This window comes from Bacteroidota bacterium, from assembly GCA_023957335.1.
In the GTDB taxonomy this organism is placed as follows: domain Bacteria; phylum Bacteroidota; class Bacteroidia; order NS11-12g; family UBA955; genus JALOAG01.
In genome coordinates this window covers 115,343-576,715 of the sequence record JAMLHC010000002.1, presented here as the reverse complement: position 1 = coordinate 576,715, position 461,373 = coordinate 115,343, and the positions used below count along the sequence as shown (strand labels likewise).

Sequence of the window (461,373 nt, the reverse complement as noted above, 5' to 3'; positions counted from 1 at the left end):
TTTTTGCTAAACGCAAAGAAGGCTCTGTAAATCAGCGCCATCCCGTCTAACAAGAAGAGTTTTTTTTCTGACATGGTTCAAAGGTAGGAAGTTTTGGTCAGTGCTAACAAAACTTAATTACCCTTGTTTTTTTCGTTTTGAAATTTCTTTTTGGCAGTCTGTCCAATTGGAATGGGTGAGCCATCGTCATCGATTCTGACAAAAGTGATACTTGTTGTACAAGCCAATGTTTCTTCGCCACTGTATAAACTGAATCTTCGGGCTTCAATATTGATGGTAATGGATGAATTTCCCAGATTACTGATTTCACCATAAATATGTACATGTTGCCCACTTTTGAGCGGCTTTTTAAAAATAAGTTCTCCCACCCTCACAGTAACCATATTCGGTGTATAGCAATATTCACAGGCAAAGGCGGCAGAGGCTTCATCAATCCATGACATGAGTCTGCCTCCAAATAGGTTGCCATGGACACCGATGTCTCTACCCATGATTATTTTTTTTGTTAATAATTGCATCTTAAAGTGTGGTTTCAGAAAAACAAACTCAATCTACGTCTTTATTTAAAAATTTATTGCCTGATTCCTTGAATTTGGGTTCACCCTCTTTGTCTTCCAAATACAATTTATGAACGTTTTTCTCATCGGAAATGGGGTCAAGTACTAATCCCATTCTTTGGTAGGCGGGTATATTTAAGTCGTTTTTTTGTGCCGGATTCTTGTTTGGCTGCTGTTCTGGATTTCTTGGAAATCCAAACATAAAATCATTTGAGAAAGATGTATTATCAAAATTAAAAAGGGTGTGATTTTCTGTTCTTTCATTTTCAAAAGGAAAATCAAATACGGGGTCTTGGTTCAAATTTTCTGACAAATTTATACTTACTGATTGTTCTTCACTATCATCAATATCAATAGCAATTTCATCTTCTACTTCCTCATCAAAGGTGTTTTTTTCAAAACCAGTAGCAATTACTGTAATCGAGAGGGCATCACCCAGTCCGTCTGTTTTGGTAACACCAAATTTCAATCTTGCATTTCGTCCGGCAACATTCTGAAAGAAAGCAATAATCTGATCAATTTCATTTGCATAAGGCTCTTCGTTGTCATAAGCAATATTCAGCAAGATATGTTTGGCACCATCAATATTAGTGTCATCCAATAAAGGAGAGTCTAGTGCTATTTGAGAAGCGTTCAAAGCGCGCTCTTCTCCTTTTGCAATTCCGGTTCCCATGATTGCTCTGCCGCTATTTGTCATGGCGGTTTTTACATCCCTAAAGTCAACATTCATTTTGCCGGAGACGGTAATAATCTCAGCAATTCCTTTGGTAGCGGTGCAAAGCACGTCATCTGCTTTGGCAAAAGCCTCAGAATATTTTAGGTTGTGGTACATCTGCAATATTCTGTCATTGGTAATAATGAGTAGTGCATCCACGTGTGGGCGCAACTCCTCTATTCCTTTATCAGCAAGTTCAATTTTGTGAGGACCTTCATTATTGAAAGGGGTTGTAACAATGGCAACGGTCAACAGCCCCATTTCCTTTGCGAGTTTTGCAATAATAGGAGTGGCTCCGGTACCTGTGCCTCCACCCATGCCGGCAGTAATAAACACCATTTTGGTATTGTAGCCGAGTGCTTCTTTTATTTGTTCTAAACTTTCAATAGCACATTGTTTCCCTACTTCCGGTTCGGAGCCGGCTCCTAACCCTTCGGTCAGAGAGGCACCTAATTGAATTTTATTGGGAATAGAGCTACTTTCCAAAACTTGAACATCCGTGTTACAGATAATAAAATCCACACCGGATATTCCTTTATCATACATGTAATTTACAGCATTGCCACCACCTCCACCTACTCCAATTACCTTAATGATTGAGCTTTTGTTCTTTGGTAAATCTACTTTGAATGTCATCATTATGTTTAGTTATTATAAATTTTTATCCTTTTTGGAAGTCTTCATTGTTATCATCGTCCTTGAGATATTCCATAAAACTTCCGCCAAATCCTTTTATTTTGTTAAAAAAACCACCTACATTTTTGTTTGGTTGTTTGGGTTTCGCGGATTCTCCTATGTGTTGTTGAGTATTGTTATTAACCGGAACTTCTTTATCCATTCCATAAATAACCAATCCGGTGCCTGTAGCAAACATAGGGCTCTTAGCCTCGGCAACCGCACCTTTAGCAAGGTATTGGTTTGGATAACCAATTTTCACCTGCTTTCCTGTAACATATTCAAGCAGCAAACTAATATTTTTTAGTTCTGCTCCTCCACCCGTCAATACAATCCCTGCCGTCAATTTGTTTTGATAATCACTTTGCTTTATTTCATTATTAATGAGTTGAAATAACTCCATCAAGCGAGCATTGATAACTATGGATAGATTTTTGAGGCTGACTTGTTTGGGTTCTCTGCCATTGATTCCGGGCACCACAATGACTTCATTGCTTTGAATACCCTCAGGTAATGCATTACCATATCTCACTTTCATGGATTCTCCATACTTTTCCATGATTGCAAATGCCTCGCAAATATCTTTAGTGATTCTTTGTCCTCCTATGGGTACAACAGCGGTATGTCTGATTCTGCCTTCATGGAAGATAGCCAAATCAGATGTTCCACCACCAATATCAAGAATAGCAACACCGGCCAATAATTCTTCATCGGTCAGAACTGATTTTGCGGATGCAATGGGCTCAACCACAACATCTTCAACCGCAATATCACATTTTTGAATACAACGTTTGATATTTTCTGCAGCAATAATTTGTCCTGTAATGATGTGGTAATTAATGTCTATGCGAGAGCCTGGCATACCAATTGGGTCATCAGAATGATTGCCGTCAACAATATAGTCCTGAGGAAGTACATGTAAAATATGCGTACCGGGTGGGGTATTAATCCTATACATTTGTTTACGAATCTCTTCCAATTCTTCTGCACTAATCTCGGCATTTGGATCAGAACGGAAAGCACCATAGGGTTGCGTAAAACTGTTGATGTGTCTGCCTGCAATACCTACATAAACATTTCCGATTTGAATATTGGATGAACGTTCCGCTTCTTGAATAGCTTTCTTAATAGCTTCGGTAGTTTTGTTAATATTGGTTACTACTCCTTCAGTGATACCTCCCAGAGAGGAAGTACGCCCAATACCCAGAATATTAATCTTCCCGTTTTCATTGCGCATTCCCACGATTGCACAAATCTTGGTGGTTCCCACATCCAAACCAACTATTACTTTGTTTCTGTTATCTTCGATATTTTTTCTGCTCATAAAATTTCTGTTCTTGTTTTATTTTCTTCTTTTTGCTACAACTTGACCTTCAAAACTCAAATCTATCACGCTGTAATCATCCCAATTTTTTTTACTAAGTGCCTGATTATAAAATAGTTTAAGCTTTTCAAATTTAATTTCAATATGCTCCGGTTTTCCAACAACAATGGTATGATTTCCCACTTGTGGAATCAATAAAAAGCCTTGATTTTTATCTACATAAGCCTGTTCAATTTGAGCTTTCCAGAATGGTTCGGAGTTTATATAGGTAAAAATGGCAAGTGCTCCCTGCAAAACTTCTGTGTGAACATGGTTTGAATCATTTGCTCCTTCACTTACATCACCGGTCAATACAGGCACTCTGACTGCGTAATTGGGAACGGTAGGAATCTTCAATCCATTTTTTTCTACATAATAACTTTCACCCTGTTGATTAATCACCCTGAATAAAGGTTCACGCTGTTTTACATCAATCACTAATTTGCCGTCATTTCCCATATACACATTAGCCTTTTCGACATAAGGGCTTGTACGCAAATTGGAGAGCATACGAAAGGTATTCAACTGTTGTATGCTTTTCCCTATCAAATCGTTGGAACTCACCGTATTTGAAGCAATGTCCAACACATGTTCATTTGTCAAAAAATAGGTTCCTTCACGAGGTTCAAGATCAATCACCACTTCAGTACAAACAACTTGTTTTTGTTTTACCGTTGCCCATACTGTTACGATGAGTAGTAACAGTAGCCCCGTTGCGGGTAGTATCCATTTTTTAAGCAGTGGCAAAAAGTTCTTCATACAATTTCTTTACTGGTATCGTAATTCGGTCAATATCGCCCGCACCCATAATCAAAAATAGCGCAGGCGGATTAGTTTTTATTCTCTGATAAATTTGTTCCGAGGTAAAAACACCGGCACAGTTATCAAGTTTGCCTGCAATGGCTTGGCTGGTTATTCCTTCAATAGGTTTTTCGCGTGCAGGATAGATATCCATCAACCAACATTCATCAAGCATATTCAAACTCTCTACAAATCCATCCAAAAAATCTCTTGTACGTGAGAATAAATGTGGCTGAAAAACTCCGGTTAGCTTATGGTTTGGGTATGTTTTTTTGACTGAATTGATAATCGCTTTTAGTTCTGTGGGGTGATGTGCATAGTCGTCAATTACAATGTGCGTGGGGGTTTCATACAGTTTTTCAAAACGTCTTTTCACACCCTTAAACCCTGCCATACTCTTGGCAGCAAGACTCACATCCAAACCTAAAGAGTCGATTACACCTAAGACAGCGGTAGCATTTTCGGCATTATGTTCTCCACCTACACCCAATACTACATGCAGTTGTGCAGACTTACTTTTCCAATCAAAAGCGAAATTGTCGTTTTGATACAATGGGTTGAAATATTGATAATCTGCCTCCTCATGCCTACCATAGGTTTTAGAAATAATTTTTGATGTAACCGGCAAATCCAAACCATATTTTTGAATCAACACACCTTGTTCTTCAATACATTTAACAAAATCTTCAAATCCTTTTCTGAAACCATCTGCGGCCCCGTAAATATCCAAGTGGTCTGCATCTGTGGATGTTATCACGGCAATATTTGGATGCAACTGCAAAAATGAATGGTCAAACTCATCCGCTTCAACAATCATGATAGGCTTAGGCAACAATTCTCGGTGGTTTTTGAAAGCAATATAATTGCTGCCAAAGTCAGCACTGATGCCGCCTAAGAAAGCCGTAAAATTGATTTGATAAGCGGAAAGTGCTTTGGTAACGAGCGTGGTTGTAGTGGTTTTGCCGTGTGTGCCGGCAATGGCAATTGTAAAGGTATGATGTGAAATCATGCCCAATACTTCTGCACGTTTGTACAATCGAATTCCATTAGATTTGAGAAAAACGATTTCACCAAAATCAGTTGGCAAAGCCGGAGTCCAGATACAAATGCTCTCTTGTGACAGGTTGACAAATTCGATTGGAATTTGTGTACTGTCATCCTGATAATGTATGGTCATCCCTTCGTTCTCCAACTCCATACACAAAGGTGAACGTACCTTGTCATAACCAAAGATAGCAATCCCTTGTTGGAGCAAATAGCGGGCTATGGCGCTCATACCAATCCCCCCAATACCTAAAAAATAGGCTCTTTTGATTACTCTTAAATCCATGCCAAGCTCCTTTAATTGGTGTGCAAAAGTAACCGAGAGAGTTTTTAAGGACTCAAACACTTATCCCCACAATGAGAACAGCCTTTTTGTTTTTGCTTTGATTGAGATATAAATCATACATTAATACTGCTTTAAACAACAAAAATTACTTTGTAATAATGCTCAAGAATAAATGTAGAGTTGATATAAAAAAGAAGGCTGTCCGAAAATTTCGGACAGCCTTCTTATTGTGAATAGATTTGGAAAACTACATTTTGATAACTTGCGTAACCACAGTATTGTTTATTCTAACAAAATAAACACCTATCGGTTTAGATTCAAGATTAATAACGGCATTATTTCCTGAAAAATTAGCTTTATAAACTAATTGACCAAAAGCAGAATAAACCTCAATCACACCATTATCATAATTGTTCGAAGTGTTAATTGTTACTTCACCTGTTGTTGGATTAGGGAAAATTGTAGTTTGATGAGTAAGCGCATTTTGTTGTACACTTAATGTTCCTACGGAAACACAATTTGACACAATGCTACATCCTTCTTTTGAAGTTACTTTCACTGCATAATTACCTATTTGGGTAGCTTGGTAAAAATAATTGGTTGCACCATCAATCGGTGTATTCCCCTTGTCACAATCCAACCATTGGTAAGAATAGTTACCTGCTGTATTTGCAGTAAGCATAGCACCTTCTTGGGTTATGCTTACCACTATCGGGTTAATGGTAACAACTTGGGTTTGGGTTGTAATGTTGCCATTGCCATCATCAAACGACCAGGTTACTACTGTAGTTCCGGCAGCTGTAATCGGAAATTGTGTAGTTGTTGTACCGGTAATAGTTCCTGCACAATTATCTTTTGCTGTAGGTACCGGCAAAGATTTTACTTCACATTCAGTTACAATGCTATTTAATTTAGGGTTGTTCAGAGTTGGAGCGGTTTTATCCTGAATAATGACTTTTTGGGTTTGTGTAGATATATTACCATTGCCATCATCAAATGACCAGGTTACAACAGTAGTTCCTTGTGCTGTAATCGGGAAGGTAGTATTGGTAGTTCCATTAATATATTTTGCACAATTATCTATAGCTACAGGCACTTCCAAACTCGATACAGCACATTCTGCCAACACATCATCTAAGTTATTAAGTAATGGAACGGGTGCAGTTTTATCTTTTACAATAACATTCTGTTTTTGAGTTATAATATTTCCATTCCCATCATTAAACGTCCATGTAACAATGGTTGTTCCTTGAGCTGTGATAGGGAATCCAACGTCTGCAACACCATAAATTGTTCCGGCACAATTATCACTTGCTGTCGGGGTAGGCAGACTTTTTACTTGACATTCTGCATGAAAATCAGCAAGAGATGGTACATCAAGTACCGGAGCGGTGTTGTCTTTAATAATTACCTCTTGTGTTTGAGTTGATGTATTTCCATTTCCATCGTCATAAGTCCAAGTAATAATTTTAGTTCCTTGCGCTGTTAAAGGAAACTGAACGTTAGAAGTTCCAATAATTTTACCTTCACAATTATCAGTGGCAGTAGGAGGAGTTATTGACTTTACTTCACATTCTGCATTGATAGTTGAAAGTTTTGCAATGTCTGCAATGGGTGCAATCGTATCTGAAATAATTACGTATTGAGCTTGGGTAGAAATATTTCCGCGACCATCATCATAAGTCCATGTTACCAAATTTGCTCCTTGGGCTGTAATAGGGAAAGTAGTCGTAGTAGTTCCAACTATAGGTCCATTGCATTTGTCAGTAGCCGTTGGTGCAGGAATTGAGCTTACTTGACATTGTGCGGTAATAGCATCCAACTCCTTAACGTCAGGTTGGGGTGCACTAATATCTTTGATAATAATCGTTTGTTCTTGGGTTGTTTTGCCTCCATTATTATCATCATAAGTCCACGTAACTTTTACTGTTCCTTGAGAAGTTAATGGGAGAGTAACATTGTGTGTTCCTTTTATTACACCATAACAGTTTGAGGTTGCTGTGGGTTCTGTAAGCGAAGTAACTTCACACTCTGCTACTACATCAGGCAGTTTTACTACGTTTGGTTTGGGTGCACTAAGGCTGGTAACATTAACCTTTTGGTCTTGTGTTATTTTTTTTCCGTTACCGTCATCATAAGTCCAAGTAACAATTACAGGTCCTTGGGCAGTAAAAGGGAGTTTTGCATTATGTGTTCCTTTAATTGAACCATAACAGTTAGAAGTAGCTGTAGGTGCAAGCAAAGATGCTGTTCCACAATCTACGTCTATGTTATCTAATGTGATTTTATCAGGAACAATGTCGCAATCACCATTAATATATAGTTTGGCAACTGCTCCTGAACTACCACCCCCGATTAAAGCTACATCCAATTTTTTATCTCCGTTAATATCACCAAAGGCAACATCACTTTCTGCAACAGCTTCAAAAGGAGTTTTCAATAATGAAAAACCGCCTTTACCATCGTTGATATATAGTTCTGTGATAACTGACATTGTTGATTTTCCGCTTATGATAACATCTAAATCACCATCTAAGTCAATATCAATAAATTTGGCGAATCCAACTGCAACACCATTAAATTTAGTCTTTGCTTGCGAAAAACCGCCTTTACCATCATTTTCAAAAATTTGTGTAACAATGGAACCGGTACTGTTATCTAATCCTGCGATTAAAATATCAAGATACTTATCTCCATTATAGTCTCCAAAATCAACTTTACAATAGTCTAATACGGGCAAAGATGATTTTAGTAATGTAGTAGATAAAACAGGGGACTTAAACCCATCATTAGAATACAAATTAACTACACTTTGTTTTCCATCGTTACCTGCGATTAAAATGTCCAAATCACCATCACCGTCAATATCTGCAAAAGCTACGGAACTATTTTTAACTGCTTGTATAGATTGTTTTACTTGGCTAAATCCGCCTTTGCCATCCCCCATGTATAAATCTGTAACGGGATTGCTACCATCGGTACCGGTAAACAGAACATCTAAATTCTTATCCCCATCTAAATCTCCCAAGGTAATTGTTCCTTCGCGCAGTCCCGGAAAAGAAGTTTTGGCTAATCCATATCCTCCTTTGCCATCACTAAGATATAGTTGATTTACTGGGTTTTTCCCTAATGGTGTTTGTCCCATAATAAAAATATCCGGGTATTTATCTCCGTTAACGTCTGCAATGGCTACTGCACTTTGTGAAAACGCTGTTAATGATAGTTTTACGAGAGAATAACCACCTTTGCCATCATTTTCATAAAGCTCAGACAAAGCCTTTCCGGAACCATTTCCAGTGATTAAAATGTCTAAGTCTCCATCTAAGTCGAAATCCAACATAGTAACTGCCCCTTGCGTAACACCATTAAAGGGGTTTTTTATTTCAATAAAATTTAATGTTTGTGCTGTCGATGTTTGAGCTACAAAGAAGACAACTGCTAATAGAATCAGACTCTTTTGCGTATGATTCAATACTTTTGAAAGCAAGTAATAAACAGCTTGCTTGTGTTTGGTTTGTGTTATTGATTTCATTTTATTTATTTTATTTATTATTTAGGGGCAAAGGTAGCCCTAATGAATCAGGTACTCACTGATACTTTATTGGGTTTAGTCCATTATTAGAGTTGATACGTCAACTCACATCAAGAGATAGGGAAATATCAAAAGCATGCACGTTTAATATTCTTTTACAGAGTTATATCAATAACACATCTGTACAATGTAAATTTTGCTTCTTTCATGAGTTCAAAAGCAAGATTTCAGATTAATTATTATTTAATTAAAACTAAAAAACCAAATACCCCAAGAAGGGTTTTCTGTTTTCGATTTTTCTTGTAGAGAATTTTGATATTCCATATAAGTGGTGGTGCTATTTATTTCCACCGGCAATTCTGCTCGGATTTGAATTATTCCTTTTGAATAGTAATTGTAGTCTGAGTCAATATCTAAAAGAACATGAGTTTCTTTTAGATGAACATCACTTTGTATTTTATTGGGATATTCTAATATAGAGCCTTTTTTGAGTTTGAGATTTCCTTTGTCAAACGAAAGTATATCTATATAGCTATCTCGTTCTGAATCTTCATTTTGGAAATAGCGAACAAGCAAGTTGTTATTATCTAAAAAATCAATTCCTGATATCCTCGACACACTATTATTTACTTCCTCAAGCAAAGTGAAAGAAATATTATTATCATTACTCACTATCTCCTTTTTTTCATGCGAAGGAGCTACCCAATTTTCTTTGTTTAGTGTAAAAGTATTCAGCGTTTTGAAATCTTTATCAATCAATAAAATATTATATCCATCAAAAAGAGGAACAGCAAAAGTTTGTCCATTGAAAGTCATTAATTTATTTTGATTGCATTGTGTAAATTCAGGAAAAGGAATATTAAAAGCAATTGAATCCAACAAATCCCCATCTTTGGAATACTTTGCTATTAAACCCTGATTCTGAATATTTTTATAATTATAATATCTACCCAAATATAAGAAATCTTTATCCGCAAAAACATAGTTAAACCTTGAAACTTTCATACTATAAACAAGTTTGCCATCAGTCAGTGACAATTTTAACATTCTGTCGTTTGTCGTCAAAACAAAGGCTTCTCCACTTTCATAATCCACATGAAAATCAAAAATATAAGGCACATTATTTTTCCTTGATAGTTTAATTTCATAAGACTTTCTTGAAAGATTATCTGTGCTCAAATCGTAGTCTTCAAACTGTAGTTTGCCTTTATGAATAAAAGCCACAAATAAATGATTATCTATAACCTTTGAAAACACACTACTTTTTGAATTTAGTGGCATCTTCACATTAAAAGGAATATTTTCAGCATATATAACAGTGTCCAACTTCGCATAAGACTGAGCAGAACAAAGTTGAACACTAAAAAGTAAAGTAACTATGCTTAATAATAACTTTTTCATCACTTCTTGAGAATACCCCTTTAAAGTTCGGACAATTCTTATGTTTTCACCTATTTTTAGCATATCCATAAATGCAAATATAACTCATTTAAACATACTTCATACTCCTCCTATCTTAACTTAATCCATCTGATTATCCGCACCTTTTCTCCGGCTTGCATGCGCAGAAAATAAACGCCTGAAGGGAGATGAGCAAAGTTTGCCGTGTTGTTTTGTTGGTCTATTGTGAAAGTTGCAAGTTCTTTACCTTGTACATTGGTCATAGTTACAGCGATTGGGGTATTGACATTTCCCAAGCTAAAATTTATCTCTCCGTTTGAAGGGTTAGGAAATAGGTTCACATTCGCAAGGACATCTGTCTGCTTCACAGATACCAGCACCCCTGTTCCATCCACATCATTTGCTACCACTCGTCTTCCTTGACTCTCATTGTAATAAGTACCGCTGGGAGTAGTTTCCATTTTGACTGTTCTAACCATATAATAATTATCTCCTCCAAGGGGATGGGCATCGACAAAAGTGGTTTCTGTTACTATGCCATAAGAGATGGGATAATAAGGTCCTTCTACTTTGCCGCTTCTATATACCTTATAGCCTTCTATGTCTTGTTCGGAAGAAGCGTTCCAAGTGAGTTTCACCTCTTTGTTGTTGTTAGTTGTAACAGCATTGAGATTACTGATAGGATAAACAGTATGAAGGCGCAAAGTAGGGTCACCAAGCAAACTTAGGTACATACCTTTTTGAAATACTCCGGGGTAAAAAGCCATGTTATTATTGGTCAACTGGTTTTGTTGAGTTTGTTTGATACTAAATCCTATGTTTTCTCCTAATGCCATCTGACAGAAATGATAGATTGGGCGCCCATCCCACACAGAGGTCAATGTGTAGCCCGGTCCGGCAATAGAGCCTTTCAAAAAATTGTTGTTGTTGTCCCAATCACCAAAATAAGAGCCAAAATAGTTTGAGAACACCGAATAAACTGTATCCTTAAATTCATTTACAGAACCTATGCCGCTCAGAGAGGTATATCCTGCGGTAGTAGTAACTCCTGACCATAAACACGGTGTGCTTTTTACCGTTGTGAAGAATACGTTTGAGATTTGTTTCATGCTGTCTTTTTCAAATGCCCCACGTTGAAAAAAGTGTAATCTACCGGGTGCTTCCGAACCTAAGAGTGCCAACCTGTCTTCGAAAATATACCTGCGAGGCACAACAAAATCCTTATTTCTATATGCATGGTCTTTGTCTAAGTATCTTTCTGTTCTGCCAATATAATCCAGTCCTACAGCATCCAGATTGGACATATCAATTCTACCTACTTGTAAATCTACATTGTCGGGGATAAAACTCTGGTCAAATTTTCCATCATCCGGTCTGTTTTTATTTGCTTCTCTTGTCCCACCAATATTTTCGGCATAATCCGTAAAAGCAGATTCGTTCATTATTCCATAGTACACATCTGCAACCCAAGCACCATTATGGTCCGGAACGTGTCCGTCAGGAGGAGAATTTACATCAAAGGAACCGAAATTTCCTGAATAAGGAACGGGTATATCTCCTAATAGAATCAAGGCTTTTGCATTTTGGGCATCTTGATTATACCAATTTCTGATTTTAGCTTTAATGCTTGGAACAGAATCACTGTTTGTTTTGTCTGTAACGGAGACAACCCACCCATCTTCGGTCAAGTCACTAACAAAACGGTCAACTTTGGCTGAAAGCTGATTTTGAATGGCTGTATCTACAACAAGCAACAACTTGCCTTTGAATGGTTCAATCCCTATTTTGATTCCGGCTGAAACCTCGCCCCACGCAAAAGTAACGGCAGAATTATTAACAGTAAATGTGGTTTGTTGTACAAACACATAATCATATTGAATCCCAACTAAAACATCTTCGTCAGTGTAGCTGTTAGCAGGTGCGGTAACAACGGCAATCGGGGTTTGAGAAAATGACGCTTCACTTTTTGTCTTGCGATAAATTTGGGTGGAAACTATAAAGCCCGTTGTGTCCCAAGTTACTTTAATCTTTGGCGGATTCTCTGTAACGGTAGCATGGGCAGGCACCGCTCTTTCTCTAATGCCACCCTGCCCAAAAGCGTTGGAACAAATAAAAATCAGAAAGAAAGTAAGCGAGCTACTAACAAAAAGTAATTGTTTTTTCATACCTAAGTTCTATTATTGGAGGAACAAAGGTAGAAGTGTTTTTTTACGATACAATGTATTTTTTTTAATCGGGGTCGATATAGAAAATCAATGAGGCAGTCATTGCAAAATTGCCGAATTTTCTCACCACATTGGAAGATGGATAAGGCTCTGCGGACATATAAGGAACGTATTGGTCACGATAGCGAGATTGCATAAACCCTAAATCAAATCCATAGGTTTTCTTAATAATTCCGAAACCGGCAGAAAAACTCCATTCAGAATAATCATTTTTAAGTTCTGAGATTTCCGGTCTATAAGGACTTTCATAATGGGCAACACCGGCTCTGAGTCTTATATCTTTGCCTGCCAAGACCTCTGCCCCGAATCTAATATTATAGGTAGATCTGAAATCGGATTTGATAAAGGTGTTTTCATTTAAGTAATTGTCAAATTCTGACCCCATACTGATGCTGGCATAGTTCACCCTTTCTACATCGAGCGAAATGAACCCAAAATTTCCCGTAACATAAGATGCACTATAGTTCATACGGGACGGGGTTCTCACATAATAAGAAAAAGGATATTTGTCATCATCTTCATTCGCAATAGTGCTCGTGTTTATTTCAGGGTCTCTTTGCACATTAATCAAGGTAGGAGGTGCTCCCGAAAATGAAGGATCAAAAGTGGAGGTCATCTCATAATAATACTTGTCTGTTATGGAAATTTTCTCGGGCGATTGAAAACTAAAACCCAATCTGAAAGACTCCACAGGTCTGAATATAAAACCGGCTTTGATGCCATATCCGCTTCCATCTGATTTAATGTTCTGCACAAAGGTCAGATTTTTAAATCCTTCATCAAAGTAGTTGTTATCTTCTCTGAAAGTATTCACCTCAGTCTTTTTTAATTTGCTGTAATGCAGGCTTATCCCTCCATACAGAACATTTCCATAATTAAAACTTCCTCCAAAATTCCAATCATACATACCTCCTCTGGTTTCAATTATTCCGGTTTGACCGGAGCTTCTTTTATCTGCCATCCTAATTCCCCATTTACCCGGTATAGAATCATTGGGGTCCAATAAATATGTTTGATATGCCACCCAAGCGAGTGAACCCAATTCATTTACTGACTTTATCCCTTGTGCCCTCTCCCAAATCATGTCCATAAACGAACTTTGATAATTTTTGCCTTGATAAAAAGTCTTGTTATAAAAGTTGTTATATCGGTTTACCTGAAAAGCAAAGTTATAACTTACCAGTTCATCGTCCTTTTCTTTTCCTTTTTCATGCAACAATTTGGTATAAACATAGGAAACATTGGGCAAGGTAAGTCCAAACAGATTATCAGACATAAAATAGCCTAAATACTCAGATTTTGTGTTTGGGTTGAGCAAACCCATCGAAATATTAAATTCATTTTTGCGATAGAACCCTAAGCCGGCAGGGTTGATTGCATAAGAACCCATATCTGCACCCACCGAACCCAAAGCGCCTGATGTTGCAAGCGCCAAACCGGTTCCAAAAGGTCTTGATTTGGAATAGTTTAGAGCATCTAATTCATTTTGAGCATATAAGATTCCTGTCACAGACAAGAAACTAATCAACAATCCTGTCTTAATTACTTTCATTCTTAAATCCAATCAATATTATCCTAATTTCAAATTATCTTCTTCCGCCTCTTGAACCTCCACTTGAAGAAGACCCGCTATTACTTGAGCTACCGGAAGAACCACTACTGCTACCTCCATAATTACTTGAACTTCGGGGTGCATTGTAAGATGGGGTGGAGCCGGAATTTCCTGAACTCGGCTGATTGCTAGTTCTAGATGGAGTATTGTAACTCGGTGTTTGACCTGAACTGGGTTGATTGCTAGTTCTAGAAGGGGTATTATAAACCGGTGTTTGACCGGAACTACCGGAGTTTGAACTTCTGGAATTGGGATCATAACCGGAATTTGAACCGGAATTATTCGGTGTGCCGTAAGAGGGCGTGCTTCTATTCCTGTTTATGGGTGATTGATTTGTGCCATAATCCTCTCTTTTTGTCTGAGGGTTAGGATTGGAAACTGTTGTGCCACCTTTACCCCATGAACCGTAAGAACTTCCATGCATATATCCATTCGTATATCCTGCGGAATAAGGGTCTCCGTAATAACCGTAAGAATAGGGATTGTACATATAATAGGGGTTATACATAGCATAAGGATTGTATCCGTAGCCCATGCCATAATAAAAAGGATTATTATAGCCCATACCATATCCCATACCCATTGAACCATATCCTGTCCAAAAACTCGATCCGGCACTGTACGGATTGTACATCATACCTAATCCGGGAGTGTATGCGCCATAATAACCTACCCCAAATCTGTTAAAGTATCCACCATAATTCATGCGTGAATCATTGCCATAATAATTATTAACGGTGGTATTGCCGTTATAGTTATTGTTGGTATTGCCTTGCGGGTTATAATTTGATTGATTTTGTAGTGACTTATCTGAATTATTGTCAGAAACATTATTAGTTTGATATTCTTCTTGTTCTTGTTTCTTTTTCTTATCATCCAAGAGCGCTTGTTTGTGAGCAGCAGAAGGCGAATAGTACATGTCATCATATTGAGACAACGCTTTGTTTGACAATCCGCATGAACCCAATGTCAGAGCCAAAGATGAAACAAATGCGAGCATAAGAAAAGCTGAAGTTTTTTTCATAATCTTAGTTTTTTGAGGGTGTTGCAGTTTGGTTAACTTTGCACCCGATTAATTACAACACAAAGTTACACAATAAAAGTGCCAAAAAGAAATGGGGTTCGAAAAAATTAAGCGAAGTGACGATTATTCAGCATGGTATAACAACCTTGTAAAAGACGCTGACATGGCAGAACATTCTGCAGTCAAGGGCTGTATGGTGATTAAACCTTATGGCTATTCAATATGGGAAAGGATGCAACAAAAGCTCGACAAAATGTTCAAAGACACAGGACATGTGAATGCTTATTTTCCGCTCCTGATTCCAAAATCATTTCTTTCCAAAGAGGCTGACCATGTAGAAGGTTTTGCTAAAGAATGTGCGGTGGTAACACATTACCGACTAAAAAATGATGAAAACGGCAAGGGTGTAATAGTTGACCCTGAAGCTAAACTTGAAGAAGAACTTATCATCCGTCCCACTTCCGAAACTGTTATCTGGAATACTTATCGTGACTGGATTCAATCATACAGAGACTTACCTTTATTGATTAATCAATGGGCAAATGTTATGCGTTGGGAAATGCGCACACGCCTATTTTTGAGAACCTCCGAATTTCTGTGGCAGGAAGGACACACCGCACATGCAAGCCAAGAAGAAGCCGAAGAAGAAGCCAAACGTATGTTGGAAGTGTATGCTGATTTTGCAGAGAATTTCTTGGGCGTACCGGTTATCAGAGGCGTTAAAACCGCCAATGAGCGCTTTGCCGGAGCCATTGACACCTATTGCATAGAAGGACTCATGCAGGACGGGAAAGCACTCCAGATGGGAACTTCGCATTTCTTAGGTCAAAACTTTGCCAAAGCATTTGACGTAAAATTTCAGAGCAAAGAAGGCAAATTGGATTATGTGTGGGCAAGCTCTTGGGGCGTATCAACCAGACTGATTGGCGCACTCATCATGGCACACAGCGATGACGAGGGCTTGGTTTTGCCTCCTAATGTTGCACCCATACAGGTGGTGTTAGTGCCAATATACAAAACAGACGAAGAAAGAAAAATGATTGTGAGCCGCCTGAATATACTAAAATCCACCTTGGATAAGGCAGACATTCGCTGCAAAGTGGATGACCGCGATACGTTCAAACCCGGATACAAATTTGCAGAATGGGAACACAAAGGAGTGCCGCTTCGTGTGGCAATGGGTCCGCGTGATATGGAAAATCACACTGCAGAACTTGCACGCAGAGATATCAAACAAAAAGAAACTGTTTCGCAAGACGGCTTGGAGGACACAATCAAAAAACTTTTATCCGAAATACAACAAAGTCTTTTCAATATTGCCAAAGATTACAGAGATGCTCATATCCATGTTGTGGACACTTGGGAAGAATTTGAAAAAGCTTTGGATGAAAATCCCGGTTTTGTTTCTGCACACTGGGACGGAACTACTGCAACTGAACTTGCAATCAAAGAAAAAACCAAAGCAACTATCCGTTGCATCCCCTTGAACAATCCGAACGAAGTTGGTAAGTGCATATTAACCGGACAACCTTCAACACAAAGGGTATTGTTTGCCCGTGCGTATTGATAATCTGATATAAACCGGCATCATACCAAAAAAGCGCATTAGCCCTCTGTGTTTGTTGTAGTAACACAAGTAAATCATGGATTTGGCAGTGCTTCTTTGGGTGGTGTTGTCCGCCAGATAGCCGTTGTCAAACTTGAGCAGCTCCCACCCGTCTTCGGGGTAGAAGTCGCTGCCCGTTTGCCCCGCATGAGCACCTATAATAGGCTGCGAACCGACAGCCCAAAAGGGGCTGTTAAGATTCCCTGTGATGTTACCGCCTGCGTAGAAATAAAAAGCATTTATCTGACTGTTGAACCAATAGAATTGATTTATCTTGTTGGCATCTTCGCAGTTTTGGGCATTGCTGCCCCTTGGGTCGGTGTTTATCCCTTTTACTTCGCAGTCCGTGCATTGGGCATGGAGATTTTCTGCTACTGATAGAGCGGAAAGCATTGCTATAATGGATACTATTCTTTTCATGTTGCTGTTTTAATTTTTCCTTCTTCCCGAAAATGTATATTCTTTGTATTGGTTTTGTTTGGTAACATACCTATACTCAATTTTGATGTAATCCTGCTCTCCCTCAACATGGTCTGTACGTATTTTGAACATATTTAAACCGTCATAAGGTTCAGTATTAGTCATATTATCATAAACGTACGTATATCCTCCGTCCGTCCACAAGTATTTAAAGCTCTTAAGTATGAGCGTTGGGTATGCCCTTAATATGATTGAGTCTTTATTATCCAAGTTTGGAAAATTTATAAATGCAGTTCTCGCAGAATAAGGCGAAACAATGCTATCAATAGAATATTGAACAATTTCTATCTCTCTTTCCTTGTTGTCGAAATCCGATATACCAACAAATTTTCCAAGTATGGGGTTGGGTCTTTTTGCACTCACAAATACAAGGTTTCTTGTGTGCTGCAAAACGGTGTCCTTCGGAGCTACGCACTTCTGCCACCCTGGTGTTTTTACTGTCAGGGTGATAGGAATGGGCTTATAGTAGTTAGGATTGTTTGGGTCTATATTGCCGGGGTTGTTTATATACTCCGAAAATAACATTTTTAACTCGCCTTCTGTAAATATTCGATCGTCTGTGCCTATCTTCCAAAAACATTAGTAGGAACATTGATTTTGGGGTGCAGCCTGATACCATGCAGCAATATCGTATCATAATCTTCAGGTTGCATTGCTTTAGGGTCTATATACCATCCGTTCCATTGTCTTATGGTAAAGTCTGCGGTTACAATCTTCCCATAGCATGGGTCGTAGTTCTCGCAGTTGATATTTGTCGGGTCTTGGCAGGGCTTCTTTTCGTCCTTGCAGCGGCATTGACTTAGGGAGAGCAACAGAGCGAGTAAGAGAGGCAGCAGAGAGTTGTATTTGTTGATAATTTTCATGGCATGGATTATTTGTTTAACCCAAAGTTAATCTAACACTATCAACTTGTGAGTATCGACTTCTTTTCCGTCCGCAATCAGCGTGTAATAATACATTCCTGCTGTCAGCTTGCTCTTGGGAAGTGTTGTATGTGTGCCGCTAATATGGTCTATTTTAAAAAGTTGTCTTCCGTTGAGGTCATACACTATCAGCAGGGCGTTTGTCGCTCCTTCCGCCAAAGTGTAGGACACCTTTATTTCCTGCTTTATGGATATGGGGTCGGTGGCTTGGAGGGCGGAGCCTGTCTGTTTGTTCTTTGCGCCAAAGAGTGTAGTGCCGAACGAGCCAATATCAGTAACTCCTCTTGTGAGAGCCATGATAGTCGCTTGCAAACCCGCTATCTGCTCATTCTGTTCCTGCATGGCTTTAATCAAATAGGGGATAAAGCCTGTATAATCAACTGCATAGACATCCTTGTCCTCTCTGTATCGCACCAAGTCAGGAAAATCCGTCAATATATCTTGTGCCATTATACCCGTGTGATTCTTACTTCTTTGTCTTGCAAATTCATTCACATCATCAGGCAGGTCTGGGTTGGCATTATATATATAGTCGTAGGTATAGGTTTTAATATTCAGAATTTTATCAATAACCGACATGAGCGGTTGAATATTCTCTTTTAATCTTCTGTCAGAGATTAGAAGTGTTTTGCCTCCATTGTGGTGATACAAATCGTGTCCGTGCACTTCTTTAAAGTAATAGTTATAATCCCCCAAATAGTAATAGTTACTCCATTGGGGGCGCATAATAGGATTCTGAGGTGTTGTGCCGTCATTATATCCTGTTGTGCCTGTCGGAGTTTTGATGTCAAAGTTCACCCCTGTCAAACCATTGATGAAATTCGGGGAGTTCATACGGTGATTGTGGGTGATATGCATTCTGCCGAATACATTAAACTCTAAGGTGGGTGTTGTAGCCCATATATCCCCCACGATTACATCTCCTTGATTGGGTACTGTTCCCACTCTTACTTGTCCAAAAGCGGTTGTGAATACCGCAAGGACTGATGCTAAAGTAACAATTCTTTTATTCATTGTGCTGTACATTTAAGGTTGTATTATTAATAAAAAACAAATTAAACGTATTTGCAACATAGAAACAACAAATAATTCTAAAATTAAGATTGAGAAACAGCTATTATTTGCATACAATGTATGAATAATATTACCCATTCAAAGTTTATTTTTTATGTATTACCAAAGATTACAGAGATGCTCATATCCATGTTGTGGATACTTGGGAAGAATTTGAAAAAGCATTAGATGAGAATCCCGGTTTTGTTTCTGCACACTGGGACGGAACTTCCGCAACCGAACTTGCAATCAAAGAAAAAAACAAAAGCAACTATCCGCTGCCCCCCCCCTTGAACAATCCGAAGGAAGCAGGTAAGTGTATATTAACCGGACAACCTTCGACACAAAGGGTTTTGTTTGGCCGTGCGTATTGATTGCCAAACAAATAGTGTGTCAAGTATCAAATTCCAAATATTTTTGCTGATTCTTCGGCTTGAATTTCCAGCATTTCATACCCGTTTTTTATGATTGCTCCACGCATCTTACATGCTTTCAGAAAAGAAGTATCATGTGGGTTATAAATTAAATCATAAACCAGGTGCTGCGGGGAACAATGTTCATAAGCTATGGGCAAAACCTTGTCAACATTAGGATACATACCCACCGGAGTTGTATTTATCCATAGCTTGAAAGTCTTCAACAAATTTGGGTTAAGTTCTGCATAGGAAATACTGTTTGTATCTGCGCGCCTACTAACAACTCGGGCTTCGATTGATAGCTCATTTAGCACATATAGAACAGCTTGTGCTGCCCCTCCTGAACCAAAAACTAATGCTTGGTTATGTTGAGCCTGTAAAAGAGGTATGAGGCTTTTGGCAAACCCTATTATATCTGTGTTATAACCCTTAGTCCTGACATTAGTTCCATCACGTAGAATTTTAATGCAATTAGCTGCTCCAATTGCCTGTACTTCGTGCGATAATTCATCCAAAAAAGGCAGCACTGTTTTTTTATAAGGAATCGTTACATTAAGCCCTTGCAAATCGGGGTTTTGCTTGATAAGCGCAGGCAAATCCTCTATCCTTTCAAGTGGAAAAAGACGGTATTTGAAATTCTTGATTTGGTTTTGAACAAAATGATTTTCAAACCAATTTGGAGAGAATGAATGAGAGAGTGGTAAGCCTATTAATCCTAACTCTTTTTCCATTTAGACTTAACAATCTCAATTAGGATTGGGAGTATTGAAACAAGAATAATTCCAAAAATCACCTTCTCAAAATTATGCTGCACCCATGCGTAATTGCCAAAGAAAAAGCCGGCTAAAGTGAGCGACAATATCCAAACTGCCCCACCCACAATATTATACGTTATAAACTTATTATAATGCATCTCGCCAATACCCGCTACAAAAGGTGCAAATGTGCGCACAATTGGCACAAAACGAGCTATAACAATTGTTTTGGCACCATGCTTATCATAAAATTGGTGTGTTTTCTCCATATATTGAGGCTTGATAAGCGGTTTACCTTTGAGCTTCCAATTCAGCACCTTCTGTCCTGCATATTTCCCTATCAAATAATTGACAGAGTCTCCCAAGACAGCTGCCGCAAACAGCAAAATCAGTAAAATCCAAATATTAAGAATATTATCTTGAGCTGCAAACAATCCTGCTGCAAACAAAAGTGAATCACCCGGCAAAAAAGGCATGATAACCAAACCGGTTTCAACAAAAATAATCAGGAATAAAATAGCGTAGATCCACACTCCATATTCGTTTATCATCGCCCCAAGATACTTGTCTAAGTGCAGAAAAAAATCTAAAATCTGGTGTAACATAAAAGAATGGCAAATCTATTCTTAAATTCTCAATTGACAGACAAGAAAAAAATGTATTTTCGCACCCTCAATTTTTAAAGCAAAATTTAAATAATTATGAACGATTTATTGATTTATTGTATTCCGTTTTTGGGTTTAATCGGCTTATTGGTGATGGCTATTAAATCTGCATGGATCAACAAACAAAATGCAGGAGATGAAAAGATGCAAGAATTGGCAGGTTATATTGCCAAAGGCGCCATGGCTTTCTTAAAAGCAGAATGGAAAGTACTTTCCTATTTTGTCATTATTGCAGCTATTTTATTAGCATGGAGCGGAACATTAGTAGAAACATCCAGCCCCGTTATTGCCATTTCATTTATAGTGGGTGCATTCTTATCCGCATTAGCAGGGTATATAGGCATGAACGTTGCGACCAAAGCCAATGTGCGCACAACAGAAGCGGCAAAATCCAGTCTTGCCAAGGCATTGAAGGTATCTTTTACAGGTGGCACAGTGATGGGACTTGGGGTTGCAGGCTTGGCTGTATTAGGAATGGGGTCAATATTTATTATTTTCTATAATATTTTTGTTATCAATACCGGAGGTGATGTGAATGGCATCGAAATGGAAAAAGCATTGGAAGTATTAGCCGGCTTTTCATTGGGTGCCGAGTCCATCGCTCTTTTTGCTCGTGTAGGCGGAGGAATATACACAAAAGCTGCTGACGTAGGTGCTGACCTTGTGGGAAAAGTGGAAGCCGGTATTCCTGAAGATGACGTAAGAAACCCCGCTACCATTGCTGATAACGTGGGAGACAACGTGGGAGATGTGGCCGGGATGGGCGCAGACCTTTTTGGCTCTTATGTGGCTACTATTCTTGCCACTATGGTTTTAGGACGTGAGATTGAATCTTTTGATAATTTCGGGGGTATTGCCCCAATCCTTTTGCCAATGGTAATCGCAGGTATGGGATTAATATTCTCTATAGTGGGAACATTCTTTGTCAAAGTTAAAAATGAGAATGACAGTGTACAAAAAGCATTGAATATTGGAAACTGGTCTGCGATTATCTTGACCGGTATCGCTTCTTTCTTTGCTGTCAAAATGTTATTGCCTGAAACTATGCAAATCAGAGGATATGAATTCAGTGCAATGGATGTATATTATTCTATTCTTTTAGGTTTGGTTGTCGGTGCATTGATGAGTATAGTGACTGAATATTATACCGCAATAGGTAAGCGTCCTGTTAATTCAATCATCAAACAATCAGCTACAGGACACGCAACCAATATTATCGGAGGGCTTTCTGTAGGTATGGAATCAACCGTTATTCCAATCATTGTGTTGGCTGCCGGTATATATGGTTCTTATGAATTCGCAGGATTATATGGCGTTGCTATTGCCGCTGCAGGAATGATGGCTACCACTGCCATGCAACTTGCAATTGATGCTTTCGGTCCCATTGCAGACAATGCGGGTGGTATTGCTGAAATGAACCAACTTCCGGAAGAAGTCAGAGGCAGAACAGACAATTTGGATGCTGTGGGTAATACTACTGCTGCAACCGGTAAAGGTTTTGCCATTGCTTCTGCAGCATTGACTTCGCTGGCATTATTCGCAGCATTTGTGGGTGTGGCGGGCATCGAAAGCATTGATATCTTTAAAGCAAAAGTGCTTGCCGGCTTGTTTGTTGGTGCGATGATTCCATTTATTTTCTCTTCATTGGCTATTGCTGCTGTGGGTCGCGCTGCCATGGATATGGTGAATGAAGTGCGTAGACAGTTTAAAGAAATCAAAGGTATAATGGAATATGAAGCTCGTCCTGAGTATGAGAAATGCGTTCAAATTTCTACCAAAGCATCCATCAGAGAAATGATTGCACCCGGTGCGATTGCGTTGATTACGCCCGTATTAGTTGGTTTTGCTTTTGGACCCGAAGTTTTAGGGGGGTTATTGGCAGGCGTTACTGTTTCCGGTGTGTTGATGGGTATTTTCCAAAACAATGCCGGTGGTGCGTGGGACAATGCCAAAAAATCTTTTGAAAAAGGAGTTGAAATCAATGGCGAGACTTTCTACAAAAAGTCTGAACCTCACAAAGCTTCTGTTACAGGTGATACAGTAGGTGACCCTTTCAAAGACACTTCAGGACCTTCTATGAACATCTTGATAAAACTTATGTCTATCGTGGCGCTGGTGATTGCACCTCATCTCAACAATGGAAATTCTGCTGAAATGATGGGGGGGGCTTGTTGCAAAGACAAAGGCAAAATGGAAATGTGTATGGATAAAGAAGGCGGACACAATATGGATTGCCATGACATGAAAAAAGACTGCTGCATGAAAGAAAAATGTGATTCTTGCAAATGCGAAGGCATGGAAAATTGTGAAAAAGGAAATTGCGAACACAATTGTGGCAATACCGGAATGGAAGGCAAATCTTGTTGCAAAAAAGATATGAAAATGGATGGCGACAAGGCTTGTTGTAAAAAGGATATGAAGAAAAAAGAGTGTTGCAAAGGCAAGAAGGAAACTACTTCTGCTGACACTTCTGCAACCGAATAATATTAAAACAACTCTTCTTAAAAAGCCATTTCAGTTTTGAAGTGGCTTTTTTTATTGTCATTAACTAACCTGAATGAACAAGGGCTTTGTGCAATAAAAACACAACACAATGGTTTATTAGCATGCTTAAATAGAATATGAACCCAAGATGCCATAGCTTTACGTGAAGTTTCACTCATAAAAATCAATTTTAGGTATAGCCAATGATACGATGACATTCTAAACATTGAACAAGCAACCTGAAATTTGAATTTCAAAGCATTGACAAAACATAATGTAACTGTAAAAAAGAATCGGATTCGTATTAACTATCCTTGCCTATATTTTCATATTCCCAACTGCATTTTTTTAAATTCAAATAAGTAAAGCGATTCACGAACATAGCTTAAAAATAATAAGATATGCGAGTAGTTTTATTGCCGACACACAAGCCAACCCTTCGCAAAATACAAAGTATTCACAAACACAAATAAAAAATATAGAGTTGTGCGTAAACCAAAAGAGTCGTTTTTTTGCCCACTCACAGAATGTGTAAACAGTAAATCAAAACTTTCTTTGAATTTTATTTGCCCAATTAAAAATTAGTTTTACCTTTGTGAGTGAATACTAACTAACATAAAACAAAAGTATGCAAGAATTCACAGACAGGCAAATTGAGATTATGGAAGCGGCAACCAACCGAATTTCTAAATATGGTATTCAGAATTTGACCATTAAAACATTGGCAGAAGATATCGGTTTGTCTGAACCTGCATTGTATAGGCACTTCAAAAGTAAAACTGAAATATTATTAAGCTTATTGGAATACTTCAAAACGGAAATGAAAAACCGTATTCAGTCTATTTCTTTCAAACCGACTGACACGACTGCTGATGAATTAAGAGCAATTTTTAATTCACAGCTACAAACTTTTACAAACAAACCTGCAATTGTGAGTGTCATTTTTGCAGAAAGTATTTTTCATTTTGATGAAAATTTGAGTAATAAAGTGGCTGAGATTATGGATATGATGCAGGAGTATGTAAAAACAAATATTGTAAAAGGGCAAGAAAAAGGACTATACAATAAATTGATTGGAGCTTCTACCTTGACCACCATAATTATTGGAGGAATGAGAATGACCGTGCTGAAATGGAAATTATCAGGACATAAATCAAATCTTGTTAAGGACGGAAAATCCGTTTTAGATGGAATGTTGAAAATGATTGAAAAAAGTTAAAAATTACGAATTATAAATTAGAAATATGAAGAAAATATTTGTCTTAGGAATGAGTGTTTTACTTTTGTGGAGTTGTAACAATACCACTGAAAAAGCAACGGAAAAGCAGGAAACAGAAACCCATGCAGAACATCAACACGATGAAAGTTCAGAAGCTATTGAACTCAACAATGGAGAAAAATGGTTGGTGAACGAAGAAATGAAGCCTTTTGTAATGAAAGGCGAAGAATTGGTAAATGCTTATATCCAGAATAATCAGGCAGATTATAAAGCATTAGCTCAACAGGTAAAAGACCAAAACAGCCAGCTCATAAAAAGCTGCACAATGGACGGAAAAAGCCACGATGAACTACATAAATGGCTGCACCCACATCTTGAAATTGTAAAAGCATTGGAAGATGAAAGAGATGCAACTAAAGCAAATGAAACCGTTTTGCAACTACAACATTCATATCAGCAATATCACCAGTATTTTAACTAAATAATAATTGAGATGAAATTCCAACAAAAATTTACCCTATTTCACAGACTGTTGCATTGGATAATGGCAATTGCAATGCCCATTTTATTCATTACAGGTTTTTTGAGAATGTATTGGATGAATAAAAACAATATTGTTGCTGTTATTGAAAGCAAAACATCGGCAATTCCAAAAGAACAAATGACAGACATTGCAAAGGAAATTAGAGAACCTATGTGGCAATGGCACGAAGTTTTTGCTCACGTAATGATTTTTGCATTTTTAGCACGGATTATTTATATGCTTGTAAAAGGTATTCGTTTTCCAAATCCCTTTAAAAGCAATCAACCGCTTAAAGAACGCTTACAGGGCTTTATTTATGTTTACTTCTATCTTTTTGTTTTTATTTCAGCCGTTACAGGTATTTGTATTGAAAAAGATTTGTTCTCTACTTACCACGAGCAAATTGAAGCCGTTCATAAATGGGGCATTTATTGGTTTCCCATTTTTATTCTACTGCATTTTGCCGGAATTGTTTTAGCTGAATTTTCAAGCAAAAAAGGAATTACTTCCAGAATGATTGGAGGAGATTAAATAGCTGAAAAAATTATACAAATGCCCCAATACAATATCCCCAAACAGCTTTCCGGTCTTACGGAAGCGGAACTAAAAACCTCCCGTGAGAAATTTGGTTTCAATCAGGCAGAAAACACCATAAAAAGTGCCTGGTACACGCTGTTATTTGACATTCTGAAAGAACCAATGCTGCTTTTGCTAATTGCCGTTTCGGTGATTTATGTTATAGTGGGCAATTATTCCGAAGCGCTGTTTATGTTTGGGGCTATCATTGCCGTTTCTGGAATTTCTTTTTATCAGGATAATCGCAGTAAAAAAGCTTTGGAAGCAATAGAAAAACTGAATGAACCACTCAGTACGGTGATTAGAAATTCTAAAGTGATGCAAATTCCTACGCACGAAATTGCATTGGGCGATTTGTGTATTATCGAAGAAGGGAAAATGATAAATGCCGATGGGAAAATTGTACATAGCAACGATTTTTCGGTGAATGAAGCATCACTTACCGGAGAAAGTTTTTCGGTTTTTAAAAATCCAGAAACAGACGATAATAAGGTTTACAGCGGCACTTTGGTAGTTTCCGGCTTGGCAGTGTTTGAAGTGGAAAATATTGGAGCGAAAACTAAACTTGGAAAAATTGGTCAGTCCATTCAAAACATCAAAGAAGAAATTTCACCATTGCAATTACAAATTACAAAGTTTGTAAAGTGGATGGCATTCATTGGAATTGCTGTTTTCTTGACGGTGTGGGCATATAGTTTTTTGCAATCAAGAGATATCGTTCAAAGTTTGTTGGCGGGATTAACCCTGGCAATGTCTATTCTACCAGAAGAAATTCCGGTTGCTTTTACCACTTTTATGGCATTGGGTTCCTGGAAATTGATGAAACAAGGTGTTATCATCAAGCGAAGCAGTATAGTTGAAACTTTAGGAAGCACTACTGTAATTTGCACCGACAAAACGGGCACGATTACCGAAAATTCAATGAAACTGAAAGCTCTTTTTGACTTTAAAACTAAACAGGTTTTTGACGATACAAGTTTTAATAAATCTGAACTTTCTCAACTTATTCAATTTGCGATGTGGAGCAGCGAACCCGTTCCATTTGACCCAATGGAAAAAACACTGCACAAAGTATATGCAGAAACGCAAACTTCTGACCTAAGAAAAGGTTTCCAAATGGTTCATGAATATCCGTTGGAGGGCAAACCACCCATGATGACGCATATTTTTGAAAACAATTTAGGTGAACGAATTATCGCTGCCAAAGGTGCACCGGAAGCTATTCTTGAAGTTGCTCAGCTTTCTGAAGATGAAAAAGAAAATCTTCGACAACATATCCGGGATTTCGGAAAACAAGGTTATCGTGTGTTAGGCGTTGCCAAATGTGATTTTGAAGGAAATGATTTCCCTGGAAAACAGCAAGATTTTAAGTTTGATTTTCTTGGGTTTACAGTATTTTACGACCCGCCCAAACAAAATATTCAGCAGGTTTTCAAAAAAATATACGATGCAGGGATAAAAGTAAAAATAATTACCGGAGATAATGCCGATACCACAAACGCCATTGCCCAACAAGCAGGCATTAGAAATAATGTTCCTGCTGTTACCGGTGCAGAAATAACGCATCATTCGGAAGCTGAACTGATGACACTTTCAAACGAAACTACTTTATTTACTCGTATGTTTCCGGAGGCTAAACTTGCGGTTGTAAATGCTTTGAAACAATCAGGAGAGGTCGTGGCCATGCTGGGTGATGGTGTCAATGATGCACCGGCACTCAAAGCGGCTCATATTGGTGTGGCAATGGGCAACAAAGGAACAGAAATAGCCAAAGCTGCAGCAGCCTTGGTTATCACCAACGATGATCTGGACAAACTCATTCTAGGAATAGAAGCAGGCAGAAGAATTTATACCAATATCAAAAAAGCCATTCAGTATATTATTTCCATTCATATTCCAATCATCTTGACAGTTTCTCTACCCTTGTTTTTAGGCTGGATTTATCCCAATATTTTCACACCGGTACACGTAATATTTTTAGAATTGATAATGGGACCAACCTGTTCAATCGTCTATGAAAATGAACCGATAGAAAAGAATGCTATGCAGCAAAAACCACGAAAAATGACAGAAACCTTTTTGAATTGGAGGGAATTAAGCATCAGCATTATTCAAGGATTGATGATAACTGTTGGTGTATTATTCGCCTATCAATTGGCTGTACAAAATGGAGCAAGCGAAGAAACGACAAGAGCGATAGTTTTCACCACACTTATTTTTGCCAATGTATTTTTAAGTCTTACCAACCGTTCGTTTACTTATAGTCTTTTTGAAAGTTTTAAGAATAAAAATACCCTGTTTCCATTAATAATAGGATCAACTTTAATTTTGCTATTCGCCATTGTATACATACCGGTCTTTTCAAACTTCTTTCATGTAAGCAGTTTGAATTTAAAAGATTTAGGGATTGCAATTTTGATAGCAATGGTGTCTGTATTGTGGTTTGAGGTGTATAAATGGGGAAAAAGAAATTCTAATAAAAAGTAATGCAATCGGAATAGTGAAAATAAGTTTGGAGATTGAATTTAAGAATGGGTACTGACGAGCAGTATTTTTTGACAGATTGATTTTGTTTAGCCCTACGGGCTGTGTTGTATGTTAACCCTTCTTCCACAGGCTGTCGCCTATGGATAACCAAATATAGTCCTACGGACAATTTGTGAATGTTCTCATATTTGCATAATTTGAAAAAAGGTGATTGCATCATCATGCAGGTAAACACACCTGTACTTTTCAAAATAATGTATCAGTTATTAAACTTTACTTCTACCTATAAATTATCTGCAACAAACTGTTTACAATACTCCTTTATTAACTGCCTGACTTTTCTAAATTCTTCACTAATTTCTTCGTCTGTTCCTATCGATTTTGCAGGGTCGGGAAAGTTTTGATGAAACTTTTTTGCTTTGGTTGGAAAGAATGGACAACGCTCTTTTGCATTGTCGCAAACTGTAATTACAAAATCAAAATCTATATTTCGGTATTCGTCAATATTGTTTGAGGTGTGATTAGAAATGTCAATGCCGTCTTCTTGCATTGTGACAATTGCTTTTGGGTTTACTCCGTGCGTTTCCACACCTGAACTGTAAACGTCTGCTTTTTTACCTGCAAAATAGCGTAAATAACCTTCTGCAATTTGGCTTCTGCAACTGTTTCCTGTGCAAAGCACTAAAATTTTCTTTGTCATTTTGTATAATATTTTTGTTTTAGAAATAAACTAATCTTAACCAATAAAATTAGAACTGGAACTTCTACCAATGGTCCGATAACGCCTACAAATGCCTGTGGTGAGTTGATACCAAAAACCGCAATAGCAACAGCAATTGCCAATTCAAAATTGTTGCCTGTGGCTGTAAATGCGATGGAAGCATTTTTGTCGTAAGGGATTTTCATTGCTTTATTGATGAAAAAACTAACAAAAAATATCAGTACAAAATAGATGATTAAAGGAACGGCTATCTTAATTACATCAAAAGGTAATTCTACAATTTTATTCCCTTTTAAGCTGAACATTAATACGATTGTCAACAAAAGTGCAATCAGTGTTATAGGCGAAATCTTCGGAACAAATTTATGATTATACCAATCTTTTCCTTTTTGTTTTATCAGAATATATCGGGTAAGAAAACCAGCTAAAAACGGAATACCCAAATATATCAATACGCTTTCGGTAACCGCACTCATTGAAACACTTACATCAAAATTGCCCAAACCTAAATATTTAGGCAAAACATTGATGAAAAACCAAACAAAAAAGCTATACGATAGAACTTGAAAAATACTATTCAAAGCAACAAGTAAAGCGGTGTATTCTCTGTTCGCTTTGGCTAAATCACTCCAAACTATAACCATTGCGATACATCTTGCCAAACCAATCAAGATAAGTCCTGTCATATATTCAGGTTCGTTTCGCAAAAACAAAACGGCTAATCCGAACATCAACAAAGTACCGATTACCCAATTGAGTAACAAAGAAATGGCAATTACTTTTCTATCTTGTAACGCTTTGGGCAATAAGGAATAATCCACTTTTGCTAATGGTGGATACATCATTAAAATTAATCCGATTGCCAATGGAATATTAGTTGTTCCGATTGAAACGGCATTGATATTAGTAGGAATATTTGGAAAAAAATATCCCAAACCAACACCAATTGCCATTGCTAAAAATATCCAGACCGTCAGATAACGGTCTAAGAACTTCATTTTAATATTCATCGTTTTTTACTTGAATAATTTCTCCATTTATAGTGCACGATAACTTTACGGTATTGTAGATTGTGCCAAATTTTTCAATATTCTTCTTTAGCAATACGGTATTTATATTTTCATCAGCACTGTAAATAATTAACTTGTAATTTATATTATCCATTTTCACAGGTTTTTCCGTGCGAATAGCGGACACATTTACTACGGCTTTTGCATAAGTGAAATTCATCATAGCAGAAAATCGTTCTACATTTTTTAGCATACACGCAGCAAAAGCTCCTAAAAAAAGTTCGGCAGGATTAGGTAAAATTTCTGCTGAATTTGAAGTCGTTCCAAAAGCTATCTCATTTTGCTTTATTTGTAGTATCGCATCTTTTGTTGAAACAGATGAAGCCTTAATTTGATATTCCATAATTATTTTTTTAGCAACATTTCGAACTTGGTGAACAACAATCCGCTGGCTTTTCGGCATAAACCGTTATGCTTCTAATTACCGTATCGTTTGCTTTGTATTGCGTAATTTCTTCTTCATTTAGATAATCCTTCAAAATATCGTCAGGAACAATAATCGGTTTGTCTTTTTGAATAATCATATTTGCAAATCCAACTTTGCTTACAAAGCTCAAATATTCTTCTTTATCAATCGCACTTGCCACACATCCTGCATACATTTCAGCCGCATTTTTAATTTTTTCGGGTAGTTCTCCTGTTAAAACAATATCTGAAATACTGAAATGTCCGCCTGGTTTTAATACGCGGAACATTTCGGCAAAAACCGCTTGTTTATTCGGTACAAGGTTTAAGACACAATTGCTCACAATGACATCTGCCGTATTCGCGGCTACAGGCATATTTTCAATATCACCTTGTCTAAATTCAACATTATTAAAACCCAATTTTTCTGCATTTTGCCGAGCTTTATCAATCATCGCTTCTGTAAAATCAATTCCGATAACTTTTCCAGTTTCGCCTGTTTCTGCTCTGGCAACGAAACAATCATTACCCGCTCCGCTTCCTAAATCAATAACGGTATCGCCTTTTTTGATTTTGGCAAATTGTGTAGGCAAGCCACAACCCAAACCTAAATCTGCATCGGGATTATAACCATCCAGCTCGTTGTATTCTTCGCTCATGATGTTATATACTTCGGTGCTACAACTACCTGCACCACAGCAGGAAGAAGCGTTACTTCCTTTGTCTTGTAAAGCAATTTCACTGTATTTTTGCTTTACCATTTCTTTGATTTCTTGTTCTGTTTGCATTGTATTTATATTATTAATTAGTGATTGATTAACAGCAGTTTTGCTTGGTAACTGTTGTGATGATTTTTGAAAAATAATTTTTAAGGACTTCAAAAGTTTTTTCATCAATACAATAGCAAATCGCATTGCCTTCGATGTTCCCTTTGATTAATCCTGCATTTTTAAGCTCTCAAGATGTTGCGAAACGGTTGGTTGAGCAAGTGGTAATTCATTTACGATGTCTCCGCAAATACAAGCGTTTACTTTCAATAAATGTTCTATGATTGCCACTCTTGCAGGATGTCCTAATGCTTTTGCAATAGTTGCGATTTGATTTTGTTGGTCTGTAAAGTGGTCTGTTTTTGTTGCACCCATTTTTACACTTATTTAATATTGCAATATTACGATAAAGGTTTTAATTGTAAAATAATTTTCGTGTTTTTTTTTTAAATATATTGATGGAATAAAGTTTGTTCAGGCTGTTTTATGTCCGTCTGTTGATGTTAGCACGGTCGTTTGTAGGGTTGCAACTAATTTTGCAAATTTTACAAAAAACTGATTATCGCTCGGAAATAAAAATAATGAAAAAAATTGCACAATCAAAATATTAGTTCTACTTTTGTGAGTGAATACTAACTAACTTAATTATAATAGTATGGCAACATTTGAAAAAAAGTATTCAATCTGGAAAATTCAATTGAATACACAGATGGAGGTGTTATCAGCAAACAGATAACTAAAAGCAAAGGTGGAAATTTAACCTTGTTTTCTTTTGACAAAGAACAAGGTTTATCAGAGCATAAAACACCTTACGATGCCATTGTGCAGATTTTGGATGGCGAAGCAGAAATAACGATTGGAGGTAATTTACATAATTTGAAAAAAGGTGATTGTATCATTATGCCTGCAAACATTCCACACGCATTGAAAGCAGTTGAACGCTTTAAAATGTTGTTGACAATGATAAAAGAAGAATAATCTAAATACTATTACTATGAACGGTAAAAATAACATCGCAATAGGATTTCTGACAATGGGCTTTTTTATGCTCTATGGATTCCTTTTAATTTATCTCCGTGATTTTGCACCGAACGCTAAAGAATGGGCAGAGTCATACAGCATAGGAAAACATTTTGAGACAAGACTTGCTCATGTACACGGCAACTTATTTGCATTTTTAAATATTTTGATTGGCTACTTATTAATTCAATTTAGAAATAAACTGAAACACGTAAAAGTGATTTCAGGATTAGCTCTTGCTGGATTACTTATGCCAATAGGAATATTATTGGAAGTGTATTTAGGATTACCTCCAATTTTTGTATTGATAGGTGCGATGTCAATGACTGCATCTGTAATTTGGTTGGGTATTTCATTTTTAAAAACTGATAAAATAGTTAACTTATAAAAAAGTATATCCCATTTCTATCTTCTCTTATTTTAGCAGGCTTCGGTTTACTAACGCTATTCCTTAGTTCTTCCGTAATTTTTGATTGGTTTGGAATACGAGCCAAAGAAGGAAACTATGTTTTGTTTATTGTTTGGGCAAATTTTATCAGTAGTTTGCTTTATCTTATTTCAGCTTATGGTTTTCTGAAAATAAAAAGTTGGACTTTTAAAGCCTTATCGGTAGCAACCGTCATTTTGGTAGTCGCATTGATAGGCTTGTTTATTCATATTTATTCTGGTGGTATCTACGAAACAAAAACTGTTTTCGCAATGCTATTCAGAATTAGTGTTACCATAGCTTTTACGGTTATTGCCTATTTTTCAATCAATAAAAAGAAATAAAAAAATTTATCTCATTATGTTAGTGAATACTCGCAAACTTATACTTAGCTTGATAGTTTTATCAGGCTGGAATGTAGCCCAAGCTCAAGAGGCTTGGACATTAAAACAGTGTATTGATACAGCACAAGTTCATAATAAGACTTTGCAAATCAATCGTAACAATATATCCATCAGTGAACAACGAAAAAAAGCGCAACTAACCTCATTCCAAAGATTACTACAATGCCGATTACAAATACTGTGAATTTGCACCTTTTGCAGCTAATGCCGATGAACGCACTCAATCCACAAGCACCAGAAAGACAATTCCAGTTTTGTTGGTATTCACTTTACAAACGTCTGGCATAATGTACAGTTGAAAACGTACTGTATAATCCACAAATTTATGGAGCAATACAAAGTACGACAACCAAAGAACTTACGAAGTGCAATTTCAAAGTCGGAAGAACAGGTTTGTTTGACATTACTACATGTAACCACAATGCTCAAATCATCGTACATCAATTGTGGCACCGGAATGATAATATTGCCCAAATACCATTTCTCAAGAATATACCATCTTGAAAGACCAACTTTTGCGGCAAAGGTAGCGATGTGAGCAAAGTAAAACTACAAGCCGAGCAACTCAACACTCAAAGGCAAAATGTAAACAACAAACTTATTCAGGTTTTGAACCGCACAAATTGAATGTGGGAATTTCATTGGGCAAATATTACTGTTGTTTCTGAAATCCAGCAAGAAGTTTTACAAAGTAATACAAAAAATGTATTGGAGCTGAAAATTATTCAAAAAAGCTGAAATCAAGCACCAACTATGGTGATTAAAAACATTAGACAATCAAGATTTTTGCCTTCGCTCAACGATTTATTTCCTACGAACAGCGGTTTTAATTATGACAAAAGCTAACGGTGCTACGAAATTCTATCCGATTGGTTTGCAGGAATACAACTAAACTTCACCCTCTTTTTAATGGAACGGTTACACAGCGAAAAATCAATCAAAAGAAATTGGAGATTACCAACAATGATTTGCAATCAAATTCAATTTTGAAAGAATGATATGAAGTTGAAAATGCTATCCGACAAAAAACAATTGCACAATCCACCATCACGAATACCGAAGTCAATTGGCAGCAAAGCAATTACTAGTCAAACTGTTTTACAATAAGCAGAACAACGAACTACCTGAAATGTTTATTGGCAATGTGCCTTCGTGAACTTCATAAAATTACCTGAATGCAGTCATTAAGATTTTGAAAACAGATTTAGAACTTAAAAATATTGAGGTCAATTAGCTAAATTAAAAAATTAAAAATTACAGTACAAAATAGATAAAATGAAAAAGATAATTTGGATAATAAACTGGAGTTGCTGTAGTTGGTATGATGATGTTCAAACTTTTTAAGCAACAAAAAAACCACAAAACAGAAAATATAATGATAAGAAAATGAAATTTTCATTAATTATTGTTTAATCGGAATACAAATATTGTAGATGCAGAGCAACTATACAGGTACGCAGGCCGAATAAGGAAACAAAAATCAGTGCAAGTATTCAGGAAAAATCAATGCCGTTTTATTGGATGTGGGGAGTTATGTTTCCAAGACTGACACTTGTTCAATTGGATAATTCAGCTAATTCAAGCTGGCTGCAAACAGTTGAAGTCCAAATTGAGGATTGGAAGATGATGTAAAACGATACGCCATTTTAACGAGCTGATATGACTCAAATTGTACAATTGGAAAAAGCAGAATTAGGTTTGAAATCCGCAAAAGTTCGAAACGCTTTGTTAGAGCAAATCAACAAAACTTCTGTTAAAGCTCCCATACCAACGTTGCCAGTAACTGCTAAACTCAATGAAGAAGCAGTTTTACGCTCACGGGAAGCTCCTTGTTTCAAAATTACAGACATAAGTACTTTTATAACTTTACGGTTAATGTTCCAATGATTTGGTAAAATTCCAAAACAACCAAACTTTAAATCAATGGAAGATGTTGTCCCGACGTTTCCACCTGAATAAGTATCAATGATAGGAAGCAAAGCCAATATGGGCAACAGTTTTCCAATTCAATTTCAGGGTTACAGAAACACCAAAAATCTAAGTATTAAATCAGGAATGTTTGGAAAGTAGTCTTTCAGAAAGCGAACAAGAACAAGGTATTCTTATTCCCACATCTGCCATTATTGAAGAAAATGGAATTGCAAAGTTTATGTCATAAAAAACGGAAAAGCCGTATTGCCTATTACAACTACTAAAACTATTGGGAGCCAAGCGCTTGTTTAAGTGACTTTGAAAGAGAACGATATCATCGTTACAAACGGATTTATCAATCTTTTTGACGGAGCAAATATTTCAATTAAAAATTAGATTACGATTAAGAAATCTTTGAAATGAAAAGAATATCATACAACAAAAAGAGTTTGCTTTTGCAATAGAATGGTGAACTGTTTCAAATATCTGCAAAAGGAAAAGAAAGGAATTTGTCTTATCAAACAAATACTTCGTTCAGGACAAGTATCGGAGCAAGCATGAAAGTCTATCGGAGGTGCTTCTGATAGATTTCTTGCCAATTAACCATCCTACAAGAAGCAGAAACAATTTATTGGTTAAAACACTTCGTACTACACACCTGTTTCAGAAAAGGAATTTAATTCTTTGCACTGTGTACCAGGAAAATCTGTAAAATATTGAGCCAAAATCCAGATTACTCTCGAGTCCGTAATTCCTTAATTTTTAAATTCCATAATTAACTATCGAACATTACAGAAATATCAATCAACACCATCGCTGATTATCATTGCTTTCAATGTTCTTACTATTAGATGTCGTTTTACAAATTTTGAGTTATGAATTAATGCACGATTTAATCAACCTGTTGTGGTAATTAAACAGTCTATCACGGAGCGAGCCCAACAATTGGAAACTTCAGTTTCTCAAAAATTGAAGATGCTCTTTGTTTGGGTGTAGATTTATTTTAGTAACGAAGATATTTTAATACCTCATCATTATTGCCAATCTGAAATATGGTACTGGTTGGGCAAGCAATGCAGGATGCACAGCATTATTGACAATATTAAAAAGGATTTACCAAAAGATATTCAAAATCCGGTAATGAGTAAGAAGTTCACCAAACGATTTGGTAATGTCGTAAGTGCTACAAGCGATTTAAATGACAGACTTTTATAAAAAAATGGAAAGGATGATTATCTGCCTCAAATTCAGAAACTAAAAAAGGAGTAGCGGAAATTACCATCTTGGCAGAAGGCGAGAAGATGGTGAAAAAGGTGGACAAGATAAATTGAAGCTCTAAGTTTAACATCAGTAGTTGAAGCCATTAACCGTTCGGGAATTGATTTACCTGCCGGAAAAGTTCAAACCGACCAAAGAAAACAGTTCAGTGCGTTTGGCAAATTCAATGACTGAAGTAACATTAAAAATGCTACAAATTGCAATACCAATCTACGAACGAAGGTCTGTTTATGTGAAAGGTTTTACAAATATGGTGGTTGGCATTAAAGAAAACAGCTCTAACAACGAATGCAACGGTAAAAATGGTATCGGGCTTTTAATCAACAAAGCGATGGTAGTCACTGTTGATGCTACAATTCGTCAACTTTGTTTTCAAACCATTGAAAAAAACAATGCTTCTAATAACGTAAAATTTGTAGTTACGGACGACAGCAGGATAATACCATTGCTGCTGTAAATTCGGTAGTGTTTGATTTGATTTTGGCGGTTATTTTGGTTTCTATCGTAATGCTATTGTTTTTGAGAAGCTACCGAAATTCTTTGATTGTTGCAGTTGCCATTCCTACTTCATTGATTACTGCTTTTGGAACAATGTGGTTGTTGGGTTATACGCTTAATTTGATGACACTTCTTGCAATGTCTTTAGTGATTGGTGTTTTGGTGGACGATGCCACGGTAGTTTTAGAAAATATTCAACGCCATTTGGATATGGGAAAAGACAAGCGAAAAGCCGCTATGGACGGACGAATGGAAATTGGTTTTTCTGCATTGTCTATTACATTGGTGGATGTGGTGGTGTTCTTACCTATCCTTTTCTTACAGGTTTTTGTGGCGGATATGCTCAAGCAATTTTCTGTTGTAATTATTGTAACGGTATTGACGAGTTTGTTAGTCGGGTTTACACTTACACCTTGGTTAGCTTCCCGAATTGGAGAGAAAGAAAACCTCCAGCCTACCAATTTTTTCAATCGATTTTTACTTTGGTTTGAACATCAATTAGATAAATTTATTGCGTGGTATGGCGGTAAATTAGATTGGGTTTTAAAACATAAACTCATTTTTACAGGCTTCGTGATTTTTCTTTTTATTGGAACTGCCGTAATGATGAAGCAAGGAATTATCGGTAAAGAACTCATTGCAACGGGAGACCAAGGTAAATTTCGTTTAGGATTAGAATTTGATAAAAATACTTCCATTCAGCAAAACAATTTGATTTCAGAAAAAATTGAAACCTACATATTACAACAACCCGAAGTAGCCTCGTTGTTTAGCAATGTTGGCGGGCCAAGTACAGGTATTGGAAGTTTGGGCGTAGGTTCTGCGAATAAATCGGAATTTACTATTCAATTAAAACCAAAAAAGGAAATCAATAATCTTTCTACCGAAAGGTTTATGACTGATTTGCGTGAGGATTTGCAAACAAAATTCTCAGGTATTAATTATTCGATTAGTGGCTTAGGTTTAATCCCAAAAACAGCACCCATTGAAATTACATTGAGTGGTTCAGAACTAAATCAGGTAATGCAAACAGCACAAAATTTAAAATCAGTAATTGAAAAAATACCCGGTGCAGACAATGTTCGCTTATCTGTTGAAGCAGGGAGCCCGGAACTAAAAGTAATTCCGGACAGAGATAAGATGCAACGCTTAGGCTTGAATACTGCTTATGTGGGAATGAATTTGCGTACTGCTTTTTCTGGAAACGATGATGCAAGCCTAACTGAAAATGGAACAGAATATCCTGTACGAATTTGGTTAGATAAATTTAGTCGTCAAAATTATGATGATATTAATAATTTGAATATTGTCAATCCAATGGGCGTTCCAATTGAAGTTTCGCAGTTTTCAACGATTGAAAAAGACAATTCGCCCTCTTTATTAGAACGAAAAGACCGACAACCAGCTATTACCTTAACTGCCGATGCTTTGGGTCGCCCTTCAGGAACAGTAGCCGATGAAGTTGTAGCTTATGTAAAAAATAATCCTTTACCTACTGGCATTGAAATGACTTGGGGAAGCGATATAAAAAGGCAAAACGACAGCTTTGGAGCATTGGGTTCTGTACTGATAATATCATTTATTCTGATTTATCTCATTATGGTTGCTTTGTATGATAGCTATATCTATCCATTTGTAGCCTTATTTGCTATTCCGGTTGCAGCTATTGGTGCATTTTTAGCCTTGAATTTATCGTTAAGTCATTTAAGTTTATTTGCGTTATTAGGTTTGATTATGTTAATGGGATTAGTAACCAAAAACTCTATTTTAATTGTTGATTTTACCAATCAATTAAAAGCCGAAGGAAAACCGTATCGTCAAGCCATTATCGAAGCAAGCAAAGGCAGAATGCGACCTATTTTAATGACTACTTTATCAATGGCAATCGGAATGTTACCGATAGCATTAGCCACTGGAACATCAGCCGAATGGAAAAACGGATTGGCGTGGGTAATTATCGGAGGTTTACTTTCTTCATTGGTATTAACCATTTTCTTAGTGCCAATGGTGTATTATGTAGTAGATAGAGTGAAGGAGAAATTAAAAGTGAAAAATTAAAAATTGCCGAAAGGGATTTATGCCGTTCATATTCTCCACGATGAAAATAATAAAACAGCAACTGAACAACCACAATCAATAATCAAAATGTTCAATACCGACAATGGTTTGCAAGGACAACGGACAAGAATCACTGTCTATAACATCGGTTTTGCAAGCGAGCGTGAGAAGTGCTTCATATCAGCATGTGTGCTAAATTAAAGTTCGTTTTTTCGATTAAACATTTGTATTAAAAATCTGCTCCTCCGCTAAGCCAAAAACCAATATGATACAATTACAATCTGTTCGGAAAGACCTGTTTACAGACACAAAAAAACCGCTGCATAAGAGTACAGCGGTTTTGGTTTATCTTCTATTTAGTTTATCTTCCGTTATAGTCAATCTGACCGTGGTGGGTAGAATAGTTCAATTTGAGTGCATTTGCTTCTCTTAATTGTTGTTTAACATCCGTAATTATACCCATCTTTACATCTCTGTCAGCTTTGATAGAAACCACAATTTTGCCTCTATTATACTCCGGCTGTGCGGCTCTTCTCATCTCAATCCAAGCGGGAATCTCTTTGGCGTTATTGATGATAGCATCATTCAACTGAATACGAGGGGAGGTTCCATATAATTCTTCAAAGCGAGGATTAGGAACACCCACATAAATAAAACTTGTGAGCGTCTTATCTTCTAATTTTACTACCTCAGTTGCTGTTGGTGTTGCTACTTTTACTTTTAAATCGGCATCCTTCATCTTGGTTGATGTCATAAAAAAGAACAAAAGCATAAACACAATATCAGGCAAGGATGCAGTACTAATCTTAGGGGTTCCTTTACTGTCGTCTTTTCTAAATTTTGACATAATTCTTCTACTTGATTATTAATACATTATTGAACTGCATCTTCTCCAAAAACATTTTCAGGTTCTGCTTCCGAAATCTTTTGAGGGAATTTCTTTGCAATAGACTCTTGTTGTGCCTCATTCAGCTCATCATAAGCTCTGCCATATACAGAAAGTGCCTCATTATTTCTCAGTTCGTTATATCCTCTTTTTAATTCATTTTGAACTTTGATATACATCTCATAAGATGTGCCTCTGTCATTTTTGATGGAGACAATCGCTCTGGCAGGGCTTTCACTAAAATCAGGATCCACACCAAAATTTCCCACATGTCTTTTTACCAATTCGGTCAAATCTTTCAGCTCTATCAACTCACCGCGCACCAATAATTGGTCTCTGCCATTCACAAGTACATTCAAAACATTACGTTTCTTAGGATGTGCAACAGATTGATTGTTTTCAACCTTAGGGGGCAACAGAATCTGAAGACCTTTGTCCGAATCAATGGTGGTGGTAAATAAGAAATATACCAACAGCAAAAACGCCATGTCTGCCATAGATGCTGCATTAATTTCCGGAACTGTTCTTTTGCTCATTTATTTTTATTGAATACGTCTCTTACTGATACAGTAACTGAAATAATCACTGAAATAATTACAAGTGCATAAGTTGCTTTCAATGCACCGCCTATAACTTTAGAGGCATTTGTTGTAGTGACTCCACCCTTAATATAAGTTGCAGTCAGTTCGCCCGGATCAATTGCATAAAAAATTCCAAAAATTACCAAAATACCCACTAAGCCCAATCCCATATAGATTGAAGATTTAGGTTTGTTAATCAACCCTCTACCCGCCATAAACAAAGCAGTTACGATGGATAGGGCACAGAGGATATAGGTAAAAATCAACCCAAATGAGATGGCCGCAGATTCTTTAGTGCTTGCTACAACATCTGAATCTTCAGACATCAGCATAAAAATAAACACTAAAGTAAGAACGACAATCAATCCCATGAGGGTGTTTTTGATTACGTTAAATTTCATAACTCAATTTATTATTTGGTAAGTTTATTCTTAATCAGAATATCAACCAATGAAATAGAAGCATCTTCCATCTCGTTGCTGATTGATTCGATTTTTGACATGATAAGGTTATAGAAAATCTGCAAGATGATAGCCACAATCAAACCGGCAACTGTTGTCAACAAAGCCACTTTAATACCACGTGCTACCAATGCAGGAGACATATCACCTTCTCTTTCAATATCATCAAAAGCGACAATCATACCTATAACTGTTCCCAAGAAACCAAGCATGGGCGCAAGCGCAATAAACAAAGCAAGCCAAGTCAAGCCTTTTTCTAATTCGCCTACTTTAACTGAACCGTAGGAAACAACTGCTTTTTCAACGTTCTCAATACCTTCGTCTATTCTGTCAACACCTTGATAAAAAATACTGGCGATAGGACCTCTGGTATTTCTGCACTTTTCTTTGGCTGCTTCCACACCTTCGTTTAGAAGTGCATGTTCAATCTCTTCCACAAATTTTTTGGTATTGATAGAAGAAAGAAAGAGAACAATAAGTCTTTCAATGGCTACAGCTATGCCAAGGATAAGACAGAAAAGAACCAAACTCATGTAAAATGGGTCTCCTTCAATGAACTTTTCTTTGATAAACTGATTGCCGGATTTTTCTAATTGAGGTTTTTCTGTATCACCTGCAAGAACCGTATCAGGTGCTTGGGTAACCTCCGTGGTTGATGTTGCTGCTTGATCTGAAGAATCCTTTTGCTCTGTTGCAGCGGCTGCTTTATTGTCTTGAGCCAGAGTCTTGAGCGGTTGAACAAACATTAATGCTCCAACCATAATCAGAAAAAATGCTTTTTTCATGCTATTTAGATTTTGTTTTTTTTAAGAGATAGGGGTGCAAAAATAGAAAAATATTGGATTTGTAACATTTTATTAACCTAAAATGATTTTGTTCAATCCTTTACGTCTATCAACGTTTGAAAGGTGTTTTTTGATTCAAAATTCGATAATTGATTTTTTACAAAGACATGAATTTACTTCACATACGCTACATTTGAACGCACAAACGGATTGAATTAAAATGGCAAAAACAAAGAGTGTTTTTTTTTGCAGTAACTGCGGAAATGAATCTCCCAAATGGATTGGCAAATGCCCTTCTTGTGGCGAATGGAATACCTACACAGAAGAAGTTATATCTACAAAACAACGCTCCGGCAGCGTGTTGAACAAATCGGACAAGCTGCCGGAACCTATTTCAGACTCTTATGAATCGGCAGAAAACAGGCTTTTTCTTTCAGATTCCGAACTCAACCGAGTATTGGGAGGAGGAATTGTAGCCGGTTCGGTTGTGCTGCTTGGAGGAGAACCGGGAATAGGTAAATCCACACTGCTCCTGCAAAGCATGTTGCATAGCTCTTATAAATGTCTTTATGTATCCGGTGAAGAGAGCAAAACACAAGTGAATATGCGAGCAAAAAGATTGGGAATCAGAAATACAGAATGTTATATGTTGCCTGAAACTCAAATCCAAAAAGTGATTACCATTGCGAAAGAAATACAGCCTGAAATCATGGTGATTGACTCCATTCAAACCATGGAATCCGACCTAATCGAATCTGCTCCCGGAACCGTGTCTCAAGTAAAAGAATGTACGGCTTTGTTAATCCGCTATGCTAAACAAAGTGAAATCCCAATTTTTATAGTAGGACATATTAACAAAGATGGAATGCTGGCGGGTCCCAAAGTGTTGGAACACATGGCAGATGTCGTTTTGCAGTTTGAAGGAGAAAAAAACTACCAATATCGAACACTGAGAACCCTCAAAAATAGATTTGGTTCTACAAACGAAATTGGCTTATATGAAATGCTAAGCGAAGGTCTGAAAGCGGTAAGCAACCCTTCTGATATTTTACTTTCCGACAGTACGAACAACCTGAGTGGGGTTGCCATTGGTGCGGGTATGGAAGGAAATACACCTATTCTGATTGAAATACAAGCTTTGGTCAGTCCGGCTGTCTATGGAACTCCCCAACGCAACAGTACCGGTTTTGACATCAAAAGGCTCAATATGTTGTTGGCGGTTTTGGAAAAAAGGAGCGGCTTTTTGTTAACCGGAAAAGATGTTTTTGTAAACATTGCCGGAGGCTTCAAATCCAACGATCCGGGACTGGATTTGGCGGTAGCAGCAGCTCTTATATCTTCTTTTCAAGATATGCCTATCAGCAAAAACACCGCATTTGCGGGCGAAATCGGTTTGAGTGGAGAAGTCCGCCCTGCTTTCAGAATCGAACAAAGAATTTTGGAGGCGGAAAAATTAGGCTTGGAAAAAATGGTGATTTCCGAATTTGCAAAATTGACAGACTACAAGGATAGGCAAATAAAAATTATAAAGGCAGCTAAAACTGATGGCCTGCCGGAACAGATTTTTGAGTAAAATAGAGCCGTAAAATATCTAAATTAATTAGAACTACCTAACCAACACGGGTTTTCTAACTTCATTTCTCGTTTTGGATTGATATGTCAACAAATACCAACATTGATGCGAGTGTGACCACCTCATAGAAAACATATTTTTCAACTAACCCGGTAATTTCATTTCTTTTTCAAATCGAATCCAAATTACACTTTGCCCTTTGTGATTTCCGGTCTCAAAAACAACACCCACTCTATTGGGGTTTATCAAATCTATCTTCGAATTCTGAATATCCAGATTCTTTCCTCTATTTAATAAATATCTAACTTTATTCGCTTGAAAGATATCTGTAATTATAATCAATAACAATGAAGCAGCATGCTGACTTAAAATCACTTGAATGAATGTAGAATTTGGTTTAGTATTGTAGAAATATGTACACAGCCAAGATCATCAAATACAAAGGCACAAAACGCATTGCAGTTACTTTTGAAAAAAATCAAGAACTGATAAACCGTTTCAAAAAATTAGACGGTGCAAAATGGAGTGCTACTTTAAAAACGTGGCATTTGCCCGACACAGCAGAATATCGCCAAACATTCAAAATACCTGTCGAAAAACAATTATCTGCCGAAGCGAGGCAACAGATAGAAAAGTTTGTGCAATGGATACATAGTAAGCGATACAGCGAAAGCACCATAAAAACCTATACCGAAGCCATTCGAATTTTTTTGCAATTCTTTTTTGAAAAGGCTTTGAATGAAATAGGGAATGAAGATATTATTATTTTCAACAACAAGTATATTTTGAAAAACAAACTTTCGGCTTCGTATCAAAACCAAATGGTAAATGCGGTAAAACTGTTTTTTCAGACCGTTCAAAACCGAAAACTCAATATTGAGCAAATACACCGACCAAAAAAGCCCAAAACGCTACCCAATGTTTTAAGTAAAGAAGAAATAAAAGCCATTTTGGAAGCACATGGAAACATCAAACACCGTGCAATGTTGAGCTTAATTTATGCTTGCGGACTGCGAAGAAGCGAATTGTTAAACTTAAAATTTACAGCTATTGATAGCAAAAGAGGCATATTGCTCATCAAGCAAGCCAAAGGAAAGAAAGACCGCATTGCTCCGATTTCTGCAAAAATTGTAGAAATGTTGCGGAATTATTACAAGACATACAAGCCACAAACATGACTTTTTGAGGGACAAAACAAAGAAAAGCGATACAGCGAAAAAAGTTTAGAAAATGTTTTGAAACAGGCACTTCAAAAAGTCAATATCAAAAAACCTGTTTCATTGCATTGGTTGCGACACAGCTATGCCACACATCTATTGGAGAGTGGCACTGACTTACGTTACATTCAAGAATTATTGGGACATAACAGTAGTAAAACCACAGAAATATATACCCATGTAAGCACCCAAAGTCTGCAAAACATCAAAAGTCCGTTCGATGATTTATAAGCGAAAAGCGTATATATTTGCTCTCGCAAAAACCCGCACTTTATGGCGCAAAGCCACCCATTTTTGGGCAGATTGGCGACATTTTGTGAGGGGTATATGCGAGTTAGTGATAAGCTAAAAACAAATAATGAATGAACTTAGAAGAAACAATACAGAAAAGACGCAATAACTTGAGGGCTGACCGCTTAGATATGTCCTTTGGTGAACTTATGAATATTTATGAAGATAAATCATTAATTATAACACCTGAATATCAAAGAACATTTAGATGGGATATCTTTCAGCAAACAAGATTTATAGAATCAATTTTACTTGGAATTCCTGTCCCTCCAATTTTTGTAGCAGAGGACGATAAAGGTAAATGGGAACTTGTTGATGGTTTGCAGAGAATAAGCTCCATATTTTCATTTTTTGGCTTATTAACTGAGAATGAAACTAAAAACAACCTAATACTTGAAGAAGGCGACTTAATTGAAGAATTAAAGGGCAAAACAGTAAATAATATTGGTATTTTGCTTAAAAATTCTATTAAAAGATCTGTATGTAGAGTTGAAATAATTAAATGGGACAGCGATGTTGATATGCGATATGAACTCTTTAACAGGCTAAATACAGGTGGCTCTCCCTTGTCTGAACAAGAAATAAGAAACTGTATTTTTAGAGGGCACTCCAATGAACTTAATTCTTTATTAATCGATATTGGTACTAGTGAATTGTTTAGAAATATTATTAAGCCAACAGATAAACAGATAGAGGAAATGTTTTGTGAAGAATTGGTATTGAGATTTTATACATTCAAAAATGATTCATTGAAACTTGAGAAGAATTTACCAAACCATTTATCAAGTTATATGAGAAGAGTTGCAAAGCAGGAAATTGGCTTCGACAAATTAGCGGAACAGGAATGTATTGAAAAATATCTCAACTATTTGAACAACAACTTTGACTACACAATATTTAGAGCTAGCAATGGAATATTTACTCCAAACTATTTCGATGCAATTATGCTTTCACTAAATAAGTATTGGACACAATATGAAAACAATAGTGAGGCATTTGAAAACAAAATTAGTGAACTAAAAACTAGCCCTGAATATAAGGATGCTGGTCTCTCTGCATATTCACAATCTAGAATTGAAAGTAGAGTTTTAAAAGCATTTGAAATATTTGACCCGAATGGAAATTAATTTGATAGATGAGATAAGACTTGACAATGATTGGCGTACTAAGGATGTTGCCAAAATGAAAATGACTTATAGTCAACTTCCAGAAGAGAATCGAGGATTTTTTCTACGCCTTTGTGTTCCTATGATTTATGCTCATTGGGAAGGATTGGTAGTTAGTTCATTAACTAGCCTAATAAAGGGGTTAAATAGAAGTAAACTTTCACATTCTAATGTACCAATAAAATTATTTGTTCTTAGTGTTGGTGAAAAATTCAAAAGACTTCAGTCCAATCAATCTTTAGAGCAAAGATGTGACTTTACACAAACGTTCTTCGATAGATTAAATAACCATTTAACTTTTGAAAAAAAAGTAAATACGAAGTCAAATTTAAACTATAAAGTATTGGGGGAATTATGCAATGTATTCTTACTTGATGTAGAAGATTTTTCTAAATATGAAAATGACTTAGATAGACTTGTAGATATTAGAAACAAGATTGCCCACGGAGAAAATGCATATTTATTTGAGCTTCCGCAAATTGAGAAATACTTTGAGTTGTTGGAAAATATTTGCGAAATTTTCTTGAATAACATAGAAAAATTTATCACCCAAAAGAGATTTGAAGAGCCTATCACTAACACTGCATAAAACGACAATATGCTCGTGCCTCGCATACTGCGTTTATGCTAACCGTTACCACCAATGCTAAAAAGACAGACGACACAGCAAGACAATGACTGAAAATGGACTCAACATACAGACCATATCGACCAAGCGGACAGACTTTCAATCTGACCGTGTTTTGCTATTGGGACAGGTGACAGAAAAGAAAGAGAAAACCCTCCCTTCGCATTTTTTAAAATTTCTTTTAGCCAGCCGCACAAACGGCACATTTGGTTTTGCCCGACACACAAGCCAACCCTTCGCAAAACCAAAAGAGCCGTTTTTTGCCATCGCACATAAAGTGAGTAAATCCGCCCTTTGTATTATTCCTTTTAAGAATTAATCTATGGCTAAAACAGTAAACGAAGCATTTAATAAATTCCTTGCCGACACGGTTAACCTTGACCCTGATAAGACGAAGAAAGCCCGTGGCAGCCGTGACTGGTTGGTTGGACAGATAGAAACATTTCCTGATGGCGACTCAAAATTTCCAAGTATATACTCAGAAAAGAACATCTTCTTTGGCTCGTTCTCCAGGCGGACAAAAAAGCGTCCCCTAGACGACATTGATATTATGATTTGTATGAAAGCAGACGGCTGCACATACAACGAACTTCCTGACAAAATCGAAATAACTGCACCTGATACCGCTACCCGCTTTAAAGACTATGTGAACGAAGGGACAAGCATTCTCAATTCCAGAAAGGTAATTAATGCCTTTATCGCAAAACTTGTAAGCGTTCCGCAGTATAAAAAGGCAGAAATTAAAAGAAACTTAGAAGCAGCAACGCTTAATCTAGAATCTTATGATTGGGTATTTGATATTGTGCCGTGCTTTTTTACCAAAGAAGATGTATACAATCGGACATACTACATAATTCCAGACGGTAGCGGAAACTGGAAAAAAACCGACCCGAGAATTGATAGTGAAAGAATTACCAAAATTAATCAGGCTCACGAAGGAAATATTCTGAACGTAATTCGTGAAATTAAATATTGGAACAGCAGAGCAACAATGCCCTCAATGGGTTCTTATTTGCTCGAAAATATGATACTTGATTACTACGCTGAACAAACAACCGTTGCTTCTCAATATGTGGATATAGAAATCGAAAAGGTTTTGTTAGAAATCCATAGAAGAGTTTCTTACACTGTGAATGACCCTAAGGGTATTCAAGGCAACTTAAATAATCTGAGTTCAGAAGACCGAAAGAAAATTAAGGATAGAGCTTATCAAGATTATGTAAAAGCTTTTGAAGCAAGAAAGTTGGAATCTCAAAACAATCATAAAGATGCCATTAGCAAATGGATAGAAATTTTTGGAGACAAATTCCCGAAGTATGAGTGAGATTGGCAAACATATAATTCAGGAGCAAGACTCTGATACAAGTATTAAATACTTGGCGGCACAAAAACAGCTATATATGAATGGCAAAACAACATTTGCTTTTCAGGTATTAATTGCTGTGCCTATTCCAATTTTGATTTCAATTGTAACGCCACTTTTGGGAAAGGAAGAACAAAGCATAGTTTGGATTTTTGTACTTTATAGCATCATTGCCACATTTCTTGAATTTTTCTGTGAAGACAGAGCAATGAAATTAAAGAAGCTAGCTGCTTCTATTCAGGAAAAATTTGATACTTCGGTTTTATTGATTGACTGGAACAAGACACTTATTAGTGCAAAACCTGATGATGGTATCATTTTAAGATTTTACAATAAGTACATAAAAAAGAATAAGCTAGATAAACTCTACGGTTGGTATTCAAATGAAGTATTGCCGGTAAATACAAACATTGCTACAATACTTTGCCAAAGAACCAATTGCAGTTACGATTTTACATTAAGACAACGCTATACGAATACAATTTTATTACTGGCTGCTGCTACATTTTTAATTCTATTAATTGTAGCTGGCCAAAATGGATTGACGGTTCCAAATTTCATTTCAACTGTATTATTCCCATCACTACCAGTATTTGTGTTGGCATACAAGCAAATAAGCACAAATAAAGAAGCAATAGAAAACCTGAAAGAACTGAAGGACTTAATCGAAGGACGATTAGAAATGCTTCGTATCAATGACCAAGTTGAAACACATTTAATTCGTCAAATTCAAGATAAAATTTATCTTAAACGCATTAACAGTCCGCTATTGCCTGAGTGGGCTTACAATTTTTTAAGGCAAAATCTGGAAGATGAAATGCATTTTTCAGTGAAGGAAAAAGTAAAAGAACTAACGAAATAAAAGACAGCGATTAAATGGCAATCAAAAAATCTGAATTATACAGCTCACTGTGGGCAAGTTGTGACGAACTAAGAGGCGGAATGGACCCAAGCCAATACAAGGACTATATCCTTGTGTTGTTGTTTATAAAGTATGTGAGTGATAAATACGCCAACGACCCTGATGCAATTATTGAAATCCCCGAAGGTGGTAGTTTCAAGGATATGATTGCCCTGAAAGGCAACAAAGACATCGGCAACCAAATCAACATCATTATTGGGGAACTGGCTAAGGCCAACGACCTGAAAGGAGTGATTGATGTGGCCGACTTTGCCGATGACGACAAACTGGGCAAAGGCAAAGAAATGGTGGACAGGTTGAGCAACCTGATTGCCATTTTTGAAAATCCTGCACTCGACTTTTCTAAAAACCGTGCAGGTGGCGATGATATTCTGGGCGATGCCTTTGAATACCTGATGAAAAACTTTGCCACAGAAAGCGGCAAAAGCAAAGGACAATTCTACACCCCCAGCGAAGTGAGTCGTGTAATGGCTAAGGTGCTCAACATTCACAACGCTACCAACCGCACTACGTTTTATGACCCTACTTGTGGTTCGGGTTCGTTGTTGTTGAAAGCACTGGACGAAGCCGATGGCAAAGGTACTATTTACGGACAGGAAAAAGATGTGGCAACGGCTGCCCTTGCCCGAATGAATATGATTCTGCACGGACAGGAAGCCATTGAAATTCACCGAGGACAAAGCACTTTATCCGACCCGTTTTTCAAGGACAGCAACGGCCACCTGAAAACTTTTGACTTTGTGGTTGCTAATCCGCCTTTTTCATCCAAGAACTGGGCAACGGGCTTCGACCCGCAAAACGACTTGTACGGACGTTTTGAAAAAGACGAAGAAGAAAGTGCTAAAACTGGTAAAGCAACATATAAAACGCCACCCGATAAAAATGGCGATTATGCCTTTTTACTTCACATTCTCAAATCACTAAAAAGCACAGGCAAAGGGGCTTGCATTCTTCCGCACGGTGTGTTGTTCCGTGGCAATGCAGAAGCTGAAATCCGCAAGAGTTTAATTTTGCGGGGTTACATCAAAGGCATTATCGGTTTACCTGCCAACTTGTTTTATGGCACGGGTATTCCTGCCTGCATCATTGTGATGGACAAGGAAGGAGCCGATGAACGCAAACACATTTTTATGTTGGATGCAAGCAAGGGCTTCATCAAAGACGGCAACAAAAACCGTCTTCGTGAACAAGACATTCACAAGATTGTGGACGTGTTCAACAAACAGATTGAACTGCCCAAATACAGCCGACTAGTGAGTGTGGAAGAAATCAGCGACCCGAAAAATGATTTTAACCTGAACATTCCACGCTACATCGACAGTCAGGAAACCGAAGACATACAAGACATTGCTGCCCATTTGTTTGGCGATATTCCCAATGCCGACATTGATGCACTGGAAGAATATTGGAAAGTGTACCCTTCGCTTCGCAAGCAACTGTTTAAAGACGGACGCAAAAACTATTCGCAGCTTACCGTTGAACCTGCACAAGTGAAGAATGAGATATTCTCACACCCTGAGTTTGTAGAGTTCAGCAAAGAAATGGATGCCGTGTTTGAAGGCTGGAAAACCAAGAACACCGCTTTTCTGAAAACGCTGAAAACAGGCATTAAACCCAAGCAAACCATTTACCGCATTTCGGAAGATGTGCTGACTACCTACACAGGCAAAGCCCTGATGGACAAATACGATGTATATCAGCATTTGATGAATTATTGGAATGAAGTGATGCAAGACGATTGCTATCAGATTTCAGCAGATGGCTGGAAAGCAGAACTCAGCATCATCAAGCAAACCAAAACCGCCACCGTGTGGGATTGCGACTTGGTGCCAAAGTATTTGGTGATAGACCGCTATTTCCAAAAAGAGAAACTAGCCATTGAAAAACTGGAAGCCGACAAAGAAGCCATTGCGAATAAACTCACGGAATTAGAAGAAGAGCACAGTGCCGAAGATGGATACTTTGCCGAACTGGATAAGGTGAATAAAGCCAATGTACAGAAACGATTGAAGGAATTATTGGCAGCTAAACCTAAAGGCAAAAAACAAACCTTGGCAATGGCAGCCGAACCCGAAGCAGCTTATGGCGAGCAAGCCGTATTGGAGCAATATCTTGAACTGACCGAAAAACAAACTGAACTGAACAAAAAAATAAAAGAAGCTACTGCCGACCTTGACAAAAAAATAATTGAACGTTACAAAACACTCACCGAAGACGAGATAAAGCAATTGGTGGTGGACGATAAATGGATGGCGAGTATAGAACGCAGCGTAAAAACCGAAATGGAACGCATTAGTCAACGGCTGACTCAACGCATTAAGGAACTGGCAGAACGCTACGAAACACCGCTGCCGAGACAAACCAATGAGGTAAAGCTATTGGAGGAGAAAGTAAATAAACACTTGGAAATGATGGGTTTTAGAATGGAAACCCTATAAAAAACGAAACCCGCTAGTTTGAATGGCGCTCAGGGACTAACGGGAATAAGATGAGACAAAGATAGAAAATAAATGAAAAACGAAATAGTTTTATATCGACCAGATGAGCTAACCGAACATATTGAAGTGAGGTTAGAAGATGATACCGTTTGGCTTACTCAGTTGCAAATGGCATCATTGTTTGGGCAAACCAAACAGAATATCAGTTTGCATATAAGTAATTGTTTCAAAGAAGGAGAATTAGATAAATTGGCAACCGTCAAGGAATCCTTGACAGTTCAAATAGAAGGAGCCAGAAGAGTTAATCGTAAAATAGAATACTACAATCTCGATGTGATCATATCTGTTGGTTATCGTGTAAAATCGAAACAAGGCACTCAATTTCGTATTTGGGCTACCAATGTGTTAAGGAATTATTTGCTGAAAGGCTATGCCTTAAACCAACGAATGGATAGAATTGAAAACAACTACGAAAGTTTAAACAAAGAAGTAAGACAAATCTCTCTGCAACTCAAAACCCAAGAATTACCCAACCAGGGCATCTTCTTTGAAGGGCAGATTTTTGATGCCTATGTTTTTGTGGCAGACATCATCAAAAAAGCAAAAACCGATATTATACTAATTGATAACTATGTGGATGAAACCGTGCTGACCCTATTGGCAAAACGCCCGAAAAATGTAAACGCAACCATCTACACCAAAACCATTTCTAAACAATTGCAATTAGATTTAGATAAGCACAATAGCCAATACCCGCCCATTGCCCTCAAAACCTTTGCCAATAGCCACGACCGTTTTTTGATTATTGACCAAAAAGAACTCTACCATTTGGGAGCATCATTAAAAGATTTGGGAAAGAAATGGTTTGCCTTCTCTAAAATGGATTCACTCACAGCCGATGTATTGGCAAAATTGAAACTTGTGAAATGAAAGTAACAGAAAAATATAAACAAACAGAAGTAGGGCTGATTCCAAGTGATTGGGAGCTTGTTGAGTTGGGCTCAATTTCAAATATTAGCTCAGGCGGTACGCCAAATAGAGGAATTGCGGCCTATTGGAACGGTGGTATACCTTGGGTTACAACTTCACAGATAGACTTCAATACGATAAACCAATCATTTGAATTTATTACCGAAGAGGGATTGAATAATTCAGCAGCTAAAATTTATAAAAAAGGAACTCTCTTGATGGCTATGTATGGCCAAGGTAAAACAAGAGGAAAAGTTGCAATACTTGGAATTGATGCAACAACTAATCAAGCTTGTGCTGCTATTTACGTCAATAAGGATATTTTAAAGGAGTATGTTTTTTGTAATCTTTCTGGTCGTTATGATGAAATAAGAAATCTAAGCAATACAGGCAACCAAGAGAATTTAAGTGGTGAATTGATAAAGAAAATACTGATCCCCCTTCCACCCACCAAAGCCGAACAAAGCGCCATCGCCACCGCCCTATCCGATGCCGATGCCTTGATAAACAGTTTAGAAAAACTCATTGCCAAAAAACGCAACATTAAACAAGGGGCAATGCAACAACTGCTGCAACCGAAAGAAGGTTGGCTAAATAAGTCACTAGGAGAAATTGGGGAAATTACTGGTGCAGGTGTAGATAAACTCATAGTAGAAGGTGAAACACCTGTCAGACTTGTAAACTATATGGACGTATTCAACCGTGATTTTATATATTCAAAAGAATTAAATCATTGGGTTACTGCTCCGTCTCATAAAGCGAATAAATGTTCAGTAAAACAAGGTGACATTTTCTTTACACCATCATCAGAAATGCGTTATGACATAGCTGTTTCAGCTGTTGCTATGGAAGATATTCCTGATGCTGTTTATAGTTACCACCTTGTAAGATTGCGTTTGTTTGAAGATTGGGATTTAAATTTCAGGACATACATATTCAAAACAAAATACTTTTTGGGTCAGGCAGAGCAAATCTGTGAAGGCTCGGGGAAGAGATATGTAATCACATTGCCAAAGTTTAGAAGTATGAAAATCTTCTATCCACCCACAAAAGAAGAACAAACCCGCATCGCCACCATCCTATCCGATATGGATGCAGAGATAGCTACTTTAGAAGCCAAGTTGGAAAAATACCGCAAGGTAAAACTGGGGATGATGCAGAATTTATTAACGGGGAAAATACGTCTGAATCAGGATTTGCAGGATTCAGGGATTGACAGGATTAAAAATGAAGTTGTATGACATTAGACGAAATCACATACAAAATAAACGGTTGTGCGATGAAGGTGCACAATACCTTGGGCAATGGCTTTCAGGAAGTTATTTATCAGCGATGCTTGGCTATTGAAATGGAAAGAGCGGGTTTGAGTTTTGGTAGGGAAGTCGAACAAACCATTTATTACGATGGCATTGAAGTAGGCACACGTAGGGCAGATTTTGTAGTGGAAGGTCAGGTTATTGTAGAGTTAAAAGCCTTAATAAACTTAGAAGATGTGCATTTGGCACAGGCCAAAAACTATGTAGTAGCATATGACTTTCTGATCGGCTTGCTTATCAACTTCGGAAGTACCAGCCTGCAATTCAAAAAAGTATTCAATAAGAAATATCAGGAAAACCAAAATCCTGCAAATCATAAAATCACCAAATCCTGATTCAGACAAATGATAAGCAAAGAACAAACACGCATCGCCACCATCCTATCCGATATGGATTCAGAGATTACGGCTTTAGAGACCAAACTGGAGAAATACCGCAAGGTAAAACTGGGGATGATGCAGAATTTATTAACGGGGAAAATACGATTGATTTAATATGGAATTTGAAAACATAGGAGATTTAGTCAATCAAATCAATACGGCTTTAGACGAATTCTGTAATGAATTTGGTCGAAAGCGAAAGGAGTTAGCTGGGTTGGGTAAAGTGCCAAAACGGGGCATTTTGTTTACTTACGACCAATCAAAAGGCAATGATTGGGCAATAAACGAAGGTGGAGGAACAGAGGTGCAATATCATATTGCCTTTAACGTTGATGATTTGGAAATAAGATACGGATTAGGCTTCAATACACAATACGTTCCGTTTGCGAATCAAATGAGTACGGTTGAGTATATGCAGCCGTTTATGATTGCATTTCTAAAATATGAAAAAAGAATCAGAGAAATATTGCCAGACTATGGTTTTGTTTATGGCAATATAGATCAACTGAGAAATCCGCAGCACGACCAATATACGCTTTTTGGCAAGACGGTTGAAGCAGAAGAACGAGGGAATAAATACTTCGTTGAGGATAATGATTTTCAAAATATCCTTTCCGATTTAAGGAATCAATTTGAAGTCTACCAAATCATTTTTACAGAAAAAAACAACTTTAAAAAAGTAGCTATGAGCATTAATAATAGCATTGATATTCTAACATCAAAAGGACAAATTATTCTGCAAGGCCCTCCCGGAACAGGCAAAACATATACCGCAAAAGATATTGCAGAAAAAATAATTTTTAATGACATTACCGATGATAAGAAAAAACAAAAACAGAGATTAGAAGAAACTGAGCAATTCAAGCTTATTCAGTTTCATCCTGCCTATTCCTATGAAGATTTTGTAAGAGGTATTGTGGCCGAAAGCAAGGGAATACAAATAAATTACGTCACAAAGGATAAACTATTGGCGGACTTTGCCAAAGAAGCCTATAAGAACTGGAAAGCAGCCACTGAGCCGAAAGAGAAAGTGGCAAGAGAAACCTGGGTAAAAGAAACGTTGGAAGATTTTAAAGATTTTCTTGCCGAACAAATCGAGGAAAAGGATGAAAAATTAATGATTACAGGCAAAGTATATATCAATCGTATTACTGAAAACAGTATTCGATACAATTCCGATGCTTGGGAAGTGGATGGTGGTGTTCCTGTTTCGGACATAATAAAAATGTATTTGGCTGACACCACAACAAGAAGACAAATAAAAGACAACCCGGAATTAACCAAAACTGCAAAAAGTTTATCAACCTATTGGCTTGAAATCTTAAAGTTGTTCAAAAAATATATTGCTGACAACAACTTAAAACCCATCGAAACATCTGAAAGTATTCCTGAGAAAATATTTGTACTCATCATAGATGAAATAAACAGAGCCAATTTGCCTGCCGTTTTGGGTGAATTGATTTATGCTTTGGAATACAGAGGTGAAAAAGTAGAAAGTATGTACCCGATAGACGATGATAATACACTCGTTATTCCACCTAACTTGTACATCATTGGAACAATGAATACCTCCGACCGAAGTGTTGGGCATATTGATTATGCTATAAGAAGACGTTTTGCATTTATTGATGTATTGCCAAAAGTGTTAGAAGGCGATTCGTTTGAATTGGAATTATTCAAAAATGTTTCAGCTTTATTTATACAAAACCTTGACGAGTATTTGCAAGACAATACGGTTGAACTAAAACTGTCTGAGCATTTATCAGAAGAATTCCGACCCGAAGATGTGTGGTTAGGGCATAGCTATTTTATCAAAGGCGAAGGCGATTTTTCGTTGAGGAAGAAATATGAAATTGTTCCCATTCTGAAAGAGTATGTAAAAGATGGTATTTTGAAAAAAAGTGCAGAAACCATTATTAACACACTATAGAAAATGATTGTACTTAGCGAACAATATGGCTATAGAAATCCAAGGTCAATAGATGATATTGAACGCTTTGCTGCTGCGTTAAATAATCAGCATTACAGCAAATCCATACAGCGTGGCGAAAACAAAGCATACTGCTTTAAAATCCTATACACCGAAGATGAAACCAATCCCTATCGCTTTGAAACATCCTACTTCGTAGGTGTTGACTGGATTGTGGAAAATGAACTGCCGATTTATGTAAAACCAAAGCTGGATGATGATACTTCAGAGGTGAATTATGTAAAAATGCTTTTTGATGTATTGAAAGAGCCTGAAAACTATAACCACTTAGACCAACTTTGTGAAATCAACTTTGAGAAGCCCAGTATTGCCATTGAGCAAAAACAAGATTTATTAACGCCTTTACTTCTTATTCAATACATCAACATCCTTAAAAAGATTGTGCAAAAGGGATTAAAAAAATCGTATTACACGGTTACAAAAAATCTAAATGCAAAAGTGAAAGGCAAAATCTTGATCAACGAAACTATCAAGAAAAATCATTTCAATAATAAAATGCTTTATAGTTATTGCCAATACTCAGAGTTTGGTATTAATAGCACTGAAAACAAAGTTTTGAAAAAAGCATTGGCGTTTTCCATAGCAGCAATGGAAAATTTAAAAGGCGTTGAACTTTCTTCATTAAATGGATTAGTAAATTATATACAACCCGCTTTTCTCAATGTAGATAGCGAAGTAAACATTGAAGAACTGAAAAGCATCAAACCGAACAAACTTTATAAAGAATATGAGCAAGCATTAAAATTTGCGAAGCATATTTTAAGAAGATACGGGTACAACATTTCAACAGCCAATTCTACCACAATCAATACTCCACCATTTTGGATTGATATGAGTAAACTGTTTGAGTTGTATGTATTTTCAAAACTGAAAGAACGGTTTACGCATCATAAAGAAGTAACCTATCATCAAAAATTCAATTATCTGGAGCCCGATTTTATTGTAAACAGCAATGATGGTTCAACAAAAATGGTGGTGGATGCTAAATACAAACCAAAATACCAAAACGGCAATATTAGCACCGAAGACATTAGACAAATAAGCGGTTACGCAAGACTGAATAAGATTTACAAGTTTTTGGAAATTGAAGATGATAAGGTAATCGACTGCCTTGTAATTTACTCTAATCAGGGAGCAAACCGAATAGATTTTACAGGTGATAATTTCAAAATTGAAGAAGAAAAAGAATACAAAAGGTTTTTCAAAATAGGCATTGAATTACCGATTAAAACATAATTAGAAATGAGCAAAGTAGGACAAATAGAACGTGCCACCCAGAACCGTGTAGTCAAGCTTTTCAAGGAAGTTTTAAAATATGATTATTTGGGTAATCTTGAAAAAGAAGAAGACAACAGCAATATAGATGAAGCTTTGCTCACGGCTTATCTTACCAAAAAAGGACACAGCGAAAACCTGATTGGCAAGGTGCTGTATGAGTTTAAAAAAATTGCTACCATCAATACCAATGACGACCTGTATCAGGCCAATAAAAATGTATATGCTGCACTACGTTATGGTATCAATGTAAAAGAAGAAGCAGGTCAAAACAAAGAAACCGTTTACCTGATTGACTGGAAAAATCCGCTTGAAAATGATTTTGCCATAGCCGAAGAAGTAACCATCAAAGGGCAGCACAACAAACGCCCCGATATAGTACTGTACATTAACGGCATTGCCCTTGGCGTATTGGAATTGAAACGGAGCACGGTTTCTGTTTCGGAAGGTATTCGCCAAAACAACGACAACCAAAAGCATCTCTTCATCAAACCGTTTTACACCACCATTCAGTTAGTGATGGCAGGGCAAGATGTGGAAGGATTGCGGTATGCAGCCATTGACACCCCTGAAAAGTATTACCTGAAATGGAAAGAGGTCAATGAAGAATTTAACCCCAACGATACTTACCTGCTGGAACTGGCCAAGCCCATCAGGGAACAAGCATCCCAAGCAGAAAACCTGCTCGACAAGAACATCATTGAAATGTTGGGTAAAGAAAGGCTCATTGAAATCCTGCACGATTTTGTAGTGTTTGACCGTGGGCAAAAGAAATTTTGCCGCCCCAATCAGTATTTCGGTATCAAAGCCGCACAAGAAAGCATCCGCAACCACGAAGGCGGTATTATATGGCACACGCAAGGCAGTGGTAAGAGTTTAACAATGGTGTGGCTTACCAAGTGGATTCGGGAGTTTAACCCCAATGCCCGTGTGCTCATCATCACCGACCGTGACGAACTGGATAAGCAAATAGAAAAAGTTTTCAAAGGCGTAGATGAGCACATACTTCGCACCAAAAGCGGAGCCGATTTGATTGAAAAACTCAATGCCACTACCCCGTGGTTGTTGTGTTCACTCATTCACAAATTCGGCAACAAAGAAGAAGCTGACTACGACAGCTATCTGGAAGAACTTAAAAACAGTTTGCCCAAAGATTTCAAACCCAAAGGCGAGTTTTATGTATTTGTAGATGAATGTCATCGAAGCCAAAGCGGAGACCTGAACAAAGCAATGCGGAAGATTTTGGGTGAAGATGCCTTGTTCATTGGTTTCACGGGAACGCCACTAATGAAAGCCGACAAACAAAAGAGCATTGAAATTTTTGGCAAATACATTCATACCTACAAATTTGATGAAGCCGTAAAAGACGGTGTTGTTTTGGATTTGCGTTATGAAGCCCGTGACATTGAGCAGAAAATCACTTCACTGGATAAGATTGACGCCTGGTTTGATAGCAAAACAAAAGGCTTGACCGATTTTGCCAAAACCGAACTGAAACAAAAATGGGGCACAATGAAAAAGGTGTTCAGTTCAGTAGGGCGTTTGCAGAAAATCGTTGCCGATATTCTGCTGGATATGGAAACCCGTGAACGCTTGCAAAACGGTAGAGGTAACGCCATTTTGGTTTCGGATAGTATTTACAACGCTTGCCGCTTTTATCAGTTGTTTCAGGATTCAGGATTTACCCGTTGTGCTATCGTTACATCATTTGCCCCTTCGCACAGCGACATTAAAGGCGAAGGCGAAGGCTACACCGAAAAGTTGATGCAGTATGACATTTACCAAAAAATGCTCAACGGCAAAACTCCCGAAGACTTTGAAGACGAAGTAAAAAAGCGCTTCATTGACGAACCTGCCCAAATGAAACTGCTGATTGTGGTGGACAAACTGCTCACAGGTTTTGATGCACCTAGTGCCACCTATTTGTACATAGATAAAAGTATGCGAGACCACGGTTTGTTTCAGGCCATTTGCCGTGTAAACCGTTTGGATGGGGATGATAAAGATTACGGCTACATCATTGACTATAAAGATTTGTTCGGCAGTCTGGAAAGTGCCTACAAGGATTTTACTTCCAAAGCCTTTGAAGATTACGACAAAAAAGATGTAGAAGGCTTGCTTTCTGACCGCTTGGCAAAAGGCAAAGAACGCTTGGACGATGCCTTGGAAACCATCAGAGGCTTATGCGAAGATGTAGTTCCACCAAAAGGTACACAACAATACATTGCTTTCTTCTGCGGAAATCCGCAAATCAAAGAAGACCTGAAAGACACCGAACCCAAACGAGTTGCTTTGTATAAGGCCGTTATTTCATTAATCAGAGCTTATGCTAACATAGCCGATGAAATGGAAGAAGCGGGCTACGCTGCGGCTCAAATCGAGAAGATAAAAGAGGAAATCAAACACTTTGAAAATGTTCGAAAGGAAATCCAGTTAGCCAGTGGCGACTGGGTGGATTTGAAACAATACGAACCTGCAATGCGGCATTTGATTGACAGTTACATTGCTGCTGAAGAAAGCAAAAAAGTGTCAGCTTTTGATGATTTCAGTTTGGTGGAATTGTTGGTGAAAGACGGAAAAGGAGCTTTGGATAAACTTCCTGAGAATATCAAGAAGAACAAAGAAGCGATGGCAGAAACCATTGAGAACAACTTGCGAAAAGTAATCATAGAAGAAAGTCCGACCAACCCGATTTATTACGAGAAAATGAGTGTGCTGTTGGACGAACTCATTAAACTCCGCAATGAAGAAGCGGAAGCCTACGAGAAATACATAGAAGAGATTGTAAAACTGGCGGTAAAAATCAAAAAGCCCGAAACCAGTAACGAATATCCGTCAAGCATCAACACCCAAGCCAAACGGGCATTGTATGACAATCTTGACCGAGACGAACAATGCACCATTGCGATGGACAGTGCCGTGATTTATGGCAAACACGATGATTGGGAAGGAACACTTTCTAAAGAAAAGCATTTGAAAAATAAGGTTGTAAAACCAGTATTGGAAGAATACGACAAGGCAGAAAAGTTAGACCCCATTTTTGAAGTGATTAAACAACAAAGAGAATACAAGTAAACAATGGAAGAAGTAAAGGTTTTACATATCACTTCCAATCTAAGTATTGATGTTGTTCGCAAAGACATCAAGAATATGCACTTGGCTGTTTATCCGCCAACAGGCAGGGTTCGTATTGCTGCACCCTTGCGAGTAAATGATGAAGCGGTAAAACTTTTTGCCATTTCAAAAATCAGTTGGATACGTAAACACCAACGCAACTTTGAAGCACAAGACAGACAAGCACCCAGACAATACAAAGAACGGGAAAGCCATTACTTTTTAGGGAAACGCTACTTGTTGAGAATTACCGAAAACGATGCACCTGCCAAAGTTGAACTAAAGACAAAGACCTACATTGATTTATTAGTAAGACCCAACACGACAACGGAACAGAAACAAACCATTCTCAACGAATGGTATAGGACAGAATTAAAGAAACTCGTTCAACCACTTATTGACAAATGGCAACAGCAAATTGGTGTAACCGTTGCGGACTGGCAAGTAAAACAAATGAAAACCAAATGGGGAACCTGCAACATTGAGAAAAAACGAATCTGGATAAACCTTGAATTAGCAAAAAAGCCGATTCACTGTTTGGAATATATTATCGTTCACGAACTCATTCACCTATTGGAAAGACATCACAACGACAGATTTCTTTCACTAATGGAAAAGCATATGCCCCAATGGAAATTTTATAGAGAAGAATTAAATCGTTTACCAGTAAGCCACGGAGAATGGACATACTAACAACAAGCCCACGTATTTTGCAAGCACATTGCCAAAGCCCCGCAAGCCCAGGCACAGACCAAAGCTTTGTCAAAGAGCTTGCAAAGCCAACCCAAGAGAAAAAGAAATTTTAAAAAATGCCCCACCGCACGACAAAAGACAATGAAAATGACAACAACAAATAGACCGACAAACCACGGCAGACAAGGAAGCACTGGTGCTAACATGCGTTTGGCAAAAAAGCGGGTTCAGTGGTTTAATCAAGCTTTGTACTTCTTGTCTTGTCCTGAAATAAGTTTACACATTTTAACCTTTAAAAAAGTAAACTATGACAGACAAAAAAACAGAAAATCAGTTGTTTAAAAAGCAAAAAAGAACGCTTACTTTTCACGATGACGAATTCAAAAGAAAAGTTATTGCAGAGTATTTGGATGGTAACGCTTCCAAAGAATCAATTCAAAAAAAGTACGGTATTAAAGCAGACAGTGCCATTACCCGTTGGATGCGAAAATTTGGAATTGTAGATCCTTTTGCAAAAACGCCTTACCTTGGCTTCGTGAAAGAACATCATTTAAAAAAGAAAGAGCGGGCAAATTGGAGCTTGAAAACAAAGCGCTTCAGAAAAAAAATCAAGAGCTGGAAGCCAAACTAACACAAGAAAAACTGCGTGCAGAAGTAAAACAATGCTGGAAGTGATAGAAAAGGCTGAAAATGAAATGAATATCCCTATCTTAAAAAAGTCAGACACCAAGTAATCCTTGAGATGAAAATGACCTATTCGCAACATAGCCTAAGCGATTATTGTCGGTTATTTGGTGTTTCGAGGCAATCGTTCTATCCGGCATTTTAGAACAAAAGAACATAAAAGTTTCCACAACGAAAATGATTCTACTGTAACAGGTAAAATGATTCGGGAAGAACATCCACGATTGGGTACCAAGAAAACTCATGGTTTTTGCTGTACCCTTTCCTCCATGAACATCAAATTACATTAGAGCGAGATGCTCTGTTTGACCTTCTGGGGCATCACAAAATGCTTGTTAAAAAACGAAAAAGACAGGTACAAGTAACCTTTTCTAAACACTGGATGCGCAAGTGGCCAAAACCTTGTAAAAAACATGAGGCGAACCACCATAAACCACCTTTGGGTTAGTGACATCACTTATTAAAATCCGGCAACCACACCTTTTACATTGATTTGATAACCGATGTGCGTTCACGTAAAATCAACGGATACAGCCTGGATAATAACCTAAAAGCTCAATCAAGTCTGGAAGCCTTAAATATGGCTATCTGCTACAAACCCCATCAAACCGCCCACATCATCCATCACTCCAGACAGAGGCTCTCAATACTGCTCTGCCGAATATGTAGCCAAGCTCCTAGAAAACAACATCAAAATAAGCATGACCGAGTCAGGCGAACCCACAGACAATGCCTACGCTGAAAGAGTAAATGGAATTTTAAAAGAAGAATACCTTTACCAATACAACCCTAAAAACATGGCTCAAGCTAAAGCTATTTTGGCTCAAACTATTCAACTTTACAACCAAAAAAGACCTCATTTGAGTTTAGAAAATCAAACCCCAAACCATGTTTTTAAAACCCATACACGAAAGTTTAATAGACTTTGGAAATCCTATCAAAAAACTAATTTTGTAAACCCATGACAGGATGTAAATATTATTGTAAACTTGTATCAGGATTTAGCAACACAAACTGTAAACTTTTTTTAGGACGAGACACCTATCAAACTTTTGTGCTGGGTGACAGTGAAGTGCTCCGAAACCCGCCCGAACGCAAAGCCCGAAAACGTTGGCGGTCATTCCCCATTTTTCCGCAAGAAAATAATTTCTCGTGCTAACGGGAGTGCCACCCGACAACAACTCTTGTTAAATTTGCCACGGCTCATTGAAAGACCCTTTTAAGCATTGGTGCTTTGAAGCTCGTGCGTCATTCTGGTTGGAATGTAAAAAGTCCGAACTCGCAATTCGGACTTGGTGATAATTTCAGTGGTGGCTCGCCTTGGCGAAGACCCCGTTCAGAATAATTTTCAGTGCAAATATACATTCTCTTTGAGCCATTTTTATTAACCAATTAAAAAAAGAAAATGGCAAAGAAAAAAATGGAAATGGACATTATCCATCTACATTGTGCAGGCATTGACATTGGGAGCAGAAGCCACTATGTGGCTGTTGGGCAAGCTCTCGAAGATGTTAAGGAATTTGGCGTATATGCCGATGATTTAACCGACATCTGTTTGCACCTGAAAAAGAACACGGAAGTTACTTCGGTGGCAATGGAAGCACAGGCAATTATTGGCAAAATCTGTATGTAGAACTTATTAAGCACGGTTTTGAAGTGACCTTGCAGTAGCGATTCACCAAAAACATCAAGGGCAAAAAGACCGATGAAATGCCCGGTGGATTCAAAAACTGCATAGTATAGGTTTACTCACAAGCAGTTTCTGCCCGATGAAACTACCGAAAATTGCGCACCTATTGCCGTCAAGAACACAAAATAGCACACTCTGGCAGCGAAGCATCGCACAAAATGCAGAAGTATCAAAATACTCAACTTCCGATTGGATGTAGTGGTCAATGATATTTGCGGACTTACCGGAATGGCAATCATACCGACATCTGCCAAGGCAATCTCGACCCTGAAAAATTATCAGACCACCGACACGGCAGTGAAAAATCGAAGAGGAAATTGCCAAAGCCTTAAAAGGAAACAACAGGGAAGATTATCTATTTGGCTTGAAACAGGAGTTGGAATCGTATCAGTTTTACCAAAAGAAAATCGCTGAATGTGATAAACAAATCAGACCTTCCTTAAACAACAAATCAACACCGACCCTGAGAAGAAAAAAACTCAAAACCACAGATAAAACTCACAAAGAATCAATAAAAATGCCATTAAAGGAATAGACCTGAATCAAACTGCTTACCAATATTTTGGCGGAGTTGATTTGATGAGTATTGAAGGAATGAGCCACGCAACTATCCTAAGCATCATCAGTGAAATAGGACGAAGGTTTTCATAAGTTTGAAACAGCAAAGCATTTTACAAGTTGGTTAAGACTTGCACCGAACAATAAAGTAAAAGCGGGGAAAACTGCTCAGTTCCAAAACACCAAAAGGAAGCAACAGACTTAAAATTGCTCTTCGCAATGCAGCCAATGCAATAGGAAATCTCAAAGACACACACTGTCCAACTTCTTCAACAGGGTGTGTTACCGCAAAACAGAACCGTAGCCGTGAGTGCAACTGCCAGAAAACTTGCCGTTATACTTTGGAATATGGTGGTGAAAAATATGCCTTATAAACCACCAACAGATTACCTGTTCCTTGACGAAAAAAGAAAACTCGGTTTAGTGAAGCGTATCCGAAAACAAATCACTAAATTTGAACTCACTAATCAAGACTTAGGATTGGCAACAACCTGATTATGAACAACAATAAAAAAACGTTAGTCAGAATTATAACAGACGACAAAAAACATTAACACATGACAGAAGATAAACTTGCAGTATTAATTGACGCAGACAATGTTCCTTATTCGAACGTAAAAGAAATGCTTGCTGAAATCGCAAAAAACGGAACACCAACAATAAAGAGAATTTATGCAGATTGGACTAAGTCTACTGTTTCGGGCTGGAAAAATGTTCTCTTAGAAAATGCAATCACCCCAATTCAACAATATAGTTATACTACTGGTAAAAATTCTAGCGACAGTGCATTGATAATTGACGCTATGGACATTTTGTATTCAGGAAAAGTAAATGGCTTTTGTATTGTTTCCAGCGACAGTGATTTTACGAGATTAGCGACAAGACTAAGAGAGGCTGGAATGACAGTTATAGGCTTTGGTGAAAAGAAAACGCCACAGCCATTTATTTCGGCTTGTGATAAATTTATTTATTTAGAAATTCTTAAAACAGTGGCCGCTGAATCAAAAGCTACAACAAAACCAATTGCCAAGCCGAAGAAGAAAGAACCTATCAGTAAAGTAGATAGTGAAACAATTAGAATAATAACAGAAAGTGTTAACGATTTGGCTGACGAAACAGGCTGGACATTTTTGGGTAGTTTAGGAAACTACATTCTTAAAAAGAAACCAGACTTTGACCCAAGAAATTATGGATTTACCAAATTACTTCCATTAATAAAAGACATCAAAAAATTTGACATTGACGAGAGAGATAGTGGAGTGAATAATATTAGACATATATATTTAAAACAAAAATAACTACCGCTAACACGGGTAACCGTTGCACAACCACCTCTTTCTTCAAACTAAAAGTGAAAACGCCTAAAAAACGGCTTTATTAGAAGCGATTTAAGCAAGGTTTAGTTGAGGAGCAGAGAAAAATAGCTGTGTTTTTGAGTGGCGCTAAAAAGACTTATTTCAATTTGGAGCAGCGTGTTTTGAATACACCCGAATATTCCTTGCGGAACTTCTAATTCTTGGGCATTGCTCCGGACTTTTTTAGGCACAAATTTCAATAGTTTTTTCAGGTTGTAGGCTAAAGCTGCCATCAATACATGTTTATTGGCTGTCTTGTTCTTGATATGGTGGAATGCCAAGGCAACTCTTCATTCAAGTCGTAACCCAGAAACAAACGCACATCCAAGCAGTTGCTGCAATAGCGAAGCAAAGCTCTGTCGCTGTTGATATTGTTCAAAAAGCCAACTAATAATATCTTAAAGAAAACTACCGGATAAATGCTCTGCTGACCTTCTGTACCATAGTATTTTTTGGTTTCGGAATATAAAAATCCAAACTCTAATTCACGGTTTATTTTGCGGTAGAAATTGTCTTGAGGAACCAAGCCGTCTAAGCTGAGTTCGTAAAAGAGTTGCGGATTGAATTTTTTATGTCCTTGCATGGTGCAAAAATATACATAATTAACTAACTATCAAATTGTTATGACATTTTTTGTACTCTAATTTTTATTTTACTTTTGAGTCGTGCAACAGGTACAGCGGTTTGGCAAAATGGCGGGTGAAGGCGTAATTTGAACGGCAGTTTTTCAAATCCGCAAAAGCCATTTCTTAACTTTTGTATAAATTTAAAAACTGAAAATGGCTTTTGCTTACGATAGTGCAAAATTCAAAGGTCAGTGCCTTGAAATCCGCCACATCGCCAAGCTGCAGGACGTTATATCCAAGCATAGTGCGACATGAACGAATTCATTTTCTGACACTAATTTAAATTCTACCTTTGTCAAAAAATACAAAGATGAAGAAAATAAACGCAATCGGACTTGACAGCACAAAGTCCAAGCATTTAGCGGACAAGCTAAATGAGTTGTTGGCAAACTATTCCATTTTTTATCAAAACACGAGAGGGTTTCACTGGAATATTAAGGGAGAGAAATTCTTTGAACTGCATTTAAAGTTTGAAGAGTTGTATAATGACTTACTTATCAAAATTGACGAGGTTGCAGAAAGAATATTGACTTTGGGACACACGCCCAATCATAAATATTCTGATTACAAGAAGGTTTCAAAAATTTCTGAAAGCAATCAGATTTCGGACGGACTTAAAGCTGTTGCTGACATTCTCAACTCATTTCAGACAGTGATTAGTTTGCAAAGAGAAATACTTGTGCTATCCGCAGACGCTGAAGACGAGGGGACAAATGCTCTCATGAGTGACTATATCCGGGCACAAGAAAAATTGGTTTGGATGTATTCTGCATTTCTTAACAAATAAGTACCATTGAAACTGACAAAATACAGACAGACTTGTAAGACAAAACGACCTGGCATAACAAAGATAACCATAGCTTAACCACCAACTCGGGTATTTCTTACTTCATTTAATTGTAAGCAGAGCGTGATTTATCAATCATTTTAGTAATAATAAATGTAACTTTGCGGTCGAAATTTTTAATCAATCAAAATTATAATAAAATATTATGAAAGTTAGTGTAATCGGAGCCGGAAATGTGGGTGCAACCTGCGCAGATGTTTTGGCTCAAAAAGACATTGTGAGCGAAGTAGTTCTATTAGACATCAAAGAAAATTTTGCCGAAGGAAAAGCGCTCGACATTTGGGAATGTGCTCCCGTAAACCTCTATGACACAAGAGTTACAGGCTCTACGAATGATTATTCAAAAACAGCCAACTCAGAAGTGGTGGTAATCACCTCCGGTTTGCCCCGTAAGCCCGGCATGACTCGTGATGACCTTATTTCTACCAATGCAGGTATTGTAAAAACTGTTACTGAAAATGTAATCAAATATTCGCCTAAAGCCAAAATCATTGTGGTTTCTAACCCCTTGGATGTCATGACCTATTGCGCATATTTAACATCTAAAAAACCTGCTCATGAAGTTTTTGGAATGGCGGGAATCCTTGACACTGCAAGATATAGAGCATTCTTAGCTTCTGAACTGCACTGCTCTCCGAAAGACATTCAAGCCTTGTTGTTGGGCGGACATGGCGACACCATGGTTCCACTTCCCAGATACACAACCGTAGCCGGTATTCCCGTTACCGAACTGGTTGCCAAAGACAAGCTGGACGCTATCATTGAAAGAACTAAAAAAGGCGGTGGAGAAATTGTCAATCTGCTGGGTACTTCTGCATGGTATGCACCCGGTGCATCTGCTGCACAAATGGTAGAAGCGATTGTTCGCGACCAGAAAAGGATTTTCCCTGTTTGTGCATGGTTACAAGGCGAGTATGGCATGAATAACATTTACTTGGGTGTACCGGTTATTCTTGGCAAAAACGGTATTGAGAAAATTATTGAACTAAAATTAAATGCTGAAGAAAAAGCATTGTTGGAAGAGTCTGCAGGGCATGTAAGAGAAGTGATGTCTGTATTAGACAAACTCAATTCGCAATCAGCTTAATAACACATTGGTTTTAAAACAAAAAAGCGGCTCAAAAAGCCGCTTTTTTGTTGCTCTATCTCAAAATCCTGACTTGTTTGGTAATGGTTGTTTTACTTGTTGTTATTCGGACAAAATACAAACCGTCTGCAAGGCTTCTGCTGTCTATGAGCCATTGGTCGGTATGCGAGAAAAAAAGAAGAATCCATCATGCCTTTATCCATCAATAAGCCTGTGCTTATATACTGAGAATTATCAATGGGTGCATAAATCCAATCCATAATCTCTTTGAGATTAGCTCTACTACCCGGTGGGGTTTGTGCTTTTAAGCTGAATGAAGCTAGCAAAACAAAGTAAGCTGCTATAATGTGTAATAGATTTTTCATGTCTTTTATTTTTTTAAATTAAAACTCTATTAGATAATAAGCCGTGTCGGGGGGGGAGGGGGATTAAGATTGTATTTAAACTAGTGTAAATAATACTATCTTGTTCATTTCTCACAACATAATTTACAGCACTATTTTGATTTGGTGTTTCATAAAGAGTTACAGATGTGTCAACTCCTCTATAAAATCGATATTGACCAATACCACCAATTGTCCATCCTCCCTTATTTCCCTTAATAACTAAGGTCAGGTAACCATGTGGCATAAGGGTTACATTTTGGGTAGTTTTACCATTCTTGTTAAAGGATATATCGGGAAAATTGGACTTTTCAAAGTAGTGGTCATCTTTTCGTGCTACCAGCTCGTAGAGGTTATCGTTTTCATTGGCGTGGAAATGGTACTTAAAATATCCTGTGCTGTCTGCTGTGCCACTCGCTACTGTTTTCGCTCCCCAGCCCAAGAAATCTTCTCGGCTTATTTGTAACACACCCACGGTGGCATAGGCAATAGGTTTGCCAGTCAGTTCGTCCAACACGTACCCGCTTACTTCATAATCGTCATCGTAGGGCAGGTCTTTTTTGCAACTGGTGAGTAGCACCCCAAAAAGTAAGATTACTAATAATTTGATTCTTAATTTTTTCATGTCTTTTATTTTTTTAAATTAAAACTCTATTAGATAATAAGCCGTGTCGGGGGGAGGGGGGATAAGAACCGTATCAATCTTATTGTAAAGCAACTCATTATTAACATCATAAACAAAATAATAAATACCGGCATTTAGTTTTGGTGTTTTTTTTACGGTTTGCAATGTGTCAGAATTTGAAAAATAATGATTTGAAATTCCATTTATTTTCAATCTATATCCCCCCTTATTCCCTTTAATATGAAGTTTTAGATACCCGTAAGGCATCAGCGTAATATCTTGCCTTCCTTTACCTTTTTTGGTAAATTCTACCCAGGGAGGTGTATTGTCTTCAAAATATTTGTTATTTTCTGTAGCAACAATCTCATAGGAGTAACCGTCCTCTTTGGCAGGAAAAGAAATTACAAACTCGCCTTGCTTATTGGCTATTTGAGAGCCAACCAATTTGCCGGCATAGCCAACCATCCAGCCTCGTTCTCTTTCTATTATTCTCACATCAGCATTAGCAATGGGCTTGCCCGTCAGTTCGTCTCTAACCGTACCGCTAAGTTCAAACGTGCCGTCAAAAGGTTCGTTTTTCTTGCAGGAAAAAAGCAAAATCAATGCAAGGGAAATAAGCCATAAGTTCTTGTTTTTCAAAAGGATTTCCTATGGCAGGAACAGGGTCGTACAGGTACTGCCCGTCACTTATCAGCAAACCGCTGTCAAGCGCATGGGGCTTTACACGGTCGTAATCAAAAAACAGCAGCCCTATGTTTGCTGAAAAATAGCTGTTGTTCAGCTTCCACACAGGCTCCACATTGTATTCCCAGTCCACAAGAGGGTTCAGCGTATCCGTGCAGGACATATACAGGGTATTTACAGCCCCTCAAACAGATAAGGACTTACGTTATTACCTATAGAAAACCCGTCATAAAGAGCGGGGTTGTGAATACCGAGGCTCCTGTCAATCAGCAGGTTTGTACTCAGTCCATCCATGTTCACATTCATAAACACGGAATCCAACCATTCGGTGTAATCCCCCACAGGGTCATCCTCTTCGTAGGCATAGGGGGTTTGTCCGTTTGCGTGAATCAGCAGCCCTAAAAAGAGCGAGATGCATACTGTCAGTTTGGTCAATTTATTTTTCATAATGTATATGTTTTAGTTAGTTAATATTTCAAATCAAACCTGCCGTCTGTTACTTTTATGGTATCTCCCTCCTTGTTGACAGCGTCAAAGTAAAAGGTGCCTGCCATAATTCGGTTTAGCGTGTCAAGCCGCAAAATATTTAGGCGACCACTGTTGGGGTTGGGAACTCTCCATGATTCAAAAGTTGATTTTCCTTTCTCATCATAAACTCTCAAACTTGCATTATTATAATCAGTTGTATTAGTATTACCACTATTAAGAGAGTCGTTAAATAATAAATATTCTCCTACATCAAATACTCTATTAAATAATCTGATATTAATTACCTTGCTTTCATGTCCTTGAATACCATCCATAGCTGCAAACATGTGAAATGAGCCGTGATGCTCATCTCCCCATACTCCAGAATAGTACAAGCCCTCAAAATTATCTTTTATCGCTTTTCTAGGGTAAGGTACAAGTAGTTCTCCGTCCACTAAGCAGCCAAAGGTGTTTTTGCCTTCTGTGGTAATCGGTGGAAGTTCTGTTGGGCGTTTTTGTTTAAAGATACCATCGTCATCCTTGTTGCAACGAAGTGATGAGAAAACAAGGAGTAAGAGCAATGAAAATAAGTATATTGGATTAGTTTTCATGATTTATTATTTTTAAGTTAATATGCATATTTCAAATCAAATCTGCCGTCTGTTACTTTTATAGTATCTCCCTCCTTGTTGACAGCGTCAAAGTAAAAGGTGCCTGCCATAATTCGGTTTAGCGTGTCAAGCCGCAAAATATTTAGGCGACCACTGTTGGGGTTGGGAACTCTCCATGATTCAAATACCCTAGAACCAGATTCATCATAAACTCTCAAACTTGCATTATTGTATTGGGTTATAAGAGTATTACCATTTCTAAGTGAGTCGCTATATAGTAAATATTCTCCCACATCAAAGATTCTTCTGTCTAACCTGATGTTAACAACCTTTCTTTCACGTTCTTGAATACCATACATGGTAGCAAACATATCAAATGTACCATGATACTCTATGCCCCACTTCCCTGAGTAATAAAAGCCTCCAAAATTATCTTTTATCGCTTTTCTAGGGTAAGGCACAAGCAGTTCTCCGTCCACATAGCAGCCAAAGGTGTTATTGCCTTCTGTTGTAATGGGGGGAAGTTCTGTGGGGCGTTTTTGTTTAAAAACACCATCGTCATCTTTGTTGCAACGAAGTGATGAGAAAACAAGGAGAAAACATAATGAGAGTAAGGGTATTAGTTTAGTTTTCATAATGTATAAGTTTTTAGTTGGTTAATATTTTAAATCAAATCTGCCGTCTGTTACTTTTATGGTATCTCCATCCTTGTTGACAGCATCAAAATAAAAGGTTCCTGCTATAATTCTTTCAAACGTATCAAGCCTTAATACTTTAATACGACCACAATCCGGATTATAAACCCTCCATGAACTAAAAGTTACATTACCTGATTTGTCTGTAATATAAAGAGTTACCTCATTAAGTCTTGGACCTGTAAGAGTATTAGAGTCCGTGAACAAAACATAATCACCCTCATTAAAAACACGATTAGGAAGATATAAGCTAACTGTTCTCGATTCATAACCTGTCTCTCCTTCCATAGTACCACCAACTTGTAATGTTCCCTCTAAATCTGCCCATTTTACTCCATAGTAAAATTTTACGAAATTATCTTTTATAGCTTTTCTAGGGTAAGGCACAAGCAGTTCTCCATCCACTAACCAGCCAAAGGTGTTTTTGCCTTCCGTGGTAATGGGAGGCAACTCGGTGGGTCGCCCCGGTTTTTTAAAGATTATTGGGGTTTCTCTCTTGCAGCTTGGGAGAAAGGCTACTAAAAAGCTGAAAATCAATATGATAAGATTGTTTTTGTTCATAGCAGTAGTGTTTTGTTACGACAAAGGTATGGAAAGAAGGAAGAATCCATCATGCCTTTATCCATCAAAAGCCCGGTGGTTAAAAGTTGAGAGGTGTCCAAAGGGGCGAATGTCCAGTCAATGACCTCTTGCAGTCCGGAAGAACTGTCTGGAGGAGATTGCGCTTGTGCGTTGTATGTGTTTGTAATAAACGTGAACGCTATAAATAATGTAATGTGTAGATGTTTCATAGTGATATATTTAGTTAAAACTCGATTAGATGATAAGCAGTGTCGGGGGGGGGGGGGGATAAGAACCGTATCAATCTTATTGTAAAGCAACTCATTATTAACATCATAAACAAAATAATAAATACCGGTATTTAGTTTTGGTGTTTTTTTTACGGTTTGCAATGTGTCAGAATTTGAAAAATAATGATTTGAAATTCCATTTATTTTCAATCTATATCCTCCCTTATTCCCTTTAATAATAAAAGTTAGATATCCGTAAGGCATCAGCGTAATATCCTGCCTGCCTTTGCCTGTTTTGGTAAATTCCACCCAGGGAGGTGTATTGTCTTCAAAATATTTGTTATTTTCTGTAGCAACAATTTCATAAGAAAAACCTTCCTCTTTGGCAGGAAAAGAAATAACAAACTCTCCTTTCTTATTGGCTATTTGAGAGCCAACCAATTTGCCTGCATAGCCAACCATCCAGCCTCTTTCTCGTTCAATTATTCTCACATCAGCATTAGCAATGGGCTTGCCCGTCAGTTCATCTCTAACCGTACCGCTAAGTTCAAATGTGCCATCAAAGAATGAGTTTTTCTTGCATGAAAAAAGCAAAATCAATGCAAGGGATATAAGCCATAAGTTCTTGTTTTTAATAGTGTTTTCATAGTATCTATGTTTTAGTGTTGTGCAAATATACTAAATGTGCTGCCTCTGTGCCAAAAGAAAGAAGAATCCATAAGCCCTTTGGTTTTTGACTCAACCCACCAAAAAAAACACAACATCAACCCCGAACTGAGCCGGAGTTCTCGCTTTCATCAAAATGTATCTACCGAATCCTTACCTTTGCACCGAGTGAAAGCAACAGTAACACGCAAAGCACATTTTAATTCAGCACACAGACTCCATGTTCCCACTTGGTCAGATGAAAAAAATCAGACTTATTTTGGTTTATGCAATAACCCCAATTTTCATGGACACAATTACGAACTCGATGTCAGTGTAACGGGAGAAATCAATCCTCTCACGGGTTTTGCCTATGACATAGGAAAACTCAAAAAATTGATTGAAAAAGAAATAACCGAAGCCTTTGACCACAAGAATTTGAATCTTGACACACCAGAATTTAAAAACCTGAATCCCACCGCAGAAAATATTGCCTCTGTTATTTGGCAAAAACTTAGAAGTCAAATCGAAACCGAATATGAACTTACGGTTACACTTGCCGAAACCCCCAGAAATATCGTAACAGTTAATGGAAAATAATATCAACACCCCCCTGAGACCGGATGCTTTTGAGCTTTCCGATGAAGAAAAAATGCACATTATCGAAGGTCATTTCAGAGAGATAATGAATACACTTGGTTTAGACCTCAACAATGACAGTTTGAAAGGAACTCCACACAGAGTTGCCAAAATGTATGTCAAAGAAATGTTTTGGGGATTGAATCCTAATCTCAAACCCAAGATTATGCATTTTGTCAATGAATTTAAATACAATAAAATTTTAATTGAAAAAGACATTAATTTCTACACCCATTGCGAACACCACTTTGTGCCTTTCTTTGGCAAAGTTCATTTGGCATATATTCCGAATGGCAAGGTTGTAGGGCTTTCCAAACTCAATCGCATTGTTGAATATTATGCCAAAAGACCTCAGGTGCAGGAACGTATGACCATGCAAATTTCACACGAACTGCAAAAAGCACTCAACACGCCTGATGTTGCCGTCATTGTGAACGCCAAACATTTATGCGTTGCATCTCGCGGTATCAAAGATGATAGCAGCACAACTACAACCGAAGAATACAGCGGTGTGTTTGAAGAGTTGGAAACCCGAAAAGAACTTTTCAGGTTGCTGAATTTTTAATTTAGTCTTACTACTCATTATCAAATTAGTACTCCTCTAATAAATAAAAAAAAAACGTGCTTGCAAACATGACAAAAGTCATAATGCAACGGCTTGTTTTCGCTGAGTTAAATGATATTTTTGCACACTTATAAATTCTGATAAAAGAAGGCTATTTTCATGAGTGTAATGATTATTCTGCTGGGTGCAAGTTTATTAGTTGGAATTATTTTCCTGATTGCTTTTATCTGGTCAGTGAAAAGCGGACAGTTCGAGGATGACTTTTCTCCTGCTCATAAAATACTATTTGACAACCCCATTCAGAAACAAGAAAAAGAAATATCTCATCAAATTACTCAAAACAACCAATCAATAAATGGAAGAAACAAAAAGCACAAACGTCTCGACAGGACTTGAGACATTTTACTACGACAACAAGATTGTCAGAAACTTTGCTTATGCCACTGTTCTTTGGGGCGTGGTCGGAATGTTAGCCGGTCTTTGGGCTGCATTGTCATTATATTTTCCCGAAGTTAATTTAGGTTTACCCGCTACCACATTCGGACGTATGCGTCCTGTACACACGAATGCGGTGATTTTTGCTTTTGTGGGCAATGCCATTTTTGCAGGAGTGTATTATTCACTTCAAAGGTTAACCAAAGCCCGTATGTTTTCGGACACACTCAGCAAAGTTCATTTCTGGGGTTGGCAACTGCTCATTCTTGCAGGCGCTTTGACACTCTGGATGGGTTTTACGCAAGCAAAAGAATATGCTGAACTTGAATGGCCACTTGACATTGCTATCACACTACTTTGGGTTGTGTTCGGTATCAACATGATGGGTACAATCCTGAAAAGAAGAGAAAGGCATCTTTATGTTGCCATTTGGTTCTATATTGGTACTTGGGTTGCTGTGGCTATGTTACATATCATCAATTCAATGGCTATGCCTTATGCAATTTTTGGAAGTGTAAGTTGGTATGCAGGTGTTCAAGATGCATTGGTACAATGGTGGTATGGGCACAATGCCGTTGCATTCTTCCTTACTACACCCTTCTTGGGATTGATGTATTACTTTATTCCTAAAGCGGCAAACCGCCCTGTGTATTCTTACCGCTGGTCTATCATCCACTTCTGGTCTTTAATTTTTATTTATATATGGGCGGGTCCTCACCATTTGCTCTATACAGCACTTCCTGAGTGGGCGCAAGGTTTGGGAACTGTTTTCTCTATCATGTTGATTGCACCTTCATGGGGAGGAATGTTGAATGGTTTATTGACATTGCGTGGCGCTTGGGACAGGGTTCGCGAGGATGCTATTCTCAAATTCTTTGTGGTGGCGCTTACTTGCTATGGAATGGCAACTTTTGAAGGTCCTATGCTTTCATTAAAGAGTGTAAATGCCATCAGCCACTATACAGATTGGACGATAGCGCACGTGCATGTGGGCGCATTGGGCTGGAACGGATTTCTTGCTTTTGGTATGTTATATTGGATGATACCACGTCTATTCGGAACAAAATTATATTCCAAGAGAATGGCAAATCAGCATTTCTGGATTGGAGTCGTGGGTATAGTTTTTTATGTGATTCCTTTGTATTGGGCTGCATTCACACAAAGTTTGATGTGGAAACAGTTTACACCGGAAGGCACATTGAAATATCAATTTATGGAAACCGTAAATACAATTCTTCCCATGTATGGATTGAGAGCATTAGGAGGAACTATCTATCTGATAGGGGTTTTCTTGATGATTTACAACTTATTTAAGACCATTAAATCCGGCAAATTAATTGAAAACGAAATGGCTCAGGCTGCGCCTCTGCCTAAGTTGGAAGTTAAATCCAATGTAAAAGAACATTGGCATACATGGGTTGAAAAAAGACCTGTCCAAATGGTTATTCTATCCCTGATTGCAGTAGGTATTGGCGGATTGGTAGAAATGGTACCGACTTTCTTGATTAAATCAAACGTACCCACCATCAGTAGTGTGCAACCCTATACTGCATTGGAACTTTATGGAAGAAGCATTTATATTCGTGAAGGTTGTTACACTTGTCATTCACAGATGATTAGACCTTTCAGAGATGAAGAAGCACGTTATGGTGAATATTCAAAAGCAGGTGAGTTTGTGTATGACCATCCTTATCAGTGGGGTTCCAAAAGAACCGGTCCTGATTTGCAAAGAATTGGCGGCAAATATCCTGACAGTTGGCACTACAATCACATGTTAGAACCAAACTCCATTTCAGCAGGGTCAATCATGCCGGCTTATCCTTGGCTTTTCAATGATAAAATTGACAAAAGCAAAACATACAGTATGATAAAAGCTATGAAACGACTTGGAATTCCTTATGCTGACGGTTACGAAAACCAAGCGAATGATGATATGGATAAGCAAGGGGCTGAAATTCAGGCTTCGCTCAAAAAAGACAAAATTGAGGTGGCAAAAGACAAAGAGATTGTCGCCTTGATTGCCTACTTGCAAAGACTTGGAACAGACCTAAAAAAAGAAAATAAAGAGTTAGGCGATTCAAAATAAATTGAACAAATGAGATTCATAAATTCCTTGAAATCTATTGAAGGTGTAAGTATATATCCCATATTCACGCTGATATTGTTTATGGTTATTTTTATACTTGCTGTCATCTTGATTTTTTCCAAAAGCAAGAAAACCATCAACGAAATCAAGCAACTTCCCTTAGAAGATTCTCAAATTAATTCTCAAAACAATAACAACACGCATTAGAAAATGAAAAAGACAAATAAGAATTTAAAGCATTTTGTATTAGCAACTACATTCCTGTTGATGCCCCTTTCGGGTTTGTTTGCCAATGACGCAAACACAGTAGAAGAGATTCACCTGATTGCAGGTATTCCTGCAGGTTATTTTTATACCATCTTCGGTATTCTCTTATTGATTGTGATATCTGTTATCATATTAGTTGCGTCTATCAACAAAGCCATTGCGCCTATTATCAAAGAGATAAACGACAAAAAAGGTATTACAAGGAAATCTTGGTGGGAGAAAATGAATGAAACCAAAAGCCTTGATGCGGATTCAGAAGCAGCTGTTGACATGGGTCATGATTACGATGGTATTCGCGAACTTGACAACCCTACACCTCCTTGGTGGGTTTGGGGATTTCGTCTCAGCATGTTGTTTGCAGTAGTGTATTTGTGGGTTTATTTTGTAGGAAAAAATGCACCATTGCAAATAGAGGAGCTCGCGATTGCCAATGCTCAAGCAGAAAAAGCCAAAGCAGAATATCTTGCTAAAACGGGCAATATGGTTGATGAAAATAATATCCCCACACTTACAGATGCTTCTGAATTGGCTATAGGCAAGGATTTCTTTGTCAATAACTGTTCTGCCTGTCATCTCGCAGACGGAGGAGGTATGATTGGACCAAACCTCACAGATGATTATTGGATGCATGGCAATACATTAAACGATATTTTCAAAACCATTAAATACGGTGTGCCCGGTACCGGAATGGTTGCTTGGAAAAACAACTTTTCAGACAAGCAAATAGTACAGATAACAAGCTTTGTAAAATCACTTCATGGAACCAAACCTATGACTGCCAAAGAACCTGAGGGCGAGTTAATGAAAGATTAAAGTTTGTGAACATGAATGAAGAGTTAAATAACAAAGAGATTCCGGTTTGGGATCAATCCTTTCGCGACCATCTGACCACTGTATCAGAAGACGGCAGCTCCAAATACATCAAACCTACCAAACCCAAAGGAAAATGGTTTAATCGAAGAGTAATACTGGCTGTATTATATTATGCAGGTTTCTTTAGCATTCCTTTTATCAAAGTCAATGGACGACCGTTGATGTTGTTTGACTTCTTTGACGGCAGATTTATTTTGTTTGGTAAAGCTTTTTGGCCACAAGATTTCTTTATACTTGGAGTGATTATGCTGGCAGCCATTCTGTTTATTGCCATATTCACTGTGGCTTATGGTAGAATCTTCTGCGGGTGGATTTGCCCTCAAACCATTTTTTTGGAAATGCTGTTTCGCAGGGTGGATTTTATTGTGCTCGGCTCCCCGGCTAACCACAGAAAATGGGCTAATGCACCTATGTCTGCAAAGAAGATTGGAATCTTTAGTTTGCGTTATGGGCTTTATTTGATACTCTCTTTTATCATTGCCAATACTTTTCTTTCTTATCTGATTGGAATAGATGAACTCTACAAGATTATTACCGAGCCTGTGAGCCTTCATGTTGCAGGGTTTGTGGGCATTATCATCTTTACTGCAATATTCTTTAGTGTATATGTATTTTTGCGAGAGCAGGTTTGCACCAACATTTGTCCCTATGGACGTATGCAGAGCGTGTTATTGGACAAACATAGTATAGTTGTTGCCTATGACTATATGCGTGGTGAACCCAGAGGTAAATACAAAAAAGAGCAAGGAGATTTGGGAGACTGTATTGATTGCTTTCAATGTGTCAATGTGTGCCCTACCGGTATTGATATCCGAAACGGAACACAGTTGGAATGTGTAAATTGTACCGCCTGTATAGATGCCTGCAATTTTATGATGGACAAAACCGGACGTCCGCAAGGTTTGATTCGCTATGATTCCGAATTCAATATTGCTAACGAAAAGACATTTAAATTTACACGAAGACTCAAACTCTATTCTGCAGCTTTGGTGTTGTTGGCAACCGCGATGATTGCGCTACTTGCTTCCATGAGCAATATTTCAGGTCAGGTTTTGAGAACTTCGGGTTTGCTTTATCAGGAAAGAGGAGCGGATAGTATTTCTAATTTATTCAATATAAAGGTCATCAATAAAACCTTATCAGACAGGAAACTTGATTTGAGATTGGAAGGCATGGATGGCTCTGTTCAATATGTTGGCAAACCTTATATAGACAGTAAGGCAGACGATTATTCATCTGCTACTTTCTTTGTGATTTTGCCCAAAACAGAGGTCAAAGAAAGGAAGAATCCCATCAAAATTGGTTTGTATGAAAATGGCGAGTTAATCAAAACCCTTAAAACCAATTTTTTAGGACCTGTTTCAGGATATCAATAAAATGGCAAGACAAGAACGAAATTACGGATTTTGGAATTGGGGTACCGGCATTGCATTGGTGCTGATATTGGGGGCTGCTGCACTGATTTTTCTTGTTTACAAAACCACCCAAGTTAATTTCTCAATGGTTGAAAAAGACTATTATTCAGCAGAGCTTCAATTCGACAGCAAAAAAGCCGCACAAGCAAACACACGCTCACTTTCATCCCCAATAAACATTCATCATGATAGCGGTTTTTTGATAATACGGTTTCCAAAAGAATGTATTGGCAGTAATATACAAGGTGGACTTGTTCTATACCGTCCCTCAGACCAGAGATTGGATATTGAAATTCCATTACAACTCGACAAAGACGGGATGATTATCATAGAGGATTCCAAGCTCATATCCGGCAAATATATTCTCAAAGGCAATTGGCAAATGAACGGCAAAAGTTACGATGTGGAACAAGCTTTCTTCGTTACAAAATAGCCATGTTCTCAAGATTAGCCACGATATTCGCATTTGAAATTAACGAACAAATAAATTCCGTGTTTTCACTCATTCTAATTCCGGCATTGGCATTGGGCTTTTTGGGAAGTTTTCACTGTGTGGGTATGTGCGGACCGATTGCTCTCTCTTTGCCTGTGGGGCATTTGAAAGGTGCTAAAAAAATATTGGGCATCTTGTCTTACAATCTGGGCAGGGTTTTTACCTATAGCGTTTTAGGAATTGTTTTTGGAATTATTGGAAAAACCTTTGTTTTTTTTACTACCCAACAAATGTTTTCTATCATCATGGGCATACTCATGCTGATAGTTTTCATTTTGACTTTGGCAGGCAAACGACTTTTCAACAATACAAGGTGGTTGCAATCTTGGAATCGGATTTTGAGTCAAAAGATGGCGCCCTTTTTTCAACATAAAAACCCATTGATATTAACCATCATAGGACTATTGAACGGGCTGCTGCCCTGTGGGCTGGTATATGTTGCAATTGCCGGTGCATTAGCTTTTGCATCTCCTTGGGAGTCCGCACTTTTCATGGCGGGATTTGGGTTTGGAACACTGCCTGCAATGGCTGCTGTCAGCCTTGCACAAGATGTTATCAGTTTATCTTTTCGCAATGCCATTCGCAAAGCCACCCCTTATGTTATCGGGTTGATAGGTGTTTTATTTATTCTCAGAGGGATGAACCTGAATATTCCATACCTAAGCCCAAGTCTGCAAAAAGGCAAGGTTGAGTGCTGCACCCAGCTGCCCTAAAGCTATTTTCAATTATAGTTTTTTGGGGTTTATAAGTACTTTTTGATTGCTTATAAAAAACAATTTTTTATGGTAAACTTCGTTGAAAACTCTATTGATGTATGTTGTAATTGCTCAATTAAAACCTTTGTTTTGTGCGTTGATAACCGACACCATGCAAAAGTCTCTATCCTTGTTGCTGTTCCTTGTGCTTTTTTTTGCCGCAGGTGCTATACAATCTCAAACCGATACCAGCCGAACTACATACGCTAAAGACCCATATTTCCTTAAACTCTCCAAGATACAATCAGAAATTCCGGTTTTTTATAACAATGGCGTGAGGCTTGAAATCATGAATCTTCTCAGAAATCAAGGTCACAAAACTTCGGAACTATTAGGGAAATCAAGTTTTGCAATCAAGAATTTAGGACCTTATTTCGACAGCCTCGGGCTGCCTCGTGAACTAGCCTTAATCTCAGTCGTAATCAGTCAGTTCAACACCAATTATGTGGAACCTTCCACGGGAGCTTCGGGTGTTTGGCCTCTCACCTATTCCACCGCCAAGCGATATCGCCTAATTACCAATTCATATATAGACCAAAGACGTAATCTATGGCTCTCAACATCGGTTGCCGCTAAGTATCTATATGACTTGGAGCAGATTTATCAGGACTGGCATTTTGTAATTTCAGCTTTCTACGTAGGTCCCATCAATCTGAATATGGCAATCCGAAAAGCAGGTAACTCGCTCGACTATCCGTTGGTGCATGAATCTCTGGAGTCTAATCAAAGACAATGTTTGGAAAAATTTATGGCACTGTGGTACATGTACAATTACCATAACGATCACAAGATTAATGAAAACGTCTATGCAATTCCCCAAAGCGATACAGTTTGTACATCCGTTGCGTTGAGCTTGGACTATGTGTCTGACAAATTAGGGGTTAAACAGAGTATTGTATCTTTATTAAACCCTGATTTTATCGAAGGAATAGTGCCCGAAATACCTAATTGTACTTGTTTTAGACTACCTACTGCATTGGTTCAAAACTATAAAACGCAACGCGACAGCATAGAAATAAGAGTGCAACAACAAGATACAATGCAACGAGACTCAACACAAAGAGACTCAACTCCAACCGTTGCACCTGCCAACATGAAAACTCCAACCGGAGTGCCGGTTAACACAGATGTATCATCCGACCCAAAACTCATTTATTATACAGTAAAGAAGGGCGACAATATGGGTTTGCTATCTAAACTCTTTGATTGCAGTATTCATGAAATTAGAAAATGGAATAACATCAAAGGCAATGTACTATATGCAGGTGCCAAAATAAAACTCTTTGTGCCGGGAGATAAAATTGCCGAATACAAAAAAATTAATACTATGTCCGCTTCTCAAAAGCAGGCATTGGCAAGGCGTAAATAATTTATTATCATGAAATCTATCTTCATTGCTTCTGTAACTTGGTGTGCATGCATGTTTTTGTTCAGCTCATGTAATCAGTCAGGTTCTACCCGCAGCAATGAGGAAGAAACATACATTCAAAATCTATTGTCTGCCAGACTAACACAAGATTCACTATTTAGAATCAGCAAAGAATCCCCTTTTTATCGATACAAGAATTTTACAAAACTCAATTATTTCAAGCCTGACTTTGACTTACGAATACGAGTGAAAGCTAATACACAAAGCAATCCGGAAATAGTTCAGTTTGAGACCAATACAGAGCGGAAGCCTGTGTATATGAAGAAGTATTTCTTTGTTTTTAATCTGTCCGGAACGCAAGATACATTATGGGGTTTTGTCAATAATGAAGCCCCACAAAGGGTTTTTGTACCATTCAAAGACCTCAGTAATGGTAATACCACCTATGGCGGAGGACGCTACATGGACATTGAAATTACACCCGCTCAAGACTCTTTATGGCTGGATTTTAATACGGCTTATAATCCCTACTGTCACTATGATACAGGCTATTCTTGTCCAGTTGTACCTTTCGAAAATCGTTTACATATAGCCATTGAAGCAGGCGAGAAATTATACCACTGATATCTGTTTTCTGGATTAACAGTGCTGTATATACTCAGCTTCATTTCTTGCATTGAATTTTCTCAGTAGTCAATATGAACTGCTTGTGTTTTACGCAATTTCTTGTGCTATTTTTAAAAGTTCATTTGTTGTTTTCCAGTTTCTTGTTGTCGCACCTACCTTTAATTTTGTTTCCAAAAAGTTATTACTCAATTTTGATTTTCCATATCCATTTGGGCAATACAAGTAAACAGCATTGTCAGTAAAAGATATTGCTTCTCCGCTTAGTTTCTTTTCTTCTATTGTCTTGAGGTCAATCATTTGTGGTTTTGAAGACAGAAAAGTAACGTGTAAAAAAGTTTTGTCCTTATCGTTTAAAAATGGATTGTTGTCAATGATTTGCTTCAACTTATCAATAGTCAAAACGATTACGGGAACATCAAAACCAAAATCCTTTTTAATTTGTCGTGTTATTGTTTGCGCAAGTTCGTCAAGTTTTGCTTTGTCTCCTGAAAAAACATCGTTTCCACTTTGCACATATGTCGTAACGCACCGAAAGCCTAAATTTTCATACGATTTTCGTAAAGCTTCCATTTTGATAAGTTTTTGTCCGCTTACGTTAATTCCTCTCAGTATTGAAATGTATGTTGTCATTCGTGTTCTGTTTTCCTGTTAGCACGGTCATCCTACGGTTACTGCTAATGGCAGTCTGTCTAAAAACTTAATTTACCATCCATTACTTTGCAAGACTAAGCAAATAAATCCACTTTCAGGCACTTAAAAGTAGGTTTGTAATAGAAGACACATCAAACTTTTTGGAAAAGAAACTGATTTGGCTTCAGTCTTTACCAAGTATGAATTTCATGCAGTAAATATACTGACAATCAATGTATTAGACAAATTATTTGGATGTAACGGTTTGGCGCTTGGCGCAGTGGCGGATTTCGGAGCACAAAACTGTCATTACACCACAAAAGATGATGCGTGTATCGTCCTGAAAAAAGTTGACACTTTTTTGGTTCTAAATCCTGTTACAAGTTTACACATTTTTCAGTAATCCTAAATATGGTTTACATTTGCATTGGAGACTAAACGAAAGCAAGCTCTGCTGGAGAGCAACTTGCTAGGGATACATCTCCGGGTGACGGAATAAAACGTCTTATTAGCCAAGTGTAACAGCTTGGCTTTTTTATTCTTGAACCCTTCATGCCTGAAAAAAACTCATTTTACGACATAACAACCTCCTTCTTTTTTGAATAATAATTTTTCCATCTGCGTTTTAGTTCTCCCTCTCGTAAATGAGCTTCAATAGGAGTTAACATATCAATACTGCTATGCGGTCTTTGATAGTTGTAGATGCTAATTGCAGCCGCAATAGCTTGTTTAGCTTCCTGATAATTGATGTATATTTTCTCCAACAACTCATCTTTCAAAATACCGTTTACCCTTTCTGCAATTGCATTTTCTAAAGGATCACCACTTTGAGTCATGCTAATTTTAACAAAGTGTTTGTCAAGTATTGAAACATAATCGGCACAGCAGTATTGGCTACCTCTATCAGAATGATGAATGAGTCTTCCCAGTTGCGGATTATTTTTTAAAGCCATTAGTAATGCTTTTATACAGCCATCTGCCGATAGTGTTTCTGATAAGTAAAACCCTACTATCTTTCTGCTGTAAGCATCCGTAATCAGCGATAAATAAGCAAAGTCATCTTTCAACGTGATGTAAGTAATATCACTTACCCAAAGTTGATTGGGAGCAGTTGGAATAAAATCAATTATCAGGTTTGGATATTTTCGCATCCAATGATCAGAGAAAGTTGTAACTGGAACTCTACGTTTTCTTTTCCTTATCAATAGTTTATGAGTTGCCAGCAAATCAAACATGGCATCTCTGCCAATCTCAATATGTTGTTCTCTCATAAATCCTTCCATTTTAAACAGCAGTTTTCTTGTTCCTAATCGCTTTAGCGTTTTTCTGATTTTCAATACTTCCTGAAGAATTAAATCATGCTGCAATGCTTCTTTTTCCGATTGTTTGATAAACTTATAAAAGGCTTGCCGACTGTAACCAAGCAATGAGCAAAGCGTTTGTATGCTTCGGCTTTCGCTTTGCCCTATATTCATTATTGCTTGGTGCCAAGCTTTTTTTTCCAGTCGGTTCCTGTTTCTTTATTGGCAATATTGATGATTTCTTCAAGCAGCTTATTATGCAATTGCTGCTTTTTAAGTTCCTTCTGTAGGAGCTTAACTTCGTTTGGTAATTCAGGCTCTTTTACGCCTGTTTCTTTTTCCCGTTTGCGTTTCATCTTTTCACGCCATGTTGGTTTTCGACCTTGATATTCCAAAACCCAATCGCAAATACTACGAAATGGAATATCGTACTTCAATCCAAGTTCTCGATAAGTGTAGTTGCCCGATAAATATTCGGCAACAATTTCCTCTTTTGTTTTTCTTTTTTGACTCATTTTTGTGCGAAATAAAGTTAACATTTCTGTCAACTTATTTCAGGACAAGTCAAATAAAAATACCATTCTGTTTGCCTCACTTGTAAATGCTTGTGGTCTGTAAGCCAAGTCCACTGCTTTGTCTAATTCGTTGTGTGCTTTGATTAAAGCTGGAGGCATTGTTAAAGGGTCGTATAAATCAGCAAGTGAACTGTTAGGAAATTGCTGTCTAGCATCTAAAACCGCTAATGCTTTTTCTTCTATCGCTTTTAATTGTTTGTCTGTTGGTTTTTCGGGAAATGGATAATTATTGTAAACAATATCTTTTGAGTAACGATAGTCGCTTTTTAGTCTTCCGCATATGTTTTTAACCCAAGCCATATGCATTGCACTCGTTAATATGCCAAAGTGATAAAGTGTTCCGCTCGGCACAATTAAATTTAGATTACTCGAAATAACATTTGATTTCTCAAAACCCATTGGAATATATTTTCTTCTTTCCGAAGAAACGCTAGGAACAACAATATAATCAACGCCTTTTGGTTGCGTAATTTGAGCAAATAAATGAGGAATTTGTGCAAGCTGTGGACGTGATGATTTTTCTCGAATTGTTTTTACTTTTTGAACTCTGTCTAAAACCAATTTTAAAGATTTCAATTCTGTTGGATTAATGTCTTCCAACCATAAACACCAACGTTCTTTGTTATTAATAAATTCTTCAGAACCGATAAATTTTCTAAAATACTTTTTGCATTGGGTTCTTTTGCCAAAAACTCCTCCTTTTCTTCTGTTGTAAAAAGCAATTCGCCTCCGTCAGCAGGCATATTTCCAAAACACATTTCTGGGACATTTGAAATTGCTTTTTGTCTTCTTTCAACCAAAATATCTTTCGCATCAACCAAATAAGGATTGATGTTTTTTACTTTTATTTCGTGTGCTTCACCTTTTATGTCTTCGTATTCAAATATCCGTTTTTCATTAGAGTCGTAGTTTGCGAAGCCAACTATAACACAATAAACAGCGGCATTACCTTTTGCTTCGTTGTTCCATTTAAAAGTTCTATGAGCAAAGTGAATTTTGATTTTATATTTATGAAAAAGCAAACCCCAAATAATTCCGACTTGCTCTCCTTGAGCAATTGAATTAGTTGATACAAAAGCAACTTTAATTTTTGTGTCTTGAATATATTGAGCTGCTTTTACATACCACGCTGTTACATAATCTAAAGTTCCGCCACCTGTTACGCCTGCAAATATTTTTTCCATATCCGCTTTTTGTTCAGGTTTTTGAACTTGTTTACCAATAAAAGGTGGATTTCCGAGAATGAAAGAAAGTTCATTTTTGGAAACTATGCTTTCCCAGTTTGTTTGTAATGCGTTTCCGTGAATAATTTTTGCGGATTTCTTTAACGGTAAACGAACAAAGTATTGCCCAAATTCATTGCTAATTTGCATATTCATTTGGTGGTCAATTAGCCACATTGCAACTTCTGCAATTCGTGCAGGAAATTCTTCATATTCAATACCACACATCATATCAACGTCAAGCCAAATAATATCTCTTACGTCTAAAACTCCTTGTCCACTTTTGTTTGATGCTCTTAAAATTTCTAATTCTAACAATCGTAATTCTCTGTAAGTAATTACAAGAAAGTTTCCGCAACCGCAAGCAGGGTCAAGGAATTTAAGGGTGCTTAATTTTTTATGAAATTCAGGAAGTTTGTTTTTATTGTCTTTGATGCTTTCAAATTCTTTCCAAAGGTCATCTAAGAAAAGCGGTTTGATAAGTTTTAAAATATTGGTTTCGCTTGTGTAATGTGCTCCTAAGTTTCTGCGTTCTTTTGGGTTCGTTACGCTTTGAAACATTGAACCAAATATCGCTGGAGATATTTTGCTCCAATCAATGTAACAGCAGTCAAGTAAGGCTTGACGCATTTTTGTGTCGAAACTTGCCGTAGGCAAGTTTTCTTCAAAAAGTTTTCCGTTTACATACGGAAAGTCGGCAAGTTGCTCATCAAGATTTTTAAAACGGTTTTCCTTTGGTGTGTTCAGCACCTGAAAAAGTTCTTGCAGTTTGGCTGCAAGGTCGCTTCCGTCTTCTGCTGTCCGTTGTTCTAAATATTCCTGAAATTGTTGTTTATTGAAAATTGTCGTGTCTTCGGCAAACAGCAAAAATAAAATACGAACCAAGTAAACTTCTAATGGATGTCCTGTGTAGCCGATTTCTTCAAGTCTGTCGTGAAGTTTACCCATTAACTCGGCTGCTTTGATGTTAGCAGGGTCTTGTTCTTTGTAAACCTTTTTTTGATAACCTAAAATGTAACCGAAATGCTGAACATTATTTACAAGGTCGTTGAGTTTAAATTCTACGGTTTTATCTTCATCAAGGTCGTAAAGTCTAAAATTTTCAAAGTCGGAAATGAGAATGTATTTCGGTAATTCGTGCTGTTTTAGTCCGTGTGTATATTCTTTTGCTTGCTGATAGGCTTTGTCAAGGTTTTTGCCCCTGCTTTTCATTTCAATTAAAATTGTTCCTTTCCAAAGCAGGTCAATGTAACCGTCTTTGTCGTCCAGTTTTTTCACTCTGTGTTCAAAAGTCGAAACACGTTTACTGCTAATGCCAAATACATTAAAAAACTCAACTAAAAATGGCTTTGCGTCTGCTTCTTCATTTGAAGTATTTGCCCATTCTTTTGAGAATTTTAATGCTCTATCTTTTATTTCGTTCCAGCTTAATGCCATTCTTATATTGTCAAGTTGCTAAGATAATTATTTAAAGTCCTAATGTCATTCTGTGCGTTGGCGAAAAATGGCTCTTTTGGTTTTGCGTAGGGTCGGCTTGTGTGTCGGGCAAAACCAAAAGAGCCACTTGTACGGTTGGCTAAAATTGAATTAAAAAAAAGTGCGGAGGGAAAAAATAAAAAATACAGAAGGATCGGCAATGAGTGTCGGCTTACTTGATGTCCGATTTCAATATGGTCTATATGTCTTTGGTCACTCGTCAAAATGGTTTACTTTTTCTGTTAAATTGTCTGCCTGTCGATGGTTGTTGTGTCGTCCGCTACGCTTGCACCTAACTCTTAAATATCTGCAATACTAAACCAAATTCTACATATATTCAAGTGATTTTAAGTCTGCATACTGCTTCATTGTTATAGTTTGTACTTGCAGATATTTGCTTAAGCAAGTGGGGTTAGATGCCCAAAAAATGAGTTTACTCAAAACAGAAAACACAAGCTAATCCAAAAACTCTTAGGAATAAAAACATTAACTTTATCAATACAACGCTACAGAGCAAGAAATTGCTAAGCTCAAAAGTCCCTTAAATAATTTGTAACAGCGACTCAAAACATAAAATAGGGGATTCTGTTAAAAAAAAAAGTTATAGGAAAAAAAGGTTTGAGATTTTTTATTGTGGTTCAAAAGATTATTTTTGCGCCACGAAAAACAAGCTGTTTAAACCCTAATAAATACATGGCTAATATAGGAAAAATATCACAGGTTATCGGTCCTGTTGTTGACGTTACGTTTCAAGGAGCAGGAGTTGAACTACCCAAAATTTACAATGCAATGACCGTTCAAAAAACGGATGGTCAAGTAATCGTACTCGAAGTACAACAACATTTAGGAGAGCGTACTGTGCGTGCAGTTGCGATGGACTCCACAGACGGATTGACCAGAGGAATGGCAGTTACTGACCTTGGACAAACTATCCAAATGCCGGTAGGAGAACAAATCAGAGGTCGTTTGATGAATGTTGTGGGCGAAGCGATTGACGGAATTGATGTTTTGGACAAATCCAAAGGTCGTTCTATCCATGCAGAAGCGCCTGTTTTTGAAAACCTTTCTACTTCATCAGAACCACTTTATACCGGTATTAAGGTTATTGACTTGTTAGAGCCTTATGCAAAAGGGGGTAAAATTGGTCTTTTTGGTGGTGCAGGAGTAGGCAAAACCGTGTTAATCATGGAATTGATTAATAACATTGCAAAAGCCTATGATGGTATGTCAGTGTTTGCCGGAGTGGGAGAGAGAACCCGTGAAGGAAACGACTTGTTGCGAGAAATGATTGAGTCTAACGTAATTCGTTATGGCGAAGAATTTAATAAGAGCATGGAAGAAGGTGGTTGGGATTTGAGCAAAGTAGATAAAAACGAACTTGTAAAGTCTCAAGCTGCACTTGTGTTTGGCCAAATGAATGAACCTCCCGGTGCGCGTGCAAGGGTTGCACTTTCCGGTCTTGCGGTAGCTGAACAGTTCAGAGACGGTGATGGCGAAGGACAAGGCAAAGATATTCTGTTCTTCATTGACAATATTTTCAGATTTACACAAGCGGGTTCTGAGGTGTCTGCATTGCTTGGACGTATGCCTTCTGCGGTGGGATATCAGCCTACATTGGCGTCTGAAATGGGTACTATGCAAGAAAGGATTACTTCTACCAACAGAGGTTCTATCACTTCTGTGCAAGCGGTTTATGTACCTGCTGACGACTTGACTGACCCTGCACCGGCTACTACTTTTGCGCACTTGGATGCCACGACAGTACTTTCTCGTAAAATTGCCGAGTTAGGTATTTATCCTGCGGTTGACCCATTGGATTCTACCTCGCGTATTCTTACTGAAGATATTCTTGGAAAAGAGCATTATGCTTGCGCACAAAGAGTTAAAGAATTACTTCAACGCTACAAAGAGTTGCAAGATATTATTGCAATTTTGGGTATGGATGAATTGAGCGAAGAGGATAAACTTGTGGTACTCAGAGCCAGAAGGGTACAAAGATTCCTTTCTCAACCTTTCCACGTTGCTGAGCAGTTCACCGGTCTAAAAGGTGTATTGGTTGACATTAAAGACACAATCAAAGGTTTCAATATGATTATGGATGGCGAAGTTGACGAATATCCTGAAGCTGCTTTTAACCTTGTGGGTAACATTGAAGATGCTATCGAAAAAGGTAAAAAAATGTTGGCTGAGGCTGCTAAATAACCCTGTTTATGTTAGAAATTAAAATCATCACTCCCGATACAACTCTTTTTGAAGGCAATGCTGATTCTATTATATTGCCGGGTGCTAAAGGTAGTTTTCAAGTATTGAAAGGACACGCCCCCGTTGTTTCAAACCTTGTGAAAGGTAATGTTGAAGTGGGAAATGGAACAAAAAACGAATCATTTGCTGTTGAAGGCGGTATTGTGGAAGTGTTGAACAATAAAGTGATTGTTCTGGTTTAAAAAAACGATTTATATATTTAGAAACAAAAAAGACTGTTCATTTGAACAGTCTTTTTTGTTATATTGATTTGTGAGATTTGTCAATCAACTCTTTACCCTCCCACTGTCAGAGAGCGTTGATAAAACATGTATTTAGACTCTATCTCTATCATGTAATTGCCTCTTTGAAGTTTGTTTTTGAGTATATAGTTAATCAGCCAAGGTGTGCTGTAAAACTGACCTTCTGTGAGTGTTACTTTGGTTCTAGTAACTTTTTTGTATTTGCCGGATTTGTTCATTTTCTTTAATGAAAATGTAACCTTCTGGTCATAGGCAGAATACATTTTTAAGGAAGCGATAGCAAAGCCTTTTTTGAGGTCATTTTCAAAGACAAAATTTTGAGTTGTATCAAACTGAGGTATTTTGCCCAAAATCACAAGTGCCATTGTAAAATCTGGTACTCCATATCCATACATATTGTCAGGCTTTGCATAGTGTGTGCTGCTTTTGAACACAGCTTCTTTAATTTCTTGTAAACTCTTGTCCGGACAAGCCTGAATCATACAAGCCATCATTCCTGCCAAAACGGGATTTGAAAAAGAAGTACCATTTGACGGAACTATTTCACCATCCGATTCAGCTACAATGGTATTGGTTGCCATCGCTGAAATATCGGGTTTCACACGGTTGTCATAGCTGGGTCCGAATGAACTAAAAATAGAAGGAGTCATATATACATCCACCCCACCGGATGCCACGACATTAATGCCGTCCGCAGGTGCACCGATATAGTGCCAAGGAGAATAGCCTTCGTTGCCGGCTGAATTCATGACCATGATGCCTTTCTCGAAAGCTTTGTCGGCAGCACGGGTGATTAATGTAGTATTTCCATCCATGTCAGAATAAGTGTGCGAAAACTCTTTGTCTGTAAAGGTTGTATATCCAAGCGAGGAGCTAATCAAATCTGCTCCTATACTGTCAGCATATTCGGCTCCTGTCAACCAATTTGATTCTTCTAATCTGGATTCATAGCCTTCGTTTTCTGTCCTTACAAGAACAAAGTTTGCATCCGGTGCTGTACCGACAAATACGCCCGGAATGTTGCCGGCTATACAACTCAATGCGTTGGTTCCGTGTGAGCCGTCCTCCCAAACACTGCCATCAAAGTTGACAAAATCTGTATAAGAAATAATTTTATGATTGAGCATCAAACTGTCAAACGCGGGTAGCTTATTAACATTTTGAAATCCAACATCTAATACCGCAATCAAAACACCTTTGCCTTTGTATCCGGCTTGGTGAACCACGTGTCCGGATAACATTTGAATTTGTTCTAACCCTGCGCCATAATACTCATTAAGATTTAAATCCCGATTATTGATATAACTGAGTTTTAAGTTTTTAATCTTTTCATCTAATATTTCTGCTTGACCGGTTAAGCCGGTTGTATCTTTTTCACCGGACGCGGGTGTGCGCCCGATGTGCTCAAAAGAAGCGACAAAGGGAAGTGAGAGCAAGTCTGAAGTTTTGGTTTGCATGGTGTCCATGTTGATTGTTACAGTATTGAACCAACGTGAAGTATATAAAACATGAACACCAGGGAGTTGGGCAATTTGGTTTTTATAGTGATTGTTTACGGGAATATCTTCGTTGTTGATGGGGATTCCAAGTCTTTTTCTGCGTTCAATAGCGCGAGGGCTTAGAAATGCTTCGGGTTTGTCTATGCTGAAAGGAGAGCCTGATTTATCCTTTAAATGAACAATAAATTGTTGATTCATTTGGAGTGAGTCTTCTGCCTGCAATCCGGTAATAGTTGCAATACAATAACACAAAAATAGTGCGGTGAGTAGTATTTTCTTATTTGTAACCATATTCTATGAGTTCTTTATTTTCTTTTATTCCTGACGGTATATTATTGACAAATTCAATATTTGTGTATTCGCGCGACACTAAGCCGATTCCTTCCGAGTATATTTCTTTCCAATAGTTGCTTTCAAACGGCAAATCTCGCCCAAGTCGGGTGATTTCCATACTTCTTCCTGCTTGAATTATACCATTACTATAAGAATCCATCTTTTTACTATACATAAGCAAATACTGAGGTTGATTGTTGTAGGTATTATAATCCCAAACAGATTCTTCATGCATAGGTAAAGTCAAAATCACATTTCGTTTATTTTCTATCACCGCTTCTACATGAGTTTTGAGACCAACATAATAGTATGAGCGCACGGACTCCCATTGGGCTGCATTGCTGTCTTTTGTGAAAACCTCAATACGCATGGCATTTCTGCCCAAATTATCTTTGAAGAATGTGTCTTGTTCAATTCTTTCTATCAAATGCAGCGTGTCGGAAGTTTGATTAAAAGCATCAAAATGTATAATTTTCACTTTGTACTGATGGTACATTTTAGTTTTGATTGGAAAGTAATTTGTGCCTAATTGATTATTGTCAAAATCCTCAAATTTGTCTTTGCGACAGGAAAACCACAGCATCATTGGTGCCATTAACAATATCAATATGAATGACTTAATCCTCATTTTATCTGTATTCCCTCAGTGTGGTTATTATTTTCTTTCCGGAAACTTTGCCGTCAAAACGTTGGATATAAGTGTTGACTGAATATATCATTCCTACATTCTTTGCATAAACTTCATAAGAGTTGATTTCGGTGAGTGGTGTATAGAGTTCGTATTGTTGAATAGTGGCTGTTTCGGAGAATTTAAAATTAAGTATTTCAAACGGAATGCCTACATTTTTGTAAGAATATATTTGTGCGGGAAGATTGTTGAATGTGTTTGCATCCCATTTCTTGCCATTTCTCACAGGGAAACTCATTTTGATAGTTCTGAAAGTGTCTGAGTAATTGACAATCGAATTTTGAGTCAATTTGATAACACTCACCCAGCGATTTTTGGGGTCATTATATCCTTTGTCGGGATTGTCATATTCCACTCGTAATGAAGATGTCTTTGAACTGTCAATAAAAGTGTTTATATACCTGATTCTTAATCGCGAAGTAATTGTATCAACAGATTGGTTGAATTCGTCAAAAATGATAGAATCCACTTGATAAATATACTCCCTGCCGGAATTGAGCGGAAAATACTCTGTGCCCAGAATATTGCTCATATCCTCCTTCTTGTTTTCACATGAAAGAAGCATGGTTGCCACCAAACAAAGTAATACTATAATGGGTCTCACCTTGACTTTTGTGCTCAGTATTAAAATGCAAAAATACATGAAAGACGGCAAACCGTATATGAAGTTTATTGGATTGCTCAAAGACACATACCAAATACCCCTGTCCATAAGCCGTTGGTCAATTTATCAACGCCATTGGAAAACTTGTGGTTTATTCTTTTAAATATCATGGTAATTTTGCCCGCTATATGGTACTCATTAAAAATCAAAGAAAGTTTTGGAGTATTGCCAAGTTCCCAATTCTGATACTTTTAATTATTGTTAATACAGCTACCAAAAGAGTGGAAACTCCGCGTCCACAGAAGAAGGTTTTTAAACTTGTCTATTTCAAAAGTGATTTACCCAATAAGTTTTCTCAGGATAGTCTAAACCTTAATGAAATACCGGGTATGCAAGAATTATTTGAGATTGCAGATTATTATCTGGGAAAATATGCAGTTTTTTTTATTGCCATTAAAATTGAGGAGTCCGGTGCCGACAAGAAGCCAAGTTGGCTCGCACGCAAATACAATAACCTGACCGGAATGCGTTTTCCTAAATCTCGTGAGACTTATGCCATTGGAGCCACCAATACCAACTACGCTATCTATAGAAATTGGTTTGAAAGCATGCTCGATTTCAAAATTTATATGGAAAATATGGATAAGTCTTTTGCAAGGAAAAAAGGTCGAGAATATCAAGATGAGATGGAAATGTTAAATCATTTATACAGCTATTTCAATGGATTTGAAAAGTGGTATAACGATATGCGTTTTTTAATACCTTTTGTTCAAAGGAAATATGCCAAGAGCCTTCCTGATAAGGACAATTCAAATGATATACTGATTTTTGATTACATGTGAGTTTTGCGTGGGGAAATAGTTTTCTCACACAACAATTCAACCTTATTTTTGAAACATGGAAAACATGGAGCTTGCTCCTTTTTTGAAAGATTTAGATGAGTCTCAAAAAGAGGCTGTTATGTGTCTGGAAGGACCTTTGATGGTGCTTGCCGGTGCGGGTTCGGGCAAAACAAGAGTACTTACCTATCGCATCGCTTTACTTATGTATCACGGGGTTGACCCTTTCAATATTCTGGCGCTTACCTTTACCAATAAGGCTTCACGTGAAATGAGAGAACGTATCGAGAAAATTGTTGGTCCGGAAGCTAAGAACTTGTGGATGGGAACTTTTCACTCGGTTTTTGCCAGAATACTCCGTTCCGAAGCCGTCAAGATTGGCTACCAGCCTAATTTTACAATATTTGACTCTGATGATGCCAAGAGTATGGTAAAAAGTATTATCAAAGAAATGAACCTCGATGATAAACTCTACAAAGCATCTGTGATTTATAACCGTATTTCATCCGCCAAGAACAATCTCATTACAGCAGAGGAATACCTTGCTTCTTATGAATGTTCAGTCAATGATGAAGCCAACGGAAGACCAAAAACCGGTGAAATTTTTGTTGAATATTCCAAAAGATGTTTCAAATCCAATGTCATGGATTTTGATGACCTGTTACTCAATACCTATAAGTTACTCAAAGAACATCCCGAAGTGTTGAACAAATACCAACATCAGTTTCACTATGTGTTGGTGGATGAATATCAGGACACTAATCATTGTCAGTATATGATTATCAAAAAGTTGGTTGCGGTCTCTCGCAATATCTGTGTGGTGGGCGATGATTCGCAAAGTATTTATTCTTTCAGAGGAGCCAACATTCAGAATATTCTCAATTTTGCAGTAGATTATCCCGAGCATAAAGTTGTGAAACTCGAACAAAACTATCGCTCAACCAAAACAATTGTAGCAGCGTCCGGAGATATTATTAATCACAACAAACAAAAACTTGACAAAAAAATTTGGACTTCAAACCCTGAAGGAGACAAAATCAACGTGATTAAAGCCCTTACCGACAAGGAAGAGGGGACTATGGTAACACAACAGATATATTCTTTAATTCACTCCCAAGGTTTTAAGAATGATGAAATTGCTATTTTGTACAGAACCAATGCACAATCAAGAGCATTTGAGGAATCACTCCGAAAAATTAACATTCCCTATAAAATTTATGGAGGTTTGTCCTTTTATCAACGCAAGGAAATCAAAGACCTGATTGCCTATTTGCGCCTAACCGTGAATCAGAAAGATGAAGAAGCACTTAAACGCGTTATCAATTATCCAGTCAGAGGAATTGGAGATACAACCATTCAGAAAATTGTTTACATAGCAAATCAATACAATGTAACTCTTTGGGATGTATTAGAGAAAGCCCATCATTTCGATGTGTTTGGAGCTGCTTTGGGGAGAATTCAGAATTTCTATATGATGATTTGCAATTTTCGCGATATCGCAAAAACCAAAGATGCTTTTGATACCGTTGACTATGTTGCCAAGCAGTCCGGCTTGCTCAAACATTTGCATGAAGACAAGACCCCCGAAGGGATTTCGCGCCATGAGAATATCATGGAATTGCTCAATGGAGTCAAGGAGTTTTGTGAAGATGATACCAATGAAGCCGATAAAACACTGGATGCATTTTTGCAAGATGTTGCACTACTTACTGATGTGGACAAACAGGACGATTCCGAGCATGAAAAAGTGAAGTTGATGACGATTCATGCTTCTAAGGGGTTGGAATTTCCGGCAGTTTTTGTTGTGGGCTTGGAAGAAAATTTGTTTCCTTCTTTTATGACCTTGCAAAGCAGGTCGGAGCTGGAGGAGGAGAGGAGATTGTTTTATGTTGCCGTTACCCGTGCCGAAAAAAAATTGCATCTAAGTTATGCCACATCTCGTTTTAGGCATGGAAATTTATTGTATTGTGAGCCCAGTCGTTTTTTGCGCGAAATCGAGCCGCGCTACCTGAATACAAATGACATGTTTAAAGGCAAGCCAATGCCTGACAAGGTTAGTGTGTTTGGCAATAAAGAAAACCGTGAGAGTTCAAGTAATAAATTTACCATCAATCCGGCTTATCATCATCAATTTGCTTCGCCCAAACAACAGATATCAGACCCCAATTTCACAACAGATGATTTGTCGGGGTTAGTGACAGGCACAAGGGTTATGCACCAACGCTTTGGCAAAGGGATAGTTGAGTCAGTAAGTAAGGAAGGGGTAAACAGCAAGGCGGTGGTTAATTTTGAAGAAGCCGGTTCTAAAACCTTGGTTTTGAAATTTGCAAAAATGAAAATATTGGGATAATGGTTTTTACACCCTTTCTAAGGCTTGTCTAATATCCGCAATGATATCTTCATAGTTTTCAACTCCTACAGACAAACGCACCATCTTTTCGGTAATGGATAGTTTTTGTCTATCTGTCGGGTCCACATCGCAGTGCGTCATGGTAGCTGGGTGTTCAGCAAGACTTTCTGTGCTACCAAGGCTTACGGCAAGTTTGATAAGTTTCAGTGAATTCAGAAATGTGAAAGCTTCTTTTTCCCCACCTTTAATATCAAACGAAATCATAGCCCCATTACTAAGACATTGTTTTGCTTTGATTCTGCCTTGCGCACTGTCTTCAAGAATGTTGCCTAAAAAATACAACTTTTCAACCTTGGGATGGGTAATTAAGTAATCTGCAATTTTATTGGCATTTGCAGATTGAGTATCCATGCGGACTTTTAGTGTTTCTAAGCTTCTGAGCAAGAGCCATCCCGTGTGTGGACTTGCCATATTGCCCAAGAACGTTCGCATGGCACGCACTCTGGGCATAATAGATTTATTGCCCAAACACGCACCTGCAATTATATCACTATGCCCTCCTATATATTTTGTTGCAGAATAGAGCACAAGGTCGGCTCCATGTGCCAATGGATGTTGCCAAAGTGGTCCCATATATGTGTTGTCAACAGCTACAAAAACCTCTTTCTCCGGTTTTGAAAAATGATTGGCTACTGCCTTGCAGATTGAAATGTCAATTAGGTCGTTGGTAGGATTGGCAGGGGTTTCAGTATAGATAAGTGCTAATTTGTCGGCTAAACCGCTTTTATTCACCATTGCAATAATTTCTTCTTGGCTTTGATGAATGCCAAACTCCAAGATGTGGATGCCAAATTGAGGAAGTACTTTCTTCACAAAATGGTCTGTGCCTCCATAAACCGGACTGCTCATCAAAAGTAAATTGCCGGGACGCAGGAATTCCCAAAACACAGTGGAAATAGCAGCCATTCCGCTCTCAAAAACACAACAATCTTCTGCTCCTTCCCACAAACAAAGACGGTTCTCGAATATTTCAAGATTTGGGTTGTTGATTCTGCTGTATATCAATCCCAATTCTTCCGTTTTGCCTTTCTCTCTATGTCCATAAGCAATTTCAAAAAAAGCTTTGCCTTCTTCTGCTGTTTTAAAAACAAAGGTAGAAGTCATAAAAATCGGGCTTTTTACAGCTCCTTCGGATAGCTCAGGCTTGTAGCCATAAGACATCATTAAACTTTCAGGTTTCATCTGTGTTTGCGTGTTTTGAGGATGTCAAAGATAAGATAAAATGAGTCTCAGCTAAGTGCTATGATTTTGGTAATAAAGAGCACACCTACTTTGCAGCAAACAAAAAGCCCGTGAGCGTTCACAGGCTTTTTGTTGGTTTGAGTCAGCGAAATAGTGCTTAATTAGAATCCGGGGTGTTATTATTGTCTGCTACTACATACTTAGCATCCCCAAAGGCTAAAATAGGAATGAAAATGATGCCAAGAAGAATCAAGCCTACAGCAAAGCCTCCGCCTTGTCCAAAAACCTTTGCCAATTCAATGTAAAGAATGATGATTACAATCAAGTTAACAAATGGAATTAAAAGAAGAATAATCCACCAAATAGGTTTTCTTACAATTTCTAATAAAATTACCAGATTGTAAATAGGTACAATGGCAGCCCAGCCTGGTTTGCCCGCCTTTTCAAATACTTTCCACATACTGATAATCATTAAAAGAACGATTAAAAAATAAAAAATCAATAAGCCTAGTCCTATACCGCCAAATAAGGCGGCAATCAAGCCTTGATTTTGTTCAAATTGAGCCATGTCTACGTTTTCCATAAAATAATTTTTTTAAGTTATAAATATTGTTTTTGGTAGCACAATATTAATGGGTTTGTGCGGTAACTCAAGTGCTTTTTTTTAAATTAATTCATATTTTGTTGCGACAATGACATAAAACATTGCTTTTCTGCTTTGTAAATAGGCGAGTAATTATTCTTTTTTTAATTTGTGTGAGATTGTATTATTTTAAAAAATACCCCTACTTTTGACTACGATGCAGAACAAATTAGTTGTCTTATTCATGATGTTATTTATAGTTATGAATACGCAAGCTCAACATTTTGAAGGTGGCTTGCAAGTGGGTGTGAATCTTTGTCAAGTAGATGGTGACTTTAATGCAGGTTACAATAAACTCGGCTTTAATGGTGGTGTTTTTGTACACTATGTTTTGCCAAAGGAGAGCCATTCTCTCGGATTTGATTTAATGTATATGGGCAAAGGAAGTCGCAACAGACGCGATCCGCAAGGAATAGAGCCTGTCTTAATCTACTCATATCATTATGTAGAAGTCCCGCTTTACTATCGTTATGTCCAAAAGAAATATGCCATTCGGGGCGGGCTTGCTTGGGCTTATGTATTCAGTTCAAAGTATGATGACGGAGGTTCGCCAAAGCCCATCATAGGGCTACGCAATGCAGATTATTTGTTGCATTTTGGTGGAGAATATTTTGTATCCGAACAACTATCTGTTTTTGCCGGATATGAGTATTCAATCCGCTCCATTATTGACTCGGATAAGTCAAGCATTAATTTACCTTTAGCACAATTCCGCAGAAATGGTGTTTATCACAACTTGGTTCAGGTTTCGCTCAAATATTTGATGACAAAATGAATAAAAAGACTTCTACTGCACTTCTAATCTTTTTGATTGCTGCTTTGTTGGGTACTTATATCATTCCCACCATGAAAGAAAACATGGAAAATAAAACCAGAAGCAGCCTATCTCATATTCCGGGGCTTATTTTGAAACAGTCAGAGGCATGGAACCAAGGGAGTTTGGAGTGTTTTATGTCTTTGTATGAGCAATCGGATTCGCTGCCTTTTTTGACTGCAAAAGGTGTGAGTTACGGATGGCAGAATCTGCATGATATGTATCAACGGACATATTTTAATAGTAATAGTGAGAACCGAGGCATACTCAAGTTTGAAATTACCCAAGTGATTTCTATTGAGTCGGGTGTTTGTCTTGTGCCGGGAGATTGGCAAGTAACACGCACTGACACGGTATTGTCCGGGAAATTTTCGCTGTTGTTCAAGTTTTTTGATAAAGAAGGTTGGAAAATTATTGCAGACCATACTTGGTAGTTGACTTAATTGTAATTTTGCTGCATGGTTAATTACCACAATCCCGGTATTTTTAAGGAGAAACCTCGCCCTGATTGGCTGACAATCATCTTGTTTTTGATTTTATCGTCATTTGGGGTGTTGAATGTATTTTCTGCATCAGCCTCAACTGAAAATGCGGGGTTTTGGGATTTTTCACAAAATCACGGAAAACAGTTGATGTTCATGGCAGTTGCATTGGGGGTAGGATTCTTTTTTATGTTGCTTACCCCCACTTTTTTTAATGTAACCTCCTATTTCATATACGCATTGGTAATCGGGTTGTTGGTGTTGGTACTTGTGATAGGTACTACGATTGCTGCTTCTAAAAGTTGGATAAGTATTGGAAGTTTTCGGCTTCAGCCGGCAGAGTTTGCCAAATATGCCACGGTTTTGGGGGTTGCAAAATACTTAGATGGATATAATGTTGGTTTTAAAGGTTGGAAAAACATTGGTATTTGCATTGCTTTGGTCGGGCTTCCTTTTTTGCTCACTTTGGCACAGAATGACACAGGCTCCGCTTTGGTATTCTTAAGTTTTGTGTTGGTGTTTTATCGTGAAGGGATGCCCGGTTACATTTTGGTAATGGGTCTTTGGGTAATCTTAGTGTTCGTTCTATCAATTATCATAGATTATTATTATGAAAGTTATTATATATCAATCAGTATCATAGTATTAGGCGCAATTGCAGCATTCGTTTTGCGCAGATATAAAAAAGCACTTTTACTCATTCTGCTGATTGTGGCCGGGTCTATTGCGTTGAACGTAACTGTGAACGTTTTTTTTAATAAAGTGCTTAAACAATATCAAAGGGACAGAATCCTTGTTACGCTCAACATCAAAGAGGATAAGATGGGTATTGGTTACAATGTAAACCAATCTAAGATTGCTATTGGTGCAGGCGGTGTTATGGGACGTGGTTTTATGCAGGGTACACAAACCTTGATGGGATTTGTGCCGGAACAATCTACTGATTTTATTTTTTGTACGATTGGCGAAGAGTGGGGATTTGCCGGAACAGCATCTGTTATTCTAATCTACCTGAGTTTCATGGGCAGAATTGTATATCTGGCGGAGCGACAGCGAACCACATTTAGCAGGGTGGTAGGGTATGGACTCTTTTCTATTTTATTGATTCATTTTTTTATCAATATAGGAATGACATTGGGAATCGTGCCTGTCATAGGAATTCCTTTACCGTTTTTTAGCTATGGCGGTAGTTCCTTTATCGCTTTTACAGTACTGCTATTTACTTTTATTAGCCTTGACTCCAAACGGATTTTTGAAATGGCGCGGGGGTAAACATCTAAGCGATGTTTTGCATTAGATGCTATTATTTTAGCCCTATTTTGTTTATAATTTGTAAAGAACTCCGGTTCAGACTTCCGTCTTTTGGACGCGTTTAAACTACCTTTGCGCCCTTACAAATCAAAGAAATAAATTGGACTCTTTACAAATCAAAAATGCACTGATTTCCGTTTTTTATAAAGACGGCTTGGAAGTGCTTCTTAACGCACTTAAAACCCAAAATATCGGTATTTATTCGACCGGTGGAACTGCAAAATTTATTGAAGAACGCGGTGGCAAAGTGAATCATGTGGAAGACCTGACCGGTTACCCATCTATTTTTGGTGGACGTGTCAAAACCTTACATCCTGCTGTGTTTGGAGGTATTTTATTCAGGCGAGACCATGAAGGAGATATTGCTCAAGCAAAGGAGTTCAATATTCCAAATATTGATTTGATTGTGGTCGATTTGTATCCGTTCGAAGAAACATTACAAGCCGGGGGGACAGCCCAAGAAATCATTGAAAAGATTGATATTGGCGGTGTTTCACTTATCAGAGCTGCTGCCAAAAATTTCAATTCTACTTGTGTAATCTGTGACAAAGCCGATTATAGTAAAGCGGCAGAGCTGATTATGCAAAACAAGTTGGACTTGGCAGCGCGAAAATCATTTGCGGCCAAAGCTTTCAAGGTTACGCAAGCTTATGACGAACTTATCGGATCATATTTGGCAGGTGAGCAGGAATACGCATTAAGATATGGCGAAAATCCGCATCAAAAGGCAAGTTTCAGAGGCAATATGGAGGATAATTTTGAGCGTATTCAAGGCAAAGAAATCTCCTATAATAATTTGTTGGACATAGAAGCTGCAATGGCACTCTTGGGAGATTTTGATAGCCAAGCCGGAGCAACATTTGCCATTATCAAACACAATAATGCTTGCGGCATTGCCACACGTGCAACAGTTGCAGATAGTTATGATGCGGCTTTGGCGGCCGACCCCGTTTCTGCTTTTGGCGGAATCATGATTTGCAACAAGCCGATAGACATGGCAACTGCACAAAAAATCAACAGCATTTTCTTTGAAATCCTTTTAGCTCCCGGATATGAGGAAGGAGTAGAAGAATTATTTACCAAAAAAGCCCAAAGAACCTTGCTCAAAATCACTTCCTTCAAAATGTCAAAAAATCAAAAGCGCACTATTTTGAACGGTACGCTCATTCAAGACAGAGACGGACTGGTCGAAAATAGAGATGTGTTCAAAACCGTAACCCATATAGCACCCACGCCAACACAGTTGTCGGATTTGGAATTTGCACTCAGGGTGGTAAAACACACCAAATCAAATGCAATCGTTTTAGTCAAAAATGGTCAGTTGCTTGCGTCAGGCACAGGACAGACCTCGCGTGTGGATGCGCTTAATCAGGCTGTTGAGAAAGCAAAACGGTTTGGCTTTGATTTGCAAGGGTGTGTGATGGCATCTGACGCATTTTTCCCTTTTCCCGACTGTGTGGAAATTGGTGCAACAGCAGGTGTTAAAGCGATTGTACAGCCGGGCGGTTCGGTCAAAGACCAAATGTCAATTGACGAAGCCGATAAGCTAAAAATAGCAATGGTTTTTGCCGGCAACAGGCATTTTAAACACTAAACTTGTTCACTTTCTTTGAACTAACAGGTCTGACGTTTTGCCTATGAAGCAAAACATAAAGAATATTTACAAAAAAATATTTTCTAAAGTAACATCAAATGGTTGTAAATTCTATTATTTTGCACCCTCTCTTCTGACGGATTTTGACAATGGGACTTTTTAACTTTTTTACACAGGAACTCGCAATAGATTTGGGCACTGCCAACACTTTGATTATATACAAAGACCAAGTTGTTGTAGACGAGCCATCTATTATTGCTATCGAACGCTCTACCAACGAAGTGCTTGCCATCGGTCATGAGGCAATGCAAATGCAAGGTAAGGAGAACGAAAATATTAAAACCATTAAGCCTTTGAAAGATGGGGTTATTGCAGACTTTTTGGCTGCTGAACACATGATTAGAGGGATGATTAAAAAAATCAATATTGGCAGAACATTTTCCCCTCAATTGAGAATGGTTATTTGTGTTCCCTCAGGTATTACTGAGGTTGAACGCAGAGCAGTAAAAGACTCTGCTGAACGTTCCGGTGGCAAAGAAGTTTATATGATTCATGAGCCTATGGCTGCTGCCGTTGGTATTGGAATTGATGTTACCGAACCGATGGGTAATATGATTATTGACATAGGTGGTGGAACTTCGGAAATTGCTGTTATTGCTTTAGGTGGTATAGTGTGTGATGAATCAATTACTGTTGGTGGAAATGAATTTAATTCTGACATCGTTGATTATATGCGCAGAGAGCATAGTTTGCAAATTGGTGAAAGAACCGCAGAGAAGATCAAGATTAATGTTGGTTCGGCTTTGTCTGAGTTGGATAACCCACCGGAGGATTTTCCCGTACAAGGCAGAGATTTGGTTTCCGGTATTCCAAAGCAAGTAATGGTTTCTTATACCGAAGTGGCTTTGGCTTTGGACAAATCCATCAGCAAAATGGAAGAAGCTATTCTCAGGGCTTTGGAGCGTACCCCGCCCGAATTGTCAGCCGATATCTATCAAACCGGATTGTATTTGACCGGAGGAGGAGCCTTGCTTAGAGGCTTGGATAAACGTATTTCTCATATTACTAAATTACCTGTTACAATTGCAGAAGACCCACTCAGAGCCGTTGTCAGAGGAACCGGTATTGCTCTTAGAAATATTGGCAGATTCAAATTCTTAATGCAATAAAAAACTTAGCGTGAGTATGTTATGGGTTCGGTTATACAGTTTATCAAGACCTACCTTCACCTGATACTTTTTGTTGTTTTTCAGGCTTTTTCGATAACCTTGGTTGTCAGATTTCACGCATTATATCAAATATTTTTTTTTAATACATCCAATTCTATAACCGGAAATATTAAGTCCTTTTTTAATAATATTAACGAATATAGAAATCTCAGAGATGTCAATCGCTCGCTTGTGAACGAAAACTTGTATTTGAGAGGTTTTCTCAAAGAAAATTTCTATATGCAAACAAAAGACACATTCTATATCAATGATACACTTTACAAACAGCATTATGTGTATGTGCCTGCATCTGTCATAGGTAATAGTGTGGACAAAGAAAATAATTTTCTAACTCTCAATAAAGGCAAGTCAGCCGGGATTGAAAAAGGTATGGGAGTGTTCGGACCCGATGGAATTGTTGGTGTGGTTGAAGATGTGTCGGATAATTTTTGTCTTGTTATGAGTATTCTGAATGCCAGAGCAATCGTTTCACCTAAAATTAAAGAACTCAACTTATCGCAAGGCAAACTGATTTGGGGTAACAGAAGCCCTTATTATGCTTACCTTGAGGGTATTAATCGTTATGAGAAAGTGCATGCAGGGCAGAGGGTTGTTACGAGTCCTTATTCTAAAAACTTTCCTGAGAATATACCCATCGGTGTAATTGAGGATGTAAAAGAGATTGACGGTAGTTTCTTGAAAGCAAAAGTCCGGTTGTCCACCTCGTTTAGCCAACTCAGAGAGGTGTATATTGTGAAAGATTTATTCAAAGCAGAGTTTGAAAAGTTTAATAAACAGATAGAAAGTCAAAATTGAAGATGAAAGATTGGCAGAAGTATATATTGATGTTTATCTATTGTTTTGGTGTCCAGATTGTGATATTAGAAAACATCCATGTAGCCTACTGGTTCCATCCTTTTGTATATCTCTTTTTTCTGCTTTATTTTCCTCCTGTGATGCCAAAATGGCTGTCTGTTTTAGTATTTTTTATGGTGGGCTTATTGTATGATGTCTTTCTTAATTCTTATGGAATTCACGCTTCTGCTTGTTTATTGTTAGGATTAATTAAACCCTTTGTTACCATCGGTAATGTAAATACTGCTCCCACCCGAGAAGACGAAAAAGGAAGCTGGCTCAATAAAGGGAAAAGAAGATTTAAAACAATCTTTCTACTTTCGTTCATTCTGATTCATCATTTTTGGGTGTTCTTTTTGGAATCTTTGGGGCATGATTTTATTACTGTCTTTGTTCCTACTTGGTTGGGCAGCACCATCCTCACCTATTTGTTTTTGTTATTATCCGAAGAATTGTTTTTTAGAACTTTTAGGACATCCAAATGAGTAGCCAAAATAATTTTAAGATATGGGTTTATTATGGTGCGCTTGTAGTAGTAGGTATTGTCTTCATTTATAAAGTTGCTGTTCTGCAATTATTCAAAGGAGAGGATTATTTAAAACAAGCATTAAGAAACAGTTCGGCAGAAATTACATTACATCCGGTGCGTGGTACAATATATGACCGCAACGGGAAACTCATTGTGTATAATGATTATGTTTATGATTTGTTGGTAGTTCCAATCAAAACGGAACAGTTTGACACTATAGCACTATGCCGAATTTTGGGAATGGATACTGCAGAGCTCAAATCTAAACTCCAAAAAGCCAGAAGTTTTTCTTCGCGCAAGCCAGCACTGATAGCCAAAAACCTGAGTACTCCCGCATATTCTATACTTCAAGAAAATCTTTTTCTTTTCCCCGGTTTTTATATAGAAAATAAAACGGATAGAAAATATAAAGTAACCGGAATGGCTCATGTTCTAGGCTACACAAGTGAAGTAACCAAAGAAGATATTGAAAAAGATCGCTATTACAAACAGGGTGATTTTATTGGAGTTACCGGGATTGAAAAAAGCTATGAAAAAGAACTGCGCGGCAATAATGGTGTGCGCGTGATGATTGTAGATAAACACAATATTGAAAAAGGAAATTTTGCAGATGGAGTATATGACACCGAGCCTACACCCGGACAAGACCTTTTCACTTCCATTGACCTTGATTTGCAAGAATTAGCAGAAGAATTATTAGCTAATAAAACCGGTAGTATCGTAGCCATTAACCCCAAAACGGGAGAAGTTTTATGTATTGCCAATAGCCCTGCCTACGATCCCAATGAACTCACGGGTCCCGAACGAAATAAAAATTTCAGAAAACTCCTTTTAGACCCCAAGAAACCGCTGTTTAACAGAGCACTCAAAGCACCTTATCCGCCCGGCTCTACTTTTAAACCCGTAGAAGCATTAATTGGGCTGCAAGAAGGAATTATTACCCCCCAAACCACTTTTTCCTGTTACAGAGGATATGTTTTAGGTAATAGAAAAGTAGGTTGCCACGCTCATGCCAGCCCCGTTAACCTTAGATACTCAATTCAAACATCTTGCAATGCATATTACTGTCATATATTTAGAAATATTGTAGATAACCCTAAATATGCTAATGTATCAGAGGGTTTGAATGCTTGGATTGCACACTTAAATACATTCGGAATAGGCTCTTATATTGACATTGATATACCGGGAGAATCAAAAGGTATTTTACCGTCCGTAAAACTTTATACGCGTGTGTTTGGTAAAAATTGGCGTTCTTCTAATGTGGTTTCTATAGGCATAGGTCAAGGAGAAGTGGGTGTAACACCGCTTCAAATGGCAAATTTTACGGCTATCATCGCCAATGGAGGATATTATATTCGTCCCCATGTTGTTAAATATATTGGCAGGAACAAAGCTCATCGCCCTGAGAACTTACAACGACATTATGTATCGGTTGATACTGCATATTTTCCTCTCATAATTGAAGCCATGAACTTTGTCTATCAACCTGGAGGTACCGCATTTTGGGCTTCTATTCCGGGACTGAATTTATGCGGAAAGACAGGAACTGCTCAAAACCCACACGGTAAAGACCACTCCATTTTTGTAGGTTTTGGACCCAAAGAAGATCCACAAATTGCGGTTGCGGTTGTAATTGAAAATGGAGGGTTTGGCGCTACGTGGGCTGCCCCAATTGCATCGTTGATAATGGAACGTTATATTAAACAAAGTAAAGAAACAGCCAAGCCCGATATGTACAAAAGAATGTTAAATCCTGTCACACCTGCCGTTGTGCAAAGTACTTCGCAAGATTAAGACTGTGGAAATATACTTTTCAGTATTGTGTTTGTTTAGCTTTGCTTTGTTCCATAATTACCGGTTTTCTTTTGCAAAATTCACTAACCCAATTTGAACTTTTGTACAGACAGTACTACCGTGCCTTGCACTATTTCTGCAAGCAATTTGTGCATTCTGACGATGATGCACAAGAGATTGTGAATGACACTTTTGTTGCGATTTGGGAAAAACGCGATGTGCTTACTCTCGATTTGCAGTTGAAGCCCTATTTGTACAAAGCAGTACGTAATAAATCATTAAATTTTCTGCAAAAAAGAAAGCTTGAAATACAGGAAGTTGAATCTATAGAGAATCTCTCTCACAAGGCTTATTCCAATCCCTTTGAAATACTCTACACTAAAGAAACAGAAAAACTTGTGCTTGAGCTCATTGAAAAATTGCCACCTCGCTGCAAGCAGGTGTTTGTTTTGAGCCGTAAAGAAGGTTTCTCATATAAAGACATTTCCGACATTATGGATATCAGCCCAAAGACTGTCGAGAACCAAATCAGTATTGCTATTAAACAAATAAAAGAAGGAATAGAAAAACGGCACAAAACAATAGACAAAAATAATGGCGCAATTCCTCTATGGACATTGATTTCATTGGCTCTGGACCATATTTATTAAAAAATACACTGATTTTTGGGGGAAAGATTATCTTTTGTTGTTTTAGCAGTTGATGAAAGACGAACTTAAAGCAAATTTAATCACAAAATATATTTGTGGTCTTTGCACTCCCGATGAGGAAGAGTTTATAAAAAATTGGTTAAAAACTAACAGTACAAACCAGTTGTTCCTTGGATACATAAAGCAAAACTTAATGAACAGCCCTGGAATTGCGGTTGTGAAGTAAAATGAAAAAAGAAAAAAGAAACTTCAGTAATATTCTCTCAGACTTAGAGAAAGGCTACTCCCTCCCTGAGAGTGAGAGTTGCTTTTATACTATTTGGGAAGCGGCTGAAAATTTTGAATACCCGCAACTGAACGTTGACAAAGCTTGGATGCAACTCACTGACAGGATTCATCCACAAGCAGCACCTAAACCATTAAAAGTAAATTACTTTAAAACTTGGGCAGTTGCCGCAAGTTTGGCTTTGTTGTGTGCCTTTGGTGCTATCTATTATTATCAGTCAGTCCAAATTACGCCTGTTGAATACGTTGCCACATCTCAGAATAAGATTATTACATTAAATGATGGAACACAAATTACTTTGAATCACAATTCAAAAGTAATAACAGACTCGAAATTTGGCTCCAAACACAGAAATATTACCTTGCAAGGTGAAGCATTCTTTGATGTGAGCAAAAACAAAGAACTACCTTTCGTGGTTACTACCGGAAATCTTGAAACAAAAGTAACCGGCACTCATTTTAATATAAATGCATTTACTCAAAATCTGGTGAAAGTGGCTCTCACAGAAGGTTCTGTTGAGTTGAATTTTATCCAACATAAGGTTGCTGTTTTGAAACCGGGTGATTTGGCGATAGCCAACCAATTAACCAACGAAGTGAGTATTTCTTCATTTAATTCGAATTCTATTTTAGCTTGGTTGGATAGCAAACTAGAGTTTGTCAATGAGCCATTGTCTGACGTTGTAGAACGATTAGAACATGTACTGGGTGTGAAATTTATATATCCCAAAAGTATGAGTACTGTTTTGATTACTACTTCCTTCCCTAATTTAGACCCGGACTTAGCAGCTGCAATACTTTCCAAAACATTGGAAACAGAAGTAAAAGTAGTTAAGTAAACCTACTCGTCTGCAAATAGACATGCCGCTATCGCATCTGAAAATAATAAAGCTTCTTCTTTACAAATCAATCTGTTGCCTTGAATATAAACTTGCTGATTCAAAGGCTTGCTGATTACTTTCTGTAATAATTTATCAGACTCTCCGGGTAACATTGTTTTAAGATAATTAAGTTCTATTCCTTTGGCAGTGCGAATGCCTGTCATGATGGCTTCATTAAAGGCCATTGTGGGTGTAATCGTTTCAATTTCATGCGGAGGTTCTAACTGTTGGTTGAGGTTTTGCATATAATGACTATGTGCCGTCAGATTCCATCTTCGAGAATGTCCATTGTATGAATGTGCCGAAGGTCCTATTCCAAGATAATGTGCTTTCTCCCAGTATGAGCTATTGTGCTTGGAGATGTGCTCATCTGACAATGCAAAATTTGAAATTTCATAGTGTATCCATCCCTTTGATTTGATTAAGGCTATTGATTCTTCAAATGCTTTTGCTTGTTCCTTTTCTTTGGGCTTAGGAAAATGTTTTAATCTGATAAGCCTTTCCCAACTTGTGTTCGGCTCAAGGGTAAGGGTATAACATGAAAGGTGCTGTGGTTGTAACGATAATGCTTGCTCAATATCTGTGATGTGTTGTATGTTGCCCACTACGGGAATGCCGGTAATGATGTCAATACTGATATTTTGAAAACCTAAATCTTGTGCAGTTTTGATACTCTTGATGGCTTCTCGTGCTGTGTGTGCTCTATTCATCCATTTGAGCGCTTTGTCTTCAAAGGATTGAACTCCAATACTCAGCCTGTTTACACCCATGCCAAACAAAGCCATTAATTTTTGTTTATCTAAATCATCCGGATTTGCTTCTAAAGTCACTTCTGTCAGAGATGAAATATTAAATTCTTGATAAACTGTATTGATAATCTGCTCTATTTCCTTTGCAGGTAGAATGGAAGGGGTGCCACCTCCGAAATAAAGAGTGTTGATGGATTCTTTCCCTAAATAGTCTTTTCTTAATTTTATCTCTTTGCAAATGGCATCTGTCATTGCTTGTGTAGATTGATTGCCGGCTTTGAAATGAAAGTTGCAATAGATACAAGCCTGACGGCAAAAAGGGATATGGATGTATAAACCAGCCAATTATTTTTTAATTATTAACCCTCACAATCATGAGTCCATCTCTGAACGGTAGTAAAAAATTTTCTACTCTGTTATCATTCAAAACAAATTGGTTGAATTCATGTAATGACTTGGTATCCCTGTCATTTTCACGCTCTTTAATGTCCAAAACTTTGCCACTCCACAACACATTATCGGCAATGAGTACGCCTCCTCTATTCATATTAGGTAAAACCATTTTATAATAATTCAGATAATTGGATTTGTCTGCATCAATGAAAACCAAATCCCATTTTGATAGGCTGATTTCGGGTATAATATTTAGTGCATTTCCATAGTGGATATGGATTTGACGTGAAAAGCGTGATTTTTTAATAAACTTGTCATGTACATCTTCTAATTCATCATTGATGTCAATGGTGTGAAGCATCCCGTTTGAAGTTAATCCTTCTGCCATACACAAAGCAGAGTACCCTGAATAGGTGCCAATTTCTAATACATGGATAGGTTGGATGAGTTTGCTGACAAAAGATAAAAAACGCCCTTGTACTTTTCCGCTTAACATTCGCGGTTGTAACATATTGGTTTGGGTGTAGCGTTCTAACTCATCCAGAAGCAAATCATTCAGAGTGGAAGCATTTTCAGCATATTCTTCAATAGTGGTTGCGCTCATTTTTTTAATGAAAAGGATTTGAAAATTTGGAATTGTTAATAAAACTGTGGTCTGTCAAGCTTTTCAGATAAGCAATCAAGTCTGCTTTTTGTTTTGCATCCAAATTTAAACCTTGTGGTATCTGGTCCATTTGAGGGTCTATATTGGGAGAGTTGGCATGAACACCTTGTGCATAGAAATCAATGACTTCTTCCAGCGTAGCAAACCTGCCATCGTGCATATAAGGAGCCGTCAGTTCGATATTCCTTAAACTGACCACTTTAAATTTGCCCTTGTCATATTCCTTGCCGGTTACCTCGGCATAGCCCAAGTCGGATATGTGTTCTGCATCCAAACCATTATTTGTCATTTTGAAACTGCCGAATTGGATATTGCCGTGACAATGAAAGCAGTCTGCACCTCCAAGAGAAGGCTCACGGTTAAAAATGCCTAAGCCCCTGAATGCTGAATCGCTAAAAGTGCTGGGTTCTCCGCGATTCCATTTGTCAAATTCGGAGTTAAATGAAATCAATGAAAATAAAAACTGTTCCATCGCCTTGGCATACAAGTCTTGCGTGATAATCTCTCTGCCAAATGCTTGATAAAATAATTTGCGATAAAAATTAGAATTATTGAGTTTGTGCAATGCTTCCTCCATTGATGAATTCATTTCATTGGGGTCTGCAATAGGTGCAACTACCTGCTCTCGTATATGACTTGCTCTTCCATCCCAAAAAAACTCAGGATGCCACATTAGGTTGAATAATGCCATTCCGTTTCTTCTGCCTACCGCTCCTGTAATACCGGTAGAAAAGCGCTGTGGATCTGCAAAGGCGTTTTCTTGCAGGTGGCAACTTGCACAACTTTGGGTGCTGTCTCCCGATAATATGGGGTCATAAAATAGAAATCTACCCAGCGCAATTCCTTCTTCGGTCAAAGGGTTGTCTGCGTTGGCTTCAAACTGAGGATAGCCGGTGTGTCTTTCGGGAAAATGATGTGGTGTGGGATTATAAATGACAGTTTTTTTGGGCTCGCGTTTACAAGCTACTACTGTGATGAGTATTAACAGATAAACACTTGTTTGACGTATCCCATTTGTCATTACTTCAGTTCAAATGTGTTACTTAGATTGTTGTGTAATACATCCATGCGTAAGTTTTCTGCCGGTGAACTTGAATGTGAAATAGCACCATTCTTTTTCAGGCTGTAGGGTTGAGGTGTAGAGAAGTATTTATCTAAATTCACTATGATATCTCTTTGTACTTTCGTCTTGTTGTCGAAACTAAAAGTATTGTTAGTGATTAATTCGATGTTTTTCAAATATTGAATCGTTGCCATGTGAAAAGAGAAAATCTCATTGCTATTTCCGTTATTCATGTGATAGCCTTCGCAAACCCAGAAGATATAGCCCCCTTGCCATCCCCAATGCATATTATTTACAATCGGGTTGAGAGGGTGATTTTTGCCCCAATGGTTCGGGTCGCCATGGTTGATTGAGGAGTCAAGTCCAATCATAAATCGAATTCCTTTGTATTCGCCTGTGGGAAAATCCATGTCAATATCAACATTGTTGCGCTTTTCGCCCAAACTTAAATAAGCAAAAGTGTCCACTTTAACTATGTCTCCATTGGTTTTGATTAGTTCAAAATTAGAAAGAATCATCTGACTGCGTGTAAAATTAAGTGTATCGCCTTCGGCATTTATATATTGCATTTTGTTGAACTCTATGTCTTGCCCATTGAATTTGGGCTTGAATGTGAAACGCAATGCCGGAGTTTTTTCGACTTTTGGAGGTTCTGTATTGGGTTTGTCGTTCTTTTTGCAACTGAATAGGATTACTGCCAATATTGCTATAAGTGAAATTGAGCTTGAGATTTTCATAAGGTTAAATTTCTATTGTTTGATAAATTTAGTGATTTGTTTTCCTTCGTTATATGTGCTTTCAAAAATATAAAAACCATCGGATAGTGAACCAATGTCAATGAGAAGGTTTTCTCCTTTGCGAAACGGAATTTCGAAGTTGTTATATAAAACTGTTTTGCCTTCTGCTGACATGATTCTGTATGATATTATGTCATAGTCAAATGATAATACTGATAAGTTTCCATTGTTGGGGTTTGGGAACAGTAGCAAACTCGGTGATTTTGAAGACTTTTCTTTGATTGTCATTCCTCTCGCCAACAACCATTTTTCAGGGTCAAATTGGACAGATTCAACTTCAAACCCAAGCTGAATCTTAACATTGAAAAGATTGGTAGTGGGTTTCAGAATCCTATATTCTTTTTCTCCGTTTTTTCCATTAATCATAATAGGAACAGGGATATCAAAAAAGTTCACAGAAGGGTCGGAGGTTTCTTGTATGATGCTGATTTGCAACGATCTGTCTGTATTTTGTGTATAGTGAATAGTAAATGTTGGAAAGCCTTCGCGCATAATCCATTGCTCAAAGAACAAGTCCAAATCCAGCCCTGAACTTTGCTCCAAATGCGATTTCAAATTCCCTTGACGTGCAAAATTATATGCAAGATTACTGTCTGCAAGGTAGTTGCGAATACCTGCATAAAAAGCACTGTCGCCACACACAAATCTTAGCATGTGAATGACCATTGCACCTTTCATATACACCAATCTTTGGTCAAATAAAATGCTCATTTTGCTTGTGTCTTTTGCAAAAACACTTCCATTGGGTTTACTCAATACCTGATCTATATTGGTCTGTAGTTGTTGTTTCCATAAACTATCGTTTTTCAAGTATTGGTAACAAAGCATATTCCCGTATGTAGCAAAACCTTCATTAAGCCATAAATCCTGCCATGTCCCGCAAGTGATTTTGTCTCCAAACCATTGATGCATCAGTTCGTGAGCAATTAAATCAAAGCTGAAGCTGCCCATAAAACTCATCGTCTGATGCTCCATGCCGCCACCGTGATGAAACTGAGCATGTCCATATTGTTCGCGCATAAATGGGTAGGGTCCGAACAAACTGTCATACAAAGTCATGATGGGGATAGTCTGTTTGACAAGTGTCTTCGCAGTTTCTTTGTAAAACGGATAAACAAAGTTTTGTATCCTGAGCGAATCATTACCGTTGTTTACGGGGGCATAATCTGTGATAATGTCATAAGGGGAAACTGCAATTGCAACCAAATAGGGGGCAATAGGGTAGCTGTGTTTCCATCTATAATAATTTCTGCCTGAACCTGTGTCTGCGACTTCCACCAAGATTCCATTTGAAACCCCTTTATAGATACTGTCGCAATAAATTGTTACTTCTAAAGAATCAATTTTGTCGCTGAGTGTGTTTTGGCATGGGAACCAATAATAACAGCCATAAGGTTCGGAACGAGTGGCAACAATATTCCCGCTTTTGTGCGCAGAACGGCTGTAGTATAATTCATCAAAACTCGGTTTCCCACTATAAAATATTTCAACTGTGTCGGCTTTGCCTGCGGATAATGGTGTCAGCAATTCGAAGATGATTTTGTCGGGCTGTCTTGTGATATTAAATTTTGCTCCGTTTCTAAATGCAGAATCCACAGTTAAAGATTTTTCTAATCCAAATACAATTTGAGAGCTTGTAGTTTTTGGGCTGTAAATAATCAGCGTGCTGCCTTTTAGCTCGCCATTTGCCGGATTGGGGTCTAATTTCAAATTTTGGAAAATAATATCGAGCTTAGTGTCATCACTGCGTCTATCCACCATTTGTCTGGACGTGAAACCGCATTTTTCAGTAGCAGAGAAAGGGGTATCTTGTGCCAAGATAAAGAATGGGGTTGTTAACAAAATAAAGGACAGAATCAGTTTCATTCAGGATTTCAAAAATAAGGTATTACAGCCGATTGCTTTTAAACTAGGCGTGAAATTCTTAATTGTGCCGTAATTTTTACTGCTCTTGTCTGCTTTACATGTTTGACTGCATAAAGTTTGTCTTAAATTGTTCTTTGCGTTTCTTTCAACCGTTGTTTTTTCTACTTTTGAAACGCTTTTGAAATTGCCCTTAAAATATACAGTACTATTAGTGTTTCTTTTGTTCAGAATACATGTTGTTCTGATAGCGCAAGGCATTTACTCTCACTTTGGCGAGAACAGAGTGGATTACAAGGATTTTGTTTGGGAAAAAATTAACAGTGGTGCTGACGAAATTATTTATGAGAAAGGTCAGTCATTAATGGCTGAAACTATTTTACAGCAGTTTAATTTTGAAAAAAAAACATTAGAAAGAGAACTGCAATATCAACTCAGAAGCGGTGTCAGAGTGATAATCTTTACCAATTTTGCCGATTATTCACAAGGGAATTTTGGAATCAGCGATCAGCAATTTTATGCGGGAGGATATATTTACACTCCTCAAAATACAATCTTTGTTTACTTTAATGGTGATTACAACCAACTCAACAAAGATATCAAACAAGGCATTGCCAAAACTATCATCAACGAAATGGTATTAGGGGGGACAATGCTCGAAAGAGTGCAGAGCAGTGCGCTGATTACGCTACCGGAATGGTTTGTGGACGGGCTTGCGGCTTATCTTGCAGAGCAATGGAATACAAGCAATGACAACCTGATGCGCGATGCTGTTGAACAAGGTCGATTTAATAATTTTACGTCTTTGGACAAAGACCTCAGCGTTTTTGCCGGACATAGTATTTGGTTTTTTCTTGAAAGAAAATACGGCAAAGAAAGAATCCGAAATATCCTCTTTAATGTCCGAATATCAAGGAGTGTAGAAAGTGGAATTGAAGCCTATACTGATTTAAGTATCTCGCAGTTTCTTAAGGAATGGATTGCTTTTTATAAAGACAGATACACTAAGGATATTGCCGGATTTATCCCACCAAGAGGAGAGGAAAGCAAGCTCGGTAAATATGCTGCTATCAGACATACCGATATGAGTTTGAGCCCTGATGGCAAGAAAATAGCATTTGTTACCAACAATCGAGGGGCATATAAAGTGTGGATTTATTCTATCTCGCAACGCGGTACTAAATTTCTGTTTGGTGGTGGTAGCAAAACCTATACACGAGAGCCTAATTACTTTTTTCCCACTGTGAAATGGATTGATAAAAATAGAGTAGGAGTTTTGCAAGAAAAAAATGGAACTCTTTCGCTGACAGAGTTTTCAATTTCTGGTAAGAAACTTAATACAACGGATTTGAGAGAATTTGATTGGGTAAAGGATTTTGATTTTTCTCATGATGGGAATGCTCTTGTCATTGCTGCCTTTAAGAATGGTAAAACCAATCTTTACTATAGAAATAAAGGCGAAAAAGGGTTTACGCAACTTACGGATAATATCTTTGATATTTCGGAAGTCTCTTTTACACAAGACGGTAATATTCTTTATATTTCCAATGCAATAGGTGGCGGTAAAGATGAATCTCGTTTTGCTCTTTTTAATTCGACTAAAGGTGTTTTTTACTATAATATAAACACCAAAGAAAGCACCCGAATCACACCCGTTAATTATTCTGTAAACTATTCTCAGCCCATACATCAAGGTGGTAATTATATTTCTTTCACTTCCGATATAGATGGTATTTTTAATAGTTATCTCGTTGAATTTAAAGGGAAAGAAGTTGAGTACTCAGAATATAAGAAACTTACCAATTATAACCGCAGTATATTGTTTCAGAGTGTTTCTGTTGAAAATGCAAAAATTGCGGAGATGCTATACATTCAAGGGAAATACAAAATTTATATATCCAATTTCAATATGGCTGATTTTCTTAGTTCTTCTTATGTGCCGTTTCAAAACACCACACTTTATCGTAAAGAAATAAGTAATACAAAACAGCCAAAGTATATAGTGCCCAATCAACCGATTATTGAAATCCCATCCGGTGGTGTACAATCTGATTCGGTTGCGCAGGATACAAATAAGATCAGTGATGCTCTACCACCTTCATTTCAAATACAATTTCCACGTGTTGATTATGTCTCTCCCAACCATACGCCCGAACCCACAATGAAAAATGAGCTTACATTTGGAAATGAAGTAATTCCTTTGGTGCACGTAGATTATTTTCTGTTGAAGTTGTTGGATAATTCTATTATCGGGGATTACTACTTTCAAGGGGGACTCAACGAAAGTATTTTTCACTCCACCTTAGTCAGTCCGCATGTTACTTTCTCGTTGAGTGATATGTTCAATAATCATACAATACAGGCGGGGGCAAGAATTATGGGGACTTTGGATGGTTCGGATTATTATTTTAAGTATAATAACAGGCAGGGCAAGATTAATAAAGAAGTGTTCTTTAACAGACGTGCTCGTTACTTTGATGATCAAGGGCTGTATCAAAGAAATATTTTTACTCAAGGTGGTATAGGATTTGAATTGCCTTTGAGTGACCGGTCGCGGATTGAAGCCAGAATATTATTCCGAAATGATATGCATATTGATTTGGCAGTAGATAGCGAATCATTATTTCATCATGATTTAAAACAATATTTATTAGGCACAAGGCTGGGTTATGTCTTTGATAATACAGTTTCTCGAGGATTGAATATGCTGCAAGGCACACGTATCAAAATATTTGCCGACCCTTATTTTGGGCTTAGTCGTAAAGGAATGGATTTGATGTTGGGAATAGATATTAGAAATTATACTAAACTACATAGGCAATTGATTTGGGCAAACCGATTTGTGGCGAATTCTTCTGTGGGCTCGCTCAAAACAGCCTATTTTGTTGGAGGACCGGAAAACTGGTATTACAGCAAATTTGAAGGAAATGTGGGCAACTTGCGTAATTCCGAATTTGCGCTGCAAACTATTGGTGCTCCGGTAAGAGGATTTCCACTTAATGCTCGTTCAGGAACTTCCTATATGGTGCTTAATTCCGAGTTAAGATTGCCGGTTTTTGCATATTTAACTCAGAAGCCTATCCAGTATGAATGGATTAGGAGCTTCGCCTTGGTTGCCTTTGCCGATATTGGTACAGCATGGGTCGGAGATAACCCATACAGTAGCAAGAATCCTTTTAATACTACGATAATAAACAAACCGGATATAGATATAACGGTTACTGCCAATAGAAATCCCTTTATTTTGGGAACCGGTTTTGGTGCCCGAATGAAGTTGGACTCATATTTTATTAAGTATGATGCTGCATGGGGAATGATGGATGGTGCGCCAACACGCTTTTTTAATCATTTTTCACTCGGTCTTGACTTTTAGTATGAACGAAAATCCTAAACCTGCCATACTCTCCTTTATTGATTGGTATAAACCTGCTTTTAAAGCAGGCGGTCCCGTGAGGTCAATGGTCAACTTGGCTGAATTATTAGGCGAATATGCCGACTTGTTTATGATGTGCGGAAATAAGGAAATTGATGGAACAATGCCGGATGTTGAGAGCAATCAATGGATTGAGCAAGACTCGGGAGAGCAGGTTATGTATTGCTCAAAACCCAAGAAATCTATTATTAGAGATTGGATTTTGCAGTTTCCCGAAGGAGTTTTTCATGTAAATGGAATTTATTCGCCCAAGTTTTCCATTTTGCCTTTGTTTATTTTGAAAACCTATTTTCCTTCAAAAAAAGTGGTAGTGTCGCCTCGCGGAATGTTGAACGAGGGCGCATTAGAGATTAAATCTGTTAAAAAACTTATTTTTATTTCTTTTGCACGCGGTCTGGGCTTGTTTGACAAAGTAGTTTGGCATGCAACTTCGCAGGAGGAGGAAAGCAGAATCAAAAAATTCTTTCCCCAAGCCAAACAAATTTATGTACTTTCCAATATCCCCTTATTGCCAAGCAAATTAAAAAATCGCCCTGAAAAGGTACAAGGCGAACTCAAAATGTACTCTGTAACCCGTGTCGTTCCTATCAAAAAAATAGAAGTATTGTTGCAGTCTTTGCAAGCATATCCGATAGATATACACATCACTTTTGATATTTATGGACCTGTCGAAGACAAAGAATATGCAGAGGAGTTGAACCGTTTGGCACAACAAATTCCTAACTTGTATTTTAATCTCAAAGGGGCTGTTGCACCGGATGAATTAAATGACATCAGTGCGCAATATCATTTGTTTTGTTTGCCGTCTGCTAATGAGAATTTCGGACACTCGATTTATGAAGCTTTTGCAAGTGCTTGTCCTGTCTTAATTTCAGACCAAACTCCGTGGCGTAAACTGGAAACTGAAAAAGCAGGTTTTGATATTGCATTGGATAATAAAAGTGCTTTTAGTGAAAAGTTGAGTTTGTTTGCTCAAATGAACCAAGAAGAATGGGAATGTTGGAGCGAAGGTGCGTTTGCATTTGCCCAAAAACATTATAACAAAGAAGAGTGGATAAACTCATATTTAACTTTATTTGCGCCCAATGACAGTAAGTAGGGTAAACATATTAATCACCGGTGGAGGCGCACCCGGAGCAGAGGGAATTATTCGCTGTTTGCGCGAAATACCCAATGTTCATATCACAGCTTGCGACCGAAACGCAGAAGCTTATGGAAAATACCTCGCAGACGCATTTTTTGACATTCCCGATGCAGACCATACAGAGTTTATCCCAACTGTCTTGAATATTTGCCGAAAAGCTCAAATCAACTTAATTCTTCCGCTTGTAACCCGTGAATTGATTCATTTTAGCAATGCGCTCAATCAATTTGAAAATGAAAATATAAAAGTGCTTGTGTCGCAACCGGAGGTTCTTAAAACAGCCAATGACAAGGGACTCCTTTATCAAACTTTGATTGACAATAATACTCTTGCCCCCGACTTTGTGAGAGTAAATAATTGGCAAGATATGAAACAAGCGATTTGTGCATTGGGATATCCCGCCCGAAAAGTGATTATTAAACCCTGTGTAAGCAATGGACTGCGCGGTTTTAGAATCATAGATTCACAAATCAATGAACTGGATTTGTTACTCAATCATAAACCTGATAGTCGCTATATCAGTTTGCAGAAATTGGAATATATTTTCTCTCAAAACCCAATGCCTGATTATGTTGTGAGTGAATACCTCCCCGGTGAAGAATATACAGTCGATGTGTTAGCACAAAATGGCAAAGTGTTGCAAATAGTGCCGCGTCTGCGCTTGGAGACCAAAGGAGGAATCAGTACAAGAGGTAAAATGCTCAAGAATGCAGAAATCATTAGCTATGTAACTCAAATAGTAGGCTTGCTCAAAATGAATTGGATTGTAGGTGTGCAATTAAAAAAAGCCGAAAACGGAAGTTTCAAAATTTTGGAAATCAACCCCAGAGTACAAGGAACAACAGTCGCATGTTTGGGTGCCGGTATTAATTTTCCTAAAATAGCGGTTGAACTTGCACTACAAAACCATTTTGAATACCAAGAGCCAAAGTGGGGTATAAGTTTTTTTAGACATTGGAATGAAGTTTACTTTTGAGTAAAGACTGTGAAGAACAAATTATTGCAATGAGCCTCAAAAAATGAGTGTCCCTCGCACTTTCTCATTGTGGATTAAATATTGAATTGCTACAATGCTCATGAATTAATATTGTATTGAAATTTTTAGTAATGAAAACTAAATGGTGGATTGCTTGTGTGCTGTTATTGTTGTTGATGATTATATTTTTTGTTGCATGCGGACAATTCAAACCCCCTCTGTCTGAAACAAAAACGCAACATTCAGGAAACCCGACAACGGATACAGTCGTGTCGCGTAAAGTTCCTACTCATCATAACCCTTATCTCATTACCACTTCCACACTTCCGGATTCGGTAAAAATTCACGTCCTTTGGGGAACACCCTATGATGCTGACACAAGTAATGACTACTTGATTTTCAGAGCGCAATATGCATTGTCATACAACCGTTTCAAAGGAGTGCCAAACTGGGCAAGTTGGGAATTAGATGATACATGGTATGGTACTGCCGGACGATTCAAAGGAAATTTTATCACTGATTATACCTTGCCCGATTCTTTTTATAAACCCACACACAATGACTACACAGGCACCGGATATGACAGAGGACATGTTGTACAAAGCCACGAAAGGTCGCGCTCACCGGAGGACAACAAAGCTACGTTTTGGATGAGTAATGTGATGCCCCAAACCCCTGATTTGAATAGAGGAGTATGGCTGAAATTTGAAAATTTTTGTAAAACACTTTGTTTGGATAGTGGATACAAACTATTGATTGTTGCCGGTGGAGTGTATCACAGCAATACTACGCTGAATAAGCTTGGAAAAGTGGCTATCCCGGATTCGTGTTTTAAAATTGTCATAGCTAGCAAGAATTCACTTGATAACATAGATTCGAGCACGGCAGTATATGCAGTCATGATGCCCAATATACAAGGTATTAGAAAGGATGCATGGCAGAGATACCGTACCAGTATCAAGCAAATTGAGCACTCAACCGGTTATAATTTCTTTTCTGAAATACCGGAAAACTTACAAAACTATCTGGAAAATAAGTAGAAATCCCTTCATTCACAGGAGCGAAATGCTATTTGCAATGATTTTGATTTGTTAAAAGAAAAAATTAGAAAGGTGGAATTGCTGTGTATGCTTTTTGATTTTCTGCTATTATTTTCGCAGACATAAAATGATTACTTCATAACAAATGAAAACAGTAGCACAATTTAATTTTAACAATGAAAGAGTGGTGATGCGAGTGGACTTCAATGTGCCATTGGATGTCAATAAACATATTACGGACGATTCCAGAATCAGAGAGGCAGTTCCTACCATCAACAAAGTGCTCAAAGACGGAGGTTCTGTTGTATTGATGTCACACTTGGGCAGACCCAAGGAAGGTGCGGAAGATAAATTCTCACTCAAACATATTGTGTCCAGAGTGTCTGAACTAACAGGAGCTAAAGTCTTTTTTGCCGATGATTGTGTTGGAGAACAGGCTGTAAAGTTGGCATCTGCACTCAAACCCGGGGAAATTCTTTTGTTGGAAAATCTACGCTTTTATAAAGAAGAAACCAAAGGTGATGCGGCATTTGCACAAAAGTTGGCAAAACTCGGAACATTCTATGTCAATGACGCTTTTGGAACTGCTCATCGTGCGCATGCATCTACTGCCATCATTGCACAGTTTTTTCCTTTAAAAAAATGCTTCGGTTATTTGATGGCAAAGGAAATTGAGAATGCACAAATCATACTGAATAATCCTCCAAAACCTTTTACTGCAATTGTTGGTGGAGCTAAAGTTTCAGATAAATTGCTCATCATTGAGAATCTGATGAATATTGCTCAAAATATCCTGATTGGAGGCGGAATGGCTTATACCTTCGCCAAAGCAATGGGTGGCAAAATAGGTAATTCATTGAGCGAAAATGATAAGGTTGAACTTTGTAAAGAATTGATACAAAAGGCAAAGACTAAAAACGTAAACCTTGTATTGCCAGTGGATAGTGTGATTGCAGATAAATTTGCAGAAGATGCAATGACTGATTCTGCGAAGAACAATGCCATTCCGGATGGTTGGATGGGGCTGGATATAGGTATGGAAAGTGTCCAAATTTTTTGCACTATTATAGAAAACTCGAAAGTCATTTTGTGGAACGGACCCATGGGAGTTTTTGAAATGGAAAAATTTAGCAACGGAACGCGCAAAGTGGCAGAATCGCTTGCCAAAGCTACCGACAAAGGTGCTTTTACCCTGATTGGCGGTGGTGATAGTGCTGCCGCTGTACGCAAATTTGGTTTTGCAGACAAAGTGAGCTATATCAGTACCGGTGGAGGCGCGTTGCTTGAGTATTTTGAGGGCAAAGAATTACCCGGAATTGCGGCTATTGAAGATGCCTCTCAAAATATCTGAAAAGATGACTACAGACTCTCTTATAAAAATTGACTATCCTTCTGCTCAGTGGAAGGAATACCGGTTGATTGATTGCGGAAATAAGTGCAAACTCGAACAGTTTGGGCAATATATTCTGATTCGTCCTGAACCTCAGGCAATTTGGCAGCCTAAACTCGAAATGAAGGATTGGTATAGAATGGCGCACGCTGAGTTTGTGCGCAAACCGGATTTCAGGCAAAATCCTGCTAAAGAAAATGAGCTTGAAGGAGGCTGGAAAATTTTGAAGAAAATGCCGGAAATTTGGACTATGCAATATGTTTCTTCAAGCGTTTCTCTAAAAATCAACCTGAGGATGACAGGTTTTGGACATATTGGTATTTTTCCTGAACAGTCGTCAAATTGGGAATTTTTATTGCAACATGTTCAAAAAGGACAGAAAGTACTCAATTTATTTGCCTATACTGGAATAGCATCATTGGCAGCAGCCAAAGCCGGGGCTCTTGTTACGCATATTGATTCTGTAAAAAATGTGGTCAATTGGGGGCGAGAGAACGCGGAATCTAATCATTTGGATAATATCCGATGGATAGTAGAAGATGCTTTTAAATTTGTTCAACGTGAGCAAAGTCGCGGCAATCAATATGATTGTATTGTGCTTGACCCGCCTGCGTATGGAAGAGGACCCAAAGGCGAAAAATGGATTTTGGAAGAAAAATTAGCAGAATTACTGCAAATGGTCAAAACTATTCTGAAACCTGATGGTAAATTGATTATCAATCTCTATTCTCTTGGCTATTCACCATTGTTATGCTATAATTTGCTGCTGTCACTGTTTCCGAAAAATAAAATTGAAACCGGAGATTTGTGCATCAAATCAGAGCATGGACATTACTTGCCGCTGAGTGTGTTTGGAAGATTAGGGTAGGATTTAGTTAAGAAAAAAGCCGCGAAAATCAGCAATCAATATTATTGAATGGAACAAGGTTAAAAGAATAAGTGCTGAGTTTAGTAAAAACTAAACTCCGGCTGCTTTTTGTTCAAAACCTCTGTCAGATACACGTTGTGGTTTTTGAACTCCTTTTCTTACGTTGTTGTGAGGCTGTATTTCAGGTTTTTGTGCCATGGCTTTTTCTCTCTTTATTTTACTGTTTCAAATTATGTACCATTTTTCTCTGTACTAAAGACACACTTTTTTTTGAATTCGTTGCCTCCGTTTGATTATTCATTTGTAACATTCGTTGGTATAATACTACATTCTTAAAAAGGTTTTCCCCCATACTCCTTAAACTCACTGACAATTCTTCTTATTGTGTGCTCTTTTGGAGTAAATTCAAATCCTGTTTGTGTCTTTATCTTGTCCGAATTATAATAGTACTTATTCATAGAGTTGGTAATGGTTTCAGGAGTTATAAAATTTGTTCTAATGCCAATATTGGCTAAGATATTCAGCGTAAACTTCAATGTTTTAGCCATCCAAGGGCGTACCTCAAAGGTGGGAGGTCGTTTGCCCATTTCTTTGGCAATGGTGAAGAATAGTTCTTTGTAAGAAATATTAAATCCCACCAATACAAATCGCTCACTCTTATTATCTCCTTCATTGAGCAGAACTGCTGCTTTGGCAACATCCAAAACATCTACATAGCCATTGACACCTTGCGTATAAAAAGTGAATCCCTTTGCAATTTTCTTGAAAATAGAAGCCGAACTTCTGTCCGGGTTGCCAAAACCGAGTATAAATCCCGGATTGAGGATAACAACTTCCAGCCCTTCTTCTTTCCCACGCCAAACTTCGAGTTCACCCATAAACTTACTTTTAGAGTAGTTAGAATTTAACTTGGAGTCTTCCCATTCAGCAGTTTCATCAATTTGTTCAGTCTCTTTTTTTCTGGACAAAGCAGCAATGGAACTGATATAACACAACTTTTGAACATGTGCACTCAAGCAAACGTTGACCAGGTTAGCCGTTCCACCTACGTTGGTGTTAAAAAGGTTTTCTTCTTGATTTTTTTTGAAAGTAACAACTGCCGCACAATGATATACTCGTTCAACTCCTGTAAGATTTTGTTCAAGCCCAATGATGTCATTCAAATCTCCTTCTACCCATTCCAATTTCTCTTCAAGAAGATTTTTTGTTATTCCACATACTTGTGCAATACGCATAAACCAATCTGTAGAAGCATTTTTGCGTTTAAGTGCTCTGACAGAGTGTCCTTGCAAAAGCAATTGACAAACCACATAGCTGCCCACTAATCCCGTTGCTCCGGTTACTAAACGCATTGTTGAAAATCTTCTGTTTAAGTGTGCTGCAAATAGAAGAATATTGAACACAAATAACCCCTATGATAGAGAATTTTTTTCAACCAATTGCCAAGAATGTCCATAAAGCATCCCCAAGCACTAATATTATTGGAAACAGTATGATAGCTGCGGACAAAATTTCAGAAGATAGTTTAGTGATTTTTTCGGTTGGACATGATTTTCCGGAAGTTCGAAAAGCATTTTCGCGCCTTGCCAAGCATTTTGAAAACACACAAATAGCAGATTTAGGACTTTTTAATAGCTCTAAATCACAAAAAAATAACATTGCAGGCTTGCGTGAAGTCTTATTGTATTTGTATGCCAAACAATCTAAGGTGCTTATTTTAAGCACAAATGCAACTGTGGTATTAGCACAATGGCAAGTTGAAAAAGAACTCCAAAACTCAACCGATTGCGCACTGATTACACCTTCTTTTAATGCACCTATTGCTGATTATCTGTTTGATGTATGGAAACAAAAACAAGACCGCCAACATTTGTTTCATTTTTCATTGATTGCAAGTCAGTCTTATTATAATGACCTGAGTACATACGATGAGTTAAATAATTTTTTTTATGATGATATGCGTTTGGGTGAGTTTAGGGCAAACCCTCATAATGTTGAAACTTTGTTGCGCGAAGCAGATTTTGCAGGTTTTGATATGAATGCGCTCAAACGCTCTGATTTTACAGCGCAGACTTCACCTAATCCCAATGGGCTATACAGTGAAGAAGCCTGTTTGATAGCTCGTTATGCGGGTGTTTCCAATAAAATCAAATCTATGTCAATGCTCGAATTAAACTCCAAGAAGATGTCTGATACAGATGCGCAACTGATAGCTCAGATGATGTGGTATTTTACAGATGGGGTGGAGAATCGCTATCATGATTTTCCTAATCCTGAGAGTAGAGATTTTAAGGTGATTCACTGCCCCTTGGAGGGCTCACCTTTGCCGGAGGTGGTTTTTATAAAAAGTTTGATTAGCGGTAGGATGTGGATGCAGGTGCCGTTTGGTAAGCAATTACGCTGGACGGGCTGTACCGAAGATGATTACAATATTGCAGTACAGGGAGAAGTGCCCGAAAAATGGTTCAGAGCCGTAGGATTCTGAGGAACTAAATTTAACTTGATTTCAGTCTTTTCGTGTCAATGAATTGCGCTTTGTTATTTGAATGCGAGAAATTTTATAAGTAAACTATATCAATGCATTGAAATAGCTTACATTTGCGATATTAATTAACAATACTTATGAAACAATTACTTATTGCGGTCTTAGTAGCCGCCACTGCTTTTACAGCATGTAAAAAAGACAAAAAAGACGACAATGGAAATGGTGGAGGTGGAACAACCCAAACGACTGCCGAAAAAATGGAAGGAACATGGAAGTTGACAAAAATTAATGACAGTGTCCCTGAAATGATGCAATTTTTAGAGATGAAAATCACATTCAAAGAAGACAAAGCTAAAAAAGGTACCGGAACAGCTGTAGGGATAACCAAAATGACTATACCGGGTTTCCCGGAAAGTTCTGACACTTCTTATAGTACTTATGAAGTTATCAGTTCTACTCAAGTGAAAACAAAAGATGAAGACGGTGAAGAGACAACCGTAACCATAGTTGAACTCACTAAAACCAAACTTGTCATAAACGGCATCAAGGACGACAATGATCAAGATCAAAAAATGGAATTCGAAAAATCTAATTAACCAAGTAATCACACTGATATCAAAGCCATCCCGCAAGGATGGCTTTTTTGTTTAATTTCGCAGCCCTATGGACAGCAAGCATTACAACCCAGCGTTGGTAGAAGATAAGTGGTATGAATACTGGCTCACGCATGGCTATTTCAGTTCCGTACCCGATGAGAGAGAGCCTTACACGATAGTTATTCCACCTCCCAATGTTACAGGAGTGTTGCACATGGGGCACATGCTCAACAATACCATTCAGGACGTTCTTATCCGCAAGGCGCGAATGGAAGGTAAAAACGCTTGCTGGGTGCCGGGTACCGACCATGCTTCTATTGCAACGGAAGCTAAGGTAGTCGCCATGTTGAAAGAACAAGGAATTAATAAAACGGATATTTCAAGAGACGATTTTCTGAAACACGCTTGGGCTTGGAAAGAAAAATATGGCGGTATTATTCTGGAACAACTCAAAAAACTTGGTGCAAGCTGTGATTGGACGCGTACCCGATTTACGATGGAAGAAGACCTGAGCAAAGCGGTTATTCATGTTTTTATTGATTTATATAAAAAAGGGCTGATATATCGTGATACCAAAATGGTGAACTGGGACCCTGAGGGAAAAACTACCCTGAGCGATGAGGAAGTTGTGTATAAAGAAGCAAATTCTGCATTATATCATATCAAATACAAAATCATCGACTCTGACGAATCATTGATTATTGCTACAACACGCCCTGAAACCCTGCTGGGCGACACTGCAGTGTGTGTGCACCCGGACGATGAACGATACAAGCAATGGATTGGCAAATTCGTTGAAGTTCCTTTGGTAAATAGGCAAATCCCCATAATTGCAGACGAATACGTGGACAAAGAATTTGGTACCGGATGTCTGAAAGTTACGCCTGCTCACGATATCAATGACTACAATTTGGGCAAAAAATACAAACTTGATACAATAGAAATGCTGGATGAAAGCGGCAAGGTTAAGTATGTCGCCTTGCGCTACAACGGAATGGATAGGTTTGATGCACGCAAAGAAGTAGTAAAAGACCTCAAAGAACAAGAACTACTCGTTGAAATAAAAAATATCAGCAACAGCATTGGGCACAGCGAACGAACAGGGGCGGTTATAGAATCAAGAATCAGTACACAATGGTTCTTGAATATGCAAAAATTTATGGAACGCAACCCGCAAGTGCTTGATGCGGTTATGAATGACGAGATTACATTCTTCCCGGACAAGTTCAAAAACACATACAAACACTGGATAGACAATATCAAGGATTGGAATATCAGTCGGCAGTTGTGGTGGGGACATCGTATCCCTGCTTGGTATGATACTGACGGAAATTTTGTGGTAGCAGACAATGAGGAGAATGCACAAGAAGTATATAAACAAAAATTTGGAAAAACTGCCCGTCTGTCACAGGATGAAGATGTGCTTGATACATGGTTTTCATCTTGGCTGTGGCCTATTTCGGTTTTCAATGGTTTTGAACCCAATAGTAAAGATTTTCAATATTATTATCCCACAAGCGACTTGGTTACCGGTCCTGATATTATCTTCTTCTGGGTGGCAAGAATGGTAATGGCAGGATACGAATTTGCGGGTCAAAAACCCTTCAAGAATGTATATTTTACCGGCATTGTGCGTGATAAGCAAAGACGCAAAATGTCTAAATCCTTGGGCAATAGCCCCGACCCCTTAGATTTGATTAAACAATTTGGCGCAGATGGTACCCGAATGGGAATTTTGCTGTCTGCACCTGCGGGCAATGATGTGTTGTTTGATGAAGCATTAGTTGAACAAGGCAGAAACTTTTGTAATAAAATTTGGAACGCCTTCAAACTCATGGACTCATGGCAAGTGGATGCCAATGTTGCTCATGAAATCAAGACTTCCGATAAAGTTGCGGCAGCATGGTTTGAAGTGCGCTTACAACAAGCTGTTAATCACGCGCACGAATATTTTAAACAATACAAATTGTCTGATGCTTTGATGACTTTGTACAAACTTACTTGGGACGATTTCTGTTCGCAGTATCTCGAAATGGTTAAACCCAAATTTGGCGAAGGGATAGACGCACAAACCAAACATACAACACTTACATTATTTGCAGAACTGTTGAAGTTGCTACACCCTTTCATGCCATTTATTACAGAAGAGCTGTATCAGCAACTACAAAATATTGTTCCTTCAACCCAAAGCGAAGCGTTGATTGTGAGTGCGTACCCACAGCCTTCTCCTCTTGTTCAAACGGCTGATAACCGTCCCTTGGCACTCATTTCAGAAATTAGAAATATCAGAAATGCCAAAGGTATTCCCGCAAAAGAACCGCTGCATATTGTCATTCATTCAAATGATGCGCTCATCTATCAAGAGTTTGCATTGATAATCAGAAAATTGGCAGGGGTGGAAACAATGACTTTTGGCAAAGTATATTCTGCGCAAGCAATCGTATTCCTTGTTGACAAAGACGAAATTGCAGTAGAGATGGAAGGATTGTTGAATGTGGAAGCCGAGAAAGAGAACTTGCTCAAAGAAATTGATTATCTGCAAGGGTTTCTGCAATCTGTCAATGCCAAACTGAACAACGAACGTTTTGTGGCGAATGCCAAAGCAGAGATTGTAGAAAAAGAGCGCCAGAAACAAGCAGACGCGGAAAGTAAGTTAAAAAGCCTCCAAGACGCAGTCGCAAAATTGAAGTAGTGGCGGCTGCCATTCATAATTCACTTTATAGCTAAGTTGGGGAAGTTCAAGTCAAACAAAAAAGGTCGCATTTGCGACCTTTTTTTTGTTTTGTCGAGGTGGCAGGATTCGAACCTGCGACCTCCTGCTCCCAAAGCAGGCGCGATAACCGGACTACGCTACACCTCGATAACCTGTGCGGTGAGGGGGGGATTCGAACCCCCGGAACGGTTTCCCGTTCGACAGTTTAGCAAACTGTTGGTTTAAGCCACTCACCCACCTCACCAAACCTCAAAAAACGCCTCTCCGATACTTTTAAGGGGCTGCAAATATATGTCTATTTTTAATTAAAAAAATCGTCTTTGAAAGTTTCTTTAATTTGTTAAATCATACTAATATTGAACTCTGATATGGCTAATAAAATGCAAGTCAATTTTAAATTTAGAGACATTAAAACTTATTGTTCCACCGAATGGCTGGCAAACAATACCAAGAAATACCGTTCTGTCTTTGACGAACAAGAGGCTTCTTATATCTATTGCGAATTTTCATTCTTTAACAAGATGTTTGATGCAGATGATTGGAATATCAAATTGCAATTAAAATGTTTTGATTCCGATGGAAATGAAGTCTGTGACTTAAACTGCGATAGAACCGTTGATAAACGTGACCCCGTGGTTTATGTAAGAGAAGGTTGGGGCGTGAAAACACCGGGTACCTATTGGAAAGCCGGAGTTTATAAATGGGAAGTTTGGAGCGATGGTGAATTGATTGGTTCTAAGCCGTTTTTTATTGAAAAACAAGGAGTTGTTAAGGATGGACTAAATCCATACTTCGATGTAACTTCAGTAAAATTGTATGAAGGTCCCGATGCTAATATGAAAAACAATGACCGCAAATATTATGTGGTCTTTAATGCGCTCTCTACACGATATATTTGGGTGGAATTTAATGCTACAAATCTCGTGCGCAAATCAACAGAATGGGCATGTGAATTGACTTTTAATTTTAGGATAAATACCGGATACACCAAAGGCTCGGTAACTAAAATATTGTTTGTTAAACCCGAAGATGAAGTAATCAATGCAACGGTTGGTTGGGGCTCGGATTTGTTGGGTACTTGGGGTAGAGGTAGGTATTTTGCCGAGATTGTTTTTATGGATGAACTTGTTGCTTCCATCCCGTTTGAGGTCGGAGATGACTACATTGAAGCCACAGAAGATGATTTTGTCCCATTTCAACAAATAGGGTTCATTGTAGAAGAAGGAGAGAGCAAACCTGAAAGCACTGCCCAAGTCAGCAATAAACCTCAGAGTCTTGATGAGATAATGAATGAACTTGATAAGTTAATAGGACTTGATTCAATTAAAACTAAGGTTAGAGAATACAGTAATTATCTCAGATTTATTTCGCTCAGACACGAAAAGGGGTTTAAGGATGAAGAAAAAATCAACCTGCATGCAGTTTTTAAAGGTAATCCCGGAACCGGTAAAACAACAGTTGCGCGTATGTTGGGCAAAATCTATAAGGAGTTAGGATTGTTGAAAAAAGGTCATGTGCACGAAGTGGATAGAGGAGATTTAGTAGCTGAGTTTATTGGTCAAACTGCTCCCAAAACCAAAGAAGCAATTAAAAAAGCCAAAGACGGCATCCTATTCATTGATGAAGCCTATTCCCTCGCGCGAAAAGATGATGACAGCAAAGACTTTGGGAAAGAAGCGGTGGAGATTTTACTAAAAGAATTAAGCGACAGTAGTGACATCGCTATCATAGTTGCCGGCTACCCTGCAGAAATGGATATCTTCCTGAACTCAAATCCCGGATTGAAATCCAGATTTAATATGGTGTACGATTTCCCTGATTATGTTCCTCAAGAATTGATTCAGATTGCTGAGTATGCTTGCACGAGCAGAGGGGTTGCATTTGATGCAAAAGCAAAAGATACAGTGTATAAATATTTGGTTGAAGAGTACCGTAAGAGAGATAAGTTTTTTGGCAATGCAAGACTTGTGAATTCACTTGTAGATGAATTTAAAATGAATCTGGGTCTGAGGATTATGAAGACCGACAAGCCGGATAAATTAACCAAAGAAAATCTTTCTACTATTGAGTTGGAAGACGTAGAAAAAGCATTTCAGATTCAAAAAGGCTTATCGCCTGATATCCCGGTGGATGAAGATTTGCTCAAAGAAAGTTTGACTAAATTAAAGTCAATGATGGGGCTTGAAGAAGTGAAAAAGAGTATTGAAGAATTGGTTAAGTTAGTACGTTTCTATAAGGAATCCGGTAAAAATATCCGAGAAACTTTTTCATTACATTCAGTTTTTTTAGGAAATCCGGGAACGGGTAAGACTACCGTAGCAAGGATTCTGGCACAGATTTATAAAGCGCTCGGAATATTGGAAAGAGGTCATTTGATGGAGTGCGACAGGCAGAGTTTGGTTGGGGGTTATATTGGACAAACAGCCATCAAAACAACCGAGGTTATTGATAAAGCTATGGGTGGAGTATTGTTTATTGACGAAGCCTATTCGCTCACCGAAGGAGGCTCTTCCGACTATGGAAAGGAAGCTATTGAAACACTACTCAAACGCATGGAAGACCAAAGAGGTCAGTTTATTGTAATCGCTGCCGGTTATACCCAGAACATGGAAAGATTTTTGGAGGCAAACCCCGGACTCAAATCCAGATTTGACAGGGTGTTTATGTTCGAAGACTTTAAACCGGATGAATTGTTTGAAATAGCAATTAATCAACTTGCAGAAAATAATATTACACCTGATGAAGCTGCTGAAAATCACTTGAAAGACTATATTGCTTTTGTGTATAAGAACAAAGACAAATATTTCGGAAACGGCAGAGAAGTACGCAAGATTATTGAAGAAGCGATTCGTAACCAACATTTGCGACTTGCCGAGATGCCAAAAACTAAACGTACTGAAAAGACTTTGCATACGCTGGTGTTAGATGATTTGGCTGAGTTTTCACTTGACAATAAACCTAAACAAAGAACCGGTATCGGATTCAAATGATAAATGTCTTTTCTTTTGAAGTTGCCATTTTGGGTCATGAATTCAATCTGATTTCGTTGATAATTATATGTCTTGCCATTATTTTTGCAATATGGCAGATACTTTTTCATTATGTGTACTTTCTCAAACTGATTCAGTACAAGTTCAAAGCTGATGAAACTGCTGTCAAACCTTCTGTTTCTGTTGTTATTTGTGCTAAAAATGAGAAAGAGAATTTGCGGGAACATCTTGAATCTATATTAGAACAAGATTACCCTGATTTTGAGGTGGTTGTAGTAAATGATTCATCATGGGACGGAACCGAAGAGATACTTTCTTTCTTTACTGACAAATTTCCGCATCTTAAAATTGTTTCAATAAAAGAGGAAATTAAACGAATTGAAGGTAAAAAATTTCCGCTAACGCTGGGAATCAAAGCTGCCAAAAATGAAATCATGCTATTGACAGATGCGGATTGTCACCCCACAAGCAAACATTGGATTAGCGAAATGATGGCACCCTATGCGAATACAAATATTGAAATGGTATTAGGTTATTCACCCTATCAATATAGACCGGGATTGCTTAATTTGTTAATTAGGGCAGAGACATCGCTTTCGGCAATGATGTATGTTTCTTTTGCGCTTAAAGGAAGTCCTTATATGGGTGTGGGAAGAAACTTGAGCTACAAAAAGGAACTCTTTTTTAGGCACAAAGGTTTTGCAAGTCATCACCATATTCCATCCGGAGATGATGATTTGTTTGTGAGAGATGCGTCCACTTCAACGAATACGGCAATTGTGATTTCACCTCAATCTCGTATGTTGAGTTTACCCAAAGTGTCGTTTACCCAATGGTTTAGGCAAAAGAAGAGGCATTTGTTCGTAGGCAGATATTATAACCCTAATATTAAGAAAAAATTGGCGGCTTTCTCAATTTCACATCTCTTCTTTTGGTTTTTTGCGATAGCGCTATTCTTCTTTTCACCCTCAATCTGGATTCCGTTGTGTATCATCTTATGTAGGTGGTTGTTGCAAGCCCCGATTATTTATTTAGCATTCAAAAAATTGGGACATAACATGCTTGCATTCTTAATGCCATTGCTCGATTTGGCGTATTTGTTCTATTCAATTTTTAGCGGATTGGTATATTTCTTTAGCAAAAAGCCCAAATGGTAGAGTATGAATCCGTTTGAGAAATATCTGAATTTGTCGGATGAGCAAGAATCAAAGCTGCGTTCTTATGCTGAATTATTACTTGAATGGAATGAGAAAATAAACCTCATTTCGCGCAAAGACACTGAGTTTGTAATAGAAAGACATATTCTTCATTCGCTTGGAATAGGCAAACTTAAAATTATCAAGCCGGGTTTTGAGGTGCTTGATGTTGGAACGGGTGGCGGACTTCCGGGAATTCCACTTGCTATCGTATATCCCAAAACCAATTTTACACTGGTGGATAGTATTCAGAAAAAAATCAGAGCCACTTCTAACATGGTAAAAAGGCTTGAGTTGAATAATGTAACCTGTGTGAATGCTCGGGTTGAAACTATGCAGCAAAAGTTTGAAATCATTACAGGGAGAGCAGTAACAAGGTTGAGTGATTTCTATCAACTTACCCGTCATCTGATGTTGAAAAATGGCACTTACCTTTTACTCAAGGGTGGTGATTTGCAAGAGGAGATAGCAGAGTTTGAACAGAAGAGCAGACTGAAAGTCAAAATCCATGAATTGCACAAAAGTTTTCCCGAACCCTTTTTTGAAACTAAATTTGTGTTGGAAATAACCAACAAAGTATGATACCGGTTTTAAACTCGGCACAAATTAAAGCAGTGGATGATTTCACCATCGCAAATGAGCCGATTACTTCTTTGAATCTGATGGAAAGAGCGGTGGACAGGCTTTTGCCTAATTTCTTGTATTTGAAAAATAAGCAAATACATATCATTTGCGGGACGGGAAATAATGGAGGAGATGGTCTTGTCTTGGCTAGAAAACTGTGGCATAGTATGGTTCATTGCAGGGTTACGGTTGCAGACTTTGGCAATAAACATTCAGACGAATTTGATGAAAATTTATTGAGATTACAAAACAAAACGGAAGTAGCTGTTTGTGTTGCTAATACTTTAAAAGAGGTAAAAATTAACCCCGGTGAAGTGATTGTGGATGCGCTGTTTGGTTGTGGTTTGAAACGAATGTTAGAAGGTAAGTATTTGAGTTTAGTTGATTGTATCAATCAAAGCCAAGCAGAAGTATATAGCATTGATATGCCCTCCGGGCTTATGTCAGAGGGCGAAACGCCATTCGAGAAGTTTGTGCACGCAGTCAAAACGTTTGTAATTCAAATTCCAAGAATTTCCTTGTTTAACCCTAATCATAAAGTTGATTTTGAACTTGTCAATATTGGACTTGACGCAAAATTTATCCAAAACCAAACTACAGATTGTTTCTTAATAGAAGAGTCCGATGTGCTACTAAAACCTCGCGATAGGTTTGCGTACAAAAATACATTTGGACACTTGCTCATTGCGGGTGGAAGTAAAGGCATGTATGGAGCACCGGTTATCAGTGCCAAAGCTGCGTTCAAAAGCGGAGCCGGTCTTGTGTCTTGCCTTGTGCCCGAACGCGGAAGTCAGACTGTGCATAATCATTTGATGGAAGCAATGGTGCAAAATGCAGGAATAGATTTTTTGGATGGAAATCTCTATGATTTATCTAAATACAAAGCCATTGCCATTGGCATGGGGATGGGACAAGAACAAGGTTCTTTTAAATTGTTAGTAGATATTCTGATGCAATCCTCTGTCCCTGTATTAATGGATGCAGATGCGTTGAATTTGATTGCAAAACATAATGCTCTTGATTGTGTAAAGCCCGGCAGTGTTCTAACTCCCCATACAGGCGAGTTCAAGCGGTTGGTGGGAGAGTGGGTATCCGAAAAAGACAGATTACATAAACTTAAAGAATTGGCTGTACAAACTCAGAGTGTTGTGGTTCTCAAAGGCACCTATACTGTAATTGCAGAACCCGCAGGTACTCTTTTCTTTAACATAACAGGCAGCGCATCTCTTGCCACCGCAGGCGCGGGAGATATGTTGAGTGGTATGATTGGAGCGTTCTTGGTTCAAGGTTATTCTCCATTAGAATCAGCCATGCGTGGTGTTTATTATCATGGTAAGGCAGGGAGTCGTTTTATGGGTGCTCCGGTGCGGGTAGGCGAAATTATCAATGCCATACAATTTTAACTTTCCAAACTTGCTGTCTGATAAGCTGCTACGGGGTATAGACATGTGTTTATAAACATCTGTTGCAAATCAAATTCGAACAAAGAAAGGCATACATTTGCACCCATATTTCATTTTTTTTTATGATTTCTAAACGTGTGAGCGGTATATCAGAACCTGAGACTATAGTTATGGCAAAAAAAGCCAGAGAATTAGTAGCACAAGGTTTTGATATTATTAGTTTGAGTATGGGCGAGCCTGATTTTGATACGCCTGAACATATTAAAAATGCAGCAAAAGCTGCTTTGGATGCAAATAAAACACACTATCCTCCTGTTGCCGGTATTCCTGAGTTAAGGGAAGCAGTATGTCACAAACTTAAAAGAGACAATCATTTGACTTACAAACCTGAGAATATAGTTGTCAGTACGGGGGCTAAACACTCATTGATGAATGCTGTGTTGAGTTTGGTTGACCCCGGTGATGAAGTGATTGTGCCTAAGCCTTTTTGGGTCAGTTATAAGGATATGATTGAGTTTGCTGGCGGTGTGCCCGTATTTGTGGAAGCTAAGTTAGAAAATGATTATAAAATTACACCCGAGCAACTTGAGCAGGCAATAACACCGAAATCGAAGATATTAATTTACTCTAATCCCTGTAACCCCACAGGTTCATTCTATAATGAGTCCGAATTGAAGGTATTGGCAAAGGTGTTGGAAAAATACCCTCGGATTTATGTTTGTTCAGACGAGATTTATGAATACATCAATTATAGTGGCACACATTTCAGCATGGCACAAATACCGGAAATGTTTGACAGGACTATTGTAATCAATGGAGTGAGCAAAGGATATGCAATGACAGGATGGAGAATTGGGTATATTGCTGCCAAAAGAGAGATAGCTGCTGCTTGTGAAAAAATCCAAAGTCAATTTACATCCGGAGCAAACTCTATTGCCCAATATGCGTCTGTTGCCGCTCTTGGTGATAATCTTGCGCCCAGCCGTGAGATGACACGTAAGTTTAAGGAAAGAAGAGATTTGGTTTTAACACTCGTGGCTGATATAAAAGGAATCAAAGCCAATGTTCCGCAAGGCGCATATTATCTTTTCCCTGATGTGAGTTCATATTTTGGCAAAAAGACTGAAAAAGGAGTTGTCATTAAAGATGGAGGAGACTTGGCACTGTATCTTTTGAATGAAGGACATGTAGCAACGGTGCAGGGTTCGGCATTCGGAAACCCTAAATGCTTGCGACTATCATTTGCTGTAGCTAATGAAAAACTTGTGGAAGCATTTGCCAGGATGAAGAAGACATTGAATAAACTAACTTGAGTAAAAGATGCAACAGAAACTAAAAGAATTATTCAAAGGGAAAAAAGTATTGATAGCGGGTGATATCATGCTGGATTCATATATTTTTGGCAGTGTTGATCGCATTTCGCCCGAAGCACCGGTTCCGGTTGTAGCTATAGAAACAAGAGAAAACCGTCCGGGTGGGGCTGCTAACGTTGCTTTTAATATCAAATCTTTGGGTGCGGAACCTTTGCTGTGTGCGGTAGTTGGGAATGATTCCGAAGGCACATTGATGAAAGAAATTTTACAAGAAAATGGGATTTCAACTCAACATATTTTTGTTTCACCAACACGCAAGACAACAGCAAAGCTACGGGTGATGGCGCAAAAGAATCAGCTCCTACGCCTTGACTATGAACAAACAGATGACTTAAATGAATCTGAAAACAAGCAATTTTTAGAAGTGTGCAATAGCGCTATGCAACAAGCGGATGTGATTATTATGGAAGATTATAATAAAGGACTCTTGACATCTGAAAATATTCCACAAATCATCGCCATTGCCAAGCAAAAAAATATACCTGTAACTGTTGACCCTAAAAAGAAAAACTTTTGGGAGTATAAAGAAGTATCACTTTTTAAACCTAACCTAAAGGAACTCAAAGAGGCGCTTAACTCTACCGATGATTTGACTCAGACAAAACTATTTCTCAAAGCAATTAGTGAAATGGAAACGAAGTTGGGGAATAAAATTAGTTTTATCACACTTTCTGAGCGTGGCGTTTTTATTAAGGACAAGAAAGAACATCATTTTCTCCCTGCTTTTTTGCGAAGAATTGCCGATGTTTCTGGTGCAGGAGACACTGTTATTAGTGTTGCTTCGCTTTGCTTAGCATCAGGAATGGATATTAAAACAACTGCGTTGATTGCTAATTTGGCAGGAGGCTTGGTTTGTGAAGAGCCAGGTGTTGTACCTGTTAATTTAGAAAGGTTGGAAAACGAATACGCAAAAATCAGCCAGCAGAATGGCCTCCTTTAAGAGCAATCGAAAAATATGGATATTTGAGCATAACCAAGTTATCCTCAAATGGAATAGGGTAGTGATTAACCTTATTTCATTGATGGTGTTTGGGTTGATGGTTATGCGATATGGATTTGATTTTCAAGGTAGGGCATCTGCATTATGGATTCCCACTATTAGGGTGTTTTATTTTATCTATGCTTTTAATTTCGTTTTTAGAGTGGCTTTAGAGCGAAAGAGAACTGAATTTATTATGGGGCATGTTTTTGAGTTTATTGTATTTCTTTTGATTTTGCTTAGTGGTATCAGCTATTTTGTTTTTTCTACTTCTCATTTGCATGATTTTGCAAGTCTGCTTGGGAACGATAGAAAATACTATGAATTTTTATTGCTCTTCTTCTTGTTAATGTTGGCATTAATTGAGTTTGTGAAATCGCTTAATTTTATTGTATCCAAATCAGTTAAACCTGCAACATTGTTCTTGACCTCATATATCGTGCTGATTCTCATAGGCACAGGGTTGTTATCCTTGCCCGGTTTTAATGTAAAAAATGAATTTTTATATTTTTTCGACTCTCTCTTTGTTTCAACCAGCGCTGTTTGCATAACAGGATTGAGTACAATCGAAATTGGACGTTTCTTTAATCTGAAAGGGCAAATTATTTTACTTATCTTAATTCAGATGGGTGGGCTGGGATTATTGACATTTGCATCATTTTTTGCTACGTATATTCGTAAAGGAATAGGAATCAGGCAGCAAGTTTTGATGAATGAATTGTTCAATATGGATTCCCTCAACAGTAGTTTTTCATTTCTCAAAAGAATGTTGTTTTTGTTTTTTGGAATAGAAGCCGTAGGAGTTGCAGCCATTATGCTCTCTTGGGGTGATTATCCTTTTACTTCGTTTGGTCAAAAATTGTATTTCAGTATATTTCATGTCGGTTCGTCTTTTTGCAATGCCGGTTTTACCTTGTTTCCGGATGCTGCAAAAAATGACATTATTAATCGAATGTTTGTTTGGCAATATATAGTGGCTGCTGTTATGATATTAGGAGGATTGGGTTTTCCAACACTGATAGATATGTTCTCTATCAGAAGGTTGAGAGAGCGCGTTAGAATCACATGGAAAAACTGGGAGTTAGGCACAAAGATTTCGCTATATTCCGCTTTAATATTGCTTGTGCTGGGAACTGTATTTTTCTTCTATCTTTTTGTAAACAGCAATTTTCAAAATGAAAATTTGATTGAAAAAATTTCTATCTCTTTCTTCCAATCCGCAGGATTGCGAACTACGGGGCTAGGCTCCATAGACTTAGCTTTGGCATCTCAGGCATTGATTCTGATTTGTATGTTTTTGATGTTTATTGGAGGAGGGTCGTCTTCTTTGGCAGGAGGTATCAAAACAAGTACATTCGTAGTAGCTTTTGTAGCAATTTTAGGAACAATACGAGGTAAAAAGGAAGTGAAATTAGGTAATCGTAGTGTTCCCAACGAATTGATATATAAGGCGTTTGCTATTATTATTTTTTCAGCTAATTTTATTCTGATTGTCATTACTGCTCTGAGCTTCTCAGACCCTAATATCCCTTTTCTCAAACTTACTTTTGAAAGTGTGTCTGCTTTTACGAATACAGGTTTATCAATGGGTATCACCAGCACTCTGAGCGATGCAGGAAAGGTCATTATCAGTATTGCCATGTTTGGCGGTAGGGTCGGGGTTTTGACGCTTGCTTTTGCTTTGAGTTCTAAATCTAAACCCAATACTATTCATTATCCTAAAACTCATCTAATTATTGGCTAAATGGAGAATCCACCAAGAAATAAATTTAAATTATATTTATTCTTAGCAATTACTGCAATTGTAATCTTATCATTGATATTGCTTTACACAATATTCTTTTTAGAATAGACCGTTCAAAGCAGTCTCAATCTTTGTTATGACTTGATTAGTGGCTTCGGGAGAATTGATGAAATCAAGTTCATCAATATCAATGATGACCATATTCCCTAAGTTGTAAGTAGAAATCCATGCTTCATATCTCTCATTTAGACGTTTTAAATAATCTAATCTGATAGAATCTTCATAGTCTCTACCTCTGTGTTGAATTTGTCTGACCAATGCAGGGATAGAAGCCCTCAAATAAATCAATAAATCCGGTGGTTGAATCATGGTGTTAAGTGACTGAAACAATGAGATATAAGTTTCAAAATCTCGAGTACTCATCAGCCCCATTGCATGCAAGTTGGGAGCAAAAATGAAAGCATCTTCATAAATAGTCCTATCTTGTATGACAGCGTTGGGGCTTAGTCTGATTTTTTTGATATTATTAAAACGCGCATTCAGAAAATAAACCTGAAGATTAAAGCTCCAACGTTGCATATCTTCATAAAAATCAGTTATGTAGGGATTGTCCTGAAGGTCTTCTAATTGTTCATCCCAATTGTAATGTTTTGCTAAGAGTGCTGCCAATGTGGTCTTTCCTGAACCTATATTGCCCGCAATGGCTATGTGCATGTTCTGTCCTTTCATTTTGTAATTATATATGACGAGTCAAATTTCAATAAAATTTTTTAAATCCAATAATTTCTCGCACTTCTTTTATTGTTTTAGAAGCACTTTCTCGGGCGCTTTCTGCCCCTTGCTTTGCTACTTTTGCTAAGAGTTGTTTATTTGCAAGTGTATCTTTTATTTTTTCCCTAAAAGGATAAATAAATTTTTCCATATCCTCTGCAAGCTGTTTCTTTAGATCTCCGTAACGTATGGTGCAATCTGCATAAGACTTTTTAAAACTGTTTGTTACGTCTTTGTCTGATACCAGTTCCATTAAACTGAATATGTTTGCTACAGGTTGTGTTAGTTTTGAGTTTGGTTTTGTAGGACCTGAGTCGGTAACAGCCCTCATGATTTTCTTTTTTAAAATATCAGCTTCTTCACTAATATAGATACAATCGGCTTCTCCGGCTGATTTGCTCATCTTGCCTGTACCGGTTAAACCGGGTACTTTGATTAGTTGTTCTCCAAATGTGAATGCAGTGGGTTCAGGAAAATATTCTGACTGATAAAGTCGGTTAAACCTATTCGCAAATGTTCTGGTCATTTCGAGGTGTTGCTCTTGGTCTTTGCCAACGGGAACTTTATGTGCCTTGTGAATTAATATATCGGCAGCCATTAGTGTGGGGTAGGTGAGCAGACCCGCATTGATGTTGTCAGGCTGGGTTCTGGCTTTTTCTTTAAAAGAACTCACTCTCTCTAATTCACCTTTATACGCATTCATGTTCAAATAAAGGTATAACTCGGTTACTTCGGGGACATCACTCTGTAAGTAGATGATGGATTTATCGGGGTCTAAACCTAAAGCTATATATTCTGCCAGTACTATCCTAGCCGATTCGTGTAAATCTGAAGGTGTCGGATGCGTAGTTAAGGAATGAAAGTCGGCTATAAAAAAATAACATTTGAAGTTATTTTGCATTTTGAGGAATTGACTTACAGCACCAAAATAGTTCCCTATATGCAATTTCCCTGTTGGTCTGATTCCACTTACAACTATTTCCATTCGAGGCAAAAATACAGCTATAAACTTAATTAAAACTCCATGTTAATAAAAAAGGGCTTCAATTGAAGCCCTTTTTATAATAAGGTTTAATTAAGTTATTTCTCTCTAATCAGTACAACAATACCGCTTACATCTTCTTCTTTCATGCCTTTGAATCGGTATTTCAGTTGATAGATATATTGTCCATCCGGACAAATTGCTCCGGTATTATTTACAGTACCATTCCAATCTGTCTTGTCATTATCTGATTTGAACACCACATCTCCCCAACGGTTGCGGATAGTTAATTCATATAAATCATGACCACTGATAGGAATATCAAACAAGTCATTGATACCGTCACCTGATTTACCTGTTATTGGCGGTGTAAAGACGTTTGGTACTTGAATCTTACGGAAGAATGAAATCTCTTTACATACCGTGTCTATACATCCTCCGGCATTTTCAACTATCAAACATACATACCAAGTGCCAAGGGAATCAACAAAGTTGTTACATACTTTCTCGTCATTGGATTCGATTACTTCTTTGAAAGGTTCACCTCCACCTAAGGTAATATCGGTTGTATGGTAGAATCCCCAACGGCTCTTAACAGCATTCAATGAAGTGTTCTTGAAGCAGTAGTCTGGCATCTTAGTTGAATCTATGTCAAAGTCAGCTTTTACAGAATCAACAAATACATAAACAGTATCACCATCAGGACATTTTAGAATATTAGGATCCATGTTGCCATAAGTGGTAATCATGAAAGAACCTACACCCATAAATTGTTTTTGGCGAACCGTATCGGCACTGGTAGATGTGTCACTGTTGCTATTTTCTGCATCAAAATTCCAAAAGTAGTTAACATAGTCAGGGTCTCCATTCACTTTGAATGTTACGATATCACCGGGACATATGGTGTCCTTGTCGGCAGTTAAAGTAACAGGGCTCTTACCGATAACTCTAATACCATATTTGGGCTGGCTGCCATCAATTGTGTCAGGGTAGGTAAATCCGCAGAATCTGCCTGCAACTGAGTCAAACATGGTCAAGAATGCATAATAAGTGGTGTCTCCGGCTCCAAAATAGGTAAATTCACGTTTGAATGAATCCAACTGATTGGGTGCCTTTTCTGAAAATGAGGTTTTGTCTCCAAACTGCCATACCCATTCTGAGTGACCTGTAACTCTATCGCTATGATTATAGAACATAATGGAATCGCCTGAGCATATCTCTTGTTTGTCGGTAATAAATTCAGGAATAGGACCTGCTATCACAAAGGTTTTTCTTATAGAATCTTCGCAGCCTAAATCTGTTTTCACTCTCAACAATACCTCAAAAGTGCCGGCTCTGGTATAGTTATGACCTATATTAAAACCTAAATACGGTGGATATGTTTGCTTATTAAATATGTCGGGTTGTTTGTCATCTCCCCAGTCAATATACCATTCTCTTATCTCATCACAATTGACACCTAATTTTGCAGGGCAAGGGTCGGCTAATATAGTTGAGTCAAAGAAGCTGACAATGTTAACGCAAGCATTTAAAGTATCTTTAAATCCAAAGTTAGCAAACAAACGTGTTACATAAATATTTTGATATAAAGTGTCAGGACAACCGGTGCTGTCACTTGCAGCAACTCGCATGGTGTAAATACCTGAATCTTGATAGTAAATCTTGTTTGCTCCATTACCGCCTAAGATTACAGGGCTGTAGCTATAAGTACCATAAGGATTAGTGCCCGAATTGTTAGGAGCATATATTGTGTTAGGATCTCCGACATTATCATCATCTTTAGACCAATCCCATTTAGTAAATCCTTCTATTTTGGGTTGGCCTGCTTGACCTTCTCTTTGAGTCCAATAGTCGGTACAATCCATCCATGTTCTCTTACAAGGTGGGTTAATATTGTTATCGGGGTCAATATGGAAATATCTGAAGTAAGGTGTTCCTTCTATTTCAGTTTCTTTACAAATAATAGAATCTGAAACATCGAGTTTATTATAGAACCCTACAATTACTCTGTATGGTGCTCTCACTATACAGCCGCCAATTCTGGATCTGATTTGGAATGTAAAATTGAAAATACCGTTTTCTTCTGCAATGAAAGTATAAGCATTTTTTTCATAATCCGCAGGGGCGTTATCGTATTGGTCAAGCCCAAATATAGAAGTATCTCTATAGTGAGTGGATGTCCTCTCTAAAGGCAACGTTGTCCAAGTTATATATCTGCCTAACCCGGTGGTGTCAATACATTTTAATTGGAATATTGATGCAATTTCTTGGTCGCTCAAGGTAGCAAGGTCAAAACCCAATGATTCAAAAGCAGGTTCAATTTGGTCAAAAATTTGAGATACATCTGCAAGTGAAATCCATTTTTGAACTGTTCCTATCGAGAATCGTTCCTTCTTAAGTGTTTGAGATGTTCCACCGAGTGTTCGTATGACCTCCCTATTTAAGAAGTTTTCAAGATAAGTACCCCCATTTTGAGGTACAAACCATTCATAGTTTTCAATAACTTGATAAGAATAGAATGGGAATCTACCACCTTCTTCCACGTCACTTGGAGCATAACGCTGGAATGTATATGATATCTGGTCTGCATCATAAGGAACTGTTAAGTTGTCAGCTTTTACGCGCATAACCAATGAGTCGCCTCTACATACTTTATACACATTTGCAAATCCTGCAAGCGGTTGTGCCGGTACAAGAATCTCAACAGCAGGGTCAATCACAGGGAATTTAAGGAATGAATCATAGTAAACAGTATCGTAACACATGTTGGGTGCTTGTCCGTTTCCGATAATAAATCCAACGCTTGCATAACCGGTCAAATTATCCTTAATAGAACCGGCATTTGGATAAGCAATGAAAAGTTTATTAGGATAAGGACCTGACATTGCATAAGGCATTATAGGACTTGGTGACTGATAGGTTCCGGTCTGGCCGCCCGGCAAGTATCCTATCCAGCTTGCTGCATCATCAACCGGGTAAAGCGCAGTGTCCGGATTGATATAAACCTCACTTGTAGTACAACCGGGTTTTGTTCCAGGGTCTAAATTGAAAGTTACTCCATAGTTAGGTGGTCCACCAAAACAATATCTTCCTTCTTTGCGGACACCTGCTGCATTGGGCTTCATAATGGCTATTTGTGTTGTAGCCTGACTTTCGCAGAATGGCTCATGACAAGTGTCTTTGTGGTACAATTTGACATTGTAACAACGAGGAATTTCCTGATAAAATAGTCGTCTGTGTTCCTCTTTATCTGTGGTATCAACACTTATTTTATAACATCCCGGAGTCGGAGGGTTTGTTACAATAATGGTTTTATCAAATGGAGTGTTCTTTAAGAAAAATGAATCATAATAGATGGAATCCCAATCCGTGTACTTGTGAACAGGCAGAGAATCCATAGACCATTTACAATTTACTCCTACATTAATACCGGCTACTGTATTAGTTGTACACTTAGGTGCGTAGTCGTCATCAAAATCCCATATTCTAAATACACAGTCTTTGCCTCTGTTTGGAAGTGAATCTTTTTCAGGCACCATGGTTAAAGAAGTGCTGTCAAATTTATATATCCACATGTGCAAAGAGTCGTCTTCGAAGTATCCGTTCGCATCATTAAAGAATTTGTTATCGTTGTGGAAGAAGGTTGATTTGTTAGGAAAGTGTACAGGTTTCTTAGCTTCGCATTGATATCTCTCGTCAATCGGAATGTCCTTGCCGGGTATAGATGAAGCCGGTCCTAACATTGCTACTTGTTTGTATATATTTCGGTTTCCACAAATGGGGTGAGAATAGGTATATGAAACCAAGAAAGGTCCCGGTTTAGAAAAGTCATGTTTGGAAGTAAGAGGGTTTTTATTGTCAATGTTCATAGGTCCGGTATCTGGATCTCCGAATGTCCATAGGAATCCGGTTGCACCTGTAGGTAATCCGGGTACTAATGTAAAGTTAATAGGGTTGTCTGCCATACATGCAGAATCTTTGTCCGGAACAATTTTACCGCCAACAAGCAAGTTAACAGCAGAACCATCAAAGCAAAAAGTCTCGGTACATCCTGTTGTGTCAGTAACAGTTAAGCATGATTTGAAAGATCCCAAGTTAGGTCCTTCAAGGTAGAACATGTGCTTAATAGTGGGTCCCCATGTGGTGGAGTCATAAGTGCCATCTCCAAAATCCCATTTGAATTTAGAAATAGCATTTAAGTTAATCATTGAGTTATTAGTTATGGTCATGAGAGTTGAATCACAACCTTTAGGTTTGTCAGAAGTAAAGTTAAGTCCTAATGAAGGTTTTACTTCAACAATATCTTGTAATCTTTTTACAATAATACAACCGTTTGCATCTTCAATTTCAATGTCAATACTGTAGAAGTTTCCACCCGGGTCGGCTGTGCTAAAGTCAAAACTGAATGGCATGACCGGATTGTTTTGGTCAACCTGCAAACCGGCAGCAACATATTTTACACGTTTGATAAACGAACCTGGAGCAGCTTTACTATTATCCACTAACGTAAACTTATTACCCGCATAGCACTGAACAACAGGGGTTATAATATTAATGTCCAAAGTAGGTGGAGGTAAAATGGTTATTTGAATGGTCTGCGAACAAGGGTTTCCCGCTGCATCAGTGTAAGACAATTTTACATTGTACGTTCCCGGTGCGCTGAATGAAAAGCTGGGAGTAGGATTGCCGGAATTGTCTATGGTTCCGTTGAAATCCCACACTACGTTGCTTGCACCTACCGCTTGTAGCTTAAATTGGATTGGTGTGTTGGCGCACAATGTGGAACTCAGTACGCTCGGTGGAATACACTGAGCACTCAAATTTTGGTTTGCCCAAAAGGAGAGGATGGCTATAAAAAGCCATTGGACGAGTTTGAACTTTGAATTTTTCATATTGGTATTTTTTATTTTCATTTTTTAATTTCTAATTACTTGAATAATGCCTGTTTTGGTTTCTGCTTTTTCGTTTTGTTGTTGATAGTTGAGGATATATATATAGGCTCCTGCATTTACTGCATTGCCTTGCATGTCATTGCCATCCCAATATTGGGTAACATCATTGGTTTGAAAAATAATCGAATTTTCGGGTCCTAAAACTTTGACATTAAAATAAACTGCATTTTGTATGTCAATAATCCACTTGTCATTCAATCCGTCATTGTTGGGTGTAATTACAGTGGGAATCATAAACTCTTTTGAATTGTTAAAGTATGAGGTAATATCCTCTGAATATGAAGCAGGGCAGCCATTTCTGTCAGTTGTTTTGAGTGTTAACTTAATTCGTGTGCCGTAGCCGAATTCCATGTTGCGATAATAAACAATCTGATTTACATCTTCATTAATTAATTCATTATTTATAAACCAATCGGTATTGTGCAGCTCGCTACCATTCAGTATAGAACAAAAAACAGCATCCTTACCATTGTTTGTAATTTCTAAAGAAGGAGTTGTGGAACCAATCCGAAATCTGCGTTCAAGTTTGTCACCACTTTGGGTGTTGGTGCGCGCTGTCACCCATTTATTTTTGATGCTGAATGGTGCAGTTTTAATAGGTCTGTCACCATCAAAAAAACGAATATTGGATAATCCTATTTTGTCGAAAAGTTGAATGTCTTTCAAGTCGCTGGATAAACAAATGATTGTGTCCGATAACAGGTTGTAAAGCTTGTCTTCTTGTGTGGGAACAGCTTTATTTAAAGATTCAATGGGGTTGCCGGTAGTATTGGCAGGGTTTGAAGTTGTGCCATTGTCGGGATTGTCTGACTTGAGAGGAGTATTGCTTGTTACGTGGTCTGTCTTGTCGCTTTGATTGAATATGTGGTTATTTGGCTTTTCAGTCTGAATGTTTTGGCGGGTGTATTTATCAGCAGGATTATCGCTAAGAGTTTGTTCAATATTTTGCTTAGTGTCGCTATGTTCCGGTGTTTGAATTTTGCTTGTGTTCTGTTCGGTTATTGCCGATAATGAAATAGGACTGTCGCTTTTATTATCAGTTTTGGTTAAGAAATAAATACCGGTGCCGGTAATGGCAGCGGTAGTAGCAAGAATGGCAATTTTACCTATGGTGGAAATGCCTGACAGAAAATGTGTGCCGGTATTAGAGGCAAGTTCAGTGTGGGGAATGGAAGGGGCGGGGGAGGAAATGCTTTGGGCAACATTTTCCCAAATCCCCTCGGGAGCAGGAATTTGTGCATTGTTCAATGTGTCTTTGAACAAAGAATCCAATTGTTGCTCTATATTTTCACTTCCTTTCATTGTTTCCTTTTTTAGCCGTTTTTGATTTTGGACATCAGCAGTAGTCTAGCTTTGCGTAACTGTGTTTTGGATGTATTCTCAGAGATTTTTAGTTCGCGGGCTATTTCCTGATGAGAATATCCTTCAATTACAAATAGGTTAAAAACCGTTCTGTATCCTGTCGGCAAACTGCTGATGAGTTTGAGCAAGTCTTGCAGATTGAGTTTTTCAAGAATTTTATTATTAAATCCTAAATTCTCATAGTTTTCAATCCCTGTTTCTTCAACAGATTTGACTTGTTTTCTGCAAAATTCCAGTGCTGTTGTAACGAACACTCTTCTCATCCAACCTTCAAAAGAGCCTTCAAAACGGAATTGTTCGAGTTTATGAAAAACTCTGATGAATCCTTCCTGAAGGAAATCTTTGGCAAGGTCTGAATCCGAGGCGTAGCGCAGACAAACTGCATACATCTTTGCCGAGTAAATATCAAATAACTTCTTTTGAGAAGCAGCATCCCCTTGCAAGCATTTCAACACCAAATCTTTTTCTTCTTCCGCTTGTAACATGCTTTGTCATTTCTCGGGTTCACATTGCTACTCAGACCTAAAGAAGTAAATTGCCTTTAAAAGGTTGTCTGAGTGAATATTTTTTTTCAAAAATTATTCGGAAGACTTTTCAAGTCTCTTGACCCCGTAGCGTTCTTCTAATATATTCTTAGTGGTCTCGGCATAATAACCAACGCTCTCGATAGCTTCGATGACATCTTCCTGCTTGAGTGAATTGCAAATTCTTCTGAATTTTACAGCCAACATATTCTCAGCTTTATTGACAGTATAGGATGCGAAAAGCATATTGAGATTGTTTTCCAGCAACTCTTCATAAAGTTGTTTCAACAAGGTTTGATCGATGGGCAGGTAGCAAATAGGTGCCAATACCTGAAATACGTTGAGTGTGTATCCATCCGGTTGAAAATATTGCCATCCGGTCATTTCTTTTTGCTCCCATAAATCTACATAAATCTCTGTATCTCCATTATAAAGCAACCATTGACCTGATTCGCTGCAACGGCTTTGCATGGGGTCAATTCCCAAAATGTTAATAGACTGCTCGATTAATGTTTTGTAATCATCAAAGTTTTTCATCGGGCTTCAAAATTAGTTTTTTTTTCCTTGTGGAGTTTGTACCTTTGCGACACATTTTAATAAGAGATTAAAAACCAAAAAATGAGTGTATTAGTAAACAAAAATTCTCGTATAATAGTTCAGGGTTTTACCGGCAAAGAAGGCACATTTCACGCATCTCAAATGATTGAATATGGCAGTAATGTAGTCGGAGGGGTTACACCCGGCAAAGGTGGTCAAACACATTTAAACAAACCTATTTTTAATACTGTTGCCGATGCTGTTCAAGCTACAGGTGCCAATGTTTCCATTATTTTTGTTCCGCCACCTTTTGCAGCGGATGCTGTGATGGAGGCTGCGGATGCAGGTATTCAAGTAATCGTATGTATCACAGAAGGCATTCCGACCAAAGATATGATTCAAGTTGCAGCCTATATCAAAGACAAAGCTTGTACACTTATTGGACCTAACTGTCCCGGTGTCATTACTCCCGGAGAAGCCAAAGTGGGTATCATGCCCGGATTTGTGTTTAAAAGAGGAAATATAGGTATTGTTTCAAAGTCAGGAACGCTTACTTATGAAGCAGCAGACCAGATTGTGAAATCCGGTTTAGGTATTTCCACCGCCATCGGTATTGGAGGAGATCCCATTATAGGAACTTCAACTAAGGAAGCTGTTAAATTGTTCATGAACGATCCCGAAACTGTGGGTATTGTTATGATTGGTGAAATTGGTGGCAGCATGGAAGCTGATGCCGCTCGTTGGATTAAAGAAAACGGAACCAAACCTGTGGTAGGATTTATTGCAGGCCAGACAGCGCCTCCCGGCAGAAGAATGGGGCATGCAGGTGCTATTGTGGGAGGAAAGGATGATACTGCCGAAGCCAAAATGAGAATTATGGCGGAATGTGGTATTCATGTTGTGAAATCTCCTGCCGAAATCGGTGCTAAAATGTCTGAAGTGATTAAAGCCCAACAAATAGCTTAGAACTTATTTTATTATAATATAAAAACTATAAAGATATGTCAAACACTATTGAAAACAACAACACCATATTGGTGCCTTATGATTTTTCAGAAATCGCTGCTAATGCATTAGGGCATGCAGTTAAAATTGCCAAAACGTACCAAAACAAAATTACTTTATTGCATATTGTTGAAGACAATTTACTAGAAACTGTTTTTGGTTCTAACCCGCTCAAAGAAGGACTTGTAAGAGAAGCAATTGAAGGTAAATTAGATAAGATTATCAATGAAATCAAAGCCAAAGAAAATATTGAAATCGACAAGATTGTTGAAGAAGGTAGGGTGCACAAAACAATTGTCAGAATTGCGAACGAAGGTCACTATGATAGTATAGTGATGGGGTCCAATGGTGCAGCAGGCATGGAACAGATTATCGGTTCTAACGCTTCTCGTGTTATTCGTTTTAGCGAACAACCTGTTGTGGTAGTGAAAGAAAAACCTGTGGGTAATGGTTATGAAAAAATTGTACTGCCGATTGATACTACTTATGAAACTCGTCAAAAGGTAACATGGGCAATACATCTTGCGAAGAAATTCAGTTCTACAATTCATATTGTATTTGAAGAAGTTGAAGATGAATTTATCCGTTCCAAATTATATGCATCTGTTAATAGCGTTCAAGAAATCTTGGATAAGAACAATGTAAAGTATGTGGTAAAAAGTCTTGATGAAGACAAATACCCTGATAGTTTTGCTAAGGCGACATTGAAGTATGCAAATAAAATAGATGCAGACCTTATTATGATTATGACTCAACAAGAGGTTGGCTTTTCTGAACTTATTATTGGCTCTTATGCTCAACAAATTGTGAATCAAAGTGAACGAGTTCCAATTATGTGTGTAAACCCTAAGGAAGGAGGATACACCTTAGGATATGGACAATTCTTTTCCTAAGATTTTAAAGATTAATAAATAAAAAAGGGAGTATTGTCAAAATACTCCCTTTTTTGTTTTACACCCGATAACTACGGTACTTAATTCTTATCGGATATAGTATTGATATCAAGACTTGAATTGTGCATTTCAATAAGCCTCGTGCAAGATTGAATTAATTGTCTATTCTTAGAAAATTATCTGATTTGTCAAACAGTAGTTCAATTCCGTTGTCAAGTTCAACTTGCTGATTTTTTTTGTCTGTTATTTCCCAATCTGTAATGTGATTGTTCTCGTAGTTTGCTTTCACATAATCATAAATTTTAGTGGGAATTACACTTGAAGGTAGCTCGGTTTTGCCGTCAATTCCGATTATTTCCTTTTTTCGGTTAAACTCAAGTGAAATAGCATCGGACAAAATTAGGTCATAAGTCAATTCAAAGTTATCTTTATCTTTCATACATTGAAGGATAGTATGCTTAGGAAAGTGAGTTGTTACATAAGTCTTAATTTCAGAAGGGATTTGTTCTTGGGTCAAAGGCGTCTCTTTATCACAGCTTATCAAAGTGAAAGACAATGCTGAAACTGCAATGAGTAATGTAGAAAGAATCTTTTTCATGTGTGTTATTTAATTATGTTTAGTTATTTATTAGATTTGATTGGTGCCGTGCTTAAACATGGAATGCATGGTCAACCGCACAATGGTACAAAGTTATACAAAATACTATTAACGAAAACTTCGGCTTTTGTATATAAGTTGAATGGACTAAAAAATACGTTATTAATCGCATGTACACATAACAAGGCTGCCGGATAAATTTTTTACAACATACTTTTTATATAAATTGAAAAGTATTTTACTTGCCGGTTTCAATGTTGATTACCTAAACAAAAAAAGTCGCCATTTCTGACGACTTGTCTTGTAGGGCGCACCCATCAGGACTCGAACCTGAAACCTACTGCTTAGAAGGCAGTTGCTCTATCCGGTTGAGCTATGGGTGCGGATAGGCTTTTTGAGGGCTGCAAATATAGTCTTTTGATAATTATAAAAAATTCAATTTTGATTTTTTAAGGGTTGTAGAGCAAATTGATGAAGAACTTATATGCCCCCAAGTTTCCTGCGGGTAACTCTCGGAAAAATACCAAGCCGGTACAGATATAACTGCCTTTTCCGTATGTGGCGTAAACCAAGGCTCCGTCATTCGCTTGTTCTTTCGGGTCTGCCATTGCAAACAAGGAAACAAATTGGGTGTCTCGTGCTCCTGCAAAATAAATTCCGCGTTCTTGTATCCAGTTATCAAAATCCGCAGACGTAATTTTAAACGGTTGCTGTACTAATTTGTGTGTAGGTTGCAAGAAATTAACAAAAGCATTGTCGTCTTAAACGCGGTTGGCTGTTAGTGTGAGGGGGTACGGTGTGTTACTATTGTCGCGTTGTTTCTGTTACTCTATGCTTTGTTTAATTTCATCAATCTGCGCTTGCAGGTTGGCTAATGCTTCAAGGATAGACTGTCCGTTGGCGATTGGCGTATCGCTCCCTGCGGGCAAATCGCTTAGTTCGGAAGCTAATACCTCTTCTTCCTTTACCTTTCTTTTAATCCAGAAGCCTGTGTCGTTGTCTTGGTCATCAGGGGCAACATCTCCTTCTTCTGCTGCGGGGTCGTAGAAGTATTCCGTATCTTCGCTCACAACGTATCTTCTCTGGAAGGGCGGAATCTGTGCCTGAGGCAAATCTTCCAGTTCTTCAATGTCTTCCACATTCAGACCGTGAGACGCTTTCACTTCGTCTATGCTGTCGTTTGTGTCTTCCAGTGCGCTTTTGCAGGCATTTATCTGGGATTGAACATTCGCCAGAGAAGTTATCAGGTTCTGACCGTTTGCAACGGGTATGTCGCTGCCCGAAGGAAGGTTGCTGATTTCCGTTTCCAGCACCTCTTCCTCATTCAGCACCCTTTTAATCCAGAAGCCCGTTTCATTGTCCTGGTCATCGGGGGCGATGTCGCCTTCTTCTGCGGCTGGGTCGTAGTAGTATTCCGCCTGCTCTTCGCTCACAAACCTGCGCTGCATAGCGGGTATTTCCGCCTGCTCGACAGCTGCAAGGTCAAGAAGCGTTTCAACCGTAGCTCCATAAGAGCCTTTAAGCTCGTTTACATCTGCTTCAAGCGAGTTGGACAGTTCTTCAATGTTTTCCCAATTACCGTCAATCTCCTCATGGGTTAGGGGAGTTGATTTGCCTGCTCTTGTTTTTAAGTTTAGTGCCATACTGGTAGATATTAAGTTTTTTTTATTCTGAATAATTTATCGGGGCGTAATCCGGCTCCATATACCGGTCGCGTATTCTTTCCCTGTATTCGTCATCGTATTTCTTTTCAAGTGTGTCAAATTGCAGGTGGCTTAGTGTTTCTCCCCTGCCTGTTGTTTTCTGATTACTCAGCCATACATGCACAGAGCCGTCATGCCAGCGCACACGTTTAAACTGCCTGAACACAATTGCACCTGCTCTCGGTATCTCTTCCTCAAAGATAAAATAGGGTTCGTGCGGGTCGGAATCCAGACCATGCCTGAGGAAAGAGGTTCTCGGCTGCACAAAATCATCAGCGAGCGGTTCATTGGGTACGCTCCCTTTTATGATTCGCCTGAACCGCGCACGCTGAAAACGGATTTGCATATTTTCCTCATCTGTTCGGTGGGGAATGAAAGGTATCCAGTTTTCGGGTGTTGAGTTCAAGAGTTTGTACCGAAGTATGTCGTAAGTGGATTCCTCTTCGGAGTAGTCATATTTTTCCTGACTGTGCCCGAACAAATCAACTTTGTATGTGTGCTCCCTGTGGAAGTCAGTCAGTTTGAGAGCCGCAGCCGCACCATCTCTTGTGCCGCCTATTCCGTTGTATATGAGGGATTCTACCGCCCACACCATATTTGCCATTTCGTCCCTTTGCAAAGAAACTTTTTCAAGTATCTCGCTTTCAAGAGCCTTCACTCTTGCAGAGTAATAAAACCTTGTATCTGTGTTGTAGAATTGTGTTTGCTTGTTTTGTTTAAATACGTCCCAGTTGTTAGCCGGCATTGTTACTTTCTCTCCGCCAACATAGTGGTAAAAACCGAAAATGTCTTTGACAACAAGGTGCTTGACTTCGGTAAAACTCCCTGCTTCAAGAGAGAAAGGTATCTGAAGCCAGTCGGGATTGAAGGTGAGGGCAAAATCCTTCATCATTGTGCCTGTAACATCGCTTTTGTCGTTGTCCCATTTGAATAGGTTAGTGCGGGCATCGTGAATCTGCCACCACCTGTCTGTGGGCATACCCTTGAAGGTTACGGGATTGGGGAGAACCTCAAAAAAACCTGACTTAACGGCTTCGCTGTTGGTTATGTCATGGGATATATCTTCCGTAAGGGTGTCGTTGCTTTCCCTGCTTCTGTCAAAGGTGCTCCATTCCGTGCCGTTTCCGTTGTACTCTTCTGCAACCAGCACCTGCTGTGCGCCCGTACCGACATCTGTGGGGAAAGAGCATTTTGCAGTGTATTCCAACCGTGATTTGTTCCATGCGCTTTCGTTGGTTGAGTGGTTGTACAGCCCGGAAACAAAGTTCAGGAAATCCGTTATGGCATCGTCTAACTTTTCTTCATCGTTGGAGTCAATAATATCTTCTTCTTCCGGTTCGGAAAGCCTGTCGTTCATTTCCGCCATCAGGTCTTCCGCTTTTTTTATTCCGTCAGCGGTGAGGTATTCATGCAGGTCGCCTCCGTTGGTTGTGCGTCCGTGCAGGGACTGCCTCAGCTCGCTTTCGTCCGTATTTGCAATCTCTTCGGGGGTGAAGGCGAGGCTTATCGGGAAAGCTGCTGCAAAGTTGCCTGCGTACCCTTCTATTTCGTGTTTCTTCAACATCTTTTTCCAGTACCTGCCTGTCTGAATCTGAATACCGAGGTCAAACACTATTTTCTGCCTTTCAATCAGCACGTCCAAAGGAGCTGTTCCGTCAAAGTGGGCTACTTCTCCGTTGGCGGGCTGAAACCTGTTTATTTTCCGTGTGTCGTAATAAACTCTTGCAAGCAATGCGCTGCCTGCGTCTTCGCCTTTAAACTGCCCTAACATATATTGGGAGCTTAACGCCCACAAGGCATCGTGTACGCTTTGCGTATATTGGTGTCTGAAATTTTTGGTTTTTGTGCTCAGGTCTAACATGGAGAGCATAAAACCTGTTGGTGAATATGGCATAATTTAAAATTTCTTTATTTACTTTATACGGATACAACTGTCGCTCCTGCGCTTAGCTCTGCGGAGTGCATTGAGTTTGCAGTTAAGTACATTGCATTATACTGGTCTATAATTTTGTTTATAACTCCTATCGCACTGTGTGAAAGCTCATCAGGGCTTACGTTGCGCTGCCTGGCTAAGTAGAATGTTTCGTTTACAGAGCCTAACAGCTTTGCCCATGTCCAGTTGCCTGTTTCTTCGGGTGTAACGGTGTAGAGCAGGCAGTTAGGGGCTTTGGTGTTCGGCTGGTCGTAGTTGAACGCAAGTCCTGATATTTCTTCTTTTGCGGGAATAACCTCCACCCATTCGTCTATGAGCAGTCCTGTCTGCCAGCATGTGTGGTCAAGGGACGGAGTGGGCGATATATGTCCAAAAGAGATGACAACAGAGGTCTTGTCATGGCTGTAATCCGTACTATTCTGCTTTATTGCCATCCATCTGTCGCCCGATGTGAAAGGAAACTGAACAGGCTCCCGGTGGTTTTCAAGGCTGAACAGGCTTTCTCCGAGCGACTGCACTATGTCCAGCTCCCGCAGGTTGGAGCGTACTTTGGTTAAGCCCTGAAACCATTTTTCTATTTCCATTTCCCTGTCCGCAGATTCGTCTATAAGTGTTCCCGTATTTCCCCAAGCCTGCTGCATTTCAGGTTTGTTTATGAACTTAAACAGAGGAGCGCAGGCAAATGCGTCTCCGAAAATGATTTTGGCTATATGCTGCAAATCCCTTAGGGCGGTGTCGGAATTTATGTATTCGTTGTCTTCAAAGTTTTCCCAAAGCTCCTCTGTGTCCGTAAGTTTTCTGTCAAGTGCTTTGACTGCGATTGCTCCCTGTTCCAGCAAGGCGTTTTTGGCTGCCGTGTCGGTTTCTGTTGCATATTCAATCGGGGCAGCGTCCATGATGTTAAAAGCCCATGCTTCAAGAATACAATCCCGCAATTCGTTTATCTGGTTTGCAAAACCACTTTCAAGCGGCACTAACGCTACAATGGCGTTGTTCAAAGCTGTTTTCAGGTTTTCGAGCGATTCTAAGATTGCTTCAATACGACCGAAGAACTCCTCTCTTTCGTAGGTAATTTCCGCCTCTTCGGGTATGGCGGAGTTGGAGGCGATAAAATCTTCGGGGCGCAGGGGACGGGAAGCTGCAATCAGCTTCTTTATCCGCTTAATCAGGGGTAATGCTTCGCTGAATGAAACGGGGTCTGAAACAGGAGTGCCGGGTTGCAGAGGCTCGTTGTATAGGACACTGATTTCCGTGTTGTGCGGCAGGTTTTCCTGTTTTTTTACTTTGTACCGAATGAGCCTTGCCAGTTCGGAGGTATCGTTAGCCAGCTCTTCGGGGAAGACGGAGATTATATCTAAGGGCTGCAATTCTAAGTCCGCAAGCGAGAAGCTGACATCATAGCCTGCACCTTCGGGCGGCTGACATTGAACCTTGCAGAGAACACTTTCGGGGTTGGGTATGAACTGCGCAACGAGCTTGGAAAGATAAGGCTCTGCTTGCAGGCGCGGGGTAATGTTTCCGCCCCATATTCCTTCAATTTCTTCTTTTATCTCGTCAATGCTTTCTTTGTCAAGCATGAGCGCGTAACGCTGTGTCAGGATTGAGCCCGTGAGCGGTGTTTTCAGGAAATCAAGCTCCTGTGTAATGAGTTTGCCGCTTTTCAGCGCATCTGTTATTGCTCCCGCTTTTTCGTAGTTGTTCTGCACAAGGCAGTAAACGGCTTCTGCAAGGCAAACATCGCTTATGGCATCAAACACCTCTGCCAAGCGGTCAAGCTCCGCTTCTATGGCATCTTCTTCCGCCTGCGGAATTCCGCTCAGGAAGTCAAGGCTGTAGTTAAATGTTGCATTGGATTCTTTGCGGGTAGCTACAAACAGTTTCCAACCGTCCAATATGAAAGATTTTTCTGTTTCGGTGCCTTCGGTTATTTCGTCTAAGGAAAAACTTTTTCTGAAATCGTATATAAAGTGGTTGAGATTGAGGGTTGGGGAGTGCCTTTCGTTAAGCCCGCGTTCAAACTCGTAGCCGAGCAATGCGCCCAGTGATTGACCGTTTCTGACTCCTGCAAAGAATTTTTGCGCCAGACGCACCCTCTCGGAAGTGAGCGTAACTTCTTTGGCTTTGGAATCTCCGCCCTGCTTGTTCAGGTAGCCGCTTTTGAGAATGGCGGCAGCCGAGGCGTGGTTGGGAGAAGGGGTGTGAATGTAGCCTCCCTCAACACTGTTTTCTATATCATCAGTAATATCCCCTACGCTTCCGCTTATGTTCAGCCTGTTTGTTTTGGGTTTTAGTTGCTCTATGTAGCCATACGCACCCAAGTACAAGCCTGTCTGATAGCCGGAGGTATTCCGCATTTTTTGTATTCTTTGGTGAACCATGCCATGCTGCCATGCATCGAGCCTGAACGAGCCTAAGTCCATGTGTTCTTTTAGAAAGATTTCAAGGTCGGACACACTCCATTGGTGTATGTCGGCAAAGACAGCACGGCACTCCTGATAGGATATGTTCCACGCAGCATTTGCATAAAGAGGGGAGTCCACAAGCTGATGCAGTGTGCCGCTAAAGGGAACAGCATTAATGACAAAGTTTCTGTGTTCCTGCATTATGGCGGCAAAGCTTTGTCCTCCTGTTATAATATTGCTATAAGGCAAACCCGATGACGGTATCATAATAGTGATAGTCAGCGTGGCGTTCGTACCGGGGAATAAGGCGTAAAGCTGTGTGTGAAGTATAAGGCTTTGGTGTAGTACGTCTATGGTGAGGTTTTGAATCCCTGAGTGAGTAACCGTACACTGTACAGTTCCTCCTGCCTGAGTGAATGCCGTAAACATTCCGACACCTGTATGTATCTGAACTTCTATGTCTTCCGGAGGGTAGCCGTTTTCGCCTTCGTTCACTATTTCTATGTTGAGCGTGGAAGTATTCCACCCTTCAAAAAGAATTTCAAGGGTAGCAATGGGAGGAGTGCCGCCAATATCTGATATGTTTGTAAATTCAGGAATATTGCGGTCAAGCTGAATCAGGTGCGGATAGGCTTCGGAAAAGGCAATAGCAGCATTTCTGTATTCTTCCAGCAGGGCTTTTTTGGCTAATTTGTAAAGTAGAGTATTGGGAGCCGTAGCACTTGCGCTTACGTTGGAAAAGTCCTCGTTCAGAATTTGCGGGTAGTTGCTTTCGGAGAGCCATTGCAGGTAGTTTTCGCTTGCTCCCTGCAAGGGGCGCAGGGGCTGATTTTGTCCGCCTTTGCCTTCCTGCACGAGCGCACCTGTGTATTTGCCTTCTGCCTGCATGTGGGTCAGGCGGGTCATTCTGGGGGGCGGGGTGCTCGGAAAGCCCAAATCCTGCATGGTCTGCGATGCCTGATTTTGCAGGTCGCTGTGCCATGTGGAGGCATCGCTGAGCTTGTTCTGAAAGGAGAAAAGATTCCATGTGTAGTCTTCGCTCATGGCAAAGCGGTGGTATATGTCCGTAGATACAGGGCTGTTGCCAAGTACGGAGATAACGTCCTGACGGGGGCTGCTGCCCTGAGAAACAGGGCTTTTGCCTGCTGCATACGTACCCACTATGTCGCTCATGTTTTGTACGGTATGGGTCAGGTTGTCCAGAAAGTTTTTGTTTGGCTCTGTGTTGTGCCATGTCCATTGGGAAAAAATGCTTGCGGGCAGTATTCCATACGCCTGTTCGTTTATGCGAATGGAGGGAAGCAAGCCCCGTCCTGCAATGTGCTTGGTGAAAAATTCTCTTGTCTGCTGAATGGATTGCAGGGACATAACGTCCAGAAAGCCGTATTCGAGCTTGTAGCCGATTGTGGCACGCCACAGCATTTTGTTGAACTGCAAGGCTTTTTTTATGTCTGTGCCTGTTGTGTTTTCTATGTGGTACAGCGTTGAGGGGGCTATGCCAAATGCCTGCGCCAGTCTTTCTCCGTCTGTCTGCTCCTCAAAGCCCGATGCGGCAGAGAAGGTTTCGTTTTCTACTTCAACATGGTAGCTCCTGTGGTTGCCTAAGTCGTGCGTAGTGAAAGCGGAATCGGAAACAGAGGTGTTGTGTGTGGGCTGACCTATTTTGAGAAGGCTCATGCCTAAGTCGGTGTAGTGGTGGTCGTCTATGAGGTCTTCCAGCAGGGTTTTGCCCAACGCTGCATCGGCAGATATTTTTACTCCCAAAACCACCAGTTTCAGTTCGCCTGTCTCAATATCCGTTGTGCTAAGGTTCAGGTCTTCAAGTTTTACCTCTATTGCCATACCACATTCTTTCGCCTCGTTGAAATCCCCCATCCATTTGAGTGATTCGCCAAACACTATTTTGTCTTCATTGTCAAGGTCTATCTGTGTTTCGTCATTGGGGTCTAAGCTCAGCTTTATGCTGTCGCTTACAAGCGCGCTTTCTCTCTCTCCCACAAGACTGTAATCGGAGTCGTACTGACCTTTGAAATAGAAGGTTGTTACAAACTTGTCGGGCAGGGTGCGGGCTTCCGCCTGTCGTACCCATGCTTCGCTTTGCTCGGAAGCGGAGCTTTGTTTGAGGATAAAGGCGGCTCTTTGGCTGCCGTGTGCCAGTGCAAGGGTGTTCCATGCGGCTTTTTTCTCTCCTTCTGTTGCCTGTGCAGCATTTACAACATCCATGTAGTCGGCTCTGTCCTGCACTTCTGTGGGGGTGAGCAACCATTCGTGGTTTTCTATATGTACATCATCGGGAAAGAAGCGCACTTTTAGGTGGTATTTGTTGTTTGAATCCAGATAGAAGCGGGTTTCTATTCGCACAGGCAGCAGCAATACAGGGTATTTGTCGTTCAGGTTGTTTACGAGATTTTTGTGCAGGAGGGTGTGTGCGGCTAAGGTTTCGTATTTGCTGCGGGTGCTTGCTTGCAGTGCTGCAAAATCCATTTGCGCTTCCTGTACGCTGCCTGCGGGCGGGCTGGTAGGAGGCACAGAATTATCTTTTGCCGCCAGAATATCACGTTCCTCTTCTTCGTCTTCAATGTCTTCTTCTGCTGCTTCCTTGCGGGCGATTTCTGCTTCCAGAATACGGAGCCTTTCTCTTCTTCTGATATACTCTTTCTCCGCCTCGTCCCGCAAGACTCTTTCGTTCAGGTAGTCGGTTTGTTTTGTTATAAAGCTCATTTCTCTATACGTATTTTTTTGTGAAGTACAGAACCCTTATGTTCTATTCTTAGCAGGTACAGCCCTGCGGTGCTTATGTCTGATATATCTAATTGAATTTCCTCAAAGGCATTGGGGAAATGTTGGGTTTTGACTGCTCTGCCCTGCATATCAAGCAGTTGCAGGGAAACCGCCCCGCTTTGCGCTTGGCTTAGGTTTATGTGCAGGGTGCTGTTTGCGGGGTTGGGGTATGCCTGTGCCTGAAAAAGCGGAGCGGCTATGTGCGGCACGCTTACCTGCGGTACGCCTTTCAGGAATAGGATATACACCGCGCCCGAACCTGCCGTAGCAGATTGGTCGCTAAATGCTCCGACTGCAAGTTCAGGTACTCCGTCTCCGTCTAAATCTGAAATGCGGGCAACTGCCCCTCCAAACCTATCCCCACTGCTTATATTTCCTGTAAACCCACCTTGCCCATTGTTTATTTCTATGTTCTTCTTAACTGTTCCGTTTGCATTAAGCAGCAACACCCAAGCCCTGCCATACAGACTGCCCGAAGAATCAGGATTTTCATACCCCAGTTCTCCAACCGCAATATCATTTATTCCGTCTCCGTCCATATCTCTTAAATTGGTTACTGACCTACCAAAATTTGAGCCTACATTAAAAGAGTCTGTAAACCCGCCTTTGCCTTCCCCTATTTCCTGAACACCTTTTAGTGTGCCATCACTGTTCAGGAAAAGTATCCATACTGTTTCATTTAAGCCCGGCTCACCGACTGCTAAATCCGTATTACCGTCTCCGTCCATATCCCCTATATTGGCGACACTAGTACCAAAATACCAATGGTTTCTTCCAAACAGGTTGTTGTTGTCGTTAATCCGTGAATGGGATTTTACTTTTCCGTCTTTTTCTAACAGTATGATATAAACAGACCCACTGTTGCTTGTTGCAGCATTTTGAGAATAAGCACCCACCGCAATATCGTCATAGCCATTGCCGTCAATATCGCCTATGTTGGCTATGCTTGTGCCAAAGTAATTTCCATCGACTATTGTTCCAAAAGTTGGAGTAGTATCACTTAGCCTTCTTTCGCCTATCACTTGTCCGTCCGCATCTAAAAACAAGAACCACAAAGAGCCTCTTTGAGCACCAGAATAGGGTGTTCCTACTACAATGTCGTCTATGCCGTCATCGTTTAAATCCCCTACATTAGCAACTGCATAACCAAAAGCATGGCTGGAAATATTGTGGTCTCCAAAGCCGCCTGTGTTTTGGGTTATCCTCACAGTAGATTGTATTGTGCCATTGGAATTAAGATTGTGAATGAAAACCTCTCCATTCTGACCAAAATTAGGAGCTCCTACTACTATTTTAGAAGTAGTATTTTTTTTTAATTCAGCAATAGAAAATCCGTAATGTGTAGTGGAACTTTGATTAATTGTAATTTTCTGCATATTCTTTACTTCTCCGTTTTCCTGTGCAAAAAGGAGGGAAGGAATGAGCAGTACGAGTGTGTTTAAAAGTATCTTTTTCATAATTTTATGGGGTTTGGTTTAACATATTGCTTGCGTGTATCATTACCTTAGAGGCATTGCGGCAGAAAATTACACCCATATTGGCAGCGTTTAAGCCCCAATCAGGCGGCTCATTATTAAGATTTGTAAGCGTAATTCCCACATCTATAAAATTAATATCGCTGATTTCTTCCAAAGACATTCTGTCGGCTATATGCCCCCAATGTAGAGCCGCCCAATTAGGAAACGGGTTGCCCCACCCTAATGGGCTTGTAGGTATTTGCACTCCAAATCGTGTATCTCCCGCTCTTTCTTCCAGCACAAAGAACCAACCTGCATTCATACCTGTGGTTGGCGTGCCTGTGTCCCAGTCGCCTTTCACCTCGCTTTCTGTCAGGTCAAAGCCCACTAACATTACATCGGGCTGCAAATAGCCGTAAAAAATAGGCTGTTTAGTCTGCTGCACATCGCCTATGCGGGGTTCGTCTTCGTTTATTTCGCTGCCATCCATGTTCCACACCGCTTTCTCTGCATACACACGCACGTGCGGGAAATGCTCAATCAGCTCTCCTTTAATTACCATTACCAAAGGGTTTTGGTTGACAAGCCCGCCCGGCTTGCGGTTCTGGCTCAGGCTGCTCGCCAGATTCCAGTTGTGCATGGGGGTAATGTCGCGGTAAAGGTTCGGGTCAGCTACATCGGGCGGTATGTCCGTGCGCCAGAATTTTCTGAAATAGCTGCCCCGCATGTCCGTAGGGTATTGCCTCCACAGCAGCTCACGGGACATCTCGTGGTTCATGCCCGCAAAAAAGGAGTTTATGAACCTGTTGTTGAGTTGCAGCAGGGTTACGCTGTTCTCGTCCACTTTGTGGAAATTGGGCACAATAAAGTCTGCGGAAAGCTCTTGCAGGTACTCATAAGCGGGTATGTCAATTGCGGGGTATGCCATAATGGATTTGCGCTGCAAGATAGTTGTTTTTGGCGAGTTGGGCGCATCTGCCACAGCATAATTAAGTTGGTTGGTGTAATTGGTTTCGGCAAAGGTGGCGGTGTCAATTGTGGCTCTTATGCCTGCAAGGTTCGCCTGCGGGGGTGTAGGCGCAACCCAATACACGGTGTCTTCTACTCCCGTAAAGTTGTCTGTCAGCAGCGTTCTTGCTTCGTAAGCATGCTGTGAGTCAAAGCTGCCTGTTGTCCACATAGTAAAAGGAAACGATGTTCCTGCATTGGTAAGCACAAAGTTTTCAAGCGGCTGCTGCCCGCTTTGGGCAGATGAGGTAAGCTCTGTGGCAAGCAGGTAGTCTTCTATAACAAGGGAGTGGGCGGGTTGTACGCGCACCGTATCAAGGGTTACAACAGCCGTGTTCACATCTGCAAGAAAGGTGTGCGGGCTGTCTGCTTGCCAGTCTGACACAACTGCTAAATTTCCGCCCGCTCTCACAAGGCTGCGGAAATCGCTGCTGACAAGGGAAACGTTGAGAGGGGTTTGGTTTTCAATATGCCACGAGAGGGTTGTTCCCGAAGTCAGTATGCGGGACGATGAGCCTGCCCATGTGAAAATAACTTCCTGGTGGCTAAGGCTTGCTATGTGCTTGTCCTGCGCTGCGGAGCTTACGGCAAAGTCAAAGCGGGTTGCTTCTATAACCGCGTTTGCCGTATCTAAGTTGCTTGCCAGCTTCCAAGCCAAATCCATAAAATATTCCTGATGCCTGCGCACTACTTCCGCACCTGCGGCTGCGGCAACTCTGTTTCGGGGGTCAAGGTTAAGCTGGTCTATCCAGCGCGGGCTGCTGCCGAGCGGCAGCACCTTGTTCACGGCTGCATGCCACTTGCCGTAAATAGGAGGGGCAATTACGGGGTCGCCCTCATTTTCTGCTTCAAGCAGGATGGCGGGCAGGTTCAGAAACTCCGCAAGCACTTCCTGATAGGCGACAGCCTCGTCTGTGTCCCAGTCGCCCGCGATGCTGCCGGACTGCTCCAACGCACCTTCCATAAGCAGGTATTGCTGCGTAAGAGGGTCTTCTTCTTCCTCTTCGGAGGGGATAAAGAGTTGGTCTATGGGCGGGTAGTTTGTGCGGGAGATGTCCGCAGGTCGCTTGCCCAAAGAGGGGTTTGCTTCCCCTGCCTGTATTTTCTGAACCAATGTGGTAAAATCCTGCCCGTCTGAGGTGCGGAACGCCCATGTGTGGTAATAGGGAAAATCAAGGGCGGCAGTGCCTGTTCCCCATGCGTGCTGCTGCGGGTGGGTTTCTGCAAAGTCTTCGCCAAGCCCTGCCAGTCTGCCCGCCTCAAAGGTGGGAATGAGAAAGGCGGTGTAGGCGGTGTCGGGTTTCAGCTTTCTGGGGCATATAATCCGCGAAACGCCCCTGTCGGGGTTGTCTGTAAGGACGGTCTGTATGGCGTCCAGCTTGCCTGTGGCTGCTCCTGCCTCTATATTTTCGGAGGTGTTCAGCTGCACATGCGCCCAAGCCCAAAGCTGGTCGTGGGGCGGCAAGGAGGCGGCAGGGTTGTTTATTTTTATCGCTCCTCTTGTTTTTCCTGTTGCAGAGGGCAGTTCGCTGTATTCGTGCGCTTCCAGTACAACAAGGGCAAGCCAAGGGCGCAGCTTTTTGTCCTGTCCTGAACCCGCAGCAGCAAAGGGGGTGTAGCTCCACAGGAAGTCTTCTTCGTAAAACTCCGCAAAGGACAGGTAGTTTGCCAGAAAATCGGTTGAGCCGTCATGCGGCTCAACTCTTACTATGGCAGCAGGGTTTATGCCTGTTATGTCTGCCGGTCCGTACAGGGACAGGGTTTGGGGAACGGAGGTGTTGGCTTGCTGCCCTGCTCCTGTTACTTCCAAAACGGCATTTACAGTGGCTCTGCTGAACTCTCCCGAAGAGGGGGGTGTGCCAAGCCCGTCCGCAACTGACAGATACGGGGTCAGCCCCTTGCGGAGGTATGGTAAAAACAGGTATCTTGATGTTTCGCTCATAAGGTTAGTCTATTAGTATTTCATATTCACTTTCTCTTACAACAATAAGGTCGGTTGTGTCTAATTGCAGGCTTGCAAGAAGCGTTGTCAGGCTGTCTTCTGCTGCCTGAAAAGAGCCGAATGTCAGTCCCGAATTTGCATCGGAAAAGGTGTCGGTAAATACCACGTGGTATTTTTCCTGCTCTATTTTAACGTCTTCTGCGGAGTCAAGGCTGGATTTTTGCGTGTTCCTGCCCGATGATATACCCGACACAGCCGTTGCATTGCCTTGCAGGGACATGTCAAAGTGGGCAGTGTTTATGTTGTCGTGCCTTGTCGGGTAGTCAAAGCTTCTGTCTATAATCTTTGTTTCATGGGTTGCGCTTCTTTCCCGTATGCAGGAGGTGTCAATTTTGCCCGTACTGCCCACGCGAATCCCTGCCCTGTAATTGCTGAACGAGGGGGATTTGAGCTTTTCCTGCTCGGAAAGGGTGAAGAACTGCCCGGGCGCGAATTTGTCTTCCGCATGGGTAAAAGGTACGGTATCGCCCTGAATCTTAATACCCGCCACCCATATATTGTCGGGGGTTTGCGCCTCAATACGTGCGTTGCCAAAACTGGCGAGCTTTACACCCAAAGGCGCAACTCCCTGCTTTATTTCCAGTCCGCCCATGGGGTGCAGCAGCAGCGGGCTGCTTTCAGACGGCTGGTCTGACATATCTGCTATGGAAACCTGCGGTGCGCTGCTGTCCTGCAACACCATCATCCACGAGTATTCCTGCTCAAACTGCGCTACTACCTGCTCAAATACGTTGGCAGTTGCCTGAATAACGGTCTTTTTGGTTTTGGTTTGTACGTCAAAGTTGGCGGATATAGTCAGCTTGCCTACGGAAAAACTTCCGCGCCCTGTGGCAATGTAGGGGTTGGGTCCCTGCAAGGACAGGTCTATTTTTACTCCCGCAAGCTGTTTGCTGTTTCTGTAAACCCCCGCACTAATGTGCATCTGCGCCATAAACGAAAATTCGGGTTTGGTGTACACCAGCACGTCCAGATTGAAATTGCCTTTGAGAACATATTTGCCCGTTATTTTTACATATAAGTCCACAGCCGCCCCAAACTGCACCGAGTTGGAGGTTACCGCCATGTAAAATTCTCCTTTGAGCCATTTGTCCGCCTCGTTTATAAAGCTGATGGCAAGCCTGTTTATCTTGGCGGGCAAATCCATTTGCGGAGGCGTGTAAGAAGGGTGGAAACCGCCTATGGACAGCAGGAAGCCGCTGTTTTCTCCCCAGTAATACCGCGCCAGTATATCCCCCGACACGGAAGCATTCATGATTTTGGAGTCGTAAATCTTTGCATCAAGCAGGAATTTTTTTACCTCAAAATCAACCGCAGCAAGGAAAGCCGCATTGATTAGCACCAAGGGGTTTTTCTCATCGGGCAGGGAGAGAGTAAGCACACCCGCAACAGCTATCTTGACGGGGTTTTTAACCTCAACCATAATACCCATAGTGAGCGTTACGAGCTTTTCTCCGCCCCAATACGCTTTCAAAAGCAGCCCAAAGGTAAACTGTCCTTCGTTTACAGGAAAGACTTTGCCCATAGTGCTGATGATAGTGGAGGCGTTTTCGACAGGTTTTTCGGGGAACATGAGGTGTTGCAGGGTGTTGTCGCGTACGCTGTCCTGCAAGGCGGTTATGTCCATAGAGCGGTTCAGCCCGAACAGCACACCTATTCCTCCCAGTTTCAGCCCCATGGCAATGTCTATGGCAGGGGTGAACTCCACAGAGGCAATGCCCACTATGGAGAATCCCGCGTTGCCGTTGGGAAGCCTAAGATTGAGTATTCCGTAAGCGGTAATTTTCAGCTTGTCCTGAATTTCAAGGTGGAGCAAGCCTGCGTATTCTTCTTCGTTTTCGTCTTTTTTCAGCCAGCCTCCTCCTTTTATCCCGGGTATTTTTATCTGAATTCCCATGGAGTCGGGCGTTACAAGGCTGAACCGAATGTCGGCAGGTCCTAAGTTTCCTCCGTTTTCGGGGAAGGTGATAGCCGCTTTCAGCCCTCCGCCACGTATTGTTCCGAAAATCGGGTCGAGGTTCAGGTCAGCATCTATGAGCGCACTTAGGTCAGCCCCGTCCTGCACGTTGCCCGATGCTTTGAATTTCATCAAATGGAGCGTGAAGATTTTCAGGAAGGTTTTGTTGATAGGGAAAACATGCTCTTCATCAACGGATAAGCCGCTCTTAGGGAAGGTGGTTGTTATATCGTTTTCCCATTTGATGTCTATGTCGTAGTCGTTGGCTGCCCCCTGATTGATTTCAAACTTCTTAAAGTCAAGGGTGCGCGGGATTATCGCCCCGATTTTGGGTATGTCTGCTACACGGTCTATTTTGCCTTTGCTGCTGAAATGCCATTTGCCGTCAGTCCTGCCAATGGAAAGGGAGTACAAAGTGATGTCCACCACATTGGGGACTTTTAGCTGAATGCCGTTGGTGTTTTCAAATTTTATGGTGTAGCCGTTCTCGTTCCAGTCTATGGTGAAGTCCAGCACGGCATCATCGCCTTTGGAGTCTTTCAGCCCCTCTATGGTGAGCTTGCCTTTGATGTCGGAGGAGATGACCGCATTTTTCTTAAACTCAACATAAAAGGAGGTAAAGTCTATGTCTATGCCTAAGAGGCTGAATTTGAGGTTGCCATTGCCTTCTACGCCTATTTTGCCCGAAAAACCACCGTCTGTGCCTATGAGCAGCTCTTTTCCTTTTATTTCTACTACGCCTGTGGAGTTGTCTGCCCAGTCTTTGGGCAGCCCTATGGTGGCTTCTTCTATGTAAACTCCTTTGAATTCTGTACGCCCGTCTGCTTCGGCTTCAGGAATGTTGGTGGAGTCCGAAAGGTCTATTTTGGCATTGGTAAATTCTAAGGTGAAGCCTGTGTTGCCGATTTGGGATTTGGGGAAATTAAAGGAAGATAGGTTTTCAAAGTCGAAACCTTTACGTGAAGAAAAATAAAAAGAACCTACCTCAAATAAGAGTCGAGATTTTTTATCCTCATCTTCATCAACCTCTCCTGTTTGTTCGTTAATTGGTTGGAGAATATTTCGGGGAAATTCTAAAGCAATATTAATGCTGTCAAGAGATACTGAGACCTCGGGAATAAGCATGCTTGTTATGTTTCCAATGGTGAAATCGCCTATAAAATAACGGAATAATTTTATAATATTTGAAATGCTCTCATCTATATCTTCGCCTATAATATAATCAGTAAATATAATTTCAATAATGTCAAAATCATTGCCATTGCTTTCCATTTGAAGAAGTAAATCTTCAATTACATCTGTTTCTTCATCTGTTGAGATTACGAGTGGTGTAGTTGGTGTGTAGTTTGTATTAAAATCATCTACAAATTTCTCAAGTGGACTTCTTTCCTCATCATCTTCTTCCTCTTCCTCCTCCTCCTCATACTCCTCCTCATACTCATACTCATCCCATTCATAAAAAGAATTAATAAATGTCTCTAAGATATTCCTTCTATTTGTGTTGCTAATCGCTATTAGTATGTCAAAAAATGCTCTGGGAGAAAAATCAAAATTGTCGCTATCAAAGGTATTAACATATTTCAAAATAGGTAAAGAGTAAGCCAAAGAAACAGGGAACTCTGTCCAGTTTGTTTGATTTATACCGGGATTTAATATCAAGGTCAGACCGTTGGTGTTAGGAAATTCAAAACCTATTCGTGTAAATGAGAGTAATTTGAAGCTATAAAAAGCGTACTCTTTATGTACGCTAATCTGAACAACATAGTCCCCAACAAATAAGTCAGCAATAATATCTTCTATGCAATCCTTTATGAACCCCAATTCATCGGGGATTTTTTCAATTGGGACTAGCTCATTTACAGGAATAAGATTTTCATCTATCATTTTAAAAAATATTGTTAATTAAAAATTTACCTTCAGAAGAAATGACGATTTTATATGTTTCTTGCATATCATTTTCGATAATACCTAAACTTTCTTCTTCATCAAAAACAACATAGGATTCTTTGATGTTGCAAATATGAATTGTGTAATCTTTATCTATATAAAAAAATCTTTGATAGGTGCCTTCTGCACCGAAACTCTCCTCATTAAAGATAGTTAATAAATTGGCTTTCCTTTCTTCTTTGTCATAAAGAATTATTATCCCATACTTCGGCTTTTGGCAACCTTCCATAAAATCCTGAAATAAATAGTGTTCATTGCTCATATAAAAAACTTGAAACTTTCCAAAATCGGGCAAACGAACTTTGTATTTTGCTAAACGAGAAACTTTGTTAATATCATGAGGGCTTAATAATCTGTTGATATAATAGCATTCATCATAATATTCATTCTCATTGATTTTAGTAATATTTAGAAAATCTACTGGAGGAAATAAATATGTTTTAGTATATCTTGGTTCACAATCATTCATATAAGCGGCAGTTTCAATGATTTTATAATAGAACAATTTGTTTTGAAGGCATAAATCGTCTATGTTCTTTATTGAAGGTCCGAATGGAAGTGGTGTAATCTTTGGTTCTTCATCTGATAAAGTTGTATCTTCTTCCCATTGTCTTTCAAGTTGTTCTTTTTTTGAGGACAAAAAAACACTATCCGGTTTTTTATCCGATTCTGCGAGGATATTATTTATTTCTATGCTTTCCTTGTTAGATGTAGTATTGCTGTTACACGACAATAGGAAAACAAAAAAACAAATTTTTATTGTATAAGTATTCATGGTTTATAATACTAAATGTGCGTGTAAATGGTCGTCATGAAGAGATCTTCTTGGTTCGAGGAAATTTCCTTTTTTATCTTTTAAATCTTTTGTATCTTGTATTACGTTTTTAGCACTATAATAGCTTTTTGTTTTTAGCTGTGTCAAAAGTTCGGCAGGTTTATATTTCCCTATTATCACATAAGAAATACCATATTCAAATAACAAATCAATAAATTCAACATCCTGAGCAAGTGTTCCTCCCCATTGTTGAAAGTATCTATTATCAGATGCCATACCATTGACATGAGATGCACTAGGAGCACAAGAAGCATCACCAAAAGCAAATCCTGTAAGAGTTACAGATCTTCCATTTCTAATAACAACTCCTAAAACTATTGCACATAAATAAGGATTGCCATATGTTCTTCGAGTATCTCTATAGACTAAGTCAATACCTAGACTTTGGTTGTTTGTATCATCAAAGATTCTGTTTTCCACATCAGGGAGATCCGTATTACTCAATGATGTTACAAAATGAATCATAAAGGTCTTTCGTTGAGTGTTTTCATAATGTTTATAGCCGACACTACCTGTGGTTTGTTTCGATGATATTATGTGTCCTGTCACGGGACTTTTTAAATTTCTTTTTGTATCTCCTCTTGTATAAGATGTAACTAATGAATATTCGGATGTTATTTTCTTTCCATCTCCTTTTTTTTTCATTTCATTCGTCATTACAATATTAAATTGGGCAATATCAACATCAGTTGGACTAAAAGAATTTGGTCTGATGTATTTATAATAAATTGGCATTAATGCCCCAAAGACGTTATCTGATTGTGTATGATTTTCTTTTCTAACGAAGTGTTCGTCAACAGCTTCAGATTTTCGAATTAATGCAAAATCAATATTATCATTAATTTTAATTCTCCCATCGTGATAAATCGAAAATTCTATCCTATTCTCTCCTGCAAAATTTCTTCCTATACTATATTCCTCATGTTCGACAAAATTCACGGAATGAAAAAACTGCTTGTCCCGACTATAAACTATTACAGGTGTAGTTGGAGCGACAATGGTTGGAATTCCGTTGTTTAGTCCCTGAACTTTTACCTTAAATTTAAAATATCGCATATTGTGGTTATCCAATAAAAAATTGGTAAAATCAGGTTCTAAAAAAATATATTTGGGATGGTCAGGAGATAATCCGGTAACACTCTTTAAACTCTGAAGTTCTGATAATGTTAATCCCAATAAAATCAAGTCTTCTTTTAATTGTTTTATCGGTTTTTTACCGATAACGACAACATCTGCAGGGTTGTGATATTGGTGATAGCTATTTAAGCCAAGAACTTTTAAATCACCATTGCTTGTTTGATATTTTTTGCAGGTAATGTCGAAATTATCTCTGAGCGATTGTTTAAATTGATGGTTATTAAGAGTTTCAATCTTTAGTTGTCTGTTAAAAGTCGGAAGATACTTCTTTCCTGAACCTTCTTGATATGTGCCACCGGGAAATGTTTTTTTACTGTAAAATAATATTTGGCTACTATCCCAATATACTCCAGATTCAGCAACAAAAGAAAAGTTACCTGTTCCGTCTGATTGCAAAGGTTCTTTTACATACACAGGGTTATAGCTTTGCAGCATTTTTATGGAAAGTAATTGCTCCCCAATATTTTCAATATCAATTGAACAAAAAGGAGAATCGTAATATGTTTTGTTTTTCAATCTGGTGCTATCTGTATCTATGGCTTCTCCAACAAAATAATAAACTTTGATATAGTTTGCTAAATTGTTTTTGTTTGTGTCTCCAATGTGTTTTGGGTAAATATATACTTCATTTGTCCACCCTGTAGTTCCATCTTTCTTTATATTGAGAAAGGATATCTGTTTTGATGCAGTTTTGTCACTTTCGGCTTTGTTTGATAAAAATAGTATTGGCGTATTATTGTTATCAATACGTAATTTAAAACTTAATTTCTTTCTGTCCTGAGTAGTTTCATTAGCTAATGTTTCAAAAAACATAATCGGCCAACCATTAGTTCCATATTCAATGGGTGTACCAGCCCCATTCAACTTAATATTAGAAGAATCAGATATGCTTACCTTGTAGTTGTCATAAAAATTATATGACATCCCTTTTTCACTTTTTATGTCGAGGTATATTTTATTTTTATTTGCAAATTTTGAAATTAAGTCTGAGTAAAGACCATTTGATAATTTCTTAGTTTCAGTATTCTTACTAGAGCCACTATATGTAGTTACTTCTACTCCTATATCTGCATGCATTCCGAAAAATGCAGCCGGGTCAATGTAAGTAGTAATAAACTCTTGTTTTCTCTTCTTAACCTGTTCATCATTAATGCCATCTACGGAAATACTAATAGCATTGAATGCACTATTACCTAGTGTAGTAGTTGATTTTAGTTCCGTATCCAACTGTATCTCGAAAGAAATCTTTGCAGAATTGGAAAAATCTCCAATCCACATTCCTTCTTTAACGTCAAACGCCTTTGCCGGAGCTTTTCCGTTAAATAAATCTCTTATTGGTCTGTTTTCATTAAGATTATTGGGGTCAGAAAGAGATAAGCTATCATCACCATAGCCTATATTCAAGGGAGAAGATGGGGACATTGTTATGTATGATTTTGTTCCTAATAACGTTCTCCTATTCCAGTACAAAGCAATAAACTCACTATTTGTAGGGTCTTCGGCATTTATATTTAAATTACTTCCATCCTTGGTAAAGAAACTGGAAAGTTTGACACCTCTGTATATATAATATCTTACAGCTATTCCTCCAATACTAACCGAATTGGACGGTTTAATATATAGATTGACTAGATTGTCAGGGTCATTTGAATTCCTCCTAACTACCATCATACCATTTTGGCATGCAAAAGCCCTAGCTTCTTCTGGCAATTGAAATTGAGTGGAAATATTGAACACATTATTTGGGTCAGAAGAATTAGGCCCATATTTAAGTTCTGAGGTCGTTTGTTCAGTTAGTTTCGTATGGTCAATAAAGAAGTGCATATTCCTTAGATTGTTTCAAGTGAGTACTTATTTTGAATGCTTTCAGGCATATAATGGGTTTTAAGATGTCTGCTTTGCTCTTGCCTAAACGAAGAAAAAAGGCTGATTTGAGACTGAAACAGGTAAAAAAAGCAGCTTATAATTCCCCCAAAAGACGTGGGCTAAATTAATACAGTTAATCTTATCAGCCAAACATTATTTCACATTTTTTTTATTTATTTGTAAAATGAAAACGGTTTTATGTTTTTTGTTATGCCACACAGGGTTTTAGATTTTTAGACATCTGGATTTATTGTGAAAATTAGATGTTTTTTGAGGGTGTTTTTATCTTTCTATCATTATTTTCTTATTTATTATTTGTCCCTTATGTTCTATTCTTAGCAGGTACAGCCCTGCGGTGTTTATGTCTGATATCACATCTGTCCAAGATAAATTTCAGTAAAAAGGGCATGGATTAAATTTTAACCCAAAACATTTATTTTGGGGTGTACAAAAAAAAACACCATGCCCACGACAAATGTAAATCTGTTTTCTCAAATTCTTGGCTTAATAGACAGGAATTCTTTCACAAAAATTGTAAACAACCACGACTCTGACAGACACTGCAAAGGCGTGAACACTTGGACTCATTTAGTGTCAATGTTGTTTTGTCAATTTGCCAAGGCAAATAGTGTAAGAGAAATATCGAATGGACTTAAGAGTGCTACTGGTAATTTAAATCACTTAGGAGTTTCATGTTCACCGAGTAAATCCACCATTTCTTATCAAAATCAACAACGCAATTGGCAAGTTTTCAAGGATCTTTATTTTGAACTTTTCAACTCGCTCAATAGCGGACTTCAAAAGAAACGACAGTTTGCAAGAATGCTGAAACGTAAAATTTTCATAGTAGACTCCACCGTTATTTCTCTTTGCTTAAGTTTGTTTGATTGGGCTCAATACCGCAAAAGAAAAGGAGCAATAAAGCTTCATACTGTATTAGATTACGACACCTGCCTTCCTGTTTACATGCACATGACAGACGGGCTTAAACACGATGTGGCAATAGCAAAAACACTTAATATTCCCTCAGGCTCTGTTTTGGTTATGGACAGAGCTTATGTAGATTTTAATTGGCTGAATGTTTTGGACAGCAGAAGGATTACGTTTGTAAGCAGATTAAAGAAAAACATACAATACAGTGTGGTAAAAGAAAATGAGATTAAAGACAAAACGGGATTAATAGTCAAAGACCAAATTATAGTATTGACGGGAGTTAAGACAGCAATTAACTACCCCAAAGAACTAAGGATAGTAGTGGTTTATGATCCAGTAAAAAAAGCAGAACTGACTTTCCTCACCAACAACACATCTTGGACAGCAGAAACAATATCGCAACTCTATAAAGCCAGATGGGAGATTGAGACCTTCTTCAAACAGATTAAACAAGTACTAAAAATCAAAACTTTTATAGGCACAAGTCCCAATGCTATACTTATCCAAGTTTGGTCTGCTTTAATCACCATTCTCTTACTCAAATATCTTCAGAATAAGGCAAAGTATGCATGGCATCTGTCCAATTTGGTGGGACTTATAAGGGTAAATCTTTTTGCTAAAATAGATTTATGGTATTGGCTTAATCATCCTTTTATTAAAATGAAGCCTCCAGCTAGCCAACAATTAAGCATTTTTATAACATAAAATCGGAGGGGTAGATTTGACAAAACAACATTTTTAGATCGTAACTTACTCATTTTCTAATCGTTTCATTGGTGTTTAAAAATATATTGGACAGCAATGGTCTGATATATCTAATTGCATTTCCTCAAAGGCGTTGGGGAAATGTTGGGTTTTGACGGCTCTGCCCTGTATGTCAAGCAGTTGCAGGGATACAGACCCGCTTTGCGCTTGGCTCAGGTTTATGTGCAGGATGCTGTTTGCGGGGTTGGGGTATGCCTGTGCCTGAAAAATGGGAGCGGCTATGTGCGGCACACTCACCTGCGGAACTCCTTTGAGGAAAAGGATATACACCGCACCTAAGCCTGCTGTGGCTGCATCGCTATTTGTTGAGCCAACAGCTAACTCAGGAACACTGTCCCCGTCCAAATCTGGCAAGCGGGCTACAGACCACCCAAAGCGGTCAAAACTTTTAATATTTCCAGTAAAGCCTCCTGTACCGTTTCCTATCTCTATGTTCTTTTTAACTGTTCCGTTTGCATTGAGCAGCAGCACCCAAACCCTGCCATAGAGGTTGCCCGAAGAATCAGAGTTTGTATAACCCATTTCGCCTACGGCTATATCGTTTACTCCGTCTCCGTCTATATCCCCAAGATTGGTTATATCATGTCCAAAATTAGAACCTACATTAAAGGAATCGGTAAACCCGCCTTTCCCTTCCCCAATTTCCTGTACACCTTTGAGTGTGCCATCACTGTTGAGAAACAAAATCCATAATGCTTCATTTACGCCCGGCTCACCAACTGCCAAGTCCGTATTACCATCTCCATCTATATCTCCTATATTTGCTACACCCTGTCCAAAATTCCAATGTGAACGAGCAAATAGCGAGTTATTATCATTTACTCTTGTATAGGATTTAACTACACCGAATTTTTCTAATAGAATGATATAAACAGAGCCGTTATCAGTTGTTGAATGGTTTTGATAAGGTGCGCCAACCACTATATCATCGTAACCATTGCCATCGATGTCGCCTACATTTGTTATACTTCTACCAAACCTATCTTGATTAGATAAATGTTGAAATCCTGCGGTAGTATCACTTAGTCTTCTTTCTCCTATCACTTGTCCATCTGCATCTAAATACAAAAACCATAAAGAACCTTTCTGACTATTAAAATTAGGTGCGCCTACTGCAATGTCGTCTATTCCATCGCCATTCAAATCCCCAATATTTACTACTGCCCAACCAAATGCGTGACCTGAAATATTGTGGTCGCCAAAGCCACCCACATTTCGGGTTATTCTGACAGTGGATTGTATAGTTCCGTTGGAATTAAGTTTGTGAATAAAAACCTCTCCGTTACCTGTTCCATTTTGCGAACCTGCAATCATTATATTTCCATTGTAAGATGCAACAGATGCACCATAACTAACAGTGCTTGCCAAATTCACTGTATTAATCTGCATACTCTTTACTTCTCCGTTTTCTTGTGAGAAACAAAAAAGCGGTACGGTAAAAGCTAAGGCAGCAAAGAATGTTTTTAGTCTTGCTGTTATTCCGAACGGTGGCTGAGGCTCTCGAAGCCACTGTTCGGCTGTGGTTCTGCGGGTGGTTTCCCTTATTGAGCGGGTGGCTTCGAGAGCCTCAGCCACCCGAATATGCTCAACCGCCCTTGTTGTTCCTGTGAAATGTTTTTTGTTTTTCATATTAGTTATTTTTATTCACTTGGGTTTAACATATTGCTTGCATGTATCATTACCTTAGAGGCATTGCGGCAGAAAATCGTCCCCATTTTCCTCACCCCCAGCCCCTCTCCAAAGGAGAGGGGCTGGGGGTGAGGAGGTTTTATTCTATCATTATTTTCTTATTTACTATTTGTCCCTTATGTTCTATTCTTAGCAGGTACAGCCCTGCGGTGCTGATGTCTGAAATATCAAGTTGCATTTCCTCAAAGGCATTGGGGAAATGTTGGGTTTTGACGGCTCTGCCCTGTATATCAAGCAACTGAACAGCAACCGCCCCGCTCTGCGCTTGGATCAGGTTTATGTGCAGAGTGCTGTTTGCGGGGTTGGGGTATGCCTGTGCCTGAAAGATGGGAGCGGCTATGTGCGGCACGCTTACCTGCGGTACGCCTTTCAGGAATAGGATATATATCGCTCCCGAACCCGAAGCAACATCAAAGCCTGTTGAACCAACTGCAAGTTCAGGTACACTGTCTCCGTCCAAGTCAGGCACTCTGGAAACCGACCAACCGAATCTGTCCCCGCTTTTTATATCTCCTGTGAACCCACCTTTTCCGTTGCCTATTTCTATATTTTTCTTTACTGTGCCGTCTGCATTAAGCAGTAACACCCAAGCCCTGCCATAAAAATTACCCGAAGAATCAGGATTTATATAGCCCATTTCTCCTACGGCTATATCATTTACTCCGTCTCCGTCTATATCACCCAAGCTTGTTATACTGTAACCGAATCGAGAATCAACATTAAAAGAATCCGTGAATCCACCTTTATCCTTGCCGATTTCCTGTACACCTTTCAGCGTACCATTGCTGTTGAGAAATAAAATCCATACTGCCCCCCGCGAACTTTGGTAGCCTGACTCTCCAACGGCTAAGTCAGTATTCCCGTCTCCGTCTATATCGCCTATGTTTGCTACACTGTAACCCAAATGCCTATGCGCCCTGCCAAACAGGTTGTTGTTGTCGTTAATTCTTGAATAAGATTTGACTTTACCTTGTGCTTCAAGCAATATAATGTATATAGAACCGTTTTGACTTGAAGAAGCCGTTTGATGTGGCGCGCCTACTGCTATGTCGTCATAGCCGTTGCCGTCTATGTCGCCTATGTTTGTAATACTTGTTCCAAACCAATCATCATTAAGAAGATGTCCAAAACCTGATGTGGTATCGCTTATTCTTCTTTCGCCTATCACCTGTCCGTCTGCATCTAAATACAAAAACCATATCGCCCCCTTATTGACTGAGGTATAAGGCGCACCTACCACAATATCATCAATTCCGTCTCCGTTCAAATCGCCAATAAAACAAACACTTCTCCCAAATTGCCGTATATCTGCAATTGTATCAAAAAACTGAAAGTTGTTATCCTCTCCTATTTTTTTAGCAGAGAGTAATGTGCCGTGTTGGGCATTTGTTCCCAATGTCAATAGGGTAATAATTGAATATAAAATTATCTTTTTCATGATTTTAAGGTATTAAATTGATTGAATGATAAGCAACCATAGTCGGTTGCCTGTATGTAATAAATGCCATATTAGAAGCATTTTTGCTCCAAATTATCTGTTGATTGGGTATCCGTAGAGGGCGAATTTATAGATGTTAGTTCCAATATTTCCTCTGATGAAAGTATCCTTTATTTGGAAGAGGATATTAGTTGGGGGGGGGTAATGCTTCTTCTGCGGCTCTCCTGTTTGTTTCCTGAGAGGTGAGATTTGCTTTTATGGTGCTGAAAGTCATAGTTTTTTCTCTTTTGGGTTTATATTTAATATTTCAGGCGGACAACCGTCCTTTTCTGTTATTCCAATTGCAGCAATAATTTCAGGTTGTTATTAAGTGATGACAGTTCTTTTTGCGCCAATTTCCCTAAAAGCCCTTTTGCCAATGTAATGTCCAATGTTGCAATTTTGCTTGTCCGTATCAGGGATTGTTTTTTAAGTCCGTTTGCTGCGCTTGGCGCAACTAATACATCTGTCCCTTCCTGTCGGTCTGTTCGGGTTGTAACAAAGCAGACCGTGAGGTCAAGGCTTGTGGCTACAAGCACTACGGCAGGTCTTAGCTTTGTTCCGCTAAGGTCGGTAAACGGAAAGTTTATCAGCACAATATCTCCCTTATCCATTGAAAACTTCTTTTAGGTCAGATTCTGAATAGAGGTCTTCTTCCTCATCTAAAAAGCCAAACGCCTCGCTTTGAGCAACTAATTTTTGCAGACCTTCGGTTAATTGCTGCTCTTCAAAACGCTTGATGATGAAGTCGGCAAAGGCGGATATTTCTTTCGCCTTGTCTTCGGGCAGTTGGTTTATTGCCCTGATTGTCCGTTCTATAATTATTTCACGTGTCATATCTTTGCAAATATAAAATAGTTTTTTCTCTTTTGGGTTAGTGATTAATGATTAATTTGGCTTGGAAAGCTCCTTCTGCGGTTTGCAGGCGAATGAAATAAACACCTGCTTTTAGCGGGCTTACATCAACCTCGTTGTTATGGCTGAAACCTTGCAGGCTCATACATATTTTGCCTGAAATATCCGTGATTTGGATTTCCGCCTCGTAGGGAGTGCCGCCATTTATGGAAACTTTAATTTTTGAGTTTGCGGGGTTTGGATATACTGTAATGCTTCTGCTGCCTGCTGAAAACCTGCCTGCGCTCAATTCATGCTCTATGCCGTCAAGAAAGAGCAGGTTTAAGCGACCTTTGTTTACTTGTGAAGGGATATTTTCACGAGATGATGATACGAGTACATCAAGCTTTTTATCTTTGTTAAAATCTCCAATAGAAATTATTGATGTTCCAAACAAAGCGTTTTCATCAAATGTAAATGGCAAGTTACCCGCAGAATTGCTATATCTTTTAACGATTTTTATATTATCATTAATATCGAGAAAGAAGATGAAAAATGCTCCAGAAGCATTATTTACATCATTATAGCCTAATGCCCCAATTGCGATTTCTGAAATACTATCACCGTCTAAATCTCCTATATTGGCTAAAGAACTTCCAAATGAACTATTTGATGATAAAGTATCGCTAAAGCCCAAAGTGGTATCAGTATATTTCTTACTATTTTGAACCATGCCGTTACTATCAATAGTAAGAAGCCAAATAGCACCTGCGCCAGAAGGTGATTGTGCTTTGGTAGAGCTAACAAAAAATCTCCCTTTTTCAAAAGAACAAACAGAGCTACCAAACCAACCATCAAAATAAATTGTATCTGTAAACCCACCACTGGTTTGGCTGATTTTCTGGAATTTTTTAACTGTTCCATTTGAATTCAGAAACAATACATATACTGCACCTTTTTGAGTTCCCCCGTCCCCATCTCTATGATTACCAACTGCAATATCAATCACGCCATCTCCGTCAATATCGCCAATATTGGCTATGCTTTTACTGAAATTCTGACCACCGGTAATGGTATGTGCAAATCCACCCACATTGGAGGCTATTCTGGAATGGTTTTTCACTGTTCCGTCTGCATTTAAAAACAGGATATAAATTTCTCCTCCATAGCTAAGATTAAAACCATTATTACCCACTGCAATATCCACCACTCCGTCTCCGTCCAAATCCCCCAAGCTGGCAATGGACTGACCAAATTCGTTGAAACCATTCGGGCTTGCCGTGTTTAATCCGCCTTCGTTTCTTGTTATTCTTGTATGTGATTTTACTCCGCCATCAGAATTCAGAAACAATATATAGACTACGCCAGACGAAATATTTTGGTCAACTACCCCTACTGCAATGTCTGTAACTCCATCACCATCCAAATCCCCCAAGTTGCAAAGACTTCTGCCAAAAGTAAAGTGATTATTTAATGTATCAAAAAACTGAAAATTATTATCCTCTCCAATTTTTTTGGCGGAAAGCAGCGTACCGGGCTGTGCATTTGTTCCCAGTGTCAATAAGGTAATAACTGAATATAAAATTATCTTTTTCATGATTTATGGGATTAAATTGATTGAGTGATAAGCTACCATAGTCGGTTGCCTGTATGTAATAAAAGCCATTTCAGAAGCATTTCTACCCCAAATTATCTGTTGAACATAATTGGGCTGCCCTAAAGAATCTACAGAAACATTTGTTTCTGTGTTGATAAAATCCTCTTGAATAGATACCCAATCAACATCATTCCAAGATTCATATTCGTTACCAAATGGCGGGTCATCTAATCCCACATCCAGCCCGAAATTAATTTCACCTGTCATTTCTTTAAAGACAAAGAACCAGCCGGGTTCGAGGTCTCCTAAGGCTGCGGAGAGATTTCCTTTTGCAGCATTGGGGGTTATGTTAAAGCCAAAAAAGGCTAAGTCCGCCATTTGGGTTATGAATATGGGTAGCTTTACAGCTTCGCTTTGCTGCGAAAGCTTTCTTTTCTTTGTCAAATCAGGTTCGGATTGTTCATCTAATTCAAATTCGGCTTTGTGGGCGTAAATAAAGGCATTGGGGTATTTTTTAATCAGTTCCGCCCTCACCACAAGTATAATCAGGCTGTCGGGGTTTGAGCCATTGGCAGGGAAATTTCCCCCCAAGCCTGTAGTATCTCCCCATTGGTGTATGTTTTTTATCACCCTCGCTTTGTCTGACTCGCTCACTTCTGCAAACGAGCTTACAGGGCTGCTCCAAAACCGCGAAAACACTGTTCCCCTCTGGTCGGTGGGGTAGCCTCTCCACAGCAGTTCCCGCATCATTTCGTGGTTCAAGCCCAGCATGTAGGCTTCCACATATCGTTGGTCTATGCCCAGCGTGCTTACGGAGTTTTGCGGAATGGAGTTAATGCCCGGTATCAGCAGGTCGGGCGAGTAGTCATACAAATACCCCGACATGGGAAGCTCTATTTTGGGCGTAGCCATAATTTCGTTTAAGCTGATGATGAGAACAGGCTGCCCCAGATTGTTAACCCTTCTTACTGTACCCGATGCAATGGTTTGTATGGTTAGGGTGGGGTCTAACTGCGCTATGATTGCAGTTGCAGAGCCGCTAAGGTCTAAGGTAGTCCCCTGACCCGGGTTGGCATAGCTCATGGTCAGGTTATCAACTGTGTTCACAGATGCCGTCATGAAATTATGTGCAACCAAAGTGTGAAGCGACCCTGTTCCGGGCTGGTAAAAGTTAAGGCTGGGGTTGGTGAGGTAAAAGTTGTTTCTGCCGGGTTGCGCTGTCAGCCAGGTTTGGTTAAATGTGTTCTGCACGGAAGTGGACAGGTAATAAGCCCCTGAGGGGGCGGCATAGTCATTTGCCACAATAACTACCTGATTGTTTATGTTGCTGATTAAATTGTCGGCTGTGAACGCAAGGGAGCTTGTGCCGAGAGCGTTTGCAAAGCTGCCGTTTTGCCTGATAAGCTTTCTGAACGCTCCGCTCATAATTCCGTTTGGAATATGGCTTTCGTCAATCTTGGCATGGACTGTCAAGCCCTGATTTAAAATAAGGTCGTGCAATGATGTTGAAAGCAGCACAATGTTGTCATCGCTCTGATTTGCAAAGCATCTTTCATAGGTTGAAACAGTGGCTCTTTCCGCAAGTTTAAGCTGCCGCAGGATTTTGTTCGCCTCGTTTACCTTGTCAATTTGCAGCCAGCATAATGCCATGAACGCTTCCTGATTTTTCTTAACAACTTCCGCCCCTGCGCTTGCGAAAATCCTGAACCTGGGGTCTAAGTTTACCCTTGTGAACCAGTCGTCTTCTGCGTCAGCGCTTATTTTTCCCTTTTTTGCATGCCAACGTCCGTATAAGGGGGGGCTTATTATCGGGTCTTCATTGGGTCGGTTTTTCTGAATTTCGTAAGCGTAGTTCAACTTTTCCCTCAGCAGTTCAAGGTATGTTCCCGATGCAATGTTTTCCACCGACCAGCTTTCGTCTTCTGACGGTTCGTAGTCAAGCGTTCTTAGCACTCCGCCCAAATCAACAGTGGGCGAGTCAAGCGGCTCTGTAATGGCGTAAAATTCCGAGTCGCCCGGTTCTTGTATGTCCACTTTCTGAAAACCCATAGAGTCGCCCTCTAAAACCACAGGCTTGATTTCTTCAACCAATGATTCGAAGTCGCCATGCTCTGATGTTTTGAAATACCATTCGTAATAAATGGGGAACTCAATGTCAAGGGTGGTGGTATCGGTTTCGTCCCATGAGGGAGTGAGCGATTTATGGTTGTTCAAATCCAGGGAAATTCCCAATCCCGCCCTTCTGCCATGCTCGTATGCAGGTATCAGGAATGCGTAGTAGGAGGTGTCCTTTTCGAGCTTTCTCGGACACAGTATTCTCGACACGGCTTTGTTCGGGCTGGTTTGCAGCAATTCGTCAAGCGATTGTATGGAGTTGCTTATCTGCGCCTGATTAAAGTCGTGGTTTGCATGCACATGCGCCCAAGCCCATAGCTGTTCAGGGTGGGGCAGGGAAGCGGAAGGGTCTTGTATTTCTATCACTCCCATAGCGGGGCTAGGTATTGTTATGTGCTTAAATTCTTTCGCTTCCAGCACCGCAAGGGTAACCCAGGGTCTCAGCTTCTTGTCGGGGTCAGAACCCGAAGGAGCGAAAGGGTTGTATGCCCAAGGGAAATCCTCCTCGTAAAACTCAATGAAGGGAAGATAATTCGCCAGAAAATCGCTTGAGCCGTCATGGGGTTCTGCTCTCAAAACTGCATTGGGGTTAATGCCCACCACTTCGGCAGGGCTGTAAAGCTCTACGTCTTTGTCAACAAATGCGTTGCCTTCCTTGTTCCCCTGAATATTCAGCTTTATGGTAACGGAAGACCTTGCAGTTACCGGAGAACCGTTATCCTGCGTGGTTAAAAACGTGGTCAGCCCTTTTCTAAGGTACGGAAGGAAGGAATATTTTGCCGGTTCGCTCATAATGGTATTTTATTTAACTGACTACTGTTTCACTTTGTCTTGCTATTAGTAATTCCGAATCATATACATCTAACTCAACGGCTCTAAATCGGAGTGTTTCCAATGCTTCTTCGTAGGTTGAAAAGACATTGGGGGAGGCTTCCGAATGGTCTTCCGCAAACAGCAGCACAAAGCTGTCTGCCTCGTACTGCACGCTCTCTTCCGAGCCGATAAAGCCGTGTACGGTTGTTTTGGCTTGTGAAGCGGGGGAGCTTGCTGTCGCTCCGCCCAGCATGGAGTCGTTGAAACGGGACGAGGTAACAGGTGTAAGCCCTCTTTCCACAACAAACATTTTGTCAAGCACTATCGTCCTGTGATTTATGTCTTTAATCCTTATGCAGCAGGTGTCCGCTGCATCTGTTCCGCCAATTTCCACTCCCGCCTGATAGTCGCTGAAAGCGGGGGATTTCAGCTTCTGATCCTCTGTGATATTGAAAAACTGGGCTGGTGCGAACTTGTCCCTGACAGGGGTGGATGGCAGTGTGGTCGCGCCTATCTTAGCACTCTGAATCCAGATTTTGTCGTCATCTTCAATGGTTGCATTGCCAAAGCAGTTGAGTGATATGTTCAGCGGGGCTACTCCCTGTTTCACCTGCAAGCAGCCCATGGGATGAAGCATCAGCACGCCTTCCGACAGATCTTCCGTTTTCAGCTCCCTGAGCGTAACATCAATGGTGTTCAGGTCGGGCAGAACGGACTGCCATGTGTAGCTGTCCTTAATCTGTGCTTCCACCATGGCAAACACATTGACGCTCGAAGCCACAATCTGTCTTTTCTTCCCGACCGTGATGTCAAAATTGCCGGAAATTTCAAGAGGTCCAATGCTTACAGAGCCTCTTCCCTTAGCGTGATAGGGATTGGGTCCCTGCAAGGACAGGTCTATGCTTATGCCCGCAGCAGGTTTGTTTTTGCTTTTTCTGTAAACTCCTGCGCTGACGTGCATTTCCGCCAAAAACCAGAATTCGGGTCGGGTGTACATCAGCACATCAAGCCCGAATCTTCCTTTGAGGCTATATCCCAAGGCAAGCTTGACATACAAGTCCAGAGCCGCCCCGAACTGCACCGAGTTGGAGCTTATAGCCATATAAAATTCTCCTTTGAGCTTTCTGTCTGCCTCGTCTATAAAGCTGATGGCAAGCCTGTTTATTTTGGCGGGCAAATCCAGTTGCGGAGGCATGTAGGATGGGTGGAAACCGCCCATGGACAGCAGGAAGCCGCCTGTGTCTCCCCAGTAATATCTTGCAAGTATGTCTCCAGAAATGGAGAGATTCATGATTTTGGAATCGTAAATTCTGGCATCGAGCGCAAACTTTTTCGCGTCAAAATCAACAGCCGCAAGGAAAGCCGCATTGATTAGCACCAAGGGGTTTTTCTCATCGGGCAGGGAGAGAGTAAGCACACCCGCAACAGCTATCTTGACAGGGTTTTTAACCTCTACCATAATACCCATAGTGAGCGTTACGAGCTTTTCTCCTCCCCAATACGCTTTCAAAAGCAGCCCGAAGGTAAACTGTCCTTCGTTTACGGGAAAGACTTTGCCCATAGTGCTGATGATAGTGGAGGCGTTTTCGACAGGTTTTTCGGGGAACATGAGGTGTTGCAGGGTGTTGTCGCGTACGCTGTCCTGCAAGGCGGTTATGTCCATAGAGCGGTTCAGCCCGAACAGCACACCTATTCCTCCTAGTTTCAGCCCCATGGCAATGTCTATGGCAGGGGTGAACTCCACAGAGGCGATACCCACTATGGAGAAGCCCGCTTTTCCACTCGGAAGCCTCAGGTTGAGTATGCCGTAAGCGTTGATTTTCAGCTTGTCCTGAATTTCAAGGTGGAGCAAGCCTGTATATTCTTCTTCGTTTTCGTCCTGTCTCAGCCAGCCTCCGCCTTTTATACCGGGTATTTTTATCTGAATTCCCATGGAGTCGGGCGTTACAAGGCTGAACTGAATGTCGGCAGGTCCTAAGTTGCCTCCGTCTTCGGGGAAGGTGATAGCCGCTTTCAGTCCTCCTCCACGTATAGTTCCGAAAATCGGGTCGAGGTTCAGGTCGGCATCTATGAGCGTGGTGATGTCTATGCCGTTGCTCCGGTTTGACTTAACCTGAAATTTTATCAAATGAAGCGTGAAGATTTTAAGGACGGTTTTGTTGATAGGGAAGATATGCTCGTAGTCAAGGTCTAAGCCATTTTCATTGAAAGTAGCTGTGATGTCGTCCTCCCATTTGATGTCTATGTCGTAGTCGTTGGCTGCGCCCTGATTGATTTCTATTTTCTTAAAGTCAAGGGTGCGTGGGATTAACACTCCCAGTTGGGGTATGTCTGCTACACGGTCTATTTTTCCTTTGCTCTTGAAATGCCGGTTGCCGCCAACCCTGCCAATGGAAAGCGAGTACAAAGTGATGTCCACCACATTGGGAACCCGTAGCTGAATGCCGTTGGTGTTTTCTATTTTTATGGTGTATCCGTCTGCTTTCCAGTCTATGGTGAAGTCCAGCACGGCATTATTGCCTTTGCTGTCTTTTAACCCCTCTATGGTGAGCTTGCCTTTGATGTCGGAGGAGATGACCGCGTTTTGCTTAAATTCAACGTAAAAGGAGCTGAAGTCTATGTCTATGCCCAAGAGGCTGAATTTGAGCTTGCCGTTACCCTCTACGCCTATCTTGCCCGAAAAACCTCCGCCTGTGCCTATGAGTAGTTCTTTTCCTTTTATTTCTATATTTTGGTTGTTTGGGTCTGCTGTCCAGTCTTTGGGCAACCCTATCGTGGCTTCTTCTATGTAGATGCCTTTGAATTCAGTTCGTCCGTCTGCCTGGGCGTTCTGGAGGTTTTGTCCATTACTCAAGTATAGTTTTATTCCATCAGCGTCTAAAACAAAACCCGATTCTAAAATTTCAGATTTATCAAGAGTGAATTCAGATTCTTCATTGAACGAAAATCCAATGTCACTATCAAAGTTAAGTGAGCCAACGGTAAAGGTTAATTTTGATTTTTCATCATCAATCCGGTCATTATTTGAATTAAGTGGAATCAATAATGACCGGGGAAATTCAAGTGCAATATTCAACCCATGAAACGAAACAGAAAACTGAGGGAAAAGTATTTGCTTAAAAGATGCTAAAGTAAAGTCTCCAAAAAAGTTTCTGAACAGTAATTCAATATTTGCAAGTTTCTCTTCGAGGGTTTCACCTGAATCAATATAAAGATCAAATATTACGGTAAATGGGTCATAATCATTCCCTCCTGTTTTCATTTGAGTGAGCAGGTCTTCAATTATTTCGTTTAAGCTATCGTGAGAAGAAAGTGTTAAATCAGTATCAGGAGAATAATGAATATTAAAGTATTCAACAAATTGTTGCAATGGGTCATCCTCGTAATCTTCCTCATGATAAAAAGCAAAAATAGCTGATTGAAAGATGGCAGAAGTATCTATCCCAAACACCCTGATGATAATGTCTAAGAATGCAGATGGGGAATGATCAAAAGTGTCTAATTCAAAGGAACCGATTCTTTCTTTTAATATCCACCTGTACCTGGCGCTGACATCAAACTCGCTGGGAGAACCTGAAGAATATCCCGGATTGACCACCAGAATAATGTCTTCTCCTTTGGAAATGTCAATCGCTATTTTGGATTTGCTCACCAAGATGAAGGAGTACTCGCTGTTTCCTCCGATGTTGTGCACATAGAGTTGCTTGAAAAACAGCTTTGAGAACACATTGCTGATTCCTTCCTGAATAAAGCCTAATTCATCGGGGATATTATCTACGGAGATAATCATTGCTGTCCAAGATATTTTTAAACACCAATAAATTGTTTTGAAAATGAGCAAGTTACGCTCTAAAAATGTTGTTTTGTCAAATCTATCCCTCCGATTTCATGTTATAAAAATGCTTAATTGTTGGCTATCTGGAGGCTTCATTTTAATAAAAGGATGATTAAGCCAATACCATAAATCTATTTTAGCAAAAAGATTTACCCTTATAAGTCCCACCAAATTGGACAGATGCCATGCATACTTTGCCTTATTCTGAAGATATTTGAGTAAGAGAATGGTGATTAAAGCAGACCAAACTTGGATAAGTATAGCATTGGGACTTACATGCCTATAAAAGTTTTGATTTTAGTACTTGTTTAATCTGTTTGAAGAAGGTCTCAATCTCCCATCTGGCTTTATAGAGTTGCGATATTGTTTCTGCTGTCAAGATGTGTTGTTGGTGAGAGAAAGTCAGTTCTGCTTTTTACTGGATCATAAACCACTACTATCCTTAGTTGCTTTGGGGTAGTTAATTGCTGTCTTAACTCCCGTCAATACTATAATTTGGTCTTTGACTATTAATCCCGTTTTGTCTTTAATCTCATTTTTTCTTTTTTACCACACTGTATTGTATGTTTTTCTTTAATCTGCTTACCAAACGTAATCCTTCTGCTGTCAAAACATTTGACAATTAAAATCTACATAGCTCTGTCCATAACCAACAGAGCCTGAGAGATATTAAGTGTTTTGCAATTGCCACATCGTGTTTAAGCCCGTCTGTCATGCATGTAAACAGGAAGGCAGGTGTCGTAATCTAATACAGTATGAAGCTTTATTGCTCCTTTTCTTTTGCGGTATTGAGCCCAATCAAACAGCTAAGCAAAAGAGAAATAACTGTGGAGTCTACTATGATACGTTTCAGCATTCTTGCAAACTGTCGTTTCTTTTGAAGTCCGCTATTGAGCGAGTTGAAAGTTCAAAAATAAAGATCCTTGAAAGCACGCCATTGCGATGATGATTTTGACAATGTAAGCAGAATTTACTCAGAAGTGATATAAACTCCTAAGTGATTTAAATTACCAGTAGCACTCTTAAGTCCATTCGATATTTCTCTTACACTATTTGCCTTGGCAAATTGACAAAACAACATTGACACTAAATGAGTCCAAGTGTTAACTCCTTTGCAGTGTCTGTCAGAGTCGTGGTTGTTTACAATTTTTGTGAAAGAATTCCTGTCTATTAAGCCAAGAATTTGAAAAAACAGATTTACATTTGTCGTGGGCATGGTGTTTTTTTTTGTACACCCCAAAATAAATGTTTTGGGTTAAAATTTAATCCATGCCCTTTTTACTGAAATTTATCTTGGACAGATGTGGGAGATAATATTATTTAAAGATACTAATTTTGACATTTCTTCTTAATTTAAATTATCTATTTTGATATTCCCTTCCTTATCTATTTTAATCAGATATGTGCTAAGGATATCAGTTGTATAATCAGACTCTCCTTTTTCATTAATAATATCATATTGCCATGAGTCGATTACTTTTATAGTCCCATCTTTATTAATAAAAGATTCCCTGAATTTATTAGAACCATCACTGTAATAATAAAAATAGACAGGAACATTGCTGTCCAATATATTTTTAAACACCAATGAAACGATTAGAAAATGAGTACAGTTACGATCTAAAAATGTTGTTTTGTCAAATCTACCCCTCCGATTTTATGTTATAAAAATGCTTAATTGTTGGCTAGCTGGAGGCTTCATTTTAATAAAAGGATGATTAAGCCAATACCATAAATCTATTTTAGCAAAAAGATTTACCCTTATAAGTCCCACCAATTAAATTGGACAGATGCCATGCATACTTTGCCTTATTCTGAAGATATTTGATAGAAGAATGGTGATTAAAACAGACAGAAAAACTTGGATAAATATAGCATTAGGACATTTATAAAGTTTTGATTTTAATGCTTGTTTAATCGTTTGAAGAAGGTCTATAATCTCTCACATCTAATTTTAACCAAAGTGCGAATATTGTTTCTTTGCTGTCCGTCTGTTGGTGAGAGAATCAGTTCTATTTTTTGCACTGGATCATAACCACTACTGTGCTTGGTTCTTTGCAGGAGTATTGATTAATTAACGTCTTAACTCCCGTCAATACTATAATTTGGTCTTTGACTATTAATCCCGTTTTGTCTTTAATCTCATTTCTTTTATACACTGTATTGTATGTTTTTCTTTAATCTGCTTACAAACGTAATCTTCTGCTGTCCAAAACATTCAACCATTAATCTACATAAATGTCATAACCAAAACAGAGCCTGAGGGAATATTAAGTGTTTTTGCTATTGCCACATCGTGTTTAAGCCCGTCTGTCATGTGCATGTAAACAGGAAGGCAGGTGTCGTAATCTAATACAGTATGAAGCTTTATTGCTCCTTTTCTTTTGCGGTATTGAGCCCAATCAAACAAACTTAAGCAAAGAGAAATAACGGTGGAGTCTACTATGAAAATTTTACGTTTCAGCATTCTTGCAAACTGTCGTTTCTTTTGAAGTCCGCTATTGAACGAGTTGAAAAGTTCAAAATAAAGATCCTTGAAAACTTGCCAATTGCGTTGTTGATTTTGATAAGAAATGGTGGATTTACTCGGTGAACATGAAACTCCTAAGTGATTTAAATTACCAGTAGCACTCTTAAGTCCATTCGATATTTCTCTTACACTATTTGCCTTGGCAAATTGACAAAACAACATTGACACTAAATGAGTCCAAGTGTTCACGCCTTTGCAGTGTCTGTCAGAGTCGTGGTTGTTTACAATTTTTGTGAAAGAATTCCTGTCTATTAAGCCAAGAATTTGAGAAAACAGATTTACATTTGTCGTGGGCATGGTGTTTTTTTTTGTACACCCCAAAATAAATGTTTTGGGTTAAAATTTAATCCATGCCCTTTTTACTGAAATTTATCTTGGACAGATGTGAGACAGGAAGAACTTTTGCAGTGCTGTTGCTTTTATTAAACAGTATTAAATGCCCACATTCTTTATAATCTAAACAGAATTTTCTAAATTCATTAGAGAGGAATTTGTTATTATTTTCGTCTTCATAAACATAGTAGCAATCAAAAATGGAAATATCAGGCAATTTAAACATATATTTACTAAAATGAAGCATGCTGTCAAAGGGTTTGTTGTTCCGGCAATTGATTGATTCAAGCCCATATTCAATGGATATATATTGCAAACTATTGTATTTTGGCAAGTCATAAAGCTTATAAAATTCATTGATTTCTTTATTCAATAAAATGTCCTTATATAAATTAATTTGGAAGTTGTTTTTCTCGAAATACTCAAAACTAATTTTAGGTCCGAATGGAAAAGCTAATGAATCTAGGTGAGAAATAGATGAGTCTTTTTGAATTGTTGGTATTAAAGTAATCGTATCCGGTTGTTTCATCTTATTGTCATCTATTATTGAATCAACATTTTCATTTGTGTTCTCCATTGTACATGAAGAAAGCAAGATTATGATAAAAGTATTTGATACGGAAAAAACTAATTTCATAGTGGCAATTCTTTAACACCATTTCGAATAATAAAATTTTCAGAATGTAGATGGTTGTCATGTAAGGTATCTTTAACAACTTGAGTTGGTACACCATTTACTAGTATCGTTTTATATCCTGGAAATGCATCTCTTATAATTCGTGCATTTCTTAAATTATTAATTGCGTTTGCTGTCGTTTCTAATGTTGTTTTTGAGTATCCAATTAAAAAAGTTCTGAATCCAAAAGTATGCAATCTGCTCATGAAATTAGCATTATTTTGGTTGCTGTTTTTTAAATAACCTGTATCCATTGCAAACCCATTTACGTGATTAGCACTTGGATAGCAACTTCCATCCCCATATGCAAGACCTTCACTAGTAATATTGTTTGTTTCATTAACCAAGGCTCCAATGAGAGCTGCTACTATAGGTAAGTTTCCAAAAAATCTAAAAGTATTTACTAAACGAAATTGGTTATCATTTATCAAGTTGCTATCATCTATAATGGCATCGTCAACTCTTACCATGAATATTTTTTTCGATTGATTTTCATATAGACCAGCTGTATTTCCACCACTTCTTGCTGTAGTATATATGTGTCTATTTGTGTTATGTCTATATGAACTGCCAGCATCAACGCCATTGTGAATTGTAGGTGTTTGATAGTTGATTAACAACGCGTAACCACCAGGCACGATATGTGACCTATTATTTCGACCATTCTTTGCCATTTTGTCTGCCATTACAATATCAAAATTGGCTATATGTATAGATTGATGTTGATTCTCTTGTGTATGATAGTAGTAATGAATTTGTTGTACTAAACTTTGATCGTTTGCAATTGTATTATCATCTATTAGAGCCTCTCTGGTTGAAAGTAATCTTTTCCTAACTAGGCTTAAATCTATGTTATCTGTAATTTTTATAACTCCATCGTGGTATATGTGCATTTCAATCTGGTTTTGTCTTGGAGAAACCGTTTCTTGCTCTGAAAAATCTTTTGAATGAAAGAACTGATTGTCTCGGCTATAAACTACAATATCCTGTTCGTCTAATTGTGGAGTAATCATTCCTATCTCGTTAGTTCCACCGCCATTGGTTGTGCTTGCAATTCCCTGAATGCGTATTGTATATTTGTGATAGCGCATGTTTTCAGGCGCATCGGATGTAAGAGGGTTGCCGCTGTCGGGGTCTAAGTAAATATACCTGTGAAAATCATCGTAAGCCAAGCCTGTCGTTTCATAAATGGCGGTCAGTTCTTCATGGGTCAGCCCCAGTAGCATGAGGTTTTCTTTATGATTCTTAGAGATATCTTTTCTTCCCGATTCGCTATACCAATTAATGCCCAGTATTTTAATGTCGTTATTATCAATCTTATAGCTTCGGCAGATTAAATCCATGTTGTTTCGTAATTTTGAATCCTCAAATAATGGATTTTCGTGGAGATTGAATTTTCTGTTATAGGTTGGCAGAAATTTTTTTTCACTATTGTTCTCATCTTCTTTGTAAATAGTGGTGTATAGCAATACACGAGGAGGGTATTCCCCACCTCCGAAGATTGGTGCTCCCGTTCGCTCCCAATATGCGCCTGATTTCGCACAAAAGGCAAAGTTCCCTGTTCCGTCCGTCTCATTAAGTTTCTGATGAATGAGATGATTTTTGCAGGATTCTATGGCTTTGTTTTTACGAATAGGGTTTTCAGTAGTGCCGGGGATGTCCTCACTTTTAAAAGTCCCTAAGATGAGGCTGTCAAGCTCAATAAAAGCGTTGTTGAAATACTTTGAACTTGGCATTACAGTGCTTGATGGAGTTTGGCTATGATTTTGCCTAAAATAATATAGCTTAATGAAGCGGGCTACATTGTTCCTCGTAGTACCGGAATCTTTATTGGGAAAATGAATTTTGTTTTCTTTTGTATATAGGTCTGCTGTTGTAACAGGAAGTGGTTTAGGAAGTAATGCGTCTTTCTTTATCCAGTTGGATGATGCACTTCCGTCTCTGATACTTATGTCTTCCAGAAAAATCAATGGCTGTTCTACGTCATCAAGCCGCAATTGAAATCCAATTCTGTTTTTATTGGGTACAGGACTTGTTCCTGTCCAATCTTGAGCCTGCGAGAGAATGATTATTGGCCAATCATTTGTATGGTACTTTTGGGCTGTAACTGTCGCTTTACCAAGTCCTATTTTAATGTTACTGTTATTGATAGTCTGGTCATCGTAGTTGCCATAGAAATTATAAGAAAATCCCCTGTCGCTTCTTATGTCAAGATAAACGGTATGCTTGGTTTCAAATTTGTTTAGGAATACAGTGTAAAGGTATAGAGGAGAACCTGAATTGCTATTGGTTGATTTGACCACTTTTGAGCCTGAATATTCAGTAAAATTAACATAACCTTCATTATAAAACATACCAAACAGAGCAGCAGGGTCTAGAAAAGATAATACCTGTTCTTTCAATCTGCGCTTTTCCAAGTTGGTTTTTGAGGTAACATTAATCTGGTATTTAGAAGTATTGGAATTATAAAAGCCGTTTCTTAAATAGCCGAGGGTAGTAATTACTTCTTCGGCATTGTCAATGAGAACTTCAAAATCTATCGGATGCTCTTCGGTTTCATGTGTGCCTCCAAAATCGCCAAACCACTCACCTTCCTTTACATATATTGGTTCTACAGTGCCAGAAACGGTACATAGAAGAATATCTTCAATGTCGGTACTGTCCGGCAGGCTGTCACCAAAACCTATTAAATAGGCTTTTGGGTCTGGATGGTTTTCGTTTTCAGCCCAAAATCTTGCAATTAATTCATTGTTGCTGTCGTCTGCGGGTGTAATATTACTTCCACTGATTAAGCTGCTTTTCAGTATACCTCTGTATATGTAATATTTAACCTGTAAATAAGACTTGGGTGGCTCATTAGGTTTAATGAGAACATTAACCAAGTCAGAATCTACAGATGATTGTTGCACCAACATTAATCCGTCTTGGCAAGCAAATGCTTTTGCAGTATTTCCATTCGGTAATTCAAATCGGGCGGAGATATTGTATAAATCAGAAGAAGTTCCCCCATCAGGACCGTATTTATCCGAAGCATTTTGAGCAGGAAGTACGGTATGTTCTGTAAAGAAGTGCATATTTCTTAGATTGTTTAGGTGAGTACTTATTGAATATTTTCAGCCATATTGTGGTTTTAAAATGTCTGCTTTGCTCTTAGCCTAAACGAAGAAAAAAACTGATTTGAGACTGAAACAGACAAAAAAGCAGCTTATAATTCCCCCAAAAGACGTGGGCTAAGTAACACCCTAAAACCAAACTGCCAAACAGATTATTGCCATTGTGGATAAAAAGAAGGGTTATTAACATGGCAAAATACTCCCCCACTGCTTGTTTCAAAAAGGGATAATGTATTTTTATGCTATTGGGTTTATCAACATGTTGTTAAGAGGGAGATTTTTAACGACCAATATCTAACACCTGTCGAAAATTCAGTTATTTCTGTTGCTCTATCCGGTTGAGCTATGGGTGCGGATAGGCTTTTTTTGAGGGCTGCAAATATAGGCGATTGGCAATAAGAAAAAATACAATTTTTGATTTTTCTATGGGTTATAAATTAGATTGATGAAAAGCCTATATGCCCCAAGGTTTCCGGCAGGTAATTCTCGAAAAAATACGAAGCCTGTATAGATATAGCTGCCTTTGCCATAATCTGCATAAATAAGTGCTCCATCATTCGCTTGTTCTTTCGGGTCTGCCATTGCAAACAAAGAAACAAATTGGGAGTCTCGTGCTCCTGCAAAATAAATTCCGCGTTCTTGTATCCAATTATCAAAATCCGCAGATGTAATTTTAAACGGTTGTTGCACTAATTTGTGTGTAGGTTGCAAGAAAGTAATTTTGGTGGTTTCATCTGTAACACGATTGGCTGTAATGGTGAGAGGATAAGGTGCAATATTAAAATCTATGGGAGCAATACGATTATTGGTGTTGTATTGTACTAACAATCGCCCGCCATTGTTTACAAAGTTCAGTAGATTGGGAAATTGGGTCTGCAGTTCGGGACGCACGTTGAACGCCCTCACGCCTACAATGATAGTTTTGTACATGCCTAATACGGCTGTGTTACTCAAATCGCTTTCACTCAACTCATCTACATGAATACCAATTTCTCTGAGACATTCCATCACCATGTCACCTGCTCCCGGAATGTAGCCTACACGCCCTATTTTTTGTGCTAGTTCTTGGCTGACAGGCGAGAGGACAAGTTGGGTTTGGGCTGTGGAATAAAGTATCTGATTTGGAATATGCGGATATGTTATGCGTTTTTCAGTTACATCATATTGTTGTCCGTCTGTCATGATATAATACGAAAGGGAGGATTGATAACTGCCGCTTTGTTGAATGGCAGATGCATTTTCAAACAGCTTTAATTTGATTTCAATATTTTTTTCTGTCCCTGCTTTTCCAAACTCTAATTTAAAATCCTCAGGAGTATTTAGTAATTGCCATTCTTTGGGCACTTCAACAAACAAGTTTCCTTTGAAATTGTCTTGATAACACTTAACCTTTACGTGGATGATTTTTTCAACCGCTTGATTGTTGTTTTCGCTCAGCAGAAAGAAAGTTCGATTTGTCTCAGGCATTATAACTGCCAGAGGAACAATAAAAACAGGTTGATATAGCTCGCCTTTGGAAGGGTCGTTTGTTTTATATTTTAGGGTCGGGTTTTGTGTGATATAAAAATCAGGTTTGCTAAAGTTCAATGATACCTCAGCTTTGAACAATTCAGGATTTTTAGCCAATCCTGCCAAACTCAAATCTACATCTGCAAACAGTCCTTTGCTTTTGGGTTTCCTCAGCCAATAAGGTTGCGAAGATTCATAGTAAAAGGTGTTTGGGATGGTATAAACAAAGCTTGTATCCCACTTGTTTTCGGTGAGCGTTTTTTTGATATCAAGATTCCCGAATTTGAAATGAAGTTCTATGTTTTGTTTGGGTTGCAAACGTGCAACCATAGAAAAGGTAACTTTTGTTGTTTGACCGGGGACAAGATTTTGTTTGTCTGTGGTTATTTCGCAGAATACTCCTGCGCATTGACTGATGATATGGTTGAGTGCTTCTATCTTCCGGTTGAGCCAAAATACAGTGGGAGAGGTTAATTCGTAGTTTTGTTCTATCTCGTTTCGCAGGGCATACAAGGCTGGTATTGACTTGTAAGGGGCTTGGAAATCATATTGGGCAATGATATTATTGATTTTTTGAGTAATTATTTTTGCTTTGCCTGCATTGTTGATTGCATTTGTCCAGCCTGTGTCAATACCTTCCATGAAAGAATTTTGAGGTTTGCTGCCTTCCCATGCTACAAAGTATTCATAAATCGGATTGCGTACTAATGGGGTTCCAAATCCCTGACTGCTGTGTTTGGAGCGGCTCATAGATGCAATTTCGCCATAACTCATGCCCAGTATGGGGTCATAAGTTCCTACATTTAATTTGAACTGTGTTTCGGAGGTGGTATTGTTGTTGCCAAAATTAAAGGTGTTCCAAAATAGCTTTTTTGCTTGCCAAACCGGCACCTCTTTGAGTTGTTCAGGAAACATATTAGGGTCTGCTGCGGCTCTGAATGCCTCTTTAGCTAAAATAGCAGAAGCAGTATGGTGTCCGTGTCCTCCTTCGCCTGTGTCAGGGAAACGGGTGATGATTACATCAGGTCTGAATTTTCGAATTACCCACACCACATCGCGCAAGACAGAATCTTTGTTCCAGAATGTGAATGTTTCTTCAGGATTCTTGGAGTAACCAAAATCATAGGCACGGGTAAAGAATTGTTCTGCCCCATCCACCATACGTGCTTGCAAGAGTTCATTGGTTCGAATAAGCCCTAATGCTACGCCTTGTTCAGTCCCTATCAGATTCTGCCCGCCATCTCCGCGCGTAAGGGATAAATAACCCACCCTGTATTGTCTTCCTTTGGACAAATAGCTGATGAGGCGTGTATTCTCATCATCAGGGTGTGCAGCTATGTATAACACAGACCCAAATTGATTGAGTTTTTGAATTTCTTTAAAAATAGCTCCTGAATTTTGCGCTTGTGCCTTGATTGAATGAGGTGAGAACAAGGTAAGTAAACATATAGAAGCCAATGCAATACATGTTTTATTAAAAAATTTCATGTTTGCGAATGTGCAATATTCGTATTTCCTATCCAAATGTTTTGGATAAGGTTGATTCGTTTTCGATAGTTAGCGTAGCTTAATACCTATTCCGAATCTTAGATACTCTTGGAAAAACTCATGTGTTCCTATATAAAAATTAATAGGCGTAAATTCATAAACAACTGCGCTTTTCTTGGGATTGATTCTGATGCCTACACTGGGAATCAAAGCACCATTCACCTCACCGAAATAACGATGACGATAATTTAAATAATAGTCATGATAAGATTTGAGTCCGAAAACTCGATTGACACATACACCCATTCCTACAACCAATGAAACTGCTTTGTAGCGCAATAAATCAAATTTAACACCTGATTCTAAGGTCAGTACACTGAAATATTGTTCTCCCACATCATTAATTCCAATCGAGCTAAATAAGCCATAGGTGAACGCAATATTGAGGCGCAGGCGTTCTTTCCATATATTTCTCTCATAACCTGATGTTATGCCATAGCCCAAGCCGTTTTGTTGAAAGCCGTCACTGATGCCTAAACCTATTCCGTAATGTATGGTGTTTTTGGAAAAAATGCTGTCATTGCCTTTAACAGAAAGGGTTGAAAACAGAATGAAAAAGACCGCTATGGTTCTGAATTGCATTGTACAAAGATGGTTTATTCAGAGAGTTCTAACCACCTCATTTCTTTATTGTCAATCATTTGGATAATAGACGTGAGTTTGGCACTGATTTGTGTGAGTTGTTCATGTGACAGGCTGCTGTCATTCAACGAATCGGCAAGTTTTGTTTTTTCGATTTCCAACTGAGCGATTTCATTGGGTAAATTTTCCAATTCAAGTTTTTCTTTATAACTGAGTTTCTTTTTGGAATCTGTTTTTGGGATGATTTTAGCTTCGGTTTTAACGGGCTTGATTTCGTGACTATCCGTTTCTTTGATTTCCTGATACTGTCTGTATTGTGTGTAATTTCCGGGGAAGTCTTTGATATTTCCATCGGTTTCAAAGACAAAAAGATGGTCGCAGAGTTTGTCCAAAAAGAAACGGTCGTGCGAGATAATCATCAAACATCCTCCAAAATTTTCCAGATAATCTTCCAATACATTCAAGGTCAATAAATCCAGGTCATTGGTAGGCTCGTCTAAGATGAGTACATTGGGTTTTCGCAACAGAACGGTGAGTAAATATAATCTGCGTTTTTCGCCACCACTCAGTTTTTCAATGGGTGTATAGTGGCTGTTGCGCGGAAAAAGAAATCGTTCCAAAAGTTGGGCAGCATTGACACTCATCCCGTCAGGAAGTTCAAAATTTTCCGCTATTTCTTTTACCAATTCAATGATGCGTTGTCCTTCTTTGAACCGCAGTCCATCCTGTCCAAAATAGCCAATGACAACGGTGTCTCCGGTGTCTATAGTGCCTTCGTTTGGTGGTAGCTTGCCAATTAAGGTTTTTATAAGTGTGGACTTTCCACTTCCGTTGGGTCCAATAATCCCAACCCGTTCACCCGGTAGAAATTTGTGTGAAAATTTGCTAAACAGCCAATGTTCTCCATCAAAACTTACCCCAATACTCTTTGCATTGATTACCTTATTTCCCAAGCGTATCATGTCTGATTTGAGATGCAGTTTACGGTCGGCTATTCTTCGGTTTGCTTGTTGACTCAATACCGCAAACGCATCTACTCGTGATTGCGACTTGGTTGTACGTGCTTTGGGTTGTCTGCGCACCCATTCTAACTCTCGGCTATACAGATTTTTTGCTTTGGCAATGTTGGCAGCAAGATTGGCATAGCGTTCTTCTCTTTTCTCCAAGAAATAGCTGTAATTCCCTTTGTATGAATAGAGATTTTTATCATCCATTTCAAAAATTGTATTACATACTCTATCAAGGAAATAGCGGTCGTGGGTAATCATAAAAAGAGTGATATTACTTGCGCTTAAATACTGTTCAAGCCATTCCACCATTTCAATATCTAAATGATTAGTGGGTTCATCTAATAGCAATAAATTGGGTTCTGACAATAGCACTTTTGCCAAATCAAGTCTTCTTTTTTGCCCACCTGAAAGGTTGCCCGTGAGTTGTTTGAGATGTGTAATTTTCAATTTTGCCAAAATCTGTTCTGCTTTGGCTTCAAAATCCCATGCTTGTAGGTTATCAAGTTGTTCGTATGCTTTGTGAATGGCTTCACTATCTCCCGATTCAAGACTGGCGGTGTAATCGCTGACAGCTTTGGCAATAGGGGAGTCCCCCTCGAAAATACTTTCCAGTACAGTACTCTTTGGGTCAAAATGTGGTTCTTGCTCTAACAATGCCACCCGAATACCATTGCGTGTAACAACTTTTCCCTTGTCCGGAGGCTCTAAACCGGCTAAAATTCTCATCATTGAGGTTTTTCCGCTTCCGTTGGGTGCAACTAGTGCAACTTTATCTCCTTTTTCTATCCCAATAGTTATATTTTCGAAAAGTGTTCTTTCGCCTAATATTCGGGCAATATTCTCTGCGGATAGGTAATTCATAGGGTGTGCAAAGATAAGTTTTTGTCAGCGGGTGTTAGTTCGGCAAATCTGTTTTATAGAGGGGCAAAGAAACTCAAGTAGAGACCTGTTTTGCCTAAGCCGTTTCTTGACAACTCCAGCCTAATCACCCTGTCATAAAAAAAAATGAAGTCAGTTCCTACTCCATAGCCCGTAAGTAGCGTGTTTGGCAAGCGGTTGCCCTTGTATTCTATAGGGCTGTTTACATATCCTGCATCGAAAAATAATCCCGCCATCCATGTAAAAGTAACCGAGCGAAAAGCCGAAGGAAGCGACCATGAATAATGTTTTTTATCTTTGACTATGGCATATTTCAGGTTGCTTCGAAACAGAGCAAAATCTTTTCCGTCAATCACATAATATTCATACCCGCGTACGAATTGATTTTCATATCCCAAAGCCCTGAAATCTGTATAAGGAACCAATGAAGACTGACTCGTAGAAGCGGTTATGCCTCCGTTTGTGAAAACCCTCTCCGACAAAGGAATATAGATGTTGGCATTGACCCCAAATTTGATATTGTGTGTGCTAAAGCTTTTAGCAGGATTGTAAAGGTTGTATTCGGCAGTTGTTTTCAGAAAATACCCTTTGAGCGGATACCCACGAATATCGCGCTTGTCAAAAATAAAGCTATAATTCAACCGTAGCGTATTCATGAATGATTTGCTTTGGGCTAAAAAACGATTGTTCACTTCGGGAGTTACGACTGTGTCTGCAACCTGAATGTTTTGAAAAGTTAAACTAAGTGTGTGTTTGTCAAAAAAATTGTTTCTATAGGTTGTATAAAGCCCGATGCCCTTGCGCCAAATCAGAAATCTGTTGCGGTCAGAAAAGAAAACAATCTTGTCATCTTTGGGAATTGCCCAAACTTCTCTGTTGGCGGAATAGCTTGCCTCAAAACCAATTCCCCAATGCTTTTTACTGTCAATAAACGGTAGCGCATAAGCTATGCTTGTCAGATGCGTGTAGCCGCTGTTGAGCAAGACAGCGAGCTTGTCAGCGTTGCCGGTAAAATTATACCAGTATGTCCACAGCCCATAGTTAAGCCGGTTAAAGTCTTTACTTAGCCACCATTGGTTAAAGTTGCGGTCTGCAAATTGTAGAATAGGAACAGGATAGATATACCAATCTTCCTTGACAGCCACAAAAACATTTCCGTTGGAATCATTCACAATCTGTGCTTCATTGAACAAGTTAGTGTTCAACAGTTGTTTCTTACTTTGTTCAAAGAGCAAAGGAAGTTTGGAAGTTGCCAGCGTGTCACCTTCTTTGAAATTAAGCTCCCGCAGGATGATTCCGTCCTTAGTCTTTTTTTGACCCATGAGGAAGATTTTTTTGACTATGAAATGTTGATTTTGCAACAAAGAATCTTGTTGAGCCAAAGCGTCCACGATAAAAATACAAGTTATAAGTAAAGCGGCTAACTTTCGCACATCTATTTGTTTTCTTTCAGAATTTTCTGTTCAATCGAAGTGGTGGAATATCCCTCAATAAAAGGAATGGTCTTGACTGTTCCCCCATTGTCGGTTACTTCTTTATACCCAACAATGTCTTCGGGATTATAGTCTGCACCTTTTACCAAGATGTCCGGCAGAATAGTACTGATAAGTTTGTGCGGAGTGTCTTCATCAAAAATGATAACCAAGTCAACAAAATATAAAGAAGCAATAGCCAAGGCTCTGCCTTGTTCGTCTTGTAATGGTCTGGATGGTGATTTGCCTAATCTGCGCACCGAATTATCCGAATTTACGCCCACAAGCAAAAAATCGCCCAACTGACGTGCTTCCATCAAGTATTCCAAATGTCCTCTGTGAAGGATGTCAAAGCAACCATTGGTGAATACTACGCGTTTGCCGAAAGTCTTTTGTGCAGTAATAATTTTTAAAGCATCTTCAAGGCTTAATATTTTGGATTTAGGATGTCGCATTGATTTTGTTTTTCATAATACTCAGATGAATTAACGCAAAAGTACCCAAAATGATGAATCCAATCACCTGAGTGAAGAAAAGAAGACTGGCAAACAGAGTGGCATGCTCCAGCGAGTAACCATAAATTTCCATCAATCCGTTTTGGGTTGTCCAAATACTACCCACGCCCCCTGGTGCGGGCACAATGACACCAATGGTAGAAAATAGCAATACACTCAAACCTGTAAAAAATCCTTCACTTTGTGAAAACTCAAATGCCTTTAAAATACTGATGGTTGAACCCAAATAGGTGAGCCATATAGCAAAGGTTTGCAAGGTGAAAATCACAGGTTTATTGAGTTTTAATATACTTTTTGCACCCTCGATTATGCCATTGACAAACCCAATTAGTTTTCCTTCTTGTGAGTTGAGTTTATTCTTTTTTCTTCTCACAATCCAATAATACCCTGCAAATACAAATGCGACTATGCACAACACTATAGGGTAGAAGAGGCTGAATTCATAGAATGATTTGAATTTTTGGGACAATGGGGTCAGGATATTCTTGTCAGTAAAGTCGAAAAGCAAGTCAAATTGCAGCCATAAAACCAATACAACAATCAAGACCGTCATCAATAGGTCAATAATTCTTTCAGTAACTACAGTCCCAATGAGTTTTTGAACCGGAATTTTGCACACGTCACCCATCAAAGCACAACGAGAAATCTCGCCCGCTCTTGGAATGGCAAGATTGATGAGATAGCCCGCCAACACAGTAAGAAAGCCCGGGTAGGTACGTGCGCTGTTATATCCAATAGATTTGAGCATAATGGTCCAGCGTGCAGCCCTGATCCAATGCCCTAATGCGCCCACTATCATAGCCGTCCCAATCCAGAATAAATTGGCTTGTTTGAGTCCTTGCAGAAACTGTTTCCAGTTAATGTTTCTAAAAACTAAAAATAACACCAGCGCCCCAATCAGTGAGAAGATGGTAATTCTGATGATTTTTTTGCTTTGTGGCGTCACTTAAATTTTATTAAAGTCGTTTGGGAAAACGACAGTAGGTTTATGTTTCTTGGCTTCATCAAATTCCATCTGGGCAAATGAAATGATAATCAATACATCGCCTTTAATTCCTTTGCGGGCAGCAGCCCCATTGATGCCAATAGTGCCACTCTTTCTTGCGCCTTTGATAATATATGTTTCAAAACGTTCACCATTGTTATTGTTAACCACCAATACTTTTTCATGCTCAATCATGTTGGCAGCATCCATCAAATCTTCATCAATGGTGATACTGCCGATATAGTTAAGCTCGGTTTCTGTAACTTTGGCACCGTGTATTTTGGACTTTAAAACCTGAATGTACATAAAAGGGTTGCAAAGGTAGAATTTTTTAGAGAATTTTTTGGTAATTAGGAACTGATTGAATCAGAATTACTCAAACAGTTATAATAGATTTGCAAATATCTGAGGCGCAATACCTATTAAAATGCTCAATACTCCACAGATATAAAGCACTGTTAAATTTGAAGTTTTATTATAAAAAACAGGCTGTTCATGTTCAGCATCTTGAAACACAGCAATGATAACTCTGAAATAGTAAAAGATGCCAACCAAAGAACACAAAACGGCTATAATTACCAACCATACAAGATTGGCATTTAATGCAGAAATAAACATGAAGTATTTTCCAAAAAATCCTGCCATGGGAGGTATTCCTGCCATGCTCAATATGCAAATACTTAACATGATGGCAGTTAGCGGATGAGCGCGAAACAGACCTCTAACAGATTGAATGTCTTCTTTGCCTGTCGTTTTATGTAAATGAAACAAAAAGTTCATCACGCCCATTACAGCAATAGAATAAGCTATCAAATAATAGACAAGTGCATTGCCCGAAGTTGCGCCCGGTGAAGCCAAAGACATCAACATATAACCTGCATGTGCCACGCTGGAATATGCCAACATGCGCTTGAAGCTGGTTTGACTTACAGCGGTAATATTGCCCAAAAGCATGGTGAGTGCTGACATTCCTGCAAAAATTGGAGTCCAGAAATTATCAACGGCAATAAAACAAGAAGTAAATAACCTGTAGAGTGCAGCAAATCCGGCAATCTTAACCACACTCATCATAAATGTGGTTACGGGCGTAGGAGAGCCGTCATAGACATCCGGTGCCCAAAAATGGAACGGTACAGCCGATATTTTGAATGTCAAACCAATCAACATCATGATAATGCCGGCATAAAAGTATAAAGGTAGCGTACTCTGATTTTGTGTAATATAATCGGCTATTGCCTGAATATTGAATGATGCAGTAGCACCATAAATAAGTGCTATACCCATGAGCAAAAATCCGGTTGCAAATGCACCCATCATAAAATACTTCAATGCAGCCTCATTGCTCTTGAGGTTAGATTTATTGCTCCCAGCCAAAATATAGAGTGCAATAGACAGAATCTCCAAACCGATAAATAACATGGAAAGGTTAGAAAAGTTTGTCATCATTACCCCACCTGTAAGAGCAAAAATGATTAAAGCAAAATGTTCGCCTTCACTGCTTGGACTTTTAAAGAAGTCTGCTGACATCATAAACCATAGCGTAGTGAACCCAATGAGCATGGATGTAAATACAACCGCATAGTTATCGGTTTGTACCATGTTGTTGAAATAGGAAGCAAAAAGCCCCCAATCCCGTATTGAAAACACCAATGCTGTCAGCAATCCCAATATGGATAACGCATAAATGATTTTCTTAAACTTAAAAACATCCGAAAGCATTGCTGCTATGCCCGTGATAGAAAGTATGACTATGGTATTCAAGTTGTTTTTTGTTTAGTTAAAAATTATCCGGCACTGATTAAATTGAGTAATTGCTGAACACTTGGGCGAGCGACATCCATCAACAAAGAGGGGTAGATACCTCCCAACAATACCAAAAAAGAAATAATACCGAGTATGGCTTTTTCTGACAATGTAAGAGGGGTAAACGTGTTGGTATCAAAATGACTGTCTCCGAGCATAATGGCTTGGTAACTCCTGAACATATATACGGGACCTAAAATGATTGCCAAAGCAGCAACAGATCCTATCCAAACATGATAGTCAAATATTTTAGTCATGATGAGAAATTCACCCACAAAACCATTAAAAAGAGGCAGTGCTATGGTGCCCAAAAGAATAATCATAAATGAAATGGCAAAAAAGGGTTGAACCCCGGCTATACCACCTAACTCCGCCAGCGTTGATGTTTTCATTCTATGTCTCAAAATATCGACAATAAAGAACAAACCAACAGCATTGATACCGTGACTTAACATCTGGAACAAAGAGCCTTCTAACGCCTCTTGTCTAAGCGTAAATAAGCCTGCTGCGATTAATCCAACGTGAGCAATAGAAGCATAAGCAACCAAACGCTTGAAATCCTTCTGAATAATAGCAATACATGAAGCATATACCACTCCGATAACACAGAGCACAATTACTGTAAAACCATATTCATCAACTGCACCTGGCGCAATCGGTAACAACCAACGTAAAATGCCATACAATCCCATTTTGAGCATAATGCCCGATAATAACATGGTGCCTTGTGTGGGCGCATCAACATAGGTGTCAGGTTGCCATGAGTGAAGCGGGAATATGGGTATTTTTACTGCAAATGCAACAAAAATGGTCCAAAACACAAATGCTTGTTGAGAAGCGTTCAATTGTAATTGATAAAAAGCATTGATATCAAATGTGTGATTGTCGGGAGTTTGTAAATAAAGATAAATCAAACCTACAAGCATAAACAAACTGCCGGTGATTGTATAAATAAAAAACTTTAGCGTAATTCTAATCCTGTCTTTGCCGCCCCACAACAAAGCAATAAAGTAAATTGGAAGCAGCGCAAGTTCCCAGAAAATATAAAACAAAAACCCGTCTAGTGCTACAAAAACGCCCAACATGGCAAATTGCATTAATTGTATGAGCGCATAAAACAGTTTGGGATTTTCAATCTTCCGATTGAAAGAAGACAGTAGAATCAAAGGAGTCAGAATGTTTGTCAAAACAATCAACATCAGACTAATGCCATCCATTCCGAGTTTAAATGTAATTCCCAATGAAGGAATCCATGGAAAACTGACTATGAATTGCATGCCTGATTCGGGTACAAATACGCTGAACAAATAGAACGTAAATGCAGTGCTGAGTAATGACATCACAAATGCGACTTTAGCGGTAGTTTCTTTCGGAGTTAGTAGTGATAGCACCATACTTACCAAAGGCAACAGTAATATTATCAATAGCATATTATTCATTACATCAGTAGCTTAAAAACAAAAATGCAGATTATTCCAATTACCATGGCGGTCAAATAAAACCCAAGCTTGCCGGATTGCAAGGTGCGTAAAGCCGCAGCAAAATTTGTTGTCAGCTTTGGCAATTGGTTTACCAGTCCATCAATCATTTTCAGGTCAAATACCTTATAAAACACTTCCGAAATTGCATCCAGCGGTTTGCGGATTACAGCATCATAAGCCTCGTCCACATAGTATTTCTTTGCCAAAATCTTTGCAAAACCTTTGGTATGAGCATCATCTTCGGGGACTGTATTATCTGTAACATAGATCTTACGGGTATAGTAATAAATCAATGCAAGACCAATAATAGTACCAGCCAGAAGTGAAAAATCAAAAGTGTGAGAAGCAATAAATTCTTTGGGAGAATTGATGACCGGTGCAACATAGTCATTGAAAATATGTCGGGTGCCGAGTTTCTCATTTATCCAATCAGGCATTCCGATGAAACCGCCCAAAACAGACAGTACTGCAAGTGCTATCAAAGGAATGGTCATGCTCAACGGAGATTCATGTAAATGTTCTTTTTGGTGCTGTGTTCCTCTAAAATTAGCATGGAAAGTAAGCCAATACAGACGTAACATATAGACAGCTGTTAGAACCGATGTCAACGCAAGTAATGTAAATATGATAGGCGAGGCAATCCAAGTTGCGGCAAGTATTTCATCTTTAGAAAAGAATCCCGAAAATAGGGGCATCCCGATGATAGCAAGCACACCCGTCAAGAATGTAATATGAGTAATAGGAATATACTTTTTCAATCCACCCATTTTGCGTATATCCTGTTCTCCGCCCATTGCATGGATCACACTTCCTGCGCATAAAAACAACAGTGCCTTAAAAAAAGCGTGTGTAACCACATGAAATAATCCAGTCGTATAAGCACCAACGCCAAGTGCCACAAACATATATCCAAGTTGGCTGACTGTTGAATAAGCCAAAACTTTTTTAATATCATTTTGCTTGATTGCAATGGTTGCCGCCATGAATGCTGTTGCAAGTCCAATGACAGCAATAATTTCGCTGCTGATAGGCGAGAGTGCATATAAGATATTACTGCGAACAACCATGTATATGCCAGCTGTTACCATAGTCGCAGCATGAATCAAAGCAGATACCGGTGTTGGTCCTGCCATTGCATCAGGGAGCCAAGTGTATAAAGGGATTTGAGCACTTTTTCCAACAGCACCTACAAATAGTAGGAGTGTTATGGCGGTGAGAGTGGCTGTTCCTTTTGGATAGGATTGGGCAGCTTCAAACACTTCTTTGTAGTCCAAAGTAGCAAAAGTTTGGTACATAAGGAATATTCCCAACAAAAACCCAAAATCGCCAATACGATTCATCACAAATGCTTTTCTCCCTGCATTGTTGTAAGCAGTATTCTTGAACCAAAACCCAATAAGTAGGTATGAACAAAGCCCTACTCCTTCCCAACCGGCAAACATGACAATATAGTTGTTGCCCATTACGAGCAATAACATGAAAAAAACAAATAGATTGAGATAAGCCATATAACGTGGATAATCCTCGTCATTTTTCATGTAGCCAATAGAGTAAACATGTATCAAAAATCCAACTCCTGTAATCACCAACAGCATTACGGAAGAGAGCCTGTCAACCAAAAATGTCAGGTCTAAATTGATGCCTCCGGCATGTATCCATGCAAATAATTTAGTTGAAATAGATTGAGTATCTCCCAATAGCTGCGAAAAGAGGTAAACGGAACAAATAAATGAAATCAATACAGTGCTACTGCCGATAAGCCCAACTAATGATTTAGGCATTTTTTTGTTTACCAGTCCGTTGATTAAGAAACCGGCTAAAGGCAAAAGTGGTATGAGTGCTACAATCAAATTCATCCGCTTATTCTTTCAGTCTGTTAAAAAAGTCTATATCAATTGACTTGGCATTGCGATAAATCATTGCCAGTATAGCTAATCCCACTGCTACCTCAGCGGCAGCTACCGCCATAATAAAGAAAACAAAAACTTGTCCTGTAGGGTCGTTGTGTTGGTTGCTGAATGCTGCAAGTAATAAGTTTACAGCATTGAGCATAAGTTCTATACACATGAAGATAATGATTGCATTTCTGCGAAATAAAACCCCTATAACACCAATACTGAATAATATGATTGAAAGCAGTATGTAATGATCTATTGTGATTCCGTTCATTTTTATTTAATATCTTTTTTGCCAAGCATTACCGCCCCTACTATGGCTGTGAGAAACAATACAGAGACCATTTCAAATGGGAGCATATATTTATTATAAAGCACTTCTCCAAGTGCCTGAACCATGCCTATTTCGCTGTTTTGATTAAGCAATATGTTATCAGTGCCTTTCATCACACTGATAATAACAATCATAAGTAAACCACCGGACACTACGGCAGTAAATTTTGCAATTGTACTCTTGTGAGGTTCAATATCTTTATTCAGGTTAAGCATCATGATAATAAATAAAAATAAGACCATGATGGCTCCTGCATATACAATTAAATGGACGGCAGCCAAAAACTGAGCATTTAGAAGGATATAATGTCCAAAAAGAGTGAAAAAGAAAAAAATGAGATAGAGTACGCAATAAACAGGGTTGCGTGAGAATACAGTAAACAAAGCACTGACAATTGACAAAGCAAAAAGTATGTAAAAAGCGTACTGACTCAAGGTAATTTTTGATGGTTTATAAGCGACTGCGAAATAATATTTTTATTCTTAATTTAGACATATATTCTAGGTATGTTTTTTCACGATTGTTATAGGTCAAAATCATGTGTAATTATATTGTGTTTTGAGGGTTTAAAAATGTATTGATAAGTGCTCCTATTAACTTTATTCTTCTAATCTTCGATGTGCGCGTCTTCTAATACTTACATCAATACGTTCGCTTTCTTCCTTACCTTCCAACAGCTTGTCTTTGCCATAGATAAAATCATCGCGTAAATCCTCCGGTTCTACCAATCGGTCGGTCAAGAAAACTGCCTCCTTTGGACAAGCTTCTTCACATAGTCCGCAGAAGATGCAGCGCAACATATTGATTTCATATACAGAAGCATATTTTTCCTCTCTATAAAGATGTTCTTCTCCGGGTTTGCGCTCGGCAGCGGTCATTGTGATTGCCTCTGCAGGGCACGCCAAAGCACACAGCCCGCAAGCAACACAATTTTCACGTCCTTCTTCATCGCGTTTAAGCACATGCTGTCCGCGCCAAATTGGCGATATGGGACGCTTTTCCTCAGGGAATTTGTATGTAACTTTCTTTTTGAAAAAGTGCTTGATGGTAATGACCATGCCTATGATAATAGCAGGAAGATAAATCTTTTCTTTCCAGCCCATAGGCTTATTTCCTACCACTTGACTTCTGTTCGTTAAACTTTGCATTTGAATTTAATTTTAGTGAATCATGTAGTTCTAAAAATGAAACAAACCGTTTTTCCATAATGTAAAAACTCCGGTGAGCAATACATTCAAAATTGAAAGTGGCAACAGCATGCGCCATCCCAATCGCATCAACTGATCGTAACGAAAACGCGGGATTGTCCATCTAACCCACATGAAAAAGAAGATAAAGAAAAATATTTTAATAAAAAAGAATACTACTCCTAATATTGTTACTATGTTGTGTGATAAACTCAATTCACTTATGAAAGGCATGTTAAAACCACCAAAATATAAGGCAGAAATAACAGCAGAAGAAATGAACATGTTGATGTATTCGGCAAATAGATAAAATCCCAACTTCATGGATGAATATTCTGTATGAAAACCGCCCACCAATTCCGTTTCACATTCAGGTAAATCAAAAGGTGTTCTGTTACATTCTGCAAAAGCGCATATCAAAAAAATAAGGAATCCCAATGGTTGATAAAATACATTCCAATGCATCCCGTGTTGCTGAAAAACCATTTCGCGAATACTCAAAGTGCCGGTCATCATTACAAGAGCAATTATTGACATTCCCATAGCCAATTCATAACTAATCATTTGAGAAGAAGCTCTTAAAGCCCCCATAAGAGAATATTTGTTGTTAGAAGCCCAGCCGCCTATCATGATGCCATAGACCCCAATAGAAACAATCCCGAAAATATATAAAATGCCAATATTGATATCGGCAATTTGTAATATATATTCTTTTCCATTGATAATTAATGTGTCGCCCCAAGGTATTACCACGCTGGTCATACATGCAGTGAGCATCATGATACCGGGACCTAAAATAAATAAAGCCTTATTGGCATGGTCGGGAATAATTTCTTCCTTCATGAACATTTTGACACCATCGGCTAAGGGTTGCAAAATTCCAAACGGACCGGCACGATTGGGACCTACTCTGTCCTGAATGAATGCAGCCACTCTTCGTTCTGCAAATGTGGAATACATCGCAATTACCAATGTTATAGCAAATATGGCTACAACAAATGTGATTTTAAATATCAGTTCTGAATACTCCATTGCTTCTATTGGTCTTTGTGTGATTTTTCGAATATTTCTTTTTGACGAGATAAATCTTGTTTTAGTTTTCGCAACTCTTCATAATGATTTTGTGCAATAACGGAGTGTCTATCTATGTGTCTTGGTTGTTCTATCACCCAATCAGAAAGTTTTTTCTTTTCAAAACGGCAGGTATTACAAATCCAACCGGGTTTGCCATCTTCCATATATTCCACTTCTCCATAAGGATCTCTGCGTACTGTTACCCTTATAATATCGTCACCTGACACCCAAACTGCTGCTTTTCCGCAACATGTATCACAATCTCTATGAGCATCCAGCGGTTTTGTAAACCAAACCCTTGATTTGAATCGGAATGTTTTGTCAGTCAATGCTCCCACCGGACATACATCAATCATGTTGCCACTCCATTCTTGATCAATATTGTTTTGGATATAGGTGGAAATTTCTGACATATAACCTCGGTTAAGCACTCCGTGAACTCTTGTAGGTGCTAACTGTTCGCCAACTTTAACACAACGATAGCACATTATGCAGCGGTTCATGTGTAACTTGATTTGATCTCCGATGTCGCGCATGGGGAATGTTCTGCGTCTAAACTCCTGTCGAGTTTTCTCAGTACCGTGTTCATAGCTCAAATCCTGCAAGTCACATTCTCCTGCTTGGTCGCAAACCGGACAATCCAGTGGATGGTTAAACAATAAAAACTCTACTACCCCTTCACGGGCTTCCAACACTTCTTTGGAAGTGATATTTTCTACCACCATACCGTCCATCACTGTTTGGCGACACGAAGCAACCAATTTGGGCATAGGACGCGGATCTTTTTCCGAGCCTTTTGTTACTTTCACTAAGCAACTGCGACAATATCCGCCACTTGTTTCAAGCTTTGAATAATAACACATAGTAGGCGGAACGATTTCTCCCCCTATCATACGGGCGGCATCCACTATGGTTGTTCCTTCAGGAACCTCTATGGTATATCCATCTATTGTTACTTTTGCCATCTTATCAGATTTCTTGTAAGTTATTTAAACGATAGTAATGTTTAACATCTCGGTTGTGTTCTCCATTACGAATATATTCTTCAAATTCCGAGCGGAAGTGGCGGATTGTAGAAGCTACAGGCCATGCAGCCGCATCTCCAAAGGGACAAATTGTTTTTCCTTCTATTTTTCCTTGTATATCCCATAGTAGGTCAATATGTCTCATTTCTCCTTTGCCATTAACAATTTTGTGAAGTATTTGTTCCATCCACCCTGTGCCCTCTCTGCAAGGTGAGCATTGTCCGCAACTTTCGTGATGATAGAACCTGCTGAAGTTCCACAAATGCTTGACAATACTTGTGCTTTCGTCCATTACGATAAATCCACCTGAGCCGAGCATTGTTCCGGTAGCAAACCCTCCGTCTGCTAAGCTTTCATAAGTCATCAAGCGAGGTGCACCGTCAGCTGTTTTTAAAATCAAATGACTTGGAAGGATGGGTACAGAAGAGCCTCCCGCAACGACAGCTTTGAGTTTTTTGCCGTTTTTGATTCCTCCACAATACTCATCACTGTAAATAAACTCTTCTACAGGGACGCCAAGTTCAATCTCATAGACCCCCGGCTTGTTGATATGACCGGAAGCGGAAATTAACTTGGTTCCTGTGGATTTTCCAACCCCTATTTTTGCATATTCGTCTCCCGAAATACGGATGATAGGAACTACAGCAGCAATTGTTTCTACGTTGTTGACCACAGTAGGACAGCCCCACAAACCTTTTATGGCGGGGAATGGAGGTTTGATGCGTGGATTGCCGCGTTTGCCTTCTAACGATTCGAGTAGAGCAGTTTCTTCTCCGCAGATATATGCGCCCGCACCACAATGGATGTGTAAATCTAAGTCAAAGCCGCAGCCTAAAATATTTTTACCTAAAAATCCTGCTTGATATGCCTCTTCAATGGCTTTTTGCAGGATATGGTATATGTACATCAATTCGCCTCTGATATAAATATAAGCAGTGGTAGCACCAAGGGCATAGCTGGCAATAATCATCCCTTCAATCAGGATGTGAGGTTTATGCTCCATGAGGTATCTATCTTTGAAAGTACCCGGCTCGCTTTCGTCTGCATTGCAAACAAAGTATCTTGGAACACCTTCGGGTTTAGCAATAAAGCTCCATTTCATGCCGGCAGGAAAACCTGCTCCACCTCTGCCTCGCAAGCCTGATTTTTGTACTTCTGCTTGTACTTCTTCCGGCTTCATTTTAAGAGCTTTTTTCAAAGACTCATATCCGCCTTTATTACAATAGCCTGCAAATGTTTTTATTTCAGGATATTCAAGATTGTCTAAAAGTAGTTTGCGTCCCATTGCTTTTTAAGATTTAATTTTTTCTTTTTCCCAATGTGATCTGCGGATATCTGCTTTTCGGCAATCATCCAGAACAGAATCTACTTTTTCTAATGTTAGGTTCTCATGATATGTTTCGCCAATTTGCATCATAGGTGCGGTTCCGCAACTGGCAAGGCACTCAACGGTTTTTAGCGTAAACATTCCATCTGCTGTAGTTTCGCCTTTTTTGATACCCAGTTTATTTTCAATGTAATGCACAATGTCTTCGGCACCCATTAACCAGCAAGGTCCGGTATGGCACACTTCAATTACACATTTGCCTACGGGCTGCATATTAAACATAGTATAGAAAGTTGCCACTTCATATACTTCAATGGGTTGAACTTTAAGTAGCGATGCTACATAGTCCATTACTTGCGGGCTTAACCATCCGTCAAATTCGGCTTGTGCAAGATGAAGTACCGGTAGAATGGTTGATTTTTCTTTCCCTTCCGGATAGTGCTTGGTTATCTTTGCTATTAGTGCTAAGGCTTCATCCGAAAACTGTATTTCTTTTGTCTCATTCATACTAGATTGTTTTTTTAGGCATCTAATTCGCCTGCTATTACATTCATTGAACTCATTGTTAATATGGCATCGCTCAGATAAGCTCCTTTTATCATCTCCGGGTATGCCTGATAATAAATAAAACAAGGTCTGCGAATGTGCATTCTGTAGGGTGTACGGCCGCCATCGCTGACAATGTAAAATCCTAATTCTCCATTTCCTCCTTCCACACAATGATAAACCTCGCCTTTTGGAATAGCGGTTTCACCATAGACAACCTTGAAATGATAAATCAATGCTTCCATTTTATTATAAACATCGTCTTTTTCAGGCAGATAATATTCCGGAACATCCGCATGGTAGGTAGTTTTATCTTCTAATTTTTCTACTTTTTGTATCGCTTGTTTAATAATACTAATGCTTTCCCACATCTCTTGTTCTCTTACCATAAACCTGTCATAGGTGTCACCGCGAGTTCCTACCGGAATTTTAAAATCAAATTCTTCATAAGAGGAATAAGGGCTCATCACTCTTACGTCATAATCTACTCCGGCTGCTCTAAGATTGGGACCTGTAAAAGAATAGGCGAGAGCCTTTTCAGCAGAAATGGGTCCGCAGTTGATGGTCCTATCCATGAAGATACGGTTGCGCACCAACAAAGCCTCAAATTCTTTGAGTGCTTTGGGTAGTTCTTTCAAGATATTGTCGATTTTGAGCCAAGCAGTTTGAGAGAAATCTCTTTCCAAGCCTCCAATTCTGCCAATATTAGAGGTTAGCCTTCCACCGCATATTTGTTCATATACTTCATAAATCAACTCTCTGAACTGATAAATATACAAAAATCCGGTCATGGCTCCGCTATCGACCCCAATTACTGAATTGCAAATGATGTGATCGGAGATGCGTGAAAGTTCCATAATAATAACCCTCAGGTATTCTACGCGTTTGGGTAGTTGAATACCCAGAAGTTTTTCTACAGACATGTGCCATCCCATGTTGTTGATAGGGGCGGAGCAATAATTTAATCGGTCTGTGATGGGGGTATATTGGTAATAGGGTCTTCTTTCTGCTATTTTTTCAAATGCGCGGTGTATATAACCTATTGTGGGTGTGGCTTCAACAATTATTTCCCCATCCATTTTAAGTACATTCTGGAAAATGCCGTGTGTTGCCGGATGTGTGGGACCTAAGTTGAGATAGGTATAGTCCTTTTCTGATATGTCAGCGGTGGCTTCTTTTTTCTCTAACATTGCTTAAATCATTATCTTATCTGCCAAACATTTTGTCGTCTTTATCAAATCGGGCTTGATCCTCGAGCGGATATTCCTTGCGCAGAGGCCAGCCTTCCATACTATCTTCGTTTAAAATTCTTCTCAAATCAGGATGCCCGTCAAATTTGAATCCGAAGAAGTCGTAAGCTTCTCGTTCCATCCAGTTAGCAGCCGGAAAAATATCCGTGATGGTTGGAAAGTGAGGTGGGTCAATGGGGTTGGAAACTTTGAGGCGAACTCTAAGATTGCGCTGCATATTATATAGATGATAGACCATGCAAAATACTTTCTCAGTATGAGGATAGTGAATGCCATTACAGGAAGTGAGGAAAGTGAAACCTTGCTCTTTCATCCATTGTATTGCATCCTTGATTTTGTCTAATGTGATTTCTGCCTCGGAGATGTCATATTGTTTGCCTACATAGACAATGTTGTCGGCAAATTGATTGTGAAGCATCTCTTCAAATTCCTCGGGTTCTATTGTATTAAACATTCTTCGCTCCAATCGTTTTATTTGATACCATAACTCTCCAGCAATGCCAGATATTCGGGCGAATTTCTTCTTCTAAGTGATTCGCTCTCGGCTAATTCCTGAATTTTCATTACGCCCATTAAAATTTGTTCGGGTCTGGGAGGGCATCCCGGAACGTAAATATCGACCGGAATAATGCGGTCAATACCTTGAAGTACACTGTATGAGTCAAATACACCGCCCGAACTGGCGCATGCGCCTACAGCTAATACCCATTTAGGTTCAGCCATTTGCTCATATACTTGGCGCAGTATAGGTCCCATTTTTTTTGCAATAGTTCCCATCACCATCAGCAAGTCTGCCTGACGAGGAGAAAAACTCAAACGCTCGGAACCGAATCGCCCAAGGTCGTAATGTGAAGACATGGTTGACATAAACTCTATTCCGCAACATGAAGTCGCAAATGGAAGCGGCCATAAGGAGTTTTTACGTGCCATCCCAACTGCTTTTTCTAATGAAGTTGCTAAGAAACCATATCCTTCATAGCCTTCTAATTTTTCAGTTGACTGCGTAACTTTCTGAATTTGATTTTCTGACATGTTATTTATTTTCTACGTTCATTCCCACTTTAATGCCCCTTTGCGAACGATATAAATAAAACCAACCAGCAACAAAACAATGAAAACCAGCATGGTAATAAATCCGGTCATCCCCAATTTTAGAAAATTAACTGCCCATGGATACATAAATATAATCTCAACATCAAATAACACAAACAAGATTGCAATCAGAAAATATTTGACTGGAAAAGGTGTTCTTGCATTCTCTTGTGATTCAATACCACATTCGAATGTGTCGAGTTTGATTTTAGATTTTCTTTTGGGTCCTAAAAGGTGGGTAGCAACAAGCGTTGTAGCCACGAACCCTAATGCAACTACAAGCATTATAGCGATTGGGAAATAGTCGGAAGGAACGCTTAATAGAATCATAAAAAGTGGTGTTTAAAACCTGCACGAAAGTAGCCTTTATTACATTCGGAAAATGAATTTTTGCAAAATAAATCGATGATTTTGCAAACGGGTGCTAACAACTGTTATTCAATGTTTTGCATGCATTGATTTACAAAGTTTTGTAATTTTAAATTGCTAATTGAATTGCTGGCGATGGAATCTGTTAATTTCATCGAGCTGGATTCCGTCAAACTGTCTAATAACCTCTTACTTTTTAACACACAGATTGTTAATAAGTTATATCGAAATTAGTTGCTTAACGAATTGATTGTCAGTATATTTACTGCATGAAATTTATACTTGGCAAGGACAGGAATCAAATCAGTTTCTTTTGTTTGGAGGAGCAAATTGAGCATAATCACGAAATCAGGTTGATTGAGTTGTTTGTAAACAGCATCAATTTAGCGGATGCAGGTTTTAAATTGGATTTTATTGAAAATGGGCGTCCCGCTTATCATCCCGGTGATTTGTTGAAGTTGTTTTTGTATGGCTATTTGAACCGCATACGCTCCTCGCGTCAGTTGGAAAAAGAATGTACACGAAACTTAGAGGTGATGTGGCTCATGAGAGGCTTGGTTCCCGATCACAACACCATTGCCAACTTCCGAAAAGACAATCCGAAAGCCATTAAAAATGTATTTCGTTCAACAGTCAGACTTGCACAGCATTTTCAGTTGATTGGCGGCAAACTATTAGCCGGTGACGGAACCAAACTCCGTGCACAAAATTCCAAGAAAAACAACTTTAACGAAAAGAAAATTGAGCGACACATTGCTTATATTGATAACAAACTCGATGAGTACAACTCCATATTAGCAAGCGAAGACAAGGATTTAAGTGAGGAGAAAAAGCAAGAAATCAACGGCAAAATCAACAAACATCAGCAGCATAAAAAACAATACCAAGATTTTCAAAAGCAATTAGACGCTACAGGCGAAGTGCAAATTTCTACTTCTGACCCTGAATCCAGACAAATGATTGTTCGCAACAACATTACAGAGGTGGCTTACAACATCCAAAGCACCGTGGATGCCAAACTCAACATTCCAATTAATTACGAAGTTACCAATGAGAATGATTCCAAAGCCATGGGAAGCATGCTCCAGCAAGCCGTTGAAGTATTAGGAAATAATGAATTTACAGCCGTTTTTGACAAAGGCTACCACACCGGAAGTGAGTTCAAAAAAGCAGATGGACTGGGCGTAGATGTGGTGGTGGCTATTCCTGATATTTCTTCTTCTTCTATGGCTCCTGACCCTTCATACAACGTGGCAAACTTTGTTTTCAATGAAGAAGAAAACGTTTACATCTGTCCGCAGGGAAACGCACTTTCTACCAATGGTAAATGGTACAAAAAAGACCGCAATTATGAAGGAAGAAAAAAGCAGCCACCGATTTTGGTTCAGCATTACAAAACAACAGCCTGCAAAACCTGTCCACTCATCAACTCCTGCACCAAAAACACAAGAGGTAGAGGTAGGGTCATCGAGAGAACAGAATTTGCACCATACATAGAAAAAAACAAACTTCGCATGGAACAAGCCGGTGAACTCTACAGAAAACGACAAGCCATTGTGGAACACCCTTTCGGGATTATCAAACGCCAGTGGGATTTTTACTATGTCATGACCAAACAAGGAATATCAAGAGCCTCTGCCGATGTAGGCTTGATTTTCACCGCCTTTAACCTACGTAGAATCTTTAATCTTCTTGACCCAAATCTGCTTAAAAAGTTCCTCAAAGAACTTGGCTTTATTTTTTCCATTCAGAGGAGTCAATTTAAGGCGTTTTACGACACTTTCTTTTTCAAAAAGTGGGGATCATCTTCTAAAATAAATCTCATTTTAAGTTCCTGAAAGTGGAGTTATTTGCATAGTATTGCGAAAGGATTAATGAGAAATTAGGTTATTAGACAGACTGCCGTTGTGGGCAAACCAGTCAACAAAGCTTTTCCATTTATCTGTGTTGAGGGCTTGCCATTCTTTGAAATTTTGTTCATCTCCATACATCAATATCCCGTGATTATAGGCTTCTAAGTGCCCCGCATCTTCTATTTGTTTTTGAAAAGAAATGAGCGCATTGGGGTAGTTAATGTCATAGCCGTTTTTGTAATATAAGTTGAGAAAGCGGGTGCGGATTGTGTCAAGAGAATTAATATTGATGTCCGATATTCCTTTCAGCGCATTGAACATTGTAGATTCGTAAATATCAGTTTCATAAGATGGTTTGGCGGGGTTTGTTTTCTTTGTCTCTGTTGCGTTTGTGAAATTTAGAATAAAAGAGGTGTCGCTGGTGAATTTAACGGACTTTTTATAGTTGTCAAACATCAGTTTGCTTATTTCATTGAAATATTTGCCGTTGCGCTCTAAATTTAAAAAAATTTCACCGTAAAGCATGCTCCAAACGATTTCGTTTTTGTGGGAATAAATTTTGGTTGCCCAATAGTAGTTTGAAGGGAAAGTGGGTGCTACTTCGATGCCTTTTTCAAAGTATGCTAACGCCTTGTCCAAGTCCTGTGGTTGTGCATTGATATATATGTATCCCATTTCGAGATTTAATGGTCCGGAGTATGGGATTAATCGCAAACCTTCTTGATATGTTTCAAAGGCTTTTTGTCCTTTACCATAGTATCCATACGCATTGCCCAGCAGTTGATAGACTAAGTCTGTAACATCTTTGTGATTTTTTAATCCTTCTAAAATAGTGATGGCTTTTTTATACTTACGTTGTAAGTAATATGCGTATGCAATTTCATACGGATAGGTAATGTTGGTAGGGTCGAGTTTCTTACACTCTTTTAATATCTTAATGCTTTTGGCATAATAACCTTGATCCATTAGTTTAATGGCTTCCTGATTTATTCTGGCAGCTTTTTCAGCATTAGTTTTGGATGTTTGTCCCCACGTAAGTTGACAGGACAGTATCATTATCAAGGATAAATATAGTGACTTAATGCTTAATAGGTTCATTATGGGTTGCAATATTGAGTAAGGCTTAATAGAAATTTTAATACGTCTTGCAGAGGGTGTTTTTATGTGGCAATACTAACACAAGCACAATAATTTGCCAAAATTAAAAATTGAAATTAAGAGGCAAGTGCAGAGTTAAACAGTACAAATCTGAGAGTTCGTTCATATATGTTCAATCGCTTCTTTGAGTACGACTGCCTGATTGTGTTTCTCGTCTTTAGCCCCATACACTAAACACACTTGATGTTTGTTTGTAAGGTCGGCAATGCGTTTCAGTTCAGTTTTCTGATTATGTAATTCAGCAATGTATTTCTTTTTGAATTCTGGATAAAGTGCAGGGTCATGATTGAACCATTTTCGTAGTTCGGTACTGGGTCCCAGTTCTTTTAACCATTCTTTGATTTGTGCGTGGTCTTTACTGATTCCTCTGGGCCACAGACGGTCCACAAGAATCCTGTATCCGTCATCTTTGGTGGCAGATTCATAGACTCTTTTGATGATAATTTTGCTCATGTCTATTCAATATTAAGTATAGATAACGTTAAAGTTTTTTAGCTTGTTTGGGGTTCAGTGGTCTGATTGTTAATTCATTAATTAACATATTGTCGGGGGTTTCTAAAATATGTATGATGGTTGCAGCAAGGTCATTTGGGTGGAGCATATTGTCGTGTGCTTCGATTCCGGAGTTTTTGAAAAAATCAGTTTCTATGGAACCGGGATTCACACAGGTAACCTTGATTTTGTACGCGCGTAGTTCTTTGTATAGTGCATCACTAAAGCCATTGATTGCGTATTTGGTTGCGCAATAAGCGCTGCCTTCTTCGCGTCCCATAGTGCCCAGAATGGAGCCTATATTAATAATGTGTGTTACGTTCTTGTTTTTTTTGAGATAGGGTACAAGTTGTGATGTGATAAAATACATCCCGTTTAGGTTGGTATCTATCATTTGCAACCAGTCTGCGGAAGATGTTTCGTCTATTTTCTTAAAAAAACCAATTCCGGCATTGTTAATCAAAATGTCGGGTAATTTATTTTTGGAAAATGTGCTATTAGCCCAAGTTGCTATGTTTTCTTGTTGGGTGATATCCATTGGTATTGCAATAAAATTTTCGCCCAATTTATCTTTAAGCTTTGTGAGTGCTTGGGTGTTTCTGGCAAGCCCGAATACATGTGCTCCTTTTTGTACCAATGCAGTTGCAAGTGCAGCACCCAATCCGGTGCTTGCACCTGTTACCACAGCAATCTTGCCTTTTAATTGCATTACTTATTGCTTGAAGAACCGTGACTTCCGGGTTGATAGGTGCCGGCTTCTGTTCTAAAACTGATTGCCAGTCTATTCCATCCATTGATTGCAATAATTGCCATGGTTAAAGCAACCAATTCTTGCTCGGTAAAATGTTTTTTAACAGCATTGTAAATAGAGTCCGGAACATGATTTTGTGAAATTAGTGTAACTGCTTCTGTCCATTCAAGTGCAGCACGTTCTCTTTCGGAATAGAAAGGAGTTTCGCGCCAAGCGGGCAGACAGTACAGTCGTTGTTCGGTTTCGCCATAGTGTCTCGCATCTTTGGTGTGCATGTCAAGGCAGTAGGCGCAGCCATTGATTTGTGATGCTCTTGTTTTGACTAATTCATATAAACTTTTTTCAATACCTGAATTAGCTGCATATTCTTCTAAGCCAAGCATGGCTTTCATTGCTTTGGGGTCAACTGCCCCGTAATTTAATCTGGTCATTTTTATTTTTTATTAAGAGTTTAATTAGGTCTGTTCTTTGTTTTCAGCTTTTTCCATTGCATCCATCGCAATAGTAGCGTGCGCATAAGCCGCACCTGCTCGCATCTCGGATGCAACCCATATTGCTTCCATGATTTCTTGTTTGCTTGCGCCTTTGCGCATGGCTATAGGCACATGTGCTTTTATACAATAAGGACATTGTGTTACATGTGCAACCGCAACGGCAATCAGTTGTTTGGTCTTTTCATCCAGAACTCCTTCTTTGAAAACTGTTCTGCTGAAATTTCTCCATGCTTCTATTTGTTTGGGTGCTAAATCTGCTTTCTTTCTTTTATCTTCCGCTGTGGAAGGCGGATATAATTCGTTGTTTTCGTTCATGATTTGATGTTTTTATTTGAATTCTAAAAATTTAACTTTAAAAGTGCTCAGCGCAAAAGCTGCCGCGGATGCACTATAAACTGAATAACTTAACACTGTGGGTATTCCCACGGTAAGACTCATGAAAATAGCAAATAACAATAGCAGCAATCCGCTTAATCTTGCGACCTGACTTGTTTTCCAGCCGATGAGTAAACAAATTCCAAAAACTATTTCACCGATGGTGGCAATAATGGCTAAAGTGAGCACTATCCAATATGGAAACCAAGGCATTAGTTTGGCGGAGTATGCCATAAAGTTGCTCCAATTACCCCACAAGACTGTGTTGGGATTCAAAATCCCCAATATGTCATTAAACCTGTCAATGGATGCGTACAAAAAACTTGCTGATAATGATAAGCGTAAAAATATTTTGATGATTTTGATTTCCATAGATTTAGTTGTAAAAAAACAAAAGCCGCTTTGGTTGACGGCTTTTGTTTGTGGTTATATTACTGTGCGCTTGCTAATGTTGCGTCTAATGTAATTTCGCATTTCAAAACCTTGCTGATAGGGCAGGCTTGTTTTGCATGATTCGCAATTTCCAAAAATTTAGCTTGTGATATTCCGGGAACTTTTGCGTGCAATGTTAAATGTGAACTTGTGATTTCAAGCTTTTCGTGGTTCATTGACAATTCGCACTTTGCTTCAAGGGATTCAGGTTTAAAACCTTCTTTTCCTAAAAGTAAGCTGGTTGCCATTGCGAAACATCCGGCATGTGAAGCTGCTAATAGTTCATCAGGATTAGTACCTGAACCGTTTTCAAAACGTGATTTGTAGGAGTATTGGGCATTGTCCAAAACTTTACTGCGGGTGGTGATTTTACCGTTCCCTTCTTTTACTGAGCCGTTCCATACGGCATGTGCTACGTGTTTGATCATGACATTAAAAATTTAAGTTGTTACATAAAATGCTTTTTGCATTTTTCTGCTTTCAAAGCTACTTCATGTTCTGAGTGTTGAATTGATAATTCTATGAGATTAAGATTGTTTGATATGAAAAAAATGAACTCTGTTTGAAACAAAAATAAGATCATTACATCCATTGTCCTTTGACCTTGAGTGTTTTTTCGATTACGTCTCGCACACATTCGTGCCCTCCAATATTGGGCGAGATATAACTGCAAATTTCTTTTACTTCAACAACTGCATTAGCCGGACAACAAGGTACACCACACTTTCTCAATATTTCTATATCAGGAATGTCATCCCCCATATAGAGCACTTCTGTGGGTTTAAGTTCATATTCCTCTATGAGTTTGTCAAATATTTCAATCTTATTTCTAACGCCCAGATAAACTTCTTTGATGCCAAGGTACAATAGTCGCTCTTTAACCCCTTGGGAGTTTCCTCCACTTATAATAGCAATCAAATAGCCGGATTCCATTGCTTTTTTGAGTGCATAACCGTCTTTAATGGACATATTCCTCAGTTGTGCTCCTTCTTCGGTAATCAACACCCTGCCGTCAGACAAAACCCCATCTACGTCAAAGATAAAGGCTTTTACTTGTGTGAGTTTTTCGAGTATCAGCATGATTTAAATTAGCTTAATCTTGGTTGTCGCGCCACTCATAGACCCATTGGCTTTGGATCATCTCCAAATGCCCTTCGTTACATTCTTCTCTTTTGCCGGCAAAGTTTGGAAGTTCCAATACCCACTCAATTAAATCTGTAAAACGAATGCGGTAGATTTTGCTTTCATTAAATTCATCTCCAAATTTTTCATACAAAGACATTGCTATGTCTTCATGGTCTTTCCAATGAATGGGTGGTTCAAATGCTTTATGTTCCATGTTTTGATTTGTTTAACTTCCTATAATGTCCGATTGATCGGGTATGGTTACTGTCAGATGTGCATCTGCGTTTTCTAATACACACTGACATGCAAGGCGGGAATTAATTCGAGGGTTTCTTGCTCTGTCCACAAAATCTTCTTCGTCATCGCTCATTTCTTGCACATTTTCCTCACCTTCTTCAAAATAGATATGACAGGTTGAACAAGCACAAACGCCTCCGCAGTTATGATTTAAATGAATATCGTTGTCGAGTGCTACTTCCAGCACACTTTCTCCTTCGTCTATATCATGTGTTACTTCAGGTGTGCCGTCTTCAAATTTATATGTTACTTTTCCCATGGAATGATTAGATTAATTTGGTGGGCAAAGTTAGACATTATTGTAACTCAAAAATAGTTTATTTAGAATGTTTATAAATAAAAGGATGTATTAATGAATCTTTCCCGCTATTTATCGAGCTTTTCATCCAACTCTTTTTTCCTTAGTTGCTTGTCATCAATTTCGGTTGTTTTGGTTTGGAACCATTCAGCTGTTTTTGCTGTTGTATAGCCAAAAGGCGAAATTTCTTTGATAAACTTATTCGTTAACTTTTTTGTACTGTCTTCGCTGCCCGTACACAAAGTAGTCTCGACTGCAAGTTGTGTTGAGAGTTTAGAAAAAATATAGGCACTCTCATAGTTTTTGCTTTCAATCTCTTTGAGCTCATCTTTTTCAAATTTGTCTTCTATCAGTTTGGTGTAGGGTTTAACAATGCAATCACAAATGTCTTGTGAGCTCTCATTCATACAGAATTTTTTGTTGAGATTGTCTCTCGAAAAAATATTATTGTTAAAAGGAGGAAGGTTGAAGAGATATAATCCGAGCAGAATTGCAGGGATAAAAAGGAGAACACCAATTAGTTTTAAAATGAATTTACCGGCAAATCGAATCAGCAATAGCGCTGAAACAATAATCACAATGAGGATGATGGCTGAAGAAGACATGAGGGCAAAATTGCTAGTATGTTTTGAAAGTTAATTAAATTTTTATAAACAACACTGCTCAAATGTTGTTTAAGAGGTTCATTCACATTGATTTAACAACAAGTCATTCTTTTTGGTCGAAGCTTTGATGAGAAAGAAATTCTATGCTTACTTTTGAACCGCAATTCAGCAAAAAGAATTATGAATAAAATTTTTAGATTAATTACAGTAGTAAGTCTGATAATGATACCATTATCAGCAGTACCACAGAGTTTAGGTCCCGTTAAATTCATTGAGAAAGTGGAAGCAAAACCAGGGCAGTATATCATACCATACAGCAAATATGAACTTGCAAATGGCTTGACTTTGATAATAAATCAAGATAATTCCTCTCCTGTGGTGCATGTCGAAGTTACCTACAAAGTAGGTTCAGACAGAGAATTGCCGGGACGCTCAGGGTTTGCACACTTCTTTGAACACATGATGTTTCAAGGTTCTGAGCACGTTGCAGATGAAGAACATTTTAAAATTGTACAAGGTGCCGGTGGTGATATGAACGGAACCACAAATAGAGACAGGACGAACTATTTTGAAACCTTGCCCAGCAATATGCTTGAAACTGCACTTTGGCTTGAAGCAGACAGAATGGGATTTTTACCCAATGCATTTACTGTAGAGAAGTTTGAAGTTCAACGCAAAACTGTTAAAAATGAAAAAGCTCAGAATTATGATGTGCCTTATGGGTTTGTTTCTGAAGTAAAAGATCAGTTGCTCTATCCGGCAGGTCATCCTTACTCATGGCCAACCATCGGGTTTACAGAAGACCTTGACCGTGCAACCAGAGAAGATTTGAATTCTTTTTTCTTGCGTTATTATGGACCTAACAATGCTATCCTTGTAGTTGCAGGCGATGTGCAAGTGGATAGTGTTGTCAAATTAGTGGACAAATATTTTGGTTCAATTCCAAGAGGACCGGAGGTGAAAAAACTCAATCCTGTCCCCGTAAGACTGCCGGAAAGTGACTTTAAGACTTATAAAGACAATATATTCCTGCCGCTCACGCTCTTTGTATATCCTACGGTCCCCAACTATCACAAAGACGAAGCTGCTTTGGATATCCTCGCACAATTAATGTCAGGAGGCAGAAACTCAGTGTTCTATAAGAATTTTATTAAAGCCGAAAAAGCAGTTGAAATTAATGTGTATCATCCGGCTTTTGAATTGTCAGGTGAATTTACCATACAAGCGGTTGCTTATCCGGGAATATCACCGCTGGAAACTCGCGACCTTATCTTAAAGACAATTGAAGATTTTGAGAAAGAAGGTTTTACCGAATCTGATTTAGAAAGAGTAAAGGAAAGTTTTATTTCCGGTATGTATGGTTCACTTGAAACCAATGCTGGCAAAGCGTCATTGCTTACCGGATATGAGATGCTATTGCCGGGCAAAGGGTTTAACCTCGACCAAGACATTGAACGGTATAAAAAAGTAAACAAAGGCGATGTGATGAGGGTGTTTTTGAGATATATCAAAAACAAAAATTATGCATGCATTACAGTTGAAAGAGACCCTATTTTTGACCAACCGGGCACAAAGAAAGCCCCTTTTGTGAGTGTTAATCCTTATGTGGACGCTAAACCTGATTATTCAGAATTTGAAGGTTTGGTTTACAAAAGACCCGTTGATAATTTTGACAGAAGTAAAAAACCTGTACCTCCTGCTCCAAAAGTGGTTGAAGCTCCTCAATTCTTTAAGTTTACTACTCAAAATGGTGTGGACGTGATTGGAACCGAAAGCAAAAAAACTCCAAGGGTAATGTTTATGATTAATTTTGATGGAGGACAATTATTTGAAGACGGAAAGAAAATCCCTTATGGAACAGCCTTCTTTACCGCTCAAATGATGAATGAAAGTACTAAAAAATACCCTGCTGCTGACTTAGAAGCCAAAATGGAAACGCTGGGAAGCAGTATCAGTTTCTCGGGTGGAGGTTCAGGTATTGTTGCTTATGTGAGTTGTTATAAAGACAAACTGGATGAAACGATGGAATTGCTTGAAGAGATGATGTTTAGCCCTAATTTTGAACGTGCTGACTTTGATTTGCTTCGCAAACGTCTTTCAGAGTCAGTTGCTAACCAAAGACTTAGTTCTTCTACTGTTGCTTCTAAAGCATTTAGCAGATTGATTTATAGTGATAAGAATCCTCTGGGTAAATTTGCTACCGGCAATTATAACGAGTTTGTTAAAATCAAACTTGAAGATATTGTAAGGTATTATCAAAGCTTTATTACACCTCAATACACCAAAGTAATTATGGTGGGAGATTTGACGCAAGATGAGGTTAAAAATGCTTTGAGTTTTATGAATAAATGGGAGAAAAAAGATATTTCAATCCCTACTTTTGATAAATTCCCTGAATATCAAACAACGCAAGTGTTTTTGATAAACAAAGACTTTGCTTCTCAGTCGTATTTGTCTATCGGAAACAGAGCGCTCCCTTATGACACGTATGGCGATTTCTTCAAAGCCAATGTGATGAATTATGTGTTGGGAGGAAGTTTTAACTCCAGATTAAACCTTTCTATCAGAGAAGACCACGGTTGGACCTATGGCATTCGCTCAGGATTTACTTCAGGTGTAAAACAATATCCCGGCTATTATATTATTGGCGCAAGTGTAAAAGCAGAGGCTACCGACAGTTCCATTATTGAGATTTTTAAGATTATTAAAAAATATAGAGACGAAGGGATTACGGATGAAGAGCTTAGCTTTACAAAAAATTCTTTGGTGGCAAGTGATGCACTTAACTATGAATCTTCCTTTGACAAAGCTTCATTCTTGAGAGGCATTGTGTTGAGAAATTTGGATGCTGACTATAAGAAAAAGCAAGCTGATATTATCAATTCTCTAACGAAAGAGGATATTAATAAGTTTGCAAAACAATACCTTGACCCCGACAATATGATTATTGTGGTTGTTGGAACACAATCTTTGTTGAAACCAAAATTAGAAGAACTTGGCTTTGGCAAAGTTCAGATTTTGAATAACAATGCAGAAGGAAGTGTGAAGATTTATAAAAAGAAGAAATAAAGAGACTGCTTATCAAGATAAAAAGCCGTTCGGTATTGCCGGACGGCTTTTTTATTTTTTTTGAGTAAGCAATCTGCCACTATTGTCAATTGTAGCAGTAAATTGATTCAATATATGACATTCGCGGGTGTCACAATTAACTTCCATTATATGAATAGTTTCTTTTTCATCAATATAAAATAAGCGCAAGTAGATTTTGTCTTCTAACTGTTTCATCAGATAAAGATTAAGAACTTTGGCTTCATTTGAAGCAGAATCAATCAAAACCAAGTTTCCATATTCAGAACAGCCGTCAGGTGACACTGTTGAATCACTTTCGCTTTCATTGTGAACATTACCAAAGGCATAATAACTCTTGTACTTGCCGAGATTTGGCAGTTTGATAATGATGCTGTCAGTAGTGGCAATATTGTCGCAGGTTAAATCGTCTTCACTGAAGTACTTGATGTATTTGGTTTTTTTGATTTTGGGTTTAGCAATCGGAACATAGTTGTTAATTTGTTGAAGACATTTATTTATATCCAAAAGGGCTTTTTGATATACACTAAATCCCATGTCGCGTGTGCCTGAGCGGTCAATGATTCTCCACTCATTTGTAAAAGCAAAATTGGCTACTGTCGGGCAACCAAATGGGTATTGGTCATAAGAGAGAGGTCTGCCGGATTTTTGAGTATTGTTTTCAATGGGGGGGAGGTCTTCTATTATCGGATTGTTTGTGGTAACGTTAGGTTGTTGAGTTGACTCAGTGCCGGAGGAGCAAGAGAATAGACCCAGCAAGCACAAAGTCATGCAACTTAGAGCAAGAGTATTTTTTTTCATTAATTAAATCTAATAAAGTTGAGGGGATTGAGGGTGATTCCGTTATGCCATAATTCAAAATGGAGGTGAGGTCCGCTGGATAAATTACCGGTATTGCCAACCACCCCAATTACTTCACCTGCATTAACTCTGGCGCCTCTTTTGCTGAAAACTTGTGCACAGTGCTTATACACGGTCATCCAATTGTCCGGATGTTGAATACACACTACATTGCCAAAATCGGGCGTCCACCCTGTCAAAATAACTGTTCCGTCCAATGCGGCTTTTACGGTTTCGTCTTTGTTAGGAACTATGTCAATTGCCGGATGTTGGCTTGCTTCAAATACGGATGTTACCTTGCCCGTTATAGGGGGGTAAAATAGCCCTGACATTTGACTTAGACCGCTTTGTTCTGCTGTATAGGCAAAAACATTTTCAGAAGGTTCCATAAAGAGAGTCGAAGCTTGTGCTTTGTCGTCATTGGACGAGTCATTACTGATAATTTTCTCGTGTTCTTTATATTCAGTGTTCACATCTATTTGGTCTTGGAGCATTGCAATATCGGTCTTAGTGAGTTTGTCCCCACGAAGAAGCATGTCCAATAACACTTTCTTTTCTTCTAATTTATGAATAGAGTTTTCAATATCATTGAGTGTCGCCAATAATTCTTTTTTTTGCTTCCTATCTCTATCATGTTCATAACCGGGCATATAAACTCGAAGTGGAGGAATGGCAACAATCATTAGCCAGCTGATAAGAAAAAACAAGAGAAAACCACCCAGAAAAAGCATTAAAACACTCAAAGGGGTGAGTCTGATAGTAGCTTTTTCTTGAAAATTAGACTCGTTGATAAGCATCAAACGATAGCGATTGCGTAGCTTTCTAATCCAACTCGGACGCTTTTTCGGGTTTTTCATGAAAAGTTATCAGAAGTAAAATATTTTCGCGGTTTCAAAGTTATAAAGGAAAAGTTGAAAACAATCACCGATTACAAAAGTTTATTCATGCCCCTGCTGCTTGTGTCGGCAATGTTTTTACATTCCGGACTCAATGCTCAAAAAAAAGCGGGCTTTTTTAAACGGGCCTATATCAATACCGTATCACATTATAATTACTTCTTTAATGCCAATGAGAAAGTAAAAGAAGCACTCAAGAATGCAGAAATTGCCCATCGTGATAATTTTACCGACATTGTTACTTTATTTCCGTTTTCTGAACCAACTAGTCTCAAAGCCAATACGCCTCAAATGGACGAGGCTATCAAAAAGTGCAATCATATCATCACGCGCAGACAATTGGGAAGATGGGTGGATGACAGTTGGTTATTGATTGGAAAAGCTGATTTTTTTAAAGCTGATTTCTTTGCTGCTCTGGAAGCATTTGAATATGTTGCCAATACGTATAAAAACACTCCCGTTGCTTATGAAGCTGAAATCTGGATTATCAAATCCTTTATCATGCTTGAGAAATATGACGAAGCAGTTGCGGTTTCGGATTTGATGCTTGCCGACAAATCTTTCCCAAAAAAATTAAAAAAAGAGTTGTTCCTTGTGAGTGCAGAAGGATTGATTAAACAAGGTAAATATGTTGAAGCGTATGATCGACTCAAAAAAGCTATGCCCCTACTCAGTAGTAGAGACTACAAATACCGCAGGAATTTTGTTGCCGGTCAGCTCGCCATGCGCAACAATCAACCCGAAGTGGCTATTCGCTATTTTAATAAAGTAATCAAAGCTAATTCTCCTTATGAGTTTAACTTTTATGCGAGAATAAACATGGTGAGACTCTATACCCAGCCTCCCATCAATGACGTAAAGAAAGGGCAAAGCATATTGACGCGCATGTTGAAAGATGACAAAAACTTAGACTTGCTTGACCAAATTTATTACGAATTAGGGATGATAGAACTTCAACAAGGGAATAAAAAATCAGCTCTGGATAATTTTAGAAAAGCGCTGTCATTTTCAAAAAATAACAAACCATTGCAATCTCAAATATATTTGTTGGTTGCTGAACTCTATTTTGAACAAAGTAATTTTCAATTTGCTCAAAAATATTACGACAGTGCAGTGCAAGTTTTGAATCCGGAATCACCCGATTACCAAACTATCAGCACCCGTCATATAGTGTTAACAGAGTTGATTACCAATCTTGTCAATATTTCATATCAAGACAGTATGTTGCGATTGGCACGAGATGCAAATTTCCGTAAGGAAACTTTGAAGAAAATCAAAGACGAAGAAAAGAAAAAGAAAGAAGAGGAAGAGAATAGAAAGAATGACCCTTTCCAGAATCAAAACTTTAATGACCCATTTGCAGGTGTACCCGGTCAAAACAATGTGCAGAACAAAGGAACAGACTCGCGTTTTCCGTTTTACAATCCACAACTCAAATCCAAAGGGGAAGGCGATTTTGTTCAATTATGGGGCAATCGACAATTGGGAGATTTCTGGCGTATTCAGAGCATTGCACAAACAGACAACAACGAAGTTACAAAGAAGAATATTCCAACTGATACAAGTTCTCATACTGCAACTGACAGTTCTGAGTTTGTAACTAAAAAAATACCAGATGATGTTGGCAAAGAAGACCAAAAATACTTTGCAACTGTGCCCTTCGATGTCAAATCACAAGAAAAAGCTGAATCAAGTTTAGGTGAAAGTTATTTTAAAGCCGGAACCATATATAGAGACAAGCTCTCTGAGCCAAACAAAGCAAAAGAATTATTTGAACAATTTTTGAATAAATGGAAGAATAACTCCTATCGAGAAAATATCATTTATTTGTTGATTAAACTCTATGAGAGTGAGGGGAATACAAGCAAAGTTGCATCCTTAAAAGAGCTATTGGCAAAAGAGTTTCCCGAAAGCAAATTTCTTCAACTATTGGATAATAATGGGAAGGTTATTGGAGGTAGAAACACTCCGGAGGATATAGTGAACGACTTGTATGAGCAATATTATCAAAAATATAACGAAGGTGATTATTCTAATGCCATTGCTATATATGACAGTGTGAAAACAAAGTATCCAGGCAATGATTTGGAAGGTCAGTTTGAATATGTTTATGGTTTGATTATGGTGAAACAAAAAAAGATGAAAGAATATTATACCATCATGGGAAATCTCGCAGCAAACTACTCCGGCACCCCATTAGGAGATTTAGCTGATGATAGGGTAAGAGCTTATGAGCGATTGATGGGTATTGATTCTGTCGGTAGTTCGCAAAATAATCAACAACAAAATAAAGCGTATAAATTTAAAAAAGGGACAGAGTCAGAAGAATATTATTTTATCATCAAATTGGCACCCGGTATGGACATGAATATAGTAAAAATTTCATTCTCTGATTTTAATCGTGACTTCCGTTCAGATATGGGACTGCAAATTACTACATCCTTTGTGGGTACTGATACTCGTGCACTTATTGTAGCAGGTTTTACTAAACAACAGGAAGTTAAAAAATATATTGAAGACATTCTGGCAAATGAAGCGTTTATTAAGAAGATTAAGTCCGGCAATGACAAGAAGAATTTTCTATTTATTTCAAAAGAAAATTTTGCTATTCTGTTAAAAGAAAAAATATGGGACGACTACCAGCAGTACTTTCTTAAAACCTATCTTTGAACCCCGTGCAGAATTCAAATAAGTTGAAAAAAGTACTTTTAATATTGTGGATTTCTCTTGCCGGTTCCATTGTATTTGGCTTTCTATTTATGTTTGGAATCAGTCAAGGCATGTTGGGGAAAATGCCTGATATCATTGAGCTTGAAAACCCTAAAAGTGAAATCGCATCCGAAATTTATGCTGAGGACGGAGTTGTGTTAGGTAAATATTTTTATAAAAACCGCTCCAACGTCTCTCATGCACAAATCAGTCATTTTATGTATGATGCCCTTATTGCTACTGAGGATATTCGTTTTGCAAAACATGCGGGTATCGATTTCAGAAGTTTGGCGCGTGCCATTGCAAGTGCCGGTGGCTCAGGTGGCGGCAGTACAATTACGCAACAGTTGGCGAAAAATCTTTTTCATGATCCCGATTATAGCAATAAACTCAAGAGGGTTATCCAAAAACTCAAAGAGTGGATTATAGCGGTTGAATTGGAAAGGGCATATACCAAAGACGAGATCATCACTATGTATCTCAATACTGTTCAATTCTCAGGTCATTCTTACGGTATCAAATCTGCCGCTAAAGAATTTTTTAATAAGGAACCCATTGATTTGAATGTTGAAGAATCAGCAGTTCTGGTAGGAGTGCTCAAAGCAATTTCAAAATATAGTCCCAAAACCAATCCTGACAACTCTCTCAAACGAAGGAATGTCGTGCTGTCGCAAATGGCAAAATATAAATTTGTGACACACGAAGCTTTTGACAGTTTAAAAACCTTGCCTATTGTTTTAGACTATGTTGAAGATTCACACAATGATGGATTGGCGCCCTATTTTAGAGAGTATATGAAAAGAATCCTGATTCCTTGGTGTAAAGAAAAAGGTTTGGATTTGTATAAAGACGGATTGAAAATCTATACTACTGTGAACTCACGTATGCAGGAGCATGCGGAACAAGCTGTTAGATCCCACTTGGCTACTTTGCAAGAAGATTTTTATAAAAGTTGGGGCAATAGAGTACCATGGCGGACTGAAACATGGGCTGAACTTAAAAGCTTTCCTGAAATGGAGGCTAAAAAGACAGACAGGTATAGGAGTTTGCGTGCGGAATTTGATGGTGATTCTGCTTTGATTTGGAAGGAAATGCACAAACCGGTGAAGATGACACTGTTTTCTTGGCAAGGTGAAAAAGATACCATTATGAGTCCATTGGATTCTGTTAAATACTATGCGCAATTCTTGCAAACAGGATTTATTGCTATTGACCCGCACTCAGGTCAAATCAAAGCATGGGTGGGCGGAATCAATCATAAATACTTCCAATATGACCATGTGAATAAGAGTGCTACAAGACAGGTTGGTTCTACTTTTAAGCCACTTTTCTATGCTTCTTCACTTTATCTGGGAGCAGACCCATGCGAGTATTTTCCTCGAGAACAAACTACTTTCTTTATTGAAGGAGCTCAAACTTGGTCGCCCAAAAACTCTGATGGAAGCAGTGGAGGGTTCATGAATATGTCCATGGGGCTGGCTCAATCAGATAATCTATATACAGCACAGTTGATGAAGAGTTTAGGAGAATCAGGCCCTCAGAATGTCGTTGATTTTGTACGCAAAATGGGCATTGACAGTGCGAAGTTGCAAGCTGTTTATTCTATATGTCTGGGGGTGTGTGACATTTCCGTAATGGAGATGGCGAGTGCGTTCAGTGTGTTTGCTAACAAAGGAACATGGATTGAACCCACGTTTATTACCCGAATTGAAGACAAAAATGGCAATGTGCTTGCTGAGTTTGCCCCCACTAAGATTAATCAAGTATTGACCGAAGAAAAGGCTTACACTATTTTCAAATTCTTGGAAGGTGCTGTTAACTATGGTACCGGAGCCAGACTAAGGGGGAGGTATAAAATTGCAGGTACTATCGGGGGCAAGACCGGAACTACGCAGAGCAATTCTGACGGTTGGTTTATGGGAGTAACCCGAGACCTTGTTACTGCTACTTGGGTGGGGTGCGACAGCAGAGCAGTGCGATTCAGAAGTACTAATTTGGGACAAGGAGCAAACTCCGCCTTACCTATATTTGCTAACTTTATCAAAGCAGTTCTGGTTGACAATGAACTTGATATTAGACTTGACCCTCTTGATGTACCTGATTTAGGTGGTAAAAAGCCTTTGTGGGAATGTGCCCCAAAACAGGAAAGTGACCTTCAACTTCCCAAACTCGGTTTTTGAGTGTGTTTTTACCACTCAATTTTATAATTTTGCGCGTCTCAAAATAGACTCCTCTGTTATGAAAGAACCTGAAATATATACACCCAAACACAAAATTCGTATTGTTACTGCCGCATCTTTGTTCGATGGTCACGATGCTGCCATCAATATTATGCGTAGAATTATTCAATCAACAGGAGCCGAAGTGATTCATCTCGGACACGACAGGAGTGCGCTTGAGGTTGTGAATACTGCTATTCAAGAAGATGCTGATGCCATTTCAATGACGAGTTATCAAGGTGGTCATAATGAGTATTTTAAATACATGTATGACTTACTCAAAGAACGAGGCGCAGGACATATCAAAATATTTGGTGGTGGTGGTGGTGTTATTCTCCCTAAAGAAATCAAAGATTTGATGAAATATGGGATTGACAGAATCTATTCTCCGGATGACGGTAGAAGCATGGGGTTGCAAGGGATGATTAATGACCTAATGCAAAGAGTTGACAAGGCTTATGACACGAAACCGGCTGTTCCAAGCATCGATAAAATTAAAAAGTTATTAGCAAAAAGAGATGAAAATACCATTTCACGATTGATTTCCTTGGCTGAAAACAACCCCAAAAAATTCAAGGAAATATATAAAGCCATCGCAAGTCAATCTAAGATTCCGGTGCTGGGGATTACCGGCACAGGAGGGGCAGGCAAATCAAGTCTTGTGGACGAATTTGTGCGAAGATACCTCAATGATTTTCCCAATAAAACTATTGCAATAGTTTCGGTTGATCCTAGCAAGAGAAAGACCGGTGGTGCATTGTTAGGTGACAGAATCAGAATGAATTCCATCAACGATGAACGTGTATTCATGCGTTCTATGGCAACACGTCAAAGCAATCTTTCTTTGAGTCAACATGTGGATGATGCTATAGAGGTGCTCAAGAGTGCTCATTTTGATTTGATTATTCTGGAAACATCCGGAATCGGACAATCGGGCAGTGAAATTACAGAACATGCCGATGTGGCTCTGTATGTGATGACTCCTGAATATGGTGCTGCTTCTCAACTGGAGAAGATTGATATGCTTGACTTTGCCGATGTGATTGCATTGAATAAATTTGACAAGAAAGGTGCTTTGGATGCACTCAGAGATGTTAAAAAACAATTCCAAAGAAACCATAAACTATTTCATGCAAAACCGGAGGATATGCCGGTGTTTGGCACTATTGCTTCACAATTTAACGATCCGGGTATGAATAACCTCTATCACAGTTTGATTACTGTGATTGAAAAGAAGACAGGCGCCAAATTTGGTTCAGGAGTGGCGCTAACACAAGAATCTTCGGAAAAGGTATATATCATACCACCCAATAGAACCCGTTATTTGAGCGAAATTACCGAAAACAACAGAAATTATAACAACACTGCAAAAGTACAGTCTGGGTTTGCCGGTAGGTTGTATGGGTTGTACCAAGCTGTGCTGAGTTTTGGTGGAGATGATTTGCTCACAAACCCTAATTACAAAGGCTCTGATGATATTTTGAAGAAATTAGTAGCTCAGTTTCACAAAGAAAAAAAGAACTTAAATCCACATAATTGGGACATTATTGTTCAATGGGCTAAAAAAGTACAAGCCTTTAAGGACGAATATTTTGTTTTCCAGGTTCGCGATAAAAAAATTAAAATTCAGACTCATACAGAGTCTCTTTCACATTCTCAGATACCGAAAATTGCAGTTCCACGCTTCAGCAGTTGGGGCGATATCGTGTTTTGGGTATTGACTGAAAATTTTCCCGGAGAATTTCCATACGCTGCAGGGATTTATCCTTTTAAGAGAGAAGGCGAAGACCCAACCAGAATGTTTGCCGGAGAAGGCGGTCCGGAAAGAACCAACAAGCGTTTCCATTATGTAAGCAAGGGAATGCCGGCAAAACGACTTTCAACAGCTTTTGACTCTGTTACCTTGTATGGCAGAAACCCTGATTTGCGTCCTGATATTTATGGCAAAATTGGAAATGCAGGTGTGAGTATCTGTTGTTTGGATGATGCCAAAAAACTCTATAGCGGTTTTGATCTCGCCAATCCAAAAACTTCTGTTTCAATGACTATCAACGGACCCGCGCCTATGTTGCTTTCTTTCTTTATGAATGCCGCCATAGACCAGCAATGTGAACTTTATATCAAAGAAAACGGTCTTGAGAAAGAGATAAAGAAGAAGATAGAAAAACTATATAAAGGCTATGGGCAGCCCATTCCTCAATACCAAGGAGAATTGCCCGAAGGTAATGACGGACTTGGTTTGATGCTGCTCGGGGTAACGGGCGATCAGGTGTTGCCAAAAGAGGTTTATGGAAAAATCAAAGCTCAAACATTGGCACAAGTGCGCGGAACTGTTCAAGCAGATATTTTGAAAGAAGACCAAGCACAAAACACATGTATTTTTAGTACTGAATTTGCCCTGCGACTTATGGGAGATGTACAGGAATATTTTATCAAAAAGTCAATCAGAAACTTTTATTCCGTTTCAATTTCCGGATACCACATTGCAGAAGCAGGAGCAAACCCCATTACCCAGCTTGCATTCACCCTTTCCAATGGTTTTACTTATGTAGAATATTATCTGTCAAGGGGGATGAATATTGATGATTTTGGACCTAACTTATCTTTCTTTTTCAGTAATGGAATTGACCCTGAATATGCTGTAATTGGGCGCGTGGCAAGAAGGATTTGGGCAAAAGCAATGAAAATGAAATATGGTGCAGACCCTCGTTCTCAAATGCTCAAGTATCATATCCAAACCAGTGGTCGCTCATTACATGCACAAGAAATTGATTTTAACGACATTCGAACCACATTGCAAGCACTTTACGCTATATATGATAACTGTAATTCATTACACACCAATGCCTATGATGAAGCTATCACTACCCCTACCGAAGAGTCTGTGCGTAGGGCTATGGCAATTCAGTTGATTATTAATAGAGAATTAGGTTTGGCTAAGAATGAAAATCCACTTCAAGGTTCGTTCATCATAGAAGAGTTGACAGACCTTGTGGAAGAGGCTGTATATGCTGAGTTTGATAGGATTACAGATAGAGGGGGAGTGCTCGGAGCTATGGAAACGATGTATCAGCGCAGTACGATTCAAGAAGAGAGTTTGTATTATGAAAGATTAAAACAGACCGGTGAATTTCCGATTATTGGTGTCAATACATTCTTGAGCAGCAAGGGGTCGCCTACTGTTGTCCCAAAAGAAGTTATTAGAGCCACACAAGAAGAAAAGGATTATCAAATAGCAATGCTTGAAAATCTGCATAAACGCAATGAGAAATTGACCGGAGTAGCCTTAAAGAAATTGCAATCTGCTGCAATCCACAACCAAAATATTTTTGCGGAATTGATGGAAGCAGGTAAAATATGCTCTTTGGGACAAATAACCGATGCTTTGTTCAATGTAGGCGGACAATATAGACGAAGCATGTAGTCGGAATTATATGCTCGGAAATCTTGAGTGGAACAATACCTCAAGGGCTATATAGCCTTTTATGAACAAAATATTAATTGGAGGTAAAATCTCTCACTAATTTTTCACACTTAGCAAAGGTATCTTCCAAAACATCATTGACAATGACAACATCATATTTGCTTTCATACGAAAGCTCGTGATGGGCTTTGTTAATACGCTCTTGAAGTTCATGTTCGACTTCGGTACTGCGTTTTTTTAACCTTTCCATTAAAACATCAATACTGGGTGGTTTTAGGAATACTGCCAGTGCATTGGAGCCAAATTGTTTTTTGATATTCAAGCCTCCCATTACATCTACATCAAAAACTACGGTTTTGCCATCATTCCAAATTCTTTTTACCTCTGACCATAATGTACCATAGTACAATCCTTCATACACCATTTCGTGTTCCAGAAATTCGTTGTTTGCCAGTTTCTGTTTAAAATCATTTTCTAATAAGAAATAATATTCTTTGCCATTGACTTCTTTGCCTCTGGGCTTGCGAGTGGTTGCAGAAACCGAAAATTCTAGATTGTCAAAAACTTGTAAAAGATGATTTACTACTGTGCTTTTACCCGTGCCGGAAGGTGCCGAAAAAATAATGACTTTGCCTGATGTGCTCATGTCTGAATGAACCGTCAAAGATAGCCTAATTTCATGAGTATAAAGGAGACACAATTAAATTTCAAGTCAATATTCCTATTTGCAATCACCAAAAGTCGAAGTCTATGCTTACTTTCGCAACTCCGTTTACAGGCGAGCATCATGTTCATAAACGAAGTCATTAAAATAGTTAAAAAATCGTTGACTTTTCTGCCACCGGTGCTTAGACCTAAAGTGTTTAAACACGCGACTGAATTGTCAATGCTTTCTTTGGCTGACTTTGTAGGACTGGCTTTTTTGTTGCCGGTATTGCTTCTGTTGTTGAATACAGGAAAGGCGCACGATTATCGCTTAGAAATGATGCCGGCTTGGTATCAGTATGTTTTTCTTTTGATTGTGCTCATATTCTTTCTGCTCAAATCGTTAATAGCATTTTATCTGCAAAAGAAACAAGTCAAATTAGTCGCTAAAATTGTAAGTTTTGTTTCTGCTAAGAATATTGAAAAATTTTTGAACCTCCCTTATGAGAAAAGAATGGAAACTGATACTTCTCTGTTCTCAGAAAAAGTATATTTTCAACCCTTATATTTAGGACAAGGCATATTTGTACCGCTTTTTACCTTATTCCAAGAATTAGTAGTTCTGATTTTTATTGTAATCGGAATGATAGCCTTCTATCCTTATGTTTCTGTGGGTTTAATGGTTATATTGCTTGTGTCAGGGGGGGTTGCTTATAAGTGGATTCGACAAAGGAGTATTAGTTTAGGTGAAAAAAATATTGAAAGAAGAAAGAAGCTCTTTGACAGTATGGCAGTCAATCTGAGTGGGATGTTAGATATGAAACAAAGTAGTGCGCAAGACAAATTCAAGGAAAGTTTATCTTCCAAAGTTTTAGACCTTGCAATGGGGGAATTAGACACTAATTCATTGCGTATCATACCTTTTAGGGTAAATGAATTGATTTCGGTAATTGGTTTGATAATGTTGATTTTGTATGCACGATTGATGAATCCTACGGAGGATTTTATCATGATGGGGTCTATTTTTGCACTTGCTTTGTTTCGTTTGATTCCGGCAATTAACCGAATTCAGCTCAATTTGGTTCAAATTAGGTTGTATAGCAGACACCTCAACAGTTCAGATTATGATAACAATAAATTTATTGAGGAAGAAATGCTCCCATTTGCAAAAGAAATTGAGTTGAAAAACTTGAGTCTGATGTACAGTAATAGTGGAACCCCGATATTGAATAAAGTTAATTTGAACATACCCAAAGGCTGTATTGTGGTTTTTACCGGAGAGTCAGGAGTTGGTAAGTCGTCACTCATGCGCATTATTGCAGGGCAAATGAAGGCAACGGAAGGAGAGCTACTTGTGGATGGCAAAGTACTCAAAGACAATAATCTGCGCTCATGGCAAAGTCAGATTGCTTTGATTAGTCAAAAACCTTATGTGTTAAAAGATGGTATAGTTGAAAATGTATGCTTTGGGTCAGATAGTATGCCCGATTTGGACAAAGTCAAAACAGCATTGCGCCAAGCAGGTCTGGAAGATTTTATTGAGGATTGTGAAACACGTCAAATTGGAGAGGAAGGTTATAGAATCTCAGAAGGACAGAAACAAAGGTTGATGCTGGCGAGAGCTATATACAGGAGGAGTAGCATTCTGTTGTTGGATGAAATTACTGCTAATTTAGATTCACATAATACACAGATTATTATTCAAACTGTTAAAACACTCAAGAATGCAGGTCACACAATAATTCTTACTTCACATAACCAGGAAGTAGCTAATATTGCAGATCTATATTGTAACTTTAGAGATAGACAAATTTTTATCAATGAATATTCAAAATCGGACAGTTAAGTTTGCCGTTATTGGTTGCGGGCACATAGGGAAAAGACATGCAGAAATGGTACATCGTCATCCTGAAGCTGAATTAGTGGCTTTATGTGATATCAAAGACAAAAGTGTATTGGGAATTGACCAATTCGAAACACCTTTCTATGCTTCGGCAGACGAAATGTTAGAACAACATCCTGAGATTGATGTGGTTTCAGTTTGCACCCCCAATGGTTTGCATGCCCACTTTGGGTTGAAAGCACTTTCGTCCCAAAAAAATCTTGTCATTGAAAAACCTATGTCATTGAGCAAAGCTGATTGTGAAAAAATGATTTTCAAAGCCTTACAAATGTCCAAACAGGTTTTTTGTGTAATGCAAAATCGTTATTCTCCTCCTTCTGCCTGGATTAAAGATTTGTTGGAACGAAGAGTTTTAGGAGAGATTTTCATGGTGCAAATCAATTGTTATTGGAATCGCGATGAAAGATACTATAAGCCTGACACGTGGAAAGGAGATTTGGAATTGGACGGAGGAACACTGTTTACCCAATTTTCTCACTTTATTGATATTATGTATTGGCTTTTTGGTGATATAACCAATATCAAAGCAAAATTTCAAGATTTTAAACATCAACAAAACACGGATTTTGAGGACAGCGGTGTAGTCAACTTTGATTTCATCAATGGAGGTATGGGCTGTCTTAATTACTCAACTGCCGTCTGGGATAAGAACCTGGAATCATCCTTGACAATTATTGCAGAGAACGGAACTGTTAAGATTGGCGGTCAGTATATGAATGAAGTTGAAATATGCAATATTAAGGATTACCAAATGCCTGAGTTGCCGGAAGCTAACCCTGCCAATGATTATGGAGGGTACAAAGGCTCTGCAAACAATCACAACCTCTTTTATGACAATGTGATTGATACGCTCAAAGGTAGAAATGTAGTTACTACCAATGCACTCGAAGGGTTGAAAGTGGTTGAAATCATTGAAAGAATTTATCAGAATAATCCTTTTCTGAAAAAGAGAAGTTGATTTTTATTTTCTCTGAACAGCAGTATATTACCTTTACAAATATCTGATTGAATACAAAAATCAGAGGCATATTCACTAATATTGCAATATGAATCCGATTACAATTCTTTGGGCAGACGATGAGATTGATATGCTCAAGCCACATATCCTATTTTTAGAAAAAAAAGGCTATCAAGTGATTACAGTTAATAATGGTACTGATGCTGTTGAGGCTGTTATCAAACAAAATCCCAAAGTGGTTTTTTTGGATGAAAATATGCCGGGGATGTCCGGCTTGGAGGCTTTGTCACGCATCAAAGAATCTTATCCCGAAATTCCGGTTGTGATGATTACAAAGTCTGAAGAAGAACAAATTATGGAGGAGGCAATCGGTTCCAAAATTGCTGACTACCTCATCAAACCCGTAAACCCTAATCAAATTATTCTTTCTCTCAAAAAATTGCTTGAAAGCGGTAGAATCAAGTCCGAAAAAACCAATTTAGGTTATCAACGAGATTTTCGAAATATATCAATGGCGATGATGGATGCCCGCAAGCTTAACGAATGGAAGGATATTTACAAAAAAATGGTCTATTGGGAACTTGAAATTCAAAAGGCGCAAGATCAAAGCATGAAAGAGGTGCTGGAATCCCAAATGAAAGAAGCTAATCGTAATTTTTCTGATTTTATTCAAAAGAATTATCTGGATTTTTTAAAGCAAACGGGAGATGACAGCCCTGTGATGTGCCATAATCTTATCAGAAGAAAAGTGTTGCCACATTTGGAAAGTAAAGTACCTGTATTTTTTCTGTTGATAGACAATCTGCGTTATGACCAATGGAAAGTAATTTCCGAAACAATTAAAACTCTTTTCAAAGTAGAACACGAAGGGATGAGTTTGAGTATTCTGCCTACAACCACACAATATTGCAGAAACAGCATATTCAGTGGATTGTTGCCATCTGAGATTGAAAAACGATTTCCTGACAAATGGTCTAATGACGAGGACGAAGGAGGCAGAAATTTATATGAATCTGATTTTCTCGCAGACCTGCTGCAAAGACTCAGAGTTAATATTAAACACAGCTACACCAAAGTTACCAATCTTGACAACGGAAAAGCAATGGTTGAAAATATCCCTAATTTGTTTAACAATCAACTCAATGTGATAGTTTATAATTTTATTGATACACTTTCACACGCCAGGACAGATGTAAGTGTTATGAGGGAGTTGTCGGAAGATGAGGCAGCTTATCGCTCACTCACAGACAGTTGGTTCAAACATTCACCATTGTGGGAAGCCATTCAACGCATTGCTGAAAAGAAAGTCAAATTAGTGATTGCAACTGATCACGGTTCAGTAAAAGTGCAGGAACCCGTGAAAATAATGGGAGACAGAAATACTACTACTAACCTGCGCTACAAACAAGGCAAAAATCTGAGCTATAACCCCAAAGAGGTGTTTGAAATAAAGAAACCGGAGATGGCTTTTTTGCCAAAACTTCATGTAAGTTCCGGGTTCGTATTTTGTAAAGGAACAGATTTTTTTGCCTACCCCAATAACTATAATCACTATGTAAAATATTACCGCGACACCATACAACATGGAGGCATTAGCATGGAAGAAATGCTCGTTCCATTGGTTTCGTTGAGCAATTAACTGCAATGAAGGAAGTCCTTGAACTAAGTTTGGATGAAATAGGTAGTTTAGTTAAGAAAATTTCAGAACTCTTGACGGAGCGCAATATTGTCTTACTTCAAGGTGACTTGGGAACGGGTAAAACCACCTTGGTTAAAGCTATATCTAAACAGCTTGGGGTTGATGAGGTAACAGACAGTCCAAGTTTTGGTTTGATAAATGAATATGGAGTAGGGACTCAAAAACTGTATCATATTGATTTATATAGGTTGAACTCTATTGAAGAGTTCTGGAGTATAGGAGGCTCGGAATATATTGAAGGGGATACTCCTTGTTTCATTGAGTGGCCCGAACTGATTGAGGATTTTATTGACAAAAACATGGCTATCTATGTTACAATCAATCATTTGAAAGAAAATAAAAGGCGCTATACTCTTTATATCCCTGAAAATTTTAATTAAAAACTTTTGCTGAGATGTTATTGCTTTTATTTGTGGAGGAATATAAATGAGAAAGATAGTTTTGTTTATTACTCTGCTGATTAGTTCAACTAATGTGTTTTCGCAAATCGTAACAGTTCTGAATGCAGAGGATAAAAAACCGCAGTATGGAGTAAATATTTTGTGTGAAAATCCGTCCTTTAGCACGATTACCAATGTAATGGGGCAAGCAGATATTTCTTTGCTTGTCAATGTCGAGAAAATTGAATTTAGGGCACTTGGGTTTCAATCAAAGGTGATGAGTTATGCCGAAATTGAGAAAGCATCTTTTAATGTATCCTTGTCTCCCATTGCTATCAACATTGATGGGGTTGTAGTTTCTGCCAATCGTTGGATGCAAACGTCCGAGTTTGTGCCTGCGCATATTTCATTGATTACCCCTAAGGATATTGCTTTTTTTAACCCTCAAACTGCTGCCGATATGCTTGGAAATTCAGGTGAGGTATTTATCCAAAAGAGTCAACAAGGAGGTGGAAGTCCTATGATAAGAGGGTTTGCAGCAAACCGCCTGCTATATTCTGTTGATGGTGTCAGAATGAATTCTGCAATTTATCGCTCAGGCAATTTGCAGAATGTGATTTCCTTAGACCCATTTGCTATGGAAAATGCGGAAATCTTTTTTGGACCCGGTTCAGTAATGTATGGTAGTGACGCTATTGGAGGAGTAATGAGCTTTAAGACATTGACACCGGGATTTTCTTTTACCCAATCCCCCTTAGTGAAAGGCAATGTGGTATTGAGAACTGCTTCTGCCAATAATGAAAAAACAGGACACATTGATGTGAATGTTGGCTGGCGCAAATGGTCTATGCTTACCAGTATTTCACACAATGAATTTGGAGATTTAAAAATGGGGGCATACGGTCCTCAGGAATATTTGAAAACATATTATATTGTGAGAATAGACAGTGTTGACAGGGTGTTTTCTAACCCCGACCCAAAGGTGCAGATTCCCACAGCATATTCTCAAACTAATGTAATGCAAAAAATCCGCTTTAAACCAAATAACTACTGGGATTTCCAATATGCATTTCATTTTTCCGAAACCTCGGAATATAGTCGTTATGATAAGTTGATTGAAATGAAAAATGGACTTCCCACAGCTGCTTTCTGGAACTATGGACCTCAAAAATGGATGATGAATAACTTTACATTATCGCATTACAGAAATAATCGTTTCTATGATGAAATGAATGTAAGATTGGCTGTACAAAATACAGAAGAAAGTAGAATAAGCAGAAATCTAACAGGGTCTAAGAAAAATCTCCTGAAAACTCAATTAGATAGGGTAGAAACGTATTCTGCCAATGTGGATTTTGTCAAATCGTTGCATAGAAACACTTTTTTTTATGGTGTTGAGTATGTGTTTAATAATGTCATCTCCAATGGTTCTGCCATTGATATCCGCAACGGAAGTGCTGTTGCTTACGAAGACCGTTATCCTCAATCCAGATGGCAGTCCTATGCAGCTTATTTGAGTTATCAATATTTGCTTTCTAAGAAGTTGACTTTGCAAGCAGGTGGACGATTTAATAATTATAACATTAACTCAGACTTTAGCAGGTTATTGCCTTTTTACCCATTTAGTTTTAACAGCGCAAAGGTGGATAAAAACGCTTTGACCGGAAGTTTAGGATTCGTATATAAAGCAAGTCAAACTTGGATTGTGAGTATAAATGGTTCTACCGGATTTAGAGCACCCAATGTGGACGATTTTGGTAAAATTACTGACGTGGTGTCAGGAGAAGTGGTGGTGCCAAATCCAAACTTACAAGCTGAATATGTATATAACGGAGAACTTAATGTTGTTAAAAGTTTTGGGAGTGCTTTAAAACTTGAAATAACCGGATACTATACATACTTAGACCAAGCAATGGTGCGAAGACCTTTTTTGTTTAACGGGCAGGATAGTGTTATGTATAACGGTGTCATGAGTGAAGTTTATGGAATTCAAAATGCTGCTTATGCTAAAATATATGGAGCTTTTGTTGGGGTTGATGTAAAACTTCCTGCCGGATTTATTTTTTCTGCTAAATATAATTTTCAAGATGGAACAGAAGAAATGGATGATGGTAACTTAAGCCGTCCTCGACATATTGCGCCAGCATACGGAGTGTCACGTTTGACATACAAATACAATAAATTAACCATGCAGGTTTATACAATGTTTAGCTCACAAGTCAGCTATAAAATGATGGACGCCTCTGAAATTAGCAAGTCCTATCTGTATGCTAAGGACAAAAACGGTAATGTATATTCTCCCGCTTGGGCGACTTTAAACTTTATTTCAATGTATCACTTTCTGGACAATATATCTTTTACTGTCGGTATTGAGAATATTCTTGATAAGAGATACAGAGTGTATCGTTCCGGAATAGCATCTGCAGGTAGAAATTTTGTCTTTTCTATTAAGTCTAACTTTTGAAATGAAATTGAAAATCAACTTTTTATTTATTATTCTATTAGTTCTCGGAGTTGTTGCTTGTAATCAACAATCTAAATCTGCGTATGAAAAGCAACGCTCGTTGGAGTATATTGACTCGTTACAAAATGACTTAGCTCAAATAAAATACAAATTGGATGAGATAGATTTTGAGGAGATTGCGCACAGAAAACAGTATATTATTTCCATGCTTGATTCTTTCCAAAACATGGATAAGCCACAGCAAATAGATGGAGAGCTAAAGCAAATTTTAATTGATTATCAAGGATTTGCTATGATGTATGACAATCTCGACCATCATATAGAAAGCATAGTCAAGGAGGCTGAAGAACTGCTTATTCAGCTCCATACACTGAGACAGTCTGTTGAAGATGGAGACTATGGAAAGCAAGATTTTAAGCTGTATTTGAGTGAAGTGTCAAATGGTATTAGTGAGTTACAAGAGCTGAGTTCGAAATATTTAGACCCTGTCATTGACTCTGAAGCGATGTTTCTCAAACGCATGGAGAGGTTTGAAGAAGTCGTGCATAATATCAGAACAAATGGAGGAGCTCCTCCGGTGCAATGAAAGTAAAGTCGCCTTGATTCTTGAACCAAGTTATTTGTCGTTTGGCGTATCTGCGTGTGTTTTGTTTGATTAAGGAAATGCAGGTGGCATAGTCTGTTTTGCCTTCAAAATAGTCAAAAAATTCACTGTAACCTACGGTTTTGAGTGGCTCTGTATTTTTATAAGATAATAGGTTTTTTGCCTCATGTTCCAGCCCTTTAATAGTCATTTCATCCACTCTGTTGTTTATTCTTTCGTAGAGTCTATGTCGCTCTATGTCAATACAATAGGAAGTTGTTTCAAAGGCTCTTGTGGCTAATTTTTTGCGTCTGAAATCAAGGTTGGATTTTCCGCTGATTTTGGCAATTTCAATGGCTCTGATAAGCCTTTGATGATTGTGTATTTCTGCTTGAGGATAAAATTCAGGGTCTAATTTGAGCAAAATTTCTTGAAGCGCACTGATACCTTGCTCTTCAAAAATACGGTTGAGTTCAGAGCGTATTTCAGGTACACTTTTAGGTAAAATATCTAAACCATCTGTAACTGCTTTAATATAAAGACCTGTTCCACCACATAGTATGATATTGTTGTGTTTGGAGAAAAGACGGCTCAACAATGTCATTACTTCTTTCTCATATTGACCTGCATTCAATGGATTTTGAATTGAATGAGATGCTATAAAATAATGTTCAGCTTGTGATAACTCATCATCGGAAGGTCTGGCAACACCAATATTCAGTTCTTTGTAAACCTGACGCGAATCGGCAGAGATAATAGGACATTTTATTTTTTGAGCCAGTTGGATAGCAAGTTGGGATTTGCCCGAAGCTGTGGGTCCGGCTATGACTATCAACCTTTTCAATAGGGTGTAGATTTAGGGTAAATTAGGCATGATCGCCTTCGTCATATTCTTCCCCATACTCAGGACCAAATTCATCTTTGTCTTCTTCATCTTCATCATCAAAGTCATCGTCATCGTCTTCGTCATCAAAAGATAAATCCTCTGAAAAGTCTGCATCTGTTCTGTGTTTGCCTTTTTCTTTGATTAATTGTTCGGCAAGATTGTCAAATTCCATGCCGTCAATCAACGGGAAATCAACAACCCCGGTCTCTTGTTTGGGGGCTTTTCCGACTGATTTATAGAGATGAGGATATGTAATTCCCTTTGCATCCTCTGCTATGATATTCTGAAGTTCTATCATCAGTGTCCACATTTGCATGAAATCGTTAATATAGATAAACTTCTGATGAGGGTCGTTGATATGGCTCTTGAGCAAACTGTCTTTCATTAGGTTTTTGGGAGAATCCGATTCGTCAAAACCCATATCTTCCAATGTAATTTCCAATCCTTTTGCCCATTTGTCATTGGAAAGAAAAAAGGAAGCAGGCTCTTTGTCTTTAAATTCAATCGCATTGAGTATAGTTGCGTGAAAATCCTTAAATGTATGAGTGGGTTTCATATCAATCCAGCGGATGATTTCATCATCGTCTTCAAACCATATTTTAAATCTATAAATCATATTTTGTAAATGTGGGTGTCAAATGTAATTATTTATTTTTAGTAGTGTTGAGGCTGTTGGTGATTTGTAAACCCATTGATTTGCCTTCACGCATCATAAACTCAAATGCCTTGGTCTTGTTGTCTTCAATAGTGCCTTCAAGAATAGCTTCGCGAATTTTATTTTTCAAAATGCCAATCTGTTTGGGGTCGGAAATGCTGAAACTATTCAAAATATCATTTCCTGATATGGGTGGTTGCCAGTTTCTTAATCGGTCTTTTTCACCCACTTCGGCAATCTTCTGTTTTACCAATTCAAGATTTGCCAGATACTTCTTCTTTTTAGCTTCATTTTTGGAAGTAATATCGGATTGGCACAAGATTAAGAGGTCTTCAATAGCTTCCCCTGCTTCTACCATCAGCCTCCTGACGGCAGAGTCCGTTACAGTTTCTTTGGTAAGTGCAATGGGTCTCAGGTGTAAAAAAACAAGTTTTTCTACATATTTCATCTTTTCGTTCAAGGGTAATTTCATCCTTCTGAACAGCGGTTTTACCATTCTCGCGCCTTTGTCTTCATGTCCATGAAAAGTCCAGCCATCTCCCTCAATAAATTTTTTTGTAGCAGGTTTTGCAATGTCATGCAAGATGGCCGCCCAACGCAACCATAGGTTATCTGACTGTTTTGCAACATTGTCCAAAACCGCCAAGGTATGATAGAAATTATCTTTATGACCTTTGCCGTTTATCCATTCAACCCCATGTAGGGCAACCATTTCGGGGAAAATAATATGTAATAATCCCGTGTCAAATAAGTAATTAAACCCTACGGAAGGTTTGACTGATAAAATAATCTTATTTAATTCAGAAATAATTCTTTCGCCCGAAATGATTTGAATACGCTCTTTATTTTTGGCAATGCTATTGAGCGTCTTTTCTTCAATCTCAAAACCAAGTTGCGCTGCAAATCGAATGGCGCGCATCATTCGTAAAGGGTCATCACTGAATGTTTTATCAGGGTCTAGAGGGGTGCGAATGATTTTATCTTCTAAATCTTTTAAACCTTCAAATGGGTCAAACAATTCGCCTGCATCCGCTTCATTTAGTGAGATAGAAAGTGTGTTAATTGTGAAATCTCTTCTTTTTTGATCGTCTTCCAATGTTCCGTCTTCTACAAATGGTTTCCTCGAATCTCTCTGATAGCTTTCTTTGCGAGCACCTACAAATTCAATTTCAAAATCTTCGTATTTTACTTGTGCAGTGCCAAAATTCTTGAAATATGATACGCTAACATTTTCTTCTAAATTTTCTGCAAAACGTTTAGCAAACTCAATTCCACTACCTAAAACAACCACATCCATATCCTTACACTCTCTTTGGAGTAATAAATCGCGCACATAACCGCCAATCAGCCATGCGGGTTGCAAGGTTTGTTTGCTTGTGTCTTTGAGTTTGTCTATGATTATGCCGGAGAGTTCGATTCGCATTTGAAGGGGTGCAAAGGTAAGCCTGATAAACTATTAATTGAATGTCGGTTTGTATAGATTTTAATTGAAAAGTTCCCTATATTCTCTTATAAGTTGGGATCTTCCAATATACATTTGACTAAAAAAAACTTGTCCGGAGTCATTTAGTCTGAGACCATCATGAAAGAAACGACTGTCAGAGGGAAAGTTTTTGTATAATTCAATCCAGGTTATACTTGTGGGTAGTTTTTTTTCTATTCTCTTCAGCATCAAGTAATACAGTTCTGCGTACCAAGATGTTGGAGTTTCGTGAGTAAGTGTAATTTTATTAAGAGGTAGTCTGCTGTAGCGGTCATTGATGTCAGAAGCTCGCCATAGAATAGGCGAAGGAACAATAATGAGTCTAATCCCTCGTTTCTTGCAAAAGTGGTGAAGCGAAATAATGTTGCGCACTAATAAATCTGACATAGCCGTGGCTTTAGATAGAATTTTACTGTCTAATACGGGGGATGTATCTTTGTATCCAATAGAGGTTTTTGAAGCGTTAAATTTAACTATGGTATCATCATAAGTTTGTGAAAATAATGCCTTAAATGAATGTAGAATTTCTGAATTCCTTGCGTATAAAAGATTGTTGGTGTTGTCATTGTCAAAATGATAATTAGGAACATCAACAAAATCTATGATGATAGCCGGGTCTATTTCTAAAACAAGTGTGTTTGGGGTATATTTCTCAAGATAGTCTTTCAGAGATGTGATATTGTTTAGGAATTTATCATTAATAGTAATGTCCGCAAGTTGAACATAATTTTCGTTTGACTTTTCTTGCATTAATCTTTGAATCCAAAGAGAGTTGTGTAAACTATCGTTAGAAGATGTACTTAGAAAAAACAGGATATTCTTTTTTTTGAAATGTTCAGGTTTTATTTCTAAGATATAGTTGGGAGCTGAGTTCCAATAACTTGAATTATCTGCATTGCTTGAGGTGATAAAAGGGTTGAATATCTTAAGTATGATTTCAATCAGAAAAATACAGCAAAAAATGCCGCCTAATAATATGAGGAGTTGTTTGCCCAATCAGGTAAATTTTACTGCAAAGATATTTTTTGTTAAAATGAATTCAAATACTATTTTCGCAGCCCTGTTTACAAGGATATGCCCGGGTGGCGGAATTGGTAGACGCGCTGGTCTCAAACACCAGTGAGGTAACACTCATACCGGTTCGACCCCGGTCCCGGGTACTGAACAAAAAAGGTTGTCTGCAATGGCAACCTTTTTTTATATATGTCACTTTGCATTCTACTGCTGTATGTCTGTTATTATAAACAGTTCTTTATAACTAATCCGTTTAGATTAGGTTAAATTACCCCTTGCAATTTCATGATATTGTACTTTCGTGGGCTAAATCGAAGTTTATGAAAGTGCTAAAATTATCGTCTTTGTTTGTTGTATTGTCCATGATTGTTGTGGGTTGCGTGTCTGAAAGGAAATATTCTGAACTCAAAACCCAGTATGATGAGTGCGTTCAAAAACGCGACAAGTATCAGTCAAGTTTGGCAGAAGCTGAAACTCAGTTAATGGCTGAAAGAGAGAATGCGGAACGTCTCAGAAAGGATATTGCATCATTAAGGATAGATTCTGCTGAATGTTATATGGCTTTAGAAAGAACTAAGAAACTCTATAATGATCTGCAAGATTTGCAACAAAGAATCATTGCAAATTCAAGAGATGAACAGGATAGAACAAAGCGGGACTTGCTTGAAACGTCAGATTTGCTTAAACAAAGAGAGTTAGATGTGATGCACAAAGAGGAACAATTACGCAATACAGAACTTAGAATAAAATCTTTGGAAGCTGATTTGGCAAAGAGAGAAGCCAGAGTGATGGAGCTTGAAAGAATTTTGCGTGCCAAAGATTCTACTGTTTTGGTACTTAAAGATAAAATGCAAAAAGCACTCTTTGATTTTCAAAATAACGGTTTGACTGTTGAAGTAAAAAATGGTAAGGTATATGTTTCTATGCAGGAGAAACTTTTATTCAAGTCAGGTAGTATTGAAGTGGATCCGCAAGGGAAAAAAGCATTGCTTGAGTTGGCAAAAGTGTTAATGGAACAGCAAGATGTTACTATAATGGTAGAAGGACACACAGACGATGTGCCTATTCTTAAAGGAAGCTATGTGAAGGATAATTGGGACTTGAGTGTATTGCGTGCTACTTCTATTGTGAGAATACTTACCGATGATGGGAAAATAGAGCCAAAACGAATTATTGCTTCGGGTAGAGGTGAATATTTTCCTCTTAATCCTTTAAAAACTCCTGAAGCACGTGCCATGAACCGAAGAACTGAAATCATCTTGACACCCAATTTGGATGAACTGTTTAAGATACTTTCCAATTAATTAAGAATATTGCAAATTTTATTAGGCTTTATTGGAAAAACTAACCTGGCAGGGGTACAGCCTCTAATTGATGAATATTCAATGAGATTGTCTAGGTTTTGCAAGTTTGAAATGCTCGTACTCCCCGATGTAAAGAATGCCGGTAATTTAAACCGCGAAATATTGATGGAAAAGGAAGGGGAGATGTTTTTAGGGAGTATAAAAAAAGATGATTTTGTTGTGATTCTGGACGAAAATGGCAAGCAACTATCATCCATTGGTTTAGCCGATAAACTTCAAAATTGGATGATTAATGCGAGAGGTAGGATAGTTTTCCTAATTGGTGGAGCTTATGGATTTTCAAACAACATTTATAAGCGCAAGGATTTTGCATTGTCACTTTCTGCCATGACTTTTAACCATCAAATGGTCAGAGCTGTTTTTTGCGAACAATTATATAGAGCTTTTACTATTCAAAAGCAATTACCCTACCACCATGAGTGAAGAATCTATACTTTTCTGATAATAACGTAATTGGTAAAGGGTTTTGCATTTTGCGCAGGTGTTACTTCAACCTTTGAAACCTTACTCCAAATATTCCCTTCCTTGCATTTTTCAATAAAAAGTTCAATAGAATTTTGCTCGCCACTTGCCATAATTAAGACAGAACCATCGTCTAAGTTCTTTACCCAGCCTTTGATATTGAGCTTGATGGCAATTTCTTTTGTGAATTTTCTATAATAAACCCCTTGAACAAAACCAAATACATGGATTTCAACTGTTGTGACATCTGTCAGCTTGGGATTTTTTTTGCGGAGAAGCATACAAGTAGAGTGAACTGCAAAGGTATGGAGTTTATTGACCGCTGTCATAGTTTTTTATACATAGATTATATCTTTCGATGAGAATGGAATAACCAAAAAAGAAAATAAAAATTAGTTTGTGTTTGAAAAAAATTGTTTTATATTTGCACCCCTCAAAACAAGAGTAATGTACGCAATCGTAGAAATAGCAGGTCAACAATTCAAAGTGCAAAAAGATCAGTCATTATTTGTTCATAGATTGGATAATGAAGCAGGTTCAACTGTAGATTTTAGTAATGTGCTTTTAATTGATAATGAAGGAAAAATCAAAGTTGGTTCTCCAACAATTAAAGGTGCTTCAGTAAAAGCTTCTGTTATTGAGCATGTGCAAGGCGATAAAGTTCTTGTATTCAAGAAAAAACGCAGAAAAGGTTACAAAAAACTGAATGGTCATAGACAGCAGTTATCTAAGATTAAAGTGGAAGCAATTAACATCTAAGAAATTTAAAGAGAAATGGCACATAAGAAAGGAGCAGGTAGTTCGGATAATGGAAGAGAGTCGCACAGTAAGCGACTTGGTGTGAAATTGTACGGTGGCCAAATAGCCAAAGCCGGCAATATTATAGTTCGTCAAAGAGGTACAGTTCATCACCCGGGTGAGAATGTAGGTATAGGTAAAGACCATACATTATTCGCTTTAACTGATGGAATTGTAACTTTTACGAAGAAAAAGAATGACAGAAGTTTTGTTTCTGTTGTTCAGAATTAATTAAGAAAGTTTTCATAGTTTAAAGTTAATGGTTTGGAATTGCCCCGCTTTGTCGGGGCTTTTTCATTTATTAGGGTTGGCAATTAGTGTAAAACTATCTGAATTTCTTGTGATTAAAACTTAATTTTGAGACCTTGAATGAAAGTTATCGAAACTGGGATTGATGGATTGCTACTCATAGAACCTCGAATTTTTGAGGATGCAAGAGGCTATTTTTTTGAAAGCTATAACCGAGAAGTTTTTGTGAAAAATGGAATTGTTGACAATTTCGTGCAAGATAATCAATCTATGAGTATGAAGGGTGCTGTCAGGGGATTGCATTTCCAAAAAGACCCGCATCCACAAGCAAAACTGGTGAGGGTGGTGAAGGGTAGGGTACTCGATGTTGCAGTTGATATTAGAAGTGGAAGCAAGACATACGGGAAGGTGTTTGCAGCTGAATTATCCGAACAAAATAAATTGATGATGTATATCCCGCGCGGTTTTGCACACGGTTTTGCAACTTTAGAGGATTATACAGTTTTTCAGTATAAATGCTCTGATTTCTATTATCCGGAGACCGAAGGCGGCATCTATTGGAATGATTCTGACTTAAATATTCAATGGAATGTTGATACACCGATTGTGTCTGATAAAGATGCTAAATTACCTTTGTTTAAGGATTTTGTTTCTCCTTTTTAAATGTTTCGAAGAAAGTCTATTGTGTTAATGCTATCTGCATAGTCCCATAACATAGGCTCTTGTGTTTGTCCGAACAAAACCGCATTGTCTGCGATAGATATATCATTTGTTACAATACATTGTATGTTGTCTTTTTCGATTTGAATCTTTTCTAAAACAACCTCTTTTTTATCGTAGAAGCTATAAGAAAGAAGCGCAACCGGAGATTGTATTTGCTCTCTCTCTACCAAAATCAAATAGCCTGTGTCAAGATGTTTGTCAAGGTTCATCAAAAGAATGGCTTTGTGATAGGTATAGTTATTTGCGTATTTATTATGATGGATTAACTCACTGTATGACTCCCATTGATTTATCAATCTCTCAAATTGAAAATCTTGAGGGAGGTAGAGGTGAGTAACATTTCTACATCCCATACCAAAATAGCTGAAAATGTCTTTTCCTAATGCTTCCGCCTCCTTGTCTGTAATCGTATTATAAATAATGGCTACTGATGTCCTGTTTTTTCTGATTAGGTTTGGTTTGCTTTTGAAGTAATATTCAAAGTATCTAGCACTGTTATTACTGCCGGTTCCAATATATGCATCTGCGTTTTTTACAAAACCATCGCTTAATTCAATCGCATCTTTTAATTCGGGTAATGCCTTGATGATTTCTGCAAGCATCCATTTGATGAGAACGCAGTCTTGCGTTGAAGGTTTTACAACTATAGCATATCCCATTATTAAAGAACAAATGATGTCATGCAAGCCGACCAGTGGTATATTTCCGGCTAAAATCAATCCTACTTTTTTGTTAGAGTGTTTGATTTCTAAGCTAAGGTTTTCTTGTGTACACCATTGTTGAGCATTCGCGTCATCTAATGCTTTCATCCACGATTGGAAAGTAATTTTGCAGTTGCGCTCAGTGAACCAGGGATTAGCTATTTCTGCTCTTTTGAACAAGTCAGAATTATCAATATTGTTTTTAAAAATATTATGAAAAGTTAACAGGAGCTTTGTGGTTGTTAGAGCCATATTGCAAAAGTAGTGATTAGAATTGTATCAGACCACTTTCTGCATGAATCTTCCGTTACTATTCGTACCGATAAAAATCTTATTTTTGAACCCATGACCAATCGCAAGTTATTGCTACTTTCTGTTTTAGCATTTGTGTTTTCCTATAACACATATTCACAAAAAGGATTTAGAGCCGGTTTGGCAATTACTCCCAATCTTTCAAGAGTCAGCTTGATGGATCCTTTGCCAAAGGATTATAATAGAAAAAATGCAGCCGGTTTGGTGGGGGGAATAATGGCGCAATACGGTTTAAATGGAGGTTTTGCGTTACATACCGGTTTTTTATTGTCTTCAAAAAGTTATACAATTGTCAATTATGACAATCCTATTAATGAATATATTAGAGGGAATGTATGGGGGTTTGAAATACCCCTTGGGTTTTATTTGAGACAGCCAATGAACAAGCAATCTTCAATGAGAGAATTGGTTGGCATGAGCACTTTTGTGAATCAAAACAAAGATAAAGTAACCTTTTCGCGCTCTTCACCGGATAATCCTTTTGCGGTGGAAGCTTTTATCCATCAACGAATTTCATATAGTTTGAATTTAGGAGTGGAGTATATGCGTGAGTTTGAAAGCGGTCATTGTTTTACGATTGGAGTTCTTTACAAAAGAGGATTAGGTTCTCCTATGACGCTCAATGTAATCAATGATAAGAATTCGCATACACCGCTTTTTGAAATGGGGTATTCCGGTGGTTATTTGGGTTTAAATATCAGTTATTTGTTTGATTTCAAAGATATTAAGCCAATGAAAGGTGAGTTATTTTTTGATTAATTCAATTTCAATACTCAGGTCTTTTCAAAATTTCAGATAAGATAATTGCTTCTTTGGCTGAAACTCCCATAATACTCCCGTCACTATTGTCTTGCTCATCAATATCAACGAGATCCAGATTTTGACTGATAGGTTTTTTTTGTGGCGTTTTCTGATAGTTATAAATGGGTGGAGCTATGGGGGCAGGTATGGGGTCTATCTTAATACTTGATTTTTTCTTAAGTAACTCTTCAAGTTGCTCTAAAATTTCTACTTTTGGATGCGAATGTTTGGGGGTGTTTTTCTCCTTTCCTTTTTTGGAAGCAGAGTACTTATAGAGTAAGTACAATATTCCGAAAATCACATAAAGGAAGGTTGAAATCTCTGCATAAACATAGTGTTGCATAGTGGCAAAGGTAAAATAAATATGTCAAAAACCAATTTGTATTGTATTCTTTCCGGTGGTAACATAGGAGATGTTATTGGCAATATAAATTTTGCAAAATCTGAATTATCAAAACTTGCTTTCAATCGCAAAGTGTTAGAGTCCTCACTATACAAGACTAAGGCTTGGGGTAAGACAGACCAAGCGGATTTTTATAATAAATTATTTGTTTTTAAATCGGTTTTGCCACCGAGGTTTGTGATGAAAGAATTGCTCAATATTGAAATAAAAAAAGGCAGGTTGCGCAAAGAAAAATGGGGGGCGAGAACATTAGATTTAGACATTCTTTATTGTGGCTCAATGGTGATGCAAAATTCTAGTTTGATATTGCCACATCCGGAAATTCAGAACAGAAGATTCTGTCTTGTGCCTTTAATTGAGTTATTACCCAATTTTATTCATCCTGTTTTCAAGTTGAGCAATAAACAGATGTTAGAACTTTGTAAAGATAACGGATTTGTTGAAAAAGCCTGATTTTTATATCGCACCCGTGTACTTGTTTCCGGATTTGAATTGGTTCTTAAACTATTCCGGTGATGGAAAAAATTTGCTACTTTCTGATGAGATAGAATCCGCCAAAACATTTGCAGCTAATCGCTGTGTGTTAATAGGTCCCAATAAAATCAGCAACTTTAGTGTTCCTCTGCAAAAAAAATCATTTGATACTCGAGTATCTGATTTATTAATTTCAAACCAATCAAAATGGTTGAAAGAGTTTAAAAATACGCTTCAAACCATATATGGTAAAACTCCATATTTTGAGTATTATGACTATAAACTATGGAATGTTTTAGAAAGTCAGAAGGATGAACGTTTTATCAATTTTGTTTTAGGTGTTTTGGAGTGGGCACACAAGGCATTGCAATGGGATGTGAACATTCAGTTAATTGCAGCTAAACCACGTTTGCGAACTCATCATTATGAAATTCAGCCATATCCTCAACCTTTTGCTCATAAGTTTGGGTTTGTTCAGAATGCACCCATTTTTGATGCAATATTTTGCTTAGGACCCGAGGTGTCCTGTATAGGAAATCATTAGTGATTTTTCCCATTAATAATTCGTTCGATTTATATCAAAGAAGTAGCAAAATCACAGCACCAGTATTAGGAGTTTTCAAATTTTAGTAGTTAGTTTGTGCTCTGTTGAATCAATGACTCTATACCAATGATTACCCTCCTACACACCAAGAATGTTCTAAGAAAAGCTACAATACTTTTCCTTCTGCTCCCTCTCTCTTTTGCTGTTCAAAGTCAGATGCTCACTTTGGAAGATGCCGTTCTTAATTCGAGCCTATATCCCAAAGGACTGCCCAATCTGAGTTTTCTGCCATCGGGCGAGTATTTTGCTTATTCTCGAACTGATACCAAAAAGCTCTATGTGGAAAGGATCGACAAACTACAAACAGACTCATCCTTGACCTTAGACTTGTTAAATAGTGCACTGGGACTTGCACAAGTTGGGGCATTGTCAGCTTTCCCCAAAATTTTATGGATTAGTGACAACACATTGGAGTTTAATTCGGGAAATAAAGTGATAAGGTATAACCGTTCGGATAATACTGCCGGTGTAGTTAATGAGATACCGGTGGATGCTGAAAATCCGGAATGGAATAACAATAAATCAAAACTCGCATTTACAAAAGATTACAATCTGTATCTCAAAAATGAGGGCAAAGTAAGACAATTGACAGAAGACGGTAAATACGGAATTGTATATGGAACAGCGGTTCACAGAAGTGAGTTTGGAATTGAGAAAGGTTTGTTTTGGAGTAATGATGGAAATAAATTAGCTTTTTACCGTATGGACGAAAGCGCTGTAACTGATTACAGTACCTATCAAAATTCTGATAGACCTGCAACCATGCATACATTCAAGTATCCCTTTGCAGGGGCGACAAGTCACACCGTCAAGATTGGTATTTATGATACAGACAAGGATGTAGTTCGCTATTTAAACATAGAAGGTCCTTATGATCAATATCTTACCAACATCACATGGTCTCCCGATGATAATTATATTTATATAGCCAAAGTTTCTCGTAATCAGAAGAATATGTGGCTTGAGCGTTATTGGGTGGATGATGGCAATCTAGATATGATAGTGTTAAGTGAATTTAATGAAAAATATGTTGAACCTCAACATGGTCCATTGTTTTTACCTTGGGATAGCGAACAATTTATTTGGCAAAGCCAGAAAGATGGGTACAACCATTTATATTTATATAAAACTAATGGAAAACTTGTACGTCAGTTAAGCAATGGACCTTGGGTGGTTACCAATATTGTTGGAATCAGCGAAGAAACTCAACATGTATATGTTGAAGGAACCAAAGACAGTCCTTTGGAAAGACATGTTTATGCTATTGCGATATCAAACGCTAAACTTAGAAAAATTACAGAAGTACAAGGAACCCACACGGTTCAGGTGAATAAGACCGGGAATTTCTTCCTTGACTCTTATTCATCTCTTGTCATTCCAACAAAAATTGATTTGTTGAGTGAAACAGGAGCTGTTTTGCGCAATATTTATATTGCAGCGAATCCGTTGACTAACTACCAATTGGGAGAAACATCCATTTTCCCCTTGCAAAACGGTAATACAACACTCTACGCCCGCATGATTAAGCCGGTTAATTTTGATGAAAACAAGAATTATCCTGTCATTGTTTATGTGTATGGCGGTCCTCATATCCAATTGGTGCGAAACACATGGTTAGGAGCCAGCAACCTTTGGATGCAGTTTTTGGCACAGCAGGGTTTTATTGTCTTTACAATTGACAACCGAGGGTCTGCCAACAGAGGATTTGAATTTGAAAGTGCTGTGTATGGCCAACTTGGCACAAAAGAAGTCGAAGACCAATTAGTAGGCATTGATTTTCTGAAAAAACTTCCTTATGTGGATGCAAGTCGTATTGGAGTGCATGGATGGAGTTTTGGAGGTTTTATGACAACTTCACTGATGACACGCACACCGGGAGTTTTCAAAGTCGGTGTAGCCGGTGGACCGGTCATTGATTGGCGGATGTATGAAATCATGTACACAGAGCGTTATATGGGCAATCCGAATCAGAACAAAGAAGGGTACGACAAAGCTAATCTGCTCAATTATGCTGACAAGCTGGAAGGGAAGCTATTGATGATTCACGGTTGCGATGATGATGTAGTATTATGGCAGCACAGCCTCTTGTTTGTTCAACAATGTATCAAAAACAATAATACCAATCTGGATTATTTTGTTTATCCGGGGCATAAGCACAATGTTTATGGTAAGGATAGGTTGCACTTGATGACTAAAATTACTGAATACTTATTTGAGAATTTATAGAAATAAGCAGTTGTTTATGAATTTGAAGGCTGTAATCATCCTTGCTGTTTATTGAAGATTCCCATTTTTTGTGTTGTTTGCAATTTTGTCCTTTTTGATGTGATGCTTAATTCTTCTGTATGCTGCACGCCAGAACCAAAGGTTTAAAGTAAAAAAAGAAATAATATACACCAGAACAATCCAAGGTTGAGATTCTATTCTCAAATTTAAATCCATCAGGAAAAAATCAAATAATCCATGTATAGCAATAGGGATTAGTAATGCTAATACTAAGTTTGCTTCCTTATGTGCAGGTTTGCCAATACGCCAAAGCGACAGATGGAAGCCCATGAAAATACCAAAGAATGCATGAGCAGGTACTGACAGTAAACCTCTGATAACAGCCGTTGTCATCCCGTGTTCCGCCACATATAGTATGTTTTCAACCAAAGCAAAACCCATTGAAACAAAAACCGCATATACAATCCCGTCATAGAATTGGTCAAAATATTTTGTCTTTCTCAAAATATGCCAAGTGGCAATAAACTTGAATAACTCTTCCGAAAATCCGGCACTTACAAAAGCATCATACACGCTTCGATAAAAACCACTGAGGTGCAATCGGCTTCCTATGATTTGCCATACTGATTCTATCAAGATAACGGGGAGCACTATCAACATTCCCCACAAGAAACACCTGATGAGCAAGGGAATCGGTTCTTTCTCTGTGTCAATTATATAAATAATCGTTGAGATAAATACAATAGGAATAGTGGCAGCAATAATGGTTGTAAGCATTAATATTAATTTTGGAAGTTGTGTAATTGCAATGATACATGATATTCTTGTTTGAATAGTATGCTTGAAAAAATCAGTCTAAAAGGACTTAATTTGCAACTTAATAGAATCAGATTTAGATATGTCAGGACATAGTAAATGGGCAAATATTAAACACAGAAAAGCCAAGCAGGATGCCAAACGTTCCAAGGCATTTACAGGAATTATTAAGAATATTACCATGGCAGCAAGAGATGGCGGACCCGACCCGAATTTCAACCCCAACCTTAGACTTGCCATTCAAAATGCAAAGGGCGTGAATATGCCCAAAGACACAATAGAAAAAGCGATTAAAAAAGGTGCAGGTGGAGAAGGAGCAAACTTGCAATATGTTACCTACGAAGGATATGCAAGCGGAGGTATTGCCGTTTTTGTGGAAGCAACCACCGACAACCCTACCCGAACTGTTGCCAATGTGAGAGCTGCTTTTAATAAATTCAATGGAAACCTTGGCACTAATGGTTCCTTGTCTTTCATTTTTGACCAAAAGGGGATTTTTGAAATCAACCTTGCTGCCATCGCAGGCAGGGATAAAGAAGAATTTGAATTAGAACTCATAGAAATGGGTGCAGAAGATATTGAGTGGGAGGACGAAATTGTTGAGGTAACCTCTTCTTTTGAAGATTTCGGTAAAATGCAAAAAGCATTTGAAGACAATAAAGTAGAAGTCGCGAGTGCCAAGCTTGAGCGTATCCCCAAATCAACTACCGCACTGGATACAGAAACTGCATTGAAGGTTTTTAAACTGATTGATAAACTTGAGGAAGACGATGACGTGACAATGGTTTATCACAACCTTGAATTGACCGATGAATTAGAAAAAGAATTAGAAAAAGAATAAATGGAAAAGAATAAATGGAAAAGCGTGAAAAGTTAAATAGCAAAAGAGAACTAGCACTTTTGGGTGGAGGAAAAGAGCGAATAGAGTCTCAACATAAAAAAGGGAAATTAACCGCTAGAGAAAGAGTCGCATTTTTTCTTGATGAAGGCTCTTTCCAAGAAATAGGTGCTTTTGTGACACACAGAAGTCAAGACTTTGGAATGAATAACCAGAAATTTCTTGGAGATGGCGTAATAACAGGCTATGGAACTGTAAACGGAAGGCTTGTGTATGTCTTTTCACAGGACTTTACTGTTTTTGGTGGTTCTTTGTCTGAAACACATGCAGAAAAAATTTGTAAAATAATGGATTTGGCAATGCAGAATGGTGCGCCTGTGATAGGGTTAAACGATTCCGGAGGAGCCAGAATTCAAGAAGGTGTGGTATCGCTGGGCGGTTATGCCGATATTTTTTATCGAAACACATTGGCTTCGGGTGTTATTCCTCAAATTTCCGCTATAATGGGTCCTTGCGCAGGCGGTGCGGTTTACTCTCCTGCCATCACGGATTTTATTGCTATGGTTGAAAATACTAGCTATATGTTTGTTACAGGTCCCAATGTTGTAAAGACGGTTACCAATGAAGAGGTTACAAGCGAAGAACTTGGAGGTGCCAGTGTCCATTCATCAAAATCAGGGGTTGCACATTTTGCTTTTGCAAATGAAATTGAATGTTTGAATAATCTGAAAAAACTGCTTTCCTATCTGCCTCAAAACTGTGAGGAAACCGCACCCGACCTGCCATACGAGCCGCAAGGAGATGAAAGTCGTGATGTTTTGCAGCGTATTGTACCCTCAAACCCCAATCAGCCTTATGATATTAGAGAGGTTATAGAGGGTGTGATAGATGAAGAATCATTTTTTGAAGTACACAAAAATTTTGCTGAAAATATTGTTGTTGGCTTTGCCAGACTTGCAGGTAAAAGTATTGGTATTGTGGCTAATCAGCCGGCTTACCTTGCCGGTTGTTTGGATGTGCATAGTTCTCAAAAAGGGGCAAGGTTTGTGCGATTCTGCGATGCGTTTAACATCCCCTTACTTGTTTTTGAGGATGTCCCCGGATTTTTGCCCGGCACAGACCAAGAATGGAACGCCATTATTACCAATGGCGCTAAGCTGTTGTTTGCATTCAGCGAAGCAACTGTGCCGAGGATTACAATTATTACTAGAAAAGCATACGGTGGAGCCTATGATGTAATGAACTCAAAACACATTGGTGCTGATATGAACTTTGCCTATCCAACTGCCGAAATTGCTGTAATGGGAGCCAAAGGTGCAGCAGAAATCATCTTCAAAAAAGACATTCAGTCTGCTGCCGATCCTGAAAAGGCATGGCAGGAAAAAGAGGCTGAATATGCTCATATTTTTGCCAATCCTTACAGAGCCGCAGAACGTGGATTTATTGACGAAGTGATTTTTCCGGAAGAATCCCGCCAAAAATTAATTGCGGCTTTCCAAATGTTGAAGAATAAAGTAGTAAACCTACCTAAGAAAAAACACGGCAATATCCCATTGTAATTTCTCATTATCCATTTATAGATTAATCTATGGAACTACTAAACAACAATGCACCGGTCCTTGTTCTTGCACCACACACCGATGATGGTGAGTTTGGCTGCGGTGGAACAATCCATAAGCTAAACAGCATGGGCAGAGAAGTTTACTATGCAGCATTTTCTGCTTGCAAACAATCAGTACAGCCTGAGTTTAAAGAAGATGTGTTGATAACAGAAGTGAAACAAGCTACTCAAGTTCTTGGTATCCCTGCTCAGAGGCTTATATTGTTTGATTACCAAGTAAGGACTTTTAATTATCACAGGCAAGAAATTCTTGAGAATCTGATTGCGCTTAGAGAAAAAATTAAACCTTCTTTGGTATTGATGCCTTCGCTCAACGACATTCATCAAGACCACAAAACCATTGCAGAGGAGGGGCTGCGAGCATTCAAATTCAGCAGTATTTTGTGCTACGAAATGCCCTGGAACAACCTTAATTTCAGCACAAGCGGTTTTATCAAACTGTCTGAAACTGATTTGCAAAAAAAAATTGAAGCCCTCGAGGTATATAAGTCGCAGTCGCATAGAATGTATGCTAATGCTGAGTTTGTTCGCTCTTTAGCTACAACGCGCGGTGTGCAAATTCATGCAAAATATGCAGAAACATTTGAGGTGCTCAGATATGTAGGCTAAATTGATTGCTATTGAATCCGTCATTTACATTAAAGAGGTTTCCCAATGTGGCAGAAGTACTCACGTTTTTGATGGTTTTGTCTGTATTTGTAACAAGCAAAGTTCAGAATTTTCAACACCTTTTCGATTTCTATTGGTATTATCCATTATATCTGATTGTCATTGTGTATGGTGTGATGAAATTGGGATTTGTTAGATTACTTAAACAAAAATGGCTGTTGTTTGTGGGTGTGATAGCGACTCTCTCGCTCATCAGTCTTTGGATTCATCCTTATTCATATTTTCAATGGGCAAAGCAAGTAGCGGGATGGTTGCTTTTTGGTTATGCATGGATTGTGATTTATTTGTTGCAAGAAGAGAAAAATAACATTTTGAACATCTATTTCAGTATTGCCTTTATTGCAGCATTTTTGACTATCCCCGAACAAATACTGCATGTCTTGGATATCCACATTACACCCAAAAAAGGGGGAGGGCTTGGGTTATACAGATGTTTTAGTATTGTCAATGAGCCTTTTCCATTAGCCATGCTTCTTATACCCGTTATAATTTATTATTTAGAACAGGGAAGGGTTTTGCTTGCAAATGAAAAATTGTATTTGCTTATTCTGTTCATAGGGTTGTTTTTTACTTTTAGTGGAGGCGGATGGTTGGTATTAGTACTTTATTTTATTTTTTCTATCATAAAACGTTCTTCGGCAAAAGGCATAATAATGAAGGTGGTGATGTTGCTTTTATTGGTTATATCGTTTGCATTTTATAAAGGCACTCAGCTTCGCGTGACTGAAACTTTATCAATATTTAAAAACTTTCCGGAATTGCCGGATGTACAAACGCTCAATTCTACCAATACTTCATCGCGTGCCATATATCTCAATACAATAGTTGCTTGGAAACAATTTGTTCAAAACCCTATATCAGGTGGAGGTTTGGGCAGTCATGGTGAGGCATATAATGAGTTTATTACAAAACCACTACATGATAAGCAGATTGTCATTGCCCATTTTAATCAATTTGATGGTGCGAGTGGTTTGATTCGTTGGTTTTCGGAGATGGGTTTATGTGGAATGTTGTTTTTATTTATGTTTTTCAGAAAAATTATTCGACAATCTGATAAAAAATGGGTGGCTTCCGAATTGGGTTTCTGGATAGCATTTTTGATTCATGCCGGAAATTATTTTCACAATGGTTCTATGATGTGGATGCAGAAAAATAGAACTTACAAATTGTTGGAGAAAGATAAGTTTAATTCTTAGACTGAGGGTTTATTTGTTGATTTTCAGCCATTAACTCACTTAGCATCAAGTTTGCAACAATTAACATGTTGTGTAGTTCCTTAAGTTGTAGTGTGGTTGAGTCTCCATGTATCAGCGCAACGTACTTTGTATTGATTTCATTAAGGATGAATTGAACCTTCTCTAAAGGCGTATTTTTCAAAAAGAGAGCAGTCATTGTTTCTTGCAATTGCTTTTTCAAGCTACTGACAAATTGGGAAGTATCACTATTAACAGCGAATGCAATTATTTCCTCCTGTTGTTTTTTAAAATCAATATTTGGTAACTCAATTTTGTCAATATGTTTGGAAATGTATTCTGAGCTTTGATGTGCATAAACTAAAGCCTCGAGCAAAGAATTAGAAGCTAATCGGTTTTTGCCATGTAGCCCCGTGCAGGAACATTCACCTACAGCAAACAGATTAGGTATGGATGTTTGTGAGTCTATGTCAACTTTGATTCCCCCACATTGATAATGCGCTACCGGAACAATAGGAACTAAATCCTTTCTAATGTCTATTCCTATGCTGTTGCAATATTGTGTGATAGTAGGGAAGTGTTGGTAAAATTTGTCATAATCCAAGTGTCTGCAATCTATGTAAACATTCTCTTTGCTTGTGTTTTCCATTTCTCTGTCAATTGCTTTGGTGACAATGTCTCTGGTGGCAAGTTCGCCTCTTGGGTCTGTTTCAAATACAAAACGATTACCTTTATCATTCACGATATAAGCTCCAAATCCTCGTACAGCTTCTGAAATCAGAAAGTATGGGTTTTTATCTTTTTCATATAGTGCTGTTGGGTGAAATTGAACGTATTGCATGTCTTTAATCTGTGCACCTGCTCTGTATGCCATAGCAACCCCATCTCCTGTGGCAATTTTAGGGTTTGTAGTATGTTTGAAAATCTGTCCGCTGCCTCCGGTACACAACAGAGTAGTGCGCGCTAAAATGGATTCAAGTTTGTTTTCTTTCTTATTAAAATATGTGGCTCCTAAACATGAGCCAGCATGGGTGATGAGGTCAAAAACAATACTATCTTCAAGTACCTTAATATTAGGTGTGTTCAAACTTTGAAGCAGCAACTTGTTTAATATTTCAGAACCCGAAATATCTTTATGATGCAGAATTCTATGTTGTGTGTGCCCTCCTTCTAAACCTAAGTCCCAATCTCCGCTGTTTTTTTTATCAAATTCCACATTAAACTCCAGAAGTTCTTTTAATCTTTCAGGTGCTTGATGTACAACCATTTCGACCACTCTTCTGTCACTCAAGCCGCCTCCTGCATTCATTGTATCTTCAATGTGTTTATCAAAACTGGCTTTGAGGTTGTCTGTTACAACTGCAATTCCTCCTTGTGCAAATCGTGTATTACTCTCATCTGCATACGCTTTTGTCATAATAAGAATATTGATGTCAGGTCTTTTTTTGGCTGTTTTAAGCGCAAAGAATAAACCGGATGCACCGGAACCTATAACCAGAATATCAGTATTGTGAACGTAAGTCAATTATGCGTAAGGATTGATTTGGGATGTGAATTTAATTATGAAAATGACAACATTCGCTCAATCGGAACCAAAGCTTTTTCAATTAATTCTTTTTCCAATATTATTTCCGGAGTTTCATCTCTTAAACAACGATATAATTTCTCCAGCGTATTGAGTTTCATAAATGCACATTCGCTGCATGCACATGTATTGTCTTCATCAACAGGAGCTGGGATTAGTACTTTATTGGGGTTGTCTTGCGCCATTTTATGCAAAATGCCCGCTTCGGTAGCTATAATAAAAGTGTCAGTCTCATTGGTTGTTTTAATATAATTCAGAATACCGGCTGTGGAACCAATAAAATCAGCTATTTTCAAAATGTGTGTTTGTGATTCAGGGTGAGCCGCAACTTTTGCGTTAGGGTATTTGCTTATTAAATCTAAAAGTTTCTCTATAGAAAAGGCCTCATGCACTACGCAAGAGCCTTTCCACAAAACCATGTCTCTGCCCGTTTCCTGCATTAAGTACTTGCCAAGATTTTGGTCAGGTGCAAAAATAACAGGCTGCTCCTTGGGAATGGCATTAATAATCTTTTTAGCATTGGATGAAGTACAAACCCAGTCGCTCATGGTTTTAATTTCTGCTGAGCAGTTGATATAGGTAACTACGACATGTCCTGGGTATTGCTCTTTAAACTTCCGAAATGCATCAGGTGGACAGCCGTCTGCTAATGAACATCCTGCACGCATATCCGGCAGTACAACTTTTTTATTGGGATTAATAATTTTGGCAGTTTCAGCCATAAAGTGTACTCCCGAAAAAACAATTATATCTGCATTAGTTTCTGCTGCTTTCTTTGCGAGAGCTAGACTGTCTCCTACAAAATTAGCAATATCTTGTATATCTTCTTCTTGATAATAATGCGCTAAAATAACCGCATTTTTCTCCTTTCGTAATCTGTTTATTTCTGCAATGAGTTCGGTCTTTTCCATGATTAACTATACAATTCAAGCAAGTGTGTTGATCAAATAAATGTGCTGCAAATTTACTTCATTTTTCAACTGTATATGCCAATAAAAATTGCCTGCAAATATCTCTCAAACAAAAAAGCCTGTGATTTCACAGGCTTTTTTGTTTTGTATTTTTACAGATTTTGTTAGAATCTGAAATCAATTCTTCTGTTTGCGTTTGACTTATCAGTGCTGGTATTCTTTTCACCTTTATAATCGGTAATAATTCTGTCTCTTGAAATACCATATTTTTCATTCAAGTGCTTAACAATAGCATCAATTCTTCTTGTGTTAGTTGAAGAGTTGTATTTTGAGCTTTTCTTGTCACCTGAGCCTGAGATAATTAATTTTTTATCAGGGCAAGTTTTCATTCTTTCTGCAATTTGATATAAAACTGCATAGTATTCAGGTTTAATTGTGCCGTCAGAAGCAGTGCTGAAATAAACACTTGGGAATACTACATCTTCACATGAGCAACACTGAAGAACTTCTACTCCGTTTCTGTCCACAAGTGCTCCAGGACGTGAATGAGGTTCTTTATCAAGCATGTCAGGAACGCCATCACCGTCTGAGTCAACTGCTACACCGTTTTCGTCAACTTGTGCACCTTTTGGAGAAAAAGGTTCGTTGTCTTTGCAATCCGGAATTCCGTCACCATCAGAGTCAACGGATTTACCGCTTCCATATACATTGCAATCCTCAGGAGTATTTGTTTCTTTATCAAAATAGTTAGAAACACCGTCTTTGTCATCATCCTCAGTTACTTTGGTTACTTTCTCATCTAGCTTAGTCATTTTATCATAAATAGACTCAACGGGATTTAACCAGTCGTAATGCTGAGTGTTTTTGTTACCAAATTTATAGGCAATCGTTACGTTGGTCATTGAATACATATCAAACCATCTGTTTTTCCATACTGCGGTATTATACACATCTATGTCATCACTTCTTAAATAGGTCATGCGATATTCAAGACCTAAATCGAAACTCTTGCTTAAATAATGCTTGAATCCAAATCCGAAAGGCAAAATCAAATGTCTGCCCTCATATTTTTCGGTTACTTCTTTGCCTAAATTAGGGTTTGGTGTACCTAATCCAAAATAGGAGTTTAGGTAATAGTCGCCCAAAGTTAATCTTTGGTCAGTAAATGAAGCTTCTGAACGGAAACTTCCTTGTCCAATACCACCAAAGAAATACATTTGAGTCTTTCTTAAAGGTCTAATAAATGAAATATTACCAAGTGTAAATTGGGCTTGAACATTCCAATCTTGAATTTTGCTGTTAAACTTAAATCCATCTTTAAATAGTGTTGGACCTTGGTCTTTTCTTTCACCAGCCAATGTACCCATATTGTATTCACCTCTTAATGCAAATGTTTGCGAAATAGAATACTTTACAAATAAACCGGCATTCCAACCAATTTTGCTTTTGTCGGCATCACCATAAAATTGTGTGATTCCGCCTTTTAGCCCAACAGACCATTTCTTAGCTCTTCTGTCCAAGAAACCGCTTGCTTGCATGTGCTGTCCTGAGTCTTTTTGTACGTTTTCACCTCCTTTCCCATCAGGATATTTTACTTGTGCAAATGGGTGTCTTTTCCAAGTATTATTGGTGTTTTCTGTCTGTCCGTAGACTGAAATTACACCTAAACTTAGTAAACTGAACAATACTGATTTTACTGTTGTCATGTTATTTATGTATTGATTTTTTTGTCGATTTAGGGCGCAAAAATAAGTATTAAATGGAATGCAGCAAATTTTTTTTACTTTTTTCTCATTTCAATTCGAATGTTTGAAATTGATAATCCTTGCTTTTTAATCGACTATAACGTCAATATTTGTGTTATTAGTATATGTGTCCTGTAAATAATCTTTGCCGATATTTGCTTTAAAACAGTGTTCAAGAAAGCTGAATGTGCGTTCCTGTAATGTGTTTTCGGTATATATGATTGAGCGAATTTTTTCTATTTTTTTAATTTTAGAAGTATTTTGTTCAAGGATTTTTGCTTCCAAAGTATCAAAATGTGACTTCAAACTTTTCTTCCACTCTTTTGTGGAGGATTTTATTGATTTGACGCTCTGAGAATCAATTTGATATGTAGTGTCACAAATTTTTTGAATAAATGCTTCAAACTCTTGTTCAATATGTAAGTATGTTGAGTTACTCGCTATCTTTTCTGTTAGAATCTTTTGGAAAGTATCGGATGATAATAGTAGCTCATTTACGGAAAATCCTAATTCTTCCCATGCCTTGAGCGATTTGCCGCTAATATAGACAGCCATATTCCTTAATATTAAGATAGGCATTGGGATATTACATTGTTCAAATACATTTTTTAGTTGAAACCAATATGCTACTTCTCCGGCACCGCCAAAATATGCTAGATTTGGCAGAATTACTTCCTCGAATAAAGGACGTAATGCAACATTAGGACTAAATAATTCAGGATTGGATTCGACAATTTGAAGTAATTCTGTTGTGGTGTATATGCGACCGGATGGATGTAGTTTGAAATTGTCATTGTCAACCCTATCTATTCGCTCACGTTTGTTGTTTACAAATAAAAATAACGCGGTATCTCTGGCGCCAATTTGTGTATTAAAACCTTTGTTTTTGATGACGTCAGAAAATGATTTTACGGCTTTGTACGTAAATCCTTCTTTAAGTTCTTTAATAATATAGGGTGTGAAATATTCTTTTAAAGACTTTTTATTAGCATCAAAAGCAATCACTCCGTATTGACCATAGAAATGATTGACAATTTTGATGGTAGCTTCTGATAGTGTGTTAGAGTTGGAGTAAAACGTTTCAAATATTGATAGTATGGAGTTTTCTTCCGGTTTTAGGTTGAAACTGCTTCGGATTTGTTCAATTACATTTAAAATGTTTCGACAGCTTAACGCTCCTGTTGCCCCTCCTGATTCTTCCTGCCAGACGAATTCCTTATTCCATAGTTTGACAGACCTAATTTCTTCAAAGTCGTGATCTTCGGTAGCCATCCAAAAAATGGGTATAAAATTGAATTCGGGGTATTCTTCTTTTAGTTTTAGACAGTTAGATACAGTGCTCATAATCTTGTGTGGAACATACATCGGTCCTAAAAAGATATGAATCTGCTGCCCGGTGGTGAGTGTGTAGGAGTTTTGTTCTCTAAGCAGTTGAATATTGTTCCAAACCGCTGAATCTGTTTTCTCTTTTTCAGTCAGAAATGAATATTGTTTTTCCATTTCATCCGCCAAAACGTTGCGCTGGATTTGGTTAAAACCTTTTCGTAGCTCAATTTGTACTTTTACCTTGCTGAAATCATTCTTTATCTGCAAGAACTCTGTTGTCTTTTCATTAAAAATGAATGATTTAACAAATGTTGAAAGGATGTCCAATTCCTGATGTGAAACTGAATAAATCATTTATACGGGTTTAGCAATTAAATCGTACTCTGTTGCAGAAAGAATCTCCGCATGAACAAAATCCCCTTGTCTGAGAAAGTATTGATTTGCATCAAATAGCACTTCGTTGTCCACATCGGGCGAATCACCTTCGGTTCTTCCAACAAACCAGTTTCCTTCCTTTCTGTCAATTAAAACTTTAAATATTTTACTAACCTTAAGCTGATTTTTTTCTTCGGAAATACGGCTTTGTATTTCCATAATGGTTGCAACCCTTCTTTCTTTTTCTTCTTGAGAAACATTGTCCTCGAGTGTAAACGAATGCGTGCCTTCTTCGTGTGAGTAGGCAAAAACTCCTAATCTGTCAAATTTAAATTCGGAAATAAATTCACATAATTCTTCAAATTCTTGCTCAGATTCTCCGGGGTGTCCTACAATTAATGTAGTTCTGATAACTGCTTCCGGTAGTTTCTCTCTAATAGAATTCAGTAGTTCAATGGTTCTGTGTTTGGTAATGCCTCTGCGCATAGCTTTTAACACCGGATCTGCAATGTGCTGCACAGGGATATCAATATATTTACAGATGTTGTCATGTTTGGCAATCACATCAAGAACATCCATAGGGAATTGAGAGGGGAAAACATAGTGTAAGCGCAACCATTCCACTCCATTTACTTGCGCAAGCGCATCCAATAATGCTGCCAGTTTACGTTCGCCATATAAATCAAGACCATAATATGTTGAGTCTTGGGCAATTAGTATCAACTCCTTCAACCCATTTTTGACCAAGTTTTCAGCTTCCTGAACAATGAACTCAATGGGTTTAGAGACATGTTTGCCGCGCATGAGAGGAATAGCACAAAATGAGCAAGGTCTGTCACATCCTTCAGAAATTTTTAGATAAGCATAATGAAAAGGTGTTGTTGTGAGTCTCTCGCCAACTAATTCGTGTTTATAGTCTGCGCCAAGTGTTTGCAGTAGCTTGGGCAGTTCTCTTGTTCCAAACCATGCATCTACCTCGGGAATTTCTTTGGTTAAATCACTTTTGTATCTTTCTGATAAGCAACCGGTAACTAATAGTTTTTCAATTCTCCCTTGCGATTTCGCCTGAGCATAGTTTAGGATGGTTTGTACAGATTCGTCTTTTGCTAAGTCAATAAATCCACATGTATTGATAATAACAATGTTTGCATCATCCTTATGTGATTCGTGGGTTACTTCCATGTTATTGTTCTTGAGTTGACTGAGCATGACTTCAGAGTCCACAAGATTTTTACTGCAACCTAATGTTACAATATTGATTTTATTTTTCTTAGCTGATCTTGCTCTCATAAAACAATGATTCTATAAATTCAACAGGTGCAAAAATGCGTAAATCTTCCATTTTTTCACCCACACCTATATATTTAACAGGCACTCCAAAACTATCACTTATGCCAATTACTACGCCTCCTTTGGCAGTGCCGTCAAGTTTGGTTAAAGCCAGCGAAGTAACTTCTGTGGCTTGTGTAAATTTATCTGCTTGTTCAAAGGCGTTCTGACCGGTGGAGGCATCTAAAACGAGCATAACTTCGTGGGGAGCCTCTGGAATAATTTTGCTCATCACTCTTTTAATTTTGGCAAGCTCATTCATCAGATTGATTTTGTTGTGTAATCGTCCTGCAGTATCCAGAATAATGATGTCATAGCCTTCTTCTTTGCCTTTTTTTACTGCTTCAAAAGCTACTGCTGCGGGATCTGTATTCATTCCTTGTGAATAGAAATCTACATCGGCTCGTTCACTCCAAATTTTCAATTGGTCAACAGCACCTGCCCTAAAGGTGTCCCCCGCAGCTAACAAAACTTTTGCACCTGCTTGCTTAAACTGGTGTGCAAGCTTTCCAATGGTAGTTGTTTTGCCAACACCGTTGACCCCAACAACCATCAGTACCAATGGGTTTTCTTTTGTTATGCTTTCAATTTTGAAATTATTTTGAATAGCGCCTTTTTCTTTGTTCTCGGTTAGTAATTTTGAAATTTCATCTTTTAAAAAGGTTTGCAGTTCATTCTTGTTGATATATTTGTCTTTTTCTGCTCTTGTCTTGAGTCTGTCAATAATTTTGAGCGTGGTTTTTAGACCCACATCAGATGTAATAAGTACTTCTTCCAATTCATCCAGAAAATCATCATCCACTTCGGATTTTCCGGCTACTATGCGTCCAAGTTTTCCAAGAAAAGACGTACGTGTTTTCTCTAATCCATGATTGAGTGCGTCTTTTTCTTCCTGCTCGCTCGGTTTCTTTTTTAGAAAATCAAAAAATGCCATTTTATTAAACGAAAAAAGCCCTCTGTTCAGAGAGCTTGTATGAAACTATTTGTTTACAATATCTTATGATTTAAAGTAATTCTTAGCCAAATCTTCAGGCAGAACTTCTTCTTTAAAAGTATAAGCTCCTGTTTTTTCTGATTTTACAGCTTTGATTACTTTAATATATCCTTTTCTTTCTACGCCTTGTAGTTTTGAAATTGCCTTCTTTGCCATGATTATTTAATTTCTTTGTGTACGGTAACTTTCTTTAAATAAGGATTGAATTTTTTAAGTTCTATCCTCTCAGTTGTATTTTTCTTGTTTTTTGTTGTAATATATCTTGAGATGCCCGGAACATTGGTGTTCTTCTGCTCGGTACATTCCAAAATTACCTGAACTCTATTTCCTTTACTTTTAGCCATTGTGCTTAGATTTTTCCGTTGTTAATAACTCTGTTTAATGCTTCTGTAATACCTATTTTGTTTATAGTACGAATTGCAGAAGTTGATACTTTTAGCGTTATCCATTCGCCAGTTTCCGGAATAAAGAATCGCTTCTCTTGAAGATTTGGATAAAATCTTCTCTTGGTTTTTCTGTTTGAGTGGGAAACGTTATTTCCCTTCATTGCTTTCTTTCCGGTTAAATCACATACTCTTGACATAGCCTTGTCTTTTTAAATGGGGTGCAAATGTAAGAATTCTTTTTTAATTCTAAAATGTATTTGTAATGAAAATTTCAGAACTTTTGATTTTTGTTGTTACTGCCTTGTATATCAACGGGATATATAAGATTAATTATCCTGAAACTGAATCTGATACAATTTTTTATATACTCCGTTTTTCTCTAACAACAACTTGTGCGAACCTTGTTCTACAATTTTTCCCTCTGACATCACAACAATCTCGTCTGCATCTAAAATAGTTGAAAGCCTGTGTGCAATTACCAAAGTGGTACGACCGCTTGCCAATGTGTCTAATGCCTCTTGTACATACCTCTCTGATTCAGAGTCAAGTGCTGATGTAGCTTCATCAAGAATCAATATTTCAGGATTCTTGAGAATGGCGCGGGCAATGCTGATTCTTTGTTTTTGTCCTCCGCTCAGTTTGTTGCCGCGCTCTCCAATGATTTCATCCAGACCGGCATCTTTTTGACTCACAAAGTCCCATGCATTTGCCATGCACAGCGCTTCTATCATGGAATTTTCATCAGCATTTTGCTTGCCTATCAGAAGATTATTGCGAATACTGTCGTTGAATAGGATAGATTCTTGATTTACAGTGCCAATCAGTTTTCTTAGTGAGGCAAATTTTAAGTCTTTTATATTATGCCCGTCAATCAGGATTTCGCCTTCTGATATGTCATACAATCGAGGCACTAATTCTGTCAGTGTAGTTTTGCCGGAGCCTGATTGACCTACTAATGCAATCTTTTTCCCTTTTGGAATTGTCAGGTTTATGTTTTGTAAAACCTTGTGGTGTCCATAACTAAAGCTAACATTCTTGAATTCAATTTGATGTTGGAATGTTTCTAAAGTGAGGGCATTTGGATTTTCGTAGATTTGGATATCCGTTGCCATAATTTCTTCCAACCTATTTGCGCCAGCGATTCCTTTTTGAGCATTATAAAATGCAGAAGAAAACTGTTTGAAAGGTGGAATGAGTTGGCTGAAAACAATCAGGTATCCTATAAAAACCTCCGGTTCTATTGCACCTTCAAAAACCATATTGCCGCCAAGCCAAAGCAAAACAGCCGCAATAGTTATTCCCAATATTTCGGATATGGGTGATGCAGAATCTACTCTTTTATTAACACTTATGCTGAGTTTAGTGGTTTCTCGGTTAACCATCCCGAATTTTTTTCTCATCAAATTTTCAGCACTAAAGGTTTTTACAATCTTCATTCCGCCTAAAACTTCTTCAAGAAATGACATCAGAACACCTAATTTTTCTTGTGTTTGCTTTGATTTTGCTTTGAGTTTTTTTCCTAAAAATGACACAATCAATGCTGTAACAGGTAGTAACAACAGCACATATAACGTCAGCATGGGGCTCATGTATATTAATATTCCGAGATAAATCAAGATTGTAACAGGATCTTTAAAAATGGATTCGAGTGATGTGGACATTGCCCACTCTAATTCTTTGGCATCATTGCTCATTCTGGAAATTACATCACCTTTTTTCTCATGATTAAAAAAGCTCATGGGGAGTGTGAGCACTTTGTCAAATATTTTATTCTTAAGTTTCTCTATACTTTTGAAAATCAAAATCTTAAGATTGACTAGTGCAAGATATCTTGAAACATTTTTAATTGTAATAGAAACGATAAGAAAGAGGCAAATGACAAGGAGAGCTGTTTTTTTATCTTCGGCTACCAATTCATAAAAACCTGACATCGCATTTTGATATACTGTATTAAAATCCAAACTGTTAGTTTTAGCTGGTAGCTCAGGTTTTTCTGACAAAAACAGAAATTTGAGTAGTGGCATTGCTAATGTGAGCGAAAATGCGCCACTTAATATAAAGATAAGATTGAAAAAGATATTAAAAAAAATCTCCTTCCCTTGCCCCTTTGCATATTGAAGTATTTGAAAGAAATTTTTCATCTGACGCGGTGGCAAATATAGGTGGCAAACCACGATTAATAATTACCTATTGTGCATTAAGTTTAATGACAGATTAAATTAAAGAGAGTGGAGAGTCCGAATGAACGAACCTTCCCGTAGTTCGGGCAGGCGAATAGATTTGTGATAATAACATTTCATTTTTTCAGATTCATTCATCGTTAATTTCTTTACTCCTTTTTTTAATACTTAACTTACCTCAGCACCCTCACATATTGGTTGTAAACGGAATTTCCTGTCATTACTCTGACAATATAAATACCCTCTGCCAATTTTTGTGTAGAGATTTCCCAATGTCCCGAGTTGAGAGAACCTTTTGCCAGCCTCTTACCTTGAACATCATACAGTTCAACGGACTTAATAGTATTTTTCTCCGGATCATCAATGCCTGTCGGGTTGAGTTTATCCTGAGCCGTTTCTATAACTAAGATGTCATTAACAGGGTTCGGGTAGAGAATAAAAGCTGTTTGTGGTTGCGGTTTTGGATTCCCGTCTTCGGGCATTGAGCGCGAGAGGGGTATATACCATATTGTGTTTTCCGGATCCTCATAACACTGACTATTTACATTGGCGAGGATGTCGCCATGTAATTTTATAGTGGTCAAATGCGGTGGTGGGGCACCGCTGTAGTTCCCGATACTGAAATAATCTGCACCTCCGGAAATAATATCTGAGCCGGGAGGCGAAGGATACCAATAGTTATCGGTAGCATCAATATTTGCCGTAATGTTGTCCGGGATAGTTCCCGTAACAAAGTGATAGGGCGGGCTGCCTCCTGTGGACGGTTCTCCTATGAAGTTATTGTATCCGTCTTTCAGATACAGCAGGGATGTATTCAGCCGGATGGAGTTACCATTTACCCAGAATGAATTGTTGCCTCCGTAATAGTAGGGTGCAGTACCCGAAGCTGTGCTTGTACTTAAGTTTATTTCCGTATTCACTCCGGCTTCGATTCCAACCGCGTTTGAATACAATTTGGTACAAGCAAGAACAAGACTTCCTCCGTCATCTGATACTGCGTTAAACGAAATTCCTATACCATTGTTAGCATTCAAAATAATGGTTTCTTCAATGTACAAAAGTCCATTACCTGCCTGAGCCACAGCAGTTGCATTGAATCCGAACATTGAGTTTGTGATTTCCGACTCAGCAGCCGGTGATTGAATCAGCACTCCCTGATTGTTATAATAAAAACTACAGTTGTCAAGAATGAGGCTGCTTTGATCGGATACTATCCCTGCGTAAGAATTATTTTTAAACAAGATGTCTAAAAATTCCATTCTGTCTGAATATACATTGATAACCTGAATCCCTGTTGCCAATTCTCTGAAATCGGTATTGAGGAACGAATAGTTGGATTGCCCGCACAGCACAAGTCCTGCACCGCCCCCTCGGGTGCGCACATTTTCGTAGGCAATGTCTGAACCACATTTCAGACTGCTTCCTTGCGACACCACAATGAGTCCGTCTGTAACAGCCACAGAGGCAACATAATTGCCCGGATTGGAGGCGGGGTGTGGTATCTGAAGCTCTCCGCCCTCTACTTTGAGCAAAAGGTTGTTTTTGCCCGAGCCGGTCAATTGGATTGAGGAGGTATTACCCTCGGCTACAATCTGATTGCCGGTAAAGCCGGAGGGTCTTATGAAATGAACATATCCTACATGAGAGGCGCTGCCCTTTTGGGGATTGAAAACGGCTCCGTTTTGAAGCCTTAGTTTCCCGAGAATCTCAATCTTAGCATCTTCTCCTTCCAAAAGAATGATTGCCCCCTGATGAATAACTAACTCTGCTCCTTCTTCGATTACAAGCTTGGAACCATTGTTAATCCTGAGAGTTCCTCCTGTTTCTATGGTAAGGATACTCTCATCTGTCATATAGACAATACCTTTATTATTATTTGCTCCATTGTTATCTCCGATGATAAAGTTGCCACCATTATCCACCACTACGTTGTTGTTACAACCACGTTTGACAACAGACATTGTGCTACCCTGTTCAGGCACATAGACGGTGCTGCCAGAACCATCTCCTGTAGCATAGTTTCCGTTGATTTGTACCACAGCCCCAGAACCAATATACACACCCGGCAATCTGTCTTTGAGTGGTTCTCCAAAATTATATGTACCTGCAAAAGGATATGCCATTCCAATATCGTTTTTGGCTAACTCACCCACTAACCATGCTATATTTGCAGGGCTTATATAGACATGCTTCTGGTTATTGTCAGGAGCATAATAAGATTGAAAAGGGTAGAGGGAAGGGTGTGGAATTTCAGGAGGATCTATATTCCCCTTTATATCATAAAAATAGTCTGACGTATTAATATCCAAAGAACTGATGGTAGGGATGAAACATTCTTTGTCATTATAGGTCTTGATTTTGCCGAGATAAAATACCTTATAAATAAGTTGATATCCAGCCTGACTTTTTATATCTTCTCTATATCCACCCGGCACATGGTCGGTAGAGACACAGTTACTCGGTTTTAGTTTTGTTCGGCTGTACCAGTTAATTCCAATAATACCAATAAAGCTTTTAATAACACCATTAAAGATAATTCTATCCCAATATCCACTCCCAAAGTCGATCTCCTTTCCGCAAAGTGCATAAATATCAACATCTACCCCGTAATTAACTACCCAACCACGATGATGCCAACTAAGTAATCTGTCGCCCGGATTAAAGCCCATGTCTTGCCCTATACGGCTCCCATTAGCAATAGCAATATTTCTGCAAAGTGTTGGATAGTTCCCCACATCATTAAGTCTTTGCATAAACTCCGTACGTAAATTATCAGCACTACCATTCTCCCTATCACAATGATTGAGCAGAAGCTGACGAGTTGCAGGTCTCTGTAGTTTATTTTTGTAATTGTGTTTTGCTTCCGATTGTAATCCTTTAAAAAACTTTGCAAGATGCTGAAACCCCAAAGGGACATTTGCCCCTTTATGTGGAGAATCAAAGGAGACATAAGTTCTTACGCAGTGAGGCATATTATTATGTTCCATATAGCTTAGCGCATATTTGGCTACCTGCCCTCCCATACTCACACCAGCCACTAGAATTTCTTCATTACTGCATTTCCACTGGTTTATGTGCTGAATGAGTTTGACAAGTACCATTGCATTATCTTCCATATATGTAGCTCCGTCTTCAAAATCCAAGTAAATAATATCATATCCAGCAGCTTCTAATGTAGCTATCAGAAGAGGCCCATTCTCAAATTCAGGATATTTTTCGTAATTTTTATCACCGTTAAGAATATCAACCAAACCTATTTCCCCGCATTTTCCATTACGGCAGCCTGTTGGATGTTCTTTTGTACCAAAGTCTATTCCTTCCACTATAATCAGGGGTTTTGTTAGGCAGGTATGCTTTGTCCCATATTTGTCTTTACCAAATTTAATAGGCGCGTATCCTTTAGCAGGAGTGTCTCCTACAATGGCTCTGTCTGCAACAATAGTAGTAATTTCTGCATCATATTCGTCTGCACGTATAACTCCAATATTAAATTTGGAATTGAGTATAAATCCCTGGTAAACATATATTCTTAGATTGATTTCAAAATCTTGTTTTTCCCCTATTTCAGCTATTTCTCCTATACCCATTATCAATATTTCCGAATTAAAATCCATTTGTTGCCACTCTCCTCCATTGATGCTTATTTCCATGTGATCAATGCCGTCAACTCTATTCGTAAAAAAAAGTTCAGAAGGAAAAATCAGTTTTAAAGTATCAGAAAAGGCATAAGTATCATCTATGGGTGAGGCTATAGAAAATAAAGAGTCAGTAAGAAAGGGATTGGCTATTCCCGTAGTAAAGACTTGCCCACCAGAGGTATCTACCCATCCGCTGTCAAATGCTTCCGGATGAAGGTGATTGTAGTCAAACCACAGTCCCATGAGCGGTATATAGCCATTGTCAATATAGGAACCCGCAAGGGAATACACGTTTTCTATTGGAACTATACTGGTGTCTTTGTCAACTTGTGCATTATAACTGTTGTAATACAACTGATACCATCCAGAAGAAAAAGAAAGGCTGTCAGTTGCCAATCCTCGATACCAAAAGAGGGAGGAGTCCATTAACCCCTTATCCATTAACAAACCTGTGGTAATAAAATGTGATGTGTCCAAAGGGGCATACATCCATTCAAGCATTTCTTTAAGACCAGAAGTACTGTCAGGTGGTGTCTGCGCCTTTGCGCTGTAAGAGCCTACTAATAGCAGGCAAATTGCTAAAATGTGTCTTAATTTTTTCATATCTTTTGTTTTTTAGTTGGTTAAAATTCGATTAAATAAAAGGCGGTATCGGGGGGGGAAGGAGTATTTATATTAAGAGTATCTTTATAAATCAAATTGCCATATATTGTACTTGTACCCATACCGTCATATACACTATAATAAAATAGTGTCTCTTTATTAGGCTCTTTATGAAAAGTAATAGAAGTATCAACCCCTCGCCTAAATTGAGAATATTCAATACTCATAAAAGCCCCCCCCTTATTCCCTTTAATATGTAAAGTCAAATATCCATAAGGCATAAGAGTAACATTCATCGTGCTTTTGCCTTTGCTGTTAAAGGTAATACGCGGGAAGCTGGATTTTTCAAAATACTTCTGGTTTTCCTTGGCTACAAGTTCATAGTAGTTCTTATTTTCATCAGCCTTAAAGCGGTAGCTAAACGAACCGTTTTCATCAGTATAGCCACTTATTATTGTCTTTGCTCCCCAGCCGGAGAAATCTTCTCTACTTGTTTCTAATACGCCAACCAAGGCGTGTGGTATAGGCTTGCCCGTGAGTTCATCCAACACCTTACCGCTAATTTCATATTCGCCATCGTAAGGTCCTATTTTCTTACACTCCGTTAAAAGGATCATTAAGATGCTAAAAATGAGATAAATAGAAATTGTGTGTTTCATTGTAACCTGTGTTTTATGTAAGACAAAGATAAAGTAAAATCGGATAAAACAAGTTTTTTAAGGAGAAAGTAATCCATACCCACTTTGTCCATAAACAATCCGGAGGTTATGTAAGAAGATGTGTCCAATGGAGCATAGAACCAATCTAAAACGTTTTTGAGATTGGCATTACTGTCAAGTTCCTGAGCATTTGCGTTGACCGCAAAAGCGAGTACTACAGTTGTTGTAATGAGTTTGAGGCTTTTCATAAAATTAATGTTTTGTTGATTATATTCATATCAGTATATTTTATAAGCTCTCACATCATGTCTCCTACCACGTCTTTGCGAGAAGGCTGGGGTGTTTAAAATTCTATTTTGTGGTATATGGTATCAAAAGGCTGTGGGGGGGGCAGGGTGTCAGAATATCTAGTTTTTACGGGCTCTCCATTGGCATCATAATATTGAAGTACGCTGTAATGGATTTCGCAGGCATGTGTTGGTCTAATAGTAAATATTTTGATGGTGTCGCATCCTGTACGAAAGTCGCCAAGCCCCCCCTCTCCTCCGGTTGGTGATACCCCCCCCCATTGACAATCCGCCTTTATTCCCAACTATATGGAGATTGAGATAGCCATAAGGAGTAAGCATGGCATCTACCGTGCTCTTGCCTTTGACTGATATATCCAAGTCTTCGGGCATCGATTCAAAATAACGTGGAGCATTGACTAAAAATTCGTATCTGTATTCTTCGCTTACATGAAATGAAATGGAATACTCTCCCTTGCTATCTGTATATCCAACTCCAACGGTTCTGGCTCCCCATCCATAGAAGTCGTTTTTACTTATTTCCATTACTCCCACACTCGCTCCTTTAATAGGCTTTTTGCTTATTATATCGGTTACGTTAAAGGTAAGTTTGTATTCTCCCTCAAATGAATCTTTCTTGCAGGAATGTATCGTAAATATCGCTACAATGCTTAATAGGAGTAGGGTTTTGACATGGTTTTTCATATTTGTTTTAAGTTTTGAGCAAAACAAAGATAAAGTAAAATCGGATAAACAAGTTTTTAAGGATAGAAAAGCTATTTTCAATCCACTTCACATTTTCTTTCAAACTTATCCGAATAATTGCGTCCTTTGTGCCCCAAACCTTATGTGTACACAAACCTATGAATCAAAATAAACCTGACAAAAATCTGTTTAGATTGATTGCAACCCTTGTATTAGTGGGACTGATTGTTACCCTTGCGCTGCAAAACAGCTCGCAACAAGTCGTAACTTTTTACTTCTGGAGTTTTTCACTTCCTCTCTTTGTATTGCTGTTCCTGGCTTTTGTGATTGGCATTCTGCTCATGATTGTATTGCTTTATCCCAAATACAGGAGAACCCACAAAGCAGAAGAGAAAGCGGAAAGACTGGAAAGAGAAATCAGCAGATTAGAGAAAAAAATTGCAGAGAATCAGAACTCAAACAAACATGAGTAAACGTATCATTATTATAGGCGGAGGCATTGTCGGGCTTGCCACTGCGTATCAACTGCAAAAGAAAAAACCGGATTATAAAATCACCATTCTTGAAAAAGAGAATAAAGTGGCAGCCCATCAGACAGGGCACAATTCGGGAGTTATCCACTCGAGCATTTACTATAAACCCGGTAGTTTAAAGGCAAACAACTGTCGCTGGGGTTACGACCTGCTGCTCGAGTTCTGTGATGAGAACGGGATTGAATATGACATTTGTGGGAAACTCATTGTAGCCACATCTGAAGAAGAAGTTCCCCGACTTGAAAAACTCTTTGAACGCGGAAAAGAGAACGGACTGGAAGACCTTATTTATCTTGAAGAAGATGAAATAAAATATTTAGAGCCTCATGTTGCAGGTGTCAAAGCCATACGGGTTAAACAAACGGGAATCATTGACTACAAAAAAGTTTCAGCAAAATTAGCAGAGTTAATTGTAGCAAGGGGTGGAGAGATATTATTCAACCAAAAGGTTAAAGGGATTCACAAACACAATAATCAACTTACCATTGAAACTAACCAAGGCAGCTATCCTTGTCATTTTGGGATTAATTGTGCCGGACTCTTCAGTGACAAGATATTCCAAATGGATAACCCTCAAGAACCCAATATGAAGATTATTCCATTCAGGGGAGAGTACTATAAAATAAAAGAAGAAAGAAAGCATTTGGTTAAACACCTTATTTACCCTGTCCCCGACCCTTCATTTCCGTTTTTAGGTGTTCATTTCACCCGACATATTGATGGTGGAGTGGAGGCAGGTCCAAATGCAGTGTTGGCATATAGACGAGAAGGATATCACAAAACAGATTTTAATGCGTCTGAGTTATGGGAGAGCATTTCTTGGAAAGGGTTCAGGAAAGTTGCCATGAAATATTGGAGAACTGGTTTAGGTGAAATATATCGTTCTTATTCAAAAGCTGCTTTTACAAAAGCACTTCAAAAACTTATTCCGGAAGTACAAGAATCAGATCTTTGCGAGGGGGGTGCAGGTGTACGTGCACAAGCATGTTTAAAAGACGGCTCTTTAATTGATGATTTCTTAATTGAGGAAACTCAGCAAATGATTCACATATTGAACGCACCGTCTCCCGCTGCAACTTCAAGCCTATCTATTGGCAATACGATTGCGGATAGATTGATTCAGAAAATGGGAATTTAATTTTTGTTATTAAATGTGAATTGACGTATTCGTTAAGGTATTGATTAGACTTTTTCTAATCTTCCTTTTATTTCATCCATAAGGTCACGCAGGCGTGCGGCTTCCAAAAATTCCATATTCTTGGCGGCTTTATACATGTCCTTTTCAGTTTGTTTCAAGGCTTTTTTCAAAGCATTCTCACTCATGAATTCCAATGCCGGGTCTGCTGCAGTACTGATATTAGCTTGCATGATATAAGGTTTCAGTTCTTCATGTTTGATTGAATCGGCAACCGAAGTTTGTTTCAAAATTTGTTCGTTGGATTTGCTTACAGTTTTGGGTGTAATACCGTGTTTGAGATTGTATTCCATTTGAGTCTCTCGTCTGCGATTGGTTTCATCAATGGTTTTTTGCATTGAACCTGTAATTGTATCAGCATACATGATAACCCTACCTCTGTCATTGCGCGCGGCTCTGCCTATGGTTTGTACCAATGATGTTGTAGAGCGCAAAAAACCCTCTTTATCAGCATCCATAATTGCTACCAAACTCACTTCCGGTAAGTCTAAACCTTCCCGAAGCAAATTAATCCCCACCAAAACATCAATGACTCCAAGTCTCAACTGACGCAAAATCTCAACCCTTTCAAGAGTTTTCACCTCAGAATGTATATAACGTGCCTTGATGTTCAAATTCTCCAAGTACTGACTCAACTCTTCTGCCATGCGTTTGGTGAGTGTTGTAATTAATACCCTGTCACCCGCTTTGACTGTTTTATCAATTTCATCCAGCAAATCATCCACCTGATTGATACAAGGACGGACTTCAATGATAGGGTCTAACAAACCGGTGGGTCTGATCAGTTGTTCTACTACAACTCCTTCTGAATCATTGATTTCAAAGTCAGAAGGAGTGGCACTCACATAAATTGTTTGAGGAACAATATTGTAAAATTCTTCAAATTGAAGAGGTCTGTTGTCCAGTGCTGCCGGTAGTCTGAATCCATATTCAACAAGATTTACTTTGCGAGAACGGTCGCCTCCATACATAGCCCGCAGTTGAGGCAAAGACACATGGCTCTCGTCTATAAATAAAAGAAAGTCTTTTGGAAAATAATCCAAAAGGCAAAAGGGTCTTTCTCCGGGCAAACGTCTGTCAAGATAACGACTGTAGTTTTCTATTCCGCTGCAGTAGCCCAGTTCTCGAATCATTTCTAAATCAAAATTGACTCTCTCATCCAGACGTCTTGCTTCTAATAATCGCTCCGTCTCATTAAAGTAAGCAACCCTCGCAACCAAATCATCCTGAATTTGCCTTATTGCTGCTTGTAACTTGTCTTTGGGTGACACATAAATATTGGCAGGAAAAATAGCCGCCTCACTTAATTCTTCAAATGAGCTATTGCTCATAGGGTCAATTTTCTGGATTTCTTCTATTTCATTGCCAAAAAATAAAATACGCAAAGCATAATCTGCATAAGCCAAATATACATCCACAACATCTCCCTTTACTCTGAAATTTCCCCGGTTAAAATCTGCCGTAGTCCTTGAATATAAGCCATCCACCAAAGCATACAACAAAGATTGTCTGCTTAATACCTGCCCTTTGTGAATCCGAATGATACTTCCTTCGTAATCCTTAGGATTGCCGGCACCATAAATACAGGATACAGATGCGACAACAACCACATCACGTCTTCCTGACAAAAGTGAAGAAATGGTTTTAAGCCTGAATTTTTCTATTTCATCATTTATGCTCAAATCTTTCTCTATGTACACACCGGATGAGGGTACAAATGCCTCAGGTTGGTAATAATCATAATACGAAACAAAATATTCTACCGAATTTTCAGGAAAAAATTCCTTGAATTCTCCATATAATTGAGCTACGAGCGTTTTATTATGACTTAGAATCAAAGTGGGTTTTTGTACATTGGCAATAATATTTGCCATTGTAAAGGTTTTGCCTGATCCTGTTACCCCCAGCAATGTTTGTGCTCTAGTTCCATTCTCCACTCCTTCGGTCAATTGCTTGATAGCATTGGGCTGGTCGCCTGTTGGTTGGAATGGAGAAACGAGCTTGAAAAACATGGTGCAAAGATAAAGATTAGTATAGGTTTATGAAAAGGAGCTAAGCAATAACAAATTATAAGTGAGCTCGTTTTTTATATAAAGGAGGACAAATTACTATTTTAGCAAAAAGCCCATCAATTCTTGGTAAAACTGTCCTTGATTCTCAGCGTGCAACCAATGCCCCGCGTTTTTAATGGTTACAAATTGGGCAAAAGGGAAAGAGTCTTGGATGTCTGCCAAATCTCGTTCTCGAATATAGTTTGACTTCTCCCCTCGCATAAATAATGTTGGTATGCTGACCGGAAAAGGGATTTCAATCCTATCGGCTATTTCTGGATACGATTGCTCAATTATCGGAACATTCGCTTTGATAGCAAATCCTTTATCAGCTCTTTCAAGGTTTTTTAGCAAAAACATGCGTATTCCTATATTTGATTCATATTTGGCAAAAGCGGCATCCGCTTCTTGTCGGGTTTCAAATTGGCTAAAGTCAATTTCTCTAAATGCCTTAAAATAAATTTCATGTGCCGGAGGGTATGCTCTGGGTCCTATGTCTGCAACAATAAGTTTAGAGAGTAGTTGGGGGGAATCAACAGCAAACTGCATGGCAACTTTGCCTCCCATGGAATGACCTAGTAGCATAATGTCTTGGAGATGATGATGTTCGCAAAATTCCAAAATATCGGAAGCCATTGCCGGATAAGTCATGATGTCCGAATGGGGTGAACGTCCGTGATTGCGCAAGTCAACCGTAAAAACAGAAAAATGTTCGCCCAATAATTTGGCGTGGTATTGCCAATTATCTAACATTCCAAACAGTCCGTGCATGATGATTATGGGCGGGGTAGAGGTGTTGCCATAATGCTTGTAAACCAATTTCATGAAAGTGGCAAAGATAGACTTTAATAGCAGTTAGGTCAAATTCAATCATTTTGATAATCTTCAACCAAAGATAATAAAGTAATTTTGCAGAAACACAAGATTATAAAATGACTAAAATTGCGATTAATGGTTTTGGAAGAATAGGACGTTTGACCTTTAGAGTATTATTAACAAAACCCGGAATAGAGGTAGTAGCAATCAATGATTTGACTGATACCAAGACATTGGCTCATTTATTAAAATATGATTCAGTTCATGGCAAATTTAACGGAACTGTTTCCTTTGATGAACATGCAATCATCGTGAATGGAAGCAGAATTCCAATATTTACAGAATCTGAGCCTGAAAATTTACCTTGGAAAGAGAAAGACATTGATGTTGTGATTGAATCTACAGGTAGATTCACCGAAAGAGAGAAAGCGGCAAAACACATCAAAGCAGGTGCTAAGAAAGTAGTGATATCAGCTCCGGGCAAGGGAAACGATATCAAAGTCATTGTGTTAGGTGTCAATGAAAATATATTGGACAAAAATGATGCGATTATCTCCAACGCTTCTTGTACTACAAATTGTCTGGCGCCTATGGTAAAAATCATAGATGATTTATGTGGCATTGACCACGGTTTTATGACAACAACTCATGCTTACACTGCCGACCAGCGATTGCATGACGCACCTCATCACGATTTGAGAAGAGCTCGAGCAGCTGCATACTCTATCATACCCACAAGTACCGGAGCTGCCAAAGCTGTTAGTGAAGCATTGCCACATTTGAAAGGCAAATTAAACGGGATTGCACTGAGAGTCCCTATCCCGGATGGCTCTATCACCGACTTTGTATGTGAAGTAAAAAACCCCAAGACAGTTGAAGAAATTAATGCGGCATTCAAAGCTGCTGCAGCAGGCGCTATGAAAGGGATTGTTGAATATTCGCAAGAACCACTTGTGTCGATTGATATAGTTGGTAACACACACTCTTGTATTTTTGACAGTGAGCTAACTATGGTGTATGGCAACACAGTCAAAGTAGTAGGGTGGTATGACAATGAAGTTGGTTACTCTAACAGAATAGCTGATTTGGTTGCTAAATTGGTGTAGAAGTGGAGGAAATAACGATTTTTTTAAGAAAAATAATCTTTCTTTGCACTCACTAATTATAAAACAATATTATGAAAAAACTCACATCTGTCCAATATAAATTTCATTAAAAGGGGCATGTTATAATTTTTCCCAAAGGTTTATTTTTGGAGTTCAAGCAAAACAACTCCATGCCCATTGCAAATGTAAATATATTTTTCAAGTTTTAAGCTTAATAAATAGAGATTCCTTTTCCAAGATTGTAAGCAAGTATGAGTCTGACCCACACTGTAAAGGAGTGAACACTTGGACTCATTTAGTATCTATGCTTTTTTGTCAACTAGCAAAAGCCAATAGCGTTAGAGAGATTGCAAATGGATTGCGCAGTGCAACCGGTAACTTAAATCACATGTGAGTATCCAAAGTACCAAGCAAGAGCACTATTTTGTATCAAAATCAACAGCGTAATTGGCGAGTTTTGAGGGATTTGTATTTCGAACTCTTTGAGAGTTTGCGAAGTGGGATTGTATACAGGCGTCAGTTTGGAAGGATGCTAAAGCGTATGATATTCATCGTAGATTCCACCGTAATCTCTCTAAGTTTGAGTTTGTTTGATTGGGCTCAATATCGCAAAAGAAAAGGAGCTGTTTAACTCCATACTGTATTGGATTACGACTCCTGCTTGCCTGTTTATATGCTCATGACGGACTGATTAAAGCATGGTGTGGCTGTGGCAAAAACAATAGATATACCTTCCGGTTTCGTTTTGGTTATGGACAGGGCTTATGTTGATTTTCACTGGCTGCATATTTTGGACTGCAGAAGGATTACGTTTGTGATTAGATTAAAGGAAAACAAGGTGAAGGATAAAACAAATAATATAATCAAAGACCAAATCATTGTATTGACGGGGATTAACACTGCAACGAATTATCCTAAACAACTCCGTTTGGTGGTGGTTTATGAACCAGATAAGTAGGCTGAAATTACTTTCATCACTAATAACACATCTTGTACAGCAGAAACAATCTCACAGCTATATAAAGCCAGATGGGAGATTGAAATCTTCTTCAAACAGATAAAACAGGTATTAAAAATCAAAATATTTATTGGTACAAGTCCTAATGCAGTACTCATACAGATTTAGTCTTCGTTAATTTATAATCCCCAAAACCAAAAATCAGACTTCCCAAAACGAAAAGTGCGAGTTTGATAAAAATTAGGGGCTTTCCAGCTCCTAAAAGTAGCATTTAATAGTTACACACCATCCACTCCTCTTGCTTACGCCTTGCCTCAGCCTTGCAAGCCGATATTTGTCTCTCAACAGAATGTATCTTCCAGCCATGCTTATCTACATAGCCCTGAATCACATCATTGGGATACATAGTCAGCATAAACTTACCTTCAAGCCCTGCACAAACGTCCAGTAGCTCAACCAGGTTCTGTTCATTAAACATACTCTTGTAATGCCCCATATTACTGCCCACATAAGGAGGGTCAATAAAATGGAAGGCTTGCAAAGTATCGTACCTCTTCAACACCTGCAGTGCCTCATCGCATTCAATAGTAGCGCACTCAATCCTCTCCTTGAGAGATAAATTAAAAGCATCCTTGGCATAAAATACTTTTTTAGGATGCCTGCACTTAGACTTATCAAACCCAAAACTACAGCTCAGCTGCCCTGCAAAACCCATTTTACTCAAAGAAAAAACCGCCCATGCCCTTTCCACCTCTCCAAAAAAAGAGCCATTATTATACACATACCAAGCGTGCTTGTGCGCTGCCCTGCTGTGCAGCAGCAGTTCTATATTTGCCTTCAGTTCTTCAAACCTTGTGGATGCCACCCTGTAAAAATTAACCAACTCCCCATTCAAATCATTAATCACTTCCACCTCGACTCTCTTCTTTGCGAAAAACAACGCTGCTCCGCCCGCAAATACCTCCGTGTACAGGTTGTGTTGCGGCACAAGCGGTAAGATGTGTTTTAACATTGTTTGCTTCCCTCCGTAGTAAGTAATAGGCGTTTTGCCCATTGGTTTTACTTTTTCATTTTTCTGTTTACTCATATATATTTACATTACTTTTGTTCCATCTCAAATCTTAATAAAAAAAGGTGCATACACACCGTCCAAAGGCTCTGCCTCTGGCTTTGGTGTGTATGCACCTTAATTAACCGAGCCTGAGATACTCGGTTGAAGTCAGGGGCTTTTTCAAGCCCCTATGAATTAAAATAAAGGAATCCTGTGGTTAAAGCATAATATCACTGTATCGGTTGCCACAATATCCCCACCTTTCCATGCCTCTATATAAACACCTCCATCTGTGTCAAACTCCAATGTAGCCCTGCCACCATACCCAACGCTTCCGCCCTGAAATTTAGCCAACGGCACATCGACAATCTGCCTGTGTGTGGGAATAAGCCTCTGCCCGTCTCTGTGAAGAGGTACATCGGGGAGCTGAAAGACCTTCTGTCTGTAATCTACAAAAGAAGTTTGCTGGCACACTCCCGTAAGCTCTAAGAAGCTCTCATACTTACGCACTTTCAGCGTCTCAAAACCTTCCATATAGGGAATAGAAGGGGTGTATGCGCCCCAGTTAATGCTGTAAATCGGTCTGTAAGCCCCTGATGAGCCAACCTCTACCCAGCCTTCGCCCAAAAAGTAGAAGCCAAAATCCTTCATATCCCTGAACCTCACCTGTCCGGGCAGAGATTGAAACTGCTCCACCCTTGCCATGCGGACAAAATGAGCATCACGGGCAATCAAATCGTCATACTCAACAGGACTAAGATTTGTGTCCGCCTCCTGAAAAGGAGCTAAACAAGGGTCTGTGATTGTTGCTGTCGTCCAGCTTTGAGCAGACACTCGGTAAATCTCTCCGCCAAGCGCAACAAATCCGTGAGCAATACTGCCATTGCTTCCAGTTCCGCCAACTCGGCAGTCGTACAAAAACGCATTGCCGAATGTTCGGGCTATTCCCTCAAAAGCATCTTTATAGGCTGCCATTAGGAAGTTCAAATCCTCTACCGAAAGGGGATAGCCCTTGTTTTCTATTTTTAACTCGTTCATATCGTATAAATGTTAATTGTGTACTCCGTTCCCGCTATCCTGTAGCTGTCTATCAAGGCTCTCATTCTCACTTCATCAAACTCCAATCCGTCAGGCACATTCACTACAAACACGCCCGACTGGCTAAAATCCTCCCGCCTCCGCAGATAAGAAACCGCCCTGTGTTTCACCCATTTGGCGGGTGTTTCGCTCGGCTTATCGCCTGTACTTGCCGTTATTGCCAAATAAACAGACTTTCCGTCAATAGCATATTCGCCTGCCGCATAGCTCTGTCCCGCCTTCCATCTCGGATAGAGCCAAATCGGTTTGTTTTTCGTTCTTGGGAAAAGATATGTCGGGTCAATAAAATTGCCGTCTGTTATGTATATCGCCCTGTTATCGGGGGCGAATGTATCGTTCAGGATACGTTCCATATACATCAACTGACCGTTAAACCTGCCCAAATACCTGTACCGCGACACCACCGCCACAAAATCGGTATGGATAATCCTGAAAGGCTTAGTCCACGCTTTCAGCCAGTCCAGCCGCTTAGGTTTGTGCAGCCACTCATACAGGTTATCCCTGACAATTTTATGTGTATTTAAAACGTATTTAAACATGGTTTAAAATGGCTCGTAGGTTAGTGTGTCGCTCAACGGAAACTCATCATCTATCACCATATAACCGCTATATGGCTCATAAGTTTCAGCAAATGCCTCAAAATCCCCCTCATGCCTTGCGCCCTCTGCTTCAATCAGGTAAACAGCCTCAACACCCTCTATTTGTTTTAGCTCATAGCTCAGCTTGCTTATTTCCAGCTTGCTGTTAAAAGGCAGGTTCAACAAATAAGTCGCTATCGCTGTTTCAACAGGTTTTTGTGAGGGGTTCTCCAATAGCTGTCCATTAGCCGACAGCACGAGCGGATTGTACTTTATCTTCAAATATAGCTTCAATCTGTCCGCTTCCGCATTCACAACCACCACATGAGAACCCGGAGGTTTAACCCTTTTAACATAACTCATAAATCCACTTTCCACCGCACCACTCACGGGCTGCCTGCTATCCTCGCTACCTCCTGCTATTTTCAAAATTACCGACCTGCCGCTTTCAACCGCTTTGGCAAAATTCACAAAACGGCTATCAGGAGCATCGGTAACATATTCGTACTGGTTGTTCTGCCACACGAGATTATGCCCGTGCTGATAAGCCTTAGCCGTAACCTCCCACCATGGGAGAGTACCGTATCGGCTGTTTTGCACCATCACTCCAAGCTCTTTCTTAAACAAATCAAACAGCACATCAAGCGCATAGGCGCAACAAGCCACACACCAGCTAAAAATCCTCCACCGCGCCACCTTGCTCTGACTTACATCCGTCAGCAGGTTATTAGCCGTATCCGCCTGCGGCTGCCATTCATTTAAGGTCGCCAAGCTGTCCTTCTCCTGAATGATTATGTCATAAAAATATTTTACACTCCTTGCCATCTCTTAACTTTTAAAACTATTAAACTGCGCACCAACTACTTGTGCGGCTGCCTGTGCTACCGCCTCTGCGGTCAATATTGCCTCTCCAACCGTGCCGTTATCAAACACAACACCTTTGCTTACAACCTCTTTTACCGGCATTTTAGATGTGCCTGTAAGACCTCCATTATTGTAAACCACTTTATCTCTAACATCTTGCGGGAGGGCATGGTCAGCCGTGTTGGGGTCTGTCAGCGGTAGAGGACTACCCGATTCATCAATCACAACAAACAGAGGATTTGACATGAACCTAACATCTCCCGCAAATAGGTTAGTGCCGCCTAATGACATAATAGCTCCTTGAACTTTCACTGACCCGGCAGTACCACCACTTGCATTGATAATAGGAAGCGTGCTCTTTGCACCGTAAGCCAATCCGTTTACCGTAACTTCTAAATTGCCCGATGCCAGAGCAGTGCTATTGTTAGCACTATTATATAAATTTCCAAATACTTCAAGTCGCCCTCCAACAGGTGCGACGGAACCAATGGCTAAACCAAGATTAGCAACAATGTCTCCTACTATTGTCATTTTCCCGTAAAAGTTGTTATTAAAATACAATCCTCTGCTGCTTGAGTAAAAATTTGAAACTACCTTACCTATTAATGTGTGGACAATATCTGCTGATACCAGATATATATAATTTCCGCCATGATAATAAACATCTGACACTGTTGTGAAACCGGTTGTACTTACAGTTAAAAAACCTCCACTAACTACACCCTGAGAAGGATTAGCATCATTCCTCAACTCAGATAGCATAATATCTGAGTTTTGTGTTAACACATAACCGTTAAGACGTAAAATATCATCAGGCGCAGGAATCGTACCTCCATCATAAATAGCAGAATTGTTCGAAAATCCAGAAGAAACCAAATACCTCTCAGCCATTTTCTTGCGCGTTAGTTAAAACTAAATCTAAAGCCTCCATGTAAGAATTTGCTATTCTTTTTAAGGTAGGTTCTTCTACGGTTTCCCCGTCTTCATTTGTAGCCCAAGTTCGCACCACAACAGCATAGCTTCCATTAGGTAGCGGTGCGATGTTTGCGCTCCGTGTTTTCTCCTTGTTATTCATAATCTAAAATTTCTCTTTCAGTCCATTTACCATAAGCAACTCCTGTCTCAGCCTCGCCCCCCTCTTTAATCTCTATTCTTGTAATTTTCCACCCCTCACTGTTTTCTTGCGTTCCGTCATTCGCCACACCGCAATAGCTGTACGGCTCTTGGTAGTCATGCTTGTAAACCTTACCTGCTTTACGTGGCGGCACTTTCTTTCCAACGCTTATTCCCCTGTCGCCTTTGAAGCCAACGGAAAACCTGTTATCTCTCCTGAAACTGATACTAACCGACATTCTCTCTCCTTACATTAAACAGTTCAACCACTTCAATCTTGGTGGCTGAGGCACTCGAAGCCCCAATCTCCACGCTCACGGTAGCGGTTAATTTTCCACTCTGCCAAATAGCCGTTTCCGCATCTTCAACAACCAAAAGAACTTCGCCCTCTTCCTCTCCGGGTTCAAGCTCCTCTGTACTTTTTTTCAAAACAGCGACAGGCTTCCTGTTTATGCTTAAAACAACAGCAAGCTCATCCAGTTCCTCCCACGTAATAGGTTCTCCGCCCGCATCTGCAAGGGTAAGAATTAAGGCTAAGGTTTCCCCTGATATGAAAGTATCTAATCTCATTATTCAGGTATTGTTGTTTCTAAAAGTATTCCTGCGGCATTCAATGCTTCATACATCGCCTTTACCCTCGCTGCAAGCTGAGAGGTAGTAACTCCGTCCACATTAAACGAAGTCTTATTACTTAGCCCCACAGGGGCTTCCCACCCAGCATCTTGCACCAACATAGGCTGCTTTCCGTTAAGCTCGTCCTGCAAACCCGCTACATCGCTTATAGTGTGCGTATGTCCTGTATTTGCCTTGCCGTCAAGCGCAGTCTGCAAGCCTGTAACCGTGTTTATCGCCTGCTCTCCTGTATGGTTCGCTCTGTTTTTCAGGTTAGCATCGCTGTCATTAGCCGTAGCTCCTGCCGCTATTCCGTCTATTTTTGACTTGTCAGAATTTGACAACAACCCGTTATATTCCGTTGTGGCTACATCAGTACTTGCCTTGCCTTCAAGAGCAGCCCCAAGTCCCTCAACATCGCTCATAGCGTGAGTATGCTCCGCATCAGCTTTACCCGTAATCGCTGTTCCCAAGCCTATAATATCACCCATTCCGTGTATATGCTCCACGTTTGCTTTCGCAGCAAGCGCAGCCGCAAACTCGCTAAGGAAAGCAAACGAATCCTTAAAGTCCTGCAAAAGGTCGTTCAAAACCCCGCCTGTAATCTCGCCATTGTTATTGGCGGTTATTACCGCATCAATCTTGCCTTCTAATTGTTCTCTTGTTAATACTGCCATTATTGAAAATCATTGTTAAAGTCCTCGCTAAAATTCGTTTCCTCGCTTGCTTCGGGGTCTGTCCACCCGGTAGCTGATATTCGTCCGCTTCGCTCAAAGTAGTCTGCCACCGCCTCGTTTACCCTCTCGTTCCCTGAGCTGCCACCCTGAGCTTGTCGAACTGCTGCCGAAGGGCGCACATTGATAACCGTTCCCGCTGGGATTTCCCCGCCAAAGCACAACTGCGGGTTGTCCTCTATCAGTTGCCCGACAGCATCCACAGTGCCGTAAAGCTGCACTGCCAAATCCCACACGCTTTGGTGGTTATGTGTGCTGTACTGTTTCATTTATCCCGATTGCTCTTATTTCCTTCAAACTCAAACCATGTGTTAAACTTCCTCAATATAAACCCCGCTATTGTCCTTGTTTCCTTGTATCCTAACTCTCCCAAGTTCTCAAACCAGCTTATCACAAGCTGAAAGACTATGGCTATAAAAACAGTGTAGTAAAGCCATTTAAAGGGATTCATCTCAACCCCTGCCACATCAGGCGCATCTATGTTTAGAGCAAACACATTAAGAACAGAAAGGATAGCGATGTATGTGCCTATTTTCAAAATCATGCGCCCCATTTTGCGGCTTTGCACTTTCTCTTTTTTCACATTCAGGCTCACTCTAATCCCCGTCCAAAACTCCGCCACAATCAGAAAAACAAAAGCAAAGAACACAGCTATATCCAACCCGGAAAGGCTCTCAACAAAGTATCTCGCACTTCCAAGAGCGGAAACAAAAAGCAACTTGAGCGCAAAATCGTTTTTCAGCCCGCCAACCACGCTCTTGCCGTAATCAGTAACATTCTCAAACCCGAATGCCTTTAATATGTAGTCTATTCTTCTCATTTCAGTTTCAATATTTCTTTCACTTCGTCATAGTCCTTGTTATCCCTGCTTAGGTTATCCCTCATTACCTGTTCCACATCAACACTCTTTGCTTTCGCATTTACCATTCTCACCAGTTCGGGACCAAGCAGAGGGTCGCTTTTTAGCTGCCCCTTGTTCAGCCGTATAATGTCAGCCAGCTCCTGCTGCGTACTCTCGCCAAAAGCAAAGTCGCCATTCACAGCAACCTCGTCCTCGTCCATATCGCTCAAAAAATCATTCGCCATGCTTTATTTTTTTGTTTAGTATGTCTGTATAATTTCCGCTTGACTGTGTGCTTAGTGCTGTTTTTAGTGCTGATAAAAAAGCAGTAGCAGCCACACCGCCATCAGGCGAGGGAGGCGGTACAAATGCAGAAAAAGCATTTATGATTGTATCCAAAACAACCTTGTCCTTGTTGCTCTCTTCAACAAGACTTTCCCCCTTCACGCTGCTCCACTCCGCGCTTCCGTAGTGTATCTCATCAAACGCCTCTGCTGACAACAGGTGCGCCTCTGCTTCTTTGTTTTCAATTATCCCAAGCAGACACCTTGCGCCCACTTTCGGTTTAACCACTATTGCGCCCAAGCCAAGCCTCACATTGAAATAATCCAAATCGTCCTTTAAGCCTGTGGCTATCATGGTTTTGTTTTCCCAGTCAATCTCCTTAGCAGTAGCCCACACCGTGCCGATGACCTGCTGCTGCTTCGCCATCTGCCTGAACATCGCTACCATTTCTCCTACTTTACTCATGCTGCTATTATTGGTAAGGTTAATACTTGCTCATATCCTGACGGATTCCAATTCTTTACTATTGAGTCTATGTAATACGTTCCGTTTCGTTCGGGAAACAGACGTGAAACCAGCGACACTTTCTCTCCATGCCTTAGCGAGGGTTTTCCCAATATGGTAAGCTCCCCGCTAAATCCGCCCTGTTTCAGTTTTTCGTAGTCCTCATTCACTTTTTCTTTGAGTGCCGCATACGAGCTAACGCCCGGATAGGGAAAATCGTAGCTGTCGCCACCCTCTTCCCCTGCTTCATACTCATACTTCACGCCCCTGATTACGCTCGTGCCTTTTATTTTGGCAATCACCTCGTCTCCGTTGCGCCATTGCAGTTCGTTGTTTTTTGCCTTATCAAGGTCTATAACCTGAGCCGCAACCCCTGTATTGGCAGCATAATATTTGCCGCACACAATCGTTTTGCCCCTCATGTAGGTCATCAGTCCGAAGTCGTCTTGCAGCTTTGCCAGCACCGCACCCACGTTTGTCTTGGCGAGGCGTACCTCTCCCAAATCCACACCCTCCAACGCATCAATCTCATAGTTTGGAGCAATCATTTTCAGCAGCTTGTCAAGCGTTATACTTGCCATGCTCAGGTTCACAGGTAGTCGTTTCACATTCCACATCTCGTCATAACTGGTAATTTCTATAGGATAGGTCGAAGATATTGTTTGCACATAACCTTCGAACTCCTTCACAAGTCTTGTGTGGTCATCATATCCGAGCCAAATTTCCACAGGCGTACCATGAGGAAACAGCTTGCGGGGATTCTTTTTCTTGTCAAAGAAGTTATCCCAGTTGCGGGGAAACGTAATAACCGCCTTGTCGCTCGGCTCGCGGAAAGTCGTTTCTATCTGCACCTGTGTTATCTTAAACATTGTTATTGGCTCAGGTTCTGTTTTAAACACCACCTTGCAAGCCATTACCTTAAAATCGCTCATGACACCACCTCCTCTGCTTGTTTAACCGAGCGTTCCTCGCTCAGCATAGAAAACGCATCTATTTCAAAAGGATATACATCGGGTCGCCCCTCCATCTGTTTCAGATTTATGCTCCGTACAACTATATGGCTTATGCCTTTCTCCGCAAATAACTTGCCCCGCACTCTTATCTTGTCAGCCAGCTTTTCCCACCTCAGCAGAGTCTGTTTCTGCTCGTCAGCAGTTTTCTCGCGGCTGCGGCTCGGGTCGTCAAGGCACAAGCCTCTGATGCGTATCTGCCACGGAGCAAAGCCGTACATCTCAACCACGTTTCCCTCGCCTGAACTCTGTTGCGTTTCAGCCAATATTTTATCGCGTGTAAAATCAGCCATTGAAGTAACCGGCAGTTCAAAGTTGTGAAGCCCTATCGTTGCAAGCTGCCCGCTATCGTGGTACACTTTATAGACCCCTTTGTCCCCTATAAATTCCATTGGAAAAACAACAGGAGTGCCAAAAACACTCATGCGCCCATACTTGCCTTCCTCCCACTGCCTGTCTTTGGTGCTGACTTCGTAATCGTCCAGATACAGGGGCTGCACTTCCTTGTTTTCTATGGTGTAGTCAATAGCATGCCTGCGCCTTAGCTCTATTGGATTTGGGATAAACACAGGCGACTTCACCCCGAAGGCAAGCTCCATTAGTCCGCTTATGTCATATCTCAAATCCCTGTCTATCATTATCCTGCTATTATTAAAGTATCCCTCATTCTGTCCATTACCATTTCGGAAATCTTATTGGCTGCTTTTTGTAAGTCCATATCGCCCGCCATTTTCTGAAAGTAGTTTTTGATTTCAAGATTCATGGTAATGCTTTTTCCGCCTCCGCTGCTTCCGTCTATGGATAAGCCGTGAAGCTCGTTGTCTTTTTTTCCGCCTTTTCCGTCATGTTTCGGTGTCGTTCCTGCGGTCTCTTCCACAAGAGTAGGGGCTTCCTCTTCTTTTTTCTTTGCTGCCGATTCTTCCAAACTTTTATCATAACCCCTCTTAAAAGCATTGCCCGAATAAATATCAGCTACACCCTCTCCATACTCGATTGCCTCCTGCTTCAGTTTTTCAATCTCGGCTTTTGCGCCCTCCGTTCCGTCCATTGCAAAAGCAATAATTATCCTGATGGGCGCAACCAGTAGTTTTATCCATTGCCACATATTATTAAAAACCGCCTTTGCCGTTTCCCAAAGCCCGTCTATGACCGCTCTGAACTCCTCAAACTCATTGTAAGCCCATATTACGCCCGCTATAATTGCTGCTATCCACCCTATTATGGGAATAGACATAATAGCTTTTCCAAGCCCCTTTACCGCAACATTCCATAGCCACTGAACCACAGTCGTTCCTTTAATCATCTTGGTCAGTGTTTGCACTATGGGTATCATGCCTGCAATGGTGGTAACGGGACCCGAAAGCTGCTGCATGGTAATCGCTATGTTGCCCATAGACTCGGTAAACCACAGTTCGGTTTTTGCCAAAAACTCCCTCATTGCGCTGCCACTCCGTTCTACGTTTGGCATATTGTTTATGTCCATGTCAATGGAGCTAAAACCTTCCACCCAGCCTAAGCCTGCATTTTCTCCGCTTTGCTTAAATATGTGCTTCAGAACCATTTGTTTTTCCTGAACGGTTCTGCCGTCCATTGCCTCGCTTATCATCTGCATAGCCTCCCAACTGGTTTTGCCTGCAAAATCCTTAGCCGCCAAGCCTATGCCTTTGAGTGCTTCGATTTGTCGCGGTCCCATTTCCCGCAATGAGTCGTCCGCCTCCTTAATTGAGTTCAGCGCATCGCTTCCAAAAATTCCCTGCTTCCCTGCATTCACCATAAGAGCGATAGCATCTGCGCCATCAATCCCTACTTGTCGCAGCTTGCCTCCATGCGTGGTTAGCTGACTGAGCATATCACCGCCAAGGTTCGCTCCCTTTTTGTAGCCTGCCTCTATTAGGTCAAAGGCTTCACCCATGCTTATCTGCATATTTTGACTCAGCACATGGGCGGCTTTCGCCACCTCATCGCCTCCGTCCTGGTATTCTTTGCCCAAGATGTAAGCCCTCTGTGTCATGTCCTCCAACGCATCGCCTGTCGCGTCTGTCATTTGGCGTATGTTTTTTTCAAGATCTTTGATATTTTGAGCAAAATCCAACGCCTTTCCGAATTTATTAGCAAGCTCCATAGACTGGTTGATTACCACCATCATCGCTCCCCAGTTGGCTTTGGTCTTGCCCGGCTCGGGCTGCTCTGAAATGTCTTTTAATTCGTGGTTTATCTCCGTGAGCTGATCTCTGTATCGCCTTGCTCTTGTTTCCGCTTCTGCCAGCTTCTTTTCGTGTGCGCCTCTTGAAAACGGGTCTTCGGGAAGGCTCTCTATATACGCTTTCAGGTCTCGTATAGCTCTCTCTTCTTTTTTCAGAAGCTCGGTAAGATTTTTATGGTCTTCCAGTGCCACTTCCGCCTGTTCTCTTGAGGCTTTGTCCATGCCATCAAGGCTCGCGCTAACTGTGCGAACAGCTTTGTCAAAATCAACAACGCCCTGTGTCATCTGCTTGGCAGGAGCAGTAACATTGTTAATTAATTCTATTATCCAACTTGTTTTATTTTCTGACATTATCTTCGCTTACTCAATGCTTTTATTACCTCTGCTGCCACTTCATACAGCACACTTTTTAACATCTTCATCTGCTCCTCCACCTGCTGCTCGTGCAGCCAGTTACATTCCTGCACCAGCCTGCACCATTGGTTGTCCGGCAGGGTTTCGGGGTCAATCTTAAAATAGTATCTTATTCGGGCATCCCCTATCTGTATGGCTTTGGGGTGGGAAGTATCCGGTTTAATTTCCCAAAACCTTAGAGCTTTTTTAACTCTGCCTTTTTATGCCCGGTAAGGGTCTTTAGCTGCTCCATCACAGCCATATACACAGAACCGTCTCTGTCAAAAACAGAGGTGTCCCCCGCTATTACGCAGTTTTTTATCAGAACGCTGTTTGCCCCCGATATATCCTTGTTCAGTCCCTTTTCACCTATAATGTCAAGCTCTCTTCTTCCTGGCTTGCGGATAATGAAGTCATGTCCTCCTTCTACCGTTACCAAGTGAATATTATCCTCTCCGTATCGGGCTTTAAATCCTGCTATTTCTTCGGGTGTTGCTATGGTTGTCATATTTTTGGTTATTGAGTTGTCGAAATATTAAATTACATTCCATTGTACGTGGCTGCATATCAGGGTGTATTCGGTTACAATGCTTCCGTCTCCCTGATTAACTTCACGGCTGTTGTTGGTAAACTCGCAGTTTTTAACCCTGTCTTTGTAAAGAGTGCCGTCAGGAAGCTCGTATTCAACTACTACGTCAAAGGGTGCAATGTCCTGTATCCTCTGACCAATAGGCAGGCTGCGCTGTATGGCTCTTACTTCTTCGGAGTAGAGTTCCAAGCTGCAAGTGGCGGCATAGTTCTTTTCCTCCCTGCCTATGGGCATACGGGAAGCTCCGTAAGCGTTTTCTTTCTCAACGGTGTCATCGTAGGCTATTTTGCGGATACCTTCCACATCCCTGCCAAGCAGGTTCAGGGTTATCCTGTTCCACCCTGTGAGCCTTCCAAACTGATTTACTATTTCCTGTGCCATGTTGTTATACTAAACTTACATCTACGCTAAACTCGTGTACTATTCCGTCTTTCACTACCACCGCCTGTACTTGCAGAGGAGTAGCATTGGTGGGGTTCTGCGCTGCGGGTATTATCACGCTATAGCCACTTATGTCATCGCTGCTCACCATTGTTTCCAATGCGCTCTCCACCAGTCCCTGCCAGTAACTGAGCGTGGTGCTGCGGACAAATCCTGTCTGCGGGTCGCGCTTGAACTTGCTCTTTACTTTTGGTAAAAGTGTTCTGCGGATAACCCGTGCAGCCTTGTTCCAAACCCTGTTGTTTTCTATCCATGCGTAATCGCTTGTTGCGGTAACGCAGGTGGGCGACCCGTTAAGGAAAACGCCTGCATAGCCTGCATACTCGCCCGCATAGATGTAACCCTTGTCTGTAAGAGCCTTTCTCTGTGCAGGCGTAAGAGCCTCGAATTTTACTCCGTTGCTCAACTGGGCGGTTTTCCACCTGTTGCCTCGTGTCAGCGTGTAGTTGGCATCGGCTCTGTAAGCGGTGGGCTTTCTTTCAATGTCCACCGAGCCAAGGTTTTCAGATATTTTACGAACTGCCAACATACCGATAACGCTGCCCACATCTGCCAGCAGCTCGTACCCTTCAATCGCTGCAACAGCAGGGTCTTGGGCTATGGAAATGGAAACATTGGGAGCGTTTTTCTCACGCATATCGGGAAGTTCGCCAATCTCCCACGCAAGCTCAATTTCCCCCTCGTCAATGCCGTTGTTGCCTTGTAATATCACAGCATCTATCAGCCTGTGGCTCAAAGCCAGCTTAGCAATTTCAGCCTGAACAACTTCCACCTCGTCCGCAAGCTCTACGGCTGTCTCAACCGTACCAGCTATGCCTATCACCGTTCCGTCTTTGGTTTCGTTTATGGCTGCGACAATTTCCGCTTGCGCCATAATGTTGGAAGGAGAGTCCACAGGACTCATAATGAGCGTTAGAACCGCTCCGGGTGCGTAGGCGAAAAAGTCGGCAATGGTCTGGTAAACAAGCACCTCCTCATTGGCGTCAAAAGCGGCATCAAAGCCCAACGCCTCCGCATCTTCAATTGACAAAAGCCTGTGCGGCTCATAGTGGGCTACGCCTTCGGGCAAATCCCCCAAAGCAAGGCTGTAAATGAGGATAAACTGATTATCCTCATTTACGTTACTTTCGCCCGCAAAGTTGTTTATCTTCCCGACTACTACTCCCTCAAAACTCATGCTTGTTCCTCCTTGTCGTCAGTTTTGGTTTTATTTTCAGGGTCGCCTTCAGGAACGTTTACCGCTTCATCCAGCATCTCCTGAATGCCTGCAACGGCAGACTTTCGGTTTTGTCCAGCGATTTCCTTTACCATAGCTTCGCTTAGCTCTTCGGCTGTTTTGCCTTTAAGACTTGCAAGCAGGTTTTTCACATTTAGAAAAGGCTCTTGGCTTCCATCATTAGCCTCAGTCTTAATCTCAGCCTTTGCCTCTGCATAAAGCGGGAAAACTCTCAGTTTGCCGCCTGCATGGAGGTTCGCCCGGTTGTCGAGCAGGAATATCTGTCCGTCTTCTGTGGCGTACAACTTGTTTACCCCGTGTTTCTTAAACACAGGTTCCGCCTTTTTCTGTAACTGTGATTTGTTGTATAGTGTCATCTTCCAAAAATTTTGACTGCGTTTTTAATAAAAATGCCTCCGCACAATGCGACTGTGCCTCCACCTATCCATGCAAAGGTTTTTATCCATTGCGGGGTATATCTCACGGGTTTAGGCTCGGTGGTTTTATAGACCCCTGCCTTTTCAGACCTAAACTCGCTCCTGTGTTTATCCCTTAGTTTGGCAGCAATAGCAATAGTGTCGCATTCGCATTCCGCTTTCAGTGTCCCATCTTCTGTGGGCGTGAGCGACAGCGTGGCATTGTTTTGCCTTTTTAAAACAGGTTTAAAATCTGTTTTAAAGGCTTCCGGGCAGGGTACGGTTACATACTCGGTAACGGTGGTCGCTTGTGTAAAGAGAACAGTATCTCTTTCAACTACTGTTTCTGTAATAAAGACCGAGTCCTTTTGCGTAATCGTCTGGCTGACGGATTGCGTACCACCGCAACCCGTACTTGCCAGCATAACAAACCCAATCATAACCAACCCAAATATTTTTAGCTTATTTTTCATGTTTTTATTTTATTTCAAAATGTGGTAAATCCTTAAAACTCTTAAAGTTCCCGCCCCAAACAACCTGCGGATATTTCGCGGTTATTATCTCTGCAAACTTTCTGAACTTGGAAGCATCCCAGCTTAACTGAGTGCCTTTTTTAAAGGCAATATCAAAAGCCTTTGAGGGCTTTTGGTTATGCTTACTCTGTCCAGGCTTGGCATAGGTAACTATCTTACCTGCTTCTGTCCTGCCTTTTGCATACAACTTTGCTTGAACTTCGTTAGGTCTGTGAGTGCAGGTAAGAAACGGCTCAAACTCGTCTCCGAGATTGTCGTATTCGCTTTTTCCATAAAGAAAAGCCTCTTTAAGGACAGCATCTAAGTCGTTTATGTCTCTGCTCTCTTTCATCTCTTCTTTCTTTGGCAGGGGTAAGGGACTCGAACCCTTATCTGGAAGATTAACTGTCTTCCGTTCTAACCAATTAAACTAACCCCCACTTCCCGACTGCTGTTCAGCCAATTTTTTAGTTCAGCTGTTGCGTGGAAACCTGCGAAAACTTCTCTCCGTCAAACTCAAACAACAGGTTGAATTTTTTGCCTGCACTTACAGTCAAAGCGTTTCCTTCCAAGCCTGTTCCAAGGGTGAGCGTTCTGTTTGTGCCGTCTGCGCTTACTTTTACCCTTAGCTGCGCCCCAACCCTGACAGCAGGGTCAATGGCAAGGTTAAGCGTACCTGCGGCTGCCATCTCGCTGATGTCGATTTGGGTTTTGTTATTCCATACGGTTGCGCTCATCGTAGCTCCTGCCGTAACGGGTATTTTGCTGACTTCCCCCCAAGGGTACTGTACTTTCTGAGAAACGTGTTTATCTGCCATATCTTTGCTTTTTACTTTGTTTAACCTACATGTGCTGCTGAAACGATTGCGCCCATTCCCTCGTCCTTGATTGCCACCGCAATGAAATACAGGCGGAAACCGATAGTATTTCTGCGGTTATTCGGGTCATTTTCCGCCTTAACCATGTACCTTTTAACCGTACCGGTTGCCTTAGCAAGATTGCCCTTGAAAGCCACTACTGAGGCTGCAAATCCTGTAGGAACAGCTCCAAAAGCCTCCTTAGTAAGAACTCCGCCATCTAACGCATAGTGAACAGGTGTCATATCCTCCCACGTTTCAAATCCCATATAGGAGGTTGAGATAAGACCGCCCTTTATATTTTGGTAAGAGTTTCTGAACGTCAAATCCTCAGTCAGCAGGTCGGCAACGTGGTCGGCACACAAAATCAACATCCTGCCCCTTCTTGGAACAGCCAAAACGTCCAACTCCTTTTTATAGTTAATAAGGTCGATTGTGGTAAGGCGTTTTCTCCCATTTCCGTCATTTGATCCCGTAGTAACCAAGACTGGAGTCTTGGCTGAATCTGCGGCAGGTGCGATTGAATACAATGCGTGTTCACCCGTATCTTGTTCTAATTTCTCCCTGTGCTGAACCTGCACGTCCGACACTTTCTCATAAGGAAGAGCCTCAAGCTCATCATCACTTACAGTCGTGTTTGTCGTGTCATACTTGTTCAGCGCAACCGCAATGAAATCGTCCTCCCGGTCATTGCTTTGTATAGGATAGATTTTGTTGTTAATCAACACCTGCGGGTCTGCACCCTGACGTGGAATTTTTATCACATCATTGCTTACCCATTGCGGCTTGCTTCTTACCGTGCCGAGCCATGAGTGCTCATGGCGAAACTTCTTAATCAGTTCTCTCTCGGCTAATTCTTTATATAATTGTGCCATAGCTCTTTTAGTCCTTTTTGTTAAAGTACGCCTCCTCTAAACGCTTTGCCTTTTCGGGGTCTGATTTTTTCATTGCCTCATACGCCTTTGGGTCGTTTTCGAGGTAATCATCCAACGCCCAGTCCTTTCTTGCCGCATCAACAGACGGGTCTCCTTTCGCGTTCAGCTCGTCTGACAACTTGGGAACGGATGGCAGCTTTTCAATCCACTGCTTTGCCGCTTCGGGGCTTGCCTTGTGCAGTTGCAAGAAAGAAGCCTCCATGTCTGCGGTACATTTTTTCTCTGATACAGCTTTCAGAAACAACGCCTTTCCTGTCGCTTCCGTTTCTGCGCCCTTGTCCTTAGCGGCTTTATCCTGCGCCTCTTTTGCGAGCTTCATTTCCGCAATCGCGGTGTTGATTTGCTCGTCAGTTGCATCGGCAGCCAAGCCGAGCGATGCAATTAGTTCGTCTCTGTCCATTATTTTTTTCGATAATTGTTTGCGTGTGTTAATTAAAGCCTGCGGTGCGCCTGCCTTTTTGAGCAATGCTGCAATGGAGGCATCTATCGGCTCTTCGCCCTCAAGAACATCTACCAGCCCAAGGTCTTTGGCTTCTTTTGCAGTTAGCCACTTGTCGCCTTTCGCCCACATTTCCTCTACCTCGTCCTCCGTTTTGCCCATTTTAGCAGCATAGGCAGCTTTGTAATCAGCAGTAATGTTTTTCAGGAGTTGCAGGGTGCTTTCGATGTCGCTTTCATTGCCCCAAGCCAAAGTGCTTGGTTTGTGTATCATCAACTGCGTGTTTTTTCGTGCCGTAGTGTGAAACTTGGTGCAGAAAAAAGTGGCTGCGCTTGCCGCCAATGCGCCCAGCTTTATATTTACTTTGTCAAAACGCTCAAGCTCGCTCACCATCTCGTTAGCATCAAAGCAGCTACCGCCTTCGGAATTGATGCGGAGGGTGATTGCTTTCACTCCTTTCGCCAATAGGGCATCAACTGTTTGTCTGAAAGTCTCACTATCAGTTTTCCCCTCCACGCCAATATGCCCGCTTATGTGAACAACCGTTTCCGTCTTTTTCTGCTCCGCTTTTATGCAGGGAGTGAAAATTACAGTGGTTCTTGCCAAATGTGCCGCTATGTAAAATCTGCGTTTCAAATCGGCTACAAATTTTATATATAGCCGTTTGATGATAAAATTTAAAATACTAAATTAGACAGTGTTTTACTGTCTAATTTAGTATTTCCATTTATCAATTTTATAAAGTAATATCAATCTTTGCAGCAGATTATTACCACAAAAAACAATGGCGAAAAAAAAGGGCGAAAGGCTTGCAGCTTTTGAGATGTTTTGCAACGGAAAACTGCAAAAAGAGATTGCGGCAGCGGTTGGCGTTACCGAAAAAACAATCAGCGACTGGGCAAAAGATGAAAACTGGAAAGCCGAGCGCGATGCCCGCCTGAACTCCGCACAAAAGAGAGCCGAAGACATAAAAGAGGTTATCTCTCACCTCACAGAGCGAAGGCTCGCCATTTTCAGAGAGATAAAAGAGGCGGAAGAAAAGAAAGACCAGCAGACTGTGCTGTGGCTCAAAAAAGAGGCGGTTGCGGTGGGTCAGGAAACAGCCATGCATACAAAAGCACTCTTGGCGATAGACAAAGAGCAGCGTATAAACTTGGGGATATACATAGAGATTATGGAGGACATTTTCAAGCACCTCCAAAACTACGATGCTAACCTGTATCTGAAAACACTTGACTTTCAGGAATACCACTTATCAACCATAACGGAAAAGCTGGGATGAAAGCCGCACATAAAAGAGCGATTGAGCGATACCGAAAAAAGATAGAGCTGATACGCAGTTCTGTTTCCGTCATTCCTGACGAAACGCTTGCAGAAAAGAAAGCACGAATAGAACGCCTGAAACACGACACCAAAGCAATGGTGGAATATTACTTTCCCCATTATGCTACTGCGGAGTGCGCGGACTTTCAGCTTGATTTTGCCAAGAGGCTTGAAAAAGACCCGACCTTTACAGGTTTTTCCAAATGGGGAAGAGGATTGGCAAAGTCAGTTTGGAATAATGTTATCATTCCTTTCAAAATGTGGCTGAAACACGGACACTACTACTTTGTCCTGATAGGCGTAAACGAAAAAAGAGCCTGTCAACTTTTGGAAGACCTGCGGGCAGAATTTGAAGCCAACCCACGCATTATAGCCGACTTTGGCGAACAGCAGCAATTAGGCAGGTGGGACGAGGCTCTGTGGGTAACAAAGGGTGGGTTCATTGGTCAGGCTCTCGGCTTCGGTCAGAGTTGCAGGGGATTGAGGGTAGGCAGCAAAAGACCCATGCACTACAACTGCGATGACCTCGAAACTCGCCAAACCATTAAAAACGAAAAGCGGCAGGACGAGATGGTGGAGTGGGTGGAAAACGAGCTTTTGCCATCAATGGACGGAGAGCAGGAGAGATTAGTGTTTAGTAACAACTGGTTTGCCGAAGTCATGTTTCTGCGCAAGCTGGCAGCCCTGCACCCGGATTGGCACGTTCACGAAGTAAAGGCGTATGACCCCGCTACCTATGAGCCACGTTGGAAATCCAAGTACAAACCAGACTATTACCGAAAAAAGGAAAAAAAAATGGGCGTATTAGCCGCCCATGCGGAGTACAACCACGATGCCAAGCCAAAGGGCAAAATCTTCAAGCCCGAAATGATACAGTGGACTACTCTGCCCGCACTCAACCACTTTTCCATGATAGTAGGGCATTGGGACATCGCCTATTCAGATGCAGAAACTGCGGACTTTAACGCTGTCAGAATTTGGGGACTGTACAAGGATAATTTCTACTATATCACCTCCTTTGTGAAGCAATGCAAAATGGCGGAAGCCGTCCGCTATATGTGCCACATACAAAACGGACTGCCGTCCAGTGTTAGCATACACTGGCGTTTTGAAGCGCAGTTTTGGAACGATGAGGTAAACCGCACCATCAGGGAAGTGTCCGCAGCCGAACGCTGCAACCTGCTCATAACAAAGGTGGACACGCCACGCACAAAGAAATATGACCGCATACTTACCCTGCACCCCCGCTATCAAAACGGGCGCATTTACTATAATGACAACATGAAAAGCCATGCCGACACCCAAATGGGATTGAAGCAGCTCTACGGAATAGAACCCGGATACAGCGGAAAAGACGATGCGCCTGATGCGGACGAGCAGGCTATATCCTTTCTCGAAAAACATATAGTGATAGGCAGCGCATCAGGAAACTTTATGTCGGGCAGAATGAGACCAAAACACGAACGAATATGATATACATAAGCAAGGAAGATTTAGAAACAGACATTTGGGAGCGGTTCATTGACGAAAGCACAGGACACGATGACAACATTATTGACCGTGCAGAAGGCAAAGCGATAGACCTCTGCAAAACCTACCTTACCCTGTACAACACGGGGCTGGTTTTTGACGAAATAAGCCCTATCAGAAACGAGGTTTTGGTTGATATTATCTCAAAGCTGACCACTTACAACCTGATACGCAGGAATGCAGCCCGCAAAGTGCCGTCAGATGCCAAAGAAAACTGGGAGTGGGCAATGAAACAATTAGAGAAAATTCAATCAGGCAGAATAACCCTTGACCTGCCGCCTGTAGTGCTTCCTGACGGCAAATCAAATTCCATGTGGGGCAACAACACAAACAAAGACTACTATATATGAGCTACATAAAGAAATTATACGGCAAACTTGAAAACTATGTTTTAAGCCACACAGATGAAAGGCGTATGAGGGTGGAAATGGCAAGCCGCTCTTCCAGAGCAGGAGGCAGCGAAAGCCAAAACCTGAACTATGAAGCCGAAACCATGTCAGCCAAAACGCTGCGGGACTGGAAAGATGCTGTTGCAACCGCATCAGACCCCACCAACCCCGACAGAACGCTCATTGCATCGCTCTACAAAAACCTCATGCTGAACGACCACCTCGCCAGCGTGATAGACTCCCGCATACTTTACTCAAAGAGGCGCAAGTTTAAGTTTGTCGGGGAAAATGACAAAGAGAACACGGAAATATCATGGCTGTTTGAACGACCTTGGTTCTTTGAGTTGATGGACTATGTTATTAGAGAGCAGTTTCAGGGGACTACCCTGATTGAGTTCGGGGAACTCACACCCGAAGGAGAGATTGCCGAAATAAACGAGATACCGCAGTCGCACTTCAATCCGATAAAAGGTATCATTACCAAGAATGCGGGCGACACATCGGGTGTTTCCTATAAAGACGGTGCGCTTGCTGACTATTATGTTCAGATAGGCAAAAACAGGGATTTGGGTATGCTCTCACAGCTTGCTCCGATTGTTCTTGCCGACAAACTCGGCTTAGGTACGCTGCTTGACTATATAGATAAATTTGGCGTTCCCCCCATTTTCATTACCACAGACAGAGAAGACACTAAAAGATTGCAGGAACTCTATGATGCCGCATCAAACTTTCGCTCAAACCACTTTATGGTGGGTAGGGGTAACGAAAAATTTGAGATAGGCAGCTTGGGTTCGGGAGCAAGCGCAGCCAATCTGCCACACATAGCTCTTACCAAACTGTGCGAAGAACGAATAAGTAAAAGAGTGCTGGGCGGTAGCGGAATGACCGATGAGAAAGCGTATGTGGGAAGCTCCGAAATTCAGTTCAGGCTGGCAAAAGACAGGTTTGAGAGTGACGGGCTGCTTTTTGAATATGTGTTTAACACACAAATAAAACCCCGACTTGTCAAAATATCACCTGTGTATGCCGGGCTTGCCAATCACTATTTCAAATGGGACGACACGGAAAGCCTTACTATAAAAGAGCAGGTAGAAAACATGAGTAAACTCGGAAGCCTCTTTGAAATCGACCCTGAATATGTAACAAAACTCACGGGCATTCCTATAATCGGCACTAAAACAGCCGCCCCTGCAAAAGAGGAAGAGGAGAAAGAAAAGGGAAAGTAGCAAGGGGGGTAGCCGCAGTCCGAATCCACTCCCCATACTATATACGGAAAATTGAAGCGTTTTACAGCGCATTGCCCTGTTGTCCCGCAACTGACATTACAGCTATTGATTTAAGCGGGTGGGACAGGCTGATTACGGACATCGCAAAACAACTGCAAGAGGGCAAAATAAAGCCCGAAGACCTGAACGCTGATGTAATTCTTGCCACATACAAAGAGCTTTATGAGGGAACAGGAAGCGGCTACGCAGAGGGGTGGAGCGCAACGGCTACGCAAACACCAAGCCGTTCTGCCCTGCTCATGCAGCGAAACCTGTTTAACTTTTCGGGAGCGAAAACCTTAGCCCTGCAACAGGAACTTAACAGCAAGCTCGTCAAAGACGGACAGGCGTTAAGTTGGCAGGAGTTTAAGGCGGAAGCCCTGAAAATTAACAGCAAGTACAACCTTAATCATTTGCAGGCAGAATATGAGACAGCCATGCAAAGCGGTAAAATGGCAGCCCTTTGGGAAACCTTTCAACGCAACAAAGCCCGATACCCGAATGTTAAATTTAAGACACAGGAAGACGACAGGGTGCGGGAAAAACATCAGGCGTACAACAACCTTATCTTTTCGCTTGACGACCCTACACTTTTAACTTTCTTCCCTCCCTTCGACTGGCGATGCAGGTGCTACCCCATACAAACAGCCGAGCCTGTAACACAAAACCCGACAAAATTTGATATACCCGAAGCCTTTAAAAACAATGTAGGGGTTACAAGGCAGGTTTTTTCAGAAGAAAAGGGCAGCAAGGGACACCCCTATTTTGCCATGTACAATGCCACTAAAAAAGCGCAGGAGATAACGGAAAAAGCCTACCGAAAGGCTTACAATGCAGACCTAATAAGTTGGGCGAAAGAATCGCTTATCAGCAAAACAGTCAATAAGGAGGGTGTCGGGAAAATACACTTTACAAACAAGGGCATAAAAGAAGCCCTAAATCAACCGCACAAGGAGTGGGACGAGAAAAACTTCGCTCTCTATCAAATTATTGACCTGATAGAAAATGGTTTTTTTATCAAATCAGTACCTGATGCAAAGGGCAGAAATTTTGTGTGGTATTACATAGAAACAAGAGTAGCGGGGGTAAAGAGCTATATTGTACTGAGAGAAAACATTGAGGACGGACACATTGTCTTTTATTCGATAGTGGATAATATAAAATGAAAAAGCCCATCAAAACCCCCGTAACTAGTTCACCCAGGTTGGAGTTCTTCAAGGCTTTCAGGTTGCAAAGATAAAGAAAAATGAAAAGCAAAATACAAATACCCGATTTTTCAAAAATGGCAGAATCCACACGCAAGCAAATCCCTCCTGATATAGGGCAAATAGCGTTGAGCCATTTTAAGGAATCTTTCCACAAGGGAGGGTTTACCGCCAGTTCATTTGTGGCGTGGAGTCCGAGAAAGCATGATACAGGATACCCCATATTGCGAAAAACCAATGCCCTGATGGAAAGCCTGAAAGTGGCAGAGGAAACCATGCAACGCATAAAGATTGAAACAACCCTGCCTTATGCCGCCATACACAACAACGGTGGAAAGTTCTCCGTGAGGGTTACGCCCAAGATGCGGAAATATTTTTGGGCGATGTATAAAGCCACAGGGCAAGAGCGGTGGAAGTTTATGGCTCTGACCAAAAAGAAAAGGCTGCCCATACGGATACCTGAACGCAAGTTCATAGGAGAAAGCAGAGTGCTTTTGGACAAAATAGACAGGCATATAGCAGAATTGATAGCAAAAGAAATCGTAAATACTTTTAAAAATGGATAACTGGCAAAAACTGTACTTAGAGCTTGCGGAGCTTCTGTGCGAAAACAAGCAGATTGAATGGATAGACCTGTGGCACAATCAGGTGGGATTTATGGAGGAGGAACACCCTTTTCCTGCGCCTGCAATCTTTTTGGGATTCCGAAGCATGGGCATGGAAGATTTGGGAAGCCGTATGCAGAAAGTAAATGTACAGGTGGACACTTACCTGTTTTATGAAACCTTTGCAGACACTTACAAAGGCGGCATTAACCAAGCCGATGCGTTGGAGTTCCTTACCCTGATGGACTGGATACAGGCTACCCTGCACGGCACTACGGGCAAATGCTATTCAGGCATGAGGCGTACAGATTTCGCTCCTGTTGATACAGGCAGCGCAGGCAACCTGTACAGGATTTCGTTTGTCTGTGATATAATTGATGAGTTTGCAACGCCTCCATTTGAGGAAAGAGAGGAGGATATTGATGTTGAGGTGCAGCCCTATGACTTGGGTCAATAGTTAGTCCTGCCGTAGATGATGTTTTCTATGGTGGTGGTTGAGCGGAAATGCTTTTTTGCAAGCTCATCTATCACATCTTCCGTAGTGCGCCTGCCCTTAGACTTCATGCGTTTAAACATCTTTCTGATTTTGTCGTGAAAAGCCTTAGTGCTGTCCTTCTTAACCATGACCGCAAAAATAAGGCAACCACAGAATGGGTAATTAAAAAACATTCCACAATGTGGAGTTTTCAACAGTTGGATTTAGTGAGTGAAATAGAAGTGCAGGAAGTCTGCAAGCATCCACAATGCGGCAAGCCACAGCATCCACTTGATTAGCGGGTGCATGGGGCGCGAGTGGCTGTTGGACTTATTTCCAACATAGCTGCCGATACGAAAGTTGTTTGGAATAACAAAACTTTTCCTTATTCGCAGGAGTAATTAGCAAAACTTTCGCTCTTTACCGTTCCGTCAGGTGCGGTAATACGAGTGCGTTCCGCCCGGAGCAGCCCCTTACTCCATGTTTCGTAAGTATCTCCTTTTTCGCCTGTTGCTACATTTATAGACCATGTTTTTTGATAACCTGTCATATAGCCCTCTGTATAACCTTTTGTATAGAGAACCCCATTCAAATAGTTGTGTGTACTATCAAGGCTTTCTCCTGTCCAAAACTGAATGATGGTAATATTTCCGTCATTGTCGCGGAAAGTAATCTTTTTGCAGTTGTCGGGGTTAAACTTTAAGCGGTTGTCCTGCGGGTCTTCTTTGTCAGGTTCTTTTTGGGTAGGGTCTTTTTCCTTGCCTGTGTCGTTGTCTTTTTTGCAGGCGGCAAAAAACAGAGCCAACACTATTGTGATGAGTAGGGTTTTGTTCATCCTGCAAAGATAAAATTGTTTTGGAAAAACAAAAACCCCTTTTTGGAGGGGCTTTTGGGAATTATGAATGATGAGTTATGAATTGGGTTCGGGTAGCTCTTTGATGGCTTCTTGCAGCTCTCGAAGGAAGTAGATGTCGTTGGCTACTTCTTCTCCTGTTATTACGGCCTCTCCGTTGAGTTGCAGCCGAACGTGTGAGTAGCGAAAAGTGATTTGCTGTAATTGCTCCGCTATCTCTGCAAAACTGCCGTAAAAGTAGCGCAACTCGTTCATTTTCTCGGTTGTCATAGCATACCTCCTTTTAGTTCTTGCTTTTTGACAAACTCGGCAATAAACTTGGCTCTCTGCTCTTCTGCCAGCATGATGCGGGAGCAACTTTCTTTTACTTTTTTGCGTAAATTGATTGCGGAGCGGTCTTTAATCTTCATCTTAACAAACTCCTCATGTGCCCAAATTCTGCCGTCTATGCGCCTAAGCACACCCTGATAGCGTAGGCGTGCCTGTTGGTTGAGGCGGGAGTAACCCAAGTAGTGCAAGACCTCGCTGAGCAGGTACACGGTTACGTTTTCCTGTGCAAAGAGGTTGTCGCTGCTCATGTGGGATACTTTGCGTTTGAGTTCGCTCAGGGTAACGCCATCGCCATAGAGCCGCTTGGTAATGATGTCCTGCATGGTGTTGAAGGCGTTGATGTAGGCGATTTTGAACTGCAAGGCTTTTGCGCCTGTAAATCCCATAGCAAGAAGTGCTAAGCCGTCTTTGCCAATTAAGAACTCTCGCTCCTTTCTTCTTGCTCCATTGGGCATTTTGACAGAAAAGAACGTGGGCGCAAAATTGCGCTCACGTAAATCCTTTGGCAAATCTGCTTTCAACGCATCGATAGCCCGAAGAACGTCTCGGTGGTTTTTGCCAAAAATTTCGGCAACGGTTCGGGAGGATGTGTAGGTTTTGTCCTCTTTGATAAATACCAATTCTGGATTGGCTGATTGAGGCAGTGCAGAACTGCCCGCCTTGCTGCTTGCGCTCACAAGGGCTTTTGACTTTTGGTTTGTCATAAAAAAGTTTTTTGGGTTTTGAATAAAAATGGCAGGTCGCTGACAAACCAATTCCTCGCATGAGCGAAAGATAGTCTCGGGACTTGCACCCGTACGCCTGCCAATGTCTTAAATTTAGAATAATCACACTCATCGGGAACTTTGGTTTGTCGGGGGCAAAAGTAAGTAATAATTCTAAAAAGCAAATTTTTTTTCATATTATAGGGGTTTAGTTAAATTTTTATGTCGTTAGCCAACGCCAGCTTTGTATGCACGGAAAGCACCAGTGCATCTTCGGGGAGTGGCAGGGAGCGAGTGCAGTAGAGCAGGGCGAGGCGTTGCTGCGGGTTCAACGAATAGGTGCTTTGCCGTCTTTCTAATATGTTTTTTTGTTTGACTTTGAGGAGTAGCTCGGCAATTATCACATGTATTAAAACCTCTTTAAAGCTGTTTTCAAGACAGTTTAAATAGTGTTCCAGCAGCAGTTCAAAGGCTGGCTGCTGGACGGTGCGGAGTGTGAGGCGGAGGGGTGGGATTTTCATTCTTTTTTACTTTATTATTTCAACAAACTTGCGTATATTTCTGTGTTAGCGGTAATGCCACGAAACGACATCACCGTTAATAAATGAATCTGAATCAACTCCCGACCATTGCCACCCCTTAGAATTTGACGAACTTTTAATTCGCATCACCAGCATTTCTTTGTAAGTGATATTTAGACCTCCTAAACATTCTGGCCAATTGCGAGTAAACTTGACATTAGCGACTACCATTTGACCCATTGGTGGCAATAAGTCACAACCGCTAACATCACCTACCCGCAAAAGGGGGCTTTGTGCTTCGTTTGACAGTTTTTCGGTTAATTGATTATTCATTTCTTCGTATTAAAATTGTGGTTAAAATCCCCTTCTGCGGGTAGCTGAATGCCGTTATGGGTTATGAATGGTGGTTATATTTTCCGTTCTCATCGCAATTTCCTAAGCATAGCATAAAGCCTCCTTTGCCATTGCAGGCATCGCAGGTTCTAAAATCTTCGGGGGAGTACCAAAGCGGGTCTTCCATCATAAGCTCCTCGCCATCTGTGCCGCCCTCGCCTCCGCAATAGGCACAGTCTTCCCAGTATGTTTCGCAGCATCCGCAACGATTGCATAGCTCGTCTTCAAAGTCAGGCTCTTGTAATTGGTCGTTTGTCATTTTCTCTTAAATTGGTTTAAATGCTTAGTTAGTAGCTGCTCAAATTGGTTTATGAGTTTGGGCAGGTCATTATATTTTATGTCGTTGAGTTGTTTTATGGGATAATCTGCTATCGGGCGGGAGGCAATAAACATATTCAGCCTGTCCATGTCTATTTTGCCGTTTGGCTTTGTCCAGCCTAACTGATATGCAATTGCGATTACTTTTCTTCTCATTTGGTTAGCTCGGTCGTGTTCCTTTTCTGCTGATTTAATCTGTGGCTGATTGCCTCCTTGTTTTACTTGAGCTTGTGTGCCTGCCTGTTTGTTCAAGTCCTGAAGCATTTCTTTTGCTTCAACAAAAAGCATCTCCTTAGTGGAGGTAGTTCTGCCGTTGGTGTAATTGTATATCAAACCGCGTTTAACATCCTCATCCAACCCATAGCGGTTCAGGAAGGTATTAAATGCGATTATTTGTGCGGTGGTGATTGTGTAGCTTTTCATCTTCTTGTATGTGGTTAATGGTTAATGGTTAATGCATGGTTCGATACAATTCCGCGAGTGCGAAATCACTCACCATGACATTCATAATTCATAATTCATCATTAATACTCGTCCTCCCATCTTCTATACTTGATGTACCTTTCAGGATAGACTTTTGCAATTCCGGTTCTTCGCAGGTAATTGTCATATTTTCTGATGCCTTTAATTGCATCAGCTCTGTCATCTTCAGATAACTTTTTCCAAAGTTCTTCACTCTTCTTTTTAGCACCGACCTTGTAAGCATATAGTTGCCAGAAGTTGTCAAAAGACAAATCTGCATTCTGAATCTGAACTTTTAATCCTTGTTGATCATTCATTTGCAATAGCTCCTGTTCTTTATATTTTGAGCAGCGTATGAATCCCATTAATATGTCAGCGGGTGCATCGGACGGATATACAGCGCTGACCAACAACCCATCTTCTCTGTATGTGAATATCGCTTTGAATTGGGCTACACTTCTATGACTCAAACTGTATGTTTTCATTTTTTAGGTGTTAACATTGAATATAGGCTTGGGACATCATAGTACACGGGGATGTTAATTCGCACTGCAAGGTCGCGTTCTATGTTTGCGCCTCTACTGAGTGAGTAATCATCCAACATTAAAAGTGCATCAGCTGACATCATGTGATGTATGCACAGCCTCATAGCTGTCTTCCACGGTGTGTTAAAGTCGCCTACCACACGGAGCGGATTGATGACATGGAAGCCGCGTTTACACAGTAGTTTTTCTACTGATTCAAATTTTAATCTGCAAAGTTCTTCGGGTTCTCCGCTCACTTTGCCTGCTATGTAGATGATGGGTTTCATATTGTTTTATGGCAAAGTAGCTGTTAGACTACTTTGCCGTGTTTTTTTGTTAGTTAGTCCAACGCCTCTTTTTTGGGTTCTACATAGAAGCCTTCTGATTGCTCCACCTTCATGCCGCAACGAGAGAGATTGCTTTTTACTTCGTCTTCGTCTCTGCGGTCAAGAATTGCTTCTTTGTTCACGTCTTCTTTGGTGCGAACATAGTCCGGTAGATAGTTTTTGACCAAATTGAGAACGGCAGCCCATGTATAGCCCTTGAGTGTTTTGAGCGAGGGTGTGCCTGTTCGGAAGCCAATGATGCCGTGTGCCATATCAATCGACTTCTTTTTTACAAAATAGTCAGGATTGGTGCTGGCAAAGTGATGCAACTGCTCAAAGGCGGCTTCTCGCTGCTCTCCCAATTCTGCAAGTTTGTCTTGGTACTTTTCTCTGATTTTGGTTAGCTCTACATCCATCTTGGCGTTAAGCTGATTGATTTTTGCATCGGATGTGGCAAAGTCTGCAAAGTATGCTTCTGCCTGTTCGAGAGAGATGCTGTCTGTGATGATTTTTTTTGTTTTACGCATTTTTATTATATTTTAGAGTTTATGAAAATTTTCAATAGTTGTGGCGACCTCAACTGCCCATCCAAGATACACCTGTGCTTTCTTCAAGTCTTCCGCACCTCCTTTCAGTCGATATCTTGATATATATTTAAGCACATTGCCAATGCAATAGCCTTCAAACTGCGCTGCGGTTAGCTTGTCTTTGATGTATTCAATCACTTCGATGTTTCCGGAAGTGTAGTGTTCGGGTTTGTTTATGTTATCCATAATTCGGGCTTTATTGATGTAATATCATTGTTATTTTTTTGTCTATGCGACTAATCTGCAGCATGAGGTGATCGTGCAACTCATCCGCTTTGGTCTTGTATATAAGTATCTCTTTGAGATTGAGTAATAGATTATGTTTATCTTTGAGCAGATTATATATATTGCTCTGAATTGTTTCGCTATCCAACAGCCTGTTGGAGCTCTCTGCTATGAGTTCATTTATATCGTTGTTTTGATCTTCGGTGAACAACCACTTTCGAGCGCGAAGTATTTTCAAGAGTTCTGTCTCTACCAAGTGTAAATTCTGGGTGAAGAATTTGTCGTGAGTTGCAATAAAATCATTTGCTTGTTTCAACCCATTGATAATGGTGGAATGGTCCCTGCCTCCAAATAATGTACCGGCTCTTTTCAATGTTATTTTTGTGTATTTGCGCAATAGATAGTAGCAGATAGCTCTATAATCAGGATAGTGTCCGCCTCTATTCAAACCGATGAGCTGAGCGCGACTAACACCTAATGTTTGAAAGACGGTGTCGAACAACACGTCTGAAAATTCGCGTTCGCGTTTAGTTAGTATCATGGTTTTGTGGGCTTATAGATTTTTGGACGAATAGATTGTTAAACACTGCCGCCAACATTCTGTTATAACCCAAATGACTGGGATATGTATTAATACGGTCATGCTGCAACTGGTTAATCCATATTCGCATTACAAATGATTTTTCGGTACGGTCTGACAGATGTCCGCATATTTCTACGAGTCTCTTATTTCTGCTATAGCATACGTTCTGAAAATAAGCCCACCAACCATAGCGATGATTGGTTATGAGTTCTGACACAATATCTTCTACTATTACTTCAAGCACCCCGTGAGCAATTACGCCAAGGTGTTGGTGGATTAGTTTTCTACAGTGTGATGTGCCCAGAGTGAGTACGTGGTTGTGATACTGCTCGTGGGTCATGCTTGTGAGTGCGCAGACTTGCTCAATGGCTTGTTCTGGGGTTAGTGTTGGTTTATTCATGGGTTATTGGGTTTAGTGGGTAATTGGTTGAATTGGTCGAATGTTAAGCCGTGATATTTTGCTGCTAATTCAGGGACAAAGGCGAGGGGGACAGAGGCAGAGGAGCGGGAGGCGGAAAATGCGGTAAAGCCCTCTATGTAGATTTTCTCATTACTGTCGTAGCGAATAAAGCGGGCAAGCCTCCCTTCAGGCTCTTTGCCCTCTGCGTGGCTCAACCATATCCACTTCTTAGTGCTGTACTGGCGGGTTAGTTCGAGGTAGTCGTGCTTGTTTATCTGTGCGTGTTGCAGGGAGTTTACTACTATAATATTGGGTGATTTGGGCTTGTCGAGCACCTTATGAATGTCTGCAAGGGGCAGTTTGTCAAGCAGCACCACGCGGCTTCTAACCTCTTGCATTGCTACCCGCTCAAAGGACAGCTTGAGTGTGTAGCTGTCACCCTCTTCAAAGTCGTCCCAAAGGACACGCTCCAAGCGACACAACTCCTTTACGAGCAGCCCTGTAAAGGTACTCTTACCCGATGCGCTCTGACCCCAAATAATCATTGAGCCTTTACGCTCTATGACACCGAGCAGTTCGTGCCAAACGCCCGCGAGGCGGAGCAGCTTGCGCTTTTTGCTGTACAGTTGTGATATGCTGACGGCTCTGGTCATAGGGAAAGGTTGCCAAATTTGAGTGATGAAAGAACCTGTTGCTGCTCGTCCTCCGCTACCTTGCCGTGTATCTCTGCGTAGCGGTTGTAATTGGTTATTAGCTCGCGGACATCTCCGTAATTGGTGCAGGTTTTGGCGATATAGTCAATGGCGGAGGGGAGCGTGATACCCTGTTGCTCGCAAACGGCTTTTACAAAGGATAGCTCTACACGCTCTTTGAGTGGCTGCCAGTAGCTTATGCGCCTTTTTAGCTCACGGAAACCCATGCAGTCGCGGGCTGCCTGCTTTTGAATAAACGAGGGAAATGCCTTTGTTCCTGCAAGGATTATGGCGCAGCGACCCTCTGTGCGGTCGAAGATGAGTTGAAGCAGGTAGAAGCACTTGGGGTGTTCGCGCAGCTTGCCGATGTCGTCTATGATGAGGGTGGGCTTGTGCTTGGCGAGTAGGCGGGTTACTATGTCGTTTGCCCGCTCAACGATTGTTCCCTCGTGGTCTGACCCAAGTGAGCGTTGGATTGCTCGCAACAGGTCTTTTTGTTTCATAAGCACATCGGCAAGAACGTAGTAGCTGTTTTGTGTTTTGCTGTTGAGCCATGTGAGGGCGGAGGATTTACCCATGCCTGTTTCGCCATAGATTGCCATCATGCGGCTGTTTTGGCGGGCATCTTCAAAGAGTCGCTCAATGGTTCGGAGATTGGGGGTTGAAAGCAGTCTCCAATCACTGGTGCTGTAGCCTGTGGCATCGGCTATTTTGCGGAGCATCTCGTCCGTCTTGCCCGGATATTTGTCTGCAAAAAGCTGGCTTATAGCTGACTGGCTTATGCCTGTTGTGCGAGCCAAGTCTGCGGGTGTTAGCCCTTTGGCTTGCATTACTTCTTTGGCGTGGAGGAGGATTGGGTGTGTCATGTGGGTTATTGTATTATGGTCATAGGTTGGTTTTCGTCTTCATCGTCTCCGTATAGGCTTGGTGTTGTGGCTTGTTGTTGCGATGGTTGCGGATTTAGCTTATCCATCCACCTGCTGAACTTCTGCTCATCGCTGTAGCCTATGCTCTCAAGCTCTGCCTGTAGTTCTGCGTAGTAGTTGTCTTCCATCTTCATTTGGCGGTCTATCCAGTCGCGCTCTCCGTCTTTCAGTCCGCGAACACTCTCGCTCACGCTGCGCTTGGGTGATGCGGTTGCAATTGTCTGATAGCCGCCTGTCGGGTGTATCTGTAACAGGTCAATGTCGGGGTACTCTCCGTCAGGGTCGTATTTGATATAAAACTTCTGATTGAGGTAGTTTTTGCGGAAAGTGTAGTCCACATCTCCTTTGTCGGTATAAACCTCATAAAGCAAGTCCTCGCCTTTGTATCGCAAGCTGATGCCGACAGGGTGGTACTTTTTTGGTCCCTGAATGTCCCAAAACAACTCTGCAAGTTCGTCAAGCGTGATAGGCTTCTCGTCAGGTCTGCGGCTACGCTCGTATATCTCGTTGGGGCTGCCCTTTTTGTTGTAGTTTAGGTTATTCCACTCGCCTATCGCTATATCGATGAGTTGAAGCAGTTGCTCATAGTTAGGCAGGAGGTGGACATACTTTGTAATGTTCTCCATGTCGGGCGCATAGTCAGGATTAGCGTGTGATTTGCGGTTGAAACCTGTCCAGAAAGGCATCTCTGCGAGCTTTACAGTCTGAAAATCTTTAAAAGTAGGCTCTATACGTTTTCCGCTCGGTCTGTAAGCGCGAGTGGGGAAGTGAACGGTTGCAAGGCGTGAGTAGAAGTCTGCTGCTGTTATGCCTTTGTGTCCTCCCTGATTGTCGTACTTCAATTGGTAGGGTTTTGCACCTGAATTTCGGAGGGCTTGGCGATACGCCTCTAATTGCAGGTGCATATTCTCTTTATTGATGCCTGCGAGGGTTGCCCAACCTAACATTTTGCGGCTTAGTGAGTCCATTACAAAATAGGTGGTTGCCATTGCAGGCTTTCCGTCTTGGTTGTAGTACCAGTTCCATGATGTACCGTCTCCCACCCACAGATCGTTGCTGTGTTCGGCTTTTCGCAACTTGAATGTCTGACCTTTTTTGTTGCGGTGGGTTTTAGTACCCCAACGTGCCATTTGTATCTTGGTGCGGTTCCTTTCTTCCGCCATGCGGGCTTCAAATGCGCTTGAAGTTATCTTTAAAGACCAGCCACGTTTAGGGGCTTCTTCTAAGTATTTGAAATACGTCATGTTGGCGGACAGCCTGTTTTGGCTCATCTCGTTTACATACCAGTCCTCTATTTCGTCTGTGATTAGCTGGGCATTGGTGTTGCCCCAACCTTTCAGGAAAAAGGAGTAAGACCTGTCAAGGTATTGCTCATAAGCCCTTTTAAGGCTTACATGGTTTTTGCAGCCTATGGTGTGGGGTACTTCGTTCTGTATTGCTGTGAGCGTTTCTGCGGCTTCATGCCAAAAGCCGCGCATGGAAGTGCCAAAACGTTTGCGTTCGGCTTCCTGCTCGGCATAGATTGTTTCGAGCAGGTTAAATATGGAGGCATTGAGTACATAGGTCTTTTGTTTGGCGACAGGTAGCTCGTTGCCTTTTGCATCGCAAGCCTTGTTTTTATCTGCGAAAAACGCCTGCGCCTCCGGGTCTAAGACTATGCGCTCTATAAAGGTGGTGTAGCGGGCTTCTTTTTCGGGGGCTTTGAATTTATCAAGTATAGCCTGCCTCTTGGCATCGTCTTGTATGCTTTCGAGTAGGATTTTTACCTTTTTGCCTCTGCATGACCTTTTAGTTTCGGTTTGCAGCTTGCCCACTCTTTTATCCCACTTGTATTGGTCATAGGATAAGCCTGCGGCTTGCCATTGGTCAATAGTTATATATGTAGCTGCTGCCTGCATATTAAATCACGTCTTTGTTTTTTCTAATTGTTTCGGCTACCTGTTTTTCGATACGTTCATACTCCTTCTTTATTTTAGTTGGAATAATACCTTTCCTGTCGCCCCTTATAGAAGCTCGTATATAGTTAGGTTTAAAGCCGTATTTCTCTCTGAGAAACTGAATGGTTTGCGGGTTGTAGTAGGTTTTTTGTGTTGTTTTCATACTTTTGCTTTTCGTATCTGTGCCTAACAGGGTGCAAATATAGTAACTATTTTTACCAACAAACAAGCAAATGGCAACTTTTTTTTCTAACGTAAAGGAAAGGGTTCTAAAAATCCCTGATTTTAAAGGCATTAGCAAGGAATTTTTTTTTGAAGACCTTGGTATTAGTTATGGAAACTTTAAGGGGAAAGCACGAGAAAAATCCCTGAGTTCGGACACATTAGCAACTATTGTTGCCAAATACCCAGAGGTAAACCCTGTATGGCTACTTACTGGCAAGGGAGAGATGTTACTAAAAGATGATGAGAGCAGGGGTAATATTGCTGCCGGACCGCCCGCCACCTACTTGAAGAAAAACCTGATACCACTATATAATGATGTGGAAAGTATAGGCGGTTCGGCTGTGGCAGCTAATGGAAATGAATCCCCTTCACGAGTAGAATATATTGATGCTGGAGATTGGTTTCCGGGTGCTACTGCTGCTATACGTCATTACGGAGATAGCATGAAAGAGTATCCGAGCGGCTGTATTCTCGCCCTAAAAGCAATTAACGATCTTAAAGACGGATTTGTTCCCGGATGTAATTATGTGGTTGAGTACGGAGACGACTGGAACAGAGTAACGAAGCGCATACAAAAAAAAGAAGAGGAAGTTTGGGCGTACAGTACCAATAAGGAAACATACCCTGATGGAACTCTTATACACCAACCTTTTAAACTGCGAAATATTCATCGCGCATGGCGTGTACTTGGCTCTGTGATAAAAACAGAAAGCAGTAATGGTGTTATCAATATAATTGGACATACAAAATAACCACACTTATTTTCTCCGCGCTTTTTTAGCCTGTTTTTAAACACATTGTTTTGTAACTAACTGATATTCATTGTTTTTTAATTTCTTTAAATCACACAAAAAGGGCATTAAACCCCTACATATCGCCTTGAAAGTGGTATGTTTATCTGTACCTATTTTCGCTCAAACACCCCCCATTACACCCCCCATTACACCCCCCAATTGGTATTTTTCGTTTTCCGCTCAACCACCCCGAAAGCAGCCCTAAAAAGCTGCTTTCGGGGTGGTTCAATCGGCTTTTCTGCCTTGCTAATTTACCTTTTGCGGGGTTTCGGGCGGTGTAATGGTAGTTATACGCTGTAATGGCGTAAAAATGGTCGAGAAATGGTAGTAAAATGGTAGTAAATTAACTTTTCGTTTTGGGTCTGGCTTTTTTGCTTTTCGGGCTGTTTTCTTTTATTATCAATGCTTTTCGGGCTTTTTTGTTTTATCTATTATTTACTTTTGGTTTTAACCCCCATAAATTACTATTCTTTTGTTGAAATATCTTCGGAATAAGGCAAAGTACCAATGGCATCTGTCCAATTTGGTGGGATTAAATAGAGTTAATCTCTACACTAAAATAGATTTATGGGAATGGATAAATCATCCTTTTATAAAAAAGAAGCCTCCAAACAATCAACAATTAAGTCTTTTTACAACCTAAAGCAGGGAATTTGATTTGAAATATTCATATTAATAGATATTAACATATTCACAATCAATGATATATAAATAATTTAAAATTGTGTTGGACGGTAGTAAACTTATACATAATATTGCAAGCAACAAATAAATAAATATTATGATACAAAAATTAAGTAAGTTTCTCGTGGTATTTTCCGTAATTGCAGTTATGTCTGTTGGCCTTTCAAGTTGTTCACTAACTTTACCTGTAACAGCAACTAGTAATCCTGTTGGTCAGAAAGTTGGAACAGCAACTGCAACAGGTTTCTTTAGTATTTTATTCTTCGCTCAAGATGCTGGCATTCAAAAAGCCGCAAGAAGTGCAGGAATAACAAAGGTATCAACAGTTGATATTAAGACCACAAATATTCTGGGCATAGTTACTATTTATGAAACAATAGTTACTGGAGATTAATTAAAGTAAATCAAGAAATCAAAAAAGAGGCTTGAGATTATCACAGCCTCTTTTTTTTATCAAAATTATCTTAAAATGAAGTCCCTATTGCAAATTATATTTTATTTACTTTCTATCAGCTTAATAATAAGTTGTAATAATTCTAACTGCAACCAAGATAATAAAATACTTTTATTTAACAAAATATTTTACCAGTTAGATGAAGGAGAAAGCATTGGTAATATCAAAAAACAAGATATCTCAGAGTTTGAAAAAATTATTAAATCTAAGGATTGCCAAATACCTTTGTTTAAGAAAGTCACGGCTAAAAATTACACTACATATATAGGGCTACCATTCGAGACAAGTTTTGAAGAGGTATTTAACTCAAGAATTACCGATTCCGAACCAATAGAAGAAGTAGAAACTCAGGACTTCATATTCAATAAGTACAAAATCAAAGAGCAATACATATTTGAATACTTTAGAAGGTTTAACGATAACTTAATTTATATAATAACATCAAGCTATGACTCTACAACTAGCATAGATAAATTAAACTTTGAGTTTCTTAACAGCAAATTATATAAGAATGATTAAAACTATCAAACCTAGATTTACAATCTCGCTATTGCTAACTTCAATTTTCTTGTTTTTCACTTCAGTTTCTCCAAATAACTATCATGGAGAACCTTATGTTAGCTTTTATAAAGGTGAAGAAGGAGTTTTATACTTTATCAAACCTTTAAAAATGAAATCTAAAGACTCTAAACTTCTAATTGACTTTACCTTTAATTATAATTATATTGAAGGAATTGATTCATCCGAAGTTATATTTAATTTTAGCATTATTAAAAACAAACCTGTTAAGAACATTAACAAAATCACTTTTTCAAACACTGTAATCAAAGTTGAATCTAAAAATACAAAGCTAATATTTATAGATAATAATAAGAGAAAATTTATATCAAGACATTCGTCTACTTTATCCTTAACAGAATTGAGACAAATTTTTAAAGATATAAATTTCACTATCAAAGTAGAAGAAAATCAAAGCGATTATTCTTTTAGCACTACAAACAAAACCCAAAGAAAAGTCAAGCAGTTAAACAAAACTCTATTCAAGATATTTGAATAGAGTGCTTTAATTTGCAGCAATAAAAATCAAAAATATGTTTAAATCAAATTACTCATTAAGCGTGCTGACACTAATCGTTGCAGCAGCTTTGTTTTTAAGCTCTTGTAGCTCCGTCTCTCTAACTCAAAGAAAGTACAACAAAGGCTTCCATTTTGAATGGGTAACCAATCAAAAAGCGGATGGTAAGGTAGAAAAGCCGCGCACTGTTAATCCCACATCGAATGTAGTTGTGCTCAACAATATTCAAAATTCTACTTCGGAAAATCAAACTCCGTCTATTACACAGCCTATGGTTGACCATAGTTTTATTACACAACCGGTAAAGGTTAAGCCCTTTAACATTGTTAAATTTATGAAAGAAGCAAAGAAGATTAATAACCTCACAACCCATAACGAGGTAATTACTTCTAAAACCTTTTCAAAAACCACTTATTTAAAAGCTATTCAGAACACGAAAGGTGGCGCCCTTGACCCTGTTTTGCTTATCATTTTAGCTATATTTATTCCTCCCGTAGCAGTTTTTTTATATGATAACGGAGTTACATCCAGGTTCTGGCTTAACTTGATTTTAACAATTCTAGGCTGGGTTCCCGGTGCCATACACGCATTAATAGTTGTAACAGGTCAAGACTAAGTTACATGAAAACTATACAAAAGGCATTGTTGACATTGTTGTTGGCAGTGCCTTTTTTGTTGCTATTACTTCCGGGTAATTATTTTGATACAGGGCAAAGCTTATGCCCCAGTAAGGTTTTATTAGATATTGAATGCCCCGGTTGTGGTTTGACCAGGGGAGTAATGCATTTGATGCACTTTGATTTTGCAGATGCATGGCATTTTAATAAGTTGTCATATCCTATTCTCGTGCTGGGCGTTTTAGTTTGGTTGCACCTTTTAGGCATATTGATTCATAAACCTATTTTTCCGTGGTTAAAGAGATTTTATTGATTTTCAGTCATAGTGTCTTTGTTTTTTAGCTTAAAAGGTCGTTTTTTTGCAGGCACTGAAATAAACATGGAACAGATTAAAGAGATTTTAGAAGAATTAAAGTCGGGATTAGAAAAGAATATTCGCCATACCCAAGGAGAGTTAGGCAGAATCCGTGCTGGAAAAGCCCAACCCGAAATGTTGGAAAGAGTGATGGTGGAATACTATGGTGCTCCAACTCCAATTCATCAAGTAGCCAATATTTCAGCACCCGAAACAAGGACACTTACTATTCAGCCATGGGATAGGGGCATTATAGGCGACATAGAAAGAGCCATCATTAACAGCAATTTGGGCTTGAATCCTCAAAATGACGGAGAAATGATTCGCATAAACATTCCCCCTTTGACCGAACAAAGACGTGTTGAGCTAGTGAAAATGGCTAAACAAGAAACTGAAAATTCCAAAATCGGAATCAGAAGTTTGCGTAAAGATGCAAACGAACGTCTCAAAAATGCTCAAAAAGAAGGTGCTGCCGAAGACAGCGTAAAAGAGGCTGAAACTCAAGTGCAGAAACTCGTTGATTCTTATATAGAGAGGATTGAATCCCTTCTTGTCGAGAAGGAAAAGGAAATAAAAACGGTTTAAAACACCCGTATCTTATTTTATTTTAAAAGCATTTGTAAAGCATAAATTTATTCTTATTTTTGCAACCCCAATTTTGCCCGATCGTCTAATGGCAGGACGACTGATTTTGGTTCAGTTAGTGTTGGTTCGAATCCAGCTCGGGCAACTTTGAAAATTATATAAGGATAAACACTTAATAAAATAGAATTGACATCAATTATCAATCCGGTTAAATTGTTTTCAGGCACAGGTTCTGTTGCACTTGCAAAGAGAGTGGCAGAATCATATGGAAAAGACTTAGGTGATGTTACTGTTTCAAAATTCTCCGATGGTGAAATACAGCCCAGTTTTAATGAATCGGTTAGAGGTTGCGATGTGTTTATCATTCAATCTACTTATGCTCCCGCAGATAATCTGATGGAATTATTGTTGATGGTAGATGCAACCCGCAGAGCCTCAGCCAACTATATTACAGCCGTAATTCCTTATTTCGGCTATGCAAGACAAGATAGGAAAGATAAACCCAGAGTGTCAATCGGTTCAAAATTGATTGCTGATATCCTCTCTGCAAGCGGTGTAAATCGTGTGATTACTATGGACTTGCACGCTCCTCAGATTCAAGGTTTTTTCAATATCCCTGTTGACCATTTGGACGCTTCGGTTATTTTTATTCCTTATATTAACTCACTTGGGTTAGAGAATCTTACCATAGGTTCTCCTGATGTGGGTTCTACTGCACGTAACCGTGAATATGCAAAATCATTGGATTGCCCTATGATTATTTGTGATAAAGAAAGAAAAAGAGCAAATGAAATTGCTTCAATGCAAGTGATAGGTGATGTCAGTGGTGCTGATGTTGTATTGGTAGATGATTTGGTAGATACAGCCGGAACTTTGTGCAAGTCTGCCGCATTACTGATGGACAAAGGTGCTAAAAGTGTGAGAGCAGTTACTACACATCCTGTTTTGTCTGGAAAAGCATTGGAGAATATTGAAAACTCTGTTTTAACAGAATTAGTTGTTTGTGATACCATCCCGGTAAAAATAGAGTCATCCAAAATCAAAGTCCTTAGTGTAGCTCCATTATTGGCAAAGGCTATTAGACAAGTACATGAACACGGATCTATCAGTTCCTTATTTAAGAAAGACAACGTGATTCAAAAAAAATTAATTTAAAAAAACGAAATATTTCAGATCAATGAAAACCATATTATTAAAAGGCGAAAAAAGAGCAGAATTAGGTACGAAATCCGCTAAATCATTAAGGAATGAAGGTAAAGTGCCATGCGTATTGTACAGTAAAGATGCTCTTGAACATTTTACTGTTTACCGTCAGGATTTCAAAAATTTAGTTTACACACCGAATACATATAAGGTGAAATTATCAGTTGATGGAACTGAATTTAATGCCATTTTACAAGACATTCAATTTGACCCTGTAAATGATGTAATTACCCATGCCGACTTCTTGAAAGTTGATGATAAAACATCGGTTACAGTTAACATCCCTGTTGTAATTGTTGGTAGTGCACCGGGCGTAAGGGCAGGTGGAAAATTAATTCAGAAAATCTCCAAGATGCAGGTAAAAGGATTATTAAATAATCTTCCGGATTCAATCGAAGTGAACATAGAATCATTGAATATTGGACAATCCATCAAAGTAAAAGATGTTGTTGCCAATAATTTTCAGATTCTTGATGCACAAGAAAATGCGATCGTTTCTTGTAAAATAACAAGAGCGGTTGTTACAGCTGATGCTCCGGCAGCAACTGCCGCAGCTAAATAATTCGCATAAGGCACGAATATCAATTTGCAAAAGAGTCCTTGCTTAAGGGACTCTTTTGTCGTTTTCGTACATTTTTTTCTTTTGGTCAATTCTAATGCTTAATATTGCATGGGTTTTATTGCCCCTTATACTGCTAATTCATAATTGACGTGATTCAAATTAACCATCATAATTATTCTAAAACTCAAGCCAAATTTCAAATAGTTTTCTCACTTGAATCCCATCCGCAATTAGGACTTATTATACAGGTTCAGGCTGTTGAACAACTTGCCAGCGGAGAATTTTCAATGAATTTTTCTAAAGTAAGAATCCAAAATGCGGAATTTTATGGAATGTCCCCCGATGATATCTCAATCTTGAAAATTATAGAAGAATATGAAATTGAGAAATTGATTACTTTGTTTTACAAAGGTAAAAAACGCATTAAGTCACAAGAGTTTCTCGAAAAATATTGTACAAGTGAACTGGTTACTCAGACTATCAGACCTTATTTAGAGAAGAAAATCACCAAAATATTACTCAAACTTCAGGGGAGAACCATTTATTATTGGGGAAGTGGAATTGTAAATCAATGGATTCCCGTTTTGGTCAATGAAAACCAAAGTGAAGTTGTTTTTTGTGTTGATAGGACAGACAATGGAATGACATACTATGCTCAGGTATTTGATAACAAAAAGAAAGTCAAAATTCAAAGTGCAAAGAATGTTGTGATTGTTAACACTCCGGCTTATATCCTGATTGAAAATAAAATTCATCATTTTTCATCCAAAACGGATGCTCGCAAAATCGCTACCTTCTTTAATAAAGAGCAAATTGTAGTGCCAAAAGCTTCAGAGGAATTATACTTAAATAAATTCATTTTGCCTCTGGCACTGACCCATACCTTAAAAACAAAGCAAATTGAAGTGCAAACGGTCGAAGTGTCAAAACAGGCAAAGATTAATTTTCTCACTTTTAATTCAAACTTTAACTTATCGTTGGAGTTTGTTTATGGTGATTTGACATATCCAATGCATGTTGTTGATGATGGCAAGGCAAGTTTGGAGAAAGGCGCAAAAGACTGGATCATTAAGGTTTTTAAAAGAGATAAAGAATGGGAAAATTTGATGATCAAAGAGTTGGCAAATAATAAAATCAATCACTTTCAAGGTGCGTTGTTTAATTTGCCCGAGAATTTATCCTTAGAAACTTTTATATCAACTACTCTCCCTGCGCTTCAAAAAAAAGGATTTATAATTAATCAAGATGGAATCAAACAGCCATTTTGTCTGGCTACGCCTGTTTTAACTTATGTAGTTAAGGATAGCAATGATTGGTTTGATATCAATATCATGGTGCGATTTGGGACTGTCGAAATTCCATTCAAAAAGCTCAGGACAAATATCCTCAATAACAATAATATGTTCACGCTGCCGGATGGTTCTATAGCAATTATACCGCAGGAATGGATGCAAAAATTGTCTCCCATTCTAGATTGTGCCACAGATTCCAAGGATGAATTGAGAATTGGAAAATACCATTATGGACTTTTGGAGGCTTTTGATAATATCGGTATTAATCGCTCTGGCGAAAAGATGAAGTCAATGGTAGAAGCATACAACAAGGCGATACATGTTGATGTTCCAATTACTCTTAAGACAAAATTGAGGAAATATCAACAGACCGGGTTGCAATGGCTGATCGCACTGAACGAGAATAATTTTGGGGGACTGCTTGCAGATGATATGGGTTTAGGTAAAACTATTCAAACACTTGCATTTTTTGAATGGTTTATACTCAATAAGCGTCCTGAAAGTAGAAGCCAGACACAGATTTTCAAGGACATGCATAGTCATGCAGAATCTGAAAGAAAGGTACCTTTTCTTGTTGTTGTCCCTACTTCTTTGCTGCATAATTGGAAAAATGAAATCGAACATTTTACAGAACTCCACCATTTTATCTATGCCGGAAATCAGCGCAATAGGTATATCTGGGAATATTTTTACGATTTTGAAGTGATTATCACCACTTATGGCACAATCCGAAATGACAGAGATGTTTTTGGAAGAGTGAAATTTGATGCAATCGTTTTTGATGAAGCTCAGAATCTGAAAAATCAAAGCTCCATTACTGTAAAAGCCGCTTCCGAGCTAAATGCCAAACAGAAAATATTACTGACCGGTACTCCGATAGAAAACTCTATTTCGGATTTATGGTCACTCCTTAATATTGCCAATCCGGGAATTCTTGGAAATTATTCCCGTTTTCAAACTAATTTTATCCAAAAGATTGAAAAAAAGAATGATACTGCCAAACGTGCTGAATTAAAAGAATTGGTAGCACCTTTTATTCTGAGGCGTACCAAAGAAGAGGTTGCCAAAGAATTACCGCCTCGCCACGAACAGATTGTTTATTGCGATATGGAACCTGAACAGGAAAAATTATATGAAAAAACCAAATCTTTTTTCCGTAATGAATTGCTCAAAACCATTTCAGAAAGAGGGATGGAGAAATCTAAGTTGCATATTCTCAAAGGGCTGCTCCGATTAAGGCAGATTGCCAATCATCCCGTTTTAATTGATGAAAATTTTAAAGATGCTTCGGGAAAATTTAACATCATAGTCGAAAACCTTTCAGATATTGTGAATAGAGGGAACAAAGTCTTGGTGTTTTCACAGTTTGTAACACAACTCCGACTGTTCAAAGATAAATTTGAAGAGTTAGGAATCGCGTATGCATACATTGATGGAGCTGTGAAATCTGAAACCAGAGACAAAGAAGTAAAAAAATTTCAGGAATCAGATACATGCCAAGTTTTTCTTATATCACTCAAAGCCGGAGGAGTCGGACTCAATCTTACCGCTGCTGATTATGTATTTATAGTTGATCCTTGGTGGAATCCCGCTGTAGAAAGACAGGCAATGGATAGAGCACATAGGATAGGAAGAGAAAGACCAGTCTTTGTTTACAAATACATTACCGAAAAAACAGTCGAAGAAAAAATTATCTTGTTGCAAGAACGCAAAAAACAACTTGCAAATGATTTGATTGCTGTAGATGCAGGTACTTGGCTTGCCAATATTGACAAACAAGATGTGGAAGATATTTTGAGCTAAATCCAAATCACTGATACGTGAACATGGCATTTATTTTTATCCAAAATATGCATCAATCTCTTGTGGTGTCTGCCACAATCCCTATTTTTACCGCATGAAACAAACCATTACTACTCAATCTGTTCTTTCTATTATGGCTGTTATCGGAATAACTGCTTGTGGACAAAAGACTAAAAAGGAAACAATACATATGCACACCTATATTTATCCCGAAACCAAGAAAGTGGAAGTCAAAGACACATTCTTTGGTGAAGTGGTCGAGGACCCGTATCGTTGGCTCGAAAATGACCAAGACCCTGAAGTTGCGAAATGGGTTGAGGCTCAAAATAAACTTACTTTCAGTCATTTAGATACGATTCCTTTTAGAAGTCAATTAAGAGATATGCTTGAAAAAGTATGGAACTACGAACGTTATTCTGCACCTTTCCAAAGGGGAATTTATACCTATTTTTTCAAAAATGATGGATTACAAAATCAATCTGTTTTGTATAGACAAAAAGAGAATGCTGAACCTGAAGTGTTTTTAGACCCTAACACTTTTTCGGAAGACGGTACTACCTCCTTGGGAGGCATAAGTTTTTCAAAAGATGGCAGCCTAATGGCTTATCAAATAAGTGAAGGCGGAAGTGATTGGCGCAAAGTCATTGTTTGGAACGCTCTCACCAAAGAGATTTTAGATGACACGCTCAAAGATGTAAAGTTCTCAGGATTAAGTTGGAAAGGAAATACAGGTTTTTATTACAGCAGTTATGACAAACCCAAAGAGGGAAGCGAACTTTCGGGCAAAACTACTGAACACAAACTATTTTTTCATAAATTAGGAGACAAACAAGAGCGTGACCGATTGATTTTTGGAGGAAGCCAAACACCTCGCAGATATATTGATGGTACTGTATCCGAAGATGAAAATTATTTGATTATAACTGCTGCTGAATCCACTACCGGAAACGAGATTTATGTCCAAGATTTACGAATTAACAATGCTCCATTAAAGACTGTTGTGGGTAATTTTGATAATAATCACGCAGTAGTTCATACTGATAAAGACAATTTATACATAGTTACCGACTTAGATGCACCTAATCAGAAATTGGTGAAAGTCAATAAAAATAAACTCGATTTGAAAAGTGCACAAGTTATTATTCCTGAGTCAAATATGCCACTATCAGTTAGTACCGGTGCCGGCAAGTTGTTTGCAAATTATCTCAAAGATGCGCTTTCATTTGTAGTTCAGTACAATACAAATGGTGTCAAAGAAAGAGAAATTGAACTGCCAGGGAGTGGGACTACTGCAGGATTTGATGGACGTTGGGAAGATACACTATTGTATTTCTCTTTTACCAATTTTATACGTCCAAGTACAATCTATTCTCTCAATCCACAAGATGGTGTAACTTCTATTTACAAACAACCCAAATTAGACTTTAACCCCGATGACTTTGAGAGTTATCAAGTGTTTTTTAAAAGTAAAGATGGCACAAAAATTCCCATGATGATTACGCATAAAAAAGGCTTGGTCAAAGACGGCAAAAATCCGACTATGCTTTATGGTTATGGTGGTTTTAATATTAATCTTACACCTTCCTTTAGCCCGGCAGTGGCGGTTTGGCTCAAACTGGGCGGGATATATGCAGTGCCAAATTTGAGAGGAGGAGGCGAATACGGAAAAGAATGGCATGATGCAGGAATCAAAATGAAAAAACAAAATGTATTTGACGATTTCATTGCAGCAGCAGAATATTTGATTCAAGAACGCTACACAAGTAGTTCAAAGCTGGCTATCAGCGGAGGTTCAAATGGAGGGTTATTGGTAGGCGCATGTTTAACCCAAAAACCGGATTTGTTTGCGGTAGCTTTGCCTGCCGTGGGAGTTTTGGATATGTTGCGATACCATAAGTTTACAGCTGGAGCCGGTTGGGCTTATGACTATGGAACTGCGGATGATTCAAAAGAAATGTTTAACTATCTGAAGGCATATTCACCTGTTCACAATACCAGAGCAGGGGTAAATTACCCGGCAACACTCATTACCACCGGAGATCATGATGATAGAGTTGTTCCTGCACATTCATTTAAATTTGCGGCAGCACTGCAAGCGGTGAATGATGGCAGTAATCCTACCTTGATCCGTATTGAAACTAAAGCCGGACACGGTGCAGGCAAACCAACCTCTATGCTAATTGACGAAGCTGCCGACAAATATGCTTTTGCGCTGTACCACATGGGAGTAAAGACAATTAACTGATGATGGTACACTTTCAAATACCCTTGCCATTATATAAATTTGCCTTTGTTAAAACAAAATTTAGGATGAGAAAAAAAAATGAATTGAATCCATTGCTTCTGTTGATGTTCATTGTATTTGCATTGCCAACATTTGCACAGGATTCATTGACTTATAAAGTAAAAACAGGTTTGAAATTTGGGCTACTCAACGAATTTAACCCTCATGATAACTATAATGTTCCTACCGGAATTTATTATATCTCTAAAGCTATGCCTGAACCTGCAGGCAAAAAGGTGAGTCATAAAAATGAAGTAAATCAAATTCGTACTGCTCAAGGAGTACAATATAATAGCAGGCAAGCAAACAGACGAACAGCCTCTATCCCTATGGTTGTAGAAGGATTTGAAGGCTCAATTGGCGGAGGTATTCCCAATGATAATAATGTTGCGGTGTCCCGTTCCGGATGGGTCGTGAGTGTGCTTAATACCAATATCAGAGTGTATAACGATACCGGTAAGTGGCTTAAAAATTGGTCTTTGGAGGCATTCCCGCGCTCTGTGGGCAATGACAGACCGGGTAGTGGTGTTGGAATTCTGGACAGGTCCTATGATCCTAAAATAGTGTATGATGATGTTGCCAATAAATTTATCATCGTGTATTTGGAAGGCTCCGAAAGCTCGGATACGCGCATTATTGTTGCATTTTCAAAAACAGATAACCCGCTTGAAGGATGGAATGTTTACGAGTTAAATGGAAATCCATTTGGCGGGAAAACATGGTCTGACTATCCTGTCATTTCTCTTTCTGAACAAGATTTATATATCACAGTGAACATTGTAAAGGATAGTGTTGACTGGACAGTTGGATTTACTCAATCAGTCATTTGGCAGCTGCACAAAAGCGATGGATTTCAAGGAGATTCTTTACGTGCTAATTTGATTGGTGATATACAAATGGGTGGAAAATATATATGGAATATTTGTGGAATACCCGGAGGGTATAATCAATTTAAAGCAGGAATGTTTTTTTTGTCTGTCAGACCGAGTGACAAACAAAACGACACCCTATTTTTACATAGGATTCACAACAATCTTTTAGATGGTAAACCGGTGTATTCAGTTAAAATTTTGACAACCGATAAACCTTACGGATTGCCACCGGATGCATATCAACCTCAAGCCGGATATAGATTGCAGACCAACGATGCACGTGTGCTTTCAGGTTTTACACATAACAATGAAATTCAATATGTGCAAACTACCAAAAATTTTCAAAACAACCGCTCCGCCATCTATCACGGAACCATCAGCAATGTTTATGCAAGTCCGTCTGTCAAAGGAAACATTATTTCTGATGATTCATTAGACCTTGCTTATCCGAGTATGGTATATGCAGGGGATGGCAAATGGAACAGCAATGCTATCATCACTTTTTCGCATGCATCTGAGAATCACTTTCCGGGTTCATCTATTGTCTATATGAATGATAATAAGGAGTATAGCGAAATTATTCGCATGAAAGAGGGGGTAGGACTGATCAATACATTTCTCCCTGATTCAATTGAAAGATGGGGAGATTATACCGGTATTCAAAGAGATTATGGACATCCGGGAACATTTTGGACTACGGGTTCTTTTGGAGATAAATTCAACAAAAATAGTACTTGGATCAACAAAATTTCGGTTAATGACAAGAATGTGGGAACGCCAACTATAATGCATCAGACGAGGATTGTCAATGCTTTTCCTAACCCGGCAAAAGATATCTTGCAGCTTGAATTATTCCTTGTGAACAAAGGTAAATTTTCAATTCGCATTATTGATATAACCGGGAAGGTAGTGCATACCGAAAGCCGGACAGCAGAACAAAGCGGTCGTTACCGATTTTATATGGACATTGCTAATTTGAATGCAGGTGTTTATTCATATCAAATTATGCAAAATGGTAGTTCACAGGTGATAACGGGGAAATTTTTGATAGAAGAATAATGATTGCTAATACTCCCGTTAACAAACCTCTTGAAGAGGGAATCTTACTTCTAAACAAACCTTTACATTGGACTTCTTTTGATGTTGTCAAGAAAGTTCGCTTCCTAATCAAGGCTGCAAAAGTGGGGCATGCCGGCACGCTCGATCCATTAGCAACCGGGCTGGTTATTATTTGCACAGGCAAAACCACTAAATTAATCGACTCTATCCAAGCACAAGAGAAGGTTTATACAGGCTCGTTTGTGCTGGGTGCTACAACAGATTCCTATGATTTGGAAACTGTTCCTAAACCTACGGAAAGTTATGCTATTCCTCCTCTTACACAGGTTGAGCAAGCTGCCAAACAACTCAGCGGGACTATAGAACAAGTGCCCCCCATTTATTCTGCTATCAAAGTGGGAGGAAAAAGAGCATATAAGTATGCCAGAGAAGGGAGTACACTTGAGTTGAAATCGCGTCAAGTTACAGTGCATGAATTTGCAATTACTGAATTTAATTTTCCGTTAATAGGCTTTATGATTAGATGTAGCAAAGGAACCTATATTCGCAGCATTGCCCATGACTTGGGAGAAATATTAGGAACCGGAGCTTACCTGAACAGTTTATGCCGTACCCAAATCGGAGATTTTAGATTAGAAGATGCTTTTACAATCGAAGGCTTGGGAGATTATATGAAAGTAAAATGAAACTATTTACCTCACTTCCGTTCAAAGATACTTTTAAGAATGCTGTGCTAACCCAAGGCACTTTTGATGGTGTCCATTTGGGACATCGCAAAATTATTGAACGCATGAAAGAAATAGCTTCTAAAGTAGGAGGGGAGACAGTGCTATTGACTTTCTATCCGCATCCCCGCCATGTTTTGAATACACATCCAAGTGAATTAAAATTACTTTCTACTATGGAAGAAAAGATTGTATTGCTTGAGGAAGCCGGACTTGACAATCTTGTGATGATTCCTTTCAATCCGGAGTTTGCTTCTATCGAACCGGAGGATTTTGTACGTGATATCTTATTTGAAAGGTTTAATGTAAATACGTTTGTTGTTGGATATGACCATCGCTTTGGCAAGCATAGGCGCGGGGATTATAGTTTGTTAAATTCATTAAAAGAAAAATACCAATTTGATCTGGTTCAAATCGGAGCCCAAGAAGCAGATGAAATGACGGTTAGCTCAACCAATATTAGGAAAGCATTGTTGAATGGAGATCTAAAAACCGCCAATGACTTACTAGGGCGCCCTTATATTATGATTGCTGAAGTAGTTGACGGTCTAAAACTTGGCAGAACTTTGAGTTTTCCTACGGCAAACTTACAAATCAAGGACATGCATAAGCTAATTCCGGCTCATGGAGTGTATGCAGTGAGCATTGTTATTCATGGAAAAAAATACTTTGGAATGTCGAGTATTGGAGCCAATCCGACTATTGTTGAAAAAGGATTTTCAATTGAAGTAAATATTTTTAACTTTGCAAACTCAATTTATGGTGAGGAAATTCAAGTGAATTTTGTGCACCTTTTGAGAGAAGAAAGAAAGTTTGACAGTTTAGATGAGCTTAAAGCACAGCTTATAAATGATAAGATTGAAGCAGAAAATATACTCTATAAACCTCATTAATTTGTTTTCAATAGTGCTTTTTGCGCTATTATCAATTCACTCGGCAAAAGCATTCAACGTAATGATTGATACAACTGCTGCCAATAATTCACACTCTTTTTGGAAGGCGATTGATAAAGATTCTGCTCAAAACTCGTCCTATTCCGAACCCATTATATCAGACAATTCAGATGAAAACTTCAGATTTGGACCGGTTGATGAGTTTTTTATTGATTGGGATACTTCAGTGGTAGACCCATATCAATTTGACATCAAAGAGATTACTTACGATTTTCCGGTTTGTCTGTTTATAAGTCCAAATGATGAATATTCACTCCCACTAAAAAGTTTATATAAAACCTCTCCATTTGGTCCACGTTGGGGAAGGCATCACAAGGGCATAGACTTTGGACTCAATATTGGCGATACTGTATTGAATATGTTTGATGGCATGGTCAGAATTTCTACCTACAGTCCTACTTTTGGTAATTTTGTTGTAGTGAGGCATTTCAATGGCTTAGAAACCATATATGCACACATGTCCGAACGTAATGTGGCTATAGGTGATATCGTGAAAGCAGGTGATTGTGTTGGTTTGGGTGGTAATACCGGACGTTCGACCGGTCCTCATCTCCATTTTGAAATACGTTTTAGAGGTGTTGCGTTTGATCCGGAAAACATCTTTGATTTTGAGTATGCAGACATTGCCAGTGATGAATTAACGATTGAACCTACATTGTTTAATTACCTTAAATACAAACCGACTAAGCGCTCAACTAACGGAGGTGGAGGGAAGTACCATACTATTCAGCATGGTGAAACACTATATAGCATATCTAAGAAATATGGAACCACCATCAGTCAGATTTGCAGACTGAATGGAATTTCTCAAAATGCAACAATCCGTGCCGGAAATCGTGTAAGGGTTAGATAATCAGATGTTTATTATGCAAAAATCGGCTTTTCGATTGCTAACAGCATTCTTATTGCTTTGCAATTTTGGACTACAATCTTGTATTAATGGAAAATATAATTCAACAATAGATGACGAAAGTGGCAGCGCGGACTCTGCTTCTCAGGTCATGAATCGGAATGAGTCTCAAGTTGAAGGATTGAATACTGGAAACATAGTTATTTCAGATATTAATAATGACAGTATTCAGGATTCTATATTCATTACACCACCTATTGTGAATGATTCTAATGAAGACAATCCGCAAGATTGCAATGGACCCTGCATCACCAAAGTTAGTTTTGGCAATACTCTTCCACCTATCTATATTCAACAAAGTTTAGGTGGCGAAGTGAAAGTGCTGGATGATATCAATGAGGATGGATATAATGAACTTGTGTTTTTTCCTTATTGGTTTCAAAGCTGCTGGTCCAGAATGGATGTATTTAGTTTCTCAAATCAAAAATGGAATTTAGTCAGATCTATTGATTACAATAGCTGTGATGAAACCCTGCCCACAAGTTTTGAAAAAATAGATAAAGGGCTGCTGCGCGTAACAACTAATGGAGCTCAGTTTGACGACAATGCTGACGAAATTGAAAAGTCGGAAACAGAGTTGCCGGGGCTTGAAGCCAAAATTTATGATGTAGAAATCAAGTAATCCGGAATATTTCAAATATTAGGCTTTAGTAATGGTATTCAATCTTATCGGTAAAATCTGAAGCGAAGATGCCATAACCGGAAGCTATGTTGGAGAAAACAGATGTGTTCTGAGAAAATGGGTCTGATTGATAAAAAAGGTATTCGTTCAGTGAACTGGTGTAAAGGTATCGCTCCTTGGATAAAGAACTTACATACAACGTAATCATTACTGTGCGTTCATCTGCGGTTTTGGTTGGTGCTAAGAATGTCCCAAATTTGGGATAAGCCACCAAGCCTTTAAATCCGTCATCGACTAACAATAACTCTTTTTTTGAGTATTGCGTGTTGTTATTTCTGATAAACCAATAATCATTTGTATTGAGGTTCAAAAATTCTGTCTTGAGTGAAGAATCAGTGAGTTGCCCATGAGTGTATACGTATTCATAGTATGTTCGGGAACAATAAAATAAATAATAGTTGTCTTCTGCGGGCTTATCGGATAGTTTAATTTTAAATTGAAAAAAATCCGGACGTCCTTGATAAAATATATGTGAGGTATCTGAGGTAAATGAAGGTTTGGAACCGGGGGTTCTGCTTTGTGATGTACAATAATATGATTTAGAATCATCTCTAACCTCAATAGAATAAGTTGTTGAAGGAAGTGCGATAATTGATGAAATATAACTACCGTTTGTCGTATCGCTCATCAAAACATCTAAAATGCCGCCTATGGAATCCAGAAGGGTTACTGTTGCCCCAATTATAAAATTGTTTTTTCCGTCTTCAGAAGGTGCATAGGTTTCACTGACTTGTACCCTAATAGGTTCGCCAACTGAAACAAAGCAGTTTACAACCATCTTTTTTTCCGATTTGAGATTTGGAAAGGGGAGATCCTTTGTACAAGAGCTCAATAAGAAAAGAGCAATATAGAATGGTATTTTTCTCAAAATTCTTGTTTGTATGTGATGGATGGGATGATGGGGAAAAGTGTTACTTGTCTCAAGACGCGTTCACCATTGTCATTGTATCCAGGTGAGATAAAAAATGGATTTTGTTTATTATAAACATTGTAAAAGCCAAATGACCAAACTCTTATTCCTAACTTATTCTTTTTGTAATTACTGTAATTGATATCCAATCGGTTATAGTCTGCCATGATAAAGTTATTCCTTTTGCCGGGGATGAAAATATCAACAGTTGGGGTGGAGGCGGAAAGTCCTGAATATATTTGTTCGGGTATGGTGATTGGTGTGCCGGTTGCATAAATAAAGTTTATGGAAATAGTGTTTCTATCATTGATTTTATAGGATGCTGTTGAACTTAAATCATGTGTACGGTTGTACCTATATAAAAAAGGCTTACCCTCATTTATGTCAGCAAATTGTCTTGTACTGTTTGACAAACAATATCCAATCCAACCTGTAAAACGACCTATTTCTTTTTCTATAAACAACTCTATTCCCATTGCTTTGCCGGTGCCAATGGTGATTTTATCTTCCCAATTATTTGTGTTTTTCAGATAATTTTCTCCATCTTTATAATCAATCACATTGTTCATATTCTTATAAAACAAATCAAGTCCGATATCGACAAACTTTAATTCTTGCTTGAAACTGAGATTGTACAGGCTGTTATTCTGAGGCATGATTTTATCACTAGATAATATCCATAGATCTTGTGGTATCCCGATCGAAGAGTTAGCCAGTAAGTGCAGGTATTGTTGCATTTGTGCATATCCTACACTGATAATAAAGCGCTTATTCAGATTATACATTACCGAAACCCGTGGTTGAAGCGATGGGTATTGTTTAGATTGGACTAAAAACTCTGTATAATTTAATCCTAGGTTTACTTTAATTTTTTTCCCGACATTAAATCCGTTGTCTATATAGACTGATGCTTCATTACCCATACTCGTTTCAGTAATGTTGACTGCCGGCTCGAGATTAGGGAGATTGCTCGTTAAACTGGTTACACCGGGTTGGAACATGTGAGATATGAATTGCACTCCTCCATTCAATTTCCACTTTTCTGTAATAAAGTATTCTATATCAGAATTAACACCAATGTCCCTGATAAAAGATTCAAAACGGTAGTCAAAAAAGTTCTCCGATGAACTGTCTTTGGTTGTCTCTTCAAAAGAGTATCTGCTTGTGTTACCAAAATCATAAGAAGAATACCATGCGGTTGTTTTTAGAATTGTTTTTGATGATAAAATTTGCCCCCATCGGATTGCCGCAACTTTATTGCCCCATGCAAAACTCTGTCTGTCTTTTTCTTTTATTTTATGTTGCAGGTTGTCAAGTTTGAATGAGTTGTTTAAGGAAATATTATCGCCCCCGTTATAAAAACTGAGTGTGATTTTTGCGTTCTTGTTAAAGCGGTGAACTATTTTAGCATTAATATCATAAAAGTAATAGGCGGTGAGAAATCCCGCATTTTGTGTAGATAGGTTTGCTTTGAGAAATGGAGCCAATAATAAATCAATATGAGACCTACGTCCGGATACCATAAAAGTTGTTTTATGTGATTTACCTATAGGCCCGTCTATGCTCAATCTTGATCCCATTATTCCCAACATTGCTTCTCCTTGGATTTTATGACTATTTCCATCAACGGTGATAACATCTATAACTGAAGATAATCTTCCACTATATTTAGCAGGAAATGATCCTTTGTTTAATGCAACATTCTTTACAATCCCTGGATTAAAAATTGAGTAAAAACCGAAAATGTGAATAGGATTGTAAATTTGGATACCATCTAACAACACAAGATTCTGGTCAGGACTGCCGCCTCTGACAAATAAACCCGGTGCGCCTTCTCCTACGGATTGGATACCCGGTAATAATTGAAGGGTTCTGAACACATCAGACTCTCCGAATAACGGTGATAAATCAGTAATTTTTTTACCTTTTAATGTGATAAGATTACCGTTCTCTTGTGTAAGAGAGTTTTTATCTTCCTTGTTGGTAACAATAACAATAGGTAGGCTAAGAGACTGTGACAGTTTAATATCAAGTCTCAGGTTTTCAGAAATGGGCAGTTCTAAAGATTTAGTTTGATAACCTATATATGAAATCTGCATACGCAATGTATCGTTATGAGTTTGAATAGAAAAAAAACCTTCGTAATTGCTTGCTACCCCTACATTTTCTTTAGGTAATAATATATTACTGCCGATTAATTTTTCTCCGCTCGCACTATCCGAAACAAATCCATTGATTGTAAAGGCTTTGGGAATAGTTGGTTTGAATGGATTTAGAACAATGATATTGGGTGGGATAAAAACATAATTAATATCTCTGGACTTTAAATATTCATTGCAAAACACAGCTAAGGTAAGCTGCTTGTTTGAAAATGAATATTTCCCCAATTTGACAACAGTGGCATTTTTGTAACTGAAAAGCATGCCTGTTTGTTTACTGATGTCGTTCAAGATATCTGACATCTGAACCTTGTTGAGGTTGAGTGTGAATGTTTTCTGAGCAATAGAGTCCGGCAAGGATTGCGCCTTTGATTCAAAACAAAACACCCATGCAAGCAATGCAAATAACAGGGGGGATATTTTGGCTTGTGTAACTTGCATTGTCGTATGCAAACGTAATTAATTTGTAAGAAAACTTAGAGGTGAAAAAAGGGTGAAGGCTGTTTTTTTTTGTATAATAATTTGTGTAAAATAAAAAAGGAGTTATCTTTGCGTAAGGGAAATTTGATTTTATACTTTTATTTTTGATGGTCTTTGTTTGAATTTTTCATTTATTTAGCTTGGAATCAATATGGTATATATTAGTTATAAAAGGTATGCTCAGTTGATATTACTGGTAATATTGTTATTATTCGGTACTTCTCTTGTTAAGGCTCAGTGTGTGCTACCCACCTATGATGTTGTCATCGGGACTCCTACGACTGGGGTGAGTTGGACACCCAGTGGCAGTGGAGTTACGGGAGGAACAAGACAGAGAGTAGTACAAATTCATTCGAGTCCGGATGTGTTTATGAGGATTACATGGGTTGCACGCTCTTCTTCCTCTGTTACGCTTTCAAATTGGGATCAAACACCTGCAGGTCCTTTAGACAAAACAAGAGGATATAATGAACCTTGGCAGCCGATGGTCAGATTTCCGAGTTCTTCCTCAGCGACTGACACAGCTTGGGCTGAATTTTTTGTGGAATTTGCATCTAAAAACGGCAGCGGTTCTAATAGCTTTGATAATAATCTGGATACTTTAGCTTGTCTGCCGGTTACGGTAGTTGACTTGGATGGAAGTGGAAGCAGTACGGGAAATAATGCTTTTCAGGAAATTAATTATGTGAGCGCTCCCTCAATGCCCTTTGGGATACCCGGTTCTACCATTTCATCCGGTATAATTGGAAGTTGGGTTGTAAATGTGAGCGACTTCCCCGTATTTAACAATATTGACACCATAAACAAAGTGGCTATGGTTCAGATGAACTTTTCGAATGTCCAATATTTTTACATGAGGGCAGGTGTGATAGGTAAAAGGAGAAATAACCCTACCGAAAGACAATATTCTTTTTGGCTCAGACCTTTTGACTCATTGACAGTCTATCTGCCCGTACACTATGAGAGTCAAACTTTGACAGGCACAGAAACCCAGATTATATATGATTGGGTAACGGCTTCTGAGCAGAATAACAATTATTTTGATGTTGAAAAATCTACAGATGGTGTATTTTGGCAGAAAATAGGCAAGGTTGACGGATGTGGTTCCTGCGAAAGTGCTGCATACAGATTCATTGATGAGTCTCCTTTTAACGGCTATAATTTATACCGACTCAAACAGGTGGATATGGATAATAAATTTCAGTATTCACCCATAGTTAAATATTATTGGTCAGGGAATGAAATGGGAGTTTCAATTTCTCCTAACCCCACCTCTGATAGATTTGATATTGCAGGGGTGCACGAGCCTAATATCAAAATATTTTCTGCACTTGGCAACCTTGTACTTGAGCAATATAAAACCCAGTCTGTTGATATGACAGATTTGCCACCGGGTGTGTATTTTGTTGAAATAACTCATGGTATAGGAGAAGGCAAATCCACTATTCACAGAGTAATTAAGCAGTAATTAACCTTATGTTGCGGTGTTGGAGAGCTATCTGCATGTGACTCCGCCTTGACTTTCACTGCCTTTACTTGGTATTTGATTTTTTTTGAATTGTTTTTAGATAGTTGAGTTGACAATTCTGTCAACTTGTTTTATACACGCAATCTAATCATTACGCAGAACACTTTAAGAACCTTGTGTAGAAAGCTGAATGTATTTTATTGTTCAAAAAATATCGCAAACACATAAGGTAACAACATCACTGTGTCTATAAAGTTTAATAGATTGTATTAACATTGCAGTGGTTACTCATGTTCGCAAATAACAAAGCTCAATTTTTGGTACTATGCGTTATTATTGCTTCATTCTTTGTGCTTACACAATGCACAGGGAGTATTAAGTCGCACGATAAATCAAATGCCGCAAACTTTGAAAGTCCATATCTGAATACACATGACTCTGTAAAATATGTTGGCAGCCAGGTTTGCAGACAATGTCATGAAGACAAGTTTGAACAATTTTCTCATACCGAAATGGGAATGTCTTTTGGGAAAGCAACAAAACAAAAGAGTGCAAGTTTTGGACATGGTGATGGTCACGTGTATGATACACTCAAAGATTTGCACTATACCTCATTTTGGGAAGGGGATATTTTCTTTATCAAAGAATTCAGACTGTTGAATGACGATACTGTCTATCAGCGCAAAGAAAAGATTGATTATATCATCGGGTCCGGACATCATACCAACTCACACATGATTATTAGAAACGGATTTCTTTTTCAGGCACCCATGACATTTTACACCCAAAGCGGAATGTGGGATTTGCCACCGGGATTCAGAGGTAATAATCCTCGTTTTGAAAGAAGAATCGAATCCGAGTGCATGACCTGTCACAATGCGTACCCAACACCCGACCAGCTATCAGATAATCGATATTTTGAAATTCCCGAAGGTATTAATTGTGAACGATGTCATGGTCCGGGGGAATTGCATGTTGCTCGCAGGCTGACAAGCAGATTTGTTCAAGACCCCTATCAGTTTGACTCTTCTATTGTCAATCCACGCAAACTTCCTTATAAGTTACAGACCGATGTTTGTCAAAGATGTCATTTGCAGGGAGATAATGTGCTCAAACCCGGAAAAACTTTTTATGATTTCAGACCAGGTATGCCACTGAGTTCAATTTTTACGGTGTTTATGCCGGAATACAGTGAAGATGAGGAATTTCGTATGGGGGCTCATTCCGAGCGTTTGCAAATGAGTCAGTGTTTTATTCAAAGCAATAAAGGCAACGAAGAAAACTTTAATTCTAATATGAGTTTCACTTGTATCACCTGTCACGACCCGCATGTAAGCGTACGTTCAATGACGGATGCACACTTTAATCAAACTTGTCAAAGCTGTCATACAACTCCCAAAACCGTATGTTCTGAAGATAAGAACAAAATAAAATTGCAAAACAATAACTGTGTTTCCTGTCACATGCCCAGAAGCGGAGCCGTTGATATTCCTCATGTTACTGTGCATGACCATTTTATTAGAAAAAATTATGACCGCAAGAGCACACATGGGCAAGGGAAATTGTTGGGTTTGCGCTCTGTCAATATTAAGCAAGCAGATGTGACAAGCACTTTTGCAGGATATGTGTCTTATTATGAAAAATTTGAACACAATCCTTTCTATCTGCAAAAGGCAAAAACACTCTATAACCAACTTGGAAATTCGCAGTATGCTATCATTCTCAAAATCTATTTTCATTATACTGCTAACGAGTTTGTTCAAATACCTGCACTTGCCGGCAAGATTAATCGAGACTCTGTCTCGGATGCATGGACTTTTTATCGAATTGCAAAGTCTTTTGAAAATATAAATAACAAACTTCTTGCATTGGAATGGATGAAAGAAGCTGTAAAAATTAAACCACATTTTTCACCCTTTATGGATGCGCTGATATCACTTGAGATTGACTTGAAACATTATGGAAAAGCACAATCAGATTTGACTGCTTTGTTCAAACTCGATGCGCGAGATGATATTGCGATGGGGTTACAATCCAAGCTTTACTATCTGACAGGTGATATTAAAAATGCAAATCAAACTGCACTTAGGACGTTAAAACTCAATCCTGATAACGCCATAGCGTTGGAAATCTTGATACGGATTGCAGATGCAAGTGGAAATAGACCATCTCTTTATGAGTATTGGAAACAAAGATTGGAAGCCGGTGGATTTATGACAAATGAAGCGAATGACAAGCGAGGATGATGTTCTCGAGATTTTTAAAACGATACGACTTAAGATATTTTACTCCAAAAATTGTCTTTGCTATGTGAAAGTAAATAGCTTTTAAGCATTGCATTCTCAGGCTTGCCCAGTGTGGAATCTTCGCGCAAAACATAAGCAGCCGCTTGTTTTCCAAGAAATATAAAATAATCGTCTTTTGCCAGGTCTAAAAACTTAAAGTCCGGCAGACCACTTTGTTTGGTGCCAAGCAAATCTCCCGGTCCTCTTTGTTTCAAGTCAATTTTGGCAATCTCAAACCCATCGTTGTGACGCACCATGGCGTTCATGCGTTCATTGGCTGTTTTGCCAAGTTCATTTTCAGTCATTAAAATGCAATAACTCTGTTCTGCTCCACGCCCTACGCGCCCTCGTAGTTGGTGAAGTTGCGATAATCCAAATCTGTCTGCATTTTCAATTATCATAACACTGGCATTAGGAACATTAACCCCAACTTCAATCACGGTGGTGGCAACCATGATATGTGCAATCCCGTCTTTAAAACGTTGCATCTCTTTCTCTTTTTCTTCAGGTCGCATCTGACCGTGTACTATTGCAATCCTGTATTGAGGTGTGGGGAAATAGCTCTCCACCATATCATATCCTTCCATGAGGTTTTTGAGGTCTAATGCCTGACTTTCATTTATCAATGGAAAAACGAAGTAAATTTGTCTTCCTTTCTCAATTTCATTTTTGATAAAGGACATAATACCCAATCTGTCTTTTTCTTCTTTGTGCACTGTCACTATGGGTTTGCGACCGGCCGGAAGTTCGTCCAAAATGCTGTGGTCGGACTCTCCGTGAGCAGTCATGGCAAGTGTTCGAGGAATAGGAGTGGCGGTCATTACAAGAATATGTGGCGAAGGATTTGACTTGAGCCAAAGTTTCGATCTTTGAGCTACTCCAAATCGGTGTTGTTCATCAATGACAACCAAACCGAGTTTATTAAAAACTACCCTGTCTTCTAATATAGCATGTGTTCCTGTTATGAGAGACAATTTTCCTTCGGCAAGGTCTTGCAACATATCTTCGCGTTCTTTGTTAGGTGTGGAACCTGTTAGCAGTGCAACCTTAAGCCCGAGCGGAATAGCCCATTCTTGGAGTGATTCATAATGTTGCTGGCATAGGATTTCTGTAGGTGCTAGCATACAAGCCTGAAAACCGTTGTCAATAGCAAGTAACATGGAGATAAATGCCACTATGGTTTTACCGCTGCCCACATCTCCCTGCAAAAGGCGGTTCATCTGTGCACCGCTTTTCATATCTGTCCAAATTTCTTTAATAACGCGCTTTTGTGCATCTGTCAAGGAAAAAGGAAGGTGTTTGTTGTAGAACTCATTGAAAAAATAACCCGGTTTAATAATATTGGGACCAACAGAACTTTTTATTCTGGTGAGTCGGGTTCTTTCGCTTCGCAACTGAAATAGGAAAATTTCCTCAAATTTAAAGCGATCAAACGCTTTCTGTGCAAGTTCCAATGTGACAGGAAAATGAAGAGATTTATAGGCATCTGCACGAGAAGGAAGTTCCATTTTTTCAATAATTTTCTTTGGAATAAATTCCGGCATATCGAAATTTACATGGTTGATTGCTGTTTTGCTCAGCTCTGAAATAAATTTTGAGTCAATCTTGGACGCTTTTAACTTTTCGGTGAGAGGGTATATTGGAATAAATCCTTTAGATTCCTCTTTTTTATTGGGATCATAGACTTGTAGTTCGGGGTGCGACATTGACAGTACAGTCTTGAATTCAGTTACTCTGCCAAAAGCGGTGTAAACTTGACCTATAGTCAAGGATTTCTTTACCCAAGGAATGGAACGAAACCAGACAAGTTCCATACAACCGGTGGCATCACAGAAAACAGCTTTCAACCTCTGTGCATTTTTAGTACCTAACACTTCTACAGATTCAATTCTGCCGCGAACCTGTACTTGTTCCGAACCTGGTTGCAAATCAGCGATATTCACATGGGAGGTTTTGTTCAAATAGCGAATGGGAGTGTGATTTAACAGGTCGCCTATTGTAATGATTCCAATTTCTTTTTGTAATAAGCTAAGTCGTGAAGTGCTGTAATTGCCCAGCGCACTGATGTTTAATTTCTCAAATTCAGACAAGTCCGTTTTCACGCCTGAAAATTAAGAAGAATCTTCTGATTGCAAACCTTTCAAACTTAATTACTCGATACACAAATTATCCCTAATTTTGCACGGTAACTTTCAAATACTTTAATTAGTCAAAATAAAAATGTCATTAGAAATAAAAGTTCCTTCGCCAGGAGAGTCAATCAGTGAAGTAACCATATCAAAACTACTTGTAAATGTAGGCGATTACGTTGAATTAGATCAGCCTATCATTGAGGTTGAATCCGAAAAAGCTACGCTCGAAATTAATGCTGAAAAAGCAGGTATAATCGAAAAATTTACTGCAGCGGAAGGTGATACCGTTAAAGTGGGCGATGTGGTGGCGAAGATTGATACCACTGCAAAAGCTCCTGAAAAAGCAGTAAATACCGAAGTGAAAGCGGCAGTCATCAAGCCGGAAGCTGTAAAAACAACTGTTGAGACTCCTGCAAAAGATTTGACAACCCAAAGCAAATCTGCACCCAAACAAGAACAACCGGTTGCAAAAGCAATCTATTCTGCAAGTCCTTTAGCCGAACAACTTTTAAAAGAATATGGGTTAAATGCATCACAAGTAAAAGGCAGTGGACTCAATGGAAGAATTACCAAAATGGATGTGTTGCAGGCTGCTGTTGAACATGGTGGAGGAAGTGCAAAGGGTGCAGGCTATTTAAAAGGAGACGGTGGCAGAGACGCGAAAAGAGAAAAAATGTCCAATCTGCGCAAAACCATTGCAAAACGTCTGGTGATGGCTAAGAATGAAACCGCGATGCTAACCACTTTCAATGAGGTAAACATGAAGCCTATCATGGATTTGAGAGCAAAATATAAAGATGCATTCAAAGAAAAGCACAATGTCAACTTGGGCTTCATGTCATTTTTTACCCGCGCTTGTGTATTAGCACTCCAAAAATGGCCTGCGGTCAATTCATTTATAGATGGAGATGAAATTGTTTTGAATGATTTTTATGATATTTCTATTGCAGTTTCGGGTCCTCGCGGATTGGTTGTGCCCGTTATCAGAAATGCAGAAACATTAACACTTGCCGAAATAGAAAGCGAGGTAAAAAGACTGGCTGTCAAAGCACGTGATAATAAACTTTCAATAGAAGAAATGACCGGAGGTACTTTCACAATCACCAATGGTGGGGTTTTCGGCTCAATGATGTCCACACCGATTATTAACCCTCCGCAATCCGCCATTTTGGGAATGCATAATATTGTTGAAAGACCTTGGGTAGAGAATGGCAAAATTGAAATTCGCCCCATTATGTATATTGCCCTTTCCTATGATCACAGAGTGATTGATGGGCGTGAGTCTGTCAGCTTCCTCTACATGGTTAAAACATTATTGGAAAACCCTGAAATGTTGCTCAATGGAAGCAATCCCGCAGTTGCCCTGTTGGATATCTAATCATTTATTTTTTGTTAAATATCTGAGCGTAGCTACTTGCGCTACACGGCAATCTTATTATTTGTGTTCAGATTGGGTTTGTTTCTCAATGAAAACTCCGTCTAATTGGTATTCATTGTATCTTGTAAATAGATTGCAATTTATTCTATTCATGCGGTCAATCAGTGAGTTTGTTGTCCTTTTTGTCCCTATTTTTTCTTAGCTTTGCAGTCCTTTTTTTAACGCAGAAACATGGAGTTTATACAAGTAGAAAAGAACATCCGACCTTATATTGCCCTCATTAGACTGAACCGTCCAAAAGAGTTGAATGCGCTCAATCTTCAACTTATGCAGGAGATAAAAAATGCACTCTTGGACTTGGACGAAGATGAAGATACAAGGGTTATTGTTATTACGGGAAATGAGCGTGCATTTGCTGCCGGTGCTGACATTAAACAAATGGCGGGCAGGGGTGCAGTTGATATGCTGAAAATAGACCAGTTTACTACTTGGGATACTATCCGAAAAACAAAGAAGCCAATTATAGCTGCTGTCAGTGGGTTCTGTCTCGGAGGCGGAAACGAACTTGCCATGGTTTGCGACATGATTATTGCGTCAGAAACCGCTCAATTTGGTCAGCCTGAAATTAATATAGGCGTGATGCCGGGTGCAGGCGGAACTCAAAGGCTTACAAGAGCAATAGGTAAAGCTAAGGCAATGGAATTAGTACTTACAGGAACTTTTATTTCTGCTGACGAAGCATTGAAATACGGATTAGTAAACAAAATAGTGCCGGTGGAAGTGTATCTTGATGAGGCTTTGAAATTAGCAGCAAAGATTGCTGAAAAGTCACCGATTGCAGTACAGATGGCTAAGGAAAGTGTTTTAAAAGCATTTGAAATGCCTTTGCAGGAAGCGTTATTTTTTGAACGCAAAAATTTCTATATGCTATTTGCTACCGAAGATCAAAAGGAAGGAATGGCTGCCTTTGTCGAAAAACGTAAAGCCAATTTTAAAGGAAAGTAATTGATTGATTTTTAACAGATAATAATATTAAAGAAATGAACGGATTTTTTAAAGTACCTACACCTCAAAATGAACCCGTGCTCAACTATGCACCGGGGTCTAAAGAAAGAAAAGAATTGAAAGCTGCAATAGCCGAATTGAGAAATCAGGTTATTGATATTCCTATGTTTATAGGAGGTAAAGAAATTAGAACCGGCAAAACCAAAGACATTTTTCCTCCACATGATTTGCATCACAAAATAGGAGTTTTCCATTCGGGAGATAAATCTCATGTAGAACAAGCTATCAATGCTGCATTGGCTGCCAAACCAAAGTGGGAAGCAATGGCATGGGAGCAACGCTCTGCTATTTTTCTGAAAGCAGCCGAACTTATCAGCGGTCCATATAGGGCAAAATTGAATGCTGCAACGATGTTAGCACAATCCAAGAACCCTTTTCAAGCTGAAATTGATGCAGTGTGTGAATTTGCTGACTTCTTGAGATTCAACATACAGTATATGACTGAAATATACAGTGAACAACCACCTGTAAACAGCAAGGGTATATGGAATCGATTGGAATATAGACCTCTGGAAGGATTTGTGTTTGCATTAACACCTTTTAATTTTACGTCTATTGCAGGTAATTTGCCAACAAGCCCAGCATTGATGGGTAATGTGACAGTTTGGAAACCTGCAAATTCACAAATTTATTCCGCACAAGTACTGATGGAAATTTTCCGCGAAGCCGGACTCCCTGATGGTGTTATTAACTTGATTTTCGTTGATGGACCATCTGCAGGGGATGTGATTTTCAGTCATCCTGACTTTGCCGGTATTCATTTTACGGGTTCTACCGGTGTGTTTCAGTCTGTTTGGAAGCAAATCGGAGATAATATTTCAAAATACAAATCTTATCCAAGAATAGTTGGAGAGACCGGTGGCAAAGACTTTGTAATAGCACACTCTTCTGCAAAAGCAAAAGAAGTGGCTACTGCCCTGGCAAGAGGCGCATTTGAATTTCAAGGTCAAAAATGCTCTGCTGCTTCACGTGCATATATTCCCTCTAACATTTGGAGTGAAGTTAAAACTGAGTTGGTATCACAACTTAAATCAATGAAGGTGGGTCCGGTTGAAGATTTTAGCAATTTTATTAATGCTGTGATTGACGAAAAGGCTTTTAATAAGATTGCAAATTATATAGACAATGCTAAGTCTTCTTCTGATGTTGAACTAGTTTTTGGAGGTAATCATGATAAAAGCAAAGGTTACTTTATAGACCCTACCGTTCTTTTAGCCAAAAATCCAAAGTATGTCACCATGTGCGAGGAAATTTTTGGACCTGTTTTGACTATATATGTTTATGATGCAAACAAGTTTGAAGAAACGCTTGAACTAGTGGATAATACTTCACCTTATGCATTGACGGGTAGTATTATGGGACAAGATCGATACGCGCTTGAATTAGCAACGACCAAATTGAGACATGCTGCGGGTAATTTTTATATAAATGACAAACCAACCGGAGCTGTTGTGGGGCAACAGCCATTTGGTGGCGCAAGAGCATCAGGAACAAATGACAAAGCAGGTGCTAAGGTTAATTTGCTAAGATGGACTTCACAAAGAACCATTAAAGAAACATTTACGCCTCCAATAGATTATAAATATCCTTTTTTGGAAGAAGAATAATTTAATTTCAAACTTATTGCTTGTATTGTTTGCGCCAATGCCTCAGGGTATTGGCGCAATTATTCTAAGGCAACCAAGATGACTTTGCCAATGCTTCATTTGCCCACTCCAATGCGATTTGCAGTTGCTCATCGCGAGTCAGGTTGCTATTGTCCAGCACACGTGCATCCTTTGCTTGTTTTAATGGACTGTCTTCTCTTGTAGAGTCAATATGGTCGCGCTCTCGCAGGCTTTTCGCTATTTCTTCAAGGGTAATATCACTGTGTTTTTCTTTGAGCTCCAAAAACCTTCTTTGTGCTCTTATTTCGGGTGAAGCGGTCATAAATATTTTCAGCTCCGCATCCGGCAGAACAACAGTTCCTATATCACGCCCATCCATTACCACACCCTTGTCTATGGCAATTTGTTGTTGCTGTTTGACCAAAAATTTACGCACAGAAGACAATTCGCTATAACGGCTGACATGCTTGTTGATTTCTTGGCTTCTAATAAGGGATTCAACATTATTTCCATTGAGATAAATTTCAAAATCAAGAGTCTTTGGGTTTTGTTTAAATGTAATGGTAGAATTGCGAATGAGTTCATCAATCGCTATGTTGTTATCTGATGAAATATTGTTTTGAAGAGCGTTCAATGTAAATGCGCGATACATTGCGCCTGTATCAATAAAGAGATAGTTAAAATGTTTTGCAAGGCTTTTTGCCATAGTTCCTTTGCCACATGCAGACCAACCATCAATCGCGATGTTTATTTTCTTGTGTGTCCTTGCCATTTTTTAATGATAAAATTCGTTGAGGTCAAGGATGACAGAGAAAAGGTTGGAATTGTATCCCGGGAAATATCCGGCACTACCATATTCAAATCTTATTTTTTTAATTTTAAAAGCGAAGCCCCATGAAAAACCTGCAACACCTTTTTTTACTTCGGTTCCTAATTCTTGTCTTCGTTGATGATTATAGCCAAAGCGAATGTTAAAATTCTCGCTAAGCAGGATTTCTCCTCCAACTGTAATATGCCTGATTATCTTATCTGCCAATGAAGGTTTGTGGTTTACAACTTGATTATTTTCATCTATTTTACGGTTGAAAGGGTCAGTATAATCATAAGTTAAATCAAACTTTTGCAAATCATGCAGCAAAACACTCACCCTAAACGGAGCATGTTTGGGTTTGAATGTAGTAGCAAAATTAAAATCAAATGGTAGTGATGCACGCTCAGTCCCTCTATATGAAAGTAGCTGATACCCGAGATTCCGCATTACAATTCCCATGGAATATCCGTTGGCAGTATCATTATAAAATCCACCTAAGTCAAATGCTATACCGGTGCCGGTATAGGTTTCCAAGGTGGAATAAATAACTTTGAATGTACTTCCCACACTGAATTTATCATTCAGTGGCTTGGCAGCACTCAGTCCAAACATCAAATCATTGGCTTTGAAACTGCCGGTACTTTCTCCGGTATAGTCATATCCGTCAAATTTTCCGTAATTCAAATAAAGAACTTGTCCTGCAAAGGTCCAAGCTTTGTCTGTGGAATTCAACTTTTTTGCATAAGAGAAGTGTCCGTAATTAATATCCGAGAAATAATTATTGTAGTTTAACGATATATTATTGTCATGTTGATGGTTAAGCACGGAAGGATTTGTCAAAGCGGTAGATAAGTCGGCATTGGGAATCGAGATAATAGTGCCTCCCATCCCTGTCGCATGGGCACTTGGGTCAAGTTTAAGAAATGGGAAAACTGAATTGCCGGCTAATTGTGCATGTACTTGCGAGCCTGCAAAGAGGAATGTGATTAAAAGAAATTTCTTCAAAAAGGATTTGTGTTGAATCACAGGCCAAACTTAGGGATTATTAGCTTAACTTAGTTCATGCAAATACAGATTGTATTTTGAAATTAATTCACCAAAACTTGTTTCTGTTGTTTCTCTTTGTCAAGAGCTTCTTGAACAGGGGCAAATAGATTTCTGGCATTTTTTACTTTATCCTTTGTTAAACCTAATTCTAAGACGTCCTTCATTGTTTTGACATAATTGAATTTCAAACCCTCCAAATAGCTCGCAGGAATATCCTCAACATCTTTCTGATTGCTCTTACACATAATGATTTCTTTGATTCCTGCGCGTTTGGCTGCTAATATTTTCTCTTTGATTCCACCTACAGGCAGTACAGCCCCACGCAAGGTAATTTCGCCTGTCATAGCAAGATGAGATTTAACTTTTCTTTGGGTAAATAACGAAGCTAATGCAGTCAAAATAGTAATACCAGCGCTGGGTCCATCTTTAGGAATTGCCCCGGCAGGGAAATGTATATGAATATCCCAATAAGAGAATGTGCGATAGTCAATTTCTAGTAAATCGCTATTTGATTTCAAGTAGGTTAAGGCGGTTGTTGCGGATTCTTTCATGACATCACCCAATTGTCCGGTGAGCGTGATTTTGCCGGTTCCACGCGCTAATGCAGTTTCAACAAATAAAATCGAGCCACCTACCGGAGACCAAGCCAAACCGGTTGCCAATCCTGCAATATCATTGTTTTCGTAATTTTCTTTTTCAAGTTTTTCTGTACCCAGAATTTTTTCAAGGTCTTCTGACGTAACATTGGGATTGTATGTTTCTTCCATAGCAATACTTTTAGCATTATGACGGGCTAAAGAAGCAATTTTTTTGTCCAAACCTCGCACACCGGATTCGCGTGTGTATTCTTCTGTCAATTTTTCAAGCACTTTCTCTGAAACCTTGAGTTCTGTGGCTTTTAATCCATGTAGTTTGCGTTGTTTAGGAATGAGGTATTTTTTTGCAATTTCAATTTTTTCTTCTACTGTATACCCATTGATTTCAATGATTTCCATCCTGTCCAACAAGGCTGATTGAATGGTGTCAAGTGAGTTTGCGGTGGCAATAAACATAACTTTGGATAAATCATAGTCAAGTTCAAGATAATTATCATGGAAGGCGTTGTTTTGTTCGGGGTCTAATACCTCAAGCAAAGCAGATGATGGGTCGCCTTTGAAATCTCTTCCCACTTTGTCAATTTCGTCAAGTACAAAAACAGGGTTAGATGTTTTAGCTTTTTTAATGTTTTGAATCACTCGTCCCGGCATTGCACCTATGTATGTTTTGCGGTGCCCTCTGATTTCTGATTCATCGTGTAAACCGCCCAATGACATACGAACATATTTCCTGCCAATGGCTTTGGCTATGCTTTTGCCTAAGGAAGTTTTTCCCACACCGGGAGGTCCTACAAGGCAAAGAATTGGGCTTTTCATGTCACCTTTGAGCTTCAGAACTGCCAAGTATTCTAAGATTCTTTTTTTAACTTTTTCTAAACCAAAGTGGTCTTTGTCCAACTGTTCCCGTGCAGACTTTAAGTTAAATTTGTCTTCACTGCATTCGTCCCAGGGCAAATCCAGCATGAGTTGAACATAATTGAGCGAAACAGAATAATCCGGTGCAGCAGGGTTGATTCGAAGTAGTTTTTCCAATTCTTTATCGAAGGCATCTTTTGTCTCTTTAGACCATTTTTTCTTTTTGCCTTTTGCGCGTAGGCTTTCCACTTCTTTATCGGGAGAATCACTACCTAATTCTTCGTGTATGGCTCTAATTTGTTGTTGAAGGAAATATTCGCGTTGTTGTTTGTCAATATCAAATTTTACTTTGGATTGTATCTTGTCTTTGAGCTCAAGCATCTGCATCTCTTTGGTCAAATGCTCAAGTACTAAAGTCGCTCTGTCAATGAGGTTGTTTTTTTCAAGTAAAACCTGTTTTTCAGCTATTGAAATATTCAGATTGCTTGCGATAAAGTTAACTAAAAATTGATTGCTGTCAATATTTTTGATAGCAAAAGCAGCTTCAGAAGGGATATTGGGAGAAAGTTCGATAATCTTTAATGCGATATCCTTGGTTGAAGAAATCAATGCTTTGAGTTCGCGTGAATCTTTTACAATTTCACCTTCAATAGCTTGAACTTTTGCAACTAAGTAAGGTTCAGATTTTATTTCTTCTGTTATCGTAAATCTGCGCTTACCTTGAATAATGACAGTAGTGTTACCATCGGGCATTCGCAATACACGCATGATTTGGGCAACAGTCCCAATATTATATAACTGAGAAATTTCAGGGTCTTCTTGATTGGGGTTGATTTGTCCGCAAACACCTATGATTTTGCTGCCTCGATTGGCATCTTTTATCAGTTTTATGGATTTGTCTCTGCCAACAGTAATAGGGAAAATTACACCCGGAAAGAGAATAGTGTTTCTAATCGGTAAAATTGGCAGGGTGTCGGGAATAGGTTGTTTATTCATTTCATCCTCTTCTTGTTGGGATAGAAGTGGTAAAAACTCTTGATTCTCAGACTCTTCAGTAATAAAACTTATGGGGTTCTCGTCAAACATGTGTTTCATAATTCTCGGTGGTCAATGAAGATTCAATCAATGTGCCAAAACTATTGAAAGAAACTTTTTCTGCCAAAAAACACCAAGCCGGTGGTTGATAACACGAGTACTATTGAGTAAATGATTGTTTCTTGAAGTGGTTTAAGCATAATGCTGCCAATGGTAAAAAGGAATGAATATGACATTATGACTGCAAAAAACCATGTGAGCACCAAATAATAAAATTCTTTTTTGTCTTTTGATTCAACTCTGAATTTTTTCCAACCTAATGGCGGTTGCACTCTTTCAAAAAAATTAGCAAGAGTTTGATTATCCTCAGGTTTGGTGAGAAAAGTAACAATTAACCACGCCACAGTTGTGAAACTGAATGTGATGAAAAATGTGTTGGGAAATTCAATTTTTACATTACCCGTATGATTGAGAATGGTAATTATAATCATGACCAAAAAAGGAGCAAAAGTTGCTGTAATTTCAGACCAGACATTAATCCGATGCCAAAACCAACGCAGAATTAAGACAGAGCCTAAACCTGCACCACATTCCATTAGGAAAATCCAAGCACCGGCAATAGAATTCATAAACAATGAAATAATACATGAGGCTACCATAAAAAAAAGAATAATCAATCGTCCATAACCTACCTTTTGCTTTTCGCTAAGATTTTTTTTAAGTGCAGGCAAAACATCATTTACCAAATAGCCGGAGCCCCAATTCAGATGTGTGCTTATAGTACTCATATATGCAGAGAAGAAAGCAGCCAGCATCAATCCCTTAATACCCTCCGGCATAAAATCTCTCATTGCCATAACATAACCTTCCTTGCCACTGCCCGGATACAACACAAATGCACAAAGAGCTACGATAATCCAAGGCCAGGGACGAATACACAAGTTAAGTACTTGAAAAAGAAAAACAGAAAGTCCGGCATCCTTTTGACTTTTTGTGCTCAAAATTCTTTGTGCTACATAGCCGCCTCCACCGGGTTCATTACCGGGATACCAAGTTGCCCACCATGCAAAACCTAAAAAAGTGATAAAAGATAATAAGGGTAATGAGGGGTTTGCACCATTGGATGTAAAATCAGGATAAAAGGATAGGGTTTCGGCAGGTATCTTTTCTTTGAGGCCTGATAGCCCGCCAATTTCGGGAGAACGTACCACTAGAAACGCCAGCACAATACAACCAATCATCGCAGTAATAAACTGAAAGTTATCAGAAATAATAACTCCTTTTAACCCGACATAAGTGCTGTATATGGCAATGAGCAACATCATGACAAAAGAAATAATCAATGATTGGGTCTCGTCAACATCAAAGAAGACTTTGAGAATACTTACAAAAGCAAGGTTTACCCAGCCCATGATAAATACATTGATAAACAAGCCCAAATAAGCAGACTTGAAGATTCTCAGCCCACGCGCATTTTTGCCTGAATATCGGAGTTCAATTAGTTCCGCTTCAGTCTTTACACCTGAGCGATACCAGAGTTTGGCAAAGAAAAAAGCAGTTAACATTCCACCAATTACAAAATTCCACCATTGCCAATTTCCTGCAATCCCATAACCCGCTACCATTTCTGTTACCGCCAAAGGAGTGTCCACTGCAAAGGTCGTTGCCACCATCGAAATACCGGCAGCAATCCACCCCATATTTCTACCACCCAGAAAAAAACTATCGTAATTTTTACCTGAACCTCGTCCATAGAAAATACCAATTCCTACCGTGCCGAGAATAACGGCTGCAATGAAAAGCCAGTCAATAATAGTAATGTCTTCCATATATTTATAAATTAATTTGGGGGTGAAAATTTCGTTTGTTGTTGTATAGGTAGAGTAAATATTTATCTTTGCAAACTAATCTAAATAGAAACATATTATGAAATTAAAGAAACTAACATTAATTGTTTTTGCGTTAGCAACCGCTGTTGCTTTTTCTGTATCCGGATGTAAAAAAGACAAAGACAACGGAAACGGCAATAATAACAATGGGGGTGGAGGAACTACAAACAATGGAAAAGGACCTAAGCTTGAATTTTACACAACCGGAACGGTGGGTGATTTGTATTGGACATATCAAAACAGAACACTGGATATAGGTGTAAAAATAAATATTGGAGTTAATATTACACACAGTAAGAAAGTTAAGAGCTTGCAAATAATCAGAGAAAATATTGCCGGGCCAAGTAAAGGCGTTAAAACCACTCTCTTTGATACAACTTTGAACGAAGCTTATCCTACAAAAACACTTGTTAAACAGCAGTTTAGAACGGATGGAGTTGTGGTTGCAGAGATTGCTGTTTTTACACTTAAAGCTACTGATGAAGATGGAAATATAACTGAAGTATCAGTTGAGGTAAGCCCAAGTATCAGTGTAGATCAAAGAACAGGCACTGTATGGGACAGAGACCAAGACAACGCTTTCGATTTAACTCATGCCGTGTCTGTGGATAAGTCGGTTGCAAAAGCCACACATGATATCGAATTAGCTAAATCAGGGAATGGATTTAAGTTTGTTTCAGGTAATGGAAGTAAATTTAAATTATACACCGGTTCTGCCGTTGGACTTGATAGATTTGGCAAGTACGAGGACATTGATAATGCTTGGACTACAAGTGGTGCAGAATTAACAGAAACTCCTCAGATACTTGAAGAATCTACTGAATACAAGTTTCTATTAATCAAATCTTCACAGAATCAAAGAGTATATATCATTCAAATATATATAGTTGAAACTGACCACGTTGAATTTGACTATTCAGGAGTGATAGAATAAGTAATATTTTAAGATAATAGAGAAGGCGGCTGTTGAGGTCGCCTTTTTTGTTTTTATGGGATTAGAATAAACAATATTTTTGTTGCAATTATGAAAATAATAGGAGTGCTTACAAGTGGAGGTGACGCGCCCGGTATGAACGCTTGTATTAGAGCCGTTGTCAGAACTGCTTGTGCTAAAGGAATTGAGGTATTAGGAGTGAAAGAAGGACTCCAAGGGTTGATTGAGAACAAAATTAATTTAATACAAACCCATGATGTAGCCAACATCATACAGCGAGGCGGTACTTTCCTCCAAAGTTCAAGAAGTGATGAGTTTAAAACCATAGAAGGAAGGAGAAAGGCTTTTCATAATATCCAAAATCATGGTATTGAAGGCTTAATTTGTATTGGAGGAGATGGTAGTTATACCGCCATGAAAGTGTTCAGCGAAGAATTTGGTATCCCTGCTGTTGGGTGTCCGGGGACTATTGACAATGACATTTATGGAACCGATTTTACTATAGGTTTTGATACGGCAATCAATACAGTTGTTGAAGCTGTTGATAAGATAAGAGATACAGCGGAATCGCATAACAATGTTTTTTTTGTAGAAGTGATGGGACGACATTCAGGACATATTGCTTTGTACTCAGGTATTTCAAGTGGAGCAGAATCCATTTTGTTGCCTGAAATTACGAATGATTATGAAGATTTTATAGCAAAGTTTAAGAATAAATCAAAACGCAAAAAGAGATTCTCCATTGTGATTGTGGCAGAAGGGGAGGAAGAGGGAAATGCGATTCAAATTGCGACCAAGTTTCAGGGTCAATTCCCTGACTTTACGTCTAAAGTAACTGTATTGGGACATATTCAGAGAGGAGGTTCGCCATCTGCAAACGATCGCATATTGGCTTCTCGCTTAGGTTCTGCCGCAGTAGAAGCATTGCTTAATAACAAAACTAATGTAGCATTAGGTATAGTAGATAACAAATTGATTTTTACAACATTTGCAGATGCAATCAGCATGAAAAAAGTATTTAATTTTGAATTTATGAAATTAGCTGAAACATTGAGTTTGTGAGTATGACTGTACTGAAAAAATTAACATATAAAAACTTTTTCCTTTTTAATCATTTGGATTTTGAACCCTCTACTGGGTTAAATATTATAACGGGAGAATCAGGGGCTGGCAAGTCTCTATTCTTGGAAGGAGTCAATCTGCTTATAGGAGCTAGGTTGGATAGTAGCCTTGTTGCCGGGCTTAAAGACAAAGCAATTTTAGAAGGCATTTTTGAAATAGGTGACAATATTGCTATAAGAGAATTTTTGCAAGAAAATGAATTAGATGTGAACTCAGAACTGATCATCAGACGTGAAATTGCCACTGCAGGCAAGAGCAGATGCTTTGTGAATGATACTCCTGTGAGTGTACAAATATTGAAAGAGTTAGGAGAAACATTGTGTGAGGTGCACAGTCAGCATGAAACTACTTTTATTAAATCCAATAGCTATCAGATTGACCTTTTAGATAATTATGCAAAGACTTTTGAAACTCGGATTGCATTTAAAGAAACATATAATGAGGTCAAGAAAACACAGACTATATTGGCTGAACTTAAGCAAAAGCAAGCGAATGCTGTCAAAGAACAGGATTTTCAAAAATACCTTTTGGATGAGCTAATCAAAGCAAATATTGCAGATATTGAAGAAGAAAAAGCATTGGAAGATGAGCAGAAAATATTGTCAAATGCCTCTGAAATTATGAATTTATCCGAAGCCATTGGTTATGGTGTTGACGGTGGTGAGCAGAGTGTAGAAAGTATGATTTCAGAAATTCGCAATCAGTTTAAGAGCCTTTCCCAGATTAGTCAAACATTTGCAGATGATTTCAAGCGTTTTGAGAGTGCTTGGTTAGAATTGAAAGAAGTAGCAAAGGATGTGGGTAGAAAGGGCGGGCGCATACAGGTTGACCCACAGAGACTGCTTGAAACAGAAGAAAGGTTGTCTTTATTTCAGAACTTGAAACGTAAACATAATGCAATGTCGTTACAAGAATTAATTGATATGAGGGATAGTTTGGAAAGTAATTTGCAGAATTTCGCCTCTCTCGAAACTGAAATAATGAATTATGAAAGTAAACTTCAAAAATTAGATTACAAGTTGCTGCAACTCGCTTCTGAACTTAGTTCGGGACGGAAAAAACATGCCGGAGAGTTAGCTTCCAAAGTTGTTGCTACATTGAAGGAACTTGAGATTCCTTCCGCGTCTTTTGAAATTCATATTGAATCATTAGATAGAAATAACTGGACAGTATTGGGAGGTGATAAAATAAGTTTCTTGTTTTCTGCAAATGCGGGTGTTGCTATGCAAAGTCTTGAAAATGTGGCTTCAGGTGGCGAATTGTCAAGATTGATGTTGAGTTTTAAGTCAATTTCTGATGGTGAAGATTACTTGACCATATTTGATGAAATTGATACAGGTGTGTCAGGTGAAACCGCCATGAAAGTAGGGAGCTTAATTAGTAAAATGGGGAAACACACACAAACTCTTGTCATTACACACCTTCCGCAGGTTGCTTCAAAGGGGGACAGTCATTTCTGTATTCACAAAATCACAGATAAAGAGAATTCAATGTCAGTATTAACAAAGCTTTCAGGTGAGAAAAGAATATTGGAAATAGCAAGGCTTTTAAGCGGAAAAACTCCCGGTGAAAAAGCAATTAAAAATGCCGAAGAATTGCTTGCAAAAAGCAATTAATTTCCTCTGACAATAATGCGTTGAGTAGATTGTTTGTGGCCTTTTGTCATACGCACAATATAAATACCACTGGGGATATTTTCCAAATCAATACGAAATCTACCATCTATCATTTTTTCAACCGTAAAATCTGTTTTACTTCCTATAAGGTTGACAATTTTTATGTCTAATTCATTGATTTCGGTTGGTTCCTGAATGGTAATGAAAAAATATCCTTCTTTGATTTCAGACGGATAAATCTTTGCTCTTAAATCTTCATTTGAAACTTGAGTTGGTTGCTGTGCAAAGGTTTTAGGGGTATACGCAACAAACATCAATGCAAATAAAATGAGAGTTTTATATAGTACTTTTTTTATCATAAGCTTTCACCAATTTAGGTTGCAAATTATATACCACAAAAATAAATACTTTTTTTTGTTACATTGCATAATGAATCTCCATTATTTTTTATCATTGAATATCGTTAATCATTCTACGTTTTGTAAACGTATTGATATTCATTTGGTTGCATCAATTCTATTATCTATAATAATGGACATTTGCCTTAATTTATTGGATAGTTTTGACATGTTTCAATCTGAAATTTATGAATCTGGCTTAATAGGCTTGACGATAACTGTTCTTTCTTTTTCGACAATAACTTGACCCGGTTTAAGGTGTTTGCCTTTCCTTACATATTTTCTTTCTGTAACAATTACGGGCAAAAGTGTCTGAGTTTTTCCTTTAGAAAACCATGCAGCCCAAGATGCAGCTTTTTGAATTACATCTTCAGGAATATTTTCTTTCTTATTATTTCTTTTAATAAAAACGTGCGAACCGGAATAATCTTTTGCGTGAAGCCACAAGTCATTTTTACCGGAATAATGTGTCAGAATTTCATCATTCGATTTGGCATTTTTTCCAATTCTAATGATGTATTTTCCCAGACAGTATTCGTGGTAAGGCATTTGTTCTGCTTGTTGTTCTTTTTTTATGTTCGTGCTGTATTTTTTAAGTTCTTTAAATGAAGTTGCAACTTGAATAACTTGGAGTTCTGATTGGAGCTGAGAGGTAAGCAATTTTAGAGACTGAATTTTGTTCAGAGCTATTTCAATCTCTTGTTGAATTCCGCGACTCTTTTTGTAAAGTTTTTCTGCATATTTGACCGGGTCTGAATGGTTGTCAGGTATGCTGATTAGGGTTCTGCCGCCCAAATAAAAATCATCTACTTCTGCTAGTTTTTTCCCTTGCTCAAACACATGTAAATTTGCCATAATCAGATCTGCAATTTCTTTTAATGAACGTGCATTTTTCAGGTGTTGCAAATGTTTTTGTGCTGCTGCCAAGGCTTTGGTTTTTCTCTTTAAATCACTTTCTCTTATTCGTATAAGGTTGGTCTTGAGTTCGATATTTCGATTTTCTGACAAATAAGCAATATAGTATTGTCTAAGAACATCAAATACGTTATTGTGTAATTTTTGTGTTGTAGGCATAATCTGATTGTTGATTAATTGCCAATTAAGGTGCATGTTGTTTAAGAATTCATAAAATTCTTCGGGTTTGTTGAACTGGGAGTTGGGATATAAATCTGCAATTTCTTTTGGAATAAATCTGAAGGAACTTAAGTAGGTATTTTGTTGAATATCTATACGTGTAGGTCCGACAATGTTTGGAAAAGCTCGTTTCATATCCGATACGATACTGAATTTGAAAATCTCCTTAGGTTGTTCCGGTATGATATCAAAGTACAATATGTTGGAGTGTCTGCCATAGAGCATGAAAACCAATTTTGAATTATCCTCAAATTCAAAATAAAAAATCCTTTCATATTGCATTGTCTTGATTGCGGTAACTTTCTTACCCCACAAAGTTCTAAAACGCGGTTTGGCATTTTTAACATTTGAGTGGACGTCTTCAAACAGAGCATACAGGCAGTTTCCTTCACAAAAAATTGACTGAATTGTGGTGTCATTTTCAAAGAGAAGATAAAGTTCTTCTTGTTTTATGCCCCAACAAGAGTTAAGCCTTATACCCACAATCGATGATTGTATAGATGTAACAAAATCGCGAATAAAGAAGTAGTTATGAATGAGCATTGAAGAAGGCAAGAATTGAAAGCAAAAATGAGGATTTTTATTTTATATCCTCATAATCGACATATTCGCCATCACTGTCATTACTCCTCTTGGGATTACCACCTGATGGCGGTTGAGCATTGTCGTTTTTGTTATTATCCTTGATGGTAAACATGTTTTTTACAAGTTTCCATCCAAAATATATAATCACTGCATAGAAAACGGTTCTTAATAATCCCATAATTAATGACTTAAATACATGCTCTTTTTCTTATCAAGTTCTCTGAAATAAGGGTCTTTCAGGTGTTTAATGAAATAGATTGACTCACCGGTAGATTTCATTTCAGGTCCTAACTCCATGTTTACGTTCGGGAATTTATTGAATGAAAAGACAGGCAGCTTAATTGCATATCCGTCCAAATCGTGTTTAATTGTAAAATCTTTCAGTTTATGAGTTCCCAACATGACTTTGGTAGCTACATTGATATATGGGTACTTGTAAGCTTTGCAAATAAAGGGCACTGTCCTGGATGCTCTTGGGTTTGCTTCAATTACATATACCTTTTCATTTTTGATTGCAAATTGGATATTGAGCAGCCCTTTTACTTTTAATGCATTTGCCAACTTAATTGCATAATCACGCATGTCTGTTTGCACTTGTTCCGAAAGACTATAACACGGTAGCACCGCACTTGAATCACCTGAATGAATTCCTGCCGGCTCAATATGTTCCATCATTCCAATAACCAAACTGTCTTCACCATCGCTGATAACATCGCATTCGGCTTCTTCGGCACGGTCAAGGAAATGGTCAATCAGGACTCTATTGCCGGGCAAATCACCCAAAAGATGAATTACTGCACTTTCAAGCTCTTCGTCATTAATTACGATTTTCATTCCTTGTCCGCCTAATACATAGGAAGGTCGCACCAAAACAGGATAGCCCACTTGATTGGCAATAGCAATGGCTTCGTCAGCTGTTTCTGAAACACCGTATTTAGGGTAGGGTATGTCAAGTTCTTTCAATAGGTCAGAAAAACGTCCTCTGTCTTCTGCCAGATCCATATCGTGAAATGAAGTTCCAATGATTTTAATACCTGATTCGTTGAGTTTTTCTGCCAGTTTCAATGCAGTTTGCCCACCTAATTGCACTATCACACCTTCGGGTTGTTCAAACTCAATGATTTCTTTAATATTTTCCCAAAATACAGGTTCAAAATAAAGTTTGTCCGCAGTATTAAAGTCGGTAGAAACTGTCTCTGGATTGCAGTTTATCATGATAGCTTCGTATCCCATTTCTTGGCAAGCATAAATCCCGTGAACACAAGAATAATCAAATTCAATTCCTTGACCAATGCGGTTTGGACCCGAACCTAAGATGATAACCTTCTTTTTATCTGATTTTACGCTGTCGTTAAAACCGCCTTCTTCAAAAGTAGAGTAGTAATAATTGGTGGGTGAAGTGAATTCAGCCGCACAAGTGTCCACCATCTTGAATACGCGTTTGATTCCCATTTGGTGTCGTTTAGCATATACCTCATCCTCAGTGCAGTTCTTTAGTAAATATGCTAATTGATAGTCAGAATAGCCTTTTTGTTTGGCTTCTAACATCATATCGTAAGGGATGTTTTCGAGTGTAAAACGTTTGATTTCTTTCTCAGTATCAACCAAGTCTTTGATTTGTTCAAGATACCAACGATCAATTTTAGTAATTTTATAAATCGTTGTCAAAGGTATCCCTAACGCAATTGCCTCTTTAATCAAGAAAAGTCTGTCCCAAGAAGGATTTTCAAGTCCATGCACAATTTTTTCCAAACTCATATTGTTCATGGTTCCGTCTGCACCTAGCCCAAATTTTCGAATTTCTAATGATTGACATGATTTTTGCAAGGCTTCTTGAAAATTTCTACCTATACCCATAACCTCTCCCACAGCTTTCATTTGCAGTCCGAGTGTAGTATCAGCGCCTTTAAATTTGTCAAAGTTCCAACGTGGGATTTTTACAATGACATAGTCCTGAACCGGCTCAAAAAAGGCAGAAGTAGTTTTTGTTACAGGGTTTTTGAGTTCATCCAAAGTGTATCCGATTGCCAATTTTGCAGCTATTTTTGCTATAGGATAGCCGGTTGCTTTAGATGCAAGTGCAGAGGAGCGGCTAACACGTGGGTTGATTTCGATAGCAATAATTTCTTCATTTTCGGGATTGAGTGCAAACTGAATATTACAGCCTCCGGCAAAATTACCGATACCTTTCAACATCTTGAAAGCGGTGTCTCTCATTTTTTGATAAGCAACTTCACTCAATGTCAAAGAAGGTGCGATAGTAATAGAGTCTCCGGTGTGGATGCCCATCGGATCGAAATTTTCAATTGTACAAACAACAATCATATTGTCTTTTGCATCTCGGAGCACTTCCAATTCATATTCAATCCAACCCAAAACCGCTTGCTCTACCAAAACTTCGTGTGTAGGAGAGGCTTCCAGACCGCGTTTAAGTGCATCATCTAATTCATCTTTGCTGTGCACAAACCCACCTCCATATCCACCCAATGTGTATGACGGTCTAATAACCAATGGAAATCCTACGCGTTGCGCAATGTCTTTTCCTTCCAGAAATGAGTTTGCTGTCTCGGCTTTGGCTATGCCAACGCCAAGTGTTATCATTAATTGTCTGAATTCTTCTCTGTCTTCTGTTTTATCAATAGCAGCTAAATCAACACCTATAATTTTGATGTCGTATTTTTCCCAAATCCCCAAATCTCCAGCTTCTTTACATAGGTTCAAAGCGGTTTGTCCGCCCATGGTGGGTAGGACTGCATCAATTCTAACTTCTTTTAAAATCTGCTCAATAGATTCAACCGTCAATGGCAACAAATAAATGTTGTCTGCTGTGCTTGGATCGGTCATTATGGTTGCCGGATTAGAGTTAATAAGTGTTACGGTGATTCCTTCTTCTCTAAGACTGCGCGAAGCCTGACTTCCGGAATAATCAAATTCACAAGCTTGACCAATGATAATGGGTCCAGAACCGATTATGAGAACTGACTTTATAGATTTATTTTTAGGCATTTAGAATTGTATTTTAAAATCGTGCAAAGTTACACAAACAAGTTTTTTTTATCTGCCTTGTTTATATCTTGTTGATGTTAGGCTGGAGGGTTAAATTTTAGGGTGTTTAGATACGTTCAAATCAATAAACTCAAGTCGTGAAATTTTTGGATTGTATTTAGAAACCCTCACAATTGGTTTTTTATGGATTGCATAATAAACAAGCGTGGCTTCGGGGTAATCGCTGCTTGATTTATAAATAATTTCGTTGTTGGCAATGTAAGAGTAGATGATTTTATTTTGTGAATAGCTGATTTTTAAAGGTTCAATTAATACACCGTAATGTGATAGATGGTATTGCTTTTTAATGATATTGAATCCGATAATGCTGATGGGTGCACAAATAATGATAATAATAAAAAAAGACGCTGATGTCTTTTCAAAAGGGTATTTTAATGATTTGCCGATATAGTTGCAGGCGCGCAGGTGAATGTATAAATGGTTGAAAAAGAAGAATGTTGAAATACCAAAAACAAAGAATCCGAGGATTATTTTGAAATAATCCATACCGGCTTCGTTGACAAACCAGTTGTTGAAAACATACAAATAGCCGGAAATGGCAGCCAGTACAAGAATAGAGTATCGGATTCTGTGATTGAGATACCTTTCTCTATTTTTAAATAAACGAAGAGCTTCTAACTTTGCATTTCGCAGATTGTTTTCAATCTTTTGTTTGACTTCGTCAACAGAAACAGAAGACTTTCTCCCGTATCTTTTTTCTTCTTCTTTGTTTTTTTTCTGCTCCTGCAAAATCCCATAAAGCAGTATGTCATATTTGATTTTTTCTTTAGGATTGCTGAGCAAATTATATCCCTTGGTCACTATCTTGAAATATTCCTCTGCACCGGGTTCTTGGGGCATTTTGTCCGGATGATATTGCAAAGCTATTTTATGATAAGCTGTCTGAATTTCTTTCGGACTTGCTTTCTCTGAAATATTTAATAGCTTATAATAATTATGAAAAGACAAAATGAAATAAGATTTACCTCGCAAAAGTAGTTGTAAAGCGTTATCAGGTTAGTTATTTAGGTGTCAAATATTCGGCAGATATATGATAAAATCAGGAGTTTATCTATCAGTTGACCAAATCAAACTAATATCTTTGCCACATGTCTGAAATAATTATTACAAATATTATAGCCATAAATGAAGGCAAGAAAGAGGAGGTTGATGTTGAGATATCCAATGGCAGAATAAGCAGAATAGAAAGAGGAGGAGTGTTATCGAAATCTCATCAAGTGATTGATGGTAGAGGCGCATGGCTTTTACCCGGTGTTATTGATGACCAAGTACATTTCAGAGAACCCGGCTTTACACACAAAGCTGAAATTGCCACAGAATCAGCGGCTGCAGTGGCTGGTGGTGTAACTTCCTTTATGGAAATGCCCAATACCAATCCCCAAACCATCAATCAAGCAGAATTAGAAAAAAAATTTATAAGAGCCTCCCAAGTCAGTCCGGCTAATTATTCTTTTTTCTTTGGTGCTACCAACAAAAATGCAGATGAAGTCCTTGCTTTGGATGATGACAGAGTATGTGGTATCAAAATCTTTATGGGTTCATCCACGGGCGATATGTTGGTGGATAACGAAAATACTCTTGAGAAGGTGTTTGCTAACAGTAATATGTTGATTGCCACCCATTGCGAAGATGAGCCCACTATCCGAAGAAATATTGAACTTGCTAAAGAAAAATTTCATGGAAATATACCCATAACACAACATCCTATTATACGGAGCAGAGAAGCCTGTATTTTGTCCAGCCAAAAAGCAATGGCACTTGCAAAGAAACACAATACACGACTACATATTTTGCATATCACAACAGCGCAAGAAGCCATGAATTTTGAAGCAGGGGCTATTGAAAGCAAGAGAATCACTGCAGAAGCATGTGTGCATCACCTTTGGTTTAGTGAAGAAGATTATCAAACTTTGGGTTCCAAAATACAATGTAATCCTGCTGTCAAAACTATCAATGACCGCGAAGCTATTTGGCAAGCACTTAAAGAAAATAGAATAGATATTATCGCCACAGATCATGCCCCTCATTTGTTGGAAGAAAAGGCGCTTCCTTATCCTCAAAGTCCAAGTGGTTTGCCGCTGGTTCAACACTCCTTGAATATGATGATGCATAAGGCTTTGGAAGGTAAGGCAAGTCCTGAATGGGTGGTAGAAAAAATGAGCCATGCACCGGCAAAGTGTTTTAAAGTCAGAGAACGTGGTTTTATCAGAGAAGGATACTTTGCTGACTTGGTTTTGTTTGACCCAAATACAAGTTATACCGTTACTCCGCAAAATATCTTGTATAAGTGTGCGTGGAGCCCATTGGAAGATTTCACTTTTAGGGGTCGGATATTGCAAACTTTTGTCAATGGAATCAGTGTTTTTGAAAATAATAAATTAACAGGACATAAACCAGGTATAGCCATGCATTTTGACAGATAGTTTTTTGTTGAGAAATAGTTAATTATCAATTACTGAATTCAGTTTGGATATTCAAATCCTTTGTACTTATCTTTGCCTGACCTAACATTAGTTAGTTATGAAAGTTGGAAAGAGGCAGTTGGTCATAGATACCGCATTAGAATTAATCCGAAAAAATGGATATCATGCAACAGGGATGAGAGAGTTGGCAAAAGCCTTAGACATGGAGGCGCCAAGTCTTTATAATCATATCAGTTCCAAAGAGGAAATCTTGCAAGAGACATGTTTTGGTATGGCGGATAAATTTATCACAGCATTGGATGAAGTCAATGATATTTACTTTAATGGTGAAGAGAAACTTAGAATGGCAATTAGAAATCATATTGAAATTCTGACCGCACATTTGAATGCCACCCATATATTTCTGTACGAATGGCAAAACCTCAGCGAACCACACTTGAGCAGGTTCATTGAGTTAAGGCACAAATACCAAGAAGGGTATAGAGAAATTATCTCCACAGGCGAAAATGAAGGGGTGTTCAAAGAAAGCGATATCAAATTTGCAACTTTGACGATTTTGTCTGCTATTAACTGGGTAATTGAATGGTATCGCCCAGAGGGCAACATGAATCCAAAAGAAATTGCAGACAAACTTACCGATTTCATTTTGTCCGGCTTAAAAAAATAACATTAACAATAAAAACTAAATAACATGTACGGAAACGCTTACATCGACCCAGATCAACCCGCAAACAAATTTACACAAGATGAAGACCCTGCCAGACTTGCCGAGTTTGAAGCTCGCATCGAAGGGGGTGACAAAATCGAGCCTAAAGATTGGATGCCAAAAGAATACAAAAAACAACTCATCAGGATGATTGAACAACACGCACATTCTGAGATAATAGGAGCGCTGCCCGAAGGGACGTGGATTACTCGGGCACCCGGTTTCAGGCGCAAACTTGCGTTGATGGCTAAGGTGCAAGATGAGGTAGGACATGCTCAGTTGCTTTATAGCGCAGCAGAAACATTGGGGAAACCGCGAGAGGACATGATTAATGACCTGATTAGTGGCAAATCAAAATATTCTAATGTGTTTAACTATCCTGCTGAAACATGGGCGGACACAGCTATTATATCTTGGTTGATAGATGCCGGTGCTATTGTCAATCAATTAGCTAATTCTAAAGGCAGTTACGGACCCTATTGCAGAGCATTGGATAGAATCTGTGTGGAAGAATCTTTTCACTTGAAATATGGTCATGACAATGTGGTGTTTTTGGCAACAGGTACCAAGACCCAAAGAGACATGGTGCAAGATGCACTCACACGTTGGTGGCCACCTATCATGCATTTTTTTGGACCCAGCGACAATATTTCTGTTCATACCAAAACATTAATGAAATGGAAAGTCAAAATGGCTACCAATGATGAGATGCGCCAGACGTTTCTCAATATGTATGTGCCCAAAATTTGGGATTTAGGCTTGGTCATTCCTGACCCGAAATTGAAAAAGAACGAATCCACAGGTTTGTGGGAATATACCGAACCTGATTGGGAAGTTTTCAAAAGAGTCATTAATGGTGATGGACCGTGCAACAAAGAAAGACTTGCCGTTAGAAAATATGCAGAAGAAAAAGGGCGCTGGGTGCGCAGAGCCTTATTGAAAAAAGACGCTGAATATGTAACTCCACTTGTTTAATTATTTAACTGATAAATAAAATGAAAATCAAATCATTAGACCCCAGAATAACACGCTCCGAAATAGATTTAGAAAAACCTTTTGATGAAGCCAAAGAATTAGACCAGTGGCAGACTTATGAAGTTTTTCACCAAACTAAACGTGGACAGCACCACCAACATGTAGGATGTGTGCATGCACCGAATGCAGAGATGGCGCTCTTATTTGCAAAAGAAGTATATGGGCGCAGAGGAATATGCGTGAATCTTTGGGTGGCAAAATCATCCAATATTTTTGCATCGGATTATGATGATGCAGACATTTTTGAAAGTGAAGAAGTCAAAACCTATCGCGACCCGGGTTACTACAAAGTGATGGATAGAATTAAAGTATATAAAGAAAAGCAACAAACATTATGAACATATCAGAAAAAGGATTTGAGGCAATCAAGGATTTGCTCTATAAAATGGCTGACGATCAGCTGATTATAGGTCATCGCAACTCAGAATGGACAGGTTTGGGTCCAATATTGGAAGAAGATATTGCATTTTCTTCTATGGCGCAGGACAAATTAGGTCATGCACAAGCTTTGTATGATATCTTAAGTCAAATGGGAGAAGGGGATTCGGATACCATTGCTTTTATGCGTAATGCAGAGCAATTTCATTGCTGCCACCTTGTTGAATATCCAATAGGCGAATATGAATTCAGCCTAATGCGTCATTTTTTCTTTGATAATGCTGAGTTACTTCGCTTTGAAATGTTGGCAAATTCGTCTTTCGAACCTCTTACTTTTTTATCAAGAAAAATTAAAGGCGAAATCAAATATCACACTATGCATGCTGATGTCTGGATTACCCAGCTGGGCAGTGCTTCCGAAGAAAGCAAAATCAAGCTGCAAAACGCTTTGAACGAAACCTGGTCTCTTGCCTTGGGTATTTTTGAAAAAGGGAATTTTGAAGATGTACTTATTGCAGAAGGTATATTTGAAGGTGAAGATGCTCTCAAAGGAAGATGGCTCTCAACAGTTTCGGGTATATTAGCAAAAGCGGGCTTAAGAATACCTGAAAACAATTCTGTGGCACCTGCTTTAGGAGGTAGAAAAGGTAAACATACAAATTATCTTCAACCCTTGCTGGATGAAATGACAGAGGTGTTTAGGATTGACCCTGCTGCAGAATGGTAAGAATATGAATACAGAAGTTGTTAGGCAAGCTCTATACGAGGTGTCAGACCCTGAGATACCTACTATTTCCATAATAGATTTAGGCATTGTTACTAATATAGAAGTCTCAGATTTGGGAACCAATGTTACTCTAACACCCACTTTTGCGGGATGCCCTGCATTGCGTTATATGGAAGTTCTGGTGGAGAACAAACTCAAAGAAAAAGGCTTTCCAAATCCAAAGGCAAAGACAAGTTTTGAAGTTCAATGGAATACGTCTATGATAACTGCAGAAGGCTTGGTTGCATTAAAAAAACATGGACTCGCACCACCTCCACCCACCACGGGCAATGATTATGCAGAATTACTCAAACACATGCCTTGCCCTCATTGCAATAGCACCAATACGGAGATGAAAAGCCCATTCGGACCTACTTTGTGTCGTTCCATCCACTATTGCAAGGATTGCCTACAAACATTCGAAGCATTTAAGCCCGTAAAGTAGTTCTATTTTACAACCTTGTGTTGAATGTATTCAGTAATCTCTTCTGTGGAAGTGCCCGGAGGGAAAAGCCTTGCTACACCTTGTTTATTGAGCCTTTGTGAATCATCGTCAGGGATAATACCTCCACCAATCAATAACACATCTTCCATAACATTCTCTTTCATGAGTTCAATAATGCGAGGGAAAACTGTGTTATGTGCACCGGACAGAATACTGATTCCGATAACGTCCACGTCTTCTTGCAAAGCTGTTTTGACAACCATTTCAGGAGTTTGGCGAAGTCCGGTATAGATAACTTCCATGCCTGCATCGCGTAAGGCGGTAGCTATCACTTTGGCACCTCTGTCATGACCGTCAAGTCCTACTTTAGCGACTAATACTCTGATGGGTTTGTTCATTGTTTGGTGTGTTTTATGATTGTGAGGTGGCTTTGAGATTGTCGCAAGCCCATTCAACTCTTTTGATTACCGCGTCTTTGCCTATTAGTTCCAGCATTTCAAACAGGGGTGGACCACCTGCCTGTCCGCTTACTGCTAATCTGAGAGGTTGCATCATGCTACCGGGGTTGATTCCGTTTTTTTCTGCAAATGAATGAAAGCCCGCTTCCAGACTTTGTGCACTGAAATCGGAACTATTGTGTAAGATGGATGAATATGCTTTTAGATTTTCAGGTATTGGACTTTTCCATTTTTTCTCAATGACTTTTGCATCAAAATGAGTGGGTGTTTTGAAAAAATATTCTGAAATGTCGGCAATTTCTTTCCAAAAAGTTACTTTCTCTTTGGTTATACTTACCACTTTGGTTAGAAACTCTAGATTTGTCTCAATACCTTTTTCGCTAAGCAAAGGTAGGAGGGAGTTTGCAATAGCTGAATTATCTCTTTTCATCAAATACTGATGATTGAACCACTTCGCTTTGTCAATGTCAAATTTTGCTCCATTCTTACTAATGCGTTCCAGACTGAAAGCCTGAATCAATTCATCTATGTTAAATATTTCTTGATTGTCAGAAGGGTGCCATCCAAGCAGTGCCAAGAAGTTAATAACCGCTTCGGGTTCATACCCTGTTTCCCTATAACCGGAAGAAATTTCTCCTGTGTTTGGGTCTTTCCATTCTAGCGGAAATACAGGAAATCCTAATCGGTCGCCATCTCTCTTGCTTAATTTTCCATTGCCCTCTGGTTTCAGAATCAATGGGAGATGTGCAAATTGAGGCATGGTGTCTTCCCAACCTAAGTATTTGTATAGCATTACATGCAATGGTGCAGACGAAAGCCATTCTTCGCCACGTATTACATGTGTGATTTTCATGAAATGGTCGTCCACAATGTTTGCCATGTGGTAGGTAGGCATTCCGTCATTTTTCATCAACACTTTGTCATCTAACTGAGCTGTGTTGAAGCTAACCCAGCCTCTTATCAGGTCGTTAAATCTAACTTCTTCCTTTCTGGGGAGTTTAATGCGGATGACATAGGGGTCTCCAGCTGTAATTTTAGTATTTACTTCGTCAGAAGACAGTGTTAAGGAGTTTTTCATGTTCATTCTGCTTGAGGCATCATATTGAGGACTCATTCCACCATCTTTTAATCGCTGACGCATTTCATCCAACTCTTCAGGTGTGTCAAATGCGTAATAGGCATGACCTGCTTCAATCAATTGGTCAACATATTGCCTATACATAGGTTTGCGATCACTTTGGCGATAGGGTCCATATTCACCTCCGAGATGTACGCCCTCGTCAAAAGTGATTCCAAGCCATTGTAATGCTTCGATAATATATTCTTCTGCTCCAGGTACGAAACGTGTCTGGTCTGTATCTTCTATTCTTAAAATGTGAATGCCATTATGTTTTTTGGCAAACAAATAATTGAAGAGGGCAGTTCTTACTCCTCCAATATGTAATGCCCCCGTGGGGCTGGGTGCAAATCTTACTCTAACTTGGCTCATACTAGACCGCAAAGTTATGGTTTAGGTTTAGATAGAGAAGTGTCATTTTTGTTCAAATTGTTTTTTATATTGTTCCACAAACTCACTAACTGCTTTTTTAATCTGAGTTGAATCAGGTTGATACTTCGGGCTTAAAGACGGTTGACCGGGTTGGTTCTCTATATGAATTGTGGTGGTCGGAAAGGCAAACTGAACCCCAAGTGTGTCTGCCAGTGCAATCATACCCTTGATGATATCCTCTCTAGCTTTGAGTTCTATATCAAAACTCGGTACACTAAAGAATATATTGACACGAATGTTTATTGAGCTGGATTCTAAGCTGTAAAGAGAGACTTGGGTAGAGTCTTTGCGAGCGTTTGGATGAGTATGAATCATCTCTTTAAGACCAGCAATAAATGCATCAACCAGATAAGAGGGGGTGCCATACATGATGCCAAGATTGGTGAAATATCTCCTGTAAACTCGCAACCCTTTATTATTGATATAAGAATCGGTTAGTTTGCTATTAGGGACATATATTAATGAGTTATCATAAGAACGCAGCCGAGTAGCTCTTAATCCAACAAATTCCACAGTTCCTTCTAAGCTGTCAACTGAAATATCATCTCCAATCTTGAAAGGTTGATCAAAGAAGATAATAATAGAGCCAAGTACATTTTTTACTGTGTCTTGTGCTGCAAGCGCAATCGCCAATCCTGCAATGGAAACTCCGGCTAATAAAGCGCCAATGTTGACATTCAAAGTTTTGAGCATTAAGCCTGTGCCAATTGCAACAGAAAGTGTTTTGAGGAGCACTTGCAGAATGGGTCTGAATTGATTTGCTAAAGGATTTGCTTTGGCAGAAGTAATTTTTGTATATCTGGCGATAAACAAATCGATGGCTGCAAAAAGCAATATGACAAGAAAAATGATGGTTGTAAATTCAAGACCTCGGATAATAAAAATATTGATTTTTGCAGGTAATTGAATCGAAGGGATGAAAAGGCGTGTATAGTGCATTATCAAATATACGCTTGCGTATTTGCCAAATAATTTTATGGTTTTGAGTGCTTCTTGTGAAATGGTTTTTTTTCTGTACAAAATTCCTTTCATGACAGCATTTAACAACCATCTTTGAATTCTGTATATCAAAATAATACAAGCAATGAGAATGACTAAGCTCAACCATTGCCAAACTCGAAGCCCCAAGAAAATATTTTGCCCAAAACTTCCAAAAAGGTCAATGATGAAATCGCTGCCAAACGGTACCGCTGCATCATATAATGTTTGAATCTGCGAAACTGTATGGGGCGAGTAATACCATTTGCCGCCAATCCGTTGCAGGTAAATGTCACGGTTGTCACTAAACGGGAAATAAATATATTTTTTTGTGGAACTGTCTTTATAGTCAGTAACATTGGGATAAACTGCGGTGTCAATAATGAGCAGTTTAACATCCATATAATGCTTGAGCTTGATTGCCAATGCTTCTGCTGTTTTTCCATGTTTCCCATAAATTGCCTTAGCTGCACGCTCGGGCTCGTATGAATCAGGTTGGAGATAATGAGAATGGGTGAAAATGGTTTGGGATGGAGTACTCAAATCAAGATCATAGGCTTGGATAAGTTGTAACGTGAAAAAACTAATTAAAAATAATATCGCGTGTTTTGTTCTGTTTGAAAACATAGGGCAATATTAATGAAAATCAAAGTTGATAAAGTTAATTAGGGTGTATCTCACAAAAGAAAATATCTAATATTGCAGTCGCTAATCCCCCAATGAGAGTTGTAGAAGTAAATACTCAGCGTGCAATTAAAGAGTTTCTTGAGTTTCCAACTGTGCATTACAAAGATGTACCGGAATTTATTCGGCATCTTGATAGTGATATTGAAGGGGTTTTTGACCATAAGTTCAATCATTTTTTGAAGTATGGTGAAGCTAAAAGATGGCTGCTTCAATCTAATCATAAAACCATCGGTAAAATAGCGGCTTTTTTTCATCATGAAAATAAGGAAAGACCCTTTTGCGGATTAGGTTTTTTTGATTGTGTCAACAATCAAGAAGCCGCCAATTTGTTGTTCAGAACCGGAATAGAATGGCTGAGAGATAAGGGCTTTTCCTTTGCGCTTGCTCCCATCAACTTTGGAGATAGGGATAGCTTCTGGGGCTTGATGACACAAGGTTTCAAAAGCCCCTCTTACAAAGAGAATTATAATCCGCCTTATTACAAAGAACTATTTGAAAACTTTGGATTCAAAAAGGATTTTGAACAACTTACTTATTCGCTGAGGCGCGGCAGCTTTAATCTGGAGCGCTTTTCAAAACTTGCTACACGTGTATTGAATAATCCTAAATATGAGTTCAGACATTTGGACAAATCCAAACAAGAAGGGTTTGCGCGAGATTTTACTGAAATATATAATGAAGCTTGGCAGACACATGAGTTCTATAGGCCTATGTCTGTCGAACAGGTGCGCAAGCAGATGCAAGCCATGCTCCCCATTGCACCCGAAAAACTTAACTGGTTTGTGTATTCTAACGGCAAACCTGCTGGTTTTTTTATCAATGTATTGAATATCAATCAACTTTTTAAAGGTGCTAACGGTAAGTTTAATTGGCTGACCAAAATCCGCTTTCTTTTGTATAAATCTAAAATCAATAAGATAAGAGGAATTGTGCTTGGCATTATACCTGAATGTCAAAATTTGGGATTAGAAGTGGGGATGATTATGAAACTTTATGAACACTTGCAGTTTCCTGAATTCAAACACATCAAAGAAACAGAATTGGCTTGGATAGGAGATTTTAATCCTAAAATGTTAAGTATGCTGGAAAGCCTTGGAGCACAGGTCTCAAAGGTGCATTATACATACACAATAGACTTTTAAAGAGGCGGTTATTACTTTTTAGAATATTCTAACGCAGCTTTCACAAACTTGACAAACAATGGGTGAGGGTTTAGTACTGTACTTTTCAGTTCAGGGTGGAATTGAACGGCAACAAACCAAGGGTGTTTTTCTAACTCAACAATTTCTGCAAGTCCGGATTGTGGATTTCTACCGGTAATTTTCAGTCCTTTGGCTTCAATTTCTTTTTCAAACTTGTTGTTTAATTCGTAACGATGTCGGTGTCTTTCAGAGATAATTGTTTTGCCGTATGCTTTGGCAGCATTACTTCCTTTTTCTAATTTACATTCGTAAGCACCCAAACGCATGGTTCCTCCCATGTCCGATTTGTTTTTTTGTTCTTCCATCAAATTGATGACAGGATGTTTGGTTTTTGGGTTCATCTCAATAGAATGTGCATCTTTAAATCCTAATACATTTCTAGAATATTCAATAACGGCACACTGCATTCCCAAACAAATACCAAAGAAAGGTATTTTGTTTTCTCTGGCATATTGGATAGCGTCCAATTTTCCTTCAATTCCTCTGGGTCCAAAACCCGGAGCGACTAGAATCCCTGTATATCCGGATAATTTGGAAGCTACGTTTTCTTTGGTCAAGAGTTCGGAGTTAATATATTGAAAGTTGACTTTGCATTCATTGCTTACACCTGCATGAATCATCGCTTCATTGATGGATTTATAGGCATCGGGCAACTCAGTATATTTACCAACCAAGGCTATTTTTATTTCTGTTTGAGGGTGTTGAAGCTTAAAAAGGAATTCTTTCCAATCTTCAAGTACCGGTTCATTTTTTCCACTGAGTTTGAGTTTACTTAACACCACTTTGTCAAGTTTCTCTTTATACATCATCATCGGAACTTCATAAATTGTTGGTACATCAATAGACTCAATAACTGCATTTTGGTTTACATTGCAAAAAAGTCCAATTTTTTTTCTGATATCCTGTCCAATGGGTTTTTCAGTTCTACAAACCAAAATATCGGGTTGCACTCCTGATTCCAAAAGGAATCTAACGCTATGTTGGGTTGGTTTTGTTTTGAGTTCACCTGCTGCTGCCAAGTAGGGAATTAAGGTCAAATGGATAACAATTGCATCATCTTCTCCTACATCCATTTTCATCTGACGGATGCCTTCAATAAAAGGCAGAGATTCAATATCTCCTACAGTTCCGCCAATCTCAGTGATAACAATGTCGTATTCTTCAGATTCTCCCAAAAGACGCATTCGCCTTTTGATTTCATCAGTGATATGAGGAATAACCTGAACTGTTTTGCCAAGATAATCGCCTCTGCGCTCGTTGTTGATGACTGTTTGGTAGATTCTGCCGGTGGTTACGTTGTTAGCTTGTGAAGTGTTTACATTCAAAAATCTTTCGTAGTGTCCAAGGTCTAAGTCTGTTTCTGCACCATCTTCGGTAACAAAACATTCGCCATGTTCATAAGGATTGAGTGTGCCCGGATCTATATTGATATATGGGTCAAATTTTTGAATGGTTACTTTATAACCTCTTGCTTGAAGTAGTTTAGCTAATGATGCGGCAATGATTCCTTTGCCTAATGATGAAGTAACGCCTCCCGTTACAAATACGTATTTATTCTTACCCATAGTTGAAATAATCAGAAGTTATAACGGGCTTCAAAGTTAGCCATATCGCTTGCACTCTCATTGAAAATGAGGATGGTCTTTTAAAAAGATTTCAACATATTTTAAATCCTCGGGGCTATCTATTGCAGGGCTTTGAAAGTCGGTTTCTAATACCAAAATTTTAAAACCGTTTTGTAACCATCTTAATTGTTCTAATTTTTCAATTTCTTCCAGACTGCCGGTTGGCAAATGCTTGATTTCGCTGATAATCTTCTTTTTAAAAGCATAAATACCCAGATGTTTAAAGTAATCTGACTTGCTGGATTTGTCTCTGTCATAGGGAATAGAGCTTCTGCTGAAATAGAGAGCGTTATGATTGATGTCACACACCACTTTGACTACATTGGGGTTATTGATGTCTTCTTGTGAATCTATTTTGCGTTTTAACGTACCAATCTCTGCGTTTGATTTCCAAAGTCCAAGTGCAAGTTTTTCAATTTGTTCAGGTTGGATAAACGGTTCATCACCTTGGATGTTTATCAGTAAGTCGAAATCATAGCCTGATTTTTCGGCAGCTTCAAAACATCTGTCTGTTCCGGAAGGGTGCGCTGATGAAGTTGTTATCACCTTTGCTCCAAAATTTTCGGCAGCACTAATGATTCTGTTATCATCTGATGCGACCAATACTTTGAGGTCAAATCCTCTGACTTTACTCGCTTGTTCCCATACGCGCTGAATCATGGTTTTACCCGCAATGTCTATCAGGGGTTTTCCCGGAAATCGGGTTGAGGCGTAGCGTGCCGGAATAACAATCAGTAATTTTTGCATGATTGCACAAAAATAAAATTAGTGTTTAATAGAGAGGATGATGAATTAAACAAAGTCAATGACCGGATAGGAAATGTCATGGTTAATTTATCACGGCTTGCGTAATCTCAGATGTAGGAATTGACAGTTCATTCAACCTAACAAAGTATTGATTTAATTCGCTTTCCCATTGAGTGTCAGTGTCGAACAAAGGCAATGATTTCCGGTAATATTCAAGCCCGTTTAATAGGTTAGTTTTAAATGAGTTAAAATATTTAATCTTTTTGTCGTTTAGGTCGGCAGCAGGACATTCTTCGATTTCCTTTTGGAGATAGTTAACATACATGCCAAATTCCTTGATATACATGTTAGGTCTGTATGAATTGTTGAGAATATTTATTTTTCCGTAAATATGACTCACCATTTGAGTTAAAGTTGATTCTTTGGAGAAATATGCCAAATTAGGTCCCGGACATATAGAAACACCCTCTTCATCTGAGCGTTTTGCTATATCTAATACAGTATAAGCAGTTCTAACCAAACCGGTGCAAAGACAGGTCTTTTCAGTGATTTTATTATACAGTTTTTGATACTCTGCCTTATCTGTGATGTTTTTAGAATCTAATTCTTTAATTTTAAGCTTTTGATACTGTCCTGAAGCTTCGCAAATAGGTTTTTCGGTAAATTCTGTGTTATATAACTTAAGGTACTGGCTGGGACAAGGGCTGCCCGGTTTGCCCTTCTTGATTCTTTCCTGACGTTGTATGTCTTTGGAGTTGCCTTTTATGGAGTTGAATGGAACACCGATTGGAGAAATGCCACTCAAAAACAAATCATCCTCTTTGGCTTCTTTCAATAAGTTTAAGGTTTCTTTGTCTACATTGACCACTTCGGGAACAAGCAAGAACGGTGTACCCCAACCCACACTGTCAATTTGATAGTATTCGGTCAGAAACTTGTGTTCGGTGAAATTTCCCACACCACCCTGAGCAGATATTTTCATTTCAAGCGGGGTTTCGAGAGTGGGTTTTCCAAGGGCGCGCAGCGCATCATTCAATATTTGATGTGTGGTGTCAATAAGTTCTTGTCTGTTTTGTTTAAACTCTTCCAAAATGGCCCCCATAGTGTTACCATCACTTACAAAGGCATGACCACCGCAGTTCAAACCGGACTCAATACGATAATCGGACACCCAAATACCTTTTTTTGCTAACATCTTACCTTGAACAATTGCAGAGCGATAGTCACTTACCTTTAGAATGATTTTCTTCTCTAATTTGCCTTGTGCATTTGGAAAAAACGAATCGAAATTGGCAATATAGCTGTAAAGTCTTGGGTTCAACCCGGCCGATAAAACCAAGCCCGAGTGTACATTGCTATTGGCAAAACCCCTTACGGCTGCATGTGCATCATTGAATTCGATTGGATAGGGTTCTCCTTTTGAATTATAATTGGTTCTGTCTAATTTGGTCATAATGTTGACATCAATGGAGCCAACGAACATGTGCTCTTTTAACCAATTTTGTATGTTTTGTTTGATTGATGCTTCCTTTTCATTCAACATTCTGGTGTATTCTCTTTTCAAAGTTGAAAAATCAGGTAGCATTTCAAAATACTTTGTTATCTCAGAAGCTTTCTCAAATGCGGTGCTTTTTAGTTCATTGAATTTTTTATGAACAATGTCATTAACTGTATCCAGATATGCGGTTATTCTTTTAGCTCTGTGGTCAATATCATTTCTGCCGATAGGAGTGTAGGCAAGGTTAAATTTCTGAGAATAGTATTCTCTGAGTCGCTCCAGCAACATATCATCGCCAAGTGACAATACAGAAGAAATGCCATATTGAGCCACTTTTAATGGCGTATCAATGGTATATGCTATTCCCATAACAGGGATATGAAAGTTGTGTGCAAATGTCATATTGAAAGTGCTGCTAACACGTGTTAATTAGCGGCAATAATACGAAAATAAATTCGATTGTTTCTGAATAATCTTAGATTTTCTCCACCCTTCTTTCGTGTCTTCCTCCTTCAAATGAAGTGTTCAGAAAGGTTTTTGTCATTTCTTGAGCTTCTTGTAATGAAATATAACGCGCAGGCAGGCAGATGATGTTGGCATTGTTATGGAGTCTGCCCAATTCGGCTATTTCTTTGTTCCAGCACAAGGCTGCTCTGATATGGGCGTGTTTGTTGGCAGTCATACACACACCGTTGCCGGAGCCACAAATTAAAATTCCTGCATGAGTTTTGTTCAATTCCACTGCTTGTGCAACCGGATGCGCATAATCCGGATAGTCGGTTGAGGAATCCGAGTATGTGCCATGATCGGTATATTCATATCCAAGACTCGTAAGGTATGTTTTGAGTTCTTCTTTAAGTTTAAACCCCGCATGGTCGGAGCCAATATGAATATGGGTAAATATATTATTGTTCATCATTTTTAGCTTGTTTTCGTTCAACGTTTTTGGTTAATGTTATTCCAAGTTCAAACAGGAAATATATCGGGATAGTAAGAATGATTTGGCTAAAGACATCGGGTGGTGTAACTATGGCTGCAACAACGATTATTACTAACAACGCATATCTTCTGAACTTCTTTAGTGTACCGGATGAAATGAACCCGATTCTAGCCAGAAAATACATCAGAATAGGAAGTTCAAACATTAAACCGGTTCCAATCACTAAAAAGCTAATTAAGCTTACAATACTTTGGAAAGTGGGCTGGTTTTCAATTTGACTGTTGATAGAAAAATTAGCAAAAAAGTTCAAACTGATGGGAGATAGAATATAATATCCAAACAATACACCCAAAAAGAAGAGAAGGGAACAACTTGCAATTAATCCTTTGGAAATTTTTTTCTCAGAACTTTTCAAAGCCGGTCTGATAAATCTCCACAGTTCAAATAAAAAATAGGGAAAGCCTACAACGATAGCGGTAATTATGCTGATTTTGAAAGCTTCTACAAACTGTCCTTGCATGGTTAGGTTCACTAACTTGATATTCAGTTCGCCAATGCAAAACTTGTCACTATGATAGACGTAATGCGAGAATTTACAAATTAACCTATAGGTAAGAAAATCAGGGTTTATGGGGGCAATAATGATTTTTGTAAATAGAGTTTCAATATAGGTGAAGCAAATAGCAATAAGGATGACTAAGACAACAAGAGAACGCATAATATGACCTCTGAGCGAGTCAATGTGGTCAAAAAATGACATCTCTTTTTTGTCAAAATCGTCTGAGGAGCCTTGATCTAACGGCATTTTATTTCATTATTAGTTGACTCACATTACCATTCCGCCACACACATTCAGTGTTTGCCCCGTTACATAAGAGGATAAGTCAGAGGCAAGGAAAATACAAGCATTGGCTACTTCTGTTGGAGTTCCTCCGCGCTTCAATGGGATGGTTTGTGTCCAAGAGTTGCGTACTTCTTCACTCAAAGCTTCTGTCATTTCAGTTTCAATAAATCCGGGTGCAATCGCGTTACATCTTACATTACGGCTGCCCAGCTCTTTGGCAACTGACTTTGTAAAACCAATCATACCTGCTTTGGAAGCAGCGTAGTTGGCTTGTCCTGCATTTCCTGTGATACCTACAATAGAAGTTATATTGATAATAGAACCTGCACGATTTTTCATGAAAGTTTTCATGCAAGCTTTGGTCATATTAAATGCGGATTTCAAATTGGTATTGATGACTTCGTCCCATTGTTCTTCAGACATACGCATTAAAAGCGTGTCGCGTGTTATGCCTGCATTGTTGATTAGCACGTCAATATTGCCAAAATCGGCAGTTACTTCATCTGCCAATTTTTGCGAACCTTCAAAATCGGCTGCATTGGACTGGTATCCTTTGGCTTTGATACTGTATTTCTGTTGTAATTCGTTTTCAAAAGATTTGGCTTTCTCTATGCTGGATACAAAAGTAAAAGCAATGTTGGCTCCTTGTTCTGCCATACGCTCTGCTATTCCTTTGCCTATGCCTCGCGATCCTCCGGTAACGAGAATGGTCTTGTTTTCCAATAATTTCATATTCGCTGAATTTGCGGGCAAAGATAGTTTAACTATGTAAAGTTGAAAGACGGGTTAAAGTTATTTTACAATGACTGTTCATTTCGTGTTGCAAGTGCTTTTGAGTAGGGTAGAATTAAATTCAAAATGGACAAGCGTAATAAGATAATAATTATACTATGTGAATTCTCTACTAATTGAGAACAAAGGTACACATTGATAGTAGCCACTCATTCTATTTATCCTCCACACATTGAAACAAAAAAAGCCGCCATTTCTGACGACTTTTCTTGTAGAGCGCGCCCTCTAAGCGCATTATCGAACTCTTTTAAGGGCTTACAAGAAGTTTGTATGGTTTCAAATCTTTTCAAAAGCTAACGGTTTCGGGGCTTAAACCCGATGCCTGAATTCAAAAGCAGTCCGAAGAAACGCATTCCAGAACTCCATGAGGTTGATGTTCAGTACTTAAGAGCATTTTAAATGCTTCAATCCCCTTCTCTTATTTTCATGAAAAGTCAATTTAAGCAAAGAAGTCTATTTTGCGGCTTCAGTTTAAATTCAAAAAAACATGATTAAAGAACACGCAATGTTGCCTCTATTAGTAAAATTTATTAGGCACAACCAAATTAAGAGAAGAAGAAAAACCAATGGTGCTTCCATAGTTGCCAGTACAAATCTAAACTATGAAATGCTTTCTAGGGTATTACAGAAGTTTGTAGCCCATTCTGGGTTTGAGCTTTTTGTTTATGAAGTAAGCAAGGCAAATGAACGGGAAAAGAAAAAAGTACAGAAGTATTGGCAATCATTCTATACCTCATTTACTGACTTCTTGTACAACAAACAAGGCTATACAGACAACTATGTGGGTCAGAATATTAAGTTGCTAAAAGCTTTTTTAAATTGGCTTTCTATAGATATGGGTATGATTATAGGGCAATACTTTAAAAAGTTTTATGTGTCAAACGAAGCCATTCCAATCATTGTGTTGGAACCCGAAATGTTGAACTACCTGATTCATTCAAAAGAATTTGAATCAAGCTTACCTATGTCTCTGAGCTTGACAAAGGATCTTTTTGTGTTTGGGTGTACTGTTGGGTTAAGGTATTCGGATTTAAAGAGGTTAACTAGCCATAATTTAGAAATAATTGGTAATCGTTATTACATTGTAAACCTATCACAAAAGACACAAACCCTAACAAGAATCATGCTTCCAGATTATGCAATAGAAATTATTGAGAAATACAGAGATAAAAAACGCAAAACCCTATTTCCCTTCCCTGCACTCAGCCTGTTTAATTTGAATATAAAGCTGTTGACAGAACAAGCAGGTTGGACACACGAAGTTCCAAAAATAAGAATGAGAAGAGGTAAGCCATTTGAGATTAAACGAAATAATAGAAAGCATTACCGCTATTGTGATTTGATTTCTAGCCATTGTATGCGAAGAACAACTGTAACAACATTGTTAAGGTTAGGGCTAGAAGAAAATTTGGTTAGGAAGATAAGTGGTCATGCGCCAGGTTCAAAAGAGTTTTATAAATATGTGGAGCATAGCCAAAGTTATATGGACGAAGAATTATCAAAAATACATGATAAATTTGCGCAAAAAATGTTAATTTTGTCAGATAAACAGACAATTGATGCATCCTCTAACATCATATCTACCTAAGGCTCAAAGCGGATTTCTTTATTATCCGTTCGGAAGCTCTATGATGAGTTATAGCAACGCGGAGTTCTCATATTCCTTCGGACAAAACGGACAACTCAAAGATGATGAAATCTTTGAAGGTGCATACAGTGCGGAATACTGGATGTATGACAGCAGACTGGGAAGGCGTTGGAACAACGACCCAAAACCAAATCCAAGTGTTAGTGTTTATGCTTGTTTTGGGAATAATCCGATTTGGTTTACTGATGTGGCGGGGGATACAACTGTTTTTGTAAATACTATAGAACTGAAAAAGGGATATTCGGAAGCAAACAAAGATAAAGGTTGGACAGAAGAGCAGATGAATAAAAATTTTGATGCTTATAAAAACCGACTATTTAAGGATTTAGAGCTGATGTACAGGGATAATAATCTTAATGTTGTAGTAGAAGAAACAACTTTGACATTTGACCAAATCAAACTCAACGAAACAGACCACTATATTTCTTTTGAAAGTTTTTATTCTCATGGAGTGAGGGGCGTGAATTTCAGTAATAGAAGTGTTATTTATTATAGTGAATTTACAGAAGCAATGAAAAACAATTCAACGCTTGTCATGTCTAATTCGATAGTTCATGAAACGGGGCATGGCTATCTAAAAGCAATTAAGTTCAATTGGGGTCTTGATAATAAATGCCTGTTAATAAATAGAGATGACCATACCGTTGAGTCTAAAGTTGGACAAAATTTAATGTTATCAGGTTCTGAAAGGTTTTTAAGTTCTTATGAAAAGGGATTGCCAAAGTCTTATGCAGATTTGCGAAAAAGTAAAGACCCAAAATATAAGGACATTAAGGACAAGTATTTATTTATTGGTTTTCATCAATATTATTTTAGTGCTTACTTACTTAGGTATAAAACAGAACCAATCAATATTTATAAGCACCAGAACTGATAATTTAACTTCATGAAAACTCAAATTTGCGTACTGATTTATGTGCTTGGTTTCAACATGGTTTCATGTGTCGAAAAGGTTAAACATGTCTCAGAAGAATCAAAAATTGTAGTACCTGATTATTGCAGCTTGTATGTCAGTAGATTTACACCGACAGACACACTTATCATGTTCAACGACAAATTAAAAATTATTGAAATGTCAGATACTGTTCGTCATAGCTATTTTGCGAACCTGTTTATTGCATTGGACAGTAATTGGAATTATATTTCAATATTTTCAGCAAATATGTTGTATTTCGACTCTGATATATCTGAATTGTATTACAAAAACGACTTTGATATTACTTTATTTGGTGGCTCTGAAAACATTCGTTTTTCTTTTGCAACAAGAGAAATTGAGAAAATTATAAATTACCTGAATTTGCCTACAAACGAAAGTATTAAGTTATCAAAGGACATCTTATTTTCATATATGCGAGGACATAACGAAGTTATGCGTAATTACAGTGAAATAAAGTTAATTGATTCAATTTCAACTCTTGAATATTATTTAGATGAATATCTTAATGCTACATGTGAGTACGTAATTGAAGAAAACTATCACGATGTAGTATATACAAAAAATTATGCTCAATGGGTATCATACTTAAAAGCAGAAGTCGTTAAAAATAACACCATATTGATTTATTTTAAAGACAGTATTTATGTTCTGAAATTTATAAATTATGATAGTTCATATTTCGATGATAAGAAAAAATACTATGGCATTGACAATAAGGATATTAACTATCATTTAATTGATGTTGTAGAATTCAAAGCATGTCAGATAATTTCAAGGTAGTGTTGTAGATTTTAGGAAAGATTACACATCAATATATTTTTAAGCCCTGCCAGTTCGGGGCTTTTTTTGTGCTTGGTGTCAAAAAATCAGGGTTTGAATAACAACCCCTGCGACCTCCCTCATTTTCTTAGAAAAAACATCCGAAATAACTTGTATTGAGCCTTTCTAAATAAATCCATATCTTCGCCTTACAAAACATGAGAAAACAACGCCAAAATACTACCAGTTTTTACAACCCGTTCGGAAGCACCCTGCAAGCTTACAGCAACGCGGAGTTTAGCTATGCTTATGGGTTCGGTGGACAATATATGGATAGCGAAATAGCAGGAGATGGAAATTCTTATGCTTTTGAATATAGGGATTATGACCCTAGAATTATTAGATTCAAGTCACGTGACCCTAAAGCTGGCAAGTTCCCTTGGTGGACACCTTATCAATATGCAGGAAATAGACCTATTGACGGAATCGACTTGGAAGGTGCAGAATATATTACATATACTGTGAAAATAATTGATGGGAATGCTCCAGTAATAATAGACGTGTGTGATTACAGAGATATCGAAGGATTTAATTATGAAAAGTATTCGGAAAGTTTTGGACCCGAAGGTAGGGGAGTAAAATATATCTATCAATTTGAAAATGCAAATGGTGAAATATATGATGAAGTTGAGGAAATGGAGATAGCTCAAGGAGGAGGACTTAGTATAAGTGCTATAGGAAGACATGGGTTCTTTCAAGGCGAGGGGGCAAAAACAATTTTTGGACCTCATAAAGATGTACAAGCCTATAACAGCTATGACTGGTCTATAAACCCAATTGATGAAGTTGATGCTATCGCATACACACACGACCGCGACCAAGAAGACCTTGGAACTTTTTGTTGGTTAGAAGATGTAAGGACTTTACCGGGTGATAAAGCAGCAATAGAAGGCTGGGATGCTTACTATAATAGAGTTACAGAACAAAGACATAAAAGAGGAATTGATAATATAACAGGAAGACCTGCAAGTGACGAAGCTGTTAATTCTGCGTATACTGCAAGCATGTTTTTCGGCATGTTAGTAAGATACAAAGAATGGAAAATCAGTGAAATGGAAAAACTAGGATTAGATAAGAACAATCCTAAGGATATGCTAGACCCAAGAGTAACAATTGATAGTTATAAAGGAAAAGGATATGAATTTAAACGAAATGCAGAACAAAAAATACTTAAAGTTGCTAAGGATAGTGCGACCAGATAAGATAATTTTAATTTTCTTGTGTTGCTCTCTTAGTTCATGCTATCTTATTTACATGGGCTATTTTGCAAAAAGTTGCTCATTTGAAATAACAAGAGAATATATTAAAAGCAACTGCAAATTAGAAGGGGTTACAGTTTGTGAACTTAGTGTTGATTCTTTTTGTTTTCAAGGAGTTCCTGCTAAATATGATATAGTAAAATTGTGTTTTGCTAGTCTGAAATCTGAAAATCATAAAGCGAAAAAATATATACATTTCTTCAAGACTAATTCTAATTACAAGTGGACGGATACACGAAAGCATATTATTACTGACACTTTGAGTTTTGGATTCGAGAAAAATGTGTGGTATAACATACATGTAAGTAATAAAAATGCATACTTTAAATTCAATAATAATGATTCAATGATATTGTATTGGAGGAATGTACATAAAATATGGTAATGGGTAATGTAGGTAATGTATCAGATTGGGGGTTTTGTGGAAGTGTCTAAACTGTGATTTTTTGTGATTAAGAGATTACTATGATAAGCAAGGCAAAAAATCCCTACTTTTGACATTGAAAACACCATGCAAAAAAGCGGTCAAATAACTGCCCCCCTTAATCCCCCCAAAAGGGGGAAATACTCCCCTCCTTTGGAGGGGTTGGGGGAGGCTGTAATGTATTACCCGTTCGGTATGAGTATGATGGGGTATTCTAACTCTGAATTTGCTTACTCGTACGGTATGAATACCCAAGAGAAAGATGATGAGATTTATGGGAAAGGAAATTCTTATAGTGCGGAGTATTGGCAGTATGATGCTAGGTTGGGTAGGAGGTGGAATGTTGACCCAAAACCTAATCCAAGTATTTCTGTTTATGCTGCCTTTGCGAATAATCCAATTTGGTTTAGCGATGTGGCGGGTGATACAATAAAAATTCCTGATGCAAGTAGTAAGACAGGAACATACATATATACCCCAGGAATAGATTATGATGGAAATGATAATGTAATTTGCGAAACTGTACAGGCATTAAATAGGTTATATACTGGCCCAATAGGTAAAATGATGATTGATGATTTACACTCAATGGAAAGTTCATTACTAATAACGAGACAGAGTAAAAATGGAAGAAGAAATTACTATAATGTAGATGCTAAAACAGTCGGGTGGAATCCTAATGTGGTAGTTAATGTACCTGTAGCAAAAGGAGATGATTTTGTAAATACACCAATGGATCCTTTTTTAGTACTAGGACATGAACTCGGGCATGCTTGGGATTATCATTACAATAAATCACAAAATGTTTTCGGACTTAACCCAGATAAAATATGGTATTCCACAGAAGGATATAATAGTGAGACCATACCATATTCAGAAGTATTTGCAGTTCATGTTGAAAATCAAATTAGACTGGAGCATGGTTACCCATTAAGAACCCATTATAGTTTAGATAAAGATAAGCTAGGAAATTATAAAGGTCAATTAGTTCAAAAAACTTCAACAGGTAGCTATTCTACTTTTGATGTACATACAACCACATTAATTCAAATTGTTAATCCTGGATATAATGGATTACTAGATTACTCTCCTATGGGTAGTGAATTTCAAGAATTTATTTGGGTTAATTATCATTCTCAATCACCTTTTAAATATGATTAAAAAACTTTTTTTTTACTTAATTACAATATTGACTTTAAGTTTTTTTTCTCTTACATCTTCACAAATTAATGAGAAAAAAAAAGAAGGGGACATATTAGATGTTTCAATTAATATTTTCAAAAAGCATATTCGTTCTATCTCACCCAAAAGGAAAGGACTAAGATACTTTTTTAGTAATAGAAAACAAGAAAAAAACGAAATTAGTAAGTTTAGCAAAGTCTTAAATCATGCTTTAGAAACTTCCGATTTAGATACTGTTTTATTAAAGAATAATGATACTTTTTGTTTTATTCAAACTCATCAAACTGCATCTGAATGGATTTATGTTTGTCTTATATATAACGACAATGTATTTGAAATGAGCAAGGATTCAGTAAATTCTAAAATGCGGATAGAAAGTAAATATAAAGATACTGTTCCAAATGATTACTATTATTTTAAAAGAGGAAAGTTAGACAGCATTCCAAATATTCGTTTTTATGGAGGAATAAATGGGATGAGAATAATAAAAACAAAAAAACAAATTGATTCTTATTTTCATAAATGGTGAGTAAGGTAAAATCAACAACTCTACAACACTACCAAATTCCATGACAACTCGCTCCAATCTATAAAAAACCCTTCTTCATCAGATACAGAAACCAAACCTGTGAATAATCCAACATTAAGTAAGTAACCAATTGAAAGAGGTATTTGATAATAATTTTGAATTGGATAACTTGACATAAAAAACCTTTCATTTGATTTAAATATACATTCTATATTTTCTAAAAAATAAGTTTCATAGTGGTTGCCTTGAAAATTGAGTTTAAATGTAGAGTCATAGATTGTGTCTAATATACATTCAAAACAGGTAACACTCATCCTGTGTTTATCTGATATAATACCTGTGTCAATTTCTTTTAAATCAACAAATCTATATCCCTTAAATTGAATCAAGCTATCTTTAAAAAGAATATCCCTTTCTTTAAAGGATAATTTATGTTCAGATACATAAAAAAAAGTAGTATCTCCTTTGTCTTCATTTATGAGCCTTTTATTGCTTTTGCCATTTCTGCATGATAAAGGAATTTCAGTGTCTAAAACAGGTGATTTTTTCACAATTATTAAGACAAACTCAGCCCAATCAGCATGGTAAAATATTAATTTATCTTCTTTATTAGTATCTTTTGAAATAGATTGTACTAAAGAACCTTGACAGTTTAAATTGCAAATCGCAAGTCCAAACAATATAATAAGTTTCATTTTCATCTTGTTCTAGTTGTTGGTGTGTTATTTGTTACTCCTTCTTCTGTTACTGTAGCCGTGGTGGTGGTAGTTGTAGTGGTGGTGGTAGTACTAGTTGTAGTTCCCTCTTCATATTCGAAAGCAAAATAATAACTTGTTACATTAGTAAATGACGGGGTTAACTTTGCAGGATTTACTTCAATTTTGATATTTAATCCGAGTTCATCATTTCGTTTTTTAAGTGCGACCAAGTGTTCTTCTGTTGCAACATATACTGTGGGATTCTTGTAAGTATTAACCTTTTTCAAAGCTTTATCCATAAGTGTATTATTATTAAAGAAACTATTAATCTCACTATCTGTTGCATTTCTAAAGGTACCACCTCCTTTTTCTTCCCAAGTAGATCTTTTAATAATTGGTGTTTCTATTGTATTTAGAGTGCGTCTAACTTGAATTGATGTAACTATTGTTCCATTAAAACCCGGGTCTGAAAATACTACTCCATTGTTAATAGATTGATTAGCTGCGCTATTAGCCCCTTCTGTATGATTTTTCATTTTATCAGTCGCCCAAATATTATTCTCAGTGACACCATTTTCACCTACAGTTTTTGAGACTATAAGTTCATCTGTAGATTGCTTCTTTTGCGGTGCGCAATCAGGACAAGGTGGTTTCCCAGGAAGACCGTCCATTGGTTCTGTGTGTGCTAATTTTCTTGCATAATAATTTACTTTCAAAGGCCCTTCTTCATTAATTAAGTGCATTCTTGTTCTATATACTCCGTCAGCTCCCAGCCAAATTATAACATCATATTCCTCTAAACCATCCAAATCAATATATCTAATCGGTTTATTTCCTGCAAACTGATAAGGTGTGTACCAAGGATACGATGATGTCAAAGGGTCAACGCTCAAAAACTTACCATAAGCTTTATTATAAATACGCATTCCATAATCCTGCAATCCTGTTTCATCGTCTGTCTCTTTACCATTAAAGTCATAGGAGTAAGCAAATTCCTCATTAGAATACCCCATCATACTACTACCAAACGGGTTGTAAAAACTGGCGGTATTTTGATGGTAATTTCTCATGTTTGGTAGAGCGAAGATAAAAAGTTTTTCTTAAATGATTTTATTAGAAAAATGAGCGGACTTTATATCCGCTTTTTTGTTATTGCTGAAAGATACTTTTCTTTGGTTTTTAGTAGGTTAAGTTCTGGTTTTTCTCAAAACACCAAATCTACAACACTACCTTGTTAAAATGTAAAATCAACACATCTACAACACTACCTACCCCCTTCACCTCTGAATAGTAGAAATAGAATCGCCATTAAAATGAGTTCTTTTTCTAACAGTATTATTATTATTATCGAAAAAGTAGTCAAAGCCATATTTTATAGGATTTGTTACAATTGTGGTTGTATTTACTTCAACAAAAGGGCTATTGTTTTTCACTGTATCAAATGTTGTATTTACCTTAACATAGTTTATACTGAAAGAATCTAAATTGTTTTGATATAATCGAGTAAGCTTTGAGTTTTTATCAATCCATAGGGCATTTCCAACAGTATCCCCATTTATAGTGTTATGCACACTTATTTCATCCAATTCTCCTATATTAACGATTGTTTCAATTCCACTATTTAAATATGTTATTTTCCTTAGTTTTTCTTTATTCTTTTCAATTATCAATGTACAGAATCCGTTTTTATTAATACTAAAAATATCTTTAGTATTGTCAATATTAACCATTTTTAATGCAATGATACAGTTATTATAGAAGTAGTCTTCTAAAGTCATATATGGGTCTGATGTTATGTCTTCACTGTCTCTCATGTTTGGGTAACAAAATAAACTATCAATATAGATATCAGTTATCCTTAAGTTTTCAGAGAATATATCTTCATACATTTCTAAAACGTTTTCAAACCTGCTTGTATCAACGTTGGAAATTTGCATTTTGGCAGAATTAGAAGCGCTTAATTTATTAAAGTGGTGATTTCGAAATGAAAATCCCAATAAAAACGAAATAAAAATTGAAGTTAAAACAAGTATTATTTTCATATTAATTTAATCTTTGGGGTTCTATACTAATTTCTACTCTTCTGTTTTGAGCTCTGCCTTCACTAGTCTCATTTGAACTTATAGGATTTGACTCACCCTGTGTTTCAACTACAATTCTATCAGGGGATATTCCTTTTGATATTAAATAATCTCTAGTTTCTTCTGCTCTTCTTAATCCTAGATCTCTATTATATTGATCAGTGCCAACATTGTCTGTATGCCCAGTAATTCTAATTACATAATCTGGATTAATTAGAAGCGCAGCAGCAAACCCGTCAATAACACTCTGCGATAGAACAAGTGGGTCACTATTGTCAGTATTATAATGTAAATTAGTGACTTTTGGAGTTATCTCGCTTCCACCCCACCTATTATTCTCAGGGCTAAATGCAGCTTTTTGTTGATTTGCTTTAATTCTCTCTTTTTCATTAACAGGTGTTGGGGTCAATATTGAACCTTCTTTGGGTTTTGTCTGGTTATTATCTGTATTGTATATTATAGATCTCGCTTCGTCTGAAAGAGCACTAATCAAAATTTTATCTCCGACCTTCATTGTTTTAAATATTTTTCCGCCATGCATTAAATTATATTGCCTTTCACTGTATTCCATATCTAAATACATTGTATGGTTAACATATTGAGGATTGTTCCTATAAAATCTCACACTCCCTTTGTTAGGCAAATATGTCACTGTTGTGCCCTTGTACTTTCCGTTTTCCCACCATCTAATAATTACAAATTCTTCTAAACCATCTAAATCAATAGCGATTATTGGCATGTTTCCAGCAAATTGGTAAGGAGTGTACCAAGGAAATGAGGAACTGAGTGGGTCAACACTTAAAAACCGTGCAATTTGAGGATTGTAAATTCTAAATCCGTAATCATATGTCGCACCACCACCGCCCATTCCTTCTTCATCTTTCTCTTTCCCATTAAACCCGTATGTAAAAGCAAATTCAATATTAGAATAACTCAACATTGCTTGCCCAAACGGATAATACAAAGTAGCACTCACAACATCCGCCACATAATACATCAGCGTATCAGCTCCCTCATCAAAAACACCTGTTCTACGGTCAAGCACTGTTGCAAGAACATTGCCCAAATGATTACTCAACTCATATTGCTTTTGTGCCAACACCCTACAAAAGTATTCACTCGAAGCCACATAAACAAGCGAATCTGTCACCTCATCCGTAATATAAGTGCCATCTTCCTCAAATCCACTAATACTAAACTCCTTGCGCAGCAGCACCCTCCTGTGGGTTTTCACGCCCAAACGGCTACTGCCGTACAGGTGGTGCTCATCCAGCACAAACTTTTGCGTAAAGATAAGGTCTTCGCTCAAAGCGGCAAGCAAATCCGCCAGCACTCCGTCTCCGTAGTGGTTTCTCACCAAGGCAAGGTAGGCGTCCACGCTCATGCCGTCCAGCTTGCGCACCGCCTCCGCCACAAGGTAGCTGTAATTCTCCGCCACATTTTTCACAAAGTCAGGGTCGTTGCTCATTGCCAGCGCAAGCAGGTACTCTGCCGCACTGTGATTCATAATAATATCCCGCAGCATGCCCTGGTTGCTGAACCCACTCCAGAAATTACCCGGAAGAGCAATCATACACAGATTTATTGTATTCACAAAATCGCTGAAATTGTTTATCGCAAAATCCTTCATCACCACATAAGGCATTCCGTCCAAAGCCGTTTGTATTTGCGTTGGGCTGTAAAAATTCAGTATCTCTGTGGCAATCCCTATGTTGGTGGAGTTCATCCACATCCAGTTTATCATTCCCGGAGCGTTGTAAGGAGGCAATCCCCCCATTGAGCTGTACATGGCTATAAACGTACCTGCGCTTTGGGTATATAAGCCCATTAGCAAATGGTTGTTCAACATGTCAGACATAAGCAGGTTTTGCAGCATATTCTGAGTGCTCACTCCGCAACTGTTTACAATGGCAGCGTTTACCGAAAGGAACAGACCACCGTTCCACACAAGGTCAAACACTTCTTCGTATTCGGTTGGAGGGCTTGCATACGAAACAATCTGCTGCATAATAAGAGATGCCATATTTGCATCCCAACCCCAAAAGTCTGACGCATCATAGCCACTAAGAACATTCTCCGTTTCACTCCATTCTACTATAGCTTCAATCAATGCCCCGTCAAATTGTCCGCCCTTCAACTCCCCATCCACAAACTCGCCAAATGCAGTTCCTCCCTCATTAGTTATTAGCCATTCATTAATCTTCCTATACACACTTGTATCACCGCTTACCACACTTTTCTTGTCATAAGTAGCCATCACATTCCCTTGCGCATCTCGCACATAGTACTGATACTTCCAGTCAATCTCGTTGGCTCCATCTTTCACTATCTTAACCACTCGTTGACCTCCCGCGTCATACCTAAATTCCAAGTCGGGTTTGTCAACTGCTGAAGAACTTCTTACTATTCTCCGCACTTTTCCATACACATTCCACTCAATTGCTTCAATCCCTTCTGCCACATCTTGCACCAAGTTTCCAATTGCATCATACACATAATTATCTTCTTCCTGATCATCCACATCATTCTCATGTTCTCCCGCAGTCACCGCATCGTCCACATACTCCAACTGATTTGTTCCTGCCTTGTAATGATACGTCAACGCATCCATTCCCAGTTTGCTTCCATCACCACTGTTCCTGTTCAAAGAAAGTATATTTCCATTTGCATCATAACTATAGTTTGTAGCAAAGAAATTGCTCGTCCCTCCACTGTTCCACACATTCGTACTTTGATTAAAATTCCTGTAGGTTTTCATCCCCTTAATCCTGTTCAACTGATCGTACCTATACACCGTTGCCATCGGTCCACCTTCCATAAATGGAGTAACACTTGTAACCATACTGTTTATGTTTCCATTAAAAAGTTGGTTAGCTCCGCTTGTCAGTTGTGTTTCCAACCTTCCTCCATTCCAGTTCGCACCTGGTGCAATTGCTTCATAGTCTGCCTCACTATTTGCATCATAGTAATAGTTCAACGCAAAGCCAAACGCATCCCGTGCAACATACCTTCTTCCTCCACTTACACCATCTCTTCCCATATCCCTATTCGCATTCAAACTCACAGAGTTCACACCTTTCAACCAACCATGTAGCGAATAAGCATAATCCACCCCTTGAACCATTTTTTCTCCAATCAACACCCTCGCTAATGGTCCATGCAAATAGTACTCATACTCTGCATCCCTATCCCAAATACGTTCATCCAAACTCGTTTCTGTCAACACAAGACGATTGTCTGCATCATATTCATAGCGGTGGTAAAAAGCATCGCCTGCATTCTCTTGATACCTCACTCGCTTCACATTCCCACTTACCAAATCATAGTCATACCTCACATACTTAAACCTATGACCCACACTTGCCAACTCTGGCAAATCCTGAATTAATGTATGCACATTTCCATGAATATCATAGCTGTAGTGAGTAGCGCGAGTAAACTCAGTTTCCCATTCACCTGTAGGAGCATATTCAAAATAAGCTGTACTGCTCACCCTATTTCTCAAATACTGTTGTCCTGCCACTCCAAACGCATCATCAATATCTTCGCTCATGGGTGCATCATACCAAGTGCGCGTAATCTGGGTTTTTAAGCCTGCATCAACCCACCCCATATAATACTCCTCATATCCGTCTTCCGCTCGCAAACTCACTTCATTTATCGCATCTCCCGTTATTTCACCCACCTCTCTAATTCTGCCTAGACTGTCATACACAGTATAGCTATACACATCGCCTAACAGCTTCTGCTTTGCATTTTGGCTCACCACCAACCTGCCCAAACGGTCATACCAAAACTTACTTACACCCCCATCAGGAGTGGCTTGCCACACAGGTTGGTTCAAACTGTTGTACTCATACAAACTTGCCAATCCGTGTTTAGTGAAAACATGCAAATCCTTATCATAATCATCTCTGGCATCTGCAATACTATCCGTTCTCAATGCATTCATATCCAAATATTCAACACCCCCTGGAGGTACAGTTTTAATAAGGTTGCCCGCCAAATCATAATGATAGAGAGTATAATGATACTGTTGTTCACGGTATTTCATCAATGCATTTTCACTAGCATTGTTCAGACAGTGTTCCACATACTTATTCTTAAAATCTCTGCGCAAGGAATCTTTATATTGTAAGTACATAATTCCAGACTGTTCCCAAGCATTGGCAATTTCATCAGCTTTGCAAGGTTTAGCAACAGGGTACAAACCTTCTCTGCTCATAGTTTTTGGGCACAACAACAACTCTCTATATTCACAACAATTGCTCATCACCAAACCATTGCTTTCTCCAATGGCATTTAAAACATCGTTTTCTGTTAATAATACCAGCTCAAAACTATATACTTCACCGTTATTTGCCTTAGGTTTAAGACTTAATATTCTTTTAATATCACTAAAACTAGTTCCATCTCCTTCAAGTACAATACTAAACTTCAAAGTGGTTTTTTGGTTAAACTTAATTTGTAGATTCCATAAACTAGCTAATGTATCAAAAACCCACCCAGGAGATTCTCCAATAGTATCAATAGACATATTAGAACTAAACAGTAATTGTGGACTATTAAATGCTCCAGTAAAATTCATCTTTCGCAACAATGCCGTATCTGATGTCAAGTCATGATTTTCAAAAAGATTCCCATCTGCTAATAAGTTATTTAGAAGTGTTGCAAAAGCATTTCCACCCTCGCTCAATTGCTCACAAACAAACAACTTCTTATCAGGGCAATTTTGACAACCATCATTCTCAAATACAACCCTATAGTCAGCATTCAAGCTATCCTTTAAAACTTTTCGTATATCTTTACTTGTCCAATACCTTAATGGGCTTTCATTCGATGGTGTTCCTAAAGCATATTGGTACTTTATTAATTCATGCCTTATCTCTTCACAGTCATTACAGAAAGTATCTTCTTCCACAATTCTACAAATTCCATATTCTGCAAACCCTTCTGCATAACCACTCTTGTGGAAAGGAAACACTAATTCCTGCACATCATCACAAGCCAATGCCCACACTTGTAGAGTATCCGCAAAATCAGCTCTCTTAGCAAAACTCAACTCTGCATGATTCCACTGGTAATAATATCCAGTATCTTTATCATTCAAATAATTAAGCCATTCTAGACTATAATACGAAGTTATTGAAATACTGTCACTATAGGATTGGTTAGTCACTACTTCCGACAGTGTTCTACCATCGCAGGCTGGTTCAGTTTGTGTCAAGATTAACAACCTACTAAAAGTACCCACAAAATCCTCCTGATTATTTGCTCCACTGCAATTTCCTGTTTCTGCTAAAATCATTTCCAATGTATCGGCAGCCCACAACCTTCCTGTAGCATCAAACATACTCAAGTCAATGCAATAGACAATACTGTCTGCACTCACCTTTGTTTTGCTATACATCAATGCTTCAGAAGTTTGAACATACAAATGCCGTAACTGAGTGTCCAAATGCGCTACACAATCCGACCCAGAAGCAACACTAATTCTGTAATCACAAGTACTAGAACGTAAATCAATTCTACTAAACATCCCACAACCCTCCATAAAAGTTTGGTATTCAGCAAAACTCAGATTTGTATTCAAGTGTTTATTCAAGAATGTAGTCAACACACTAGCATAATTTGGATGATTATATTGCAAATCAGGATATTCTTTAAAAAGGGAATCAACATGTTCCTGAACCTGAGGACAAGTCAAACACTCACATCCGTTTCCAAATCCGCTAGGCAAAGCCTGCACCATCATTCCAACAAAATCTCTTGCTTCCAAATCAAACAAAGGCATACAAGTATTCCAACCCCTTAATTCTATCCAAGTGGTATCACCTACTCCAACTTCTTTTCCTGCTTTGATAATAAAATGATAACCTGCTTCCTTAACATTCCCTGCCATAATGAGTTTTTTCATCATTTCATTATCAGGTTTCAAATCATAGAAAAACTCAATTTCAGAAAAGTACATGTAATTATTACCATTACCCGTTTTACGTAAATTCCATTGGCAACGAGGTTTTGTGTCATCATTCAAGTCTTCACCAATATAGGCAATAAGCATACTATCAACAAACCCTGTTCCATGTCCTGCTTCAGCACGATACTCCGATCCTCCACTCGCTACTATTATTGGAGCATATAGGGGTTGTTCTATAAACCAACCGTCTTCAACTTCATCATGAGGAGGTTCATCATTGTATATTCCAGGAATCCGTAATGGGTTAAAAGGTCGTTTAGTTTTTATTGTAATTGGTGGTATTTCATAAATTTGGGGTTTTGCTAACGAATCATTTTCAGCCATCTTGTTTAAGAAAGAATAAAGAGCATATAATTGTTGTTCTTTATATGAATAAGAAGCTGTTGTTTCTCCTAATCCTTCTATTGGATGCAAAGTTGATAAAGGTGGGGTTTTACAGCCTGAATAACAAGAGTTATAAGTAAGTCTTGCGGAACTTCCTCCATTTGTTGCGGTTACTAAATATTGACCTAGTTTATAGTCATATTCTATTCCTGTAAAAGAAGTGATTCCCGTAAATCCTCCAACGCTTGCTAGCTCACCAAAAGGATCACCAAATGTAATTTCACAATGAATTATTGTATCAAATTCAGGATAGCATATCGCTCCAATATAACCTTTGCCAGCAAACCATGGGTCGTCATAAGTGTTATTAATTGGAGCATCATCAATATCTAATATTGGAGATTCCCACCAAAAATTGTGATATTTATGATATTCATCAAAAAAAGATGCACGATACGAACTTAAGCTAACTAAATAATCTGTTTCATTTGTTGAACATTTATAATCTGCAGAACCTGAAGTAAGACCTAGTGAAGGAATTTTTTCATTTAACATAGCAATCATTTCCAAGTCTTTTAATGTTGGCCCAGGAGAGCAATCGCTATCTGGCCCTGGTCCACTACATACTGAATTGTAATATTCATAATCTTCTATATTAAGATTGCTATTATATTTTCTGTTAAAATATCTAAGAAATGCTGCCTTGATTAAATCAGAGTTTTTATTGCAAAGTACACTCGGTTTAAAACAAGTGCTATTTACTCCCACTCTTCTGCTAACTCCCATAAACTGAACATATAAATCAAAGTCATGCCCATCTAATGACGGTCTTATACTATCAATTTGTGAAATTGGGTTTGTTCCAAAAACTGCCCCGCCTTTTAAAAACAGTCTAAAGTTGCATTTAAAACCGTTGTTGTTTTCTGTATTCTTCGGCACTTCAGGAATGTGTAATGCAAGTTCATTAGATGGTAATGGGCTTCCAGAAGTACTGTATTTTACATCGTTTAGAACAAATCCCATAGTAGTACCAAATAAATCAGTAAAGCTGGTTTGTGTTGTTAAGGATGTATTTAATGTAATCGGAGAAGAATGTGATGCAGCATTAGTCCTTAGTAAACTGTCATATGCTAAATCTTGAAAAAAACTTAATAGTGTATTTGCCAGCTGTTCATCCCAGATATACTCAGATTCACAAGTAAAAAACGAATCCTTTTCTTCTTCCAATTGCCTGCACTGACAATCAGATATTTTGCCAAAGCTTTTATCTTCAAGGTAGTTATGTCCGCTATCCATAGGCAATCCCAACAAATCCAAATTACAATATGCACTCTTATATTCAGAGCCTAAATGTTCTATCATCACTTCTTCAAAAGTGTTTGGTCCTCCAACTTCAAAATAGATTCCTTGCGACTTTTTTCCTCCTAAGAATTGAGGTCTGTCTGGGTCGCCTATTGACGCACCTTTACAAATTCGCAACAAGTCTCCAAGAAGAGTATCCATAATTAAAGGAGAAATACCAGGGCAGTTAGACAATTGTTCTTCCCACATAGGCAAATAACCTTCACAACCCTGATGTTTTTTCATAGAGTCTAAAATTTCAGTCCTCAAATTATTCATTCCAGTTTCTGTTGCAGCAACAGGCTTCATTTTATTAACATAACTGTTCATTGGAAAACGAGGTACTTTATTAACGTAATCTCCATATAAGCCAACACCTGTGATACAGTTTTTATACGTTTCATTGTAATACTCGCCTTTGTCATTTAGCATCTTGTTTTCAAGGTCTATCCTTCGCTTACTTAGATATAATCCTCTGAATTTTTGCCAATATAAATCTCTAAACTCTCTATTGTTAAACAAATCATTCTTAACTGTTGTGTCTCTCCAAGCCAGCATACATGCTCCCATTTGATAAGGGTCATCTTCAAAAGGAGAACAATAAGCTAATGAAGCTGATAAAGTCCAAATATCAATGCTATAGTCATCTCCCTGAACGCCTACAATAGGAAACACAGCACCGTCCACAGGGAACTCCCACATAGAATCACGCATGGCAGTTCCTCTTGCATTAATTGAAGAACCATTGAAATATAAAGGGTCCAAGTTGGCATACCCGTAGTTTGCTCTATTATCAAGTGGATTAAGCAAGCCTCTTGCAACAGCAGAATCATAGCTATTAGTTTTATACATCAATTCTTCATATGCATTGACAGCAGATAATGAATCAACACAAAATTTATAATTGCAATATTCTGGGTGTAGTTCAATTAGTGCATCTGTCCAAGAAGGCTTCCAGTGTTTTATAAAATCGTCAAAATCAATTTGTTGCGGAAGATACCGATTTCCATTAATATCAACAGTATCTGCAACACCATTTGCATTTTTAAAACTTCCAGTAGGAAGTAATGCATAATAGCGAACTGCTCGATCTAAATTTAAATATAAAATTGATGTTGAGTCAGGCAATGACAATACTCCATCTTCGGTTTCACTATAAGTAAAATATTGTCCACCTGGCATCAGGTCTTGCTCCATACCCATACGAAAAGACTCACAAAAATCCATTTCTTGCTCACAGGTATCACAACAACCACTAAAATCTATTTCATTATAGTATTGTGTGTAGAAATCTTCACGAGTTTTAACACACGTATCTCTAGACATCCATTCTTCAAACATGTATTGTACACTGTCAGTATTTACAGTAAGTGTTTTTTGCAACTTATAACTTCCTATATTCAAATAAAATTGAATTGAATCTCCATTTATAAGTTCAAATTCTTCGTCATATAATTCATCATATGCTTCGGCAACAATTAAATCTTGTAAACTTAAATCAAACTCAAAATTGCATAACTCATCCAATGTTCCAATTTTCTTTGTAAAGGAAACTACAGGAGTATTACATTCGTCAGTTATTGTAAAACTTAAATCATAAACACAACCAAAACAGGTGTCTAATCCTAAACAACCAAATACGAACCCAGGTGTTTCAACATTATATAAAAACTTATGAATACCTTCAGAAACAACAGTAAAAGGGTAGGAGAGCACAATGCTTTTATTGTCTAAGATTTTATTATCCCCTGTAAGATGAATAACCTTTTCTCGAACATTTTCAAAACTCCCCACAGTATCAACAAGACCAGGAACTCCGCCCGCCAAGGAGGTGGCTATAACCCTACCATGTTGGTCAATAAGTGAAATACTCATTTGTCCATTTGGATCTTGCACTACATTCCTTTTATAATGTTTATTATAACCTGCTTCACTTCCAAACAACCTATCCAATAATTCTTGGTCAGGTTTACCATAGTAATAGCGAGTTTCATGATTACTTCCCAACTGGTGGCTTATACCCACTCCACCTTGTCTGCGAATTCTGCCAGTTCCATCTTGCATATATTCGGTATGAGCAAAAGGATACCCGAATGCATTCGGAATAAATCTATTTTTCCCTGTTGTATCTTCATTATCAGGAGAGTAATATCTGGATGCTCCGCTTTGGGTTCCCATAGGTGGCGCAATTCTTTCGCAGATTCCTCCTGTTGTAATTATTGAATCAAAATCCGATGACCCATAGGGATTTCCCGTTTCATTAACATTGAATCTCGGATGAAAAGACAAATACGAACTGTCTCCTGGGGCTGGTAAAACTGTTATAGCTTCTCTTCCATGATAATCATAAATACTTTCATCTATCAGAACCAAGTTTTCACTATTTAAATAGGTTGCACCTTGTCTACGTTTTAGACTTCCGTCAAAATAGTTTACAACTTCTTTTTGTAATCCCTCTTCTGCAAAACTCATACTGAATTGCCAGTTTTTGGAACCATTAGTATGAATGTCCATATACACTTTGTTAGAACCACCCCAATCTGTTAAAATACCGTGGTCGGGCTTGTTGGGATACCACTGACTGTATTTATAATGCTTAAATTCTACTGAATCAGGTCTAACCCTTCTTACTCTGTATAGTAAGACTCCACCATCATAGACCATACTAAAACTATAGTTTTTTTCACTTAGTAGAACCCTACTACTATTGTATTTAAAATCATATTCAATTTCAGACTCTTCTCTTCCACAAGTGTCTACGAATGTCCATTCAAGCTCATATTGGTTAGGGTTGCTTTCGCCTGTTAAAGTCCAACTAATTGTTATTACATTATTAACTATTCCATGTGTAAGCGATGTAACAGGAGTTGAGTAATCTGCTTTAAAATACCTATAAGTTTCTATTTCAGACTCAATAAAAAAGTTCCTTTTCAAATCTATTAGAGTTACTGGGTCTCCATTATCCAAACTGTCTCTTATTGCAATAATTCTAACTCCAAATTTATGATACCCCTCAATCTCGAACATGTGCTTATCTTTATATGCATGTGTACTAGCTGGATCGTAGCTAATATCCAATGTCACATAATTTATTGTGCTATCATCATCAGTATCAAACCCCACCACTTCTAAATCAAAAGCATAATGCCAAGCATCCACACTAGACAAGCTATCTCTTACCCCTAAGATAGCCCTGTTTTTTACCCAAATGTGTTTGTAGTCTAAAGACCAGCTTGTGCCAGTACTGATTTGGACATATTTGTCATCTACTACATTCCTGCAAAAATAGGGATTGCTCAGGTCTGTAATTTCTTCCCCATAGTTTATCTCACTATAGATTGAAACTTCATTTTGAGCAAAGGTCTGTTGCATAATACATGACAGAAAAAACAATGCTAACATGCGAAAAATAGCGGGGTAATTCATCTTTTTCATAAGCAAATTTTTAAGTGTGGATTATAAAAGGGGGTTAGTTTTTAATTTCAGTTCTTTTGGGGTGTACATAAAGATTATAGGTTTTATAATTCTCAGTTAATTGATATGTATCACCTTTTTTTGTTACATATTTACTCACCATAAACAAGCTAGTAGAAACCCTTTGATTTAACTTCTGTTTTTTGTATTCAATTTCTACAAAAGGATTTTCAAGGTTTCTGCTTTTTTTATCTTCTATCGTTTGTTTCAAAAACATTCTAACTTTATTAATTTCAGAAAGGGCTACAGAATATTCTATTTGCATTTTTGAATACTTGCTTTTAACTGGTGTAAATGAAATTGTTTTAATTCCACTTTCTCCAGAAGTGTATTCAATATCTGTCTCTGAATAGAGGTGAAATGAATCTAAAATCAGAAGCCATTTTTCATGTTCATTATCTAGTTCCTCAGGTGGTCCTGGAAAAACATAAATTTGTTTGTCTTCTTTCATAATCATTATTTTCTCATTAGGGTTTGCTATAACTTCATAGTCAATTCCCTTGTAGTAAAAGTTTTGAGCAGATTTTACAATTTTTGAAGTGAAGTTCTCATATGTTTTATTTTGTGCATCCTTCAAGCTTATTTGCATCTCTAATTCAATAGTATTTGCATTTGCATACTTGTTTCTAATTGTTTTAACTTCATCCTTCCAATCTGCTGATACAAGAAAAACAAGTAAAAAGGCTGTCCAAAAATTAATAATTACTTTCTTCATGGTTCTTACTGTATTTTTTTTACTGACTTTCTAGATTCTTGAATAGTTAGTATTCCTTTTTCCGTTTCCTTTTTAATCCTGATTAAAGAACCTTCATCGTCATACTCATATAAAGTAGCAAAATTGTTGTCGTCTAATTCTGCCATTATTTTTAAATGCACTGGGTGGTATACATAACTAACCATGCTACTGTTAATTGGATGGATTCTAATATCATCAAAGTATGAAATAACTTCACCATCATTAAGAAGAGTCACTCTAATGTTATCAATATCTAAATTCCCTGGTATTTTAAAAGTTCCGAAAATACGTTGCCAGCCTTCAATAATTCTTCCTTCTGGAGTAAAGTCAAAAGATTGAACAACGCTTAGTCCATTAAGTAATTCCACTTTAATTTTTGAGTTTGCAAAAGTGTTCACACTATTTAAGTCTGTTAAGGCTTCATGCACCCATCCAGAAACAACATAGGAATAGCCTGTGTCTGGAGCAAAAGCACTAATACATTTGTTGTAGCTGTCTATTCTAAATAATGATGTATCTGTTGCTTCTTCTACTTCAAGTCCTGAAAAGTCAATGAGTCTTGTAACTGAATGAGTTTTAGTTGGGCGAATAGCCATGCTATGTAATCCTGTATGGCTAATGCTGTCTGCAATAAATGCATCACTTTCTATTTCTCCAATAAGTGCGGGGTAGTTGTCAATATTTGAATAAGACATTTGCACATCATAAATACCGCTAATATTTACTTGTTGGTTAACAAAAACTAAATCCTTTCTAAAGTCCCAATGCCCATTATTTCTACACCCAATATAAGGGAAACTATAGTCTTCGAAATTTTCAAAAGCAATTTGCCTATGCCTTGCATTTGCTGCGACAGCTGTTACAAGTGTATTTGAGTATCCAAACAATTGAGCAGAAAAAATCCCAAGAGCATTTTTCTCTTCTAGTTCATTCCCTTCAGGCGAGAAAGAGGTTATTTGATTGGATTCAACCCACTTCTGAAGCATATGAACATTGGTATCTAAAATTCCAGTTACATCAAATTTCCAAAATGGTATGTATCCTTTAATTAATCCATCATGCCTAATGTCTGTAGTATCGCCTTTGTAAGTGTATTTTCTGTCCGAAACTATTGCATAAGAAGATTTAGGTCTCCAAGTTCCTCTCATTCCATTTATAAAAGGATTTACTGTTTCACCTAAAGCATATTCACAATAATAAGCATCATTGCATTTTATAGTTTGGCAAACACTGTTGTAATAGATATCTGACATATAATATTTGCAGGAATCTCCATCTTTAAAAACATATACATAGTCAAAAGCCTCATAACCAGCACCCTCTGGATTTCCTGCGTATATTTTAGCAGACAATGAATCTGCATCTGCAATAATATCACTGCATTCTGTAGAACTTTCATGTTCTCCAAAATACTTACAAATTGGCAACTTTAAACTAATATGGTTTTCTGTATTTTCAAATTGAATTACTAGCCTATAACCACTCATGTACCCATACATGAGATAGGTACTGTCCCAGTTCACAAGATTTGTATCAACATCGTTATCTGTTAAAATTTGCTTATAATAATCTTTCAGTACATCATCTGAATCATACTGGCTCCAATTAAAGTAATTTAGATGTTTATACCACTTTACTAATGGGTTTCCAAATGGAGGATCTCCAAACAATTCATCGTAATAGATTTCTAATGTATCCCAACTACATCCACATCCACTTGCAAACAATCCATAGTCTTTCACACTTTGTCTTAAAAAAGGGTAAAACATTGACGTGAAATCATACGTATCACAAACTACTATTGATTTTTTATAACTAATCAAGTCGCAGTATCCCTGCCATTCATCACTGAAAGTAGTTGCAGCAGATTGGATAATATTGCTGTCTAAAGTTAATGTTGTGTCAGGACCTGTTGGCATAGGATTATACATCGTTGCAATACTTCCAACAGGAGTCGCGCTTAAATTTCTTCTTCCAGAACGAATTATTTTAACTTTGTAATTCCCTGTTATAGGATCACCAGACCTATCAATTACTTGAACCATATCAGTTGATGTTTTTAAAACCCATCCCTTCCTAATATCAGAAGAATTAGTATTATTAACCATATACAATTCATCTCCTGCTACAAATGGGTTGAAAGAAACTGTTGCCTTACCAGATGAGTTTGTAACTATATCTGTAACATAATCAATATTTTTATACGCAGGCCCCATTCTGTCATAAGCAAAATGCGCAGGATATGAGAAGTTGTAAATATCATCCTCAAACTCATTCGTCACCGAGGTAAGTAATACATTTCCTGTTTGCTCATCCCATAAATGGTTGTGAGTTGTAACTTGTGAACCATAATCATAAGCAATCGTTTTTTCTAGTATGCCATATTGTTGTATTACTTTAGTAATTACTGAAGAATAAAAACCAGTATTCATTTGCGAGTAACTGACACCAATAAATGGAACAGGTATAAATAAAATAGGGAATACACCATCAATATCAAAAGATATTCCCCCGTTTATGCTTCTTGAAAATGAGTGGCGATTATCTAATGAAATATCCATCTCAACACCCAACATTCTTTCTTTCACAGCTCCAGTTGTTGTTAAAACTTTAACAGTATTAGCTAATTTTCCTCTTTCTAATTCTTTGTATAAGTATTCTGTGCCTGATATTAAGTCTGTACCATTATTCATCTCTCCATATACTTTTACAGACTTTGGTTTACCATGCATATCATTCATTTTAATGACATAACCTTGTGATACAGCAGAATAATCTGCTTTAAAGTAAGAGAATAGACCTGTTAAAATATCTCCAACCTTGCCTTTGCTATTGTCTTTATATGTTAAATCTGTATTTTCTATAAAAACGGGATAATCTTTTGAAGTGTAGAATTCGTTAACTGTATATCCAGTAGCAGTACCCTGTGTTTTATTTTTTGCAATATTGGTTACAATTACACTTGAATAGCCAACAGATGCAGGTGGTAAAACAGTTTCTCCAAAAGGTTTATTTTGAAATAACAATTTGTCTGGCCCCATTCTTACATTTTCGTCATATCTGACAGGTTCTCTAAATGGGTTTTCTTCTGCTCCTACCAAAGGCTCATAAGAAGCAACCCCAGATGAAGACTCAGTTTTGTTATAGGAATTATCCAATTGTTTATATTCAAACTTTTGACCATATTCAGTGCTCTTTTGTTCAGAGTCCATATTTGCCCAATTATCATTTATCAGAATCTGTTTCACTCTAGCTCCTCCTCCTTTTTTCATTTCATAAGGATTGTATAATCGAACCCAAGAATCATCAAGTTTGAAATATTTACCTACCTTATTCCATCTTAAATATTGGTATGGACCAGTTATAATATTTAACAATTGTGGGAAAGTTCCGAGTAATCCTCTAATTGCACTCGCTCCGTCCCCTGTAGTTGTAGATCCTTTAAAAACTAAATGCCGTTTGTCTAATAATGCATCTTGCCAAATCATTTTTGTAATGGGGTTTATTTTTGTAATTCCAGCATCACCTTGACTGATTTTAGTGACTTTAATATACCCATAACCAGAATGAATAGAAACACCATATTCTTCAGGGTCTATTTCAACATATCCAGATACATATTCGTAATTTTCGCCACTTACTGTCCCTCCAGTGTTCATTGAGAGGTTTGTATGAAAATTAAAATAAAGTTCCTTGAGCATTTTGCCATTTTCATCAGTTAGGTATTGTTGTTTAATAATTTCTTTGGCATTACCCCCTGTAATTGGTTTATTTAATTTAAAAAATAAATATTCATTTTCTGTTGAGCCATCATATAAAGTGTTTTTGTACTGAGTAGTTGGATCTATGTTTTTTGAATTTCCACAAGCAACTATCTTGAACATCTGCATGGCTTTTTTGTCCTGAACATATGCATAATCATCACTCTCATATTCTATTTTTATTAAGCCCCCAGATGGCAATTGCACCTTATTTAAACACCAAGCAGATGAAAATGAATCCATATTTGTTACACCACTTTCATCTTGTCTAACAAAAGGAAAATCTACCATTAAAGATTTACCATCAGACTCCGCATAGTTTCCCCATCTGTCAACTTTTGTTAAGTCATAGTCAGGGTTTGTATTGCTGTAGGTAAATTTATAAGGACTAAGCTTTCCTTTACCAGATTTACCATAGGTAAAATAGATTTCTTTAAGCGTTAGTTTTCCACTCTCTTCATATTCTTCTAGTTCTCCAGCATTAATTGAGTTAGGAATTCCTTTACACAAGGAATAGTCATATACAAAAACAATGGTTTTTACAGGAACCGCTTTGTCACCATTTTTAACACGATCAAACTTGCTGTAAATAACAATGCTATCTAACTTTAATTGACAGTTTTTATTACTAATTGCATCATTGTCTTTCCCTCCTAATGTTCCATTTGTGCCAATTCCATCATTTCTTGGTGAAAGTTTAAATTCAGCAATATGTGTTTTTGATACTATTGAATGAACGTACCACAACTCTTTTTCTCCATATACATATGAACCTACTTGGTCATAATTGTCTGATTTCAAACCTTCACTAAGTCTAGCATGGGAATAAGGAGTCCTCCACTTGTAAGAGTTGGTGTATTTTGTATAATTAAATTTCACAGCTGTCCCTAAATCATCATCTGTAATACCGTCTCCAGTTAGGTCTATATAATCGGGAGATAGAACACCTGTTAAGAGATAAGAATGTGCAAATGGTGGAATTTCAGTAGAAGAATACATTTTTTGTATGCCTTGATCATTGCTTGGACTATCATCAGTTTCTGAAAACGAAATTAAACCTGTATTTACATCATTTATATCAGCTCTTTTCACACTGAATGTTCTTTCCCTTTGAAGATTATTATATGCGGGAATTCCATACACATACTGTGTCCCGTCTGGTGAAAAATGCTTAATTTCTGAAATATGATGCTCCTTTCTTGAAGTAGTAACTCTATTAAAAAATGAAGGGTGAGAGCTTTGGCTGTAAGCCATTTCTGAGTTGCCAGTAATCCACGAAGAATTAAGGGGATATGATTTTATTGTTGATTCCAATGAAATTCCATCAGTAGAAGCTTCTTTTGCTGTTAAATAGGTCATTACGTTCGAGCGAATTTGCCTGCCATTGGCTTTTAGTGCTAATGGTTTTGTAACCCCACCATCTTTTCTCACTACACTGTCATGAAGTTTTGCAAAATTTCCTGCTTTAGGTGCAAAAAGACTGTTAATTTCTAGTTTAAATTTAACGGGTTGATCCCACCCAAATTGCTGATAAAAATTTTCATCACTTGGTGTTAATTCTCCTCCACCTTTGAAATAGACCTCTTCGAACAATTTATTATCGGTGTTTTTATTATAGTTAAATAATTTTGCAGCTTCATTATTATCTTTGCTATTCCATGATGTAAACTTCCCTGAATTATTATTTATTCCAAGCTTTGCACCAAACTTTGTAACTTGCCCTAAACCTAAGTCTAAACTTAAGTTTAACCCAACTCCACCACCTGTTTTAGAGGTAAATTCAGGTTCTTTCTTATTGCCAAGGTTATTTCTGTGAGGTCTATACATCCCCCATGTTCCTTGGCCTGCAACGTTATATATGTCATAAGTTGAAAAACTAAGAGGCAAGTGACTCATTTCTTGTGTATAAGCTCCATCTTTTTCTCTGTTAAAGTCTGTAAGAGAATTGTCTCCGGCAGCTGATTCATGAAGAAAACCATAAGACTTATAGCTTTCGTTTAACTTTGTTTCTGTTTTATTATAATAGGCATTAATTCTCCCTGATTTGAAAGCACCCCAAGTTTCCGAACCAATAGCAAAATCTACTGCGTAACTATAATTTGTTGTGTTTGCACTAGCACTTGGGATATAAGTGCTTTTACTAATTGGTATTGGTACTCCAAAATTACCAATTCGTTTTGATGATTTATTTTGATTGCTTTCTTTGGATCGTAATTTATTGAGATTACTAACGCCAAATTGAAGACTTTTTAAACCGCCTATTGAGTTATGGCTGAAATTTAATCCAAATTCTCCATCCATATATTTGTTTTTTTTAGGCTTACTTAGTGATGCAGAAATGTCCACTCCATTTTGAGAATCAAACCCTAATTTAAATCCTCCACTAATTTTTTTTACTTTTTCAGTATTTAAAACTTGTACATCTTTTCCATCATCTGGAGATTTATAGTAATTGGTACTTGAGGTGGTTTGTTCTTTTGACATTTCTAACCCTATATTGAAATTTATACCATAACCTTTATATGAATTATGATATACCCCAAGACTTAGACTTAATAAGCCTTTATTTAATGTTTTAGTAACAGAGGTGTCAGTATCTAATGCATCTTGATCCATTTCTTTTTTCTTTTTATCAAAACCAAATATTTCAAATACTGTTGTAACATCTGCACCTAATGTAACATTATTCTGTACTTTATATCTTTTTTGTATTTCATCTCCATTAAAATCATCAGGTATTCCTCTCATTGACCTTGTAATTGCTCCTGGGTTAATATTCCACCCTAATCCAACCCAACTCGCTTCTTGTTCCATTCCAATGCCTCCATGATAAGCAATGTTTATAGGATAGCCTCCTAAGTCAAAAAGAGGAATATTATAGTTAAAATCCCCACTAAACAAATCCACCATTTGTGTAGTTCCAACTGGTTCAAAGCTGTCAACTTCAGGTTGACTTGGCCCACCCGTCAATCCAAATGCTAGAACAGGTGCTATCATTTCTAATAGCATATTAAAAGCCATAAACACAGCTATAAACTTTGCCTTTCTTGATTCAATAAATTTAGTCATAGATTTTATTTTGAAGGTTTGAGTTTTGGAATTTTTTTGTTATTATCTATCTTGAATGAAATAGGACCTTGATTAAATATTTGGTCATTAAAAATAACCCTATAATTATCAGCAATGCTCTCATGATTTTCAAAAGCGAATGTTATAACGTTATAAGGGGCTACATGATAATTACGCTCAAAATGACACAAGACAGGGTAAAGAGTATCGCTTTCTGAAACTAGCATAATATCATTTTCTACTTCTGATGTGTAATATCTCAATCGTTCAAAGTATTCTGCTTCATCATTTGCTCTGAACATTAGAAATGGAGTTTCTACTTTACTGGGTCTTAGAATAAAATGAAAATGTAAAAGCGGTTCATCCTCTTCTTTAGACTCCGAAATTATTGCATTATTAATTTCACCTTGATTTTCAATACATATTCGATATTTTAAAGGTCGCTCTTGCAGGGTGATTTTTATATCTCCTGCATCTACACTTTGTCTATAGCCATTTTCTTCATCTTCAATCCAATTAACAAATTCTTTAGGGGGCATAGATTTGGTGCAAGCACTTATTAGCAGTAGTACTGAGTAAATTGAAAACACAAACTTTAATGACAATATGTTAATTAAACCCTGCATGTTTTTTATTGATGTATTGAATTACTTTGTTTGTTACATCTAGGTCTTCTTCTGCATACATAATATTCCCGTTACCATCAGTTCCATGAATAATGCTATAGTTATTCATTATTGCATATTCTTTTATATATCTGTTGATTTGATTCACTATTTGCTCATTAAATGTACTACTGATTCTTGTCTCTTCTTCATTGTATTGATCTGAACGTATTTCATACTCGTCAAGCAATTGCTTATAAAATGTCACCTCTGATTCACTAGGTTTATTTTGGTTTTTAAGTTGACTTTCTAACATCTTGATTTTAAGCCCAAGACTATCCATTTCGTTTTTTCTCTTAATCTGAAGACTACTTAATTGACTACTCAATTGTTTCTTCAAATCAAATTCTTCGTAAACTTGTTCTATTTTTACATACCCGATTTTTGAATTACTAGAGTTACTTATTAGTAAAAACAAACTGATAAATAGCGATATTCCTGTTAGAATAATCACTAGAATTAATAACTTTTGAGATGTGAGTTTGCTTGACATTGTCTGTTTATTTTGAATCATTCTCTTCAATTTCACTTTTTCTTTTCCTTATAATTTCAGCACCTTCTACCTTTTTTAAATCATAATAAACGATACTGAATTTAAAGATTTTCCCATTATTACTCTTAAATTCTATGGAATAGGTTTTTCCATTTTTAATTCCATTAACATCTTTTAAGTTGATTGAAAATCTATTGTCCCCAACGACTGTGTTGAGATTTATTACAGAACCTATTTGGTTTCCATTTTCGTCCTTAATTGTGCAGCCAAGTATCTCTGAATTAATCCTTGAATTATATCTAATCTTAAGTTCTTCAGCTATGTTGTAGAAAGAACTACCGTCTTGTTTTGCAATTTCAATGAATGATTGAGAATAATTTATGATTTCAATTATACTATCCTCCTCCTTTAACTTAAACTCCCACACTTCAGAAGTCGCTATATACACATTCCCGTACCATGCTTCCACTTGCCAAACATAATCTTTTTCATATTCTAACTCTTCAATATCAAGAGGATAAAACAAACTAGGTCTTTCAACAAATTGGTCTTGAATTATGGGCCTGTTTCTTCTAATAGCATCTATATTGCTCTGCCCTTCTCTTCTTTCAGTAAGTGTATAAACATACCTCAATTCCAACATGCCTCCAATTGGCATGGGAGGAATCCAAGTGAACATGGGTCTTTTTTCTTCAATTTCTGATTTGTCAAATGGGGATGCGAGTATTAATGGAGTTGGAAGTTCCACCTTAACATCTCTACATAAATTGGGTTCTAAAGGTAATGCCTCTGATCCAGCTCCATCACAATCAGGTGTTAAGCATTGGAATTTTATACAAACTATGTATTCGCCTGAAGGGAATTTCCCAATAGTGCTAATTAGGTTTCCATAATCAGCCATACTAAAGTTTATTCGTTGAGTTTGGGTAGTTAAAGAGTTAAAACTATTCATCCCATTATTAATCATTAAAACATCACTTTCTAAGTCTGCAATTAGTTGATGGTTTTTCGTAAAAATTTGTGCAAAAACTTTAACTCTAAAACTTTTTTCTTCCATGCTTATCACATCCATTTCCCAGCTATGCTCAGGAGTGAAGTGAAAAGGGTTGATTGGTCGTAAATTAACTTGAATTTGTGCCGAAATATTCAAAGAAAAAAACAACGCTAAAAATAGTGTTGTTAAAAATAGACATAATCTTTGTCTAGGCATTGATTTTATTAGCATCATATTTCAATTATTTTAATGTTATTTGTGTTTTTACTGATTAATTCACTTACTGCGTTAATAAATTTCGACATAAAAAAATTTTAGAGTACAAAGCACAAGTTTTTATTTCATATTTGCAATAGTAAAAGTGCTGTAATTTAGCATGATGGAAAAATAATGTTAATTCAATATAAAATAATCGCATTCTCTCTTCTTGCATTATGCACAATTTATGCAGAAGCACAGGTCGATTCTGTAGGATATACTTTGAATGACAGTTCTCAGAATTTAAAAACTGACTCGACTTTCAATAAAACTGACTCAATTTCTAAAACAGACAAACGTAGCAATAAAACAGACAAAAAGTTTTCTGATTTGAAATTCAATACACCTAAAGTAAAGTATTTAAACAACTTTAATAAGTCATTTTCAGTTAGTGGAAACGTCACAATTGAGACATTTGGAGCAAATGCTCAAAACCCATTAGCAATGAATGAGTTATTTTACACCCGTTTATGGATGAGTCCAAAACTCACAATTATGGGCTTGCCATTTACCACAGATATATATTATACCACTGAAAATAATTCTCTGTACAATTCAAACTCATTTAGTTTGAACTTTGATGCTCAAACATTTAAACGACAATTGCTTGACGGATTACTCAAAGAATTGAATGAGCGTAAAAAACTTGATCAAATGAGGAAACGTGATTTTGATTTAAAAAACAAACAAGAAGAGGAATTAAACAAAAAACGAGCTTTGTTAGATGCTGAAATTACAAATATTGATAAAGAATTAGCAGAATTAGAAGCTAAAAAAAACATAGATATTGACACTAGTTTTGATCCTCATTTTAATTTGCCAAAAGACTCAATAAGTTCAGAATTAGGTAACAGAAGTGATAGCCTAAAAAACTCAAATAATTCCGATTCAATTAATAGGCGATACGAAAAAGCTAAGGCAAGAAAGGAGAAGTTAGAAGCAGACAAAAAAAACATCGAAGAAAAAATTAATGCAATCAAAAAGAAGAAAGAGGAAATTGAAGTTTTAAGACAAAAGGATTCAAGTTTGGTAAATATAGATGAAAGTGAATATAACAAAAAGAGTAATCTTAAATCGCTTTCTGGTGGGTATGATTCAAAATTCAAGAAGATATTAGGCTTTGCTAGTGGATTTGATAAATTTAATGTAGGAATAGTCTATCCAACTCATTCAGATTTTACAGTAGTTGGAACTCCAGTAAGAGGCGCAGATATAGCATGGAGTTCTGACAAGTTTTTTATCAATGTCTCTGCTGGAAAAGCAGCTGCAAATGATTTTAGGTTTTTCTCAACTGAAAGACCTGAGTTTGACAGAAATTTTTATGCAATTACAACAGGTTTAGGAAACAAAGACAAAAGCCATATTTATTATTCACGTTCCTATTTTGATGACCCAGATAAAATCATGGAAAGGCAACGAATTAATAATTCTGTTAATTCCATAGGAGCAAAAGGGTTATTCTATAAAAAGAAAATCACACTTAGTGCAGAAATGGCTCAAAGCAATTTTTCAGCACAGAATTCAGCAATAGATGAAACTATAAATGGAAACTCTGTTGATACATTTAATAGAATACAACCTGCCTATAAATTAAGCAACCTAAACACTGCTTTTTGGGTGGAGGGAACGTATAAGATATTAGAAAATTTGGAATTTCAGGGAAAAGTTCAGAGAGTTAATCCTGGATTCAAATCAATTGGAAACCCATTTATGAGGATTGGTTTTTTTGAAAGAGATATTTCTTTGAAAGGTACTTTCTTGAAGAAAAAGATTTCTACTCAGGTATTTTATAAAGTAAATAGTGACAATCTGGCTAATGAAAATAGTTCTACAAACAAGATGAGTGGTTACGGCATTATGCTTCAAACTAACTTGAATAAAAAATACCCCAACTTCTCTGTTTATCATTCACCTTATCAGCATGGAAACAATCATCCTGATTCATTACTTAGGTCCTTTAATCAGTTTTCAATTACTAATTTCACAGTAACTTATTCTAAGAAAATCAAAAAGGTGTTTTTAGTAACCTCTACTTCATTTTCTCAATCAGTAATGTCACTAGATAAGTTAGGAAAAACAGGTATGCGTTCATACATTTTAAAGACAAGTGCTGTTTTTGCTAAAGGACTTCAAACAGGTTTTGTTTGGCAAACAAATACAACTAATCCTGGAATTGACACTCTAAATGCTAACTTGCTTTCACTAACCTTATCACAAAGTTTAAATCCCAAATTAACAGCAGGGGTAGAGTCGCATTTAACTTGGTTTAAGAATGGAGCAGAGAAAAATGGAGGCAAAATCATATTGATGTATAAGCCGTTAAAAAAACTCTCTTTCTCTTTAACAGGAGGGTATGACTACATTGATAAATTGTGGGGATTTGAGAAGAAGAATGTATATAGCGGGAGATTGAGAATAAATGTTTTTTGGTGATGAAGATTGATTTCAGGTTTCTATTGGCTACTATTTTTATTTTTCCAATTTTTAATTAAGTCAAAAATTGTCCCTTTTATGTCGTTCCCAAAGACAATAAGTACATCTTGAATAATATCGTGAATCTCAGTATTTCTTTTAAGGCTTTTGAGATTAATGCTTAGTTGATTTAACTGCTCTTTAATTTGTGTAGTTGTTTTTTCTAGCCTCTCATTTTCTTTATATTTTTCCTTTATGAACTCTTGGATTTTTTCTGCTAAATAGTTTGTTTCATTTATCTTCCTTAACGATTCAGAATACATAATTTCGAGAATTTGATACTTAGTGTTGATATTGGAATTAAATTGATAAATCATTGACTTCATTTCAGAAATCTCTTTGCTAAGGTCTGTGATACTTGTACTTCGGTTTTTATTTGCTTGGGTTCCACCGATTCCTTTTTTACGTTCTCTACATGCTAATGTTCTACAGCTTTCTGTACAGTACTTTTGGACAAATCTCCTTGTGGGATAAAATAAAGTATCACAGTATTCGCAATGAATACTAATGATTTTTGGGGTTGTGATATTATTCATAATGCGTAAAATTACATTAACAAGTATTTCTATTAATGAATGTTTACGCACAGCATTTCACTAAATAAACCCCATTAAAGATTTAGTTTTAATTAAAACCAAACCATTAAACTTGCTTTAATCTGATTTAATTCCATTTAATCTATTATTTTAAAAACCTGTTGTTTATAACTTTAGACAAGATAAAGACAATTTGAGAAATCAGGATTAAAACACAAATGAATGGAGTTTCTATGAGTAAAAGCAAAATTACCCAACATTTGATTAAGGTATAAGGTTGTTGGACAAATGCTGGACAAAATTCTTAAATAAAAATGCCAATATGCATATTATTAGCGTATTGACATTAAAAAAGGAAGCATTTCAGTGCACCCGTAGGGATTCGAACCCCAAACCTTTTGATCCGTAGTCAAATGCTCTATCCAATTGAGCTACGGGTGCTGCTTTTTGAGTGGTGCAAAATTAAGCGCATTTTCTTACTTATCACAAAATCGTAAACACTATTTTTTTGTAATATATCTTACGACTGCTCCCAGTAAAAAAGCAATAGTAATGAATGCACATGCTTTGCCAATCAAATCGCCATTTTGCACATAAAAGGTTTGGATGTTGTTGGTTTGAATGTCCGCTTTGATTACATCCTTTTGCCACCAAAGGCTATGCTTCCTAATTTCTCCCCGGTCGTCAATGACGGCAGAAATTCCTGTATTGGCACTTCTGGCAATGTATTTTCGGGTTTCGATTGCACGTATGGCACCATAATACAAATGCTGTTTATATCCCGGAGTGTTACCCCACCAACCGTCATTGGTTATGATGGTAATAAAATTCAAGCCCATTTGTGCAAATTCGCGTACATAGTTTCCATAAATGGATTCGTAACAAATTAAACCACAGGTTGTAATAGAGTCCGGTCCGTGAAAAACAATGGGATGCTCACTTCTGCCCAAACTTCCACTTGTGCCACCCAAATCAATTGACAATTTATTTAAAAATCCAACATATTTGGGATAAGGCATCTTTTCGACACCAAGCACCAATTTTGATTTGTGATAAAAAACCGGTGGGTAGTTTTTGTAAATAAAAGCCGAAGTATTATAAACATCATAATAATCACATGCGCCTTCGCTACTGGGGCGGGCGGTTGGCGTGGGTTGTCTGCAGTTGTCATCTGAGGTATTATATCTCTTAAACGTTTCCAGACCGGTGATAATAGCTAAGTTAGGATGCTTTTGTGTTAGATGATAAAGTAGTTGTATTTTGGCTTCATTATTCCATTGCGAAACTTCAAAATATTCAGGAATAGCGGTTTCGGGAAAAATGACAAAGCGAGTGGCAGGACTGATTTTATGCTCCACTTCTGCTATCATTTCCAAGGTGAGGTCATAAGGGTCGCGCTCAAACTTCTCTGAATAAGGATCAATATTAGGTTGCACAATCAGCACTTCTACCTTTTTGCTGTCTTGAGGTGTCTTGTATGAAAAATATATCCAAACTGAAATCAGTACCGGTATTAATAGTAGCAAAGTAGGTGTTATTATTCCAAATTTTGGTCGATTATTAAGCAATTTAAAAATGACCACATTGACCAATAGTACCCATAAACTTCCTCCCAAGACTCCCGTGTATTCATACCACTGAATCAATATAGGGAAACGGGCAAAGTCATTGCCCAATGTTAACCAAGGAAAATCAAGGTCCCAATTCAAATGCAATAGTTCAAAAGCAATCCAAAAAGCAATAAAAGGGACATAACCACTTTTAGGTAGATATTTACGTGTGAAATAAGCTGCTGATAGCATGAGCGACATCACGAGTGAATTTGCCAACAGCATGGCAATGGCTCCTCCTTCCGATGCAAACCACACCCACCATGTTGTGCCCAAATTCCAAACAAATACAGATAAGTATGACCATTTCCAGAACCAAATTGTTTTTTTGCCCTCTTTAAGTCCTAATTCCATTAGCTGCAATAAAGGCAGCCATCCTACAAAAAGTAGAAAAAATAGGGGAGAAGGCAGCCATGCAGCAAAGAGCAACAGACCGCCCAATAAACTGAGCCATAACGGTGATTTTGTGATTCTATTTATCATTGCGTCCTTCTACTATGATTACAAATTCACCTTTGGGGGTGTTTGTTTCAAAATATAATTTTACTTCTTCTACATTGCCCCTGACCGTCTGATGGTATATTTTACTTAATTCCCTGCTGACTGAAATACGTCTGTCGGCTCCAAAATGAATTTTGAATTCTTCCAATGCCTTGACAATTCTGAAAGGACTTTCATAAAAAATCATCGTTCGGTTTTCATTTGCCAATAATTCCAACCTTGTTTTTCTCCCTTTTTTCTGAGGCAAAAAACCTTCGAATACGAACTTTTCACAAGGCAATCCTGATTCCACCAATGCAGGTACAAAAGCAGTTGCACCCGGCAGTGCTTCAATCCTCAGGTCTTTATCAACACAAGCTCTGACAGCCAAAAAACCCGGGTCCGAGATTCCGGGCGTACCGGCATCACTTACTAAGCCAATGACCTTGCCTTCAACAATAAGATTAGTTATTTCCTCAACTCTTGTATGTTCGTTGTGAATATGAAAAGAGCGCAATGGGGTTTTGATGTCGTAATGTTTAAACAAAATACCCGATGTCCTGGTATCTTCCGCATAAACATAGTCGCAGGACTTGAGCACCTCTACCGCCCTAAAAGTTATGTCTTTCAGATTGCCGATCGGTGTGGGCACCAAAAATAGTTTGCCTGCTGAATCTTGCACGGAACAAAGGTATGAGATTACACTCTTTTGTGATACATCAGTGCTTCTTGAATTTCGCTGAATGATGCGTCAATACTTTTGACAGATGTACATCCTTGAGATTTGAGATAGGATGCTGCTAACATAGTGCCAAATCCGTCAGAACCAATAACGTAGTATGATTTGCTTTTGTCAATATCCTCTATGCGTTCTGTGAGTTCATTTAGAGAAATGTTTAATGAATTTTCAACCTCCCCTTCTTTTCTTGCTTCAAATTCGCGAATATCAATTACAGCCTCATGTTCATTGAGGAAATATAGGTCGGTTGCAAACTCATCAGCCGGGATGTTGATGAGCATGTCAATGGGTTTATGTGATTGCTTCCAATTTTCAAACCCTCCATTCAGCCAACCTGCAATATTTGTATAACCTTGTTTGATAAGTAGTTTGGTACTTTCTTTTTCGAGTTTGTCTGAACAAACTAATACCATTTTGCGGTCTTTTTCTGTTATTTTGCTCAGATATGTTTTATAATCTCCATCAATTCCGATGTTAATAGAGTGGGGGATAAAGCCTATTTCAAAAACATATTTGTTTCTCAAGTCTAAGATTAGCGCATTTTGGGCTTCTTTTTCAAACTCTGTAATGGTTAATGCATTCATTTTGTGTTGTATTGGACGGGGGTTGCAGTGGTATAAAAAGGTTTCAGGTAGTAAGGTTGGAAATTGTTCAAGTTGGTGAAATCTTGTTGTTTGTATTTTTCCAAAGCAAGTAGGGTCATGTTGTTTGCTTGCGGATAGAGTCCTGCCAAAAGCTCGGTTTCAATCCCGAGTTTTTTCAGGTGTTGGTGAGTTTTGTCGGCACCAGAACCTGCGAGTGCAGCATTCTTGTTGTTCCATAGCTGAGCAGTATCTTCAGATAAGATATGTGGTGTATCAATGCTCATGCGTTTTGCATTTGAATCAAAAACGGCTGTATATACCTCCATTCTTCGTGCGTCCAACAAGGGAACCAGATATTCTGATTTGTGTTCAGTGTTGTGCATGGCTGTGGCAAGTATTTCGAGTGTGCTTATGCTGATAAGGGGAATGTCGTATGCCATACAAATACTTTTGGCAGCCGCACTCCCTATTCGTAAGCCTGTGTATGAGCCGGGACCGGCAGAAAGTGCTATTGCATTGAGTGAATGCTTGGGAAGCTGATTTTCCGCAAAAATACTGTCTATCATAGGCAATAGGAATTTGGAGTGCGCATTGAGTTCACGATTTTCAAGATAAAATACTTGGTCATGACTTGCTGCCAAAGCAATGCTGCATATTTCTCCACTTGTTTCGATACACAATATCATCTGGTATTTTTAGGATTGTAGATTGTTAAAATAGTCTTTGACTCTGTCTTTGTAGTAAGGACTGAATTCAGGAGGCAAGGTTTTGTAAAATTCGATTTCTTTTGCTTTTTCCTTTAAATATTTTTCGATAGAAGGCGGCATTTTGCGCTCTTTATCGGTGGCTGTTTCTCCTTTGCGTTTGTCGTCTTCACCTTGTTCGCGTTCTGCTTTTTCATGTTCAAATAATCGATGTGAGATTTCTTCTTGTCTTTGAATTATTCTGCTGTCTAACTGTTTGTTGTAAAGCTGTTTTTCGGTTTCTTCCATCATTTTACGCGTCTTTTCAATCTCGCGCATCAGTTCCGAATTGCCCTGACCCTGGCTACCCATTTCTTTTTCTATTCTTTCCAATTCTCTACGCAATGCTTCTTGTTGTGCGGCAATTCGAGCGAATTCTTCACTTGATGGGTTTTTACCGTTCATTTTTTGCTGCTGCATATCTTTCATCATCTTGTTCAATCTGTCTTGCAACTGTTGCATCCCCTGCATTCCGGGCTTGGGTTTGCCTTTACCCAATTGTTTTTTATTTCCGGGATTGTCGCAGTTTTGCTTGGGTTCTCCGTCTTTGGGTTCTCCATCTTTTTTCTTTATTTCAGCATTCATCTGGTCTTGCATCTGTTGCAGGATTTCGGTCAAAAACACTGCAAGGTTGTTGGTATGCGTCATTGCATATTGTTGTTTCACAACTGCTGCACCCGTGTATCTTTCAGATAAAGCTGATACAGCTCCGTCCATATTTTGGGTTAAAGAACCCAGCTCTTTTGTTACATAAGATGAAATCATAGGTTGACGTTTGGCGAGGTTGTTCAAACTGTCTTCAATCATCAGTGCGGATTGTCTTAACTCTTTTTGTCTTTTGGAGAGTTCAATATAGCGAGGGTTGTATTCTTTGATGTTTCCAAACTCGCGCATGATTTCTTCTTGTTTGTTGGACAATAAAATTAGGTTTTTGAGTAATTGTCGCAGGGCGTTATAGTCTTCATCGTTTTGTTGTTGTTTGTTTTCCTGTATCTGCTGCTCCATTTTTTGTGCTAATTCTTTCATTTTTTTAGCAGCATCTTGTTGTTTTTTGGCAGCATTATTCTTTTTGTTTTTGGAAATATTCTCACCGGCTTCATTCATGTCTGACTGAATGTCTTGGCTTGATTGATCCGTGTTTTCCAGTTTCATCGGGTCTTCAAGATTGTTGTTCTTTTGTTTGATTTCTTCCAAATCTTTTTGCAGGTTTTCAAACTCTTTGTTCAGTTCTTCTTGCTGTTTTTGTAGCTCTTCGTTTTCTGATTTGTCTGAATTTTCTGTTTTTTTCTGTAGTTCTTCTTGCTTTTCGGAGAGTTTCTCAAGTTTGTCAACAGTTTCATTAATCTTTTTTTCTAACTCATATTGTTTAAAGTGTTCAAGGGTTTTGTCGAGCAGATTCTCAAGGTCTTTGTTGTTTTTATTTATATCATTGAGCTTTTCCTGAATTTTGTCTTTGTTTTGTTGTTGCAGCATTTCTTCCAGTTTCTTGAATAGCTCTTTGGTTTTTTCGTCAAAGAGTTCATCAAACATCTTTTGGATTTGTTCTTGTTTCTTTCTCAACTCCTCATTCTTGTTTTTGAACTGATCTTCAAACTCATTGCGTTGCTCAAAGTCTTTTTTCATTTTTTCAATCTCTTGCTGCAACTTTTTTTGTTCTTCTAAGAGTTTTTCAATTTTTTGTTTGTCTTCCCATGTCAAACTACTCTTTTGTTTTAGGTCATTGCTCAGTGTTTTGATTTTTTCTTGTAGTTCGGCAGCTTTTTGCAACGCATTCTGCATATTGGTTTGAAGTGCTTTACCGGTTTCGCTAACCCGATTTTCGAGTTCTTTGTCTGACTCTCTTTTGAGCGTCTTTATGGAGGTTTTAGTAGATTTAGGTCCGGTTACTTTGTCGTTGTCCCATGTCTGAAAAAAATATTCTAATTCTCCATTTTGCTCAATCCCAAGTTCTTGCAGATTAATAGGCAAAAAGAAATTCTGTTTGAATGAACCCGAAACCGGTAGTTCGATTTTTTTATAATTTTCGTTTTTGCCGGCTGTTTTATAGAAAAAAGCAATACGGCTGATTCCGTTGTCATCACTTGCTTCGCCAAATAAATAATTGGTGAAAATCATATTGCTGTCTTTCTGTTGTTCTGCAAAAATGCTCGGAGGAGCGTCTGCAATGATATTTAAATGAAATCCAATACTGTCCACACCTTGGGTAGCTGAATTCAAAATTTGAATGCGGTATGGAGAACTATGCAAAAAGCGCTGGGTTAGGGTAAAGTTTTGATTTTTATCTTTTTTTGCTGACTTTCTTGAAGTATCAAAGAAAAACTCGAGTTCATCAGCATCTTTGGTCTTGAAAATCCAAGTAATCTGTGTGCCGGCAGGCACTGTCAGGTCGCCAATATTTTCTAAAGTTTCATTCTTCTTCTGCAAGTATGCAGGGTAGTTCAAAGCAACTTGAAAATTGAGAATAATAGGTTTAGGAATAACGGTCAGTATGTATTCGTTAGAATTGAATTTTCCGGTTGTAAAATGAAAATTTCTTGAAGATTGAATGTTTCTGAAGGTAAAAGTAAATTTGCCCTTACCGGAAGGTTCCATCTTGAGAGTATTACCAGCCGTTATGATAAACATTTCCGAAGGAATTTGGTCTCCGGGTGTATGCAGTTCAATGGTATAATCCTGATTCTTGTAAATCTTGGGATTGCTTTCTACTAACAAAAACTGAAAAGGAGCCGGAATTGCGAATTGTTGCTGAAAGTGGATTATTCTTTGACCGCTTTCAATAAAGATTCCGGAGTTAAAAACCAAAGCTGATAAAAACAGAATGAGCGGTATCACACTATATTTACCTACTTTTTTTACACCTTCCCAGTTTATAGCATTCAGAAAAGGAACATTAGATAATTCTCCGGTCTTTTGTTCTATTGCGGCAAGCAATAATTCATTATCTTGGTCATTTTCAGACATTGTTTTTAATTGCAAAGCATTCAGCAGTTTGTCTTTGACTTCAGGAAAATGACTGCCTATAATTACAGATGCCTTTTCATAACTTAGTGTTCCTTTGCTAAGTTTGAATAACTGCAACAGCGGTATAACTATGTTTTTGACTACAATCCAAAGGGTTAATGCCAACATTGAAAAAAACAAAACTGCCCTAACGCCTGTACCAAATCTCCCATAGTATTCGAATAAGGTTGCAATGAGATAAACACTTAAAAAAATACCTACAACTGCCACTGTCCCACGTATTAATTGCATACGATGATACTTGCTGATAAAGGCATCCAGCTTATTTTGGAGAATAGAAGTATGCATGCTGTTTTTGGGCAAACAAAGATAATTGTTTTGAGCAAGTGAATTATCTTTTTCGACTGTCAATTCAGCAATTTGGAAAAGAGTTTTTACTCAGAGGTTTATTTAGCTTTTTTTACTCATCATTGTAAGATGAGAAAAAGCTTAAGGAACTAAAATCTGAATTTTTATTGGACGGAAATTCCTTTCTCTTTCAAAAACTTCTTTACCAAGGGAGTTTGATTTTTCAGCGTTTGATAAATGAGCAACTTGTAGGAATGTTGAGCTGCAAACTTCTTGTACACCACACTGGTAGGTCCCGATAGTCTTGAATTGGGTCTTGAGATTGCTTCAAACATGTTATTGAAAACAGTTTCGTTGGCATAGTTTAATCTGCCGAGGGCTTCAAAAGCATTGACTCTGGTTCTGAATTCGTAATCTGCACTGCTGTATTCAATAAGTTCATTTAACAATTTAGCAGACTCTTCTTTGGAGTTACTTGTAACAATAGAGTATTCAAGCCATTTGATTTTAATGGATTTTGCCATACCCTCAAGGTCTTTTACTTTGGATAACCACAATCCGGCTAATTGCATGTAAGAGCCGTTCGTTTGCAAAAACATTGAAGAAAAAAGATTGTCCAATGCAGTTTCAATCACTTGGTATGAATTATCTTCAAGTAACTGTTCAAGCAAAGCCCTTTGTTCGTTTTGTTCAGGATTAAGATGGGTCGCCAATGTCATTCGTACTTCTCTGTGTTCGGTTTTGAGATTTAGATTAGGCAGTTTGCCATTATTTTTATTAGCAAGCAGCCATTGTTTCCATGCCTCGGCTTTAACAGAATGGAATTCTTTGTTATTGTTGATGATTTGCTCAAGAGTAGCTTGTGTTTCGCTATAGGGGAAACTTGCCAGGGCTTGCACTGCTTCTAATCGATCTGCCATATTTACGGCTTTGAGTGCTTGTTCTGACAACTCTTTTAGGCTTCTCTCAAAAGTCATTTTCTTCATGATTTCTGAATTCTCGTCAAAAACAACAAAATTGACCTTTTTGTTGTTGGGATTGGGAATGCGAACTTGCTGAAACTGCTTGTCTATCATGATTCTTTGCCTATCAACACTTCCATCGGTATAATAAACTGCGAATTGAATGGGCATTTTAAATACACCGGTTACTAAGTTCATTTGATGAATTTGTTCAACCGTAATGAGTGTAGCATTGTCAGTGTTAGTCCAATTGATTTTATAATGAGGTTCTCCGCCTCTCAAAATCCATTCATCAAAGAACCAATCAAGGTTCATTCCTAATCGATCCTTGAAAGCATTTTGGAAATCTGCTTCTTGTACGTTTTGAAATGCGTGTTTCTCAAGATAGAATTTTATTGTTTGTTTAAAAGCCTCATCTCCTACAACATAGCGTAACATTTGTAACACTGCCGACCCTTTAGGATATGCTCTTGCAGAACCGCTCTGCGTATGTCTGATAGGCAAATTGTCAGATTCAGATGCTTTGAATGCAGATTGATATTCACCAAGTTCATTCATTTTCATTTCATCAGGACCGTATTCTGGAAGACTACCATAAAATAATTTGGCATAATAGGTTGCAAAATTTTCCTGCATCCAAATATCGTTGCTCGATCTGGCAGTTATCAAATCTCCAAACCATTGATGTGTCAATTCATGAGCATTGACTCCAATGTAATTCCGGTCTTCAAAAGCCCTGTCATCAACAAAGAAAAAGTCGCCAAAAACAGTTGCTGACGTGTTTTCCATTGCACCATACAAAAAATCCTGCACCATTATTTGGCTATAAGACCCCCATTGATAGGGGACTCCGGTTTCGTCTTCCAAAAACTCAATAATCCTTTCAGTGTATTTGCTGGTTGGCTCTACTCTGTCTTTGAATTCAGGGTAGTACCAAAAGTTTACGGGTGTATTGCGTTTGGTTTTTGTGCTTTTTACTTCGTAAATTCCGATGGCAAGCATCACAAGATAGCCTGAATGAGGTTTGTCAAGTCTATAGTTCCATGTAACTGTACCGTCTTTGTTTTTCTTTTGAGAGAGCAATTTGCCGTTTGATAAAACTTTGTATGGTTCTGCGAACGTGATTACGGTTTCGGTTGTGTATTTGTCATTCATGTTGTCATACATGGGAATCCAATACCGGTTGTCAATTCCTTGTCCTTGCGACCAAATTTGTTTTCTTACTTTAAAAAGATCGGGTTTGCCACTTGGTTCGGGTCTGTCCCATCCTATAAAATATAGTCCTTTTCTTGGAAACGCTTCGTATTCAAAAACCAAGTTGTAAGACTTATCCCAAGTCAAGGCGGGTGAAAAATAAACTGTAACACCTGTTTTGCTCACATTATATTTGACACTTGTGCCGCCTAATTCAGCTTTTTTAATCTGAATATCGGGACCGTCAAAGAACAACGAATCCAATGAAGGAATAAGCGGTTTGAAACTATGTGTTACTTTGCCTATTACCTTGCCGCCATTACTGTTATTTACATCAAAACTTACCTCCACTTTCATGTTGGTAATGTCTGCAAAGTGTTCGCGCTCGGCTGCATTTGGGTCAGCATAATAAACAGAATACTCTTGTTGAGCATACAAAACTCCGCCTATCATGAAAATGAAAGCGGTAATAAAATATTTTTTCATTTGAGGAATGATTAAAAGTAGAACATTAATCTGAGATTGCTCCAGTTTTTGACACTCATATTGAAATCACTTGTTTTGTTGTTAAGGCTTGTTGTTACAATAGAGGACGTAGAGGTTATGGGGTCCCACACTTCGGATTTATTGATAGTTTGACCTCCATAAGTATAGGCAGCTCTTAAATATGCTTCACCACCAATAGAAATTTTGGGTGCAAAAAAGAATTCAAAACCAAGGAATCCTTGCGCGCCAACCGATATGTTGTATGGGGTAGTAGAATTTTGAGTGGGTCTGTTGTTGGCAATAGAACCTGCATAGTCGCTCATGCTGTTTCCATATTTGAATTTGGTTCTGCTTCCGCTGCCATATCCGAGCATGCCCTCAACACCATATATTCCTTGTAATCTGCCGGCACCACGTCTTTTTTCAATACCATAAGTGATATTAATATTGTATTCATGCTGGGTGGTTCGGTCTGTTACTGTTGAGCCCGGGTCAGCATCCGGGGCAAGATTGGATACAGTGATGCTTTCTCGATGAATGCTGGTTTGAAGTGTAATCCCTGCTCTTTGCGCATTTTTCTCATCTTTGAAACGTTTGAAATTAATATTTTGAAAATCTAATCCGGGAATAACATTGTTATTGGTAAACATGCTCCCCACAAAAGAGAAAAAGGGATTCACACTTGTGCCTATACCCCAATCACCGGTTTGTGGAAGAATATAATTGCCTTTCTTTGATTTTAAAATGGGCTCTGCTTGTGAGTATGCTAAGCAGCTAACGCTCAATAAAGAAGTGATAAGAAATAGTTTTTTCATTTTTTGAATTGCTTTGCAAAAGTATATTTTTTACTCAAACCCCAACATATCATTCATGCCAAAAATACCCTTTCTTCCGATTATCCATTCTGACGCCAACACCGCCCCAAGAGCAAAACCTCTACGATTATGAGCGGAGTGTGTTATTTCAATTTCATCAATATCACAATCCCATTTCACTTTGTGCACTCCCGGCACATTGTCTTCTCTGAATGAATAAATTGGAATTTCGTTGGCAGCGACATCTAAGTATTTGCCGTTTTCTATACTAATCCAACTGTCTTTTGAATTGTAATTAGACAAAATATTCTCTGCGGTAGTGATGGCTGTTCCGCTGGGGGCATCCTTTTTTTGTTTATGATGCGTTTCTTCAATCGTAACATGATATTCGGGATAGTGATTCATGATTGCCGCGAGTTTTTTGTTAAGATGAAAAAACAGATTGACTCCTATACTAAAGTTGGTAGCGGTAAACAAGGATGATTGATGTTGATTGACTAAATTTCTTACATTGTCAAATTCCTGATACCATCCCGTTGTACCGACTATCAACGGGATTTGCTGGCTCACACAAAATGCAATATTGGATAGTGCTGATTCGGGTTGAGTGAATTCAATAGCTACATCACATTTGGAATCTAGGATTTTTTGTAGATTGGTTTTGCTGTCAATGATGGTGCTTATGATATGCCCTCGCTCAATGAGGATTTTTTCAATTTCTTTACCCATCTTGCCATATCCTATCAATGCGATTTTTAGGGGCTTTTTCATAGCGACAAAGCTAATTTATTTTAAGGCTTGTATTCTTACATTTGCACACGTCTTAATTATGAAATTTCTTAAGTTTGTTTTGTGGTCGATAGTCAGTCTGGCTTTGTTGGCCGGGGGTATTGCTGCGGCTATTTGGTACTTTGTTTTTTCTCCGGCAATCAACATCACAGAAAATCAACAACTCACTTTAAAAAGAACGGACAATCTGCAATCGCTCACCGAAAAATTGACAGAAACGTGCGGATTGAAATATCCACGCATTTTTTATTTAATTGCAGAAAGAATGAATGTTGAAAAGAACCTCAGGGCGGGGAAGTTTGAAATTACACCCAATATGAATAACAAGGAACTTGCCGTACTTTTTCGAAAAGGCGGCACTTTTACTACAAACATTGTGATTCGAGGCTCTTGGGATTTGAGAAATATACCGACTGTGCTGGGAAACAACTTAGAACCGGATCCGGATTCTTTCAAGGGTGTTTTGGACAATAGTGCGTATTTGTCAAAGTTTGGTTTTAATAACAAAACGGTTGCTGCCATGTTTATTCCCAATACCTATAATATGTATTGGTTTTCGACTACAGATGAGGTATTGTCTCGTTTTTATAAAGAATATCAACACTTTTGGAACAAAGAAAGAAGTGCAAAAGCAGATTCATTAGGACTGACACCTTTGCAAGTCTCTATTTTAGCATCGATATTGGATAAAGAAACCAATCAAGTGTCAGAAATGCCACGCATTGCAGGAGTTTATCTCAATCGACTCAATAAAGGGTGGAAATTGCAGGCTGATCCCACAGTGAAATATGCATTAGATAGTATGACCATGACTCGAATTTATATTGAACACACACTTATAGAAAGCCCTTATAATACCTACTTTATTGCAGGGTTGCCACCTGCACCAATTTGCATTCCTTCTGTTCAGGCAATTGATGCTGTATTAAACCGAGAACAACATGATTTGATGTATTTCTGCGCTAAACCTGATTTTTCAGGGTTTCATGTGTTTGCTAAGACCCTTGATGAACACAACCGCAATGCAAATTTATATCACCGTTTTCTTAATAAATTGGATAGAGAAAAAGCTGGCGCGAAGAAGTAATAAATGTGAAGAGTTAAAACTCCAATGATTCAATCGCGTTGTTGATTGATTTTTCTATTTGATTCTGAATGTTGTTATAATCTCTTGGTGCAAACTTGCTTTGTGTGAATGTTTCATACATTTCCACGTAACGGTCTGTTACAGATTGAATAAATTCAGAAGTCATTTCGGGAACCAATTGCCCTTTTTCGCCACAAAAACCATTTTGCATAAGCCATTCTCTCACAAATTCTTTAGAAAGTTGTTTTTGCGGTTTTCCTTCTTTCTGCGCTTTTGCATACGAATCAAGATAAAAGAAGCGAGAAGAGTCAGGAGTGTGTACCTCATCAATCAACATTACTTTCTTGTCATAAATTCCGAATTCGTATTTGGTGTCGACCAAAATAAGACCGCGTTCTGCCGCCAATTGTGTGCCTCTTTCATATAATTTCAAAGATGCCTCCGCCATAGTTTCAAGTTGTTTTTTTGTGCAGAGCTTATGGTCTAAGATGTCTTCCATTGTGATATCTTCATCGTGTCCGGCATGATTCTTAAATGTAGGAGTGATGATAGGTTGAGGGAGTTTGTCATTTTCTTTAAGTCCTTCCGGCAGTTTCTCACCACAAATTACACGTTTACCGGATTTGTATATACGCCATGCATGTCCGCATAAATAGCCGCGGACGACCATTTCTACAGGAATTGCATCGCATTTGTATCCTATTGTAACATTGGGGTCAGGTGTGGCAATTTTCCATGTGGGAACAATATCGCTGCATTTGTCAAGAAATAAAGAAGAAATCTGAGTAAGGATTTGTCCTTTGTATGGAATTGCTCTGGGAAGTACGTTGTCAAATGCTGAGATACGATCACATGCTACTAAGATTATATATTTGTTTGCAAGGGTATAAACGTCTCTAACTTTACCTCTAAAGAATGAACTTTGGTGTCTAAAAAAGAAGTTAGTCGCCATTAGTTCTGTATCGAATTCTGCTGCCATAATCGTCAATTATATTTTTTGAGCGTGCAAATGTATATTTTTCTGATTATCCAACCACAATTCCTTCCTTTTCGTACGCTTTCAGAATTTCTACAACCAGTTTGTGTCTTAGTACATCTTTATTATTAAGGTGAATGATTTTGATGCCTTCTATATCGTTTAGTATTTTGATAGCCACTTTGAGTCCTGACTTTTGCTTTTGGGGTAAGTCCACCTGGCTGAGGTCGCCTGTCACAATAACTTTAGCTTCTTTTCCCATACGGGTGAGGAACATCTTAAGTTGCAAATCGGTAGTGTTTTGGGCTTCGTCCAGAATAATAAAGCAGTTGTTCAAAGTTCGTCCGCGCATAAAAGCGAGCGGGGCAATCTCAATGGTGCGGTTTTCCAAAAAGGTTTTGAGTTTGTCGAGTGGAATCATATCTTCTAACGCATCATAAAGCGGTCGCAAATAAGGGTCGATTTTTTCCTTCAAGTCACCGGGCAAAAATCCCAAACTCTCTCCGGCTTCGACAGCAGGGCGGGTGAGGATGATTTTCTTAACTTCTTTATTTTTTAAGGCTCTTACAGCCAGCGCAACAGCAGTATAGGTTTTACCGGTTCCGGCAGGTCCCACGGCAAAGACAACATCATTCTGCTCGCAACTTTCAACCATTTTTTGTTGATTCAATGTTTTGGCCATGACCGGGCGAGCATCGTTCCCATATAGAATTACAACTCCGTGCGGATGGTGGTGTGTATGAATCGTTCCATCTTTTTTGTCTTGTTTTGAAGATGTGTTATCACCAAAGAGTTCAAATAGTTGATAGTCATTAATAGGGGCTCCCTTTTTCAGAAAATCCAGATAGCGATTGAATTTCAATTCAAAACGCTCAATGTCTATTTCAGCTCCCTTGATTTTGATTTCATTGCCTCTCCCCACAATTTTAATGTTGGGAGAGAGTTCTTTGATTAAGTTCAGAAAGTAGTCGTTACTTCCGTAAATTTGTTGCGGCTCAATGCCTTCAATGGTAATTAATTTTTCTTGCAAACTATTCCTTTATTTTAAAAGTGTCCGATAAATTTGCCCCAAAATTAGTGTTTTTCATTTAGTGAATATCATTACTCTTATTTCTGATTTTGGAACATCTTCCCACTATGTTGCCGGAGTAAAAGGTGCTCTGTATGCAAAATTGGAAGAAGTTAATGTTATTGACATCTCTCACGATATTCTCCCATGGAATTTGGAACAAGCTATTTTTATGCTGAATGCAGTACGAAACAATTTTGTAGGGAATGTGTTTCATCTTATTGGGGTCAACAATAATGCCACTCATCACATTGCAGCACGAGTAGGTAATCACTGGTTTTTGGCAGCCGATAATGGTATCCTGCCGGAGGTACTTAAGTCAGATAATGCAGAGTATTTTTCATTAGGTCAATTTCCACATCCTTCATTTATGGAAAGCTTTTATCCCGAAATGGTTAAAAAAATAATTGATAACAAAGTTCCGGGCATAGAAACTCCTGAAATTGTACCAGAGAAAAGGTTGTTCAAGTCTCCTCAACAACAAGGAAATAGGTTGAAAGCATTTTATGTTTATTTCGATAGATATGGTAATGCAATTGTGAACTTACACAAGGATGAATTTTATGCATTTGTGGGTAAAGACAGATATAAAATAATTGTGAACCAAAGTGATGCTATTGAAAGAATCAGTGCGAGCTATTATCAAGCTGTACAGGGTGAGTTAATTGCTGTTTTTAATGCCTCAGGTTATTTGGAGATTTCTTTTACATTTGGCAATGCGAAACAACTTTTTGGTTTTGACAAAACACAGCATTTATTCATTGAAAGATATTAATTGCCATGATAAAAAGAATAGTGAAAATGACTTTTAAGCCCGATGAGGTGGAAAACTTTCTGAGTTTGTTTGACCGCGTTCATCCTCATATAGAACAGATGCAAGGTTGTTGTAAAGTCGAATTATATTCACAAGCAGGTTGTCCTAACGTGATGTTTACATTAAGTTTGTGGGATAGTGTAGAAGCCCTTGAAAATTATAGAAATAGCGAACTTTTCAAATCAACTTGGACACAAACAAAAAAACTATTTAGTGACAAACCACAAGCCTGGAGCATTAACCAAATCAGATAGAAATTATGCAAATGAGAAAATATTACAATACCATTAAGAAAAGTCTGCTATTATTTTTCGTTATCGTTCCATTGTTTGTTGCGGCTCAACAAAAGTCAACGATTAAAGCAGAAAAGGCATTAAAAGAAAAGAAATATGAAAGAGCGCTCAAACACTCTGAAAAAGCATTGAAAAAGAACAGCAGAGATGTGCTTGCTTTAATGTATAAATCTCAGTCATTATATTACTTATTTAAGACACCCGCCACCTCTCAAAAGTACAGTGACGGACTAAAGGATGCGGTGAAGGCAGCCCAAAAAGCATTGGAACGAGATGAAAAAGGGTTGGTTGAAACAGTATTCAAAGATTATTTGGTGTTGTTGGCAAAAGACAATAATGCAGAGGGCGAAAAATTTTTCAAACAAGAACGCTATAACAAGGCAGAACAGTATTTTAAGTTGAGTATTAAGTTTAACCCAAATGATACAAGTGCGCTCTTTTATCTAGGCTCTTGTTATTGGTATGAAGGAATGAAGCCGGATGCTGTAGAATTTTTTAAAACAGTGGCGCAACTGGATTTTTCAACCTATTCAAACAGTGGTTACAAAAATGTGGCTCAGTTCAAAGTATTTCGATTTTTGACTGAATATTATATGGGTGCAGAAAAGTGGGATTCTGCCGGACAGTATATATCCATGGGTTTGGAGATGTATCCGGATGATTATATTTTAAAAGGTAATCGCTATGGTTTGTATAGAGTGAACGTTAGAAACATGATGCCCTCTTTGAATTATCTGGCAGAAGTGAGGGCTGCATTGCAGGATTTTCCTACTGATTCGTTCTTTCTGATTAAAGAAAATGCACTCTATATTTATTTGTTTAAGAATGCTATTGCCAACTCAGAGATTGCGGATGCAGATTCATTATTGGGCATTTTTGTGCTGGATAGATTAGATAGAGCCAAGCGCTCAGACAGAAATTTGATTGAGAAATTCGACATTTTTGTTGCTAACACCCCCTTGGAAATATTCAGAAAGTTGTTGGATTATTCCTCAGTGCGCTATCATAAAGATATTTTTGCTTGGTTAAGTCAAAAGTGGGTAAGTGAAACGCTCAATAAAGATTTTGTTAGTGGAAAGGAATACATTTCAGTAGCAGAAAAAGAATTTAAAGAGGGCAAAAAAGATTTTGCTGTTTTGATGCTTTTGTCAGAATACAAAAGACTAAATAGAAAAGGAGAAAACGAAGCCCAGCTTATTGATTTGATTTCCAGATGGGCTAATGGAGAATTACCGCTTCTGTCCCTTGATTATGCTCATGAGATGTTTACAGAAATTAGCAAAAGCAAGAATAAGGCGAAAATTGCTGGTATTTATAAAAATGTTAAATTCAGGTTCATGGACTCTCTTGCTGCAAATAATTACTTCTTTAGAGCATATCAAGTTTATGAAAATGCACTTACAGAATTTCCTGCAGATGCAAAGTTTCTCAAAGAAGTTAAACTCAAAAGTATTGCTAACCTTGATTTTAAAATGAATTACTACGGCTCGCGCATAGCAGGATGGGGAAAGGAGCCTAAAGAAGGTGAAATTGCATTCACTACCGATATGTTGCCGGCTAACTGTGAGGCAGGCACAATCCCTCACGCAGTTTATGAAAAGGTATTACAAAGAGTAAATTATTTCAGGAGGATTTCAGGTGTTCGCAAGCAGGTCTATTTTACCAAAGACATGAATGAAAGATGCCAATTCGCGGCTCTCACTTTTGAAGCTAACAAAAACCTGACTCATAATCCGGTTGATGGTTTGAGATGTTATACAGAATTTAGTAAAGAAGGTGCAGATAAAAGCCTTTTGGTAAAAGAGTCTAATCCGTCAATAGCGATTACCGCATTAATGGGAGATAACAACTCCACTCAAGGAAATCGCAGATGGCTTCAGTATCCCTTGTCTATCAATATGGGATTTGGAGCAGGTCCCACCTCGCAAGTATTGTGGGTAATGGACAATTCTAATAAAGATGACACAAGTTATTACAAGACTCATTTCATTGCTTATCCTAATGCAGGTTATACTCCTAAAATGCTTTGCTTTTCTAAATGGACATTTTCCATGTTTGAAAATATGGAAGGAGCGGTATTAAAAGTGGTAAATAGTGCCGGCAAAGAAGTCCCCGTCAAAGTAGAACCCATAGAGAATGGTTATGGAATGCCTACCTTGGTATTTACCCCAAGTTTTGAATTAGACAAAAGCGAAAATGACCAGAAATTTACAGTTTCAGTGAAACTCAAAAACGGTAAGACCTATACTTATGATGTGATTCTGTTCACACCAAATATAAAATAAAGTCCTATTTTGGGGTAATAATTATTAAACTCAAATCATCTGCGAAATACCATTTCTCATCCATTTTGAGTAACAAAATCCGTAAGCGTATTTTATCTTTCTTTCCCCGTTTCATTTCCAAGTTCAAATAACAAAATTCCCTGTCATAGTCCGGGTGTGTGCCATGTTCTAAAAAGAATTGAATAGGCTCACTTCTTTTAAAATTAATTTCTGATTCCTTTGCATCCTTATTAATACGTTTGAATTGTCTGTTTAATCCGGACTTAAACAGTAAAAACTTATACCTGAAGGTGGTTTCAGAATACTTTTGTTTAGCGGTTGAATCCAAAAATTGTTGATAAGCGTCCCTCGTAGGAGTATTATTGAGAATATATTCCTTTTTCTTATGAATAATAGCTTTGTAAAAGGTGTCGGCTAATAAGGATAAGGATGGGTTTTCTTGTAAATAAACACTGTCGTCATAACCCCTAAATTGAATGGCATTTGAATATGAAGTGTCTGTTCTTTGAGCTTGCAAAGAAAAGAAGGTGCAAATCAAAACCAAAAGGAACAACAACCATTTCACGTTGGCAAAAATAGAAAATGCAAGGATTGTTTGATAATCTTTATGAAAGCAGACATTCGGGATTCCAAAATTTTTCTTCAAAATCAACCACTTGATTTTCTTTGACCAGAATTCCTTCTTGCGCGAGCAATTCTTCCATGCTAACGGATTGAAAATGTACTTTTCCCGTTAATAATCCATTTCGATTGACCACTCTGTGAGCCGGAATATCGTGTTTGTCATAATGCCCTAAATTGTTGAGTGCATAACCAACCATACGCGAACTACTTGCTGCTCCCAGAAAGCGTGCAATCGCACCATATGAAGTAACTCTACCTCTTGGGATTTGTTTGACAACATCCAGCACTTGTTCAAAGAATTCATTCGATGTACTCGGATTTTTCATCTACATTGGTATAATACTTGTTGGGTCAAAACCTATCTTTGCAAATCTAAAAACAAAAAACATATATGAAAAAATACCTTTTCAGTTTAGTCGTTTTACTCACCGGGCTTACTGCTTGTGCTCAAAATAAGAATAACAAAAATGATTACCCACCAGCAAAAGACGGATATGCAATCGCTGTCAAGATTAAGGGGATGAAGCCGGGCAGCCAGTTCATTTTAGCCAATTATCTCGGAGATAAACCTTATGCTAGAGATACTGCCTTTGCTGATGCCAAAGGTGTAGCCACTTTTACCGGTAAAGACAGACTAGAAAGGGGTATTTATATGATACTATTGCCCGGAATGTCTTACTTTGAAGTTCTATCTACAGATAATAATTATTTTACGGTTGAAACAGACACTACCCATGAGGATTATTATCAAGAGATGAAGATTACTGGCTCTCCGGAGAATTCACGTTTTGTTGCTTATAACTTATTTTTAACCCAAAAAGGGCTTGAGAGAAGTAAAGCAACAGACGATAATGCCAAAAAAACGATAGACAATGAGGTTCAGGAATACAAACACAAACAAATAGCCGAATATCCCAAAGATTTACTCTCTCACATATTGCTTATGATGGACCAGCCCAAAGTGCCCGAAGCACCTGCCGGTATGAAGCCTGAAGATGCAAAACAATGGCAATACAATTATTATGTGGCTCATTATTGGGATAATGTCGATTTCAAAGAAGAAGGTTTGACCAGAACCCCCGGTGCTATTTTCCAAAATATCATCGATCGCTTTTTTGATAAAGTAGTTAGTCAAGATCCTGATTCTCTTATTAAATATATTGACCAAGTAGAAGCTAAACTTGATAACAACAAAGAGTTATTCAGATTTTATATCTGGTATTTAACACGTAAGTACGAAACAAGTAAAGTGATGTGTCATGATGCAGTTTTTGCTCACATGGCAAAACAATTTTATTGTACCGGCAAAGCTTTTTGGGCTGATAGTACACTCATCAATAAGATTTGTGAAAAAGCAGAGAAGATTGGTTATACAACTTGTAAAACTAAAGTTCCTGATTTGAGATGTGAGGATATTAATGGGGTATTTCACCATCTATACCAAGAGAAAGCGCGTTATACTGTTTTAATTTTTTGGGATCCAACCTGCGGACACTGTAAAACGGTATTGCCCAAAGTTGAAGAGTTGAAAAAGCGTATGGGAGATACTATTTCAGTATATGCAGTTGCATCGGAAGGTAAATATGATGAATGGGTTAAATACTCGAATGAGCATCCGGAACTTATGAAGTTGTTTACCAATGTGTGTAAAACAGACCGTTATTTTCCATGGCCTATCAACAGGCAGAATTATGATATTCAAGCAAATCCGACTATCTTCTTGTTGGATAATGAGAAAAAAGTAATTGCTAAGAAAATAGACGAAAACCGCTTGGAAGAGTTTATTATTTATATGCTGGGTGAGGATAATATCCTTCCCAAAGACCTTGTCAATGCCAGAATCAAAGATTTTCAGGCTAAACATCCGGAACCTAAGGAAGAACCAGCAAAACCGGAAGAGGAAAATTAAAAATACCAATTGTGGTTTTGAATTGTTACAGAAAGTTTAATCTTTCTTGAACAATTCTTTTCTGCCGGCAAAATTGCAGATAGGGCAAGTGTGAGGATTGTGTCCGCGAGCGGGGCAGAAGGTTCTGCCAAAATAGATAATCTGTAAGTGCGCTTTGTTCCACAATTCTTTTGGAATAAGTCTTTTTAAATCGTTTTCTGTTTGAGTAACAGATTTGCCATTGCTCAAACCCCAACGCCATGCGAGCCGATGTATGTGTGTATCTACGGGGAAAGCCGGCACACCAAAGGCTTGTGACATGATTACAGAAGCTGTTTTGTGTCCCACACCCGGTAATTCTTCCAGTAAATCAATTTGATTGGGAACATTGCCATCGTATTTATCAATGAGGATGCGACTAAGCTCAAAAATCGCCTTTGACTTTGCTGGAGACAACCCGCAAGGACGGATTATTTCTCGAATCTCTTCTACGCTAAGGTGGCTCATATCAAAAGGATTGTCTGCTTGCGCGAATAAAAGAGGGGTAATCTTGTTGACTCTCTCGTCAGTACATTGTGCAGAAAGCAAAACAGCAATTAACAACGTATATGTGTCTTTATGATGCAACGGAATAGGTGGACTGGGAAATTTCTCGTCCAATACTTGAAGAATTCGAATCACTTTCTCAGATTTATTCATTCGTTAAAAGAAGCTATAGGTGAGATTTGCCATTTCATGGCTGTGATTATGTGTCAAATGCTTGATGATATGGTCCACTCGGTTTGGAAAATGTTTTTGACCCACAAGCAATGTTTCGATTTGATCAAAAAGTATACGGTTGGGATGTTCTATTTTGATTTTTTTTATTATTGATTCGCGTTCTACCTCCATGTAAATTTTCCCTTGCTTATGTTCATATTCAAAATCGGAATTGAAAATATAGGCAGGAGAATACCCGTAATTCCATTCATCTTTTTCGAACTTAGTAACAGCTAATGCTTCAATCTGATCGGTTTCGTCACAAGTAAAATCTCGTATTTGAGTAATGCCAAAGTGATTGATGAGATGTTTGCTAAGCCCATTTGCAAAACTTTCTAAGCTCATGTCTTGGTTAAGCATCGGACGGATATTTCCAACACTACTTCTGATGGATTGCACTGCTAAGTCTGAATATTTATTATGAAGATTGCGGATTGCATTCCCGAGATTTTCTAAATCCGAATCAAATAGGAGTGTCCCATGATGTAAAATGAGTTTTTCTTTTCTGAAATGGTGCTCAGCATTTCCACTGATTTTCAGGTTGCCAACAATGATGTCATTTCTACCGCTTGCTTCAGCATTGATATGAATGGAGTTAAGGTATTCAATGACAGGATCTATAAACCTTCTGAAATCAATGATTTTGCTTTCATTTTTGAGAGGAAGCGCAATAGAAAAATTCAAATTACCTTTATCATGAAAAACCGTTCCTCCGCCTGATATTCTACGGGTAAGTTTAATGTTGTTTTTGTTGATATATCTTAAATCAATTTCAGCCAATGCATTCTGATGTTTACCCACAACCACAGTGTTGTCATTTTGCCAAAGCATGACAAACCCTTGAGAAAATTGATTTAGCAAAAATTCTTCAGCAGCAAGGTTGAAGTAGGGATTTGTGTAGGGGTTAATGACAAAAATCATTTTGGAACAGCTTTTAAACTTGGAGATTTCTTGTCGTGAAAATATTCAGACCATAAGTCCTGTACTATTCCATCTTTCAGCCCAAAGTCCGGAGAGATAATATGTCCTGACTTGGCTACTTCCAATATATTAATAAAAATATCACCTGCATAATCTATGACTTCGGCACGGTCGGGATTGAGTTTGAGCTTATACACCCTGTCGTGTTGGCTCATTTTGTGAATCTTGTAATTGATGCTTCTTAGTTTACGCAACGACATGAATGCCCCTTCTTTTACATTTGCTAACTCATAGAGTTTGTTCATGCTTCCACCGGTCCCTATGGTTTTTAGTTTGCCGAGTTTTGGAAAATAATTTTCTACCCAATCTTTGAGTTCATTCCATTCTTTCTTTTTGACTTTGCCTTCTTTCATTCTGACTACGCCAATGTTAAAGCTCTTGGTAATTAATGCCTTACGATTTTTCAGGTGCGAAATTTCTGTGCTTCCCCCTCCCACATCAATATGTATGTAATCAGATTTCTCATCCAATTGATGCAAGAAGGATTTGATAATCAATCCTGATTCTTCGACACCGGAAATGATTTCAACCTCAATGCCACAATCTTCCTTTATTTTCTTGATAATTTTTTTTGAATTCTCTGCATCACGCATCGCACTGGTGGCACATGCGCGATAATAGTCCACATTGTAAACATCCATCAGCAGGGAAAAGGCTTTGATTGATTTAATTAGCAATGCGGTTTTCTTTTCACCAATAACATTATGCTTAAAGACGTCATCGCCCAATCGGAGAGGCAGACGTGTAAATTCAATTTTTTTGAATACAGGGTAGGGAGTATCAAACTCCAATGGTCTGCTAATCAGAAATTTAATACCATTAGAGCCAATGTCAATTGCAGCAAACTTCAAATGCGCTTAAATAGTGTTGATTTTGATGCGTTTCTGAAGTTCGTCCACATCATATCTGAATTTCTTGTCAGTATCAATCAGGTCGTTGACAGTCTGACACGCATGAATAACAGTAGAGTGGTCGCGCCCACCGAAATGTGAACCAATGTTTTTGAGAGATGCTTTTGTGAAATCTTTAGCAAAAAACATTGCTATTTGCCTTGCTTGAACAATCTCTCTCTTTCGGGTCTTGGATTTGACAGTATCGACATCTATATTATAGTAGTCGCAAACGACTTTCTGTATAAAGTCAATAGAAATTTCCCTTGCGGCATTCTTAACCAGGTTCTTCATTACTTGCTTTGCTAAATCTAAATCAATTTCTTTTCTGTTCAGTGAAGATTGTGCTAACAATGAAATCAATGCTCCTTCCAATTCTCTGATATTGTTGTCAAGGTTGTGAGCAATGTATTCAATTACTTCTCTAGTGAAAGTAATTCCTTCATTGTAAATTTTGTTTTCCAGAATATTGATTCTGGTCTCAAAGTCTGGAGTTTCAATATCTGCACTTAATCCCCATTTGAATCTGCTGAGTAGTCTTTCATCTACATCTTTAATGTCCTTGGGAGGTCTGTCGGATGTGAGGATAATTTGTTTTCCGTTTTGGTGTAAATGGTTGAAAATCTGAAAAAAGATTTCTTGTGTTTTTTCCTTTTTGGAAAGCTCATGTACATCGTCCACTATCAATACATCAATTTGCTGATAAAAATTGATAAAATCGTTATGAGTGTTGTTTTTACAAGCTTCTACATATTGATTCGTGAATTTTCCGGTTTGTATATACAGCACCACTTTATTTTTGTGGTTGATTTTCACTTGGTTGCCTATGGCTTGTACCAAGTGCGTCTTGCCTAAACCGGTACCTCCAAAAATCATCAATGGGTTAAAAGCGGTTTCTCCGGGTTGCTGTGCTATCGAAAATCCTGCTGAGCGAGCAAGTCTGTTACATTCGCCCTCAATGAAGTTGTCAAAATTATATCTGCTTTGGAGTTGGCTGTTGATATTCAGGCGCTTGATTCCAGGAATGACAAAAGGATTTTTTATTTCAGCAATTACTTCAAGAGGCATGTTTACTTCGTTTGAAGTATTTTTATTTTGTTTAGAGGTTGGGAGGTTGACAGTGTAAGGTATTTTGCTTGCATTGGAGTTTTCAACGATAATATTGTATTCTAATTTGGCTCCGGGACCTAAAACTTTGCGAAGGGTTTTTTGTAGTAAATCAACATAGTGCTCTTCTATCCACTCATAAAAAAATTGACTGGGTACTTGAATAGTGAGAATCTTATTTTCTAATTTAATAGGCGATATAGGCTCAAACCAAGTCTTAAAACTTTGAGGTGTAAGATTATCTCTGAAAATTTTAAGGCACTTAGCCCATGCTCCTTCGTGATTTAGTTGTTCTTCTGTCATATTTATTTTTCTCCTTTTTGCTCTTTCCTTTGGTGTATAAAGTTTTCGTCACTTTATCAACAGCCGTTCTTTGCGGTTGCTAAATTGTCAATAATTTTGACTTTAAAAAAAAATATTTCGCTTGTATTTTAATATTCTTTTTTACATAGGAAACATTGACTACTTCGTTATTATACATTAAAGAACTAACAAATGTTAATTTTGCAAGACGCTAAATTAACATTTATCCTTTATGCTCGCCAAATATTTTTCTCAATCTGTCTGAGATTTCACCTAAAGTGGCAAGACCTTCGACAGCTTCTATTATATAAGGCATTAAATTCCTGTTTTCTTTGGCTGCATTCTCTACCTCAGATAGCAATAATGCGGTTTTAGCTTTGTCGCGATTGTTCTTGAGATGTTCCAATTTTGCTGCTTGACTTTGTCTGATGCTATCATCAATTTTAAGAATAGTTTCAGTTCTATGCTCTTCTTCAATAAAATTGTTTACACCCACAATAACCTTGGCTCCGCTTTCGATTGCTTTCTGGTATTTATATGCACTATTTGCAATTTCTTGTTGCATGAATCCCTGTTCGATTGCGGAAATAGCTCCACCCATGTGTTCAATATTCGCAATTAGTTTGGCAGCTTCGGTTTCAATTTGATTTGTCAGTTCTTCAATATAGTAAGAGCCTCCAAGTGGGTCGTCTGTTAATGCAGCACCACTTTCATGAGCAATGATTTGTTGTGTGCGAAGTGCTAAAGCGGCTGCTTTTTCGGTGGGTAGTGACAGAGCCTCGTCATAACCATTGGTGTGCAGTGATTGGGTTCCTCCACACACAGCACTCATAGCCTGGATGGCTACTCTGATTATATTGTTTTCAGGTTGTTGTGCTGTCAGTGTTGAACCTCCGGTTTGGGTGTGAAAACGCAACATCATGGCATGGGGATCGGTAGCTCCCATTTCTTTCATTATTTGTGCCCACATCCGTCTGGCAGCACGGAATTTTGCTACTTCTTGAAAAAAATCATTGTGTGCATTGAAGAAAAATGACAGCCTTTTGCCAAAGACATTGATGTCAAGACCTTTTTCAATAGCTGATTTTACATAGGTTTTGCCGTTTGCCAGCGTGAATGCAAGTTCTTGTATGGCTGTAGAACCTGCTTCTCTAATATGATATCCGGATATTGAAATAGTGTTCCATTTGGGTACTTCTTTGCTGCAATATTCAAAAATATCTGTAATAATTCTCATAGAAGGCTTGGGTGGATATATGTAGGTTCCGCGTGCTATGTATTCTTTAAGAATGTCGTTTTGAATAGTGCCGGATATTTTTTTTAGGTCAGCTCCTTGTTGTTTTGCCAATGCAATGTACATAGCAAGAAGGGTGGAGGCGGTAGCGTTGATGGTCATGGAAGTGGTAATATCTTCCAATTTAATTCCGTCAAACAAAATTTGCATGTCTTTGAGCGAATCAATGGCTACACCCACTTTGCCTACTTCGCCCATACTCATTGCGTGGTCTGAATCATAGCCAATTTGAGTAGGTAAATCAAATGCTACCGAAAGTCCTGTTGTGCCTTTATTTAATAAGTAGTGGTATCTTTTATTGGATTCTTCCGCAGTACTAAAACCTGCATACTGGCGCATCGTCCATAATTTGCCTCTATACTGCTCTTTCCGAATTGCTCGGGTATAAGGGAATTCTCCTGCACGTTCAGTTCCACCAATATATTCACTTTTGATTTCTATTCCTGAATCGTTGAAAATCCTTTCTGACATTTGTTTTAGTTAAAAATAAAGTCGGATTTCAGCTTTAAGGAAATCTATAGCCTTTTGGGTAGGTTGAGAGTTAGTCTCTATCATTTTATCAATCATTATCTTGCTCAGGTCAATGCCGGTAGCTTCCGGAGTGAGCATATTATATGACTGAATAATAAATTCAATTACCTCTTCTTTGACTAATTTGGTAAATGTCCACGCTTGATTAGAAATGTATATCTGTTGTGAAATATTGTGTGAAAACTCAGTATGGGTTGCCACCATCATGATGTTTTTTAACTCAAGTGCACTTAGACCCGGTGTGTTGTATTCTTGAATTAATTTTGGTGGACTAATACGCTCTAATAGTAATACCAATCTCTCGTAAGCTTGTAGTTTGATGGGAGTAAAACTTTTTGCATTTGATTTGCGTATTTCATATTCAAGTCTTTTTTGACTGTCTTCATTTAATTTGCTGATGAGCAAATAGGTAATGACAGCAACTACAACCGAAGGTAATGTAAATTTAATTATCTCTAAAAATATGAGTAGAGCTGATTCCATGTATAATCTGATGTAATTTAAGGCGTGCGAAGATAGATACTGTATTTTTATTGTGCAATAGAGATTTTGAAAATAATATGTTCTCATCTACTGCTTGATGAACATACTTTTTATTCCGTTATAAAATCATCTTTGGATTCGTTATCAATGAAATACTTACGTTGAATATCGTTTTTCCCAAGTCGGAATGTTTCATTCAATTTCAATATTGTATTTGCTGAGTAATCCATGAATGCCCGACATGGCAAATTTTGCGCTTTTGATGAAGTTTATTTCAGGGTCAAGGGTATAGTTATATGCGGTTCTGAAGTCCGCTTTATCTATTTTTGAATGGCTGAAAACGGCATGCAATAAATTGCAGTTGTCAAAAATTACGCTACTCATCTCAGCTTCTGAAAAATCTACCCCTTCTAATTGGGAATTCTTGAAAATGGTTTTGGGAATTTTAGTTTTGAAAAAAGATGCATGATTCAATAAACAGCCTTCAAATGAAAACGAAAGACCAAAGGAATTGCATGTGTCAAATCTCAAGCCTAACATTTTACAATCTTTAAATCGAATAGTATTAAAGGTTGTTTTGTTGAGCTTTGCCAAACTGAAATCGCATCCATTAAAAATACAGTCGTAAAATGAAGATTCCGATAAATCTAATCCATTCAAGTTACAGTTATTAAAGGTGCAGTTTTCGTATTCGCCTTTGATAAGTTTGCTATTTTTATCGAAAACGCGGTCTGTAAAATAAGAGTCTTGCATACTTTGAGTTTTCATTTGAGTAATTGGAAGACCTTAATGAAATACTTGAACCATATCAACACAATGTTACTTTTTATGCCATATTTTTTGAGGGAAATAAGGTCTTCTTTGTTCATCTTGATTTTGCTCTCCCAATCCTTACTACTAATGCCGCCATCGCGCATTTTGACGCTGATGAATTTGGTATAAGTTGCTTTGATTTTATGTACATACAACATACGCAGTAAAATGTCAAAATCACCGGAAATTCTAAATTGGGTATCATATAGCCCCAAATTCTGATAATATGTCCTTTTTACATAAAATCCCGGGTGAGGGGGTTGAATCCCGATTCTAAACTGCCACAAACGAAATCGAGTGGCATCATAAAAACGCCAAGGTTTGACAAAGTCTTCATTCTTGTATATGGCTACACTGCTGCAAACAGCATCCGTGTCATTATCTTCAAAAAGTTTGACAATCCGACTAATCACAAGATTATCTGCCAAGAAGTCATCTGCGTTTACTATACCCACAATGTCCCCGCTTGCTCGTTGTACTCCTTTATTCATAGCGTCATATAAGCCTTTGTCGGGTTCGCTCACAAAAGTAGAAATCTTGTGTTGATAGGCTGCTACAATAGCTTGGGTTCCATCTGTGGAATTGCCGTCAATTACAATGTATTCAATATTCGGGTAATTTTGTCCAATAACTGATTCAATACACTGGGCAATGGTTTTGCTGCCATTGTAAACAACCGTTATAATGGAAACTTTGAGATTATGCAATGTTTCTATCTTTGATTTTAATGGCGGGGTTTCCTCTATAAATGCTGTATGGGGCTAAATCGGAGGAGGCTACGGATGCAATTGATAACACGCTGTGACTTTTGCATGTAACGCCTCCTGAAACAATTGATTTTGCACCTAACCAAACACCTTCTTCCAATACTATCGGCTTGGTTGTAAGGTCAAATTCAGATTTTTTATAATTATGGTTACCGCAAATAAGCATTGCTCCCTGAGAAATACACACATTGTTACCAATCGTAATTTTATCTAAATTGTCAATCCAAACGTTTTCGCCTATCCAAACATGGTTACCTATCTTAAGTTTCCAAGGATACTTAATGTTGACTTTAGGTTTAACCAGTACGCCTATGCCAATTTCTGCTCCAAAAAGTCTTAATAAGAACCTTTTGAGTGTATAGCTGGGAAATAGATATGAATTTATGAATATGTTGCTGACAGCATACCAAATAAAGGTTATCAATAATGAACGCCCCCGCTCAAAATCCTTATTCTGATAGTCTTTTAATTGGGTTTGTTTCTGACTCATATTGATAGTGGCAAAAGTAGGAATTTGTTCATTGCATATAGATTATGTTTTTAGCAAAATTGCTAATTTGCAACAAAGATAATTGGGAATGAGCGATGGGTGTTAGGACTAACAAAGTTAATTTATAGATAAGTTGATTATAAAGGATTTATGTGTCTGCTTTTAGCTTTGTTAATCGATATGCCAAATTAAGATAGGGTGGTGTCTGTATTTTTGTGGCGTATTTAAAGTTATCGCGTATGAAGCAATTTTTCAAATTTTTCTTTGCCTCTGTCTTAGGTTTTTTTGTTTCAATCATTTTGGTTCTGTTTATTGGAGGAATTCTTATAGCAGGAATGGTTGCAGCTTTTGGTAATCAATCGACTCAGCCCAAAAAAGATATGGTGCTTGAATTAAATCTGAATTATCTAATCAACGAGCAAACTCAAGACAATCCACTTGTTGAGTTATTTGACAAAGAAGTTGATATGCCATTAGGTTTAGATGAAATCATTTATAACCTCCAAAGAGCTGCAAAAGATGACAACGTGAAAGGAGTGCTAATCAGACCCGGATTGCTTTCTGCAGGTTATGGTACCATTGAAGAAATTGTAAACTCAATCAAGACTTTCAAAAAATCAGGCAAGTTTGTGTATGCATATTGTGAGTATCTTACTGAAAAGAATTACCTTGTCGCTAGTGCTTGTGACAGTATATTTATGAATCCTGCAGGTAATATTGCGGTTGATGGTCTAAGTTCTAATGTAGTTTTTTACACGGGGCTCTTAGATAAATTGGGTGTAAAGATGGAACTTTTTAAGGTAGGTACGCACAAAGGAGCCGCAGAGGTATTTACTCAAAACCAACTGAGTGAACCCAACAAGCAACAAATTCAGCGCTATATCAACGCTGTGTTTGATTTATTTTGTGAGGACATTGCTCAAAATAGGAGTATCAACAAAGAAGATTTCAAAAATCAAGTTTCAGGTTTTCGGGTTCAAACACCTCAACAAGCCTTGGAAAACAAATGGATTGACGGTGTGTGGTACGAAGACCAAGTGGCAGACTTAATTAAGGAGAAGATTGGTAGCAATCTGAATGAAAAGATTTGTTTTACCAAAATCTCAAAATACCGTAAAATGGCAGGACCTAATCTGAGAAAAATGAATGCTCCTAATCAGATAGCATTTGTTTATATAGATGGAGATATTAACTACAATAATAATGAAGTAGGAGGGCAGGCAACTTGCAAATCACTTTTGAACACATTACGCAAAATCAGATATAACAAGGATATCAAAGCGATGGTTGTCAGAGTGAACTCTCCGGGGGGCAGCGCTTATGGTTCTGACCAATTATGGAGAGAAATCTCCTTGATAAAAAAAGTGAAACCTGTCATTATTTCTATGGGAGATGTGGCTGCGAGCGGTGGCTACTATCTTTCTGCACCTGCAGACACAATTGTAGTATCAAAGTACACTCTCACAGGTTCAATTGGTGTGTTTGCCTTATATCCCAATGTAAGTGCTTTTTTGAAAGATAAACTCGGATTATCTTTTGAATCTGTAAAAACAGGTGAATATGCAGATATGGGCATGCCGGGAAGAAATTTTACCGAAAGCGAAAGAACTATCATCCAAAATGGGGTCAATAAAGTGTATTACGATTTTACAAAGGTTGTTAGAGAAGGAAGGGGTTTGGACAGTGTGTCGGTTGAAAATGTGGCAGAGGGGAAGATTTGGATTGCCGCAGATGCGATTCAGAATCGTTTAGCAGATGTGGTAGGGGGAATTCAAACTGCCATTGATATTGCAGTAAATAAAGCCGGTATAGATTCAGGTGATTACAAAATTATCTATCTGCCAAAGAATGACAATTTTACTTCCATGTTATTTAATATGAGTACTGCCTATAACCAAAGTAAATTAAAAACGCAACTGGGCGATTTTTATCCATATTATCTTAATCTACAAGCTGCAAAAGAAAGAGCCGGTATGCAGATGTATTTGCCTGTTTCGCCAATACTGGATTAATCTACATTTAATCCGAATTGTCAGATTTTTGCGAGGATAGCAGTATCGAGTTTTAGATTAGTTTTGCAAAATGAACTCAGCTATTCATGGTTATGTAATATATTATGCTGATAAGTATTACAAACTGCTTTGGGAGTTCGATAAAGAGTGTGAATTGGGATTTGAGCGTAGAGATAAAGAGATAGGAGTCATATCAAACACCATAAAAGACTTTTATTTTGGCTATTACAACCATTTTACAGATTGGGAAGTTGAGTTGTTTTTATACAAAAATCGCGGTGTACAAGGTCAAGTCCTTATCAATACAAAACCGATTCCTGAATTTGTATTGATATCTAAAGGAGAAGACCCTGGTGATTTTCTGTCTCAAATCATTGCTAAATTAAAGAAAACCCAAGGTGTCAGCTCTGTAATTCCACTCAAAATGGGAAATAATTTGAAGATTAAAGAATTAATATATAATTGAAACTATGTTGAAAAACGTATATAAACCCACATTTAACCGTACAAAGATTGTTGCAACTATTGGTCCTGCTACATCCTCTCTCGAAATGATTAAGAAAATCATTATGGCAGGTGTTGATGTGTGCAGAGTCAATATGTCTCATGGGACTTATGAGCAGCATCAGCAAGTAATAGAAAATGTAAGAGCAGTCAACAAAGAATTACACTCCAATGTATGTATCTTGTTGGATTTACAGGGTCCGAAACTACGTGTGGGCAATATGGGAGAAGATGGTTACATGCTTCGCAAAGGTGCAATGGTCATGCTGACCTCCAATGATGTCGCTGGTAGCGAAAAGCTGATTCCTATTCGTTTTGACTCGCTTAGCCATGATGTAAAGCCGGGAGAGAGGATTCTGTTGGATGACGGTAAAATACTCATTAAAATAATCAAAGTCCTGAATGATAATCAAGTAGAAGCAGAAGTGTTGGAAGGTGGTGTTCTTAAGTCTAATAAAGGATTTAACTTACCGGAAACCAAGGTTTCATTTCCTGCGTTGACCCCAAAGGATATTCAAGATTTAGCCTTTGGCTTAAAAAATAATGTAGAATGGGTGGGATTGTCATTTGTGAGAAGTGCAGCAGATATTGTAGATTTGAAAAACAGAATTGCAAAAGCAGGGAGCGATGCTGTTGTTATTGCCAAAATTGAAAAACCCGAAGCAGTACAAAATATTGATTCAATCATTGAAGTAACAGATGGCATCATGGTAGCTCGTGGCGATTTAGGTGTGGAGATGCCCATTGAACGAGTTCCTTTGATTCAAAAAGAGATTGTTGAAAAATGCCTTATTAAAGCCAAACCTGTCATTATTGCTACGCAAATGATGGAAAGTATGATAGAACGCTCCATGCCGACACGGGCAGAGGTTACTGATGTTGCTAATGCTGTTATTGACGGTGCAGATGCAGTAATGCTCAGCGGAGAAACCTCGGTGGGAGAACATCCCGTGCTTGTGGTTGAAACTATGGACAAGATTGTCAGAGAGCTGGAAAAGGACAAACGTGTGTATTACAAAGGTGGAAAGCCCACTTCCGACTCACCTATTTTCCTTTCAGATGAAATATGCTTTACCGCTGTGCGTATGAGTGATCATATACAAGCTAAGGTTATTGCAGGCATGACAAGGTCGGGGTATAACGGATATAAAGTGTCATCTTTTAGACCTGAAGCCGCCATTTTTATTTTTACCGACAATGAAGTTCTTCTCAATAGAATGAACTTAGTATGGGGTGTGAGAGGATTCTATTATGACCAGTTTTTGAGTACTGACGAAACTTTCGCAGATGTTATTAAAGTGCTCAAGGACAGAGGAGTGGTGCAGAAAGGAGACAAAGTTATTCATACCGCCAGCATGCCTATTTTGAAAAAAGAACGTACCAACACTATCAAAATCTCTGTTGTGGACTGATTATTGTAAAAATACTGTGTAATGATAAAGAATATCTGTCTTGCCTTCTTTGCCATATTGTTTTCATCGTCTGTAATGGCGCAAAATGAAGCAGTTGTCAAACTCATTATCCCCGATAATGGCAAATATTTTAACTTTAGTGATTTATTGATTTACAGGATGGAAAACGGACAGTTACTTATGAATATGTCTGTTTTGACAACAGGGGAGGAGACAATTATTAAAATTCCTGTAGAAAAGGGTGAGACCGAAATGGTTAGGATGCTTTATAATACTAAAGATGGCAAATATTTTGACTTGTTTATTCCTGATGGAGACACAAGCATAGTGCAAATGAATGTATATCCTACAGAATCCAAATATCCCAAAATATTAAAGGGTAATATGAACAAGGATTATTATGAATATATTGTTCAGAAAGAAGGCTACGAAACACGCAATGGTGAGATGTTGGAACAATACGCAAAAGCAACATCCAAGGCTGAAAAAAAAGAAATTGCCTCCAAAATAGAAGATAATCGAAAAGAATTTGAGATTGTATGTTGGCAATTAACCAAACAAAATCAACGTAATTTACTTGGTTCTTATATTTATAATAATCCGATTAGAAAGACAAATGTAAAACTATCAGAAACAGAACAAACCAAGATTTTGATTGACAATTATTGGAAAGACATTAATCTCACAGATGTCAAACTGCTCAAAACGTTTTTGTTCCGAGATTTATTGGAGAATTATATAACATTGTATTATATTGATGGATTATTGCCTGCACAGCAAGATTCAGCACTTATTGTGAGTGTAAAAAGGGCAATGGATGTATTTTCCCAGAGTGAGGAACATTACAATTTTGCCTATAATTTTCTGATACATGGTTTTGAAGTGTTGCAAAACTCAGAGCTTGTCAGTTATATGGTAACTCATTATACCGCACCTGACCAATGTGAGACAGATGGACCTGATGAAAAGACAAGAAATGAGATGGAAGCCAACGAAAGAATGAGACCCGGCAAACCCGCTCCTGACATTGCTTTGCACAAAACAGACGGAACTCAATTTAGCATAAAAGATATTCAAGCAGATACTGTATTGGTTATTTTCTTTTCAAGCACTTGTCCGCACTGCACCAAAGCGATGCCGCAAGTTGTCAGTCTGCTCAAAAATACAAATATCAAAGTGGTTGCTGTCTCAGCAGATAGGGAGCCTTCAGAGTATTATAGTTATATCAAAAATTATCCCGACTGGATACACTATTGCGATTTCAAAGCAGGTGATTCCAAACCTATTATCGATTACAATATCAAAGGGACACCAACCTACGTTTTGTTAGATAAAGAAAAAAGAATCATTGATAAATACAGAACCATAGATCAGCTCAAACAAGTAATAGTTAAAAAGCGATGAAATTCCTGATGTTTTTTGTATTCATTGTAATTTGCCAATATTCAATGGCGCAAGGTGATGTGTTTACACTCGGCAATATGGAGATGAGAGAACAAAACTATCAAAAAGCTGAATATTATTATAGACTTGCAGTTGAACGAGAACCTAATAACGCCATTATTATCAATTCATTGGGAACAAGCCTGATGGCTCAAAAAAAATATATTGAAGCAGAGCCTGTTTTTATTTCTGCCATTGACAAAGACACTAACTACCACCCCACATTTTGGAGTCTTGCATTGTGTACGACCCGTCAACACAAAGATAGCCTTACAATCGAGTGGTACGAACGTTTTATCAGGGTTGCAGACAGGCAAAATATTTCTGTAACGCAGGCGCATTTAAACGTAGTGATGTGTTATGAAAGATTATTGCGTTCAAACGGAATTGTTGAAAGTCAATACTACAATCTATTACACCATGCAAACAGGTTCATGGTATTGTTCCCAGATGCTCCTGAAATACGCCCATTACAAGAGTTGCTTTCAAGATTAAATGCTGTCGTTCCGGATTTTAAAACTACCGGACAAAGGTTTGTCTATAAAGGATAGCTTTATGTAATATTGCTGTGTATTTGAATGTTTATTTCATTCAAAAAAAATAATTCTTTATTATATTAAAAAATTGTTATAGCTTTGCTATAACCTAAAATTATTAATATTATGAAGTATATCTACCCCCCCCCCCCCCCCCCCCCCCGCAGCACTTGTTCATTAAACCCATTATCAAGGTTTAGAATTCGTAATCTTTGGAGATTTTATTTGATACTGATATTGTTTTCTCCATTATTGTCGCAGAATATAAAAGCACAAATGCCCTGGACAGGTTAAGATAAAGACATGTTATCAAGATATTATTCAGGAATATGGCAGCCAAGACACAATATTTATGTTAAAAACAGCTCCATTTGAATGGATAGAAATTTCAACTACTAATACGGGCGACATTACGGGTTATACAATATATGATTACAGTAATGGTGTTATAGGTTCAGTGATTCATGAAATTTCTAATTCAACTTTTGGTTTCTATATTAACACGGGTCAAACCTATTGGGTCGTTCCTATTCCCAGTATGGGTACTATTAATTTCATCACTCCTTTTCCACTGTATTTTTCTGATTTCGATTTTAATTTACGCAAAAGAAAACCAGAGGGAGCCCCTAATCCCGAAGATCCGGTTTATGGGGATAACTGTATTGAATTTGGAGAAAATACCGGATTTGAAATGTACCATAAAATTACAGGATTGTGCAAAGAAAAACCCAATATTAGATTTATGTCAAACAGTAATACAAAAACATTTCTTTACCCGAATGGTTTTATTTCAGATCAAAGTGAACATGGTGTCAACGGATATTCATTTAATCTTCCTGTATTAAATCAGGAAGATTGTTATGAAGATTTTTGGCAGATATTACCTAATGGTACTTCGTGGCCTGTACCCATGTGTACCGAACTGGATGTTGAGTTAGAAATTCCGAGTTGTGATGATTTGTGCCCTACTTTGATTATTACAATGCCGATCAATATATGCTGTAAATGTTCTACACCCGGACCAGGCTGGCCGCATGGCGGAGGCAATGACTTACCTTGTAATCCTTGTGAATAACGAATAAAACTAATCACAATATCATGAAAACGCAATTAAATAAATCGATTATGCTTATAATATTAAGCATACTAATGGCATATCCTGCTGTGTCCCAATATGGCAGATACCGCACCATAGACTTAGGTGTCAATATTCTAAATCTGAAGGAGGGCGATTATATTAAATCACCAACCAAGCTCAGCATCCTCTATTCAATCAAAAACTACGGACCTGATACGGTATTCATAGAAGATTCTTTGATTCTATGGATTTTTATTACCCCTTACGGCACTAAGGTAGAGAAGCATCCTTGTGAAAAACCGTTGTTTCCGGGCGATTCAATAATATTGCAATACGAAGCAGCGATAGATTATGACCAAGATAATAATTATTTTCAGGCGGGCGTAACTGTTCAACTATATAATCATTCCAAGCTTTACCCGTTTTTTTATGAAACCGGTTCTGTTCCAACGCATGAAAACAACAGTGCGAGTGTTCGGTTATATCATCGTTGGGAGTTTAGTGGTGTGGCGGCAGGTAAGCTTCAAAATGAGTCTGCATACTTTCCCAATCCTATTCGCGATAATACTTTGTATGTTTATCCGAGCATCCGGTTGGGTTCGGTGTTTACAATAGAAATCATCAATTTGATGGGAGTAACTGTCTTTGCAAGTAATTCGCAAGATTGGCAGCAGGTAAGTACAGGATACAAAATTCATCTTCCGAATGATTTGGCTAACGGAGTATATTTGCTCAAAATGGATTCTGCAAAAAGGACGGAAACACATAAAATTGTAGTGCAAAAAGAATAAGTGTTGTGTTAGTCAAAAACATTCCTATATGGCTTATTCTGTTGAGTGTGTTAAACACACTTGCAGTACATGCGCAAACCCACAAAATTCGTACCTTGGATTTGGCTACTTACAAGTTAACACAGGATAGCTACACGAAGAGAGACCGAATCCATTTGCAAGATAGAATTGAAATTGCATACAAGATTGTAAATCAGGGACCTGACACAGTTTATGCGCTTGACAGTTTGGACATGGTGTTTACTTTCGCACAAAGAAAAAGTAATCATGAAGATTATCAGAAAACCTTGATTGTGCTTAAAAAGCCTTTATATCCGGGGGATTCACTCCTGCTTACCTTGACGAAAGAAGTAGATTTAATTGAGGACACAGAAGTTTTTATTGTGTATGGCACTGTTCTATTACACAACAATTCCCCATTATACCCCGTGAAACAAGAGATAGGCTTTCCGATATTTGAAAATAACAAATGGTATAAACAGTACAGAGTATTACCCAAATGGGCTGATGTACAAACGGTATCAATTCCGCTATGGAGAATATACCCGCAACCTGCACAGCAAAAATTATTTGTTGTCTTGCCTGAGGCTTATTTTCAAGGAGGTGTCAAGGTTGTTGTACGTGATATGCTATCCAATATAGTGTTTGAACAAGACGGTTTTGCTGATAATGGAGAAATCTCAATAGAGTTACCGTATAGTATTTGTGCCGGGTTGTATCTGCTGACATTGAGTGATGACATAAAAACCTTAATCCGAAAAATAGCAATCGAACGATGAATCCGGTGAAAATAAAATATTGCCTGATGATAATACTTTGTGTGATTGCGGTTAATCATGTCAGAGCACAAATAGTATATCGTTACATTGATTTAAAAGTCAAAATTATTACCCCTGCTGCAAATGATACCTTTTATGATGATAGTCAATGGCATCCTTTGTTATTCAGGATTTACAATCTTGGACCGGATACCATTCTCGCAGGCGACCACTTCAATTTTAATATTTTTATAACCTATACGGCAGGAATGGGCACTTACACTTTTCAATCTGATTTGTTGCCGGGTGATTCCACAATTAGGCACACATCATTTATTACTAAAGATCGCCCCAACCTTGAGGAAAATAGACTTTGTGTGACAGTAGCTTCGGGGTTGCAAGGCGGTATTGCAAATACTCCGGTACTGCCGACTTCTGTAGTGGTAAAATCAACCGATTGTATCCCGATTATCTTTCATATACCCGATCGCACCAAGTTTTTTGATGATTTGCCCTATACCGATACCTTGTATATGGACTCTGTTCCACGTTATGAATTTTCAGTCTATCCAAATCCTACGCAGACAAATTTGAATATACGGCTCACTGACAGAACAGTATCCTTGCAATCAGTTGAGATGATTGATATGATTGGTAAATCGTGGAATATTGATTTTGAGCCTAAGGGCGATGCATTGTATCAAATCAATATGAATCAAATCCTTAATGGAATGTATTATATAGTTATACGGACAAACAGTGCGGTTTATAGGCAAATGGTGCTAAAAGAGTAGATTGTCCCATGCAAACTTAACCATCTTGTAACACAACTGAGATATTATTGAAATACTGTCAAAGTTCTTTTGTGGTACATTTATTTAATATTCAAAATGAAGAAAATTTTAACATTTACAAGTTGCCTGATTATAGGCACAGCGCTATTCGCACAACAAGACACCTTAACCACAGCAGAACCGCAAAGCGACCCTATTTTAGTTCAAAAAATTACTGACCTTGAAGATGGTTTGAAATCGCTTAAAAATCTTGCTGTTACCGGTTACGTTCAAACCCAGTTCCAATTTGGTGAAAAAGATGCCTCACTAAAAGTAGGTGGCGCTAACACAGATAAAACAAAAAGTTTTAACCGTATAGGTATCAGGAGAGGACGAATAAAATTTACTTATACCCGTGGTATTGGTTCGGGTGTTTTTCAATTTGACTTCACAGATAAAGGTTTAGGTTTTAAAGATGTTTTTCTTAAATTAACTGACCCATGGATCAATTCCATTTCTACAACTGTTGGTGTTTTTGACCGCCCGTTTGGTTATGAGATTTCTTATTCATCATCACTCCGTGAATCACCTGAACGCTCCACTGTTTTTCAAACTTTATTCCCCGATGAACGAGACCTTGGAGCTAAATTAACCCTGCAAGCTCCAAAAACTTCTCCTTGGAATATTCTGAAATTAGATGCCGGTTTTTTTGCAGGTAATAGTATCAACATAGAAACAGACAACCGTAAAGATTTTATTGGACATTTAGCAATAAATCAATCGTCAAATGCTTATTTTAAATGGGGCGCAGGCGCTTCTTATTACAATGGTGGCGTATATCAAGGCTCAAAAAATATTTATAAAAGTAACGAAAACGGATTTTCTGTAGATTCATCTGTGTCTAATATTGGGCAATTTGCTAAAAGAGAATATGTAGGTTTTGATGTTCAATTGAATTTTATAAGTAAAATGGGATTGACAAAATTAAGCTCTGAATATTTGTTTGGAACACAACCCGGAGGTTCAAAAAACAGCAAGAGCCCTAATACGGCTACACTTCCTACAAGTGATGTATATGTCAGAAGTTTTAGTGGAGGTTATGCTATGCTGGTGCAGGATTTGGGACCATTGCCGGTTTCAGCTATTGTAAAATACGATTGGTATAATCCTAATACGAAAGTAAAAGGAAATAACATTGGCACAAACAAAACCAATGCAGGCGACATCGCTTATAACACAATTGGCTTGGGATTGCAGTGGAAAATCATCAATGGGTTCAGACTGACTGCTTATTATGAAATGGTGAAAAACGAGACCTCGGCTAATCTCAGTGGCTATGATACAGATAGGAAGGATAATGTTTTAACAGTAAGACTTCAATATAAGTTCTAAAAACGTAACCGAATTGTAACAAAACTGTTATCAATACGCAACGCACACGATAGTAGTTTGCACAATAATTAAACACATCAAAAAAAATGAAAAAATTAGTTTTAACAACATTGACCTACGCATTATTGACATCTTCAAGTTTTGCGCAAAAAATCAAAGGTTCAGATACTGTATTGCCACTTACACAGAAAGCGTTAGAAGCCTACAAAAAAGAACGCCCTGCCGCTTCCTTATCCATTACGGGCGGTGGTAGTGGTGTAGGTATTTCAGCATTGCTAAACGGAACAACAGACATTGCACAGTCTTCCAGAAGAATAAAATTTGACGAAAGACAGAAGTTTGCAGAGGCAGGTAAACAATTAAAGGAAGTGATTATCGCTTATGACGCATTAAGTATAGTGGTACATCCTGAGAACAAAGTAACCAAATTAACCCGTGAGCAATTAGAAGGAATCTTTACCGGAAAAATCAAAAACTGGAAAGAAGTTGGAGGTGAGGATTTGAAAATAATTCCTTATTCAAGAGAAACCTCATCAGGTACTTATGAGTTTTTCAAAGAAAGTGTTCTAAAAAACAAAAACTATATGAATGGAATACTAAGTATGCCGGCAACCGGTGGGATTATTCAGTCTGTCAGCCAAACAAAAGGTGCTATCAGCTACGTAGGGTTTGCTTATGTAAACAGCAAAGTAAAAGCTGTGCAAGTTTCGTATGACAAAGGGAAAACATATATCGCTCCCACATTTGAAAACGCAAAGAATAAAAGCTATCCTATTGTAAGACCCTTGTTTTATTACTACACACAAATTAATGCAGAAGGAAAATCATTCATTGATTTTGTTCTTTCTCCTAAAGGACAAAAGGTAGTTGCTGATGTGGGTTATCTCCCTATAAAATAATAAGGTACTAAACTTACTGAACGTCACAGTGAAAAGATTAGTTGATAAGTTAGTAGAAGGAATGCTTAAAATGAGTGGTGCAGTTACCAGTATAACTGTACTGCTCATTATCTTATTTTTATTCAAAGAAGGAGCCGGTTTGTTCAGTTCGTCAACTATAGAAAAAGGATATACTTTATTAGTAAATTCCCAAAATCCAATAGAAGAACTCTCACCCGAAACAATGAAGAAAGTTTTTGATGGACAAATTGAGAACTGGAAAGACTTAGGTGCAAAAAATGAGCAGATACGTATTTTTAGGTTTGATGAAATCTTTTCGATTTATTCAGATGAGGAACTGGGAGCAGATTTTGCCTTATTGCCTCAAAAGATTGCAGAAGTCATTGCTTCAGACGCTACAATTATTGCCTATATTCCTCAAAAATATGTTCCAAAAGATTACTCATCTGTCAAAGAATTGAAACACAGAAACATTAGTTGGAGCGATTATTTTTTGGGGAAAGAGTGGTTGCCCACTGCAACTCCGGCTCCTTTGTTTGGCATACTACCACTGTTGTTAGGTACACTCTTGGTGAGTATTATTGCTATACTTATAGCAATTCCATTAGGTGTAGGCGTTGCCATTTATTTGGCTGAAATTGCAAATGAAAGAACACGAAAAATACTAAAACCGGCAATTGAGTTATTGGCAGGAATTCCATCAGTAGTTTATGGTTTTTTTGGTTTAGTGGTGTTAGTCCCTATTGTTCAAAAAATGGGAGGTCTTGCTTTAGGCGAAACAGCTTTTACCGGAAGTTTAATTTTGGCTGTTATGGCTTTACCTACTATTATTTCAATAGCCGAAGACGCTATGAGGAATACGCCAAAAGCCATGCGGGACGCAAGTCTTGCCTTGGGCGCAACCCATTGGCAGACTATTTATAGGGTAGTGCTTCCTTATGCTTCATCGGGCATTTCGGCTGCCATTGTTTTAGGCATTGGCAGAGCAATTGGCGAAACCATGGCGGTACTGATGGTAACAGGTAATGCCGCAGTAATTCCAAACTCGATGTTTGAATCGGTTAGAACCATTCCTGCTACCATAGCTGCTGAATTAGGCGAAGCACCGGGTGGAGGTACACATTACCAATCCTTGTTTTTACTGGGTTGTGTATTGTTTATAATCACATTAATCATCAGTATTTTGACAGAAGCTATTGCATCTCGAAAAGTTATTAAAGAATGATAAAGTCAAAAAAAATTAAAGAACAAATAGCCTTTACAATATTTAGGTTTTTGGGGTTTATGGTATTGGGTGTTTTACTATGGATTTTAGGGTTCATTGTCTATAATGGCATAAGTGTAATCAGTTGGGATTTTATTTTCAGTTATCCCAAAGATGGAATGACTGCGGGTGGTATTTTTCCTGCAATAGTAGGAACGATTTATTTAATTCTCGGAAGTATTTTGTTTGCTTTCCCATTAGGCATTATGTCTGCAATCTATACGATTGAATATGCAAAAGATAATTGGCTGACAAAAACAATACGCATTATGACAAATAATTTAGCCAGCATTCCTTCCATTGTTTTTGGTTTGTTTGGAATGACCTTGTTTGTTAATACATTAGGATTTGGAGATTCAATTCTAGCCGGCTCACTTACTTTGGGATTGCTGATCTTACCCGTTGTCATCCGAACTACGGAAGAGGCACTCAAGTCGGTGCCTCAATCTTATCGCTTAGGCAGTATTGCTTTAGGAGCCAACAAAATTCAAACAATAAAAAGAGTGGTATTACCTGCCGCATTCCCCAATATTATCACAGGATTGATATTATCAATTGGACGCGTGTCGGGAGAAACAGCACCAATCTTGTTTACTGTAGCCGCTTATTTTTTACCCAAATTGCCCCACAGCATTTTAGACCAAGTAATGGCACTCCCATACCACTTGTATGTACTTGCTACCAGTGGCACCGATATTGAATCTTCCCGCCCAATAGCTTATGGAACAGCATTGGTTTTAATTGCAATTGTGTTATTGATGAATACACTTGCAGGAATTATTAAAAAACGATTTGAAAAATACAAATAATGATAGAAGCAATTAATGTAAACTTTTTCTATGGCTCATTTCATGCCATCAAAGATGTAAATTTGAAAATGGAAGCCAATACAGTTACGGCACTCATTGGTCCTTCGGGATGTGGAAAATCTACCTTTCTAAGATTGTTTAATCGGATGAATGATGAAATAAAAGGAGCTAAACTAACGGGACAATGTTTGATCGATGAAAAGGATATCTATTCAAAATCTAAGCAAGTAGATGTGCTAAGAAAAAATGTAGGGATGGTTTTTCAAAAACCTAATCCTTTCCCAAAAAGCATTTTTGAAAATGTTGCTTATGGTTTAAAAGTGAATGGTGAAACAAATAATAAATTTATAGAATATAAAGTAGAAGAATCATTAACCTCAGCTGCTTTGTGGAATGAGGTAAAGGACAAACTGAATAAATCTGCTTTTGAACTTTCGGGAGGGCAACAACAACGATTGTGCATTGCCCGTGCATTGGCGGTGTCGCCCTCTATTCTGCTGATGGATGAACCTGCTTCGGCTTTAGACCCTATTTCTACCTCAAAAATTGAGGAGTTGATTCACGAGTTAAAACAGCAATATACCATTGTAATTGTTACCCACAATATGCAACAAGCCGCTAGGGTAAGCGACAAAACAGGGTTCTTTATGTATGGGAAATTGGTGGAATATTCCGATACCAAAAAAATGTTTTTAGCGCCTGAACAAGAAGAAACACAAAATTATATTACAGGAAGATTTGGTTAAATTAAATATGAATCAAGTAAAAAATATAGCCCTTGTAGCTCACGACAACTGCAAAAAAGAATTAATTGAATGGGTAGAATGTCATTGGCAAAAACTTACACAATATCAACTTATATGTACAGGCACCACAGGCAATCTCGTCAAAAATAAATTAGCAGAATGTATTGGCAATAAAACAGAAAGTCCAGCAATAAATATTAAGAAACTCAAATCAGGTCCTTTAGGAGGAGACCAACAATTAGGGGCATTAATCTGTAATGGTAAAGTTGATATTCTAATTTTCTTTTGGGATGCGATGGAACCCCAACCCCATGATGTGGACATTAAGGTTTTATTGCGAATAGCTACTTTGTACAATATTGTATATGCCTGTTCCCGAACTACTGCCGACTTTGTTATCTCTTCGCCACTATTTGACAAACCTTATAAAGCCAAATTGCCCGAACAAATTAACATTTATAAAAAAAGAAAATTAAAATGAAACATTCAGAAAAAGAAGTACTTCAATTGAAAGAAGAAGTTAAACTAATGTGGAAATTAGTGATAGCACAAGTTGATAATGCAAAAAAAACTTTATTATACAATGATTTAGTGTTGGCATCTGAGATTATCAACAGAGAGATTGATGTCAATACTTTTGAATTAAAAATTGATACCCATTGCGAAAATTTTATTGCGCTTTACAGTCCGGTTGCGATTGATTTACGTCTGGCATTATCCTTAATAAAAATCAGTAGCGAATTAGAACGCATTAGTGATTTTACTAAGGGTATCGCACAGTTTGTCATTCACAAGGAGTGTGAAATTATGGATACACAATTGCTTGTAGATTTGAAAATAGAAAAAATGTTTGACATACTCATCGGAATGTTGTTAGATGGTTATGTTGCTTTTGAAACAGAACAAACCAAAGTGTCAGAAAGAATCATTGCAAACGATATGCAGGTGGACGAGATATACCATAATGTATTCAATGTCTTAGCTGATTATATGAAAACACATCCTGAAAGGTCAATTTGCCTACTCAAAATGATGTTGCTCGTTCGTAAATTGGAAAGGATAGGTGATCATAACAAAAATATCATTGAAGAAATTGTATTTTTTGTAGAAGCAAAAGTTTTAAAACACTCTGGAAAAGCAATGGAATAAAAACACAAAACAAATACCTTTGCAATAAGATGTTGGTGTAAAAAATGAAAGAGAATATTCTGATTGTAGATGATGACAAAAGTATCTGTGAAATATTGGAGTTTAATTTAAAAAGTGAGGGGTATGCTGTTGAGATAGCGTATTCGGCAGAAGAAGCTTTAAAAAAAATTAGTCCGACAACACAGTTGATTCTATTAGATGTGATGATGCAAGGCATGTCCGGGTATAAAATGCTGGAAACAATCCGCACCAAAGGTGTTCGGACACCCGTTATTTTTCTGACAGCAAAGGATACCGAAAACGATATGTTGACAGGTTTTTCGGTGGGTGCCGATGATTATATATCAAAACCATTTTCTATCAAGGAAATTGTTGCAAGAATTAAAGCTGTTGTGAAAAGAGTTGCTAACGTTGCTGATCCTGTGCAAAAGGATATAATAGTTTTTAATGACTTAATAATTGACACAGAAAATCAAGAAGTCAGCATTAAAAATGAAATCATTAGTTTAACCAAAACAGAATTTGAGGTTTTGAAAAAATTAGCAGAGAATCCCAACCGTATATTTTCCAGAGATGCGATAATGGAAAGTGTTTGGGGCAATGAGGTATATGTGTCGGAACGAACAGTAGATGTTCACATTGCACGTTTGAGAAAAAAATTAGGGGATTATGGTTCCGTGATTTCCAATCGTTTGGGATTTGGCTATAAGTTTGACACGAAAAATATATGAGATTAAATTTCAGACTTCAACTGTTTCTTTATGTTGCACTTGCTTTTTCATTATTCACTCTGAGCGTGTATTTGTTTGAACAATCGCAAGAGAAAAAATTCAAAACAGAAGCCATTGAAGCCAGACTAGATGCATATATAGATGTGATACAAAACAGCATTGCCAATAAATCTGTTGATGATTATCTAATCACACTTAAATCAATTGAATCTTTATTCCCATCAAACTTACGCCTTTCAATTATTGACCACAATGGGAAAGTGATGTATGATAATTCTGTATCCGACTATTCCGGATTAGAAAATCACCTAACCCGTCCTGAAGTAAGTGAAGCGCGAAAGAACAAGACAGGTGCCGATATTCGTATTTCTCAATCGACACAAAAAAAGTATTTATACTATTGTAAAAATGAAAGAAATCTCTTTGTAAGAGTGGCTTTACCCTATGATATACAAGTGCAGCAATTCTTCAAACCCGACAATGTTTT

At 38.5% G+C, this 461,373-nt stretch carries 411 protein-coding genes, 7 tRNA genes and 5 pseudogenes (2 of these 423 only partly in view); 182 read left to right on the top strand and 241 right to left on the bottom strand.

Annotation, left to right across the window (positions count from 1 at the left end; genetic code table 11):
* From polA to M9892_05930, 11 genes are all read right to left on the bottom strand, one after another.
* Positions 1 to 74: the 5' end (the start) of a DNA polymerase I gene (gene polA, locus M9892_05980; protein ID MCO5253897.1), read on the bottom strand. Its footprint begins 2,692 nt before the window's first position; 74 of the gene's 2,766 nt are visible here — the first part of the coding sequence; the start codon lies at positions 72 to 74; the stop codon falls past the left edge of the window.
* 39 nt (positions 75 to 113) lie between these two features.
* Positions 114 to 491: an acyl-CoA thioesterase gene (locus M9892_05975; protein ID MCO5253896.1), complete on the bottom strand. Its 378-nt coding sequence runs from the start codon at positions 489 to 491 to the stop codon at positions 114 to 116.
* A gap of 55 nt (positions 492 to 546) precedes the next feature.
* Positions 547 to 1,911 carry a cell division protein FtsZ gene (gene ftsZ / locus M9892_05970; GenBank protein ID MCO5253895.1) on the bottom strand — a complete coding sequence of 455 codons (1,365 nt, stop codon included), beginning with the start codon at positions 1,909 to 1,911 and terminating at the stop codon, positions 547 to 549.
* A gap of 22 nt (positions 1,912 to 1,933) precedes the next feature.
* Positions 1,934 to 3,271, bottom strand: a complete 1,338-nt coding sequence (ftsA, locus tag M9892_05965; protein ID MCO5253894.1) for a cell division protein FtsA — start codon at positions 3,269 to 3,271, stop codon at positions 1,934 to 1,936.
* An 18-nt stretch (positions 3,272 to 3,289) separates the two neighbouring features.
* Positions 3,290 to 4,069, bottom strand: a complete 780-nt coding sequence (locus M9892_05960; GenBank protein MCO5253893.1) for a hypothetical protein — start codon at positions 4,067 to 4,069, stop codon at positions 3,290 to 3,292.
* Positions 4,044 to 5,441: a UDP-N-acetylmuramate--L-alanine ligase gene (gene murC, locus M9892_05955; GenBank protein ID MCO5253892.1), complete on the bottom strand. Its 1,398-nt coding sequence runs from the start codon at positions 5,439 to 5,441 to the stop codon at positions 4,044 to 4,046. Before murC ends, M9892_05960 begins: the two co-directional genes overlap by 26 nt.
* A 247-nt stretch (positions 5,442 to 5,688) precedes the next feature.
* Entirely contained in the window at positions 5,689 to 8,973 is a 3,285-nt protein-coding gene (locus tag M9892_05950) for a T9SS type A sorting domain-containing protein (GenBank protein ID MCO5253891.1), read from the bottom strand.
* A gap of 243 nt (positions 8,974 to 9,216) precedes the next feature.
* Positions 9,217 to 10,443, bottom strand: a complete 1,227-nt coding sequence (locus M9892_05945; protein ID MCO5253890.1) for a hypothetical protein — start codon at positions 10,441 to 10,443, stop codon at positions 9,217 to 9,219.
* A 41-nt stretch (positions 10,444 to 10,484) separates the two neighbouring features.
* Positions 10,485 to 12,539, bottom strand: a complete 2,055-nt coding sequence (locus M9892_05940; protein MCO5253889.1) for a T9SS type A sorting domain-containing protein — start codon at positions 12,537 to 12,539, stop codon at positions 10,485 to 10,487.
* Between the two features lie 64 nt (positions 12,540 to 12,603).
* Positions 12,604 to 14,151, bottom strand: a complete 1,548-nt coding sequence (locus M9892_05935) for an outer membrane protein transport protein (GenBank protein MCO5253888.1) — start codon at positions 14,149 to 14,151, stop codon at positions 12,604 to 12,606.
* 34 nt (positions 14,152 to 14,185) lie between these two features.
* Complete coding sequence (locus M9892_05930) at positions 14,186 to 15,235, bottom strand: hypothetical protein (GenBank protein MCO5253887.1); 1,050 nt, start codon at positions 15,233 to 15,235, stop codon at positions 14,186 to 14,188.
* 91 nt (positions 15,236 to 15,326) lie between these two features.
* Here M9892_05930 and proS point away from each other — a divergent pair, with 91 nt between their 5' ends.
* Complete coding sequence (proS, locus tag M9892_05925) at positions 15,327 to 16,802, top strand: proline--tRNA ligase (protein ID MCO5253886.1); 1,476 nt, start codon at positions 15,327 to 15,329, stop codon at positions 16,800 to 16,802.
* On the opposite strand, the gene M9892_05920 is transcribed toward proS, so the two are convergent.
* The 4 genes from M9892_05920 to M9892_05905 are packed head-to-tail and all read right to left on the bottom strand — an operon-like array spanning position 16,767 to position 19,258.
* Complete coding sequence (locus tag M9892_05920; GenBank protein MCO5253885.1) at positions 16,767 to 17,261, bottom strand: hypothetical protein; 495 nt, start codon at positions 17,259 to 17,261, stop codon at positions 16,767 to 16,769. The genes proS and M9892_05920 overlap by 36 nt on opposite strands.
* Before the next feature lie 9 nt (positions 17,262 to 17,270).
* Positions 17,271 to 17,846, bottom strand: a complete 576-nt coding sequence (locus tag M9892_05915) for a hypothetical protein (GenBank protein ID MCO5253884.1) — start codon at positions 17,844 to 17,846, stop codon at positions 17,271 to 17,273.
* A 38-nt stretch (positions 17,847 to 17,884) separates the two neighbouring features.
* Positions 17,885 to 18,184, bottom strand: coding sequence for a hypothetical protein (locus tag M9892_05910; GenBank protein ID MCO5253883.1), 300 nt, complete (start codon positions 18,182 to 18,184; stop codon positions 17,885 to 17,887).
* Positions 18,185 to 18,211: 27 nt separating this feature from the next.
* Complete coding sequence (locus M9892_05905) at positions 18,212 to 19,258, bottom strand: tail fiber domain-containing protein (protein ID MCO5253882.1); 1,047 nt, start codon at positions 19,256 to 19,258, stop codon at positions 18,212 to 18,214.
* A gap of 194 nt (positions 19,259 to 19,452) precedes the next feature.
* On the opposite strand from M9892_05905, the gene M9892_05900 reads away from it, so the two are divergent.
* Entirely contained in the window at positions 19,453 to 19,671 is a 219-nt protein-coding gene (locus M9892_05900) for a hypothetical protein (GenBank protein MCO5253881.1), read from the top strand.
* Positions 19,672 to 19,697: 26 nt separating this feature from the next.
* Here M9892_05900 and M9892_05895 read toward each other — a convergent pair whose 3' ends face one another.
* Positions 19,698 to 20,444, bottom strand: a complete 747-nt coding sequence (locus M9892_05895) for a shikimate dehydrogenase (protein MCO5253880.1) — start codon at positions 20,442 to 20,444, stop codon at positions 19,698 to 19,700.
* Positions 20,429 to 21,073: a DedA family protein gene (locus tag M9892_05890; protein MCO5253879.1), complete on the bottom strand. Its 645-nt coding sequence runs from the start codon at positions 21,071 to 21,073 to the stop codon at positions 20,429 to 20,431. The genes M9892_05895 and M9892_05890 overlap by 16 nt, the downstream gene beginning before the upstream one ends.
* Before the next feature lie 96 nt (positions 21,074 to 21,169).
* Here M9892_05890 and M9892_05885 point away from each other — a divergent pair, with 96 nt between their 5' ends.
* The 5 genes from M9892_05885 (at position 21,170) to M9892_05865 (ending at position 28,422) form a co-directional block, all read left to right on the top strand.
* Entirely contained in the window at positions 21,170 to 23,617 is a 2,448-nt protein-coding gene (locus M9892_05885; GenBank protein ID MCO5253878.1) for a sodium-translocating pyrophosphatase, read from the top strand.
* 628 nt (positions 23,618 to 24,245) lie between these two features.
* Positions 24,246 to 24,836 (top strand): TetR/AcrR family transcriptional regulator, encoded by a 591-nt coding sequence (locus tag M9892_05880; protein ID MCO5253877.1) that lies wholly within the window; start codon positions 24,246 to 24,248, stop codon positions 24,834 to 24,836.
* 25 nt (positions 24,837 to 24,861) lie between these two features.
* A complete protein-coding gene (locus M9892_05875) occupies positions 24,862 to 25,317 on the top strand; it encodes a hypothetical protein (GenBank protein MCO5253876.1) in 456 nt (151 codons plus the stop codon).
* 12 nt (positions 25,318 to 25,329) lie between these two features.
* The gene (locus M9892_05870) at positions 25,330 to 25,890 is read left to right on the top strand and encodes a cytochrome b/b6 domain-containing protein (protein ID MCO5253875.1); all 561 of its coding nucleotides are present in this window, start codon (positions 25,330 to 25,332) and stop codon (positions 25,888 to 25,890) included.
* Between the two features lie 21 nt (positions 25,891 to 25,911).
* The gene (locus M9892_05865; GenBank protein ID MCO5253874.1) at positions 25,912 to 28,422 is read left to right on the top strand and encodes a cation-translocating P-type ATPase; all 2,511 of its coding nucleotides are present in this window, start codon (positions 25,912 to 25,914) and stop codon (positions 28,420 to 28,422) included.
* Positions 28,423 to 28,705: 283 nt separating this feature from the next.
* On the opposite strand, the gene M9892_05860 is transcribed toward M9892_05865, so the two are convergent.
* From M9892_05860 to M9892_05840, 5 genes and pseudogenes are all read right to left on the bottom strand, one after another.
* Positions 28,706 to 29,122 carry an arsenate reductase ArsC gene (locus M9892_05860; GenBank protein MCO5253873.1) on the bottom strand — a complete coding sequence of 139 codons (417 nt, stop codon included), beginning with the start codon at positions 29,120 to 29,122 and terminating at the stop codon, positions 28,706 to 28,708.
* Positions 29,119 to 30,153: an ACR3 family arsenite efflux transporter gene (gene arsB, locus M9892_05855; protein MCO5253872.1), complete on the bottom strand. Its 1,035-nt coding sequence runs from the start codon at positions 30,151 to 30,153 to the stop codon at positions 29,119 to 29,121. The genes M9892_05860 and arsB overlap by 4 nt, the downstream gene beginning before the upstream one ends.
* The gene (locus M9892_05850; protein ID MCO5253871.1) at positions 30,143 to 30,556 is read right to left on the bottom strand and encodes an OsmC family protein; all 414 of its coding nucleotides are present in this window, start codon (positions 30,554 to 30,556) and stop codon (positions 30,143 to 30,145) included. Before M9892_05850 ends, arsB begins: the two co-directional genes overlap by 11 nt.
* 10 nt (positions 30,557 to 30,566) lie before the next feature.
* Positions 30,567 to 31,406: an arsenite methyltransferase gene (locus tag M9892_05845; GenBank protein ID MCO5253870.1), complete on the bottom strand. Its 840-nt coding sequence runs from the start codon at positions 31,404 to 31,406 to the stop codon at positions 30,567 to 30,569.
* A gap of 28 nt (positions 31,407 to 31,434) precedes the next feature.
* A pseudogene (locus M9892_05840) lies at positions 31,435 to 31,760 on the bottom strand (metalloregulator ArsR/SmtB family transcription factor).
* A 309-nt stretch (positions 31,761 to 32,069) separates the two neighbouring features.
* On the opposite strand from M9892_05840, the gene M9892_05835 reads away from it, so the two are divergent.
* The 3 genes from M9892_05835 (at position 32,070) to M9892_05825 (ending at position 33,176) form a co-directional block, all read left to right on the top strand.
* Entirely contained in the window at positions 32,070 to 32,363 is a 294-nt protein-coding gene (locus M9892_05835) for a cupin domain-containing protein (GenBank protein MCO5253869.1), read from the top strand.
* Positions 32,364 to 32,379: 16 nt separating this feature from the next.
* Complete coding sequence (locus tag M9892_05830; protein ID MCO5253868.1) at positions 32,380 to 32,793, top strand: hypothetical protein; 414 nt, start codon at positions 32,380 to 32,382, stop codon at positions 32,791 to 32,793.
* A 155-nt stretch (positions 32,794 to 32,948) separates the two neighbouring features.
* Positions 32,949 to 33,176 carry a hypothetical protein gene (locus tag M9892_05825; protein MCO5253867.1) on the top strand — a complete coding sequence of 76 codons (228 nt, stop codon included), beginning with the start codon at positions 32,949 to 32,951 and terminating at the stop codon, positions 33,174 to 33,176.
* A gap of 1,724 nt (positions 33,177 to 34,900) precedes the next feature.
* Here M9892_05825 and M9892_05820 read toward each other — a convergent pair.
* On the bottom strand, positions 34,901 to 35,215 hold the full coding sequence (locus M9892_05820) for a hypothetical protein (GenBank protein ID MCO5253866.1): 315 nt from the start codon (positions 35,213 to 35,215) through the stop codon (positions 34,901 to 34,903).
* 1,286 nt (positions 35,216 to 36,501) lie between these two features.
* Here M9892_05820 and M9892_05815 point away from each other — a divergent pair.
* Together M9892_05815 and M9892_05810 are read left to right on the top strand one after the other, a co-directional pair.
* Positions 36,502 to 36,882 carry a hypothetical protein gene (locus tag M9892_05815; GenBank protein ID MCO5253865.1) on the top strand — a complete coding sequence of 127 codons (381 nt, stop codon included), beginning with the start codon at positions 36,502 to 36,504 and terminating at the stop codon, positions 36,880 to 36,882.
* Between the two features lie 8 nt (positions 36,883 to 36,890).
* Positions 36,891 to 38,981, top strand: coding sequence for an efflux RND transporter permease subunit (locus tag M9892_05810; GenBank protein ID MCO5253864.1), 2,091 nt, complete (start codon positions 36,891 to 36,893; stop codon positions 38,979 to 38,981).
* Positions 38,982 to 39,342: 361 nt separating this feature from the next.
* Here the strand turns inward: M9892_05810 and M9892_05805 are convergent, their stop codons facing one another.
* Genes M9892_05805 through M9892_05790 form a run of 4 tightly spaced genes read right to left on the bottom strand, consistent with a single transcriptional unit; the run spans position 39,343 to position 41,694 of the window.
* The gene (locus M9892_05805; protein ID MCO5253863.1) at positions 39,343 to 39,828 is read right to left on the bottom strand and encodes a biopolymer transporter ExbD; all 486 of its coding nucleotides are present in this window, start codon (positions 39,826 to 39,828) and stop codon (positions 39,343 to 39,345) included.
* Positions 39,829 to 39,854: 26 nt separating this feature from the next.
* Entirely contained in the window at positions 39,855 to 40,403 is a 549-nt protein-coding gene (locus M9892_05800; protein MCO5253862.1) for a biopolymer transporter ExbD, read from the bottom strand.
* The gene (locus tag M9892_05795) at positions 40,400 to 40,849 is read right to left on the bottom strand and encodes a hypothetical protein (GenBank protein ID MCO5253861.1); all 450 of its coding nucleotides are present in this window, start codon (positions 40,847 to 40,849) and stop codon (positions 40,400 to 40,402) included. The genes M9892_05800 and M9892_05795 overlap by 4 nt, the downstream gene beginning before the upstream one ends.
* 11 nt (positions 40,850 to 40,860) lie before the next feature.
* Complete coding sequence (locus M9892_05790; GenBank protein ID MCO5253860.1) at positions 40,861 to 41,694, bottom strand: MotA/TolQ/ExbB proton channel family protein; 834 nt, start codon at positions 41,692 to 41,694, stop codon at positions 40,861 to 40,863.
* A 220-nt stretch (positions 41,695 to 41,914) separates the two neighbouring features.
* Between M9892_05790 and radA the strand changes: the two genes are divergently transcribed.
* Positions 41,915 to 43,267: a DNA repair protein RadA gene (gene radA / locus M9892_05785; protein ID MCO5253859.1), complete on the top strand. Its 1,353-nt coding sequence runs from the start codon at positions 41,915 to 41,917 to the stop codon at positions 43,265 to 43,267.
* Between the two features lie 144 nt (positions 43,268 to 43,411).
* Here the strand turns inward: radA and M9892_05780 are convergent, their stop codons facing one another.
* Positions 43,412 to 43,642: a hypothetical protein gene (locus M9892_05780; GenBank protein ID MCO5253858.1), complete on the bottom strand. Its 231-nt coding sequence runs from the start codon at positions 43,640 to 43,642 to the stop codon at positions 43,412 to 43,414.
* A 38-nt stretch (positions 43,643 to 43,680) separates the two neighbouring features.
* Between M9892_05780 and M9892_05775 the strand changes: the two are divergent.
* From M9892_05775 to M9892_05675, 21 genes and pseudogenes are all read left to right on the top strand, one after another.
* Positions 43,681 to 44,715, top strand: a pseudogene (locus M9892_05775) (site-specific integrase).
* Between the two features lie 131 nt (positions 44,716 to 44,846).
* The gene (locus M9892_05770) at positions 44,847 to 45,902 is read left to right on the top strand and encodes a DUF262 domain-containing protein (GenBank protein MCO5253857.1); all 1,056 of its coding nucleotides are present in this window, start codon (positions 44,847 to 44,849) and stop codon (positions 45,900 to 45,902) included.
* Complete coding sequence (locus tag M9892_05765) at positions 45,892 to 46,530, top strand: MAE_28990/MAE_18760 family HEPN-like nuclease (GenBank protein ID MCO5253856.1); 639 nt, start codon at positions 45,892 to 45,894, stop codon at positions 46,528 to 46,530. The genes M9892_05770 and M9892_05765 overlap by 11 nt, the downstream gene beginning before the upstream one ends.
* An 85-nt stretch (positions 46,531 to 46,615) precedes the next feature.
* Complete coding sequence (locus M9892_05760) at positions 46,616 to 46,888, top strand: hypothetical protein (protein MCO5253855.1); 273 nt, start codon at positions 46,616 to 46,618, stop codon at positions 46,886 to 46,888.
* A gap of 3 nt (positions 46,889 to 46,891) precedes the next feature.
* Positions 46,892 to 47,893 carry a nucleotidyltransferase gene (locus tag M9892_05755; protein ID MCO5253854.1) on the top strand — a complete coding sequence of 334 codons (1,002 nt, stop codon included), beginning with the start codon at positions 46,892 to 46,894 and terminating at the stop codon, positions 47,891 to 47,893.
* Positions 47,886 to 48,794: an S-4TM family putative pore-forming effector gene (locus M9892_05750; GenBank protein ID MCO5253853.1), complete on the top strand. Its 909-nt coding sequence runs from the start codon at positions 47,886 to 47,888 to the stop codon at positions 48,792 to 48,794. The genes M9892_05755 and M9892_05750 overlap by 8 nt, the downstream gene beginning before the upstream one ends.
* A 14-nt stretch (positions 48,795 to 48,808) precedes the next feature.
* Positions 48,809 to 51,292 (top strand): N-6 DNA methylase, encoded by a 2,484-nt coding sequence (locus M9892_05745; protein ID MCO5253852.1) that lies wholly within the window; start codon positions 48,809 to 48,811, stop codon positions 51,290 to 51,292.
* Between the two features lie 72 nt (positions 51,293 to 51,364).
* Positions 51,365 to 52,222 (top strand): virulence RhuM family protein, encoded by an 858-nt coding sequence (locus M9892_05740; GenBank protein ID MCO5253851.1) that lies wholly within the window; start codon positions 51,365 to 51,367, stop codon positions 52,220 to 52,222.
* Positions 52,219 to 53,502, top strand: coding sequence for a restriction endonuclease subunit S (locus M9892_05735; protein MCO5253850.1), 1,284 nt, complete (start codon positions 52,219 to 52,221; stop codon positions 53,500 to 53,502). The genes M9892_05740 and M9892_05735 overlap by 4 nt, the downstream gene beginning before the upstream one ends.
* Positions 53,499 to 53,912, top strand: a complete 414-nt coding sequence (locus tag M9892_05730; GenBank protein MCO5253849.1) for a GxxExxY protein — start codon at positions 53,499 to 53,501, stop codon at positions 53,910 to 53,912. The genes M9892_05735 and M9892_05730 overlap by 4 nt, the downstream gene beginning before the upstream one ends.
* 18 nt (positions 53,913 to 53,930) lie before the next feature.
* A pseudogene (locus tag M9892_05725) lies at positions 53,931 to 54,071 on the top strand (restriction endonuclease subunit S).
* A 1-nt stretch (position 54,072) separates the two neighbouring features.
* Entirely contained in the window at positions 54,073 to 55,887 is a 1,815-nt protein-coding gene (locus tag M9892_05720) for an AAA family ATPase (protein MCO5253848.1), read from the top strand.
* Positions 55,888 to 55,890: 3 nt separating this feature from the next.
* Complete coding sequence (locus tag M9892_05715; protein ID MCO5253847.1) at positions 55,891 to 57,183, top strand: McrC family protein; 1,293 nt, start codon at positions 55,891 to 55,893, stop codon at positions 57,181 to 57,183.
* Between the two features lie 6 nt (positions 57,184 to 57,189).
* Positions 57,190 to 60,297 (top strand): type I restriction endonuclease subunit R, encoded by a 3,108-nt coding sequence (locus tag M9892_05710; GenBank protein ID MCO5253846.1) that lies wholly within the window; start codon positions 57,190 to 57,192, stop codon positions 60,295 to 60,297.
* Between the two features lie 3 nt (positions 60,298 to 60,300).
* Entirely contained in the window at positions 60,301 to 61,029 is a 729-nt protein-coding gene (locus M9892_05705; GenBank protein MCO5253845.1) for a M48 family metallopeptidase, read from the top strand.
* Positions 61,030 to 61,336: 307 nt separating this feature from the next.
* A complete protein-coding gene (locus M9892_05700; protein MCO5253844.1) occupies positions 61,337 to 61,660 on the top strand; it encodes a transposase in 324 nt (107 codons plus the stop codon).
* A gap of 754 nt (positions 61,661 to 62,414) precedes the next feature.
* The gene (locus tag M9892_05695) at positions 62,415 to 62,678 is read left to right on the top strand and encodes an integrase core domain-containing protein (GenBank protein ID MCO5253843.1); all 264 of its coding nucleotides are present in this window, start codon (positions 62,415 to 62,417) and stop codon (positions 62,676 to 62,678) included.
* Complete coding sequence (locus tag M9892_05690; GenBank protein MCO5253842.1) at positions 62,675 to 62,872, top strand: hypothetical protein; 198 nt, start codon at positions 62,675 to 62,677, stop codon at positions 62,870 to 62,872. Before M9892_05695 ends, M9892_05690 begins: the two co-directional genes overlap by 4 nt.
* 246 nt (positions 62,873 to 63,118) lie before the next feature.
* The gene (locus M9892_05685) at positions 63,119 to 63,346 is read left to right on the top strand and encodes a hypothetical protein (protein ID MCO5253841.1); all 228 of its coding nucleotides are present in this window, start codon (positions 63,119 to 63,121) and stop codon (positions 63,344 to 63,346) included.
* A gap of 894 nt (positions 63,347 to 64,240) precedes the next feature.
* Positions 64,241 to 64,456, top strand: coding sequence for a hypothetical protein (locus M9892_05680; protein ID MCO5253840.1), 216 nt, complete (start codon positions 64,241 to 64,243; stop codon positions 64,454 to 64,456).
* 62 nt (positions 64,457 to 64,518) lie between these two features.
* Positions 64,519 to 65,259, top strand: a complete 741-nt coding sequence (locus tag M9892_05675; GenBank protein ID MCO5253839.1) for an NYN domain-containing protein — start codon at positions 64,519 to 64,521, stop codon at positions 65,257 to 65,259.
* A gap of 101 nt (positions 65,260 to 65,360) precedes the next feature.
* Here M9892_05675 and M9892_05670 read toward each other — a convergent pair whose 3' ends face one another.
* Both M9892_05670 and M9892_05665 read right to left on the bottom strand, forming a co-directional pair.
* Positions 65,361 to 65,549, bottom strand: coding sequence for a hypothetical protein (locus M9892_05670; GenBank protein ID MCO5253838.1), 189 nt, complete (start codon positions 65,547 to 65,549; stop codon positions 65,361 to 65,363).
* Complete coding sequence (locus M9892_05665) at positions 65,549 to 65,899, bottom strand: transposase (protein ID MCO5253837.1); 351 nt, start codon at positions 65,897 to 65,899, stop codon at positions 65,549 to 65,551. The genes M9892_05670 and M9892_05665 overlap by 1 nt, the downstream gene beginning before the upstream one ends.
* A 353-nt stretch (positions 65,900 to 66,252) precedes the next feature.
* On the opposite strand from M9892_05665, the gene M9892_05660 reads away from it, so the two are divergent.
* Both M9892_05660 and mdh read left to right on the top strand, forming a co-directional pair.
* The gene (locus M9892_05660) at positions 66,253 to 66,729 is read left to right on the top strand and encodes a DNA starvation/stationary phase protection protein (protein ID MCO5253836.1); all 477 of its coding nucleotides are present in this window, start codon (positions 66,253 to 66,255) and stop codon (positions 66,727 to 66,729) included.
* A gap of 205 nt (positions 66,730 to 66,934) precedes the next feature.
* On the top strand, positions 66,935 to 67,876 hold the full coding sequence (gene mdh / locus M9892_05655) for a malate dehydrogenase (GenBank protein ID MCO5253835.1): 942 nt from the start codon (positions 66,935 to 66,937) through the stop codon (positions 67,874 to 67,876).
* 92 nt (positions 67,877 to 67,968) lie between these two features.
* On the opposite strand, the gene M9892_05650 is transcribed toward mdh, so the two are convergent.
* Genes M9892_05650 through M9892_05610 form a run of 9 tightly spaced genes read right to left on the bottom strand, consistent with a single transcriptional unit; the run spans position 67,969 to position 72,727 of the window.
* Positions 67,969 to 68,241, bottom strand: coding sequence for a hypothetical protein (locus M9892_05650; protein MCO5253834.1), 273 nt, complete (start codon positions 68,239 to 68,241; stop codon positions 67,969 to 67,971).
* A gap of 13 nt (positions 68,242 to 68,254) precedes the next feature.
* Positions 68,255 to 68,884 carry a carboxypeptidase-like regulatory domain-containing protein gene (locus M9892_05645; GenBank protein MCO5253833.1) on the bottom strand — a complete coding sequence of 210 codons (630 nt, stop codon included), beginning with the start codon at positions 68,882 to 68,884 and terminating at the stop codon, positions 68,255 to 68,257.
* A gap of 18 nt (positions 68,885 to 68,902) precedes the next feature.
* Positions 68,903 to 69,523 (bottom strand): carboxypeptidase-like regulatory domain-containing protein, encoded by a 621-nt coding sequence (locus tag M9892_05640; protein ID MCO5253832.1) that lies wholly within the window; start codon positions 69,521 to 69,523, stop codon positions 68,903 to 68,905.
* Positions 69,447 to 69,731, bottom strand: coding sequence for a hypothetical protein (locus M9892_05635; protein MCO5253831.1), 285 nt, complete (start codon positions 69,729 to 69,731; stop codon positions 69,447 to 69,449). The genes M9892_05640 and M9892_05635 overlap by 77 nt, the downstream gene beginning before the upstream one ends.
* An 11-nt stretch (positions 69,732 to 69,742) precedes the next feature.
* Entirely contained in the window at positions 69,743 to 70,015 is a 273-nt protein-coding gene (locus tag M9892_05630) for a hypothetical protein (protein MCO5253830.1), read from the bottom strand.
* 20 nt (positions 70,016 to 70,035) lie between these two features.
* The gene (locus M9892_05625; GenBank protein MCO5253829.1) at positions 70,036 to 70,647 is read right to left on the bottom strand and encodes a hypothetical protein; all 612 of its coding nucleotides are present in this window, start codon (positions 70,645 to 70,647) and stop codon (positions 70,036 to 70,038) included.
* 17 nt (positions 70,648 to 70,664) lie between these two features.
* The gene (locus M9892_05620) at positions 70,665 to 71,282 is read right to left on the bottom strand and encodes a hypothetical protein (GenBank protein ID MCO5253828.1); all 618 of its coding nucleotides are present in this window, start codon (positions 71,280 to 71,282) and stop codon (positions 70,665 to 70,667) included.
* 21 nt (positions 71,283 to 71,303) lie between these two features.
* Complete coding sequence (locus M9892_05615) at positions 71,304 to 71,903, bottom strand: DUF6252 family protein (GenBank protein ID MCO5253827.1); 600 nt, start codon at positions 71,901 to 71,903, stop codon at positions 71,304 to 71,306.
* Positions 71,900 to 72,727, bottom strand: coding sequence for a carboxypeptidase-like regulatory domain-containing protein (locus tag M9892_05610; GenBank protein MCO5253826.1), 828 nt, complete (start codon positions 72,725 to 72,727; stop codon positions 71,900 to 71,902). Before M9892_05610 ends, M9892_05615 begins: the two co-directional genes overlap by 4 nt.
* A gap of 240 nt (positions 72,728 to 72,967) precedes the next feature.
* Between M9892_05610 and M9892_05605 the strand changes: the two genes are divergently transcribed.
* The 11 genes and pseudogenes from M9892_05605 (at position 72,968) to M9892_05555 (ending at position 82,299) form a co-directional block, all read left to right on the top strand.
* Positions 72,968 to 73,378: a 6-carboxytetrahydropterin synthase gene (locus tag M9892_05605; protein ID MCO5253825.1), complete on the top strand. Its 411-nt coding sequence runs from the start codon at positions 72,968 to 72,970 to the stop codon at positions 73,376 to 73,378.
* Positions 73,368 to 73,982, top strand: coding sequence for a GTP cyclohydrolase I FolE (gene folE, locus M9892_05600; protein ID MCO5253824.1), 615 nt, complete (start codon positions 73,368 to 73,370; stop codon positions 73,980 to 73,982). Before M9892_05605 ends, folE begins: the two co-directional genes overlap by 11 nt.
* Before the next feature lie 159 nt (positions 73,983 to 74,141).
* Positions 74,142 to 74,282: pseudogene (gene ccoS / locus M9892_05595) on the top strand (cbb3-type cytochrome oxidase assembly protein CcoS).
* 55 nt (positions 74,283 to 74,337) lie between these two features.
* Positions 74,338 to 76,503: a cytochrome-c oxidase, cbb3-type subunit I gene (gene ccoN, locus M9892_05590; GenBank protein MCO5253823.1), complete on the top strand. Its 2,166-nt coding sequence runs from the start codon at positions 74,338 to 74,340 to the stop codon at positions 76,501 to 76,503.
* Positions 76,504 to 76,512: 9 nt separating this feature from the next.
* Positions 76,513 to 76,710, top strand: a complete 198-nt coding sequence (locus M9892_05585; GenBank protein ID MCO5253822.1) for a hypothetical protein — start codon at positions 76,513 to 76,515, stop codon at positions 76,708 to 76,710.
* Positions 76,711 to 76,713: 3 nt separating this feature from the next.
* Positions 76,714 to 77,583 carry a c-type cytochrome gene (locus M9892_05580; protein ID MCO5253821.1) on the top strand — a complete coding sequence of 290 codons (870 nt, stop codon included), beginning with the start codon at positions 76,714 to 76,716 and terminating at the stop codon, positions 77,581 to 77,583.
* 11 nt (positions 77,584 to 77,594) lie between these two features.
* The gene (ccoG, locus tag M9892_05575) at positions 77,595 to 79,019 is read left to right on the top strand and encodes a cytochrome c oxidase accessory protein CcoG (protein ID MCO5253820.1); all 1,425 of its coding nucleotides are present in this window, start codon (positions 77,595 to 77,597) and stop codon (positions 79,017 to 79,019) included.
* 1 nt (position 79,020) lies between these two features.
* Positions 79,021 to 79,491: a FixH family protein gene (locus M9892_05570; GenBank protein MCO5253819.1), complete on the top strand. Its 471-nt coding sequence runs from the start codon at positions 79,021 to 79,023 to the stop codon at positions 79,489 to 79,491.
* Between the two features lie 2 nt (positions 79,492 to 79,493).
* Positions 79,494 to 80,264: a sulfite exporter TauE/SafE family protein gene (locus M9892_05565; GenBank protein MCO5253818.1), complete on the top strand. Its 771-nt coding sequence runs from the start codon at positions 79,494 to 79,496 to the stop codon at positions 80,262 to 80,264.
* 82 nt (positions 80,265 to 80,346) lie between these two features.
* Positions 80,347 to 81,675 carry a transglycosylase SLT domain-containing protein gene (locus M9892_05560; protein ID MCO5253817.1) on the top strand — a complete coding sequence of 443 codons (1,329 nt, stop codon included), beginning with the start codon at positions 80,347 to 80,349 and terminating at the stop codon, positions 81,673 to 81,675.
* Positions 81,676 to 81,684: 9 nt separating this feature from the next.
* A complete protein-coding gene (locus tag M9892_05555; protein MCO5253816.1) occupies positions 81,685 to 82,299 on the top strand; it encodes a DUF1684 domain-containing protein in 615 nt (204 codons plus the stop codon).
* 90 nt (positions 82,300 to 82,389) lie between these two features.
* On the opposite strand, the gene M9892_05550 is transcribed toward M9892_05555, so the two are convergent.
* On the bottom strand, positions 82,390 to 82,932 hold the full coding sequence (locus tag M9892_05550) for a DUF1697 domain-containing protein (protein ID MCO5253815.1): 543 nt from the start codon (positions 82,930 to 82,932) through the stop codon (positions 82,390 to 82,392).
* 178 nt (positions 82,933 to 83,110) lie between these two features.
* Between M9892_05550 and M9892_05545 the strand changes: the two genes are divergently transcribed.
* Positions 83,111 to 83,335 (top strand): hypothetical protein, encoded by a 225-nt coding sequence (locus tag M9892_05545; GenBank protein ID MCO5253814.1) that lies wholly within the window; start codon positions 83,111 to 83,113, stop codon positions 83,333 to 83,335.
* Between the two features lie 169 nt (positions 83,336 to 83,504).
* Here M9892_05545 and M9892_05540 read toward each other — a convergent pair whose 3' ends face one another.
* The 3 genes and pseudogenes from M9892_05540 to M9892_05530 form a co-directional block, all read right to left on the bottom strand.
* Complete coding sequence (locus M9892_05540; protein MCO5253813.1) at positions 83,505 to 84,407, bottom strand: IS3 family transposase; 903 nt, start codon at positions 84,405 to 84,407, stop codon at positions 83,505 to 83,507.
* On the bottom strand, positions 84,407 to 84,781 hold the full coding sequence (locus M9892_05535) for a hypothetical protein (GenBank protein MCO5253812.1): 375 nt from the start codon (positions 84,779 to 84,781) through the stop codon (positions 84,407 to 84,409). Before M9892_05535 ends, M9892_05540 begins: the two co-directional genes overlap by 1 nt.
* A 6-nt stretch (positions 84,782 to 84,787) precedes the next feature.
* Positions 84,788 to 87,468: pseudogene (locus tag M9892_05530) on the bottom strand (class I SAM-dependent DNA methyltransferase).
* Between the two features lie 732 nt (positions 87,469 to 88,200).
* Here M9892_05530 and atpD point away from each other — a divergent pair.
* Positions 88,201 to 89,709: a F0F1 ATP synthase subunit beta gene (gene atpD, locus M9892_05525; GenBank protein ID MCO5253811.1), complete on the top strand. Its 1,509-nt coding sequence runs from the start codon at positions 88,201 to 88,203 to the stop codon at positions 89,707 to 89,709.
* Between the two features lie 8 nt (positions 89,710 to 89,717).
* Positions 89,718 to 89,951 carry an ATP synthase F1 subunit epsilon gene (gene atpC / locus M9892_05520; protein ID MCO5253810.1) on the top strand — a complete coding sequence of 78 codons (234 nt, stop codon included), beginning with the start codon at positions 89,718 to 89,720 and terminating at the stop codon, positions 89,949 to 89,951.
* Positions 89,952 to 90,043: 92 nt separating this feature from the next.
* Here the strand turns inward: atpC and M9892_05515 are convergent, their stop codons facing one another.
* Genes M9892_05515 through M9892_05505 form a run of 3 tightly spaced genes read right to left on the bottom strand, consistent with a single transcriptional unit; the run spans position 90,044 to position 93,135 of the window.
* The gene (locus M9892_05515) at positions 90,044 to 91,801 is read right to left on the bottom strand and encodes a S8 family serine peptidase (protein MCO5253809.1); all 1,758 of its coding nucleotides are present in this window, start codon (positions 91,799 to 91,801) and stop codon (positions 90,044 to 90,046) included.
* Positions 91,788 to 92,429 (bottom strand): hypothetical protein, encoded by a 642-nt coding sequence (locus M9892_05510; protein ID MCO5253808.1) that lies wholly within the window; start codon positions 92,427 to 92,429, stop codon positions 91,788 to 91,790. Before M9892_05510 ends, M9892_05515 begins: the two co-directional genes overlap by 14 nt.
* A 43-nt stretch (positions 92,430 to 92,472) precedes the next feature.
* Positions 92,473 to 93,135 (bottom strand): hypothetical protein, encoded by a 663-nt coding sequence (locus M9892_05505; protein ID MCO5253807.1) that lies wholly within the window; start codon positions 93,133 to 93,135, stop codon positions 92,473 to 92,475.
* A gap of 25 nt (positions 93,136 to 93,160) precedes the next feature.
* Between M9892_05505 and M9892_05500 the strand changes: the two genes are divergently transcribed.
* Genes M9892_05500 through M9892_05490 form a run of 3 tightly spaced genes read left to right on the top strand, consistent with a single transcriptional unit; the run spans position 93,161 to position 96,324 of the window.
* Positions 93,161 to 93,298, top strand: a complete 138-nt coding sequence (locus M9892_05500; protein ID MCO5253806.1) for a hypothetical protein — start codon at positions 93,161 to 93,163, stop codon at positions 93,296 to 93,298.
* 25 nt (positions 93,299 to 93,323) lie between these two features.
* Complete coding sequence (locus tag M9892_05495) at positions 93,324 to 93,977, top strand: hypothetical protein (protein MCO5253805.1); 654 nt, start codon at positions 93,324 to 93,326, stop codon at positions 93,975 to 93,977.
* 55 nt (positions 93,978 to 94,032) lie between these two features.
* On the top strand, positions 94,033 to 96,324 hold the full coding sequence (locus tag M9892_05490) for a UvrD-helicase domain-containing protein (protein ID MCO5253804.1): 2,292 nt from the start codon (positions 94,033 to 94,035) through the stop codon (positions 96,322 to 96,324).
* 6 nt (positions 96,325 to 96,330) lie between these two features.
* Here the strand turns inward: M9892_05490 and M9892_05485 are convergent, their stop codons facing one another.
* Positions 96,331 to 97,566, bottom strand: a complete 1,236-nt coding sequence (locus M9892_05485; protein ID MCO5253803.1) for a cystathionine gamma-synthase family protein — start codon at positions 97,564 to 97,566, stop codon at positions 96,331 to 96,333.
* 157 nt (positions 97,567 to 97,723) lie between these two features.
* Positions 97,724 to 98,149, bottom strand: a complete 426-nt coding sequence (locus M9892_05480) for a DUF5684 domain-containing protein (GenBank protein ID MCO5253802.1) — start codon at positions 98,147 to 98,149, stop codon at positions 97,724 to 97,726.
* Between the two features lie 262 nt (positions 98,150 to 98,411).
* Between M9892_05480 and M9892_05475 the strand changes: the two genes are divergently transcribed.
* From M9892_05475 to M9892_05425, 11 genes are all read left to right on the top strand, one after another.
* Positions 98,412 to 98,984, top strand: a complete 573-nt coding sequence (locus tag M9892_05475; GenBank protein MCO5253801.1) for a PorT family protein — start codon at positions 98,412 to 98,414, stop codon at positions 98,982 to 98,984.
* Positions 98,981 to 99,457, top strand: a complete 477-nt coding sequence (locus M9892_05470) for a DUF4440 domain-containing protein (protein ID MCO5253800.1) — start codon at positions 98,981 to 98,983, stop codon at positions 99,455 to 99,457. The genes M9892_05475 and M9892_05470 overlap by 4 nt, the downstream gene beginning before the upstream one ends.
* 24 nt (positions 99,458 to 99,481) lie before the next feature.
* The gene (gene rodA / locus M9892_05465) at positions 99,482 to 100,777 is read left to right on the top strand and encodes a rod shape-determining protein RodA (GenBank protein ID MCO5253799.1); all 1,296 of its coding nucleotides are present in this window, start codon (positions 99,482 to 99,484) and stop codon (positions 100,775 to 100,777) included.
* Positions 100,778 to 100,916: 139 nt separating this feature from the next.
* A complete protein-coding gene (gene purH / locus M9892_05460) occupies positions 100,917 to 102,410 on the top strand; it encodes a bifunctional phosphoribosylaminoimidazolecarboxamide formyltransferase/IMP cyclohydrolase (protein MCO5253798.1) in 1,494 nt (497 codons plus the stop codon).
* Positions 102,411 to 102,559: 149 nt separating this feature from the next.
* A complete protein-coding gene (locus tag M9892_05455; protein MCO5253797.1) occupies positions 102,560 to 103,579 on the top strand; it encodes a rod shape-determining protein in 1,020 nt (339 codons plus the stop codon).
* Positions 103,580 to 103,600: 21 nt separating this feature from the next.
* A complete protein-coding gene (locus M9892_05450) occupies positions 103,601 to 104,434 on the top strand; it encodes a rod shape-determining protein MreC (GenBank protein ID MCO5253796.1) in 834 nt (277 codons plus the stop codon).
* A 2-nt stretch (positions 104,435 to 104,436) separates the two neighbouring features.
* On the top strand, positions 104,437 to 104,958 hold the full coding sequence (gene mreD, locus M9892_05445) for a rod shape-determining protein MreD (protein ID MCO5253795.1): 522 nt from the start codon (positions 104,437 to 104,439) through the stop codon (positions 104,956 to 104,958).
* A complete protein-coding gene (mrdA, locus tag M9892_05440; protein MCO5253794.1) occupies positions 104,955 to 106,799 on the top strand; it encodes a penicillin-binding protein 2 in 1,845 nt (614 codons plus the stop codon). The genes mreD and mrdA overlap by 4 nt, the downstream gene beginning before the upstream one ends.
* Positions 106,800 to 106,870: 71 nt before the next feature.
* Positions 106,871 to 107,449 carry an RNA polymerase sigma-70 factor gene (locus tag M9892_05435; GenBank protein ID MCO5253793.1) on the top strand — a complete coding sequence of 193 codons (579 nt, stop codon included), beginning with the start codon at positions 106,871 to 106,873 and terminating at the stop codon, positions 107,447 to 107,449.
* 52 nt (positions 107,450 to 107,501) lie between these two features.
* Positions 107,502 to 107,675: a hypothetical protein gene (locus tag M9892_05430; GenBank protein ID MCO5253792.1), complete on the top strand. Its 174-nt coding sequence runs from the start codon at positions 107,502 to 107,504 to the stop codon at positions 107,673 to 107,675.
* A gap of 1 nt (position 107,676) precedes the next feature.
* Positions 107,677 to 108,573 carry a FecR domain-containing protein gene (locus tag M9892_05425; GenBank protein MCO5253791.1) on the top strand — a complete coding sequence of 299 codons (897 nt, stop codon included), beginning with the start codon at positions 107,677 to 107,679 and terminating at the stop codon, positions 108,571 to 108,573.
* Between the two features lie 2 nt (positions 108,574 to 108,575).
* Here M9892_05425 and hemW read toward each other — a convergent pair whose 3' ends face one another.
* Genes hemW through M9892_05400 form a run of 5 tightly spaced genes read right to left on the bottom strand, consistent with a single transcriptional unit; the run spans position 108,576 to position 114,147 of the window.
* Positions 108,576 to 109,709, bottom strand: a complete 1,134-nt coding sequence (gene hemW / locus M9892_05420) for a radical SAM family heme chaperone HemW (GenBank protein MCO5253790.1) — start codon at positions 109,707 to 109,709, stop codon at positions 108,576 to 108,578.
* A gap of 7 nt (positions 109,710 to 109,716) precedes the next feature.
* The gene (locus tag M9892_05415; protein MCO5253789.1) at positions 109,717 to 110,361 is read right to left on the bottom strand and encodes an O-methyltransferase; all 645 of its coding nucleotides are present in this window, start codon (positions 110,359 to 110,361) and stop codon (positions 109,717 to 109,719) included.
* Between the two features lie 4 nt (positions 110,362 to 110,365).
* The gene (locus M9892_05410; protein ID MCO5253788.1) at positions 110,366 to 111,442 is read right to left on the bottom strand and encodes a cytochrome-c peroxidase; all 1,077 of its coding nucleotides are present in this window, start codon (positions 111,440 to 111,442) and stop codon (positions 110,366 to 110,368) included.
* Complete coding sequence (locus tag M9892_05405) at positions 111,442 to 112,221, bottom strand: hypothetical protein (GenBank protein ID MCO5253787.1); 780 nt, start codon at positions 112,219 to 112,221, stop codon at positions 111,442 to 111,444. The genes M9892_05410 and M9892_05405 overlap by 1 nt, the downstream gene beginning before the upstream one ends.
* Positions 112,222 to 112,233: 12 nt before the next feature.
* Positions 112,234 to 114,147: a T9SS type A sorting domain-containing protein gene (locus tag M9892_05400; GenBank protein ID MCO5253786.1), complete on the bottom strand. Its 1,914-nt coding sequence runs from the start codon at positions 114,145 to 114,147 to the stop codon at positions 112,234 to 112,236.
* 220 nt (positions 114,148 to 114,367) lie between these two features.
* Between M9892_05400 and M9892_05395 the strand changes: the two genes are divergently transcribed.
* From M9892_05395 to M9892_05370, 6 genes are all read left to right on the top strand, one after another.
* The gene (locus M9892_05395) at positions 114,368 to 117,517 is read left to right on the top strand and encodes a hypothetical protein (protein MCO5253785.1); all 3,150 of its coding nucleotides are present in this window, start codon (positions 114,368 to 114,370) and stop codon (positions 117,515 to 117,517) included.
* A gap of 1 nt (position 117,518) precedes the next feature.
* Positions 117,519 to 118,676: a glycosyltransferase gene (locus tag M9892_05390; protein ID MCO5253784.1), complete on the top strand. Its 1,158-nt coding sequence runs from the start codon at positions 117,519 to 117,521 to the stop codon at positions 118,674 to 118,676.
* On the top strand, positions 118,663 to 119,697 hold the full coding sequence (locus M9892_05385; protein MCO5253783.1) for an ATP-grasp domain-containing protein: 1,035 nt from the start codon (positions 118,663 to 118,665) through the stop codon (positions 119,695 to 119,697). The genes M9892_05390 and M9892_05385 overlap by 14 nt, the downstream gene beginning before the upstream one ends.
* 131 nt (positions 119,698 to 119,828) lie before the next feature.
* Positions 119,829 to 120,737, top strand: coding sequence for a DNA/RNA non-specific endonuclease (locus M9892_05380; protein ID MCO5253782.1), 909 nt, complete (start codon positions 119,829 to 119,831; stop codon positions 120,735 to 120,737).
* A 145-nt stretch (positions 120,738 to 120,882) separates the two neighbouring features.
* Entirely contained in the window at positions 120,883 to 122,088 is a 1,206-nt protein-coding gene (locus M9892_05375; protein ID MCO5253781.1) for a phosphoglycerate kinase, read from the top strand.
* Entirely contained in the window at positions 122,069 to 122,995 is a 927-nt protein-coding gene (locus M9892_05370; GenBank protein MCO5253780.1) for a class I SAM-dependent methyltransferase, read from the top strand. The genes M9892_05375 and M9892_05370 overlap by 20 nt, the downstream gene beginning before the upstream one ends.
* A gap of 332 nt (positions 122,996 to 123,327) precedes the next feature.
* Here the strand turns inward: M9892_05370 and M9892_05365 are convergent, their stop codons facing one another.
* The gene (locus M9892_05365) at positions 123,328 to 124,347 is read right to left on the bottom strand and encodes an NAD-dependent epimerase/dehydratase family protein (GenBank protein ID MCO5253779.1); all 1,020 of its coding nucleotides are present in this window, start codon (positions 124,345 to 124,347) and stop codon (positions 123,328 to 123,330) included.
* Positions 124,348 to 124,409: 62 nt separating this feature from the next.
* On the opposite strand from M9892_05365, the gene M9892_05360 reads away from it, so the two are divergent.
* From M9892_05360 to M9892_05350, 3 genes are all read left to right on the top strand, one after another.
* A complete protein-coding gene (locus tag M9892_05360; GenBank protein ID MCO5253778.1) occupies positions 124,410 to 125,480 on the top strand; it encodes a hypothetical protein in 1,071 nt (356 codons plus the stop codon).
* Positions 125,481 to 125,617: 137 nt separating this feature from the next.
* Positions 125,618 to 126,076, top strand: a complete 459-nt coding sequence (locus M9892_05355; protein MCO5253777.1) for a lipocalin family protein — start codon at positions 125,618 to 125,620, stop codon at positions 126,074 to 126,076.
* A 67-nt stretch (positions 126,077 to 126,143) separates the two neighbouring features.
* Entirely contained in the window at positions 126,144 to 128,768 is a 2,625-nt protein-coding gene (locus tag M9892_05350) for a valine--tRNA ligase (protein ID MCO5253776.1), read from the top strand.
* 93 nt (positions 128,769 to 128,861) lie between these two features.
* On the opposite strand, the gene M9892_05345 is transcribed toward M9892_05350, so the two are convergent.
* Positions 128,862 to 128,936 (bottom strand) — tRNA-Pro (locus M9892_05345).
* A 10-nt stretch (positions 128,937 to 128,946) separates the two neighbouring features.
* Positions 128,947 to 129,033, bottom strand: a tRNA-Ser gene (locus M9892_05340).
* 124 nt (positions 129,034 to 129,157) lie between these two features.
* On the opposite strand from M9892_05340, the gene M9892_05335 reads away from it, so the two are divergent.
* The 7 genes from M9892_05335 (at position 129,158) to M9892_05305 (ending at position 139,098) form a co-directional block, all read left to right on the top strand.
* Positions 129,158 to 131,779, top strand: coding sequence for an AAA family ATPase (locus M9892_05335; protein MCO5253775.1), 2,622 nt, complete (start codon positions 129,158 to 129,160; stop codon positions 131,777 to 131,779).
* The gene (locus tag M9892_05330) at positions 131,776 to 132,936 is read left to right on the top strand and encodes a glycosyltransferase (protein MCO5253774.1); all 1,161 of its coding nucleotides are present in this window, start codon (positions 131,776 to 131,778) and stop codon (positions 132,934 to 132,936) included. The genes M9892_05335 and M9892_05330 overlap by 4 nt, the downstream gene beginning before the upstream one ends.
* A 3-nt stretch (positions 132,937 to 132,939) precedes the next feature.
* Positions 132,940 to 133,557: a 16S rRNA (guanine(527)-N(7))-methyltransferase RsmG gene (rsmG, locus tag M9892_05325; protein ID MCO5253773.1), complete on the top strand. Its 618-nt coding sequence runs from the start codon at positions 132,940 to 132,942 to the stop codon at positions 133,555 to 133,557.
* Entirely contained in the window at positions 133,554 to 135,002 is a 1,449-nt protein-coding gene (locus tag M9892_05320) for an NAD(P)H-hydrate dehydratase (GenBank protein ID MCO5253772.1), read from the top strand. Before rsmG ends, M9892_05320 begins: the two co-directional genes overlap by 4 nt.
* A gap of 122 nt (positions 135,003 to 135,124) precedes the next feature.
* Positions 135,125 to 136,315: a pyridoxal phosphate-dependent aminotransferase gene (locus M9892_05315; GenBank protein MCO5253771.1), complete on the top strand. Its 1,191-nt coding sequence runs from the start codon at positions 135,125 to 135,127 to the stop codon at positions 136,313 to 136,315.
* Positions 136,316 to 136,322: 7 nt separating this feature from the next.
* Complete coding sequence (locus M9892_05310) at positions 136,323 to 137,315, top strand: PfkB family carbohydrate kinase (protein MCO5253770.1); 993 nt, start codon at positions 136,323 to 136,325, stop codon at positions 137,313 to 137,315.
* Positions 137,302 to 139,098 (top strand): hypothetical protein, encoded by a 1,797-nt coding sequence (locus M9892_05305; protein MCO5253769.1) that lies wholly within the window; start codon positions 137,302 to 137,304, stop codon positions 139,096 to 139,098. Before M9892_05310 ends, M9892_05305 begins: the two co-directional genes overlap by 14 nt.
* Positions 139,099 to 139,197: 99 nt before the next feature.
* On the opposite strand, the gene M9892_05300 is transcribed toward M9892_05305, so the two are convergent.
* From M9892_05300 to M9892_05275, 6 genes are all read right to left on the bottom strand, one after another.
* Positions 139,198 to 139,812, bottom strand: a complete 615-nt coding sequence (locus M9892_05300) for a deoxynucleoside kinase (protein ID MCO5253768.1) — start codon at positions 139,810 to 139,812, stop codon at positions 139,198 to 139,200.
* Between the two features lie 43 nt (positions 139,813 to 139,855).
* A complete protein-coding gene (gene trpS, locus M9892_05295) occupies positions 139,856 to 140,854 on the bottom strand; it encodes a tryptophan--tRNA ligase (GenBank protein ID MCO5253767.1) in 999 nt (332 codons plus the stop codon).
* A 95-nt stretch (positions 140,855 to 140,949) separates the two neighbouring features.
* Positions 140,950 to 145,743: a gliding motility-associated C-terminal domain-containing protein gene (locus M9892_05290; protein ID MCO5253766.1), complete on the bottom strand. Its 4,794-nt coding sequence runs from the start codon at positions 145,741 to 145,743 to the stop codon at positions 140,950 to 140,952.
* Positions 145,744 to 145,767: 24 nt separating this feature from the next.
* Positions 145,768 to 147,105 (bottom strand): gliding motility-associated C-terminal domain-containing protein, encoded by a 1,338-nt coding sequence (locus M9892_05285; protein MCO5253765.1) that lies wholly within the window; start codon positions 147,103 to 147,105, stop codon positions 145,768 to 145,770.
* 11 nt (positions 147,106 to 147,116) lie between these two features.
* On the bottom strand, positions 147,117 to 147,650 hold the full coding sequence (locus tag M9892_05280; protein ID MCO5253764.1) for an RNA polymerase sigma factor: 534 nt from the start codon (positions 147,648 to 147,650) through the stop codon (positions 147,117 to 147,119).
* 93 nt (positions 147,651 to 147,743) lie between these two features.
* Complete coding sequence (locus M9892_05275) at positions 147,744 to 148,226, bottom strand: YbjN domain-containing protein (GenBank protein MCO5253763.1); 483 nt, start codon at positions 148,224 to 148,226, stop codon at positions 147,744 to 147,746.
* Between the two features lie 81 nt (positions 148,227 to 148,307).
* Here M9892_05275 and sucD point away from each other — a divergent pair, with 81 nt between their 5' ends.
* Positions 148,308 to 149,192, top strand: a complete 885-nt coding sequence (gene sucD / locus M9892_05270; protein ID MCO5253762.1) for a succinate--CoA ligase subunit alpha — start codon at positions 148,308 to 148,310, stop codon at positions 149,190 to 149,192.
* A gap of 35 nt (positions 149,193 to 149,227) precedes the next feature.
* The gene (locus M9892_05265) at positions 149,228 to 150,124 is read left to right on the top strand and encodes a universal stress protein (protein MCO5253761.1); all 897 of its coding nucleotides are present in this window, start codon (positions 149,228 to 149,230) and stop codon (positions 150,122 to 150,124) included.
* Between the two features lie 154 nt (positions 150,125 to 150,278).
* Here the strand turns inward: M9892_05265 and M9892_05260 are convergent, their stop codons facing one another.
* The 11 genes from M9892_05260 to M9892_05210 form a co-directional block, all read right to left on the bottom strand.
* Positions 150,279 to 150,722: a PepSY-like domain-containing protein gene (locus M9892_05260; protein MCO5253760.1), complete on the bottom strand. Its 444-nt coding sequence runs from the start codon at positions 150,720 to 150,722 to the stop codon at positions 150,279 to 150,281.
* A 309-nt stretch (positions 150,723 to 151,031) separates the two neighbouring features.
* A tRNA-Arg gene (locus M9892_05255) sits at positions 151,032 to 151,105 on the bottom strand.
* A 66-nt stretch (positions 151,106 to 151,171) separates the two neighbouring features.
* On the bottom strand, positions 151,172 to 151,459 hold the full coding sequence (locus tag M9892_05250) for a hypothetical protein (protein ID MCO5253759.1): 288 nt from the start codon (positions 151,457 to 151,459) through the stop codon (positions 151,172 to 151,174).
* A gap of 87 nt (positions 151,460 to 151,546) precedes the next feature.
* Complete coding sequence (locus M9892_05245) at positions 151,547 to 152,365, bottom strand: hypothetical protein (protein ID MCO5253758.1); 819 nt, start codon at positions 152,363 to 152,365, stop codon at positions 151,547 to 151,549.
* 22 nt (positions 152,366 to 152,387) lie between these two features.
* Entirely contained in the window at positions 152,388 to 154,319 is a 1,932-nt protein-coding gene (locus M9892_05240; GenBank protein ID MCO5253757.1) for a hypothetical protein, read from the bottom strand.
* Between the two features lie 23 nt (positions 154,320 to 154,342).
* A complete protein-coding gene (locus M9892_05235) occupies positions 154,343 to 159,481 on the bottom strand; it encodes a hypothetical protein (GenBank protein ID MCO5253756.1) in 5,139 nt (1,712 codons plus the stop codon).
* Complete coding sequence (locus M9892_05230) at positions 159,478 to 160,998, bottom strand: FG-GAP-like repeat-containing protein (protein MCO5253755.1); 1,521 nt, start codon at positions 160,996 to 160,998, stop codon at positions 159,478 to 159,480. Before M9892_05230 ends, M9892_05235 begins: the two co-directional genes overlap by 4 nt.
* A 4-nt stretch (positions 160,999 to 161,002) precedes the next feature.
* Entirely contained in the window at positions 161,003 to 163,948 is a 2,946-nt protein-coding gene (locus tag M9892_05225) for a hypothetical protein (protein MCO5253754.1), read from the bottom strand.
* Positions 163,949 to 163,952: 4 nt separating this feature from the next.
* On the bottom strand, positions 163,953 to 167,846 hold the full coding sequence (locus tag M9892_05220; GenBank protein ID MCO5253753.1) for a hypothetical protein: 3,894 nt from the start codon (positions 167,844 to 167,846) through the stop codon (positions 163,953 to 163,955).
* 1 nt (position 167,847) lies between these two features.
* The gene (locus M9892_05215; GenBank protein MCO5253752.1) at positions 167,848 to 168,684 is read right to left on the bottom strand and encodes a hypothetical protein; all 837 of its coding nucleotides are present in this window, start codon (positions 168,682 to 168,684) and stop codon (positions 167,848 to 167,850) included.
* A gap of 3 nt (positions 168,685 to 168,687) precedes the next feature.
* Positions 168,688 to 171,705 carry a hypothetical protein gene (locus tag M9892_05210; protein MCO5253751.1) on the bottom strand — a complete coding sequence of 1,006 codons (3,018 nt, stop codon included), beginning with the start codon at positions 171,703 to 171,705 and terminating at the stop codon, positions 168,688 to 168,690.
* Positions 171,706 to 172,209: 504 nt separating this feature from the next.
* Between M9892_05210 and M9892_05205 the strand changes: the two genes are divergently transcribed.
* Positions 172,210 to 173,385 (top strand): IS4 family transposase, encoded by a 1,176-nt coding sequence (locus M9892_05205; GenBank protein ID MCO5253750.1) that lies wholly within the window; start codon positions 172,210 to 172,212, stop codon positions 173,383 to 173,385.
* A gap of 75 nt (positions 173,386 to 173,460) precedes the next feature.
* Here M9892_05205 and M9892_05200 read toward each other — a convergent pair whose 3' ends face one another.
* The 33 genes from M9892_05200 to M9892_05040 all read right to left on the bottom strand — a co-directional run bounded on the left by M9892_05200 (position 173,461) and on the right by M9892_05040 (position 214,301).
* Entirely contained in the window at positions 173,461 to 175,074 is a 1,614-nt protein-coding gene (locus M9892_05200; protein ID MCO5253749.1) for an FG-GAP-like repeat-containing protein, read from the bottom strand.
* A gap of 139 nt (positions 175,075 to 175,213) precedes the next feature.
* Positions 175,214 to 176,572: an FG-GAP-like repeat-containing protein gene (locus M9892_05195; GenBank protein MCO5253748.1), complete on the bottom strand. Its 1,359-nt coding sequence runs from the start codon at positions 176,570 to 176,572 to the stop codon at positions 175,214 to 175,216.
* 332 nt (positions 176,573 to 176,904) lie between these two features.
* On the bottom strand, positions 176,905 to 177,225 hold the full coding sequence (locus M9892_05190; protein ID MCO5253747.1) for a type II toxin-antitoxin system PemK/MazF family toxin: 321 nt from the start codon (positions 177,223 to 177,225) through the stop codon (positions 176,905 to 176,907).
* Positions 177,218 to 177,448 (bottom strand): hypothetical protein, encoded by a 231-nt coding sequence (locus tag M9892_05185; protein MCO5253746.1) that lies wholly within the window; start codon positions 177,446 to 177,448, stop codon positions 177,218 to 177,220. The genes M9892_05190 and M9892_05185 overlap by 8 nt, the downstream gene beginning before the upstream one ends.
* 37 nt (positions 177,449 to 177,485) lie before the next feature.
* Entirely contained in the window at positions 177,486 to 179,042 is a 1,557-nt protein-coding gene (locus M9892_05180; protein ID MCO5253745.1) for a T9SS type A sorting domain-containing protein, read from the bottom strand.
* A 3-nt stretch (positions 179,043 to 179,045) separates the two neighbouring features.
* Positions 179,046 to 181,949, bottom strand: a complete 2,904-nt coding sequence (locus M9892_05175; GenBank protein ID MCO5253744.1) for a hypothetical protein — start codon at positions 181,947 to 181,949, stop codon at positions 179,046 to 179,048.
* A 13-nt stretch (positions 181,950 to 181,962) separates the two neighbouring features.
* Positions 181,963 to 185,760 carry a hypothetical protein gene (locus tag M9892_05170; GenBank protein MCO5253743.1) on the bottom strand — a complete coding sequence of 1,266 codons (3,798 nt, stop codon included), beginning with the start codon at positions 185,758 to 185,760 and terminating at the stop codon, positions 181,963 to 181,965.
* 1,015 nt (positions 185,761 to 186,775) lie between these two features.
* Positions 186,776 to 187,021: a DUF4372 domain-containing protein gene (locus M9892_05165; GenBank protein MCO5253742.1), complete on the bottom strand. Its 246-nt coding sequence runs from the start codon at positions 187,019 to 187,021 to the stop codon at positions 186,776 to 186,778.
* Positions 187,022 to 187,153: 132 nt separating this feature from the next.
* A complete protein-coding gene (locus tag M9892_05160) occupies positions 187,154 to 187,393 on the bottom strand; it encodes a hypothetical protein (protein ID MCO5253741.1) in 240 nt (79 codons plus the stop codon).
* A gap of 642 nt (positions 187,394 to 188,035) precedes the next feature.
* Positions 188,036 to 188,632, bottom strand: coding sequence for a DUF4372 domain-containing protein (locus M9892_05155; GenBank protein ID MCO5253740.1), 597 nt, complete (start codon positions 188,630 to 188,632; stop codon positions 188,036 to 188,038).
* Between the two features lie 46 nt (positions 188,633 to 188,678).
* Positions 188,679 to 189,305 (bottom strand): hypothetical protein, encoded by a 627-nt coding sequence (locus tag M9892_05150; protein MCO5253739.1) that lies wholly within the window; start codon positions 189,303 to 189,305, stop codon positions 188,679 to 188,681.
* Complete coding sequence (locus M9892_05145; protein ID MCO5253738.1) at positions 189,302 to 192,418, bottom strand: hypothetical protein; 3,117 nt, start codon at positions 192,416 to 192,418, stop codon at positions 189,302 to 189,304. The genes M9892_05150 and M9892_05145 overlap by 4 nt, the downstream gene beginning before the upstream one ends.
* A 462-nt stretch (positions 192,419 to 192,880) precedes the next feature.
* Positions 192,881 to 195,454 (bottom strand): PIG-L family deacetylase, encoded by a 2,574-nt coding sequence (locus M9892_05140; GenBank protein MCO5253737.1) that lies wholly within the window; start codon positions 195,452 to 195,454, stop codon positions 192,881 to 192,883.
* A 69-nt stretch (positions 195,455 to 195,523) separates the two neighbouring features.
* Positions 195,524 to 196,096 carry a hypothetical protein gene (locus M9892_05135; GenBank protein MCO5253736.1) on the bottom strand — a complete coding sequence of 191 codons (573 nt, stop codon included), beginning with the start codon at positions 196,094 to 196,096 and terminating at the stop codon, positions 195,524 to 195,526.
* 14 nt (positions 196,097 to 196,110) lie between these two features.
* A complete protein-coding gene (locus M9892_05130) occupies positions 196,111 to 197,967 on the bottom strand; it encodes an ABC-F family ATP-binding cassette domain-containing protein (protein MCO5253735.1) in 1,857 nt (618 codons plus the stop codon).
* A 53-nt stretch (positions 197,968 to 198,020) separates the two neighbouring features.
* Positions 198,021 to 199,307 carry a hypothetical protein gene (locus tag M9892_05125; GenBank protein ID MCO5253734.1) on the bottom strand — a complete coding sequence of 429 codons (1,287 nt, stop codon included), beginning with the start codon at positions 199,305 to 199,307 and terminating at the stop codon, positions 198,021 to 198,023.
* 113 nt (positions 199,308 to 199,420) lie between these two features.
* Positions 199,421 to 199,912 (bottom strand): D-glycero-beta-D-manno-heptose 1-phosphate adenylyltransferase, encoded by a 492-nt coding sequence (gene rfaE2 / locus M9892_05120; GenBank protein ID MCO5253733.1) that lies wholly within the window; start codon positions 199,910 to 199,912, stop codon positions 199,421 to 199,423.
* Positions 199,899 to 200,918, bottom strand: a complete 1,020-nt coding sequence (locus tag M9892_05115; GenBank protein ID MCO5253732.1) for a flippase-like domain-containing protein — start codon at positions 200,916 to 200,918, stop codon at positions 199,899 to 199,901. Before M9892_05115 ends, rfaE2 begins: the two co-directional genes overlap by 14 nt.
* Complete coding sequence (locus M9892_05110; protein MCO5253731.1) at positions 200,919 to 201,263, bottom strand: aspartate 1-decarboxylase; 345 nt, start codon at positions 201,261 to 201,263, stop codon at positions 200,919 to 200,921.
* Positions 201,264 to 201,341: 78 nt separating this feature from the next.
* Positions 201,342 to 202,718: an NADH-quinone oxidoreductase subunit N gene (locus M9892_05105; GenBank protein ID MCO5253730.1), complete on the bottom strand. Its 1,377-nt coding sequence runs from the start codon at positions 202,716 to 202,718 to the stop codon at positions 201,342 to 201,344.
* Between the two features lie 23 nt (positions 202,719 to 202,741).
* Complete coding sequence (locus M9892_05100) at positions 202,742 to 204,199, bottom strand: NADH-quinone oxidoreductase subunit M (GenBank protein MCO5253729.1); 1,458 nt, start codon at positions 204,197 to 204,199, stop codon at positions 202,742 to 202,744.
* Positions 204,199 to 206,097, bottom strand: coding sequence for an NADH-quinone oxidoreductase subunit L (nuoL, locus tag M9892_05095; GenBank protein ID MCO5253728.1), 1,899 nt, complete (start codon positions 206,095 to 206,097; stop codon positions 204,199 to 204,201). Before nuoL ends, M9892_05100 begins: the two co-directional genes overlap by 1 nt.
* A 4-nt stretch (positions 206,098 to 206,101) precedes the next feature.
* Positions 206,102 to 206,410, bottom strand: coding sequence for an NADH-quinone oxidoreductase subunit NuoK (gene nuoK / locus M9892_05090; protein ID MCO5253727.1), 309 nt, complete (start codon positions 206,408 to 206,410; stop codon positions 206,102 to 206,104).
* A 2-nt stretch (positions 206,411 to 206,412) separates the two neighbouring features.
* Complete coding sequence (locus M9892_05085; GenBank protein ID MCO5253726.1) at positions 206,413 to 206,910, bottom strand: NADH-quinone oxidoreductase subunit J; 498 nt, start codon at positions 206,908 to 206,910, stop codon at positions 206,413 to 206,415.
* Between the two features lie 159 nt (positions 206,911 to 207,069).
* The gene (gene nuoI / locus M9892_05080) at positions 207,070 to 207,618 is read right to left on the bottom strand and encodes an NADH-quinone oxidoreductase subunit NuoI (GenBank protein ID MCO5253725.1); all 549 of its coding nucleotides are present in this window, start codon (positions 207,616 to 207,618) and stop codon (positions 207,070 to 207,072) included.
* 30 nt (positions 207,619 to 207,648) lie between these two features.
* Positions 207,649 to 208,689, bottom strand: a complete 1,041-nt coding sequence (gene nuoH, locus M9892_05075) for an NADH-quinone oxidoreductase subunit NuoH (GenBank protein MCO5253724.1) — start codon at positions 208,687 to 208,689, stop codon at positions 207,649 to 207,651.
* 5 nt (positions 208,690 to 208,694) lie between these two features.
* Positions 208,695 to 209,696, bottom strand: a complete 1,002-nt coding sequence (locus M9892_05070; protein MCO5253723.1) for a 2Fe-2S iron-sulfur cluster-binding protein — start codon at positions 209,694 to 209,696, stop codon at positions 208,695 to 208,697.
* Between the two features lie 4 nt (positions 209,697 to 209,700).
* Positions 209,701 to 211,041 (bottom strand): NADH-quinone oxidoreductase subunit NuoF, encoded by a 1,341-nt coding sequence (gene nuoF, locus M9892_05065; GenBank protein MCO5253722.1) that lies wholly within the window; start codon positions 211,039 to 211,041, stop codon positions 209,701 to 209,703.
* 6 nt (positions 211,042 to 211,047) lie between these two features.
* A complete protein-coding gene (gene nuoE, locus M9892_05060) occupies positions 211,048 to 211,590 on the bottom strand; it encodes an NADH-quinone oxidoreductase subunit NuoE (GenBank protein ID MCO5253721.1) in 543 nt (180 codons plus the stop codon).
* 14 nt (positions 211,591 to 211,604) lie between these two features.
* The gene (locus M9892_05055) at positions 211,605 to 212,819 is read right to left on the bottom strand and encodes an NADH-quinone oxidoreductase subunit D (GenBank protein ID MCO5253720.1); all 1,215 of its coding nucleotides are present in this window, start codon (positions 212,817 to 212,819) and stop codon (positions 211,605 to 211,607) included.
* 16 nt (positions 212,820 to 212,835) lie between these two features.
* A complete protein-coding gene (locus M9892_05050; GenBank protein MCO5253719.1) occupies positions 212,836 to 213,333 on the bottom strand; it encodes an NADH-quinone oxidoreductase subunit C in 498 nt (165 codons plus the stop codon).
* Between the two features lie 17 nt (positions 213,334 to 213,350).
* Positions 213,351 to 213,911, bottom strand: coding sequence for an NADH-quinone oxidoreductase subunit B (locus M9892_05045; GenBank protein ID MCO5253718.1), 561 nt, complete (start codon positions 213,909 to 213,911; stop codon positions 213,351 to 213,353).
* A gap of 18 nt (positions 213,912 to 213,929) precedes the next feature.
* Complete coding sequence (locus M9892_05040; protein MCO5253717.1) at positions 213,930 to 214,301, bottom strand: NADH-quinone oxidoreductase subunit A; 372 nt, start codon at positions 214,299 to 214,301, stop codon at positions 213,930 to 213,932.
* 308 nt (positions 214,302 to 214,609) lie between these two features.
* Here M9892_05040 and M9892_05035 point away from each other — a divergent pair, with 308 nt between their 5' ends.
* A complete protein-coding gene (locus M9892_05035; protein MCO5253716.1) occupies positions 214,610 to 216,178 on the top strand; it encodes an IS1182 family transposase in 1,569 nt (522 codons plus the stop codon).
* Between the two features lie 33 nt (positions 216,179 to 216,211).
* On the opposite strand, the gene M9892_05030 is transcribed toward M9892_05035, so the two are convergent.
* The 11 genes from M9892_05030 to M9892_04980 form a co-directional block, all read right to left on the bottom strand.
* Positions 216,212 to 217,249 carry a hypothetical protein gene (locus tag M9892_05030; GenBank protein ID MCO5253715.1) on the bottom strand — a complete coding sequence of 346 codons (1,038 nt, stop codon included), beginning with the start codon at positions 217,247 to 217,249 and terminating at the stop codon, positions 216,212 to 216,214.
* 204 nt (positions 217,250 to 217,453) lie between these two features.
* Complete coding sequence (locus M9892_05025) at positions 217,454 to 217,804, bottom strand: DUF488 domain-containing protein (protein ID MCO5253714.1); 351 nt, start codon at positions 217,802 to 217,804, stop codon at positions 217,454 to 217,456.
* Between the two features lie 28 nt (positions 217,805 to 217,832).
* Positions 217,833 to 218,552, bottom strand: coding sequence for an SDR family oxidoreductase (locus tag M9892_05020; protein ID MCO5253713.1), 720 nt, complete (start codon positions 218,550 to 218,552; stop codon positions 217,833 to 217,835).
* Positions 218,552 to 219,025 carry a carboxymuconolactone decarboxylase family protein gene (locus M9892_05015; protein MCO5253712.1) on the bottom strand — a complete coding sequence of 158 codons (474 nt, stop codon included), beginning with the start codon at positions 219,023 to 219,025 and terminating at the stop codon, positions 218,552 to 218,554. Before M9892_05015 ends, M9892_05020 begins: the two co-directional genes overlap by 1 nt.
* Before the next feature lie 24 nt (positions 219,026 to 219,049).
* Entirely contained in the window at positions 219,050 to 219,403 is a 354-nt protein-coding gene (locus M9892_05010; protein ID MCO5253711.1) for a carboxymuconolactone decarboxylase family protein, read from the bottom strand.
* Positions 219,404 to 219,415: 12 nt separating this feature from the next.
* Entirely contained in the window at positions 219,416 to 219,835 is a 420-nt protein-coding gene (locus M9892_05005) for a DoxX family protein (GenBank protein MCO5253710.1), read from the bottom strand.
* A gap of 59 nt (positions 219,836 to 219,894) precedes the next feature.
* On the bottom strand, positions 219,895 to 220,320 hold the full coding sequence (locus tag M9892_05000) for an OsmC family protein (GenBank protein ID MCO5253709.1): 426 nt from the start codon (positions 220,318 to 220,320) through the stop codon (positions 219,895 to 219,897).
* Positions 220,321 to 220,477: 157 nt separating this feature from the next.
* Positions 220,478 to 220,975, bottom strand: a complete 498-nt coding sequence (locus M9892_04995; protein ID MCO5253708.1) for an HAD hydrolase family protein — start codon at positions 220,973 to 220,975, stop codon at positions 220,478 to 220,480.
* 13 nt (positions 220,976 to 220,988) lie between these two features.
* Complete coding sequence (gene iscX, locus M9892_04990; GenBank protein MCO5253707.1) at positions 220,989 to 221,234, bottom strand: Fe-S cluster assembly protein IscX; 246 nt, start codon at positions 221,232 to 221,234, stop codon at positions 220,989 to 220,991.
* Between the two features lie 12 nt (positions 221,235 to 221,246).
* Positions 221,247 to 221,576 (bottom strand): (2Fe-2S)-binding protein, encoded by a 330-nt coding sequence (locus tag M9892_04985; GenBank protein ID MCO5253706.1) that lies wholly within the window; start codon positions 221,574 to 221,576, stop codon positions 221,247 to 221,249.
* A 107-nt stretch (positions 221,577 to 221,683) separates the two neighbouring features.
* Positions 221,684 to 222,220 carry a hypothetical protein gene (locus M9892_04980; protein MCO5253705.1) on the bottom strand — a complete coding sequence of 179 codons (537 nt, stop codon included), beginning with the start codon at positions 222,218 to 222,220 and terminating at the stop codon, positions 221,684 to 221,686.
* Positions 222,221 to 222,400: 180 nt separating this feature from the next.
* On the opposite strand from M9892_04980, the gene M9892_04975 reads away from it, so the two are divergent.
* Entirely contained in the window at positions 222,401 to 225,289 is a 2,889-nt protein-coding gene (locus M9892_04975) for an insulinase family protein (GenBank protein ID MCO5253704.1), read from the top strand.
* A 51-nt stretch (positions 225,290 to 225,340) separates the two neighbouring features.
* On the opposite strand, the gene M9892_04970 is transcribed toward M9892_04975, so the two are convergent.
* Entirely contained in the window at positions 225,341 to 226,108 is a 768-nt protein-coding gene (locus tag M9892_04970; GenBank protein ID MCO5253703.1) for a hypothetical protein, read from the bottom strand.
* On the bottom strand, positions 226,108 to 227,004 hold the full coding sequence (locus M9892_04965) for a M23 family metallopeptidase (protein ID MCO5253702.1): 897 nt from the start codon (positions 227,002 to 227,004) through the stop codon (positions 226,108 to 226,110). Before M9892_04965 ends, M9892_04970 begins: the two co-directional genes overlap by 1 nt.
* A 54-nt stretch (positions 227,005 to 227,058) precedes the next feature.
* Between M9892_04965 and M9892_04960 the strand changes: the two genes are divergently transcribed.
* Genes M9892_04960 through M9892_04950 form a run of 3 tightly spaced genes read left to right on the top strand, consistent with a single transcriptional unit; the run spans position 227,059 to position 235,395 of the window.
* Positions 227,059 to 229,713 (top strand): tetratricopeptide repeat protein, encoded by a 2,655-nt coding sequence (locus M9892_04960; GenBank protein ID MCO5253701.1) that lies wholly within the window; start codon positions 227,059 to 227,061, stop codon positions 229,711 to 229,713.
* 23 nt (positions 229,714 to 229,736) lie between these two features.
* Complete coding sequence (locus M9892_04955) at positions 229,737 to 231,932, top strand: transglycosylase domain-containing protein (protein ID MCO5253700.1); 2,196 nt, start codon at positions 229,737 to 229,739, stop codon at positions 231,930 to 231,932.
* 58 nt (positions 231,933 to 231,990) lie between these two features.
* Positions 231,991 to 235,395 carry a methylmalonyl-CoA mutase family protein gene (locus tag M9892_04950; GenBank protein ID MCO5253699.1) on the top strand — a complete coding sequence of 1,135 codons (3,405 nt, stop codon included), beginning with the start codon at positions 231,991 to 231,993 and terminating at the stop codon, positions 235,393 to 235,395.
* Between the two features lie 73 nt (positions 235,396 to 235,468).
* On the opposite strand, the gene gmk is transcribed toward M9892_04950, so the two are convergent.
* On the bottom strand, positions 235,469 to 236,041 hold the full coding sequence (gene gmk, locus M9892_04945; protein ID MCO5253698.1) for a guanylate kinase: 573 nt from the start codon (positions 236,039 to 236,041) through the stop codon (positions 235,469 to 235,471).
* A 141-nt stretch (positions 236,042 to 236,182) separates the two neighbouring features.
* On the opposite strand from gmk, the gene M9892_04940 reads away from it, so the two are divergent.
* From M9892_04940 to M9892_04915, 6 genes are all read left to right on the top strand, one after another.
* Positions 236,183 to 237,886, top strand: a complete 1,704-nt coding sequence (locus M9892_04940; GenBank protein MCO5253697.1) for an ATP-binding cassette domain-containing protein — start codon at positions 236,183 to 236,185, stop codon at positions 237,884 to 237,886.
* Entirely contained in the window at positions 237,861 to 238,901 is a 1,041-nt protein-coding gene (locus tag M9892_04935; protein ID MCO5253696.1) for a Gfo/Idh/MocA family oxidoreductase, read from the top strand. The genes M9892_04940 and M9892_04935 overlap by 26 nt, the downstream gene beginning before the upstream one ends.
* An 88-nt stretch (positions 238,902 to 238,989) precedes the next feature.
* Positions 238,990 to 240,540 (top strand): PglZ domain-containing protein, encoded by a 1,551-nt coding sequence (locus M9892_04930; protein MCO5253695.1) that lies wholly within the window; start codon positions 238,990 to 238,992, stop codon positions 240,538 to 240,540.
* Positions 240,541 to 240,545: 5 nt separating this feature from the next.
* Positions 240,546 to 240,980, top strand: coding sequence for a tRNA (adenosine(37)-N6)-threonylcarbamoyltransferase complex ATPase subunit type 1 TsaE (gene tsaE, locus M9892_04925; GenBank protein ID MCO5253694.1), 435 nt, complete (start codon positions 240,546 to 240,548; stop codon positions 240,978 to 240,980).
* A 46-nt stretch (positions 240,981 to 241,026) separates the two neighbouring features.
* Entirely contained in the window at positions 241,027 to 243,444 is a 2,418-nt protein-coding gene (locus M9892_04920) for a TonB-dependent receptor (GenBank protein ID MCO5253693.1), read from the top strand.
* Position 243,445: 1 nt separating this feature from the next.
* Positions 243,446 to 244,030: a hypothetical protein gene (locus M9892_04915; GenBank protein ID MCO5253692.1), complete on the top strand. Its 585-nt coding sequence runs from the start codon at positions 243,446 to 243,448 to the stop codon at positions 244,028 to 244,030.
* On the opposite strand, the gene miaA is transcribed toward M9892_04915, so the two are convergent.
* Genes miaA through M9892_04895 form a run of 4 tightly spaced genes read right to left on the bottom strand, consistent with a single transcriptional unit; the run spans position 243,996 to position 248,047 of the window.
* On the bottom strand, positions 243,996 to 244,871 hold the full coding sequence (gene miaA / locus M9892_04910; protein MCO5253691.1) for a tRNA (adenosine(37)-N6)-dimethylallyltransferase MiaA: 876 nt from the start codon (positions 244,869 to 244,871) through the stop codon (positions 243,996 to 243,998). The two genes, M9892_04915 and miaA, sit on opposite strands and share 35 nt — an antisense overlap.
* Positions 244,872 to 244,893: 22 nt before the next feature.
* Positions 244,894 to 245,529 carry a plasmid pRiA4b ORF-3 family protein gene (locus tag M9892_04905; GenBank protein ID MCO5253690.1) on the bottom strand — a complete coding sequence of 212 codons (636 nt, stop codon included), beginning with the start codon at positions 245,527 to 245,529 and terminating at the stop codon, positions 244,894 to 244,896.
* Positions 245,530 to 245,557: 28 nt separating this feature from the next.
* Positions 245,558 to 246,991, bottom strand: a complete 1,434-nt coding sequence (locus M9892_04900) for a CCA tRNA nucleotidyltransferase (protein ID MCO5253689.1) — start codon at positions 246,989 to 246,991, stop codon at positions 245,558 to 245,560.
* Between the two features lie 60 nt (positions 246,992 to 247,051).
* A complete protein-coding gene (locus M9892_04895; protein ID MCO5253688.1) occupies positions 247,052 to 248,047 on the bottom strand; it encodes a hypothetical protein in 996 nt (331 codons plus the stop codon).
* A gap of 80 nt (positions 248,048 to 248,127) precedes the next feature.
* On the opposite strand from M9892_04895, the gene M9892_04890 reads away from it, so the two are divergent.
* From M9892_04890 to M9892_04880, 3 genes are all read left to right on the top strand, one after another.
* Positions 248,128 to 248,211, top strand: a tRNA-Leu gene (locus tag M9892_04890).
* 174 nt (positions 248,212 to 248,385) lie between these two features.
* On the top strand, positions 248,386 to 249,369 hold the full coding sequence (locus M9892_04885; GenBank protein ID MCO5253687.1) for an OmpA family protein: 984 nt from the start codon (positions 248,386 to 248,388) through the stop codon (positions 249,367 to 249,369).
* A 9-nt stretch (positions 249,370 to 249,378) separates the two neighbouring features.
* Positions 249,379 to 249,852: a 23S rRNA (pseudouridine(1915)-N(3))-methyltransferase RlmH gene (locus M9892_04880; GenBank protein MCO5253686.1), complete on the top strand. Its 474-nt coding sequence runs from the start codon at positions 249,379 to 249,381 to the stop codon at positions 249,850 to 249,852.
* Between the two features lie 5 nt (positions 249,853 to 249,857).
* On the opposite strand, the gene M9892_04875 is transcribed toward M9892_04880, so the two are convergent.
* Positions 249,858 to 250,220, bottom strand: a complete 363-nt coding sequence (locus M9892_04875; protein ID MCO5253685.1) for an acylphosphatase — start codon at positions 250,218 to 250,220, stop codon at positions 249,858 to 249,860.
* A 118-nt stretch (positions 250,221 to 250,338) separates the two neighbouring features.
* On the opposite strand from M9892_04875, the gene rplU reads away from it, so the two are divergent.
* The 3 genes from rplU (at position 250,339) to rfbC (ending at position 251,601) form a co-directional block, all read left to right on the top strand.
* A complete protein-coding gene (rplU, locus tag M9892_04870) occupies positions 250,339 to 250,650 on the top strand; it encodes a 50S ribosomal protein L21 (protein MCO5253684.1) in 312 nt (103 codons plus the stop codon).
* A gap of 15 nt (positions 250,651 to 250,665) precedes the next feature.
* Positions 250,666 to 250,920 (top strand): 50S ribosomal protein L27, encoded by a 255-nt coding sequence (gene rpmA / locus M9892_04865; GenBank protein MCO5253683.1) that lies wholly within the window; start codon positions 250,666 to 250,668, stop codon positions 250,918 to 250,920.
* 138 nt (positions 250,921 to 251,058) lie between these two features.
* Positions 251,059 to 251,601, top strand: coding sequence for a dTDP-4-dehydrorhamnose 3,5-epimerase (gene rfbC / locus M9892_04860; protein MCO5253682.1), 543 nt, complete (start codon positions 251,059 to 251,061; stop codon positions 251,599 to 251,601).
* Here the strand turns inward: rfbC and M9892_04855 are convergent.
* A complete protein-coding gene (locus M9892_04855; GenBank protein MCO5253681.1) occupies positions 251,598 to 252,614 on the bottom strand; it encodes an acyl-CoA reductase in 1,017 nt (338 codons plus the stop codon). The genes rfbC and M9892_04855 overlap by 4 nt on opposite strands.
* A 12-nt stretch (positions 252,615 to 252,626) precedes the next feature.
* Between M9892_04855 and M9892_04850 the strand changes: the two genes are divergently transcribed.
* Positions 252,627 to 253,433 carry a hypothetical protein gene (locus M9892_04850; GenBank protein MCO5253680.1) on the top strand — a complete coding sequence of 269 codons (807 nt, stop codon included), beginning with the start codon at positions 252,627 to 252,629 and terminating at the stop codon, positions 253,431 to 253,433.
* Between the two features lie 7 nt (positions 253,434 to 253,440).
* On the opposite strand, the gene M9892_04845 is transcribed toward M9892_04850, so the two are convergent.
* Positions 253,441 to 253,818 carry a hypothetical protein gene (locus M9892_04845; protein MCO5253679.1) on the bottom strand — a complete coding sequence of 126 codons (378 nt, stop codon included), beginning with the start codon at positions 253,816 to 253,818 and terminating at the stop codon, positions 253,441 to 253,443.
* A gap of 21 nt (positions 253,819 to 253,839) precedes the next feature.
* Here M9892_04845 and folK point away from each other — a divergent pair, with 21 nt between their 5' ends.
* The 3 genes from folK to M9892_04830 all read left to right on the top strand — a co-directional run bounded on the left by folK (position 253,840) and on the right by M9892_04830 (position 257,182).
* Entirely contained in the window at positions 253,840 to 254,331 is a 492-nt protein-coding gene (gene folK / locus M9892_04840; protein ID MCO5253678.1) for a 2-amino-4-hydroxy-6-hydroxymethyldihydropteridine diphosphokinase, read from the top strand.
* Positions 254,315 to 254,896 (top strand): WbqC family protein, encoded by a 582-nt coding sequence (locus tag M9892_04835; protein ID MCO5253677.1) that lies wholly within the window; start codon positions 254,315 to 254,317, stop codon positions 254,894 to 254,896. The genes folK and M9892_04835 overlap by 17 nt, the downstream gene beginning before the upstream one ends.
* Before the next feature lie 126 nt (positions 254,897 to 255,022).
* Positions 255,023 to 257,182, top strand: a complete 2,160-nt coding sequence (locus M9892_04830) for a S9 family peptidase (protein MCO5253676.1) — start codon at positions 255,023 to 255,025, stop codon at positions 257,180 to 257,182.
* Between the two features lie 48 nt (positions 257,183 to 257,230).
* On the opposite strand, the gene M9892_04825 is transcribed toward M9892_04830, so the two are convergent.
* A complete protein-coding gene (locus M9892_04825) occupies positions 257,231 to 257,959 on the bottom strand; it encodes a PrsW family glutamic-type intramembrane protease (GenBank protein ID MCO5253675.1) in 729 nt (242 codons plus the stop codon).
* A gap of 121 nt (positions 257,960 to 258,080) precedes the next feature.
* Here M9892_04825 and M9892_04820 point away from each other — a divergent pair, with 121 nt between their 5' ends.
* Genes M9892_04820 through M9892_04805 form a run of 4 tightly spaced genes read left to right on the top strand, consistent with a single transcriptional unit; the run spans position 258,081 to position 262,322 of the window.
* Positions 258,081 to 258,839 (top strand): YebC/PmpR family DNA-binding transcriptional regulator, encoded by a 759-nt coding sequence (locus tag M9892_04820; protein ID MCO5253674.1) that lies wholly within the window; start codon positions 258,081 to 258,083, stop codon positions 258,837 to 258,839.
* Between the two features lie 14 nt (positions 258,840 to 258,853).
* Positions 258,854 to 260,395 (top strand): acyl-CoA carboxylase subunit beta, encoded by a 1,542-nt coding sequence (locus M9892_04815; protein MCO5253673.1) that lies wholly within the window; start codon positions 258,854 to 258,856, stop codon positions 260,393 to 260,395.
* Between the two features lie 29 nt (positions 260,396 to 260,424).
* The gene (locus M9892_04810) at positions 260,425 to 261,066 is read left to right on the top strand and encodes a PIG-L family deacetylase (protein ID MCO5253672.1); all 642 of its coding nucleotides are present in this window, start codon (positions 260,425 to 260,427) and stop codon (positions 261,064 to 261,066) included.
* Positions 261,067 to 261,113: 47 nt separating this feature from the next.
* Entirely contained in the window at positions 261,114 to 262,322 is a 1,209-nt protein-coding gene (locus M9892_04805) for an O-antigen ligase family protein (GenBank protein ID MCO5253671.1), read from the top strand.
* Here the strand turns inward: M9892_04805 and nadB are convergent.
* From nadB to M9892_04735, 14 genes are all read right to left on the bottom strand, one after another.
* Positions 262,312 to 263,844: an L-aspartate oxidase gene (gene nadB, locus M9892_04800; GenBank protein ID MCO5253670.1), complete on the bottom strand. Its 1,533-nt coding sequence runs from the start codon at positions 263,842 to 263,844 to the stop codon at positions 262,312 to 262,314. The two genes, M9892_04805 and nadB, sit on opposite strands and share 11 nt — an antisense overlap.
* Before the next feature lie 35 nt (positions 263,845 to 263,879).
* Positions 263,880 to 264,815 carry a quinolinate synthase NadA gene (nadA, locus tag M9892_04795; GenBank protein MCO5253669.1) on the bottom strand — a complete coding sequence of 312 codons (936 nt, stop codon included), beginning with the start codon at positions 264,813 to 264,815 and terminating at the stop codon, positions 263,880 to 263,882.
* Between the two features lie 164 nt (positions 264,816 to 264,979).
* Positions 264,980 to 266,521, bottom strand: coding sequence for an outer membrane beta-barrel protein (locus M9892_04790; GenBank protein ID MCO5253668.1), 1,542 nt, complete (start codon positions 266,519 to 266,521; stop codon positions 264,980 to 264,982).
* 126 nt (positions 266,522 to 266,647) lie between these two features.
* Entirely contained in the window at positions 266,648 to 268,240 is a 1,593-nt protein-coding gene (bshC, locus tag M9892_04785; protein MCO5253667.1) for a bacillithiol biosynthesis cysteine-adding enzyme BshC, read from the bottom strand.
* Positions 268,241 to 269,551 (bottom strand): 30S ribosomal protein S12 methylthiotransferase RimO, encoded by a 1,311-nt coding sequence (gene rimO / locus M9892_04780; protein ID MCO5253666.1) that lies wholly within the window; start codon positions 269,549 to 269,551, stop codon positions 268,241 to 268,243.
* The gene (ftsY, locus tag M9892_04775) at positions 269,532 to 270,524 is read right to left on the bottom strand and encodes a signal recognition particle-docking protein FtsY (protein ID MCO5253665.1); all 993 of its coding nucleotides are present in this window, start codon (positions 270,522 to 270,524) and stop codon (positions 269,532 to 269,534) included. Before ftsY ends, rimO begins: the two co-directional genes overlap by 20 nt.
* A 63-nt stretch (positions 270,525 to 270,587) precedes the next feature.
* Positions 270,588 to 270,740 (bottom strand): DUF4295 domain-containing protein, encoded by a 153-nt coding sequence (locus M9892_04770; protein ID MCO5253664.1) that lies wholly within the window; start codon positions 270,738 to 270,740, stop codon positions 270,588 to 270,590.
* 2 nt (positions 270,741 to 270,742) lie between these two features.
* Entirely contained in the window at positions 270,743 to 270,928 is a 186-nt protein-coding gene (rpmG, locus tag M9892_04765; GenBank protein MCO5253663.1) for a 50S ribosomal protein L33, read from the bottom strand.
* A 5-nt stretch (positions 270,929 to 270,933) separates the two neighbouring features.
* Positions 270,934 to 271,167, bottom strand: coding sequence for a 50S ribosomal protein L28 (rpmB, locus tag M9892_04760; GenBank protein MCO5253662.1), 234 nt, complete (start codon positions 271,165 to 271,167; stop codon positions 270,934 to 270,936).
* A 129-nt stretch (positions 271,168 to 271,296) separates the two neighbouring features.
* On the bottom strand, positions 271,297 to 273,111 hold the full coding sequence (locus M9892_04755) for an ABC transporter ATP-binding protein/permease (GenBank protein ID MCO5253661.1): 1,815 nt from the start codon (positions 273,109 to 273,111) through the stop codon (positions 271,297 to 271,299).
* A gap of 212 nt (positions 273,112 to 273,323) precedes the next feature.
* Positions 273,324 to 277,391: a T9SS type A sorting domain-containing protein gene (locus tag M9892_04750; GenBank protein MCO5253660.1), complete on the bottom strand. Its 4,068-nt coding sequence runs from the start codon at positions 277,389 to 277,391 to the stop codon at positions 273,324 to 273,326.
* A gap of 20 nt (positions 277,392 to 277,411) precedes the next feature.
* Positions 277,412 to 278,050, bottom strand: a complete 639-nt coding sequence (locus tag M9892_04745) for a hypothetical protein (protein ID MCO5253659.1) — start codon at positions 278,048 to 278,050, stop codon at positions 277,412 to 277,414.
* Positions 278,047 to 278,298 (bottom strand): hypothetical protein, encoded by a 252-nt coding sequence (locus M9892_04740; protein ID MCO5253658.1) that lies wholly within the window; start codon positions 278,296 to 278,298, stop codon positions 278,047 to 278,049. The genes M9892_04745 and M9892_04740 overlap by 4 nt, the downstream gene beginning before the upstream one ends.
* A gap of 234 nt (positions 278,299 to 278,532) precedes the next feature.
* Positions 278,533 to 279,042 carry a hypothetical protein gene (locus M9892_04735; GenBank protein ID MCO5253657.1) on the bottom strand — a complete coding sequence of 170 codons (510 nt, stop codon included), beginning with the start codon at positions 279,040 to 279,042 and terminating at the stop codon, positions 278,533 to 278,535.
* 158 nt (positions 279,043 to 279,200) lie between these two features.
* Between M9892_04735 and M9892_04730 the strand changes: the two genes are divergently transcribed.
* Both M9892_04730 and lhgO read left to right on the top strand, forming a co-directional pair.
* Positions 279,201 to 279,515 (top strand): LapA family protein, encoded by a 315-nt coding sequence (locus M9892_04730; protein MCO5253656.1) that lies wholly within the window; start codon positions 279,201 to 279,203, stop codon positions 279,513 to 279,515.
* Positions 279,508 to 280,713, top strand: coding sequence for an L-2-hydroxyglutarate oxidase (gene lhgO / locus M9892_04725; protein MCO5253655.1), 1,206 nt, complete (start codon positions 279,508 to 279,510; stop codon positions 280,711 to 280,713). The genes M9892_04730 and lhgO overlap by 8 nt, the downstream gene beginning before the upstream one ends.
* Before the next feature lie 44 nt (positions 280,714 to 280,757).
* Here the strand turns inward: lhgO and uvrB are convergent, their stop codons facing one another.
* Together uvrB and M9892_04715 are read right to left on the bottom strand one after the other, a co-directional pair.
* Complete coding sequence (gene uvrB, locus M9892_04720; protein MCO5253654.1) at positions 280,758 to 282,782, bottom strand: excinuclease ABC subunit UvrB; 2,025 nt, start codon at positions 282,780 to 282,782, stop codon at positions 280,758 to 280,760.
* A 96-nt stretch (positions 282,783 to 282,878) separates the two neighbouring features.
* Positions 282,879 to 283,646: an alpha/beta fold hydrolase gene (locus M9892_04715; protein MCO5253653.1), complete on the bottom strand. Its 768-nt coding sequence runs from the start codon at positions 283,644 to 283,646 to the stop codon at positions 282,879 to 282,881.
* A gap of 107 nt (positions 283,647 to 283,753) precedes the next feature.
* Here M9892_04715 and gap point away from each other — a divergent pair, with 107 nt between their 5' ends.
* Together gap and M9892_04705 are read left to right on the top strand one after the other, a co-directional pair.
* On the top strand, positions 283,754 to 284,743 hold the full coding sequence (gap, locus tag M9892_04710; protein ID MCO5253652.1) for a type I glyceraldehyde-3-phosphate dehydrogenase: 990 nt from the start codon (positions 283,754 to 283,756) through the stop codon (positions 284,741 to 284,743).
* Between the two features lie 709 nt (positions 284,744 to 285,452).
* Entirely contained in the window at positions 285,453 to 285,701 is a 249-nt protein-coding gene (locus M9892_04705) for a hypothetical protein (protein MCO5253651.1), read from the top strand.
* A gap of 271 nt (positions 285,702 to 285,972) precedes the next feature.
* On the opposite strand, the gene M9892_04700 is transcribed toward M9892_04705, so the two are convergent.
* The 16 genes from M9892_04700 to M9892_04625 form a co-directional block, all read right to left on the bottom strand.
* Positions 285,973 to 286,788 (bottom strand): DNA adenine methylase, encoded by an 816-nt coding sequence (locus M9892_04700; protein MCO5253650.1) that lies wholly within the window; start codon positions 286,786 to 286,788, stop codon positions 285,973 to 285,975.
* Positions 286,789 to 286,947: 159 nt separating this feature from the next.
* On the bottom strand, positions 286,948 to 287,790 hold the full coding sequence (locus M9892_04695; protein ID MCO5253649.1) for a hypothetical protein: 843 nt from the start codon (positions 287,788 to 287,790) through the stop codon (positions 286,948 to 286,950).
* Positions 287,787 to 288,389: a hypothetical protein gene (locus M9892_04690; GenBank protein ID MCO5253648.1), complete on the bottom strand. Its 603-nt coding sequence runs from the start codon at positions 288,387 to 288,389 to the stop codon at positions 287,787 to 287,789. Before M9892_04690 ends, M9892_04695 begins: the two co-directional genes overlap by 4 nt.
* 3 nt (positions 288,390 to 288,392) lie before the next feature.
* Positions 288,393 to 289,253 carry a hypothetical protein gene (locus tag M9892_04685; GenBank protein MCO5253647.1) on the bottom strand — a complete coding sequence of 287 codons (861 nt, stop codon included), beginning with the start codon at positions 289,251 to 289,253 and terminating at the stop codon, positions 288,393 to 288,395.
* A gap of 3 nt (positions 289,254 to 289,256) precedes the next feature.
* Entirely contained in the window at positions 289,257 to 290,183 is a 927-nt protein-coding gene (locus tag M9892_04680) for a hypothetical protein (GenBank protein ID MCO5253646.1), read from the bottom strand.
* The gene (locus tag M9892_04675) at positions 290,176 to 290,367 is read right to left on the bottom strand and encodes a hypothetical protein (GenBank protein ID MCO5253645.1); all 192 of its coding nucleotides are present in this window, start codon (positions 290,365 to 290,367) and stop codon (positions 290,176 to 290,178) included. Before M9892_04675 ends, M9892_04680 begins: the two co-directional genes overlap by 8 nt.
* Complete coding sequence (locus M9892_04670) at positions 290,360 to 290,644, bottom strand: hypothetical protein (GenBank protein ID MCO5253644.1); 285 nt, start codon at positions 290,642 to 290,644, stop codon at positions 290,360 to 290,362. The genes M9892_04675 and M9892_04670 overlap by 8 nt, the downstream gene beginning before the upstream one ends.
* A complete protein-coding gene (locus M9892_04665) occupies positions 290,634 to 290,975 on the bottom strand; it encodes a hypothetical protein (GenBank protein MCO5253643.1) in 342 nt (113 codons plus the stop codon). Before M9892_04665 ends, M9892_04670 begins: the two co-directional genes overlap by 11 nt.
* The gene (locus M9892_04660) at positions 290,975 to 291,694 is read right to left on the bottom strand and encodes a phage tail repeat domain-containing protein (protein ID MCO5253642.1); all 720 of its coding nucleotides are present in this window, start codon (positions 291,692 to 291,694) and stop codon (positions 290,975 to 290,977) included. Before M9892_04660 ends, M9892_04665 begins: the two co-directional genes overlap by 1 nt.
* Positions 291,694 to 292,020 (bottom strand): hypothetical protein, encoded by a 327-nt coding sequence (locus M9892_04655; protein ID MCO5253641.1) that lies wholly within the window; start codon positions 292,018 to 292,020, stop codon positions 291,694 to 291,696. Before M9892_04655 ends, M9892_04660 begins: the two co-directional genes overlap by 1 nt.
* A complete protein-coding gene (locus M9892_04650; GenBank protein ID MCO5253640.1) occupies positions 292,017 to 292,571 on the bottom strand; it encodes a phage holin family protein in 555 nt (184 codons plus the stop codon). The genes M9892_04655 and M9892_04650 overlap by 4 nt, the downstream gene beginning before the upstream one ends.
* Positions 292,568 to 292,837: a hypothetical protein gene (locus M9892_04645; protein ID MCO5253639.1), complete on the bottom strand. Its 270-nt coding sequence runs from the start codon at positions 292,835 to 292,837 to the stop codon at positions 292,568 to 292,570. Before M9892_04645 ends, M9892_04650 begins: the two co-directional genes overlap by 4 nt.
* Positions 292,827 to 293,342, bottom strand: a complete 516-nt coding sequence (locus M9892_04640; GenBank protein MCO5253638.1) for a hypothetical protein — start codon at positions 293,340 to 293,342, stop codon at positions 292,827 to 292,829. Before M9892_04640 ends, M9892_04645 begins: the two co-directional genes overlap by 11 nt.
* Positions 293,339 to 294,250: a hypothetical protein gene (locus M9892_04635; GenBank protein MCO5253637.1), complete on the bottom strand. Its 912-nt coding sequence runs from the start codon at positions 294,248 to 294,250 to the stop codon at positions 293,339 to 293,341. The genes M9892_04640 and M9892_04635 overlap by 4 nt, the downstream gene beginning before the upstream one ends.
* A gap of 59 nt (positions 294,251 to 294,309) precedes the next feature.
* Positions 294,310 to 295,029 carry a DUF6046 domain-containing protein gene (locus tag M9892_04630; GenBank protein ID MCO5253636.1) on the bottom strand — a complete coding sequence of 240 codons (720 nt, stop codon included), beginning with the start codon at positions 295,027 to 295,029 and terminating at the stop codon, positions 294,310 to 294,312.
* Positions 295,029 to 296,945 carry a phage tail tape measure protein gene (locus M9892_04625; protein MCO5253635.1) on the bottom strand — a complete coding sequence of 639 codons (1,917 nt, stop codon included), beginning with the start codon at positions 296,943 to 296,945 and terminating at the stop codon, positions 295,029 to 295,031. The genes M9892_04630 and M9892_04625 overlap by 1 nt, the downstream gene beginning before the upstream one ends.
* A 16-nt stretch (positions 296,946 to 296,961) precedes the next feature.
* On the opposite strand from M9892_04625, the gene M9892_04620 reads away from it, so the two are divergent.
* The gene (locus tag M9892_04620; GenBank protein MCO5253634.1) at positions 296,962 to 297,108 is read left to right on the top strand and encodes a hypothetical protein; all 147 of its coding nucleotides are present in this window, start codon (positions 296,962 to 296,964) and stop codon (positions 297,106 to 297,108) included.
* Positions 297,109 to 297,183: 75 nt separating this feature from the next.
* Here the strand turns inward: M9892_04620 and M9892_04615 are convergent, their stop codons facing one another.
* The 10 genes from M9892_04615 to M9892_04570 all read right to left on the bottom strand — a co-directional run bounded on the left by M9892_04615 (position 297,184) and on the right by M9892_04570 (position 303,028).
* Positions 297,184 to 297,495, bottom strand: coding sequence for a hypothetical protein (locus tag M9892_04615; GenBank protein MCO5253633.1), 312 nt, complete (start codon positions 297,493 to 297,495; stop codon positions 297,184 to 297,186).
* A 27-nt stretch (positions 297,496 to 297,522) separates the two neighbouring features.
* Positions 297,523 to 297,957, bottom strand: coding sequence for a hypothetical protein (locus M9892_04610; protein ID MCO5253632.1), 435 nt, complete (start codon positions 297,955 to 297,957; stop codon positions 297,523 to 297,525).
* Positions 297,958 to 297,961: 4 nt separating this feature from the next.
* Positions 297,962 to 299,194, bottom strand: a complete 1,233-nt coding sequence (locus M9892_04605) for a DUF2586 family protein (GenBank protein ID MCO5253631.1) — start codon at positions 299,192 to 299,194, stop codon at positions 297,962 to 297,964.
* The gene (locus M9892_04600; protein MCO5253630.1) at positions 299,191 to 299,610 is read right to left on the bottom strand and encodes a hypothetical protein; all 420 of its coding nucleotides are present in this window, start codon (positions 299,608 to 299,610) and stop codon (positions 299,191 to 299,193) included. The genes M9892_04605 and M9892_04600 overlap by 4 nt, the downstream gene beginning before the upstream one ends.
* Positions 299,607 to 300,122, bottom strand: a complete 516-nt coding sequence (locus tag M9892_04595) for a hypothetical protein (protein MCO5253629.1) — start codon at positions 300,120 to 300,122, stop codon at positions 299,607 to 299,609. Before M9892_04595 ends, M9892_04600 begins: the two co-directional genes overlap by 4 nt.
* 4 nt (positions 300,123 to 300,126) lie before the next feature.
* Entirely contained in the window at positions 300,127 to 300,513 is a 387-nt protein-coding gene (locus M9892_04590) for a M15 family metallopeptidase (protein ID MCO5253628.1), read from the bottom strand.
* 12 nt (positions 300,514 to 300,525) lie between these two features.
* Positions 300,526 to 300,600 (bottom strand) — tRNA-Asn (locus M9892_04585).
* Between the two features lie 28 nt (positions 300,601 to 300,628).
* On the bottom strand, positions 300,629 to 300,979 hold the full coding sequence (locus M9892_04580) for a hypothetical protein (GenBank protein ID MCO5253627.1): 351 nt from the start codon (positions 300,977 to 300,979) through the stop codon (positions 300,629 to 300,631).
* Positions 300,980 to 300,999: 20 nt separating this feature from the next.
* Positions 301,000 to 301,893 carry a hypothetical protein gene (locus tag M9892_04575; protein MCO5253626.1) on the bottom strand — a complete coding sequence of 298 codons (894 nt, stop codon included), beginning with the start codon at positions 301,891 to 301,893 and terminating at the stop codon, positions 301,000 to 301,002.
* A gap of 7 nt (positions 301,894 to 301,900) precedes the next feature.
* A complete protein-coding gene (locus M9892_04570; GenBank protein ID MCO5253625.1) occupies positions 301,901 to 303,028 on the bottom strand; it encodes an ATP-dependent Clp protease proteolytic subunit in 1,128 nt (375 codons plus the stop codon).
* 148 nt (positions 303,029 to 303,176) lie between these two features.
* On the opposite strand from M9892_04570, the gene M9892_04565 reads away from it, so the two are divergent.
* The 7 genes from M9892_04565 to M9892_04535 all read left to right on the top strand — a co-directional run bounded on the left by M9892_04565 (position 303,177) and on the right by M9892_04535 (position 309,166).
* Positions 303,177 to 303,674 carry a helix-turn-helix domain-containing protein gene (locus M9892_04565; protein ID MCO5253624.1) on the top strand — a complete coding sequence of 166 codons (498 nt, stop codon included), beginning with the start codon at positions 303,177 to 303,179 and terminating at the stop codon, positions 303,672 to 303,674.
* On the top strand, positions 303,671 to 305,188 hold the full coding sequence (locus M9892_04560) for a hypothetical protein (protein MCO5253623.1): 1,518 nt from the start codon (positions 303,671 to 303,673) through the stop codon (positions 305,186 to 305,188). The genes M9892_04565 and M9892_04560 overlap by 4 nt, the downstream gene beginning before the upstream one ends.
* On the top strand, positions 305,185 to 305,595 hold the full coding sequence (locus tag M9892_04555) for a DUF1320 domain-containing protein (GenBank protein MCO5253622.1): 411 nt from the start codon (positions 305,185 to 305,187) through the stop codon (positions 305,593 to 305,595). The genes M9892_04560 and M9892_04555 overlap by 4 nt, the downstream gene beginning before the upstream one ends.
* Positions 305,592 to 306,860, top strand: a complete 1,269-nt coding sequence (locus tag M9892_04550) for a DUF935 domain-containing protein (GenBank protein MCO5253621.1) — start codon at positions 305,592 to 305,594, stop codon at positions 306,858 to 306,860. Before M9892_04555 ends, M9892_04550 begins: the two co-directional genes overlap by 4 nt.
* Before the next feature lie 71 nt (positions 306,861 to 306,931).
* Positions 306,932 to 308,065 (top strand): phage minor head protein, encoded by a 1,134-nt coding sequence (locus M9892_04545; GenBank protein ID MCO5253620.1) that lies wholly within the window; start codon positions 306,932 to 306,934, stop codon positions 308,063 to 308,065.
* Positions 308,066 to 308,145: 80 nt separating this feature from the next.
* Complete coding sequence (locus tag M9892_04540) at positions 308,146 to 308,670, top strand: phage virion morphogenesis protein (protein MCO5253619.1); 525 nt, start codon at positions 308,146 to 308,148, stop codon at positions 308,668 to 308,670.
* Positions 308,663 to 309,166 (top strand): hypothetical protein, encoded by a 504-nt coding sequence (locus M9892_04535; protein ID MCO5253618.1) that lies wholly within the window; start codon positions 308,663 to 308,665, stop codon positions 309,164 to 309,166. Before M9892_04540 ends, M9892_04535 begins: the two co-directional genes overlap by 8 nt.
* Here M9892_04535 and M9892_04530 read toward each other — a convergent pair.
* The 18 genes from M9892_04530 to M9892_04445 all read right to left on the bottom strand — a co-directional run bounded on the left by M9892_04530 (position 309,160) and on the right by M9892_04445 (position 319,128).
* A complete protein-coding gene (locus M9892_04530; protein ID MCO5253617.1) occupies positions 309,160 to 309,333 on the bottom strand; it encodes a hypothetical protein in 174 nt (57 codons plus the stop codon). The two genes, M9892_04535 and M9892_04530, sit on opposite strands and share 7 nt — an antisense overlap.
* A gap of 236 nt (positions 309,334 to 309,569) precedes the next feature.
* Positions 309,570 to 310,019 (bottom strand): hypothetical protein, encoded by a 450-nt coding sequence (locus tag M9892_04525; GenBank protein MCO5253616.1) that lies wholly within the window; start codon positions 310,017 to 310,019, stop codon positions 309,570 to 309,572.
* A 75-nt stretch (positions 310,020 to 310,094) separates the two neighbouring features.
* On the bottom strand, positions 310,095 to 310,307 hold the full coding sequence (locus M9892_04520; GenBank protein ID MCO5253615.1) for a hypothetical protein: 213 nt from the start codon (positions 310,305 to 310,307) through the stop codon (positions 310,095 to 310,097).
* A complete protein-coding gene (locus tag M9892_04515; protein MCO5253614.1) occupies positions 310,304 to 311,071 on the bottom strand; it encodes a Rha family transcriptional regulator in 768 nt (255 codons plus the stop codon). The genes M9892_04520 and M9892_04515 overlap by 4 nt, the downstream gene beginning before the upstream one ends.
* A 212-nt stretch (positions 311,072 to 311,283) precedes the next feature.
* Complete coding sequence (locus tag M9892_04510) at positions 311,284 to 311,592, bottom strand: hypothetical protein (GenBank protein ID MCO5253613.1); 309 nt, start codon at positions 311,590 to 311,592, stop codon at positions 311,284 to 311,286.
* A 45-nt stretch (positions 311,593 to 311,637) separates the two neighbouring features.
* Positions 311,638 to 311,925 carry a hypothetical protein gene (locus M9892_04505; protein ID MCO5253612.1) on the bottom strand — a complete coding sequence of 96 codons (288 nt, stop codon included), beginning with the start codon at positions 311,923 to 311,925 and terminating at the stop codon, positions 311,638 to 311,640.
* A 61-nt stretch (positions 311,926 to 311,986) separates the two neighbouring features.
* Positions 311,987 to 312,244 carry a hypothetical protein gene (locus M9892_04500; GenBank protein ID MCO5253611.1) on the bottom strand — a complete coding sequence of 86 codons (258 nt, stop codon included), beginning with the start codon at positions 312,242 to 312,244 and terminating at the stop codon, positions 311,987 to 311,989.
* Positions 312,241 to 312,726, bottom strand: a complete 486-nt coding sequence (locus M9892_04495; protein MCO5253610.1) for a hypothetical protein — start codon at positions 312,724 to 312,726, stop codon at positions 312,241 to 312,243. Before M9892_04495 ends, M9892_04500 begins: the two co-directional genes overlap by 4 nt.
* A gap of 101 nt (positions 312,727 to 312,827) precedes the next feature.
* Positions 312,828 to 313,250 carry a hypothetical protein gene (locus M9892_04490; GenBank protein MCO5253609.1) on the bottom strand — a complete coding sequence of 141 codons (423 nt, stop codon included), beginning with the start codon at positions 313,248 to 313,250 and terminating at the stop codon, positions 312,828 to 312,830.
* Positions 313,247 to 313,576 carry a DUF4406 domain-containing protein gene (locus tag M9892_04485; protein MCO5253608.1) on the bottom strand — a complete coding sequence of 110 codons (330 nt, stop codon included), beginning with the start codon at positions 313,574 to 313,576 and terminating at the stop codon, positions 313,247 to 313,249. The genes M9892_04490 and M9892_04485 overlap by 4 nt, the downstream gene beginning before the upstream one ends.
* A gap of 53 nt (positions 313,577 to 313,629) precedes the next feature.
* On the bottom strand, positions 313,630 to 314,142 hold the full coding sequence (locus M9892_04480; GenBank protein ID MCO5253607.1) for a host-nuclease inhibitor Gam family protein: 513 nt from the start codon (positions 314,140 to 314,142) through the stop codon (positions 313,630 to 313,632).
* A gap of 12 nt (positions 314,143 to 314,154) precedes the next feature.
* Positions 314,155 to 314,388: a DUF3310 domain-containing protein gene (locus tag M9892_04475; protein MCO5253606.1), complete on the bottom strand. Its 234-nt coding sequence runs from the start codon at positions 314,386 to 314,388 to the stop codon at positions 314,155 to 314,157.
* Positions 314,389 to 314,398: 10 nt separating this feature from the next.
* On the bottom strand, positions 314,399 to 314,968 hold the full coding sequence (locus tag M9892_04470) for a hypothetical protein (GenBank protein MCO5253605.1): 570 nt from the start codon (positions 314,966 to 314,968) through the stop codon (positions 314,399 to 314,401).
* Positions 314,955 to 315,410, bottom strand: a complete 456-nt coding sequence (locus M9892_04465) for a hypothetical protein (GenBank protein ID MCO5253604.1) — start codon at positions 315,408 to 315,410, stop codon at positions 314,955 to 314,957. Before M9892_04465 ends, M9892_04470 begins: the two co-directional genes overlap by 14 nt.
* Complete coding sequence (locus M9892_04460; protein ID MCO5253603.1) at positions 315,407 to 316,063, bottom strand: hypothetical protein; 657 nt, start codon at positions 316,061 to 316,063, stop codon at positions 315,407 to 315,409. Before M9892_04460 ends, M9892_04465 begins: the two co-directional genes overlap by 4 nt.
* Positions 316,060 to 316,968 (bottom strand): AAA family ATPase, encoded by a 909-nt coding sequence (locus M9892_04455; GenBank protein ID MCO5253602.1) that lies wholly within the window; start codon positions 316,966 to 316,968, stop codon positions 316,060 to 316,062. Before M9892_04455 ends, M9892_04460 begins: the two co-directional genes overlap by 4 nt.
* Positions 316,969 to 316,973: 5 nt before the next feature.
* On the bottom strand, positions 316,974 to 318,926 hold the full coding sequence (locus M9892_04450) for a hypothetical protein (protein MCO5253601.1): 1,953 nt from the start codon (positions 318,924 to 318,926) through the stop codon (positions 316,974 to 316,976).
* Between the two features lies 1 nt (position 318,927).
* A complete protein-coding gene (locus M9892_04445; protein MCO5253600.1) occupies positions 318,928 to 319,128 on the bottom strand; it encodes a hypothetical protein in 201 nt (66 codons plus the stop codon).
* A gap of 70 nt (positions 319,129 to 319,198) precedes the next feature.
* On the opposite strand from M9892_04445, the gene M9892_04440 reads away from it, so the two are divergent.
* The 17 genes from M9892_04440 to M9892_04360 all read left to right on the top strand — a co-directional run bounded on the left by M9892_04440 (position 319,199) and on the right by M9892_04360 (position 336,039).
* A complete protein-coding gene (locus M9892_04440; GenBank protein ID MCO5253599.1) occupies positions 319,199 to 319,942 on the top strand; it encodes a S24 family peptidase in 744 nt (247 codons plus the stop codon).
* Between the two features lie 823 nt (positions 319,943 to 320,765).
* Positions 320,766 to 321,062 (top strand): TRL-like family protein, encoded by a 297-nt coding sequence (locus M9892_04435; protein ID MCO5253598.1) that lies wholly within the window; start codon positions 320,766 to 320,768, stop codon positions 321,060 to 321,062.
* Between the two features lie 75 nt (positions 321,063 to 321,137).
* Positions 321,138 to 321,641 carry a hypothetical protein gene (locus M9892_04430; GenBank protein ID MCO5253597.1) on the top strand — a complete coding sequence of 168 codons (504 nt, stop codon included), beginning with the start codon at positions 321,138 to 321,140 and terminating at the stop codon, positions 321,639 to 321,641.
* Complete coding sequence (locus tag M9892_04425) at positions 321,634 to 322,179, top strand: hypothetical protein (GenBank protein ID MCO5253596.1); 546 nt, start codon at positions 321,634 to 321,636, stop codon at positions 322,177 to 322,179. Before M9892_04430 ends, M9892_04425 begins: the two co-directional genes overlap by 8 nt.
* 442 nt (positions 322,180 to 322,621) lie before the next feature.
* The gene (locus tag M9892_04420; GenBank protein MCO5253595.1) at positions 322,622 to 322,813 is read left to right on the top strand and encodes a YqaE/Pmp3 family membrane protein; all 192 of its coding nucleotides are present in this window, start codon (positions 322,622 to 322,624) and stop codon (positions 322,811 to 322,813) included.
* Between the two features lie 5 nt (positions 322,814 to 322,818).
* Positions 322,819 to 323,127: a DUF2752 domain-containing protein gene (locus M9892_04415; protein ID MCO5253594.1), complete on the top strand. Its 309-nt coding sequence runs from the start codon at positions 322,819 to 322,821 to the stop codon at positions 323,125 to 323,127.
* 66 nt (positions 323,128 to 323,193) lie between these two features.
* The gene (frr, locus tag M9892_04410; protein MCO5253593.1) at positions 323,194 to 323,754 is read left to right on the top strand and encodes a ribosome recycling factor; all 561 of its coding nucleotides are present in this window, start codon (positions 323,194 to 323,196) and stop codon (positions 323,752 to 323,754) included.
* A gap of 74 nt (positions 323,755 to 323,828) precedes the next feature.
* Positions 323,829 to 323,899 (top strand) — tRNA-Gln (locus tag M9892_04405).
* Positions 323,900 to 323,952: 53 nt separating this feature from the next.
* On the top strand, positions 323,953 to 324,909 hold the full coding sequence (locus M9892_04400; protein ID MCO5253592.1) for a ribose-phosphate pyrophosphokinase: 957 nt from the start codon (positions 323,953 to 323,955) through the stop codon (positions 324,907 to 324,909).
* Positions 324,910 to 324,931: 22 nt separating this feature from the next.
* The gene (locus M9892_04395; GenBank protein MCO5253591.1) at positions 324,932 to 325,519 is read left to right on the top strand and encodes a 50S ribosomal protein L25/general stress protein Ctc; all 588 of its coding nucleotides are present in this window, start codon (positions 324,932 to 324,934) and stop codon (positions 325,517 to 325,519) included.
* Positions 325,520 to 325,668: 149 nt separating this feature from the next.
* On the top strand, positions 325,669 to 328,614 hold the full coding sequence (locus tag M9892_04390) for an SNF2 family helicase (protein MCO5253590.1): 2,946 nt from the start codon (positions 325,669 to 325,671) through the stop codon (positions 328,612 to 328,614).
* Between the two features lie 190 nt (positions 328,615 to 328,804).
* Entirely contained in the window at positions 328,805 to 330,859 is a 2,055-nt protein-coding gene (locus tag M9892_04385) for a prolyl oligopeptidase family serine peptidase (GenBank protein ID MCO5253589.1), read from the top strand.
* Positions 330,860 to 330,924: 65 nt separating this feature from the next.
* Entirely contained in the window at positions 330,925 to 332,829 is a 1,905-nt protein-coding gene (locus M9892_04380; protein ID MCO5253588.1) for a T9SS type A sorting domain-containing protein, read from the top strand.
* Positions 332,829 to 333,515, top strand: a complete 687-nt coding sequence (truB, locus tag M9892_04375; GenBank protein ID MCO5253587.1) for a tRNA pseudouridine(55) synthase TruB — start codon at positions 332,829 to 332,831, stop codon at positions 333,513 to 333,515. Before M9892_04380 ends, truB begins: the two co-directional genes overlap by 1 nt.
* Positions 333,512 to 334,447, top strand: a complete 936-nt coding sequence (locus M9892_04370; protein MCO5253586.1) for a bifunctional riboflavin kinase/FAD synthetase — start codon at positions 333,512 to 333,514, stop codon at positions 334,445 to 334,447. Before truB ends, M9892_04370 begins: the two co-directional genes overlap by 4 nt.
* A complete protein-coding gene (locus M9892_04365) occupies positions 334,404 to 335,360 on the top strand; it encodes a M23 family metallopeptidase (GenBank protein ID MCO5253585.1) in 957 nt (318 codons plus the stop codon). The genes M9892_04370 and M9892_04365 overlap by 44 nt, the downstream gene beginning before the upstream one ends.
* A gap of 13 nt (positions 335,361 to 335,373) precedes the next feature.
* Positions 335,374 to 336,039 (top strand): hypothetical protein, encoded by a 666-nt coding sequence (locus tag M9892_04360; GenBank protein ID MCO5253584.1) that lies wholly within the window; start codon positions 335,374 to 335,376, stop codon positions 336,037 to 336,039.
* A gap of 25 nt (positions 336,040 to 336,064) precedes the next feature.
* Here the strand turns inward: M9892_04360 and M9892_04355 are convergent, their stop codons facing one another.
* A complete protein-coding gene (locus M9892_04355; protein MCO5253583.1) occupies positions 336,065 to 336,877 on the bottom strand; it encodes a DUF4249 domain-containing protein in 813 nt (270 codons plus the stop codon).
* A gap of 86 nt (positions 336,878 to 336,963) precedes the next feature.
* Positions 336,964 to 339,609, bottom strand: a complete 2,646-nt coding sequence (locus tag M9892_04350; GenBank protein MCO5253582.1) for a TonB-dependent receptor — start codon at positions 339,607 to 339,609, stop codon at positions 336,964 to 336,966.
* 190 nt (positions 339,610 to 339,799) lie between these two features.
* Between M9892_04350 and M9892_04345 the strand changes: the two genes are divergently transcribed.
* The gene (locus M9892_04345; protein MCO5253581.1) at positions 339,800 to 341,116 is read left to right on the top strand and encodes a T9SS type A sorting domain-containing protein; all 1,317 of its coding nucleotides are present in this window, start codon (positions 339,800 to 339,802) and stop codon (positions 341,114 to 341,116) included.
* A gap of 290 nt (positions 341,117 to 341,406) precedes the next feature.
* The gene (locus M9892_04340) at positions 341,407 to 343,362 is read left to right on the top strand and encodes a hypothetical protein (GenBank protein ID MCO5253580.1); all 1,956 of its coding nucleotides are present in this window, start codon (positions 341,407 to 341,409) and stop codon (positions 343,360 to 343,362) included.
* A gap of 29 nt (positions 343,363 to 343,391) precedes the next feature.
* On the opposite strand, the gene recG is transcribed toward M9892_04340, so the two are convergent.
* Positions 343,392 to 345,503: an ATP-dependent DNA helicase RecG gene (gene recG, locus M9892_04335; protein MCO5253579.1), complete on the bottom strand. Its 2,112-nt coding sequence runs from the start codon at positions 345,501 to 345,503 to the stop codon at positions 343,392 to 343,394.
* A gap of 118 nt (positions 345,504 to 345,621) precedes the next feature.
* Between recG and odhB the strand changes: the two genes are divergently transcribed.
* The 3 genes from odhB (at position 345,622) to pruA (ending at position 349,583) form a co-directional block, all read left to right on the top strand.
* On the top strand, positions 345,622 to 346,911 hold the full coding sequence (gene odhB, locus M9892_04330) for a 2-oxoglutarate dehydrogenase complex dihydrolipoyllysine-residue succinyltransferase (protein MCO5253578.1): 1,290 nt from the start codon (positions 345,622 to 345,624) through the stop codon (positions 346,909 to 346,911).
* A 231-nt stretch (positions 346,912 to 347,142) separates the two neighbouring features.
* On the top strand, positions 347,143 to 347,916 hold the full coding sequence (locus M9892_04325; GenBank protein ID MCO5253577.1) for an enoyl-CoA hydratase-related protein: 774 nt from the start codon (positions 347,143 to 347,145) through the stop codon (positions 347,914 to 347,916).
* Positions 347,917 to 347,951: 35 nt separating this feature from the next.
* The gene (gene pruA, locus M9892_04320; protein ID MCO5253576.1) at positions 347,952 to 349,583 is read left to right on the top strand and encodes an L-glutamate gamma-semialdehyde dehydrogenase; all 1,632 of its coding nucleotides are present in this window, start codon (positions 347,952 to 347,954) and stop codon (positions 349,581 to 349,583) included.
* A gap of 64 nt (positions 349,584 to 349,647) precedes the next feature.
* Here pruA and cmk read toward each other — a convergent pair whose 3' ends face one another.
* The 4 genes from cmk to M9892_04300 all read right to left on the bottom strand — a co-directional run bounded on the left by cmk (position 349,648) and on the right by M9892_04300 (position 355,756).
* Positions 349,648 to 350,355 (bottom strand): (d)CMP kinase, encoded by a 708-nt coding sequence (cmk, locus tag M9892_04315; protein MCO5253575.1) that lies wholly within the window; start codon positions 350,353 to 350,355, stop codon positions 349,648 to 349,650.
* A gap of 3 nt (positions 350,356 to 350,358) precedes the next feature.
* On the bottom strand, positions 350,359 to 351,399 hold the full coding sequence (gene porQ / locus M9892_04310) for a type IX secretion system protein PorQ (protein ID MCO5253574.1): 1,041 nt from the start codon (positions 351,397 to 351,399) through the stop codon (positions 350,359 to 350,361).
* An 83-nt stretch (positions 351,400 to 351,482) separates the two neighbouring features.
* Positions 351,483 to 353,987 (bottom strand): endopeptidase La, encoded by a 2,505-nt coding sequence (gene lon / locus M9892_04305; GenBank protein ID MCO5253573.1) that lies wholly within the window; start codon positions 353,985 to 353,987, stop codon positions 351,483 to 351,485.
* Between the two features lie 41 nt (positions 353,988 to 354,028).
* Complete coding sequence (locus M9892_04300; protein MCO5253572.1) at positions 354,029 to 355,756, bottom strand: Na+:solute symporter; 1,728 nt, start codon at positions 355,754 to 355,756, stop codon at positions 354,029 to 354,031.
* Positions 355,757 to 355,853: 97 nt separating this feature from the next.
* Here M9892_04300 and M9892_04295 point away from each other — a divergent pair, with 97 nt between their 5' ends.
* The 3 genes from M9892_04295 to recN all read left to right on the top strand — a co-directional run bounded on the left by M9892_04295 (position 355,854) and on the right by recN (position 359,488).
* A complete protein-coding gene (locus M9892_04295) occupies positions 355,854 to 356,750 on the top strand; it encodes a hypothetical protein (protein ID MCO5253571.1) in 897 nt (298 codons plus the stop codon).
* Between the two features lie 90 nt (positions 356,751 to 356,840).
* Positions 356,841 to 357,812, top strand: a complete 972-nt coding sequence (pfkA, locus tag M9892_04290) for a 6-phosphofructokinase (GenBank protein ID MCO5253570.1) — start codon at positions 356,841 to 356,843, stop codon at positions 357,810 to 357,812.
* Positions 357,813 to 357,814: 2 nt separating this feature from the next.
* Complete coding sequence (recN, locus tag M9892_04285; GenBank protein MCO5253569.1) at positions 357,815 to 359,488, top strand: DNA repair protein RecN; 1,674 nt, start codon at positions 357,815 to 357,817, stop codon at positions 359,486 to 359,488.
* On the opposite strand, the gene M9892_04280 is transcribed toward recN, so the two are convergent.
* The 5 genes from M9892_04280 to M9892_04260 all read right to left on the bottom strand — a co-directional run bounded on the left by M9892_04280 (position 359,485) and on the right by M9892_04260 (position 365,619).
* Positions 359,485 to 359,847 (bottom strand): T9SS type A sorting domain-containing protein, encoded by a 363-nt coding sequence (locus M9892_04280; GenBank protein MCO5253568.1) that lies wholly within the window; start codon positions 359,845 to 359,847, stop codon positions 359,485 to 359,487. The two genes, recN and M9892_04280, sit on opposite strands and share 4 nt — an antisense overlap.
* A gap of 225 nt (positions 359,848 to 360,072) precedes the next feature.
* Positions 360,073 to 361,563, bottom strand: a complete 1,491-nt coding sequence (locus M9892_04275; protein ID MCO5253567.1) for an NFACT RNA binding domain-containing protein — start codon at positions 361,561 to 361,563, stop codon at positions 360,073 to 360,075.
* 37 nt (positions 361,564 to 361,600) lie between these two features.
* On the bottom strand, positions 361,601 to 361,783 hold the full coding sequence (locus M9892_04270) for a DUF4834 family protein (GenBank protein MCO5253566.1): 183 nt from the start codon (positions 361,781 to 361,783) through the stop codon (positions 361,601 to 361,603).
* Positions 361,784 to 361,785: 2 nt separating this feature from the next.
* On the bottom strand, positions 361,786 to 364,611 hold the full coding sequence (gene carB, locus M9892_04265) for a carbamoyl-phosphate synthase large subunit (protein MCO5253565.1): 2,826 nt from the start codon (positions 364,609 to 364,611) through the stop codon (positions 361,786 to 361,788).
* Positions 364,612 to 364,701: 90 nt separating this feature from the next.
* A complete protein-coding gene (locus M9892_04260; GenBank protein MCO5253564.1) occupies positions 364,702 to 365,619 on the bottom strand; it encodes a J domain-containing protein in 918 nt (305 codons plus the stop codon).
* Positions 365,620 to 365,759: 140 nt separating this feature from the next.
* Between M9892_04260 and M9892_04255 the strand changes: the two genes are divergently transcribed.
* The 6 genes from M9892_04255 (at position 365,760) to paaJ (ending at position 370,424) form a co-directional block, all read left to right on the top strand.
* The gene (locus tag M9892_04255; protein ID MCO5253563.1) at positions 365,760 to 367,094 is read left to right on the top strand and encodes a dihydroorotase; all 1,335 of its coding nucleotides are present in this window, start codon (positions 365,760 to 365,762) and stop codon (positions 367,092 to 367,094) included.
* Positions 367,095 to 367,191: 97 nt separating this feature from the next.
* Complete coding sequence (locus M9892_04250) at positions 367,192 to 367,761, top strand: TetR/AcrR family transcriptional regulator (GenBank protein MCO5253562.1); 570 nt, start codon at positions 367,192 to 367,194, stop codon at positions 367,759 to 367,761.
* A gap of 24 nt (positions 367,762 to 367,785) precedes the next feature.
* Positions 367,786 to 368,775, top strand: coding sequence for a 1,2-phenylacetyl-CoA epoxidase subunit A (paaA, locus tag M9892_04245; GenBank protein MCO5253561.1), 990 nt, complete (start codon positions 367,786 to 367,788; stop codon positions 368,773 to 368,775).
* 20 nt (positions 368,776 to 368,795) lie between these two features.
* A complete protein-coding gene (gene paaB, locus M9892_04240; protein MCO5253560.1) occupies positions 368,796 to 369,173 on the top strand; it encodes a 1,2-phenylacetyl-CoA epoxidase subunit B in 378 nt (125 codons plus the stop codon).
* Positions 369,170 to 369,940 (top strand): phenylacetate-CoA oxygenase subunit PaaC, encoded by a 771-nt coding sequence (gene paaC, locus M9892_04235; GenBank protein ID MCO5253559.1) that lies wholly within the window; start codon positions 369,170 to 369,172, stop codon positions 369,938 to 369,940. Before paaB ends, paaC begins: the two co-directional genes overlap by 4 nt.
* A 4-nt stretch (positions 369,941 to 369,944) precedes the next feature.
* Positions 369,945 to 370,424 (top strand): phenylacetate-CoA oxygenase subunit PaaJ, encoded by a 480-nt coding sequence (gene paaJ / locus M9892_04230; GenBank protein MCO5253558.1) that lies wholly within the window; start codon positions 369,945 to 369,947, stop codon positions 370,422 to 370,424.
* A gap of 2 nt (positions 370,425 to 370,426) precedes the next feature.
* On the opposite strand, the gene M9892_04225 is transcribed toward paaJ, so the two are convergent.
* Genes M9892_04225 through M9892_04215 form a run of 3 tightly spaced genes read right to left on the bottom strand, consistent with a single transcriptional unit; the run spans position 370,427 to position 374,036 of the window.
* Positions 370,427 to 370,822: a cobalamin B12-binding domain-containing protein gene (locus M9892_04225; GenBank protein MCO5253557.1), complete on the bottom strand. Its 396-nt coding sequence runs from the start codon at positions 370,820 to 370,822 to the stop codon at positions 370,427 to 370,429.
* A gap of 13 nt (positions 370,823 to 370,835) precedes the next feature.
* Positions 370,836 to 372,371: a glutamate--tRNA ligase gene (gltX, locus tag M9892_04220; protein MCO5253556.1), complete on the bottom strand. Its 1,536-nt coding sequence runs from the start codon at positions 372,369 to 372,371 to the stop codon at positions 370,836 to 370,838.
* A gap of 42 nt (positions 372,372 to 372,413) precedes the next feature.
* Entirely contained in the window at positions 372,414 to 374,036 is a 1,623-nt protein-coding gene (locus tag M9892_04215; GenBank protein MCO5253555.1) for a mechanosensitive ion channel family protein, read from the bottom strand.
* Between the two features lie 92 nt (positions 374,037 to 374,128).
* Here M9892_04215 and M9892_04210 point away from each other — a divergent pair, with 92 nt between their 5' ends.
* Positions 374,129 to 375,238, top strand: coding sequence for a GNAT family N-acetyltransferase (locus M9892_04210; GenBank protein ID MCO5253554.1), 1,110 nt, complete (start codon positions 374,129 to 374,131; stop codon positions 375,236 to 375,238).
* Between the two features lie 11 nt (positions 375,239 to 375,249).
* Here M9892_04210 and M9892_04205 read toward each other — a convergent pair whose 3' ends face one another.
* From M9892_04205 to fabG, 6 genes are all read right to left on the bottom strand, one after another.
* Entirely contained in the window at positions 375,250 to 376,863 is a 1,614-nt protein-coding gene (locus M9892_04205; protein MCO5253553.1) for a CTP synthase, read from the bottom strand.
* Between the two features lie 57 nt (positions 376,864 to 376,920).
* Positions 376,921 to 377,670 carry a 3-deoxy-manno-octulosonate cytidylyltransferase gene (kdsB, locus tag M9892_04200; protein MCO5253552.1) on the bottom strand — a complete coding sequence of 250 codons (750 nt, stop codon included), beginning with the start codon at positions 377,668 to 377,670 and terminating at the stop codon, positions 376,921 to 376,923.
* Between the two features lie 82 nt (positions 377,671 to 377,752).
* Positions 377,753 to 379,570, bottom strand: coding sequence for a hypothetical protein (locus M9892_04195; protein ID MCO5253551.1), 1,818 nt, complete (start codon positions 379,568 to 379,570; stop codon positions 377,753 to 377,755).
* Between the two features lie 73 nt (positions 379,571 to 379,643).
* Entirely contained in the window at positions 379,644 to 380,084 is a 441-nt protein-coding gene (gene rpiB, locus M9892_04190; GenBank protein MCO5253550.1) for a ribose 5-phosphate isomerase B, read from the bottom strand.
* Positions 380,074 to 380,913 (bottom strand): twin-arginine translocase subunit TatC, encoded by an 840-nt coding sequence (tatC, locus tag M9892_04185; protein ID MCO5253549.1) that lies wholly within the window; start codon positions 380,911 to 380,913, stop codon positions 380,074 to 380,076. The genes rpiB and tatC overlap by 11 nt, the downstream gene beginning before the upstream one ends.
* A gap of 21 nt (positions 380,914 to 380,934) precedes the next feature.
* Positions 380,935 to 381,684 carry a 3-oxoacyl-[acyl-carrier-protein] reductase gene (gene fabG / locus M9892_04180; GenBank protein ID MCO5253548.1) on the bottom strand — a complete coding sequence of 250 codons (750 nt, stop codon included), beginning with the start codon at positions 381,682 to 381,684 and terminating at the stop codon, positions 380,935 to 380,937.
* Positions 381,685 to 382,231: 547 nt separating this feature from the next.
* Between fabG and M9892_04175 the strand changes: the two genes are divergently transcribed.
* The 6 genes from M9892_04175 (at position 382,232) to M9892_04150 (ending at position 388,542) form a co-directional block, all read left to right on the top strand.
* Positions 382,232 to 383,332 carry a hypothetical protein gene (locus M9892_04175; protein MCO5253547.1) on the top strand — a complete coding sequence of 367 codons (1,101 nt, stop codon included), beginning with the start codon at positions 382,232 to 382,234 and terminating at the stop codon, positions 383,330 to 383,332.
* Positions 383,304 to 384,266: a hypothetical protein gene (locus M9892_04170; protein MCO5253546.1), complete on the top strand. Its 963-nt coding sequence runs from the start codon at positions 383,304 to 383,306 to the stop codon at positions 384,264 to 384,266. The genes M9892_04175 and M9892_04170 overlap by 29 nt, the downstream gene beginning before the upstream one ends.
* 12 nt (positions 384,267 to 384,278) lie before the next feature.
* On the top strand, positions 384,279 to 385,109 hold the full coding sequence (locus tag M9892_04165; protein MCO5253545.1) for a hypothetical protein: 831 nt from the start codon (positions 384,279 to 384,281) through the stop codon (positions 385,107 to 385,109).
* Between the two features lie 197 nt (positions 385,110 to 385,306).
* A complete protein-coding gene (locus M9892_04160; GenBank protein MCO5253544.1) occupies positions 385,307 to 386,350 on the top strand; it encodes a hypothetical protein in 1,044 nt (347 codons plus the stop codon).
* 724 nt (positions 386,351 to 387,074) lie between these two features.
* Entirely contained in the window at positions 387,075 to 387,992 is a 918-nt protein-coding gene (locus tag M9892_04155) for a type III secretion system effector protein (GenBank protein MCO5253543.1), read from the top strand.
* Positions 387,985 to 388,542 carry a hypothetical protein gene (locus M9892_04150; protein MCO5253542.1) on the top strand — a complete coding sequence of 186 codons (558 nt, stop codon included), beginning with the start codon at positions 387,985 to 387,987 and terminating at the stop codon, positions 388,540 to 388,542. The genes M9892_04155 and M9892_04150 overlap by 8 nt, the downstream gene beginning before the upstream one ends.
* 20 nt (positions 388,543 to 388,562) lie before the next feature.
* Here the strand turns inward: M9892_04150 and M9892_04145 are convergent, their stop codons facing one another.
* The 9 genes from M9892_04145 to M9892_04105 form a co-directional block, all read right to left on the bottom strand.
* On the bottom strand, positions 388,563 to 389,237 hold the full coding sequence (locus M9892_04145; GenBank protein MCO5253541.1) for a hypothetical protein: 675 nt from the start codon (positions 389,235 to 389,237) through the stop codon (positions 388,563 to 388,565).
* 2 nt (positions 389,238 to 389,239) lie between these two features.
* Positions 389,240 to 390,310: a hypothetical protein gene (locus tag M9892_04140; GenBank protein MCO5253540.1), complete on the bottom strand. Its 1,071-nt coding sequence runs from the start codon at positions 390,308 to 390,310 to the stop codon at positions 389,240 to 389,242.
* Positions 390,311 to 390,517: 207 nt separating this feature from the next.
* Positions 390,518 to 391,282, bottom strand: a complete 765-nt coding sequence (locus M9892_04135) for a hypothetical protein (protein MCO5253539.1) — start codon at positions 391,280 to 391,282, stop codon at positions 390,518 to 390,520.
* Position 391,283: 1 nt separating this feature from the next.
* Positions 391,284 to 402,401, bottom strand: a complete 11,118-nt coding sequence (locus tag M9892_04130) for an OmpA family protein (GenBank protein MCO5253538.1) — start codon at positions 402,399 to 402,401, stop codon at positions 391,284 to 391,286.
* Positions 402,402 to 402,435: 34 nt separating this feature from the next.
* Positions 402,436 to 403,155 (bottom strand): hypothetical protein, encoded by a 720-nt coding sequence (locus tag M9892_04125; GenBank protein MCO5253537.1) that lies wholly within the window; start codon positions 403,153 to 403,155, stop codon positions 402,436 to 402,438.
* A gap of 5 nt (positions 403,156 to 403,160) precedes the next feature.
* Entirely contained in the window at positions 403,161 to 410,006 is a 6,846-nt protein-coding gene (locus M9892_04120; GenBank protein ID MCO5253536.1) for a hypothetical protein, read from the bottom strand.
* A gap of 5 nt (positions 410,007 to 410,011) precedes the next feature.
* Positions 410,012 to 410,545, bottom strand: coding sequence for a hypothetical protein (locus M9892_04115; protein ID MCO5253535.1), 534 nt, complete (start codon positions 410,543 to 410,545; stop codon positions 410,012 to 410,014).
* Between the two features lie 70 nt (positions 410,546 to 410,615).
* Complete coding sequence (locus tag M9892_04110) at positions 410,616 to 411,164, bottom strand: OmpH family outer membrane protein (protein MCO5253534.1); 549 nt, start codon at positions 411,162 to 411,164, stop codon at positions 410,616 to 410,618.
* A gap of 7 nt (positions 411,165 to 411,171) precedes the next feature.
* Positions 411,172 to 412,236, bottom strand: a complete 1,065-nt coding sequence (locus tag M9892_04105) for a hypothetical protein (GenBank protein MCO5253533.1) — start codon at positions 412,234 to 412,236, stop codon at positions 411,172 to 411,174.
* A 312-nt stretch (positions 412,237 to 412,548) separates the two neighbouring features.
* Between M9892_04105 and M9892_04100 the strand changes: the two genes are divergently transcribed.
* Positions 412,549 to 414,849 carry a hypothetical protein gene (locus M9892_04100; GenBank protein ID MCO5253532.1) on the top strand — a complete coding sequence of 767 codons (2,301 nt, stop codon included), beginning with the start codon at positions 412,549 to 412,551 and terminating at the stop codon, positions 414,847 to 414,849.
* 20 nt (positions 414,850 to 414,869) lie between these two features.
* On the opposite strand, the gene M9892_04095 is transcribed toward M9892_04100, so the two are convergent.
* The 10 genes from M9892_04095 to dapB all read right to left on the bottom strand — a co-directional run bounded on the left by M9892_04095 (position 414,870) and on the right by dapB (position 427,117).
* Complete coding sequence (locus tag M9892_04095) at positions 414,870 to 415,424, bottom strand: hypothetical protein (GenBank protein ID MCO5253531.1); 555 nt, start codon at positions 415,422 to 415,424, stop codon at positions 414,870 to 414,872.
* 367 nt (positions 415,425 to 415,791) lie between these two features.
* A tRNA-Arg gene (locus M9892_04090) sits at positions 415,792 to 415,865 on the bottom strand.
* A gap of 59 nt (positions 415,866 to 415,924) precedes the next feature.
* Positions 415,925 to 417,517 (bottom strand): apolipoprotein N-acyltransferase, encoded by a 1,593-nt coding sequence (gene lnt, locus M9892_04085; GenBank protein ID MCO5253530.1) that lies wholly within the window; start codon positions 417,515 to 417,517, stop codon positions 415,925 to 415,927.
* On the bottom strand, positions 417,507 to 418,196 hold the full coding sequence (rsmI, locus tag M9892_04080; protein ID MCO5253529.1) for a 16S rRNA (cytidine(1402)-2'-O)-methyltransferase: 690 nt from the start codon (positions 418,194 to 418,196) through the stop codon (positions 417,507 to 417,509). Before rsmI ends, lnt begins: the two co-directional genes overlap by 11 nt.
* Before the next feature lie 17 nt (positions 418,197 to 418,213).
* Positions 418,214 to 418,837, bottom strand: coding sequence for a rhodanese-like domain-containing protein (locus M9892_04075; protein MCO5253528.1), 624 nt, complete (start codon positions 418,835 to 418,837; stop codon positions 418,214 to 418,216).
* Positions 418,834 to 419,523 (bottom strand): tRNA (adenosine(37)-N6)-threonylcarbamoyltransferase complex dimerization subunit type 1 TsaB, encoded by a 690-nt coding sequence (gene tsaB / locus M9892_04070; protein ID MCO5253527.1) that lies wholly within the window; start codon positions 419,521 to 419,523, stop codon positions 418,834 to 418,836. Before tsaB ends, M9892_04075 begins: the two co-directional genes overlap by 4 nt.
* 9 nt (positions 419,524 to 419,532) lie before the next feature.
* Positions 419,533 to 422,952 (bottom strand): hypothetical protein, encoded by a 3,420-nt coding sequence (locus tag M9892_04065; GenBank protein ID MCO5253526.1) that lies wholly within the window; start codon positions 422,950 to 422,952, stop codon positions 419,533 to 419,535.
* Positions 422,953 to 423,053: 101 nt separating this feature from the next.
* Positions 423,054 to 425,531, bottom strand: coding sequence for a M1 family metallopeptidase (locus M9892_04060; GenBank protein MCO5253525.1), 2,478 nt, complete (start codon positions 425,529 to 425,531; stop codon positions 423,054 to 423,056).
* 11 nt (positions 425,532 to 425,542) lie between these two features.
* Positions 425,543 to 426,346, bottom strand: a complete 804-nt coding sequence (locus M9892_04055; protein ID MCO5253524.1) for a hypothetical protein — start codon at positions 426,344 to 426,346, stop codon at positions 425,543 to 425,545.
* 30 nt (positions 426,347 to 426,376) lie between these two features.
* A complete protein-coding gene (dapB, locus tag M9892_04050; GenBank protein ID MCO5253523.1) occupies positions 426,377 to 427,117 on the bottom strand; it encodes a 4-hydroxy-tetrahydrodipicolinate reductase in 741 nt (246 codons plus the stop codon).
* 58 nt (positions 427,118 to 427,175) lie between these two features.
* Between dapB and mltG the strand changes: the two genes are divergently transcribed.
* Entirely contained in the window at positions 427,176 to 428,222 is a 1,047-nt protein-coding gene (gene mltG, locus M9892_04045; GenBank protein MCO5253522.1) for an endolytic transglycosylase MltG, read from the top strand.
* Positions 428,223 to 428,235: 13 nt separating this feature from the next.
* Here mltG and M9892_04040 read toward each other — a convergent pair whose 3' ends face one another.
* Both M9892_04040 and M9892_04035 read right to left on the bottom strand, forming a co-directional pair.
* Positions 428,236 to 429,201, bottom strand: a complete 966-nt coding sequence (locus tag M9892_04040; protein MCO5253521.1) for a phosphoribosylaminoimidazolesuccinocarboxamide synthase — start codon at positions 429,199 to 429,201, stop codon at positions 428,236 to 428,238.
* A gap of 46 nt (positions 429,202 to 429,247) precedes the next feature.
* Positions 429,248 to 430,228, bottom strand: a complete 981-nt coding sequence (locus M9892_04035) for a PhoH family protein (protein ID MCO5253520.1) — start codon at positions 430,226 to 430,228, stop codon at positions 429,248 to 429,250.
* 61 nt (positions 430,229 to 430,289) lie between these two features.
* Here M9892_04035 and M9892_04030 point away from each other — a divergent pair, with 61 nt between their 5' ends.
* The 3 genes from M9892_04030 to M9892_04020 are packed head-to-tail and all read left to right on the top strand — an operon-like array spanning position 430,290 to position 433,659.
* Positions 430,290 to 431,042 (top strand): SAM-dependent chlorinase/fluorinase, encoded by a 753-nt coding sequence (locus M9892_04030; GenBank protein ID MCO5253519.1) that lies wholly within the window; start codon positions 430,290 to 430,292, stop codon positions 431,040 to 431,042.
* Positions 431,043 to 431,047: 5 nt separating this feature from the next.
* Positions 431,048 to 431,335 (top strand): antibiotic biosynthesis monooxygenase, encoded by a 288-nt coding sequence (locus M9892_04025; GenBank protein MCO5253518.1) that lies wholly within the window; start codon positions 431,048 to 431,050, stop codon positions 431,333 to 431,335.
* A gap of 11 nt (positions 431,336 to 431,346) precedes the next feature.
* A complete protein-coding gene (locus M9892_04020) occupies positions 431,347 to 433,659 on the top strand; it encodes a hypothetical protein (GenBank protein ID MCO5253517.1) in 2,313 nt (770 codons plus the stop codon).
* A gap of 4 nt (positions 433,660 to 433,663) precedes the next feature.
* Here the strand turns inward: M9892_04020 and M9892_04015 are convergent, their stop codons facing one another.
* Together M9892_04015 and M9892_04010 are read right to left on the bottom strand one after the other, a co-directional pair.
* On the bottom strand, positions 433,664 to 434,176 hold the full coding sequence (locus tag M9892_04015; GenBank protein ID MCO5253516.1) for a hypothetical protein: 513 nt from the start codon (positions 434,174 to 434,176) through the stop codon (positions 433,664 to 433,666).
* A gap of 88 nt (positions 434,177 to 434,264) precedes the next feature.
* Entirely contained in the window at positions 434,265 to 434,609 is a 345-nt protein-coding gene (locus M9892_04010) for an MGMT family protein (GenBank protein MCO5253515.1), read from the bottom strand.
* 65 nt (positions 434,610 to 434,674) lie between these two features.
* On the opposite strand from M9892_04010, the gene M9892_04005 reads away from it, so the two are divergent.
* Complete coding sequence (locus M9892_04005) at positions 434,675 to 436,192, top strand: DUF5106 domain-containing protein (GenBank protein ID MCO5253514.1); 1,518 nt, start codon at positions 434,675 to 434,677, stop codon at positions 436,190 to 436,192.
* Between the two features lie 36 nt (positions 436,193 to 436,228).
* Here the strand turns inward: M9892_04005 and nth are convergent, their stop codons facing one another.
* The 9 genes from nth to M9892_03960 all read right to left on the bottom strand — a co-directional run bounded on the left by nth (position 436,229) and on the right by M9892_03960 (position 444,589).
* Entirely contained in the window at positions 436,229 to 436,870 is a 642-nt protein-coding gene (gene nth, locus M9892_04000; GenBank protein ID MCO5253513.1) for an endonuclease III, read from the bottom strand.
* Positions 436,871 to 436,873: 3 nt separating this feature from the next.
* The gene (locus M9892_03995) at positions 436,874 to 437,851 is read right to left on the bottom strand and encodes a lipoate--protein ligase (GenBank protein MCO5253512.1); all 978 of its coding nucleotides are present in this window, start codon (positions 437,849 to 437,851) and stop codon (positions 436,874 to 436,876) included.
* Positions 437,848 to 438,762: a phosphatase gene (locus tag M9892_03990; GenBank protein MCO5253511.1), complete on the bottom strand. Its 915-nt coding sequence runs from the start codon at positions 438,760 to 438,762 to the stop codon at positions 437,848 to 437,850. Before M9892_03990 ends, M9892_03995 begins: the two co-directional genes overlap by 4 nt.
* Positions 438,763 to 438,768: 6 nt before the next feature.
* Positions 438,769 to 440,211, bottom strand: a complete 1,443-nt coding sequence (dnaA, locus tag M9892_03985; protein MCO5253510.1) for a chromosomal replication initiator protein DnaA — start codon at positions 440,209 to 440,211, stop codon at positions 438,769 to 438,771.
* A gap of 223 nt (positions 440,212 to 440,434) precedes the next feature.
* Complete coding sequence (locus tag M9892_03980) at positions 440,435 to 441,976, bottom strand: methylmalonyl-CoA mutase family protein (GenBank protein ID MCO5253509.1); 1,542 nt, start codon at positions 441,974 to 441,976, stop codon at positions 440,435 to 440,437.
* Positions 441,977 to 441,985: 9 nt separating this feature from the next.
* Complete coding sequence (locus M9892_03975) at positions 441,986 to 442,519, bottom strand: hypothetical protein (GenBank protein ID MCO5253508.1); 534 nt, start codon at positions 442,517 to 442,519, stop codon at positions 441,986 to 441,988.
* A gap of 192 nt (positions 442,520 to 442,711) precedes the next feature.
* Positions 442,712 to 443,287 (bottom strand): pentapeptide repeat-containing protein, encoded by a 576-nt coding sequence (locus M9892_03970; protein MCO5253507.1) that lies wholly within the window; start codon positions 443,285 to 443,287, stop codon positions 442,712 to 442,714.
* Positions 443,284 to 444,039 carry a glycosyltransferase gene (locus tag M9892_03965; GenBank protein ID MCO5253506.1) on the bottom strand — a complete coding sequence of 252 codons (756 nt, stop codon included), beginning with the start codon at positions 444,037 to 444,039 and terminating at the stop codon, positions 443,284 to 443,286. The genes M9892_03970 and M9892_03965 overlap by 4 nt, the downstream gene beginning before the upstream one ends.
* Complete coding sequence (locus M9892_03960; GenBank protein ID MCO5253505.1) at positions 444,032 to 444,589, bottom strand: WcaF family extracellular polysaccharide biosynthesis acetyltransferase; 558 nt, start codon at positions 444,587 to 444,589, stop codon at positions 444,032 to 444,034. Before M9892_03960 ends, M9892_03965 begins: the two co-directional genes overlap by 8 nt.
* A 239-nt stretch (positions 444,590 to 444,828) precedes the next feature.
* Here M9892_03960 and sppA point away from each other — a divergent pair, with 239 nt between their 5' ends.
* The 18 genes from sppA to M9892_03870 form a co-directional block, all read left to right on the top strand.
* The gene (sppA, locus tag M9892_03955; GenBank protein ID MCO5253504.1) at positions 444,829 to 446,601 is read left to right on the top strand and encodes a signal peptide peptidase SppA; all 1,773 of its coding nucleotides are present in this window, start codon (positions 444,829 to 444,831) and stop codon (positions 446,599 to 446,601) included.
* A gap of 70 nt (positions 446,602 to 446,671) precedes the next feature.
* Complete coding sequence (locus tag M9892_03950) at positions 446,672 to 447,067, top strand: hypothetical protein (GenBank protein ID MCO5253503.1); 396 nt, start codon at positions 446,672 to 446,674, stop codon at positions 447,065 to 447,067.
* Between the two features lie 4 nt (positions 447,068 to 447,071).
* Complete coding sequence (gene pyk / locus M9892_03945) at positions 447,072 to 448,517, top strand: pyruvate kinase (protein MCO5253502.1); 1,446 nt, start codon at positions 447,072 to 447,074, stop codon at positions 448,515 to 448,517.
* Positions 448,518 to 448,538: 21 nt separating this feature from the next.
* Positions 448,539 to 449,921: a TlpA family protein disulfide reductase gene (locus M9892_03940; GenBank protein MCO5253501.1), complete on the top strand. Its 1,383-nt coding sequence runs from the start codon at positions 448,539 to 448,541 to the stop codon at positions 449,919 to 449,921.
* Complete coding sequence (locus M9892_03935; protein ID MCO5253500.1) at positions 449,918 to 450,511, top strand: hypothetical protein; 594 nt, start codon at positions 449,918 to 449,920, stop codon at positions 450,509 to 450,511. Before M9892_03940 ends, M9892_03935 begins: the two co-directional genes overlap by 4 nt.
* 337 nt (positions 450,512 to 450,848) lie before the next feature.
* Positions 450,849 to 451,571: a hypothetical protein gene (locus tag M9892_03930; protein ID MCO5253499.1), complete on the top strand. Its 723-nt coding sequence runs from the start codon at positions 450,849 to 450,851 to the stop codon at positions 451,569 to 451,571.
* Between the two features lie 50 nt (positions 451,572 to 451,621).
* Entirely contained in the window at positions 451,622 to 452,365 is a 744-nt protein-coding gene (locus M9892_03925; GenBank protein ID MCO5253498.1) for a T9SS type A sorting domain-containing protein, read from the top strand.
* Between the two features lie 5 nt (positions 452,366 to 452,370).
* Positions 452,371 to 453,144 (top strand): T9SS type A sorting domain-containing protein, encoded by a 774-nt coding sequence (locus tag M9892_03920; protein ID MCO5253497.1) that lies wholly within the window; start codon positions 452,371 to 452,373, stop codon positions 453,142 to 453,144.
* A gap of 26 nt (positions 453,145 to 453,170) precedes the next feature.
* Positions 453,171 to 453,917, top strand: coding sequence for a T9SS type A sorting domain-containing protein (locus tag M9892_03915; protein MCO5253496.1), 747 nt, complete (start codon positions 453,171 to 453,173; stop codon positions 453,915 to 453,917).
* Positions 453,918 to 454,013: 96 nt separating this feature from the next.
* Entirely contained in the window at positions 454,014 to 455,288 is a 1,275-nt protein-coding gene (locus M9892_03910; GenBank protein ID MCO5253495.1) for a hypothetical protein, read from the top strand.
* Positions 455,289 to 455,374: 86 nt separating this feature from the next.
* Positions 455,375 to 456,187, top strand: a complete 813-nt coding sequence (locus M9892_03905) for a PstS family phosphate ABC transporter substrate-binding protein (GenBank protein ID MCO5253494.1) — start codon at positions 455,375 to 455,377, stop codon at positions 456,185 to 456,187.
* A gap of 28 nt (positions 456,188 to 456,215) precedes the next feature.
* Complete coding sequence (gene pstC / locus M9892_03900; protein MCO5253493.1) at positions 456,216 to 457,412, top strand: phosphate ABC transporter permease subunit PstC; 1,197 nt, start codon at positions 456,216 to 456,218, stop codon at positions 457,410 to 457,412.
* A complete protein-coding gene (gene pstA / locus M9892_03895; GenBank protein ID MCO5253492.1) occupies positions 457,409 to 458,260 on the top strand; it encodes a phosphate ABC transporter permease PstA in 852 nt (283 codons plus the stop codon). Before pstC ends, pstA begins: the two co-directional genes overlap by 4 nt.
* The gene (pstB, locus tag M9892_03890; GenBank protein MCO5253491.1) at positions 458,260 to 459,006 is read left to right on the top strand and encodes a phosphate ABC transporter ATP-binding protein PstB; all 747 of its coding nucleotides are present in this window, start codon (positions 458,260 to 458,262) and stop codon (positions 459,004 to 459,006) included. The genes pstA and pstB overlap by 1 nt, the downstream gene beginning before the upstream one ends.
* 7 nt (positions 459,007 to 459,013) lie before the next feature.
* The gene (locus M9892_03885) at positions 459,014 to 459,487 is read left to right on the top strand and encodes a methylglyoxal synthase (GenBank protein MCO5253490.1); all 474 of its coding nucleotides are present in this window, start codon (positions 459,014 to 459,016) and stop codon (positions 459,485 to 459,487) included.
* Positions 459,484 to 460,155 (top strand): phosphate signaling complex protein PhoU, encoded by a 672-nt coding sequence (gene phoU / locus M9892_03880; GenBank protein ID MCO5253489.1) that lies wholly within the window; start codon positions 459,484 to 459,486, stop codon positions 460,153 to 460,155. Before M9892_03885 ends, phoU begins: the two co-directional genes overlap by 4 nt.
* 44 nt (positions 460,156 to 460,199) lie before the next feature.
* Entirely contained in the window at positions 460,200 to 460,886 is a 687-nt protein-coding gene (locus M9892_03875) for a response regulator transcription factor (protein MCO5253488.1), read from the top strand.
* A protein-coding gene (locus M9892_03870; protein MCO5253487.1) for an ATP-binding protein crosses the window boundary here: on the top strand, positions 460,883 to 461,373 show its 5' portion. Its footprint extends 1,222 nt past the window's final position; 491 of the gene's 1,713 nt are visible here — the first part of the coding sequence; it begins with the start codon at positions 460,883 to 460,885; its stop codon lies off the right edge, out of view. Before M9892_03875 ends, M9892_03870 begins: the two co-directional genes overlap by 4 nt.

Excerpts from the sequence above, each read along its gene's own strand:
- M9892_04985 (MCO5253706.1), bottom strand. The coding sequence starts at position 221,576 with ATGGGAAAAGTAACATATAAATTTGAAGACGGCACACCTGAAGTAACA.
- M9892_04430 (MCO5253597.1), top strand. The coding sequence starts at position 321,138 with ATGAAGTCCCTATTGCAAATTATATTTTATTTACTTTCTATCAGCTTA.
- M9892_05145 (MCO5253738.1), bottom strand. The coding sequence starts at position 192,418 with ATGCACTTCTTTACAGAACATACCGTACTTCCTGCTCAAAATGCTTCG.
- kdsB (MCO5253552.1), bottom strand. The coding sequence starts at position 377,670 with ATGCAAAAATTACTGATTGTTATTCCGGCACGCTACGCCTCAACCCGA.
- M9892_05330 (MCO5253774.1), top strand. The coding sequence starts at position 131,776 with ATGATAAATGTCTTTTCTTTTGAAGTTGCCATTTTGGGTCATGAATTC.
- M9892_04770 (MCO5253664.1), bottom strand. The coding sequence starts at position 270,740 with ATGGCAAAGAAGGCAATTTCAAAACTACAAGGCGTAGAAAGAAAAGGA.
- M9892_04360 (MCO5253584.1), top strand. The coding sequence starts at position 335,374 with ATGCAAAAATCGGCTTTTCGATTGCTAACAGCATTCTTATTGCTTTGC.
- phoU (MCO5253489.1), top strand. The coding sequence starts at position 459,484 with ATGAAACATTCAGAAAAAGAAGTACTTCAATTGAAAGAAGAAGTTAAA.
- rpmG (MCO5253663.1), bottom strand. The coding sequence starts at position 270,928 with ATGGCTAAAAGTAAAGGAAATAGAGTTCAGGTAATTTTGGAATGTACC.
- M9892_05875 (MCO5253876.1), top strand. The coding sequence starts at position 24,862 with ATGAAGAAAATATTTGTCTTAGGAATGAGTGTTTTACTTTTGTGGAGT.
- folK (MCO5253678.1), top strand. The coding sequence starts at position 253,840 with ATGTCAAAAACCAATTTGTATTGTATTCTTTCCGGTGGTAACATAGGA.
- arsB (MCO5253872.1), bottom strand. The coding sequence starts at position 30,153 with ATGAATATTAAAATGAAGTTCTTAGACCGTTATCTGACGGTCTGGATA.
- mdh (MCO5253835.1), top strand. The coding sequence starts at position 66,935 with ATGAAAGTTAGTGTAATCGGAGCCGGAAATGTGGGTGCAACCTGCGCA.
- M9892_03940 (MCO5253501.1), top strand. The coding sequence starts at position 448,539 with ATGATAAAGAATATCTGTCTTGCCTTCTTTGCCATATTGTTTTCATCG.
- rfaE2 (MCO5253733.1), bottom strand. The coding sequence starts at position 199,912 with ATGCGACATCCTAAATCCAAAATATTAAGCCTTGAAGATGCTTTAAAA.
- M9892_04345 (MCO5253581.1), top strand. The coding sequence starts at position 339,800 with ATGGTATATATTAGTTATAAAAGGTATGCTCAGTTGATATTACTGGTA.
- M9892_04450 (MCO5253601.1), bottom strand. The coding sequence starts at position 318,926 with ATGCAGGCAGCAGCTACATATATAACTATTGACCAATGGCAAGCCGCA.
- M9892_04605 (MCO5253631.1), bottom strand. The coding sequence starts at position 299,194 with ATGAGTTTTGAGGGAGTAGTAGTCGGGAAGATAAACAACTTTGCGGGC.
- M9892_05715 (MCO5253847.1), top strand. The coding sequence starts at position 55,891 with ATGATTGTACTTAGCGAACAATATGGCTATAGAAATCCAAGGTCAATA.
- M9892_05860 (MCO5253873.1), bottom strand. The coding sequence starts at position 29,122 with ATGACAAAGAAAATTTTAGTGCTTTGCACAGGAAACAGTTGCAGAAGC.
- M9892_05050 (MCO5253719.1), bottom strand. The coding sequence starts at position 213,333 with ATGTTTAATACAATAGAACCCGAGGAATTTGAAGAGATGCTTCACAAT.
- M9892_05630 (MCO5253830.1), bottom strand. The coding sequence starts at position 70,015 with ATGAAAAATAAATTGACCAAACTGACAGTATGCATCTCGCTCTTTTTA.
- M9892_04365 (MCO5253585.1), top strand. The coding sequence starts at position 334,404 with ATGATAAGATTGAAGCAGAAAATATACTCTATAAACCTCATTAATTTG.
- M9892_05220 (MCO5253753.1), bottom strand. The coding sequence starts at position 167,846 with ATGATAGATGAAAATCTTATTCCTGTAAATGAGCTAGTCCCAATTGAA.
- ftsZ (MCO5253895.1), bottom strand. The coding sequence starts at position 1,911 with ATGATGACATTCAAAGTAGATTTACCAAAGAACAAAAGCTCAATCATT.
- M9892_03995 (MCO5253512.1), bottom strand. The coding sequence starts at position 437,851 with ATGATTTTTGTCATTAACCCCTACACAAATCCCTACTTCAACCTTGCT.
- M9892_05205 (MCO5253750.1), top strand. The coding sequence starts at position 172,210 with ATGCCCACGACAAATGTAAATCTGTTTTCTCAAATTCTTGGCTTAATA.
- M9892_04845 (MCO5253679.1), bottom strand. The coding sequence starts at position 253,818 with ATGCAACACTATGTTTATGCAGAGATTTCAACCTTCCTTTATGTGATT.
- nuoH (MCO5253724.1), bottom strand. The coding sequence starts at position 208,689 with ATGGAGTATTCAGAACTGATATTTAAAATCACATTTGTTGTAGCCATA.
- M9892_05580 (MCO5253821.1), top strand. The coding sequence starts at position 76,714 with ATGAAAAAGACAAATAAGAATTTAAAGCATTTTGTATTAGCAACTACA.
- M9892_04010 (MCO5253515.1), bottom strand. The coding sequence starts at position 434,609 with ATGAAAAATCCGAGTACATCGAATGAATTCTTTGAACAAGTGCTGGAT.
- M9892_05735 (MCO5253850.1), top strand. The coding sequence starts at position 52,219 with ATGAAAGTAACAGAAAAATATAAACAAACAGAAGTAGGGCTGATTCCA.
- pstB (MCO5253491.1), top strand. The coding sequence starts at position 458,260 with ATGATAGAAGCAATTAATGTAAACTTTTTCTATGGCTCATTTCATGCC.
- M9892_05035 (MCO5253716.1), top strand. The coding sequence starts at position 214,610 with ATGAAATTTATACTTGGCAAGGACAGGAATCAAATCAGTTTCTTTTGT.
- ftsY (MCO5253665.1), bottom strand. The coding sequence starts at position 270,524 with ATGGCATTTTTTGATTTTCTAAAAAAGAAACCGAGCGAGCAGGAAGAA.
- ftsA (MCO5253894.1), bottom strand. The coding sequence starts at position 3,271 with ATGAGCAGAAAAAATATCGAAGATAACAGAAACAAAGTAATAGTTGGT.
- M9892_04435 (MCO5253598.1), top strand. The coding sequence starts at position 320,766 with ATGATACAAAAATTAAGTAAGTTTCTCGTGGTATTTTCCGTAATTGCA.
- M9892_03875 (MCO5253488.1), top strand. The coding sequence starts at position 460,200 with ATGAAAGAGAATATTCTGATTGTAGATGATGACAAAAGTATCTGTGAA.
- M9892_05920 (MCO5253885.1), bottom strand. The coding sequence starts at position 17,261 with ATGAAAAGAATAGTATCCATTATAGCAATGCTTTCCGCTCTATCAGTA.
- M9892_05195 (MCO5253748.1), bottom strand. The coding sequence starts at position 176,572 with ATGAAAAAGATAATTTTATATTCAATTATTACCCTATTGACATTGGGA.
- M9892_05745 (MCO5253852.1), top strand. The coding sequence starts at position 48,809 with ATGGCAATCAAAAAATCTGAATTATACAGCTCACTGTGGGCAAGTTGT.
- M9892_04005 (MCO5253514.1), top strand. The coding sequence starts at position 434,675 with ATGAAAAAATACCTTTTCAGTTTAGTCGTTTTACTCACCGGGCTTACT.
- M9892_04815 (MCO5253673.1), top strand. The coding sequence starts at position 258,854 with ATGGAAAAGCGTGAAAAGTTAAATAGCAAAAGAGAACTAGCACTTTTG.
- M9892_05235 (MCO5253756.1), bottom strand. The coding sequence starts at position 159,481 with ATGAGCTTTATAACAAAACAAACCGACTACCTGAACGAAAGAGTCTTG.
- M9892_03950 (MCO5253503.1), top strand. The coding sequence starts at position 446,672 with ATGAACTCAGCTATTCATGGTTATGTAATATATTATGCTGATAAGTAT.
- M9892_04580 (MCO5253627.1), bottom strand. The coding sequence starts at position 300,979 with ATGGCAGATAAACACGTTTCTCAGAAAGTACAGTACCCTTGGGGGGAA.
- M9892_04175 (MCO5253547.1), top strand. The coding sequence starts at position 382,232 with ATGATTAAAGAACACGCAATGTTGCCTCTATTAGTAAAATTTATTAGG.
- M9892_04055 (MCO5253524.1), bottom strand. The coding sequence starts at position 426,346 with ATGAAAAAACTATTTCTTATCACTTCTTTATTGAGCGTTAGCTGCTTA.
- M9892_05805 (MCO5253863.1), bottom strand. The coding sequence starts at position 39,828 with ATGTCAAAATTTAGAAAAGACGACAGTAAAGGAACCCCTAAGATTAGT.
- M9892_05350 (MCO5253776.1), top strand. The coding sequence starts at position 126,144 with ATGGACAGCAAGCATTACAACCCAGCGTTGGTAGAAGATAAGTGGTAT.
- M9892_05365 (MCO5253779.1), bottom strand. The coding sequence starts at position 124,347 with ATGCGTTTAGTAACCGGAGCAACGGGATTAGTGGGCAGCTATGTGGTT.
- gmk (MCO5253698.1), bottom strand. The coding sequence starts at position 236,041 with ATGAGCACATCAGGCAAAGTCATTATTTTTTCGGCACCTTCCGGCACG.
- M9892_05740 (MCO5253851.1), top strand. The coding sequence starts at position 51,365 with ATGAAAAACGAAATAGTTTTATATCGACCAGATGAGCTAACCGAACAT.
- M9892_05030 (MCO5253715.1), bottom strand. The coding sequence starts at position 217,249 with ATGATACTGTCCTGTCAACTTACGTGGGGACAAACATCCAAAACTAAT.
- M9892_05585 (MCO5253822.1), top strand. The coding sequence starts at position 76,513 with ATGAGATTCATAAATTCCTTGAAATCTATTGAAGGTGTAAGTATATAT.
- atpD (MCO5253811.1), top strand. The coding sequence starts at position 88,201 with ATGGCTAATATAGGAAAAATATCACAGGTTATCGGTCCTGTTGTTGAC.
- pstA (MCO5253492.1), top strand. The coding sequence starts at position 457,409 with ATGATAAAGTCAAAAAAAATTAAAGAACAAATAGCCTTTACAATATTT.
- sucD (MCO5253762.1), top strand. The coding sequence starts at position 148,308 with ATGAGTGTATTAGTAAACAAAAATTCTCGTATAATAGTTCAGGGTTTT.
- M9892_03970 (MCO5253507.1), bottom strand. The coding sequence starts at position 443,287 with ATGAAAACTCAAAGTATGCAAGACTCTTATTTTACAGACCGCGTTTTC.
- M9892_04680 (MCO5253646.1), bottom strand. The coding sequence starts at position 290,183 with ATGGCTGAGAGGTATTTGGTTTCTTCTGGATTTTCGAACAATTCTGCT.
- M9892_04075 (MCO5253528.1), bottom strand. The coding sequence starts at position 418,837 with ATGAATGCATTAACCATTACAGAGTTTGAAAAAGAAGCCCAAAATGCG.
- M9892_04485 (MCO5253608.1), bottom strand. The coding sequence starts at position 313,576 with ATGAAACCCATCATCTACATAGCAGGCAAAGTGAGCGGAGAACCCGAA.
- M9892_05470 (MCO5253800.1), top strand. The coding sequence starts at position 98,981 with ATGAATAAAAAGACTTCTACTGCACTTCTAATCTTTTTGATTGCTGCT.
- M9892_04280 (MCO5253568.1), bottom strand. The coding sequence starts at position 359,847 with ATGATAAAAAAAGTACTATATAAAACTCTCATTTTATTTGCATTGATG.
- M9892_04295 (MCO5253571.1), top strand. The coding sequence starts at position 355,854 with ATGAAATTAAAGAAACTAACATTAATTGTTTTTGCGTTAGCAACCGCT.
- M9892_04620 (MCO5253634.1), top strand. The coding sequence starts at position 296,962 with ATGCTTTTATTACCTCTGCTGCCACTTCATACAGCACACTTTTTAACA.
- M9892_05285 (MCO5253765.1), bottom strand. The coding sequence starts at position 147,105 with ATGAAAGGAAGTGAAAATATAGAGCAACAATTGGATTCTTTGTTCAAA.
- M9892_05645 (MCO5253833.1), bottom strand. The coding sequence starts at position 68,884 with ATGAAAAAATTAAGAATCAAATTATTAGTAATCTTACTTTTTGGGGTG.
- M9892_04535 (MCO5253618.1), top strand. The coding sequence starts at position 308,663 with ATGGATAACTGGCAAAAACTGTACTTAGAGCTTGCGGAGCTTCTGTGC.
- M9892_04650 (MCO5253640.1), bottom strand. The coding sequence starts at position 292,571 with ATGAGAAGAATAGACTACATATTAAAGGCATTCGGGTTTGAGAATGTT.
- M9892_05515 (MCO5253809.1), bottom strand. The coding sequence starts at position 91,801 with ATGGTTACAAATAAGAAAATACTACTCACCGCACTATTTTTGTGTTAT.
- M9892_05755 (MCO5253854.1), top strand. The coding sequence starts at position 46,892 with ATGGCTAAAACAGTAAACGAAGCATTTAATAAATTCCTTGCCGACACG.
- M9892_05150 (MCO5253739.1), bottom strand. The coding sequence starts at position 189,305 with ATGAAATTAGTTTTTTCCGTATCAAATACTTTTATCATAATCTTGCTT.
- M9892_05155 (MCO5253740.1), bottom strand. The coding sequence starts at position 188,632 with ATGCCCACGACAAATGTAAATCTGTTTTCTCAAATTCTTGGCTTAATA.
- M9892_03905 (MCO5253494.1), top strand. The coding sequence starts at position 455,375 with ATGAAAAAATTAGTTTTAACAACATTGACCTACGCATTATTGACATCT.
- M9892_05565 (MCO5253818.1), top strand. The coding sequence starts at position 79,494 with ATGTTCTCAAGATTAGCCACGATATTCGCATTTGAAATTAACGAACAA.
- M9892_05885 (MCO5253878.1), top strand. The coding sequence starts at position 21,170 with ATGAACGATTTATTGATTTATTGTATTCCGTTTTTGGGTTTAATCGGC.
- M9892_05570 (MCO5253819.1), top strand. The coding sequence starts at position 79,021 with ATGGCAAGACAAGAACGAAATTACGGATTTTGGAATTGGGGTACCGGC.
- M9892_04195 (MCO5253551.1), bottom strand. The coding sequence starts at position 379,570 with ATGACATTTGCACACAACTTTCATATCCCTGTTATGGGAATAGCATAT.
- M9892_04255 (MCO5253563.1), top strand. The coding sequence starts at position 365,760 with ATGTCTGAAATAATTATTACAAATATTATAGCCATAAATGAAGGCAAG.
- M9892_03910 (MCO5253495.1), top strand. The coding sequence starts at position 454,014 with ATGAAGAAAATTTTAACATTTACAAGTTGCCTGATTATAGGCACAGCG.
- M9892_04110 (MCO5253534.1), bottom strand. The coding sequence starts at position 411,164 with ATGTCAAGCAAACTCACATCTCAAAAGTTATTAATTCTAGTGATTATT.
- M9892_04145 (MCO5253541.1), bottom strand. The coding sequence starts at position 389,237 with ATGAAACTTATTATATTGTTTGGACTTGCGATTTGCAATTTAAACTGT.
- M9892_04610 (MCO5253632.1), bottom strand. The coding sequence starts at position 297,957 with ATGGCACAGGAAATAGTAAATCAGTTTGGAAGGCTCACAGGGTGGAAC.
- lnt (MCO5253530.1), bottom strand. The coding sequence starts at position 417,517 with ATGATAAATAGAATCACAAAATCACCGTTATGGCTCAGTTTATTGGGC.
- M9892_04500 (MCO5253611.1), bottom strand. The coding sequence starts at position 312,244 with ATGACAAACGACCAATTACAAGAGCCTGACTTTGAAGACGAGCTATGC.
- M9892_05265 (MCO5253761.1), top strand. The coding sequence starts at position 149,228 with ATGTCAAACACTATTGAAAACAACAACACCATATTGGTGCCTTATGAT.
- M9892_04350 (MCO5253582.1), bottom strand. The coding sequence starts at position 339,609 with ATGCAAGTTACACAAGCCAAAATATCCCCCCTGTTATTTGCATTGCTT.
- M9892_04965 (MCO5253702.1), bottom strand. The coding sequence starts at position 227,004 with ATGAAAAACCCGAAAAAGCGTCCGAGTTGGATTAGAAAGCTACGCAAT.
- ccoN (MCO5253823.1), top strand. The coding sequence starts at position 74,338 with ATGGAAGAAACAAAAAGCACAAACGTCTCGACAGGACTTGAGACATTT.
- M9892_05230 (MCO5253755.1), bottom strand. The coding sequence starts at position 160,998 with ATGAAAAAGATACTTTTAAACACACTCGTACTGCTCATTCCTTCCCTC.
- M9892_04745 (MCO5253659.1), bottom strand. The coding sequence starts at position 278,050 with ATGAAACACACAATTTCTATTTATCTCATTTTTAGCATCTTAATGATC.
- tsaE (MCO5253694.1), top strand. The coding sequence starts at position 240,546 with ATGAAGGAAGTCCTTGAACTAAGTTTGGATGAAATAGGTAGTTTAGTT.
- M9892_04830 (MCO5253676.1), top strand. The coding sequence starts at position 255,023 with ATGATTACCCTCCTACACACCAAGAATGTTCTAAGAAAAGCTACAATA.
- rpiB (MCO5253550.1), bottom strand. The coding sequence starts at position 380,084 with ATGAACAATAATATATTTACCCATATTCATATTGGCTCCGACCATGCG.
- M9892_05935 (MCO5253888.1), bottom strand. The coding sequence starts at position 14,151 with ATGAAAGTAATTAAGACAGGATTGTTGATTAGTTTCTTGTCTGTGACA.
- M9892_05215 (MCO5253752.1), bottom strand. The coding sequence starts at position 168,684 with ATGAATACTTATACAATAAAAATTTGTTTTTTTGTTTTCCTATTGTCG.
- M9892_05415 (MCO5253789.1), bottom strand. The coding sequence starts at position 110,361 with ATGAGCGCAACCACTATTGAAGAATATGCTGAAAATGCTTCCACTCTG.
- iscX (MCO5253707.1), bottom strand. The coding sequence starts at position 221,234 with ATGGAACATAAAGCATTTGAACCACCCATTCATTGGAAAGACCATGAA.
- M9892_04700 (MCO5253650.1), bottom strand. The coding sequence starts at position 286,788 with ATGAGTAAACAGAAAAATGAAAAAGTAAAACCAATGGGCAAAACGCCT.
- M9892_04755 (MCO5253661.1), bottom strand. The coding sequence starts at position 273,111 with ATGAAAAATTTCTTTCAAATACTTCAATATGCAAAGGGGCAAGGGAAG.
- M9892_04875 (MCO5253685.1), bottom strand. The coding sequence starts at position 250,220 with ATGACAGCGGTCAATAAACTCCATACCTTTGCAGTTCACTCTACTTGT.
- M9892_05335 (MCO5253775.1), top strand. The coding sequence starts at position 129,158 with ATGGCTAATAAAATGCAAGTCAATTTTAAATTTAGAGACATTAAAACT.
- M9892_04115 (MCO5253535.1), bottom strand. The coding sequence starts at position 410,545 with ATGCCCCCTAAAGAATTTGTTAATTGGATTGAAGATGAAGAAAATGGC.
- M9892_03960 (MCO5253505.1), bottom strand. The coding sequence starts at position 444,589 with ATGAGTCAGAAACAAACCCAATTAAAAGACTATCAGAATAAGGATTTT.
- M9892_05165 (MCO5253742.1), bottom strand. The coding sequence starts at position 187,021 with ATGCCCACGACAAATGTAAATCTGTTTTTTCAAATTCTTGGCTTAATA.
- M9892_04340 (MCO5253580.1), top strand. The coding sequence starts at position 341,407 with ATGTTCGCAAATAACAAAGCTCAATTTTTGGTACTATGCGTTATTATT.
- M9892_04355 (MCO5253583.1), bottom strand. The coding sequence starts at position 336,877 with ATGGTTGTAAACTGCTTTGTTTCAGTTGGCGAACCTATTAGGGTACAA.
- M9892_05135 (MCO5253736.1), bottom strand. The coding sequence starts at position 196,096 with ATGCAATTCAGAACCATAGCGGTCTTTTTCATTCTGTTTTCAACCCTT.
- dapB (MCO5253523.1), bottom strand. The coding sequence starts at position 427,117 with ATGAAAAAGCCCCTAAAAATCGCATTGATAGGATATGGCAAGATGGGT.
- M9892_04095 (MCO5253531.1), bottom strand. The coding sequence starts at position 415,424 with ATGAATAATATCACAACCCCAAAAATCATTAGTATTCATTGCGAATAC.
- M9892_05975 (MCO5253896.1), bottom strand. The coding sequence starts at position 491 with ATGGGTAGAGACATCGGTGTCCATGGCAACCTATTTGGAGGCAGACTC.
- M9892_05210 (MCO5253751.1), bottom strand. The coding sequence starts at position 171,705 with ATGCACTTCTTTATTGACCATACGAAACTAACTGAACAAACGACCTCA.
- M9892_05275 (MCO5253763.1), bottom strand. The coding sequence starts at position 148,226 with ATGAAAAACTTTGATGATTACAAAACATTAATCGAGCAGTCTATTAAC.
- M9892_04675 (MCO5253645.1), bottom strand. The coding sequence starts at position 290,367 with ATGAATAACAAGGAGAAAACACGGAGCGCAAACATCGCACCGCTACCT.
- M9892_04470 (MCO5253605.1), bottom strand. The coding sequence starts at position 314,968 with ATGATACTAACTAAACGCGAACGCGAATTTTCAGACGTGTTGTTCGAC.
- M9892_04515 (MCO5253614.1), bottom strand. The coding sequence starts at position 311,071 with ATGACAAACCAAAAGTCAAAAGCCCTTGTGAGCGCAAGCAGCAAGGCG.
- M9892_05475 (MCO5253801.1), top strand. The coding sequence starts at position 98,412 with ATGAATACGCAAGCTCAACATTTTGAAGGTGGCTTGCAAGTGGGTGTG.
- M9892_05910 (MCO5253883.1), bottom strand. The coding sequence starts at position 18,184 with ATGAAAATTATCAACAAATACAACTCTCTGCTGCCTCTCTTACTCGCT.
- M9892_04385 (MCO5253589.1), top strand. The coding sequence starts at position 328,805 with ATGCACACCTATATTTATCCCGAAACCAAGAAAGTGGAAGTCAAAGAC.
- M9892_04920 (MCO5253693.1), top strand. The coding sequence starts at position 241,027 with ATGAGAAAGATAGTTTTGTTTATTACTCTGCTGATTAGTTCAACTAAT.
- ccoG (MCO5253820.1), top strand. The coding sequence starts at position 77,595 with ATGAATGAAGAGTTAAATAACAAAGAGATTCCGGTTTGGGATCAATCC.
- M9892_05185 (MCO5253746.1), bottom strand. The coding sequence starts at position 177,448 with ATGACACGTGAAATAATTATAGAACGGACAATCAGGGCAATAAACCAA.
- M9892_05225 (MCO5253754.1), bottom strand. The coding sequence starts at position 163,948 with ATGAGCGAAACATCAAGATACCTGTTTTTACCATACCTCCGCAAGGGG.
- M9892_04930 (MCO5253695.1), top strand. The coding sequence starts at position 238,990 with ATGAATCCGATTACAATTCTTTGGGCAGACGATGAGATTGATATGCTC.
- M9892_05360 (MCO5253778.1), top strand. The coding sequence starts at position 124,410 with ATGATAGAGAATTTTTTTCAACCAATTGCCAAGAATGTCCATAAAGCA.
- M9892_05125 (MCO5253734.1), bottom strand. The coding sequence starts at position 199,307 with ATGGGTCAAAAAAAGACTAAGGACGGAATCATCCTGCGGGAGCTTAAT.
- M9892_05865 (MCO5253874.1), top strand. The coding sequence starts at position 25,912 with ATGCCCCAATACAATATCCCCAAACAGCTTTCCGGTCTTACGGAAGCG.
- sppA (MCO5253504.1), top strand. The coding sequence starts at position 444,829 with ATGAAGCAATTTTTCAAATTTTTCTTTGCCTCTGTCTTAGGTTTTTTT.
- uvrB (MCO5253654.1), bottom strand. The coding sequence starts at position 282,782 with ATGTTTTTCAAGCTCGTTTCTCCATTCCAACCAACAGGCGACCAGCCC.
- M9892_05405 (MCO5253787.1), bottom strand. The coding sequence starts at position 112,221 with ATGAAAATCTCAAGCTCAATTTCACTTATAGCAATATTGGCAGTAATC.
- fabG (MCO5253548.1), bottom strand. The coding sequence starts at position 381,684 with ATGAAATTATTGGAAAACAAGACCATTCTCGTTACCGGAGGATCGCGA.
- M9892_05940 (MCO5253889.1), bottom strand. The coding sequence starts at position 12,539 with ATGAAAAAACAATTACTTTTTGTTAGTAGCTCGCTTACTTTCTTTCTG.
- M9892_04695 (MCO5253649.1), bottom strand. The coding sequence starts at position 287,790 with ATGAACGAGTTAAAAATAGAAAACAAGGGCTATCCCCTTTCGGTAGAG.
- M9892_04440 (MCO5253599.1), top strand. The coding sequence starts at position 319,199 with ATGGCAACTTTTTTTTCTAACGTAAAGGAAAGGGTTCTAAAAATCCCT.
- M9892_04630 (MCO5253636.1), bottom strand. The coding sequence starts at position 295,029 with ATGATAGACAGGGATTTGAGATATGACATAAGCGGACTAATGGAGCTT.
- M9892_04740 (MCO5253658.1), bottom strand. The coding sequence starts at position 278,298 with ATGAAAAGCCTCAAACTCATTACAACAACTGTAGTACTCGCTTTTGCG.
- M9892_04970 (MCO5253703.1), bottom strand. The coding sequence starts at position 226,108 with ATGAAAAAAAATACTCTTGCTCTAAGTTGCATGACTTTGTGCTTGCTG.
- folE (MCO5253824.1), top strand. The coding sequence starts at position 73,368 with ATGGAAAATAATATCAACACCCCCCTGAGACCGGATGCTTTTGAGCTT.
- recN (MCO5253569.1), top strand. The coding sequence starts at position 357,815 with ATGACTGTACTGAAAAAATTAACATATAAAAACTTTTTCCTTTTTAAT.
- M9892_05750 (MCO5253853.1), top strand. The coding sequence starts at position 47,886 with ATGAGTGAGATTGGCAAACATATAATTCAGGAGCAAGACTCTGATACA.
- nuoL (MCO5253728.1), bottom strand. The coding sequence starts at position 206,097 with ATGAATTTGATTGTAGCACTCATACCACTTTTGCCTTTAGCCGGTTTC.
- M9892_04455 (MCO5253602.1), bottom strand. The coding sequence starts at position 316,968 with ATGACACACCCAATCCTCCTCCACGCCAAAGAAGTAATGCAAGCCAAA.
- M9892_04125 (MCO5253537.1), bottom strand. The coding sequence starts at position 403,155 with ATGAAGAAAGTAATTATTAATTTTTGGACAGCCTTTTTACTTGTTTTT.
- M9892_04270 (MCO5253566.1), bottom strand. The coding sequence starts at position 361,783 with ATGGGATTATTAAGAACCGTTTTCTATGCAGTGATTATATATTTTGGA.
- M9892_05795 (MCO5253861.1), bottom strand. The coding sequence starts at position 40,849 with ATGAAATTTAACGTAATCAAAAACACCCTCATGGGATTGATTGTCGTT.
- M9892_05290 (MCO5253766.1), bottom strand. The coding sequence starts at position 145,743 with ATGAAAAATTCAAAGTTCAAACTCGTCCAATGGCTTTTTATAGCCATC.
- nuoE (MCO5253721.1), bottom strand. The coding sequence starts at position 211,590 with ATGAATGAGACAAAAGAAATACAGTTTTCGGATGAAGCCTTAGCACTA.
- M9892_04640 (MCO5253638.1), bottom strand. The coding sequence starts at position 293,342 with ATGAGTAAAGTAGGAGAAATGGTAGCGATGTTCAGGCAGATGGCGAAG.
- M9892_03975 (MCO5253508.1), bottom strand. The coding sequence starts at position 442,519 with ATGGAATCAGCTCTACTCATATTTTTAGAGATAATTAAATTTACATTA.
- truB (MCO5253587.1), top strand. The coding sequence starts at position 332,829 with ATGATTGCTAATACTCCCGTTAACAAACCTCTTGAAGAGGGAATCTTA.
- M9892_04665 (MCO5253643.1), bottom strand. The coding sequence starts at position 290,975 with ATGAGATTAGATACTTTCATATCAGGGGAAACCTTAGCCTTAATTCTT.
- M9892_04215 (MCO5253555.1), bottom strand. The coding sequence starts at position 374,036 with ATGTTTTCAAACAGAACAAAACACGCGATATTATTTTTAATTAGTTTT.
- M9892_05140 (MCO5253737.1), bottom strand. The coding sequence starts at position 195,454 with ATGAAATTTTTTAATAAAACATGTATTGCATTGGCTTCTATATGTTTA.
- M9892_03980 (MCO5253509.1), bottom strand. The coding sequence starts at position 441,976 with ATGTCAGAAAGGATTTTCAACGATTCAGGAATAGAAATCAAAAGTGAA.
- M9892_04040 (MCO5253521.1), bottom strand. The coding sequence starts at position 429,201 with ATGGCAGCAGAATTCGATACAGAACTAATGGCGACTAACTTCTTTTTT.
- M9892_05245 (MCO5253758.1), bottom strand. The coding sequence starts at position 152,365 with ATGGCACTAAACTTAAAAACAAGAGCAGGCAAATCAACTCCCCTAACC.
- M9892_04595 (MCO5253629.1), bottom strand. The coding sequence starts at position 300,122 with ATGAAAAATAAGCTAAAAATATTTGGGTTGGTTATGATTGGGTTTGTT.
- paaB (MCO5253560.1), top strand. The coding sequence starts at position 368,796 with ATGAAAATCAAATCATTAGACCCCAGAATAACACGCTCCGAAATAGAT.
- M9892_05915 (MCO5253884.1), bottom strand. The coding sequence starts at position 17,846 with ATGTTATTTTCGGAGTATATAAACAACCCCGGCAATATAGACCCAAAC.
- M9892_05130 (MCO5253735.1), bottom strand. The coding sequence starts at position 197,967 with ATGAATTACCTATCCGCAGAGAATATTGCCCGAATATTAGGCGAAAGA.
- M9892_05260 (MCO5253760.1), bottom strand. The coding sequence starts at position 150,722 with ATGAAAAAGATTCTTTCTACATTACTCATTGCAGTTTCAGCATTGTCT.
- M9892_04685 (MCO5253647.1), bottom strand. The coding sequence starts at position 289,253 with ATGGCAAGGAGTGTAAAATATTTTTATGACATAATCATTCAGGAGAAG.
- M9892_05240 (MCO5253757.1), bottom strand. The coding sequence starts at position 154,319 with ATGCCATATTCACCAACAGGTTTTATGCTCTCCATGTTAGACCTGAGC.
- paaC (MCO5253559.1), top strand. The coding sequence starts at position 369,170 with ATGAACATATCAGAAAAAGGATTTGAGGCAATCAAGGATTTGCTCTAT.
- M9892_05895 (MCO5253880.1), bottom strand. The coding sequence starts at position 20,444 with ATGGAAAAAGAGTTAGGATTAATAGGCTTACCACTCTCTCATTCATTC.
- M9892_04225 (MCO5253557.1), bottom strand. The coding sequence starts at position 370,822 with ATGAACAAACCCATCAGAGTATTAGTCGCTAAAGTAGGACTTGACGGT.
- M9892_05300 (MCO5253768.1), bottom strand. The coding sequence starts at position 139,812 with ATGCACATAGCCATTGCGGGCAATATAGGTTCAGGAAAGACCACATTG.
- M9892_05015 (MCO5253712.1), bottom strand. The coding sequence starts at position 219,025 with ATGACCAGATTAAATTACGGGGCAGTTGACCCCAAAGCAATGAAAGCC.
- M9892_05355 (MCO5253777.1), top strand. The coding sequence starts at position 125,618 with ATGAAACAATTACTTATTGCGGTCTTAGTAGCCGCCACTGCTTTTACA.
- M9892_04445 (MCO5253600.1), bottom strand. The coding sequence starts at position 319,128 with ATGAAAACAACACAAAAAACCTACTACAACCCGCAAACCATTCAGTTT.
- M9892_05020 (MCO5253713.1), bottom strand. The coding sequence starts at position 218,552 with ATGCAATTAAAAGGCAAGATTGCTGTGGTAACAGGTGCAAGCACCGGA.
- carB (MCO5253565.1), bottom strand. The coding sequence starts at position 364,611 with ATGCCTAAAAATAAATCTATAAAGTCAGTTCTCATAATCGGTTCTGGA.
- nuoI (MCO5253725.1), bottom strand. The coding sequence starts at position 207,618 with ATGCAAAGTTTAACGAACAGAAGTCAAGTGGTAGGAAATAAGCCTATG.
- M9892_04615 (MCO5253633.1), bottom strand. The coding sequence starts at position 297,495 with ATGACAACCATAGCAACACCCGAAGAAATAGCAGGATTTAAAGCCCGA.
- M9892_05280 (MCO5253764.1), bottom strand. The coding sequence starts at position 147,650 with ATGTTACAAGCGGAAGAAGAAAAAGATTTGGTGTTGAAATGCTTGCAA.
- M9892_05700 (MCO5253844.1), top strand. The coding sequence starts at position 61,337 with ATGACAGACAAAAAAACAGAAAATCAGTTGTTTAAAAAGCAAAAAAGA.
- M9892_04915 (MCO5253692.1), top strand. The coding sequence starts at position 243,446 with ATGAAATTGAAAATCAACTTTTTATTTATTATTCTATTAGTTCTCGGA.
- rfbC (MCO5253682.1), top strand. The coding sequence starts at position 251,059 with ATGAAAGTTATCGAAACTGGGATTGATGGATTGCTACTCATAGAACCT.
- M9892_04525 (MCO5253616.1), bottom strand. The coding sequence starts at position 310,019 with ATGAACAAAACCCTACTCATCACAATAGTGTTGGCTCTGTTTTTTGCC.
- M9892_04600 (MCO5253630.1), bottom strand. The coding sequence starts at position 299,610 with ATGACACTATACAACAAATCACAGTTACAGAAAAAGGCGGAACCTGTG.
- radA (MCO5253859.1), top strand. The coding sequence starts at position 41,915 with ATGGCAAAAACAAAGAGTGTTTTTTTTTGCAGTAACTGCGGAAATGAA.
- M9892_05375 (MCO5253781.1), top strand. The coding sequence starts at position 120,883 with ATGAAAACAGTAGCACAATTTAATTTTAACAATGAAAGAGTGGTGATG.
- M9892_04810 (MCO5253672.1), top strand. The coding sequence starts at position 260,425 with ATGGAACTACTAAACAACAATGCACCGGTCCTTGTTCTTGCACCACAC.
- mrdA (MCO5253794.1), top strand. The coding sequence starts at position 104,955 with ATGAGTAGCCAAAATAATTTTAAGATATGGGTTTATTATGGTGCGCTT.
- M9892_05905 (MCO5253882.1), bottom strand. The coding sequence starts at position 19,258 with ATGAATAAAAGAATTGTTACTTTAGCATCAGTCCTTGCGGTATTCACA.
- M9892_05370 (MCO5253780.1), top strand. The coding sequence starts at position 122,069 with ATGCCTCTCAAAATATCTGAAAAGATGACTACAGACTCTCTTATAAAA.
- M9892_04980 (MCO5253705.1), bottom strand. The coding sequence starts at position 222,220 with ATGTCTTCTTCAGCCATCATCCTCATTGTGATTATTGTTTCAGCGCTA.
- M9892_04905 (MCO5253690.1), bottom strand. The coding sequence starts at position 245,529 with ATGATTTATAGATTTAAAATATGGTTTGAAGACGATGATGAAATCATC.
- rpmB (MCO5253662.1), bottom strand. The coding sequence starts at position 271,167 with ATGTCAAGAGTATGTGATTTAACCGGAAAGAAAGCAATGAAGGGAAAT.
- M9892_05615 (MCO5253827.1), bottom strand. The coding sequence starts at position 71,903 with ATGAACAAAAACAATCTTATCATATTGATTTTCAGCTTTTTAGTAGCC.
- M9892_04120 (MCO5253536.1), bottom strand. The coding sequence starts at position 410,006 with ATGACTAAATTTATTGAATCAAGAAAGGCAAAGTTTATAGCTGTGTTT.
- M9892_03930 (MCO5253499.1), top strand. The coding sequence starts at position 450,849 with ATGTTAAAAACAGCTCCATTTGAATGGATAGAAATTTCAACTACTAAT.
- tsaB (MCO5253527.1), bottom strand. The coding sequence starts at position 419,523 with ATGATATTGTGTATCGAAACAAGTGGAGAAATATGCAGCATTGCTTTG.
- M9892_04975 (MCO5253704.1), top strand. The coding sequence starts at position 222,401 with ATGAATAAAATTTTTAGATTAATTACAGTAGTAAGTCTGATAATGATA.
- M9892_05490 (MCO5253804.1), top strand. The coding sequence starts at position 94,033 with ATGGAAAACATGGAGCTTGCTCCTTTTTTGAAAGATTTAGATGAGTCT.
- M9892_05025 (MCO5253714.1), bottom strand. The coding sequence starts at position 217,804 with ATGAGCAAAATTATCATCAAAAGAGTCTATGAATCTGCCACCAAAGAT.
- M9892_04160 (MCO5253544.1), top strand. The coding sequence starts at position 385,307 with ATGAGAAAACAACGCCAAAATACTACCAGTTTTTACAACCCGTTCGGA.
- M9892_04020 (MCO5253517.1), top strand. The coding sequence starts at position 431,347 with ATGAGAAAATATTACAATACCATTAAGAAAAGTCTGCTATTATTTTTC.
- M9892_05870 (MCO5253875.1), top strand. The coding sequence starts at position 25,330 with ATGAAATTCCAACAAAAATTTACCCTATTTCACAGACTGTTGCATTGG.
- dnaA (MCO5253510.1), bottom strand. The coding sequence starts at position 440,211 with ATGACAGAAGAACAACTAAATCACGAAGGAGCATGGGCTAAGTGCCTT.
- M9892_04465 (MCO5253604.1), bottom strand. The coding sequence starts at position 315,410 with ATGAATAAACCAACACTAACCCCAGAACAAGCCATTGAGCAAGTCTGC.
- M9892_05305 (MCO5253769.1), top strand. The coding sequence starts at position 137,302 with ATGGCCTCCTTTAAGAGCAATCGAAAAATATGGATATTTGAGCATAAC.
- M9892_04790 (MCO5253668.1), bottom strand. The coding sequence starts at position 266,521 with ATGACAACAGTAAAATCAGTATTGTTCAGTTTACTAAGTTTAGGTGTA.
- M9892_04170 (MCO5253546.1), top strand. The coding sequence starts at position 383,304 with ATGCATCCTCTAACATCATATCTACCTAAGGCTCAAAGCGGATTTCTT.
- M9892_04150 (MCO5253542.1), top strand. The coding sequence starts at position 387,985 with ATGATTAAAAAACTTTTTTTTTACTTAATTACAATATTGACTTTAAGT.
- M9892_05660 (MCO5253836.1), top strand. The coding sequence starts at position 66,253 with ATGAAGAAAATAAACGCAATCGGACTTGACAGCACAAAGTCCAAGCAT.
- M9892_05760 (MCO5253855.1), top strand. The coding sequence starts at position 46,616 with ATGACTGAAAATGGACTCAACATACAGACCATATCGACCAAGCGGACA.
- M9892_05665 (MCO5253837.1), bottom strand. The coding sequence starts at position 65,899 with ATGCAAGGACATAAAAAATTCAATCCGCAACTCTTTTACGAACTCAGC.
- M9892_05695 (MCO5253843.1), top strand. The coding sequence starts at position 62,415 with ATGACCGAGTCAGGCGAACCCACAGACAATGCCTACGCTGAAAGAGTA.
- M9892_05845 (MCO5253870.1), bottom strand. The coding sequence starts at position 31,406 with ATGCAAACAGAACAAGAAATCAAAGAAATGGTAAAGCAAAAATACAGT.
- M9892_05675 (MCO5253839.1), top strand. The coding sequence starts at position 64,519 with ATGACAGAAGATAAACTTGCAGTATTAATTGACGCAGACAATGTTCCT.
- M9892_04885 (MCO5253687.1), top strand. The coding sequence starts at position 248,386 with ATGAAAGTGCTAAAATTATCGTCTTTGTTTGTTGTATTGTCCATGATT.
- M9892_05705 (MCO5253845.1), top strand. The coding sequence starts at position 60,301 with ATGGAAGAAGTAAAGGTTTTACATATCACTTCCAATCTAAGTATTGAT.
- pyk (MCO5253502.1), top strand. The coding sequence starts at position 447,072 with ATGTTGAAAAACGTATATAAACCCACATTTAACCGTACAAAGATTGTT.
- M9892_04130 (MCO5253538.1), bottom strand. The coding sequence starts at position 402,401 with ATGAAAAAGATGAATTACCCCGCTATTTTTCGCATGTTAGCATTGTTT.
- paaA (MCO5253561.1), top strand. The coding sequence starts at position 367,786 with ATGTACGGAAACGCTTACATCGACCCAGATCAACCCGCAAACAAATTT.
- M9892_04635 (MCO5253637.1), bottom strand. The coding sequence starts at position 294,250 with ATGTTTAAGATAACACAGGTGCAGATAGAAACGACTTTCCGCGAGCCG.
- M9892_04495 (MCO5253610.1), bottom strand. The coding sequence starts at position 312,726 with ATGAAAAGCTACACAATCACCACCGCACAAATAATCGCATTTAATACC.
- M9892_05110 (MCO5253731.1), bottom strand. The coding sequence starts at position 201,263 with ATGTACATTCAGGTTTTAAAGTCCAAAATACACGGTGCCAAAGTTACA.
- M9892_05550 (MCO5253815.1), bottom strand. The coding sequence starts at position 82,932 with ATGACAACATACATTTCAATACTGAGAGGAATTAACGTAAGCGGACAA.
- M9892_05730 (MCO5253849.1), top strand. The coding sequence starts at position 53,499 with ATGACATTAGACGAAATCACATACAAAATAAACGGTTGTGCGATGAAG.
- M9892_04155 (MCO5253543.1), top strand. The coding sequence starts at position 387,075 with ATGAATACCCAAGAGAAAGATGATGAGATTTATGGGAAAGGAAATTCT.
- rodA (MCO5253799.1), top strand. The coding sequence starts at position 99,482 with ATGGTTAATTACCACAATCCCGGTATTTTTAAGGAGAAACCTCGCCCT.
- M9892_04625 (MCO5253635.1), bottom strand. The coding sequence starts at position 296,945 with ATGTCAGAAAATAAAACAAGTTGGATAATAGAATTAATTAACAATGTT.
- M9892_04210 (MCO5253554.1), top strand. The coding sequence starts at position 374,129 with ATGAGAGTTGTAGAAGTAAATACTCAGCGTGCAATTAAAGAGTTTCTT.
- pfkA (MCO5253570.1), top strand. The coding sequence starts at position 356,841 with ATGAAAATAATAGGAGTGCTTACAAGTGGAGGTGACGCGCCCGGTATG.
- M9892_05310 (MCO5253770.1), top strand. The coding sequence starts at position 136,323 with ATGCAACAGAAACTAAAAGAATTATTCAAAGGGAAAAAAGTATTGATA.
- M9892_04715 (MCO5253653.1), bottom strand. The coding sequence starts at position 283,646 with ATGAAATTGGTTTACAAGCATTATGGCAACACCTCTACCCCGCCCATA.
- M9892_04140 (MCO5253540.1), bottom strand. The coding sequence starts at position 390,310 with ATGAGAAATTACCATCAAAATACCGCCAGTTTTTACAACCCGTTTGGT.
- M9892_05790 (MCO5253860.1), bottom strand. The coding sequence starts at position 41,694 with ATGAAAAAAGCATTTTTTCTGATTATGGTTGGAGCATTAATGTTTGTT.
- mreD (MCO5253795.1), top strand. The coding sequence starts at position 104,437 with ATGAAAGATTGGCAGAAGTATATATTGATGTTTATCTATTGTTTTGGT.
- M9892_04395 (MCO5253591.1), top strand. The coding sequence starts at position 324,932 with ATGAAAACCATATTATTAAAAGGCGAAAAAAGAGCAGAATTAGGTACG.
- M9892_04325 (MCO5253577.1), top strand. The coding sequence starts at position 347,143 with ATGGAGTTTATACAAGTAGAAAAGAACATCCGACCTTATATTGCCCTC.
- M9892_05625 (MCO5253829.1), bottom strand. The coding sequence starts at position 70,647 with ATGAAAACTAATCCAATATACTTATTTTCATTGCTCTTACTCCTTGTT.
- M9892_04940 (MCO5253697.1), top strand. The coding sequence starts at position 236,183 with ATGTTCATAAACGAAGTCATTAAAATAGTTAAAAAATCGTTGACTTTT.
- M9892_05040 (MCO5253717.1), bottom strand. The coding sequence starts at position 214,301 with ATGATTCTATTAAGCGTTCCTTCCGACTATTTCCCAATCGCTATAATG.
- M9892_05055 (MCO5253720.1), bottom strand. The coding sequence starts at position 212,819 with ATGTTAGAGAAAAAAGAAGCCACCGCTGACATATCAGAAAAGGACTAT.
- M9892_05620 (MCO5253828.1), bottom strand. The coding sequence starts at position 71,282 with ATGAAAACTAAACTAATACCCTTACTCTCATTATGTTTTCTCCTTGTT.
- M9892_05175 (MCO5253744.1), bottom strand. The coding sequence starts at position 181,949 with ATGAGCGAACCGGCAAAATATTCCTTCCTTCCGTACCTTAGAAAAGGG.
- M9892_05200 (MCO5253749.1), bottom strand. The coding sequence starts at position 175,074 with ATGAAAAACAAAAAACATTTCACAGGAACAACAAGGGCGGTTGAGCAT.
- M9892_05710 (MCO5253846.1), top strand. The coding sequence starts at position 57,190 with ATGAGCAAAGTAGGACAAATAGAACGTGCCACCCAGAACCGTGTAGTC.
- M9892_05380 (MCO5253782.1), top strand. The coding sequence starts at position 119,829 with ATGAAAACTAAATGGTGGATTGCTTGTGTGCTGTTATTGTTGTTGATG.
- lon (MCO5253573.1), bottom strand. The coding sequence starts at position 353,987 with ATGAAACACATGTTTGACGAGAACCCCATAAGTTTTATTACTGAAGAG.
- M9892_04250 (MCO5253562.1), top strand. The coding sequence starts at position 367,192 with ATGAAAGTTGGAAAGAGGCAGTTGGTCATAGATACCGCATTAGAATTA.
- M9892_04165 (MCO5253545.1), top strand. The coding sequence starts at position 384,279 with ATGAAAACTCAAATTTGCGTACTGATTTATGTGCTTGGTTTCAACATG.
- M9892_05765 (MCO5253856.1), top strand. The coding sequence starts at position 45,892 with ATGGAAATTAATTTGATAGATGAGATAAGACTTGACAATGATTGGCGT.
- M9892_04530 (MCO5253617.1), bottom strand. The coding sequence starts at position 309,333 with ATGGTTAAGAAGGACAGCACTAAGGCTTTTCACGACAAAATCAGAAAG.
- M9892_04555 (MCO5253622.1), top strand. The coding sequence starts at position 305,185 with ATGATATACATAAGCAAGGAAGATTTAGAAACAGACATTTGGGAGCGG.
- M9892_05770 (MCO5253857.1), top strand. The coding sequence starts at position 44,847 with ATGAACTTAGAAGAAACAATACAGAAAAGACGCAATAACTTGAGGGCT.
- rpmA (MCO5253683.1), top strand. The coding sequence starts at position 250,666 with ATGGCACATAAGAAAGGAGCAGGTAGTTCGGATAATGGAAGAGAGTCG.
- M9892_05070 (MCO5253723.1), bottom strand. The coding sequence starts at position 209,696 with ATGGCAAAAGTAACAATAGATGGATATACCATAGAGGTTCCTGAAGGA.
- M9892_04995 (MCO5253708.1), bottom strand. The coding sequence starts at position 220,975 with ATGCTGATACTCGAAAAACTCACACAAGTAAAAGCCTTTATCTTTGAC.
- M9892_05555 (MCO5253816.1), top strand. The coding sequence starts at position 81,685 with ATGAAATCTATCTTCATTGCTTCTGTAACTTGGTGTGCATGCATGTTT.
- M9892_05170 (MCO5253743.1), bottom strand. The coding sequence starts at position 185,760 with ATGATTATCTCCGTAGATAATATCCCCGATGAATTAGGCTTTATTCAG.
- M9892_05005 (MCO5253710.1), bottom strand. The coding sequence starts at position 219,835 with ATGGAAATCAAAATCATCAAAATATTTTTACGCTTATCATTATCAGCA.
- M9892_04475 (MCO5253606.1), bottom strand. The coding sequence starts at position 314,388 with ATGGATAACATAAACAAACCCGAACACTACACTTCCGGAAACATCGAA.
- M9892_05650 (MCO5253834.1), bottom strand. The coding sequence starts at position 68,241 with ATGAAAAATCTATTACACATTATAGCAGCTTACTTTGTTTTGCTAGCT.
- M9892_04900 (MCO5253689.1), bottom strand. The coding sequence starts at position 246,991 with ATGCGAATCGAACTCTCCGGCATAATCATAGACAAACTCAAAGACACA.
- M9892_04670 (MCO5253644.1), bottom strand. The coding sequence starts at position 290,644 with ATGTCGGTTAGTATCAGTTTCAGGAGAGATAACAGGTTTTCCGTTGGC.
- M9892_04560 (MCO5253623.1), top strand. The coding sequence starts at position 303,671 with ATGAAAGCCGCACATAAAAGAGCGATTGAGCGATACCGAAAAAAGATA.
- mltG (MCO5253522.1), top strand. The coding sequence starts at position 427,176 with ATGAAATTTCTTAAGTTTGTTTTGTGGTCGATAGTCAGTCTGGCTTTG.
- M9892_04590 (MCO5253628.1), bottom strand. The coding sequence starts at position 300,513 with ATGAAAGAGAGCAGAGACATAAACGACTTAGATGCTGTCCTTAAAGAG.
- M9892_04935 (MCO5253696.1), top strand. The coding sequence starts at position 237,861 with ATGAATATTCAAAATCGGACAGTTAAGTTTGCCGTTATTGGTTGCGGG.
- M9892_03925 (MCO5253498.1), top strand. The coding sequence starts at position 451,622 with ATGCTTATAATATTAAGCATACTAATGGCATATCCTGCTGTGTCCCAA.
- M9892_03885 (MCO5253490.1), top strand. The coding sequence starts at position 459,014 with ATGAATCAAGTAAAAAATATAGCCCTTGTAGCTCACGACAACTGCAAA.
- M9892_04950 (MCO5253699.1), top strand. The coding sequence starts at position 231,991 with ATGAAAGAACCTGAAATATATACACCCAAACACAAAATTCGTATTGTT.
- M9892_04105 (MCO5253533.1), bottom strand. The coding sequence starts at position 412,236 with ATGGATGTGATAAGCATGGAAGAAAAAAGTTTTAGAGTTAAAGTTTTT.
- tatC (MCO5253549.1), bottom strand. The coding sequence starts at position 380,913 with ATGCCGTTAGATCAAGGCTCCTCAGACGATTTTGACAAAAAAGAGATG.
- M9892_05485 (MCO5253803.1), bottom strand. The coding sequence starts at position 97,566 with ATGAAACCTGAAAGTTTAATGATGTCTTATGGCTACAAGCCTGAGCTA.
- gap (MCO5253652.1), top strand. The coding sequence starts at position 283,754 with ATGACTAAAATTGCGATTAATGGTTTTGGAAGAATAGGACGTTTGACC.
- M9892_05635 (MCO5253831.1), bottom strand. The coding sequence starts at position 69,731 with ATGTCCTGCACGGATACGCTGAACCCTCTTGTGGACTGGGAATACAAT.
- M9892_03935 (MCO5253500.1), top strand. The coding sequence starts at position 449,918 with ATGAAATTCCTGATGTTTTTTGTATTCATTGTAATTTGCCAATATTCA.
- M9892_05495 (MCO5253805.1), top strand. The coding sequence starts at position 93,324 with ATGGTACTCATTAAAAATCAAAGAAAGTTTTGGAGTATTGCCAAGTTC.
- M9892_05320 (MCO5253772.1), top strand. The coding sequence starts at position 133,554 with ATGATACCGGTTTTAAACTCGGCACAAATTAAAGCAGTGGATGATTTC.
- nth (MCO5253513.1), bottom strand. The coding sequence starts at position 436,870 with ATGAATAAATCTGAGAAAGTGATTCGAATTCTTCAAGTATTGGACGAG.
- M9892_05100 (MCO5253729.1), bottom strand. The coding sequence starts at position 204,199 with ATGAATAATATGCTATTGATAATATTACTGTTGCCTTTGGTAAGTATG.
- rimO (MCO5253666.1), bottom strand. The coding sequence starts at position 269,551 with ATGAGAGCAAGATCAGCTAAGAAAAATAAAATCAATATTGTAACATTA.
- nuoF (MCO5253722.1), bottom strand. The coding sequence starts at position 211,041 with ATGGGACGCAAACTACTTTTAGACAATCTTGAATATCCTGAAATAAAA.
- cmk (MCO5253575.1), bottom strand. The coding sequence starts at position 350,355 with ATGGCAAGGACACACAAGAAAATAAACATCGCGATTGATGGTTGGTCT.
- M9892_05500 (MCO5253806.1), top strand. The coding sequence starts at position 93,161 with ATGCAAAAATACATGAAAGACGGCAAACCGTATATGAAGTTTATTGGA.
- atpC (MCO5253810.1), top strand. The coding sequence starts at position 89,718 with ATGTTAGAAATTAAAATCATCACTCCCGATACAACTCTTTTTGAAGGC.
- M9892_05385 (MCO5253783.1), top strand. The coding sequence starts at position 118,663 with ATGACAGTAAGTAGGGTAAACATATTAATCACCGGTGGAGGCGCACCC.
- M9892_04490 (MCO5253609.1), bottom strand. The coding sequence starts at position 313,250 with ATGAAAACATACAGTTTGAGTCATAGAAGTGTAGCCCAATTCAAAGCG.
- odhB (MCO5253578.1), top strand. The coding sequence starts at position 345,622 with ATGTCATTAGAAATAAAAGTTCCTTCGCCAGGAGAGTCAATCAGTGAA.
- rsmG (MCO5253773.1), top strand. The coding sequence starts at position 132,940 with ATGAATCCGTTTGAGAAATATCTGAATTTGTCGGATGAGCAAGAATCA.
- M9892_04275 (MCO5253567.1), bottom strand. The coding sequence starts at position 361,563 with ATGCTCATTCATAACTACTTCTTTATTCGCGATTTTGTTACATCTATA.
- M9892_04205 (MCO5253553.1), bottom strand. The coding sequence starts at position 376,863 with ATGGGTAAGAATAAATACGTATTTGTAACGGGAGGCGTTACTTCATCA.
- M9892_04025 (MCO5253518.1), top strand. The coding sequence starts at position 431,048 with ATGATAAAAAGAATAGTGAAAATGACTTTTAAGCCCGATGAGGTGGAA.
- pruA (MCO5253576.1), top strand. The coding sequence starts at position 347,952 with ATGAACGGATTTTTTAAAGTACCTACACCTCAAAATGAACCCGTGCTC.
- M9892_05455 (MCO5253797.1), top strand. The coding sequence starts at position 102,560 with ATGGGACTTTTTAACTTTTTTACACAGGAACTCGCAATAGATTTGGGC.
- bshC (MCO5253667.1), bottom strand. The coding sequence starts at position 268,240 with ATGATTTATTCAGTTTCACATCAGGAATTGGACATCCTTTCAACATTT.
- M9892_05800 (MCO5253862.1), bottom strand. The coding sequence starts at position 40,403 with ATGAGCAAAAGAACAGTTCCGGAAATTAATGCAGCATCTATGGCAGAC.
- M9892_04575 (MCO5253626.1), bottom strand. The coding sequence starts at position 301,893 with ATGGCACAATTATATAAAGAATTAGCCGAGAGAGAACTGATTAAGAAG.
- paaJ (MCO5253558.1), top strand. The coding sequence starts at position 369,945 with ATGAATACAGAAGTTGTTAGGCAAGCTCTATACGAGGTGTCAGACCCT.
- M9892_04660 (MCO5253642.1), bottom strand. The coding sequence starts at position 291,694 with ATGGCAGTATTAACAAGAGAACAATTAGAAGGCAAGATTGATGCGGTA.
- proS (MCO5253886.1), top strand. The coding sequence starts at position 15,327 with ATGGGGTTCGAAAAAATTAAGCGAAGTGACGATTATTCAGCATGGTAT.
- nuoK (MCO5253727.1), bottom strand. The coding sequence starts at position 206,410 with ATGAACGGAATCACAATAGATCATTACATACTGCTTTCAATCATATTA.
- M9892_05670 (MCO5253838.1), bottom strand. The coding sequence starts at position 65,549 with ATGGCAGCTTTAGCCTACAACCTGAAAAAACTATTGAAATTTGTGCCT.
- M9892_04460 (MCO5253603.1), bottom strand. The coding sequence starts at position 316,063 with ATGACCAGAGCCGTCAGCATATCACAACTGTACAGCAAAAAGCGCAAG.
- M9892_04540 (MCO5253619.1), top strand. The coding sequence starts at position 308,146 with ATGAAAAGCAAAATACAAATACCCGATTTTTCAAAAATGGCAGAATCC.
- M9892_05010 (MCO5253711.1), bottom strand. The coding sequence starts at position 219,403 with ATGAACGAAAACAACGAATTATATCCGCCTTCCACAGCGGAAGATAAA.
- M9892_05830 (MCO5253868.1), top strand. The coding sequence starts at position 32,380 with ATGAACGGTAAAAATAACATCGCAATAGGATTTCTGACAATGGGCTTT.
- M9892_04825 (MCO5253675.1), bottom strand. The coding sequence starts at position 257,959 with ATGCTTACAACCATTATTGCTGCCACTATTCCTATTGTATTTATCTCA.
- murC (MCO5253892.1), bottom strand. The coding sequence starts at position 5,441 with ATGGATTTAAGAGTAATCAAAAGAGCCTATTTTTTAGGTATTGGGGGG.
- lhgO (MCO5253655.1), top strand. The coding sequence starts at position 279,508 with ATGAGTAAACGTATCATTATTATAGGCGGAGGCATTGTCGGGCTTGCC.
- M9892_04425 (MCO5253596.1), top strand. The coding sequence starts at position 321,634 with ATGATTAAAACTATCAAACCTAGATTTACAATCTCGCTATTGCTAACT.
- M9892_05410 (MCO5253788.1), bottom strand. The coding sequence starts at position 111,442 with ATGACAAATGGGATACGTCAAACAAGTGTTTATCTGTTAATACTCATC.
- M9892_03915 (MCO5253496.1), top strand. The coding sequence starts at position 453,171 with ATGATAATACTTTGTGTGATTGCGGTTAATCATGTCAGAGCACAAATA.
- M9892_05690 (MCO5253842.1), top strand. The coding sequence starts at position 62,675 with ATGACAGGATGTAAATATTATTGTAAACTTGTATCAGGATTTAGCAAC.
- frr (MCO5253593.1), top strand. The coding sequence starts at position 323,194 with ATGGAACAGATTAAAGAGATTTTAGAAGAATTAAAGTCGGGATTAGAA.
- M9892_05315 (MCO5253771.1), top strand. The coding sequence starts at position 135,125 with ATGATTTCTAAACGTGTGAGCGGTATATCAGAACCTGAGACTATAGTT.
- M9892_05540 (MCO5253813.1), bottom strand. The coding sequence starts at position 84,407 with ATGAATATAGGGCAAAGCGAAAGCCGAAGCATACAAACGCTTTGCTCA.
- M9892_04550 (MCO5253621.1), top strand. The coding sequence starts at position 305,592 with ATGAGCTACATAAAGAAATTATACGGCAAACTTGAAAACTATGTTTTA.
- M9892_05850 (MCO5253871.1), bottom strand. The coding sequence starts at position 30,556 with ATGGAATATCAAATTAAGGCTTCATCTGTTTCAACAAAAGATGCGATA.
- M9892_05180 (MCO5253745.1), bottom strand. The coding sequence starts at position 179,042 with ATGAAAAAGATAATTTTATATTCAGTTATTACCTTATTGACACTGGGA.
- M9892_05960 (MCO5253893.1), bottom strand. The coding sequence starts at position 4,069 with ATGAAGAACTTTTTGCCACTGCTTAAAAAATGGATACTACCCGCAACG.
- M9892_04480 (MCO5253607.1), bottom strand. The coding sequence starts at position 314,142 with ATGCGTAAAACAAAAAAAATCATCACAGACAGCATCTCTCTCGAACAG.
- M9892_04730 (MCO5253656.1), top strand. The coding sequence starts at position 279,201 with ATGAATCAAAATAAACCTGACAAAAATCTGTTTAGATTGATTGCAACC.
- M9892_04655 (MCO5253641.1), bottom strand. The coding sequence starts at position 292,020 with ATGAAACAGTACAGCACACATAACCACCAAAGCGTGTGGGATTTGGCA.
- M9892_05430 (MCO5253792.1), top strand. The coding sequence starts at position 107,502 with ATGAAAGACGAACTTAAAGCAAATTTAATCACAAAATATATTTGTGGT.
- M9892_05045 (MCO5253718.1), bottom strand. The coding sequence starts at position 213,911 with ATGTCAGAAAATCAAATTCAGAAAGTTACGCAGTCAACTGAAAAATTA.
- M9892_05890 (MCO5253879.1), bottom strand. The coding sequence starts at position 21,073 with ATGTTACACCAGATTTTAGATTTTTTTCTGCACTTAGACAAGTATCTT.
- M9892_05685 (MCO5253841.1), top strand. The coding sequence starts at position 63,119 with ATGGCAAAGAAAAAAATGGAAATGGACATTATCCATCTACATTGTGCA.
- M9892_05425 (MCO5253791.1), top strand. The coding sequence starts at position 107,677 with ATGAAAAAAGAAAAAAGAAACTTCAGTAATATTCTCTCAGACTTAGAG.
- M9892_05930 (MCO5253887.1), bottom strand. The coding sequence starts at position 15,235 with ATGAAAAAAACTTCAGCTTTTCTTATGCTCGCATTTGTTTCATCTTTG.
- gltX (MCO5253556.1), bottom strand. The coding sequence starts at position 372,371 with ATGAGCCAAGTTAGAGTAAGATTTGCACCCAGCCCCACGGGGGCATTA.
- M9892_05950 (MCO5253891.1), bottom strand. The coding sequence starts at position 8,973 with ATGAAATCAATAACACAAACCAAACACAAGCAAGCTGTTTATTACTTG.
- M9892_04645 (MCO5253639.1), bottom strand. The coding sequence starts at position 292,837 with ATGGCGAATGATTTTTTGAGCGATATGGACGAGGACGAGGTTGCTGTG.
- M9892_05945 (MCO5253890.1), bottom strand. The coding sequence starts at position 10,443 with ATGGATATGCTAAAAATAGGTGAAAACATAAGAATTGTCCGAACTTTA.
- M9892_04300 (MCO5253572.1), bottom strand. The coding sequence starts at position 355,756 with ATGGAAGACATTACTATTATTGACTGGCTTTTCATTGCAGCCGTTATT.
- M9892_04370 (MCO5253586.1), top strand. The coding sequence starts at position 333,512 with ATGAAACTATTTACCTCACTTCCGTTCAAAGATACTTTTAAGAATGCT.
- M9892_04520 (MCO5253615.1), bottom strand. The coding sequence starts at position 310,307 with ATGACAACCGAGAAAATGAACGAGTTGCGCTACTTTTACGGCAGTTTT.
- M9892_04750 (MCO5253660.1), bottom strand. The coding sequence starts at position 277,391 with ATGAAAAAATTAAGACACATTTTAGCAATTTGCCTGCTATTAGTAGGC.
- M9892_05450 (MCO5253796.1), top strand. The coding sequence starts at position 103,601 with ATGGGTTCGGTTATACAGTTTATCAAGACCTACCTTCACCTGATACTT.
- M9892_04690 (MCO5253648.1), bottom strand. The coding sequence starts at position 288,389 with ATGTTTAAATACGTTTTAAATACACATAAAATTGTCAGGGATAACCTG.
- M9892_04415 (MCO5253594.1), top strand. The coding sequence starts at position 322,819 with ATGAAAACTATACAAAAGGCATTGTTGACATTGTTGTTGGCAGTGCCT.
- rplU (MCO5253684.1), top strand. The coding sequence starts at position 250,339 with ATGTACGCAATCGTAGAAATAGCAGGTCAACAATTCAAAGTGCAAAAA.
- M9892_04100 (MCO5253532.1), top strand. The coding sequence starts at position 412,549 with ATGTTAATTCAATATAAAATAATCGCATTCTCTCTTCTTGCATTATGC.
- M9892_04505 (MCO5253612.1), bottom strand. The coding sequence starts at position 311,925 with ATGAATAATCAATTAACCGAAAAACTGTCAAACGAAGCACAAAGCCCC.
- nadA (MCO5253669.1), bottom strand. The coding sequence starts at position 264,815 with ATGGAAAAGACCGAACTCATTGCAGAAATAAACAGATTACGAAAGGAG.
- M9892_04565 (MCO5253624.1), top strand. The coding sequence starts at position 303,177 with ATGGCGAAAAAAAAGGGCGAAAGGCTTGCAGCTTTTGAGATGTTTTGC.
- M9892_04060 (MCO5253525.1), bottom strand. The coding sequence starts at position 425,531 with ATGAAAAAATATTTTATTACCGCTTTCATTTTCATGATAGGCGGAGTT.
- M9892_05510 (MCO5253808.1), bottom strand. The coding sequence starts at position 92,429 with ATGATGCTGTGGTTTTCCTGTCGCAAAGACAAATTTGAGGATTTTGAC.
- M9892_04510 (MCO5253613.1), bottom strand. The coding sequence starts at position 311,592 with ATGAAAATCCCACCCCTCCGCCTCACACTCCGCACCGTCCAGCAGCCA.
- M9892_04380 (MCO5253588.1), top strand. The coding sequence starts at position 330,925 with ATGAGAAAAAAAAATGAATTGAATCCATTGCTTCTGTTGATGTTCATT.
- M9892_05400 (MCO5253786.1), bottom strand. The coding sequence starts at position 114,147 with ATGAAACTGATTCTGTCCTTTATTTTGTTAACAACCCCATTCTTTATC.
- M9892_05190 (MCO5253747.1), bottom strand. The coding sequence starts at position 177,225 with ATGGATAAGGGAGATATTGTGCTGATAAACTTTCCGTTTACCGACCTT.
- M9892_04855 (MCO5253681.1), bottom strand. The coding sequence starts at position 252,614 with ATGGCTCTAACAACCACAAAGCTCCTGTTAACTTTTCATAATATTTTT.
- M9892_04135 (MCO5253539.1), bottom strand. The coding sequence starts at position 391,282 with ATGAAAATAATACTTGTTTTAACTTCAATTTTTATTTCGTTTTTATTG.
- M9892_04735 (MCO5253657.1), bottom strand. The coding sequence starts at position 279,042 with ATGAAAAACCATGTCAAAACCCTACTCCTATTAAGCATTGTAGCGATA.
- M9892_05720 (MCO5253848.1), top strand. The coding sequence starts at position 54,073 with ATGGAATTTGAAAACATAGGAGATTTAGTCAATCAAATCAATACGGCT.
- M9892_05880 (MCO5253877.1), top strand. The coding sequence starts at position 24,246 with ATGCAAGAATTCACAGACAGGCAAATTGAGATTATGGAAGCGGCAACC.
- M9892_04820 (MCO5253674.1), top strand. The coding sequence starts at position 258,081 with ATGTCAGGACATAGTAAATGGGCAAATATTAAACACAGAAAAGCCAAG.
- M9892_05390 (MCO5253784.1), top strand. The coding sequence starts at position 117,519 with ATGAACGAAAATCCTAAACCTGCCATACTCTCCTTTATTGATTGGTAT.
- trpS (MCO5253767.1), bottom strand. The coding sequence starts at position 140,854 with ATGGAAATAGTTGTAAGTGGAATCAGACCAACAGGGAAATTGCATATA.
- M9892_05480 (MCO5253802.1), bottom strand. The coding sequence starts at position 98,149 with ATGGAAAACGTAGACATGGCTCAATTTGAACAAAATCAAGGCTTGATT.